Below are 348,590 nucleotides of genomic sequence, written 5' to 3' on the forward strand. Positions count from 1 at the left end.
CTTCGGCTTACGCCGAAGGGTGCTGCGCACCTGGCCCTACAGACGCCTACGCTCGGCCTCCTGACGTCGCAAAGTTAGCGGCGGCGCCGCCACTGGCGTTATCTTCGAAAGGCAGACCGCGAGATCCGCAACAACACAAAACGATAGGTAAAGGAAAAAGCGAGAGCGCAGCGATTCGCCCGCCGTTGCCCTGGCTTTTGATCTTGCTTTTGATCTTGCTCTTGCTTTTGATCTACCCGCGACCTCAGGAGGCCGAGTGGAGGTGGCTGGAGGGCCAGGTGCGCAGCACCCTCCGGCGTAGCCGGAGGCGCGAGATGTAGACTTGCGCAGCAAGTCGTAGGCCGCGCGGGCCCGCAAGCCGCCGGAGCGAGGGGACCCCGAAGCGCAGCGTAGGGGCCGTATGGGGGAGCAAGCGGTTTTGTGCAACTTTTTCCAAGAAAAAAGTTGCCCACCGTAAAGGCGGAAGGGGCCAGTAGCGCCGCTACACAAAATGGATCTTCCCCCAGTCTCAATGCCAAACCAGCCAGCCCCCCCGGCCAATCCGGGAACAACCAAATCAAGCTCCCGCCTCAATAAAGTCGGCGTCAACTCTGCCGATACAAAGCCAGCCACACTTCATCTACAAGGGTCACTTCATGCCTCTGCGTCAACTCTCCATCCAGTGGAAGATCACGCTGCTCGCCGGCCTCTGCCTGGCCGGTATCGTCAGTCTGCTCGTCGGCCTTTCGCTTTACCGCATGGATCACAGCTCCGAGCTGGTCAAGGCAAGCAGCTCGCAGATGCTCGCCGAAGCGGCCCAGGCACGGATCGAATCGCAAGGCGAAGTGCAGGCTTTGAACATCCGTCGGCAATTCATGGATGCCTATCAATATGGCGCCGGTTTTGCCCGGCAGGTGCTATTCCTGCGCGAACAGGCGGAAAAGCGCTTCATCGATGCCTTCGACCTGCGCGAGGACATGACCCGCCAGGTCCACGCCGCCCTCCAGGCCAACCCCGAACTGCTCGGCCTGTCGTTGGTGTTCGAGCGCAACGCCCTGGACAACAAGGACAGCCTGTTCGTCAACCAGGAGGCTCTGGGCAGCAACGAGACCGGCCGTTTCGCCCTGTACTGGTCGCAGCCGCAGGCCGGTAAACTGACCTCGATGGCCCTGCCTGAACATGACATGGCCAATACCGAAGTCGGCGCAGCGGGCCAGCCGGCCAATGCCTGGTGGACCTGCCCACGGGAAACCGCCAAAGTCTGCCTGATCGAACCTTACTTCTATGACATCGAAGGCCAGCGTGTGCTGATGACCAGCATCGCCTTCCCGCTGCAGGTCGACGGCAAGGTCATCGCCACCCTGTCGGTGGATATCAACCTCAATAGCCTGCAGGCAGTGAGCCAGGAGGCCAGCCGCAGCCTTTACCAAGGCCGCACCACTGTCGGCATTCTCAGCCCGGCAGGCCTGCTCGCCGGCTACAGCGCCGATGCGAGCAAGCTGGCCCAGCGATTCGACCAGGTCGACCCACGCCAGGGCGCCGAGCTGATCGGCAAGCTGGCCAATGGAAAAATGACCATTGCCCATGACCAGCAACGCCTCAAGGTGCTGGCTGCTTTCGCGCCGATTCCCGGCAGCCGCCCGTGGGGCGTCATTCTGGATGTGCCGGAAGAGGCCCTGACCGGGCCTGCCGATAGCCTCAAGCGAGAACTCGATGGACTCAACACCCGCGGCACACTGCTGGAACTGTGCCTGGGCCTGGCCGCAGCGGTGGCCGGACTGCTGCTGATCTGGCTGATGGCCCGCAGTGTGACACGACCGATCCTCGGCGTGGCTGCCATGCTCGAAGACATCGCCAGTGGCGAAGGCGACCTCACCCGCCGCCTCCATTACAACAAGCAGGACGAACTGGGCAAGCTGGCCAGTTGGTTCAACCGCTTCCTCGACAAGCTGCAACCGATCATCGCCGAGGTCAAGCGCTCGGTGCAGGATGCCCGGGGCACCGCCGACCGCTCCTCGGCCATCGCCACCGAGACCAGTGCAGGCATGGAGCAGCAGTATCGCCAGGTCGATCAGGTGGCCACCGCGTCCAATGAAATGAGCGCCACTGCGCAAGATGTCGCCCGCAGCGCAGCGCAAGCCGCACAGGCGGCCCGTGACGCTGACCAGGCAACCCGTGAGGGCCTGGCGGTAATCGAGCACACCACTCGCAGTATCGACACCCTGGCCGCCGAGATGGCCAATGCCATGACCGAGGTCGAGGGTTTGGCGCAGAACAGCGAGCGCATCGGCTCGGTGCTCGAGGTAATCCGCTCGATCGCCGAGCAGACCAACCTGCTAGCCCTCAACGCGGCCATCGAGGCTGCCCGGGCCGGGGAAGCCGGGCGCGGCTTCGCCGTGGTGGCCGACGAAGTCCGTAACCTCGCACGTCGTACCCAGGAGTCGGTGGAAGAAACCCGCCAAGTCATCGAAACCCTGCAAAACGGTACCCGTGAGGTGGTCGGGGCGATGGACAACAGTCATCGTCAGGCCCAGGGCGGTGTCGAACAGGTTTGCCAGGCAGTGACTGCGCTCGAACGTATCGGCCAGGCAGTGACGGTGATCACCGACATGAACCTGCAGATCGCCTCGGCCGCCGAGGAGCAGAGCGCGGTGGCCGAGGAAATCAACAGCAACGTCGCGACCATCCGCGATGTCACCGAGTCGCTGTCGGGGCAGGCGAATGAATCGGCCCGCGTCAGCCAGTCGTTGAACAGCCTGGCCAATCAGCAGCAAGCGCTGATGGACCAGTTCCGCGTCTGACCGCGTCGGCGGGGCCTGAACGGCCCCGCACGCCTCGTCGTCTACACTTGGCGAACCGCAAGTATCTGCCATCGACGAGGGCTCATGAACAGAATGTCCACCCTAGTGGCTGGTTTGCTGCTGGCCATCGGCCTGGCCAGCAGCGAATCCGCCGCCTCGAAAGACCAACGCGCCCCCATTCACTTCGGCGCCATCACTTGGGAAAGTGGCGCCTTCACCACCGAAGTCCTGCGCCTGATCGCCGAGCACGGTTACGGCTACCCGACCGACACCCTGCCCGGCAGCACCGTGAGCATGGAAGTCGCCCTGGCCCGCAACGACCTGCAGGTCATCGCCGAGGAATGGGCCGGACGCAGCCCTGCCTGGATCAAGGCCGAAAAGGAGGGAGAGGTGTTCGCCTTGGGCGACACGGTGAAGAACGCCGAGGAAGGTTGGTGGGTACCCGCCTATGTGATCAAAGGAGACCCCAAGCGTGACCTTGCGCCCCTGGCGCCAGACCTGCGCAGCGTCTATGACCTCAAGCGCTATCCCCAAGTGTTCCGCGATCCTGAGAGCCCCGACAAAGGCCGTTTTCTCAACAGCCCCAGCGGCTGGACCTCGGAAACGGTGAATAGCCAGAAACTGAAGGCCTACGGTCTCGATGACCTGTACAGCAATTTCCGCACCGGCTCCGGTGCTGCGCTGGATGCCGAGATCGCTTCGGCCATCCGCCGCGGCCAACCGGTACTGTTCTATTACTGGAGCCCCGCGCCTCTGATCGGCCGCTACGACCTGGTGCGCCTGACAGAACCTGCCTATGACGCCGACGCCTGGTCTACGCTGATGGATCCGCGCAACCCCAAACCGCGCGGTAGCCAATCCTTGCCGGCGAAGCTGTCGATTGGCGTGTCGAAGGCGTTTCGCGATGACTACCCCGATCTGGTCGCAGTCTTCGAGAAGGTCGACCTGCCCATCGACCGCCTGAACAAAGCCCTGGCACAGATGAGCGAAACCCGCCAGCCCCCCCGAGAAGCCGCGATCGAGTTCCTGCGTGCCAACCCGGACGTCTGGAAACCGTGGCTACCGGCCGAGCGTGCGGCCAAAGTCGAGGCTGGGTTGTAAGAGGCCATTGCCCCCTCAGGCCAGTTCGATTCCGTTTGGCTAGACTGTGAGTCAGCCCACAGTTCGAGTATTCGTCCATGCGCCCGACGGGAATGCTGATCGGTTTGACCGCAGCCTTGCTGGCTGCCTCTTTGTCCGCTGCAGAGGCAAACAAAGCGGCCGTCGCCGAAGACAAGGCCCAGGCGCTCGAAGAAAAGGTGGTGGAGGATGCCTCGCCCCCCAGATCGGACGAAAAGCTCACCTCGGGCGAAGTACGCGCGGTGGACCCGGCCGGGCAATCGCCGATGGATGATAGTATCACCTGCCTGGCCCGCACCCTCTATTGGGAAGCCAAGGGCGCCGACGACAAGGACATGCGTGGCGTCGCCAGCGTAGTGCTCAATCGCCTGGGTCATGAAGGCTTTCCCGACACCATCTGCGGCGTGGTCAAACAGGGCGTCGAACATCGCGCTTGCCAGTTTTCCTGGTGGTGCGACGGACGCCCCGACCAGGTCGAAGAGCCGCAGCGCTATGACATCGCCAAGGAGATCGCACGCAAGGCGCTCAACCAACAGCTCCAGGACTCCACCGGTGGCGCGCTGTACTTCCACGACCGCCAGGTCCACCCGGACTGGGCCAAGGTCTATCGCAAGACAGCCGAGACCCGCCACTTCATCTTCTACAAACCCAACCAGGCCCTGGCCCGCTGAACCCAGGCGCAAGGAACGGCCAGCGCCCGCTACGGTCGATGGTTGAAGGCAACACGCCAGATGGCAACAAGAACGATTCATGCTTGATCGCACTTTTCCCTACCAGGGAGGTCTATCCATGCTTTTGCCGCCAACACCCTTTGCCGGCTTTTTTTCGCTTTGCACATGACCGGGGCCAAAAGCGCCAGGCTTGTGTAGGATGAGCAGCGCAAACCACGACGCTGCCAGTCATAGGGAGATCCACATGCGCGTCCTGTCATCCGTTGCTGCCTTGTCGGCAGGGCTGGTCATCTCGACCTCGGCCCTGGCCGTAACCGGCGAAGAGGCGCAACTGATCGATTCGATCAACGTCTACCGCAGCCAGGCCCAACCCTGCGGCGACGGCGCGTCGCTGGAACTGCCCCCGCTCAACAGCGACACGCGGCTGGCCCTGTCGCCGGAAGGCACCCGCGACCTGCAGCAGGCCATGACCCGAGCGGCCTATCCGATGGTCAATGTCCAGGCGATCAGCCTGTCGGGTCCCCGCGACGCACGGGCGGCCATGCATGCCATCGAAGAAAGCTTCTGCCAAGTCGTCCTGGACCCGCAATTCGTCGACATCGGCGTCAGCCAGGAAGGTCGCGACTGGCGTATCGTGCTGGCCCGCCCTTTGCTCAGCGGACGCCTGGGAGACTGGCAGGCCGAAGGACAGAAACTGTTGCAAGAGGTCAACGCCGCACGCAAGGCTCCCCGCCAGTGCGGTGGGCAGCCGTTCGCTGCGGCACCAGCCCTCAGTTGGAACACCACGCTGGCCGGTGTCGCAGCCAGCCATACCCGAGCCATGGCCAACCAGAATTTCTTCGACCATATCGACCGCGACAATCGCACCCCGGGGGATCGTGCCGAGCTGGCAGGCTACCTGTACCAGCAGATCGGCGAGAACATCGCCGCGGGACGCGACAGCGCGCGCAAGGTCGTCGATGGCTGGCTGGCCAGCCCGGGCCACTGCGCCACGCTCATGAACCCGGACTTCCGAGAAATGGGTGCCGCCTACGCAACCGACCCCAAGAGCGACGCAGGCATCTATTGGACGGGTCTGTTCGGAACCCCGCAATGATCACCCCGGGCCGACGCCCGGCCGCACTGGCCGCTACATGACTGCACAAGGCTGACCCGCATGGCGCTCGACACCTGGTTCATCTACTTGCTTGCCAGCATTGGCTTGTCTCTCACTCCAGGCCCCAACAGCTTGCTCGCCTTGACCCACGGCGCCATCTACGGCGACCGACGCACGCTGTTCACCATCGCCGGTGGCGTCATTGGCTTCAGTGCGCTGATCGCCCTGGCGATGTTCGGCCTGACCGCCTTGCTGCAAACCAGTGCCTCGCTGCTGACCGTCCTGAAATGGGTGGGCGGGGCCTACCTGGTGTGGCTTGGCATTCAGCTGTGGCGCAGCCCTGCGCTGCATCTGCAAAGCACCGCGCAGACGCCGAGGTTGAGCAACGCCGGTTTACTGCGCCATGGCTTGCTGTCAGCCATGGCCAACCCCAAGGTGCTGCTGTTCTATGGCGCCTTCCTACCGCAATTCATCGATCCGCAGCGTGACCTGCTGCTGCAGTTCGTGGTGATGGCTGCGACCCTTGCAGGGGTGGAGTGTGTGGTCGAGTATCTGTTGGCGCGCATGGCGTTTCGCATCCGCCCCTGGCTGGCCCGGGGCGGAAAGCGCTTCAACCGCTGCTGCGGCAGCTTGTTCGCACTCATCGGCGTGGCGTTGCCACTGGGACGCTGAGCCTGTCAGACGCATCGGCCAAACACCAGGAAGACCAGCAATGCCAGGGCTGGCAAGCCGGCGCCGGTTCCTCGCCACGGTCGGCGACACTGGCATCGGCCGCCTCCAGCGCTTCGAAGATCTCCCGCGCCCGGGTGTAGTAGCGCAGCCCCGCCTCGGTCAGGCTGACCTGGCGTGTGGAGCGGTTGAACAAGGTGGTACCCAGCTCCGCTTCCAAGGCATCGACCAGGCACGTCACCGAGGAGGTCGCCACGGCCATTTTGCGCGCGGCGGCGGAAAACCCCTGAGTTTCGACGGTGGCCATGAACATCTTCATCGCCAAGAATTGTCCATAAGTGTCTCGGCATCCAAATCAGAGAACGGTCCTACAAACAGCGTGGACGGTCAAGAAGCGCGACATTGAGGCAATACGTCCATAGTGGAGTACCACCTCTACCGCGAGTTTCCCCATGACACCTACCAAACTGCCGATGCCCCTACCCACTCCAACCGTCTGGCTGGCCGTGTCCTACCGCGGCGACGCGCCCGCCCCTTCCGCCTGACCCCAAAACCCACCGACCTTCCTTTCAATGCCTGCCTGGCCTACCAGGCAGTGGTAGTGCGCTCGTGCGCCTGAAATCTGGACATCCGCTATGCACCTCACGATCCCCGACCGCCGTCTTCGTCATGTCTTCACCGCCTCCGCGCTCGGCCTGGGCTCCACCTCGACATGGGCCGACAGCCTCTTCGAGCCACCCACTACGCTCGAAGTGGCGGCCACCGAAATCATTGCACCGGCACCCGGGCTACGTACCGAATTCTCGGCTTCGCACAAGCTTCCCGCCCCGTTGTTCGACACCCCGCAGACCATCACCGTGGTACCCGCGCCACTGATCGCCAACCAGCAGGCACTGGGCTTACGCCAGGTGCTGAGCAATGTCTCGGGCATCACGTTCAATGCCGGCGAAGGTGGCGGCGGCTCCGGTGACAGTATCAGCATCCGCGGCTTCTCGGCCGACAGCAATCTGTTGCTCGACGGCTTGCGCGATACTGCCCAGACCACCCGATCGGATACCTTCAACACCGAGCAGGTCGAAGTCATCAAGGGGCCCAACTCGGTGTTCGCCGGGGCCGGTACCACCGGCGGCAGCATCAATGTCATCAGCAAGGAGCCCGCACAGCGCGCGTTCACCCAGCTGAGCACAGGATTGGGTAGCGACCACTACCAGCGCCTGACCCTGGACACCAACCAGCCGTTGCAGAACATCGGCGACAACAGCGCTGTTCGCTTGAACCTGATGCAGCACAAGAACCAGGTGCCTGGCCGGGACAGCATCAGACGCGAGCGCTGGGGCGTGGCCCCCAGTCTGAGCCTGGGCCTGAATGAAAGTACCCGGCTAACACTCAGCGCATCCCATCAGGTCGACGACAACCTCCCCGATTACGGCGTGCCAGCGCTCGATGGCCGGCGCCTGACAGGTGTTGAGCGCGACGCGTATTTCGGCTTGCAAGGTCTGGACAAGGAAGAGGTCGAGCACAGCCTCTTCACCCTCAAGCTGGAGCACGATTTCAATGATGAAGTACGCCTGCTGCACATGAATCGTTATAGCCGCCTCGAGCGCGATACCGTGGTCTCCGCCGCCCAGGTCGAAACCCGTGGGCTGCCCGCTGGGCGCTATCGCCCGGCGGGGCCACAGGGTTACGGCCGCGACGCCACCACCGAACTGTGGATGAACCAGAGCAGCCTGATCGGCAACGCCCGCTGGCTGAACATGACCCACGACTGGGTCGCGGGGGTGGAGCTGTCCCGCGAAACACTGGATCTCGAAACCTACAACCATGGCCTTGATAAAACGAGCTACCCCGCCAACGGCTATGCCCTCGGCAACCCACCGGGCCACTGGTCCGGCCACCTCGCTCGGACGACCACGCGCTACAACGAAAACACCCTGGACGCCTATGCGTTATATGTGTTCGACACCATTGCCCTGGACGAGCGCTGGGACCTGCACCTGGGCCTGCGCCAGGACCACCTCGTCGGCAAGACCGCTGCCTATTCCCCGGCACATGCCCGCACCTCGGCATTCAAAACCAGCGATAGCGTGCTCAGCAGCCGCGCCGGGCTGATCTACAAGCCCAACGAGATCGGCCGCATCTACGTCTCCTGGGGCAACTCCTTCGACCCGACCGTGGAAAGCCTCACAGGCAACGGACGAGGCCTGGATGGCGACACCCAAGTGCTCTCACCCGAGCGCTCCCAAGCCTGGGAGCTTGGTAGCAAGTGGGCGTTGCTGGAGCACGCGCTGGAGCTCGATGCCGCGTTATTCCACATCGTCAAGCACAACGCCCGCGAAACACTGTCAGATGGCTCGACACAACTTTCTGGCAAGCAGCGGGTGCAAGGCTTGGAGGTGGGTCTGACCGGTCGCCTGAGCCCGCAGTGGAATGTGTTCGCCAATTTCACCTTCCTCGACAGTCAGGTCCTCGCAGCCGCTCCGGGCAATGCCAGCTCGGCGCGAAAAGGACAAGCGCTGGCCAACACGCCACCGCGCTCGCTGAACCTGTGGACCACCTATGAACTGAACGACGCCTGGACGCTGGGCTACGGCGCCCACCATGTCAGCCGGCGCAATGTCACCTCCAGTACCAACGCCAAGCTCGACGCCTTCTGGCTGCACAACGCGATGCTGAACTATCGGGTCGAGGAACGATTCGACATCCAGTTGAACGTCAACAACCTTTTCAACAAGACCTATGTCGAGCGGGTCCGCCAACGCAGCGGCTCTACAGCACGCTCCTCGGCCATCGAGTACGGGGATGCCCGCGCAGCCGTCGTAACCGCCAGCTATCACTTCTGAACGATCCGGGCCTGCCTTCGCATGGCAGGCCCGGCGTTGGATGAATGCGTGAAGATCAAGTCATTTCGATTTGTGCCGTTTCAGCGTCCTACGTGCATTTTTCGCCGCTTGTTCTAGAATTTTCAGCACATTGACGCAAGTTCACGCCTGCGACAATCAGCCCCACAAGACAATGTACTAACTTGTTAATTAGCTTGCTAAGGGCTTAAACTGCGCCGATTCCACCTGCTGAGATCTCTGGCATGAACGAAACACCGCGCGCCTCTGGCGCCTCCACTTTCATCCTGGCCGGCCTGGGCGTGATCATCGCCCTGCTTGGCCTCCTTCTCGCGGCTGGCGGCATCAAGCTCGCTGGCCTCGGCGGCTCCTGGTACTTCTTGATCGGCGGACTGGTCATGGCCGTTGCCGGGGTCCTGATCGCCCGACGCAAGCCTGCCGGAGCCTGGCTGTACGCCGCGTTCCTGCTGGGCACGGCGATCTGGGCGGTGATCGACGCCGGCCTGGTATTCTGGCCGCTGTTCTCTCGCCTGTTCATGTTCGCCGCGATCGGCATGGTCGTGGCGTTGGTCTACCCCATGCTGGCCCGTGCCAGCGGTGCTAGCGCCGGGCGTGGCGCCTATGGTCTGGCCGGCGTGTTGGCCGTGGTGCTGGCGATCGCCGTCGGCAACATGTTCGTCGCGCACCCAAGCGTTGCACCTAACGGCAAAGGCCCGGGCATCACCCCGGTCGAAGCTGGCAAGGAGCAGAAGGACTGGGCCCACTACGGCAACACCGAAGGTGGCAGCCGCTTCGCCGCGCTGGACCAGATCAACCGCGACAACGTCGACAAGCTCAAGGTGGCCTGGACCTACCACACCGGTGACGTCGCCATCAGCGACGGCAACGGTGCCGAAGACCAGTTGACCCCGCTGCAGGTCGGCGACAAGGTGTTCATCTGCACTCCGCACAACAACCTCATCGCACTCGACGCCGACACTGGCAAAGAGCTGTGGAAAAATGAGATCAACGCCCAGTCCAAGGTCTGGCAACGCTGCCGCGGCATGGCCTACTTCGACGCCACCGCCGCGATCGCTCAGCCGACCCAGCCGAACAGCTCGCCGATCACCAGCGTCAGCGTCCCGGCCGGTGCCAACTGCCAGCGTCGCCTGCTGACCAACACCATCGACGGTCGCCTGATCGCCGTGGATGCGGACAGCGGTGAGTTCTGCCAGGGCTTCGGCAACAACGGCCAGGTCGACCTGAAGGCGGGCCTGGGTGACGTACCGGACTCTTACTACCAACTGTCCTCCGCGCCACTCATGGCCGGCACTACGGTAGTGGTCGGCGGTCGTGTTGCCGACAACGTCCAGACCGACATGCCAGGCGGCGTGATCCGCGGCTTCGACGTGATCACCGGGGCCATGAAGTGGGCCTTCGACCCAGGCAATCCAGAAGACCGCAAGGCGCCCGCGGACGGTAGCACCTACGTGCGCAGCACGCCGAACAGCTGGGCACCGATGTCCTACGACCCAGACATGAATACCGTCTTCCTGCCGATGGGCTCCTCGTCCACCGACATCTACGGTGTCGAACGTAGCAAGCTCGACCACACCTACGGTGCGTCGGTACTGGCGCTGGACGCCACCACCGGCAACCAGAAGTGGGTGTTCCAGACCGTGCACAACGACCTCTGGGACTTCGACCTGCCAATGCAGCCGAGCTTGATCGACTTCACCAAGGATGACGGTAAAACCGTCCCTGCAGTAGTGATCGGCACCAAGGCCGGGCAGATCTACGTGCTCGACCGGGCCACCGGCAAGCCGCTGACCCAGGTGGACGAAGTACCGGTCAAGCCGAGCAACATTCCTAACGAGCCCTACTCCCCGACCCAACCGAAATCGGTGGGCATGCCGCAAATCGGCGCGCAGACCCTGACCGAGTCGGACATGTGGGGCGCTACCCCATACGACCAACTGCTGTGCCGCATCGACTTCAAGAAGATGCGCTACGACGGCCTGTACACTGCACCGGGCACCGACTTGTCGCTGAGCTTCCCAGGCTCGCTGGGCGGCATGAACTGGGGCAGCATCTCAACCGATCCGGTGCATGGTTTCATCTTCGTCAATGACATGCGCCTGGGCCTGTGGATCCAGATGATTCCGTCGCAGAACCAGGGCAAAACCTCTTCCGGCGGTGAAGCGCTGAACACCGGCATGGGTGCCGTGCCGCTCAAGGGTACCCCTTATGCGGTGAACAAGAACCGCTTCCTGTCGGTCGCAGGCATCCCTTGCCAGGCACCGCCTTTCGGCACCCTGAGCGCGATCGACATGAAGACCCGTCAGGTGGCCTGGCAGGTTCCGGTCGGTACGGTCGAGGACACCGGCCCCCTGGGTATCCGCATGCACCTGCCCATCAAGATCGGCTTGCCAACGCTGGGCGGTACCCTGTCCACCCAAGGCGGCCTGGTGTTCATCGCCGGCACCCAGGACTTCTACCTGCGCGCCTACGACAGCAGCAACGGTAACGAAATCTGGAAGGCCCGCCTGCCGGTCGGTAGCCAAGGTGGCCCGATGACCTACGTCTCGCCCAAGACCGGCAAGCAATACGTGGTGGTCACCGCCGGTGGTGCTCGCCAGTCGACCGATCGTGGCGACTACGTGATCTCTTACGCACTGCCATAACACTTCGTCGCAACCTTCACGGCGTTCGTCGCCACGGCAAACCCGCTCTACAGGTCACAGTGATCCCTGTAGAGCGGGTTTCTCGTGACGATGAACCGCCGCGAGCGGGCCCTGAGAAACACTACGAGACACAGCAATGCCATCCGCTATTCGCATCACTCCTACCCTGTTGCTGGCCCTGGCCAGCACTTCTGCCCTGGCCGAGGGCGACCTGCTCTCGCGCAGTACGATGACCGGCGACTGGGGCGGCCTGCGCCACCAGCTCGAAGATGAAGGCATCAAGTTCACCGGCGACTACAGCGGTGAAACCGCCTATAACGCCCACGGCGGTCTGCATCGCTCGGCGCGCTATTCGCAGAACGTCAAGCTGGGCGTACAGTTCGACCTGTCGAAACTGTATGGTCTGGAAAACGGCGGCAAGGCCCAGCTGACCATCAACGACCGGCGCGGCAACAGCGCCTCCGAAGACCTGGTCGGCAACCGCCTGCCGATTCAGGAGAACTTCGGCGGCCTGTACACGCGCCTGACCGAACTGAGCTACGAGCGCACCCTGTTCACCCCGGCACTCAACGTCAAGCTTGGCTACATGGCCATGGGCAACGACGTCGGCGGGCTGGACAGCGGCATCCTGTGCAACTTCATGAACGCCGGTTTCTGTGGACACCCGCTGAACATGTCCGGTGGCAGCGGCTGGGCAAACTACCCCAACGCCCATCTGGGCGTGCGGGTGAAATACGATCTGTCACCCGCGTGGCAACTTCGCGTGGCGGCGTTCAACGTCGACCCTGAAAGCAATGGTAACTCCAGCCGTGCCTGGCACCTGGGTCCCAAGCACACCACCGGTACCGTGGTGCCCGTGGAGCTGGTGTACAAGCTGCAGGGCGAGCTGCCGGGTGAGTACAAGCTGGGCTATTACTACGACAGCTCAGACGTCAAGCGCATCGGCAGCGACAAGGAAGTGTCCGGACGTGGCGGCCACTACCTGTTGATCGATCAGGCCGTGTGGAACGATGAAAACTCTGCAGGCCGCAGTCTGCATGCCTTCGGTCAATATTCGGCATCGAGCAAGGCGGCTTCGCCGTTCACCAAGTGGTATGGCGCCGGCGTCGTGCTGTACAAGCCGTTCGCAGGTCGTCCGCGCGATACCGTGGCCCTGGGCTATGGCCGTGCGGTGCCCAATCCACGCAGCCGCGACGTGCTCGAGGACGCCGCTCTCAACGCCGGCGAGCAGTTCCCCAACATCGACAATGCCGAACGGTTGATCGAACTGAGCTATGGCTATCAAGCCACCCCGTGGCTGAACCTGCGCCCTGATGTGCAATACATCATCGAGCCGGGCGCCTTCTCGGGCAAAGACATCGACAATGCCCTGGTGTTTGGCCTGCAAGTCAAGGCCACCTTCTGATCCCCCCGCAGCCGAGCCGGTCCGATGGACCAGGCTCGGCGCTTTGAGCGCGGCCTCTGGCAGGGCGCAGTTGGGTTCGCTACATTTGCAGCTGTGACTTGTGCGCCACAACAAGGAAAACAGATGCGCCACGAATTCAGCGAAGTCCTCAACGACCTGGTGGATTATTTCCTGCTCGGCGACATCCAGGTGCTCGAACGCTTCAAGCTCGATCATCACCTGCCCGACGACCTGGCCACTGAATTCACCCGCACCGACAGCGGTGACCGAGCCGTGCGGGAAGGCGTGGTGGTACCACTGGCCGGGGTCGACAACCTGCCCTACCACATCCTCTTCACCCTCGACGGGCACAAGCCTGCGCTGCGGGAACCGGGCAGCCGTTTGAAGCACCACCGCACCGGCTACATCCTGCGCGTCGAACACCGTGCCGTGATGCTCTATACCTGGCGCATCCTGCAGCACTTCACCAACAAGACGCTGGGCGACCTGTTGGCCCGCTACCAGGTGCCGGGGCGGCCGATCATCGAGATCGACAACGGTTGGTACGATGTCGAAGTGCTCGCGGGGGCCGTGGTGCGCGATGGGTTGTACGAGCCGGCGTTCGAGTTCGTGCTGAACAGGCGCACGCATCAGGGCGAGGCAGCCGTGGACACCAGCTATCTGTTCAATTTGCGCGGCTATTTCGATTGAGCCTGCAGACCGGCGCCGAGCAACGACGCCGGTACGCAGCATGACGACTTCACGCGTGATGGATATCCCGGTCCTTGGTTTCCGGCAGGAAGAAAATCCCCAGTACCGCTGTCATCACTGCAATCACGATCGGATACCACAATCCGTAGTAGATATCCCCCGTGGCGGCCACCATGGCGAACGCCACCGTCGGCAAGAACCCGCCGAACCAGCCGTTGCCGATGTGATACGGCAAGGACATGGAGGTGTAGCGAATGCGCGCTGGGAACAGCTCCACCAGCCAGGCGGCGATCGGTCCGTAGACCATGGTGACGTAGATCACCAGCACGGTCAGCAGCAACAACACCATCGGGTAATGGATCTTCGCCGGATCGGCCTTCTCGGGGTAACCGGCTTCCTTCAGCGCCCCGCCGAGGGTGGCGGTGAACGCATCGTTCTGCACCTTGAAGTCGGCGGCTGCCAGCGCGCTGCCATCGAAGCTCGGCAACACACGCTCACCAATGCGGATCTGGGTCAGGCTACCTGGCTCGGCTGCCTCGTTGGTGTAGGGAATGGCGCGCTTGGCCAGCAGGCTCTTGGCGATGTCGCACGAACTGGTGAATTTGGCCTTACCCACCGGGTCGAACTGGAACGCGCACTGGTCAGGATCGGCCACCACCACCACGGGGTTCTGCTCCTGAGCCACGAACACGTCGGGGTTACCGTACTCGGTCAACGCCTTGAAGATCGGGAAGTAGGTGAGCGCAGCGATGATGCAACCGGCCATGATGATCTTCTTGCGCCCGATTCGGTCGGACAGGCTACCGAAGAAGATGAAGAACGGCGTGCCGATCAGCAACGACCCGGCGATCAGAAGGTTGGCCGTCTGTGGATCGATCTTGAGCATCTGCAACAGGAAGAACAGCGCGTAGAACTGCCCCGTGTACCACACCACAGCCTGGCCGGCGGTGCCGCCCAGCAGCGACATGATGACCACCTTGAGGTTGTCCCAGCGAGCGAAGGACTCGGTCAGCGGCGCCTTGGACGCCTTGCCCTCGGCCTTCATTTTCATGAACACCGGCGACTCGTTGAGCTGCATGCGGATGTATACCGAGACCGCCAGCAACAGGATCGACAGCAGGAACGGGATGCGCCAGCCCCAGGCTTCGAAGGCCTCGGTACCCAGTGCCGTGCGGCAGGCGAGGATCACCAGCAAGGACAGGAACAGGCCCAAGGTCGCGGTGGTCTGAATCCAGGCGGTGAAGAAGCCCCGCCGCCCCTTGGGCGCGTGTTCCGCCACGTAGGTCGCAGCGCCGCCGTATTCACCGCCCAACGCCAGGCCTTGCAGCAGACGCAAGGTGATGAGTATCACCGGCGCGGCCACGCCGATGACCGCGTAGCTGGGCAGCAAGCCCACCACTGCCGTGGACAGGCCCATGATGACGATGGTGATGAGAAAGGTGTACTTGCGCCCGATCATGTCGCCGAGCCGGCCGAACACGATGGCCCCGAACGGTCGGACGGCGAAGCCTGCGGCAAAGGCCAGCAAGGCGAAGATGAACGAGGTGGTTTCGTTGACGCCGGCGAAGAAATGCTTGGCGATGATCGCCGCCAGCGAGCCGTAGAGGTAGAAGTCGTACCACTCGAATACCGTGCCCAGGGACGACGCGAAGATGACCTTGCGCTCCTCCTTGGTGATACCGCGTTGGGGCGCGCTACTGCCCGTGGATGCGCTGTCGAGAACCGCCATGGGTTGCCTCCGTCTTGTCATTGTCGCAGGCCGGAGCACCTCACACCCATTTCACCTTCGTACCCAGGCCTCAGGGCTTGCAGCGGATCACCAGGCACAAGATGCCGGGCCTCGGATCACAGCAAGGTATCTGAAGCATAATCGGCTTTGCCGAGATATCCACTGGCCAAAACCCATGGCCTTGATCGCGATGACGCAAAACGAAAAAGCCCAGGCCCTCCCCGCACGGAAAGACCCGGGCCAAACCTTCACGATCCGCTTCGATCAGTTACCCTGCAAGGCCCGTGGCCGGTGACTGCGGGCTTCGGCTTCGGGAGCGTTGGCCGCCTGCAGGTGGAAGTCGAACGCCAGTTCGGCGAAGCGGTCACCTTGCACGCCACGGTCGCGCGCCGCCGCGGCGTCCTCGACGAAGCGCAGGTCGCCGATCAGCCCGTCGCGGGTCGCATAGGCGAAATCGTCCCACAGGTACTGATCACCGGCGAAGTTGATCTGCGTGGTCAGGTGGCGATGCCCCGGTGCGGAAATGAAGAAGTGCACGTGCGCCGGACGCTGGCCGTGACGGCCGAGCAAATCCAGGCATTCCTGGGTCGGACCTTGGGGATCGCAGCCATAGCCTGACGGCACGATCGAGCGGGCGCGGTAGCGGCCCTCGGCATCGGTGACGATGCGCCGGCGCAGGTTGTATTCGGACTGAGTCGAATCGAAGTAGGAATAGGTACCCTGGGTGTTGGCATGCCACAGATCGACGGTGGCTCCGGCCAGCGGCTTGCCTTCGGCGTCGAACACCTGGCCCTGGAGGAACATCACCACACCTGGATCGGTCCCGTCGTCCATGCGCGCCTCGCCCTCGGACAGCGGCGCGCCAGCGACGTACAACGGGCCTTCGATGGTACGTGGAGTGCCACCGGTGAGACCGGCTTCGGCATCCTTGGCGTCCTGCAGCAGGTCGAGGAAGTGCTCGATGCCCAGACCTGCGGCCAGCAGGCCGGCTTCATTACGCCCACCGAGGCGGTTGAGATAGTCGACGGCGTGCCAGAACTCGTCCTCGCTGATCTCCAGGTCTTCGATCATGCGCGCGGTGTCCTGCAGCAGGCGCAGGATGATCTGCTTGACGCGGGGATTACCCTCGGCATGGCCTAGGCCTGCCACTTCTTCGAAGAAGGACTTGATGTCGGCAGTATGGGAAATTTTCACGGTCATGGTGTTTACCTCGAATTGTTCTTGTCAGGTAGTCGCTGGGTCAGGTCGGATCAGCGGTCGTCGGCGTGGATCGACGACGGGTGGCGACACAGGCCATCCACCTCGATGTCCATGTAGGGGAACAGCGGCAGTTGCATCAACGTGTCGTGCAATGCTTCGACGCTTGGCACATCGAACACGCTGTAGTTGGCATAGTGGCCGGCGATGCGCCACAGGTGGCGCCAGGTGCCCTCGCGTTGCAGGCGCTGGGCCAGTTCCTTCTCGTCGGCCTTCAGTCGTGCAGCCTTGGCCGGGTCCATGTCGACGGGCAGTTTCACGGTCATCTTCACGTGGAACAGCATGTAGTTCTCTCCTGTCTTGCGATATGTCTGGAGGCTTACGCGGCCCGATCCCGAAGGGATCGGCGTATGACCTCAAACCGTGGTTTCAGCGGCGGGCAAAGCGCGCCAGGCGTTGCTCATCGAGCGTCAGACCAAGCCCCGGCGTACGCGGCACATGCAGTTGGAAATCGCGGTACTGCGGCGGCTCGTTGACGATTTCCTCGGTCAGCAGCAGTGGCCCGAACAACTCGGTGCCCCAGGTCAACTGGCGCAGGGTGAGGAAGGCATGTGCCGAAGCCAGGGTTCCGATCGAACCTTCCAGCATGGTCCCGCCGTACAGCGCGATACCGGCCGCCTCGGCGATCTGCGCGGTACGCAGCACGGCGCGTGGGCCGCCGTTCTTGGCGATCTTCAAGGCGAAAATGCTCGCCGCACCGTCGGCGGCGAGGCTGAAGGCGTCCTCGACGCTTTCGATCGACTCGTCAGCCATGATCGGCGCCGGGCTGCGCTGGTTCAGGCGCACCTGGCCACCGCGGTTGATGCGCGAGATCGGTTGCTCGATCAGGTCGATGCCGTTGTCGCCCAGTACCTGGCAGGCATGGATTGCCTGGGACTCGTCCCAGTACTGATTGACGTCGACGCGGACACTGGCACGCTCGCCCAGTTCACGCTTGATCGTTACCACGTGCTTGAGGTCCTGCTCGAGCGGGTTGGCGCCGATCTTGAGTTTGAACAGACGATGGCGGCGCACCTCCAGCATGTGTTCGGCCTCGGCGATGTCGCGGGCGGTATCGCCACTGGCCAGGGTCCAGGCCACCTCCAGGCTGTCACGCACCCGTCCACCGAGCAGTTCGCTGACCGGTAGACCAAGGCGCTTGCCCTGGGCATCGAGCAAGGCACTCTCGAGGCCGGATTTGGCGAAGGTGTTGCCTTTGGCCAGCTTGTCCAGCTTGAGCATGGCCGCATTGATATTGTCCGCCGGCAGGCCGATCAGCGCCGGTGCCAGGTGTGCATCGATGTTCGCCTTGATGCCCTCGGGGCTTTCGTAGCCATAGGCCAGGCCGCCGATGGTAGTGGCCTCGCCGATACCTTCGACACCGTCGCTGCAGCGCAGGCGCAAGACCACCAGGGTCTGCTGCTGCATGGTGTGCATGGCCAGCTTGTGCGGGCGGATGGTAGGCAAGTCGACGATGATCGCATCGATGCGCTCGATCAGGGCATGAGTCATGGTTCACAGGTTCCGGCTAGTCGGCGCGCACACTGCGCGGCCGCCACATTTACTTGATGATTCAAGCATTGCGCGAGACCCTGCCCATCGTCCAATATCAAATGAATCTCCCACGATACCCTGGAGGTCTGATGGAGCTGCGCCACCTTCGCTACTTCAAGGTCCTGGCCGAAACGCTGAACTTCACCCGCGCCGCCGAATTGCTGCACATCGCCCAACCTCCGCTCAGCCGGCAGATCAGCCAGCTCGAAGATCAATTGGGGACCTTGCTGGTGGTGCGTGAGCGACCGTTACGCTTGACCGAGGCCGGGCGCTACTTCTACGAGCAGACCTGCACGCTGTTGCAGCAATTGCAGACCGTGGGCGACAACACCCGGCGCATCGGCCAGGGCCAGCGTCAGTGGCTGGGCATCGGTTTTGCCCCCTCGACTCTGTACACGGTGCTGCCCGAATTGATCCGCGAGCTGCGCAAGGATGCCGAACTGGAACTCGGGCTAAACGAAATGACCACTGTGCAACAGGTCGAGGCGTTGAAGAACGGGCGCATCGACATCGGCTTCGGCCGCATCCGTATCGACGACCCGGCTATCACCCAGCAGGTGCTGCGCGAGGACCCGCTGGTAGCGGTACTGCCCAAGGGCCATGCCCTGGCAGGCACAGCGCTGACCTTGGAACAACTGGCGCGGGAACCGTTCATCCTCTACCCGGCCAACCCTCGGCCAAGTTATGCCGACCACGTGATGGCGCTGTTCGCCCACCACGGCCTGAGCGTCAAGGTCAGCCAATGGGCCAATGAACTGCAAACCGCCATCGGCCTGGTTGCCGTGGGCCTTGGCGTGACCCTGGTGCCGGAGTCGGTACAGCAACAGCATCGCCCGGATATCGCCTACGCAAGCCTGCTCGACAGCAGTGCGGTCAGCCCGATCATTCTCAGTCGTCGCAAGGGCGACAGCAGCGCAATGGTCCAGCGTTGCCTGTCCTTGCTTGGCCAACGCTGAGTCCGGCCAGAGGGTAGCGTCGGCTTCAGTCGCGCTCGAAAAAACTGCGCCCCTGCTCCTTGAGCAATGTCACCAGCGCCGCCGCCGCTGGCGGCAGGTAACCTTCGCTGCGAACCGACACCGCCACGGTCCGGCGCATGGTGGTCGCCTCCAAGGGCACTTCCCGCAGCCAGGACTGGCCGATGCCATACGCCAAGGTTTCCCGCGCGGCGAAGCTTAGCAGCTGGGTGCGCGCAATCAGGCGTGGCAACAATGACAGGGCGTTGGTTTCGATCTGCACCTGGGGCGCCGGCAGACGATTGGCAAGAAACACGTTGTCGATCCAGCGCCTGGCCATCACCGTCGGACCACCGAGCACCCAGCGGTACTGGCACAGATCCTCCAGGACGACAGGTCCGGCGAACACCGGATGATCGACACTGGCCACCACAATGGCTTCGTCCTCGAGGATGGCGTGGGTGGTGAACTGCGGATCGTCGGCGATCTGCGGCGAGATGATCACATCCAGGCGCCCTGCTCGCAGCGACGCCTTGAGCACGTCATCCTGGGCAATCGACAGTTTGAGCGTGACGTCCGGCGCCCGCTCCAGCAGCGCGGCGGTCAGGTGAGGCAACAGGTGATCGGACATGCTCGCCGCACAGCCCAGGCGAATGTTGCCCACCAGCCCGTTGGCGAAGTCACGCACCTCCCGCTCGGTTTCGGCGATGTTCAGCTGCAGTTGCTTGCCTCGGGTCAGCAGCAACTGGCCCACCTCGGTCAGCTTGATGCGCCGGCCATCGCGTTGGAACAGCCGCGTGCCCAGCGATTCTTCGAGGCGCTGGATGCTCTTGCTCAATGCCGGTTGGCTGCGATTGAGGCGTTCGGCAGCACGCCCGAGATGGCCGAGCTCGGCGATGGTTTCGAAATAGGTCAGGTCACGCAGGTCCATGATTCATGAATGTCAGTTATAGGTTCATCAAAAGTAGAAAATAGACTTGATCGGTTGCGCCGTCGATAATTTTCCGCGCTGGCGCTGTCAGCCTGCGTTATCGCTGTGCAAGGAGTATCGACATTGCAGATCGCCCCATCCGGCTCATCCATGAAGCTCTTCCAATGGCCCGCTCTATTGCTCTGCGCGGCAGCTGTCGGGCAACTGTTGCATCACCTGACCGTACCGGCGGGGTTGTTCCTCGGCCCCATGTTGGTGGCCATCCTGTTCGGCGTATCGGGTGCAAGACTGAGCCTGAATCGACAGGTATTTCGCTTCGGCCAAGGTTGCGTCGGTCTGCTGGTCGCCCATTCGGTGACCTGGGCGGTGCTGGTGTCTGTGGCGCAATCATGGCCATTGATGTTGCTCGCGACGCTGATCACCGTCGTGCTCAGCGCCTTGGTCGGCCTGGGCACCGTGCGCTTGGGCGGCATCCCCGGTAGCACCGCAGCTTGGGGCACGGCGCCGGGAGCGGCGTCGGCGATGGTGTCGATGGCTGAGGAAAACGGCGCCGATGCCCGTGTGGTGGCGACCATGCAGTATGTGCGGGTGGTGTGCGTGGTGATGATCGGTTCACTGGTCAGTCATCTGTTGGGGGCCACCCCCGGGAGTGGCGCGGTCGCCAATGCTCCGGCGCTGAACGAAGGCCCGCACCTCATCAATATCCTGGCAAGCGTGGCAGTGGTGCTGCTGGGTCTGGTCGTAGGCAATCGCATGCCTGCCGGTGCATTGCTCGCCCCGCTGCTGATCGGGGGAGCATTGCAACTGAGCGGAGCGCTCACCATATCCCTCCCGGAGCCGTTGCTGGCCTTCGCCTACGGCGCTATCGGTTGCTACATCGGCCTGCGTTTCGATCGCCCGACCGTGCGCTACGTGTGGAAACGCCTGCCTACCATGGTCGCCGGTGCAGTGGCGCTGATCCTGCTGTGCGCAGCGTGCGCCTGGGGACTGGCCATGGCCATGGGTACGGACTTCCTGTCCATGTACCTGGCGACCAGCCCAGGCGGCTTGGATGCGATGGCGATCATCGCGGTGGAAACCCATGCCGATGTCGGCCTGGTATTGGCGATGCAGACATTGCGGCTGTTCGGCGTCATCCTCACCGGAGCCTATTGCGCCCGGCAGATCATTCGCTGGACCCAGTCCGTCGAGGGGACACGACAGATGTGAAAATTTCGTTAGCGATTGATACTAATTCGCAATCGCAGATGCTACCATCTGCACCTGCAAATGGATCTCATCGCCAGGGTGGCGCTCAACTCTTCACAGGTGCCACCGATGGTTTTCCCTTTCCCGTTCCGCCCCACCCTGCTCGCTGCGTGCTGTTCGGTCTCGTTCCTGGCCCAGGCCGCCGACCCGGTCATCGAACTGGGGGCGACCGATATTTCCGCCAGCGTCGAGAAGGTCAACTCCAATACGTTGCCAGCGGCCTATAGCGGTGGCCAGGTCGCCCGCGGTGGGCAGATGGGCGTGTTGGGCAACCAGGACATGATGGACGCGCCGTTCACCATGACCAGCTACACCTCCAAGCTGATCGAAGACCAGCAGGCCGAAGACGTCGGCGACGTGCTGCTCAATGACCCCTCGGTGCGCCAGTCGTTCGGCTTCGGCAATCAGTCCCAGGTCTTCGTGATCCGTGGCCTGCCGTTGACCGGTGACGACATCTCCTACAACGGCCTGTATGGCGTACTGCCGAGACAGATCCTGTCCACCGATGCCATCGAGCGCGTCGAAGTGTTCAAGGGCCCGAGTGCCTTCATCAACGGCGCATCGCCCACCGGCAGTGGCCTGGGTGGCGGGGTCAACCTGGTGGCTAAGCGCGCCGGCGATACCCCGACCCGCCGCTACACCCAGGACATCACCAGCGATGGCCGCATCGGCGAGCATCTGGACCTGGGTCAGCGTTTTGGCGAGGACAACCGCTGGGGTGCGCGGGTCAATCTCAGCCAACGCGAAGGCGACACCGCCGTCGACGACCAGAGCCAGCGCACCAAGCTGTTCGTCGCCGGTCTGGATTACCGCGGCGACGACTTCCGCCTCTCCACCGATTTCGGCTACCAGAAGCAGCGCCTCAACCACCTGCGCAACAGCGTGCAACTGGGCTCCGCGACGAGCATTCCTACCGCTCCCGACGCCAAGCACAACTACGGGCAAAGCTGGACCTACACCGAGACCGAAGACACCTTCGGTATGCTCCGTGGCGACTGGGACCTGAACGACAGCTGGACCGCCTACCTTGCCGGTGGCGCCAAGCACACCCGAGAGACGGGCGTGTATGGCACCCCTAAGCTGGTCGGCAACGACGGCACGGCGACCATCGGCGGCTCGCAGATACCGCACAACGAGGACAATGTCAGCTTCGCAGCCGGCCTAAATGGCCGCCTGCAGACCGGCCCGTTGAGCCACCAGATCGCGATCGGTGCGACGACCATCTGGACCCAGCAGGAAAACGCCTATGTGTTCTACCGCTCCACGGCGGGCAATACCGACATCTACCACGGAAGCAAACTGCCCAAGCCCACCGATGTATCCCTGTCCGGAGGTGACCTCGGCGACCCAGGCGTAACCGGCAAAACACGCAACCGTGGCCTGGCCCTCTCTGACACCGTTGGCCTGTTCGATGACCGGCTGCTGCTGACCTACGGCATCCGTCGCCAGCAGTTGCGTGTGGAAAGCTACAGCTACGACGGTACCAGTTTCGACGACTCCGACGGCAGCCGTACCGCACTGTACGACAAGAGCATCACCACCCCGGTCTACGGCATCGTCTACAAGCCGACCGAATCGGTGTCGCTGTACGCCAACCGCATCGAAGGCCTGGCCAAGGGCTCGACCGCCTCCGGCAGCGGTATCACCAACGCCGGCCAGGCCTTCCCGCCAGGACGCACCAAGCAGCTCGAAGCGGGCATCAAGCTGGATCTGCAGACCTTCGGTGCCAACCTGGGCGTGTTCCGCATCGAAAAGCCGACCGATGGCTATGTCGAGGACAGTGTCTTCGTACACGACGGCGAACAGGTCAACAAAGGTATAGAACTCAGCGTATTCGGCGAGCCGATCCATGGCCTGCGGTTGATGGCCGGCGGCACGCGCATGACCTCGGAGTTGAAGAACACCCAGGGTGGCGCCAACGATGGCAATCATGCCATCGGCGTGCCGACCTTCCAGCTCAACGCCAGCGTCGACTGGGACATCCCAGGCATCGAAGGGGCCGCGCTCAACGCGCGCATGCTGCGTACCGGTGGCCAGTTCGCCGACCAAGCCAACAATCTCGAGCTACCGGCCTGGAACCGCTTCGATGCCGGTGCGCGCTACACCTTCAAAGGCTGGGACAAGGACATCACGGTGCGCATGAACGTGGAGAACCTGACCAACAAGAACTACTGGGCCTCCGCCAACGGCGGCTACCTGACCCAAGGCGAGCCGCGCCTGGTGAAGTTCTCCGGCACCATCGACTTCTGAGGGCCCTAGGCCCGAGATTAGCGCTCAGCCACGCAGCGCCGCCTCTATCCGGGCCAGGGGTCGGCGATGGCGGCCAGAAGCACCCACGGGGTGATCTGCCACGATATACCCTGATGCCAGTCAATTAAGCCAATTGGGGCTGCTTTGCAGCCCTTCGCGGGTAAACCCGCACGCGGACTGCGCCGCCTTGATTCGAGCGTAAAACCTGTAGGAGCGGGTTTACCCGCGAAGGGCCGCAACGCGGCCCCAATAGATGAGCATGAGACCTTAACTGACTGGCATTACGATATGCCCCTTTTTTTTAGTTCCGATCCAAAGCAGTGAACCAGCCCGCAAAAAAACGGTCTTTGCCTGACGGTCAACTCACCGACCGGTTCGTTGGCCCAATCACCGGGCCTGTTTTTGTCCTGCTGCAGCGAAGACCCCACATGCCTGATTCCCGTCCCGCTTCCTCCGCCCTGCCCGTGCTGCGTGGCAGCCTTCTCGCCGCCTTGGTAGCCCTGGCTATCCCGGCGCATGCCGAAGAGCCGGCCAGCGACGCGCGCTGGGTCAGCGACAGCTTGAGCACCTATGTGCGCAGCGGTCCCACCGATGGTCATCGCATCGTCGGTACGCTCAAATCCGGACAGAAGCTCACCCTGCTCGGCAGCCAGGGCAACTACAGCCAGGTGCGAGGGCAAAATGGCGACGTGGTCTGGATCCTCACCAGCGACCTGCAGTCGGTGCCCGGACAGGGCGAACGCCTGCCCCAGCTCGACGCACAGGTCGCCGAGTTGTCCGCACAGCTCAAGACCATCGATGACAGCTGGAAGAACCGCGTACAGGGCATGCAGGAAACCCTCGACTCGCGCAAGAAGCTGATCGACGAACTGGAAGCGCGCAACCAGGCGCTCGGCGAGCAGCTCGACCAGAGCCAATCGAGCCTGCGAGACACCCAGGCACGACTGGGCGACGAAAACAAGCAGGTGATGATGCGCTACATGGTCTACGGCGGCAGCATCGCCGGGGCCGGCCTGCTGGCGGGGCTGATCTTGCCGGCGCTGACCCGTGGCCGCAAGAAGAACGACCGCTGGTTCTGAGGCCTGCTCGGCAAAAACGGTTAAACTGGGCAGCGCGCGCCAAGGCGCGCCTGTTCACCCCGAGCCGGAGCCTTTCTACCGATGTTTATCCTGAGCCGCCTCGACAGCGTGCCGCCCGAATCCTTCCAGAACCAGATCCGCGAGCTGGTCATCCATCACGTCAGCACCTTGAGCAGCGTCGCCATCAGCCCGGACAACGCCCTCTACCCGCTGTACCAGTACGGCGTCGGCATGGAGGTGCATCAGTACCTGCAAGCCATGGACGGCACCCGTGGGCTCAAGGTCGAGCTGACCCTGGCACTGGACGCAGAAGCACCCGAGCAGATGCTCGGATTCGCCCTGACTCTGCCGGCCCAGGACGATCCGCAGGCCTGCGCCCTGGCGTTTCTGGTGGTGTCGCCCGCGCATCGCCGTCAGGGCATCGCCCGCGCGCTGCTCGAAGACCTGCAAGCGCGCTACGCCTGTGTGGAACTCGACTCGCTGCCAGCCCAGGTCGCCTGGTTCGAGGCGCTGGGCATGCAAGTGGTGGCTGCCAATGGGCCGCAGGTGTTGATGAGCAGCACCGGCCAGGCCAGCGGTGCACTGATTGGCCGCCTGGATATCGCCCCGATCTACCAAAGCGCCGAGGTGATGCAGATTCACACTTACCTGCTCAACCAACAGGGCGAGGATGCGATGCTCGAGGCCGAGCAGCAACGCGACGAACACCTCGACGCCCTGACCGAGCAGGCACAGGCCTGCGAGGGCGTGCGCAAACGTCTGCACTGAGCTGACCGACAACGCTGAACAAGGAGGTTGCATGCATAAGCTGGGCATTCTCGGGGTTGGCGAGTTGACCGAGAAAGTGGTGCATGGCCTGCGCCGTGCCGGCTTCGCCGAGGCCATCTTGCTGTCACCGCGTAACGCCGCACGTGCCGCGGCCCTGGCAGCCGAGCACAGCTGCCAGGTGCTGGCGAGCAATCAGGCGGTGGTGGACGAGGCCGACTGGGTGATTGTCGGTGTACGCCCCGACGCCCTCTCGCAACTGGCCAGCGAAGTCAGCCTGCGCCCGGGGCAGCGGCTGGTGTCGCTGATCGCGGGTATCGATCTGGCGCACCTTGCGGCCGCTTTCCCAGGCGCTCATTGCCTGCGCGGCATGCTGTCATACAGTGCGCAGTACAACGCGTCGACGGTGGTTGTCTGCCCAGCGGATCCCCAGACGGAGCAGTGTCTGAGTTTGCTGGGCGAGCTGGTGGTACTGGCGGATGAGCCCGCGTTCGAGCTGGCCACCGTGGCGGCCTGCATGAATGGCTGGTTCTACTTCTTGCTGGACGATCTGCAGCAGTGGCTGAGCGACAAGGGCCTGCCCCCTGAACAGGCGCGTGCGCTAGTGCTGGGCAACATGCAGGACTGCATCACCGCTGGAAAACGGCAGCCGGAGCAAAGCCTCAAGGCACTCGGTGAAGCGATCGCCACGCCGGGTACGTTCACTGCGGATGGCTTGGCGGTGCTGAGGCAACAGCCGGGAAGCGCGAGCTGGGGGGCGGCATGCGAGGTGGTGCTGGATGGATTGTCGTCACGCTCATGGCGGTAATGGAACGGCGTGGCACAACGTAAGCGAACCTGGGCACAAAGCACTGATCGCAATACCGGTAACACAGAAGGGCAACTAGTCGCTCAGGCAGGCAATTGGGACCAGGGTGAACGGGTTGAGAAGGACGAAACTGACCCGCAGCTCTGGTTAGAGCTGCGGGTCAGCTTAAATGGATGGGCGCTATGTTGGTTGCTGTTCAACAACCATAATTTGGCTTTCATCACATACGCGATGAGCCAATCTAAGCATCACCGGCGATCCGATATATCGTTAAACGCACAAAACAAACTTGAGGTACGTCAAGCCCTCCATTTCTTTCCATAGCGTTGTTCCTCTCTTCTGGAAGGGTGGGCACTAAGGATCGTCTGACCTTTCATCTGGATGGCGACTTCTCTCCGCGTGCCATTGAATTCCGTTTCGTATACCAAGCGTAGCTTCTGCCCGGCATTATTACCGATGTATTCACCAGACACCCGCGCAGTCATTACTAACGGTAATATCTGGTCTTCCTTAATCCCGACAAATTCAAAGTCTGGCTTGTGTTCTTTGATAATATGAATGTACCCTTCGCCGCGATTTTTGGCGAAATGGTGTCCCTCCGTGAGAATGATCAGCTCGCCAATTCCGTCGTTGTTTTCCGTCTGGCCGAGAGCCTTGATTGTGGAGCCAGTAGGTAGGTCGTCTCTACGTCGGCGTCGCAGTTTTCTGTAAGTCTCTGAACCGGGCAGCCCCCATGTTCCGTTCAATGCAACGCCCTCGGCATGGAGCCTAGCTTCACGCTCATCGATTGTTTCAGGCTGACGCTGGTTCGCCCTGGGTTGCCCGGGCAACTTGGGTTTTGTGTTTTGTTTCTTCTTTCTCTGCCCGCGGTTTTTCTTTGAAGTGTTTGGTTTCTCACTTGTGTTAGTTAGTTGTTCCGTAGGATCTGAACTGGAAGGACCAGGCTGCGGCGATTCGTTGTCTTCGGGTTCAGTGGACGCCGCAGGTGATGGACTTCGCTCTGGTGCAGGAGACGCCGGAGGAGATGGGCTTGGGGATGAGTCCGAACTGCTACTTGCCGATGCGTTCTGTTCCCCAAGTCCCATGAAACCTTTGACCGCGTTGACAGCCCCTTTAGCCGCGTTGAAAAGCGAAAGCATCAAGCCGTCATTGTCCACCAGTGCCATGGGATTGTTAGCCACCATCGCATACAGGTTCAGCCCATCCACCGTCCCCGCCGGATCCGCGCTCAGCCAGCGACCGACCCAGGGCTGATAGTAACGGAACCCGTAATAGTAGAGCCCAGTGGCATCGCGTTCCTTGCCGCTGTAGCGCACGGTCTTGTAGCGCCCTTGCGCCTCGCTACGGGCAGCCCAGGCTGCGGTGCCGCCAAACGGGTAATAGACCTCCTGGCTGATGACCGCCCCGTCCCCATCAACTTCCAGGCTGGCACTGCCCAGATGGTCGGCATAGGCATAGCGCAGTTGATCGTTGTCGATATCGTCTGGCTTGCCGCTGATCCAGCGCAGCGCACGGACCTTGGCCGCATCGCCGGCGACGACCGACGCCACCTGCAAATCCTCGCTGAGCCTGTCGTCGTTCGAGGTGCGGCGCAGCTCCAATCCGGGCAGGTAGAGCACCCGTTGGCGTTGCGTCGTCCCTGCATGCAATTGCGAGCTGACCTTGAGGATGCGTTGATTGCCGATATCGTAGCGGTAGCTTTCCTGATCGCTCACACCCCCTTCGCGGATGACAGATGCGACACTGTGCAGCTCCCCACGCAGCGTCCAGGCCAACTGTTGCCCCGGCGCCAGCACTTTCTGCAGCCCGCCTGGCGTGAACAACCGATCGACCTGGCCCGGGTCTTCGGTCAAGGCGTTGGTCACCCCTCGGTTGCTGCGGTCGCTGATGGTAATGTCGAGGGTGTAGTTGTTGCCACTGGCCGGGGCACTGTGGCGAATGCGCATGAGGTTGCCGGCGCTGTCGTAGTCATAGGTGCGTGTGTACTGGGTGAACGTCGCGTTATCGAGCGCCTGGCGCTCTGGCAACTGGCGGCCTTGCCGAGCGGCGTTGGCCATCTCTCGTCCGGTCGCGCTGGCCAATTGGTAGAGGCTGTCGTAGCTGTAGGTGCATTCAGGTTCTATCTTCTGATTGCGCCAGAAGCGAATATCCTCGGCATCGTCGCGCACCTTGAGCACATTGCCGACCGCATCGTAGGTGTAATGCAGATCCTGCAGCACCTTCGCGCCCAATGCATGCCCTTGCGGGCGCTCGGTGCGGATCCCGGCAAGACGTTGGGTGCATGGCTCGTAGCGGTAACGGGTGATCAGCCCGTTACCATGCTCTTCATGCAGTTTCTGGCCCGCTGCCGAGTAACTCATGGCCTTGAGAATGACCTGCCGACGGCTGCCCTGGAGCGTCAACCAGGTGCCCTTGAGCAGCCCGGCCACATCGTAGGCTTGCTCCTGAACGTTGCCCGCGGCATCGGTGCTGGTCAGCACCGCCCCCGTGGCATCGGCAGAGGCGCTAGTGCACGCCGCTTGGTCGGGTGGCTGCAACGCGGCCATCCAGTGCTCGACATCGCTGCCCTGCCAGTCGGCAGTCACCAGCGGGTCGTCGGCGTCGGCGAGCAGACGGCGAGTAACCCGCTGGGGTACGCCCGTGAGGGTGATGGCGTGAGTCTGCGTCAAGCCCGCGGTGTCAAAATGCAGGCTGACTTGACCGGCCAGGTTGACGGCCTGTTCCGCTGCGCTGTTGCCGGCATAGACGATGCGCTCGATGCGGCACGCAGGCTGGCCTGCGACCTGCTCGCTGATGCCCAGTGGACGCCCGAGCCGAGTAGCGGTCTCGTAATGCCAGGTGCGGGTCACTGCCTGGCTGCGGTCTTCCTGGCCCAGCTCGTCTTCCGCTACCTGGGTAACGGCCAACCTGGGCCGGCCTGCGGCATCGACCAGTTGCACGGTCACACCGGTATCGACGCTGCGGGTGCGCAGTGGCTGGCCGCCGATGTCGTAGAGCCAGGTGAAGTTGTTCAGACTCGCAGCGTGCAGCCGCGGGTCACAGCTTTGTACCTTGAATCCTCGCGCGTCATAACGATGCCGAGTGATTCGGGTGTCGGTCTGTTGCAGCCTGGCCGGGTGGCGATGGTAGCTGATTTCCCGTACGACCAGTCCGCGATTGTCCCGCACCGTCACGGTCGGGGTGTTGCGATGTACCGCCTTGTGGGTGATGACAGGCATCGATGTACTCCTTTTGCCTGGGCAATTCATTGAACCGTGTCGTTTTCATCTTCCGAAACGGTGAACCAGGGATAGAACTGCGTACGCCGTTCCTTGCCCGCCGCGGTCACCACGCGTATTACCCGCCCCAGGGCGTCGTATAGGTGGGTATCGGCGTACAGACCTTCGCGGGCGGTGTCGTCGCGCACCAGGCGCCAGTCGTTGAGGTAATACGGCAACCAGGTGCGCACCGGTTGACCCTTGTTGTCGTACTCGGTCTTGTCGCTCACTGCCCAGCGCACGGGTGCGTGGGCGAAGACGGCCTTGCCTTGGGCGTCGGTCTGCAACCGGCCCTCGGAAGTCCGCACCAGAGCCTCGCCCGGTGCGCTCAGCACCGCGCTCTGCAACGCACGCCCTGCCCCATCGCCATGGCTGATGCTCAGGCGCACCTGCTGCTGCGGATCGCCGTCGTAACGGTCGGTCTGCAAGGTAATGACATGGGGCGGTTGACGTTCCTCTGCCAGGTTCGGTGCCGGTAAGCCGTGGCGTTGCAGATGACGACGCAAGGCGAGCTCGCCCATGCGGGTCGGCAGGACCCGGCCATCGCGGTCACGGGCCCACGGCATCCAGCTGTCGGTGACCTGCCGGTGCGCAGTAGCCACCGGAACGTCGCCACCGCGCAGGGCCAGCATGGCCTCCACGGTTTGCGGCAGGCTGAACGACTGGCTGCCATAGCCGGTGGCGACACCGTTCTCGCTACCATGCATGCGAGACTCCACCACCCGGCCAAGCGCATCGAGGCCCACCTGTTGCACGTTCGAATTGGCATCGGTGATCGAGACCGGGGTCATGAAACGCCAGTCATAGCGCACCGCGCTCTGCAGGCCAGCCGCATCGGTGATCCGGGTTATCGCCACTGCATGGGGGCTCCATTCGACCTGACCTTGCCCCATCATTTCGCTCTCACGGGTGCCGGAAAACCGATAGAACATCTCCGGACCGTAGTAACGAGCTAAGTCATGGCGACCGACATGGAGCCGAGCGCCATCCTCCGGCAAGGTCACCGGGTGGTAGCCACACGCTTCCAACCAATCCCCCACCCCCTGACTCGGCAGGTTGTCCCGAAGCACATCCAACGCCGCCTCGTCGAGCAAGGCGGTCTCGGTAAAGGCCACCAGAGCCTGACGCACCGGAAGGTCACATAGCGCACCCTGGGCGTCGCACCAGCGGGTGCGGCTGTAGCCTGTCAGGGTCGCTTGACCCAGGCTCGCCAACGGCCCTTCCGCGGCCAGCAGGCCTTCGACATCGAAGCCGCCCTGGGCGATCGCCGTGGCGGGCAATGCCAGTACATCGGTGCGAACGGTTTCGGCGAGGCCGGAGACATGGCAGTGACCCTCCTCGAGGTTGTGCACCTTGGTCCGCGACAGGGTCAGCCACAGCTTGTCTTGCTGCGGATCACGGCTCGCTGCTTCCAGCCCCTCTGGCAGGTCGTCGGGGTAAATCGATCCGCCTCGCTGGGACTGGCGCGGATAGCAGAGATCGGCGCTTTGTAGAACGTAGCCTTGGCTGTCCTGGGCCAGTATCACGCGCTGGGTGACGACCGGGTCCTGAGCGATGCGTTCGGTGGCGAACGTCAGGGTTTCCACTTCCGTGACCAGCGCCGCAGGCCGGTCAGGGTGAGCGGTCGGATGCACCCGTATCTGCCAGCGACGGCGTTCGATGGCATAGGGTATCGATGCCCGCTCGCTGCCATCGAGTCCATAGGTTTCGCTGCGCAGCGACCTGCCCCGCAGGGCACGCAGCAACCAACGACGCGCGGCCCCCTCCGGCTCGAACGGCACCTCCCGCCCACCTTGCAGCTGGGTGAAGCGTAGCGCTCGGAAGGCAAACGCAGACTCGACGCTGTCAGGGTTGGAAAATGCCCCTGGAGTATCGGTGTCATGCGCGTCGCTGCCACTGAGGAACCAGTGGTGCACCTGGGCCGGTGGTGAGCGTTCCGCGGCGTTGCCTTGGGCATTTTCCAGGGTGTCGGTCTGGATCAAGCGGGTAAACCCCCGAAATTCGCGCTCCTGACAGTCCCACACCCCGCCCTGGTAGCGCATGCCGGTGACGGTGCGCAAACCGCTGATTTCGTCGAGTGTGGTCACCTGGCACAACGTATGGACCGGGAACGGCAGGTGGCACACCGCCGGGCGGCCCTGGCCTTGCAGCTCGGCTTTTTCATCGAGCCAAGCTTGCGCGGAACTGCGGTAGTCGAACAGCACACGACTGCCGCTGTTGTCACAGACCTCGGCCAACAACCAAGGCCGTCGACCATTGAAGCGATAAGCCCAGGTGCGGGGTTGCACGTGCGTCTGGGTCAGCACCAGTTCGACACTGCCCTGCCCGCGCAGATCGGCCAACTGCAGCTTGCAGGTGTCATCCAGCACCACGCCATCGGGCGCCATCACGCACGGCCCTTCGACGAAGCGGTTACCTGACTGGTTGACGAACACCCGCACCCGGTCGGATTGCACATACAGGATATCCACCGTGCCGCTGCCGTCCGTATCGCCCAGCAGTACCCGACTCGCGGCGAAGCCCTCGATGGCGAAACCCGGCATCTCGACCGGTTCGGCAAAGCTGCCATGCCCTTTGGCAGGCCAGTAGCGCACTCCCCGTTCGGTGATCTCGAGCATCTGCTGCAAGCCACTGCCTGTCAGGTCGGCAAAGGCCACCATGCGGTCCTCGCCACCGACGATGGGCAACGCGCTGCCGTGGTTGACCTCTTGCGCGGCCCTCCAACCTGCTCCGCGTTGCTTGGCATACAGACGCACACTGCGCGGGCCGACCATGACCAGATCCTGGCAACCATCGCCCGAGAGGTCGACCAACTGCGCGGCGCCATGGGCCAATTCGCCCGGCATCGCGTCCATGCTGATGAAATGGTTCCACTGACCGTCGGGAGCCAGTGTGAAACTGCCGCGCATGCTTGGCAGATTGACCAACCACTGGGGCCGGCCACTGCTATCCAGATCGACCAACTGACCACTGCCGAGCTGCGCGCTAGGCGCCTGCGGGAGCATCTGCGGTCGATCCCAGGTCACCGCATCGATGACGTCATGCTGGCTACGCTGCGGCGCCCGGTACCACCACGCGTTGTTATCCAGGTACAGCAGTCCAGGTACCCCTTCGCCGTAGAGGTCGGCCAACTGCCAGCGCGGCGCATGGAACCCGTCGAGCTCGGGCAAGGCCTCCCATTGCGAGACGTCGCGCCCAGGCCGGGTCAGCTCGAACTCGATCGGGGGCAACAGCAGCGGCTCACCATCGACCTCATAAGCGACTTGCTGCGCCGATAGCAGCAGCGAGGTCACGCCACTTTGCTCGTAGCTCAGGTGCAAACGTGACACCAGTTGCGCGGTGGTGTCCGTCTGCCCTGCCATCATACCCGTGCGGTGCCACAGCAAAACATCGTGGCAGAGCCGACGCACACGCTGATCGAAGCCCCAGCGCCAATGCGAGAAACAGTCCTCTCGCATGGGCCACGGCGCTGTCGCCTGAAACGGCGGGCGTGTCTGCACATCGGTGCCACGCTCGCCATAGTCGAACAGCATCAGGGTCATGAAATCCTGGGCGCGGAAGGCACCTTGTGGAATCAGCAGCCAGTCACAGGGCGTCGCATTCATGGCATGGACAGCGCTCAGGTAGCAGCCGGTGGCCTGACCGTGAGCGGACAGCTCGGCTGGCTCGCAATTGGCGTCGTCCTCCTTGCGGTACTCGTACACCACGTGCTCGCCAGTCGCGCTGACAGTCTCTTCGGCGTACCAACAGGCCACATGCGCCGGCGCTTGCGGATCGGCCAGACGGGCCGTGGGCGACCAGCCGAACAGGGTGATGCTGCCGTCGGCGTGATACTGCAACCAGAACCCGGGCGAATCGGTCTGCGTCGTGGCACACCAGTGCTCCAGACGCTCGTCCCGGCCACCGCTGCGGCGCACCCAAGGGGTGACCCGGTGCTCGGCCGGGACGGTCGAGAATGGCAGGTTGGCCTTTATGCGAGGGCCACTGGCGTCGGGCAGGATCTCCTCACCATCGGCGCCCAGCAGACGGTCGCTTTGGTTGTACCGAGGTGCGCCGAGGCGGGTCATGCGGCTGATGCTGGCGGGATTGCATTGCCAGCCAGCACCGAATGCACCATTACCACCTTCGGAGCTATAGGCAAGTGTCAGCGAGGGGGACAAAGTGCGCCCTGCCGGCAATGGCAAAGGCAGCGTCCAGCCTGCAGCGCCGTCGGCGCCACCGATGGACAGCATTCCGCTGTCCGGCGCTACCGTCCCGCCGCCCTTGGGCAACGAAGGCGGGGAGAACAAGCGGTCACGGCTGCCACCGGCCGCGGTGTCAGTTGTATGGGTCATTATCTTGCTCCTTGCAGCCATCCCGCCGCAGCGGGACAGCCAGCATAGAAAGGGATTAGCGGGAGGGCGCGGACGCCCTCCCAGGCCTCAGCGAACGGTGAACTGCACGTCCAGAATGATGTTGCTCAGGCTCTCCAGCAGGGCCTTCTGGTCCTGGTTGGCGCTTCGGAAGTGCAGTGTCAGCGTGGTCTCGTCAACATCGGTCGGCGCCGGAATGCGCAACCCTTCGAACGGCAACAGCTGGATTCCCTGGCGCATGAACGGATAGCCATTGAGCTCGGTGAACATCCCGGTGTCCTTGACGGCATGGGAAATGGCGCTCTGGTCGCACCCGACCGGCAAGCCCCTGGCGGAGGTCGTGAGCCGCGCATGCACATTCTGGTACGGCCCCATCAACCCAGGCAGGGTGACAGCGATGCTGCGAACGCGCCGCGACGTGGATTGCTCGAAGCCGGCCGCAAGGTTGAGCGATTTGAGGCCAAACTGGATCGACAATGTGCCTTCACCACTCATGGACAGTTCGCACAGTGGCAGGCCGGTATCGACAGCCACGGTTTTCCCGGTAATGAGCGCCTGGACCGCCTCACCCAGGGTGACGTCCTGTGTACCCACCTTGAGATTGCCGTGCATCACCTTGGCCAACGAAACGGTGCGCGTGACCTCCAGCTCACGCATTTGCCACTGGGTCCAGGCGTGGTCCATCTGCCCCAAAGCCAGCATCAGACCCTCGCCACACAGCAGGCCGGCCCACGCTCCATTCCAGGTGCCGGTGCGCAGATAGGTGGTGGTGTCGCCCATTTCCCATTGCAGCGCGCTCTGCGCCATGAGGCAGCGAGTCACCGCAAGGTCGTAGTAGGTGTAGAAAATGCTCGCAAGGCGGGCGCGCAGCCAGCTGTACATCGCCTTGCCGGTGAACTTGCCATGGTGCAGGGCCAGTTGTGCCTCGGCATGGGCAGACTGCGTACGCTGATGCGCAAGCTGCATTTGCGCGGAAGTTTCACGCACGTCCAAGGCTTCGAGCTGCGCCTGGATCATCGCCATGTCTTTTTCCGCCATCTTGCACTGATGATTCCAATCGACGCGTCGGCGGCGATAGGATTCTTCCTGGCTGATCCGCGAAGCCGCTAAAGTTTGTATCTGGGCCAGGACGTTAGCGGTCTTGGCTGCCGCTTTCACTGGCGATTCAGGCTTACCGCCACCGTTGGCAAGACCAAAAATGGTCGGCATCAGGCTCGCTATGGCAGCGGAGGCCTCGAGCAAGTTGGCTCCAGACGATATGACGCCGGCGTTCATCTGCAATTCCAGTGCGTGCATTTCCCGGCTGCTGATGTTTGCTTCGTACAATCCGTGATAGTGGTCGCGCCGCAGCGTGGCAGATTCCAGCGACTTCTCCAGGGTCACGCGTTCGGCAGCGAGCTCGTTGAGCCTCTGCTCGAACAGCGCCACGTTGCTCTGCGCCAATTCCGCACCCTGGGTGGTCAGCAAGCTGGCCAACGCCTCAGCGTCCTGACGCTCGAGAATGCCCTGCATGGTGCTGCCGAACTGGATCAGTTGGCTGACCATGGTGCGAGCACCGTCGAGCAGGTGGGTGAAACGCAGTGCCGGTACGCCGTTGATCTCAGGCAGCGCACCCTCGCCTCCTGCCTGGGCAGCGACTGCCGCGGCCAGCAACGCTTTGGGATCGCCACGCTCGGCATACAAGGGCAGGTTCAAAGGCTGGCCATCCAGGCTCAGGTTGTTGCGCAGGTTATAAAGCCGCAGGCGCAGGGTTTCCCAATAGCCCAGCATCACCCGGTTGGCTTCTGGCAGGAAATCCACCTGCGCAGGCGCCTTGTTGGCGGCGCTCTGCACGCCACGCGTCAGGCACTCCAACTGGTCGAGCCGTCGGTTGCATGCTTCGGACGAGGCCAGTTGCCCCAGCAGTGGCTCTTTCCAACCGGTTGCCGGCGGAGTCCAGGGCGCGTCCCCCAACAGCTCCAGGGCGCGCTGATACCACATCTTGGCCTGCGCCAGGCTATCTCGTTCCAGTTTGCGATAAGCGGCATCGCCACGACCGATGTTGATATCCAACAGCCGCATGAATGCATTGAGCTTGTAGTGCATGGGGTCGTTCTGGGCCACGGCATCCGGGTCCAGCGAACGCAGCGGCTCATCGTTCCACGAACTGTCCTCTTCCAGGGGGCGTACGTTCCACAAGCGCGAAGCGTGCCCAGCCCCATCGCCATACCCCAAAGGGTTGAAGATATAACGGAGCCATTGTTCAGCGTGGTCGTAGCGCTCTTCCTGGAGGAACCGCTGCATCACCATCATCGGTGCGTAGTAGAACAGCTCCCAGAAATACAGCGCGTTCGCGCCGGTGAAGTCCATCGGCACCGCCGCCTCGCGTGGCATGACCTCCACGGCTTTGACATTGTTCGGGCTCAGCTTCTTGCTGTTTGGCAGGGCTATGGCGGAACTCTGCAGCACTTTCAGATCGGCGCTGTCGATGATGATCGAGTCCTTTTCAGCGTTATGCTTATACTTTTGATAGCGAATTTGCAGATAGTAGCGCTTGGTTTTCTCAAACGTTGCACCGGAAGCGAACGTCACATCCACCACCGTCTCCGCGTCGTCACTGAGCGCCCCTTTCCACAGCACTGTATGCTGGGTCTTGGAGTGAGCCAGTACGATCTCGACACTGCGATGCGTGCCGTGGGAATTCTGGATGTATGTCGGCAGCGTTAGCCGGGCTGTCACACCGATGCCCGGCTCAGGCAGATTCTGGGTGGTGTAGCTAAGGATCTGGTCCAGTCCGGAAACCGCTCGTTCGGTCAACTGACGAGCAAACAGCGTGTTCAACCGAGTGACCCAACCCCTGCGTTCTAGATACTGGGCGCCATACGCTGTGGCGCCGATGACAGCGGTGCGCAGATTATCCGGAGCCTTGTTAACATGAATCAAGTAGTCGCGATAATTACCGGTGCCAAATTGAAACCGGACTTTATGCGCGGCTCCGTCCGTATCTTTCCAATCCGCCATACTCCCGATGGGCGCGCGGATATTGAAGTGAATCGAGTAGCTACTCTCGAAAGGGTCGTAGTTTCGCGTCGCTTTACTGGTATAGAAGTGACTGCGGTCAGCGCTGTAGACGGTGCACGACACCTCCGAAGCCGGAACTATCCCCATCCTCCTTACATAAGAACTCGGCTGTAGTTTCCTGACGGAGCTGGGCACAGCGTTCAGCAACTGGAGCAGGCTATATGTTTTATTGACAACCGAAAACCTTCCTTGGAAATCAACGCTCGCAGACGCTAAACTATGAGACATGTTCACCTGAAACTTCATGCAGCGATAATGACCGGTATCATCAAGGACATCCTCGATGTCAGCGCTTTTTTTATGATGATGATCCCTGACGCTCGTTACGAAGTCAGAGCCGAACACCGCCTCTCGGAAATGCCACGCTTTCACGCAGAAGTACACAAACCGCGTGTTGCCTTCTGAGCGCGAGATGGCAGCACCATGTGGGCTATCGACCAGCATCTCGCACATCGAGTTATCGTTGGCCAATTCCGGATAACGCGTCACCAAAGCCGTTGCCCATTTGTTGGGAACACGGGGCCGTTGAGCATCAACGTCCAATGTGCAACCGAAGGTCAGTTCATAATTCTGGCAATGATCATCCAAGTGGATCTGTGGCTGCTGAGACAGCCTGGTGGAGAATACCGAGAAACCTGTGGGTGGAACCGACCCCGCCGCCGGCAACATACCCGGCTGGATTACCGGATCGCTGCCTTCGTCATAGATCGCGCACATGCCGATATGGCTCTGGGTGTCCAGCCATTTTCTGACCCGGGTGACCACAGGTAAAATTTTTATCGGCTTCGACTTTAGATCGTCATGGATTTCAAGACCCGGCAGCTCGACGTTAGCCGGTTGCGGCTCACCTTTACGGCTGTAGAGCGCCATCGTCAGGCAGTTACGTCCAGGCCTGGCGCAAAGCAGCAATCCAAGGTCTTGCTTTTCAATGGCTCCATGGATGTCGATAGGGTAATCTTGCGGGGTGCTCCAGTTGCCATCGTAGCGCCGCCACGACAATTTGAAAGACCAACGCGATACGGTGGTTGTCGGGACACCCTTATCATTACGGCTAATGACCTGGCTCTCGCATTCCACCCAGCCCAGATACAAGCGCTCGCGGAACACCACCGGCCGAATGAGACCTCCCACCACCTGGGGTGTGAGTTCGATCTTGGTCCAACTGCTCCATGCATTGGCCGGTAGCACGCCGTCCACGCTTCGCTTGCTTTCGTCGAGCGTGCGCCACCAATACTCACCCACTGTGCCGCGACCGCGTCCAACGAAATAGGATCGGCCACTATTCTCCTCACGACTGTCGTGATACCCACTGACGGTTTCAAGGTCCGCTACCTGCTCGAAGGCGCTGAGATAGCCTTGGAAGGCATCGCCAACCGTGTCGTGGTTGATTTGTGCTTGCCCCAGGGCCTGCAGCATGTCGTCCATGGCCTGGGTCTGGCCGAACCGCACGATGGGGTCGATGTAGTTCTCCGGGTAGTACATCAGCAGCTGCCCGGCAGACCAGGTGGCGTAGCGGGCATTCCATCGGGTCCAGTCACGGAAGAATTCGCGGCCCACGACCTCGCTGACCAATGCCGACTTGTCCTCCGGCTGGGTCAGACAGCGGTTAATGAACGCCTGCACCGCCGTCGTCGCCTCGGCTATACGCGAAGTGATGACCTGAGGCCCATTAGCGGTATCGAGCAGCAGGTACTGATCGAGCCGGTCACGGGTCACCCTTTGTCGAGCCGCGACGAATCCACTCAGCGCATGGCTCATGGGGGCGAGCACTTCGGATTGGACCTGCGCCATTCGCGAGGTGTTCAGGCCAGCCACGAAGGCGTTGGCAATGTTGGCCCACAACGCCCAGCTCTCGTCGCTGCTTGCCGGTGCGGCAAAATCCAGCTTGAGCAAGTCGCCTAGCGCGGCAGGCATTACATCGAGCGCACTGGCCAGCCCAGTCCACTGACGCAAGGCATCGATCTCGCTCCAGTGGGACAGCTTCTTTGGATCCTTCACTTGGTTGCGCTGGTGCGCGTGTTCCGCTGCCTGAGCGAGCGCTACCGGCGCCATGCCTGTGGCCTTGGCCAGACTCTCCAGGGTTACATCGCCCTCCTCGCTCAGTGCGGCGAGCAATCCGCCACCAGCACCGTCCGGATCGGGCAGATGTTTCAACCAGTCACTGAAGTCGGCCAAGGCCATGATCGTATGCAGCGACAGATCCAGCACGGTGGCGCGCGGGTCTTCGCCCTGGGTGGCCCCTAGAAGTCGCCAAGGCCGCTGCACCAGCATGTCCAGAGCGTCGGCGCCCAGGTCGCAGGCATGCACTATCAGCGCCCTTTGTGCCAGGCCGTAGGTGAAGGCAGTCACACCCGCAAGACCCACCGAAGCATCGTTTTCACGCAAGGTGGTACAGGCGCTCAACAGCGTGAGGCCACCCGGTTTACCTTGGTCGGCCCAGTGCAACAATGCCTGCGCTGCCGTCTCTGCGCCAAGATTGAACGTGGAGGCGATCACCGGCGTAAGTGCACGCGTGTACGCTTCGAGCTGGGTATCGGAGGGCGCATCAGGCAGTTGGACGCGATCGAGCGCAGCCTTCATGTCGCGCTGCAGGTTGAGGATTTGCGCACTGGCGGCGATGTCGGTTACCGGTCGTGTCATCAGGTGCAGGTCATGTACCGTCCAGTTGCGCTTGGCCAACCACTTCACGGTTGCCGAAAGCCTCTGGAACAATTGCAGCCAGCAATCCGCCGACTCCAGGAAAAGCTCTTTCGGCAAACCGAGCAGGGTCAGCAGTTGGCGCAATTCGGCAGGCCGCAGGCCGTGGAGACGTGCCCACAGGCTCAGGGTATAAAGCCTGGAAACCTGGGTTCTTATCCTTCGGACCGTGACTTTTTCCCCCTCGGCGGCAGCCAGACACAAGCCGAGCTCGTACAACCCCTCCTCATCGACCTGACAAGCTCGACGCAAAGTGGCCAGCACGCTGCCATTCTCCTCAGTGGCAAATTCAGGGTTCAGATACACCAGCGTTTCGTCGAACAGGAAGCTTTCAGGCACCAACGGTGGATTGTTGAAAAGTCGATCGAATTGGCTGATCTCGCCCTCGCGGGCCGTCGTCGATATGTCTCCACGCGCCAGCAGCAGTGCGTCTTCATAAGAGATACCGTATTCACGTACCGATTGGGCCGACTGGAACAGGACCGCCAGCGTATTTTGGGTAATTTGCTTGGGATCGACACTGTCTATGATGTCTTCGAGCACACGCCGGGGAAGCTGAGTGGCCTTGTGGAGGCTAATAAGTTTATGCAACCTGAGCAGATACAGGGCTGGGCTCAGGCGTTCAAGATGGAAGCGGTGCCTGTAAGTAAACCAGCCTGACGCACCACGCCGGGTTTCAACGATGAAAGGTTCAGTCAGGCGATCGTACGCATAGTTAAAAGTACTCCTGTATTCCTTACCCTTGATTAACGCTTCTTCGCCATTCTCCCTCGTTGAAAACTCTGCCCGACTGGCTTTATCACCATTGAACTCACTAATCCGAAACCAGTGAGAACCGCCAGACACTTCTTTGAATTTGACAGCAACTTCCCAACCATCATCACCCGTCGGATAAATCCGCAAATATTCAAAGTGTCCTTGATCTTTAACTGCCTCGACAGTCAGCTTAAACATATCGCCGCCAATCCGTGCGGTCAATGTATTGCCCACATATTCCGAGTAGTCCAGCGACCCCATGAAGTCCTGCAACTCGGCATCCGACAACCCCGACCAGACGCGAAGCTGGTACGGATCCATCATCGTCGCGGGGCTCGTCCCGGGAAAGTACTCGGCATATTTCTCTTCGGCGTTGTTCTCGTCGATGGGGTCGATGAGAAACCGGTGCAACGCGGGCGGAATATCGTAGTGGATGCTCGCCAGGGAGGCCTTGGGAATTTGCTGCATGACCAGAGGTGCTTCCCTCAGATGTTGCAGATCAGGGCTCTTGTGAGTCAACACCGCGCGCAGCCTGCCGTAATGGTGATGATAGGGCAGGCAACGGCTACCCAAGTCTTCGGCAAGTCCGCGTAGCACAGCATTTTCATTGCCATCTTCGACAAGACTTATGGCCTTTTCCAACAAGATGTCGTTGGACAGGCTAAGCGCGCTCACCGGCGTGTCCAGGTTGGTCTGGCTGAGCACTAGCGTCTTCAGGTCCGGGCGGCGCGTATCTATGTGCCAAGCGCTCTCCTTGGGATAAAGGGACTGCGCATGGTGATACAACTGCACCAGATAGGCGGCAGGCGAGAATTTCGAAGCGACATCGCTCGGGCTGGCATAGCGGATCGCGCGGTTACCGAATAGATCCAGGTAATTGGAAGTGTGAGGATCGGGGGTCTGCTGAATCACTGTAGGCAACAGTGGCGAAGCATGGGTCAGCACTTTCTTTTCCATGATCAACGCATTGTCACGGGCATCGCTCGCGTCGGCGTGTAGCACCTCGACTTGAACATCATCGATAGGCGCATCCGCTTCCAAAGCGGACTGAAGTTCGGCAGTCGACAGTTCCGCCATCGCGGCCAATGATTCGAATCCCGCTTTTTTTACTTTAGAGATATTTTCTTGGGAGTAGGTATCGGACATAGTCTTCTTTTCTCGGTAAGTTATCGACAGCGATATTCAGCGTGAAGCACCGAACACCCGAACAAATACTACCGATGCAAGTTTTCAGTCGAACCTGGCATATCTACCAGATAGGAAAAGATACCCCCAGAAACAATCCGTAAGTTTATTTACCGCAAAGTCCGCACTTTTGCCGCGGCGCAACGCCATCCGTGGGCCGGAAGGGAGGTCAGCCGGGAATGGCGCAGGGAACTCCGCAACGATTCCAGCTCTCTCATGTAATGAGCGGTAACCAATCTGGCCTCACATTCCTGGAGAATCCAACATGCGCCACCTATTGCTCGCCCCCGCACTGCTGCTCCTGCTTTCGGCCGGTGCCGCACTGGCCCGCGTCGATGCAGGCGATGTCGCCACTTCGGCCGGTGTTTCGGCTTCGCTGTATTCGACCTTCAAGGACGACAAGCGCATCATCCCCGCCCGTGACGAACTGTCGGCTTTCGTCGCCAGCGGTGGGGCGATTCGTGGCGCGTATGTCGAATCCGCACTGGAACAAGTGCGCAAGGACAACCCAGGCCTGCAGGCCAGTGACGAAGAACTGGCCCAAGCGATACTTTCGCAGGACGAGCCAGTAGCGGGCCGTTAAGGGTATTGTCGCTGTTCTTTTGCGCTAACGAGGTCGAGCGCCGCTGAAGCGGCGCTCGACTGCGTGGCCTGGAGCCTCCAAGCGAACCAGCACAAGGACTCAAATCCTTTTCGGACTTTTCCTTCAGGTTTTTCGGACGCGACGTACTTGTCGCCCATCGTTGCAAAAAACATCATCGCCTCTGGATGACGCGAGGCCGCAGGGATACAGCGGCCCGGCGCCAGCTCGCAATCCAGAGGAGGCCCGCATGCACCCCCACAACCGCTCGATAGCCGAATTGCGCAGCAATCTACGCGAATTGCTTGCACACGACGTCAGCAATCCCGATGAAGACCCTCACTGGTCAGGCGTGATGTTCTTTTGCGTCACCGACGAACGTACCCGCCAACTGATCGAGCGCATCGAGTTACTGGCCAGTGAAGTATTCTTCGATGCTTGCGGCCGCGCCATCCCCCAACGCTTGCGCAGCATTGCAGTCGACGGCGTGCTGATAAAGGAAAAGCGCAAGGTGGCCGATGACCAGACAGTGATCCGCATCACCCTGGCCGATCAAGGCTACATCACCGTCAGCACCACACGCTTCTGAATACAGCCTTGGCCTGCGAGGCAATGTTCAGCGCCCGAGCAACCGCGCCCGATAACTACCAGGGCTGTGCCCGGTCCACTTCTTGAACGCCCGGTGAAATGCGCTGGGTTCCTGAAAACCGGTCTGCTCAGCGATCTCGGCAATACTCAACACACCCTCACGCAAGTGCTCGAAGGCCATCGCGCGGCGTACTTCGTCCTTGATCTGCTGGTACGAGCGCCCCTCTCGCTCCAGCTGACGGCGGAAAGTGCTGGCACTGAGGCCCTGTTGCTCGGCCAGGGTGGCCAGCGTTGGCCATTGGCCGTAGCGCCGTGCACGTAAGTGGCGATATACCTCGGCGACCCGGTCGTTCTGGTTGCGAAAGCGGATCACCAGGCCTTGGGGCGCTGTGCGCAGAAAGCTCTTCAGGCCCGCCAGGTCCTGCACCACCGGCAGTCTCAGGTAATCGCTGCTGAACTCGACCTCGGTGCGTCCGCTGCCCAGACGCAGGTCCGGCCCCCACAACAGCAAGTCGTCCTCCTGGGCCGGGCGCGCCAAGGCGAACTCGGTGCGATCGATGGCGATGCGTCGACCGGCCAGCCAACAGAGCAGACTGACGACCAACGCTAAATAAGTTTCCTCCGCGTACACCCGGGTCAAAGGGTCGGAGATGTGCGACTGCACACTGATCACCACACGCCCGCCACGCACCGTCACGCCCGCCTCAAAGTCACGCAGGAACAGCGCGAAGGAACCGATGCACTGGCGCACGGCCTTTTCCAGGTTCGGCTCGAGGATCAGACCACGACAGATCAGAGCGAAGCTGCCCAGTGGCATGCCGTGGCTGTCGAGATTGAAGAATTCATCGTCGAGCAAATGGATCATGTCCAGCCACAACCGGGCGAATGCCTGGGCCGGCACCCGGGCCAGGGGGTCGGCCATGACGTTCGGGTCGATACCGACCGCGCGCAGACGCGCATCGCGAACTTCAGGACGGTCGCGCAGCGCGTGGAACATGGCATTGAGGAAGTACACGGCGACCGAATCGCTTTCGCGCATGACAGGCTTCGCTGTTGGGATCGAGTGGTAAAAAGTGCCACGGTGGCTGAGCAGTTACGACATAGGCGCCAACTTGGGCTTTGCCTAGACTCAGACCACACTTCGGGACATCCGCCATTCTCGCAGAGCCTGGGTCGGTCCCGCCACGCCTTCGCATTCGGAGCTCCTATGAACAACTCGGAAATCTACGTCGTCAGTGCCGTGCGCACTGCCATTGGCAGCTTTGGCGGCGCACTCAAGGACCTGCCTCTGGCGGATCTGGCCACCCTCGCGGCCCGTGCCGCCATCGAGCGCTCCGGCGTGGAAGCCGCGCAAGTCGGCCATGTGGTAATGGGCAACGTGATGCCGACCGAACCCCGCGATGCCTACCTGAGCCGGGTGGCAGCCATGAACGCCGGCATCCCGAAAGAAACCCCCGCATTCAATGTCAATCGCCTGTGCGGTTCGGGCCTGCAATCGATCGTCTCGGCAGCGCAGTGCCTGCTGCTGGGCGATGCCGAAGTGGCGCTGGCCCTCGGTGCCGAATCCATGAGCCGCGGTCCGTACCTGCTGCCCCAGGCACGTTGGGGTGCACGCATGGGCGACCTCAAGGGTATCGACTACACCGTCGGCATCCTGCAGGACCCCTTCGAGCATTTCCATATGGGGATCACCGCGGAAAACGTCGCGGCCAAGCATGGCATCACTCGCCAGATGCAGGACGAACTGGCGCTCACCAGCCAGCGCCGCGCCGCCCAGGCCATCGCCGAAGGACGCTTCGCCAGCCAGATCGTGCCGATCGAACTGAAAAACCGTAAGGGGACCATTGAGTTCAGCGTCGACGAGCATGTCCGTGGCGATGTCACCGCCGAGCAACTGGCCGGCATGAAGAGCGTGTTCAAGCAAGACGGCACCGTGACCGCCGGCAATGCCAGCGGCATCAACGATGGCGCCGCCGGTCTGACGCTGGCCAGCGCTGAGGCGGTACGCCGCCTCGGCCTCAAGCCACTGGCCCGCCTGGTGGCCTACGCCCATGCTGGCGTCGAGCCGGAACTGATGGGCCTGGGGCCGATTCCGGCGACCCGTGCCGTGCTGAAAAAGGCCGGTCTCAGTGTAGCCGACCTGGATGTCATCGAGTCCAACGAAGCCTTCGCCGCCCAGGCCTGTGCCGTGGCTCGCGAGCTGGATTTCAATCCGGAGAAGGTCAATCCGAACGGCTCTGGCATCTCCCTCGGCCACCCGGTCGGCGCCTCCGGCACGATCATCGCCACCAAGGCCATCCACGAACTGCAGCGTATCCAGGGCCGCTACGCCCTGGCCACCATGTGCATCGGCGGCGGCCAGGGCATCGCCGTGGTCTTCGAGCGCGTTTGAGAGAGACGACGACATGAGCATTGAACAGATCGCAGTGATTGGCGCAGGCACCATGGGCAACGGCATTGCTCAGGTGTGTGCGGTGGCGGGCTATCAGGTACTGCTGGTGGACGTGTCCGACGCAGCGCTGGAACGTGGCGTCGCCACCTTGAGCAAGAACCTCGAGCGTCAGGTCAACAAGGGCACGCTGGGTGCCGATCTCGCCGAGGTGGCCAAGACCCGTATCCGCACCAGCACCGACTATTCCCAGCTGGCCGGTGCGCAGCTGGTGATCGAGGCAGCGACGGAAAACCTGCAGCTCAAGCAGCGAATCCTGGCGCAGGTGGCGGCCAACGTCGAGGCCACGTGCCTGATCGCCACCAACACGTCCTCGCTATCGGTGACCCAGCTGGCGGCGAGCATCGAGCACCCCGAACGCTTCATCGGTGTGCACTTCTTCAATCCGGTGCCGATGATGGCGCTGGTCGAGATCATCCGCGGCCTGCAGACCAGCGACCAGACTTACGCCCAGGCCTTGCTGGTGACCGAGAAGCTCGGCAAGTCTCCGATCACTGCGGGCAACCGCCCTGGCTTCGTGGTCAACCGCATCCTGGTGCCGATGATCAACGAAGCGATCTTCGTGCGCCAGGAAGGCCTGGCCAGCGCCGAAGACATCGACACCGGCATGCGCCTGGGCTGCAACCAGCCGATCGGCCCGCTGGCCCTGGCCGACCTGATCGGCCTGGATACCTTGCTGGCAATCATGGAGGCCTTCCATGAGGGCTACAACGACAGCAAGTACCGTCCTGCGCCGCTGCTCAAGGAAATGGTCGCGGCCGGCTGGCTCGGCCGCAAGAGCGGCCGCGGTTTCTTCACCTACTGAGGTCAGAGCGCCATGCCCGCCGCCAATACCGCTCCGCGCTGTGCCAACTTCGAAGAGCGACGCGACCGGGCCCTGGCGCTGTTCGCCGAGAAGGGTTTCGGCCAGGTCAGCATGCGCGAACTGGCAGCGCATGTCGGCTTGACGGCCGGGTCGCTCTACCACCATTTTCCGAGCAAGCAGGAGCTATTGTTCGACCTGATCGAGGAGCTCTACGAAGAGCTCCAGGCCAGCCTGGAGCTTGGGCGCAGGGCCATGGCGCGCGGAGGTTCGGCGTTGTCATGCCTGATTGCCGCGCACTGGCAACTGCATGCCGAGCGGCCGCTGCAATTTCGCCTGGCCGAGCGCGACTTCTGCTGCTTGAGTCAGGCGCAGCAAGCGTGCCTGACGCTGCAGCGCAAGCACTACGAAGCTGGATTGCTATGTCTGCTGGCGCCACGGGCGACGCTGGACGCAGCGGCGCTGGAGACTACCGCGCAAGTACTGGCGACATTGTTGAACCAATTGCCAGGGATGTTGCACGCCTTGCCGCAAAAGCAGGCGCTGGACTTGATGGAGAGCCTGCTGACGGTGAGCATCGAGCGCACCCTGCCGAGCCGTGCCGGTCAGACTCAGCGCAGCAACGCCTGAATCTGCTCGTGCAAGGTATCGAGATCGAACGGCTTGGCCAGGATCGGCGCCTTGCGGGTGATCGGGCTGCCGGACTCGAGCACTTCCGCCGGATAGCCGCTGATGAAAATGACCTTGAGGTCCGGGCGCAGCTTTACCGCAGGCTCAGCGATCTCAACGCCCGAAATGCCCCCCGGAAGTCGAAAGTCCGTGACCATCAGGTCCAGGTGAGGTTTGCTTGCCAGGATCGCAAACGCCTGTTCGCCGTCCTCGGCCACCAACACGTGGTAGCCCACCCCTGCCAGGTAGTCCCGCAGGATCATGCGAATGGCCGGTTCGTCCTCGACAACCAACACTACATCTTGTGCATCTTCACTCATGATAACGCCTTGAAAAACTCGAAGTTGGCCATCTGACCCCAGGTTCAGGCAGAGGTTGCCCGCGCCTGGGCGTTTTGTTCGGTGCTGTTCGCCAACGGCAACTGAATGCTGAACGTGGCGCCCTCGCCTTCGGTACTGTCGACCTGAATGCACCCGCCATGGGCGTGGACGATCTGTTCGGAGATGTACAGTCCAAGACCCAGACCGCCACTGGCCTGATGAGCCGCGACCCGCTCGAACTGCTGGAAGATCCGTTGCTGGTTGGCCGCACTGACGCCGATGCCTTGGTCCTGCACCTGCACCCAAGCCATGGCGTCGCGCTCGAACACCCGAACCTGGATCGGCTTGCGCTCACCATAGCGCAAGGCATTGGACAGCAGATTGGCCAGCACCTGCTCGATACGGAACTCGTCCCACTCCCCCACCACCGGTTCACAGGACTGCAATTCTATCTGGGTTTCCAACGCCGCGGCCTGGGCCGAGAAGCTCTCCACCAGGCCACGCGCCAGTTGGCTCAGGTCGAAAGCCTTGGGCCGCAATGACAATTTGCCGGTGCGGATCCTCGAGACATCGAGCATGTCCTCGATCAGCCGGATCAGGCTGTTGATCTGGCGCTCGTCCCGTTCGACCATGGCCTGCAGCTTGTCTTGACTGAAAGCGTCGATGTTGCCGCGCGCCAGGTGCATCTTGCGTAACTGGGTTTCCAGAATCAGTCCATTCAATGGCGTGCGCACTTCGTGGGAGACGATCGACATGAAATCGTCGCGCATGCGCACCGCGTGCTCCAATTCGCCACGCGCCACCTGCAACTGGGCAAGCAGCTGTTCCTGCTCCTGGCGGCTCTGCTCCAACGCCTGCAACTGGCGATCCAGGGCTTTGCGTTGGCGATAGAGTTCGACGAACACGGTGACCTTGCTCTTGACCGCCAAGGTCTCCAGCGGCTTGTGCAGGAAGTCCACCGCGCCGCTTTCGTAGCCCTTGAAGGCGTAATTCATTTCACGCCCGGCGGCGGTGACGAAGACGATGGGAATGTGCCGGGTCTTTTCCGTACCGCGCATCAGCTCGGCCAGCTCGAAGCCGTTCATGCCTGGCATCTGCACATCGAGAATAGCCAGGGCGAACTCGTGCTCGAGTAGCAGCGACAGGGCCTGCTCAGCCGACTGTGCCTGGTGCACCTCGCGGTCCTCGCCGTGGATCAGGGCGGCGAGAGCCAGCAGGTTTTCCGGCAGATCGTCGACGATCAGCAGTTTGGCGAGGATGGTGCTTGGCATGCGCTGGGTTCCAAGGTCGAGAGCAAACGCTCGATACCACTCAGGGTCAGGATCAGGTCCGGCTGGTGCAGGGCCAGTGCGGCCTCCGGCATCAGCGAGACCTGTGCGTCGTCGGGGTCCTGGACCACTGTCCGGCCCCCTTGGCTGTGGATGTAGGCAAGGCCTTCGGCGCCGTCCTCGTTGGCACCGGTAAGCAATACGCCGAGCAGGTCGCTGCCATAGGCGTCGGCCGCCGAGGTGAAGAGAAAGTCGATGGCCGGTCGGGAGAAATGCACAGGGTCCTCCTGGCTTAACGAGAAGGTCAGGTCGTGCTCCACCGAGACGTGATAACCGGGGCCTGCCACATAGATCAGGCCGGGCTCGATCGGCTCCTTGTCGCGCGCCTCGCGCACCGGCCGGCGCAGGCGTCGTTGCAGCACCTCGGCAAGCTGGCTATGGCGGTCACCCGGCAGGTGCAGCACGCACAGCACCGGCGGGGCGAAGCCCATCGGCAACCCGCCAAGTACCTTGAACAGCGCTGCGACGCCGCCCGCCGAGGCACCGATGACCACCGCTCGTACAGTGTTCATGATTTGCGGAAGATCCGTTCGGGTTTGACCCAAGGCTCGAAGCGGTCATGGTAGGACGAGAAGTCCACCGATTCCTTACTGCCCAGGACAAGAAAGCCGCGGTGGCACAACGATTCGTGGAACAGGCCCAAGGCGCGGTCCTGCAGTGCCTTGTTGAAGTAAATAAGCACGTTGCGACAGGACACCAGCTGAGTTTCCGAGAACACACTGTCGGTGGCCAGGCTGTGATCGGCGAAGGTCACGTTGTCACGCAGGCTGCTGTCCATGATGGCGCTACCATAGGCGGCGGTGTAGTACTCGGCGAAATCGCGCCGGCCGCCAGCCAGGCGATAGTTCTCGGCATACTGCTGCATGTTTTGCATCGAGTAGATGCCCTGCTTGGCCTTTTCCAGCGAGCTTGGGTTGATGTCGGTGGCGTAGAGGATGGTGCGCTCGAGCAGACCCTCTTCGCGCAGCAGAATCGCCATCGAATAGACCTCCTCCCCCGTGCTGCAGCCGGCGATCCACACCTTGATCGATGGCCAGGTGCGCAGCAGCGGCACCACCTCGTTGCGCAGCGCCAGGAAGTGGCTGGGGTCACGGAACATCTCGCTGACCGGGATCGTCAGGTACTGCAACAATTGCATGAACATACTCGGATCGTGCAGCACCCGCTCCTGCAGCGCCGATACCGTGCGGCAGTCGAACTGACGCAAGGCATGGGCGATCCGGCGCTTGATCGAAGCGCCGGAATAATTGCGAAAGTCGTAGCTGTACTTGAGGTATATGGCCTCGATCAGCAAGCGAATCTCGATATCGGTGTTGCGTTCGCTAGTCAAATTCGCTCCAGTTGCGGAAGCCATACGCGGATCAACGAGAACAGGCGGTCCAGGTCGATCGGCTTGGCCAGGTAATCATTGGCACCGGCTTGCAGGCAACGATGCTGGTCGTCTTTCATCGCCTTGGCGGTCACGGCGATGATCGGCAGCTTGCGCCAGCGCGGCTGCTGACGGATCAAGCGGGTAGCCTCGAAGCCGTCCATCTCCGGCATCATCACGTCCATCAGCACCAGGTCGATGTCCTCGTGCTGCTCGAGACGCTCGATCGCCTCGCGGCCATTACGACCGATCTCGACGATCGCTCCTTTGTGCTCCAAGGCGCTGGTGAGGGCGAAAATGTTGCGCACGTCATCGTCGACCAGCAAGATGCGCCGCCCCTCGAACACCTTGTCGCGGCTGCGTGCAGTCTTGAGCATGCGCTGGCGTTCATGGGACAGCTGCGATTCGACTTTGTGCAGGAACAACGTTACCTCATCGAGCAGACGTTCCGGCGAGCGTGCGCCCTTGATGATGATCGAGCGCGAATACTTGAGCAGGTCGGCTTCTTCCTCCCGGGTGAGATTGCGTCCGGTGTACACGATCACCGGCGGGAAGGCGCGGATATCTTCGGCGGTCATGCGCTTGAGCAACTCGTTGCCCAGCATGTCGGGCAACTTGAGGTCGATGATCATGCAGTCGTAGATGTTCTCGCGCAACAGCGCCAACGCATCCTGCGCCATCGCCACCGCAGTGATCTCGATGTCGTCGTCGCCGATCAGGCGGGCGATGCTCTCGCGCTGCAGGTCGTCGTCTTCCACCAGCAGGATATGCTTGAGCTTCTGGGTCAGCTTGGCCTCCAGGCGCGCGAACACTTCCTTGAGCTCCTCGCGGCTGGTGGGTTTCACCGCGTAGCCGACAGCCCCCATGTGCATGGCCGCCTCGACCCGATCTTCCACGGAGATGATATGCACCGGGATGTGTCGGGTGCCGGCGAGCTCCTTGAGGCGCTGCAGCACGGTAAGGCCGGAATGATCAGGCAGGCGCATGTCGAGCAGGATCGCATCAGGGACGAACTGCGCGGCAAGTTCGAAACCTTCATCGGCGCCCTGGGCCACCAGGCAGCTGTAGCCTAGCTCGTGTGCCAGATCGTAGAGGATGCGGGCGAAGTTCGGTTCATCTTCGATCACCAGGATACAGCGATTGGCGAACGGCGCCCGCTCGCGGTCATCGGCGAACGGCGGAGCCAGGCGCATCGGCACCGCCGGTGCGGCTTGAGGAGGCGGAGGAAGGCTGTCGACGGCCGGACGCAGGCTGAGCGCTTCGACCTCCTCGTCCTGGACCTCATAGCGCTCGGGCACCACCAGGCTGAACACGCTGCCTTGGCCCAGAGCACTCTGCACACTGATCTGGCCACCCAGCAAATGGGCGAGATCGCGGGAAATCGACAGGCCCAGGCCCGTGCCGCCATAACGGCGGTTGCTGGTGCCATCGACCTGGTGGAAGGCACCGAAGATGGCCTGTTGCTGGTCGGGAGCGATGCCGATGCCGCTGTCGCGCACGGCGAACACGATACCGTTGGCAGGCTCATGGCTGATGCTCAGGCTAACCTGCCCGCGCTCGGTGAACTTGATGGCATTGGACAGCAGGTTCTTGAGAATCTGCTCCAGGCGCTGGCGATCGGTGAACAAAGTGGCCGGCACCTGGCGATCGACCGTGACCTCGAACGCCAGCCCCTTGTGCTCGGCCAACGGCAGGAACATGCCCCGCAGCCCTTCCACCAGACGCTCGAGCTGAGTGGTCTCGGGGCGCATCTCGAGCTTGCCGGCCTCGACCTTGGCGATGTCGAGGATATCGTTGATCAGGTTGAGCAGGTCATTACCGGCCGAGTAGATGGATTCGGCGAACTTGACCTGTTCGGCGCTGAGGTTGCCCTCGCCGTTCTCGGCCAACAACTTGGCCAGGATCAACGAGCTGTTGAGCGGCGTACGCAGCTCATGGGACATGTTGGCAAGGAACTCCGACTTGTACTTGCTCGAACGCTGCAGTTCGTCGGCGCGAGCCTGCAGTTCCTGCTGGGCCTGGCTCAACTCGCCATTCTTGCGGTCGAGTGCCTCGGTACGCTCGGCCAGTTGCTCGTTGGTCTGCTCCAGCTCCGCCTGCTGAGTCTCCAGATGGGCTTGGGACTCCTTGAGCACACGGGACTGCTCTTCGAGCTCCTCGTTGGCGGTCTTGAGCTCTTCCTGCTGAACCTGCAGTTCTTCGTTGAGCTGCTGGGTTTCGGCCAGCACTTCCTGCAGCCGCTGGCGATAACGGGCGCTCTCGATGGAGGTACCGAGGTTGTCGGCGACGTGCTCGAGCAACTCGCCGTCGCGAGCCTGCAACGGGCGCAGGAAGCCCAGTTCGAGCACGCCATTGACCTGGCCATCGTGGGCCGCCGGTGCCACCAGGGCGCTGCGCGGCAAGCCACTGCCAAGGCCGGAGCTCAGCGGATAGAAATCGTCGGGGACACCGTCAAGTTCGATCAGCCTGCCTTGGCGTACCGATTGGGCAAGCAAACCTTCATGCTCACCCAGTACCTGCTCACGCGCCTGTTCCTGGGCATCCAGACCATAACTGGCGACGCGTCGCAGACAACCATGCTCATCACGCACGTAGAAAGCCCCGACCACGCTGCCCAGGTAGCCGGCAAAGAAGCGCAGGATGTTGTCGCCGAGCATCGGCAGGGTCAACTGTCCCAGAACCTGCTCAGCCAGTTGGGTCTGGCCGTTACGCAGCCAGGCTTGGTGCTCCAGGCCCGCCGCCGAACGTTGCTGGGCCTGCAGGTTTTCCACATAGCTGGTCGACAGCGCCAGCAGATCGCGCCGACCGAGGTAAGCCAACAGCACCGAAAGACCGACGATCAGCAGGACGAAGGCGGAGATGACGAACGTGGTCACGGCGCTGACTTTTTCGTTGCGAGCCATGCGCAGTTGCTGTTCGGTGGCGACGAAGTTTTCGAACTCGCTCCGGATCTGGTCGGTGATGCGCTTCCCGCGTCCATTGGTAAGGGCCGTCTGGTAATCGCCTTGGGCACGACGCGACGCAATCATTTCAGCGCCGAAATCATTCCAGGCTTGCTGCAGACCAATCAGCCGGTCGATACGGTCGACCTGCTGGGGGTTGTCCTCGACCAGGCCGCGCAGGCTGCGCAAGCTGCTGGAGATGCGTGGCTTGGCGACCTCGTAGGGGTCGAGAAAGCGCTCGTCACCGGTGATCAGGAAGCCGCGCATGCCGGTTTCCATGTCGATCGACAGTTTCAGCGTTTCATTGGCGTTGCCGATCACCCGGTCGGTATGCTCGACCCACTGCATGGCCGACAGCAGGTAGTAGATGACCGCGACGAACGCCACGGCTCCCAGCAAGCCCACCCCCAGGGGCAGACCTATATTGCGGCTCAACAGCTTGCGGAAGCTTTGTTGGTCCATCGTGGCTGCTTGAATCATGTAGTAACGCCCGAGCGAAAGAATTCCATTGATCGATATGGCCAGAAGTGCCTGTTGTGATGCCAGTTGCCCTCACCGGCATTAGGCGAGTCTAACCAGCTTTGCCACATTCGGCAGGGCATTTAGCCAGTATTTGAATCGCCCATGTCGCAATCGTTCCATCGACTTGCATCGGTCTGTATCCTTTACGGAACTTCTGGTGCTTCCCGACGCACAGAACAAAGACATTCATCATCTGTACAGGATCAAACCATGCACCTTCTGGTTGTCGAGGACGACGGTATCGTACGCATGCTCATGGTCGAAGTGCTCACCGAGCTCGGATACCTCGTCATCGAGGCGGAGACTGCTTCTGCCGCTTTGAAAGTCCTGGAAAACCCCGACCAGCAACTGGCACTGCTGATGACCGATGTCGGTCTGCCAGACATGCGTGGCGAGGAACTCGCAACCACGGCCCGCAAACTGCGCCCTCAGTTGCCGGTGCTGTTTGCCAGCGGCTACGCGGAAAACGTCAACGTGCCCCAGGGCATGCACTTGATCGGCAAACCGTTCAGCATTGATCAACTGCGAGACAAGGTATCGGCGATCATCGGCCAGCCCTGAGCCGGTCGCCCCTCACAGTTGACGGCGTAGCAGATAAGTATCCATGATCCACCCCTTGCGTAGACGTTCGCGTTCACGCACTTCAAGTATCTGAGCCTTCACTGCCAGCAACGGCCCGGCTATCAGCACTTCGTCCTCGGTACCCAGGTAAGCCCCCCAATAGATCATCAGCTGCGGATCGTCCAGCGCGGCCCAGGCGCACTGCCCATCGAGCATCACCACCGCATTGTCGATCGCCCCCAGCTCGGCGAGCCGCCGCCCCGGCAACAGGGTCAGCGGCTCGCCGATGCGGTTGAGCGGAATCTGGTGCCGGGCAGCCAGCGCCTGGACACTGCTGATTCCGGGTATGACTTCCACACGCAGACTGATCCCACGCTCGCGCACCAGGTCGAGTATGCGCAAGGTGCTGTCGTACAACCCCGGCTCGCCCCACAGCAGAAAGGCGCCGATGTCCCCCGGCGTGAGCTCATCGAGAAACAGCCGAGCGTACAATGCCGCACGTCGATGGTGCCACTGCCGCACCGCCGCCACGTAATCGACGCGCCCAACCTCACGGGTAGGGTCGGCCAGATGAACCAGGCGGTAGCCGCCTTCGGGACGATAGCGCGCGAGAATCTGGGTGCGCAGCGTTGAAAGCGCAGCCTTGCCTTCGCCCTTGTCGAGGACGAAAAACACCGTGGCACGCCGCATCGCATCCACCGCTTCGAACGTCACCTGACGCGGATCGCCAGGGCCGATGCCAATCAGCAACAGATCTTTCATGTCAAGAATTCGCCCTGCTACGCCTTGCGGCCATTGTCCGCTGCGGGCATCGAATTGGCAAAGTGCCTCAGAACAGCGAGACGTTGTAGCTGACGATGACCCGGGTTTCATCCATGTCGCGCGCCCACTGCTCATAGTTGCTGCGGTAGGTCGAATTACGCAGACGCACGCTGACATTCTTGAACGTGCCACTTTGCACCTGGTACCTGAGCTCGGTATCGCGCTCCCACTCCTTCCCTTGCTCGACGCTGCCCGGCACCTTGATATGGTCTCCGTTGATGTAGCGCGTGAAGAACGTCAGGCCGGGTACGCCGAGCGCCTTGAAATCGTAGTCGTAGCGCAATTGCCAGGATCGCTCCTGAGCCGCGGCGAAGTCGTTGACCTGGGCGTAGTTGACCAGATACGGGTTGCTCCCATCGAGATAGGGCATGGCGCTCTGGCCGTACATGCGCTGCCAGCCGGCACTGAGCTTGTGACCGCCCAGGCCGTAGGCAAGCATGCCGCTGAAGGCGCGGTGCTCGATCTGGCCGGCGCGGGCGTTGCCGATATCATCGCTCTTGATCAGGCGCAGGTCGGCCGAGAGCTGGCCAACAGCCAGCGGTTGCGCGGCAACCAGGCCGAGAAAGTGCTGACGATAGATATCTTCGAGCCTGGCGACCTGGTACTGGGCGCTGATCCGGTCATTGAAGCGGTAGTCGATTCCGGCAAGATCGAAGTGATCCGCCTCGATTGCGCAGGCGTAGCGTTTGTTCTTGCAGTGCACGCGGATGTCCTGGCGGTCAGTGGAGTCGCGCGCGGTGTAGGCGTTCAGCCGGGCCAGGGTGAACCTCAGGTCGTGCACCTGCTCGGAGGTCAGCCAGGCGCCATGGAACAACGTCGGCAGCAAACGTCCGTCGTTGTATTTCAACAGTGCCACGTCCGGCATCATCGAGCCGACCTTCAGTACAGTGTCGGAGACCTTGAGCTTGGCCGCCAGCCCCAACTTCGCATAGCGGTCGGCCGAGCCACGCGGATCGTGCCCTGACGACGGCAGCAAGCCGCTGTTACTGTCACCCGGGCTGGAGTCGAGCTTGAAACCGATCATACCCAGCGCGTCCACGCCAAATCGAACGGGGCCGTCGGTATAACCGGACTGTACGTTGAGAATGAAACCCTGCGCGGCCTCTTCGCGCTTGGATGCCCCTTGACCGGAACTGCTATGACCATCGCGAAAGTCACGATTGAAATAAATCGTGCGCGCTTCGAGCTTGGCGCTGCTGTCTTCAATAAAACCGCCGGCCTGGGCCTGGGCGCCAGTACACAACAGCAACACGCCTGCAACACGGCGGCCAGGAACGAGCAAAAACGGGGCAAACATGCGAGGAACATCCAGATCAAAGTACAGAAAACACCAGGCTGGCGAGCGACCGTGGCGTCGAAACGAGAATGGCGAACATTCTCGCCGGGCATCTGAAATTTTCTCGCGATGGCTCTATCTCAGACCATTGGACATTGGTATAGCGAAGCCGCCCGGTGTCTTTGAACACCTTGAGCCCAGCGTACAGAAAACTTGGAAAGTTCCAGATAGCATTATAAAAAGTTGCGGTTTACCCTCTGTAACTCAACGTCTACACTCATTCTTAGCGAACAGCCTTACCCACCTGCGTGGCCAGCGGTTAGTCTCTTCAATGTTCGTCACGCCATGCCACCGACGAAAGACAGGAGTGATTACAGTGTCCAGACTTGCAGAGTTTCGTGCTGCCGAAAAAGCGCTCCAGGAACAGATGGCGCAACTGGAGGCGCTAAAAAAGGATGCCGGCCTCAAACGCGAAATCGAATTCGAGCAGAAACTAGTCGGCCTGATGAAAAGCTATGACAAGAGCCTGCGCGATATAGTCGCCATTCTCGACCCCAAGGCGGGCTCCAAAGTATCTGCGGCACCGGCCAAGCAACAACGACGCCCACGGGTGGTGAAGGTGTATGAAAACCCTCACACCGGCGAGTTGATCGAGACCAAAGGCGGCAATCACCGTGGCCTCAAGGCCTGGAAGGAACAGTACGGGGCCAGTACGGTGGAAAGTTGGGTACGCTGATGAAACGTCAACGCGTGCTTCACACTTTTTTCACAACGAACTGGGCAGTATCGAGACAGCTAAAGGACTAGCGACCCCATCACGCGCCCGCACATGCGGGCCTCTATTCCAGCGCCCTGCCCCGTGCAGGGCGCTTTCATTTGCGCAATCGGTTCACTGCCGTATCATGGTCGGCCTGTCTGTTTTGCCAGGGCCCGGTACCCTGGCCCCCGTTGATGGAGCCCCCAATGAGCCTGCACGATCTGCAATCCCTGCCTGGCGTCACTGCGCAACCGGATACCGCCACCGCGCAATTCGTCTTCAACCACACCATGTTGCGAGTCAAGGACATCGAGAAATCGCTGGACTTCTACACCCGCGTGCTCGGCTTTCGCGTGGTGGACAAACGTGACTTCCCGGAAGCGGCGTTCAGCCTTTATTTCCTTGCCCTGGTCGACCCGGGACAGATTCCGGCCGACGATGCCGAACGTCATCAGTGGATGAAGTCGATCCCCGGCGTGCTGGAGTTGACCCACAACCACGGCACCGAGAACGACGCCGATTTCGCCTATCACGATGGCAACACCGACCCGCGCGGCTTCGGACACATCTGCATCTCGGTACCAGACGTGCGAGCTGCCTGTGCACGCTTCGAAACCCTGGGTGTGCCATTCCAGAAACGCCTGCAAGACGGGCGCATGAACCACCTGGCCTTCATCAAGGACCCGGACGGCTACTGGGTCGAAGTGATCCAGCCTGGCGAACTCAAAGGCTGACCGCAAGTCGTTCGCATTCGTCGGACCGGGAACTCCTGGCCTCTCGCTGTGGTATATGGAAGTAACGGCTTCCAAACCACAGCGAGGTAAGGACGATGCAATCTCTTCACTGTGAATACCGCGACCACACCATCACCGCCAGCGTGATGCCTCATCCCGACTCTCCCCTGCCCTATGCCGCAGGCTGCCTGATCACCGATCCTGACAGGCATACCAGCCGGCGCATCTCGATGCCGATGAAGTTCTTCTCCGACCTGGAAAACGCCCAGCATGTGTCTCTGGCCTACGGGCGGGCACTGGTCGATGAGCGACTGGACGGCGGTCACAAAGCCTTCTGACCCAGCGATCGCGACCTTGGGCGCCGGAAGGTGCTCAAGGTCGCGCCAGAAATCTAGCTTGCCCGCGCATAGGCGACGGCAGCAGCCACCTGCGCTCGCGTCGGTCGAACGCCGGTGTACAGCACGAACTGCTCCAACGCCTGCAAGGCAATGACGTCCAAGCCGGTAATCACCGGCTTACCTTGAGCTTCGGCACGCTGAATCAGCGGTGTGCGCGCCGGCATGGCTACCACGTCGAATACCCGCTCGGCGGCGTCAATGGCGGTTTGGGGAAATGCCAGCTGGTCGGCTTCGGGCCCCCCAGCCATGCCGATCGGCGTGACATTGACCAGCATCGGCGGGCACAGATCGCCGAGTTCGGCGACCCAGCGATATCCGCACATGTCCGCCAGCTGGCGCCCAGCCTGCTCGTTGCGTGCAACGATCACCCCCTCGCCGAAGCCCGCATCGCGGAACGCGCTGGCCACGGCCTTGGCCATGCCACCGCTGCCACGCAGGGCAAACGCGGTACTGGGGTCTATCTGGTGTTGTTCGAGCAATTGGCGCACTGCCAGGTAGTCGGTGTTGTAGGCCTTCAACCAGCCATCGCAGTTGACCAAGGTGTTGACCGAGTCGATGGCCGCCGCCGACGGATCGATCTCGTCCACCAGCGCCATGCAGGCTTCCTTGTAGGGCATCGAAACCCCACACCCACGAATACCCAAGGCCCGGATACCGGCTACTGCCCCAGGCAGGTCCTGGGTGGTCATGGCCTTGTAGTAATAGTCCAGGCCCAACTGCTGATAGAGATGATTGTGAAAGCGCACGCCAAATGTGCCGGGGCGTCCCGCCAGGGAAATGCACAGCACGGTATCTCTGCTTGGGATCGTCGCCATGACCTGCTCCTCTCTCGCGACTGAAACGTTTTTGCAGCGTAACAGAGGTCGCCGTCGGTCGTCCCTTACACAACCTTTACGCTTCCCCTGTGCTCCATTGACAGTCCACGCAGTCATAGTAATAGAGCCCCAGGTACGGGGGTCTTTGCGAGGATTTTCCATGAACCGTCTCATTCCCGGAATCGCCCTGCTGGTCGGCGCCCTGGCCATCAGCGGGCAAGCGTCTGCCCATGGCGGCGGCGGTGGCTGGCATGGCGCCGGGCCGGTACTCGGTGCGGCGGTGGTAGGCGCAGTGGTGGGTGCGGCAGTCTATGGAGGCCGAGACCGTACTGTCTACGTCCAGCCGCAGCCGGTCTACTACCCACCGGCACCTGTCTACGTGCAGGCGCCACCGCCGCCGGTGTACTACCAGCCCGTCTATGCACCGCCGCCACCGCCCGCGTATCGCTACTACGGTCCGCCACCGGTGTACTATGGCCCACCACGTTGGTGAGCCGCTGCACAGGCCAACAGAGCCCGCCCTCCGGCGGGCTCTGCTTTAATACTCGCCCGACGAGCGGCGCCCGCAAAACCGTTCCAGCATGAAGGTTTTTTCATAAGGCGGACGGCGCACAACGAGCAATCGACAGCGCTTGAGCCATACTCCAGAGATGATTTTTGCGTTTTTGCGAGTTTCTGAAAGTGGAGAAAGCCCGTGTTTACGGGCTCTTCATCCCTCCTCGCCACTCTGCTTTCCCCTCAAAAACGCATTCATTGGTACAAAAATTGGTACGAGATTTCGACCATCTCAGCCAGTGTTTCCTAGGCGACTCATGGACCGTTTCTACCCTCCCCGGCGTCCCGCCGATCACGATCCGTTCTGGACCGTTCACTTACCACTCATCTGATCTTTCGGGCCGAGCAACCCAGGCCCCATATCAAACTCATGCTCGAGCAGTGCCCACAGCCGAGCCGACTCGACGAACTCCAGCATGTCGGAAAGCCCGCCCGCGTCCACATCCTCCCGGCGCCGGGCGGCAAATGCCATTTCGCAAAGCACCATCGCCCGCCCATCCGGATCGGTGACAAGGGCGCTCTGGTCGTTAAGCTCGGCAACCCAGGCCTGCGGCAGAGAGCTACCCATCATCGCGACCTGCACCACCACGACTGCGCATACAGCACGCCGTCGATCTCTTCCACGCCGGTAAGGCTCAGCCCGACCTGGGCCATGGTCGTGACCCTAGCGTCGTGCAGGCGCGGGATCAGGTCAGGCCCTGGCGTCGGGTTGAACACCCAGGCCTGCGTCGAGATACGGCCCAGTGGCCGGCTTTGGTGCTCACCCATGTGCAGGTCAGCCTCAAGGGGCTGTATCTTGCGCAACTGTTCTGGAGGGATTGCCACGCCATTCGCGCGGCGCCGGACAAGGTAGACGTACATGGCTGCACCAACACTGTATATAGATACAGTATCGTAGCCAGGATATTGAGCCTTCGGCAACAGCCGGCCAGCGGGTCCTCAGTGGGGCTTGTCGCCATCCTTGCCGAATGCGCGCATCTGGTACTCGGTGACGGCCTGGAATTGCGCTTCCGCAATCAGCCTCAAGCGCTCTACCTCAGCGTCCGAGGCTCCGTTGTCCTTCGCTTCGTGATACTTACGCATCGCCTCGACCGCCTGGGCGTAGACCAGGTGATCGGGCAGTAGCACCTCATGAGGATTACTCACATTGCCTCCTGGCTTAGTGAATCGAATCGGGAAGGTATCCTGTTTCCAGCAACTGGAAATCCACTACCGCTTGATAAAGCGAGTCTGCCAGCAGCTTCAGGCGCGCCACCTCATCCTGCGGGGCGCCACTATCTTCGGCGTCTCGGTACGCCCGTATTGCCTCAAGGGCTTCTCGCAGCATCGGTTCGCCAGCTTTCGCCATGCCTTCAATTGTCCGCTTCACGATCTGCTCCGATTACTGAGTCAGAGCATTATAGGCCGCTTCGCTGACACTCCCCTGGGACCGACTAAACGGCAGTCACGCAGCCGAAACGCTCATCGGCAAGAAGCGTTGGCGGCAACCAGTTCGCGCTCGTAGCCGATCCTCTGGCGGCGCTCAGCCAACAGCGCTCTCACCTTAACCTCCAGGCTATCAGTCTTGCGCAGGCCGGCAGCTGCCCAAGGCGGCACCGTCACCTCCGGCGCGCGACACGGCACCTCGACTGGTACCTCGACGCGAACATATTGCCGCTCTGACGCAGGTTGCCCTGCGCAGCCAGACACAAGCACGCCGACGATCGCCACCTGTAGCACCCGCAGCCTCATAGCCCCAGCTCCTTGTCGATGATCGAGGTGGCAGCCGTGCACTGGTCACCACCGGTGCGCTCCTGCTGCAGGCGATTCGCGGCGGCGTAGTCTGCCTGGGCCTGCTCCCCAGCTTCTTTCACAGCTACCTCGGCCCTGGCCTGTCGCTCGTTCGCGGCCAGGGTCAGATCGCCCAGGGCTTTGCCTTGCTCCGTGGCCAGGCCGGTGAGGTTGTCGCGGGCCGCCTTGCAGGTGGTCGCCTCGTCCTGTGCGGCATCAAGCTGGGGGCGGAAATGGTTGATGGTGGCCCAGGAGCCAACCACCATGCCCAGCAGGATCAGCAGACCGGCCCCGGCAGTACGCGCCAGCCAGACATTCATGCCAGCGCCCTCCGCACACCCTCGTCGATGATCGCCGCCGGGTACGGGTTGCCACCGTTCTCGTGAATGATGATGCTCACCACCATCCCGCGCAGCGTGGCCGGGTCCTTGATGTTGATCGGGTCAGTAGTGCCCACCCCGATCCGCTTGGCCACGGCCGAGGCATAGGCCTGGGTGTCGTTCTCGTTGCTCGGCGCCCAGCGGTTGATGGTTTCGAGCACGGTGTCGATGCCCTTCCCGCCCACGCCGGGCATGCCGTCCTTGCCCCGGTAGTTGATCAGCAGCTTGCCCAGGGCGCGGATGCCGTTCTCGGGCGTGTCGAAGATGGCGAAGCGCGGCTTGGCCACGCCGACTTCCAGGCCGAGCTGGCCCTGCCAGGCGTTGCGCGGGTTGAAGTCGATGTTGCCGGGGTTGTTTGAACGCACCCCGCGAGGAAGTTGAGCAGTCATGCTGCCACCTCCGAAAGGCAAGCCCAGCGGGTGCCATTTTTTATTCGGCTGACTTGCGATGGGGAGATGCCGTATTTCGCACACATTCTGCGACCGGCACCACGACCCTCACGCAATACGGTCTCTCGGATATCTGCTGCCTGATCAGTGGTCAGGACGGCCGTCACGCATTTTTCCCCGTCCTGCATCGTGCCGTGGGTGCGCATGTCCATCTGATTGCTTTGATGGCTATCCCAGCGAAGATTGCCTACAGCGTTGTTCGACGGGTTGCCGTCGTTGTGGCATACATCCGTCTGCCCCGCCTCGGGATTGGGTAGGTAGGCCAGGGCCACCAAGCGGTGAGCCATTCGCCGGCAGGGCTTGCCGGTGCCGTCCGCACGCAAGATGTACGCAACGTACCCTCTCTTGGTTATCGTCCCCTGCAGCACAACGCATTTGCTACCTCTTCGGCTTCGTACATGGCCTTCCGGGGATACGTCGTAATCACGGAAACCGTCTATGACAGCCCATGTGGCATGGCTCATTGGTTTTCTCCAGGCAAAAAAATACCGCCAGGCGGCGGTCGTGATTGGATGCGGCGTGGGTCAGGCCGGCGGCGCGGGCCAACTGATAGTGGCCGGGTAGCCTTCCTGATCAGGCAGGCGGTTCAGCGCGACCCGGTATTTCTTCCAGAGGGTGAGCAGCGCCTTTTCCTCGTCAGTGGCGTCGTCAACATCGACGGCGTCCTGCAGCGGCGTGATGGCGGTGTCGGCTACCTGGCGGAGACGGGCTGTTTCAGCCTGAACCCGTACCAGCAATTGCTCGGCAGCCTGGGCGATCTTCATTTCAGCGGTAACCATTTGCGACCAATCGATATTGCTCATTCCTCCGGCTCCTGGGAAATTGGCAGCTCATCAACCGGCTCCGCCGGCATTTCATAAGCTGGGAGGGGGATCAATCCATCCTGCATTACTGTGATGGGTTGCGGAAAGCGGGTTTCTTCCGGCGCATTGGCCCCATGTGGCAGAACCAAAGTGAGGACCACCTTGCCGTTCACGCGCTCAACTGGCCCGGCAAACCACTGAGATACGATGGCTTCTCGCGGTAGGGTCGCCCCTTCGAGTAAAGGTCTAAAATCGAAGGTTTCACCATTGAGCATCAGGGTTTCATCCTCGCAAGCCACGCGAAGCTCTTCGTCCATGCGGACGGGAGATAGGTTTATCAGCATGACAATTCCTTAATACCAACGACCGATCGCTATGCAATCAACAAGACCTGTTGATGCATCTGCGGCAACAAATTGTCCAATTGACAGAACAGCGCATGTCGCAGTGTTCACACTTCTAGAATACGCACCCACCATAGTGATTTGCCTCTGAGTAGGGAGAGTGCTTGAGACTAGGTTAACGCTCACTACTGGCACCGTAGCGAATCCAACAGGGAAGGCCCAAGAACTGTTTAAGTTAGATGTGTTTACGAAGTTCAGTGACCTCCCAGCCGATTGGCAAATCATTGTGCCGTCAGCGAACTTTATGTATTCCCCGTTCGCGTTACTGCCGCGCTCAATGACAGCTCCCGTAGCAACCCCTCCGGACTGCGAAACAGTGCCGAGAATATCGTATTGGCTCAGGCATCTCTGCCACTCAAGCCAGGTTCCCTGATAAAGGCTACGAATGCAGATCCGTCCACGGTTTGCAGCGTTGCTGCCGTAAGGAATAGCTATCTGGGTTAGGTTGCTGGAATAGACGACGGTGAAAACGTAGTAATAGGCCGCGCCTCCCAACGCACCTGGCGAATTAGGGTTGTTTTGCTGATAGAGCTTTGGCTGCCAACCTGGGGTGATCAAGGTGTTGAAATCAGTAGTCGTATCGCCACCGCTAGCGGTAGGCAGGGTGAGGCCAAGCGCTGCCACAGCCCCGGCAGCTGTTTTGCTACCGGTTCCGCCCTGGGCAATGCTGAGAGCGGTGGTCATTCCCGAAAGCGAGGTAATGTCACTGTTCGCGCCGCGCGTGGCCGCCGAAATGTTCTGCAGCAGCGATGCAACAGTGGTGGCGCCGCCGAACAGTGAGAGCGTGGCGCCGAACTGATCCACCAACTGCCGCAGGCGATCGGCGGACTCCTTGACGTAGCCTTGCATGGGCGCCAGGCCATAGGCCCCGCCGCTTACCGTTGCGCCTTGATAGGCCGGCAGGATGCTCAGCACCGTGGCGCTCGCAATGTTGGTCACCTCGTACCAGCGGCCATCGGGGCCTTGAAACGCATCGCCCACCCGGGCGTTGAGCGCGAAGGCGGTGCCGGTACCGGTCACCGTCGTTTGGCCAGCCGTGATCGCCACGGTGCCTGTTCTGTACCAGGGCATAGATTTTCCTTGATTTAGATGGGACGCATCGGGCGCGCAGCTAGCAGAGTCATTCAGCCGCTCTTAACGGCATCGGCGTCTTGCAGGATCGCCCGGACGGCGCCGGGCCGAATTGCCTAACTTGGCCATCCCGCTGGCTAAAGGTTGCTGACGTTGAGGAGCGTGTAGCTGTAGGCGTCTTGATAGCGAGGCAGGGCCGCGCCAGCAGTGGTGCGTACGTTCTGCACGATAAACGGTCTGGCCTGGAATCCGGTTGTCGTGCTGGTAATCAGCATGAGCGTGCTCTCGGCCCAGCCGGGAATACTCGGATCAGTGCCCGGCGAATCGCCGTAGAAATAGACCTCGTAATTGAAGAGGGACTGAATGACCGCCGGACTGCCGCTGGCTGACGAATAGTCAAAACCGGCAGAGCCTCCGATCTGCATCCTTCCGGAGACATTCCCGATCACGTTCATGTACTTGAACGCCGAGGAGAACGCCAGCGCGCCGGTTTCCGTGTAGACCTCCAGACCTGCGCCAGCAATGGATGAGGTAGGCGGCACATCGAACACCCAGTACTCCAAGGCGGCCGTTCGTGAGTTACCTTGGAACAGGACCGTGTACGAAGTTCCGGACCTCGTCACGCTGTGAATCCCTACCATCCCAGAGGTGGACCTGAAGGCGATCACTGGATAGGTCCTTCCGGTGATCGTCACGCTTCCCTGCCCCCCCAAGCCGCCAGCGGCTGAGGTCACCAATGTTCCTTTGGTGTAGAACGAGTAGTTCCGATACTTCGAATCGATTTGCAGTATGTTGCTGTTGTTGAAGACTTGAAGGCCTGCCTCTGCCATCTAATACACCCCATACACCAGCTGCACGTCGCTCCCCGCCGTCCAAGAGAACACATTCCCCGAGAACGACCCGACGGGCGAGTTCTGGAAGTTGGCCATCGTTGTCGCGAAGTAGAAAGGTGTCCCGGAGCTGAGGCCGGTATGGGTTACCGATCCCGCCGAGGTGCCCGTCTGTACGCTCCCAAGTATCCTCGGCAACCTGGTCGTTACATCGAGCACCAGGTTGCCGCTGGCATCCCAGACCTGAAGTCCTTGCGGCATATCAACTCCATATACCCAGCCGAACGCGCATGCGAGTGCTGTCGTAGACCGTCACTGTCTGGTGTGTCATGTTCATCCGGCCCACGCCCGACTGAACGCCGTTGATTTCAAACTCGTTCGTCACAAAGTTGATGCGAATCCCTTGCGAGCCCGCGACATAGTTCGAACTCTTCAACTCGCCAGTGATGATCAAGTTGATGATGTCGGCCTGGTTGATGATCGCGCTGTTCATGAACACCTGGCCGTTCTGGATAGCGAAGACCGACTTCGGCGCCCCGCCGGGCTGGTGCATGACCGCAAATAGGTTGGCCAGGAATACCACCATTGACTGCATGCCGTCCGGGGTATTCTCGACCCCGATACCCATGCCAGCGCCGTAGTAAACCCCGTTGACGTCGACTCCCACCTTGATGTTCCGGGTGGCCGATACATCACCGTTCAGATCGACCAAAGCCTCAGACGTGTCCTGCACCAGGGCCTCGGTGCTACCAACCCTACTGCTGAGCTGCGATATCTTGGTGGCGTTCGCGGTTTCGTTGGTGGTTACCACTCGATCGAGATCGGTGATGCTCGTCTCGTTCCCTGCCACCCTTGCGTCAAGAGTGGTCACCCGCTCGGCCATGGCCATGTTGTCGGATGCCTGTACCTTCTGCGCAGTAGCGATCGCCGCGGTGCTATCCCAGCCTTTCAAAGCATCGGCCAGTTCGCCCTCACTGTCGTCATCCCGGTACGCCGCGCGCAGAGCCTCGAAGGCCGTGACCTGAGCTGTCACCTTCCCGTCGAGATCCGTGATGCCTGCCGTATTGGTGGCCACCTGTTGCGCGAGGCCGTTGGCCGTGGTCAAGGACTGGCCCACGTCCACCCAGTAGGTGGCATTCGGCGGAGCACTGGCACCGGTCGGGTCCGCTGGCACATCTTGCTTGGCCTGGTAGATGCGGCCATCTACGACAACCATCTGGCCCTGTTCGTACGGATCTTCCTTGATGTAGCCCTTTAGCCCGTCCAGGGCGTCGATCTGCTCCTGAAGGCCCGGAATCTTCTCGATCTCACTGAGCAAGGTCTCGCCAAGGTGGGTCTCGGTGATCTTGCCGGTGATGTAGTCGAGGATTTCGTTGGCGTCTGCGCTGGACTGGCCGTAGATCCAGTCCGACCATGGACCGATGTTGCCGGACCGGTCGACCAAACGACCGCGAAAGTACCGCACCACTGCCGCAGCCATACCGCTGTGTAGGTAGGTTGCCGTAGGGTATGAAAACTGCGCCAGAGCAATGGGGTTCTGCCCGGTTGGCTCGGAAGCCACCTGGAACTCGGTATAGGCGGTGTCTTCTGCCCCTTGAGGAAATCCCCAATTGAGCCGGATACCGAATATCTCCGAGGTAGTACTTAGGTACGCCAGGGCTGGCGGCTCACCGGTCTTCCCATACAGTTGGGTCGGCTCCGAGTACGCCCAAAGCGAGCTGCTATCTGCTACCCCTACCGCAGAGACACGAGCGGTGTACACCCCCGTGTAGATCCCCTTCACCTCAATTGCAGCGGTGTAAACGACGCCTGCATAGACCCAGTCACCTGAGTCGCGTTTCCACCAGACGTTATAGCGCTGAGCGCCGCGCGGGGCATCCCAGGTAATCCGCATAGTGGCGACGTTAAGCCCTTGGCTAACCGTGTCGAAGGTGCTCAGTTCGACATTTGTCGGCGGAGCCTGAATGGCCCCAGGCAGTACGCTGGTTGGTGGAGTGACGATCTGTGCACCGTTGTCGATCGCCGCGAACTTGCTCGAATTGTGCTGTACCGCGACGACGTCGTACTGAAGCTTGTCGTCCCCAAAGTTCTCTGTCACGGAGAGGATGCGGTACGTCTCGGCGACCAACTGCGAGGTCTCTAATGTATAGATCGATTCCTTCACTGGAACCGCCGTGAAGGCCTGGGTCACTGTTACGACGCGGCCCGCAATCGAGCGGATGACACGGGTCTCAGCAACACCCTTTGGCAGGATAACTACCAGTGTGTCGCCGGCAGCACCTTCAACATCGTTATCCATAGTGATGGTGGTAGCGGTCGCCGCTTTCACCCGACCACTGAGCGGCGCGCCGGCGAAGTTCTCATCCGCCACTCGAATAATGTCGCCAGGCCTGCAAATCGTCCCGTCCAGTCCAACGCTGAAGCTGATGGTTCCGGTTTCCAGCCGGTTGGTGAGCAGAATGTACTTGCCGGCCCGCTGCGCCTGGCCCTGAGACACGCACCCGAATGCGGTCACCTCGGTCTCGCGAACGCCATAGCGCACCAGAGCCGTTCGATCCTGCACGTACTCGACGCGCTGGTTGCCGAAGTTCTCCCGGTCAGTCCAGGCCACTTTGGCGACGCTGAAGCGGGTAGAGCCACTGGAGCCTGCCCTACTGAACTTGCCGTCGATGACGTTGGCATTGGTGTAGGTGTAGACCGGGTCGGTCGGCATGTCCGCCGAGCATGCGACCTCGTTCGCAGCGTAGTAGCTCATGCCGCGGAACACGCTGGCCAGGTCCTGCAGCACGGTCAGCGCTTCGGCGCGGGACTGCAGGTAGACGTTGCAGGTGAAGCGTGGCTCTTGTCCGCCCTTCCCGTCCGATACGAACGCATCACAGTACTGGGCGATCTGGTACAAGCCCCACTTGTCGACTTGGCTCTGATCGATGAAGCGGCCCAGGCCGTATCGATCATTCAGGACAATGTCGCGCCAGATCCATGGCGGGCAGTCGGTCCATGCGGGCTTGAACGTGCCGTCCCAAGTGCCGGTATAAGTCCGGGTTCCCGGGTCGTAGTTGGTCGGGACCTGAACAATGCGGCCGCGGATCCTGTAGGCCCGCTCCGGCACCGATGAGAACTGGCTGGCGTCGATCTTCAGCCCGCACAGCGCGGTGTATGGATACTGCAGCTTGGCGTCGATGATCTCCGTATAGGTGCCCACCGACGTCTGCGCCTGGATGTTGGAGGTTTCGGAATCCGGAGTGGTGCGGCGTACCCGAATTCGCCAGCCTGTCTCTGCCGCCGGCAGGTCTACGCGGATCGAGCGTTGGTAACCGGTGGTGGTCTTGCCGTCGAAGGCGCCTTTGTTCACCACCACATAGTCGCTGTCATCGGTGGACAGGTCGATCTCGTAATTGACCCTATACCCTACACGGTCTCCGTCGCTTTCAGTCTTGACCAGAGCCCCGACGGCCAATTGAATCCGGACAGCCGAAAGCTCGAGGTTGCTGAAGGACTGCACCCATGCCTGATCAAACTTAAGCTCAACCCCCACACTGGTCTGCGACTCAACGGCTGGGAAGCCTGGGATATGATCCTGATCATGCTCCCCGGTGCGCTGCTCCCAGGTGACCCCGGTGAAGTTCAGGCTACCGTCGCTATTAGCCAGAGGAGTTCTGTCGAGATAAATGGACTGAGCGCCATTCACCAGCCCAACAATAGGACCTTCACTCAGTCCGTCGAGAATGTTGGCGTAACTGGTGTTGATCAGGCTGTCTGGACTTTCGACAGGCGTGTGCGGCTTGGACCCGCCTTTGGAGCCCAAGATAGAAAGGTCAGTCATGGGGGCCTCTATTGCTGGTCTTCAGCGCGGATGCCAAGTGATAGCTGGGCGGAACCCGAGGTCATCTCTCCGTAGCAGAGAGGGACCGGATTGCCCTGGGTGATGGTGTTTTTGATGCCGGAGAAGTTGTAGCTGGGACGGTTGTCGGCTGATTCGCTGCTGTCGATTTGGGCTTGCGTGCCTGTGATCATCTGGGCGATCCCACCGATAGCCAGGGACAGGCCGACCATGGCTGTAGCACCTGCAAGTCCGCCCGCAGTGAACGCGCCGCCCCATGCCGATGCAGACGCCAAGCCAGCCACGCCGCCAGTCGCAATGGTCGCCGCAGCGATGAGAGCGATACCCAGAACGATCTGCAGCCCACCACCACTCTTGCTGCCTTGGACGATGGGCGCGATCCTGATGTCTGCCGCGCCCGGAGGGTCGGCGAGTTCGTCCCTGCTGATGTTCCGCTTGCCGTAGAACACGGCGAAAGCCAGACCTTTATCCTTGGAAGACGCAAGGTACTCATTGAAGCCTGGAAACAGCACGCCTAAAGCCCTGATGGCTTCGGCTGAAGAGTGCACGGCCAGGCGGTGGACCCGACCAAAGAGACGACCAAGCTCGCCATACATGCGGATGGTGCGGATGCGCTCAGCCATAGGGAGAATCCTTGTGTCGCATGAAGAACCGGGCCGACTCCTGCCAGAACCCACCAAACACATCGCGCTTGGAGTCGCGACCGTAGAGGTGGTGCAGGATCCCGCCGGGCACGGGGTAATGTTCGGGTTCGGTTTTCAGGATCCCATCGGCCAGGTACACGCCTGCGTGGTTGGCCTTTTGGGCGCGAACCTGCATGACGATGAGGTCGCCCTGGCGCAAATCAGCCGGATCAACCGGATAGAAGCCCGCGCCCTCGAAGTTTTCGGCATACAGGTCCTGCCCCTTGTCCCACCAGCCGTCCTCACGCTCGAAGTCAGGCAGCGTGATACCCAGCTCTCGTTGGTAGTAGTCGCGGACCAGGGTGTAGCAGTCCAAAACGCCGTGGTGAAACGGCCTGCCCACTAGTGGCGCCTGGTAGCCGGTGGGCTCGTGCACCAGGTGCGAAACCGGTAGCCCTTCACGAACCTCGATGATCACCCAGGGCAGCGCGGTGGCCTCCATGGAAGTGCGGTCCGCGGCACTCAGCCTGGCCGACTGGCCGGGGTGGCTGTGCACGACCGCAGCGACCACGCCAAGGTCCTCAGCCTCTGCCCAATCCTCCGCGGAGATTCGAAAGTCAGCCTTCGGATCTGCCGCAGCGTTGGCGCACGGCCAATACGACGACTTCCGGCCGACCCTCAGGATCAAGCCGCAGCATTCCTCTGGAGCTTTCTCGCGGGAGTGCTGGTACATGGCGTCGATGACAGCCTGGGAGAGCTTCATGGGAGACCTCAGTTGCCTGCGGAGGGGAAGCTGCCGTATCGCAGCGGGTTGTTCGCGCCGAAGCGCAGCTTGCAGCCGGTGAGCGTGCCAGAGCACATGTCTTGCTCGGGATCATCGGTTGGCACGTCTTTGTCTGTGGCGTAGTTCGAACCGGTGTAGCCACAGTACACGCCACGGTACCCGCCAATGGTCAGCCACTGGCAGCAGTTGGCCACGATCTGCCGGCCGGGCAGCTTGCGGTCAGAGGCGATCAAGGGGGACTTGAGTACGAAGACCATCAGCTCACTGTCGCCCGACTGCTTCTGGTCGATCGTGTAGATGTCGTCGGCAAAGTGCTCATCTGGATCAGCCTCTGGGTTGCCGCCGGGAAAATTCGCAGCGTCAAGGAAGCGCCCCATGGTGCGATGCCTGACGATCTTCGCGTCCACCAAGTCGTCGTAGATCCGGCAGAGCGCCGTCAGGAGCCCGGAGACGTTGCCGACCGAGAGGGTCGGGCTGTTCTGCTGCCCCTCGCCGGTCATCCCCATGCCCTCGATCTTGATGGGCCAGGGCGTGTACTCCATGCCTTGCCAGTAGATCGGGCCGACCTGCGTGTAGCCGTGGAAGTAGTAGATATCGCCACCCAGGTTCGTCAGGTCCATCTCGTACAGCTCGACATACTGCCCGGGCGTGAGCTTCTGGATGTCCTCGTAAATGCTCTCGGCCATCAGGTCACCTGGTGGGTCTGTTGGAAGGTTGCGGTAAGCGACCACATATCACCGCCCTGATCGGTCGGCTGGTAGGTGTTGCAGAGGAAATAGAGGTCGCCGTCGAATGGCGTCTTCCAGATGAAGGGCTTGTAGCCCTTCTGGGCGCGAAGGAAATTCAGGATCGCAGCGATCTTGGCTTTCCTCCCCGTGAACGTGAGATCCCAGGACTGGGTCTCGTTGTTGATGCCGTCGCCGGCGGTCTGCGTGTAGCCGTTGCCGAATTTCGCGGACCGCACGGCGTTCTGGAAAGTGCCAGGGGCCGAACGATTCGGCCTCCAGGTGAATCGTTCGGCCATCTAGCCCTCCTATTTTCAACGCATCGGACGGTTGATCGCGGTCCAGATCATGCCGCCGCGCTTCAGCTGCTTTGCGATCTCCTGCTGCGCGCCATCCTTGGCCGCCTTGGCATAGGCCTGGGCAACTGCGCTCATATCACCGGACCCGCCGCCAGTCTGCCCGCCTCCGCCATCCACAGAGATCTCCTGCTGAACTACCACGGAGTTTGAGCCGCCAGCTGCAGATATCTGACTGGGGATCGGTCTCGCCGTCACTGATCCGACCAGGCCGCCGTCGGCGTAACCTCTGGTGTTGAGAGAGTCGAGGAACTCAAGCATCCCTGGCTGCTGGACGACCTCTTTGCGCATCACGAACTCGTCGCGGTGCACGATGCCGGCTGGCTCGTACTTGCCGCCAGGGCCGGTGTAGCCGCCATCGGAGAACGTCGGTGTGTAACTCATCCCGGCAGAAGCACTACCCAGCCCGAAGTCGAACCCGCCGCCAGCCGTACCGGAAGACGCCGCCGAGCCAACACCAGCACCGATAAAACCTGTAGCAACCGTGCCGAAAATGCTGGAGAACACGCTCGACGCCGCAGCCTGGAGCGCCATCTTGGCCAGCATCTTGCCGAAGCTGACTGCAACGTCGCCGAAGGTCTCGTCTGCGCCAAATGCCCACTCCACTGCAGCATCGGTGAGCCCGTCGTACAGGGAGGTGAACGCGGTCTGCATCTGGCCGGCGACGTTCATGGCTTGCTCTTGGTAGTTCGCCCAGGCAGCCCTCGCGCCGATAGACCAATCAGCCTGCGCGGTGTCGAGGTCGCCGTAGTACTTCTCCTGCATGGCCAGGCGCTTGTTGAGAGAGTCCTGCAAGGCCGCGTTTTCACGCTGGTACAGACTTTCGCTGATCCGCCCCTCGTTGCGCTGCTGCTGCAGGTTGTCCATCTGCTGCTGATATCGCTGCTCAATGCTGAAGCGCTCCTGCATGCGCTGGCGAGCGACATCCCCAAGCCCCATTCCGGCAAGGTTGTTGCTCAGACCCACCGAATCACGCTGTAGCTGGCTGTTCAGGTTGGTCTCGAAGGCCGCAAGCTTCTGCGCCTCTTCGGTAGCTACCTTGCGCAGCTGCATTTCGCGCTCAAGCGCGGCGTTGCGCTTCAGTTGAGCGGTGATCAACTCCTGATTGGCCAGCAGCGACTTTTGGTCGGCGGTCAAGGTCTTCTTGTCCTTGATGTCGGCCAGCTGCTGCTCCCACTTGACCAGGGCTTGGCCAGCCTCGCCGAGTTTCTGCACCTCGCCGCGCTGGGCACCGATGAGGGTATTCTGTTGCTGGAGCACCGAGTATTGCTGGCGAGCCTGATCGAGAGCCTTGGTGCCGGCGTCCTCCCGGTAAGCAGGAGTCTTTTTGGTCGCAGGGTCTTTGTACTGCTCTTCAATATCAGCGCGAATCCTCGCTACCGCTTTTGGATCAAGCCTCGAATCGTTGGGGTCCGTTTTTCTTATTTTTTCAAGAGCACGCTCATAGCGCTGCAAGGCGTCTGCCCGTTTTTCAGCATTTGTCCAGGCAGACTTTTCAAGTGCGTCAACCTCGTGCATTGCCGCCACAGAGTCGCGCTGCCGCTTACGGTAGTTTTCCTGAGCCTGGTCGATGGACTGTTGCGTCCGAAGCTGGTCTTGAAGGGCGTTGACGCGGCTCTGTGCTATTTCGCGCTCATCCTGATTTCGCTTGCTGCTCGCAGCGATCGGGTTCTGCATTCGCTTGTCAATTTCGGCGAGCTCTCGCTGGGCGTCCGAAAGCTGGCCTGCGATGCCTTGCGATCGACCAAATTCCGCGACAGCATCGCCCGCGTTTTTGGTCATGCTCCATACGCCACGCCAGGCGCGCTCGATGTATCCGAGATTCTCAGTAATCTCTTTCGAACGGGTGCTGATCGTGTCCGCATATGTATCGGTCAGAAGCTTTGTGGCACCGACAGTGTCACCCTGCTCCTTCAAGGCGACGATCTGCGAATAAGTAGCTGCGGTCAAAAAATTATATTGCTCATTGAGCTTGCGAGCGGCCTCGACAGGGTCTTTGCCGATTTCCACAAACTCGGCCACCGTCTCTTCAACCGCTCTTCCGGTTGCGTTTTTCATTTCAAGCGCAGCCGTTGCAACAGTGGCCAAGCTATCGCCGGCGATCTTCCCGCTGCCTGCTAGCTGAGCCAACACCTCTGCTGCTGCGCCAGTGGTGCCAACCGTAACACTTATTTGCTTTGACAGATCCGCAAGGGCGCCAACGTTGGTGCCAGCAGCATTACCCGTGAGGACGAGGGATTTTCGGAATTCATCCGCCTCCTGACTGCCCTTGTAGTAGCCAACACCAAGCGCCGCCACTGCCGCAGCAGCCAGCGTAAACGGGTTAATCAGTCCAGCGACATAGCCGCCCAGGGCCCGCGTCGCCGGCCCAATTCCGCCAAACATGTCCTTGAGCTGCCCGCCCTGCTGCAGCAGAACGGTGAACGGGTTCATCCCACCCTGCAGGGATACCACGATGTCCGTGAACTGTGCGGGGACGCCACGCAGCGCGGCTGTATAGGCCTTCGTTGAAAGGCCCGCAGCTTGTGCCTGGCGCGAATATGCGTCCAGCGCCTGCTCCGCCTCTTTCCCACTCGCGGCAAGGCTCTTGATCGACACGCCAGACGCCTTTGCCTGGGTGCTGACGCCAGCGGTAGATTTCTCGGCCCGATCCCCAGCCTGAGCCAGCTTGTCGAGGTCTTGGGCAGCTGTAGCGGCCTCCCCTGACTCAACCTTGATACCAAGGACGGCAATATCACCCTGACTCATGGTTTCTCCGGGCATAAAAAAGCCCGCTCATGGCGGGCTTGGTTTGAATCAGGCTCTCATTGGATTCCGCAGTTTATGCGGTCCACCGAGGTTTCATTTTCCCCTTCCAGGGCTACAACATTGGAGCCGTCCGGCATCCATGTAACCGTGTATCGTTTGAAGCCGATGTATCCACCGAACGCATTCTTGCCATTTACCTCACCGCAAACCCACCCGCCTTTTACGCTCCGCTCATTGCGGAACTGAGCCGACCCTGGATCATTCAGCTTTTCTGCAACCGCCTCACGCGCACGGTCAATATCGCTCTTCCCGCAGCCTGCCAGGACCAGCCCTGCCAGCGCCACCAATGCCAAACGCTTCATGCGCGCCCTCCTTGTTGATGGGCAGAATCTACCACGGCTTGGCGCTGTCCAGGCATCCAGCTTGGATGGAAAGCCAGTACCAGCCCGCCATGTCGGCGTAGTAGCGTTGTGCCTCCAACAAACCGCCCCGGTCCGTTTCCGGAAAGCCCATGGACTGGGGCATTGCGACCTAGGAGGTCAAATGCAAACTGTAGATCAGCGCCTTCAAGCGCTAGAGCAGGCAGCGAACAGCGTCCCATTCGCCGTGCTAAATGCCCTGTTGGCAGTTGTTACCGCGCTCAACAAGCAGAACTCCATAGATAAGGCGGCGCTTAAGCACGAACTTGAGGAACTGAAGTCGATTACGATCGAGAACGGGAACTCTGCCGCTTACAAAGACATCATTTCCCTGGTTCAATCGCGGATTTCGTAACTGCTTTGTCGGCGTCTACATCGGTAGGCGTCCCCAGGCCGAGGCCCGCAGCTGCTTTTTGCCCATTGCTCAGTACGACGACTATCAGTTTCATGCCAATCTCCTGCGGCCTCGCCGCCTCAATTTTTCGCTACCCAGCCGCCTCAGCCATCACAGCCAAAGCTTCATCCTCCATGACGCGAAGATCGGGAAAGATATCGGTGAGCTCGCTTCGCCTGATGCCGATCATGCTGGCTGTCTCGCGGATGGCTGTGTAATCAAGCCCTGTTGCCCCGCCCGGCCCCATTCGCCACTGCGTGCCCATCGCTTCGAATAGCCGAAATGCGGGCCAGGCGTCAGGCCATATACCCACTTCTGCCTCGCCGATGTCTTCCATCGTGAGTCCGACGGCAGCGAGTTGCTCGGCGGACGGACCCTTTTCGTAGCAGGCCCGCGCCGCCGCTTTCAGTTTCCCAAGCGCGCAGGCTTGTATGCTTCTTGGTATGCGTCCAATACCGCCTGAGGGGCGCCGACGCAGCTGGTCACCAGGTCAAGGATGGCGTCGTCAGTGAAGTCTTCGTCGAACCCCCAGCCAGTGGTGACAGCTTTGATCTGCTCGGCCTGGAGTTTCAGCTGGTCGGCGGTGAATTGCTCGAGGCTTACATTTTCGTCCCTGGCCTTCTCGGAGTTGGCCTCTGCGGCCTTGTTCCAGCCATCGTAAAGCTTGGCCAGAGCGGTGCGATCCATATAGCGGAAGGTGAACTGCACTGGCACAGCCACGCCACCCACGCGCGGAATCTTCACCTCAGCGGTGAACGTCGGGTTCTGCGCAATCTTGATCTTTGCCATGTGGACTCCTTAAGCCGCTTTCAGGTAGCGCAGAGGGCGGCCAGACAGGCCAACAGAGATGGTGCGGGTCATGAGATTGTTCCGCTCCATGGTCGGGGTGGTGGTGATGCTGACGTAGCCCGGATAGAGGATCTGGTCACCGTTGCGCAGCTTCAGGCGAACTACGGTCAGCTCCTTGGACTCGTCGAAACCCTCGACGGCACCGACGTAGGCTGCGGTGGGCTGGTCCTCGACCACGATGGCCAGGCTAATCGGGTTGCGGTTGGTCGGCATCTGGCGATCGTCGTCGTCCTCCAGGTAGCCCACGGTCAGGAACTGTTGCTCGCCGCCGGACGGGGTGAAGCCAGTTACCTTGGAGATCTGCACCCAGTCGGTGACCGGGATTACAGAACCCAGGCCGGCGCCAGGGGTAAAGATGTCGGTATCGGCGGTGCTTATGCTGCCCAGGCCGAAGCTGTCGGTCAGCGGATTCACGACCCGCGCAGCTCGGTCGGTGAGCTTGGCCCAACCGGAATCGATCAGAACCACGTCGTCCTCAGTCAGGGCGTGGCCTTCTGCACTGAGCACGGGCGGCGCCGCGTTGGTGATTGCGGTGAAGGGGACAGCGGCCCCCAGGGTCGCGGCGATCTCAACGATAGCGCCGTTCGGCAGCGGGAAGCGTGCGGCCATGGTGTTTTCCTCTTGGGTAGAAACGAAAAGCCCGCACGCGGCGGGTTTAGGTGGTGTTCTGATCAGCGGCGATGCAGAAGGCCGCCCGGCTTGAGTTCTTGGCGGATGACCTGACGCGCGATCTCGGAAGGATCGGCCACTTTCGTATTCCATTCACTCAGGGCGCTCGCCAGATCGCTCTGCGAGATCTGACTACTCAGCAGATCCAGGATCTCGGAGGCATCCATACCTACTCCGACCCCCGCGGCGACGTATTGGCCTGACTCGTTCAACGACATCTTGACCTTGAAACGATCGGCATCGACCGCGCAGCTTGGTATAAGCGCTTCATTGATGTAGGTGACGCCATCCACAACGATGAACGGCTCTGCCAAGTCCTGCCTGGTCAGGCAAAGCGCCGCCAGCTGCTCATCCGAAGGTGTTTCAACTGAGGCCTCAAGATTGCCAATACGGACTGGCCCGTGCGGCCCGCCGTTGATCTCGAACCAGCCTTTTTCCATCCTCCAGCCGGATACCCCCGGCACGTAGTCGGCGCTCTGCATCGATATTTCCTTCAGGTAGTTGGTTGGTCCGCGACTCCGCGGTAACTGATGCTGACCGGGACCGTGTAGGTCGTCGGCTCGGTGATGGTTGGACCTTGCTCGACCGGCTGGATGACTAAGCCCTCGAATCCGCTGCGGCTAAGTTCAGAGTCGACCGGGAACAGGTCAGAAAGCGCGGCGACCAGCCCTTCTGCCGTGCCCAGTGGCTGGCCAGCCGGGCAAACAATGCTGACCTGGTAAATCCCGCTGTATTCGTATGCCTCCCCTCCCAGGTAGCGGCAGATGGTGCTGGCTGGCAGCTGAAAGGCTCGGAGGTACGTTTCGTCAGGACCGGGCGCGAACTGTTGTTCGAAGTTCGCCACCCGTATCGGGCGCGCCGAGGCCCAGGACGTCAGCTTGATTTCGATGGCCTGTCGTGCTCGTGCGTGGCTCATGCTCGGTGGATCCTGATGGCTTCTTCGACGATGCGCTGGAAGTCGGCGACGGTGACTCGCACCATGCCGCCAGGCGCCTGTGAGCTGTGTCCGTACTCCAGAGGGATGGCATACGGCAGGTTGTTGACGATATGGGCGACCTCTCCGGCGGTTAGATCGCCGGCGGCGAGGAGGAGCCTGTCCAGTGTCTCGCCAGCCCCCTCAATTTCAGCTATTTCGCCTAAAGCAGGGGCTCCCGTGCTGAACTGCCAGTTACTGCGGAACCGACCAGTATCAACCGGGGACATGGTTACAAGCCTTTGCCCCACTAGAAAAACGACCTCGCGGAAGGTGAGATCCATCGCCTCCTTGGCTGCCTCTGCGAACTGCTGCAACTGGGCAGAGAAGCTTCCATTAAGCCCGCCATAGCGTTCTTTCATGTTCTGGCCGCGTGGCATGGTCACTTCCTCAGTTGGATGGTCCAGGTGGCCCTGGCCGCGTCCTGACAAACGTTCACCACGCGATAGCCGTTGATGAGGTCTCCGATAGCGGGGGCGGCAGGCGTGTCGGTCACAACTCCCGCCTCCTTCATGAACAGTTCGTTTTGCAGGGCCTTTAGCCTCACATCGGACGCCCAGATGCGCGTACCGTCGATCTCTCGATCCTTGTACTGGCCGAAGACGCCGCGACCGGCGTAGTAGAGCGTTGTCGCGGGTGTAATGCCGCCCTTCTCAGGGTCGTAGGTGCCAGGCACAGAACGGCTGCCATTTACCGCCGCCACCGCGTCGGCCAGGTCCGTATTGAACGCCTGGGCCAGGTCGGCCTGCAGCTCATCGCGAAGTCCCATATCAGCCCCTCACGATCTTGGTCTGGCCGCTGCTGTTCAGGTGATGCGCCAGCAGCGCCAGGGCGAACGACTCGCCTGCGCTGATGGTACGGGACGATTCGGCGTAGGTCTTGCTGCTGGACACCCCGTCAGCATCCACCGACTTGCTGAGAACGCCGGTTTCTTTGCTGCCGTAGATGTTGCCCGCCGCGGCCTCTCGGGCGATCTCGGCGCCGGCCTGAATCACGTCATCCGGTACAGGATCGAACTCAGGTAGGCCGAGATTGGTGAGCCAGGTATTGGCCATCAGCACCGCCCGGGCCTTCTGGTCGTCGGGCGCCCAGGTAGGCCCAAGCAGGTTGTCTACCTGCTCGACGGTGATGTAGGTCGTCATTACGCGGCCTCATCCAGCAGTTTCTGCAGGTCTTCCAGGCTGACGGCGGCAGCAAAGTCGACGCCTTTCTCGGTCAGCTTGGCCTTCAAGTCGTCAGCCTTGACGGCATCGTCGAGCAGCTTCTGCAGTTCTGGCTTGGTAGCCTTCTCGCCGTAGGCGATGCCCTTGGCATCCAGGGCCGAACGGATCTCGTCCACCTTCAGCGGGCCGCCGGCCTTGGACTTCTCCTCCTTCGCTGGCTCAGGATGCTCGTAGCCATCGGGCGCGAAACGGGCATCGATGATCTTGTACCCCTTCTGCCGCAGCTCGGCTTTACGCTCAGGGCTGACCGGGTGCTTCTCGTAAATCACTTTCTCGCTCATGGCGATCTCCTGGGGAATGCGCCCCGGAGGGCGCGGTACCGGTTACTTGGTGGCGTCGCCGATGGTCAGCACGCCGGCCGAGGCCTTGATGCTGTTCGCCACCAGGTCCCAGTTGGTGCCGGTGGACAGCTCGGCGTTGGTCGGCGATTTGCCGCCGTTGGCGGTGTCCCAGGTGTAGCCCTTGAGGCCCAGGCCGAAGGTGTAGTCGGCCTGCATGGTGGTCTCGATACGCTCCTTGCCGTTGGAGGTCTCGATGTTGGTGATCAGGTCGGAGCCATCCATCACCACTGCGGCGCCGTCGGCCAGGCTGAGCACCTTCTGCTTGTTCGGGGTGCCGGCCTCGTAAAGCGCAGGGGCGTCGGTGATGATCACGGCCTTGCCGAGGATGTCGACCACCTGCACGCCGGAGAACTGGAACAGGCGCTCGGCGTTGGCGAGGTTCTGGCCGACCAGCTTGTGGTACATGGCACCGGTCATGACCTGGGCCACCAGGCGCTGGGAAGCGTCACCGAACAGCGCGTGGGCGTTGTTGATCGCGACGTAAGTCACGCCAGCAGTAGCCGAAACGTCGTTGGTGGCGCTCGGCTGGTTGCCGATGGCTCCGGCCAGGGCCGAGATGGCGGTGTTCAGCTGGTCCGCCATGATGGCTTCGGAAAGGTTGCGGCTGATCACTTCCAGCGCTTCTTCCGGATTCTTCTGGATCCAGGAGAGCTGGGAAGGCTCCCACAGGATCGGGCCGAAGCCGCCGGCGATCTTCACCGAGTCGTACTGCTTCTGGGCCAGCGGGGTGGACGCCTGGGCGCCGTTGGCGGCGTAGCGGTCGACGCGACGCTGGGCGCCGTGCAGACCTGCCCAGAACGATTCCTGCAGGAAGTCGCCGTCGATGCCCTGGGTAGTCAGGCGGATGGCGCCGGCCGAGGATGCGTTGAACTTCTCGACATCCTGAGCCAGGGTCTCGATGGTGGTGCGCTTGAGGTATTCGTTGAATACCTTCATGTTCGAAAGGGCCATTGGGCCTCCTTATTCGCTTGCGGTCAGGCCCTTGATGGCTTCCAGGCGTTCAGCCTTGGTGCCACCGAAGTTGCCCTTCGTGGTTTTGTGCTGGCCACCGCCGTTCGGCGCGCCGCCGCCATTGGCGCCGGAGCTCTTCAGGATGTGGTCGCGATGGGGGTACTGCGAGACGAGGGTTTCGAGCGCTTCGTTGAAGTCGGCCAGCTCACCCGGGCGAGCGCGGCTGAAGATCTTCTGGCCCTGGGCGTCGTACGCGACGACCTTGCCTTCCTTGATCTTGAAGTTGCTGCCGAAAGCGGCTTGGACCATGTCAGCAGGAACAGCCATCTTCTCGGCGATGAACTGGGAGCGCGCGAAGCTGCCGCCGATCTTCTCGGCATACAGCTGCTGCTCGAAGGTCTGCGCCTTGCCGTTGGCTTCATCCAGCTGGGTTTGGAAGGCCTTGCTGATTTCGCCCTTCACCTTCTCGATCTCGCCGGCATCCACCAGCTTCTTGGCATCGAGGTTGGCGACGATCTCCAGGGCTTTCTTGGCGGCCGCAGCATCTTCGATGCCTTCGAACGCCTTCGCAGTTTTCTCGAAGCTGTCCGCGCGCTCACGGTGCGACTTCGCCTCGGCATTCAGCCGGGTGATGGTGTTGCGAGTACCGACCGCATCGAAGGCGACGTCCTTGCCGTCGTCATCCGTGTAGACGGGCTTGCCATCTTCGATCACTGCGTACTGCTTGCCATCCACTTCAACGGTTTTGAGTTTCATCTCGTCTCTCTGGGCCATCCGGCCTGTTGGTGAGCCATCCGGCCCCAGGTCGCCCCGTCCATCCGAACCGCAGGCATAAAAAAGCCCCGCACTGGGCGAGGCTTTGTAATTGCGCGCCACGAAATGGCGCTTTGGTGCTTTGTGGCGCGGCGCTACAACAGTCGCTCCAACAGCTCATCGAGCGTCAGGAACTTGCCCTTGTCGTTGTAGAAGTCCTGGAGCTTCAGCTTGTTCTGGCGCAGCAGCTTCCCCCGCTCCGGGCCGAGAATTTCGTCCTGGCGGGCGGCAGGCTGGCGTGCTAGCCATTGCGCGTACGTGGTCTGCTGCGGCACCTGCCCGTCCATGCTTGCCCGGGTCGCCGCGTCGCTGATCCCCAGCGACAGAGCGCTCTTGAGGATCGGCAGCTTGGTCGAGCGGCAGCAGAAGTGGATACGGCCAGGGCCGGCGAGCCACGGCACCTTGTGCCCGATGGGTCGGTACGTGCCAAGCGTGTACGGCAGGCGGTCACGGATTCGGCAGGTCGTCGATGTCCGGTTATCCAGCGTGCTCAGCCATTCAACGTGGCTGATGATGTCGCTGTTGGCCTCGAATGCTTTGTCACTGGCCGTCTCAGCCGTGCTGGATACAGCAGACCGGACAACCGCTTCCACCTCCCGGCGAGGCCTCTGCAGGATGCCGTCAGCGTACTTCTCCGCCTTGGTACCCATGATCTGCCGGACGATTTCCGGTGTCGTGCGGCCTTCAAGCACGCCAGAGCGCACGGCATCGCGGATGGACGCAGCGCGGTTAGCCTCGATGCCCGCCATCCACTCGCTGAGCAGCCGCCCCTGGAATGGCCTTGCCAGCGCAATGGCGCGCACCTGGCTAAACTGTGCCACGGCAACCGGGAATCGCGCCTGTACAAGCTCAGGAACAGCCGCTGTAAGCGCGCCAGCCTGGAACGCGATCTCGTAGCTTGCTACGCCGTCGATGACGCCTGTGATCGCCTGCTGCAAGCTAAAGAACGTCGATTGATTGATCCGCAGCACGGGCGCCAGGGCAGCATCGATCGCCGCAACCGACGCGCCGGCATCCAGGCTGTCGATGGCAGCAATGAGCGCTGCCCTCAGCTCAGAGTCTGAACTGTTCAGAATCCTGATGATTGCCACGACCTGGCTGTTGCTCAGCCTGGACAGGTCAACCTCATGGCCGATCAGATCGTCCAGTAGCCTCTCGTTGGCCGTCTTCATTACAGCGTACCGAGGGCCGGGCCCTGGGCCTCAATCTTCGCCAGTTCCTCTTCCCAGTCGTATTCATCGCTGATGACGCCTCGGCGCTGCATCTCGGTGAACAGCGTCTCCTTGCTGATCATCCCGGCATTGGCCATGGAGACCAGGGTCGGCAGCGACACCTCTGGTATGTAATCGACATCGAAGTTGCCGCGCATCTCGACGGTGCCGCCATCGCCCAGACCGCGATAATCGGCCATGAACTGGAGCAGCTGGGCCAGGCAGTCTGCGAAGTGGTGCGCCATGCGCGCGAGCGGGGACAACTCCTGCGCCGCCTCCTCCTCCGCCTGGGTGGCGGTCTTGGTGGCCGTCTTGTCCGGCGTCAGCAGCTTGGCCCCGGCCATGCGCATCTCGTTGATCAGATCCTGCAGCGCAGAGCGGCCCGACTCAACGGCCTGGCCGGTGTGCTCGACGTACTTGAGGTCACCGTCCTTGGGCAGGTCGGTTAGCTGGCCGGTGCCAACCTTGAACTCTGGCGGGATCACCTTGCCCTGGTTGTCGTACTGGGTCTGGATGCCGATGCGTACCAGGATCGGCACGCGGATAACGTGGAGGATGTTGTCCTGGTCGCTCTGGCTCTGCCAGTGCTTCACGTTCAGGTGTGCAAGCTCAATCAGTGGCGGCTTTGCCGTCATGAAGCCGGTCCGGCCCGTGTAGAAAGTGACCCATGGAATCGCGGTCAGGCTATTGGTGCCTTCCTCGTGCAGCTCCCAGGTACCGCCGGCTGCGGCCTGCTTGCCCCGCACGGCCTTGGCCGACCTGCGATAGGTTCGCCAGGCGCCCGGCTCCAGCACGCGAATCTGCTCGACGCACTTGGCGCCGAACTCGCCATCTTCCTCCTCGACCACCTCGATGTAGCGGACCATGGTCAGCACGCCGCCCTTGGAGCGCCAGCCCAGCACCTGCTCAGGCCTCACCATCACCACATAGGGTCGAACACCGGCGGCCTGCTCGTCGGCCTGGGTTTTCAGCTCTCCCGCTGGTGGGTGATCGACGAAGGCATGGCACAGGCCATGGCTCAGCCCCTCGGTGAAGAACCCGACCGCCCAGGAGTTAAGGTCATTGCCGGCGTGGTCGATATCCTTGGTCATCTCGACAATGGCCTCGGGCACATCGTCGCCCACCTGCAGCGGCTCGGCGAACACTCGGGAGGTCATGTTGCCCACGGTCTCGGAGTACGCCGGGAGCAGCGTCGAGAGTCGCAGGCGCTCTTTGTAGGCCTCGTCGTCTTCGGCTGGATACTGCGGCAACAGGGTCTTGCCCGCCGCGCGCATTGCCATTGTCCCGCCCATGAGCGGCGAGATCACGGCCCAGTAGGCGCGCATCGCGTCGACAGCGGGCAGCGTGATGCTCGGGTTATCGCTCATGGTCACATTCTCAGGGATTGGGTCGTGAAGACCGGTCGTTCAATTGGGTAGTCGTGGTGGATGAAGTAGCCACCCGCGTCGTTCGCGTGGTCCACGCCGGACTTCTTGTCGGGCTCGCCGTTGGCCGCCCATACCTGCTGCTCCAGGCCATCTGCATAGGTGGGGCAGCGCAGCGGGTTGATCAGGTAACGCCGCTCGCCATTCGCGTTGCAGAACATCGCGTTCATGGCGTTGATGCGGTCCTTTACCGGCGGGTTGGCGTCGGGAGCGATGACGCTGAACCCAGCCTGGCGCAGAATGGCGATGTCCGTCTCACTGGCGTTCACCGACTTGCGCGACCCTCCCGAGGCGTCGGGATAGATCCTGATCTCGCAGGTCTTCTCGTAGTCCCTGCCGTTGTGCCGCCAGTAGCGCTCCTTGATGCGCCGGATCATGTCCGGGGTATCGAAGCCATCGATCAGCTCATCTACCGCCCTGGGCTTTCCGTCAGGCCGTTTGACATGGACTATCGCCGCCATCTTACCGACGTTGAAGTCCATGCCGATGAACAGGGGCTCTCCAGGCTCTACGGTGTCGAAGCAGGAGTTCAGCTTCCGGTCGTACGCGTGGTAGATCGACCCGGAGTTCAGGTTGACGAACTGGCCGTTTAGGTAGGCCAGGATCAGCTGGGCCGGGTACGACTCCATCAGCGACGGGATGTAGTCGGGCGGCAGGTTCAGCTCGTTGTCGAACGTGCTGGCTTGCACCAGGCCGTACATGCCCTGAAGCGCTGGCTTCTCACGCAGCTGCTTCACGAACTGCTGGTAGACGAACTTGAATCCCTCTGGGGTCGTCGTCACATCAACGCCGTTCTTCAGCCCGGGCACGTTGTACCGCATCCGAGCAATGATCTTGCGCCAGGCGTGCTCGGCCTTCAGCGCGGGCAGAACATCGAGCTCGTCGACCAGGGCGTGCCCGATCTTGAAGCCAACGATGGTCTGCGGCTTCTCCATTGAGCGGCAGATGGTCGTGCTGCGGTACTGGCCGCCGCTGTAGAACTCGACCTCCTTGTCACTCTCCTTCGTCTTGACCTTCAGGCCCCAGTCGAAGGCGACTTCCTCGATGGTCGGGAAGAAGATGTCGCGAATCTGCGGATAGGTCGGGGCGAAGTAGCCGGAGTCGATCCGAGGCCACTCCCAGACGTGCTTGCACAGCGCCGCGCAGCCTACCCAGGTCTTGCCCGAGCCGAACCCGGCAACGAAGCCGCGGAACTTGTTCTCCATCCGGAGGAAGCTCGCCTGGGGCACGTTAAGTGACGGCATCAGGCTTCCTCGCATCCACCACATCAACCTGCACCCGGGTGGGCGGCACGTTGTCGTGGGGATTCTCGTTCTTGGTCTGGCGGTTCACGTAGACATCGCCGACCTCCTTTGCCGCTTGCTCCAGAATCTGGAGGGCAAGGCCATAGTTCCGCATGCCTTCGACCTTCTCGACCATCCTGCCCAGCGCCCGGAGGCGATAGGCGCGGTTGGCGATCGGGATCTCAGCCGTCTCTTCACGGAATCGCGCGCGTGTGTCTTCGAACAGTGTCACCCACCGCTTGGCCAGATCCTTCCCAGAGCGCTTTGTGGGGTCATGCGATTCGCACTGCTGGCGACTCACCTCTATGCCGAATTCTTCTCGGACAGAGGCTGCAACCTGCGCTGGGGTATCGAAACAGGCCAAGGCCTGAACGATGAAGGCCTTCACCTCGGTGTTCAGGGCTGCCATAGGCTCAAATCCGTCTTAGGTCTGTCAGGGGTCAGGCAGACTTGAGCAGACAGGTTCCGCAGGCCCTCGAAATGTTGATCTTGGCCACCTCAGGCGGCCGGCTTGCAGCGTCGATCAGCTGCTGTACGTCTTCGCTGGCACCGTAGCGCTTGACCACGCCGACGAACTCTTCGACGTCATGTCCGCGCAGGTAGAGCTTGGGCAGCCCATCCTGGGTGAACTTGGGTGCGCCGCAGTCATCGGTCGCCTGGGCGATGTGGTACAGCTCATGCTCGACCAGGGCGCAGAACTCAGCGTCGGAGCACTGGGCGCAGTAGTCGGCAGCCAGAGTGATGAGGTAGGTCGGCTCCTCACCGAACCACTGCCGCATCTGCTGCTCTTGCCGGGCCTTCTGCCATCCGCCGGCGCGGAACATCAGCTGCTCGGCCTGGCCAAGGACGACCCGCCCCTGCTTGGCGAACCCGCTGGACGCCCACAGCACGCCGATGCTGGCATCAATCAGGTGGGCGTGCTCCGGATTATGGATGCTGCCGGTGTCGGCAAGAATCTCGGCCTTAAGCCAATCCCATATTTCAGGGGCAGGAGCCAAGCGGATACCGAAGTCGGATAGCTCGGACAGTTCAAGCAGTGACGATGGAGGATACGGCCTATCCATAGGTCACCTTGTGTTTGAAATTATGTTGCGGTGCCGGGACGGCAGGAGTCTATTCAGTGCAGGAGGGAGTACCAGCCGAAAGGCGATTGGCTCAACGCAAGCTATGCATGGTGATTGCTCCATCTGGCTGCCATGCGGCATTCCATTTCAAGCGCTCGCACGAGAGGCCGACCCGATTAGCTCTTATCATCATGCACAGTGACCCTCACTCCAGTAGCAACGATCTCGTACTCCGTTTCGGAGATCTTGTTCACGGCACCACCCATTTGCACTTCGAAATGCTTCAAGCCTTCATGTCGAACCATGCCGCTCGAAGAGCGCTCGACCGTCTCGTCTTGGTAGATGTAGATGACGTACTCGACATTATCCGTGCCAAGCCCAACTATTCTTCCAACATATTTATCTGCCATGTCCGGACTCCTTGCGTGAAGCATCAAGGTAGCCGGTGCCAACAGATCAATCCACTGCATTGAAGCGTTAATCATGAATATGATGCTGGTCTGAGCGTGAGCACGCTCATGCAGCATTGGGCGACCCGATCCGGTAGGCTCGTTCCATCGCCTCCCAGTCGGGTTGCTTCGTTGTCATAGGATACCTACTTCAACCAGCCGGTCGCCTCTACACCACAGCCGCGGCAGTGGACCGCGCCGCTGGCTTGGCCTGGCTTGCGCATGATGAAGAATGTTTCGCTACCGCAGTTGCAGTGGAATGCCTCGTCACCTGGCCGCGGACCAAATGGATACTTGAAGGCGCCGCGATGGGTACCGCACTCCGGACACTCCATCTGCGTGATACCTACCGGTGCAGCCGCTACCCATTCATGCTGACAGTTCGCGCAGATGCACTCGCCGGAGGCGTGCGGCTCCTCTCGCTCCCGCCGTTTCAGCTCAACCACGTTCATTTGGCCACCATCTTGTGTGATTCAGCGTGGGCGTGGCCGTGCAACAGGCCGACCAGCAGTCCCTGCGGCAGCCCGGCATCCTTGGCTGCATCAATGGCTTTCACCAGAGCGGCATCGAACTCTGCCACCGCATGGACGATATCCGTGCTTACCGGAAGCTCATGGCGAATTCGGGTGACGTTGCTCATGGCTACTCCCGCGCCACGAAACAGCGCATCTCTATTTTGTGGCGCGGATCAATCAGCCTTGCGGGCCGGCAGCTTGAAGTCAGTGACGCGGTCGGCAATGTTGCGTACCTTCTCCACCCCCAAGAAGCCGACCCATCCACCTACAAACGTGGACATGCTCTGCGGCAGACCGAAGAACTCCAGGCCGCTGATGATCGTCAGGGTCAGGCCGCCGCATATTGCACCCTCGACCAACATCTGGCGACGGGTGCCACCTCCGTAGGTGATTCGCAGTACAGCCATGGCGCAGGAAAGGCCTGCCGCGTACAGGAGGGGCGAATGCTGGCTCAACCACGCAAGAGCAATCGCCCAGGTGTCTGGTTTGTCTGGCATGTTGGACATACTCGATATCCCCTGAGGGGCGGCAAGAAGAAAGGCCCGTTGAGGCCCTATTCAGGGACCGGGCAAACGTGCGGAGCAGCACATAACGACAAACCCCGGAAGTTCCGAGGCGCAGAATGGTAAGCGTACATCCGTTGATCTGATGGGAAGACAGTTCACCTGAACAAAAAACCGCCCGAAGGCGGCTAGCTAATGACTTATTAGCGCTTTCCCAAATTTGTTGGGCGCTTCAATCAGCTCAAATGTTCTACTTCACGACTTTCTCGGATCATTTTTTACATCTTTCTCAGCAACCTTGTCGTGCCGACTATAGAGCTCTGCCTTTGAAGCCCGCTCGGTGTTGGCAGCCTTACTTCCCTCCGCCCTTGGGCCTTGGGGAGATGTATTTGCGTCAGAACTTTTTTCACCCTGGCGCGATGTTTTATCCGTCATATAAACCTCTGATGAGCCCAGTTAACCGAGCTCAATTAAATGAATTACTCAGCGAGTGATCCATTATGTGTACGCATCTGCCTCCGGTCATTCTCCGGACCTTTATCAAGGCCTGGCTCGTCATCATCTGGGGTGTATCCCAGTGGATCATCAGCCTCGAGGAGCGTATGTGGCGAAAGAGCCGTACGTGGTGGGGCGCGTTTACCAACGGCGCCCAGGATAAGTCCAACCAGTATTCTGACTACTGAACTTCTCCATATTTGAAGCTTTTTGATGCTCAGGGGACTCAGGTTCTTGTTCAGGTGTAGCGTCGGGATCGATATAATCGTCCCTATCCTCTGGGCTAGATTTGTCCAACACCTCGAGCTTTTCTGTACCTGATTCAACTTCCGATTCAAGCCCTGGAGATCCATCTGGTCTGGCAATGTCACTAGACATAAGTACCTCTCATTAACTCAGAAAATCTGAGCTAAGGTGAGTATGCGCCCTAAAGTGGCTATAGGGTGAAATATCAGACCACCGGGAAAACAAAAAAGACCGAGGCAATGATGGGGCCTTTTTAAGCCCTCTTCAAGAAACAAAAAGCCCGCACTTGGCGGGCAAGGGAGCTACGCAGAAATAGTTAAATCTGGTGGCTGTAGAACAGCGAGAACGACTCGATGCCGTCGTTCGGCTGCTTGATGCCTGCGTTGGAGTAATGGACCGCTCGAATACCCACCTTCTGGGTCTCGCCAATCTTGAGGCCAGCGCCGATGCGATCCTCGAAGTTGAAGGCGGAGCCGAAGTCCTGGTCACCCGCGGAGGTGCCGGAAAACACCGCAACGCCAATACCCGCCTCAACAAATGGCTTCACATTGCCGCTACCGAACTCATAGACGAACACAGGAGCGAATGAGAGCGAGTGAGCGCCGCCGGAAGCATCTCCGGCCTCCCAATAGGTATACCCAGCATCCCAGTAACCGGTTAGACGGCCCGCGCTGGACTCAAACCAGCTTCTGTCCCAGTTAAAGCCAACGCCTACGCGCGCTGTAATGCCACCTTGACTTGTCGCACCCAGCGCCCCGGAAAGCTCAGCTGCTCCGGCGGACGCAGCGACAAGGGACAGCGCTGCAGCAGCTAGAACGGTTTTCATAATCACGGTCTTCCATGTTTGTTTAGTTAGCAACCTATCAGAATCATAGTGCTATCAAAACGTTCCGTGTTACAAAAAAAAATCTCTATCCGACCTCGCTCGGGGGCTTGTGGCAGGACTCTTGAGGCCCTCTTCGGGCAATAAAAACCCGGCTTTTGGGGCCGGGTTCAGGACGTTTTCGCCATAGGCGAAATTATGACGATGGCGAAATAGTGCCAAATCACTCCTCAAACTGTCAAGCGGCTATTTCCTGCGCCTCGTCATTGCGTTCACGGAGCCTTTCCACCACCCGGGCAACAGGCTTGAGTGCCTGCTTGTCGAGCTTGTCGACCTGGGCGCAGAGCGCATCCCATACCTCTTGCCAGTCCCTGGCCCAGTTCTGAGGATTCATCTTCTCGCCAGTGCGATCCTCGACGAACATGCATACCGCCCCCGGCCCCATCGCCTCGCCGTCGTGCACGAGGATCTTGTGCGATTGGAGCGCTGCCATTGCCATCCAGTAGGCTCGCTGTTTCTTGCGGTCTGTGAGCGCTTCCAGACCGCTCCCGAGCCATACCAGGCCATGGGCAATACTGAGGTCGTTTCCGCTGGCCACGGGCGAGTACAGGAAGTGCCCGAGGTGACGCAGCGACTTTGGCAGGGAGTCGATCGCCTGAAGCACCAGGCCGGCGGTCAGCATGTGAGCGCAGCGGTCGTTTGTGAGGCGGCGCCCCGGGCGAGTCTCCTGCACCCCTTCCTTCCGAACCTCATACACCTTGCACACCTCCTGGCCGTCGTGGTTTTCCAGCATGACCATGATCTTCACATCGCCGGAACCACCCTTCTTGCCCAAGGCTGCCTGCTCCGCGGCTACGGCCAGGGCGGATGCGCGGTTCTCGTGCAGTGCGTCGTGCCAAACTTGGCGGGCGCTGATTACTTTCATGGTCGTTCCCCCTGGATGCGATTGTTCTTCTTCAGCAAAAATTCTTCGTAGCAGCGCTTACGGCGGACCGCGCCGGCCCAGGACATCGCCCCGCCCGACACAACGATCAGCGCCGCCAAAATCAGAAATGCCCATGCTGGTGTCATGCTGCTTGCTCCTGTGCTTGGATACGGACGCGCACGGCGCCGCCCTTGATCGTTTCCTTGCTCACCCTGATCTGGGTGGCGAAAACGTTGTCGTCGATGCCCAGGGCATCTGCCAGGCCGTCACGGCCCGCCTTGAACATCGCCAGCAGGTTGTCGTCGTCGCGCCGGCGGCGATCGGGCGGCACGAACTCGAGCATGAGCAGCGCGTCACCTTCCGGCGCTTTGATACCGGCCTGCTTCGCCAGCAGGTGGCAGGCTGCCCGGTAGGACTTGGCCGCCTTGCTCTTCCTGGTCCAGTGCACTCGGGCGTTCGGGCTGCATGCGGCCGGCGGCCACGGCAGTGTCAGGTCCGTCATGCAGCCCCCTTGATGGTCAGAATGCCGGCCCGGATCAGGGCCTCATGAGTCTCAGCGATTGCCCGGGGCATGTCGGACCAGTCCACTTCGCCCTTCCCCCGACCATCGAGCACGTCGTGACAGGCGCTGCAGGCGTATACCGCCACGGTGTCGAAGCCCTTCATGCCCATGCCCTTTTGCCCGCAAGGCAGGTGGGCCAGCACGGTGGTCTCCGGGTTGAAGTTGCAGATGCCAGGAATACGGACGGTGCAGTCCTGGCCGCGGGCGCTCTCGCGCACCTTCTTGGATACGACGCGCATCAGTACCGCCCTCCCCACCGATCAGGTTCAGTCCATCGCACTCCATGCTCGGCCCCGAAGGCGTGCATCACTTCGAACAGGTCGCTGAACCACTTCTGCGACTGCTTGCGGGTCGAGACGCCCAGGACGACGAAGCCACCGTCTATGCCCGGTACCGCGTCCTGCTTCTGCACCGCGGCGCTGAAAATGTGCTTCCAGTCTTCGTCGGTGAGCTTGCGGCCGTACCACTCCACCTGCTGGGAGACGTCGCGGAGCATTGCCCACATCTTCCGGTTGCAGACGTCCGGGCGTTTCTCATCCTTGATGACCACCACCTTAGGCTTGGTCAGGTCGATGGCGTGCAGGGCACCGTACAGGCGGTTGAGGTCTTGGCTGCTGCGGATGGCGAACTCGGTCATGGCCGCACCCCCGTCTTCTTGCTCACCTTCCCTTCGGCTTCCAGCTGACGCATGGTCTTGCGCAGCGTGTTCAGGTCGTAGGCGCGCATCATGGCCTTGATCCACTTTTTCACGATCGTGACGCAGGCGTAGGACAGGGCGAAGAGCACCAGGGCGACGAAGGCAGTTCCGGCGCACGCCATGACCGCATAGCCCAGCCACATGGCAAGATCATTCATGGCGCCACCTTCAGGCCCTGAGCCTCAATCGCTTCCTTGGCCTCAACTCTGCGGCACAGGCCGAATATCTCGTCTGCATCCTCAACGTCGCTCATGCTCGGGACGAATTCATGATGGCGGTGCGAGTCATACGCGCCCTCGAAGCCAACTACCTTCGGCAGCTCCACCACCACGGCCTCTCGGGAGGCCTGCCAGGCCTGCCACATCCCCTCCACCACCCGATTTCCGTACTTATGGCCATCCCAGCTTGAAAGGGTCTTGTCTTCAGGGTCGCGCGCATCTTCCTGCAGGTGCCAGTTGTACCGCTGGCGGGCCCAGGTCTCGAACTGCTCGCGCATCTTGTTGGTGTCCATCAGTGCTTCTCCTGCGCGTGCCACTTGGCCTTGTACTCAGCGATAAAGTCGGCGGGGAACTGCGAGCGCCAGCCACATGAGCACTTGAACTGCTCACCGTCCCAGCTGGTACGCGGCATGCTGCAGGTCGACCCTTTTTCCATGGCTCCTCCGCAGTAGGGGGCATAACCGGGCTGCTTCATCAGATTTTCTCGAACAGTGCTCACACTCCCTCCCCGGCCGGCTGCCCGGCGCGCTTGATGTTCAACTTGGCCAGCAGGTGTGCACGGCACGCGGCAGCGCCGGTTGGAAGCTGCTGGATTTCCAGCAGGCGGACCTGCTTCTGGGCGGCGTACTCGTCGGCCAGTTCGACCAGGCTCTTCTGGCTGTCGTGGCCGATGCCGGTGGCGATGTCGCCCAGTGGCTCGCCGGCGACCAGCATACGGATCGTGATGTCGTAGGCCCGGGCGAATACCTTCTCGGCACGCTCCACCTCCATCGATCCCAGGTTCTGCGCCTCGCACTGCAGGGCTGCGTGGCGCACCGCTGCGTGCGACCAGGCGCGGGAACCGGCACGGCTGGGGTGGAAGTTCTCCAGCGCCTCTGCCAGGGCCCGCGCAAGCGGCGGAATGCCCATCTCCTCCGGGGTTGGCTGGCACAGCTTGATGAACTTTCCGCTGCTCGGGGCGAAGTCGGTACCCAGCACCCGGCACTTCTGGATGCCGAAGCGGATCTGCTCGAGCGTGTTGATGCCCGCGGCGACGAAGGATTTGATCCAGCTGCGCTTGGCAGCCTTCAGGGCTTCGTCATCCGGCCATGCCTGCTTCCACGCCGGGAAGATGGCCTGCAGCTCCTTGAACAGGGCGTTGACCACTTCGGTGGTGCCAGGGTCCAGCTGCTTCGCCGGTGTCTGCGCCTCGGCTGGCAGGTTGCGGGCCGTGGCCATGATCTGCGTCACGCTGCGCAGTTTCGGTTGTGCGGTCATAAGCCCCCCAGGTCATCAGCCCAGCTGGTGTCGTTGAAGTCGGGACCGCTGCGGCGCTGGCCCTGCTGCGCACCCGGCAGCACCTTTTCAGGGAACAGGCCGGTCCAGCCGTTGCTGATCGACTGGTTGATCACAGCGTCGGGCGCGTGGTGCTTGGCCAGCTGGGCGGCCTGGCGCTCGCAGGAGGTCTTGGTCAGTCGCTTGCCGATCTCCTTGCGGTGCTGGCACCAGTCGGCCCAGATCTGGTCGCTGACGTTGGCCGGCTTGGCAGTCATCGGGTCAAACTTCGGAGCCTTCTTTGGAGTCGCAGGAGCGTCAGCGACTGCCCCCTTCGGTTCTTTGATGGTTCCTTGATGGTTTATTGATGGATTGGGTGCAGCTCCTGCACCCCGTTCTGTCGTGGTTTGCACCCCGTTCTGTCGTGAGCTGCACCCCGTTGTGTCGTCATTTGCACCCCGTTCCGAACCGGGTGCAGCTGTTGCACCCCGTTCAATGCACAGGTCATAGACGGTTGGGCGGCGGTCGTGACGGTCGATGTAGGCGCCAGCAATTGCCTGATTCCCAAGGCGAATCACACCGATCTCCAGTAGGTGGTCGAGCTTGTACTTCACCGTGCGGATGGACAAACCAGTGTCATCGCTTATGCTTGCGGAGGACGGAAAAGCCCCTCGGCCGTTCTTGTCGGCATAGTTGGCCAGGACCAGCAACACGTAACGCGCAGTAGCGTCTACGATGTCGCGCTGCTCCAGGGCCCAGGACATGGATTGAACGCTCACTGGGCACGCTCCAAGGGGGCAGCATCCCGCTGTTGGCAGACAAGCATGAGCGCCGCATTCCGCTCCTCGCGTGCAGCGTTCCCACGCCGACGCATGCCCACGACGTGCCGGTAAGCCCGGAATTTCAGGCCGGAACCTGATGGCATGTCGCTCGCAGCCTCTTGCAGATCGCAGCAAACATCGCCGTAGCAGAAGGCGCCCCACTCACTCTCCCGGAAATCGGTCGAGTTGAGATCGTTGACGTAGAAATCACGCGCTGCTTCGCAGTGGCCGCAGGTCTTGTAGGTGGACACGTCGCCCTCCCATAGCCCCGAGACGTATTCGTAGCGCTCGCCTGGCTCGATGTGGCCATGGCATTCGGTGCAGCTGTGACGCTTGCGCGCGACACGGTGCGTTTCGGTGTGAAATGCCGGATTCATGCTGCACCCCGCACAGCCTTGTCGTGGGTGTGCAGGCCGTCCCAGTTCTTCTTCATGGGCAGCTCGCCGGCCAGGTAGAGCTCGTACAGGCGCACGGCGCCCTTGCGCAGGAGGATCGGCGTGTAGCTGATGAACGCCTCTTTCCCGTGCGGGGTTATCTCCTGCTGGTGCTCGGTCATGTACTTGTCGCGGGCATAGGCGGCCACGCGGTAGCGGGTACCGGACTTGCTCTCGTTGTAGAGCCAGTTGCGGCGCTCAAGGAAGTGGCCGACCTGCATCACGTTGACCCCATTGAGGCCCTTGCAGAACTGGACGTGGCTCATGCCTTCCTTGAACAGGTTCTCGAGGTGGTCGATTTTCTTGGCCTGGGCCTCGACCTGGACGGTGAGCAGGACGCGGGCTTTCTCCGACTCCAGGGCCATCTGGAGGATTTCCAGCTTGCTGAGGTCGGCGGGCTGGGCCGGGGCGGTGTATCCGCCGGTTCTGCGGATGTTGGGCAGAACCTCGCTCACCACCCATTCTTCGAAGCGTTCGGCCTGGGGCAGCTTGGAGCGCATCACCAGACGGTAAACGTCACGCTCGGGGATGATGTTTGCCGATGGGCCAAGGGTGAACGAATCGTTCACCCCCACCGGGCGCGGGCTTTTGCAGTGGTCGCGCACTGCTTTCTGTGGGTTGGAGTAGCCGAGGCCTTCAGCTACATCACGAGCAGAGAACCAAGGCTCACCATCAACGAGCACGACACGAACGTCGAACCCCTCGAAATTGAACAGGTTTACTGTGCGCGCCACGAAATCGTGGTTCGCATTTTGTGGCGCGAGGGCCACGGTATTGCTTTGGATGGTCTGGTGCATATATGATGACCTCACACAAGCGTTACGAAAGCAGTACAAGAAACCGGGCGGCCACCCGGTTTTTTTGCGCCTGCGTTTTCAGGTGTCACTTTTGAGGCCCTCTTTCGGGACCAATTGGACTACCTGTGCTTTGGGCCTTCCGAGACGAGCCGGTCCGCCCATGGCCAAGAACTCGATCGCTACAGCCTCGAGCGCCTGGTCAATGCTTAAGCCCTTCTTCAGGGCAAAAGCACTAATCCTTCTCTTCGCACCATCACTCAGGTGCTCGTAGTCGATTTCAGCCACGTGACCTCCATAGGGCCTCTAGGCCGCGCTAGACTGCTTGTCGTCCTTGCTCAAGGCCTCAATCGCACCGTTCTCTACCGCCCACTCGATCATCAGGTACAGGTAGGTGGCGTGCTGCTCTTCGGCGCGCTCTGCTGCCCTGGCAAGGATGCGGTCAAGGGTCTTGTTGAAACGGACCTTCCGAGGCGTATCACGCTTGTGGGATTGGTCGGCGTACATGCGGGCACTGCTCCTTGCAGGTTGGTTGGGGGTTATGCGGCTGAAAGCGCGTGGCTCTGATTGCTGTCGATCTGATTCCACGGGAACGAAGGACACAGGTCGGCACGACTCACAGCGCCATTCGTAAGCGCTTCAATCTGTAATGCGCGCTTGGCTGGGACCGTGCGCTCTCCTGAACACCATTGGTTGACGGTCGGCGCCGCCACATTCAGCCGGCGCGCCAATTCCGCCTGGCTGCCCAGCACGCGGGATGCTTCTTTGGCTGCTTCTGCTGATTTCATGAGCTCTCTCCTGGAGATTTATCGGTGAATATAAGGCATTACCTTATTGCTTACAAGCCATTGCCTAATCACCGCCGTGATAGGCCTAATTAGGCAATGCTTACCGGACCAGAACTAGGCGCAGCCATTGAAGCCGCGCGGATCGCCAAGGGCGTATCGAAAAAGAAAATCGCAGACGACTTCCAGGTGAAGCCTCCGTCGGTACAGGGCTGGGTGAAAAACGGCCGGATCGACAAATCCAAGCTGATGGATGTGATTGCCTACTTCGCTGATGTGGTTGGCCCCGAGCACTGGGGGCTCCGTCCTGGCTTTTCTTATGAGAGCCTTCCGGACGTCATGCCAGAACCCGTCGAGGATTCGGAGCCAACCTCAGCTGCGGACATGGTTCGCAACATGCTGGCCAAGCAAGGAAAGAACCTCTCTGACGCAGCTCGCGCTCAGTTGATGGCAGCCGCCGAAGCGTCCGATGAGGGGAATGTGATTACCGTCGATTTCTCCCGACCAGGTCTAGTCGGTGATGAAGTTCGGATTGCCCACTACGACGTGCGTGGCGCCATGGGCGGCGGCCAGACCCCGCATGACTACCCGGAGATGTTGAAGGACATTCGCGTCAGTCCAAGCCATCTCCGTGAGCTGGGCGTTGAATTTGAAGAGCATTTCCACCTGAAAGTGGTCACGGGCTGGGGCCAGTCAATGGAGCCCACCATCAAGCACCGTGACCCGCTGATCGTGAACATCAACATCCGCGAGTTCGTGGGCGACGGAATCTATCTGTTCTTCTGGGATGACCACCTCTACATCAAGCGCCTGCAAGTGGCTGATGAGGACCATTTCGAGATGATCTCGGATAACACAAGACACAAGGATCGGCTGATCCGACGGGACATGACCTACATCCAGGCCCGGGTGCTGCTGGTGTGGAATGCTCACCTCGTATAACTAACTAATCCAACCATATAAAATTAAAAATACCAACACTGCACAGGGAAGTTACCATGTTTCAAAGCGAAATTAGAGAAAGCGAAATCGCAGAGCTTTTAGAAAAAGTTCAAAAAAGAAACTATCACAAGTACCTCTACAAAATAATTGTTGAAAAAGCAAGAGGCTATGAAAACACTGTACTCACTTTCGACTTCCCAGTTACAGCACTGATCGGTCCGAATGGCGGCGGAAAGAGCACTCTACTCGGTGCCGCTGCACTTGCTTACAAGAACATCAAGCCATCACTTTTCTTTTCCAAAAGCGGCCGATTTGATGAAAGCATGCAAAACTGGAAATTTGAGTATGAGGTTATAGATCGTGATGAAAAGCAACAGGATTCCGTAAAGCGGACTGCAACATTCACTAACTTGCGCTGGAGTCGAGAGGCCTTGAACAGGGCAACTAGAGTCTTCGGCGTTTCGAGAACAGTTCCTGCAACGGAGAGACCTGACCTCGCTCGCTGCATGTCCCGGAAATTCGATGTACAGCCGTCTGCCATCACCAGCATCCCCCAGTCAGCTGCCGCTGCTGTGGCAACGATACTGGACAAAGATGTGAGCGAATTCAACTTCCTAAAGGTTGACGCCAAGGGTAAGGTCACATTGCTTGCTGGGCAAACACCGAGTGGGGATAAGTATTCCGAGTTTCATTTCGGCGCAGGAGAATCCAGTATTATTCGGATGGTCGTTGCTCTCGAAACCATGGCAGAGCAATCCTTGGTCCTGATCGAAGAAATCGAAAATGGCTTGCACCCTTTGGCGACAATCCGACTAGTAGAATATCTGATTGACCTTGCGAAGCGTCGAAAAATTCAAGTCATTTTCACAAGTCATTCAAATGATGCACTGCGACCGCTTCCAGATAAAGCTATTTGGGCCGCCATTCGTGGGAAAGTTTATCAAGGCAAACTTGATATCGCCTCTCTTCGCGCCATAAGTGGCGTTGTGGATTCCCGTCTAGCAATCTTCTGCGAAGACCGCTTTGCAAAGCTATGGATCGAAGAGATTCTTCGAAACGTAGACGGCATCGCCTTGGATGCGATTGGAATTCATCCCATGGAGGGAGATGGGACTGCGCAAAGGGTTCACCTAGACCACATCATAAACCCGGCAACACAGCAGAAATCCATATGCATCGTCGATGGAGACTCAAAATATAAAGAAGATTATCAGAAGCTGATTTTTAAGCTTCCAGGTGATTCCCCTGAGCGCCATATTTTCAACAGGGTACTGGGGCGAATTGAAGAGTTCTCGGGTGAGCTTGCAGTAGCGTTGCTGAAACCATACGAGAAATCTGGATTAGTAGAAGAAGTTACTCGCAGTGTCGCAAACACTAACCGAGACAAGCACACTATTTACTCGCAAATCGGAAAGCGGCTCGGCCTTATCCCTGAGAACCGCGTTAAAGAAGCTTTCATCAGTATCTGGGCGCGGGCTTATCCCGAAGAGCTTCAAGCTTTGGTAGATGGGTTTAGCAGCTTACTCCCTCTGGAGAGCAATGAGGTTACGCTAGGCACCGCAAGTGCCTAATTGACTGCTGAATGCCTGCGAGCCCCCCCTACTGCTCGCAGGCATTTGGGCCGCGCTCAACTTCAGTTCGCCCTACCTTTCGCCCATCAGAACGGCGCCTCCTCCTCCAGCTTCTCCTCCTCCCAATCCTTCTCCACGATCAGATCGTCACGTTCGTCGACGCTCTGCGGCTCCCAGCGAATTGTCACACTCTCGTCGTCGTTGAACGTCAGGTCCAGCTCTGGCGTTTCGGCCAACAGGCCCATCACCTCCTCCCACTCCATGTCTCCATCCGTGTCCAGACGATGGATCGTCACCCATCGCTGAGCCTGGGCGATCGGGTGATTGATCATCGACGAGACTCTCAGGCCCAGGCGTTCCAGGCCGGTCATCTCTTGGCGCGCTTGCGGGGTCGACTTCTTATGCTTGGCCATACCTTCCTCCGTTAACTGTACATCCATCCAGTATTAGGCAGAGCTTACCCGAGCCATCGAACGATGCAAGCCCGGATAGCGGATTAGGCACATATGAAAAAGTTAGGCATTACCTATTTACAAGAATTAGGCATTGGCTTATCGTTGAATCCATCGAGGCGCTACACAGCCCCTCGGGAGGCCCTCAAGGCTCACCGCTCTTTAACAACCAAGACCGCCGAGCCTGCAGGCATAGCAGGCCACCATCCCCGCAGGGCTCTGGTGCGATCAGGTGTGCCGCAATAGAGCGGCATCCAAGCGGCGCGCATGCCTCGACAGATGCAGGAAGCGCGATACCGGGTGAGCGACCGGGGCCTGAGAGAGAACAGAACGATTTACTGATGCCGGTTCACTGAGCCGGCATTGGAAATCAACTGGAGAAAGCGCATGAAAATCGTAGATGCCGTAACCAGCGTTGAGCTGAGTTGGTACAACCGCCGCTGGAACATGAGGCTTCGCGGCGACCAGAAGGTCCGCGACGAGATTCAGGACGGCCTGGTCTATGACCGCTTCGGATCGCTGTACCTGGCCCAGAGCGAAGGACTTGTCGATTACTGCTCTGCTGGCAGCGGCGGTGCTTGCGGCGGCAAGTTCAAGATGCGCGACGGCAGCATCGAGGAAGTAACCGGCGCCTGGAGCAGCAATCCAGGCCACGTGCTCAAGGCCTCTGGCATTGACACAGTTTCGACCAGCTTCAACGGCTTGGTCATCTCAATATCGCTTGAGGCACTTCGCGAGCTTGCCCACCGCTTCAACTTCGTGATCGACGAGACCACCGATGCCTATCGGTACAACATCTCGCCGGTTCCGCAGGCGGAGAAGATCACGCTGGAACGGCGTTACTTCAACTGAGCAGACGGTTCCCCGGTGCGCCTCAAGCGGTGCGCATCAGGGGGAATCCACTGGAGGAACACAGCATGAACCGCAATCAATTCCGAAAAGCTCGCGTCGCCGTGAAGTCCGACCGCATCAACAACACCTGCAACTGTCTCGTCCCCGGTTACGAGAAGGCGCTGATTCTTGAGCTTATGCACCGCGACCGCGCTGCCTGATTTCACTGGCTGGCCTTGGCGACAGGGCCAGACGGGAAATCAACATGTGAAAAGGAAACCTGATCCCAAAGCCCCATGATCACAAAGGCAAACACGGCGATGCCAACACAAGATACCCAGTTCCTTTCAGTTGTTTCTCTGCGCCAGTTCCCCTTCGGCATTCGGCCGAATGTGGCTAGTTTCACGACTGGCCAGCCCAACCAATAGAAAATGAACCAAAAGACGACCTCCAAGAACAGGTTCCACAACGCCCTTCCCAAGAAAGCGAGAACCTCAGTCATACCAGTATCCTCAATGTGACTCGCTTGGACAGTGTAGGTGGTGGATCAGCCTGCAAGTTGAGCCAACACCGCCGAACGCCATTCCCCATCAATCGGAGGAAAACAGTTCACAGTGTGCTCTGCAGTGTTGATGAATGCGGAGGCTAATGCGCTGAAGAGCCGATAGATACTGATGCCACGGCCTGATGCCCTGCTTCCGGTCGCAGGGTAGATCGGAGTGTGAACTGAATCCTGCCGCCAAGCAGCACAGCTTCTATCCAGCGAGATCGGGAGGAACGAACACCGGTCGATGCAGAGATTGGCTCCTGCCAGTTCACACCCCGATACACCCCGCCCCCTTCCCTTCAAATTCGACCGCATCGGCAGGCGCCAGGCCACCTTTCACGGTGGGTTTGGTCACCTTCGCCTGGCGCCTGGCCAATGCGGTTGTCGAGGATCGCCAAAATGCACAATTGCACCGATACCCAAGCCGTGTGCCGGGGCTGCGGCCTCAAGTTGCGCGGCTCGCCTTCTTGGAAAGGCGGCATGGCCTATCACCCTGAGCCGCGCGGCGAGGTTCACCGCTGCCATTACGGCGGCTGGGTCTGCTCGCGGCGCTGTGACATCAAGGCCTGCGTCGAGCTGGAAGGAACCATGCCCGGATGTGGCGGGGTAAACAGCTTCGAGCGACTCTCCCCCTATGCCAAAGAGAGCATCAATCGCCATTGGCCGGAGGCTGCATGAGTGGCTGGCAGCCGATTGCATCGGCGCCGCGCGACGGCACTGAGGTGCTGCTTGCATCCATTGGCCAGACATTCGACGGCGTGCCGATCCCGGATCGAGTAACGCTGGGGCATTACACCGTAGGCGACGAGCTCCTGAAGCACGTAGGCGACTGCGGCGGTGTTTGCCGCTGCCCTGAATACGAAGACATCGAACCCTTCTGGATGTCGTGGGATGGCGGATTCACCGATGAAAACCCGCCTACCCACTGGATGCCACTTCCAGCACCACCCACCGAGTAACCCACCACCTGGAGGCGATCATGGCTCACGAGCATGAGCTTTACGCAGACAGCGCACAGGGCCGCGAGCTTGATCGCCGAATCTCCGGTGATCACGACGTCCACTGGGCCGCAGACATAACCCCCGAGCAGGCGGCTGCGAACAACCAAGCCTGGCTTGCGATCATCCGCCAGCAAGAAGAACACCGAAAAGCTACCAGCCGCCGGGTGATTGCCGCGGCACTCGACAAGATGGAAGCCATGTGCGGCTCAGGCGCCGCTCGGAGGACAGCATGAACAGGAGCACCCGCCAGGCGGTGATCGATATCATCGACTCTCGCTTTACGGCCATCTGCGAGAACTTCAGCGACACGCTTCGAGGCGAGCTGGTCATGGCCATTGACCTGGCCGGCCTCACTGGCGCCATTGGTCTTGTCGAGCAGCGCACCTATACAGAGCGCCTGAATCGCATTATTGCCCGCGACCACGAACAGTGGATGGAGATGCACGGGAGGGTGGCATGAGCACAGCACCTGTGAAGTCCTTGATCGACGAGCAACTGGAGCAGATCGAGCGCACGTTTGCGGTGATCAGCTTCGGCATCCCGTTCAACGAGGCTGTCGGCCTGCCACGGGAAACGCCAGTGGCCAGCCTAAAGCGCAGTCTTGCCGTAACTATGAAGGGCCGGCGCATCGCCGTCCGCGTGCGGCCATGACCAGCTACCAGCGAGCCCGACGCTTCGCCATGTGGCGCGGCAGATTCATCACCCTATTCCTCTGCACTGCGTGGGTGCTCGCCAGCGCTTACGCAGGCTGCATCACTTCCTGAGGCGCCCATGAACACAACGCCCCGCCTGGCCGCCCAGCTCGACTGGATGACGGTCGGATCGTTCTCGCCTGAGCGGTACCAGGGCGAAGAGCGCAAAGAGTATGAAGACGAGGCCGCTCGCATTGAGCGGCAGTGGGACAACCAACCGAACTGAGGTGCCGCATGGCAACCGTAACCCTGATCCTCGGCAAGTCCGGGGCTGGCAAGAGCGCTTCGTTGCGCAACTTCAAGCCTGATGACGTGGCCCTGGTCCAGGTCATCAAGAAGCCGCTTCCCTTCCCTGGTTCAAAAGCCTGGAAGTCGTACGTGACCGATAACTGGGTCAAGGTGATCGGCGCCTGCCGTCAGACCAGGCGCAAGGTGATCGTGATCGACGACTTCCAGTACATCCTGGCCAACGAGTTCATGCGCCGGAGCGAGGAGAAAGGGTTCGACAAGTTCACCGAGATCGGCCGGCACACCTGGAACATTTTCGAAGCACTGCTCAGCCTGCCCGACGATGTTCGCGTGTACATCCTCAGCCACACCGAGGAGACGGACGCTGGCCAGATCAAGATGAAGACCATCGGCAAGATGCTGGACGAGAAGATCACGCTGGAGGGCATGGTCACCATCGTCCTTCGCGCAGTGGTCAGTGACGGCCAGCATCTGTTCAGTACTCGCAACAACGGTTCTGACACTACCAAGGCCCCAATGGGCATGTTCAACGAAGCGATGATCGACAACGACCTTGCCCTGGTCGATGCCGCGATCTGCGAGTACTACGACCTCACCAATACCAACCAGGCCGCATAGGAGCCTTCTGAATGTTCAATCTGGACGCAAACGCCGCGCGCTCCGCGGACAACAAGTCAGCCTTCATCGACGAGGCGGGCAAGTTTATTGGCGAGTTCCTGCGAGCCGAATACATGGAGAAACAGGACACAGGCTCTACCGGTATCGGCTTCACCTTCAAGAGCCGCGACGGGGCCGAAGCCACCTTCTACCTCAACCTGACATACCAGCACGGCACCAGGAATGAGGGCGGCTACGCCATGATGAACGCCATCATGGCCTGCCTGCAGTTGCGCACCGTCGGCGCACCACAGCAAACCCAGTTCGAGAAGTGGAACAGCGACACCAGGCAGCGTGAGCAGGTAACCGCCCCTGGCTTCCCCGAGCTCCTTAAGAAGCCAATCGGCCTGCTCATCCAGATGGAGATCGAGAAGAGCAGCCAGACCGGTATGCCGCGACCGATCATTTACGCGCCATTCAGCGCCGAATCGGAAAAGACGGCATCCGAGATCCTCGACCCGCGTTGCACTACCCCAGCGAAGCTGGAAAAGATGGTCCAGCAGTTGATGAAGAAGCCAGTGCATGACCGTCGACCGAAGTCAGCCCAGGTATCCAGCGGATACGCCCAGCAAGACAACTACGACTACGGCGCACCGCCTGACTTCTCAGACGAAATCCCGTTCTGATTGCTCATGAGCAGCAGTCCATCCCGCTGCTGCCACCCCTTCCTCTTCCGCGATGGACCTCATATGACCGCCTACATTTTCGACTCTGAAACCACCGGCCTGAACAACCCCGAGTTAGTTGAGGCCGCCTGGCTGCAGCTCGGTGCCGGCCTGGCCGTAACCGGCGAGTTCTTGCAGCGCTACAAGCCATCCAAGCCCATCGAACTTGGCGCCCTGGCAACCAGCCACATCCTGGACGAAGAGCTGGTCGACTGCCCGCCGCATGATTCCTTCAAGCTGCCAGAAGACGCCACCTACCTGATCGGTCACAACGTCGATTACGACTGGGGGGTGATCGGCAAGCCGGATATCAAGCGCATCTGCACCAAGGCCCTGAGCTCGATGCTTTGGCCGGACGCTGACTCGCACACCCAGTCGGCGATGATCTATCTCCACTACCGGTCGGAAGCCCCCGAGCTGCTGAGAAACGCCCACGCCGCGCTTGATGATGTGAAGAACTGCCGTCGCCTCCTGGCCGCCATATTCAGCACCCTGAAGGCGCAGCTGGGGCGACCGGTGGCCAGCTGGGAAGAGCTCTGGGAAATCTCCGAAGACGCTCGCATCCCGGAGATCATCCGATTCGGCAAGCATGCCGGCTCGAAGATCGAAGACATCCCGCGCGACTACAAGCGCTGGCTGCTTGGCCAGGCCGACATCGATCCATACCTGCGGAAAGCTCTGGAAAAATAAGCCATGCCACTTGCAGCCATCCTCGACATGCTCCAGCGCCGAAAGGAACTGGAGCGTCATCTGCAGCTGCTGTTCAACCGCAGCTGCCAGTGGGGCCGCGCCGAACGGGTGCGCGGCGCCGCAACCATCGAGAACCTGACCCAGCAGCTGTTCGAACTCACCGAGCAGATCGACGCGGCGCGGGCGGCATGAGGCGGATCAACACCCTAGTCCGCCAGCGCCGACGGCAAGACCAGTTCCACCTACCGCCAAGCGGTCTCACGGAGCACAGACATGCAGAAAGCACCTTCTGGAGTGGTAGCCCTGCCGGCCTGGCTGAATCGGCCAGTCAAGAAGCTGTACAACACTCGCAGCGGCGGCAAGTACCGGCCTGATGATGTGGCGCTGGCCTTTGCGCTGAGCCTCCGCATGCACGACAGCGCCGATCACCTGCGCAGGCTGGCTCGCCGTCTGGTCGACAAGGTCTGCCTCGAGCACCAACCAAACATGAAGCGCCTGGCCCGCGAGCCGGACGACGCCAAGGTGTTCGACGCTGCGCTCAAGATCATCAATCGGGTGTGCGACCTGCTCGATATCGGGCCGGGAACTACCTTTGTGCGCAATGGGGGCGATGATGGCTCTGACGCAGCAGCAGCGTGACGAGAAGCGCAGGGCCAAGGCATCCAAACACGGTGAAGAAGACCTGCGCCTGAAAGCGCGCGCCGGCACCCGCCAGGCACTGGCCGAGATCATGCAATGGGCCGAAGTAGAGGAAAACGGCGAGGCCATGACCCTGCTGATTCACCGCATCCATGAATTAGGGCCTGAAGCGGCCCGCCACTTCCTCAGCGCGCCGCGCCACGAAATAGTCGTGTCGGATTTTGTGGCGCGACGACTCGATCAATTCAGGATCAGCCGCCAGATGCGCGAGCCGCTTCTGAGGGCTGGCGACGATCCAGACGACAGCGGGATCTACGTGATCGAGTACACGCAGAGAATGTAAAAGTCGATCATCTAGAGGAGCTCTCAAAGCTCCCTGGCAGGATAATCGACCATCCCCTGCGTTTCTTTTTGGGCTTACCTTTCTTTGACCCAAGTGCTTTGCGAAGCGCTGCTGTAGCTGCCTCATCTGCCGTTAGCTCAATGCCATCTTCTTCGGCAACGTGCTTCGCCAGGTCAATTCCGGAAATGAATTTACGAGTTCGTTTATCGAAAGCCATCTCGGCGCCCTCGGCTCGGCCCCATGCCGGTCACCCGTAATACCCCATCCCAAACCAAATTGCCACCATGCCGCATCCGGCCCTCGGAGGCATGGAGCTGCCCACACATTTCAGGAGAGCGCAATGAGCAAAGCCCTGAAGCTGGTTTATGGTGTCGGAGCAAACGACGCCGACTATCAGGTCTGCCTTACCGAAACGGTTAACGGACGCCGCAGATCCGTATGGACCTGCCCGTTCTACAAAGCATGGACCGGAATGCTAGAGCGTTGCTACAGCGAGAAGTTTCAGCTCAGGAACCCAACCTATCAAGACTGCTCGGCATCCAGCGATTGGCTCGCCTTCTCGTCATTCAGGGCTTGGATGTCCAGGCAAGATCATGAAGGCAAGCACTTGGACAAAGATCTGCTTGTGCCAGGCAACAAGGTCTATTCACCGGATACTTGCGCATTTATCCCGCCGGACCTGAACAGATTCATGGTCGATAGCCAGGCGATACGTGGTGACCTGCCAATCGGTGTTTCCTGGCACAAGGCGCGGCAAAGGTTCGTGGCTCAGTGCAGAAACCCTTTCACCGGTCGCCACGAGTTTCTCGGCTATCACACCAGCGCCTCCGAAGCTCACCAAGCGTGGCGAGAGCACAAGCACCGGATTGCAATCGCCTACGCCGAGACACAGTCGGACCCTCGTATCGCCGCAGCATTGCGTACTCGGTACGCCGCCTGATTCTCCCGCGCTGCCCGCCAGCGCCTTCCCCTATTCAACGATAACGCCTCCCCGGCGAAGGTTACGCTGCTCCCAGTACAGCTATCGATTTCTGCGCGCATCCTGGGGATAGGCTTTTTTCGCGATCACGACCGTGAAGCTGCCTGTGAAGCTGTGACGAAGCTCTCGAGGCATAAGGTAGGAAAAGGATACGAGCCAAGAGCCATCGCCAAGCTGCAGGGTCTCGGTTCTGTATTTATCAACTTGATACTCATCAATGCCCACGACTGCAGCGACTTCTTGATTGGTCGGCTCGGTACTCACGGGATCTTTTCTCTGGAACCCCGGCTTGGGGTGAGCAGCATCAATACGCGCATTAATGGCAAATAGCCACAACATTCTACTCCGCCGCCCCGGCGAGGGCGGCGCCTGCAATGGAGATTGCCAATGAACCCCTACCAGATCACTGGGCCGGCGCAGATCGGCGTCAGTGGTGGCCGCACCAGCGGGCACATGCTCTGGAAAATCCTTGAGGCCCACGGCGGTAAGCTCCCGGCAGATGTGCACGCCTTCTTCCAGAACACCGGCAAGGAGCGCGAGGAAACACTGGTGTTCATCGACGCCATGGCCAAGCACTGGGGCGTCAACATCGTCTGGATGGAATGGTGCCGGGTGTACGGCCAGCCGGACGACGCGCCCTGGTACAAAATCGTCGACTTCGAGACGGCCAGCCGCAACGGCGAGCCGTTCACGATGATGCTGGAGTACTACGAGGCCTACCGGAAAGCAGAAAAGAACCTGCCGGCCGTGCTGCCGAATTTCAGCAACAACATGTGCACCGCTTACCTGAAGGTGAAGATTGGCGAGAAGCACATGCGCGCCCTGGGCTACGACGAGTGGGACTGCGTCGTCGGCATCCGCTACGACGAGCCCCGCCGCTACAGCCGAATGATGACCGCCAACGAGCGCGGCAATGCCCGATGGGACAGCGTCTGCCCTTCCTATGTCGCCGGCGTCATCAAGGAGGACGTGGCTGCCTTCTGGGCCGAACAACCTTTCGATCTGGGCATGGATTCGGACTACGGCAATTGCGACCTTTGCTGGAAGAAGAATGAGGCCAAGCTGATCAGGACCATCCAGGAAGATCCGTCGCGGGTGATCTGGTGGTCTGGAACCGAGGAGCGGTTCGGCCAGGTGTTCCGGCAGGACCGACCCAATTACCGGTCTCTGGCCTGGTCAGCAGACCAGCGAGCCAGGCAGACGGATTTCGATTTCGACTACCTGGCCGAAGACATTGACTGCTTCTGCGGGGACTAGCCTTTCAGGCTGCTGATGCGTTCGCAGATAGCGTCGTAAGCCTCATAGAAATAGTACTTGGGCAGAAACTCTGTCTCCCGAAAATCCGCAACTCTACGCTCTCGATCAGGCTTGAAGGTTGCGAGAAAGGGATCGTTTTGAGCGATTACGATTTCTGGTTGGTCGTAGTCGTCGAACTGGCTTCCAGTGATGTCTATGATCGTTCCGTTCAAGTCGAGCCATACGTGCGAACCAAGCTCGCCCTTTCTCCCGCCATTTCGCCCGTGAACCCTCAGCGCGCCAGGATAACCTTGTTCAGATAGGTACGCGGCCAACATCAACGATGAATCATCGCATGAGGCGTGCGGGAAATTCTTGGAAATGCTGACTCCGAACCAGTGACCCTCTTCGACCAGTTGTTTCAACGCCGACCGAAACTCAGCAACTACAACGCCCAATTCTCGCTGACTCACAACCACCTCCATTCGATATGCGGCGAACTATAACCGCGAGGTATCCCCATGCCCACAGAAAACCGATCCAGCAACACAGAGATGGTCAGCTTGTCGCGTGACTTGATAGACCTCACCCTGGCGCACCTGCCGAACGACAGCGCTGCCAAGTGGGAAATTCACGAAGTGCTTGCACGGCCAGCTCCGCAGCCCCACCCCGAGCCAATAGCCTGGATGGTTGGTACTGCCATCTGGTGGACCAAAGAAGAGGCAGAGCGGGATGCGGCAGAGGTTGGCCAGCCGGTAATTGGCCTGGGACCGATGATCGATGCAGCCGAAGTTGAACGGCTTAGGGCGGAGAACGAGCAACTGCGCGAGGTCATCAAGCATTCTGACTCGAACATCCAACGGCAGAGCCTGCGGATTTCGAATCAGCGCGCCCAGTTGGCCGAGCGGGATGCGCTGCTGCGTGAAAAGTCTGGCGACCTTATCCGCATGGCTGCGCACCTCATCAGCGCGCCGCTATTCGCCCTGCAAGACCTGCAGGACGAAGACAAGAAAATGACCCGGGCCCGAGTGGACATGGCTGTCGACACCGCAGACACCAGGCTGAAGGATGCAGCCTACGAACTCCGCCGAATCGCTGACGCCCTATCCGCCAGTGCAGAGCCGAGCGCGCCGACTTGGACGTGCCAGCCCTGCAAGATTGAACAACCGACTGATCGACCCTGTGATCTTTGCGACGGCAAAACCGAGCTGAAGGTTCTTCAACCCTGACAGGAGTACATCCGTACTCTCCCCGCAGCGCTAGGGCTGCTACCGAGAAATGGCGAGAAGCTCTGCAACGGGAGCACCGTTAGCTACGACGCTGTGGGCTCTATCGATCCCCCAAGCCAACGCAGTACTCATCGACTCACCTGGACGGGAGTCGTAAGCATCCTCGAGCTTTGCCCGACCCGAAGGTGCGTACACACCGATGAACAATTGCGTAGAGCCAGTGCGCGAAAGCCTGACTTGTACGTCGATTGCGGTTCCATCGCTGCAGATCTCCTCATGACTTCGGCTGTGAAGCGCCGTGTCCGCCCACATCCAATATTTGCTGCCTCTAGTTCTCATCTTCTTATCCTTCTCTGTTCTCTCTAGTAACTCACACAAACCTTTTGCGCACATGACCACTGGGCAGTTGGCCTCAACCGTTTGGCTATCGGAGTGTGCGCATTTCCCTCTATTCATTCCCGCGATAGGTGTTCAGCCGAAAACGGCATATCTCAGCCGCGGGTGAGGTGCGCTAGGCTTGGTATGGCGGATAAGAAATCATGGGAGGAACGATGAGCACCGATATATCGATGGTCACTCTGCCGCTTGAACTGGTTGAGCTGATTCTCTCTGAGCTGCCCAAGGGCAGCGCAGCAGCGGATCGCATACGCGATCATTTGAACGGGATGGCCGAGGAATCTAAATCTGAACCGGTGGCCTTCCTGGCGCACCGGCTGACGGGGAATCAAGCTGGGAAGAGGTTCGTTACCCAGCCTGATTCGCGATACAACCCAGCCCTGTACAGAGGGCCTTACCCGGTCTTTGAACGGCCCGACTGAACCGCCGCCATGCGCCCGCCATCTTCGGCGACCCGGCGTGCGCGCCCCACTCCCCAGGCCAATGCCCTGGTCATCGATTCGCCTGGCCGGGAGTCGAAAGCTTCCTCGAAGATCGCAGCGCCAGCCGCAGCATAGACGCCGATGAACATCTGCGTGTTGCCCGTGCGAGACAGCCGCACCTGCACGTCGATAAACGTGCCGTCCTCAAGAGTTTCGTCATGCTCTCGGTGATGAAGTGTGGGGTCCGCCCACTGCCAATACACATCTCCGCGAACTCGCATGCCGCCTCCGAGGACTGATGTCTTTTTGTTTAGGGCCAAAGACCACCATAGCGAAGCGGTACCAGTGCACAACCGGTAAAGGCCGAACTGCGAGCACAATCGGACCGCCGGGCAAATAACCTCTACACATTCAATATTTTGTACAACTCACTGCCGCGATATGGCGGCCAAGGAACTGCCGTGGGCAAAACAATAATCTTGACCGGTCGCGCCATCGTGAATTTCAAAAGGGTCATGTACGACGTGCCCGAGCACGAAGTTCAAGAGCTGCTCGAAAGCAATGACCTCCGTGAATCGCAGATTGATGACGACGATCTCCGCGACATCGAATCCATCCACGACGACGTCGCCATTGAGGTGCAGCCATGATCGCCCTCGCCTACATGGCCTACCTGATCTACAGGGGGCCGCGATGAGAGAAGTCAGCCTATACCGCGGCGAGTGCCTGGAGGTGATGAAGTCGATCCCTGATGCCAGCGTCGACCTGGTGCTGGCTGACCTGCCCTACGGCACTACGCAATGCGCCTGGGATGTGGTGATCCCCTTCGCTCCCCTCTGGGAGCAGTACTTGAGAATCGCCAAGCCCGAAGCGGCAATCGTCCTCTGCGCGGCCCAGCCGTTCAGTTCTCTGGTGGTCGCCAGCAACCCGCGGGACTACCGCTACGAGTGGATCTGGGAGAAAGGCAACGCCACCGGCTTCTTAAACGCCAAGAAGCAGCCACTGCGTGCGCATGAAAGCGCCCAGGTCTTCTACCGGCGCCAGCCGGTATACAACCCCCAGATGACCACCGGGCACGAGCGGCGCACGGCAAAGCGGAAGACGGTCAACTCGGAGTGCTATGGCAAGGCTCTATCGCTCACCGAGTACGACTCCACGGACCGATACCCGCGCTCGGTGCAGTTCTTCTCGAGCGACAAGCAGACGGCCAACTTTCACCCGACCCAAAAGCCGGTCAGCTGGATGAGGTTCTTGATCGCCACCTACACCAATCCCGACCAGGTGGTGCTCGACAACACCATGGGCAGCGGTACGACCGGTGTTGCCTGCATCCAGTTGGGCCGACGTTTCATCGGCATCGAGCAGGACGAAGCGCACTTCGGTACCGCGCAGCAGCGCATTTCTCAGGCCATCACCATTCGCGACACCCCAGCAGCGCAGATCGAACTGTTCGAAGCGCGAGCCTAACCCCTCCCCCTACTACTCAAGCCCGCCGACATGCGCGGGCGAGGAGCAACCATGTCTGATTTTCAGACCATGACCGAACCCGTGGCCAGGAAGCGCCACGCCTGCTGCGAATGCCGTGGGCATATCGAGCCTGGGCAGCGATACCAACTGGTGGCTGGCTGCTGGGAAGGTTCGATGGAGAGTTTCAAAACCTGCTTACCCTGCGTTCAAGCCCGTGACTGGGCAACTGCCCAGCCTGAATGGGTGGGTGACGGGGAGCACCTCTACTACTTCGGCATGCTGGAAGAGGACTTGGCAAACCTGGCTCCGGAGGTTGCGCCCGGCGACGGCCGACGCTTCAGAGCCTATCGCCTACAAGTTCAAATCTGCCGCCGCCGTGACGCTGCGCATTCACGGAAAGCAGCCTGACCACCAACCTGCCGCCACCGGCGGCGTGGAGACAACCCATGAAAGACGAAGAACAGGCGCCTATTCCCTGGGTGCAAGACAAGGTGCCCGAGGATCGGATGGCTGAGCTGATCGGCACCACCAAGCGCGCACTGGAAGGAAAGCGAAGCCGTGGCGTGATCCCCGAGGGGGTCTGGAAGAAAATCGACGGCAGGATCTTTTACAGCATCAGGAGATACGAAGCGTGGCTGGAAGGAAGCTGGGGCTACCCACTGGAGTCGAGTTCATCGGCAAATCAATCCGCATCCGTTTTACTGTCAACGGTGAGCGTCGATCCGAAACACTCGCGCATCCCCAGACCGCCAAGGGGATCAAAGCGGCAGCCGATCTACGCGCTCAGGTAGTCAGCCTGGCCAAGCACGGCGTACTGGATGAGCAACGGTACGCCGAGCTTTTCCCAGGCTCGGGCTACATCACCAGGACCAACGAACTGCTGTTCGGCGAATACGCGCAAAGCTGGCTGGATAGCCTGGAAGTGGTGAATGACACGCGGGTAAATTACAAGGGGTTGTTGAATAACTACTGGATGCCCAACCTGGCGGTACGCCCCATCAAGGGCATATCAACCATGGACTTGAGGAAGGTGGTCACGGCGACCGAGTGGAAGAGCTCTACCGTAAAGCGCGCAGCAATTGCCATTGCGAAGCGGCTTTTCAAGCAGGCTGTGTTTGATGGGGTAGTCGATAAAAACCCGGCGGATCCTATCAAGTTGCCCCAGAAGAGCAGGAAGCAGGTAGACCCGTTCACTGTGGAAGAGGCGGATTCGATCATCGAGTGGCTGTATGCCAACCTGACCAGGTGTCACCAGGTCTATGCAGCCTTCTACGAGTTCGCCTTCTACACCGGCATGCGCACCGGAGAAATCATGGCGCTGCGCTGGGACGAGATCGACTCGGAGAAGAAGACGGCGCACATCTGCCGGATCGTGGTTGAAAAACAGGTCATCGAGCGCACGAAGACCAAGTACACCCGCACCGTAATGCTAAACAGCCGGGCGTTGGGCGCCCTGGAAAGAGCGAAGGAGATCGCGCATTACCGGTCTCGGCAGAAGCGGCGGGTATCCACCACCTCGCCTTACATTTTCCAGCCATCCGGCGCCTCTCCGCACATGACCGTGCCAGAAACCCCGGCGAACCACTTCGGGCATGCGGTCAAGGCGTTGGCTGTAAGACACCGGCCCCAGTACAACTGCCGACACACTTATGCCACGATGTGCCTCATGTCAGGGATGAATCCTGCCTTCATCGCAGGGCAGCTTGGGCACTCAGTGCAAGTGCTCCTTTCCACCTATGCAAAGTGGCTTACTTCGGCCAACGATTGGTCCGAATTGGCGAAGCTGGAGCAGCAGCTAATTGGTACAGAATTGGTACAGGATTAAATATCCTTCACCTTGCGCCCTTTAGTCATAAGGCATTCGACAGAGGTTGAGCCATACTCCAGAATGCACGGGTTTCGAGGGGGAAAACCCTTGCACAGCCAACGACATACCAACTTTTAGTGAGCCTCAACGTGAAAACATCCCTGTCCATCCTCAGCCTGCTGCTGTTGCTCACAGGTACTGCGACCCTACCGTCGACCGCTGCTGCACAACCCCCATCCCAGGTGAAAAATGACCCGTCCAAGTTGCACCTGGCCTCCGGCAGCGCCCTGCTGATCGACCTGAACACCAACCAGGAACTGTATTCGAGCCACGCCGACCGCGTGGTACCCATCGCCTCGGTCACCAAGTTGATGACGGCGATGGTGGTGCTGGACGCCAAGCAGCCCATGGACGAAATGCTCACCATGACCATCGCCGGCAACCCCGAGATGAAGGGGGTGTATTCGCGGGTGCGGCTGGGCAGCCAGCTCGATCGCCACGAGACCTTGCTGATCACCCTGATGTCGTCGGAGAACCGCGCCGCCAACACACTGGCCAACCACTACCCCGGCGGTTACCCGGCTTTCATCAAGGCCATGAACGCCAAAGCCCGCGCCTTGGGCATGAGCCACACGCGCTATGTCGAACCGACCGGCCTGTCGACGCAGAACGTTTCCACCGCCCGCGACCTTGCCAAGCTGCTGCTGGCCTCGCGCAAGTATCCGATGCTGAGCACCTTGTCCACCACCCGGGAAAAGACCGTGGCATTCCGCAAGCCCAACTACACCTTGGGTTTTCGTAACACCGACCACCTGGTCAACAAGAGCAACTGGGACATCAAGTTGACCAAGACCGGCTTCACCAACGAAGCCGGCCACTGCCTGGTGCTACTGACCAGGATGGACAACCGCCCGGTGGCCATGGTGATCCTCGACGCCTACGGCAAGTACACTCACTTCGCCGACGCCAGCCGCATGCGCCAGTGGCTGGAAACCGGCTCGGCCAAGCCGGCCCCGGCCGTGGCGATGCAATACAAATCGGACCGCCAGAACAAGGCCCGCCTGGCTTCGGAGTAAGCGCACCGCTCCCCGACGACCTGGGGGCCTGGCACGGCCCTCAGGCCTGGGTACTGACGATGCTACCGGTGGCGCTGCCGCCTTCGGCGGTCAGCAATTCCAGCAACTGCGCCGTCGCGGCCTGGATCTGACCGCTGAGGGTGGCGATGCTGGCCTGCTTGGCACTCACTGCCGCCGCTTTTGCCGACTCGTCCATGTGTTTGGCTTGCAACGCAGCCAATTCCTTCTGCTGCTCGGCCAGCTGTTTCTGCAACTCCTTGATCATTTCCTTCAGCTCGTTGATGGCCGAGGAGGCGCTGCTGTCGCTGCTGCTGGCACCACTGCCCGCCGCGCCGCCCGCCCCTTGCGCCTGACTGGCCGCCTGGCTGCCGGAGGTGCCAGCCTGAACAGAGCCCGCGCTGTCTTCGGTGCCCTCACTGGCCGCCACATCGGTGCTGGTGACCTGTGCCTGGCTGGCTGCCGTGCTGATCGTGACCGAACTGATTCCTACCATTTTGATTCCTGCCTGAAACGCGTCCATGGTGGTTCTTGAGCTGTCCTGCTTATCGGCCACGCGACGCAACTCTTTAGCCTCGGCCGCGACCTCGCTGCAACACCCCCCGGTAAATTCCCCACTACCTGGCTCGTTTGAACAAATGTACTTGCGCAGGAGCCGGCGCCTCCCCGGCGGGCGTCCACATTCGACTTTTATGGAATCGCAGCCATGAGCCAGTCTTCAAACCCGGAAACAATCAAAGACCTGATCGGCGTGGGCTTCGGCCCTTCCAACCTGGCGCTGGCCATCGCCCTGGAAGAGCTTGCCCAGAGCCAGGGTCATGCCCTCGACGCCCTGTTCATCGACAAGCAGAAGGATTACCGCTGGCACGGCGAGACCCTGGCCACCCAGAGCGAGCTTCAGATCTCCTTCCTCAAGGACCTGGTTTCGTTGCGCAACCCCACCAGCCCTTACAGCTTCGTCAACTACCTGCATCAGAAGCAACGCCTGGCCGACTTCATCAACCTGGGCACCTTCTATCCGTGCCGCCTCGAGTACAACGACTACCTGCGCTGGGCCGCCGAACACTTCGCGACCCAGGCGGTTTACGGTGAGGAAGTGTTGCGCATCGAGCCGGAGCTCCAGGGCGGACGGGTCGAGCACCTGCGCCTGGTATCGCGTGACCAGCAGGGACGTGAATACAGTCGACGCACCCGCTCGGTGGTGGTAGGCAGCGGTGGCACGCCAAAGATTCCCGAGAAATTCGGGGCATTCAAGGACGATCCCCGGGTATTCCACCACTCCCAGTACCTCAGCAGCCTCAGCAAACTGCCCTGCACCGAGGGCAAACCCATGCGTATCGCAGTCATCGGCTCCGGCCAGAGCGCGGCCGAAGCGTTCATCGACTTGAACGACAGCTACCCTTCGGTAAAGGTCGACATGGTGCTACGCGGCTCGGCCCTGAAACCGGCTGACGACAGCCCGTTCGTCAATGAGATCTTCTCGCCCGACTACACCGACCTGGTCTACAACGAACCGGCCGACCAGCGCAGCAAGCTGCTCGGCGAGTACCACAACACCAACTATTCGGTGGTCGATCTCGACCTGATCGAGCGCATCTACGGCATCCTCTACCGCCAGAAGGTCGCCCACCAGTTCCGCCACAATGTGCTGTGCCGCCGCCAGGTCGAAGCGGTGGTCGCAACCCGCGATGGCATCGAACTGACCTTGCGCGACCTGGCCACCGGCCAACAGCAGACCCACCGCTACGATGCCGTCATCCTCGCTACCGGCTACGAGCGTCGCTCGCACCGGGACCTGCTGGCACCCCTGGCCGGCTACCTCGAGGACTTCAGCGTCGATCGCAACTATCGGGTGTTGGCCAGCGAAGACCTGCACGCCTCGGTGTACCTGCAAGGCTTCTGTGAGAGCAGTCATGGCCTGAGCGATACCCTGCTGTCGGTGCTGCCATCGCGCGCTGCGGAAATCAGCCAAGCGCTATACCACGACCTTGCCCGCCACCATGGCCGCAGCCAACCGACGGTCGCTCTGACCAGCGCCTGATCGCCCTCCGCCTCTTCCAAGCCGGCAGGGCGTCTGGTGCGCGCCCTGTCGGCTTGCGCCTTGCGAGACGATACCGACTATCGGGCCGGCGGATTGTCAGGGTCAATCGTGTTCGTCGGTTCCTGCCTCTAGCGCTCCATGCACCGCTGATAGCGCTCATCCACCCGTCTGGCGAACCACGCCGTGGTCAGCTTGCGGGTGATCTTCGGGCTCTGCAGCTCGATTCCGGGCAATACCGCCCTAGGCAATGGCTTGCCGGCGCGCCCCTCAGCCAGGGCGAAGACGCCGCTGTACAGCTTGCTGTCTTCGAAGCCCAGGCTGTCACCTTGTTCGAGCTGAGCACGAATCTGAGGATTGCGCAGACCCAACTTGGCCCCCAAGGTACGGGCTGCCCGCTCGGTGTTACCCGGCAGGATCGCCCCCGGTGCTATCAGGTCGCCGTCCAGCGCCAGATCGGCACCGCTGACCTTGGCCAAGGCCGCTTGAAATGCGGCATTGCGGCTGGCGTACCAACCGGCGTTGAAGTCGGCGAAGCGATAGAGCTGGCGATCGTAGTTCGCCGGATAGCCCAGTAAATGCGCGATACCGAAGTACATGCCGCCGCGCCGAGTGAACACTTCCTGGCGCAGGGTGCCGTTGTAGGTGTACGGATAGTCCTGCGCATGTTTCTCGGCGAAGTCGATGCTCACCTGCATCGGCCCACCGGTATGCACCGGATTGAGGCCGCCGAGCAGGGTCTTGCCCAAGGGTAACTGGGCGATGAATTCATCGTACAGGGCACTGAGCTGCTTCTCGCTGCGCACGGCCAACAAGCGCTGCTGATAGCTCTGGCCGTTGCTCGAGGAGGTGTTCAACGCACCATCGACCAGCATGCGCGGAATATGCAAGCGTGCGGCACGCCGATCGATTTCATCCCGGGCAATGCGACCCAGGTTCGGGACCTGAGGGTCGGCGCTGAAGGTCGACTCCTGCTCCGTGACCGCCAACACCGCGCACAGGTTGCTCTTGCTCGGCGCGATGCGCTGGGCGCTGAACGCGACCTGGATATCCCTGGCCCAACCTGCCCGGTCCTTGGCCTGGGCCGGCAACAGGCGCATCAGCTGGGCACGCACCTTGGTCGGATCGGCCTCGGGCTCTGCCGCCTGACGCCCGGCACAACCTTGCAACAGCGCCAGGCCAGCCAGGCCGAACGCCAACAGCCGGCCGTTCAGGGCTGCTCACCGGCGAGATAGGTCTTGAGCCCCTTGGGGTGCCCGGACATCACGATCGGCAGCTTCAGCTCGCTACAGGCAGACAACAGCCAACGCGCGCAGGCACGGGTACCGGCTGGGTCACTCATGGCGCCGATGAGTTTCTCCTGAATGTCGACGGCCAACAGCGTAGCCTTGTGTGGATCGATCAGCATTGCCTGCCCCTTGCCTGGGAAAAGGCATAGCGTCCCCCACGCAGGCAGTGACGTCAATCAGGCACTCCGGCGCAGGGGCTTCAGGACATCGGTCAGCGTGGCGAGCACGCGGTCTTCGTGTTCGTGGATGAAAAAGTGCCCGCCGGGAAACCACTGCAGCGAGAATTCACCCGCAGTTTCCTCGCCCCAAGCCAGCAACTGCGCTTCGCTGGCCTGGTCCGCCGCGCCACCAAGCACGTGCAGCGGGCAGCCCAGGGGGGAGCGCTGCCGGTAGCTGTAACGGCCACAGAGGAGGAAGTCGGCACGCAAGACGGGCAGCGTCAGCGCCATCAGCTCGGCATTGGCCAGTACGGCTTCCGGCGTGCCGTTGAGCTCACGCAGTTCATCGATCAACTGCTCGTCGGACTTCGCCTCACACCAGTTCCGACCCGCATAGTCCTCCCGCCGAGTCGGCGCTGCCGTCCCGCAGGCAAACAGCGCTCGCGGAGCCAGGCAACCCAGTGCCTGCAGCTCGTGGGCCAGCTCGAAGGCCAGCAACGCGCCCAGGCTATGGCCTAGCAAGGCGTAGGGCGTGCTGGCGGCCAGGCGCTGCTCGCCCGCCAGCTGCCGGGCCAGCGCCTGCATGTCGGTGTGCAGTGGCTCGCCCATGCGTACGCCACGCCCCGGCAGTTCCACCGGATGCACATGCAACCAGGCCGGAAGCTTGCGGCGCCAGCGGCTGTAGACCATGGCGCTGGCGCCGGAATAGGGCAGGCACAACAGGTTCAGCGTGTTCACTGGGCTGCGGCTTCGGCTATTGTCTGCTGCCTGGTCGGTACCACCTGTCATGGCCTGTCTTTCTCCTGGTCTGAACGTCTCTGGCCCCACTTGGCGCAGGGCCCCAAATAGACGTAGCCGGCTTCAGGAAAATTAGGCCGATGCCTTCAGCATTCAGGCATCGCGCAGCAGGTCATGGGCGTCGAGCAGGCGATAGGCGACTTGTGGATTGCGCTCCAGCCCACGACGGATGGCCGCCGGGATCGATTGCCGGGTCTTGCGACACAAACCTGGCAGGGCTTCGAGCTCGATGACGATGCCACGCATGGTGCGCACCTCGTTGAAACCGGGCGAGATATGCACACGGATGCCGAGGTTCTCGAACATTCGCACCTGCAGGCGCTGCAAGTCTTCCAGGTCCTTGAGGTTCTCCAGGCGCTCGAGCAGGCGCTTTTCTTCCTGACGGGTCAGCAGGAGGATGCGCTGGGCCGAGGACGGCTGTTCGGCCAGATTTTCCCGACCGCAATCGCACGCCCCCGGCGGGCAGGGCTGGCGCCATGGAAGTGGTGTATTCATTGGCCAAGCATAGCCTGTAGCGGCCAGGGCTCGGCAAGTCGCAAGCGACAACCACCACGAAAGCAGCGCCCTGCTCTTCCACCAATATTCCTACCAGGATAAAAAATTTCACAAAACTCTGGACCATTCACCCCGAGATCGCCTATAAATCGCTCAAGAGAAATTAATATTCCTATAAAGAAACATCGTTCGCCGCCCGCGACATCTTTTGCCCTTGTGCCGACCTGCCCCACTTCACCACGAGGCCCCGACATGCATCCCGCTCCCGACCACTTCATCCTGCGCGTCAGTTGCCCGGCTGTGTCCGGCATCGTCGCTGCAGTGACCACCTACCTGGCCGAGCAAGGTTGCTACATCAGCGAAATGGCGCAGTTCGACGACGAGGACAATGGCCGCTTCTTCATGCGCGCCGTGTTCCGCTACAACACCGGCTGCACGGGCGACACCCCGCAACTGCAAGCCGGTTTCGCCGACGTCGCCCAGCGCTTCGACATGGATTGGAGCCTGCACAGCAGTGCCCGCCCCATGCGCGTACTGCTGATGGTCAGCAAGTTCGACCACTGCCTGTCCGACCTGCTCTACCGCCACGCCAAAGGCGAGCTGGACATGCAGATCACCGCCGTGGTGTCCAACCACCTCGACCTGCGACCGATGGCGGAGCGCCAGGGCATTCGCTTCGTCTACCTGCCAGTGACCAAGGAGACCAAGGCCGAACAGGAAGCGGCGCTGATGCGCATCGTCGAGGAGACCGCTACCGAGCTGGTGGTGCTGGCGCGCTACATGCAGATCCTCTCCGACGACCTGTGCCGGCAGTTGTCGGGCCGGGCGATCAACATCCACCACTCGTTCCTGCCGGGCTTCAAGGGTGCCAAGCCCTACCATCAGGCCTACCAGCGTGGGGTGAAGCTGATCGGTGCCACTGCGCACTATGTCACCAGCGATCTCGACGAAGGCCCGATCATCGAGCAGGAAGTGCAACGCGTGGACCATGCCTACGCTCCAGACGATCTGGTGGCGATCGGCCGCGACACCGAAACCATCGCCCTGTCCCGCGCCGTGAAATACCACCTCGAGCATCGGGTATTCCTCAACCACGACCGCACGGTGATCTTCAAATGAGCGCCTCCCCCAACATCAAGCTGATCGATGGCAAGGCCACCGCGACACGGGTGCTGGCCGAGGTTCGCGAACAGGTCCAGGCCCTGCGCCAGCGTGATGTGCAGCCGGGCCTGGCGGTTGTCCTGGTGGGCATGGACGCGGCCAGTCAGGTCTATGTACGTAATAAAGTGCTGCGCGCCGAAGAGGTTGGCATTCGCTCACTGCAACATCGCTTGCCGGGCGACACCACCCAGGCAGAGCTGCTGACCCTCATCGACCGGCTCAACCGCGATCCGGCCGTCAACGGCATCCTCGTGCAACTGCCGCTGCCGGCACACATCGACGAGCACCGTGTTCTCCAGGCAATAGACCCGCTCAAGGACGTGGACGGCTTCCACAGCGAGAACGTCGGCGGCCTCGCCCAAGGCCGCGATGTACTCACTCCCTGTACGCCCAGTGGCTGCATGCGCCTGCTGCGCGAAGCCTGTGGCGAACTGCGCGGCAAGCATGCCGTGGTGGTGGGCCGTTCGAACATCGTCGGCAAACCCATGGCCGCGCTGCTGCTGCAAGCGGACTGCACGGTGACCGTGGTGCACTCACGCAGTCGCGACCTGGCGGCCCTGTGCCGTCAGGCGGACATCCTGGTGGCCGCGGTCGGCAAACCTCACCTGATCGGTGCCGACTGGCTCAAGCCCGGGGCGGTGGTGATCGACGTCGGTATCAACCGTATCGCTGAAGGCGGCCACAGCCGCCTGGTCGGCGACGTCGATTTCACGGCCGCCCTGCCTCAGGTCGCGGCCATCACCCCCGTGCCCGGAGGCGTGGGGCCGATGACCATCGCTTATCTGATGAAGAACACCTTGATCGCCCTCGACCTGCAGCAACAGGCCACCCGCCAGGAGCGCACCCCATGCCTTTCGCCCTGCTGAAATACGGCCTGAGCGCCGACTACCCGGTGGAGGTCGACCTGCCGCCACCGAGCGAACTCAAGCCACGCTATGACGTGGTGATCATCGGCGGTGGCGGCCATGGCCTGGCCACGGCCTACTACCTGGCCAAGTACCACGGCGTGAGCAACATCGCCGTGCTGGAAAAATCCTACCTGGGCGGCGGTAACACCGCACGCAACACGGCGGTGATCCGCTCCAACTACCTCACCAGCGAGGGTGTGCGTTTCTATGCCGAATCGGTGCGGATGTTCCAGAACCTGTCCAACGAATTCGACTTCAACATCATGTATTCAGAGCGCGGCCAACTGACACTGGCGCACACCGATGCCACCGTGCGCGCCTTCCGCCAGCGCGCCGAGGTGAACAAGCACTTTGGCGGACGCACCGAGATGATCGATCGCCAGCAGATCCGCGAACTGGTACCCAGCCTGAACCTGGACCCCGGCCACCTGCCGGTGTTGGCCGGGCTCTGGCACATCGACGGCGCCACCGCCCGCCACGACGCCGTCGCCTGGGGTTACGCCAAGCAGGCAGCCAAGCGCGGCGTGGAAGTCCATCAACTCACCGAAGTGCAGGACCTGGTCATACGCCGAGGCCGTATCGAAGCGGTCAAGACCAACCGTGGCACCGTGCAATGCGGCTGCGTGGTGCAGGCAGTGGCCGGCGCCAGTTCACTGTTGATGGCCAAGGCCGGCATCCGCGCGCCGATCCACACCTACCCCCTGCAGGCGATGGTCACCCAGCCATTCAAGCCGTTTCTCGATCCATTGGTCAGTTCCTCGGCGCTGCACTGCTATGTGCAGCAGACCAGCCGCGGCGAGATCGTCTTCGGTGGCGGTTCCGACCCCTACCCGCTGTACAACACCCGCTCGACCCTGGACCTCAAGGAAAGTCTGTTGGCCCACGCCATCGAAATGTTCCCGTTCATGGCCAACGCCAAGCTGATGCGCCAGTGGGCAGGCATTACCGACATGACCCCGGACTACAGCCCGATCATGGGCCTGTCCCCGGTGGACAATTACTACCTCGACGCCGGCTGGGGCACCTGGGGCTTCAAGGCCACGCCCATCTGCGGCAAGACCATGGCCGAACTGGTGGCCAGCGGCGGCAAGGTGCCGGACATGATCGCGCCCTTTGCCCTGGAGCGCTTCAGCCGCTTCCAGCAAGTCAACGAAATGGGCGCCACCGCGGCCAGCCACTAGAGGACTGCACGATGAAGATCCTGACCTGCCCCTTGAACGGCCCGCGCAACATCAGCGAGTTCACCTATGGCGGCGAGCTCAAGCGCATGCCCGACCCAGCCACCTGCAGCGATGCCGAGTGGGCCGATTATGTGTTCAACAGCGAAAACCTGGCCGGCACCGTCATCGAGTGGTGGCTGCACAACGCCTCCAGCTACTGGTTTCTGGCCGAGCGCCACACCGTTAGCGACCAGGTGCTGCGAACCTTCGACCCCAAGGAAATGTTCGACCAGCGCGTCGACTTCGCCCCTGCCGTCACACCGGAGATCGCTGGATGAACCACATTAACCGCCTTCCCGCGCCCATGGGCCTGCTGATCGACCGCCAGCGGCCCTTGCAGTTTTCCTTCGACGGCCAGCCTTGCCAGGGCTTCGTCGGCGACAGCATCGCCAGCGCCCTGCTCGGCAATGGCCGCTGGCTGCTGTCTCGCTCGTTCAAATACCATCGTCCGCGCGGCCCGTTGAGCATGGCCGGGCAAGACGCCAACACCCTGGTGCAATTGCCCGACGAAGCCAACGTGCTGGCCGACATGCAGGCCGCCGATGATGGACTTGTGGTCGAGGGACAAAACTTCAACGGCAGCCTCCAGCACGACCGCGATGCGTACCTGGGCAAGTTCTCACGCTTCATGCCGGTTGGCTTCTATTACCGCGCCTTCTACAAGCCCAAGGGCATGTGGAAGATCTGGGAGCCGCTGATACGCAAGAAAGCCGGTCTTGGCGTGCTGGACCTCGGCTTCCGGCCGCAGTACTACGACAAGGCCTATCTGTTCGTGGATGTGGCGGTGATCGGTGCGGGCCCGGCTGGCCTGCGCGCTGCGCTGGATGCGGCCAAAGCGGGGGCCAAGGTGCTGCTGATCGAACAGCAGCCGGTACTCGGCGGCTCGCTCACCTACGCTCGCTTCGACATCGCCGGCACCCGCGCCGGACAGTTGCGCGAGCGACTGCTGGCAGAGGTCGAGGACCACCCGAATATCCAGGTCTTGCTGGAAGCCACCTGCAATGGATGGTTCACCGACAACTACCTGCCAGTGATCCAACACCAACGCATGTACAAGGTACGCGCCACACGCTGCGTAGTAGCTTCTGGCTCGTTCGACCAGCCGGTGGTGTTCCGCAACAACGACCTGCCTGGGGTAATGCTGATCAGCGCCGCCCAACGTTTGATGAAGCTGTACGCGGTCAAACCGGGCCAGCGTGCGGTGGTCCTCACGGGTCACGATGATGGCTACCTGGCCGCCCTCGACCTGCAGGAGCAGGGCGTGGCGGTCGCCGCCCTGGTGGACATGCGCGCCGCCCCCGCAGACAGCGCACTGACCAGCGAGCTCAAGCGCCGCGGCATACCTGTGCACCTGGGCAGCACGGTGTACGAAGCCCTGCCTGAAGCCGGCACGGGCCATGTCACCGGCGTCGACCTCCGCACTATCACTGGCCAAGGCAAGGTTGCCGAACACGGCCTGCGCTTGGCGTGTGACCTGTTATGCATGTCGGCTGGCTACATGCCGGTGTACCAGCTGCCATGCCAGGCCGGCGGCAAGCTCGCCTATGACGTCAACCGCGACGAATTCACTCTCGCCGGTCTGCCCGCCGGGCTGGATATCGCAGGCTCCGTGAACGGCCACCACCAGCTCGACAACGTCCTCGCCGATGCCGCCCGCGGGGCAGCGCAAGCAGTGACCGCCCTGGGCCTGCAAGCCGCCGAAGTGCCGGCGCTTGGCGCACAAGCCAGAGTCAACTTCCCCTGGCCGATCTTTCCTCACCCCAAGGGCAAGGACTTCGTCGACTTCGACGAGGACTTGCAGGTTCGCGATATCGTCAATGCCACCCGCAGTGGCTACCGCGACGTGCAACTGGTCAAGCGCTTCTCCACGGTCGGCATGGGTCCGTCCCAGGGGCGCCACTCAGCCCTGCCGACCGCGCGACTGGTGGCCCAGGCTACCGGCCGCAGCATCGGCGAAACCGGCGTGACCACGGCCCGCCCGCCATTCCAGGCGGAAAAGCTCGCGCATGTCGCCGGACGGGCCTTCGACCCGTACCGGCAGACGCCGATGCACCAGCGCCATGTGCAGGCCGGGGCGAAGATGATGCCCGCCGGTAGCTGGCAGCGCCCGGCCTACTATGGCGCTGCCGACGAACGCGAGCGCTGCATGCAGGAAGAGGCCCGCCATGTGCGGGAAAAAGTCGGCCTGATCGATGTGTCCACCCTGGGTGGCCTTGACGTACGTGGCCCCGATGCCGCCGAGCTGCTCGAGCGCCTGTACACCTTCGGCTTCGCCAAACTGGCTATCGGTCGCACCCGTTACGCGCTGATGACCAACGAGCACGGGGTGGTGATCGACGACGGCGTCTGCGCACGCCTGGCGGAGCAGCACTTCTACGTCACCGCCACTACAAGTGGCGTCGATCGTCTCTACCAGCAGATGCTCAAGTGGAATGCCCAGTGGCGCCTGGACGTCGACATCACCAACGTCACCGCCGCCCTGGCTGCCGTTAACCTCGCCGGACCGTTGTCGCGGCGCGTGTTGGCCAAGGTGTGCGAAGACGTCGACCTGTCAGCCGAAGCCTTCCCCTACCTGGGCGTGCGCCTGGGCACTGTGGCAGGTATTACGGCGCGGATCCTGCGGGTTGGCTTCGTCGGTGAACTGGGCTATGAGGTGCACGTGCCGGCACGCCATGCCGAGCGCCTGTGGGATGCGCTGATGCAAGCGGGCGCCGAGCTGGGCATCCGCCCGTTCGGGGTCGAGACCCAACGCCTGCTGCGCCTGGAAAAGGGCCACGTGATCATCGGCCAGGACACCGACGGCATGACCCACCCGGCGGAAATCGACATGCAGTGGGCCATCGGTCGCAAGAAGCCGTTCTTCGTCGGCAAGCGCTCCATCGAGATCCTCGAAGCGCAACCCCTCAAGCGCAAGCTGGTCGGCTTCACCTTGCCCAAAGGCAGCGCGCAGCCCCTGGAAGGCCATCTGGTCCTGGACGGTGCGGATATCTCCGGCAACGTCACCTCCTGCGAATACTCGCAGACCCTGGGGCAGATCATCGGTCTGGCCTATGCCGGCGCCCACCAGGCGACCCCCGGCATGCACATCCCGATCCGCGTGGAAGGCGGCGCGATGGTCAGCGCCAAAGTGGTGCAACTGCCGTTCTTCGACCCCGACAACTCACGCCAGGAGCGCATAGCATGAACCGCCTGAAAGCCGAGGCCTTACCCACCCGCAGCCCGTGTACAGAGCGGCTGCAGAGCTGCGCGCTGAGCGACCTGAGCGAGCTGGCGCGGGTCGGTTTTCGCGGAGGCGACAGTGCCGCCTACCTGCAACAGCGGGGTTACCGCCTGCCTGCGCAGCCGAACCAGGCCTTGCGCCAGGACGACGGTGCCTGGGTGGCGCGCCTGTCAGCCAACGAGTACCTGCTGCTCGGCAGTCTGGCCGACCTGGGCGCAGCGATAGCCGCCGAGGAGGCGCAGTGGGTGCAGGATGCCTCGCGCAACTACCTGCTGCCACGTCAGGACAGCCATGCCTGGCTGCAGTTGTCCGGGCAGCAGTGCAGTGCGGTGATGGCCAAGTTATGCGGTGTCGACCTCCGCGCTCAAGCCTTCCCTGTGGGGGCCGTGGCGCAGACGTCGGCGGCGCGGATCAACGTGATCGTGGTGAATGTCGGGAGCGAGGCGTGGCCTGCGTTGTACCTGCTGTTCGACCGCGCTTCGCTGGCGTACTTCCGTGATGCGATGCTCGATGCGATGGAGGAGTTCGAGGGGGGATGGGTGGGGGTCGATGAATTGACCTGTTGATCTGTACTGGCCTCTTCGCGGCGGTTCGGCGCCCCGACAAGCCCGCGAAGAGACCCTAGATCACATCATCAAAGTTGGGCCAAGCGCTCACGCAAGAATTCGACGAACCCCTGCACCGGCCGCGCCACCTGCCGATGCTGCGGATAAACCGCCGACAACTGCAGCGCCGCGGGAGCCCACTCCGCCAGCACCGGGACCAGCCGCCCCTCCGCCAACGCCTTGCCGACGATGAATGTCGGCAGGTAGGTCACCCCCATCCCGGCAACCGCCGCGTCCCGTAGCATCTCGCCGTTGTTCGCGCGCATGCGCCCGGTGACCTGAATCGACTGAACCTTGCCACCCTGCCTGAACTGCCACTGCACCTGCCGTGAATGCCCATAAGGCAGGCAATCGTGCTCGGTCAGCTGCTCGGGGCAGCTCGGCACACCCCGCGCTTCGAGATACCCAGGGCTTGCGCAATACACCCGCTCGACATTGGCGATGCGCCGGGCGATCAGGCTGGAGTCCTCCAGCGCGCCAATACGCAGCGCCAGGTCATAGCCCTCGCCGATCAGGTCCACGGCACGATCGCTGAGGTCCACCTCCACATCCACCTGCGGGTGCAGCCGCAGGAACTCGGTCAGCAGGCAGCTCAGGTGCGCCATGGCGAACGACAGCGGCGCGCTCAGCCGCAGGGTGCCACGCAAAGCCTGGGTCTGGCCGCTGATATCGTGCTCGACCTGTTGCACCTCACCCAGAAGACGCAACGCCGACTGGTAATAGTGCTGGCCCAGCGGCGTGGCATCCAGACGCCGGGTGGAGCGGTTGAGCAGACGCACGCCAAGGCGCTCCTCGAGTTGCATCAGGCGCCGGCTGACGGATTGCTTGGACATGCCGAGGCGGTCGGCGGCAGAAGTGAAGCTGCCGGCTTCCATGACCTGGGCGAAAATGCGCATGTCTTCGTAGGGGTTCATTGTCTCGCTCACAGTGACAGTTAAACGCTTTATAACGGCTTTTTCCCGTCAATGCATCTCCCTAATCTACGCACAGGTCGCAGCGATGGCCCCAAGGCCAGGCAAGACGCCCACTCCACCACTTGCATAGAAAAGGATTCGCTCATGAACACTGTCCACAAAGCCCTCACCGCCAGCGTGCTCGCACTGTCCATCTCCAACGCCTTCGCCGCTGGCAGCCCTGGCGTCGAGCAGCACACCCAGGCCTTCCTCGAAGCTCTGGAACAAGGCGGCGGCAAGCCACTCGAACAACTCAGCGCGAAAGACGCTCGCGCCGTGCTGACCGGTGCCCAGGCCTCGGTGAAGGTCGACCTGTCCGGCATCGAGGTGAAGGAACGCGTCATCCAGGTCAAGGGCGAGTCGATCAAGCTGCAAGTGGTACGCCCGGCCAAGGTCAAAGGCGATCTGCCGGTGTTCATGTTCTTCCACGGCGGCGGCTGGGTACTGGGCGACTTCCCGACCCACCAACGACTGATTCGCGACCTTGTGGTCGGTTCCGGCGCAGCGGCGGTCTATGTGGACTACACGCCTTCGCCCGAAGCGCACTACCCCACCGCCATCAACCAGGCTTACGCCGCCACCCAGTGGGTTGCCGAGCACGGCAAGGAGATCGGCGTGGACGGCAAGCGCCTGGCCGTGGCGGGTAACAGCGTCGGTGGCAACATGGCGGCAGTGGTCGCACTCAAGGCCAAAGAGGCCGGCACTCCTGCTCTGCGCTTCCAACTGCTGCTGTGGCCGGTGACCGATGCCAGCTTCGAGACGGCCTCCTACAAGCAATTTGCCGAAGGTCATTTCCTGACGACCGGGATGATGAAGTGGTTCTGGGACAACTACACCACCGATGCCAAGGCCCGGGCACAGATCTACGCCTCGCCGCTGCGGGCGAGCAGCGAACAGCTCAAGGGCCTGCCGCCGGCGCTGGTGCAAACGGCCGAGTTCGATGTGCTGCGCGATGAGGGCGAGGCCTATGCACGCAAGCTCGATGCAGCCGGTGTAACGGTGACCTCGGTGCGTTACAACGGGATGATTCACGACTATGGCTTGCTCAACCCGTTGAGCCAGGTGCCGGCGGTGAAGGCGGCGATGCGTCAGGCGGCTGCCGAATTGAAAGTGCACTTGCAATAACCCTCAATCATCCAATGGCAGGGCCGAACGGCCCTGCCCGCATCGGAGATCGCTCATGCTCACCGTCCGTAACGCACAAGACCGTGGCCTGGCCTTCCATGGCTGGCTCAAGTCTTTCCACACATTCTCCTTCGGTCATTACCGCAACCCAGAGGAGCAAGGCTTCTCCGACCTGCTGGTGATCAATGACGATCGCGTCATCGCCGGCAAGGGCTTTGGCGAACACCCGCACCGGGATATGGAGATCTTCTCCTATGTCCTTGAAGGTGCACTGGAGCACAAGGACACATTGGGCACTGGTTCGGTGATCCGCCCCGGCGATGTGCAGTTGATGAGCGCAGGCCATGGCGTGGCGCACAGCGAGTTCAACCACAGCCAGACGCAGCCGGTGCACTTCCTGCAAATCTGGATCGTGCCCAACGTCAGTGGTGCAACACCGCGCTACCAGCAACAGCACTTCAGTGCCGCCGACAAACGCGGAAAGTTGCGCCTGATCATTTCGCCGGACGGCGCCGAAGGTTCCTTGCAGGTGCGGCAGAACGCCCGGGTGTATGCCGGATTGTTCGATGGCCCCGAACAGGCCAGGCTGCACTTGCCGAAAAATCGCCATGCCTATGTGCACGTGGCTCGGGGCAGCATCGATGTGAATGGCCACCGACTGAACGAAGGTGATGGCGTCCGCATCCGACAAGAGCAGGTGCTGGAACTCACCGCTGGCGTGGACGCCGAGGTACTGGTCTTCGACCTGCGGCCCCACGAGCTGCCAGGGATGCCCTGATCTGCAAGTCTGGCAGCAACTGCGGTATCGCCGGCTGACCGACGATACCGCAGTCAACCACACCTCAGGGCTTGCAGCCCTCGACGATGATCACCTCCGCCTTCGCCACGCCCTGGCGATGGCTGCACGCCTCCTGATACAAGGCTGAGTGGTAGCACGCCACGGCCTGATCATACGAATCGAATTCGATCACCACACTACGCTGCGGCGTTGGCCGCCCTTCCATCGCTTCGCTACGCCCCCCCCGCGCCAGAAAACGACCGCCGAAAGCCTGGAACGCCGCGGGCGCTCGCTGGGTGTATTGCAGGTACTGTTCGGTGTCGGTCACGTCGACATGGGCGATCCAATAGGCTTTCATCGGCTGGTCTCCTTGGTTTCTGATATTTGTGTATGATGGTATACCATAAAAATCACACCACCACAGTGAGCGTGCAGCATGGCATTCAACAGTATCGAAGAACTTCTCGAGGACTACCGGCAAGGCAAGATGGTGCTGCTGGTGGACGACGAGGATCGGGAAAACGAAGGCGACCTGTTGATCGCCGCCGAGCGCTGCGACGCCCAGGCTATCAATTTCATGGCCCGACAGGCACGCGGGTTGATCTGTCTGACGTTGACCGACGACCACTGCCAGCGGCTAGGCCTGGAACAGATGGTTCCGGCCAACGGCAGCGTGTTCAGCACCGCCTTCACCGTGTCGATCGAAGCTGCCAGCGGCGTCACCACCGGTATCTCCGCCGCTGACCGGGCCCGAACCGTGGCCGCCGCCATGGCACCCAATGCCCGCCCTGAAGACTTGGTCCAGCCTGGGCACATCTTCCCTCTGCGCGCCCGCGAAGGCGGGGTACTGACCCGCGCGGGGCATACCGAGGCGGGTTGCGACCTGGCGCGCCTGGCGGGCTTCAGCCCAGCCTCGGTGATCGTCGAAGTGCTCAACGATGACGGCACCATGGCCCGTCGCCCGGACCTGGAAGTCTTCGCCGCCGAGCACGGCATCAAGATCGGCACCATTGCCGACCTGATCCATTACCGCCTGAGCACCGAGCAGACCATCAAGCGCATCGGCGAGCGCGAACTGCCGACCGTCCACGGCACTTTCCGCCTGGTCACCTACGAAGACCACATCGAAGGCGGGGTGCACATGGCCATGGTGATGGGCGATATCCGCCGCGAGCAGCCGACCCTGGTGCGGGTGCATGTGATCGACCCGCTGCGCGACCTGGTCGGTGCCGAGTACGCCGGCCCGGCCAACTGGACCTTGTGGGCGGCCTTGCAGAAGGTGGCTGAGGAAGGCGCAGGCGTGGTGGTGATCCTGGCCAATCACGAGTCGTCCCAGGCCCTGCTGGAACGGGTACCGCAGTTGACCCAGCCAGTACGTCCCTACCAGCGTGGGCAATCGAAGGTGTATTCGGAGGTCGGTACTGGGGCGCAGATTCTCCAGGACTTGGGCGTGGGCAAGCTGCGCCACCTCGGCCCGCCGCTGAAATACGCAGGCCTGGCGGGGTATGAACTGGAGGTGGTGCAGAGCATTCCGTTCGAGCCACAAGCTTCAAGCTGAAAGCCTCAAGAGGAAAGCGGACCTGCATAAACACGCGATCCGCTTTGCTTGCAGCTTGAGACTTGTAGCTTGCGCTTAGGTCGGAGTGATGGCCGGTAGCCTCATCCCTCTTGCGAAAAGTTTGGAATACCATAATATGATATCCCGTAGACCTTAAAACTGCAGGCCGGCACCTACAATCACAAACGGCCGAGAACACTTTGTAAAAGCTGCTCCCCGAACACAGTTGGCGGGCGCAAGATGAATAGCCCCGCCTCGAATAACAAAAGTAACGAGGGCGTAACCATGCTGTTGAGCAAACGTGTAACCGCAGTGCTGTCCGCCAGCCTGCTGACCCTGGCTTGTCAGGCCACCCAGGCCGCCGACAGCCTCAACTTCGTCAGCTGGGGCGGTACCACCCAGGACGCCCAGAAAGAAGCTTGGGCCGCTCCCTTCACCCAATCGACCAACATCAAGGTCGTCCAGGATGGTCCGACCGACTATGGCAAGCTCAAGGCCATGGTCGAAAGCGGCAATGTCCAGTGGGACGTGGTCGATGTCGAGGCCGATTTCGCCCTGCGCGCCGCCAGCGAAGGCCTGCTCGAACCCCTGGACTTCAACACCATCCAACGCGACAAGATCGACCCGCGCTTCGTCTCCGACCATGGCGTCGGTTCGTTCTTCTTCTCCTTCGTGCTCGGCTACAACGAAGGCAAGCTCGGTGCCAACAAGCCCGTCGACTGGACCGCGCTGTTCGATACCAAGACCTATCCCGGCAAACGCGCCCTGTACAAATGGCCCAGCCCCGGCGTGCTGGAACTGGCCCTGCTGGCCGATGGCGTAGCGCCCGACAAGCTGTACCCGCTCGACCTGGACCGCGCCTTCAAGAAGCTCGACACCATCAAGCAGGACATCGTCTGGTGGGGCGGCGGTGCCCAGTCCCAGCAACTGCTGGCCTCCGGTGAAGCCTCGCTCGGTCAGTTCTGGAACGGTCGGGTCTATGCGCTGCAAAAAGATGGTGCACCGGTGGGCGTGAGCTGGAAGCAGAACCTGGTCATGGCCGATTTCCTGGTCATCCCCAAAGGTGCCAAGAACAAGGACGCGGCCATGAAGTTCCTGGCCACCGCCAGCGGTGCCGAGGGCCAGGCCGAGTTCGCCAATCTGACCGCCTATGCCCCGGTCAACGTCGACAGCGTGGCCAAGCTGGACAAAGACCTGGCACCGAATCTGCCTACCGCCTACGCCCAAGACCAGGTAACGCTGGACTTCGCCTACTGGGCCAAGAACGGTCAGGCCATCGCCGCACGCTGGAATGAGTGGTTGGTCAAATGAAAGTCGCCGTCAACGCCCTGCACAACGCCCAAGGTGCCCCCACGGGCACCGGCGCCCCTGGGGAGGCTGCGCGCCGCCCCGGCCTGGGCCAGCGCTGGAAAGGCAGCCGCAACCTGCTTCCAGCCTTGCTGTTCCTCGGGCTGTTCTTCTTCGCCCCGTTGATCGGTCTGCTGCTGCGCGGGGTCCTGGAGCCAGTCCCAGGTCTGGGTAACTACGAACAGTTGTTCGCCAACTCTGCCTATGCACGCGTGCTGTTCAACACCTTCTCGGTGGCTGGCCTGGTCACCCTGATCAGTGTGCTGTTGGGCTTTCCGCTGGCCTGGGCGATCACCCTGGTGCCCAAGGGCTGGGGCCGCTGGTTGCTGAACATCGTGCTGCTGTCGATGTGGACCAGCTTGCTGGCTCGCACCTACTCGTGGCTGGTGTTGCTGCAAGGCTCGGGGGTGATCAACAAGGCGTTGATGGCGTTGGGCATCATCGATACCCCACTGGAGCTGGTGCACAACCTGACTGGCGTGGTGATCGGCATGAGCTACATCATGATCCCGTTCATCGTCCTGCCGCTGCAGGCGACCATGCACGCCATCGACCCGATGGTGCTGCAGGCGGGCTCGATCTGTGGCGCCAGCCCCTGGACCAACTTCTGGAAGGTGTTCCTGCCACTGTGCCGCTCGGGGCTGTTCTCCGGCGCACTGATGGTGTTCGTCATGTCGCTGGGTTACTACGTCACCCCCGCCCTGCTCGGAGGGGCACAGAACATGATGCTGCCGGAATTCATCATCCAACAGGTGCAGTCGTTCCTCAATTGGGGCCTGGCCAGCGCCGCCGCCGCACTGCTGGTGCTGATCACCCTGGTGCTCTTCTACCTGTACCTGAAGCTGCAGCCGGAATCCCCGGTCGGCAACGCGAGGTAAACCGCCATGCTCCTGTCCCCCAATGCCATGGGCCGCCCGTTACGCACGGGCCTGTATCTGACCACTGGCGTCATCGCGGCCTTCCTGCTGCTGCCGGTGGTGTTCATCATCCTGTTGTCGTTCGGCTCCTCCCAATGGTTGGTGTTCCCACCACCGGGCTGGACCCTGAAGTGGTACGGCCAGTTCTTCTCCAACCCCGAGTGGATGGAGGCGGCCCTGGCCAGCCTCAAGGTCGCCGTGCTGACCACCATCGCCGCGGTGCTGCTGGGCCTGCCCACCGCCTTCGCCTTGGTGCGTGGTCGTTTCCCTGGCCGCGAGCTGCTCTATGGGCTGTTCACCATGCCGATGATCGTGCCGCTGGTGATCATCGCCGTAGCGGTCTACGCATTGTTTCTCAAGCTGGGCTACACCGGCACGCTGTTCGCATTCGTGGTCAGCCATGTCATCGTCGCCCTGCCCTTCACCATCATTTCGATCATCAACTCGCTGAAGCTGTTCGACCAGTCGATCGAGGATGCCGCGGTCATCTGCGGAGCCTCGCGCCTGCAGGCGATCCGCAAGGTGACCTTCCCGGCGATTCGTCCAGGGATGATCGCCGGCGGCCTGTTCGCTTTCCTCGTCTCCTGGGACGAAGTGGTGCTCAGCGTGATGATGGCCAGCCCCGACCTGCAGACCCTGCCGGTCAAGATGTGGACCACTTTGCGCCAGGACCTCAGCCCGGTGATCGCCGTCGCCTCGACGCTGCTGATCGGCCTGTCGCTGCTGGTCATGTTCATTGCCGCCGCACTGCGCCGGCGCACCGAAGTCAACGCCTGAGTGCCCGGAGACAACAACAATGAGTGCCGTGATCAAAGACAACGCCCGCGACAAGACCCTGGTCAGCCTGCGTGGCCTGAACAAGCACTACGGCGATTTCACCGCCGTGGACAACCTCGACCTGGACATCCAGGATGGCGAATTCCTCACCTTCCTCGGTTCCAGCGGCTCGGGCAAGTCCACCACCCTGTCGATGCTCGCCGGTTTCGAGACGCCCAGCAGCGGCGAGATCCTGGTCGAAGGCCGCTCGTTGGTGCAGGTGCCGCCGCACAAGCGTGATATCGGCATGGTATTCCAGCGTTACTCGCTGTTCCCGCACCTTACGGTGCGCGACAACATCGCCTTCCCCCTGGCCATCCGCAAGCTCGGCGCCGCCGAGACCAACAAGCGTGTCGATGCCATGCTCAAGTTGGTGCAACTGGAGAAGTTCGCTCACCGCAAGCCGTCGCAGATGTCCGGCGGTCAGCAACAGCGCGTGGCAATCGCCAGGGCCTTGGTGTACGAGCCACGCATCCTGCTGATGGACGAACCGCTCGGCGCGCTGGACAAGAAGCTGCGCGAAGACCTGCAGGACGAACTGCGCCAACTGCACCGCCGCCTGGGCATCACCATCGTCTACGTGACCCACGACCAGGAAGAAGCGATGCGCCTGTCCCAACGCATCGCCATCTTCAGTCATGGCAAGATCGTCGGCCTGGGCAGTGGCTACGACCTCTACCAAAATCCACCGAACGCTTTCGTCGCTTCGTTCCTGGGTAACTCGAATTTCCTGCGGATCAAGGCCAACAGCCACGGTGCCGGCAGCTTCGAGGGGCAGCCAGTGGCCATCCGCCTGACCCCAGGCCTCGCTGCCGAACAGCAGGCGCTGATCATGGTTCGGCCGGAGAAAGCCCTGGCCCTGACCGCTGAGCAGGCTGCGCGCGAGCCTCTGCCTGCGGGCTGGAACGAAGTCAGTGCCAAGGTCGCAGAAGTGCTGTTCCTCGGGGAGAGCCAGACCTGTCATGTGGTGACCGCCGGAGGCACCGAACTGACGGTCAAGGCGCTGTCCGCGGCCGGTATGTCGATGCAGCCGGGGGACAATGTGAAAGTCCGCTGGGCGGTGGCCGATGCCTGTATCTATACCGAATGGGCGGAGAGTGACCTGAGCAAATCGGCGGGCGCACATTGAGCCGGGGCCATAGCGTCGCGGCTTGACCTCAGCGTTAGCTGTCACATTTCGGTCACGCCACCGTCGTAGTCTGCCGGGCAACCCTCTGTCACAAGGTTGCCCGGCATGCCTCGCGCGCTTTTCCTGTTGATTGCCTTGTTACCCGGTCTGACACTGGCCGGCCCCGCGCAACTGCGCGTACAAGGTTCCAATACCATCGGCGCCGCCCTCCTCCCGGCCTTGGCCACAGGCCTGTTACAGGCCCAACACGCCCGCGCCATCGAGCGACAACCTGGGGCGCAAGCCAATGAAACCCTGGTCACCGCGCAAGATGCCAAGGGCGACCCACTTCGTATCGATATCGCCGCCCATGGTTCGAGCACCGGGTTTACCGCGCTCGGTCGCGGCGACGCCGACCTGGCCGCTGCTTCGCGCGCCATCAGCGACACCGAGCTTCGCCAACTGCGCGCACTGGGCGATCTGCGCGCGGCCAGCTCCGAGCAGGTCATCGGCCTCGACGGGGTAGCGGTCATCGTCCACCCGGACAATCCACTCCCGCAACTGACCACCGCACAAGTGGCACGGATCTTCGCTGGGCAGATCGACCGCTGGGAGCAACTGGGGGTGTCCAGTGGGCCCATTCACCTGTATGCCCGCGACGACCGCTCAGGCACCTTCGAGACTTTCCGGGCCCTGGTACTGGAGCCCCGCCAAGCCGAACTGGCCGCCCAGGCACAGCGCTTCGAGTCCAGCGACGAACTGGCGACGCGGGTCGCCGGCGACCGCCAGGCTATCGGCTTCACCAGCCTGGCCTCGGTGCACGGCGCCAAGGTGCTCGCGGTCGCCGAGGGCGATGCCCCGGCCATGCTTCCTGACCGCAGCCTGATCGCCAGCGAGGATTACCCGTTGTCACGGCGGCTGTACTTCTACCTGCCCGCCAATGCCAAGCCGCTGGCAAAGGCCTTGGTGGAGTTCGCCCAGAGCCCGGCCGGCCAGGCGATCGTCGCCGAGCAAGGCTTCGTCTCGCAGCAGATAAAGGCGCAAGCAGTACCGGCACAGGCCGACATGCCGCCGCGCTATCGCAGCCTGGCCCAGCAAGCGCAACGGCTGAGCGTCAACTTCCGCTTCCAGGAAGGCAGCGCCAGCCTCGACAACAAGGCCCTGCGCGACGTGCAGCGAGTGGTCGAGTACCTGCGCCACAACGACAAGCTGCAGAGCAAAGCCGTATTGGTCGGCTTTGGCGATCCCAAGGAAACGCCGGGCCGTGCGGCGCTGCTGTCACGCCTGCGCGCCCTTGCGGTGCGCCGCGAGCTCGCCCGTGATGGCGTCGAAGTGCTGGAGGTGGCAGGCATGGGAGATGAATTACCGGTGGCCGGCAACGACTTGGAGCGAGGCCGCCTGCGCAATCGCCGGGTGGAGGTGTGGGTGTACTGAAGCAAAAACTTGTAACACCCCAACATTCGGCGTCACCGGCAAAAGGGTCTAGGCTCAGAGTCATGTGATACCGGGCCCCTCTGACGGCTGCCAAGCCGTGATGTCGGATCACTGTTGCCATGCAACGTCGATCATTCAGGAGGGGCTCATGATGGCTCTGCAGACATTCCTCACCACGCCATTTCTCGGTACCAGCACCTGGCTTTGGCTGGTCTTCATGGCCGTCGTCATCGGCCTGCTGGTGCTCGATCTCGGCGTGCTCCATCGCCAGGACCGCGAAATCGAAATGCGCGAAAGCCTGTTGCTCTACACCGGCTACTTCAGCGTCGGCGTGCTGTTCGGGGCATGGGTCTGGTACCAGTTAGGGGCGCAGTCGGCCTTGGAGTTCTACACGGGCTTTCTGGTGGAGCAGTCTCTGTCGATGGACAACGTGTTCGTCATGGCGATGATCTTCGGCTACTTCTCCATACCCCGCCGCTACCAGCATAGAGTGCTGTTCTGGGGCATTCTCGGCGTCGTGCTGCTGCGTGCGATCATGATCGGCGTGGGTGCGGCGTTGGTGCAGCATTTTGCCTGGGTGCTGTATATCTTCGGCGCTTTCCTGCTGTTCACCGGGATCAAGATGGCCTTCACCCACGAGGACAGCCGACCGGACCTGGCCAACAACCCGGTGATCCGCTTCGTCCGTCGGCACATGCGTGTCACCGACCAGATTCACGGTTCGCATTTCTTCGTGCGCCTCACCCCACCCGGTCACAGCAAGGCGTTGCGCCATGCAACGCCGCTGTTCCTGGCATTGGTGCTGATCGAGCTGGCCGACCTGGTATTCGCCGTCGACAGCGTACCTGCGATCTTCGCCATCACCCAGGACCCGTTCATCGTCTACACCTCGAACATCTTCGCCATCCTTGGCCTGCGCTCGTTGTACTTCGCCCTCTCGGCATTGATGCACCGGTTCGTGTACCTCAAGTACGCGCTGGCGATGGTGTTGATCTTCATCGGATGCAAAATCTTCTACCACGGCATGGTCGGCAAGGTGCCGGCGCTGCTGTCGCTCGGGGTGACGTTCGGCTTGCTCCTCGGTGGGGTGGTGGTGTCGTTGATCAAGACGCGGGGCGAAAAAGCAGCTGCAACGAAGGTCACGGGCGAACCGTGAACAGTTACGGCAAATCACATCCCAAGGTCATGGATGCGATCATCGCCGGGCGCGGTACTGCTACGAAAGACGCAGTACCAGCGCCAACGTAGCGCCTGAGGCAAATCAAACAGGGCAGTCATTGGAGACCTAGATCTTTACTTGAACTTGAAGAGGGCCCATACCGCCACCATCAAGAAGAATCCGGACACGCTTAGCCAAGCCGAGACGATCAACCTACGCTTGACCTGACGCGGAAAAGCGCCCCCATGCCGCTGCCCGGGCACCTGTGCCGAACGTGATGATGGGCAGTGCCGACACGGGTGTTTGACGCCAGGACGAAATGAGCAAGCTGATGAGCGTGCTAGCCACAAGGCAGCCCAGGATTTGGTGGTGGACCTGAAAACACAATGACTCCGCCGCGACCTCTTCGCCGACCCGAAGAGGTCGAGACGGCTTTGGCTTACCTACCGCTATGCAACATCTCCGCCGGCACATACTTGCCGATCTCATACTTGCCAATCGCCGCCCGGTGCACTTCATCGGGCCCATCGGCCAAACGCAGGGTACGCTGCATCGCGTACATGTAGGCCAGCGGGAAATCCCCACTGACCCCTGCCCCGCCATGCAACTGGATCGCCCGATCGATCACCTTCAATGCCACGTTCGGCGCCACCACCTTGATCTGAGCGATTTCACTGCGTGCCACCTTGTTGCCAACGGTGTCCATCATGTACGCGGCCTTGAGGGTCAACAGCCGGGCCATGTCGATCTCCATGCGCGAGTCAGCGATTTTGTCGACGTTACCGCCGAGCCGCGCCAATGGGCGGCCGAAGGCGGTGCGTGCGACGGCGCGCTTGCACATCAGCTCCAGCGCACGTTCGGCCATGCCGATCGAACGCATGCAATGGTGGATGCGCCCAGGCCCGAGGCGCCCCTGGGCGATCTCGAAGCCACGGCCTTCACCGAGAATCACGTTTTCGTAAGGCACACGCACGTTCTCGAACAGCACTTCGGCATGCCCATGGGGCGCGTCGTCGTAGCCGAAGACCGGCAGTGGCCGAACGATTTTCACCCCCGGTGCGTCGGTCGGCACCAGTACCATCGAGTGCTGTTGATGGCGTGGCGCCTGGGGATCGGACAGGCCCATGAAGATCATGATCTTGCAGCGCGGGTCGCACGCCCCGGACGTCCACCACTTGCGGCCGTTGATGACCCATTCGTCACCGTCACGGATCGCGGTAGCAGCCATGTTGGTGGCATCCGAGGAGGCAACCTCCGGCTCGGTCATGGCGAACGCCGATCGGATCTCGCCGCGCAACAACGGCTCCAGCCACTGGCGCTTTTGCGCTTCGCTGCCATAACGCACCAACACCTCCATGTTGCCGGTGTCCGGCGCCGAACAGTTGAACGGTTCCGGCCCGAGCAATGAACGTCCCATGATCTCGGCCAACGGCGCATATTCCAGGTTGCTCAGCCCGGCACCATACTCCGAGTCGGGCAGGAACAGGTTCCACAGGCCCTCGGCCTGCGCCTTGGCCTTGAGCGTCTCCATGATCGCGGTGGGTTGCCAGCGGTCACCCTCGGCAACCTGACGTTCGAACACCGGCTCGGCGGGGTAGACATGGGTATCCATGAACGCACTGACGCGTTCGCGCAGAGCCTGGACCTTGGGCGAATAGGCGAAATCCATCGGGGCTACCTTCACGATTCGAAAACTTGGGCTGAGCCTAGAACAGCCGGACGTCATCCACCTAGTCTATTTTCTGCGTGTATTAACATTCATAACCGATATATGATCGACCGATAACACCAATAAGAGTCACGCCCATGAACCTCAGCAAGGTCGATCTGAACCTGTTCATCGTCTTCGATGCGATCTACACCGAAGCCAACCTGACCCGCGCCGGGCAGATCGTCGGCATCACCCAACCGGCAGTTTCCAACGCGCTGTCACGGCTACGGGATACCTTCAATGACCCGCTGTTCGTGCGCACGGCACAAGGTATGGTGCCCACCCCCATGGCGCAGAACATCATCGGCCCGGTACGCAACGCCCTGGCACTGTTGCGCACATCGGTCCAGGAAAGCCGCATCTTCAACCCACAGCAGGCCAACAAGACCTTCCGCATCAGCATGACCGACCTCACCGAGGCTGTGGTGCTGCCGCCACTGTTCCAGCGCCTGCGTCGCCTGGCGCCCACGGTGATGATCGAGAGCTTCCTCTGCAAGCGCCGTGAGACCACCAAGGAACTCGCTGCCGGGCGCCTGGATTTCGCCGTCGATGCGCCGCTCAACACCGACCCCCAGGTCCGCCACGTCAAGCTGATGCAAGACCGCTACGTCTGCGCATTGCGCCAGGGCCATCCGCTGGCCGACTCGCGGCTGACCCTGGAGCATTATCTGGGCATGACTCATATCCACATCTCCAGCCGCCGCAATGGCCTGGGGTATGTCGACCTGGCGCTCGGCAAGATGGGCGTGCAACGCAAGATCGCGCTGCGCTCGCAGCATTATCTGATGGCCTCCCAGGTGCTGCAGCAGACCGATATGGTGATGACCGTGCCGGAGCGTTTCGCCCGCCGCCACCAGTTGCGCTACCAGCCACTGCCCGTGGACGTCGCCCCTTTGGAAACTCACCTCTACTGGCACGAGAGCACCGACCAGGATCCGGCCAACCGCTGGATGCGAGAACAGATCATCGAACTGTGCGAACGGGTGGTGATGGAGGAAGAGCAGAAAAGCTCACAACCGGCGTGATCGTACCCCGACTGGCGGAGGGGGTAGAACAATGTTCTCCATATGATGATTGCAGGAGAATATTTTTATCACCACGGGCGACGCAGTGGTTCTAAAGAGCGAAAAGCTTCTTCGCAGCATCTTTACCCTAAGAGGTGAAGATCGCCGATTCCATGGCGACACTGCACGGAACCGCCTTATGCCAAGCGCCCCGCTCTATTTCGATTACGCCGCCACCACCCCGGTCGACGACCGGGTCATCGAGACCATGCTGGCCTGCCTCGGACGCCACGCGCACTTCGGCAACCCCGCATCCAGTGGGCACGCCCACGGCCAAGCTGCACGCGATAGAGTGGAGCAGGCCCGACGCCAGGTCGCCGAGCGGGTAGGCGCCGATCCGCAGGCCTTGATCTGGACCTCCGGCGCCACCGAATCGAACAACCTCGCACTCAAGGGCATTGCCCAGGGCCTGGATACACCCGGGCACCTGATCACCAGCCAGCTGGAACACAAGGCGGTGCTCGATACCGTCGCCGAGCTGGAACGCCAGGGCTGGACGGTGACTCGCCTGGCGCCCGACGCCAATGGTCTGATCCAACCGGACAGGGTTGACGCGGCATTGCGCGCCGATACCCGCTTGGTGTCGTTGATGGCCGTCAACAACGAACTGGGCACTGTCACCGATTTCGCCGCCATCGGCGAGCGGGTGCGCGCCCATGGCGCGCTGTTCCACGTCGATGCCGCCCAGGCCGTCGGTAAAGTGCCGATCGACCTCAACGCCACGGCCGTGGATCTGATGTCGTTCTCGGCGCACAAGGTCTATGGCCCCAAAGGCATCGGTGCCCTCTACGTCGGCCCGCGGGCACGGGCGCTGATGCGCGCGCAGATCCATGGCGGCGGCCACGAACAGGGCCTGCGCTCCGGCACCTTGGCTACCCACCAGATCGTCGGGATGGGCAGCGCCTTCGCCATCGCCGGCCAACCGGGTGACAACGATTACCAGCGCACCGAGCGGCTCGCCCGTAGGCTGCGCGAGGGGCTGCTGGGCCTGCCAGGGATAACGCTGAATGGCTGCCCGACGCAACGCATTCCGCACACCTTGAACCTGTGCATCGAAGCCCAGGGTTTCAACGGTGCAGCGCTTGCAGGCGAGTTGGCCCTGTCGACCACCTCGGCCTGCAACTCCGCGAGCAACGCGCCATCCCACGTGCTGTTGGCGCTGGGCCTGGATGAAGCGCGGGCGCGCCGCAGCGTGCGGGTCAGCATTGGGCGCTTCACCACCGAGAGCGAAATCGATCAGGCGATCGAGACGTTCCGCCGTGCGCTGACTATGGCCTCGACCGCCCTCTGGTAGAACGGCGTTTACAGGAAGGTGAACACCGTCGAAGCCGGCAGGCGCGACTTGCTCAGCTCGGCGTTGAAGTCCGACTCGCTGCGATAACCCAGGCTCAGCAGCACGACGCTGGTATAGCCCTGCTCGCGCAGGCCCAGCTCGGCATCGAGAGCCTTGCTGTCGAAGCCTTCGATCGGCGTGGCGTCCAGGCCGTGGGCGGCAGCGCCCAGCAGTGCTGTGCCCAGGGCCAGGTAGGTCTGCTTCTCCATCCAGTGCTGCAGATCCTTGAGGTCGAAGCGATGCAGGTCGACATAGCCGCGGCGGGTCTGGTCCTGGCCGGCACGAGCCTGATCATTGCGGAAACGGCCGTCGTGCTGCTCCTGATCGAGGACTGCCGCCAGGTGCGCTTCGGTCATGTCGGTGCGGGTGCAGAAGGCGATGACATGGGATGCATCGAGGATTTTCGGCGTGTTGTAGGCGAAGCCTCCTTCCGTGGCCTTGGCCAGGCGCGCCTTGCCTTCGGCAGTGTCAGCGACCACGAAGTGCCAGGGCTGGGAGTTGACCGAGGACGGGCTGTGACGCAGTTGCTCGAGCAGGGCATCGATAGTGGCCTGAGGAATCTTGCGGGTGGCATCGTAGGCCTTGGTCGTGTAGCGGCGCTTGGCCAGGGAGACGGTATCCATGCTGCAACTCCAATAAGCGAGACGGGGAAGTGCCGCACATCTTATCTTTCCTCCAGGAAATAAAAACCTGCAGAATGCAGCAACACTTTCACCGATGGAGTGAAAATGCTTCGACTGGATGACCTGGAGCTGTTCGTGCGCAGCAGTGCATTGGGCAGCTTCACCGCCGCCGCCCATGAGGCCGATCTGCTACCCGGACAGGTCGCTGCCGCGATCAAGCGCCTGGAACGCGAACTCGACGTGCGCCTGTTCGCCCGCACCACGCGAAGCCTACGACTGACCGCCGAAGGCGAGCTGTACTTGCCAACCGCCTTGAACGTGCTGGACAGCCTGCGCCAGGGTCGCGACAACCTGCACGGCGCGCAGAGCGGCCTGCGCGGTGTGCTGCAGGTGTCGGCGCCGTCGGATCTGGGCCGCAATATCCTGCTGCCCTGGCTCAACGATTTTCGCCGCGACCATCCCGAACTGAGCCTGCGCCTGTTTCTGTCCGATCAGATCGCCGACCTGTTTCGCGATCCGGTCGACGTCGCCATCCGCTATGGCATCAATCAGGAAGCCAACTATATCGCCCTGCCCCTGGCGCCCTGGAACCGCCGTGTGCTGGTGGCGTCACCCAGCTACTTGGCCAGGCATGGTCGACCACAAACCATCGATGACCTGCAGCAGCATGCCTGCCTGCTTTATCTGCAGTTGGGGCGCATCTACGACAACTGGCGCCTGGGCAATCGTATGGTCCAGGTCAGCGGGCCACTGTTCAGCGACGATGCCGACGTGGTCCGCCGCTGGGCCCTTCTCGGTGAAGGTATTGCCTATAAGTCTTGGCTGGATGTCAGCGCCAACGTGACGGCAGGAGAGCTGGAGGTATTGTTGCCGGAGCTCCCGGGCGAACTCACGCCAGTGTCCCTGGCCTGCCCGCACCGCAAGCAATTGTCACCTGCCGTGTCGCGTCTGCATCTGTGGCTGCGTGAACGGTTCGCGGCACTGCAACCTGCACAATTCTTCTAAACCGGAGTCGGGCTTGTGCGTTAAGGTGAACGACCCTTTCCCAACAGCAGCCCGCGGCCATGAGCGACTGGATCGACCTCAAGCAGGATGCCGACACCGGCATCGAGTCGGTGCGTGCGCATTTCGTCGGTCACGCCTACGATCCGCATTGGCACGACAGCTTCCTGGTCGGTGTCACCGAACAGGGCGTGCAACAATTCAACTGCCGTCGGGTGCGTCACAACAGCACTCCGGGCCAAGTGTTCCTGCTCGAGCCCGGCGATATCCACGACGGCCATGCCCCCACCGCTGACGGGTTCACCTACTCCACCCTGTACCTGCAGCCGACTTGGCTCGAAACCGAGCTGCGCTCAGTGTTCGAACAGGCGCCAAGCAACAACCTGCCCAGCTTCGCCGACACCTTGTGCCAGGATGCGCAACTGGCCACTGCCACCGCGCTGGCTTTTCGCGCCATGCATGACCAGGAACTGCGCATCGTGCGGCAAAGCGCAATGGACCAATTGCTCGTTTGCCTGACGCGTCATCTGCATTGGCGCAAACGTCTTGACCCCGACCCACGCCTGCCCCTGACCGCCCAACGTGCACGTGACTACCTGCACGCCAACCTCGAGCGCGACATCAGCCTGGAAGAGGTCGCCCTGGCCTGCGGGGTCGACCGTTTTCGCCTTAGCCGCGCGTTCAAGGTCGCCTTCGGCCTGGCTCCGCATGCCTACCTGATCCAACTGCGCCTGGCGCGGGCCCGGCGCCTGCTGGCCCAGGGTCAGACGCCCACCGAGGTCGCCGCAGCCCTCGGCTTCGCCGATCAGAGCCATCTGGGGCGTTGGTTCCGCCGAGCCTATCGCCTGACGCCGGCGGATTACCGCAGGCGTTGCTCAAACCTTCCAGACTAGCGACCGACCAGCGGCGAACATGGTGCTTCGATCCATCGGAGACGTTCGTCATGTCGCACGCGTTGTTGCCCTTCATCGTTTTTGCCCTCGTTGCCAGCATCAGCCCGGGGCCTACCAATCTGCTGATCCTTGCCCATGGCGCCAGGCAAGGCCTGCGAGCGAGCGTAGCACCGATACTGGCCGCCTGTGGCGCCGCGGCGGCAATCGTGCTGGCTGTCGGACTGGGGCTTGGTGAGTTACTGGTGCGTCATCCACTGGTGCAGCAGGCAATGAGCTGGGCGGGAGTGCTGTGGTTGAGCTGGCTGGCCGTGGGCATGCTGCGCAGCGCCGGCGAGCCGCTCGATCAGGCGGGCTCGAGTCATTTCGGGGTGGTCGGCGCGGCATCGCTGCAACTGGTCAATCCCAAAGTCTGGCTCATGGCTGTGGCCGTGATAGGCGTTTTCGCTGCACCCTCGCTGCCGGTGTGGCAATTGGCCTTGGTGTTCCTGCTGGTTGCCCTGCCGTGCATGGCGCTTTGGGCGGCGCTGGGTGTCGGCAGCGCCCGCTGGCTGCAGACGCCAGGGCGCTTGTTGTGGTTCAACCGCGCCCTGGCAGGACTGTTGCTGATATCGGCATGGGCCGCCGTGCTGGGCTGAATCAGGACGCCAGCGTCTCACTGAAACGGCGGCTGCTGGCCACCGCGATGGCCAGCCCGATCAGTGCGACCACGCCTCCCACCACGCCGATGGAGGCAACGCCCAGTTGACTGCTGACGACACTGCCCAGCAGCGCACCGCCGCCGATCCCGATGTTGTAGATGCCCGAGAACAACGCCATGGCCACATCGGTCGCGTCGGAGGCCAGCTTGAGGGTCCTGGACTGCAACGACAGGCTGAAACTGAGGATCGCCACGCCCCAGAACACGCTCAAACCAGCGAGAACGTAGAAGTTGCCTGATAGCGGCAGCAGCAACAGCAGGCAGGCCGCCAACAGGCCGATCGAGCCGATTAAGAAGCCCTGGGGAAAGCGGTCGCTGTAACGACTGAACAGCACCGAGCCAAACACCCCGGCGCCACCGAACAGCAACAGCAGCAACGTGGTGCGCTCGCCGCCGATCTGCGCCACGTGCAGGGCAAACGGCTCGATGTAGCTGTAGGCGGTGAACTGCGCAGTGATGACCAGGGTCACCAGCAGGTAGGTGATCACCAGGGCTCGACGCTTGAACAGGATCGGCAGGCTGCGCAACGAACCGGAGTTCTGGCTGGGCAACAGCGGCAGCGACTTCATCAGGCAAAGCATGGTGCCCAGCGCTACACCGGCAATGCTCAGGAAGGTCACCCGCCAGCCCAGTGCCTCGCCCACCACCCGTCCCAAGGGAATCCCCAGCACCATCGCCAGCGTGGTACCGGTGGCCAGCAGCCCGAGTGCCTTGGCCTGCTGTCCAGGCGGTGCCACGCGCACCGCCAGCGAAGCGGTGATCGACCAGAACACTGCGTGGGACAAGGCGATGCCGATGCGGCTGACCAGCAACATGGCGAAGCTCTGCGACAACCACGACAGCAGATGGCTGACAACGAACACCAGGAAAACCAGCAACAGCAGGCGGCGGCGCTCGATGTTGCGGGTCAGCAGCATCATCGGCAGGGAGGCCAGCGCCACGACCCAGGCATAGATGGTCAGCATCAGGCCGACCTGGGCGGTGCCCATGTCGAAGCTGCGGCCGATGTCGCTGAGCAATGCCACCGGCACGAACTCGGTGGTGTTGAAGATGAACGCGGCCAGGGCCAGCGCGATCACGCTCAGCCAGCTGCCGCTGCCCACGGTGGGGGGCATGTCGAGGGGGGTGGGTCCATTCATGGAGAAGACTCGCTGTAACGCGGACAGGACGATAGAAGACACGACCCACGCCGAAGTTCGACGGGGTTGGCGCATGATGGGTTATTGGAGGAATGCCCGGCATGGTACGCGCCACAGCCAGGTGCCACAACCGTTGCGGCCGTTGGCGAGTGAGTTTTTTCCAGAGCAGCCGTGTTGCCCAGAGGAGCACGCTGCCAGGCGCAGGCGGCGCTTCGGTGAAGCCGCTCCTGCAGGGCCCTCGCTGAACCAGCGAGGGCCCAGGGAGTCAGCCTTTGAGCGTGGCCATGTCGATCACGAAGCGATACTTCACGTCACCGGCGATCATGCGCTCGTACGCCTGGTTGATGTTGCGGATATCCAGCATCTCGATATCGCAACGGATGTCATGTTCGGCGCAGAAGTCCAGCACTTCCTGGGTCTCGGCGATACCGCCGATCAACGAACCGGCCAGTACCCGCCGCTTGAGTACCAGGTTCGCCGCATGCACAGCCGGGTCGATCGGCTCGATCAGTCCGACGAGGATATGCACGCCATCGAACTTGAGGGTTTCCAGGTAAGGATTCAGGTCGTGCTGCACCGGGATGGTGTCGAGCAGGAAGTCGAAACGGCCTGCGGCAGCCTGCATCTGCTCGGCGTCGGTAGACACGATCACGTGATCCGCACCCTGGCGGCGGGCCTCTTCGGCCTTGGCCTGGGAGCGGGTGAACAGCGTCACCTCGGCGCCCAGTGCCTTGGCCAGCTTGATACCCATATGGCCCAATCCACCCATGCCGAGGATGCCGACCTTGTGGCCGGGGCCCACACCGTGGTGCTTGAGCGGTGAGTAGGTGGTGATGCCGGCGCAGAGGATCGGCGCGGCGCTGGGCAAGTCCATGCCGGCAGGAATGCGCACCACGAAATGTTCGTTGACCACGATACTGCTGGAGTAGCCGCCCATGGTGTTGCTGCCGTCGACCCGGTCGGGGGTGGCGTAGGTCATGGTCGGGCCTTCCAGGCAGTACTGCTCGAGGTCCTTGGCGCAGGCTTCGCAGTGGCGGCACGAGTCGACCATGCAGCCAACCCCGACCAGGTCCCCGACCTTATGTGCCGACACCTTGTCGCCCACCGCGGTCACTCGCCCGATGATTTCGTGACCCGGCATCAGCGGGTACACGGCAATGCCCCACTCGTTGCGCGCCTGATGGATGTCGGAGTGGCACACCCCGCAATACAGGATATCGATGGCGACATCGTCCGCACGCGGGCTACGGCGCTCGAAGGACATCGGCGCCAATGGGCTGGTGGGGGTTTGGGCAGCGTAACCGATAGCGGTGTACATACAGGACCTCATGGAGTGAAACGATTCAGTGGCGCTCATTATCCGCACCGTCCCCACCCACGCCCACGACTGATCCTCCGGCATGCATGCCGAATTCTCCGAAGTTAACCTTCTGCCTCTGGCGCCTTGCCGCCAATCTGCGATCATTTCAGTGTCTGATTCTCTGCCCGGGCTTACCATGCAATTGACTCGTCATGTCGACGCCAACGCTTCGCTCTGTACGCTGATCCGCAACCTCGTCACGCGGCCAGGCTTCGTTCCTACTCCTCTACCCCAGGTTCAGGTGTTGAGTTGGGACCATTATGTGGCCAGTAGCCCGCAAATCTACGAACCGAGCCTGATGATCCTGGCCCAGGGCAGCAAACTCGCTCGCCTGGGGCCGCGGACCCTGGAATACGGCGCGGGACATTACCTGGTACAGGCGCTGTCGGTACCGTTCATGTGCGAAACCTTCGCCACGGCCGAAGCTCCATTGCTCGGCGTGGCCGTCGATATCGACCGCACCGTGCTCAGCGAGCTGGTGCAAAGCATGGACCTGCCCCCTGATCCGGCGGTCCAGGCGCAAACCCCGCAATCGATGACTTCGGCAGCGCTGGACGCGCCGATGCGCGCCAGCGTCGAACGCCTGCTGCAGTGTCTGCAAGACCCGCTGGACGCTCGGGTGCTCGGCCCTGCGCGGGTCCGCGAGGTGTTGTATACCGCACTGCGCGGGCCCCAGGCCGGTGTGCTGCGGGCGCTGGTCGAACAACAGGGACACTTCGCCCGCATCGCCGCCGCCCTCGCCCACCTGCGCGAGCACTACGCCGCACCGCTGAGCGTCGAAGACCTGGCAGCACGCGCCAACATGAGCGTCTCGACCTTCCATGAGCACTTCAAGCGTTGCACCGACATGGCCCCCATGCAGTACCTCAAGCGCCTGCGCCTGCTCAAGGCGCAACAGATGCTGATCGGCGAAGGCCTGGGCGTAGCGCAGGCGGCCCATCGGGTGGGCTACCAGAGCACGTCGCAGTTCAGCCGCGAATACAAGCGCCAATTCGCCCGCAGTCCTGGAGAGGAACTGCCCTACCAGAGCCTGCCGGTTTGATGGTTCAGGTCAACGGCCACTCTGCCAAGGGCCAATAGCGTCCCTTGCGCGACTCGTAGAGGGTGAAATGCCGGGCGGCCATGAAAAACGCTGGGGCCACCGATGCTTCAGGGGGCTGGCCACGGAAGTCCCGCGAAAGGGTCAGGTGCGGCCGGTAGTCGCGCGCCGGCTGGGCGATGCCCAACGGCAACAGCGCCTGCTCGAGGGCGTAGACCAGCTGGCGCAGGGCGGGCGGCGTGGTCTGCGGCTCGAGCACCAGCACTCCAGGGCGGGGCCAGACGTTCAGACGGTCGAGCGACAGACGCAGCGGAGCGTCGGGCAGTACCAGCTTGTCGACCGCGGCCTGAATGGCCGGCATTTGAACGGCATCCACATCGCCCAGGAACAGCAAAGTCAGGTGGAAGTTGTCTTTGGGCACCGGCTTGCCACTGCGCAAGCCCAGCGCGCTTCGCCATTGGCCAATGGCACCGCGCTGGGCTTCGGCTACCGGCAGGGCGAAAAACAATCGTTTGAAGGGGCTGCCGGTGGGGCGTAGGTCTTCGGCCATATCGGCTCCTTGCAGGTGAATCGTTTGCGTAGACAAGGGAACGTTACACCTAAGTCGACCCACGTAGGGCCAACATTCAGTACAAACCCGTCCCGTGATTGTTTATGCTGGCGGGCTCAAGCCATGTCACATGGCCATTTTTCGACAAGTAAACGTCCATGAAAATTGCACTCGTACTTCTTTTCGTCGCTTCGATCGCCTATGTACACCTGCGCGGTCGAGTGCGTCACAAGCTGACGCGCCAGCTGGGTGACCACTCCAGTTTCCTTGCGCCGATCAACAGCTTCCTCTATCTGTTCTCCCGGCATCCGGCCAAGCCGTACCTGCCGGTCGAGGCGTTCCCCGAACTGCAGCCGCTCAAGGACCACTGGCAGGAAATCCGCGAAGAAGCGCAGCAATTGCTGCACGTGGGTGAGATCAAGAAGTCCGCCAACTATGACGACGTCGGCTTCAACTCGTTCTTCAAGACTGGCTGGAAGCGCTTCTACCTGAAGTGGTATGGCGAGAGCCACCCTTCGGCGATGAACCTGTGCCCACGCACCACCGAGCTGCTGCAAGGTATCGGTACGGTCAAGGCAGCGATGTTCGCCACCTTGCCGCCGGGTGCCAAGCTGGTTCGCCATCGCGACCCCTACGCCGGTTCCTATCGCTATCACCTGGGCCTGGATACGCCCAACGACGACGGCTGCTACATCGATGTGGACGGCGAGAAATATTCCTGGCGTGACGGTGAAGCGGTGATCTTCGACGAGACCTACATCCATTACGCCGCCAACACCACCGAACACAACCGCATCATCCTGTTCTGCGACATCGAGCGCCCGCTCAAGTACCGCTGGGCCACTGCTTTCAACCGCTGGTTCAGCCGTAACGTGATGTCCGCAGCAGCCGCACCCAACGATGCCAGCGACAAGACCGGCGGCATCAACCGTCTGTTCACCCGCATCTACAAGATCCGTGAGCGCGGCAAGGCCCTGAAAAAGCGCAACCGCACCCGCTATTACCTGGAAAAGTGGGCCGTCGTCGCTGCCCTGGTCCTGATCTTCATCTACATCTGATACCCACCCGGGCGGCTCCGCCGCCCACCATCGTCTAGCCTGAAAGCTCACCCTCCCCAACCGCACAAGGTGAAGACGATGAGCATGATGGACTGGGACGCCTACCGTAAGCAGTTGATGGCCGGCATCGGCGATCTCAAGCAGTTGTCCCCCGACACCGTCGCTGGCTACATGACCGCCAGCGGCGCCGGCGCCAAGACCAACCATCTGGACGCCAAGACCCGCGAACTGATCTCCCTGGCCGTCGCGGTGACCACGCGCTGCGATGGCTGCATCGCGGTGCACTCGCAACAGGCGGTCAAGCACGGCGCCACTCGCGAAGAAATCGCCGAAGCCCTCGGCGTGGCCGTGGCGATGAACGCTGGTGCCGCGCTGGTGTACTCGGCGCGCGCAATGGATGCAGTGGGCAAGGCCGACGGCTGAGCCGGATTAGCGTCGCCACCCTTGCGTGGCGGCGCCTGCCGACCCAGACTTGGCGCCCCAGCCATTGCAGGTAATGCCATGACCCTTCTACGCCCCATGACCCCAGACGACTTCGAACGATTCTGGCCAACCTTCCAGGCCGTGATCCAGGCCTGCGAAACCTATGCCCTTGCTCCTGACATGAGCTTCGAACAGGGTCGCCGGCACTGGCTGGAACTGCCCCTGCACAGCTGGGTGGCCGAACAGGACGGCGAATTGCTCGGCGCCTATTACCTCAAGGCCAATGCCGCTGGCCCCGGCAGCCATGTCGGCAACTGCGGCTATGTGGTCTGCGAAGCTGCCCGTGGGCGTGGGGTGGCACGATTGATGTGCGAACACTCGCAGAAACAGGCGCGCCAGGAGGGCTTTCTGGCCTTGCAGTTCAACTCGGTGGTGGCCAGCAACGAAGTGGCCGTGGCGCTCTGGCAGAAGCTAGGCTTCGAGACCGTCGGCCGCTTGCCCAAGGCGTTTCGTCATGCCCGCCTGGGGCTGGTGGATTGCCTGGTGATGTACAAGTGGCTGGCAGACGAGCCGGTGGTGGAAAAGCCGCCGTTGCTGATCGGGCGCAAGAACATCGAGGCCCGGGTGTCGCGCCGGCGCGGACGCTAACCGCGCCAAGACCCTTGAACCCATCCCACTGAAACCGCAGAACCTGATGATTTGGCTGACATTTCCCAGAGGTCGCCGGGGAGGAAATGGAGCTACCACAGCTCACTTTATTGTTATAAGATAACGTTTCACTTGATATTCATTCCTGACTGCGACCTCACCCATGACAAGCGCCTCAGCCACGCCCACCCTGCTCACCCAGCGCCTGCAGAGCATCGATGCCCTGCGCGGTCTGGTCATCCTGTTCATGCTGCTGGACCACGTCCGCGAAACCTTCTTTCTGCATCGCCAGGTCAGCGATCCAATGACCATCGACGCCACCGAGCCTTCGTTGTTCTTCAGCCGAACCCTGGCGCACCTGTGCGCCCCAGTGTTCGTCCTGCTCACCGGGCTGTCGGCCTGGCTGTACGGCGAGAAGCATCAGGGCCGTAGCGATGTGTCGGCCTTTCTGTTCAAGCGCGGACTGTTCCTGGTGGTACTGGAGTTCACCCTGGTCAACTTCGCCTGGACCTTCCAGTTCCCCCCCAGCGTCATCTACTTGCAGGTGATCTGGGCCATCGGCATCAGCATGATCGCCCTGTCGCTGCTGGTATGGCTGCCGCGCCCCGCGCTGCTTGCTATCGGCGTCCTGATCGTGGCTGGGCACAACCTGCTCGATGGTCTGCACTTCGGCGCGGAGTCCGCGCTGCACGTACCCTGGGCGATCCTGCATGACCGTGGCTGGCTGGAAGTCTCCGAGGCGATGCGCCTGCGCACGTCCTACCCCGTGCTGCCCTGGATCGGCGTGATCGCCCTGGGCTATGGTCTGGGGCCCTGGTTCGCCCGTGGCAGCGCGGCCGACCGACGCCAGCAGCGGCTGCTGGTGGTCGGCCTGGTCGCCCTGGCCGGCTTCGTTCTGCTGCGCTTGCTCAACGGGTACGGTGAGGCGCCCTGGAGTGTCTACCCCGACTTCACCCACACCGCGATGAGCTTCTTCAACATCACCAAATACCCACCGTCCCTGTTGTTCCTCACCCTGACCCTCGGCTGTGGGCTGTTGCTGCTGCGCGCCTTCGAACGTGCAGGCGCGGTGCGCTGGATCGGTATGCTGGCGGTATTCGGCGCAGCCCCGATGTTCTTCTACTTGTTGCACCTGTACGTACTCAAGTTGCTGTACGTGACCTGCGTGGCGCTGTTCGGGCTGAACCACGGCGACTACTTCGGGTTCGATGGCATCGCCTCGGTGTGGCTGATGGCGTTGCTGTTAACAGCGGTGCTGTACCTGCCGGTACGCAGCTTCGCTCGCCTCAAGGCACGCCGACGCGACATCCGCTGGCTCAAGTACTTCTGAAATGCGTTTCACCGAGCGGCCGGATGGTCTACCATGCGGCCCGCCGGTTTCCACCACGGAATTAATAGGGAATCCCCGACTCGCCCAGGCGAGTCAAACGGAACTGCCCCCGCAACTGTAGGTGCCGAGCCCGCTCCATCGATGCCACTGGATCTCCGATCCGGGAAGGCTGGAGCCGGGCGATGACGCACCAGTCAGGAGACCTGCCGGCCTACATTCACCAACCGGCGGGGTGTCCGGGATTGGCCATCTGTACCGGTGCCGTTCGCCTTTGCGCGCGCGCTGGCGATGCCTGTCCGTGGGTTCCTCCGTGAACTGTCCGATAGGAGATCGACCAGCATGCTGCCACGTTTCGCCACTTTGCTTGCCGGACTGAGTCTGACCGGTATGGCCCAGGCGGCCGCCACCCACTACCCGCTGAGCGTGCCCAACTGCACCACCACGCAGACCTTCACCCAAGCCCCCGAGCGCGTGGTCACCATCGGCCAGGCCGGCACCGAAATGCTGTATGCGCTAGGCCTTGGCGAGAAGCTGGTCGGTACCTCTTTGTGGTTCAACAACGTGCTGCCGGAGTACAAGGCACTCAACGACAAGGTCGAGCGCCTGGCCGACAACGACCCGAGCTTCGAAGCCGTGGTCGGCAAGCGCCCGCAGTTGGTGGCGGTACAGTTCGAATGGATGGTCGGCGCCCAAGGCGTGGTCGCCACCCGTGAGCAATTCGACGAACTGCACATCCCCACCTACCTGCTGCCTTCGGACTGCGAAGGCAAGGACAACCTGGTCGGTGCCGACGGCACTCGCTTGCAGGCATTCCAGGTCGACAGCATCTACAAGAGCATCAGTCAGTTGGCCGAGATCTTCGATGTGCAAGCGCGGGGCGAGGCGCTCAACGCTGATCTGCAACAGCGCCTGGCCAGCGCCCGCCAGCAATTGGCCGGCAAGGACCTGAGCGATACCTCGGCGCTGTTCTGGTTCTCCAGCGCCGACCTCGACATCGACCCCTACGTGGCCGGACGCCAGGGCGTGGCCGACTTCATGCTGCGTACCCTGGGCGTGCGCAACGTGGTCGAGTCGACCGAGGAATGGCCGAGCGTGGGCTGGGAAACCCTGGCCAAGGCCAATCCCACCTGGCTGATCATCGCGCGCATGGACCGCCGTCGCTTCCCCGCCGACGACTACCAAAAGAAGCTCGAATTCCTCCGCAGCGACCCGGTCACCCGCAACATGGACGCGGTGAAGAACGACCGCATCATCATCCTCGACGCTGACGCCATGCAGGCAGGCATTCGCCTGTTCCGTGGCCTGCAAACACTCGCGGCAGCGTTCGCCAGCGGTAAAGCGACACCGTGATGAGCCGTTCGTTGACCGCCCTCTTCCTGGCCCTGCTGGCGCTGCTCGCCGCCCTGCTGGTGGGCACCGCCATCGGCGAGAGCAATCTGGCCCCGGAGGTGGTTTACCGGGTGCTGGCCAACCATCTGTGGCAGGCCGGCTACCCGGTCGACCCCATCGATGCCGGCATCGTCTGGAACTACCGCCTCACCCGCACGCTGGTCGCGGCCGCTTGCGGCGCCGGCCTGGCCACCTGCGGCGTGATCCTCCAGGCATTGCTGCGCAACCCGCTGGCGGAGCCTTACCTGCTGGGTCTGTCGGCAGGCGCCTCGACCGGTGCGGTGTTGGTGGGCCTGCTGGGTTGGGGCAGCATTGCCCTGAGCTTGTCCGGTGGAGCCTTCATCGGCGCGCTGGCAGCGTTCATTCTGGTGTTGGTACTGGCCCGCGCGGCCGGCCCAAGCAGCAACAACGCCCAGGTGATACTCGCCGGCATTGCCGGGTCGCAATTGTTCAACGCCCTGACCGCCTTCCTGATCACCAAGTCGGCGACGGCCGAGCAAGCGCGGGGCATCCTGTTCTGGCTGCTGGGCAACCTCAGTGGCGTGCGCTGGCCTTCGGTATGGCTGGCCCTGCCGGTGGCGCTAGGCGGCCTGATGGTGTGCCTGTGGCACCGCCGCGCCCTGGATGCCTTCACCTTCGGGACGGACTCCGCCGCCTCGCTGGGCATTCCCGTACGCCGTACACAATTGCTGCTGATCAGTTGCGCGGCGCTGGTCACCGCAGTGATGGTCTCGATCGTCGGCGCCATCGGTTTCGTCGGACTGGTCATCCCGCATGCCTTGCGTCTTTTGCTCGGTCCCGGCCACAGTCGCCTGCTGCCGGCCAGCGCGTTGGGCGGTGCGCTGTTCCTGATCGCCGCCGACGTACTGTCACGCACGTTGATTGCCGGCCAGGTGATCCCCGTCGGCGTGGTCACCGCGTTGATCGGCGCGCCGGTGTTCGCACTGATCCTGGTCAGCCGACGGAGGCAGCCATGACCCTTATGCCCATCCCAGACATCGCCCCTCTCGGCTGTGCCAGGCTCGGCCTTGAGTTGAGTGGTCGAGCGGTGCTGTGCGACATCGATCTCGAGGTGATCCCCGGTGAAACGCTGGGTATCGTCGGCCCCAATGGCTCAGGCAAATCCTCGCTACTCAAACTTCTGGCTGGTCTGCGCGCCCCCACCAGCGGCGGCGTAACGCTGCTCGGCGAGCCACTGGCCGGCATGCCTCGGCGGCGTATCGCCCAGGCCCTGGCACTGGTCGAGCAACAAGCGGACACCCTCGATGCCATCAGCGTCTACGACGCCGTCGCCCTTGGCCGCACGCCCTGGCTGTCGGCGCTGGCACCGTTCTCCCAGGAGGACCACGCCATCGTCGAACAGGCGCTGCTCGATGCCGATGCCCTGCATCTGCGGGCCAGGATCTGGAGCTCGTTGTCCGGCGGCGAGCGCCAGCGGGTGCATATCGCCCGCGCCCTGGCCCAGCGCCCACGGGTGCTGTTGCTCGACGAGCCGACCAATCACCTGGACATCCAGCACCAACTCGGCCTGCTGCGCCAGGTACAAGCACTCCCGGTGACCACGCTGGTCGCGCTGCACGACCTCAACCAGGCCCTGACCTGCGACCGCCTCGCAGTGCTGGACCAGGGCCGCCTGGTGTCCCTTGGCAAGCCGTCGGACGTGCTCACCCCCACGCGTCTGCTGAGCACCTTCGGCGTTCACGCGCATTACCTCACCGACCCTTTTGATGGCGCGCGCATCTTGCGTTTCCGCGCCCCTTGAGACAGGAAGCAGTCACCATGTCACGTCCCGTCGCCCTGCTGCTCGCTAGCGCCCTGTTCGCCCCTGCCACGTTGGCCCAGGTGCATGAAGTGAAGATGCTCAATCGCACAGACGCTGGCGCCATGGTGTACGAACCGGATCACCTGCATATCGCTCCAGGTGACACCGTGCGTTTTCTACCGACCATGAGCGGGCACAATGCCGCGAGCCTGCCAGGGCTCCTGCCGGAGGGCGCCGAGGCGTTCAAGAGCAAGCTCAATCAGCCCTTCGAGCACACTTTCACGGTGCCTGGGCTTTACGGCATCCAATGCATCCCGCACTTGGCCATGGGCATGGTGATGCTCATCCAGGTCGGCGACACCGCCGCAGCCGAGCTGCCTGCCAGCCTGCCTGAGCGCGCCAAGGTTCGCCTGACCACTCAGCTGCGCCACCTGGAGGCCGGTCAATGAGCCGCTGGTTGCTGGCACTGCCATTGCTGGGTAGCGTACCCCTGGCTCTGGCCGATTCGGCGCAAAGCCAGAGCCGGGGCTTGATCGAGGACAGCACCTGGAGCCTGCTCAACCGCAGCGTGTTCGACCAGCGCGACTACAAGCATGGCGCGCGCAACAGCGGAGCCCGCAATGCCTACAAGCCCCGAGACCAACGCAACGGTCTGGCCGAGGAATGGGCCTACGGCCTGATGGGCACATTCAACTCTGGATTTACCCAGGGGCTGATCGGATTGGGTGTCGATGCCCATGCTTATCTGGGCGTGCAACTCGACAGCGGCGGCGGTCGCGCCGGCAAGGCGCGGCTACTTGGGCTGGACAACGACGGTCACCCGAAAAATGAATACAGCCGGGCTGGCGCAGCGCTCAAGCTACGCATGTCCAATACCGTACTGTCGTACGGCGAACAGCGCGTGAAGACGCCGGTCTTCAGCTCTTCCGACAGCCGCCTGCTGCCGGAAACAGCGACCGGTTTTTTCCTCACCAGCACGGAAATCGACACACTCAAGCTGGTTGCCGGTCATTTCAACGAAAGTACCGACCGCAATGCTTCCAGCCACGACCAGGGCTTCGTGGTCAACTACTCGGATGGACGCCAAGGCAACAGCTTCGACCTTGCCGGGATGGTCTGGAACCCTGCCGCCGAATTCAGTGCCAGCCTGTACACCTCACGCTATGAGGACAACTGGAACCAGCACTACCTGGGCAGCACCCTGAGCCATGCGTTCGACGACCGTCGCAGCCTGAGTCTGGACCTGAATCTGTACCGCACCCTCGACACCGGCAAAGCCTATTCCGGGCAGATCGACAACACCACCTGGAGCCTGGTCTCGCGCTATGCCCAGGGCCCGCAGACGTTCAGCCTTGGCTGGCAACAAGTCGACGGCAATACACCGTTCGACTATGTCACCAGGGGAGCGATTTTTCTTGGAAACGCGGTGCAGATGTCCGACTTCAACGCACCCAACGAAAGGTCCTGGCAGGCGCGCTACGACCTCGACATGGGCGCTTTCGGCGTGCCCGGGTTGAATCTCTCGGCGCTGTACGTACGCGGTTTCGACATCGACGGCACCCACGTGGATCCTAACGGTGGCTATGCGTATCTGGGCTACGGCAAGGGTGGCAAGCATTGGGAACGTGACCTCGAAGCGCGCTATGTGGTGCAGAGCGGCAAGGCCAAAGGAACGACCGTTTCCCTGCGGCATAACCTGCACCGCGGCAACACCGCCCAGGCGGAACTCGACGGCAACCAGATTCGCCTGGCAGTGGAATGGCCGATTTCGGGCGGACTCTGAGGGCTTGCTCAGCAAGCGCAAGGGCGTTGGCTCATTCGCGGCACGGCCCGCAGCGTCACTGCTCGCCCACGCCCCAGGCACTTCTCTCGAACGGATTCATCGTGGCCACCACCTCGTCGAATACCTTGCGCAGTTCCGCACTGAAACGACCTTGCAGGTGGTAAAAGGTCAGCAAGAAGCGCTTGACCACCTGGGGCCACGCGCCATCCTTGTGCGCCGTGATGATGACCGCCTTGGCATCTTGCCCATGGGGCGTGGGCCGCACTTGCTCCAGTCGACGTTCGAAGTCGGCATAGGTCCAATCATCGTGGCGATCCTCGAACTCGTCCAACAATTTGAGCTTGTACAGGGCAATGTGCGCCATCGGCAGAACTCCTCTCACAGTTGGTTTACTCGGACGGTAAGCCAAGCGAGGCGCGAGCGAAATGAACGGGGTGATTACCGGGAATAGGGTTTGTCGGAATCTTCCGAAATACAGACCCTTTCCATGTGCGTGGTCTGCCAGACTGGATCCGCTTCCACATCGACGATGGTGAAGCCCTGCCCCTGCCAGAAGCCGATCGCCCCTGGCAGAAAGGGATGCGTATGCAGGTACAGACACTCGACGCCGGCGGCGACGGCGTGGCTGGTCAACGCCTTGACCAGCGCGCCGGCCAGGCCATGGCGCCGATACCCTGGCAGCACGAACAGGCGTACCACCTCGACCACGCGCTGGCCGCAGTAATCCAGCTGGGCGAAGCGATGGTCGTACGGCAGATAACCGATGGCCGCGATCAGGCGGCCCTGATCGCGCGCCACGAGAAAATGGCCGTTGCCGTCCAGATAGGTCTCGGCGAACTGCGCCAGGTCCTTGGGCAACGGACTGGTGGCGAGCAGAGGAAACAGCGTGCGGCGCGCCGTGTCGACGAAGGCGACGATTTCGGCGATGGCATCGCGGGTAGGCTCTTGAATGATCCAGTCAGGCATGGCGGCGCCAACACAGTGAAGTCGGCCACGTTCTACCCCAGGCAACGCGTCACTGCAAATCGGTATAATCGCACCATTCACTCCCCGCCCAGGCCATCCCATGCCCCGCTTGCCGAAGTCGCTGCTGCCGCTGCTGTTCCTTACCGCCCTCGCCGCCTGCGATCAGAAACCCACACGCGAGGCACAGATCCTGGACAAGCTGCCGTTGCAGGATGCTTACGAGCACAACATCGGGCGCATGGCCGCCCTGCTCACCCGCACCCACCCAGGCCTCGACCAGGCGCAGATCGAGGCCGTGCTGCGCAAGCACCTCACCGTCGAGGACCAGCGTCAGGACCTTTATAAGCTATACAGCGAGAAGAACTTCAGCGACGCCGAATTCGCCACCATCGTCGAAGCCACCCAGGACCCCGCCAAGGCCCAGGCCCTGGAGAACACCGAGCAAGGCAAGCGCCTGAGCGAAAAGTTGACCACGCTGATGCGCCAAACGGCCAGCGACCCCGGCGTGCAGGCAGTGGCCGAGCAACGCATGAAGCAGGTCGAGGACGAACTGGCGGCGCTGGAGAAGGCTGGCTCCTGAGCCCTCCCAAGCGTTAACGCCGGCGAGCGGGAAGGATCGTTCAGCGAGCGCCGGGGTCCATTGAACAGCCCCTTTAACCGGAGATCGCCTATGCCCCGCCTGGGCTTCGCCTGCCAGTATCGCCATCCCCATCGCAGCGAATCGCTCAAAGCGCTGGAGGCGATCGAGCGCGCCTTCAATCCGCGTACCACGACCCTGCGCTGGCTGTCCGCGGCCACTCCAGAGGCGGCGCGGGCGAAACTGCTGGAGTTGGTGCAGCACAATTTCGACGCCCAATTGCGCCTGCTGGCCTACGTCACCGAGTTGCCGCCAACCCTGCGCATGTTGCGCCTGAGCAGCGACCTGTTGCCGCTCTACAGCCATCCGAGCATTGCCCCGATCTACCGGGAGAGCGACTTCCAGACCCTGATGAGCGAACGCTTCGCCACCATCGGCGCAGTCGCCCGTGAAGCCGACATTCGCCTGTCGTTCCACCCTGGCCAATATTGCGTGCTGGGCTCGGATCGCCCCGACGTGGTGGAGAACAGCCTGGCCGAGTTCGAGTACCACGCCGACATGATCCGCATGATGGGCTACGGCGTGCGTTTCCAGGACTTCAAGTGCAACATCCACATCGCCGGACGCCTCGGCGCGGCAGGCATGCGCGCGGTCTGGCCACGTCTGTCGACAGTGGCACGCAATGTGATCACCCTGGAAAACGACGAGAAGACCTACGGCGTCGACGATTGCCTGTCGCTGGCCGACCTCGCACCGGTGGTGCTGGATATTCACCATTGCTGGATCCACGAAGACGACTACATCGACCCACAGGATCAACGCATCGCGCGCATCATCGACAGCTGGCGCGGCGTACGGCCGGTGATGCATTACTCGCAGCCGCCTGAGTCGCTGCAGGCGCTGGGATTCGACGCCGAGCGCAAACTGACCATCCCAGCCCTGCTGGAGCGGGTCAACAAGCGCGACCTGTACGTCCACAGCGCGCAGATGTGGAATCACTGGACCAACCGCTACGCCCTGCAATTCCTCGATCGCTTCGACATCATGTTCGAGGCCAAGGACAAGAACCTGGCCACCCTGGCGTTCTATCAGCAGTACCTGGCCGACTGACCACGACGCCCATTCGTCGCGGACATCGCACCGCCGCCGCTTGCCCTCGGCCGAACGATGGTAATCACCCAAAAAGGAGATTCACCATGAAGCCGATGACACCTCACGCGCTGTTACTGGCCCTGTGCCTGGGCATCAGCGCGCCAATCGCCCTGGCGGCGACCGATATGACCGACCACGGCAACGGCAGCCATGGCATGGGCACCGGGACTTCGCAGAGCGGCAAGGGCGGCGCGAGCGGCTCGGGAACCCCTGCCGATGCAACCGGCAGTGGTAATGGAACCGGCGGCAACGGCACCGACAATACCGGAGGCGACGGCACCACCAATGACTCGGAGACTGGGAACGGCAATATGGGCCCGGGCGGTGTAGGCAGTGGTGACAGCAATGGGACCGGGACAGGCAGCGGGACCGGCAGCGGAGCCGGTGCCGCGGGCGGCGCCGGGGGAAGTTAAGACCCAGCCCTGCGCAAATCGAACGTCGGGAGCGCTCGATTTGCGCGGGACCTTGTATGCCCAGTGCACTCTGCAAAACCATACGCGCCTATCCGACTGTCGCAGCAGATCACCCAACATTCCTCCTCACACATAGTTCGATAATCGCCCACTTTCCCAAAACCTCCGTTTTCGCTCAATTGACGAAACTAACCAGGTAGTACAAATATAAGAACAACCAACAACAACAAAGGCGATGTCTGCCATGAAGCCCATTATCCTCATCCTCAACGGCCCTAATCTCAACATGCTGGGCACCCGCGAACCCAGCCAATACGGCTATGAAACCCTCGCCGACCTGGGACGCAAGTGCGCCGAAAGCGCGGAGATCCATGGCCTGGACATCGAGTTCCGGCAGACCAACCACGAAGGCGAACTCATCGACTGGATCCATGCCGCACGCGGTCGCTGCGCCGGCATCCTCATCAATCCCGGCGCGTGGACCCACACCTCGGTGGCGGTACGCGACGCGTTGGTCGCCAGCGAGGTGCCCGTGATCGAAGTGCACCTGTCGAATGTGCACAAGCGCGAGCCGTTCCGCCATGTCTCGTTCGTTTCCAGCATCGCCGTGGGGGTCATCTGCGGCCTCGGCAGTCAGGGTTACTGCATGGCCCTGAGCTACTTCGGCGAGCGGCTCAAGGAGCAGGCCGCATGAACCAACCTGCCATTCTCGCCGGCCTGATCGGCCGCGGCATCCAGCTTTCGCGTACGCCTGCGCTGCACGAGCATGAGGGTGATGCACAAGCCCTTCGTTACCTCTACCGGCTGATCGATGCCGACCAACTGGGGTTGGACGACAGCGCCCTGCCCGGCCTGCTCGATGCCGCACAGCGAACCGGCTTCACCGGGCTCAACGTCACCTACCCGTTCAAGCAGGCGATTCTGCCGCTGCTCGATGACCTTTCGGATGAAGCTCGCGGCATCGGCGCGGTGAACACCGTGGTGTTCCAGGAGGGTAAACGAATCGGCCACAACACCGACTGCCTGGGCTTCGCCGAGGGCCTGCGCCGGGGTCTGCCGGACGTGGCACGGCATCAGGTGGTACAGATGGGTGCCGGCGGCGCCGGCGCGGCGGTGGCGCATGCCCTGCTCAGTGAAGGTGTCGCACGGCTGGTGCTGTTCGAAGTCGATGTACCACGGGCACAGGCATTGGTCGATAACCTCAATGCCCATTTTGGAGCGGGACGCGCTATGCTCGGCAGCGACTTGGCAAGCGCCCTGGCCGACGCCGACGGTCTGGTCAATACCACTCCGGTGGGCATGGCCAAGCTGCCAGGCACACCCCTGCCGGTCGAACTGCTGCATGCCAGCCTGTGGGTCGCCGAGATCATCTACTTCCCGCTCGAAACCGAACTGCTACGGGCAGCACGACGCCTGGGCTGTCGAACCCTCGACGGTGGCAGCATGGCGGTGTTCCAGGCGGTAAAGGCCTTCGAACTGTTCAGCGGCCGCCCTGCGGATGCGCAACGCATGCAGGCGCATTTCGCCAGCCTCGGCTGAATCGACGGCTCGCCAAGCAGCGGGGCATGCCGGATCATCAGCCTTGCTCATCGAGCAAGGCCTTGATGACCTTCTCCTGCCCGCTGTAATCACCCTCACCGAAGTGCACGTGACGCACCTGCCCCTGCCGATCGACGAAGTAGTGGGCCGGCCAGAACTGATTGCCCCAGGCGTTCCAGACCTGATGATCGTTGTCCACCGCCACCGGATAACCGATACCAAGGCTCGCCACCTTGCGTTTGAGGGTATCGACGTCATGCTCGTAGTCGTACTCCGGCGTATGCACGCCCACCACCACCAAGCCCTGGTCGGCATAGCGCCGCGCCCAGTCATTGACATGGGGCAGGCTGCGCTGACAGTTGATGCAGTCCCAGGTCCAGAAGTCCACCAGCACTACCTTGCCCTTGAGCTGCGCGACATCCAACGGCGGCGAATTGAGCCAAGTGCTGGCCCCGGACAGCGACGGCATGGCGCCGTAGCTGTCACGAGCCATCAGGTGGCTGGTCAGACCCAGCCCCAGCCCCAATACCGCGAGGGCCACGCCACCGACCGTGAGTAACCGCCGCCGCTCAGTTCTCATGGCATCCCCCGGTGGCGTAGGTACGGTACTCGATACTCTGGGCATGGCCCTTGGAGTCGAGGTAGTCCATACGCGTGTTCACCAACCCGCAGGCATTGCTCTGCTGGTCCTGAACTGAAAGTACCTTCTGCACATCCAGCTTGTCGCCGTAGCGGTATTGCATCACACCGCCTTCCGGCGAAGAGGCGCTGGCGGCCTGTGCGGTCACGGCAGCGAAACTCAGCATGGCCAGCAGGCTGGCGCTGGCAAGGGTCTTGACGTTCATGGCATCTCTCCTGTGCAACGTTTGGATGTGGGGAGGTTCACTCCCCGGTCGAGAGCCATTTGACGCCTGGCAAGTATCGCGTATGTGTCGCGCAGCGCTGTGATGTGCTTGCTCCTGTATCTGTACGCCAGGCAGATACACTGCAATACAAAGCCAGGCAGGCACGCCTACGAACGCTCGGTACACTGCGCCCTATCCACCCATACAGGAAGGCAACGAATGGAGCACGTCGATCACATCCTGATCGTCGACGACGATCGCGAAATCCGCGAGCTGGTCGGCAACTACCTGAAGAAGAACGGCCTGCGCACGAGTATCGTCGCCGACGGGCGACAGATGCGCGGGTTCCTCGAAGCCAACAGCGTCGATCTGATCGTCCTCGACATCATGATGCCGGGCGACGACGGCCTGCTCCTGTGTCGTGAGCTGCGTGCTGGCAAGCACCGCAACACACCCGTGCTGATGCTCACCGCGCGCAACGACGAAACCGACCGCATCATCGGCCTGGAAATGGGCGCCGACGACTACCTGACCAAGCCTTTCTCCGCCCGCGAACTGCTGGCCCGCATCAATGCCGTGCTGCGGCGCACCCGCATGTTGCCACCCAACCTGACCATCAGCGAAAGCAGCCGCCTGCTGGGCTTCGGCCAATGGCGGCTGGATACCACTGCGCGTCACCTGCTCGACAGCGAAGGCACCCTGGTGGCGCTCAGCGGCGCCGAGTACCGCTTGCTGCGGGTATTCCTCGATCACCCCCAGCGAGTACTCAGCCGCGAGCAACTGCTCAACCTGACCCAGGGCCGCGAGGCGGACATCTTCGACCGCTCCATCGACCTGCTGGTCAGCCGCTTGCGCCAGCGCCTGGGAGATGACGCCCGCGAACCTGCCTGCATCAAGACTGTGCGCAGCGAGGGCTACGTGTTCTCGCTCCCGGTGCAATTGCTCGAGTCGCCCTCATGAAGTGGCCGTCTACCCTGGCTTCGCGCCTGGCCCTGATCTTCTTCACCGGGCTGGTGCTCGCCTATGGGTTGTCCTTCAGCCTGCAAGCCTACGAGCGCTATGTCAGCAGCCGTTCGATGATGCTCAACAACCTGGAGCAGGATGTGGCGACCTCGGTGGCGATCCTCGACCGCTTGCCAGCCGCCGAACGTGCGGCCTGGTTGCCGCGCCTGGAGCGGCGTAGCTATCGCTACCGGCTGGACGAAGGACTGTCAGGCGATGCGATGTCCAGCGAAACGCCTCCCATGGCCGCCGCCTCGATCGTCAAGGCGATCGGCAAGGACTACCGCCTGACGGTCGAGGAGATCCCTGGCCCCAACACACATTTCCAGGTCCACATGCACCTGGCCGACGGCGCTCCTCTGACCATCGACGTGACCCCCATGGGAGTACCGACAGCGCGCTGGCTGCCATTGGTGCTGTTGATTCAGCTCATGGTCCTGTTGCTGTGCACCTGGCTTGCGGTGCGTCTGGCCATACGTCCACTGACGCGCCTGTCACAGGCCGTCGACGATCTCGACCCAGACAAGCCCGGCGTGCAACTGGATGAAAGCGGGCCCCGCGAGGTGCGCTACGCGGCGGTCGCGTTCAACGCCTTGCAGGCGCGCATCGCAGCCTACCTCAAAGAACGCATGCAGTTGCTGGCGGCGATCTCCCATGACCTGCAGACCCCGATCACACGCATGAAACTGCGCGTCGAGGTCATGGACGATGGTCCGGACAAGGACAAACTGTGCAACGACCTGGATGCCATGGAACACCTGGTGCGTGAAGGCGTGGCCTATGCCCGGAGCATGGACATCAACACCGAGGCGCCCTGCCGCATCAACCTCGATGCGTTCCTCGACAGCCTGGTGTTCGACTACCAGGACAGTGGCGCCCAGGTCGAGCGTCTTGGCAGCAGCACCAGCTCGCTCGAAACCCGCCCGCACGCTCTGCGCCGGGTCCTGGTGAACCTGTTGGACAACGCCCTGAAGTTCGCCGGCGCCGCGCAGCTGGAGGTGGCAAATGAACGAGGCCGCACGGTGATCCGCATTCTCGACCAAGGGCCAGGCATTCCCGACGTCGAACTGGCGGACGTGATCAAGCCGTTCTACCGAGTGGAAAGTTCACGCAACCGCAGTACCGGTGGCACCGGCCTGGGCCTGGCCATCGCTCAGCAGTTGACCCAGGCGCTAGGCGGCCACCTGACCCTGAGCAATCGCGCCACAGGCGGGTTGTGCGCACAGATCGAACTGCCCTGACCACACCTGCAGCGCCGCCAAGCGATGCTGCACGTGGCATGCGCTGGAGAGTTGCGGAGTCGCTCACGGCCCAAACTCGATCGAGTTGTTCTCAGCGACGGATCAGTCTTCGAGCGGCTTGGGCGGCGCTGCCGGTTTAGCAGGTTTGCCTGGCTTGCTTTCCTTGGCCTTGGGCTCGGGCGTCGCCGCCGACACAGGCTCGGCCGCCGTCACCGCCTTTTCGCTGGCAGGCAGCTCGTCCACCGCCTTGAAGATCACCTGTGGGTCGATCTTCTCGCCGCTGTCGTCATCCTTGAGCACGTGCCGCTCGCCATCCTTGCCCACGAGAATGACCTTGGTGCCCTTGCTGGCACCGAGCTTGAGCTCGCGGATCAAGGCCATGGTGGTCTGCTGTTCGAGGTTCTTGTCCTCACGCTTGCCAACCATTTTCGCCACGCTGAACAACACCAGATCGCGCTCTTTGAAACCGGCCTGGACGGTCGGGTCCTTCAGTGCCTCTTCCAGTCCACGCAGGGTAGGGTCGGCAGTACTGGGGGCGATCACCACCAAGGGCCTGGACCTGCCCTGCTCCTTGGCCAGCGGTGCATCACTGTCGGCAGCGAACAACGGCCCCGCGACGGCGAACAAAGTAGCAAGGGTCAGTGACCGAACGAGCATGCGCATCTCCTTATTGTTCAATGAAACCTAAGACTGCGGATCAGGGAGAAAGATCCGGGCTGCGAGCCTAATGCACCCGAGCGTTTCGCGCTCGGGGCAACAGTAACATACCGTTTCCTGGCATTTCCGGATTCGGCCTACAGCACTTAGGGAATGGCCCTACCGCCTGCCTTGAGCATAGCCGATGCACAGATGATGGCGTCGGGCCGCCCTGATCACGACGTCGAAGGTCCAGGCAAATCGCCGATGACTTGCCGGGTCAGACGCAGCATCAACGCCCGTCGCGCCACATCACGCTCAGTGCCAACCCGGTTCATTTCGCTCAGGTAGTCGCCCTCCGGCATGGTAGGCGCGGCCGTCATCAACGCGTCGACCCGTGCATGGAACGCGGCGTCCACCGATTCGAACCGATCGCCGTTGGCCCGTACCAGGTACTCCTGCCAGAAGTCCCGGTCGACCAGCGCCTGACTCAGACGCTCTGGGGTTTCCAAGACCAGTACCTCGTCGCGGGCATGATCGATGTGCTCCTGGTCCAGACCCGCGACTTCGGCGAACAACATGTCGGTAGGCTGTGCCGGCAGATCCAACACTTCCCGCAACCCCACACGGTAAGCGAGCACCACTTCGATCTGGTCCGGATCGGCGCCACCTGCGCGGCGCGCCTCATAGTCACGCTGGGCGATGCGGTCGACCTCATCGAGGCGCCACAGCTGCCTCCCCAGGCGTAGCAGCGCCGCTTCCTCGCCATCTCCACCGACCGCGGTACGCGCCTGCCAGACCAGCATGCGCAGCTCCAGGCCACTGAACGCCAGGGCCGCACTGTCCTGGCAGGTGACCGGCAAACTGGCCTGGGCAAACAGTTCCAAGCGCAGCGACTCGTGCTCGCACATCGTCCTGAGCATGGCGAACACGCGCCCTGCCAGCACCACCGGCCGTTGTTGGAAATCGGCGGTCTGCAACAATCGAGTCAACGCGCGGAAGAAGTCCTGGCTACCATCGTAAACCTCCAACTCGTCCCACATGGATGAATACAGCGTCCGCTGAAGCGTGTCGGCTGCGTCCAGCCAATGCTGCCGGGCACTGCTCTGGTCGATGTTCTCGGCCTGGATATCTGCCGACCAGCCGTGGTACTGCATGAACACGCTCAAGCGCTGTTGGTCGGACTCGGACAACAGGTTCCCGTCCAGCCGGATACTGGCACTGACCCAGGCCGGCGCCAGGAAGAACCGTTGCGGCAAGCGGCGGATCCGGTTGTCCCGCAGGTCGGCAACGGTGAGGTCCAGACGCGTCAGCAACCCCATGGGCAGCTCTTCGATGCCGGTTGCGCGCAAGTGCAGGCGACGCAGGCGCGGCATGCCACTGACCGAGAACGCTTGCCCCAAGGGATTGTGCGACAGGTTGATGTATTCCAGCTGATGCAGGCGCGCGAGCATCCTGCTCTGCAAGGTGTCCATCACGATCTGGTTGTCGAACAGGTCCAGTTCGCGAAGCGCGGGCAGGCGCGTCAAACCGGAAGGAATTCGCGTCAAGCCGTTGCTGGCCAACTCCAGCGTACGCACAGCGGGAAACGCCCGGAGGAAACCGGCAGGCACATCGCTGATACCGATCGACATCAACGAAAGCTCGCGCACATGGCTAAAGTTGATCTGGTCCGGCAGGTCAGGCAGACCGTTCAGTTCCAGGTGGCGGATGGTCAGGCGATAGGCGTCTGGCAAATCGACATTGGCCCTGATGGCGCGACGCTGCCAGCACGCCCGCAGACCTGCCGCGAGTTCGCGCCGGTCCGCCCGTTGCCGGCGATTGCTGGCCAAGCGACTCCAAGCCTGCAAGTAGCCATCGAGCGCCTCCAGTTCAGCGCCGAGGCGAGCGAGCTCCGTCTCGACGTTACGCCCAGCCTGGCTTACCCGGGCCAGCCAGTTCTCGACCTGATGATCATCGAACGTCGGATACAGGGCACGAACCAGCGCATACAATGCACGCGGTCGGTCGCGCAAGCCGCCCCGACCGCTCAGGGGATAGCCCAAGCGCCCGTCCGCCAAACGCTGCGGGGCGTTGAACCATGAGTCCGTACGCCCACTCTCGAACAAGCTGGCCAAGCGAGCTCGGCGTTGCCCGGCCATCCCGCCCAGCAGCGCGCGCAGGCTGGCCGCCGCGGGGTGGGCCAAACCGATGGACTGGCGCTGGTGATGATCGAAGGCAGTCACCAGTACTTCGAACAATTCGCCGGGCCCTGCCACCACACGCTGCTGCTCCATGAGCAGGAAAGCGCCGTTGTTGTGCACCAGTTCGAGCACGCGCTGCGCATCCGGGCTACCGACGCTCAGCAACAGCGGCCCCTGCCGCGACGCCTCCATCAGCCGCCAGCGTATGCTGACGGGGGCACCCGGCAAGTCTTCGAGCAGGCTCAGGGTGATCCGCGCCAGGTCCGCATTTTGCGGGGCGTCCAGGTACAACCCTTCCAACCCCCGGATCAGGCGTATCCCGCGCACGCTCTCACGTGAAGCCTGCGCCAACCGTAACGGTACACGTCCCTGCTCGACGACAGCCTGTCGCTCGCCCGGCGTGGCCGCTTGCAGCAATGCCCTGGCAGCGCGCGCATGCAGGCTCGGGAACATGCGACGCAAGGTCGCCACCGAGGCTTCATCGTCTTGCTGCTGGGCAACATAGAGCGCCTGAAACAAGGCCTCACGACGCAGCTCGGCCAGTTCGGCCAGTGCCTGGTCACTGCGCAGCACGCCATCGCTCATGGCCAACAACTGCTGCATGGCCTGGCGATCGGTGCTCACCCCGCCGTGGTGCAGGGCCTCGATCAATTGGCCGATCCGCTTGTCGATGAGGAACCGGCTGACGCTGTCGAGCAGCTCGGCAGTCGGCGCTTCCCCGTGGACATGCAAGGCACGCAATCGATCGGCATCGAGATCGTGAATGAACAGCAGCAGGTCGACCTGTCGATCGTCCACCTCGGCAAATGCGCCGCCCAGGCGGCGAAACATTCGGGGAACCTGCTCCCAATCGCCCGGGTGATCGGACCACAACCGCCAGGCACCCGCGCGATTGTGGCAAAGGCCAGGAGCGTGCCCTGCCTGGGCACGCAGTTGCCATTGATCATCGACGGCACGTTGCTCGACGGCATAGTGATGCCCGTCCATCTCGACCCATGCCTGGTCTCCCGCCCGGTACACACCGGCCTCGTCACGGATGGCTTCGGTCGGGGGTGCCGCAACGCGAAACGGGCTCAGGTCGGGCTGCCATAACTTGCGCACGCCATCGTCGAGTTGCGTCGGCACCATGCTGTCTACCCAACTCGATCGCAACCAGGCTGCCCGGGCCACGCCGACCGCCGCACCGGTGGCTGCCACGGTGGCGACATCGATGGCCACATTCACCAAGTGTTCGAGGGCCTCTGCGCCATACCCATCGTGCCAAGCCTGGATGCCTTGGAACACTTCATCGAGCAACTGCCACGCGGTGTATGCCAGTAGCGCCAATCCCACACCAGGGATGAAGAAGCCGGCCAGGTTGATCAGCGCCCAGCCTTCGGCCAGCAGGCGCTGGTCATGGGCGTGCTGCACGGCCCTGTCCAGTTGGGCGACCGGCACGGCAATCATTGCCGCGTCGTCTTCGATCTGCCGGATGCGCGCCGTGCCCAGGGTATCGAACCAAGGCGTCGGGCACTCGCGTAGTCGCTCCTGCAGGTTGATGTTGGCCAAGTCCGTGACGCCGTCATAACCTTCGACCACGGCAGTGAAAAAGGCCTGACTGCTACGTCGCCGCACGAACCGTGCGAAAAACCGCTGGTACTCGGCGGTGCGCAGACGCTTGCCCAGGGCGTTGGCGAAATGGCGCAGGTCCGGGTAGGCACGCCAGGGCGCTTGCGGGTCACCAGGAATGTGCACCAGCACCCGGTGCGAGGCGCTATGCAGGGGGCTGTAAGTCTCATCCCGAGCATCGAGTACGAGAATCTGTTCGAGATGACAGCCAAGCAGGTCGAGCTGCTTGACCTCGACCCGGTGACCGTGCAGCTTCAGCGAGGTATGCAGCCCGCACAGGGCAACCAGCAGTGCATGTTCATCAGCATCGACCTCGCCCTTGATCAGCGCCACATGGGCATCCGCCAGCATGGCGTAGCGATGGCCGCGGGCGAACAGCGAGGACACCGTCGGCTCAGCCCCAGACTCGTCGCCATCGGCGTGACCGGTGGCTCGCAGCACCGAGGCCAGATGCTTCTGGTATGCGCCGCCGAGGTCCAGCTTGCGGCACACGGCGGCGAACTGAGTCGCGCTGGGCAACGCCCTGGCGGCAGGCTGATCGGATTCGCCCTGCTCGTCGCTGGACGGCTTCGGGGCGACCAGTCGGTTGCCGACCAACTGGCCGTTGGCCTGGCCCTCGGCCTCGGTGAAGTTGCGCAGCGCCGCCTCCAGCAGCGGCACCTCGGTATAGACCGGCACGGTGACCGGGTAGCCGATCGGTTGCGATGTCACCACCGGCTCCCGATGGCCCCAGCGCAGACGCAGCGTGGTGACATCGTGGCCACTGCCGAATGCCTGGTCCATGGCCAATTGCAGCCGTGGCCGAGCGAAGTCGGCGATATCCGTCACTCTGCCCAGCACGCCCCTGACGCGCTCATTGAAATACAAGCTCAGGCTCATCGCCTCGCCCAGCGCACGTAGGTGCTGCACGCTGGCCGTGCGCAGCCAGTCAGGTAGCCGCTGGGCGATCAGCCAATCCTGGTAGGCCTCATGGTAGGTGGGTGGGTTGGAAGGGGTGTACTGCTGACCGTCGCTGCTCATCCTGGGGTTCCCTGCAAGAAAAGCGCAGGCTAGACGGGCGACACGAAGGCCGGTGACAGAGTGATACCACCTGTTTCAGAACAACGCCAGTTGCTGGTCGATCAAGGCCGCGAAACTGTCGCCGATCATCGGCAGAATGGCATCGGCCACCGGTTGCAACTGGCGACTGAGGTAGTGTTGATAGTCGATGGGCGAGCGGTGGTTCTCCAGCGGTTCAGGCCCGGACACGGTGATCACGTAGCTGATCCAACCGCCATTCTGGTACTGCCGGGGCCGCCCCAGCTGCTGGTTGTAGTCATCGGCCAGACGCGCCGCACGCACATGCGGTGGCACGTTGCGCTGGTAGTCGGCCAGGGGCCGGCGCAAGCGCTTGCGGTAGACCAACAGCTCATCCTGTTCACCGGCCAGAGTGCTACGGACGTATTCGCGCAGGTATTCCCGGTACGGCTGACCACGGAAGATCCGTCCGTAAAGCGCTTGCTGGAACTGTCGCGCCAGCGGCGACCAGTCGGTACGCACCGACTCGAGTCCTTTGAATACCATGTCGTCGCTGCCGTCGGCGCGCTGTACCAGCCCGGCATAACGCTTTTTGCTGCCCTCGTCGGTGCCGCGGATGGTCGGCATCAGAAACCTTCGATAGTGGGTTTCGTACTGTAGCTCCAAGGCACTGGCCAGGCCCATCTCCTGCGCCAGATGCTCGCGCCACCACTGGTTGATCTCGGCTACCAACTGCCGACCGATGCTGGCGGCGCCCTCCTCGTCATGGGCCTGTTTCAACCAGACGAAGGTGGAGTCGGTGTCGCCGTAGATCACATCGAACCCGCGCGCCTCGACCAGCGCACGGGTCTGGCGCATGATCTGGTGGCCGCGCATGGTGATCGACGAAGCCAGGCGCGGGTCGAAGAAGCGACAACCACTGGAGCCGAGCACGCCGTAGAAAGCGTTCATGATGATCTTCAGCGCTTGCGACAATGGCGCGTTGCCGGCGCGCTTGGCCGCTTCGCGCCCCTGCCATACGTCCTCGACGATAGCCGGCAGGCAATGCTGACTGCGCGAGAAACGCCCCCCGCGAAAACCCTCCACCGAGTGATCGTCGTCCGGTTGACGCAGGCCCTCGATCAGGCCTACCGGGTCGATCAGGAAGGTGCGGATGATCGAGGGATACAGGCTCTTGTAGTCGAGCACCAGAACCGAGTCGTACAGCCCTGGCCGCGAGTCCATGACGAAGCCGCCGGGGCTGGCCTCCTCTGGCCGGCTGCCAAGATTGGGGGCGACGAAACCCAGACGGTGCATGTGCGGGATGTACAGATGGCAGAACGCGGCGACCGATCCACCGCTGCGGTCTGCCGCCAGGCCAGTGACCGAAGCCCTTTCGAGCAGGAACTCGAGCAGACGAGTATGGGCGAAGATCCGCGTGACCAGTTCGCAGTCCTTGAGGTTGTAGCGGGCCAGGGCCGGCTTGTCCTCAGCGAACATGCGATTGATCTCGTCCATGCGCTGGTAAGGCGTATCGATGGCCTTGCCCTCGCCCAGCAACGTCTGCGCGACATTTTCCAGGCTGAACGAAGGGAAACTCCAGGTCGCCGAGCGCAGTGCCTCGATGCCATCGATGAGCAGGCGTCCGGGGGCATCGGCGAAGACGTGACCACGACTGGCGTGGCTGCGCAGGGTCATTGGAGCGCCCTTGCGTCCCAGTGCCAACGGTATGTCCAACTGACGGGCGTGCTCGTGGAGAATGCGCAGATCGAACTGGATCAGGTTCCAGCCGATGATCGCATCCGGGTCGTGGCGGGCCATCCATCGGTTCAGGCATTCGAGCAATGCGGCGCGGTCGGCACAGTAGTGCAGGTCGAAGTCCAGCTCGGTGGCCATGCCCTCGTCTGCCCCGAGCATGTACACCTGGCGTTGGCCGTAGCCCTCCAGGGCGATGCTGTAGAGCTCGCCGCGCTCGCTGGTCTCGATGTCCAACGAGACCAGCCGCAACGGCGGTCGATAGCCTGGCGAAGGCTTGAGCTGAGCGTCGCACAGCACGCCCTCGCCGTCTTCCCGCCCGGTGAAACGCACCGGGGCAGTGATGAAGCGCTCCATCAAATAGCGCTCCGGTGGGCGGATATCGGCTTCGAACACCTCGATGCCAGCGCTGCGCAAGCGCTGCTCCAGCTGCAGCAACTGGCGGTGCTGGCGGCAATACAGGCCCAGTACCGGACGCTGGTCGAAATCGCGCAGCTGCAACGGCTTGAGCGCTACGCCGGGCTCATCGTTCAACACCGCCCGAGCATGTGCGGCCTGGGCCTGCGGCAGGAAGGCCACCGACTCCTGGGGAGCCAGGCGCAGCAAACGCGGGCCCTGGTCGGTGGCGAGCCAGAATTCCACACAGGTACCCTGGGGCGTATCGTGCCAATGCCGGGTCAGGACGAAGCCCTGCTGCAACTCCACTGCGGTATTCCTCGAAACGCCCTGGGGCAAAAGCTGGATTCTACCTCAGCCGGGCAGTGCCGGTTCAGCTGCGCGAGCGGCACCAGGCAACGGCCCTACCCTGGTCTCAGTCGTACAGGTAGTGGATGTCCTTGTGCGCCAACGGCGGCACCTGGCTGAGCAGATACTCACGCAGCTTGAGCATCTGTCGCGCTTTGGGGCTGGACTTGAGCCAGGCCATGTAATAGCCGTCGCCCGTTGCAACCGCATGCTTGAACGGCGTGGCCAGGCGGCCGGCCGCCAGGTCGGCACTGACCAGCGTCAGGTCGACCACCGAGATGCCCAGGCCCTGCTGCGCCGCGGAAATGCCTTGGTCGAGGGTGTCGAACACCTGCCCCTTGTCGATGCTGATGTCCAATGCATCCATACGCGCCAGCCAGCGCCGCCAATCACGCCTGTCCGGCGAGGGGTGAAGGAATTCGCATTGGCGCAGGTCGGCCAGCTCCGGCTGGGCCTGGGTCATGTAGTCGGGTTGGCAGACCGGGATCAGCCACTCGTCGAACAGCTTGAAGCTCTCGACGTCGGCGGCAAACCGCCCATTGCCCAGCAAGATCGCACAGTCGTACGGTTCGGAGTAGAAGTCCACCGTGTCGATATCCATCCACACGCTGGACAACTGCACACTGCAGTTGTCGTCGATCCTCTTGAAACCGTCCAGCGCCCGTAGCAACCAGCGCACGGTCAAGGTCGAGGGCGCTTTCAGGCGCAGTCCGTAGCGGTCCTGGCGCAGCAGTGCGCAGGCATTCTCGATGATCTTGAAGCCGACCTTGAGCTCCTGGGCCAGCAGTCGCCCGTGCTCGGTCAGCCGCAGCTTGGGGCCACGACGCTCGAACAGGTCGCAACCGAACATCGATTCGAGGGTCTTGATGTGGTGACTGACGGCGCCCTGGGTCAGGGCCAGTTCTTCAGCCGCGCGCGTGAACGAACCGTAGCGCGAGGCCACCTCGAAGGCCCGAAGGGCATGCAAAGCCTGAATCCGTTCCGACATGAAGCCCTCGCAGCATGAGTAAGACTAATAGTAGGTCATAGTTCCACGCGTTTTACAAGCTGACAAGCGTTCCAGAAAATGCAGGTAAAAAACCAAGATAATTAACCATCTTGCCTGCATATGACTGGATCACCCACTTAACAAAACGCCTGGGGAAATCATGTTTACGGGTTATGGAAATTGCTATCGCCTGGACGCGCTAGAGCTCAACTCTGAACATGTCCGGCACTGCCAACACTGGACCTACCAGACCATACAACATTTTCGCGGGGTGCTTGCCAATCCCGACTTTCCGTGCCTTTTCGGGCGCAAGGCCGTGGCTGGAGAAAGCTGCCATATTCTTTTCGCCCGCGCCGAGCATCTGGCCGACGATATCGCCCGCGGCCTGTCCGACTACGTCGCTACCATCAAGCCGATCCCGCTCAAGCAGCGCATCGGCAGCCCGCTGGTGGTGTTTCTGGAAACCCCTGGCGACAGCACCTTGGCACAGCAGCAGGCACTGGCCTGGAAGGTCCTGGAGGGCGTGCACGCGCGCGACCCGCAGCCCTGGCCACAAGCCATGCCCACCGACCCACAAGACAGCGACTGGTCGTTCTGCTATGCCGGGATGCCGCTGTTCATCAACATGAACTTTCCAGGCCACCAGCAGATGAAAAGCCGCAACCTGGGGCCGCACATCACCTTCGTCATCAACCCACGCGAAAACTTCGACGAAGTCGCCAATGCCGCGACCGAGAGCGGCAGGCGTATCCGTGCGCGGATCCGCGACCGGGTCCGCCACTATAACGACGGCGTGGTGCCCGACACCCTGGGCGCCTTCGGCGACCGGGACAACTACGAGTGGAAGCAGTACCAGCTGCAGGAACAGGGTTCGCTCAACCCTTCGCGCTGCCCCTTCCACGCCCATGCGACAACCGATACCGTGATCGAGAACTGACCGTGAATACCGCACTGACCGCTACCTACGCCCTGACCGTCCTGCTGCTGATCGCCACGCCCGGCCCGGTCGTGGCACTGATCGTCAACACGGCCGCCGCCTCTGGCTCGCGCAAGGCCATTTTCACCGCCGTCGGCACCAATTGGGCCTCCCTGGTGCTGATCGGCGCCGCAGCCTGGATCATCATGACCAGCGCCGCCATCGACAGGACCTGGCTCAGCGGCATGAGCCTGCTGGGCTGCCTGTTCATCGGCTACATCGCCATCGGCACCCTGAAAGACGCACTTCAGGCACCGTCCCCCGAAGCGTCGGGCGAGGTCGCCCGCGCGGTGCGCGGCGGCGGCTTGTGGCAAGGCTTCATGGTGGGCATCTCCAACCCCAAGGACATCATTTTCTTCATCGCCTTCTTCCCGCAGTTCATCCAGATCACCGAGTCGTTCGGCAAGAGCATGGTGGTCCTATCGCTGCTGTGGGTCGCCATCGACTTTGCAGTGCTCAGTCTCTACATCTTCGCCATCGGCAAGATCGCCTCGCAGCGCAGCAGCCGTCTCATCTCGCTGGCCTCGGGGGTCGCGCTGTTGCTGATCGCCGCAGGCGGGCTGGCCTACAACATCAAGGAGTTGGCGGGCTGACGGTCTTGCGCCGACACCACGCCCGCCATCACGGAGTCTCATGCGACCGACCGACACCACCCGCTCGTTACCGGAGAACCCGTCGCCTCTGCAACAGGATTACCAGCATTTTCTGTTGCTCGGTCGACGCCGGCTCCCCCATACCTTGCATATGCACGAAAGCGGATACCGCTCCGGCACCATCAACACCGACGCCCTCGGCCTGCGCTACAGCCACTGCGCGGGCAAGCGCTTCTCCGCCGCCGAACGGGGTGGCGCGCCGCGGGTCAACTTGCTGGTCGGTGGCTCTACGGCCTTGGGCATCGGTGCCAGCGGCGACGAGCACACGGTAGCCTCGCACCTGTCGATGCTGACCGGCGAGGTGTGGCTGAGCCTGGCCGGCTGCGGGCTCAACGCGAGCCAGGAACTGCTGCTGTTCCTCAGTCACCAGCATCGCTTCGGCAAGGTCGGCCACGTGGTCGTGCTCAGCGGCCTGAACAGCCTCGCCCACGAGGCCTTGGGCGAAGTGCTGGGAGCTGCCAACCAACCGCTGCAGGCGGCGGCCTATCAGGACTTTCTCAACAGCTTCAATGAAGGCGTCACAGGCACCGACGGGCAACCACGCAAACCGCTCTGGCGCCGCTTGCTGCAGACCCTGGCACCGCGTCCAGCACCCACCGCGGTACCGTGGTCGCTGTCAGCGCCGAGCAAGCGCCTGAATCGCGCCGCCGACAGTATCGGCCGCACGCTCCTGCAATGGGACCGATTGCTGGCAGGTAGCCACACCAGCCTGACCTTCATCCTGCAACCGTTGCTACCCTGGTGCCGCGATACGCTGCCTGCCGGCGAACAGGCGGCCCTCGAGGCGCTGGAGCGAGAGCCGGCCAATTTCGACCGGCTGCTCGACGGCGTCTTCGACAGCCACTTGCATACCGCCTTCTTCCGCCGCATCAAGCAGCAGGCCGACCCTGTGCCGTGCTACGACATGAACAGCATGCTCAGCAGCTCTCCGGTCTTCGGTGCCGATTTGTTCGTCGACCGCCTGCATTTGAACGATTTGGGCAACAATGCGCTGGCCAAGGTGATCACCGCCAAACTCGGTCTGGCCCAGGAAAAGCACGCCCAGCGCAAGGTGACGCCGATCAAGCTCGTCTGACAATGTCGCATAAGCCTTTCAGCGCACCCCCGCCCATGGCTAGAATACGCCGTCGTCTTGTTTCGCCTGAGGCCAACGGGTATCTGCATGAACATCGAAGTCGTCCATCCGCAGCTGACTGCCTGCCTCGCCCCTGGGCTGAACGAGGTCTGCCTGTGAGCCGCGTCCACCTGATGGGCTCGTTGCTCCTGGCCCTGGCTCCTTGCAGCGCCAGCGCGCTGGAAGTGCATATCGACCCCCATGCCGACCTGCTGTACCGCCAGGCCCTGCCGTTGCTCGAGCAGGCCGATGCCCAGGACGACACACCGAGCACTCTGCGTACCGCTATTGGCACCGACCCCGAACTCACCCGCCAGGGCCAGGCCATGGCGCGTACCCTGCCCACCGCGGTGGCGCTGCTGAAGAAATCCGTGGCACTGGGCCACCCGGTAGCGCAGTATCGTCTGGCGTTGTACTACATGACCTACCTGCCGGCCGCCCAGATCCCCGATGCCGCCTGCCCGCTGCTGGAGTCGAGCCTCAAGCAAGGCTTCGCGCCGCCGGCTACGGCGATCGCCACCTGGTGCCCCCCCTACAATGCCAGCCCGGCTTACCGCAGCGACCTCGAAGCAATCCCCAGCATGGCGACCCTGTATGCGCCTTATTATCCGCAACCCGCCGCACGCCTGGCCTGCAGCCGCAGCCAACCGCAAGGGCTGGAGATGCAATGGGGGCGCCAGCGCGATTACCAGGCCGAGGTCTACCGCCTGCTCGGCGACCTCGACCCGTCGCAGCGCCAGGCCCTGCTGCAGAAAGCCGTGGACATCAACGGCTGCGCCGCCGCCCAGCAACGGCTGACCAGCCATCGCTGAGCCTGCCTGGGCGCTGATGCGCTGAGCAAGATCGTTCAAGCCACCCGATGGCCGCTCTGGCATGCTGGCAGTCCGACCCATCCATGCTTTGACCTCGCCACCATGTCCAGCCCATCGTCCATTGCTCGTCACGCCTTCTTGCGGGGTGCCATTGCCATCTTGCCACTCTCGCTCGCCGTTGCGCCCTGGGGCCTTCTGGCAGGCTCCATGGCGATCGAGGCCAACCTCAGCGCCTGGGAAGGCCAAGGGCTCTCGGCCATCGTCTTCGCCGGGGCGGCGCAACTGGTGGCCATCGGCATGCTCAAGGGCGGCGCCAACCTGGTATCGATCCTGCTGACGACCCTGCTGCTGACGTCCCAGCACCTGCTCTATGGCCTGTCCATGCGCCCTCTGCTGTCCAGCCAACCCCTGCGCTGGCGGTTGGGATTGGGTTTCTTGTTGACCGATGAGTTCTTCGCCCTGACCAGTCAGCACGATCAGCAGCAATTCAATCGCTGGTACGCGCTCGGTGTTGGCTTGACCTTCTACGTCGCCTGGAACCTGTTCACCTTCGCCGGCATCATGCTCGGCAAAGCCATTCCACACTTGGACCAACTGGGGTTGGATTTTTCCATCGTCGCCACCTTCGTAGCGCTGATCGCGCCGCTAGTGCGTAACCTGGCCACCTTGGTGTGCGTGGCCGTGTCGTTGTTCTGCTCGGTGCTGTTCAGTCACTGGCACTGGGACACCGCCCTGGTCAGCGCCGGCTTGCTGGGCATGGCCGCGGGCTTCGTCTGTCAGAAATTCTCGGGGGCCCGCCAATGACCTGGTTGCTGATCTTCACCATGGGCGCGGTGGTGTTCCTCAACCGCTATGCCTTCCTGGAGCCGCGCCTGCCACTGCGCCTGAGCTCCAATGCACGACAGTTCCTGGGTTTTGCCGTGCCCGGTATGCTCACCGCCATTTGTGGCCCGATCATCTTCCTGCCCGACCATCAGCTGAATCTGAGTCCGCTCAACCCCTATCTGCTGGGGGCGGTCGCCGCCGTGGTGCTGGTGCTGTTGACCCGCCGCGTGTTGCTGAGCATGCTGGTGAGCATGTTGATTTTCTTCCTGCTGCGTAGCTGGCTGACATGACCCGCCCCCTGCGCGAACAAACCCACCTCTGGCAGGCGCCCGCCCTCGGCGATGTCGAGATGCTGCATGCCCGCTATTACCAGCAACGCTTCGCCCCCCATGTGCACGAAGGCTATGTGTTCACCGTGATCGAGTCCGGCGCCCAACGCTTCTGGCACCGCGGCAGCGAGCACCTGGCGCCGCAAGGCAGCATGGTGCTGATCAATCCCGATGAGCTACACACCGGGGCCACGGCCGACGAAGCCGGCTGGCGCTACCGTGGCTTCTATCCCGAGCAGGCCAGGGTCAGCGGGGTGCTGGATGAGCTGGAGCTGGGTCGTCGTGACATACCCCACTTCAAGGCCAGCGTGATCCACGATCCGGCCTTGGCCGGCGCCTTCAGCCATTTGCACAGGTTGTCGGAATCTGCAGCCAGCGCTCTGGAACAACAGACCGCGTGGCGCCACGCAGTGCTGGCGCTGGTCCAGCGCCATGGGCACTGCGCCGAGCCGGCCGCGGCGGGCAACGAACCCTTGGCCGTGGCCCGCGCCCGCGAATTGCTGGAAAGCCGCCTTGCCGACCCACCTTCGCTGGAGGCGCTGGCAGCAGCGGTCAACCTGTCCCCCTTCCACTTTGCCCGGGTGTTTCGCCAGGCCACTGGCTTGCCGCCCCATGCCTGGTTGAAGCAGCGGCGCCTGGCGCGGGCGAGGGAGTTCCTGCGCAGTGGCCTGGCTGCCAGCGATGTTGCCTTCACCCTGGGTTTCGCCGACCAGAGCCACCTGAACCGCCAGTTCAAGCAGGCCTTCGGAGTCACCCCAGGGGCTTACCGAAACGCCTGTCTGCAGGGCTAGGCCAAGCGACGGTATGCCGCAGGCGTAGCCACACAGCACTGCTACACTGAGATGGCTGAACGGAGGTTCCTGCCATGTCCGAACGAGAAATCACCACCCTCCTGACGCTGATGACCCAGCGCCAGGCCTGCCTGAGCAGTGCCTGCAAGGAGATCGCCGACTGGATCGACCGGCAGGGCGACGTGCCTGCGGCCGGTAAGATCCGTGCCAGCCTCAAGGCTATCGAGGCCGACGAAGCCCAGGTCCGCAGGACGCTGACGTCGCTGAACCTGGATCGGCCGCTGCCGCGCTTTCGCAGCTGAGCCGTGAAACGAACGGGGCCGCATTGCGCGGCCCCTCGTGCATCAGTGGTTCATGTGCATGTGGTCGTGACCACCGCCGGCTTCGGCGTTGAGCGGGCGCACCTCGGCTTGCACGTCCAGGGTTTGCTTGCTCCCCTCGGCATCCTCGATGGTCAGGGTCAGCGGCACCTTGTCGCCTTCCTTGACCTGCTGGTTCAGGCCCATGAGCATCACATGCAGACCGCTGGGGTCGAAGTTCACCGCTTTGCCAGCGGGCAACTCGACCGCTTTGACCTCACGCATGCCCATGACGTCGCCGTTCATGGTCATCTCGTGCACCTGCACGGTCTTGGCAACCGGTGAGGCGACGCTCACCAGCTTGCTGTCGCTGCTGGCGGTGAGGGTCATGAACGCACCGGTGGAAGGCTGATGCGGCACAGTGGCACGCACCCAGGCTTCGCTCACGGTGGTCTGGGCCAAGGCTGGCAAAGCCATGCCCAGCAAGGCAATGGCGGCCAGGCCGCGTTTGATCGGTTGCAGTGAAACAGCCATTAGCAAATCTCCATCAGGGTGACCAGGTCTTCGGCGCATTCCTTGGCGTTCAGGGAATGACCCAGGCTCAGGCGCAGCGTGCCACGGGTGTCGTAGACGTAGCTGGTGGAAGAGTGAGAGATGGTGTAGGTGTCGCCGGCCGGGACCTTTTCGTAGAACACCTTGAATTCCTTGGCCACCTCGGCGATTTCCTCCGGGGTGCCGGTCAGGGCGGTGAACGACGGGTCGAAGGCCTTGAGGTAAGCGTCGAGCACTTCAGGGGTGTCGCGCTCCGGATCCAGGGTGATGAACACCACCTGGAACAGCTCGCGGTCTCGCCCCCTGAGCAGATTCTTGATTTGCACCGCACGCGCCAAGGTGGTCGGGCAGACCGCCGGGCACTGGGTGAAACCGAAGAAGATCATCGGCATGGAGCCGTAGAAACTCGACAGGGTACGCTCGTTGCCCTGGGTATCCTTGAGGCGGAACTTGCGCCCGAGGATTTCGTTGCTCATGTTCTTGCCGTACTTGAACTCGAGCCCACGCGCCGGACTGCAGCCCGCCAACAAGCCAAGTCCGAGAACGCCCATCCCGGCCACAACGGCGCGCCGGGTCAACAGATCATTCATGGAACCATCCTTTACAGGGAAGGTGCCGACCCTCGGGACGGGTCGGCCGAAAAACCGGGGCATTCTGGCATGACACCCCCAGGGCAGCTACCCAACCTTGGGGCGGATGGCCTGCAGCCCTTTGTTTACGGGCTGCGGCCTGTTGTCGCAGGGCTTGAATCCGTAACACTTTGTTGCTAGAGCGAAGAGAATCAGCGCCGCTTCCAGCCATCGAATGCAACGCTTCGCCTGATCAGTAGTAAGCGTTCTCTTTCTGCGAGTGGTCGGTCACGTCACGCACACCCTTGAGTTCGGGAATACGCTCGAGCAGGGTGCGCTCGATGCCGTCCTTGAGGGTCACATCGGCCTGGCCACAACCCTGGCAACCACCGCCGAACTGCAGCACGGCAATGCCGTCGTCGACCACATCGACCAGGCTCACCTGGCCGCCGTGGCTGGCCAGCCCCGGATTGATCTCGGTCTGCAGGTAGTAGTTGATGCGCTCGTTGATCGGGCTGTCCTCGTTGACCATCGGCACCTTGGCATTGGGCGCCTTGATGGTCAGCTGGCCGCCCATGCGATCGGTGGCGTAGTCGACCAGGGCATCCTCGAGAAACGGCTCGCTGACGGCGTCGATGTAGGCGGTGAAGCTTTTCAGGCCCACGGCGATGTCGTCGGGCTTTTCTTCACCCGGTTTGCAGTAGGCGATGCAGGTTTCGGCGTACTGAGTACCCGGCTGGGTGATGAAGACACGGATGCCGATGCCAGGCGTGTTCTGCTTGGAGAGCAGATCGGCCAGGTAGTCATGGGCGGCGTCGGTAATGGTTATAGCGCTCATGTAGGTTCCTCACAGACTTGCGGCAAGTGTACGCCAACCCGGCCCTCGAACAAAGTCCTAGTATTTGACTCGGGAAAGCGCATAACCCGTCTCGGTCTCCCTCGGCTGCGCCAGCCATGCCTGCATCCGGTGGTACAAGCCACGTTCGAGCCATTGGTAACTGAACCAGGACATTAGTCCAATGGACGGCACGCACAAGGCGAAGGTCAGGTACGGATTCAGGCCCAGGCGCTGGCTGGCGAACCAGCCGGCATACAGCACCAGCACGTGGATCAGGTACACCGAATACGAACAATCGCCTAGTGTCTTGAGCAGCCGATTGCCACGCAACCAGGGTTCCAGCGACACGAACGCCAGGACGATCAAGGCACTGGGTATACCCCAATGCAGCAGGCGCTGCGAGGCATCCAGGTGATAGATGGCAAAGCCTGCGGCCAGCAGCACCATCAGGGGCAGGACCCGCCCTTCACGCACCAGGCCACGCCGGTACAACACGCCCAGGCCGATGCCGAGCAGGAATTCGTAGATGATGCCGTTGTGGTAGAAGCGGCTCAGCACGCCCATGCGTCCGAGCACTTCGCTGGTCACCAGCAACGCCACGGTGACCAGCAACAGCTGATGGCGGCGGCGAACGAGCAATGCCAGGCCGAACAACAGATAGAAGAACATTTCGAAATTCAGCGTCCAGCCGACATTGAGGGTGGGATACAACCCATAGCCGCCGGGGTTTTCCGCCGGAATGAACAACAGCGACAGCAGCAGGTGCTGGCCGTCGTACACCTGATGCGGCATCCAACGGCTGAACGCCAGAATCAGTGCCGCCATGATCAGGGTATAGAACCAGTACGCGGGGACGATCCGCAGGGCGCGATTGAGCAGGAACTGGCGTGGCTCGATGACCTTGTCTCGCGTCGAGAGGTAGATCACCAGGCCACTGATGACGAAGAAGATATCGACGCCCACCGCGCCTCGATCACTGAACAGTTGGCCAATGGGGCCGGTGGCATGGAAGTCGAAGAAGATCTGCATGAAGTGGTGACAGACCACCACCCAGGCGGCGAACGCCCGCAGCGCTTGGAGCGAATACAGCATGGAATACCCTGCGATTGCCGGTGCATTGAGGCCCCAGGGCGATATCGCCGCCCTGGGACCACCTACCGTTTCCGACCGCAGTGCTGGTGGAAAGATCAGCCGAAACGATCAGAGGTTTTCGTAGCGGTTCATGTCCAGTACACCAGCTTCTACCGGTTGGGTCTCCTTGATGTAGGTGTTCAGGTCGTGGAAGTAGTGCCAGAACTGCGGATGGCTGCGGCGGATCCCCCAGCGCATGACGATGCGCTCGAAGCGCTCGGCATCGTCGCCGGCGTACTCCAGGTCCTCGACGAACTCCGGCACATCGGCGGTGGGCACATTGAAGATGAAGTTCGGATAGCTGGTGAGCACGCCTGGGTACAAGGTCAGGGTATCGAGCCCTGGCTGGTAACGACGTGCTTCACCCAGAAGGAAAGCCACGTTGCTATGGGCGCGGTTGCGCAGCAGGCTGTAGATCTGGCGCTCGCCACCCTGCCCTTCGATACGCAACAAGGTCGCCTCGGGCAACTGGTCGATCACCTTCAGCCCAGCCGCCGGACGCGACACCAGACGACTCAACGACTGTTCGGCATCGCGGAACTCCTCGCTTACTTCCGGCCGCGAGCAGTAGGCGCCCGTGCAGCGATTGATCGGGTCAGGTGAGGCGTTGATGCTCTTGGTCCGTTGCAGCAGTTTCAGACCGAAATCGCGCTTGGGGTCGTGCTTGTCCAGTTTCAGGCCGCTTGGCGTGTCGTCGTCGATGTCCTCGTAGTCGAGCCACATCTTCACCTTGCCACCGTTCTGGTACCAGTCGCTGAGGATCGCTCCGCGCTTGTCCGCCGGCATCAGGCGCAGGAAGTTGATCTCGGCGCCGTTGCGGATCAGGTCGAAGTACAGGCGCGTCTGCAACTGGTGCGAAACGTTGCCAAACACGTCGAAGTTGACCGCCAATTGATAGTAGGTGCGCTCGAGCAGCGGGTAATCGAACAGCCACATGGTTAACGGCACATCGCCAATCAGCCCCTTGCTTACCGTGGCGCTGTCGAAGTGGCGGAAGATGGTCAGCAGCGCGTTGTCGTTGCCGGCCCAAAGTGTCGACCAGGTCGGCACTGGCATCTCGGCATAGGCCGCACGACGCAGTTTTTCATACTCATTGCGCTTGTCGCGGTAGGCATGCCACAGGGTCAGCACACTGCCGACATCGTCGATCTGGCCGGGCATGGCCAGCAACGGCGTGGCCTCGCCCCGGTACTTGGCATCGGTGACGTAGCGGTCGAAGGCAGGTTCCTGGAACAGCGCCCAGAAGTTGTCGCGGATCACGTCGGTGGCGATCTGCCCACGGCACACCGGGCCGCGGATGAACGTGCGCACGAAGTACTCGGCGTTATCCAGCATGAACTGGTAGCGCGCCACTGCCGGAATCGCCTCGAACGTCTCGAACGGATTGGCCCGGTGCCGCGGCCCATAGCCTGGTAGCGATGTGGCGTGCCAGTCGCCGGCGTAGAACAGTTGCTTGACCCGCTTGAGCTTCTGCGGCCCCATCGGATAGGTGATGTGAGTCTTGTGTACGATGACCCCCTGCACCGGAATCAGACGGTAATAGAAGTCGGTGCCAGGCGGATCGTTGGGCCGACGCGTGGCGATGATGTCGACCGGCTTGCCGCTCGGCGTGCGCGACCGTACCCACTGGAAGAAGTGGCCCTGTTCGCCGCCGACGAAATAGATGTGCGCCAGGAACAGGTGTTCGTACAGCCAGCGCCCCACCAGTGCTTCGGTCGAGCCCGGGCGGTTGAGCAGCTCCTCCCACTCGCCGATCTGCCTTGCCTCTGCCGCGCTCGGCTGGATCGGCTGGTATTCGACCGGCGCGCCTGCCGCCAGCCAGCGTTGCATGGTCTGGTATTGCTTGTCGGTGAGGCCTGTGACCGCCAGCGGCATGCCTTCTTTGGGGTGCGCGCCAGCGTAGGCGTCGAACTCCTGGGGCATGGGGCACATGTTGTTGCGTTCCAGGCCCAGGACGATGTCGTCGGGCAGCTTGGCATTGGGGGTGATCGGTGCCTTGTGCCCCAGTTCGAGCATGCGCGCCATCAACGCCGCCTGGCTGCCCTGGTTGTCGAGCACCGAATAGAAGCCCTTGGCCCGCCATTGCTCTTCGGTCTGGGCGTCGTAGAACAGGCGCGTGGTGGGCACCGCCTTGCTCCGCTCGCCCTGATAGACCGGGACCTTGCTGGCGCCGCGCACCGCCCCTTCGGGGCTCTCCAGCTTGAGCTGGCAGGCAGCGTCATTGCAGGCATGGCAGGCGACGCATTTCTCGGTGAAGATCGGTTGGATGTCGCGGGTATAGGAAATTGCCGGGCTCGACTGGGGGGATTGCGCGCCAGCCATGCCGCTCATGAGCAGCGCGCATGCGCCTGCCCAGGCAAGAAAACAACGATGCAACATGTGCCGAAAGTCCTGGTTCTTGAATGCCATCACGGTGTGCCTGGTCGTCCCTGAGTGCGTGTTTGCCAACATGAGCATAATTCATGGAAAAGGCCGACGCGCCTAAAAACCGCGCAGCTTTGTTATGATTCCGCACCTTCTGATATTTGCCCGACCAGGTAGTTCTTATGTCCGACCGCAGCGCTCGTCTCCAAGCACTCCAGAACGCACTCAAGGAGCGCATCCTGATCCTCGACGGCGGCATGGGTACTATGATCCAAAGCTACCGGCTCGAGGAACACGACTATCGTGGCACGCGCTTCGCCGATTGGCCAAGCGATGTAAAGGGCAACAACGATCTGTTGCTGCTGAGCCGCCCCGATGTCATCGCGGCCATCGAAAAGGCCTACCTGGATGCTGGCGCAGACATCCTCGAAACCAACACCTTCAACGCCACGCAGATTTCCCAGGCCGACTACGGCATGGAATCGCTGGTCTATGAGCTCAACGTCGAGGGTGCCCGCATCGCCCGCCAGGTCGCCGATGCCAAGACCTTGGAAACCCCCGACAAGCCGCGCTTCGTCGCTGGCGTGCTCGGCCCGACCAGCCGCACCTGCTCGATTTCCCCAGACGTCAACGACCCCGGCTACCGCAACGTCACCTTCGACGAACTGGTGGAAAACTACATCGAGGCCACCCGCGGCCTGATCGAAGGCGGCGCCGACCTGCTGCTGATCGAAACCATCTTCGATACCCTCAACGCCAAGGCAGCGATCTTCGCCGTGCAACAGGTGTTCGAGGACGATGGCATCGAACTGCCGATCATGATTTCCGGCACCATTACCGATGCCTCCGGCCGCACCCTGTCGGGCCAGACCACCGAAGCGTTCTGGAACTCGGTGCGCCACGCCAAGCCGATTTCCGTCGGCCTGAACTGCGCCCTGGGCGCCAAGGACCTGCGCCCCTACCTGGAAGAACTGTCGACCAAGGCCGATACCCACGTCTCGGCCCACCCCAATGCCGGCCTGCCCAACGCTTTCGGTGAGTACGACGAAACCCCGGCGGAAATGGCCGCAGTGGTCGAAGAATTCGCTGCCAGCGGCTTCCTCAACATCATCGGTGGCTGCTGCGGCACCACCCCAGGCCACATCCAGGCCATCGCCGAAGCGGTGGCCAAATACAAGCCACGGGAAATCCCGGAAATCCCCAAGGCCTGCCGTCTGTCTGGCCTGGAGCCATTCACCATCGATCGCCAGTCGTTGTTCGTCAACGTCGGCGAGCGCACCAACATCACCGGCTCGGCCAAGTTCGCCAGGCTGATCCGCGAAGAGAACTACACCGAGGCTCTGGAAGTCGCCCTGCAGCAGGTCGAGGCCGGTGCCCAGGTGATCGACATCAACATGGACGAAGGGATGCTCGATTCCCAGGCCGCCATGGTCCGCTTCCTCAACCTGATCGCCGGTGAACCGGATATCTCCCGCGTGCCGATCATGATCGACTCGTCCAAGTGGGAAGTGATCGAAGCAGGCCTCAAGTGCATCCAGGGCAAGGGCATCGTCAACTCGATCTCCATGAAGGAAGGCGTCGAGCAGTTCAAGCACCACGCCCGCTTGTGCAAACGCTACGGCGCCGCCGTGGTGGTGATGGCCTTCGACGAAGTCGGCCAGGCCGACACCGCCGCACGCAAACAGGAAATCTGTCAGCGCAGCTATGACATCCTGGTCAACGAAGTCGGTTTCCCACCGGAAGACATCATCTTCGACCCGAATATTTTCGCGGTCGCTACCGGCATCGAAGAGCACAACAACTACGCCGTCGATTTCATCGAGGCCTGCGCCTACATCCGTGACCACCTGCCCTACGCCCTGAGCTCGGGCGGGGTGTCCAACGTGTCGTTCTCGTTCCGGGGCAACAATCCGGTACGCGAAGCGATCCACTCGGTGTTCCTCTACCACGCCATCCAGAACGGCCTGACCATGGGTATCGTCAACGCCGGCCAGCTGGAGATCTACGACGAGATCCCGGCCGCCCTGCGCGAGAAGGTCGAGGACGTGGTGCTCAACCGCACCCCGCACGGCACCGACGCCCTGCTGGCGATTGCCGATGACTACAAGGGCGGCGGCGCGGCCAAGGAAGTGGAAAACGAAGAGTGGCGTTCGCTGCCGGTGGAAAAGCGCCTGGAGCACGCACTGGTCAAGGGCATCACCGCGTTCATCGTCGAGGATACCGAAGCGTGTCGCCAACAGTGCGCCCGCCCGATCGAGGTGATCGAAGGGCCGCTGATGAGCGGCATGAACGTGGTGGGTGACTTGTTCGGCGCCGGCAAGATGTTCCTGCCCCAGGTGGTCAAATCCGCTCGGGTGATGAAACAGGCCGTGGCTCACCTGATCCCCTTCATCGAAGCCGAGAAAGGCGACAAACCCGAGGCCAAGGGCAAGATCCTCATGGCCACGGTCAAGGGCGACGTGCATGACATCGGCAAGAACATCGTCGGTGTGGTGCTCGGTTGCAACGGCTATGACATCGTCGATCTCGGCGTGATGGTGCCGGCGGAGAAGATCCTGCAAACCGCCCGCGACGAGAAATGCGACATCATCGGCCTGTCCGGCCTGATCACGCCGTCGCTCGACGAAATGGTCCATGTCGCCCGTGAAATGCAGCGCCAGGGCTTCAACCTGCCGCTGATGATCGGCGGCGCCACCACCTCCAAGGCCCACACGGCGGTGAAGATCGAGCCCAAGTACAGCAACGACGCGGTGGTCTACGTCACCGACGCCTCGCGTGCGGTGGGCGTCGCTACCCAGTTGCTGTCCAAGGAACTCAAGCCTGGCTTCGTCGAGAAGACCCGCCAGGAGTACGTCGAAGTCCGCGACCGCACCGCCAACCGCAGCGCCCGTACCGAGCGCCTGAGTTACGCGCAGGCGGTAGCGGCCAAACCCAAGTACGACTGGGCAGGCTACCAGCCTGCAGTGCCCTCCTTCACCGGCGTCAAGGTGCTGGAAGACATCGACCTGCGGACCCTGGCCGAATACATCGACTGGACGCCGTTCTTCATTTCCTGGGACCTGGCCGGCAAGTTCCCTCGCATCCTCACCGACGAAGTGGTCGGCGAAGCGGCCACCGCCTTATACAAGGACGCCCGCGAGATGCTCGACAAGTTGATCGACGAGAAGCTGATCAGCGCCCGCGCAGTGTTCGGCTTCTGGCCGGCCAACCAGGTCGCCGATGACGATATCGAGGTGTATGGCGAAGACGGCCAACCGCTGGCGACCTTGCACCACCTGCGCCAGCAGACCATCAAGCCCGACGGCAAGCCGAACCTGTCGCTGGCCGACTTCGTGGCGCCAAAGGAAAGCGGCGTGACCGACTACGTGGGTGGTTTCATCACCACCGCCGGCATCGGCGCCGAGGAAGTGGCCAAGGCTTACCAGGACAAGGGCGACGACTACAGCTCGATCATGGTCAAGGCCCTGGCCGACCGCCTGGCCGAGGCCTGCGCCGAATGGCTGCACGAGCAGGTACGTAAAGAGCACTGGGGCTATGCCCGCGACGAACAGCTCGACAACGAGGCGCTGATCAAGGAGCAGTACAGCGGCATCCGTCCGGCGCCAGGCTACCCGGCCTGCCCTGACCATACCGAAAAAGAGACCCTGTTCCGCCTGCTCGATGGCAGCGCCATCGGCGAAACCGGGCCAAGCGGCGTGTTCCTCACCGAGCACTTCGCGATGTTCCCGGCGGCGGCGATCAGTGGCTGGTACTTCGCCCACCCGCAGGCGCAGTACTTCGCCGTGGGCAAGGTCGACAAGGACCAGATCGAGCGCTACAGCGCACGCAAGGGCCAGGAAGTCACCGTGAGCGAGCGCTGGTTGGCGCCGAACCTCGGTTACGAGAGCTGACAGCGCTTCGCCGACAAGCCGGCTCCCACGGGTTTTTCACCGCCCTGTTGGAGCCGGCCTGGCGGCGATTGGGCCTACACTGTCCTTGATCGCCTCTGATTACCTCGGGAGCCACCATGGACGATTCCAGCCAAGACAAGCCGCCAACCTTCTGGCAAATGCTGCACAGCATTCTCGCCGCCGCCTTCGGCGTACAGAGCGGCAAGAATCGCGCGCGCGATTTCACCCATGGCAAGGCGAGCCACTTCATCGTGCTCGGCACCCTGTTCACCCTGGTGTTCATCCTGGTGCTGATCGGGTTGGTGCAACTGGCCGTGCACCTGACCGCTCGCTGAACAGCGGCGGCACAGGCACGTCACGGTGGCAGGATAAGGCTACTGATGGCTGACCCAGTAAACGGCAGTGACCACCACCAGTACGATCAGGCACAGGATCGCCCAGGCGTCGACGCTGCTGTCAGCTTTGCGGACCTTGGTTGAGTTGCCCATTGCATTGCCTCTTGTAGTGTTATGGGGAATGCACTTCACACCCCAGTAAAGACGAGCAATGCCCTTCCCTCAAGCAGGGTCTTTGAGCGCCGACGAACGCTACAAATGGCAGTCAATCTCACTTAGTTCGTTTGGTTCTTTTCATATGCAAAAACATCACTTTAGCGCATAAACGCAACCTGCTATCGTTCCCCGGCTCCGAACCGGAGTGCGCGGCCGTGCGCGCGAATAGCTGCATGCAGCCTGAGACAGGACTTTTATGTACGTATACGACGAGTACGATCAGCGGATCATCGAGGACCGCGTCAAGCAGTTCCGTGATCAGACCCGCCGCTACCTGGCCGGTGAGCTGAGCGAAGAAGAATTCCGCCCTCTGCGCCTGCAGAACGGCCTCTATATCCAACGTTTCGCCCCGATGCTGCGCGTCGCCGTGCCCTATGGCCAGCTGAACGCACGCCAGGTACGCACCCTGGCCAAGATCGCCCGCGATTACGACAAGGGCTACGCCCATATCTCCACCCGCCAGAACGTGCAGTTCAACTGGCCGGCCCTGGAAGATATCCCGGACATTCTCGCCGAACTGGCCACCGTGCAGATGCACGCGATCCAGACCAGCGGCAACTGCCTGCGCAACACCACCACCGACCAGTTCGCCGGGGTTGCTGCAGACGAGATCATCGACCCACGCCCGTGGTGCGAGATCGTCCGCCAGTGGACCACCTTCCACCCGGAATTCGCCTACCTGCCACGCAAGTTCAAGATTGCGATCAACGGCTCGAAGGAAGACCGCGCTGCCATCGAAGTGCACGACATCGGCCTGGAGCCGGTGCGCAACGCTGCCGGTGAGTTGGGCTTCCGCGTGCTGGTCGGCGGTGGCCTGGGCCGTACCCCGGTGGTCGGCTCGTTCATCAACGAATTCCTGCCCTGGCAGGACCTGATCAGCTACCTCGACGCCATCCTGCGCGTGTACAACCGTTACGGCCGCCGTGACAACAAGTACAAAGCGCGGATCAAGATTCTGGTCAAGGCGCTCACCCCTGAAGTGTTCGCCGAAAAGGTCGAGGCCGAAATGGTCCACCTGCGTGGCGGCAACACCACGCTGACCGAACAGGAAGTGCAGCGCGTCTCGCGTCACTTCGTCGATCCCGACTACCTGGCACTGGACAACGTCGACTACGCCGCCCAGGACGCCGAGAACCCAGGTTTCGCCCGCTGGCGCTCGCGCAACACCCGCGCCCACAAGCGCCCAGGCTATGTGGCCGTGACCTTGTCGCTCAAGCCCACCGGCGTAGCCCCGGGCGACCTGACCGACAAGCAGCTCGACGCCGTGGCTGACCTTGCCGAGCGCTACAGCTTCGGCTTCCTGCGGACCTCCCACGAGCAGAACATCATTCTCGCCGACGTCGAGCAGCGCCAGTTGCACGCGCTCTGGCTGGAACTGCGCGAAAGCGGTTTCGCCACGCCGAACATCGGCCTGTTGACCGACATCATCTGCTGCCCAGGTGGCGACTACTGCTCGCTGGCCAACGCCAAGTCGATCCCGATCGCCGAGTCCATCCAGCGCCGTTTCGACGATCTGGACTACCTCTTCGACATCGGCGAGATCGACCTGAACATCTCCGGCTGCATGAACGCCTGCGGTCACCACCACGTCGGCCACATCGGCATCCTCGGGGTGGACAAGAAGGGCGAGGAGTTCTACCAGGTCTCCCTGGGTGGCAACGCCGCGCGCGACGCGAGTCTGGGCAAGATTCTCGGCCCATCGTTCGCACAGGAGCAAATGGCCGACGTGATCGAGAAGCTGATCAACGTGTACGTCGAACAGCGTACCGAGGAAGAGCGCTTCATCGACACCTACCAGCGTATCGGCATCGACCCCTTCAAGGAGCGCGTCTATGCAGCGAATCATTAAGAACAATCAGATCGTCGACGAAACCTGGCACCTGCTGCCCAAGGAAACCTCGTTCGACGAGCTGACCAACTGCGACGACTACATCGTTCCGCTGCAGATGTGGCGCGACCATGCCCACGTACTCAAGGCCCGCGATGGCGGCCTGGGCATCTGGCTGGACAGCGACGAGCAAGCCGAGGAAATCGGGGACGACGTCGAGCACTTCCAGGTCATCGCGCTGAACTTCCCAGCCTTCACCGACGGACGCAACTATTCCAATGCGCGCCTGCTGCGTGATCGCTACAAGTTCAAGGGCGAGCTGCGCGCCATCGGTGACGTATTGCGCGATCAGCTGTTCTACCTGGCCCGTTGCGGTTTCGATGCCTTCGCCATCCGAGCCGACAAGGATCCGGAAGACGCCCTGCAAGGTCTGAAGGACTTCTCGGTGACTTACCAGGCCGCCGCCGACGAACCGCTGCCGCTGTTCCGCCGCCGCTGATCGTCGCTGCTTGACCAACGGCCCGCCCTTCGGCGGGCCGTTGCGTTTCCAGGACCTGCCCCGCCCAACTCTTGCCGCCAGGTCAAATGACCTTCGCACTCCCCCGCCTTAATCAATCCCGTTGAAACCTGCACACTGCTGCTCACTCGAACACTTACCGGCCTGGAGCGACTAGGCTCTACCGGTTCCTTCATCATTCAGCAGGAGCAGCCCAATGAGCATTCCTTCCTTCGGTCTGGGTACCTTCCGCCTTTCCGGCCAGGCCGTCATCGATTCGGTCAAGACCGCCCTGGAGCTGGGCTACCGGACCATCGACACCGCGCAGATCTACAAGAACGAAGCCGACGTTGGCCAGGCCATCGCCGAAAGCGGCGTACCGCGCAACGAGCTGTTCATCACCACCAAGATCTGGGTCAATAACTACGCCAAGGACAAACTCGTTCCGAGTCTGCGCGAGAGCCTGAGCAAACTGCGTACCGACTACGTCGACCTGTTGCTGATTCACTGGCCGGCACCAGGCAGTGGCGTTGAACTGGGCGAATACATGGCAGCGCTGGCCGAGGCCAAGCAGCAAGGCCTGACCCGGCAGATCGGCGTGTCCAACTTCAATATCGAGCTGACTCGCCAGGCCATCGAGGTCGTCGGCGAGGGCGAGATCGCCACCAACCAGATCGAACTCAGCCCCTACCTGCAGAACACCAAGCTGGCGCAGTTCCTTCAGACCCAAGGCATTACCGTCACCTCGTACATGACCCTGGCTTATGGCAAGGTACTCAAGGATCCGGTGCTGACCGCGATCGCCGCCAAGCACAACGCCACCGTCGCCCAGGTGGCCCTGGCCTGGGCCATGCAATTGGGTTACGCGGTCATCCCTTCGTCGACCAAGCGTGAGAACCTGGCCAGCAACCTGCTCGCCCGCGACCTGCACCTGGACGCAGACGACATGGCGCGGATCGCTACACTCGAACGCAACGGTCGCGAAGTCAGCCCCGACAACCTTGCCCCCCAGTGGGACTGAGGGACTGGAACCGCAGCCCGACATAGATCAGGTTTTCAAGGAGGAAGGATGCCGATGCGGCGGCTGATGGTTTCGCTGGTAGTGCTGGTGCTGGCCCTGATGCTGATTGTCCTGTTCGGTTTTCGCATCACCGCGATCGCCGACTTTCGCCTGGAGCCCTGGCACACCTATGTCCCCGAAGAGCTCGACGCCGATACCATCGACCGCAGCGACTGGGCAGGCTATGTCAATGCCGAGGCCAAGCTGTTCGCGGCACTGCAGCAGGAGATGCGCGAACAGCTGGCCACCGAGCGCTCTTCGGCCTATAACCGTTTCGATGCCAGCAGTCGGGTGTACCCGGGCAACCTGACCCGCGACTGGAACCGCTCCTACATCGCCGAGCCGTCCCAGTCGCCCAAGGGCGCCGTGGTACTGCTGCACGGTCTGACCGACTCACCCTACAGCCTGCGTCACCTGGCCAGCCACTTCCAGGCCAAAGGGTATGTGGTCGTGGCCATCCGCCTGCCAGGCCATGGCAGCGTACCCGCCGGCCTCAGCGCTGCCCACTGGGAAGACTGGATGGCCGCCACCCGCCTGGCTGTGCGCGAAGCCACCCGCCGCGCTCCCGGCCAACCCTTGTATCTGGTTGGCTTTTCCAACGGCGGCGCCCTGGCGGTGAAGTATGCCCTGGATGCACTGGCCCGCCCGGAGCTGAGCAGGCCGGACCATCTGATCCTCCTCTCGCCGATGATCGGTGTCAGCCGTTTTGCCCGCTTCGCCGGCATCGCCGGCCTGCCCGCGCTGTTCCCGGCGTTCGCCAAGGCAGCCTGGTTGAGCGTGCTGCCCGAATTCAATCCGTTCAAGTACAACTCGTTCCCGGTCAACGCTGCCCGCCAGTCCTACGAACTGACCGAAGCGCTGCGCCAGCAGTTGCTGGACGCCGGCAAAAACCCGCAACGCCTGCAGGCGCTGGCGCCGATCGTCACCTACCAGTCACTGGTCGATGGCACGGTGAGCACAGCCGCGATCCAGACCGAGCTCTACGACCGGCTGCCAGCCAACGGCAGCGAACTGGTGATCTTCGACACCAACACGTCGCTCGGCATCGATGACATGCTGCGTCCAGCCGTTGCGGCCCTGCGTGAACAGCTGTTCGCTGCGCCCGCCCGCCGCTACGCGCGGACCTTGGTCGGCGCTCGCGGTCAGGGCGATGCCCGAATGCGCTCGCTGCGTTACGCCGCCGGCAGCACCGCAGCCACGGAGCAGATGCTCGCTGCCAGCTACCCCAACGGACTGTTCTCACTATCGCATGTCGCGTTGCCCTTTCCCCTCGATGATGCCCTCTATGGCCAACAGCCCAGCCAGGTGGAAAATTACGGCGTCCACTTGGGTACCTTGAGCATGCGCGGCGAACGCGGAGCCTTGATCCTCGACGCCGGCAACTTTTCGCGGGCAACTTCCAACCCATTTTTCCAGCTCATGCTGGATAACCTCGACCGCACTGCCCAACTGCGTTGAGCGCGGGTTATTTCGCCTGATGCAATTATGATGTTCAGTGGACGGATATTCTCCCTGCCCCGTGGGCGTACTACGCTTGAAATCCGCCCCTACCGCACGAGGAGACCGCAATGTCCCGCCCACCGCTGCCGCCCTTCACCCACCAAAGCGCCATCGAGAAAGTCCGTCTCGCCGAAGATGGCTGGAACAGCCGCGACCCGGCCAAGGTCGCGCTTGCTTATACCGTCGACACCGTTTGGCGCAATCGCGTGGAGTTTCCCCGTGGTCGGGACCAGGTACAGGACTTCCTGACCCGCAAATGGAACCACGAACTGGAATACCGGCTGATCAAAGAGCTATGGGCCTTCACCGGCAACCGCATCGCGGTGCGCTACGCCTACGAGTACCACGACGACAGCGGCCAATGGTTCCGCGCCTATGGCAACGAGAACTGGGAATTCGCCGAGGACGGCCTGATGCAGCATCGCCACTCGAGCATCAACGAGCACCCCATCCTCGAGAGCGAGCGCAAGTTCCACTGGCCGCTCGGTCGTCGCCCGGACGACCATCCGGGGCTCAGCGATCTGGGGTTATGATCGCTGGATGATGTCCGATTCGCGCTAGTGGGTGCCTGTTCGGCGTGAGACAGGCAAACCGTCCAGTGGCTACCCTGCCTGGGCAATGCCTTGTTCCCACCCGAAAGAAGACACTACCCATGACGACGCCTTCCGCCACTCTGGCCGCAGCGACGGCGCACGACGACCAGCCCCAGGGCTTCGTGGTGCGCATCGTCGGCGCCGCCGCCTTCGCCCACCTGCTCAACGACCTCATCCAGGCCGTGCTGCCATCGATCTATCCCATGCTCAAGAGCGACTTCGCACTGAGCTTCGCGCAGATCGGCTGGATCGCCCTGGTCTACCAGGTGACCGCCTCGTTGCTGCAGCCCTGGGTGGGCATGTACACCGATAAACGTCCTCTTCCGTTCCTGTTGCCGTCCGGCATGCTGATAACCCTGGTCGGCATCGCCCTGCTGGCCTTCGCCGGCAGCTATGGAATGCTCCTGCTGGCTGCCGCGGTGGTCGGGGTCGGCTCGGCGACCTTCCACCCAGAAGCATCGCGGGTAGCGCGTATGGCTTCGGGCGGGCGCTTCGGCACTGCCCAGTCGACGTTCCAGGTAGGTGGCAATACCGGCTCGGCCATCGGCCCGTTGCTGACCGCCGCCATCGTCATCCCCCATGGTCAGCCGGCCATCGCCTGGTTCATGTTGGCGGCGGGGCTCGCGGTATACGTGCTGCTGCGGGTCACCGGCTGGACCGTGCGCCACGGCCAGACCCAGCTCAAGAGCCTGGCCGGCCATCAGGCCCCGGGCCTGAGCAAAGGCGCGGTGTGGCGCGCTGTCGGCGTCATTGCCCTGCTGATGTTTGCCAAGTTCGTGTACATCGCTTCGTTCACCAACTACTTCACTTTCTACCTGATCGAACGCTTCGGCTTGAGCGTGCAGCAGAGCCAGCTCTACCTGTTCGTATTCCTCGCCGCCGTGGCCCTGGGGACCTTCGCCGGCGGTCCGGTGGGCGACCGCATCGGCCGCAAGGCGGTGATCTGGGTGTCGTTCCTCGGCGTGGCGCCGTTCGCCCTGGCCTTGCCGTACGCCAACCTGGCGTGGACGGCGGTGCTGGCGGTAGCCATCGGCCTGGTGATGTCCTCGGCCTTCGCCGCGCTGGTGGTCTATGCCCAGGAGGCCGTGCCGGGCCGGGTGGGGATGGTCTCCGGAGTGATGTTCGGGCTGATGTTCGGCATCAGCGGCATTGGCGCCGCCGGGCTGGGCGAGCTGGCCGACCGGCACGGGATCGTCTGGGTATATCAGGTGATTTCGTACCTGCCGCTGCTGGGGCTGGCCACGGCGTTGCTGCCGATGACCCGCTCCAAGGCACACCCGAGCCGCTGCTGCTAACATGGCCGCGCAGTATCCGGGGGCGCGTGAGGGCAACATGGTCAGATCTCAACAGGACTTACTCGCAGAAGTAGACGCGTCCCCCTGGGAGGTGGGTAGCCGGGCGACCGACTACCCATCGAGCTGGTACATCGCCCCCCATGCACATGCCAAGCACCAGTTGATCTATGCCATCAACGGCCTGATGATCGTCGAGTCGGCCTGCGAACGCTGGACCGTGCCGCCGAGTCGCGGGATCTGGATGCCCTGCGGCCAGGTGCACGCCATCCGCTGCGTAGGCGATGTGAAGATGCGTAGCGTGTTCGTCCGTCCTGATGCCGCCAGCGATCTGCCGCTGCAGAGCAAGGCCATTGGCATTTCACCCTTGCTCAGCGAGTTGATCAAGGCTTCGGTGACCCTGACCACACCGTTCACTGCCGATTCGCGCGCGGGCAGGATCATGCGCTTGATCCTCGACGAGATCTGCGTGTTGCCGACCTTGCCGCTGAAGCTGCTGCAACCCGCCGACAAGCGCCTGCGGGTGATCTGCGCGACCTTGCAGTCCTCGCCTGACGATGGCTCTACCTTGGCCGACTGGGGTGAGCGCCTGGGCGTGGACGAGAAAACCATCCAACGCTTGTTCCGCAAGGAAACCGGCATGACCTTCGGCCAGTGGCGCCAGCAGGCACGCCTGATGCTGGCATTGGAACGCATCGCCCTGGGCGAGCGCATCATCGATGTGGCCGGCTCACTCGGCTATGACAGCCCGAGTGCATTCGCCAGCATGTTCAAACGCCAGTTCGGCATCACCCCCAGCCAATTCTTCAAGTGAGCCCGGTTCGCCTCACGACGCCCCGTGCGCCTGGCGCGCGGTCACCGGCAGCTACGCTCAGACACTGCGCGTCACGCCCCCATCGACCTTGATGTTCTGCCCGGTGATGTAAGCAGCCCCCTCGCTGGCGAGAAACGCAATGGTCGCTGCGATCTCCTCGCTGGTGCCGTAGCGCTTGAGCGGCACGCTGTCGCGGCGCTGCTCGGTTGCCGGCAGGCTGTCGATCCAACCTGGCAACACGTTGTTGATGCGCACGTTGTCGGCGGCATAGGTGTCGGCGAAGATCTTGGTGAACGAGGCCAGGCCGGCACGGAACACCGCGGAGGTGGGGAACAGCTCGGTAGGCTCGAAGGTCCAGGCCGAGGAAATGTTGATGATCACCCCGCCCTTCTGCCGCTGCATGATCGGCGTCACCAGGCGGGTCGGCCGAATCACGTTGAGCAGGTAGGTGTCCATGCCCTTGTGCCAGTCCTCGTCGCTGATTTCCAGGATCGGCGCACGCGGGCCGTGGCCTGCGCTGTTGACCAACACATCGACGCGCCCCCATGTGGCGACCACGGTGTCGACCAGACGACGCAGATCATCGAGCGACTGATTGCTGCCGGTGAAGCCGATCCCGCCCAATTCCTCCGCCAGTGCCTCGCCCTTGCCAGACGAAGACAGGATGGCGACCTTGTAACCATCGGTCGCCAGTCGTCGCGCTGCCGCCGCTCCCATGCCACTGCCGCCTGCGGTGATGATCGCCACTTTTTCCACTGCCATGATACCTCCACACACTCGTTCAGGATTTGCCTTACCTTAGCGTGCTTTCGGGCGAGCAGAGAGACACCCAAGCTTGCCTGAGCCAGTAGATTAACTATCGTCTGCCTGTTGTCTGAGCCAGTCCCTCACGATCTCCAGCATCGGTGCTTGCCTGGCTTTTCGCGGCCACACCAGATAGAACGCCTTGTCACGCTGCAGTACCTGGCCAAATACCTGCTGCAGACGGCCGGCGGCGATGTCGCTGGCAACGAAGGCCTGATCGGCCAGGGCGATCCCCTGACCATTGATAGCTGCCTCGATGGCCAGGGAGGTCTGGTTGAAGCGCATGTGCCTGGCCGAGATCGGTTCATGCTGGGCGAACAACGCCGCAGTGAATTCGGGCCAATCGTCATGGGCATCGTGCAGCATTACATAGCCTTGCAGTGACTCGGCGCTGGTCGGCGGACCGTGCTGGGCGAACAATGCCGGGCTGGCCACTGCGACGATTCGTTGTGCCATCAGCCGTTCGCAGTCCAGGCCCGGACCGAAGGGCGGTTGGCCGTAGCGCACGGCGATATCCACTGCATCGGTATGGAAATGCGACAGGCGATCGGTGGCCAGCACCCTCAGGTCGATACCAGGATGGCATTCGGCAAAGGCGCCGAGCCGAGGGATAAGCCATTTCGATGCGAAGGTGGGCGTCACGCTGACCGTCAGGTGCGCCGGCTCCGGTCGCAACAGACGCGTCGCCTCGTCGATCATCGCCAAGGCGGTGCGGATGCTGCCGCTGTATGCCCTGCCCGCGTCGGTCAGGGCCAACCCGCGCGCCCGGCGTTCGAACAGGGGCAGCCCCAGGCTTGCCTCCAGCCCGCGGATTTGCTGGGCGACGGCAGCCTGGGTGACACCTAGCTCCTCGGCCGCCAGGCGGAAGTTGAGGTGGCGAGCCACCACTTCGAAAACCCGCAGCGCATTGAGCGAGGGGAGCGTGGCAAAACCTTCTGGCATGGCAAGGGTACGCGATCGGATAAGGGAGTTCGGCCGAGGCTAGCCGCTGGCGCCGGGAAAGGGAACCCGGCGCTGTCCAGAACAAGGCCCCGCTCACAGCCCTTTGCTGAGCCAGCGTACCTTCGAAAAACGCACCTCACACCTACTCCTCGAGGACAAAACACGCAGCCCCCGGACATAACGCGCAGTCATCGTCGCCCTGCGACGCCTTGTAACATTCAGTTTCATGTAACTCGCGGACAGTAGCTCGCTCAATCCAACCACAATGAGACCTGTCCCGTGCTGCAACGTGTGCTCTGCTCCCTGTCCTTGCTCACCCTCGCCATTGCCAACGCCAACGCCACCGACGCGCTCGACACTCCGCGCCTGGCTGGCATGGACAACTTCCGCGATATCGCCGGCACCACCGAGGCCTACACCACCCGCCATGACGGCGTGATGCGCGCAGGGGTCTTCTACCGCTCCAACGCCTTGACGCCGACCGCCTCGGACCTGGCCGTGCTCAACGGCCTGGATATCAGCGATGTCTACGACCTGCGTACCGCCAGCGAAATCGCCAGCACACCGGACACCCTGCCCGAAGGTGCCAGCTACACCAACATCGATATCCTCGGCACCACCACCTCAGGTGCCAATCTCACCAACATTTCATTGACCACCGCTGCCGAAGCGCGGGCGATGATGGAGGATGCCAATCGCAGCTTCGTCAGCGATGCGAACGTGCGCAGCCAGTTCACCACACTGTTCAACGACCTGGCCGCCGCCGACGGCGCAGCCCTGTTCCACTGCACCGCAGGCAAGGACCGCACCGGCTGGACCGCCGCGGTACTGCTGAGCATCGCCGGCGTCGACGATGCGACGATCATGGAGAACTACCTGGCGACCAACGACTACACCTCAGCCCGGGTGGCCGCCACTCTCGCCGCCATGCCGGCGAGCATGGCAGAGGTCTACGCACCGCTGCTGGGCGTCGAGGCCAGTTACCTGCAGGCCGGCCTGGACGAGGTCACAGCCGAATACGGCAGCATGGACAACTACCTCAAGCAGGGCCTGGGGCTGACCCAGGAAACCCTCTACGTGCTGCGCGGCAAGATGGTGCGCTACGCCATGCTGCCGGGCCAGACGGGTCTGCAGGGCAACGCCGCCGCCGGTGCACGGCTGCTCAACCAGTTGCAGGACAGCTCGCTGTCGGGCGCCTACACCGCCTACAACTACTACCTGCAATCGGCGATCGATGCCGGCACCCTGGGTGGGGTCGAATCACGGGTCGGCGGCCAGGTGCATGCCGATGCCGCCAGCTACCTGCTGCGCCAGGACGCGATGATCGACCGCGCCGCCGCGCCCTTCACCAGTGGTGTCGACCTCAAGGCCGGTCAATCACGCCTGTGGAGCACGGCCCTGGCCAGTTACCTGGGCACCGACGGCTCGGTACAGGCCCAGAGCAGCAACGAGCACAGCCAGGGCCTGATGGTGGGCCTCACCCAGCGCTTCAACGAACAGCTCAGCGGCTACGCAGGCTTCGGCTACAGCCGTGGCAACGTTGGCGGTGCTGGCGGCGAAGTCGACACCGACCTGACCTTCCTCAGCCTGGGCGCACGCTTCGCCCCCAGTAGCCTGGACCGGGGCGTGTTCGTCGAAGCCAAGGCCAGCGGCGGCTGGCTCGACTACAGCAGCAAGCGCGACATCGGCAGCGGGCTGGGCACGGCCAAGGGCGACACTCACGGCAACCTGGTCGGCGGCAGCCTGGCCCTAGGCTATCGCCTGCCCACCGATGACGTGATATTGGAACCGACCTTGGGCATCCGCATCAGCCATGTCGACCTGTCAGACTTCGATGAGAAAGGCAGCGAGTTGGCCTTGCAGGTCGACGACCTGAACGCCACCCGCCGCGCCGCGCTGGCCAACCTCAAGGTCTCGTTCGCTCCCTACCCGCTGGGGGCCTGGCAGCTCGTCCCAGGCATCGAAGTCGGCTATGAACGGGTTCTCGGTAATCGCCAGATCGACAGCGAAGCTCAGCTGTTGGGCCTGGATATCGAGCAGCGCGCCGCATTCGACGACCGCGACCAGTTCAGCGGCGGGGTCAACCTGATGGCCAGCCTCGGCGCCCTGAGCATCGCTGCCGAGGTCGCGGCCCTCGGCAGCAGCGACAGCCACGGCGTGAGCGGCAGCCTCAAGGCCAGCTACGCGTTCTGATGCCGTTGCTCGGGGTGGCCTGGCTCAGGCCACCCCGCCGCACATCCGCCGGGCTGAGGCCATAGGCTTGCTGGAAATACTGGGCGAATCGCCCGGCGTTGCTGAACCCCAAGCCCAGGGCGACCTGCGCCACCGTGCCGCTGTCGTCGCGACGCAACAGCTCATGCGCCCGTTCCAGGCGCACCTGGCGCTGGTAGGCGACGATCGACATGCCGGTGAAACGCTTGAAGCCATCCTGCAGGGCACGCAGGCTGACATTGGCCAGGCTCGCCAATTCGCTACCGCTGACCTGGCTGGCGGGATGCTCGCGAAGGTACGCTGCGGCCAACTTGACGTGACGCGGAGCGATCGAGGGCTGTGTGCTGCCCAGGGCTTCGCTGTGATTGTGCGGCCAGTTCTCCAACAGCGCATCCACCAACATCTCCTGGAGCCTGGCGGGCAGCAGCAGGCCGGAATTGAGCAAGGTATCGAACTCGCTGCCGGTGGCCAGTTCCAACAGTGCCCGAATGCCCTGGAAGGCGGACGCCTTGAGGTCGACCACGGGGGCGAACCGAATTGGCTTGACCAGCGCTCGCCCCAACAGTGCCGTCAGACGCTCGACGAACACGCCCCGTCGAATCGACATGCCGCACTGGGCATGGCCATCGGCAATGTGCACCGAGCGAATATCCAGTTTGTCGAGCGCAAGGCCAACCTGATTGCCGCCCACTGCCTCGCCACGATGGTCGAACACGATACGCCCGGCGGTGGGCAGCACGAAGGTGATCTCGTCCTGGGGCGTGGGCAAGGCGATGGTGAAGTCACCCCGGTAGTGCATGCGTCGCACGCTCATCCCCGCGAAACGACCATAGACGCCGCCGATGGAAATGCCCTCGCCCAGCGGCGGTATGTCGGCATACAGGTTGCCGAACAGCTGCGTGAACAACGCGCCGAAATCATCGCTGCGCATGTCGTTGGAGCGGAGAATTATCTGCTTGCGGTTCGTACCGGTATGCACGGCATCGGTCCTTGTGCCAGGAGTGGGGACCGGCACGCTAGCACCCCGTCATGACAGACAAGTGACTAGGGGCACTAACCGTCTCGTTGGACACGGCTGTGCATGGCCTGGCGCAGTGCTTCGCGCATGTCCAGACGAGCGGACTGACCGAACGCTGGCATGGCGCTGCGCTGCAGCAGCGTCTTGATCTGGGTCGGATGCAGATCAGGGTTGACCGCCAGCATGGCGGCCACCACCGCAGTCACCAGCGCCGCCGCATAGGAGGTGCCACAGCCGCTGCCCCGGCCAAGCTGCGGCGCGGTGGTGACCGGTGGCCGTGGGCAGGCGGCAGCGGTGATGTCGATGCGTGGACCGACATTGGATTTTCCCCGAGGCATCACGAAACGCGCATCATCAACGGCCACATCACGGCCGCTGCGTTGATGCGCGCCGACCACCAGCAGCTGCGGGTAACGCAACGCCGAGGGCAGGTGATCCTCGGTGGTCGTGGCACTGTTGCCGGCAGAATTGACCACCAGCACATCCGCATGGTCACGTTCGAGCCAGGCGAAAAAACGCCGCAGTAGCTGTGCATAGCCCGTGAACGCCAGCTCAGAACGGACATTGGCCGTTACCGGCTCGCCATCGCGGTCGCGCTTGCCCAGACGATGCACGCCCCAGCTCCAGTTGAGCACCCGCGCATGATCCTGGACCAGGTTGACCGAAGCCGCCACGCGTCCCAGCACCCCGTTCTCGCTGCCCCTGTCGACGATGACCCGAAAGCCCTCCCCCAGCGCGCCGATGCGACTGAGCAAGCCCCGGTTGCCTCCCGGCATGATGCGAGCGGCGAGCACGCCGGTGACGATCGAACCATGGGCGTTCGCTGCCGTGCTATGACGCGCATTCAGGCATACGCCGGCATGCCCGCTGGGCGTCGCCAGTTCGGCGAAATCCGGCGAATCGAAGTTCACGCCTTTTTCGATCACGCCAACTGTCACGTGGTGTGATGCACTGACCTCCCGTGCATGACGCCGGTACAGCGCCACCGCTGGCTCGAAGCGATTGGCCACCCAGCCCTCGCGGTCGGGCGCGGGCACGGGTCGGTCTGGCCTCGGCCCGCCGTCGAGGTTGTCGTCCTCCACCAACACCGCCGCCACCGCAGGGTCACGGCCAAGCGCGCGTACCTGCGCGTCACGTTCGAGCAGCGTGGTGCTCGGCAAGCGCACCTGGTAGATATTGAGCGGGGCGATGGCTCCCACGATCTCCAGGCCATGGACCTGGGCGATTCGCCGTGCTTCGGTCAGGCCATCGACATCCTCGCGCAGCAGCAGCCCGACCAGATCAAGCACGGTCACCAGGCGGTCGGCGATCAGCACCTGATGCTCGCGGCGGGCCGCCTGCACATGGCTCTGACCCATACTGAGCCAGGTTGGATTACTCTCCCGCGGCTCATCGCGCAACCACAAAGGGCCACTGGCGAGCTGGCGTCTCGGTAGCTCGAAGCGAAGTGTCTGCCCTTCACGCGAAACCTTGGCAGCCGGCACCGGCGTGCCATCGAGCAGCACCTCCGGCATCGCCTCGCCCATCCCTGCGACCTGTACGCACCACACTCTGGGTGGCCCCGGCGCCCAAGGGCCGCAGGGCGACAATCGCTCGATGTGGAGTGCCGGCGCGGCATCGACAGCATTGCTCATGACGAGAACCATCCCTGCCAGCAGTTGCAGTGTTTCCTTGTGCATAGCCTTCCCATCCCTCTGGCTGACCGATACCGTAAGGCCCGCTGGCTGAGGTGCCTACTGGCAAAAATGACAGGTCGAGGGTGCACTGCGAGGGAGGTGCAGACATGAAAATGCCGCTCGAAAGCGGCATTTTCATGACGGCGGTGAGGTCAGTCAGCGAGCTTGTACGCGATCACGTAGTCACCCTGCTTGGTCCCCAGCGAGCCATGACCACCGGCCATGACCAGCACGTACTGCTTGCCGTCCTTGCCCTGGTAGGTCATTGGCGTGGTCTGCGCGCCGGCCGGCAGGCGGCCTTCCCACAGGACCTTGCCATCGCGCACGTCATAGGCGCGCAGATACTGGTCCAGGGTGCCCGACAGGAACGCCAGGCCGCTGGCGGTCATGAAGCTGCCGCCCAGGCTCGGTACGCCCATCGGCAGGGCCAGCGGCAGCGGCGAGTTATCGCGCACGGTGCCGTTCTTGTGCTGCCAGATGACTTTGTGGGTGGTCAGATCGACCGCCGCCACATAACCCCATGCCGGCGCCTGGCAAGGCAGGCCGATCGGCGACAGGAACGGCGACATGATCACGCCGTAAGGCGCGCCCTTGTTAGGCTGCACGCCTTCGGTCTCGGACTTGCGAGCCGGACCGCCGGCAACGTCCTCGCTCGGTACCAATTGCGATACGAAAGCCATGTAGTCCGGGTTGGCGAACAATACCTGGCGCACCGGATCGACCGAGATACCGCCCCAGTCGAACACGCCGAAGTTGCCTGGGAACACCAGCGAACCCTGCAGCGAAGGCGGCGTGAACATGCCCTCGTAGCGCAGCGACTTGAACTGGATGCGGCAGAGCATCTGGTCGAACGGGCTCACCCCCCACATATCGCTTTCTTTGAGCGTGGTCGGCGAGAAGTTCAGGTCAGAGAAGGCCTGGGTCGGTGAAGTATGGTCGCCCTCCACGGCGCCCTGAGGCACCGGACGTTCCTCGATCGGCACGATGGCTTCGCCGGTGCGGCGGTCCAGCACATAGATGCTGCCCTGCTTGGTCGAAGCCAGCAACGCAGGCTTGATGCCGTCTGCGGTCTTCAGGTCCATCAGCGTCGGCTGACCGCCGACGTCCATGTCCCACAGGTCGTGGTGAGTGAACTGGTGGGTCCAGCGCACCTTGCCGGTAGCCAGGTCAAGCGCAGTCACGCCGGCGCTGTACTTTTCCGATTCGGGGGTACGGTTGCCGCCCCACTGGTCAGGCATCTGGTTGCCCATGGGCAGATAGACCATGCCCAGTTGCTCGTCGACCGAGGCCACCGACCACATGTTCGGCGAGTTGCGGGTGTAGAACTCATCGGCAGCGATCGGCTCGGTGGCATCCGGCTTGCCCGGATCCCAATTCCACACCAGGTGACCATCGTGCACGTCATAGGCACGCACCACGCCCGACGGCTCGTCGGTAGAGACGTTGTCGGTGACGTGACCACCGATGATGACCAGGTCCTTGGTCACGGCAGGTGGCGAGGTGGAATAGTAACCACCGGCGGCGAAGGTGCCGATATTGGTGGTGAGGTCGATCTGGCCCTTGTTGCCGAAGCCTTCGCAGACCTTGCCGGTGTCGGCGTTGAGCGCGATCAGGCGGGTGTCGGCGGTCGGCAGGAACAACCGGCGCGGGCAGGCGTTGGCGTCAGCGGCAGTGCTCGGGCTCTGCTCGGCAGAGGTCTCGGCATAAGCGGCCTGGTCGTGATAAGCGACGCCGCGGCAGGTCATGTGCGCCCAACCCTTGAAGTTGTCGGCGTTCTGCGTCGACAGTTTCGGGTCAAAGCGCCAGATCTCCTTGCCAGTGTCCGGGTCCAGGGCAATCACCTGGCTGTGCGGCGTGCACACGTACAGCATGCCGTTGACCTTCAACGGAGTGTTCTCCGCTGTGGTCTCGCCGGGATCGTTCTCGGTCGGGATATCGCCAGTGCGGAAAGTCCAGGCCGGTACCAGCTTGTGCACGTTTTCCGGGGTGATTTCCTTGAGCGGCGAGTACTTGTCGCCGAACGGGGTGCGCCCGTAGTGCTGCCAGTCACCATCGGGCTGGGCCGGGGCATTGCTGGTCACATCGGTGCTGGTGCGCTCCAATGTACCGTTGATCTCGCGGTGCTCGACGAACTGGCTGGCCAGTGCGGCAAGGCCCGCCACTACGACAGCGACGCCCAACGCGCCGGTGCCCTTGCCTGCCGCTTCACTGTTTTGCAGCGGGCGACGGAACCAGGGCAGCAGCATCACGATGCCGAGCACGAACCACAATGCCAGACGCGGCACCAGACGCCACCAGTCCAGGCCGACTTCGACCAGCGACCAGACCGTGCTGGCGAACAGTACCAAGGCGTACAGCCACAGTGCGGCAGGCTTGCCGAGCAGCAGCAGGATACCGGTCAGGGCGATGCCCACGCCGGCGATGAGGTAATACAGCGAGCCGCCGACGGTCGCAAGCTTGATACCGCCCGCCACCAGGGCCAGGCCCATGAGTAGCAGGACGACACCGAGCAAGCTCGGTAGCAGTCGGCTACGGTTCGAAGCACCCTGAGTGCTCATAGAAAAAACTCCATTTAGAGTGGATCAAAAAATCCGGACCAGGCCGGCGTGCATCACGTCAGAACGACGCTTGGATCTTCAGGCCACCGACCCAGGCATCGTCCACTTGGGTCACGCCACCGGGGTGACGGATGTACTGGACGTTCGGTCGAACGGTCAGCCACTGGGTGACATGAACCCCGTAGTTCAGCTCGGCGTTGTACTCCGTGTCCTGTACCGGCATGTAGGACGGGTCGTCATAATCGTAGACGCCATTGAACAGATTCGAAGCTTTGGCATTCTTGCGATAGGAAGGGTTCACATGGATGAGCGACACGGCGAAGCCGATATCGTCCAGTGGCCGTGCGTCGAGCAGACCTTTGTAGACAGCACCCGCCGAAACGTAGTGATCGACCAGGTTGGTCTTCTTGTCGTGCACGGTGGCCATGGTGAACAGGCTCAGACCGCGCGAAGTATCGGCACCGACCTGAGTCACCTGCTGCTTCACACCGAACCAGAAACCATGCTTGCTCGAAGCGCTGCGGTAGTCGTTGCCGCTGATGGCCGCGGGCTGACCGTTGCTGTCCTTGAGCACGTCCTTGGCATCGGCGGTGCTGTAGTAGTAACCGGCGCGGTACTCACCGGGCAGGCCATTGACATGCGGCTGCCAGACCAGCTCGACCGGCAATACCGCACCCTCGGTGCCACTGCCGCTGAGCTTGAAGCCATTGCCCGATTCGGTATTGGACGGGTTCTGTTCGTAGGCGCCGATCTGCGCATAAAGCTCAGGGGTGAGCGCATATTTGACCCGCGCCGCCCACTGGCTGACCGGCCAGTTGTACCAGATTCCCCCCCAGTTACCGACCTGCGAGCCACAGAACGCCAGGTTCTGGAAATCGCAGTCGTAGGTGTTGAAATCTTCGCCTTCGCCGAACCGGCCGACCTTGATGTCCAGGCGCTGGTCGAGGAATTTCTGCTGGTAGAACATCTGGGTCAGGCGCCAATGGGAGCCGCGCCCCCATACTTCCTGGGACGAGCTCAAGGTGCCGACCCGAGGGTCACCCACGCGGTCGTTGGAGATGTTGTCGCCGTTGCGGTCGGTGACCGTCAGCTGGAAGGCAGCATCGTGCCAGCCCAGCAACTTCTGCAGATCGAACTTGGCGCCGAAGGCGAATTGATCGCTGTAGCGGGTGGCACGGCTATTGTCGTAGCCGCCGCCGAGATTGGCGCCGACTTCACCCACGTAGCTGGCATTGAATTCGACGCCACGCTGCGCGAGGTCGTCGCGGGTGCCGCCCCAGTTGCCGAACATATAAGGCGATTGACTATCGAAGGCGTCCATTGCCGAGGCTGGGCTGACCACTGCCAAGCCGCTGAGCAGCGCGAAGGTGAACGTGCAGGCCTGCAAGCCGGATGGGCCGAGGTAGCGCTGTCTTGAGTCTTGCATGCAAATATTAACGCTCGTTTTCTATAGGGATATGGGTAAGGGAGGGAAATCTGCTATTAGGATGAACAGCAGATGTTACTAAGTATTTCTAGCTCATTCGCAAGTGTAATACATTGTCCAATGCAATTTCTTGAGGACTGTGCACGGAATTATTGTGAATTTCGCACGACCGGGAGAATGGCACCGAGGCCCATGAGCATCGACACGATGGCGTTTTACGCTGGTATCTGCGCCAACCAGTAGTCCACGTCGACCTCGTCGATCTGCTCGGGCCGCAGGAATCGCTCGCCATACTGGCGGTACACACCGCTGCTGAGGAACAACCGCAGTAACTGACCGTCGATGTGGTTGTCACGGGCCATGGACACCAGGATCTTCACCGACTCGGACAATGTCTTCGGCGGCTTGTAGGGCCGATCAGCAGCGGTGAGTGCTTCGAAGATGTCGGCGATGGCCATGACCCGCTCGGGAATGCTCAGCGCCTCCCGCCCCAGCCGCCTTGGGTAGCCGGTGCCGTCCATTTTCTCATGGTGATGGCCGGCGATCGCCGGCACTCGTTTGAGCTGGCGAGGGAACGGCAGCGCTTCGAGCATGATGATGGTCTGCACGATGTGTTCGTTGATCTTGAACCGCTCTTCTTCGGTCAGCGTGCCCCGGCGAATCGACAGGTTGTGCAGCTCGCCATAGTTGCTGGCATCGGCAGGCAGGCGCATGTCGAAGCCCCAGAGGTTACGCGGATCGTACTTGTCTACCGCCGGCTTGCGTTCACCCCATGGCACACGATGCTCGGGGCGGTCGGCCAGCAGCGTCTCGTCGGCTGGCAAGGGCGTGGCCGGCACGCCAGCGAAACGCTCCTGTTCATCACGGGAAAGACCGAGGCGGTTATCGAAGTGCCGCTGCCAGCGACGCTGGCCGATACGCTGCAAGCGCCCGATGTCGCCTTCCTGCATGAACTCGCCGCCGATGTTGGCCTTGGCAACGAAGGCGAACTCCTCCTGCAGTTCGGCCTGGGTGAGCTGCAGCGCCCGCTGCAGCGCCTGGCGATCCGCGCCGCTGGCCAGACCTTGCCAATAGGCAAGCTCGGCATCACGCCAGAGCACCTCGAAACGCGTGCGCACTTCATGGATGCGGTTGTACAGGGTTTCCAGCTTGGTGGCTTTGTCGACCACGTACTCGGGGCTGGTGACCTTGCCGCAATCGTGTAGCCAGGCGGCCACGCGAAACTCGTAGCGCTCCTCTTCGTTCATGGTGAAATCGGCGTACGGACCACTGTCGGCACTTATCGCCCGGTCGAGCAGCATCTGCGCCAATTGCGGCACCCGCTCGCAGTGGCCACCGGTATAGGGGCTCTTGGCATCGATGGCATCTGCCAGCAGCTTGATCATGGCATCGAGCAAGCGTTGCTGAGCCTCGACCAACTGGCGGGTCTCGATGGCAACGGCCGCCGCGCCGGACAACTCGTGAACGAAGCGTCGGAACGGCTCGGTGACCTCTTCGTTGGCGGTCGTCTGTTCCAGTTGCAGCACGAGGACACCCAGCAGCACCTGATCGCGGTCGTTGAGCGAGACCGCCAGGCCTGAGCCGGACAATTGCAGAGCCTGTGTGACGGCAGCGGCGAGACCTTCGGGGTGCCCGGTATCCACGACGAGTTCGTCAGGGTAGCCTTCCACGCCGCAGGCGGCGGCCAGGCGTAGCCGAGCATCGTCGACATCGAACAGGTACACCGCCCCGGCCTTGACCCCGGCCGCCTGCACCAGATGCGTGAGGACGCCATCGAGCATCCGCTCCAACTGACTCTCACGGCTGAGCGTGAGGGTGATCTGCTGCATGCTGCGTATCGTCCCCGACATCCGGCTGAGCACCTGACTCAACTCGCGCACCTCGGTCACCCGCGAAGCGACACCCACTTCACGGCTGAAATCGTACCCTGCAAGGCCCCGCACCTGGTTTGCCAACGTACGCAGCGGCAAGCCGATGCGCTTGCCGAGCAATCCGCCGAGCACCAGCAGCACGGCCATCAGCACCGCGGTCCACAGCAACTGCTCGAACAGTACCTTGCGCGCCCCTGCCAACAATTCTCGAGCCGGCACGGCAAGCAAGACTTCCAGGTTGTGCCCGGCCAGGCTCATCAACGGCACCCGCATGCCGTACCAGAGCACGCCCTCCACCTCATACAACTGCGGCTGTCCGCTTTCGGGCATCTGCTCCCGGATGTGCGCAAGACTCGCAATCCCCAGCTCGCCGATGCTCGACAGACGCACGGCCTCGCCTTCGCGGACGATCATCCGCTCGAGATCCGGATAGGCCACCACCTGACCGCGCTCATCGAGCACGACGATCTCGGTCCCCGCCGTCATGCGCAAGTCACGGCTCTCAAGGGCCAAATCGTTGACCGAGACATCCATGCCGATCACCGAGCGTCCATCGACGCTGCGCTGCGCCAGGGTCAGGCCGACTTCGCGGGTGGTGTAGAACACGTAAGGACGGGTCAACACGGTGCTGGAACGATTGGAGGCCGAGACGAACCAAGGCCGTGGCCGCGGATCGTAGTGGTAATCCGGCTTGGCCTGGACTTGCAACAAATTCACGTCCTGATCGTAGAAACGCCACTCCCCTTGCAACTCGCCGTTCGTGCCTCGGCTGATGCTTTGCACCAGGTACACGCTGCCCACCGGTGCCGCGAAGCGCTGCAGCAGTTGGGGGTCGCGCAGGCGGCGAACAAGAAAGAACTCGCCGTTGGTGAAGCCGACATAGGTGGAGCTGACCATCTTGTTCACCTGAAGGCTCTCGACCAACTGCGGCAAACGCGCCAGGCGCTGCTCCAGATCGCCAGGAGTCGGCGTGAAGGCCAGCATGCGCAAGCTGCTCTGCGCAGGCTCGATCAACCGACGGGCGCGCTCGTCGATGGTCTTGGCGACCTGATGGGCCGCATCCCCGGCAGCTGCCACCAGCGCCTGGCGCATGCCCTGGTAGCCCTGCCAGGCAAGGCCGGCGCCGAGCAACAGAATGCCGAGCATGATCGCCAGCGCAACGACAAGTTGCAGAGATACCCCTCGCCCAGGGTGGTTCATGGCTGTCGGCTCCGCTCCGCGAATGCACAATAGTGGCACAGCGCCCCCGCTGCGCCCCTACACGGTAGCGCAGGGATCAGATTCGTGCGCGCAAGTCGCGCACGGCCATGAACAAATCTTCATGTTCCCGCTGAGCCCCAGCCAGCGGGTGATCGCGCCATCCGCAGCCGGCGTCGGCCGATGACCTGCCTTGAGGGTGGCGAGCGGCTTGCGTAGCATCGCCGGCCCTGGGCCGCTGCGCGGTCCGATCGCTGGGCAACGCCCGTGCCCAACCGATAATCACCGAGTTCCCATGCCGCAACCCATTCCTCTGAAGGACCACGAAAAAGAGAAGCACCTGGTCAACCGCCGGCTGCTGGCCTGCTGCGCCCTGGTTTTCAGCCTGATCGCGGTGCTGATAGGCCGCCTTTACGTGCTGCAGGTGGTGCAGCACGATCAGCAGAGTGCGGTATCGGAAAACAATCGCGTGCACGTGCTACCCATCGCCCCCGAGCGCGGTCTGATCTACGACCGCAACGGCGTGGTGCTGGCCGACAACAAACCCAGTTTCGACCTGACCATGACCCGCGAGCGCGCCGGCAACTCGGCCCAGGTCCTCGATACCTTGGTCGAGGTTCTGGGCCTGGGCGAGGACGAGCGCAAGCAATTCGACAAGGACCTTCGCCGTGGCCGTAAGCCCTTCGAGCCGGTGACCCTGATGGTCGGCCTGAGCGAAGAACAGATCGCCCTGGTGGCGGTGAACCAATTCCGCTTGCCGGGCCTGGACGTGGAGCCGCAATTCATTCGCGAATATCCGCTGGCCGAGCATTTCGCCCACTCGGTCGGTTATGTCGGGCGCATCAACGAAAAGGAAGCGCAAACCCTCGACAGCACCGAGTACCGCGGCACCCAGTCCATCGGCAAGACCGGCATCGAGCGCTTCTACGAAAGCCAGTTGCACGGCCACGTCGGTTACGAAGAGGTCGAGACCAACGCTCAGGGACGGGTGATGCGTGTGCTCAACCATCAGGATCCGATACCCGGCAAGGACATCGTGCTGAGCCTGGACGCCCACTTGCAGGTGGCCGCCGAGAAGGCCCTGGGCGATCGCCGTGGCGCGGTGGTGGTGTTGGACCCGGCCAATGGCGACGTGCTGGCGATGGTCAGCAATCCCAGCTTCGACCCCAACCTGTTCGTCAAGGGCATCAGCTTCAAGCAGTACGCCGCCCTGCGCGACTCGATCGACCGACCGCTGTTCAACCGCGTGCTGCGCGGGCTCTATGCGCCAGGCTCGACCGTGAAGCCGGAGGTGGCCATCGCCGGCCTCGACAGCGGAGTGATCACGCCAGGCAGCCGGGTATTCGACCCGGGTTACTACGAACTGCCCAACTACGATCACAAGTACCGCAACTGGAACCGCAGCGGCGATGGTTGGGTGGACATGTACACCGCCATCATGCGCTCCAACGACACCTACTTCTACGACCTCGCGCACAAGCTGGGCATCGAGCGCCTGCACGACTACCTGTCCGAGTTCGGCCTCGGCCAGAGAATCTCGGTGGACATGTTCGAGGAAGCATCCGGGTTGATGCCATCGGCCGAGTGGAAACGAGCCACCCGCCGCCAGGCCTGGTACCCAGGCGAGACCCTGATCCTCGGCATCGGTCAGGGCTACATGCAGGTCACGCCGTTGCAACTGGCCCAGGCCACCAGCCTGCTGGCGAGCAAGGGGGTGTGGCACCGACCGCATCTGGCGATGACCGTCGGTGGCCAGGCAGTGACCGATCCCCATCCGATGCCGGACATCGTGCTGCATGACAAGCACGCCTGGGACGAGGTCAACGAAGGCATGCAGATGGTCATGCACGCGCCTCGCGGCATCGCCCGCGCCGCCGCTGCCGGGGCCCAGTATCGGATTGCCGGCAAGAGTGGTACGGCGCAGGTGGTGGCGATCAAGCAGGGTGAACGCTACGACCGCAACAAGACCCGCGAACGGCACCGCGACAATGCCTTGTTCGTCGGTTTCGCCCCCGCCGATCACCCCAGCGTGGTGGTGGCGGTGATGATCGAGAATGGCGAAGCCGGTGGCCGGGTAGCCGGGCCGGTGGTGCGCGAAGTGATGGATGCCTACCTGCTCGATGAACAGGGCCACCTGAAGCCCGAATATGCCGGGGTAGCAGCGGCCAGGCCGGGACCACACTCGTAAGCGTGATCGCCGGGGCGCTGCTTGACCACGACGCCGGTACGGCCCGCTCAGCCCTTCAAGAGGCGGTGCGTGGCATCAGATCGTAGGGGTGTTTCCAACCTGGAACGGCCTGGATACGCTGTTTCCAGGCTTCGATATGGGTGAACTCAGCCAAGGCGATGCCCGTGTCTTCCGGCATGAACACATAGCCCGCCAGCGACAGGTCGGCGATGGTCAGGCGGTCGCCGACCATGAACGGTCGGGTCGCCAGGTGCGCATCGACGATACGGTAGGCCGCCGTGGCGCGCTCACGCAGAAATCCTGTGACTTCGGTTTCCCCGGTTTTCTTCAGGCACAGCAGGAACCGCAGCGCCGCGTAGTAGCTGGTGAACTTGTGGTTGTCGAACAGCATCCAGCGCCAGATCTCGCGCTTCTCCTCGGCGTCGCGCGGTCCGAACTGGCCGGTGCGCTCGGCCAGGTATTCGAGGATCAGCGCCGACTGGGTGAGGGTCTGCCCGGCATGCTCCAGCACCGGGACTTCGCCCTGCTCGTTGACCTGCTCACGCCAGTTCGGGTCTCGGGTCTGGCCATGGAAGAAGTCGACGAACACCGCCTGCCAAGGCTGGCCAGTGAGTTCGAGCATGAGGGCGACCTTGTAGGCGTTACCGGATTCAGCGAAGCAATGCAGCGTGTATTCGGACATGGGGACCCTCAGTTTCCATTGAATGATCGTGGTGGGTGGGACGCATCCCGCTCCCAATCGCCGGCGAACCGGCGATTGAGCAGAGCATGTCCGACACGCTGCGGTCAATGGCTCAAGCGTGTACCCAGCGTCGATGCAGCCCGCGCGCCAGGGCATCGAGCATGAAACCCAGCACGCCGATCAGCAGCACCATGGCCATCAGCTCCGAATAGGCCAGGCGGTCACGGGTATCGAGGATGAAGTAACCGAGCCCTGCGCTGACGCCGAGCATTTCGCACGGCACCAGCACGATCCACAGGATACCGATGGCCAGGCGCACGCCCGTCAGCACATGGCCGATGACCCCGGGAACGATCACCTTGCACAGGGTTTCCCAACGCGTGGCGCTGAGGCTACGGCTTAGTTGCAGCCAACGCGGATCGAGCTGACGCACGCCCGCGGCGGTGTTGAGGAGAATCGGCCACAGCGCGGCGAAGGCCAGCAGGAAGTAGATCGGCTGGTCGCCCACCCCCATCAGCATCACCACCACCGGCATCCATGACAGCGGCGAGATCATCCGCAGAAACTGGAACGCTGGTGTCGTCGCCGCCTCCAGGTGCCGGTAGCTGCCCACCAGCAAGCCCAACGGCACCCCGATCAACAGCGCCAGCAGCAGGCCGATCAGGATGCGCTTGAGGCTCACCCAGATATGCCCGTAGACCTCCCCCTGCCCCAGCAACTCCACCAGGCTGGCCAAAGTCGCCTGGGGCGCGAAGCGTGCCGAGAGGCCATCGGCTTCACCGAACATATGCACCCCGGCCCACCACAACAGCAGCAACCCCAGCAGGCCGGCCAGACCCAGGCCGGCATGTAAGACATGCTTGCGCATCAGACCGCGAACTCCTCGCTGCGCTCGAAATTGTCAGCGATGCCGAACACCGACGGGCCGCCGACGGAGGCGATGGCATTGCGCACGAAGCGGTCGTCGACCAGGTCGCGGGCCGTGAGCGCAGGATCGAGGTCGGCCAGAAATGCCTTGTCTCCCTCGATCAAGGTGTTCTTTAGGCGCTTGACCAGCTCCTCGGTGTAGCTGGGGAACGGATACGGCTGGAAGTCGATGCGCTTCTCGTCCCACTGCTGATGCTGGATGGCCCCGCTGGCGATGTAGCTGGCACGGTCTTCGGCGGCTGGCGCCAGGACCTTGGTCAGCACGCCAGGCTCATGGGGGGTGTACCTGTTGGGGCCGGCCTTGGACAGCAATGCGGCGGCCTCGGCGCGGTGGTCCCGGGTCCACTGCTGGGCCTTGACGATGGCGTTGACCACCTTCTGCGACCACTCCGGGCGGTTGTTCAGGTCGTGCTCGTGCATGAACACCACGCAGCAGGCATGGTTGCGCCAGACGTCGCCGGTAAAGCGCTGCACGCGGCCGACCTTGAGGTTCTCAGCCAAGGCGTTGAACGGTTCGGCGACGATGTAGCCGGCGATGCGCTTGCTGGCCAGGGCCGGTGGCATGTCCGACGGAGGCAACACCAAGAGGTTGACCTCGTTGGCCGCCAATTGCGCGTTGGCCGGTCTGGACACCGGAGTCAGGCCATTGTCGTTGAGCATCTGCTGCAGCACCACGTTGTGGATCGAATACCAGAACGGGATGGCCACGGTCTTGCCACCCAACTGCTTGAGTTCATGGATGTCCGGCGCCACGGTCAGGCCCGAGCCACCGACGTGGTTCCAGGCCACCACCTTGGCCGGCACCTTGCTGCCGTAGCGGGCCCAGACGGTCATCGGCGACAGCAGATGGATCACGTTGACCTGGCCGGAGATGAACGCTTCGATCACCTGTGCCCAACTGCGCAGCAATACCGGGCGCTCGGCCTTGATGCCTTCGGCTTCGAACAGGCCATTGTTGTGCGCCACCAGCAAGGGCGTGGCGTCGGTGATCGGCAGATAGCCGATGCGCACCGGCGCATCCGGCTCGGCGGCGGCGCGCGCCTGTAAGCTCGAGAGCAATGGCAAGGCACCGGCGGCGGTAAGCATGGCGCTGAGTTTGAGGAAGTCGCGGCGCGAAGAAGTGGAACAGCAGTCATCCATGCACATGCACAGGCTCCAAAGGCAACGGGGAAGGTGAAGGGTCGGCTGTGCGGCTTGCCCGCCGCAACGTCTTGAGGATGTCGATACGCAAAGCGCCCAGTTCTTCGACTCGCTGCGCGCGGGGTTGAGGCAGGTCTATCGACCACTGGCCCAGCACATGCGCCGGCTGGTTGCCCAGCAGCAGGACGCGGTCGGACAGCAGCAGCGCCTCGTCGATGTCATGGGTGATCAGTACCGCCGCCGTGTTGTGGGTCGCGATCAACTGCAGCAACAATTGCTGCATGTCAGCACGGGTGACCTCGTCCAGCGCACCGAACGGTTCGTCGAGCAGCAACACTTCCGGTTGCCGTGCCAGGCAACGGGCCAGCGCGGTGCGCTGGGCCATGCCGCCGGACAACTGCGCCGGGTACTGGGTGCGCGCATGAGCCAGGCCCACCGCCTCGATCGCGTGGTCGATGCGGGCACGTCGCTCGGCGGCAGCAAGCTTGGGCTGACGGGCGAAGTCGAGGCCAAAGGCGACGTTCTTTTCCAGGCTCAGCCAGGGCAACAGGCTAGGGTCCTGAAAGGCGACCGCCAGGCGCGGATGCGGCCCCTGCAACGGCTCGCCGTGCAGGGTCACGCGGCCATCACGCGGAGGTTGCAGGCCGGCCAGCACGCGCAGCAGGCTGGACTTGCCGACGCCACTGGGGCCGAGGATGGTGACCACCTCGCCCGCCACCAGTTGCAGGTCGAATCGTGCCAGCACCTGCTGCCAGCCCCCCTCGCGGGGGTAGCCCAGGCTGATGCCACTGGCTTCTAGCAACGGCTTGCTCATGCAACGACCGCCTGGCGTTGCAGCTCGGCGCGCAGCTGTACCAAACTCGGGGTGACGATCGGCACGAAGGCCGACTCGCGCCAACGGCGGGCGAAGCCTTCGCCGAACTGGTTGAGATAGGCCTTGCCACCGCTGGCCTGCAGTTCCAGTTGCACGGCGTCTGCGGCGCTCTCGGCAAGGGTGATGCGCAGCTTGAACAGTGCCGCCGGCTGGGACTGGAAGCGGCCGTCGCGCAGGCCCTGCTTGAGCTCGCGGACGGTGTTTTCGAGGCGCTCCTGCAGCACCTGACCGGCCTCTTGGAGAAATGAAACCCGGCCATTGAGATGTTGGCGCACCTCTTCCAGTGCACGCCTGGCCAAACCGATGGCCATACCGCACTGCAGGGCCAGGAATGCCGGGCGTACCTTGGGCAGGAACTCACGGGCGTTCTCGTGCAGCAGCCAGTCACGGGCCAATTCCACCTGGTGGAAAGCCAATGCGGCTGTGTTGCTCGATTGCAGGCCCATCAGTTGCAGGTCATCGGAGCGCTCCAGCCCGCGGGCATCGGACGGCACGGCTAACACGAAGGGCGCGCCACCGTCATCATCCTCGATGGCCGCAGCCACCACGAATCCGCTCTTGCGCAGGTTGGTCACCCAGTGCAGCCGCCCATCCAGGGCCCAGCCCTCGGCCAGAGGCCTGCCGCGCACCTGCAACGCTTCGATGCCGGACAGGAACTTCATGGCATTGGACAAGCCGGTGGCGCCGGCCAGTTCACCCGTCAGCAAGGACGGCAACAGACGCTCACGCAGGCCCTGGTTGGGGCTTTGCAGGAGGTACTCGATGAAAGCCCGCTGGCCCCAGCAGACGAATGCCGCGGCCATCGAACGGCTGGCGATAGCGGCGATGGCCTCGACCGCGTCGCTCGTTTCGCCGCCACTGCCGCCCAAGGCCGGATCGACGCCCATACGCAGCAATTGCGATTCGGCGATCTGCGCCAGAACCAGGTGCGGATCGCACTGGCCCTGGTCGATTGCCTCGGCATTGGCATCCAGCCATTGTCGAAATGCACAATCAAGCATGTCCCTACTCCTTTGAAAACGCCGGTTTGGCCTGCACCTGGGCCGTTTATGCTTCAGGCTGCCAGCGGTACTTGCTCAGCTCGTCGTTGAGCGGCGTCTGGGCGAACACATTAGCAAAGTTGCACAGGGTTGCGAGGCTGACACCGAGAATCACTTCCAGCGCGTTGCCCTCGGTGAAACCGGCATCACGGAACGCCTGGTAGGTAGCATCGCTGACATTGCCACGGGTGGCGATGACTTCGCGGGCGAACTCGGCCAGGGTCTCGTAGCGGGCATCCGGCAGTTCGCCGCGGGCACGCAGGGCGTCGACCACTGCTTGCGGCAGCTTGGCCTTGTTCAAGGCCACGGCGGTGTGCCCAGCCACGCAGAAGTCGCAACCGTGGTTGGTGGCGGCGATCAGTTGCACCACTTCGCGCTCGGCCAGGGTCAGCTCGGACTTGCCGTTGAGCGCCGAGACGGTCACGTAGGTTTCCAGGGCCGCCGGGGCATTGGCCAGTACGCCGAGCAGATTGGGGATGAAGCCGGAATTCTTCTGCGCGTTCTCGAGAAACGGACGCGCTGCTTCCGGGGCGCTCTGCAGGGTGTGTAGAGTAATGCGCGAGGACATGGAGTGGTCTCCTTGGTTTGTGTGCATACAGTCTGTTGGTTATAAGAATTACCCTCCATATTCATCAGTCGCCTTTCCTTGCTCCTGAGTCTTTGCATTAGATGATTTCGTCCAGCCACCTCGTCGATTGGTTATTAGAAGGCCTCGAGCTCGACGCCAGCCTGTTTCATGTCGGCCGCTACTGCGGCGGTTGGCATGCCAGCACCCAGGGCATGGGCCGGGCGAGCTTTCACCTGGTGGTGCAAGGGCATTGCTGGCTGCATCTGGACGACCAGGCCGAACCCGTGCGCCTGGAAGCCGGAGATGCGGTGTTCCTGCTGCGCGACCTGGGCTATCGGTTGTCGAGCGATGAAGACCCGGTCGCCGCTTGCGCCCAACCGCGCCAGGTGATGCAAGCGCTTGAGCCGACCGCAAGCGACGGCGTGGGCCTGGTGTGTGGGTTTTTCCACTTTCGTCCGGGATTATCGACACTGATCGTCGAAGGGCTGGCGGACTCGATCCTGCTGCGTGCCAACGAGCCGGAGGGACATGCAGCGCGGTCTCTGTTCGGGCTGATCCTGGAAGAATGCCAGCGCGCCCCAGCGCCCTCGCAAACGCTGCTCGAGCGGCTGACGCACCTGCTGTTTCTGTATGCGCTACGCCAGCAGGTCGATGCTGGGCAATCCCTTGGTGGCCTGGTCGCCCTCGCGCGCCAGCCGGCGTTCGCCGGTTTGCTGGAGCAGTTGATCGAGCAGCCCGGACAGGCCTGGACCTTGGAAAGCATGGCGGCCTGTACCGGGCTGTCGCGCTCGGCATTCTTCAAGCGCTTCAATGAACTGGCCGGTCAGTCGCCAGGACAGGTGCTGCTGGCGCTGCGCATGCGCCAGGCAGCTCAATTGCTGCGGGCGGGCAATACCGTGGAGCAGGTCGGCGCGCAGGTGGGGTATCAGTCGGTGGCGGCGTTCACCCGGGCGTTTGCCAAGGCCATGGGAGTGCAGCCGGGGGCGTATCGGCGTCAGCACGAAGGGCGGGACTGAGCGCTCATTCACACCTGCTTGAGCGGAATCTCCGCGCCACTTTTGTCTTCGCGCCGCGCCCCAAACATCACCGTATGGGCGGCGCACGTTCCCTAGGTCGCCCATCCAACGGTCATTGCGCGATAAGTCTGTCTAGACATGTCATTACTGGCCGCGACTGATATCAATATGTCATCATTCAAGAAAAATCATGAAGGTGAGGCACCCCTGAATCCGCAGCGCATCGAGAGCCTGGCTTCACTCCGGTGAAACCGGCGACCCGTCCATGCTCTTGGCGCCTGCATGTCACTGCCAAGGAGCATTCGATGCAATTAAGGAATATGACGATCGGCGCACGTGCAGCCAGCGTGTTTATCTTGCTGGGCCTATTGGTGCTGGTCATGGGACTGACCGCACTCCATGAAACCAACGAGATGGACCAGGCCACCGACGAAATCCGCGTCACCTGGATGCCCGCCGTCGTGGCGCTGGGCGAGATCAGTAGCAATCTCGGGCGGGCCCGCGCCATCACCCTGCGCGCAGCATTGGATAAAGACAGTCGCGAACGCACGCGCAACCTGGAGATGCTCAAGGGCATCAACCTGCAACTGGCGGCCAGCCTCGAGGACTACGACCGCACCATCATCGCGGACGACGACCGGGCACTGTTCAACACCTTCTCCGCCGCCCACCTACGCTATTTCGAACTGCAGACACAGGTGCTGGATCACATCGCCGGCAACCGCATTTCCGAAGCCGAGCAACTGATCAGCGGCCCACTCAGCCAGTCCGCCGACAACATGACCAAAGCCCTCAGCGCGTTGATCGACTACAACACCAAAGGAGCAGAGAGCGCCTCCCAGCGCAGCAGCGATGTCGCCGATCAGGCATTCAACGTAATCATTGGCGCCCTGCTGGTCATCGTCCTCGCTCTGGTCGCCATTGCCACCCTGCTGACCCGCAGCATCGTCATGCCACTGGCCGATGCCGTAGCCGTGGCCGAACGCGTCGCCACCGGCGACCTTACCGAGCAGATCCAAGTCAAAGGTCGTGACGAGCCGGCCCTGCTGTTGATGGCCCTGGCGCGCATGCAGACGAACCTGCGCGAAACCATTCGCACGATCGCCGCTTCCTCCAATCAGCTCGCCTCGGCCTCCGAAGAACTGCATACGGTCACCGAGGACACCAGCCGCGGCCTGCACCAGCAGAGCGCGGAGATCGACCAGGCGGCCACCGCGGTCAACCAGATGACGGCTGCAGTGGAGGAAGTGGCGAACAACGCGGTAAGCACCGCCGATGCTTCCCAAGGAGCTGACCACAGCACTCGCGACGGTCGCGATCAGGTCAACCAGGCGCTGGCCTCGATCCAGCAGTTGGTCGAAGACGTGACCGGCACCTCCGCCGAGATCGAGCAACTGGCCAGCAGCGCCAACGAGATCAGTCAGGTACTGGATGTCATCGGCTCCATCGCCGGGCAGACCAACCTGCTGGCACTCAATGCTGCCATCGAAGCGGCCCGTGCCGGTGAGGCCGGCCGAGGCTTCGCGGTGGTCGCCGATGAGGTCCGGGCCCTCGCCCACCGCACCCAGCAATCGACGGCAGAGATCGAGCAGATGATCGCGAGCATTCAGAACGGAACCGAACGAGCGGTGACAGCGATGCACAGCAGCCAAGGCCGTGCGAGCGGCACGTTGGAGATAGCCCAGGGTGCCGGCCAGGCACTGGAAGTGATTGCCGAAGCGATCGCCTCGATCAACCAGCGCAACCTGGTGATCGCCAGTGCTTCGGAGGAGCAGGCGCAGGTGGCGCGGGAAGTGGACCGCAACCTGGTGAACATCCGCGACCTGGCGATGCAGACCTCGGCGGGCGCCAATCAGACCAGTGCGGCGGCGCAGGACCTGTCGCGCCTGGCGGTGGATCTGAACGGCATGGTGGCGCAGTTCAAGGTCTGACCGGATAAGAGCTGGGGCCGCTTTGCGGCCCCACTACAGCCACACCGATCAATCAGTCGGCAACCCCAACGACCCGCCCCGCCTTCTCCGCCGCCTTGCCCCGCGTTGCCAGGCAGTAATACAGCGGCACCGTCACGATCAAACCGAACAGCCACGACAAGTCGGCCCCTTCGACGATATTCGAGTACGGCCCCACATACAGCGATGTATTGGCGAACGGCAACTGCACCAGGATGCCGCAGGCGTAGGCAATGATCGCGTGGTGGTTGAAGCGCCCATAGATGCCACCATCGGCACGGAAGATCGAGGCGATGTCGTACTGGCCTTTCTTGATCAGGTAGAAGTCGATCAGGTTGATCGAAGCCCACGGCACCAGCACCAGCAGCAGTGCGAGGATCAAGCCGATGAACTGGCCGATGAAGTCCGCCGAAGCGTTCAGCGCCACCAGACCGCAACCCAGCAGGATGATCGAAGCGAGGATCACCCGCACCTTGATGCTCGGCGTCCACTGCGCCACGAAAGTCTGAATGGCGGTGACGATCGACAGCACCGCGCCGTACAGGTTAAGCGCGTTGTGGCTGATGATGTTGAGCAGGAACAGCACCATCAAAATTGGGCCGAGCCAGCCGGTGGCCTGTTTCACCGCGTCCATCGCGTCGGTGCCTTGCGGCACGCACAGTACGGCCACCGCGCCGAAACTGAAGCACAGGATGGTGCCCAGGGTAGCGCCGAAATAGGTGGCCCAGAACGGCTTGGCAATACCTACTTCACGCGGCAGGTAGCGCGAATAGTCAGAGGTGTACGGCGAGAAGCTGATCTGCCAGATGGTGCCCAGCGAAACGGTGGCGATGAAGCCGGACAGATTGAAGGCGCCTCGGCTGAAGAAGTCGGCCGGCAGTTCCTGCACGAACATCATGATGAAGCCGGCCAGCAATGCCGAACCCATGACCCAGGTACCGATACGGTTGAGGATATGGATGAAACGGTAGCCGATCACGCCAATGGCCGTGGCACTCAGGGCGCCGATGACGATGGCGCCGGGCATCGGCACACTCGGGGCGATGCCGTGGATGGTCTTGCCCGCCAGGACGATGTTGGAAATGAAGAAGCCGACGTAGATCAGCGCGGTGAAGAACACGATGAGCAAGGCGCCATAGCGACCGAATTGGCCTCGGCTCTGCACCATCTGCGGGATGCCCAACTGAGGTCCCTGGGCGGAGGCCAGGGCAATCACCACCCCCCCGATCAGATGACCCAGCACGATAGCGATCAGCCCCCACAGCAGGTTCAGGTGGAACACCTGGACCACCATGGCGCCGGTGACGATAGGCAGTGGCGCGATGTTGGTGCTGAACCAGAGAGTGAACAGGTCACGCGCCTTCCCATGGCGCTCGGCAGGTGGAACGTAATCGACCGTGTGATTCTCGACAAACTGGTGTTGCGACGACGGTTGGGACATGGTTTTCAGCTCGAAAGGTCGTTTTTATCTTTGTAAGGAAACCGCATCTAGGCGGCCTCTCAGCTGCGGACCATATTATGGTATTCCAAACTTTTGACAACACTGATCCGTAGGAAAAAACGTCCACTGATCTGTTTGCGCAAGCCTTGCGGCAAACCGCCTGACAGCTCAAGCCCTTGATATACGTGGCCTTGAGCCGTTCATCGTGGAAATCGCGCAGTGAAAATTCTGCTTGCAAAATAGGTATTACGGTATACCATCAGACACATCAACGATAAAAACCGCGGACCACCGCAGCCTTTTCGAGGTACACGAGATGATCGACGCAACCGTCTACAAGAACGTCCTGGGTTCCTTCCCCTCCGGCGTTACCGTCATCACCACCCTGGACGACGACGGCTCGGTCGTCGGCCTGACTGCCAGCGCTTTTTCCTCCCTGTCGATGGATCCGCCGCTGGTACTGTTCTGCCCCAACTACACCTCCGACTCCTACCCTGTGCTGATCAAGCAGAAGCGCTTCGCCATTCATCTGCTTTCAGGTGAACAGCAAGCCGAAGCCTATGCATTCGCGAAAAAAGGCAAGGACAAGGCCGCTGGCATCGAGTGGTCCCTGAGCGAGCTGGGTAACCCCATCCTGACCGGCGCCACCGCCATCATCGAATGCGAATTGTGGCGTGAATACGAAGGTGGCGACCACGCCATCATGGTCGGCAAGGTGCACAACCTGATCGTCCCTGAAGAAGCCCCACGGCCGATGGTCTACTGCCGCGGCAAGATGGCCAGCCTGCCGGCCTTTGCCTGAGGCCTGCCGATTCGAGATCACCGGGCGCCTACCCTGCCAGGCGCCAGACATTTTCAAGCGTTGAGGAATGCCCCATGAAATTTTCGTTGTTCGTGCACATGGAACGTTGGGATGAACAGGTCAGCCACCGCCAGCTGTTCGAAGACCTCACCGAGCTGACCCTGATGGCCGAGAACGGCGGTTTCAGCACCGTGTGGATCGGCGAACACCACGCCATGGAGTACACCATCTCGCCAAGCCCCATGCCGCTGCTGGCGTACCTTGCCGCACGTACCGAGAAAATCCGTCTGGGTGCCGGCACCATCATCGCGCCGTTCTGGAACCCACTGCGCGTCGCCGGCGAATGCGCCCTGCTCGATGTGATCAGCAAAGGTCGTATGGAAGTGGGCCTGGCCCGTGGTGCCTATCAGTTCGAGTTCGACCGCATGGCTGGCGGCATGCCGGCCACCGACGGTGGCAAGGCCCTGCGCGAAATGGTCCCGGTGGTGCGCAAACTGTGGGAAGGCGACTATGCCCACGATGGCGAAGTCTACAAGTTCCCCACCTCCACCAGCGTGCCGAAGCCGTTCAACGCCACTCCTCCGATGTGGATCGCCGCCCGTGACCCGGACTCGCACAACTTCGCCGTGGCCAACGGCTGCAACGTCATGGTCACCCCGCTGATGAAGGGTGACGAGGAAGTGCTGGACCTGAAGAACAAGTTCCAGGCCGCCCTGGATAACAACCCGGGCGTGCCACGCCCGCAACTGATGGTGCTGCGCCACACCCACGTGCACAGCCCGTCCGAGCCCGACGGCTGGAAAATCGGCGCCCAGGCCATTTCGCGCTTCTACCGCACCTTCGATGCCTGGTTCGGCAACAAGACCACTCCGATCAATGGCTTCCTCGAGCCGAGCCCGGAGTCCAAGTTCGCCGAAGTGCCGGCGTTCCAGCTGGAAAACATTCGCAAGAACACCATGATCGGTACGCCCGAAGAAATCATCGCGCGTATCAAGTACTACCAGGAACTGGGCGTCGACGAGTTCAGCTTCTGGTGCGACAACAGCCTGCCCCACGCCGAGAAGAAGAAATCGCTCGAGCTGTTCATCAAGGAAGTGGTGCCGGCGTTCGCCTGAATTCCCATTGCCTGAATCATTGCGGGACGCGCCCGCTCACGTGGGCCCCGGTGGCCCGTGCGAGCGGGCTTTTTTATGGGGTGTCTGTGCCGGCCTCTTCGCGGGTAAACCCGCGAAGAGGCCGGCACAGACACCCCATAAATCAAGGCATCAGCCCACCTTTCGTCCCTTCGCAAGAGATTTTTCAAGCGCCCTCTTGCACAACAAATATTATGGTATACCATCAGACAACAAGAGCTGATAACCCTCACCAGGAGCCACCCATGAGTTTCGAAATCCGCAAGATCGTCACCTACTCCGAAGAGACCCGCATCGAAGGCGGCAAGGCCACCGACAAGCCGGTGACCATGGTCGGCCTGGCCGTCGTGATCAAGAACCCATGGGCCGGTCGCGGTTTCGTTGAAGATCTGAAGCCGGAAATCCGTGCCAACTGCTCGGAGCTGGGCGCCCTGATGGTCGAGCGCCTGACGGCCGCCATCGGCGGTGCCGACAAGATCGAAGCCTATGGCAAGGCTGCCGTAGTCGGCGCCGACGGTGAGATCGAACACGCCTCGGCGGTGATCCACACCCTGCGTTTCGGCAACCACTACCGCGAAGCCGTGCAAGCCAAGAGCTACCTGAGCTTCACCAACAAGCGCGGTGGCCCAGGCACCTCGATCCAGATCCCGATGATGCAGAAGGACGACGAAGGCCTGCGTTCGCACTACATCACCCTCGAAATGCAGATCGAAGACGCCCCACGCGCCGACGAAATCGTCGTGGTCCTGGGCGCCTCCGATGGCGGCCGTCTGCACCCACGCATCGGCAACCGCTACATCGACCTGGAAGAACTGGCTGCCGAAAAAGCCAACGCTCAATAACAACAACCAGACGGGCCGGGGCGTGCGTGCAAGCGCCACGCCCGACCTTCAAGGAGCGCCCTCCATGATTCAGCCTGTCGCTGAACGTACACCGGCCGGGACCAGTTACCTGGACCAAGGCCAGGGCCAACCCGTGGTACTGATCCACGGCGTCGGCCTGAACAAGGAAATGTGGGGCGGGCAGTTCGTCGGCCTGACCAACGACTACCGCGTCATCGCCTACGACATGCTCGGCCATGGCCAGAGTGCATTGCCTGCCGCCGACATCGGCCTGGACGGCTACGCAGCACAGCTCGCCGAGCTGCTGGACCATCTGCAGATTTCCCAGGCGACCGTGATCGGTTTCTCCATGGGCGGCCTGGTTGCCCGTGCCTTTGCCCTGCACTACCCGCAGCGTCTGGCTGCGCTGGTGGTGCTCAACAGTGTGTTCAACCGCACCCCCGAGCAGAGCGCCGGCGTCATCGCCCGCGCCGCCCAGGCGGCTGAACTGGGCCCCGACGCCAACGTCGACGCCGCGCTGGACCGCTGGTTCAGCCGTGAGTACAAGGCGGCAAACCCAGCGCAGGTCGCAGCGATTCGCCAGGTACTGGCGAACAACGACCCGCAGGGCTATCACACCACCTATTCGCTGTTCGCCACCCAGGACATGTACCGTGCAGGCGACCTGGCGAGCATCCAGGTGCCGACCCTGATCGCCACAGGCGAACTGGACGCCGGCTCCACCCCGGCCATGGCCCGGCAGCTGGCCGCCAGCATCCCTGGTGCCAAAAGCGTGGTGCTGGCCGAACAACGGCATATGATGCCGGTGGAAGCACCCCGTGAAGTCAACAAGATGCTGCTGGACTTCCTCAAGGAAGCCCGCACCCTTACCGAATCCGCCAAGGGGATTGTTGCATGACCCTCGTTCGTTTCCAGATGTGCATCGACGGCCAATGGCTCGATGCCCAGAGCGGCAAGACCTTCGACAGCCTCAACCCGGCCACTGCCCAAGCCTGGGCGCAGTTGCCCGACGCCGACGAAGCCGATGTCGAGCTGGCGGTGCAGGCCGCCCAACGCGCCTTCGACAGTAAAGCGTGGCGCGGCATCACCGCCACGGCCCGCGGCAAACTGCTGCGACGTCTGGGTGACCTGATCGCCGAGAACAAGGAGCACCTGGCCCAGCTGGAAAGCCGTGACAACGGTAAGCTGATCCGCGAAACCCGCGGCCAGGTCGGCTACCTGCCGGAGTTCTTCCACTACACCGCAGGCCTTGCCGACAAGCTCGAAGGCGGCACCCTGCCGCTGGATAAACCTGACCTGTTCGCCTACACCGTGCACGAACCGATCGGCGTGGTCGCCGGCATCATCCCGTGGAACAGTCCGCTGTACCTGACCGCGATCAAACTTGCTCCAGCCCTGGCCGCTGGCAACACCATCGTCCTCAAGCCTTCCGAGCATGCCTCGGCGACCATCCTCGAGCTTGCCCGCCTGGCGCTCGAAGCCGGCTTCCCGGCGGGTGTGGTGAACGTCGTCACCGGTTACGGCCCGAGCACCGGCGCTGCCCTGACCCGCCACCCGCTGGTGCGCAAGATCGCCTTCACCGGCGGTGCCGCCACCGCCCGCCACGTCGTGCGCAGCAGTGCCGAGAACTTCGCCAAGCTGTCGCTGGAACTGGGCGGCAAGTCGCCGAACATCATCTTCGCCGACGCCGACCTGGACAGCGCCATCAACGGCGCCGTGGCCGGCATCTATGCTGCCTCCGGGCAGAGCTGCGTGGCCGGCTCTCGTCTGCTGGTACAAGACGAGATTTTCGACGAATTCGTCGAGCGCCTGATCGCCCGCGCCAAACGCATCCGCATCGGCAACCCCCAGGACGACGCCAGCGAGATGGGGCCGATGGCCACCGCACAGCAATTGGCCGTGGTCGAAGGCCTGGTAGACGCGGCCAAGGCCGAGGGCGCCAAGCTGCACATGGGCGGCAAGCGTGCCGAGGTCGAGGGTGAAGGCTGGTTCTACGAGCCGACCCTGTTCGAATGCGACAGCAACTCGATGACCATCATGCAGGAAGAAGTGTTCGGCCCGGTCGCCGCGGTGATCCGCTTCAAGACCGAGGAAGAAGCCCTGGCCATCGCCAACGATTCGCAGTTCGGCCTGGCCGCCGGCATCTGGACCCGCGACTTGGGCCGCGCCCATCGCCTGGCTCGTGATGTGCGTTCGGGGATCATCTGGGTCAACACCTACCGCGCCGTCTCGGCCATGGCGCCGATCGGTGGCTTCAAGAACAGCGGCTACGGCCGTGAGAGCGGCATCGATTCGGTGCTCGCCTATACCGAGCTGAAGACCGTGTGGATCAACCTGTCCACCGCGCCCATGCCCGACCCATTCGTGATGCGCTGAAGAGGGAGCACGAACATGATCGAACCCGGCATCTACAAAGACGTGATGGGCTCATTCCCGTCCGGCGTCACGGTGGTCACCACTCTGGACGCCGATGGCGGCATCGTCGGCATCACCGCCAGTGCGTTCAGCGCGCTGTCGATCGACCCGGCGCTGGTGTTGTTCTGCCCCAACTACGCCTCCGACACCTACCCGATCCTGCGTGACAGCAAGCAGTTCGCGATCCACCTGCTGTCCGCCGACCAGACCGCCGAGGCCTATGCCTTTGCCGGCAAGGGCAAGGACAAGGCCAAAGGTATCGACTGGCACCTGAGCGAGTTGGGCAACCCGTTGCTGCCCAAAGCGACGGCGATCATCGAGTGCGAACTGTGGCGCGAGTACGATGGCGGCGACCATGCGATCATCGTCGGCGCGGTGAGGAACCTGGTGCTGCCGACCGAGCCGGTGACGCCGATGGTCTACCACAAGGGCAAGCTGGGGGCGCTGCCGCCGCTTGGTTGATAGTCATGTGAGTCGGTGTTGGTTGCTTCGCGGGCAAGCCCGCTCCCACAGGAATGTCACTGGTGTGCAATCCTGTGCACTCCTTGTAGGAGCGGGCTTGCCCGCGAAGCATCCACCACCGATTTCCCTGTTTTATTCCGGAGTACTACGCATGAGCAATGAGAAGTACGAAAAAGGCCTGCAAATCCGCACCCAGGTGCTGGGCGAAGACTACGTCAACCGCTCGATACAGAACGCCGACGAATTCACCAAGCCCCTGCAGGAACTGGTCACCGAGTACTGCTGGGGCCATGTCTGGGGGAGAGACGGCTTGTCGCTCAAAGAGCGCAGCATGATAAACTTGGCAATGATTTCCGCGCTCAACCGGCCCCACGAGCTCAAGTTGCACATTCGCGGCGCCTTGCGTAATGGACTGAGCCGTGAACAAATTCGCGAGATCCTGCTCCAAGTCGGCATCTATTGCGGCGTACCCGCGGCGGTGGACAGTTTCCGCCTGGCCCGCGAAGCGTTCGCCGAAGCCGATGCGGAGTCACCCCGTTAACAACGGGCTGTTCGAACCACTGCAAGGAATGCCTCGGTTCGGGGCACTCCGCGATGTTGGCGCAACAGCCTCATAAAGAGCGCACCTGATGAAACGCCAGCCCCTCGACGACAGCTTCAAGGTCAACCGTAACCCCGTAACACTGCGCGAAATCGTGCTCGACAAGCTGCGTAGCGCAATCATGAACTTCCACCTGCTCCCGGGCGATCGCCTGGTCGAGCGCGACCTCTGCGACCGCCTGGGCGTCAGCCGCACCTCGGTACGCGAGGCGTTGCGCCATCTGGAGTCCGAAGGCCTGGTAGAGTTCGCCGATGCCAAGGGCCCACGCGTGGCCATCATCACCTTGGAAGATGCCCGCGATATCTACGAGTTGCGCTGCGTACTCGAAGGCCTGATCGTCCAGCTGTTCACCCTCAATGCCAAGGCCAAGGACATCCGTGCCCTGGAGCGTGCCCTGGAGGTCAACCGCGAGGCCCTCGAGGAAGGCGAACTGCAGCAGGTACTGGACTCGGTGCAAGGCTTCTACGACGTCCTCCTCGAAGGCTCCGGCAACCAGGTCGCCGCCCAGCAGTTGCGCCAACTGCAGGCACGCATCAGTTATCTGCGCGCCACCTCGGTCTCGCAGGAGAACCGTCGCGGTGCCAGCAACCGTGAAATGGAAAAGATGGTCGAGGCAATCAAGAGTGGCGACCCGCTGGTCGCACACCAGGCCTCGGTCGATCACGTCCGCGCCGCTGCCAAGGTGGCCCTGGATTACCTGCGCCAGAAGCAGGACGACAACGTCAAGGTGCGCGACATGGTCGAGCCCCTGGCGCTGAAGGATCCACGTATTTAAGCAACGCATAGGCCGCTGAACATGCCCAACGCCCCGCGCTACTGCCCACACTGCACCACGGAACTGGCTAGGGGCGTTCCCACAGGCGACACCCACGAACGCCTGCACTGCAACGCCTGCGGCTACATTCATTACCTCAATCCGAAAATCATCGCCGGCTGCATCATCGAACGCGATGGCAAGTACCTGCTGTGCCAGCGCGCGATCCCCCCACGTCCGGGCACCTGGACGTTGCCGGCCGGGTTCATGGAGGCCGGGGAAACCACCGAGCAGGCGGCACTGCGCGAGGTCTGGGAAGAAAGCGGCGTGCGCGCCGACATCGTCTCACCCTACTCGATCTTCAGCGTGCCGAAGATCAGCGAGGTGTACATCATCTTCCGCGCCATCGCTACCGAGGAAACGGGGCAGTTCGGGCCGGAGACGCTGGCCTACAAGTTCTTCGAACCCGACGAGATCCCGTGGGAAGAAATCTACTACCCGGCCATCCGGCAGATCCTCGAGCGCTACATCCTCGAGCGCCAAGCCGGGGTATATGGCATCTACATGGGCAATGATGACACCGGCAAGGTGCATTTCATCCGTTGAGCAGTAGCTGCCGACAGTGCATTCTGGTGACCTCTGCAAACGGCACTGGAAAAGCACATGGCTAGATGGCTGGACGGCGGCGGCGAGATGGCCGATCGGATTCGTGACCACGACTGGGCCGCCACCCCTCTCGGCCCGCTCGAACAGTGGCCCGATGTGCTCAAGACCACCGTGGCCCTGTGTCTAGGCTCGCATTTTCCCCAGGCGGTGATGTGGGGGCCTGAGCTGCTGACGCTGCACAATGACGCGTTCACACCTATCCTGGGGAAAAAACCCTTGGCGTTGGGCCGACCGTTCAGCGAAATCTGGCAGGAGGCATGGAGCGAGATCGGCGGCATTGCCGACCGCGCCCTGGGCGGCGAGGCCGTGTTCATCCAGGACTTTCCACTGACCATCGACCGTAACGGCGGCCCCGAACTCGCCTATTTCACCTTCTGCTACAGCCCGATCCGCGACCAGGACGGCAACGTGCTGGGCATGATCGACACCGTGACCGAGACCACCGCCAGTGTGCTCGCCAATCAGCGCTTGAGCTTTCTCGACAACCTCGGCCGCGCCGTGGCCAACGCCATCGATCCCGATCAGATCATGGCCATCACCACGCGTCTACTCGGCGAGCATCTGCATCTGTCCGGCTGCGCCTACTGCATGATGGAACCGAACGGGGACACGCTTACCGTTCGCGGCGACTGGGTCGCCCCAGGCTCGCCGCGCCTGGTGGGCCAGCACCGCCTGGCCGACTTCGGCGAACTGGCGCTAGAGCGCTTGAAAGCCGGCCTGCCGCTGGTCATCAAAGACAGCTTTCACGAGATCGGGGCCAGCGAAGCCGCGAACTTCCGGGCACTGGGCATCAACGCGAGCATCTGCGTTCCCCTCATCAAGGGCGGGAACCTGATTGCGCTGATGTCCATTCACGACAAGCGCCCGAGAAACTGGAGCGCTTACGAGCAATCCTTGATCGCCCAGGTAACCGAGCGTTGTTGGGCCCACATCCAGAGGGTCCAGGCCGATGCCGAACTGCGTGACGCCATGGCGGCACTGGCGGCACTGAACACGACATTGGAACAACGCGTCGAAGAACGCACCGCCCAGTTGCTGCACACCGAGGCGGTACTGCACCAGACCCAGAAGCTCGAGGCCATCGGCCAGTTGACCGGCGGCGTCGCCCACGACTTCAATAACCTGCTGACCATCATCCGCTCCTCGATGCACTACCTGCAGCGCCCCACCCTCGAAGAGAGTCAGCGCCAGCGCTACCTCAAGACCGTGTCCGACACGGTGGACCGGGGCGCCAAGCTGACCGGCCAACTGCTCGCCTTCGCCCGCCGCCAGGCGTTGACCCCCGAGGTATTCGAAGCCGGGGCGCAATTGCAGGTCATCGCCGAGATGCTCGACAGCACCACCGGCGCCCGTGTCCACGTCGATCTCACCCGCCCTGATACGCCGTGCTACATCCACGCCGACCTCGGCCAGCTGGAAACAGCCATCATCAACCTGATGCTCAACGGCCGCGACGCCATGGATGGACAAGGTACCCTGCATTTGCGGCTGCAGGCCGGCCAGCGCCTGCCCAGCCTGCGCGGTCAGCCGGGGCAGGACGGCCCGTTCGTGGCCATCTCGGTGCGCGACAGCGGAATGGGTATTGGCAGCGACTTGCTCGAGCGCATCTTCGATCCATTCTTCACCACCAAGGCACCCGGCCAAGGCACCGGCCTCGGCCTGTCCCAGGTGTTCGGCTTCGCCAAGCAATCCGGTGGCGACGTGCAGGTGGTGAGCACGCCAGGCGAAGGCACCGAGTTCACCCTTTACCTGCCTCAGGTGGCAGCGCCACAGGCGCCACAGACCATGGCGGTCGAGTGCGACCCGCCATCCCAGCCACTGCTGACGAACAGGCACATTCTGGTGGTGGAGGATAACCGCGAAGTCGGCAGCTTCATCACCCAGATCCTCAATGACCAGGGCTACCGGGTCCGCTGGGCGGGTTCGGGTGAAGAGGCGCTACTGCTGCTCGCCGATGACGAAGGTCGGTTCGATGCGGTGTTTTCCGACGTGCTGATGCCTGGCATGGGCGGCCTGGCGCTGGCCAGGATACTGCGTGAGCATCAACCGACGCTGCCGGTGATCCTCACCTCAGGCTACAGTGATGCCATTGCCGAGGGCGCCCATCAAGGCTTCCCGTTTCTGGCCAAGCCGTATTCGGTCGACCAGGTGTGCCAGGTACTGGCTGAGGTCTTGGGCTAGCGTCTGCCGGCCAGCAGGTTCGCCAGGCTGTGCGCCAACTCGTCGCCGCGAAACGGCTTGCGCAGCACCTCGAAACCCTTCAGTTCGCGCGGGGTGAGGTTGGCATAGCCGGTGATGATCAGCACCGGCAGCTCGGGTTGACGTTCACGCAGGCGCTGGGCAAAACGGACTCCAGTCATGTCGGCCATGATGTGGTCAGTCACCAGCACGTCGGCCTGCACCCCCTGCTCCACCAACTGCAACGCCGCGCCCGCACTGGACGCCTCGACTACCTCATAACCCAGGTCGGCCAGCTGCAATGCCGTGGCCTTGCGCACGATGGTCTCGTCATCGACCAACAGCACCCGGCTTGCGCGTGCAGCCCGCGGCAATTCGACCGGAGCCTGGCCAAGATTGGCCGCAGCAACATCACTGAGCGGCAGCCACAACGTCGCCTCGGTGCCCAGGCCTTTCTGTGAGCGAATCTCGAAGCCGCCACCGGACTGGGCGGCCAGGCCCTGGATCATGGGCAGCCCCAGTCCGGTCCCCTTTCCCACACCTTTGGTCGAATAGAACGGTTCGATACAGCGGCGCAATTGTTCCTCATCCATGCCACACCCAGTGTCGCTGACCTGCAACCAGACCAGCGTAGGTGCCGACAGCCCTGGTGGAAGGGTGGGTCCGCCAGGGCTGCTGGCAAGGCCGGCAGTGATACGCAGCGCACCGCCGTTGGCCATGGCATCGCGGGCATTGACCACCAGGTTGAGCAAGGCCAGCTCCAATTGATAGGGGTCGACGACCACCGCTGGCAGATCGGCGGCGATCTGCTCCTGCACGGCAATGGTCGGCCCGAGCGAACGCGCGATCAGTTCGCGCATGTCCTGGACCAGCGTTGCCAACGAGACGGCCTGGGGCTTGAGGGTCTGTCGCCGGGCGAAGCTGAGCAGCCGACCGACCAAGTTACGCGCCCGTTCGGCCGCTTGCAGGCCGCCATCGATCAGACGCGTGGCGCGCTCACTGTCCGGGTGCCGACGCATCAACTCGAACGAGGCGATGATCGGTGTGAGCATGTTGTTGAGGTCGTGGGCGATGCCGCCGGTGAGCTGACCGATCATTTCCAGCTTGTGCGCCTCGTGCAGTTGGCGCATCGCCGTCTCGCGCTCGGCCAGGGCCGCTACCACACGCTGCTCCAGGTTTTCGTTGAGCAAGTGCAGGGCTCGTTCGGCCCGAGCATGGGTAATGGCCGTCCAGGCCTGCTTGGCGGCCTCCTCGAGCAATTGGCATTCGTCTTCATGACACGGGTGCGGCGAACGGAAATGTACCCCCAACAAGGCTTCCAGGCGCCCGGCGCGCAGCACCGGCACATGCAGGCAGGCGCTTACACCGGTCCGTTGCGCCACCGAACTGTCGAACGCTTGCTGTACCACCTGGCCGGCGAGCAGGCGCTCACGCAACGTGGTGCCAACATCATGGTAGCGATGCTGGCCGATCAGCGAGGGTACACCGTCGGCCCACTCCCGGGTGACCTTGAAGTTGACGTTGTCGCCGAGGTCTTCGCCGAAGCACACCTGTGCCGCGCCTAGTTGTTCGGCCAGGCGTTGCACCGCGTAGGACTCGATCCGTTCGGCTTCACCCAGGCAGGGCAGCGTCCGGCCCATCTCCAGCAAGAACGTCTGACGCTGCTGGAATTGCACGCGTTCGGTGGTATCGGTCACCAGGCACAGTACACCACCGACCGAACCATCGGCCTCGCGCACAGCGGAGTAGGACACATCGAAATATACCGTCTCGCCCTGCCCGCGACGATCGATGTAGAAAGGGCGATCCTTGGCAGAATAGGTCTGCCCGGTCTCTCGAACACCGCGCAGCAGTGGCTCCAAGTCATCCCACAGCTCACTCCAGTGCTCCTGCGCCGGGCGACCCAGGGCATGGGGGTGCTTGATGCCGATGGTGGGTGCATAGGCTTCGTTGTACAGCGCTACGTAAGCGCTGCCCCAGAACAGCACGAACTGCGCCTGGGACGGCAGTAGCGTGGCCAGTACCGCCTGCAGGTGCGGTGACCAACCAGCAGGCGACCCCAGGGGCGAATCGCTCCAGTCTTTCGCACGCAGCAGATCGCCGATCGCCCCTCCATTGGCCAGGAAGCTCGGTAGGGGGTCAGCGCGGTCGGTCTTGGGTTGTTCCTGCAATACCATTTCAAGGGCGTCCCGAGCACATTGCCATCCATCTGAGAATAGGAGTTGGGTTGTAAACAAATCGTTCAACCCAGGGGATCAATGCGTATGACGGGTGACGTAATGCACCGCCCCATGGTGAGGCGCAACGCACCGGACCGGGGCGCTGTGTCCTTCGATTTTGCGCTGCAAACCCCGAAATTCGGCCCTTCTAGCCGCTTGGTACCGTCCTTGCTAGGAGCAGCCCTTCAACCTGATGTCGGCCTTAGGTTTTTTAAGGTTTATAGGCACAAATTTACTAATTTCCCGTTATCCCCCCGGCCCGCATCATCGCTCCAACAAGAACGCGTCGCCCATCGCCGGCACGCCCCCGGGCAGCATGCGCTGCCCTACCTTGCCTTGGAGTCAGTCATGACCAGTGCAGCCAATACGGCACCCCTCATCGAAAAACACACGATCGGCTACGTGCCGCCGCAAGACCGCCATGGAAAGGTAAGGGACCTGTTCACATTATGGTTCGGCGGCAACATCGCGCCGTTGCCCATCGTCACCGGTGCGCTCGGCGTACAGTTGTTTCACCTGAACCTGATATGGGGCGTGGTCGCCATCCTGGTCGGCCATCTGCTCGGCGGCGTGCTCATGGCGCTGCACTCGGCCCAGGGACCGCAGATGGGCATCCCACAGATGATCCAGAGTCGCGCCCAGTTCGGCTCGCTAGGCGCCCTGCTGGTGGTGGTGATCGCCGGGGTGATGTACATCGGCTTCTTCGCCTCCAACATCGTGCTGGCCGGTAAGTCGCTGCACGGCGTGGTCGAGGCCGTGCCGGTACCGGTGGGCATCGTCGTCGGCGCCCTCGGTTCGGGGATCATCGGCATCATCGGCTACCGCTTCATTCACGTGCTCAACCGTATTGGCACCTGGGTGCTCGGCATCGGCATCGTGATCGGCTTCGGCTACATCTTCAGCCATGTACAGAGCGACGACTTCCTGACCCGTGGCGGCTTCAACCTGGCCGGCTGGCTGGCCACCGTGTCGCTGGCGGCGCTGTGGCAGATCGCCTTTGCCCCCTATGTTTCGGACTATTCGCGCTACCTGCCGGCCGACGTCAAGGTCAGCTCGACCTTCTGGACCACCTACCTGGGTTCGGCACTGGGTTCGAGCCTGTCGTTCATCTTCGGCGCCGTGGCGGTGCTGGCGATCCCGGCCGGCATGGACACCATGGACGCGGTCAAGCTCGCCACCGGCACGCTCGGCCCCATCATGCTGGTACTGTTCCTGCTCAGCGTGATCAGCCACAACGCCCTCAACCTGTACGGTGCGGTGCTGTCGATCATCACCCTGGTGCAGACCTTCGCCTACCGCTGGATCCCTACCGCCAAGAGCCGAGCGGTGCTGTCGCTGATCGTGCTGGCGGCCTGCTGCGTGGTAGCGGTGTTCGCCTCGGCGGACTTCATCGGCCACTTCGTCGACATGGTACTGGTGCTGTTGGTGGTGCTGGTGCCATGGACCGCGATCAACCTGATCGACTTCTATGTGATCCACAAGGGCGATTACGACATCCAGTCGATCTTCAAGGTCGATGGCGGGATCTATGGGCGCTACAACCCGCAGGCACTGATCGCCTATGCCGTGGGCATCGTGGTGCAGATTCCGTTCATGAACACGCCGCTGTACGTCGGGCCGATTTCCGAGCACATCAATGGCGCCGACCTGTCGTGGCTGGTGGGGCTGGCGATCACTTCGCCGCTGTACTGGTGGCTGGCTTCGCGTGACAGTGCTTACCGTCGTCGGCAGGTGAGTGCCAAGTTGGCCATGGGGCATTGATTCAACCTGTATCGACCCTTTCGCGGCGGTTCGGCGCGAAAGGGCCGGTACAGGCAACCCATCAGAGGTTGTACGCCCGCTCGTTGTGCTCCGCCAGGTCCAACCCCTGTTCTTCTTCCTCTTTGCTGGCCCGCAAGCCAATCACCCACTTCAAGGTACCGAGGATCGCCAGGCTGACCACGAAGCAATACACGAAGGTGAACGAAACCCCCTGCAACTGCACCAGCAACTGAGCCACCGGCGACACGCCTTCAACATATCCCCCCAACGCCGGCGCAGCGAACACCCCGGTCAGCAGCGCACCGACGATGCCCCCTATCCCATGCAGTCCGAACACATCGAGGCTGTCGTCATACCCCAGCGCCTGCTTCAGCCGGGTCACGGCAAGGAAGCAGATCGCCCCGGTCAGCAAGCCGATCACCAGCGCGCCCAGCGGCCCGACGAAGGCACACGCCGGGGTGATCCCGACCAGCCCGGCCAAAGCGCCGGACGCCGCGCCCAACGCCGTAGGCCGGCCATGCAAGAACTTTTCGCTGAGCAACCAACCGACGATCCCGGCACAGGCCGCCACCATGGTCGCCAGCATCACCACCCCTGCCCCTTGGTTGGCAGCCAGACCAGAGCCGACATTGAAGCCGAACCAGCCGACCCAGAGCATGCCCGCACCGACCAGGGTGAAGCCCAGGTTATGCGGCGGCATCGCCACCTGCGGATAGCCCTTGCGCTTGCCCAGCACCAATGCCGCGGCCAAGGCGGCGACGCCTGAGTTGATGTGCACCGCGGTCCCCCCGGCGAAGTCGAGCACGCCCCAGTTGACCATCAATGCCCCCGGCCCGCCCCAGACCATGTGCGCAACCGGCGCATAGACCAGGATGAACCAAGCCACCATGAACGACAGCGAGGCGCTGAACTTCATACGTTCGGCAAAGCCACCGGCGATCAGCGCCGGGGTGATGATGGCGAAGGTCAGCTGGAACACCGCAAACACCCCTTCGGGGATGGTACCGATCAGGCTGTCATGGCCGACATCGAGCATCAACGCCTTATCCAGGCCGCCGACGAAACTGTTCCAGGTCACCTGACCTTCGACCATGCCCGTGGTATCGACCACCAGGCTGTAGCCGAACAACACCCAGAGAATGCCGATCACCCCGGCCACGGCGAACAGTTGAGTGAATACCGAGAGAAAGTTCTTCACCCGCACCATGCCGCCATAGAACAGTGCAAGGCCAGGGATGCACATCATCAGCACGAACATCGCCGCGCAGATCATCCAGGCGGTGTCGCCAGTGTCCAGGCCGGGCTCGGCGGCATGGGCCTGAGAGGCCAAGATCAACAACATTACAGCGAGGGTGAGGTGCTTCATGGAGTCACTCCTGTGTAAACGCTGGGATGCCCAATGGCGAAAGGGCCGCAAAGCGGCCCCGGTGGTCAGATCAATACAGGGCCTGGCCCGGCACCCAGGCGGTGCCGGCCAGCGGTACCCGCGCCATGGCGGCGGCTTCCACGGTCAGTGCCACCAGGTCCTCAGGATCGAGGTTGTGCAGGTGCGACTTGCCGCAGGCGCGGGCCATGGTCTGCGCCTCCAACACCAGCACCCGCAGGTAGTTGGCCAGGCGCCGGCCGGCCTCTTCCGGGTTCAGGCGCTTAGCCAGCTCCGGGTCCTGGGTGGTGATGCCGGCCGGGTCACGGCCGATCTGCCAATCGTCATAGAAACCGGCAGCCGAGCCGATCTTCTTCAGCTCGCTGTCCAGCCGCGGATGGTTATCGCCCAGGGCAATCAACGCCGCGGTGCCGATGGCCACGGCATCGGCGCCCAGGGCCATGGCCTTGGCCACGTCGGCGCCGTTGCGAATGCCACCGGAGACGATCAACTGCACCTTGCGGTGCATGCCCATCTCCTGCAACGCCTGCACCGCCTGTGGAATGGCCGGCAGAATCGGGATACCCACGTGCTCGATGAAGACTTCCTGAGTCGCTGCGGTACCGCCCTGCATGCCATCAAGCACGATAACGTCGGCACCGGCCTTGACCGCCAGCTTGATGTCGTAATACGGGCGGCTGGCACCGATCTTCACGTAGATGGGTTTCTCCCAATCGGTGATTTCACGCAGCTCGGCAATCTTGATCGCCAGGTCGTCGGGGCCGGTCCAGTCCGGGTGGCGGCAGGCGCTGCGCTGGTCGACGCCGATCGGCAAGGTGCGCATGCCAGCCACCCGCTCGGTCACTTTCATGCCCAGCAACATGCCGCCACCGCCAGGCTTGGCGCCCTGGCCCAGGACAATTTCGATGGCATCGGCCTTGCGCAGGTCGTCGGGGTTCATGCCGTAGCGCGACGGCAGGTACTGATACACCAGGTGCTGGGACTGGCCCCGCTCCTCCGGGGTCATGCCGCCGTCGCCGGTGGTGGTACTGGTACCAGCGATGGTGGCACCGCGACCCAGGGCTTCCTTGGCATTGGCCGACAGCGCGCCGAAGCTCATGCCGGCGATGGTCACCGGGATCTTCAGGTGGATCGGCTTCTTGGCGAAGCGAGTGCCCAGCACCACGTCAGTGCCGCACTTTTCGCGGTAGCCTTCCAATGGATAGCGCGACACGCTGGCGCCGAGCAGCAGCAGGTCGTCGAAGTGCGGCACACGGCGCTTGGTGCCGCCGCCACGGATGTCATAAATGCCGGTCTCGGCGGCGCGTTGGATTTCCTGGATGGTCAGGCGATCGAAGGTGGCCGACTCACGCAGTACCGGGGGGAATTGCTCGCTCATGGAAATGCTCCTGGATCAGTACGCGCTGGCGTTATCGACTTTGAAGTTGTACAGCTGCCGGGCCGAACCGTAGCGTTTGAAATCCGCCGCCTGGTGCGCCAGGCCTGCTTCGTCGAGCAGGGCCTGGAGCTCCTGGATATGCTCGGCGCGCATTTCTTTCTCGATGCAGTCCGAGCCCAGCGACTTGACCGAGCCCTTGACGTAGATACGCACCTCGTACAGCGAATCGCCCAAGGCGTCGCCAGCATCGCCGCACACCACCAGGCGCCCGGCCTGGCCCATGAAGCAGCTCATGTGGCCGATGCTGCCGCCGACCACGATGTCCACGCCCTTCATGGAAATGCCGCAACGTGCGCCAGCATCGCCCTCGATCACCAGCAGTCCGCCATGGGCGGTGGCACCGGCGGCCTGGGAGGCACTGCCCTTGACCCGCACCGAGCCGGACATCATGTTCTCGGCCACACCCACGCCGACGTTGCCGTGCACGGTGATGTCGGCCTGCTGGTTCATGCCGGCGCAGTAGTAGCCGGCGTGGCCGTCGATAGCCACGGTCAACGCCTGATTGATACCCACGGCTAGGTTGTGCTTGCCGTCCGGGTGGCTGACGTGCCATTCGCGGCCCTGTACTTCGCCGTGCAGGGCCTGGTTGAGTTCGCGCACCGAAGCGCTGGAAAGATCGATCGTGTTCATGCGTGTCTCCGCGACTTCAATGGGGGTCAGGCGCTCTCGCGCTCCCAGACGTACAGGGTGGCCGGCGCCGGCTCCCAGACCTTGGCCTGGTCGATGCCAGGCAGAGTGGCCAGGGCCTGGTACTCCGAGGCCATGGCCACGTAGTCGTCGGTCTCGGCCAGCACCGCCGGCTTGCAGGCGATCGGATCGCGGATCACGGCGAAGCCGTTGCGCGTGCCGATGGCGAAGGTGAAGAAGCCGTCCAGGTCCTCCAACGCGCCGTCCAGGGCCTGGGCCAGGGTGTCGCCTTGCTGCAGGCGCCAGGTGAGATAGCCGGCAGCCACCTCGGTGTCATTGTCGGTTTCGAAATGAATGCCTTCGCGCTTGAGTTCCTGGCGCAGGCGGAAGTGGTTGGACAGCGAGCCGTTGTGCACCAGGCACAGGTCGGCGCCGGTTGAGAATGGGTGGCTGCCTTCCATGGTCACGGCGCTTTCGGTGGCCATGCGGGTATGGCCGATGATGTGGCTGCCTTTCATGCCGGCCAGGCCGAAGCGGCTGGAGATCTGCGCCGGCAAGCCCATGCCCTTGAGAATCTCGATGCTCTGCCCGGCGCTCATGATGCGCACCTCCGGGGCCAGTTCGGCGAGCGCTTCACGGGCCGCCGCCTCGCTGGTGTGCAGCTTGAGCACAGCGGCACTGGCGTTCTGAAACCAATCCAGCGAGCAACCCAGGCGTCCTTCCAGCTGCCCCATCAGCGCGGCCCAGGGGTAGTCGGTGTCACTGGCCTGGAGGGTCAGCTTGACCCACCCGTCGGCCACCTCATCGCCATAGATGGCGAACCCGGCGCTGTCTGGGCCACGGTCGGTCATGGCCTCGAGCATGGGTTCGAAGAGCTTGCCGAGCTGGGCTTCCAGCGCCGGCTTCTTCAGGTACAGACCAACGATTCCACACATAAAGGGCCTCTCTACGTTCGGCAGCTAGCGGTAAGCGGTAAGCTGCAAGTTGTCCGTGTTGAACGGGGGATGGTGTCCGCCGCGCACTGCCTTTCTCTCGCAGCTTGCGGCTTGAAGCTTGAAGCTCAGAAAAACTCGGTGTAGCGCTGGATTTCCCAGTCGGAGACGTGTCGGCAATATTCCACCCACTCCATGCGCTTGAGCTTGATGAACTCATCGACGATCTCGGCGCCGAGCACCTCGCGGAACAGCGGGTCGGCGTCCAGAGCATCGGCGGCTTCCTTGAGCGACTGCGGCAGGGTCTGGATGCCGCGGGCGGCGATCTCTTCCAGGCTCAGGTTGTAGAGGTTCTCGTTGCACATCTGCCCGGGGTCGAGTTCACGGTCGATGCCGTCGAGGCCGGCGGCGATGATCGCGGCGGTTACCAGATAGGGGTTGCAGCCGGCGTCCGGCAGGCGGAACTCCAGGCGGCCATAGGGAATGCGTACCATCGCCGAGCGATTGTTGGCACCGTAGGCAACGAAGGCCGGGGCCCAGGTGGCGCCGGACAGCGAGCGCCCCACCACCAGGCGCTTGTACGAGTTGACCGTGGGCGCGGCGAATGCACACAGCGCCGGGCCATGGGCCAACAGCCCGGCGGCGAAGTGATAGGCCAGTTTGGACAAGCCCATGCCGCTGCTGTCGGACGGATCGTGGAACAGGTTCTTGTTGCTGCTGCTGGCCAGCGACAGGTGGAAGTGCATGCCGTTGCCGGCGCGCTTGGGATCGGGTTTGGGCATGAACGAGCAGATCATCCCCAGGTCGTTGGCGATCTCGCCGGCGGCCATGCGGAAAAAGGTGAAGCGGTCGGCCGACTCCATGGCATCGCTGTAGGTGTAGTTGATCTCGAACTGGCCGTTGGCGTCCTCATGATCGATCTGGTAGATGTCGAAGCCTACCGGTTGCAGGGCCTCGGTCAGCCGCTCGAGGAACAGCCGCGAGCGCGACAGGCCTTTGTAGTCGTAGCACGGCTTGTCGAGGTTGTCGGAGGCGTCCACCAGTTGCAGCTTGCCGTCGTCGTCACGGCGAAACAGGCTGAACTCCGGCTCAAGGCCCGTGTTCAGGGTCCAGCCCTTGTCGGCCAGGCGTTGCACCTGTTGCTGCAGGACATAGCGGCTGTCATACGGCCAGGGCTGGCCATTGACGTGACCGATGCACACCACCCGGCCATAGCCCGGTTGCCAGGGTACGGGAATCAGTGTGGACAGATCGCCTCGGGCCATGAAGTCCGGGCCATGGGGTTCCATGCCCATGCCGCAGATGGCGAATCCGGCAAAGCCCGCGCCCTCCTCGGCGACCATCTTCAGGCCCGAGACCGGCACCGACTTGGTTTTCGCCGAGCCATGGATATCGACGAACTGAGCCAACACGTACTTGATGCCGTGTTGGTCGAGGGTGCGCTGGGTTTCTGCTGGCAACATGGGTTGATCACTCCTGGTGAGGGCCATTAATTCCGCATGAGAAACTAACTTTCCTATTAGGAATGCAATCGGCTTGCCAGTTTTGTATTGCCACGAAAAGGCGGGCGCGCTCCCAGCAGTATTTAGCTCGATAATGTGGGAAACTTGTTTTCACCAGAGGAAAACGGCGGCCAGCGAAGCCGTCGAGCGCACTTTCCCAGTGCGAAATCTTTATTCTTGAACTGAAACCGTGCAGGACTTTCGATGTCGACCGAAACCGAACCGCGTCTTCGCCTGGAGCAATACCTTGGCTTGCAGATCAAGCGCCAGCGTCAGGCCCAGTCACTCAAGCTCGCCGACGTGGCGCGTATCGCGGGCATCAGCCAGGGCATGTTGAGCAAGATCGAGAACGCCCAGGTCTCCACCAGCCTCGACACCCTCAGCCGCCTGTGCGACGTGCTGGGCATGCCGATGGCCAAGCTGTTCAGTCAGTACGACCAGCCCGATGGCAACGCGCTGCTGGTAAAGGCAGGCGAAGGGCTGGAGGTGGTGCGGCGCGGTACCGAAAAAGGCCATACCTACCATTTGCTCAATCACGCCAGAGGCCCGAAGAAGAACTTCGAGGCCTACATGGTGAGCATGGACGATGCCAGCGAGGAGTTTCCGACCTTCGCCCACCCCGGCACCGAGTTTCTCCATCTGTTGGAAGGCGAACTGGTCTACCGCCATGGCAACCAGCTCTACCACCTGCATGCCGGCGACAGCCTGACCTTCGACGGCGAGACCCCGCACGGCCCCGAGCAGCTGGTGCAGGTACCGATTCGTCTGCTCTCGATCATGAATTACGGCGACGAGTAGCTGGGCGCTGGGGTAGGCCCCTCCCCCCCTTCGGGCAGCAGACTGCGGTCGAACATGAATGGCCGCTCCCCTTGTGGGGTGTATTGATATAACTGTTGCGGTCGCCCCAGCCGCGGCTGGTTCTTCTCCCCAGTATCCCTGACCCACCCCAGCTCGCGCAGACGCTCCAGGCGCTTGCGCAGCGACGTGTTGTTCACCGCCTGCCCGAGACACGCCTGCACCGCCCCCAAGGCATCGAGCACCGTGAACCGCTCTGCCAGCAGGTAAAGCGACACACTGCTGTAAACCGTCTTGGCGGCCAGCCGCTCACGGGCTCGCTCCACCAGCAGGTTATGGTCGAACGGCAACAGGACCTTGCGTGCCAGGACACTGTCCAAGTCGACAAATGCCAGCGAGTCGCCCTCGACCTGTTGCTGCGGATCGAGCAGGGCCAGGTAACAAGTACTCATTGACCATCCGCGCGGATCGCGAAACGCATTGCCTTCGGTGCACACCTGTTCCAGGTAACGCGGCAGCACCTGGGCTTTCTCACGCAAGGCCCGGTCGGCGGCTGCTTCCAGGCTGTTGTCGCGGGTACGGCCATTGACGATCACCCCCGGCAGGGCCCACTGCCCGGCATGGGGTTCACGCTCGCGACGGTGCAACAACACTTGCAGATGCTGGGCATCGGGGGCCAGGCGCAGGGCGACGATATCGACACTGGCCAGGACTTCTACTGTACTCACCAGGGAGCCTCCTCGTTGACCGCGCAATATTCCACCAGGGCATCTAAATAAGGCAAGCCCGCTCTGTGATGGTATTCAAGCTTGACATACTTATTACACCAGGTGGATTATATACCCATTCCAGCGAGGAGAACCGCCATGAAGATCGCCAGCTTCGATGTCGATGCGCAGAACGGCTTCACCGCCAACGCCCCCCAGGAGCTGCCGGTGCCGGAAGGCCACGAGATCGTCCCGGACCTCAACGCCATGGCCCAACGCGCCGATCTGCGTCTGGGCAGCAAGGACGCCCACCCTGCCAACGCCGCCTGGGTGGTCGCCGAACCCGGCCAGATGCTTCAGCCACTGACGTTGGCTAACGCCGATCTGACCTGGGTCAGCCACTGTGTGCCCGGCACCCCGGGTTTCGAACTGCTGCCCGGCTTGCCTGCGCCCATCGACTACGACTACTTCGTCTGGAAAGGCGTCGAGCCCGACCTGCACCCCTATGGCGCCTGCTACCACGACCTGGCCGAGCGTCGCTCCACCGGGGTCATCGAGTACCTCACGGTGCATCAGGTCGGCGCGGTGATCGTCGGCGGACTGGCCCTGGACTACTGCGTCAAGACCACAGCCCAGCAATTGCGCCGCGCCGGCTTCCAGGTGCTGTTGTACCTGCCGGCCTGCCGCGCCCTGACCCAGGAAGGCGCCATCGGCGCCTGCGGCGCGCTGGCGGCGGAAGGCGTCATCCTCTGCGGCGACGAGGCCGCGCTCGACTACCAGCTGTCTCTGATCAAGGAAGACCGCCCATGAGCGAAAGCGTATTCGGTCCACGGATCATCCAGAACCTGCTGGACACCGATTTCTACAAGATCACCATGATGCAGGCCGTGCTGCACAACTACCCCAACGCCGAAGTCGAGTGGGAGTTCCGCTGCCGCAACAGTGAAGACCTCGCGCCCTACCTAGCCGAAATCCGCTATCAGGTCGAGCAACTGGCCGACGTCAGCCTGACCCACGACCAGTTGGCCTACCTGGAGAAGATTCCCTTCATCAAGCCTGACTTCATCCGTTTCCTCAGCTTGTTCCGCTTCAACCTGCGCTATGTGCAGATAGGCCTGGACGACAGCGGGCAACTGGCGATCCGCGTGCGTGGGCCGTGGCTGCACGTGATCCTCTATGAAATCCCACTGCTGGCGATCATCAGCGAAGTCCGCAACCGCTACCGCTATCGCGACGTGGTGATCGAGCAGGTCGGCGAGCGCTTGTACCAGAAGCTCGACTGGTTGCAGTCCGAAGCCAGCGCCGAGGAACTGGCTGGCTTCCAGCTGGCCGACTTCGGTACCCGCCGGCGCTTTTCATACCGGGTCCAGGAAGAAGTCGTGCACATCCTCAAGCGCGACTTCCCCGGTCGTTTCGTCGGCACCAGCAACGTGCACCTGGCCCGCGAATTCGAACTGCGGCCGATTGGTACCATGGCCCACGAATGGTTCATGGCCCACCAACAGCTCGGCCCCCGTCTGGTCGACAGCCAGGCCGCCGCGCTGGAGTGCTGGGTGCGAGAGTACCGCGGGCAACTGGGTATCGCCCTGACCGACTGCATCACCATGGATGCCTTCATGGGCGATTTCGACCTGTACTTCGCCAAGCTGTTCGATGGCTTGCGCCACGACTCCGGCGACCCGTTGGCCTGGGCGGAAAAAGCCATTGCCCACTACGAGCGGCTGGGCGTCGACCCGAAGGGCAAGACGCTGATCTTCTCCGACGGCCTGGACTTCGCCAAGGCCCTCGAGCTGTACCGGGCCTTGCACGAGCGGATCAACGTGAGCTTTGGCATCGGCACCCGGTTGACCTGCGATATTCCGGGCGTGGAGCCGATGAACATCGTGATCAAGATGACTGCGTGCAACGGTGCGCCAGTGGCGAAGATTTCCGACAGTCCGGGCAAGACGCAGTGTCGGGACGAGAACTTCGTGGCCTATCTGAAGCACGTGTTTCGGGTGGGGTAACCCCACCCTTCGCTTGCCGCCGCCCGGACAGCGCCTCAGGCCCGGCTGTTCGCACAATCCGGTGCTTGCCCCGGCTCGCCGCCCTGCTCATCGTGTAGCGAGATGCGTGAGGTCTCCGGCAACGCCAACCCTCCAGCCAATGCCAGCAAGGCGATCAGGACCAGGTAGAACGCCGGCGCCAGGCTGCTGCCAGTGACCGAAATCAGCCAGGTCGCGACCAAGGGTGCGGTACCGCCGAACAAGGTGTAGGCCACGTTGTAGGTGATAGCCGATGCGGTATAGCGAGCACGGGTGGGGAACACCTCCGAAAGCAGCGCGGCCGTGACCACGCCCGAGAACACCGCCGCCACTGCCAACAGGATGACACCCAGCACGGCTGCGTACAGGTCGCCGGAACTGGCCAGCCAGTAGGCAGGAAACACCGACACGATGGCCCACAGGCAGGTGAAGCCGATGGTCCTGCGCCGCCCGAAGCGGTCGGCGAAGGCACCAGCGACGGGACAGGCGCCGGCCGAGAACAGCAAGGCGATGGTCGAGACCATCAATGCTTGCGCCCGGGTCAGGTGACCGACCACCTGCAGGTAGGTAGCGAAGTAGGTGGTGAACATGTAGAACGACAAGGCGGTGAGTGAAATGAACGCGCCCAGGCGAAGAATCGTGCCGCTGTGGTGCTTGAAGGTTTCCTTGAGAGGCGAATGGGTGTGATCGTCCTCTGCAGCCATGGCCTGTTTGAAGGTCGGCGTTTCCTCCATTTTCCAGCGCAGGATCAGGCCGACCACCCCGAGCGGCGCGGCGACCAGGAACGGTACCCGCCAGCCCCAGGTGCTCATGGCTTCCGGCGACAGGCTGGCATCGAGCAGGTAGGCGATGACTGCCGCAGATGCGAACGCAGAGAATGTCGACACCGGAATGAAACTGCCATACCAGGCACGTTTGTGCCGAGGAGCGTGCTCCATCAGGTAGGCACAAGCCCCTGCGTACTCGCCGCCGGCGGAGAAGCCCTGAATACAGCGCGTGATAGTCAGCAGAATCGGGGCCAGCAGGCCGATGCTCTGGTAGGTCGGCAACAGCCCGATGACCGTGGTCGCCCCGGCCATCATGAGCACGGTCATCGACAGTACCCGCTTACGCCCCAGGCGATCGCCGAGGGAGCCGAACACCACGCCTCCCAAAGGGCGGAAGGCGAAGGCTACGGCGAACACGGCGAAGGTCTGCAACAGGGCCGCATTGGGGTCGTCGCTGGCGAAGAACTGTTTGGCGATCACCGTTGCCAGAAAGCCATAGACGGCAAAGTCGAACCACTCCACGAAGTTGCCTACGGCAGCTGCCGTGGTGACTTTGCGAAGCATGGAGGGGGACACGGGCGCGCTATTACTCATGCGGTTGCTCTCCTGGTTTTTTTTGGTCGCACACAGGTGCTTTTAGGATGGGCAGCAATGGAATGGATCGGCCACAGACACGATACCGTGGTCTTCGGCCACGTTGATCGCTGGGAGGTTGCGCACAATGTTCTGGTTGGAGTTCGAGGGTTGGACGTTCATCGCTGCCACAGCAGCGGACCTTGGAAACAGCGACCGGGTTGTCGCCAATTCGAGGCTGATGTCATCATAGGGCTGCCTAGCCGGGAGGGTCCAGGCATCACGATCACCTAGGTGATCGCATGGGGAAAGGGAAGCGACTCGGGCTCTGGACAGCCGCTTACAAGGGGATCGAGGCGTGAGCAGTGACGACAACAGGCCAGATGCCCTGCGGATTCTTCACCATCTACCGGTGGCCGTAATCGTTGCAGAGAATCGTCGAATCACCCACTGTAACGACCGGGCACTGGCGATGTTTCGTGCCACCCCCGAACGCATCATCGGCGCCTCCTTCGCTGTGCTTTATCCTGAGCAGAAAGACTTCCTGAGTGCCGCCGAGCACTTTGCCCCGATGTTGTCCCGGCACGAACCGTTCAATGACAACCGCATCATGAGGCGCCTGGACGGCTCGCACTTCTGGGTGACGGTGAGGGGCTATGGGTTCAATGAAGCGAAGCCGTATCAGCATGCGGCCTGGGTCTTCACCGACCCGGAGCAGGAACAACACCCGCCCCACGGCAACGTCACCCTGACGCCCCGCGAGCGCGAAGTCGCAGCGCTGCTCGTCGATGGCCAGACCAGCAAGGAAGCGGCCAAGACACTGGGTATCAGCCCGCGGACCGTGGATATCCATCGGTGCAGTTTGTTGAAGAAGTATGCGGTCAACAATACGGCAGACCTGATTGCGAGGTTGGTGGATTGAGCGTGCGCTTGAGGGTTGTGGTGCCGCAGACATCCAGCGCCACCGCCCCCCCCTAGCACCCCCTACCCCAAGCACATCTCCAAAAACCGCGCAGCCGCCCGCGAAGGCGTGGCAGCATGGGGCATCAGAATGGAAAAACGCCGGACCAACGACTGTGGCCCAATCCGCACCCGATGCAGCGCAGCATCTTCGTGGCGGATCGACATGGCCGAGACGAAGCCGATCCCCATACCCGCCCGCACGGCTTCCTTGACTCCCTCCACCCCAGCGATCTCCAGGCCCACGCGCATCGCCACGCCTTCACGGGCAAACGCCCGCTCGACCAGCTGGCGTACGCCCGACCCACTTTCACGCAGCACCAAGGGATAGCTTGCCAGCACGGTCAGTTCCTGGCGGTCCTGCCCGGCCAAAGGGTGATGGCTGGGCACGATGGCAACGATCTCGTCTTCGCGCCACGGCGTGACCTCGGTACCCAAGGGCAGGGATTGCCCAGGCGGACCTTCGATCAGGGCGATGTCCACGCTGTCCAGGGCGGCGACGATCTCGGCGCTGTTGCCGTTGCTGGTGGTCACCGCCACATCCGGGTAACGCGCCTGGAAGTCGGCGAGCAGGTACGGCAGCAGGTAGCTGGCCGGCGTGGTGCTGGCGCCGATGCGCAAGGTGCCGCGCTCCAGGCCGCGCATCGCCTCACGCAGGGCCTGGGCCTGGCGGAAGGTGTCGCGCAGGCGTTCGGCATGGGCCAGCAGTTGCTCGCCCGCAGGGGTCAGCCGCACGCCGCGGCCGGCGCGCTGATAGAGCGGCTCGCCGAAGGCGTCCTGTAGCAGCTTGAGCTGGCCCGATACCGCTGGCTGTGACAGGTGCAGGGCAAGCGCCGCATGGCTGATGTTGCCGTACTCGGCAACGGTGGCGAAGGTTATCAGTTGTTCTGGGGTCATATCATCAAAATATCAGCTAACCGGATATTTCGCATCGCAAATAACGATTTTTTATAAGCTTATAACCAGATTAACGTAGTCCTTGTCGAAACCACATTGCGCAGGACTCACCATGGCCACGCACTCCTCCCACTTCTCGTTTGCGCCCACCCAAGCCACCCGTGGGCGGCTCAACGGCATCCTCTTCATCGCCCTGTTCGCCTTGGCGGTAACCCAACTGGCCGCACTGCCGGCAGTGGCCAGCCTCGGCATCAGCCCGCTGATCGTCGGCATCGTCGCCGGCGCTCTGTATGGCAACGGCCTGCGCGACGGTGTGCCGCCCAGTTGGGTCAGCGGCATCGATTTCTCCGCACGTAAATTGCTGCGCATCGCCGTGGCCCTGTTCGGCTTGCGGGTCAGCCTGCAGGAAATCGTCGAGGTCGGTTGGTCTGGGCTGACGGTGGCCGTGCTGGTGGTGAGCAGTACCTTGTTGATCGGGGTCTGGTGCGGTACCCGCCTGCTCAAGCTCGACCGCGACACTGCCCTGCTGACCGCTGCCGGTAGCGCGATCTGTGGCGCGGCAGCGGTACTCGCCTTCGAGTCGGCGCTACGCAGCGCACCGCACAAGAGCGCCATGGCAGTGGGCAGCGTGGTGCTGTTCGGCACCGCGTCGATGTTGCTCTACCCGCTGGCGCTCAACCTTGGCTGGCTGCCGCTGGACACCCTCGGCACCGGGCTGTTTTTCGGCGGCACCTTGCACGAAGTGGCCCAGGTGGTGGGCGCGGCGAGCAATGTCAGCCCTGAGGTCACGCACATTGCCACTATCGTCAAGATGACCCGGGTGATGCTGCTGGTACCGGTACTGCTGCTGGTCGGGCTGTGGATCAACCGCTCGCCTCGACCTGGCCAGGGCGCGGACGCTGGGCGTATTGCCGTGCCATGGTTCGCATTCGGATTTCTCGCCCTGGTACTGGTCAATTCGCTGCAGGTGCTGCCGAGTAGCGTGACCCAGGCGGTCAACCAGTTCGATACCTTTGCCCTGACCATGGCCATGACCGCACTGGGCATGGAGACCCGCTTCAGTCAAGTACGCCAGGCCGGACCGAGGGCGCTGGTAGCCGGGGCGATACTCAACCTGTGGCTGGTTGGTGGCGGGTTGGCCATTACTCTGGGGGTACAGCGGTTGTTGGGTTGATTCTGGTAGATCGGCGTCGTTCTTTTCGCGGGTAAACCCGCTCCTACAGGTACTCCGTCGCTTCCGCAAACGGTGGCGTATCTGTAGGCGCGGGTTCACCCGCGAAGCAGGCGACACGGTATAAAGTTTTTCCGGTATGGTGTTGTCAAAGAAGGATGTTTTACCTGCACAGGAAAGACTTAGATGCCTCAACGCAATGTCATCAATGCATCCGTCAGCCCCAAAGGCAGCCTGGAAACGCTGTCGCAACGTGAAGTTCAGCAACTGAGCGAAGTCGGTACCGGTAGCCTTTATACCTTGTTCCGCCAGTGCGCCCTGGCCATTCTCAACACCGGCGCCCATGTCGATAATGCCAAGACCATCCTCGAAGCCTACAAGGACTTCGAAGTGCGTATCCATCAACAAGACCGCGGCGTACGCCTGGAACTGCTCAATGCCCCCGCCGACGCCTTCGTCGACGGCGAGATGATCGCCAGCACCCGCGAGATGCTGTTCAGCGCCCTGCGCGACATCGTCTACACCGAAAGCGAATTGGCCAGTCAACGCATCGACCTGGAGAGCTCCCAGGGCATCACCGACTACGTCTTCCACCTGCTGCGCAACGCCCGCACCCTGCGCCCAGGCGTGGAACCGAAAATGGTCGTGTGCTGGGGCGGGCATTCGATCAGTTCAGAGGAGTACCAGTACACCAAGAAGGTCGGCCACGAACTGGGCCTGCGCAAGCTGGACGTCTGCACCGGTTGCGGCCCTGGCGTGATGAAAGGCCCGATGAAGGGCGCGACCATCGCCCACGCCAAGCAACGGATGCATGGCAGCCGCTACCTGGGCCTGACCGAACCGGGCATCATCGCTGCCGAAGCGCCCAACCCGATCGTCAACGAACTGGTGATCCTGCCCGACATCGAGAAACGCCTCGAAGCCTTCGTGCGCGTGGGCCACGGCATCATCATCTTCCCCGGTGGTGCCGGCACTGCCGAGGAATTTCTCTACCTGCTCGGCATCCTCATGCATCCGGACAACCAGGATCTGCCCTTCCCGGTCATTCTTACCGGCCCGCGCAGCGCCGAGCCGTTCCTGCAGCAACTGCATGAGTTCGTCGGTGCCACCCTGGGCGATGCCGCGCAGCGCCATTACCAGATCATCATCGACGACCCGGCCGAGGTGGCTCGCCAGATGGTCGAAGGGCTCAAGGCGGTGAAACAGTTCCGCCGCGAACGCAACGATGCCTTCCACTTCAACTGGCTGCTGCGAATCGAAGAGGGTTTCCAGCATCCTTTCGACCCCACCCATGCCAACATGGCCAGCTTGGCCCTACACCGTGAACAGCCGCCACACGAGCTGGCAGCCAACCTGCGCCGGGCGTTTTCCGGGGTGGTCGCGGGCAACGTCAAGGACAAGGGCATCCGCCTGATCGAAGAGCACGGACCGTACCAGATTCGCGGTGACAGCGCAGTGCTGGAACCCCTAGGGCGGCTGCTGCAAGCGTTCGTCGACCAGCACCGGATGAAGCTGCCAGGTGGCACGGCCTACGTGCCGTGCTACCAGGTCGTGACCTGAGGCGCTAGCGGACCGCGCTGGCGACGGTGCGGTCACTCAGGCGAATGCTGTTTCGCCCTCCCCGCTTGGATTGGTACAGCGCCACATCACCCTGTTCGATCAACGCTGCCAGGCTCGGCGGCGGCTGGTCGAACAGGCTTGCGCCGATGCTCAGGGTCACCGCTTCGGGGGTCGGCACGCTCTGCTCGGCCGCGCGTTGGAACTCCTCGCGCAAGCGGCTGCCAAGGTCCACTACCCGTTCGCTGGAGGCATCGCTCAAAAGGATGACGAACTCGTCTCCTCCCAGCCGCGCCGCCAACGAACGCTCCGGCAGTACACCCCGGATCATCTCGCTCAAGGCCACCAACAGCCGGTCACCCGCTGCATGCCCGTGCAGGTCGTTGACCAGCTTGAAATTGTCGATATCGATCAGCAGCAAGGCGCCAGGACGGGCCGCCGTGACTTCCTTGAAAAAATGCCCAGCGCGCACCTCCAGTGCCCGACGGTTGTACAGGGCCGTCAGCGGGTCACGCGCCGCCAGACGAGCGATGCGTTCTTCGCGGCGGTAGCGCACGGTACCGGTCATCGACAACGCGATGAGCATGATCGCCATCGCCCCCTCGACCAGGGATATCTGGATGATCAGTCCACCGAAGGTAGCCAGATCGATCCAGGTGCCCGGGGTTACCGCGACGATGGCCTTGAGCACGTAGAACACGCCGTGCAGCAGCAACACGTAGCGCAACTGCACGGCCCCAACGCTCAGCGACTTGCCGTGCGGGCGCAGCAGGTAGCTGCCCTTCAGGGTGAGCAGCGCCACCAGTAGCGAGTTGACCATGAGCATGATCTTCGACCACTGCGGCCCGACCGGCAGCAGCAGTAAGGCGAACCACACCAGCAGGATCGACAGCCAGGCCCGCGACAGGCGCGTCTGGGTGAAGCGCACCACGCCGATCAGAAAGAATGCATGGGCCACGACCAACAAGCCATTGGCGAACCAGATACCGATCAACAACAAGCCGATACCGCGCAACAGCGCAAGGGTACTGCCCACGGTAATGGTGGCGAAGCCGGCGCTCCAGAACAGCAAGGAAGGTTCACGCACGCTGCGCCATTCGATCGCCAGGTACAGGGCAGCAGCTGCTGCCAGGGCGATGGTGATGGTCAGCATCGTGATGGGGTCAAGCGCCATAGAAAGAGTGGCCTGTCTGGGTAAACGGAAAAGGCCTGATTGTATGCGTTTAGCATGACTTTTCGCAGCGCCGCGCAGCGGTTTGCCCAGGCAATGATATTCCCCAGTCATCAACCGTTGCTGCCCCAGCCTTCCCTAGGGCCAGACGCCTGAACTTTGAACCCTGGAGCGGAGTTACAACACCCGTTTGATCAACGGCTCCAACCTACTGTAGCGCAGGCGCCGGAGGAACTTGCGTACCTCCTTGGGATGCTCGGTCTTTTCGCCCAGTTCGGCCAGCGACTGGATCCGCGGCGCGTGCCGACGAATGCCCTGCAGCTCCGTTTCCCGGGGGATCAGCCACTGCCCGGCAGGGTCGTCGATGAGCAAACCGTTCTCCAGGTCCAGGTTGAAACCACGGGGGTTGAGGTTATTACCGGTCAGTACGCTGTAGCGCTGGTCGACCCACACCCCTTTGGCATGGAAGGTGTGCCCGGGATCGTTCCAGATCCTCACCTGCAACTGCCCCCGGGCAATGGCCGCCGCGCGGCGCCGGGCAAAGGCACGCAGTGTATCCTCGTACAGGTATGGCAATGCCCCGCTGGCGCTGAACGGCTCGCCAGGGGCGATGTAGAAGTCGTTGGCGGTGCGGTGGCCGACGATCAATTCCACCTGCACACCGCGATCCAGGGCCTGGTCGATCTCGCGCATCACCACCCGTGGCGGGTTGAAGTACGGCGTGCTGATCACGATCTGCTGGCGCGCCACCGCGAGCAACGCGCAGAGCGTGCGGTTGAGCGGGTTGCCACGGCCTACGCCGAGTAACGGAATGACCCGCAGAGCATCGCCTGTGGCAGGGTCGGGCACGCTGTACACCATGCGCCGCAGGCGTGCACGCAGCCGGCGGATGTCCCCCTTCAGCTGTCGCGAAGCCGGTGGCGCAGGCAAGTCCAGGCGTGGTGTGGCAGTAGAGTGCAGCAGGCGCTGCACCAGGTCGACCATGGAGTCGGCCAAGGCCTGCGACTGGAACAGGTGGTAGCGATCCAGTCGATAGCGATCGAAGCGATGCAGGTAGACGTTGTTGAGACTGGCCCCGGTGTAAAGCACGCCATCGTCGATGATGCTGCCCTTGAGGTGCAACACGCCGAACAGCTCGCGGGTCTGCACCGGCACCCCGTGGATCACCACGTCCAGTCCACGCAATTGGCGCTGGGCCTGGTACCAGGCCGCATTGCCTGGCTGCCGGCCGGCGCCGAGCAAGCCGCGACGGGCACGGAACCAGTCGACCACGACCACCACCTGCAGCTCCGGGCGCGCAGCCTTGGCCTGGTACAAGGCATCGAGCACCTCCTGGCCGGCCTCGTCCTCTTGCAGGTACAACGCGACGATGACGATGCGCCGAGTCGCCGAACGGATGCGTTCGAGCAGACAGGCCCGATAGGCTGCCGCATCGGGCAACACCTGAATCGCATCGGGGGTGATGGGAAAACCGGGTAACGCCGCCAACATCGATTCAGGATTCAACTACGTTCACCTTCAGTTTGCATTCAGGTCCATTCCTGGCCGCTGTGCCGGGGTGTAAGATCTGCCCGACAAGGACGGCCCACGACAAAAAGAAACAGGCGAGGATTGTTTTCCCACTGCCCTGACCACCCAGGCCCAGCTTGTACAGGAAGATCGCGATGGCCCACCCCGCTTGCGCAACGATAGCTCCCGCTGCACCGCAGACCTTCGGTTTTCTGATCTTGCCCAATTTCACCACCATCGGCCTGGCGTCGGCGGTGGAGACCCTGCGCATGGCCAACCTGGCAGCCCGTCACACCTTGTACCGTACCGTACTGATTGCCGCCAGTCCGGAACCGGTCATCGCCAGTAACGGCATGCGCGTCCTGCCTGACTACAGTATTGCAGACGCCCCGCCCCTGGATGCCCTGTTCGTGGTCGGGGCCAACCCGATCGACCGTAGCCGCAGCAACCGTCCGCTGCTCGACTGGCTGCGCCAACTCGCTCGCCGGGGCCTTCCGCTGGGCGGAATCTGCACGGGCAGCTACCTGCTGGCCAGAGCCGACCTGCTCAAAGGCTATCGCTGCACGATCCACTGGGAAGACATCCACGTCCTGCAGGAGCATTTCCCCGGCATCGTCATTTCCAACCAATTGTTCGAACTCGATCGCGACCGTTTCACCTGCTCCGGTGGCGTGGCAGCGATGGACATGATGCTGCAATTGGTGGCGCGCCAGGCCGGCGGCCAGGACGTGGCGGCCAAGGCCGCCGAGCTGCTGCTGTGTGACCGGGTGCGTGGCGAGCGCGAACGCCAGCGGGTGCCACTGCGGACCCTGCTCGGCAGCGCCCAGCCGAAGTTGAGCCAGGTCGTGGCGATCATGGAGGCCAACCTGGAGGAGCCGTTGGGCCTGGACGAGCTGGCCAGCCTGAACGATGTGACGGTTCGTCAGTTGGAGCGCTTGTTCCACAAGCACCTGCAGCGTACGCCAAGCCAGTATTACCTGGAGCTACGCCTGTCGCGGGCACGGGAACTGCTGTTGCGCAGCGATGTGCAGGTGCGGGAGGTGGCGCTGGCCTGCGGGTTCAGCTCACCCGCGCACTTCTCCAAGAGCTACAGTCGCTTCTTCGGCCTGTCGCCGCTGGGCGAGCGGCGCCAGGCTTCGTTGCACTGAGCGGCATCCAGGCCCTTGCCGGACTAGTCCTTCAGGTCGGCATGGGCGGTTTCGCGGCACATCAACATGGCCAGCAATGCCACCAGCGCCGCGGCCAACAGGTACCCCGCTGGGGCCAGTTTGTTGCCAGTGACCTGGATCAACCAGGTCGCGATGAACGGCGCGGTGCCACCGAACAACGCGTTGGCCAGGTTGAAGCTCAAGGCGAAGCCACTGAAGCGCACAGCGGTCGGGAACAGCTCCGCCAACAGACACGGCAAGGTGCCGTCGTTCATCGCCAGCATTGCGCCAAAGAAGATCTGGATCGCCAGGATCACCAGCAACGGCTGGCCATCGAGCAGCTTGAACAGTGGCACGGTCAAGCCCAGGAACAGTAGCGAAGCCACCACCAGCATGGTCTTGCGCCCGAACCGATCGGACAGGCGCCCCATCAGGAAAATAAGGCCGATGTAGGTCGCCAGCGACACGGTCGAAGCGATGAACGAGTCGCGCTCGCTCATGCCCATCTCGGTGGACAGGTAGGTCGGCATGTAGCTGAGCAACAGGTAGAACGCCACGGCATTGAGGCAGGTGACGCCCAGACCGATCGCCAGGCTGCGCCGATGCCGGCTCAGCAACTCGCGGATCGGCGCCGGCGTCATGCCGGCCTTGCGTTCCAGACGCTGTTCCATTTCGAGAAACTTCGGCGTGTCCTGCAAGCTCATGCGAATGTAACGCCCCACCAGACCGAACGGTGCAGCCAACAGGAATGGCAGGCGCCAGCCCCAACTGTGCAGAGCCTCGCTGCTCAGCACTTCATGCAGCACCGCGACGAATGCCGCGCCGAACAGCAAGCCTGCCGCAGTGCTCGCCGGTACGATGCTGGTATACAGCCCTCGCCGACCCGCTGGCGCGTACTCGGCAAGGAATGCCGCAGCCCCGGCGTACTCGCCTGAAGCAGAGAACCCCTGTACCAACCGGATCAACAAGAGCAGGCAAGGCGCCCACAGGCCGATTTGCGCGTAGCCCGGCAGCAAGCCGATGCAGAACGTAGAAATCGACATGATCAGTATCGACCAGGACAAGGCGTTGCGTCGCCCGTGGCGGTCGCCGAAGTGGCCCCAGACCACACCGCCCAGGGGACGGACGAGAAATGACAGGGCGAACACCGCAAAAGTTGCCAACAGCCCCGTGGTCTTGTCGGCTTGGCGAAAGAATGTTGCCGCGATGATGGTGGCCAGATAACCGTATGCGGCGTAATCGAACCACTCGACGAAATTGCCCATGAAGCTTGCGCGGGCGGCCTTGCGCAAGGCCTGGCGTTCGGCGCTGGGAGCCGCGCCGTCGAGGGTGGGAGCGTTCAGGGTGGTGCTGGTCATGACGGATACCCTCTGGTTGTTCTAATTGGAGGCAGGGTCTGAAGGTCATACGGCGGGTTTCTTGTTGTATGTGCCGGCCGCTGTAGAGGCAACGGCCGGCGCTGGGCATCACTTGCGGATGATGTTGTGCTCCGGCCCGTAGGGGAAATGGGTGATGTTTTCGGCACCGGTCTCGTTGACGATCAGGATATCGTGCTCGCGATAGCCGCCCGCACCTGGCCGCCCTTCGGGCAGCATGATCATGGGCTCGATGGACACCACCATGCCCGGCTCCAGCACTGTGTCGATGTCTTCGCGCAGTTCCAGCCCTGCCTCACGACCGTAATAGTGGCTGAGCGTGCCGAACGAATGGCCGTAACCGAAGGTGCGGTACTGCAACAGGTCGTGCCGCAGGAAGATTTCGTTGAGCTCACGGGCGATGTCGCAGCAGCGCATGCCCGGGCGCACCAACTTGAGCCCTGCTTCATGCACCTCGACGTTGGCCTGCCACAGGCGCAGATGGTCGTCCGGGCAGTGGTCGAGGAACAACGTGCGCTCCAGCGCGGTGTAGTAACCGGCGATCATCGGGAAGCAATTGAGGCTGAGGATGTCGCCCTTGTTGACCTTACGACTGGTCACCGGGTTGTGCGCGCCGTCGGTGTTGAGCCCGGACTGGAACCAGGTCCAGGTATCCATCAGTTCGCCGTCTGGGAAACTGCGGGCGATTTCGCGGACCATCGCCTGGGTGGCGTGCAGCGCCACCTCGTACTCCGGCACCTGCTCACCCAGCGCCTCGACCACTGCTGCACCACCGATATCGGCAACCCGGGCGCCGTGGCGGATCAATGCCTGCTCCTCGGCCGACTTGATCATGCGCATACGCATGCACGGTGCACCGATGTCGAGCAACTCGGCCTTCGGATAGCAGGCTGCGAGCTTGGCGTGATTCTGCAGGTTGAGGTGGTCGTATTCGACGCCGATACGCGAAGCCAGCGGCAGAGCCTGCTGGATGGCGACGAAGTAGTTGTCGCGCTGCCAGTCGGTGTAAACGATGTTGTCGGTCCCCATCGTGCGCCGCCAGGGCTGACCGCCGTCGATGTTGGCGCTGATCGAGACCACCTTGTCCTGCGTCACCACCAGGGCATAGGGGCGGCCGAACGAGCAATAGAGGAAGTCGCTGTAGTAGTTGACATTATGGTACGAGGTGAAGATCGCCGCCTCGATGTCCTGTTCGGCCATATAGGCCCGCAGGCGGGCGTGGCGGGCGGCGTACTCCTGCGCGGAGAAGGTCGGTTGGACCTTGGCGCCATTACGGATTTTCAGAGTCTGGGGCATTTGCATGGTCGGTGTTCCTTGTCGTTGTGAGCACGCTGTTCAGGCCGGCCGCCTGAGATGCATTGCAACAGAACCGACAGGGACGCTTTTGTATCTATCCGACCCGAAATTGGCGCAATGGCCTGCGCCCATGAACGAGCAAACCCGCCGCCCCAGGGACGACGCCGAACATGGCGTCGCTCCTGAAGCGGCGGGTCAGCCCTGCCACCGGTGCCGCTACTTCAAGTCAAAACGATCGAGCTCCATGACTTTCACCCAAGCCGCGACGAAGTCCTTGACGAACTTGTCGCCGCTGTCGGAGCTGCCATACACCTCGCTCAGGGCACGCAACTGGGCATGGGAGCCGAACACCAGGTCGACGCGACTGCCGGTCCACTTCACCTGGCCGGACTTGCGATCACGGCCCTCGAAGCTGTCGTTGTCCGCCGAGGTCGGCTTCCATTCCACGCCCATGTCCAGCAAGTTGCGGAAGAAGTCGTTGGTCAGCACGCCTGGCCGATCAGTGAACACCCCCTCCTTGCTGCCGCCATGGTTGGCGCCCAACACCCGCAGACCTCCGATCAGCACGGTCAGCTCAGGCGCGGTCAAGGTCAGCAACTGCGCCTTGTCCAGCAGCAGCTTTTCGGCCTTGACGCTGTACTTGCTCTTGCTGAAGTTGCGGAAGCCGTCGGCCAGCGGTTCGAGCACGGCGAACGACTCGACATCGGTCTGCTCCTGGGAGGCGTCGGTGCGCCCCGGACGGAACGGCACCTTGATGTCGTGGCCGGCGTCCTTGGCGGCTTTTTCCACGGCGGCGCTGCCCGCCAGCACGATCAGATCGGCGAGCGAAATCTGCTGGCCGCCGGCCTGGAACTCATTGCGCACGTTCTCCAGGGTGGCGAGCACCTTGTCCAGCTGTTGCGGCTGGTTGGCAGCCCAGGATTTCTGCGGCTCCAGTCGGATCCGCCCGCCGTTGGCACCGCCGCGCTTGTCGGATCCACGGAAGGTCGAAGCCGCTCCCCAGGCGGTACTGACCAGTTCGGCAACGCTCAGCCCCGAGGCCAGCACCTTGGCCTTGAGTGCGGCAATGTCCTGCTCGCTGACCAATGGGTGGTCGACCTTGGGCAGGGGGTCCTGCCAGAGCAGCTCTTCCTGCGGGTTCTCCGGCCCCAGGTAGCGGGCCAGCGGGCCCATGTCGCGGTGGATCAGCTTGTACCAAGCGCGGGCGAAGGCATCCGCCAACTGGTCGGGGTTGTCCTTGAAGCGCCGGGCGATGGGCTCGTAGATCGGGTCGAAACGCAATGCCAGGTCGGAGGTCAGCATCGATGGCGCATGACGCTTGGTCGGATCATGGGCATCGGGCACGGTACCGGCGCCCTTGCCTTCCTTGGGTCGCCACTGGTTGGCACCCGCCGGACTCTTGGTCAGTTCCCATTCGAAGTTGAACAGGTTGTTCAGGTACTCGTTGCTCCAGCGTGTCGGGGTGGAGGTCCAGGTCACCTCCAGACCACTGGTGATGGTGTCCCCGCCCTTTCCTGTGCCGAATTTGTTGGCCCAGCCCAGGCCTTGCTGCTCGAGGCCAGCAGCTTCCGGCTCAGGGCCGACGTTGTCGGCAGGTCCGGCGCCGTGGGTCTTGCCGAAGGCATGGCCACCGGCAATCAGAGCGACGGTTTCTTCATCGTTCATCGCCATGCGCCCAAAGGTTTCGCGGATATCCTTGCCCGATGCCACCGGGTCGGGATGGCCTTCAGGCCCTTCTGGGTTGACGTAGATCAGGCCCATCTGCACCGCGGCCAAGGGGTTTTCCAGGTTGCGCTCGCCGGCCAGGGTGCGGCTCTGTTCCTCGCCATGCTTCTGCGGCTCGGCGACCAGGTCGCCTTGCCCGGGTGCCTGAGCCTTGCCATAGCGCGTATCGCCACCCAGCCAGACCTTTTCCGAGCCCCAGTACACGTCTTCGTCCGGCTCCCAGACATCGGCGCGCCCGCCGGAGAAGCCGAAGGTCTTGAAGCCCATGGATTCCAGGGCGACGTTACCGGTGAGCACGATTAGATCGGCCCAGGAGATCTTGTTGCCGTATTTCTGCTTGATCGGCCACAACAGACGCCGGGCCTTGTCCAGGCTGACGTTGTCCGGCCAGCTATTGAGGGGGGCGAAACGCTGTTGGCCAGAGCCCGCACCGCCGCGCCCATCGCCGATACGGTAGGTGCCGGCGCTGTGCCAGGCCATGCGAATGAACAGCGGACCGTAGTGGCCGAAGTCGGCCGGCCACCAGTCCTGGGAATCGGTCATCAGAGCGTTCAGGTCTTTTTTGAGGGCCTGGAAGTCGAGGCTTTTGAATGCCTTGGCGTAGTCGAAATCCGGATCCATCGGATCGGACTTGGCAGAGTGTTGGTGGAGAATCCTCAGGTTGAGCTGGTCAGGCCACCAGTCACGGTTGGTGGTGCCGCCACCTGCGGTTTGATGGAACGGGCATTTCGATTCGTTCGACATCTGCTATTACCTTTTGGTCGGTTATCCAGATTTCCGGTCTATGCCAGGTGTTCTTTCAGCCGAGCGCTTGGGGGCTCGAGCTGCCCCTCGTCAGGACAGGTCGGTCACGGGCTTGCGAGGCTGCCATGGCGGCGTGGCACGGTCTTGCACCCAGGTGCTGACACACCGCCCGAACGCGGTTTTCGCGAAGCCAGGGAAAAGACTAGCCGAGCTTGGGCAGAGAGCTAATAGAGTGGGTATTGAGGGGCGATAGTCTGGGTCTTTCGTCCGCCCCTGCAGCGGCCAGCGGCCTTGACCATGCGCGGCACTACTTGCGCCGCTGCATCCAGGCCGCACCCAGACCGCTCAGGCAGATGATCGAGATACCCAGCAAGCTGGCATCATCGGGCATCTGCCCGTAGATCAGCAGACCCAGCAGGCCAGCGAAGACGATCTGGCAGTAGCTGAACGGTGCCAGCAGCGCCGGTGCGGCATGCCGGAAGGCCTGGGTCAGCAACAGATGCGCGCTCATGCCGAAGCCGCCCAACGCCAGCATCAACAACGCGTGGTCCCAGCGCGGCCATTCCCAGAAGAACGGCACCAGCAAGCTCATCACCAGGGTATTGCACAGGCCTGCATAGAAGTTGCTGGTGGTCGGACTGTCGTGGGCGGCCACCAGCCGGGTCAGCAGCTGATAGAAACAAAAGCCCATGGCCGAGCCGAACGGATAGAGGATGGCCGGGGTGAACATGGCGCCGCCGGGGTGCACCACCACCAGGACACCGATAAAGCCCAGGACCACCGCCACCCATTGCCCCGCCGTGACCCGCTCGCGCAGCAGCGGTGCCGAGAGCGCGGTGACCAGCACCGGAGCGAGAAAGTTGACCGACGTGGCCTCCGCCAACGGCAGGTACTGCAGACCCGAGGTGAACAGCAGGCTGGTGCTGAGCAGGCACAGCGCACGCAGTGTCTGCAGCACCGGGCGGCGGGTGCGCAGTACATTGAGCCCGGCCTTGGGCAGGAAGATGCCGGCCATCAGCAAGGTATGCACCACATAGCGCGCCCACACCACCAACACCACCGGATACACGCCGCCAAGGAATTTCGACAGAGCGTCATGGCTGGCGAAGAGAAATGTGGCGACCACCACCAGGGCGATGCCACGCAGGGGTTGGTTGACTCCGGACAGCGGTGTGCTGGAACTCATGGCGTTCTCGACTGCGGCGCGGCAGGGTGCCGGGCCTTGGGAAAGCCGCGCAGGTGTGACCTGGCGGATACAACAGCTCGAATTCTAGAAGAGATACGACAACTTAAGGAAGTTCCTTGAGAGGTTGCATCAAGCATCGGCGCTTTGTGTTCGCTGATCGACCACTTTTCGGCCAGCGCGCATGGTTCCTCCTGCGTCGAGCGGGCAACATCGACGGCAGACCTACTCGAGACAAGGAGTTTTCATGCATAGGCTCACCACCCGCAACGGCCTCGACCTGCCTGCCATCGGCATGGGCACCTGGCCGATGACCGGCGCACAGTGCACCCAGGCCGTCCGCCAGGCCCTGGAACTGGGCTATCGGCACATCGACACCGCCACCGCCTACGGCAACGAGGACGCCGTCGGCCAGGCCCTGCGCGAAAGTGACGTGCCCCGTGAACAGGTGCACTTGACCACCAAAGTCTGGTGGGACCAACTGGAGCCCAAGGCGATGCGCCAGTCGCTCGAAGACAGCCTGCGCAAGCTGGGCACCGAATATGTCGAACTGTTCCACATTCACTGGCCCGGCAAGGACATGGACCTGGCGCGCAGCATCGACACCCTGGTGGCCCTGCGCGATGAAGGCAAGGTGCGGCATATCGGTGTGGCCAACTTCCCGCTCGGCTTGCTGCGTCGCGTGGTCGAGGTGTTGGGTGCGCCGTTGTCGGCGATCCAGGTCGAGTATCACGTACTGCTCGAGCAACAGCCCCTGCTCGACTATGCCCGTCGCCACGACCTGCTGCTGACAGCCTATACCCCACTGGCCCGCGGCCTGGCCGCCGAGCAACCGGCGATTCAGGCCATCGCCCGCAAACATGGCGTGCTACCCAGCCAGGTGGCGCTCGGCTGGCTGGTTGGGCAAGACGGCGTGGCGGCGATTCCCAAAGCCAGCAGCCGCGAGAACCAGCTGGCCAACCTGGCGGCGCTGCAACTGCGCCTGGACGATGATGACCGCGCGCTGATCGCCGGCCTGCCCAAGGACCGGCGGGTGGTCAGCCCGGAATTCGCCCCGGACTGGAACGCCTGACCCCCGCCGTGGCCGGCCTCAGCCGGCCACCGCCTGCACCTGCGTCAGACGCTCGCTGGCCGGCGCAGGCCGGCCATACAGGTAGCCCTGGAAGTGCGAGCAACCCTCCGCCGCCAGCCGCCGCATCTGCTCGGGCGACTCCACCCCCTCGGCGGTGGTCTTGATCATCAGGCTGTTGGACAGCTCGGTGATCGCGCGGATGATCGACATCGCCTCGCGACTTTCGCACATGTCGTGGACGAACGACTTGTCGATCTTGATCCGGTCGAACGGGAACGAGCGCAGGTAACCCAGCGACGAATATCCGGTGCCGAAGTCGTCCAGCGAGATGGACACACCCAGGTCCTTCAAGGCCCGGAGGATGCGCACGTTCTCATCACTGTTGCCCAGCAGCACCGATTCGGTGATCTCCAACTCCAGCCGATGGGGAGCCAAGCCAGAATCGGCCAGGGCCAAGGCCACCGAGTGGGCCAGATTGGCGTTCTTGAACTGCACCGGCGACAGATTGACCGACACGGTCTGCTCGGTGCCCCAACTGGCAGCTTCCTGGCAGGCGAGGTTAAGGGCACGGGCGCCGAGCTCGTGGATCAGGCCGGTTTCCTCGGCGATCGGGATGAAGTCCATCGGCATGACCATGCCCCGGGTCGGGTGCTCCCAGCGCAACAGCGCTTCGTAGCCCGTGACGCTACGGGTCTGCTGATCGACCACCGGCTGATAATGCAGATGCAGTTGCCCCAGGTGCAGGGCGGTACGCAGATCGGTCTCGACCAGGCGACGCTGACGGGCGGCCACATCCAACTCGACGTGGAAGCATTCGTAGCGATTGCGGCCATTGCGCTTGGCTTCGTACAAGGCCATGTCGGCATAGCCCAGCAGTTGCTCGGCCTGGTCGTTGTCGTCTGGAGCGATGGCCACGCCGATGCTCACGCCCACCGAAAACTGGTGACCCTCGATCTGGAACGGCGGGCAGATGGCATCGATCAGGCGCTGCGCGGTGTTGCAGGCCGCCTCCCGGTTGTCCAGGCGGGTCAACACCACGGCGAACTCATCACCGCCCAGGCGCGCCAGGGTGTCGTGCTCGCGCAGCTCTCGGCGCAGACGCTTGCCCAGGGCGCGCAGCAGCTTGTCGCCGAAAGCATGGCCAAGCGAGTCGTTGATGTTCTTGAAATTATCCAGGTCCAGGCACAGCGCGGCGGTCAGCTTGCCACCCTCTTCGCCACGCACCAGCGCCTGCTTCAGCCGCTCATTGAACAAGGTGCGGTTGGGCAACCCGGTGAGGGCATCGTGGTGGGCCATATGATGGATCTGCGCATGGGCGGCCAACTGCTCTGTGGCGTCTTCGGCCACGAACAGCACATAGTCGGCCTGGCCTTCGCGGTTCTGGCTGAGCAGCGCACGGCTGCGCAGCGTCCGCGGCCCACAAGCGGTGTCGACTCGGGTTTCGGCGACATAGCCCTTGGCACTGCGGGCGCCGCGGGCGAATTGCTGCTCCAGGTATTCGGCCACGGCCGGCGACAGGCACTCGGAGGGCAGGCGACCGATCATCGGCATGCCCCGCCCGCCGAACAGGTCCTCTGCCTGTTGATTGGCCAGCAGGATTCGCTGGCTGGCCAAGTCCTGGACGATGACGCTGGCCGGAATGTTGGTAATCACTGAATCGAGAAACTGCGAGACCGTGGCCATCTCCTGGCTGTACTGCTCGGCCAAGTCCTTCGCCTGGAGCAGTTCCTGTTCCTGGCGACGGCGTTCGGATATATCCCGAGTGACCTTGGCGAATCCCAGCAACTGACCCTGGTCATCGCGCAAGGCATCGATGATGACGTGGGCATGAAACGTGGTGCCATCCTTGCGCACGCGCAGCCCCTTCTCTTCGAAGCGCCCCGTGGACCGCGCCCGTTCGAGGTTCTGTGCGGGCAAGCCGGCTGCACGCTCGGCGTCGCTATAGAACAACGAATAATGCTGGCCGACGACTTCTTCGGCCAGGTAACCCTTGGCACGTTGGGCCCCTGGGTTCCAATTGGCGACGATTCCCTCCGGGGTGAGCATGTAGATGGCATAGTCCACTACGCTCTGGATCAACAGCCGGTACATGATGTCGGGGCTTGCGACTAGCGACATTGGATTTCCCTGAATCTGCGGCATGCTCGAATAGGCCCCCCCGATTTGGAGCGGGCGAGCCTGATGAATGAGTAGTGGCATTATGCCGCGCAGGGTTATTTTTTGTGAAGTGGGTCACAAAGTTTTGCAGGGATGGCGCATGGGTGGGGGTGCGCTCACCCCCGGGCCCGATCATTTTTCCTGCAGGACCGCCCGCCCTTTGACTGCTCGTGGCCCGCGCCAGGCCCAGAAAAGCAACCCGGGCAGAGGGGCATACACCACGAACACTATCCACAGCATCTTCCGCTCCGCACGGCGATCGCTGCCGATGATGTGCCAGATAGCCCAGATTTCCAGCATGATCACCACAGCGGCGACGAGAATCCAGAGGGTTCCGACTTCCATACGTTCTCTCCCATTGGCATGTACTGTTTTGGTTTGCAGAATGCGTCAAGGGTTCATTCGGATTGTCTTTCCCCGTGCCACCCGCCACACTCTGCCGGCGAGCCAGGAAGCGGAGTCCAGAGTGCCAACACCACGTCAATTCAGCAAGAAGACCAGTACCAGCAACATGCTGCGGCTCAAGACCGGCGCCAGCAGCGAGGCGGCGCCCTACCGCGTCGGTTTCGTGCTGCTCGAACACTTCTCCATGGCCAGCTTCACCGTTGCCATGGACGTGCTGGTCACCGCTAATCTGCTGCGCTCCGACAGCTTCCGCTTCACGCCGATGTCACTGGACGGCGACCGCGTGCTGAGCGACCTGGGCCTGGAGCTGGTCGCCACTGAACTGGCCCACCAGACCGTGGGTGAGCTGGACCTGCTGATCATCTGCGGTGGGCTGCGTACCGCGCTCAAGTACCCCATGCTCGACCGCCTGCTCGATGACTGCGCCGCCCATGGCATGGCGCTGGGCGGGCTATGGAACGGCGCCTGGTTCCTTGGCCGTGCCGGAGTGCTCGATGACTACGGTTGCAGCATCCACCCGGAGCAGCGCGCCAGTCTTTCCGAGCGTAGTCCGCAAACGCGCATCACGCCAGCCAGCTTCACCCTCGACCGCGACCGGCTCACCGCCGCCAGCCCTAACGGCGCCATGGAGCTGATGCTGGGCCTGGCGCGCCGTCTGTATGGTGATGGCCTGGCCGAAGGCGTGGAGGAAATCCTCTCGTTCTCCGGCGCCCGCTACCGCCAAGTCGGCTCGGGTGCGAAGAAATCGATGAGCCTGCACCTGCGCACCATCGTCGAACTGATGGAGAACAACCTGGAAGAAACCCTCAGCCTCGACCAGCTGGCGGCCTACAGCGGTCGCTCGCGACGGCAGATCGACCGGTTGTTCCAAGCGCAGCTGGGCACCTCGCCGCGGCGCTATTACATGGAGCTGCGCATCACCAAGAGCCGGCGCCTGCTGCAATATTCCGATCTGTCGGTAATGGAAGTGGCAGTGGCCTGCGGCTTCGTTTCGGTGTCGCACTTCAGCAAGTGCTACGCAGCCTACTTCGGCTACCCGCCGTCGCGGGAGCAACGGCTGGGCGAATGAACCTGGCTCAGGCGTGGATATAGCGCATCACCGCCTCGCAGATCATGTCCTTGTGGCGCTGCTTGACCTTTTCGTCGGAAAGCTCGATCTGGAAGATCTCGCTGAAGGTATGGCGGTTGGATACGCGGTAGAAACAGAACGAGCTCATCAGCATGTGCAGGTCGATGACCTCGATACCGGGACGGAACACCCCCTCCTGCTCGCCACGGCGCAACGTACGGGCCAACGCTTCGAGCACCAGGCTGCTCATCTCGCGGATCACCGGCGACTGCTTGACGTATTCGCCATAGTGGATGTTCTCGGTACAGACGATGCGCACGAAATCGACGTTGCGGTCGTGGTGATCGAAGGTGAACTCGACCAGACGGCGAATCGCCTGCTCGGCCGGCAGCGACTCGAGGTCGAGGCTGTGCTCGGTCTTGCGAATGTCACCGTAGAGCTTGACCAGGCACTCGACGTACAGCTGCTCCTTGCTGCCGAAGTAGTAGTAGATCATGCGCTTGGAGGTGGCGGTGCGCTCGGCGATGGCGTCCACCCGCGCGCCGGCCAGGCCCTGCTGGACGAACTCGTTGATGGCGGCCTGAAGGATGTCCTCACGGGTTTTCTCGGGGTTGTTCTTGCGCGACTTGCGCCCCCCTCCGGTCTCAGACTGGCCGAGGCTGACTAGCGAATCACTCATACCCACTCACAGGCTATTTATTGGAATAAGTGGGGGATTATCCGTGAGCCGGACGGGTGTGGGAAGCGCGCTGTTGGTCGGAGGGTGAGATGGAGGGTTGCCTATTCCGGCCTCTTCGCGGGTTTACCCACGAAGAGGCCGGAGCGGAAAGAATCACAGCACCGGCTTGCGCGGCGCCCCGCTGCGGCGCTTGGCCATGGCCGCCAGGCGCACCGCCACGTTGGCCGCGCCATAGCCGGCATAGCCACCCTTGCGCTGGATGATCTCGAAGAAGAAGCGCTCCTCGAACGGCTCGGTATAGACGTGGAACAGCTCGCCACCCTGGGCGTCACGGTCGTACAGCACGTTGTAGTACGCCAGCTCGCTGAGAAACTCGTCGTCGAAGTCGAAGCGCGCGGCGAGGTCATCATAATAGTTCAGCGGAATCTCCAGCAGCGGCACGCCGGCCTCCTTGGCTCGCGCCACCTCTTGGAAGATGTCCTGGCAATCGAAGGCGATGTGATGCACGCCCGATCCCCGGTAGCTGGACAGCGCATGGGCAATGGCGGTGTTGCGGTTTTCCGAGATATTCAGCGGCAAGCGCAGGCTGCCACACTGGCTGCGCAAGGCGCGACTCTTGACCAGGCCATAAGGGTCAGGCAGCACCACCTCGTCATCGGCAGCGAAGTCGAAGAGGCTCTTGTAGAACAACACCCAGCTGTCGAGCGACTCGGCCGGCAATGCCAGGGCCATGTGGTCGATGCGCCGTAGGCCACCGTTGGCCTGGGCTTGGGTGTCGAGGCGGAAGTCGGTGTCGTACAGGCTCGGGCCATCGCCCTGTCCCACCAGATAGATCAGGCTGCCATCCGGCGCCCGTACCGCGGGCACTTCGCGCTCGTTGGGGCCGACCAGACCACGGAACGGCTGGCCACGGAAGTCGGTGGCGCGCTGCAGCGCTGCGTGCTCGTCACGCACCCGCAAGGCCGTGGCACACAGCGACGGACCGTGGGCTTCGAAGAAGTTGTGGCCAAATGAATACGGCTCGGCATTGAGCACGATGTTGATGTCGTTCTGGCGCAGCAGGCGCACCGCCTTGCTGCGGTGCTGGCCAGCCTCGGCAAAGCCCAGACGCTTGAGCCAACCGCCCAGGCGCGCCCCCACCGCTTCGTCGACAGCGAATTCGAGAAACTCCACGCCGTCGTAGGCGCTGGCTGCCGGCGGGCTGAACAACACACCGGGCTCCACGGCAATGCCCTGCTGCTGCAGGCGCAAACCGGTCTGTTCTTCGAGGTACAGCAGCGAGCGCAGACCGTCGGCGGCGTTCTGCCGAGTCGGTGCGGCGCGGAAGCCGTCGTTGAAGATCTCCAGCGACAGCGGGCCACGGTAGCCGGTGGCCAGGATCGGTGCCAGGAAGCCCGCCAGGTCCATCTCGCCTTGTCCGGGGAAGCAACGGAAGTGCCGGCTCCACTCCAGCACATCCATGGCCAGGATGGGTGCGTCGGCCATCTGCACGAAGAAGATCTTGTCACCGGGGATGTCGCGGATGGCAGCGGGATCGCCCTTGAGTGACAGGGTATGGAAGCTGTCGAGGATCACCCCCAGGGCCGGATGATCAGCCTGGCGCACCAAGTCCCAGACTTGCTGGTAGGTGTTGACGTGTCGGCCCCATGCCAAGGCCTCGTAGCCGATACGCATGCCGCGGCGGCCGGCGTGCTCGGCCAGCAGGCGCAGGTCGTCCACCAGCACGCGCTCGTCACTGATGGCATCGGCCTGAACGTTGCTGCAAACCAGCACCAGGTCGGTGCCCAGCTCCTGCATCAGGTCGAACTTACGCTCGGCGCGGTCGAGGTTCTTCTGCAGGCGGTCGCGGCGGCAACCTTCGAAGTCGCGAAACGGCTGGAACAAGGTGATCGCCAGCCCCAGGTCGGCGCACATCTGGCGCACCTCGCGCGGGCTGCCCGCATAGTAGAGCAGGTCGTTCTCGAAAATTTCCACACCGTCGAAACCGGCGGCGGCGATGGCTTCGAGCTTTTCTGGCAGTGTGCCGCTCAACGACACGGTGGCAATCGAACGCTGCATGGTGGAGTTCCTTGTTATGGGTGGGACGACGGTAGCGGAACGGGCAAATCGCCAGGTAACCGATTCTGGCACCTTCGATTATTCGCAGGTAAAGTCTGGCCTTCAATCAGTTTGTACGGAACAGTTAGTTTTGTGTTCGATTATCGCACAGAACCCCTTTTAGCGAATTGCCTCGCCGCCAAGCGTGGGCAACCATGAGTCCCAGATGTGACCAACCCGACCGGCCTCCTGCCCCACCGGTCGCTCGGCGGAAGTTGCTTCGACAAACCCAGAAACGAACATAATAAGTACAAGAACAATGGAGACAACGATGGCTCACTCCAGCTCTCAAGCCAAGAAAGCGACCGCCAGCGGTTGGATCGGCTCGGCACTCGAGTACTATGACTTTTTCATCTATGCCCAAGCTGCAGCGCTGATTTTCCCGCAGATCTTCTTCCCAAATACTGACCCCAAGATGGCCATCATTGCCTCGCTGGCGACTTACGGCGTGGGCTACCTGGCGCGTCCGGTCGGCGCGTTCGTGCTGGGCCACTGGGGTGATACCCGCGGACGCAAGAACGTACTGCTGCTCTGCATGTTCCTCATGGGTCTGTCGACCATGGCCGTCGGCCTGCTGCCGACCTACCACGACATCGGCCTGCTGGCGCCGGCCCTGCTGGTGGTGTTGCGCCTGATTCAAGGCTTTGCGGTGGCTGGCGAGATCTCCGGCGCCAGCTCGATGATCATGGAACACGCACCGTTCGGCCGGCGCGGCTACTACGCCAGCTTCACCCTGCAAGGTGTGCAGGCTGGCCAGGTACTGGCAGCGGCGGTGTTCCTGCCACTGGCCTACTTCATGCCCAGCGAAGCCTTCAACGAATGGGGCTGGCGCATTCCGTTCCTGATGAGTGCCCTGGTACTGATCGCGGGCTTCATCATCCGCAAGGAAGTCCACGAGACCCCGGCCTTCGTCAATGAAGAGAAGCAGGCCAAGGTGGCTAAATCGCCGGTCAGCGAGGCCTTCCGCCACAGCTGGAAGCACATGGTGCTGGTGATGTTCATGGCCCTGATGAATGTGATCCCGGTGGTTGCGACCATCTTCGGCGCGGCCTATGCGGTACAACCGGCCTACGGCATCGGCTTCGACAAGAGCGTGTATCTGTGGATTCCGGTGGTCGGCAATATCGTCGCGGTACTGGTGATTCCGTTCGTGGGTAACCTGTCCGACAAGATCGGCCGACGCCCGACCATGATCGCCGGCTGCATCGGCTCGGGGCTGCTGGCGTTCCTCTACCTGTATGCCATCAGCATCCAGAACGTGCCGTTGGCCTTCGTTGCCTCGATCGTCATGTGGGGCATGGTGTACCAAGGCTACAACGCGGTGTTCCCAAGCTTCTACCCGGAGCTGTTCCACACCCGCTACCGCGTCTCGGCCATGGCCATCGCACAGAACGTCGGCACCATGCTCACCGCGATGCTGCCCGCACTGTTCGCCATGGTCGCGCCGCCAGGCTCGGACAACATCCCGCTGGTGGTCGGTAGCCTGGCGTTCTTCATCACCTGCGTCTGCGCCCTGGCGGCATACATTGCCCCGGAAACCCACCGCCTGGCGATGGAAGATCTGGGTAACCCGCAGGCCAAGCCAATGGAAAAACAGGCCTACGAGGCGAGCCGCAAAGACAGCTTTCAGGCCGTGAGCCACTGACAGCTACGGCAAGCCGGCTCCTCCAGGCACCGCACTGCCTCGGTAGGAGCCGGTGAGCCGGCGATGGGCTGCACAGCAGCCCTTGACGCCCTCACCCCCTGACCACGTCCTGCAAGTTCTGCCACAGCCGCTGCACATCCCCGCGCTCGGTCGGCAGCGCGCCTACCGAAACCCGCACCATCCAGCGCCCATTCAAGGTCGCCGGCGTCACGTACGCCGCTCCCGATGCATTGAGTCGCTGAGCCCAGGCCTGGGTATGCGCATCCAACGCCTCCCCTTCCATCCCTTCCGGTCGATGTTGGATGCACAAGGTCTGCAACTGCACAGGGGCCAGCAGTCGCCACTGTTCGGCCGCCTCGACCTGTTCGGCCAACCAACGGGCATTGTCCAGGTCGCGACGCAAGCGTTGCTGCAACGCTTCGACCCCTTCACTGCGCAGCATGAACCACAGTTTCAGGGCACGGAAACGACGTCCCAGCGGAATCCCCCAATCTCGCAGGTTCTTCACCTCCCCATCGACCGCCGACTGCAGGTAGCTCGGGTTGGTGCTCATCACCCGAATCAGGTGCTGCGGATCGCGCACATAGTAGATCGAACAATCGAAGGCGACGCCCAGCCACTTGTGCGCGTTGACCACGACCGAATCGGCCAGCTCGATGCCATCCCACATCCAGCGGCATTCCGGGAGGATCATCGCCGAACCGGCCATGGCCGAGTCGACGTGCAGCCACAGGTCGTGGGCCTGGGTCAATTCGCCGATGGCCCGCAAGGGGTCGAGCGCCGTGGTGGCGGTGGTACCCGTGGTGGCCACCACCGCACAGGGATGGTTACCGGCGGCCAGGTCCTGTTCGATGGCCGCGCGCAGGGCCTGCGGGTCCATGGCGAAGGCATCGTCGGTGGCGATCAGGCGGATGTTGTCGCGGCCGAAACCGGCCAGCAACGCCGCCTTGTCCACCGAGCTGTGGGCGTGGGCACTGACATAGACGACCAATGGCCTGGTCTCGGCCTGCAGACCGCCGCGTACCAGGGCGTAGTCGGTGGCGCGTTCGCGGGCGCTGATCAGAGCCACCAGGGTGCTGGTCGAGGCAGTGTCCTGAATCACCCCACTCCACTGCGCCGACAGGCCGAGCAATTGGCGCAGCCAGTCGAGGGTGGTTTCCTCCAGCTCGCTCAGCGCCGGGCTCGACTGCCATGACAGGCCGAGCACGCCCAAGCCGGTGCTGAGGAAGTCGCCCAATACCGAGGACAAGGTGCCGTTCGAGGGGAAATAGCCATAGAAGTCGGGGTGCTGCCAGTGCGACAAGCCAGGCATGAGCAGTTTGTCGACGTCGCTGAGGATCGCCTCGAATGCCTCGCCTCGCTGGGGGGCCTGGCTTGGCAAGGCCTGTTTGAGGTAGCCCGGCTCGACCTGGGCCATGACCGGGCGTTCGGCGATGTTCTGCCGATAGTCGGCGATCAGGTCGATCAGTTGGTGGCCATATTGGCGGAATTGTTCTGGGGTCACGTGGAGGGCTCCTGTGGGTGATCCGGTGTCCATACCGGCCCCTTCGCGGGCAAGCCCGCTCCCACAGGTACAGCGCAGCCCTTGAGGACTGTGACTTACCGGTGGGAGCGGGCTTGCCCGCCAAGGGGCCGGCTCAGACAACACAAGCCCCCAGTCTAGGCGCTAGAACACAGCCCAAGAACCCCGCTTCACGCATACCTGCTATGGCGAACCCGGCTCCCCGCCCTGCACCCCGAACTGCGACTGACGCCACAAGTCGAAGACCCGATTACGCAACCAGCGGTGCTCGGCCGAAGCCTGCAAGCGCTGGTGCCAGACCACCCAATAGCGCTGGGTGTGCTCGATGAACCCAAGCGGTCGCCATGCCAGGCGGTGCAGTCGGCACAACTGGCGGGCGATGTGCTCGGGAACAGTCGCCAGAGCCTGGCCGTTGCCGATCACCTGCACGGTGGCGGAAAAGAACGGCACCTCCAGACTCACCCGCCGTTGCAGCCCCTGGGCGCGTAGATGCCGATCGATGAAGCTGTCCTTGTCACCACCGCCGGAAATTCGCACATGCTTATAGCCCAGGTAATCGTCCTGGGTCAGCGCCCGTACGGCGGACAACGGATGATCGTCACGCATCAGGCACACCGCCCGATCCTCGCCCAGCAGGCGCCCATGAAGGTTGGGCGGCGATTCGTCGAACAAGGTGGTCGCCAGGTCGATTTCGCCGCTGGCGAGCAAACCGTACTGACCGGCCTGCCAGATCCGGTAGTCGATGGCCACGCCAGGCGCCTCACGCTCCAGCGCCGCCACCAGCAACGGCAGCATATGCTCGGCGACATAGTCGGAAGCAGCCAGGCAAAAGCGCCGTTCGCAACGGGCCGGGTCGAAAGTTGCCGGCTGGCGCAGGGCCTGGAGTTCGTCCAGCACCTGACGCAAAGGCTCGACCAGGCTTTCGGCATGTTCGCTGAGCACGTAGCCACGACCCTGACGCACCAACAGCGGGTCATCGAACGCTTCACGCAGATGCGCCAGTTGGCGGCTCAGGGCCGACTGACTGACACCCAGCCGCTCGGCGGCGTGACTGAGGTTCTTCAGGTGCAGCAGTTGGTCGAGGGTGCGCAGGTGGGCGATGCTGAGGGAGGCGAAGGTGGGGTTCATGCAGGTTCCCCTCGGCAGGGCAGACAGGCCCCATCGGCAGCGATGGGACCTTCAGAACAACCTGACCTTCAGGCAGTCAGGCCGACGTACACGTTCTGCACATCGTCGTTCTCGTCAATCGCTTCGAGGAAGGCTTCGACTTCTGCCAGTGCCTCGGCGCTCAGGCTGGCCGCGCTCACCGGATTCTTCGGGGTGTAGCCGATCTTCGCCGAGGTCACGGTGAAGCCGTGCTCCGGCAGGGCTTTCTGCACGGCGTCGAGGTCGGTGGTGTCGGTGATGAACAGGGTCGACCCCTCTTCTTCGCCCGGCTCGAAATCCTGGGCGCCCGCTTCGATGGCGGCCATTTCCGGATCGGCATCACCTTCGGCGGTGGCTTCGATCAGGCCGACATGGTTGAAGTCCCAGGCGACCGAACCGCTGGCGCCGAGCTGGCCCTTGCGAAACAGCACACGGATCTGCGCCACGGTGCGGTTGACGTTGTCGGTCAGGCACTCGACGATCAGCGGCACCTGGTGCGGGGCGAAACCTTCGTAGCTGACCGCCGAGTACTGCACGGCATCGCCATCCAGGCCGGCACCCTTGCGGATCGCCCGCTCCAGGGTCTCGCGGGTCATCGAGGCTTTCTTGGCCTGCTCCACCGCCAGGCGCAGGCGCGGGTTCATGTCAGGATCGGCACCGGATTTGGCGGCGATCTGAATTTCCTTGGCCAGCTTGCCCATGATCTTGCCTTTGGCGTTGGCTGCGGCTTCTTTATGCTTGGCTTTCCACTGTGCGCCCATGTCGACTCTCTTTGTTTCGGCGGCCGGTTCAGGAAGCGACCGGCCATAAAAAGTGGGAGCAGTTTATACGACCTCAGCCATGGATCGACAAGAAATCTTGCGGCTCGCTTACGCCTTGTCGGCTTTGCCCGCCGCCGCGGCAAAGCGCGCCAGGCGCACATCCAGGCGCCTTGGCCGCTGGCCGTGATCCTCGGCACGTTCCTTGCGCCGAATGGCGTTACGTACCAGCAACGAGCCCAGGTAGCGGATCGGTTCGGGCGGGAACAACCCCAGCGGCCCATTGACCAGCGGCGAGCGGGTCCAGGGGTTGTCTTGCCCCAGGGCCAGCGAGGCAAGGATCTGCCCGCCCATGTGGCATGGCCCGACGCCGCTGCCGGAGTATCCGAAGCCATAGAACACGTTGCCCTGCCCATCCAACCGGCCGAAGAACGGCAGGCCGGTCACCGAGCGGTCTGACGGCCCGTTCCAGCTCGCTGCCAGCGGCACCTCGGCCAAGGCCGGGAAGAACCCGCCCAGGCTCTGGCGCAGCAAGGGGCGATACGGTGACGGCTGGTCGAACACTGGCAGCATGCGGCCACCGAAGGCAAAGGTGTTGCCCCCTTTGCCGAGCATCAGCCGGCCATCGGAGGTGTTGTGGTAGTAGTGCACGAAGATCCGCGAGTCGAGCACGCTGATCCCGGTGTTCAGCCCTATCTCCTGCAGCAGCTCGGAACACGGCTCGGTAATCACCATGTCACTGGAGACGATCGCCACGCTGCGCTGGAACTGCGGGAACGCCCGCGCCATCCAGGCGTTGAGAACCAGTACCACGCGGTCGGCACGAATGCTACCGTGCAGCGTGCGCACCGTAGCCGGCGCCCCATGCTCGAGGGCGGTCATGGCTGTGCCCTCATGGATGCGTACGCCCCGCTCAAGTGCCACCCGGCGCAGGCCACGCACCAACCGCCCTGGTTGTACGGTGGCAGCCGCCGGCGAGAACCAGCCTTCCAGGTGCCGGGCCGAACCTGCCAGGCGCTGTACCTGCTGCAACGGCAGGCGCTCGAACGAATTGATGCCGCGTTGCTGCAAGGCGGCGATTACGGCATCGGTGCTGCCCACTTGAGCCTGATTGGTCGCGGTGTACAGGGTGCCGTCCAAGCGATAGTCGCAGTCGATGCCATTGGCCGCGCAGAACGCACCGATGGCATGGATGCTGAGCTCGGACTCGCGCACCAGGCGCACGGCCTCCTCCACCCCGAACAACCTCTCCAGCGTGAAGTACTTGGCCGACCACGACAAGGCGCAACCACCGTTGCGACCGCTCGCGCCAGCGCCACAGATGTCGGCCTCGATCAGCAGTACATCGAGCGACGGCTGCGCCTCCTTGAGCTGCAAGGCCGTCCAAAGGCCTGTGTAGCCACCGCCGACGATGCACACGTCGCAGCGTGCGTCGCCGTGCAGTGGCGGGCAGGCCGGCTGCTGTTCCGAATCCAGTGCCTGTTGCAGCCAGAAGGGTCTCATCGCTTCACGTTCCTCTAAGTGCGCAATGGCTTGATCGCCATCGCGGTATTGGGTGCCACGTCATCGGCCTGGGCCTCCCTCGCCGGGCGGCTGTTCCAGTGCGGCAACAGCACCAGCGCCGAGAACAGCGCACAGCCGGCAAACACGATGAACACCGTGACGCCATCGAAGTATCCCGGCAGCAGGCCGCCAAGCACCGCGCCCACCGAGCCGCAGCCATTGACGAAGCCCGCAGCAGTGGCGCCGGCCTTGGCCGTACCGAAGTCAATGGCGGCGGCGCCGCTGATCATCGAGTCCGGGCCGTACAAGGTCAGGCCCATGAAGAACAGCAAGCCCACCACCAGCAGCACGCTGCCGGTGTGCATGGCAGCCATGAATGCCGCCAGGGTCAGGGTCAGCAGCACCAGACTGATCACGCAGGCAGGCATGCGCCTGGCGCCAAACAGCTTGTCCGACGCCAGGCCGATGAGGATCGGCCCGAGCAGCCCGGCCAATTCGAAGGCCGTGGGAATGATGGCCGCGCCGACCTTGCCCACCGACGGCATCTGCTCGAAGACGATCACCGGTCCCCACAGCAGAATCGCGTAGCGCGCGGGCTTGAGCAGGAAATACGCAAGGCCCAGGGTCAGTACCGTACGGTTGCGCAGGATTTCGCGCAGCGGCGCCCACACGCTGCACAGGTTGCCGCCTGGGGCCATGCTCTGGGGCTCGGGTTCCACCGCCGGCAGGCCGACGTCCTCTGGCTTGTTACGCTGCAGGAAGAAGAACAACACGGCCACTGCGGCCACCACCACAGCGCTGGAAAAGAACGCCGCATGCCAGGTTCCGATCAGGGTGTAGGCCCACCAACCAGCGAAGGGCGAGGCCACCAGGCCGCCGAAGGCATAGCACGAGCTCCATAGCCCGAGTACACGCCCACGTTGGATGGCCGGGAAGAAACTGCCGATGTTCTTGCACAACCCCGCCCAGCCGGTGGATTGCGCCAGCCCCTGCACCAGCATGCAGGTAGCGAAGATCGGGAAAGTGGCGTAACTGCCCATCACCACAGCCGCCGCGCTGGAGATCAGCAGGCCGCCGAGCACCACCACGCGCGGACCGAAACGGTCGGCGAGCATGCCCCAGGTGAACTGGCCCACGGCATAGGCGGCCAGGTAGATGGCGTCGAGGTTGGCCATGGCGGCCTTGTCGAGCATGAATGTCGGGTCTTCGCCGATGCCCAGCTTGGCCACCGAGAAGGCCTTGCGAGTGAAGTAGAAGGCGGCGTAGGCCAACCAGGTGATTGCGAAAATCTGCACGCGCCAACGTTTGATCGTGGCTAGGGATTGGTTCATGTGGATCTGACCTCTTGCTCGAGTGTGCCGGCAGAATGTGAAGAAACGCCTGTTTTCTTGTTGTGTTGCGCACTGCATGACGAAGGCTCGTCACTGGTCAGATGGCGCAGGGATCCGCGCCATGGCCCAGCGACCGCGGATCACGATCACGCTGGGTTGAACGGTATGGAAACAGCTGGTGACTGATAAATAAAATCGATTTATCGTATTTCACACATAAGCTCAGCTTGTTATTGGAGGCGGCATGTCGGTATCCCACGCGCAACTCAAGGCGTTCCATGCGGTGGCCACCCACGGCAGCTTCACCCGCGCCGCGCAAAAGCTGTTCCTGACCCAACCGGCGGTGTCCGATCAGGTGCGCAAGCTCGAAGAGCGCTTCGGTGTGTTGCTGTTTCATCGCAACAAGCGTTCGGTGCACCTGACTGACCTTGGCGAACGCCTGCTAGGCATCAGCCAGCGTCTGTTCGCCTGCGAGGCCGAGGCCCACGAACTGCTCCAGGACTCCCGCGCCCTGCACACCGGCAGCCTGGTGCTGGCAGTGGATGCGCCGGTACACGTGCTGCCGCAGATCGCCCGTTTCTGCCAGCGCTACCCGGGCATACAGGTCAAGGTCGAGACCGGCAACACCGACGAATCCCTGGCCCGGCTGTTCAGCTACCAGGCCGACCTGGCGCTGCTCGGCCGTGACGTCGATGACGAGCGCTTGCACTGTGTACCGCTGCGGCGTGACCCGATGGTGGCGTTCGTGGCGCACCAACATCCATGGGCCAGCCGGGGCTCGATCAGCCTGGCTGACCTGGACGACATGCCGCTGGTGTTGCGTGAGCCTGGGTCGGTGACCCGGCAGACCCTGGAAGAGGAAATGCAGCGTGCAGGACTACGCATTCGCCCGGCGATCCAGGTGGAAGGCCGCGAGGCCGCGCGCGAAGCGGTGGTGGTGGGGATTGGCGTGGGGGTGGTGTCGGCAGCCGAGTTCGGCGCCGATGCGCGGGTGTGTGCGCTGCCGATCGTCGATTGCCAACGGCATTTGACCGAGACGCTGGTGTGCCTGAGCGAGCAGCGTACGCGGCGGGTGGTGGCGACCTTTCTGCAGGTAGTGCAGGAAGGGCTCTAGCGGCTTCAGCGGCCTCTTCGCGGGCAAGCCCGCTCCCACAAGTCAGGCGGGGTCCCTGTGGGAGCGGGCTTGCCCGCGAAAGGGCCGATAAAGCCGACACAACCAATCGGGCAGCACCGCCCCCCTCTGGCGCCCCCTAGCGAGTGGCCACCAGGAACAGCCGGGGAAACGGCAACAGCACCTTGCCATCGCTGGCAACCGGATAGGCCTGGCGCATGGCCTCCAGGTAGCGCGCCAGGAATTCGGCCTGCTCCTGTTCATCGAGCTTGGCCAGATAAGGCCGCAGCGCGGAACCCTTGAACCATTCCACCACCGCCTCTGCGCCACCGGCCAAAGGGTGGTGATACGTGGTGCGCCACACATCCACCCGGGCACTCAACGGACTGAGCAGGTTGTAGTAGAAGGCCGCGTCATGCCGCGGCGGCAACGCGAAATCGGCAAAGCGCTCTGCCCAGGGCCCCTGGCTGGCGATGTCGCGCAGTTGCCGGTGAGCAGGCTCTTCGAGGTTGTCGGGCGTCTGCACCGCCAGGCTGCCTCCCTCGCTCAACTGGCGCACCAGATGCGGGTACAGCGTCGCGTGCCCTGGCACCCACTGCAGCGAAGCATTGGCCAGGATCAGATCCTGTGGCTCGGGCGCCGACCAGGTGGCGATGTCGGCGATGTCGCAGCGCACCCGCGGAATATGCAGGCGCTTGCGCTCGCGGGCCTTGTCGATCATGTCTTTGTCGTTGTCCAGGGCCGTCACCTGGGCATCCGGGCAGCGCTGCAGCAGGACTTCGGTGGAATTGCCCGGGCCGCAGCCCAGGTCGGTGGCATGGCGCACCGGGCGTGGCGGCACGGCGGCCAGCAAGTCGCGCACGGCGCGGGTACGTTCGTCTTCGAAGAGGGAATACTGGGTGGCGGACCAGGCCATGGTCGACTCCTTGTGACGGGCTGTGGGTTGAGCATAAGCCATGTGAAGGTCAAACACCGAGACGGAACCCACCGACTATGCTGCAAGTCTGTCCCTGTATGCGCATGCCCATGAAGACCTTTCTCGCCGCCGCCATCCTGGCTCTGATCGCCGCCGCCGCCCTGCTCGGCTCGCCCTGGATGAACCAGCGCTTTCACATGCCCGCCGAGAAATCCCAGGCCCAACAACGCGAAACGGCCGGGTCCCACAGGGAGCCGGCCGCTTCCAACAACGACTAGTGCTTAGTGCTGCTTGCCCGTGCGGATTTGATGCACCACGCCCATCGCCACCACGATGGCCGCGGCGATACCGGTGGAGATCACCAGGATCTGATAGTCAGGCATGAAAGCCATGGTCACCAGGGCAGCCACGATGAACGCGATCACCAGGTAGGTCAGCCACGGGAACAGCCACATTTTCAGGCGAACTTCCTTGCCCTCGGCGATCAACTTGCGGCGCATGCGCAATTGCGAGAAGGCGATCACCAGGTACACCAGCAGTGCGATCATGCCGGTGGTGTTCATCAGGGTTTCCAGTACGTCTTTCGGACGCAGGGTCTCGCTGAAGTTGATCAGTGCGCAAACCACCGCCACCGCGCAGGAGCCGATGATCGCGAACACCGGGACACCGGTACCGGCGCGGGTGATCTTGAAGAACGACGGCGCATCGCCACGCTGGGCCAGGGAGAACAACATGCGCGATGCGGTGTAGTGGCCCGAGATCAGGCAGCTGCTCACCGAGGTCAGCACCACGAAGTTCATCAACAGCTCGGCGTGAGGCACGCCCAGCAGTTCCAGGGTACGGCGGTAGGCACCATAGCCGGAGACGCCCAGGTGCGGATCGTTCCACGGTACCAGGCAGACGATCAGGAAGATCGAGCCGACGTAGAACAGGCACACACGCCATACCACCGAGTTAGTGGCCTTGACGATCTGAGCAGCCGGGTCCTTGGCTTCGGAAGCGGCGATGGTGACGATTTCAGCGCCGAGGAAGGCGAACATCACCCCGAGCAACGCTCCGATCACGGTGGTGATGCCATTGGGCATGAAGCCTTCAGCGGTCAGGTGCGTCATGCCACGTACTTCACCGAACTGCCAGATGTTCATCACCGCAGCGGTACACACCACCAGGAAGCAGACAATCGCCACCACCTTGATCAGCGCGAACCAGAACTCGAACTCGCCGTAGTGCTTGACGTTGAAGAAGTTGACGGTGATCAGCACCAGGGTCGTGGCCAGCACGAACACGTTGACGCTCACATCGGGGAAGAAACCATGCAGGATCTTGCCCGCCACATAGGCTTCCCAGGCCATCAGGATGACCCAGTACCACCAGTACAGCCAACCGATGGTGAAACCGGCCCAGCGGCCGATGGCGCGATCCGCGTAGGTGGAGAACGAGCCGGTGTCGGGCGAGGAGGTCGCCATTTCACCGAGCATGCGCATGATCAGGACCACCAGGATGCCGCCTGCCAGATAGGCCAGGACCGCGGCCGGGCCGGCGCTGTGGATGACGCTGCCGGAACCGACGAACAAGGCGCCGCCGATGACCCCGGCGATCGACATCATCGTCAGGTGGCGCGACTTGAGCGAGGCACTGAGCTTGCTCTCGTGCTCGCCTTTCGCGGTGGTGGTTGTGGATGTTGCGTCCATCAGTTGTGTACCCCGTGCTTCTTTTTATCCAAGGAAAACCGTGAAACCCCGATGGCAATCGGTCTCACCTCTACATCAGTGCTATTGCGGGCAGGATGGTGTGAGCGAACACACGCAGGCCATCCATGGCGGCCTGCTGACGCGCCCTGGGTTGCCCCCAAGGCGAACTGAAATGCTTTATGTGGCGATATCTGACACCTAATGTAAAAATGTCGGGCACAGAGAGCCATGCACAGCGGCATGAAATCCGCACTGCACTGTACAGGCCGCCCATGCAATACACCTGCTACACCGTGCCGGCGCTTGGCGTCGTGCACCCCCTGAAGGCACCCGAATGTTCGAACTACATCCAGACTCATCCACGCCGCTGGTCAACCAGATCATCGACGGGCTGCGCGAGCTGATCGACAACCAGACACTCAAGCCCGGCGCCAAGGTCCCCTCGATCCGCGCCTTTGCCGCGACCTACTCGGTCAGCACCTTCACCGTGGTCGAGGCATATGACCGCCTGGTGGCACAAGGGCTGCTGGTCAGCCGGGGAAATGCTGGGTTCTTCGTCAATCGTGCAGCGAACGAGCTACTGGACAGCCAGACCAACGACATCGACGCCAGCCGCCCGACGTTCAATTCAGAGTGGTACCTGCAGCAGATCTTCGAAATCCGCCAATTACCCTTCAAGCCCGGCTGCGGCTGGCTGCCGAACGACTGGATGTACGAGGACGGACTGCGCCGCGGCCTGCGTCAGGTGGCCGGCAGCCCGCTGGAGTTGTCCGGCTATGGCGACCCCATGGGCCTGCATGAATTGCGCGCATTGACCGCGCAGAACCTGCAGCAAGAACTGTCGATCGTCGCCAACCCGTCGCAACTGATGCTCACCCACGGCGCCAGCCAGGCTCTGGACCTCGCGGCCCGGACCCTGGTGCGTCCAGGCGACGTGGTACTGGTCGACGATCCGGGCTACCCCAACCTGATGAGCATCCTGCGCACCCAAGGGGCGACTTTGGTAGGGGTACCGCGCACACCTGCTGGTTACGACCTCGATCAGCTCGAGCGCTTGCTGGCCCACCACCAGCCCACCGCGTTCTTCACCCAGCCGCACCTGCACAGCCCGACCTGCTCGCGCACGCCGCTGGCGCAGTTGCATCGCTTGCTGCAACTGGCCCACCGGCACGGCTTCCGTCTGGTGGAGAACAACCTGTACGCCGACATGATGGCCGAGCCGCAGCCGTGCCTGGCCAGCCTCGACCACCTGCAGCAAGTGGTGTACGTCGGCAGCTATTCCAAGAGCATCTCGCCGAATGTGCGGGTCGGTTACCTGCTGGCAAACCCCGAATTGATGCAGAAGCTGTTGCACCTGAAGATGCGTTCAGGCCTGACCACTTCGCAGGTGATGGAGCGCGTGGTGTATGCCGCGGTGATCGATGGCCGCTGGCGCAAGCACCTCAAGCGCCTGCGTCAGCGGCTGGCCGAAGCACACCAGGAAGTCGGCCGACACTTGCATCGTCTGGGCTTCGAGCTGTTCATCGAGTCCGATGAAGGCATGTACATCTGGACCCGTCACCCGGCGATCCCAGACAGCGCAGCGCTGCTCGACGACGCCCTGGAAAAAGGCATCATGCTCGGCCCCGGGCAGTTGTTCATGGTCGATGCCCAGGCCACCGGGTGGATGCGCTTCAATGTGGCGTTCAGTACCGACCCTGCGATGTGGGAGTTGCTCGAGCGGGTGTTCGTCAAACATGTGCGCAAAGCCCAGTCATGAACCCCTGACAGGCCTGTATCAGGCCGAGCCTTCAGTGCGTGCCTGCACCGCCGACTGTTGGCGTTGTCCCAGCAGTGCACGTGCCGCCAGCGCGGCCACCACCAAACCTGGCGACGCCGCCAGCAGCAGTCCACCCACGCCCGCCCCTGCCGCCAGGATCTGCCCTGCTGCCAACGGCCCGGCCATCGACCCCAACCGCCCCACCGCCACCGAAGCGCCGACCCCGGTGGCGCGTACCTGGGTCGGGTACAAGGTCGGTGCCAACGCATACAGCACCAATTGCCCGCCAATGGCGCAGTAACCGGCGGTGAAGCCGGCCAGCAACATCAGGCCGAAACTGCTCGACAGGCCCAACCCTGCCAACGCGGCCAACATCCCGGCATAAGCGATGAACACCGCACGGGCGGCATGGCCGCGGTCCATCATGCGCCCGGTCAGGAACGAGCCCGCTGCGCCCCCAAGGTTGAACAGGATCTGCACCGCCCCCGCCTGGGGCCGGCTGAAGCCTTGGCCGATCAGCAGCGATGGCAGCCAGTTGAGCAGCATGTACAACACCGTCAGGGTGAAGAAGCACGCCACCCACAGCAGCAGCGTACGGCTCACCTGACCCGGCCCGAACAGCTGATTGAGCAAACCATCGTCCCCGACCTTCGCCGCGCCCTGGGCACGGAATGCCTGAGACTCCTTCAGCCACAGCATCAGCACGAAAGCGATGGCGATCGGCGCGATGCCGCCGACATAGAACACCGTGCGCCAGCCCTCGCCTACCCCAGCCATGCCGATCACCGAGGCCAGCGCACCGCCCAGTGGCACGCCACAGTAGGTCAGACTCACCGCCGTGCTGCGCAGCCGCTCAGGTGCCGCCTCGCTGGCAAGAGCGATCAGGATCGGCAGTGCAGCGCCCAACCCCAGCCCGGTCATCAGCCGCGCCACCAACAGCGAAGAATAGCTTTCGGCATGGGCGGTCCCCAGCGAGAAGCCACCGAACAACAGCACCGCCACGATCAGGATCGACTTGCGGCCCAGCCGGTCAGCCAACCAGCCGCCGATGAACGCACCGGGCAACAACCCCAGCAAACCGGCACTGAAGACCCAGCCGAGCATGGCCGAGGTCAGGGCGAATTCCTTGGCCATGTGCGGAGCGGCAATGCCGGTGGCCTGAAGGTCCAGCCCTTCGAGCAGGGCCACGAGAAAGCACAACCCGATGGTGAGAACGGCCTTGCTTGATGACGCAGTTGAATGACCCATGTGTGTACCCTTTTGTTGTTATCGCTTGGGTGATCAGAGGCGGAAGGTGGCTCGCAGCGAAACGATCGAGGAGTCGCCACCCCCGGCGTCCTTGATGGCGGCGCCGACGTCGTAGTACTTGAGGTCCAGATCCAGGGTCAGGTTGGGCGTCGCCAACCAGCGGGTATTGGCCCGGTAGATCGTGCCCACATGACGGCCGGTGCCGCGGGTATTGGCCAGCAGGCTCATGCCGGGCATGTACACGCCGTCCTCCTCGCGCTGCTTCCAGACCTTGAACACGCCGGGTTCGAAACGCAGCTTGCGCCATGGCGAAAACGCGAAGGTCGGGCCGACCACGATGATGTTGCTCAAGGTGGTCAGGCTGGCTTCGCCATAGACGCCGTTGCGCGGGAACAGTGGGTCGAAGGTACTGACCTTGCCATCACCCAGGTCGCCGTCGCCACTGGCGGCATCGATACGCATACCCAGACGTGGTTGCCAGGGGTGGGCGAAGGTGTAGCCGGTGTCGCTGGACACCGCCCAGGCACGGATCGAGGCGTTACCGAGGTGTCCGGTCTGTCCGGCCAGGTTCCAGCTCCAGTCCAGCGCCTGATGGCGGCCAAACAGACGGGTACCGTAGGTGTAGCGCTGCTCGTCGCCGGATTCGCCATCCAGGCTGCGATCGTCGGTCTCCAGGCCGAAGGCGAACAGATCCACGTTCCAGGCCGTCGTCAGCGGCAAGGTGCCGTAGAGGCCATAGAACTTGACCTTGTTGTTGCTGCCGTCGTCCCAACTGTCTTCGCCCGTCTTGAGCGGCCGCACAGCGAAGGCATCGAGCTTGCGCCCGTCCTTGAGGTTGAGACTGGCGCGCAAGCCATCGAAGTTCAGGCGAATGTTGGGGGAGTCGCGGTAGGTGACGAACACCTGGTCACCATAGGCCATCTCCTGGCGCCCTATGCGCGTGGTGTAGCGACCACCGGAGAAGTCGTAATTGAGGTCGACGAACGCCTGGCGTATTTCATTGCGTCCTTCGTCATTGGGCGAGTACAGGTCCTTGCCGAAGGCACGGGTATTCTCGACCTGGACGAAGGTGCGCACAGCGTCATCGAACAAATGCAGGTCGGCATGGGCTTGCAGCCGCTGCAACAGGTAGGAGTCGTCCTTCAGCCCACGCAGGCCGAAGAACGGCTTGCCAAGGGAGTCGGCCCGGTAGCGGGCCTCGGCACCGAGTTGCAGCCAGGCTGACTCGGATAAGCGATGGTAGCGCAGGCCATCGAAGGCGTCGGTGGCCTTCGCAGGATCGTCGAGGAAACGATAGTCCTCGATCCACCGAGGGGCGCCGGGCCGACCTGGTCGGCTCTCCTCGAGCGGACTGGCCGCCTGCACGGATTGGCAGAGAGAAAGCAGTACGAGGGGCACCCACGCCCCGTTCAACGGCCTGGTCATCAGAATTTCCCTTACTTGTTCTTATAGTTGTGGTGACGAACTGGATAACTCTGTTAACGATTATTTTTGTTAACTATGCTGCCGTCAATAGAACAGAGCGCAACGACAAGGGTCGGAAGCCATCAAGCGTTCGCTGATCGCACACTTCTTCCTCGGCAGGCTGCATGACCCGCCGAAGCCTCGCTAATATTCTCCTGACGCGACGTCTAGCTCGCGGTCGCGCAAACTCCATCAATCATTACAACAACAAGAGCACCACAATGAATTGCCTCCGCCCACTCGCCGCCTTCGGTATGCTCATGCTTGGCGCCAGCCAGGCCATGGCTGCACCAACCGTTAAACAACCAAACATTTTGCTGGTCGTGGCCGACGACCTCGGCTTCTCCGACCTGTCGGCCCTGGGTAGCGAAATCCAGACGCCGAACCTGGACAAACTGCTGGCCGACGGCCGGCTGATGCTCGACTTCCATGCCTCGCCCAGCTGCTCGCCAACCCGGGCGATGCTGATGTCGGGCAACGACCCGCACCTGGCCGGGTTGGGCATGATGTCCGAAGCACGTAAGCGCCTTCCCGCCGGCACCGAAGTCCGCGCGGGTTACGAAGGCGTGCTCGGCGCCAACGTCGCTACCCTGGCCGAGTTGCTGCAAGACGCCGGCTACCGCACCTACATCGCTGGCAAATGGCACCTGGGCATGCAGCCGGCGCAACAGCCACAGAACCGTGGTTTCGACCAGGCCTATGTGCTGCTCGAAGGCGGCGCCGCGCACTTCAAGCAGGCCAACATGGACCTGCAGTCGAACTACAGCGCGACCTTCCGCCACAATGGCGAGCCGATCGAACTGCCTGACGATTTCTATTCCACCACCTGGTTCACCGACCGCCTGATCGACTCGATCGACCAAGGCAAGGCCAGCAACAAGCCGTTCTTCGCCTTCGCCGCGTATACCGCACCGCACTGGCCATTGCAGGCACCGGACCAGTACCTGGCGCAGTACCGCGGGCGCTACGACCAAGGCTACGAGGTCATCGCTCACCAGCGCCTGGAGCGTCAACGCAAGGCCGGCCTGGTACCGGCTGACTTCCCGATGCAGGCGCAACTCGAAGACGTGCCGAGCTGGGCGTCGTTGAGCGAGGCGCAAAAGCGCCAGTCGGCGCGCACCATGGAGGTCTATGCGGCCATGGTCACTGCGCTGGATGCCGAGGTCGGGCGCCTGGTGGAGCACCTGCGCAAGACCGGCGAACTGGACAACACCCTGATTCTGTTCATGTCCGACAACGGCCCGGAGAATGCCACCCGCGTCGACCCCAACTGGATCAAGGCGAACTTCGACAACCGCCTGGACAACTATGGCCGGCGCGATTCGTTCCTGATGATCGGTTCGGCCTGGGCCCAGGTCAGCGCCCTGCCCAGCCGTCGCTACAAGATGACCACCTACCAGGGCGGCATCCGTGTCCCGGCCTTCGTCTACTACCCGGCCACCATCAAGGCTGGCCGCAGTGAAGAGCTGGCCAGTGTCCGCGACATCATGCCGACGCTGTTGCAACTGGCCGGTGCGCCGATGCCCGGTATCAAATACCGCGACCGCGATATCGTGCCGCCACAAGGCACCTCTGCGCTGAATTACCTGCAAGGCAAGGACAGCCGGATTCACGCCGGTGACGAAGCCCTGGGCTGGGAAATCAACGGTAGCGCCTCGCTGCGCAAGGGCCCGATGAAGCTGCTGTGGGACGCCACCGACGGCAAGCCGAGCTGGCACCTGTACGACCTGCGCAAAGACCCCGGCGAGCACCATGACATCGCCACCAAGCATCCTGAGCAGGTGGCGCAGATGCTGCGCGACTGGAAGGCCTATGCTCAACGCAGCAACATCGCGATCGACGCCGATGGCCGTCCGGCCAGCCCGGCCCTGACCAAACCAGTCTTGGCCAAGCAGCAATGATCGCCCGAGTAGCCGGCTGCGCAGCACTCGCCGCCGGCCTACTCGCCGCTGCCTACGCCGCGTGGCCACGAACCCCGGCGCCGGCGCTGCTGTGCGCCAGCTACGACGGCCTGCCAGCACAGCGCCAAGGGCCCTGGCGCGATGGCATGGTGCGCCTGCCCGGCGGCGAGTTCAGCTTTGGTTCGAGCCGATTCTATGACGAGGAAGGCCCACCCCACCCTGCCAAGGTCTCGGCGTTCTGGATCGACGTGCATCCAGTCACCAATGCCCAGTTCGCGCGTTTCGTGAAGGCCACCGGCTACCTCACCCATGCCGAGCGCGGCATCAGCGTCGAGGACGATCCCTCGCTGCCCGATGCTCTGCGCGTGCCAGGGGCGATGGTATTTCAGCAAGGGCCTCAAGTAATCGCCCCCGGCTGGCAGTTCGTGCCCGGCGCCAACTGGCGACACCCGCAAGGGCCCGATAGCAGCCTGGACGGGCTGGACAACCATCCGGTGGTGCAGATCGCCCTGGAAGATGCCCAGGCCTACGCCCGCTGGGCCGGTCGCGAGCTGCCCAGCGAGGCGCAGCTGGAGTACGCCATGCGGGGTGGCCTGAGCGATGCAGACTTCAGCTGGGGCACCACCGAGTTTCCCAAGGGCAAGCCCATGGCCAATACCTGGCAGGGTCAGTTCCCCTACCACAACGCAGCGGTCGATGGCTTTACCGGCACCTCGCCGGTGGGCTGTTTCCCGGCCAACGGCTTCGGTCTGTTCGATGCCGGCGGAAACGTCTGGGAGCTGACCCGCAGCGGCTACCGACCCGGCCACGATGCCGTGCGCGATGCCGCGCTCGACCCGCCGGGCCCGGCCTTGGCGGAAAGCTTCGACCCCGCCGAGCCCGGTGTGCCGGTGGCGGTGATCAAGGGCGGATCGCACCTGTGTTCGGCGGACCGTTGCATGCGCTACCGGCCCTCGGCGCGTCAGCCGCAGCCGGTGTTCATGGCAACGTCACATGTGGGCTTCAGGACGATTCGGCAATGAAGGCCAACGGTGCAGCGGCGGCATCGATGGCCGCCACCTGCCGATCGATGTCGGGCAACAGATAGCTGAAGAAGAACTCGACGCTTTCCTGCTTCTCCCGGCGTTGCGCTGTCGCCACCGGCAACGCCTGGATGCAGCGTGCGGTACGGGCCCAGGCGAACGCCTGCAAGACACTGGCACACAATTGCAGAAAGTCGCCTGCGGCGCGGTACGGGTATTCGGCGTCGTCCGCCGCGATCAGCAGGACCTTGGCCAGCACCGCATCCAGCGTGTCGCAGACCCTGCCCAGCGCCATGGCGGCCCTGCCATCCGATGCACCGGCCTCCTCACGCAGCTCACCCAGCAGCAAGGCGAAGCCCTCCCCGCCATCGCCCAGCACCTTGCGCAACAACAGATCGTTGGCCTGTATCTCGTTGGTGCCCTCGTAGATCATGGCGATGCGGCTGTCGCGCAGGGTCTGCTCGATGGCGTACTCCTGTGTGTAGCCGTAGCCACCGAACACCTGCAGTGCCTGACTGGCAAGGCGGAATCCGCGCTCGGTGAAATCCGCCTTGAAGATCGGCGTCAACAGCGCTGCCAGCGTTGCCGCCTTGGCGCGCTGGGCGGGGTCGCCAGCGCCCGCGGCAAGGTCCAGCCAGTGCGCCGCCCAATAGCCCAGCGCCCGCATGCCCTCGGTGCGCACCCGCAACTCCAGCAGGGACCGGCGCATCGCCGGATGCAGGTGGATCGGGTCGGCTCCCAGGGCGACCTCGGTGCGCCCCGGCGCCTTCATCTGGCGCCGCTCCAGGGCATAGTCGCGGGCCTGTTGCCAGGCTGCCTCGGCGTGTCCCAGCCCTTGCAGGCCGACATGCAACCGGGCCGAATTCATCATCACGAACATCGCCGCCAGGCCGCCGTGGGCCTGCCCGACCAGCCAGCCTTGGGCAGCTTCGAAGCGCAGCGCACACGTGGCGCTGGCGCGAATGCCCAACTTGTGTTCCAGACCATCGCAGTGCACGGCATTGCGCTGACCGTTCGACAGCCATTTCGGCACCAGCAGCAGCGACAGTCCACGGCTCCCGGGCGGCGCGTCCGGCAGCCGAGCCAGCACCAAATGGACGATGTCGCCGCTCAGGTCGTGCTCGCCGCCGGAGATGAACAACTTGTTGCCGGTGACCGCATGGCTGCCGTCGCCCAAAGGCTCGGCACGGCTGCGCAACAGGCTGAGGTCACTCCCGGCCTGAGGCTCGGTCAGGCACATGGTCGGCAGGATTTCGCCACTGACGATCCCCGGCAGGTAGCGCGCCTGCAGCTCGGCGCTGGCGTGGGCTTTCAGACACAGGTAGGCGCCATGGGCAATGCCGGTGTACATGGCCCAACCGTGGTTGCTGGCAAAGAGCATCTCCTGCACTGCCGCATCCAGCACCAGGGGCAAACCCTGGCCACCGAGTGCGGGGTCGCACGCCAACCCAGGCCAACCGCCTTCGACATAGGCGCGGTAGGCGGCAGGAAAACCGTCCGGCGTGCGCACGTCGCGACCTTCGAGTCGACAGCCCTGGCGATCGCCCGGCGCATTCAGCGGCGCCAGCACCTGTTCGCTGAATCGAGCCGCCTCTTCCAGCACCTGCACGGCCAAGTCGAGGTCAAGATCGCTATGAAGTGAGAGTTGCGGCCAGGCCTGGTCTACCTGCAGCCAGTGTTGCAACACGAATTGCATGTCGCGCAAGGGAGCCTTCCAGGCCATGGGACACCTCGGAATCAAGCAACGAAATGGGGGTTCTCGATCAGCAGCGCCATGCCCTGGCCGCCGCCGATGCAGGCCGCCGCGATGCCATAGCGCAGGTTGTCGTGGCGCAATTGCCGGGCCAGGGTGTGCACCAGGCGCAGGCCGGTGGCGGCCAGGGGATGACCGAGGGCGATGGAACCGCCGTGGACGTTCAGTTTCGCCACATCCAGCTGCAGTGCCTGGGCTACCGCCAGCACCTGCGCCGCTTGCGCCTCGTTGATTTCGAAGCGGTCGATCTGCTCCAGGCGCAGGCCGCTGCGTTCGAGCAGCAGGTCGATGGCCGGCGCCGGCCCGATGCCCATGGTCCTGGGTGGTACACCGACAGCCGTGGCCATCAGCAAGCGTGCCAGCGGCGCTTGGCGGCAGTCGGAGTAACGCGTGACCAACGCCGCGGCCGCACCATCGACCACTGCGCAACTGTTGCCGGCGGTTTGTACACCATCGCCGTGCACAGGACGCAGCCTAGCGAGCGCCTCAGGATCGGTCGGCCGTGGGTGGCTGTCGCGGCTGACTTCGAGCACGCCACGCGGCAAAGCGATGCCACGCGGAAGGCAGTCCTGTGCCTCGAAGGTCTGCGCGGTGACCGGGACGATCTCGTCATCGAACCAACCGTGGGCCTGGGCCTGTATGGCGCGCTGGTGGCTGCGCAGCGCCCAGGCATCCACCGCCTCACGGTCCAGGCCAAAATCGCGGGCCAACTGCTCGGCAGTGCCGATCATGTCCACTCCGGCAGCGGGATCGTACAGCGCCTCCCAGAGAAAGTCCTTGAAACCGACCGGGGCCCCCAAGCGAAAGCCGCCACGATGTTCATAGGCGGCGATCGGGTTACGCGACATCGACTCGGCGCCCACGCACAGCACTTGTTGCACGCCGCTGCGCAGTTGCTCGCCAGCCTGGCGCAGCAACTCCAGACCGGTGCCGCAGATGCGCTGCACTGCCAGCGCCGGTACCGCCTGCGGCACGCCACAGTACAGGCCGATATGGCGCGGCAGCATATAGGCATCGAAGCTGGCCTGGGCCATGCTGCCGGCGATCACGCTGTCCACCGTCTGTGGCGCGATAGCGGCGCGTGTTAGCAGCGCACGCCCGGCATGGATGCCCAGATCGATCGGCGACACCCCGGCCAATGCGCCGCCCAGGTCGACCCAGGGCGTGCGCACCATCTCGACGATGGCCGCGTCCTCGAAGGAGGTGCACAGCCCGGGGCGACTCATCGCGCCACCTGGGCGTGCAGCGCGCTGGGGTCTTCGCCACGGTACAGCGCCTCGACCCGCGCAGCCCGTCGTTGCAGCACTGCGCGTTGGTTGATCGAACCCTTGTCGGTGATTTCACCGGCATCGATCGACGGCGGCTCTTCCAGCAGCGCCAGCCATTCGATGCGACTGGCGTTGCCCTGGGCATCGGCATTCAGACGCTGCAGCCAGCCGGCGAACCAAGCCCGTACAGCATCGCTGGCCAGCACCTCGGCGTCGCTGGCATGAGCCGCCAACCCGGCCAGTTGCCGGCACTCAGGAAGGCGCGGGAATACCAGCAGCCCCAGGCATTCGCGGTCCGGCGCGGTGACTACCACGTCTTGCACGTAGGGCGAGCCTTCCAGCACCGCACGATTACGCAGCGGGCCGACGCTGACGAACACCCCGGACGACAGTTTGAAGTCCTCGGCGATACGACCGTCGAACATCAAGCCGTGGTCGGGGCGCTCGGCATCGGCCAGCTTCAGCGCATCGCCGGAGCAGTAGAAGCCCTCCTCGTCGAAGGCTTCGGCAGTCTGCTGCCGCGAGCGCCAGTAGCCCGGCATGATGTGCGGGCCACGGAAACGCGCCTCCAACTTGCCGTCCTTCGGCACCAGCTTCACTTCGCAGCCCGGTGCCGGCAGGCCGACGTACCCGGCCAACGACAGCGGGCCGGTGGTGAAGGTGCACGACGGCGAGGCTTCGGTCATGCCCAGGCCAGCCATCATGCGGATGCGCTCGCCGCAATGCTGCTCGGCGATACGGTCGAGGCGATCCCAGATGCTTTGCGAAAGGCCCGCGGCGGCGAAGAAGAACAGCTTCATCCGGGCGAAGAAAACCTCACGCAGCTCGGCGTCCTGCTCCAGCGCCTTGACCAGTTCTTCCCAACCCTTGGGCACGGTGAGATAGGCAGTGGGGGAAATCTCGCGCAGGTTGCGCAAAGTCTCGGCGAAGCCTTGGGGCGTGGGTTTGCCGCCGTCGAGGTAGAAGCTGCCGCCGTTGTACAGCACGATGCCGATGTTGTGGCTGCCGCCGAAGGTGTGGTTCCACGGCAGCCAGTCCACCAGCACCGGTGGCTCCTCAGCGAAGACCGGGAAAGTCTGCAGCAACATCTGCTGATTGGCGCAGAGCATGCGCTGGGTGGTGATCACCGCTTTGGGCAGCTTGGTCGAGCCCGAGGTGAAGAGAAACTTGGCGATGGTATCCGGCCCGGTGGCGGCGAATGCCGCATCGGCGCCAGCCAGGTCGGTCGGCTGCAGCAGGCTGTCGAAGCGCAGGTGACGTCGGCCGACAACCTGGCCATGTACGCTGATCACAGGCACCGAGTCGTCGAGCACTGCATCGAAAGCACGCTGGAAAGGCTGACTGTCGGTGGCGAATACCAGGCCTGGGGTGAGCACCTCGCAGACATGGCGCAGTTTGGCGAAGTCCTGGGACAGCAGCGCGTAGGCCGGGGACACCGGGCAGTAGGGAATGCCGGCATACATGGCGCCGAGGGCGATCTGCAGGTGCTCGATGTCGTTGCCGGAAAACAGTGCCAGCGGCCGCTCGGCGCTGAGATCAAAGCCCAGCAGGTTGGCGGCGATGGTGCGCACATCGGCAAGCATTTGGGCATAGCTGATAGAACGCCAGGCACCGTCCGCCTGGCGGGCGGCGATGAACGTCGTGTCGGGGCGCTCGGCAGCCCAGTGCAGCAGACGGTCGAGCAGGCGCGCCGGCAGCGGCGCCAGGGGCTCGATGGGTTGCATGCGCAGCACGCCATCGATGTGGCTGATCTGCACCTGGGGATGCCCGATGGCCACCTGGCGGTAGCGCGGACATTGGCCAGGGTCGATCGACCGTGAGCGGGCTTCGGTATTCACGCAGGTTGCTCCTTGTTCTTGTTGTACATCCTGCCGCCGCCCGACCCTGCGGGCGGCGGTCTTGTCGCGCATTGCTCAAGCGTACGAGCGCTAGATGGGATAGTGCCGCGACCCGTGTTGCAGCGTCACCCAGCGCAGCTGGGTGAACTGGTCGATGGCGGTGCGGCTGCCGAAGCTGCCATAGCCGCTGGACTTGACCCCACCGAACGGCATCTGCGCTTCATCGTGCACGGTTGGGCCGTTGATGTGGCAGATGCCCGACTCCACCCGTTGCGCCAATGCCAGCGCACGGCTGGTGTCACGGCTGAAGATCGCCGATGACAGGCCGAACTCCGAGTCATTGGCCAGTGCCAACAGCGCCTCATCCCCTTCGCCGCGCAGCACCACCGCCACCGGCCCGAAGGACTCCTCGCGGTACAGGCGCATGCTCGCATCGACGTTGTCGAGCAAGGTCGGTTGCAGGATGCTGCCGTCCAGCTCGCCACCGCACACCAGGCGCGCGCCCTTGGCCACGGCGTCGTCGATCAACGCCTTGATGCGCTCACCGGCCGCCGCGCTGACCAGTGACCCGAGCACCGAGGTGCTGGCCAGCGGGTCGCCGGCACGCAGCCCGGCGACCTTCACTGCCAACTTGTCGACGAAGGCGTCGGCGATACGGCTGTCCACCACCAGGCGCTCGGTGGACATGCAGATCTGGCCCTGGTTGAAATAGGCCCCGAAGGCCGCGGCCTCGACCGTGGCATCCAGGTCGGCATCATCGAGCACCAGCAGCGGCGCCTTGCCGCCCAACTCGAGCAAGGCCGGCTTGAGGTGGCGGGCAGCCAGCTCGCCGACGATGCGCCCGACCTGCGTGGAGCCGGTGAAGTTGACGCGGCGTACCGCAGGGTTGGCGATCAAGCGTTCGACGATGGCCGGCGCATCCTCCGGCGCATTGCTGATCACGTTAACCACGCCATCGCCCAGGCCGGCATCGTGCAGCACCTGGCCGATCAAGCGATGCACCGCCGGGCTCAGTTCCGAGGCCTTGAGCACCACGGTGTTGCCGCACGCCAGCGGCATGGCGATGGCACGGGTGGCGAGAATCACCGGGGCGTTCCACGGCGCAATGCCCAGCACTACACCACAGGGAGCGCGCAGGGCCATGGCGAAACTACCGGGCACATCCGATGGAATCACTTCGCCGGTGATCTGGGTGGTCATGGCTGCCGCTTCGCGCAGCATGTTGGCCGCCAGCTTGACGTTGAAGCCATACCAGTTGGCCATGGCGCCAGTTTCGCCAGCCGCGTCGATGAACTCGCCGGCTCGGGCCTGCAGCAGTTCGGCACCTGCGAGCAGGCGGCTGCGCCGTTCACCGGGCGCCAGCGCAGCCCAGGCCGGGAACGCCGCTTGCGCTGCGGCCACCGCCGCATCGGCATCTGCCAGGGTGGCGGCGGCGACCTGCGAGACCACCTCGCCGGTCACCGGATTGCGGCGTTCGAAGGTTCGTCCGTCGCTGGCGGGGCGCGACTGCCCGCCAATCAGCAAAGGCACCTGCAACATGCTCATTCCTCTTGTTGTCGTTATAGAGAAATACCCACGGACGCTGGCCGATGACGCCAGCGTCCGCCTTCGGACTCAGCGCTTGTAGGCTTGCAGACCGGGCTTGATGCTCTTGTCGTCGAGGAACTGCTTCATGCCCTGCTCGCGGCCGCCAGTGGTGTCGAGCAGACGTGACTGGTCGAGCTTGGCGTACAGGTAGTCTTCGTTCTGCTCCCAGGTCAGCTCGCGGCAACGTTTGAAGCCGTTTTTCGCAGCACGCAGTACCACCGGGTTCTTTTCCAGCAGGTTGAGCGCCAGCTCGCGGGTGGTTTCACGCAGTTCGGCCAGTGGCACGCTGTCGTTCACCAGGCCCATCTCGGCGGCCTTGCGGCCATCGAAGGTCTTGCCGGTCATGATGTAGTAAAGCGATTGGCGGTGGCCAACGGTATCGGCCATGGCCTTGCTGACCAGGTTGCCCGGCGGGATGCCCCAGTTGATTTCCGACAAGCCGAAGGTCGCCTCGTTGGCGCAGATGGCCAGGTCACACGCCACCAGCGGGCTGAAGCCACCGCCGAAGCACCAGCCGTTGACCATGGCGATGGTCGGCTTGGCATACATGCGCAGCAGCTTCCATTGCCATTGCGAGGCTTCGCGACGGATTTTCTCCTGAAGGATCTCCGGGCCGGCGTCCACTTCGCGGAAGTACTCCTTGAGGTCCATGCCCGCCGTCCAGGACTCGCCGGCGCCGGTCAAGACCAACACGCCAGCGTCGGCATCCTGCTCCAGGGTTTCCAGCACGTCGACCATTTCCCGGTTCAGGGTAGGGCTCATGGCGTTGCGCTTTTCCGGACGGTTGAGGGTGACCCAGGCGATGCCCGACTCCAGCTCGACGGTGACGGTGGTCCAGCGGCCTTCGTATTTGCTCATGGTTCTGCACTCTTGTTGTTCGCGGTGATGGCCTCAAGCTAATGGAGCTTAATAGTTATGTCAATTAACTATTATGGAAATTATCTTTTCCGATTGACGGGTTCAGAGGCTTTTTTGCCTGATGTCCTCTAGCCGGATCGCACGCCGGCAGGCAAACTGGGTAACTTTCTTATCCATGACCGAGGAGCCCGTACGCGATGGCAAGGTCTGCCCGTTCTACCGATAGCGCTTCGATGCCCGTGCCGGCGGGAGAAAGCGTGCTCGAAGACTTGATCGGCTATGCGCTGCGCCGCGCTCAATTGAAGCTGTTCCAGAACTTCATCGCCCGGCTCTCGGCCTATGACCTACGCCCGGCGCAGTTCTCCGCCTTGGCGATCATCGACCAACACCCAGGGCTGATGCAGGCGGACCTGGCGCGGGCGCTGGCGATCGAGCCGCCGCAGGTCGTGCCGATGCTGAACAAGCTGGAGGAACGCGCGCTGGCGGTACGCGTGCGATGCAAACCGGACAAGCGCTCCTACGGGATATTCCTGAGCAAAGCGGGGGAAGCGTTGCTGAAGGAGTTGAAGCAAATTGCCAGCGACAGCGATCGCGAATCGACCTCGGCACTGGATGACGAGGAACGTGGGCAGCTATTGCGGTTGCTGACCAAGATTTACCAAGAACCACAGGGCTAATGCCCGATCGCCGGTCTGCTATGATCGCGCTTCACTCATAGGGAATCGTCGGTGAAGTCCGTGTTCATGTTCATCCTGGCGCTGCTGCCGCTGCCCCTCCTGTTCTGGGCCATGCGCTACTATCGGATGCGTTGGCGGGCGGGCATGGAGGCGCGTTTCGCCAAGGCCTTGGAAGGCCTGCAGATCGGTAGCCATGAATTGCTGGTCGACAAAGTCACCGTGCCAAGCACCGATATCACCGCCGAGGTCTACCGGATTCTGCGCGATGAGCGCGGTCGCTATTTTCTGTACATGCGCACGGGCGACTCGATTGAAATACTCAAGCCGTTGACCGAGGAGCGCGCGCTGCAAGCCGTGAAACTCAACGCTTGATCGCAAAGGTGCGAGGTGTGGCATGGGCGTGATACCCAACCTGGAAGGCCAGGCCAATGCCCTGATCTGCGGCGCCAGCCGTGGCATCGGGCTGGCGCTGTGCGCCGAACTGCTGGCCAGGGAGGATGTCAGCCAGGTCTGGGCGGTGGCACGCAACGCCCAGCGCTGCGATGCCCTCACCGCCCTGGCCCGCACGCATGCCGGGCGCCTGACGCTGCTCGACTGTGACGCCCGTGACGAAACGGCCCTGGCAAACCTGGCAGCGGAACTGGGCAGGACCTGCCGGCATCTGCACCTGGTCATCAGCACCCTGGGCATACTCCATCAGGAAGGCGCCAAACCGGAAAAGTCCCTGCTGCAGCTGGACCTGGCCAGCCTGCAGGCCAGTTTCACGACCAACGCCCACGCCCCCATCCTGCTGCTCAAGCACCTGCTGCCCCTGCTGCGCAAGGCGCCCAGCACCTTCGCCGCACTCTCGGCCAGGGTCGGTTCGATCAGCGACAACCGGCTAGGCGGCTGGTACAGCTACCGGGCCAGCAAGGCAGCGCTGAACCAGTTGCTGCACACCGCAAGTATCGAGCTGAAACGCCTGAACCCGGCGTCCACGATACTGGCACTTCACCCAGGGACCACCGACACAGAGCTGTCCCGACCCTTCCTGGGCAATGTGCCTGAAGGCAAGCTGTTCGAACCGGCGTTCGCGGCGCAGTGCATCCTCGACTTGGTGGCACGGCACGGGCCGGCGGACAGCGGCGGATTCTGGGGATGGGATGGTCGACCGATCGATTGGTGACCACAGCAATTTCGGAAAAGCCTGATGGCCGAGCGGTAGCGAGGCGCGCCCGGTTCGGCCACAATCGCTCGCTTCACTCGGCGCCGGAATGCCCTCCCATGCTCACCACACTCGCCATCGGCAACTACCGCTCGATCAACCATCTGGTGCTGCCGCTGGGCCAGCTCAACCTGGTGACTGGCGCCAACGGCAGCGGCAAGTCCAACTTGTACAAGGCCTTGCGTCTACTCGCCGAAACCGCCCAAGGCGGCGTGGTCGAAGCGCTGGCCCGTGAAGGTGGACTGGATTCGACCTGGTGGGCCGGACCGCAGGCGAGTCCGCGCATGCACCGCGGCGACGTCCCCATCCAGGGCCAGCAGGCCAGCGAGGCCAGGCGCCTGCGCTTGGGCTTCGCCACCGAAGATTTCGGCTTCGCCATCTCCCTCGGCCTGCCGATTCCCCTGCCCTACCCCAGTGCCTTCATGCTCGACCCCGAGATCAAGCGTGAAGCTATCTGGGGCGCTGGGGCCTACCGCCCCTCATCTTTGCTGGTGGAGCGCAAGGGGGCGGTGGTGCGCGCCAGGGACCATGAGGGCTGGACGCTACTCAACCAACACGCCGATAGCGGCGAAAGCTTCTTCAATATCGTCGGACGCCCGCGCCAGGCGCCGGAGATCGGTGAACTGCGGGCATTCATCAACAGCTGGCGCTTCTACGATCATTTTCGCATCGACCGCGAGGCGCCCTGCCGCCAGCCGCAACTGGGAACCCGCTCCCCGGTGTTGCACCACGATGGGCGAAACCTCGCGTCGGCGTTGCAGACCATCATCGAGATCGGCGACGTCGAAGACCTCAACGAGGCCCTGGAAGACGCTTTTCCCGGCAGCCGCCTGGAAATCGATGCGCCGCCTGGCGGCTTGTTCAGTGTGCGCCTTCACCAGCACGGGCTGTTACGACCACTGGCCGGCGCCGAACTGTCGGACGGCACTCTGCGCTATCTGCTGTTGATGGCCGCCCTGCTGACACCGCGACCGCCGTCGCTGATGGTGCTCAACGAACCGGAAACCAGCTTGCATGCCGACCTGCTCCCGGCGCTGGCCCGCTTGATCATTCGCGCCTCGCAGCGCAGTCAGGTCTGGGTGGTATCGCACAGTCGGCACTTGATCGAGGCACTTTCGGCTTGCGCCGACTGCAATGTGCTGGAGCTTCAAAAGCATCAGGGGCAAACCCAGCTGCGCGGTGTCGGCTTGCTGGACGAACCCCTGTGGCGCTGGCCGGACTGAGCGCGGCATCGGTCTACGGGTTCTGATCCCGCGGTGGCGAAACGGCCGATCAGTGACCAGGCTTGCTTGGCGACAAGTGTCATCTAAAGTTTTCCTTCACAGCACCGGCGTGTGCTTCACATTCAACTTGCCGACATGTCGTGAAAAGAGAATTGCCCACACCTGCCTCCGGAATTCAGCGGGGCTACCCTCCTGCTACTGTGTAAAAACACTACTGGCAGTTGCCCTAACCGGTACAGCGCTTCGCTCAAAAGAAGCCTGGTCGTACTCTTTGCATTGCCCGGCGGTGGCGCCACCTGGCGCGTCTGAGATGTCAGGCAATGGCGACCGATCATCGTGAGGAAGGAGAAGCTGCATGAACACCCGGACATTGGCCGCATCGCTGTGCCTTGCAACGCTCATGCTGCAAGGTTGCGCCAGCAAATACGTGGAGTCCGACCAGTACTCGGGCTTTCTCAAGGACTACAGCCTGCTCAAGGAAGACCAGTCGCCTTCGGGGGCTCCGGTGATGCGCTGGATCAAACCGGGCATCGATGCCAAGCGCTACACCAGTGTCTATATCGAACCCAGCCAGCTCTACCCCAAGCCGCAGCCGACCGAGAAAGTGCCACAAGCGACCTTGCAAGGCATTACCCAGTACTACGACCAGACCCTGAAGAATCACTTCTCCCAAGTACTGCCACTGGCCAGCAGCCCAGGCCCACGCGTGCTGGTGGTACGCCCGGCGATTACCGCTGTGAGCGCCGAGACCAAGGGCCTGCGCCCGTATGAGGTGATCCCGATCGCGCTGATCGCCGCGGGTATCAGCACAGCGACAGGCATCCGCGACCAGGACACCAGCATCGCCACCGAGGCGGCGTTCCTCGACGGCGACAACAACCAAGTGGTGGCCGAAGTGGTTCGCAAAGGTGCGGGCGCGGACCTGGAAAATTCGTCCCAGACGATGCAGGCGAAAGATGCCAAGGCGGTACTCGATGGCTGGGCCAAGGACATGGTCAGCTCCTTCCAGGCCTTGAGAAAATAGGCGACCCCACTCAGTGCGGGTGACCGGCGCGGAGTGAGCCGGCACACCCGCACCTATCGAGGCGCGATTCCATGGACAGCATTCGCGGCAATACTGTGCTGCAATTTGGCCAAGCACCGATCGAGCCCAACACTCGCAACGCTCAGTTCCGTCGATCGTTCGACCTGAACCTGTTCGGCAACCCTGCCGCGCCATTGCCTACCCTCAACCCAGCGCGGTTGTTCGAGTACGGCGTGCTCCCCCTGAGCCTGCCGCGATTTGGCCTGCAACAGGCGCTGCGCCCAGACTCGACCCTGGTGGGCCCGCTGCGCCATCTGGCCAACTCCGCCCCCACCGTGGGCCGGGCGTTGATCGCGGTGATTCGCTACATGCACCATCACTCCCCAACGTTCTTGTTCCGTCTGGAGCAACGCGCCGACTATGCCACCCTGTATTTCGATCAGCGTCAGTCCACCGCCCAATCGACGCCGCACTTGCTCGAGATGGCGGTACACGGCGCGCAGCTGCTGATCGGCGAGCTACGCGGCACCCCCCTGTTTCCCCGCGCTGTCAGTCTGCGTCACGCGCCGTTGGGCAATGACTCGGGCTATGCCCGGTACTTCGGCTGCCCGGTGCTGTTCGACCAGCCGCACGACGGCCTGGTAATGCCTGTCGATGTGCTCCAGGAAGCCTGCGTGCAGCAGGACCGCGACCTGCATGCCATCGTTCGCCAGTTCCTGGACAACCGGCTCATCCCCAGCGGTAATCTGCTGGCGGCGGTCGAAGCCAGAATCCAGATGCTGCTGCCCACCCAGCGCTGCACCCTGGAGCAGGTGGCCCTGGCCTTGCAGATGAACCCGCGTACCCTGCAACGGCGCCTGGCCGGCGAGGGCATCGAATTCGAGGTGCACCTGGACGCCATTCGTCGCCATCAGGCACAGCGAATGCTGCGTGAGACCACGCTGAGTGTGGGGCAGATCGCCAACGAGCTGGGCTATCGCCGTACCACTTCATTCTGCCGCGCGCATCTGCGCTGGTTCGCCATGACGCCGCTGGAACATCGGCGCCAATTCGGTGCTCCTGGCATCGCGCTGCGGTAACCCGCGCTCAGCACGCCTCGCCGCCGTCTCCGGGCGGGCGCGCCGGTGCGGCGAACCAGCGCTCGCGGGGCACCCATTTTTCCTGGGGCGGGTCGGCCAGATAGTGCGGCGACATGATCTGCACGCCGTATTCGTTGAAGACATCCTGGATATTGGCGTGCAACAGGCTCAGCAACTCCGCCCGTGGCCGTGGTTCGCTGGGCACCGCCTGGGCCACCAGACGGTACTCGGGGTAGAAGTCCGACAGTCCGGTCTGGAACACCTGCGGACTCGGGTTGGCAAGAATGCCCTCGGTACGCTGCGCCGCCTCCACCAGCATCGCTTCGACCTGACGCCAAGGTGTGTCATAGCCGATGGTGACCACCGTGTCGACGATGTAGCCCCGGCCTTGCACCGCACGCGAGTAGTTGCGGGTGACCGAGCCGGTGATCATCGAGTTGGGCAAGGTCAGCACCTCGCCAAGGCCGGTGCGAATGGTGGTGTTGAACATGCCGACCTCGGTCACCGTGCCTTCGTTGTCGCCCACCCGCACGTATTCGCCGGCCTTGAGCGTGCGCGAATAGGTCAGGATGAGTCCCGCCGCGGCCTGCCCGACCACGCTGGAAGCGCCCAGCGAGATCATCAGGCCGAGCAGCACCGACAGCCCTTTGAAGGCATCGGTGCCGGAGCCTGGCAGGTAGGGGTATGCCATGACCAGAGCGAACAGCCATATCCCCAGCGAAGTCAATCGGGTGGTGGGCTGCAAAGTTTCTTCGGTCAGCCACTTCAGCGTTCCGGGGCGGGCCAGGCGTTCGAGCAGACGCTTGCTGAAGGCGCTGATGCCGCGGGCGATGAAGAAGATCATCACGGCCACGACGATACCCGGAACGGCCTGCAAGATGCCGTCGAGCAGGTAGCGCAGCAGATCGAGCAGATACAGGTTGAGGCTTTCGCCCCATGGCCGGGTATAGGGGAACTGTGACAGCACGAAGCTCAGCCACTGGTAGCTGAGCAGTGCCACGATCACCCAGTACGTCAAGCGCAGCAGACGGTCGATGAGGAAGTACACGTACTGCATGTCGAATAGGGGCAACTGGCCGACTTTGATCTGCCGGGCGCGCTCCCGCATCAGCAGCGGCAGGCGTCCGCGCAGCTTGCGCCGGCCCAGGTTGGCACCTTTGATCATGACCACGAACAGCAGCGTTGCGAGGGCGGAATAGCCCAGCGCCTTGAGCAGGAAACGCACGCTGCGCGCCTCGCCGGTTTCATCGACCACCTGACGCAGATTGGCCGCGGCCAGCTCGGCCGCCTCGCGGGTGTCACCGCCCTGCACACCCAGATCCTGGGGCGCGACGATGAACGCGCGTCGTCCGCCGAGCAAGACCAGGTGGCTGTTGAGAATGCGGTCGACCCGCACCGGCAGCTCGTCGGTCCCACGCAGGGTTTCCTCGATCACTGCCGTGGCGCGCTGCGCGCGGGCAGTGGGGGTCTCGCCGAGCAGCGTGGCGTGGAAGGTGAAAATGGTCCGGTTGGCGATACGCAGCTCCGCCGGCTCGCCCGGCACGCCCTCGGTGGCGCTACCCACCACCTCCTTGCCCTGCCCCACCAGCGGCAGCAAGGCACATAGCACCAGCAGCACAGTCAACAGGCGGTTCATCGCAGGCTCCCAGGCCGACAGTCTTTAGTGATAGCACAGACTTCACTGGCCGGCGCCGAGCCCCAGGAACCAGCGATAGTAGGGGTTGTCTCCGTCGCTGCGGGCCAACGCCGAAGCCTCTCTGGCCCAGGCCTGGCGGTTGCCGTTGTAGGCATGCAGGCTGAGGCTGTAGAACGCTGCCAGACTGCGCCACTGGTCATTCACCGCACTGGCGAAGCCCGCATCGGCGCCTTGCAGCGGCGGGGCCTTGCGCAGGGCCAGCAAGGCAGGCAGTACCCGGGTGATCTCCCGTGGGCGCACCCAGGGCGCGTACTCGATGCGCGGCTGATCGTCGGTCACCGGCAAGGCGTCGGCGGCATAACGCTCAAGCCCGGAGCGGTCGGTGATCCAGGTCGCCAGCAACGCCTGGGGCGAAGCGATGCCGACCTCGGCCAGCGCTTCGGCCACTGGGCCATGCGCCAGGCGCTGGCGGATCCGCGCCACATCCAGCGGCATCGGCTGCAACGAGCCGATCAGCAGCATCTCGTGAAACTCCGTGGTCCACAGCGTGGCGTGGGGAAACACATCGATGAAGCTGCGTACCAGCGAACGGCTTTCTTCGTCGTTCTGGGTCGGTAGCGGCAGCCACTGCGCCACCAGGCCCGCCGGTTGCAAACGGGCAGCGGCCAGTTGGTAGAAGTCGCGTGAATAGAGGTTGACCACGCCGGCGGCAGAAGGCGGTGGCGGCTCCAGGGTGATCAGGTCGTAGCGTTGCTCGCTGCGCAGCAATTCCCGGCGCCCATCGCGCAGCCGAATGTCCAGTCGCGGGTCGTCAACGGCTGCATAGTTGCCTATGAAGTGCGGAGCGGCCGCCAGCACGTCGGCCAGCAGCTCGGCCACCACCGGACGCTCCAGGCCGGGATAACGCAGCATGGCCCCAGCGGTGATGCCGGTACCAAAGCCGATCACCAATGCCGAGCGCGGTTCGCCGCTGTGGATCAGCAGCGGCAGCAAAGCCTGCAGGCGCATGTAGCGCAATGACGGCATGGCATCGCCGGTGTTGGACACCCCCTGGATGTACAAACGGCTGAAGGTCCGCCCTTCTCGTCCCTGGGTCACCACCGCCACGGTGCCGCCCTTGCCTTCGTGGTAATAGGCGAGCTGCCCATTGCGCGCTCCAGGCAGCAGTTCGGCCAGGCGCTGCGGCGGGGTCACCAGCGCCAGCAGCAGCGTCGCCAGTGCCACCGCTGCCACGCCAAGCGTAGCCGGGCGGCGCACCCCTTGACCCCGCCAGACCGCCACCAGTCCCACGCCGGCAGCCAGCCCAGCAAGTATCGCCAAGGCACGTACCAGGCCAACCTGCGGCACCAGGACGAAGCCTGTGAGCAGCACGCCGGCGATACCTCCGAGCGTATTGAGCGCTACCACCGTGCCCACGTCCCGGCCCACATGGTCGCTGTCCACCACCAGACGCAGGGCCAGCGGAAACGCGGCGCCAAGCAATGTGGTGGGCACGAAGACCATGCACAGGGCCGCGACCGCGAAACGCGCGGACATCCCCGCCAGTGCGCTGCCGGTCACCTGCACGACCAGCAACTCGGCCTGGGTCTGAGCCAGCACCAGCCAGCGCCCCAGCCCCGCCAGCTGTAATAGCGCGAGCAGCCCGGCAACGGCAATCAACAGGCCGAACAGCCCCCAGGGATCGCGAATGCGCTCAGCGCGCCGGGCATACAGCCAACTGCCGGCGAGCAGCCCGCTGAGGTAGGTGGCCAGCACCACGGCGAAGGCGAAGGCACGGGTGCTCATGAACGGCACGATGGACTGGCTCCACACCACCTCGTAACCCAACGCCACACCCCCGGCCAGGCAGTACAGGCCAACAGCCAGACGTGCCTGGGCCGAACGCGGGGCGGGCACTGGTCGGGCAGGCGCCGGCAAGGTCGTGTCGCGACCGCGGAGCAGCCAGGCGCCGAGGGCCGCCAGCAGGTTCAGGCTGGCGGCGACGCAGGCGCTGCCGGTGACGCCCAGGCGTGGTAACAATACGAAGGCCGCCAGCAGGGTACCGGCGATGGCCCCGGCGGTGTTGGCCGCGTACAAGCGCCCTCCTGCCTCCGCCAACTGCCCGCTGACGGGGGCCTGCGCTCGCACCAGCACCGGCAGCGTGCCGCCCATGAGAAATGCCGGCAGGCCCACCAACGCGAACGGCAACGCCCAGGCCAGCAAGCCTACACTGGCCTCCAGGCGAGCGAACGGCCCGGCGGCGTGGGCCAGACTCAGGGTGGCGCCCAGTCCGAGGAGCGCGACGGCCAGTTCCAGCGACACATACAAGCGCAGTGGGCGGCTCAGGCGGTCGGCCCAGCGGCCGAGCCACAGGCCGCCGAAGGCCAGCCCGGCGAAGAAGGCGCTGATGCCGGTGGCCACGGCGTGCACTTCCACGCCCACCACCAACGACAGCTGTTTGATCCATAGCACCTGGTAGACCAGCCCGGCGGTCCCCGAGAGAAACAGTAGCGAGGCTGGCAAGGCCAGCAGCAAACGGGACTGCATGTGGCGCTCACGGGTGACGGCAGAGGATGCTGCGGGTGATGCCATGGGGAGCGCCTTATCCGGTACAGGTGAAAAACAGGAGCGGGTCTGCCCGCTCCTGTCGTCATGGCACTACGGTAGACCTCACTGCTTGTTCATCTTCGCCTCGATCTTCTTGTCCACGTCAGCACGGATCTGGTCGATGCTGAAGCTGGCCGGGCGTTGGCTCGGCGGGTAGTCGACGAAGGTCTGCAGGAAAGCAGCTGCTTTGCGGACACCATTGAAAATCAGGAAATCATTCTTGGTGAGCCAATCATAGTACTGGTCCGACACGACGTCGGCGCGTTCGTATGGGTCCATGCGCAGGTTGAACAGCTTGGGCACCCGCAAGCAGGTGAATGGCTCACTCCAGACCTTCAATCCGCCTGGGGCACGTTGCTCACAGAACACCAGCTTCCAGTCGTCATAGCGCATGCCGACCAGGTCACCGTCATCGCTGAAATAATAGAACTCTTTACGCGCGCTCTTATCGGTCTTGCCGGTCAACATGTCCAGCTGATTGTATCCATCGAGATGAACTTTGAAGTTCTTGCCCCCCAGATCAGCCCCCTTCAACAGGCGCTCCTTGATGTCTGTATCGCCCACCGCGGCGAGCAGCGTCGGGAACCAGTCGAGGCCAGAAATCATCTGCGTATTGATCGTGTCGGCCTTGATCTTGCCAGGCCAGCGGATGATTGCAGGTACGCGGAAGGCACCTTCCCAGTTCGAGTTCTTCTCATTACGGAACGGCGTGGTCGCCGCGTCCGGCCAGGACCATTGATTAGGCCCATTGTCGGTCGTGTAGACGACGATGGTGTTGTCGGTGACCTTGAGGTCATCCAATGTCTTCAGCAGCTTGCCTACATCACCATCGTGCTCGAGCATACCGTCAGCGTACTCGTTCCCAACCATACCGCTCTGGCCTTGCATGGACTCGCGCACATGGGTGAAGGCATGCATGCGCGTGGTGTTCATCCACACGAAGAACGGTTTGTCGGCCTTGACCTGCTTGTCTATGAAGTTGATCGCCGCCTGGGTGGTTTCGTCGTCGATGGTTTCCATGCGCTTCTTGGTCAGTGCACCGGTATCCTCGATCTTGCCGTCGGCGCTGGACTTGATAACACCGCGTGGCGATGCAGCCTTGACGAATTCCTGGTCATCCTTGGGCCAGAACGGACGCTCCGGCTCCTCTTCGGCATTGAGGTGATACAGGTTGCCGAAGAACTCATCGAAACCATGATTGGTCGGCAGGTACTCGTCGCGGTCGCCCAGGTGGTTCTTGCCGAACTGGCCGGTGGCATAGCCCTGTGCCTTGAGGGCCTGGGCGATGGTGACGTCGCGTGCCTGAAGGCCCACCGGCACACCGGGCATACCGACCTTGGACAACCCGGTGCGCAGCGCCGACTGGCCGGTGATGAAGGTGGACCGCCCCGCCGTGCAGCTGTTTTCGGCGTAATAGTCGGTGAACATCATGCCTTCCTTGGCGATGCGGTCGATGTTCGGCGTCTGGTAGCCGACCACGCCCTTGCCGTAGGCGCTGATGTTGGTCTGACCGATGTCGTCACCGAAGATGACCAGAATGTTCGGCTTGTCCGCCGCACTGGCCATTCCCATCGCCAACGTTGCCGAGGCTGCAAGGGCAGCCGCCGACAACCACGTTCTGCTGGACTTCATAGCTACGCTCTCCGTTTCACGTCACTGCTGTCGTCCACGACTGCTGGCACGGAATCTACCGTGCGCCTGCGGCTGGTTTTTGAATCACTGCGGTGTTTCAAAGGGGTACACCCGGCGCCATTCGTTGGCCATGTCGACCACGGTCCAACCCTTGATCCGGGCCTGGACAAGCGCCTTGTCGAGCCGGCCCACCGAGCTGTTGCGGTCATAAGCCCACTCGCGCTGGGCGTCGGTGTGGTGTACCAGTCCGGCAAAGCGTTTGCCTTTGCCGGCCGTGGTCCACTGCAGCATCTGCAGGTCGCCGTCAGAGTTACCAAAGGCCAGCACGGGCCGACGGCCGATGATCGAATCGATGCTGACCGGTTTGCCTGGGCCATCGTCGTTGTGCACGAGCTCGGGCAGGCGCTGGATGCTCAATGTGCCTTGCTTGTCCTGGAACGCTGCATTCAGGGTGGTGCCGATCACCTGTTCCGGGGGGATGCCATACACCTCTTCGGCAAAGGCACGCATGAATGCGACCTCCCCGCCAGAGACAATGTAGGTCTTGAAGCCGTTGTTACGCAGGTACGCCAGCAACTCCAACATCGGCTGAAAGACCATTTCGGTGTACGGCTTGCCGGTGCGCGGGTGACGGGCGCTGGCCAGCCAGCTGCGGCTGCGGGCAATGAAGTCTTCGCTGCTCATGCCCGCGTGGGTGGCCACCACGATTTTCATCATGCCGTCCATGCCTTGGGCAGCCAGCGCCTGGTGATCGTTCTCCAGCACCGCCTTGAACGGTTGCTGCTCACGCCACTGCGGATGTTGCGGGGCCAGGCGCTTGATTTCGTCCATGGCGAACAGCACTTCGAAATACATCGGCTGCTCGCTCCACAGCGTGCCGTCGTTGTCAAACACCGCGATGCGCTCGGCTGGGGCGATGTAATCGGTGCCTCCCTCTTGAGTTATGGCGCTGACGAATGCCTCGATGGCCTGGCGCGACTGGCCCTCCCGCCAGGACGCCATGGGCTCGGTCGCCAGTGCCTGCAACGCCGGAACAATCAGTAGCACACACAGCAATGTGCGCGCGACAGCCGTGCCAACCGGGGTATGGCGCATGGTCAACCATCCTTGCTGAAGTTGCCGGCCTGACCGTGTTCGGTCAGGGATTCAGTTGCTTGAGTGCGTGCTTGCCCTGTGACTTGGGTGGCTGCGCCTCGACTCGCTGTCGCAGGTTTTGCAATGCCTGCCAGCGGGCATCGGCAGGGGGCCGCTGGGCGGGTCCTGCGGCATAAAAACCCTGGAAGAAGGCTAGCAAAGCTCCCTCACTCTGCCTGTCGCCGAGATGTTCACTTGACGACAGCGTGCGCTGCCCGGTGGCTCTCCGCAGCCACCGGTACATGGCGTCCAGCCGCGCCGGCTCGCGGGCACACTGCTGCCGGGCCTGGCGCCAGGCGTAACCGGGTGATTCCAGCCAGGCCCGGTGGTGGCGTGCCTGCCAGCGCCGCAGCCACTGCCAGCCGGCCAGCCCCCAGGAGAGTGCGGCCCAGGCCAGCCCCGCCAGCAGCAACACCAGCAATGCCAGCAGCACGCCATGGCTGGCGATGCTGACCTGTGCGCCCTGGCCCAGCGCGCGCAAGTCTTCGCGCAGGGAGAACGGCTCCTGGTAGCTGCCCTCGCCTGCTTCTAGGTCCACGGCGGGCACCGAGGCCGTGCGCGCCTGGCCAGTGGTGGCGTCCCACCACCGCACGTCGATGGCTGGCAGCTGGTAGCGGCCTGCTTCACCCACCACATACGTGACGCTGTCCTCGCGCTGGCCGCCCAGTGTGCCTCCGCGCCCGTCACTCAACGGTGTCACGCTGGGCGTCTGCACGTAGCGCTTTAGCCCCTTGACCTGGGCAAGGGTCGGAGGCGGAATGAGCATTGCCTGGCCACCCCGAGCGATGATGTACACCTTGCGGGTAAGGCTGTCGCCTGCGCGCAAAGGCGTGTGCGAACGCTCCACGGTCTGGCTGACCTCCACCGCCTGCGCGACCAGCCGTTGCTCGCCGCCGTTGCCAGCGCCGCCCCTCACCGTGAACGACAAGGGCGGGCTTCGTACCGTCTGCGCTCCCGTGCCCTGGCCCGGGTGCACACGGAACGTCAGCGTCGGGATACTGAACGGCTGGGCCACCGTTGGGGTGATCTGGTAGCTGTAGCGCAGGCCAAAGAAGGTTTTGCCATCGATCTGCTGGTTCAGGTGCCGAGCCTCGCCACCGGGCGGGCCGACCACAGCACCGGGCAACTGCAGCACCGGCAACTCGGGCGGTGCGGTGAACCAAGTGTCGACCAACAGGTCCACCTCCAGGTTGACCGTGCCCCCCACCATGATCGCGCTGTCCGGCACGAGGCGCGCCTGCACCCGCACTTCGGGTTCGGCAGCCCCGGCCAACCCGGCCAGGCAGGCGAGCAACAGCACGGCAAGGCGTGTCATGGCGCCTCCGGGGCGGCCGTTTGCCGTGCGGACTGCTGAATCGAGAACTTGCGCTTGAGAAACTGCGCTGGCGACGTGGTCAGGTTGTTCAACCACACTTGGTCGGACGCCGCCTGTGGCGTCTTCTGCTGCTGTTGCTGTCCGCCCACGGTCGGTGTCTGGTCTTCGACCACCTTGTCGGCTTTCTCGTCGGGCGTGCCGGCTTTTTGCTGATCCTCGTAATCCTTTTGCAACGCTTGCGCCAACGCCAGGTTGGCCTTGGCTTCAGCAAAGTCCGGCTGCAGGCGCAACGCCTGCTGGTAGGCCGCTATGGCCGGGTCGAACTTGAACAGCCGCACGTAGCTATTGCCTTGGTAGAACCAGGCAGGTGCCGTGTCCAGCTTGCCCAGAATGGCCAGCGCTGCCTGGAAATCCGCGGCCTGGTAGGCAGCGACGCCTTTCCAGTAAGGATCGTGAAAGTGCGCGGCGGCCTGTGGGTAGTGACCGTGCTCGAACGCCCAGCGCCCTTGCTGGTCAGCAGTGAAGAAGGCATCGAGCAGAATGCCGGCACGAGCAGGCTCAGCCCCGCTCCCCAGCAGCAACGCCAGCAGCAGGCCGGGTAACCAGTTCACCCGCCAGCCGCGACGCACGCTGAAGAGGCCGATCAGCAGCAGCGGCCAGCACAGCCAGTAGCCGGCATCCTTCCAGTGCACCTGCCCGCCATCGGCGCTGGCGGCCTTGAAGTGGCGCTGGGCGTGCAACTCGACCCAATCCAGGTCATCGTCGCCCAGTGTAAGGCTGCCCAAAGGTGCGCTGGCGGCCTTGGCCAAGCCCTTGAGGCCTTGCTCGTCGAAATCGCCCTGCACAGGCCGGCCTTCGGCGTCGAGCCGGGGCATGCCCTGGGCGGAGCGTAGCGGGCCGGTGGACTGGCTGCCGACCGCCAGCACCAGCACCTGCAGCGGCGTGCCGCCCAGGCGCTTATCGATGGCGTCGAACTGGCTGGGGTCGGCGCCGTCGGTCAGCAGTACCAAGGTGCCTGGGGTCTTTTCCGCATCCAGCAGTTTGAGCGCCTGATCGATTACGCCCAGTACATCCTTACCGGGCGTGCTCATCAGGTCAGTGCTCAATGCCTGGATGAAGGTGTCGAGCAGACCAGGGTCCTCCGTTGTCGGCAGCACCAGATGGGCACTGCCGGCGTAAGCGATCAGCCCAGTGCGCGCCCCGCCACGGCGCATCACCAAGTCGTGCAGGGTGTGGCGTGCGGCAGCCAGGCGGCTGGGCGGTACATCGTCGGCATCCATCGAAGGCGACAGGTCGAGCGCCAGAATCAGCGGCGCGCGGTCATCGAGAAAGTCCGGCGTGTCCTGCTGCCAGGTCGGCCCGGCGGCAGCCAGTGCCGCCAGCACCAGCATGGCTCCCAGCCCGTGCACCGGGCGCAGGCGACGTGGGTCCGCCGGGGTGATCATCAAGTGCTGCACCAGGTGCGGGGCGATGACGCCGTTCAATTGCCGCCGCAGGTCGTGGCGGCGCAGCCACAGTAACGGCAGCAGCACGCCGGGCAAGATCAGCAGCAGCCACCACGGGCGCAGGAAATGGAAAGCGGCCAGGTCGATGGTCATGCCTTTACCCCCGGGCGTCGTGCCCACGCCAGCGCCAACAGGTGGCTCGCCAGCAACGCAACAGCCGCCGCACCCAACGGCCACACGAACAGGTCGCGCTTGGGCTGATGGCTGTACGTCTGCACCTTGTGCGGCGTCAGCCGGTCAAGGGTGGCGTACACCTGTTGCAGCGCCTGGCGGTCGCCGGCACGGAAGAACTGGCCGCCTGTGGTGCGGGAGATGGCCTGCAAGGTGGCGAGGTCGACCTTGGCATCGCCGGTGCTCTGCGGGTCGCCGATACCGATGGTATGTACCACGACGCCGTTGGCCTGAGCCAAGTGGGCTGCATGTTCGGGGGTGATGGCGCTGCTGGTGTCGTTGCCGTCGGTCAGCAGGATCAGTACTTTTTCCTGCTCCTTGGTGTTTTCCAGAGCTTTGATGGTCAGGCCAATGGCATCGCCCAGCGCGGTGTTGGGTCCGGCCATGCCGATACCGACCTCATCGAGCAGCAGCAACAGGCTGGCATGATCGAGGGTCAGCGGCGCCTGGGGATATGCGCCGGTGCCGAACACGATCAAGCCGATGCGGTCGTCTTTGCGCCGGGCAATGAAGTCACGCACCACCGCCTTGACCACGCTCAGGCGGTCGGTCTTCTGGCCGTCTGCATTGCTGTAGTCAGTGGCCTCCATCGACTGGGAGATGTCGATGGCCAGCATCAGGTCGCGGATCGGTTGTACACGCTGGATGGGTTTTTCCACCAGCACCGGCCGGGCACAGGCGGCTACCAGCAAACACCACACCAGCACATTGAGCAGCAGTTGCGCACGCCCGCCACCCACGCTGGCCTGCCCCGGCTGCTTGCCGACGGCGCGGCTCATGGCCGCGAAAAACGGCACGCGCAAGGCGCTGCGGCCTTCCTGGTACGGGGCCAGTAACCGATAAGCCAGCCACGCCAGCGGCAGCAGCAGAAACGCCCAGGGGTAATCAAACTGCCACATGGTGCCCCTCGATCCAGCGGCGACTGGCACTGAACAGCGCGCTTGCCTGCTGCGCATCCAGTGCCCGCACGGCGGCATCGGGGGCATAGGCCAGCGTGTGCAGGGCATCGGCGAAGTTGGCCGGCAACGGCTGGGGGGCGCGCAGGTCAAGAAAGGCTTGCCAGGACGCACCGGACAGGCTGGCCGCCGTAGGCGCAGCCGGCATCGACAAGGCCACGCGCTTGAGCAGTTCGGGCAGCTCGCGCAGGGCAGCCAGGCGCTGTTCACCCTGGCTCGCGGCCAGCGCATCGAGCCGGGCCAGCGCCTCGCGCCGGTATTGGTCACGCCGCCACTGGCGCCAGCGCAACGCCGCCCACAGGCTGACCAGCGCTAGCAGCAAAATGGCGAGTGCCAACCAGGCCCAGGTCTGCGGCAGATAGCTGAACGGCGGCACTCCGGGAGTCAGTTCGCGAAGCTGGTCGATGGACGGCGCAGTGTTCATCGGGGCACCTGGGCCAGGCGACCCAGCTCACGACGCAACTGGTCAAGGCTGTCGTCGCCGGTGCTGATCAACATCAGCGGAACCTGGCTGCGGCGCAGCAGGTCGGCCACATCTTGCAAGCGCCCGGCCAGAAATTCGCCCAAGGGTTGGTTGATGCGCCGCTGGCCAACCTCCAGCTCCACCTGCACAGCGCCCTGGGTGACGTTCAGGCGGCCCTTGTCCGGCACCTGCAGGGCGATCGGGTCGAACACCTGAATCGCGATCACATCATTGTGCTGGCTCAGCTGGCGCAACAATGGCAAGGTCTCGGGCGTGATGCCGGCAAAATCGCTGATGATGCAGATCAGGTGGTCGTGGCCGGCACTGGCAGCGCAGCTGCGCAGCACCTTGTCCAGCTGGGCATCGTTCTCCTGATCGGCGGTATAGGCGGACAACCGGTGGTTGGCCTTGATCACGGCACTGCACAACGCCTCGACCCGCGCCCGGCTGCGCAGCGGTCGAACATACTGCACCTGCCGGCCGTCAAAGACCATGCCGCCCACGCGGTCACCGGCATGGAAGGCCATCCAGGCACAGATCGCCGCCAGCTGCGCGGCGCTGACCGATTTGAAGTAGCGCCGGGAGCCGAAGTACATGCTCATGCGCTGATCCACCAACACCAGGGTGGGCCGGTCGCGCTCCTCGGTGAAGGTGCGCACGAACGGTTTGCCATAGCGCAGTGATGCCCGCCAGTCGAGGTGGCGCAAGTCGTCGCCGGGCAGGTAATGGCGCAGCTCGTCAAAACTCAACCCACGCCCGCGCAGGCGCGAGGCGTGGTTGCCGGAGAGGATGCTCGACAGCGGCTGGCGGGCCACGAAGCTCAGGCCCCGAGCACGCGCCTCCAACGCCATGAGCTCGGCGAGCGAGGCATACACGAAGCCGTCTGCAACTACCTTGTTGGAATCCATAGGCATGTCCGTCAGGCGGGAATCGCCACCTTATCCAGCAACCGATCGATGACCTGGTCGGCACCCACTCCATCGGTGACCGCGTCGTAGGAAAGCTGCAAGCGGTGGCGCAGCACCGGATGCACCACCGCACGCACGTTGTCGGGCGACACGAAATCCTGGCCTTGCAGCCAGGCGTGGGCGCGCGACACCCGGTCAAGGCTGATGCCGCCACGCGGGCTGGCACCGATCCTGATCCAGCGCGCCAGGTCAGGGTCGTAGTCATCCGGGTGCCGCGTGGCGTTGACCAGGTCGATCAGGTAGCGGTCGATGGCCTCGGACACATGCACCTGCGCCACCTCGCGGCGGGCGTCGAAAATCACCTGCTGTGCCAGCCGCGCCGGTTTCGCGGCTGCCTCGTGGCTGGCCTGGTCCTCTTCCCGCACCAGACGCAACACCTGGGTTTCGTCCTCAGGGCGCGGGTAGTCGAGTTGCAGCTTCATCAAGAAGCGGTCCATCTGCGCTTCGGGCAGAGGGTAGGTGCCCTCTTGCTCGATCGGGTTCTGGGTAGCCAGCACCATGAACAGCCCGGGCATCGGGTAGCTTTGCCCGGCCACAGTGATCTGGCGCTCTTCCATGGCTTCGAGCAAGGCCGCCTGGACCTTGGCCGGAGCGCGGTTGATTTCGTCGGCGAGGATGACGTTGCCGAACAGCGGGCCGGGTTGAAAGCTGATTTTGTTGCCTTCAGCTGTCTGCTGCAGGATCTCGCCGCCGGTGATGTCCGAGGGCAGCAGGTCCGGCGTGAACTGGATGCGCCGCATCTGCGCCTCGAGGTGTGTGGCCAGGGCCTTGACCGTGCGGGTTTTGGCCAGTCCTGGCAGGCTTTCGAGCAGCACATGGCCGTTGGCGAGCAGGCCCAGCAGGACATGGCGAATGGTTTCGGCCTGGCCGAGAACTTTTTCGGCGACCGATGCTTCCAGGGCCTGGAGGTATTCGTGGGTATTCAAAGGCGCGATCCTTGGATGGGTTGGCGGTCTGGTAAATCCTAGTCGCGCACCGGGTGGGTGCAATGGCTGTCGTGAAGAGAGAATGGGAGGTTCGATGCTAAGATACGTCGCATCTGTGATATCGAGCGCCGCGCGCGGCGTTCGATATCACAGGTGACACACCCATAACGCTGGACACATTCAGCGGCCTTGCTTCCAATACGGCTCAATCGCCTGCAACCGCGGATCTTCCGGCGCCACTTCGCGCATCCGCTGGACATACGGAAACGCCTGCTCACGCTCGCCAGCTAGCGCATGCAGGTAGATCAGCGTGTACAGCAAATCCGCATTCTCCGGCGCTTGTTCCAATCCGCTGCGCAATGCCACCAACGCCTCATCGCGGCGGTTCATACGCGACAACAGCAACCCCTGGTTGTAACGGATGCGCGAATTGCCCGGCAGCGCCACGGCAGCCTTTTCCATCCAGCCGACGGCCTCATCCGGTTTGTTGCGCTCCACCAGCAACAGCGCCAGCATGTAGGCCAGGTTGCCGTGGTCGGCCTCGGGCATCTTCTCCAGTGCCACGCCATCACGCAGCAACTGCTCAGCTTTGTCCAGCCGCTGGGCGCTGCTTTCCAGGGTCACCAGGTTGACCCTGGCAGGGAGGAAATACGGGTCCATCTTCAGGGCCTGCCGGTACTCTTGCATGGCCTGCTCGTCGCGCCCCTGGCGCTGCAGCAGCACGGCCAGGTTGAGCCGCCCGCCGGGCAGGTCGGCGTTGCTGCGCAGGCGCTGCTCATACTCGGCAAGCAGTGGCGCGAACGTGGCTGGCAGTTGCTCCGCCGGCACATCGGCCAACGCCCGCACGGCTTCGTCACGCACCGCCCGGTCAGGGTCTTCAAGCAACGGCAGCAGTGGCTTCAGGCGCTGCTCGGCTGGCAGGCTGGTAAAACCGCCGACCGCATAGGCGCGCACCACGGCGTCCTTGTCCTGCAGGGCCCAGCGCAGGTTGCTGGAGGCAGCGGGGCCAATGTCGGCCAGCTGGTCGGCGGCGGTCGCGCGCACGATGGCCGGGTTGCTCTTGTCGGCCAACACGTACCCCAAGCGACTCAAGGCTGTGGACGGGTCCTGGCGCACCCCGTGGAAGGCCTGGCCATAGTGGACCGGGCGTTTGGGCGTACCGAACCAGCCCTCGATGGCAGTGGCGGCCCAGGCCGGCTTCTGATCCTGATGGCAGGTGGTGCAGGCGTCGGGGCCGGTATCAGCCAAGTCGGGGCGCGGAATGCGGATGCTGTGGTCGCGGCGGGGGTCTATCACCATGTAGTTCTTGGTCGGCATGTGGCAGTTCACGCACTGCGCACCGGACGAGCCGACCACGTGGTGATGATGTTCCGGGCTGTCGTAGTCCTTGGCTTGCAGGCCGGCGAAGCGAGCGGTATTGGGCTGGGTGTTATGGCATTGCGTGCACAGGCCGTTGCCTTCGATACGTACCTTGGTGGTGTGCGGGTTGTGGCAGTCGGTGCAGCCAACCCCGGCCGCGTACATCTTGCTTTGGCTGAACGAGCCGAATTCGTATACCTCGCCGTCGATCTGTCCGGCGTCATGATACAGGCCGGTACGCAGCGTGGCGGGCAAACTCTGGTCCAGTTGCGGGTGACCCGGCAGCTGGCCGGTGCCCAGCCCTTGGCGTCGGCTGTGGCAATAGGCGCACTGCTCGACCTGGCCCTTGCTGCCCAACGCTTTGAAGTCCACGGCCAAACCTTGCGCCGGCGAGGCGCCAGGGTGCTCCTTTGCCCAATCTACGTGGGCCTGGCCTGGCCCGTGGCAGCCTTGGCAACCGACATTCTGCTCCTGCCAGGTACTGGCGAAGCTGTCTTTTTTGTCGTCATAGTTCTTGGCCAGAGCGGTGGAATGGCAGTCCGCGCACATGCCGTTCCAGTTCTGGTAGCGGCCGGTCCAGTGCAGAGGGTCGTCAGGGGCGAAGCGTTGCCCCGGGTACAGCGAGAACCAGCGCTGCCCACCGTGTGCGGCCGGACGGCTGTCCCAGGCCAGGGTCAGGGCCTGCAGCCGCCCCCTCGACAACGCCACCAGATATTGCTGCAACGGTTCGAAGCCAAAGGTGTAGAGCACGCGAAAGTCGGCCGGCTTGCCATCTTCGCCCTCGATGTTGACGTAATAGCCGTCACCTTTGCGGAAAAAACGGGCTTTGACGCCGGCCTCGTCGAAGCGCGCATTGTCGAAATTGCCGAGCACGTTGGCTGCCGTGGGCTCGCGCAATGCCCAGGCATGGTCGGAATGCTCCCATTGGCTGGCCTGATCGGCATGACAACCCAGGCAACTTCCGACATCGGCATAACCCTCGCGCTCGCTGGCCTGGCGCGGCAATTGCCCCTCGGCAATCGCCAGCGCAGGGCTGCCCAGCAGCAAGCCCAAAAGGCAGGTGCGCAGCAGCGCCATGAACCACATCCTTGCAGGTACAACTTGCATTATCACGTCGCTCCAGCCTCAGCCCCCGATGCAGCGTAGTACACCCGACGCAGGCTGCGCGCAGTTGGGCAAAGCGCGAAATCCTTCCTACCATGAATGCGTTGCAACGTTTATGAAGCCTCTCAAAGGAATCGAGAATGCCCATGCCCGTTGTTGGACACCGTTGCCTGCCCCTGCTGCTGGCACTGGTCAGCCTGACTGCACAGGCCGCCGAACAGGACGCACCGCAACCGATCCGTGTGCTGCTTGCCGCCGAGCTGGAAACCACCCTGTCCAGCCAGATGAATGGCACGCTTAGGGAACTGAAGATCAACTTCGGCGAGCACGTAGCCAAAGGTGCCACGCTGGCGCGCTTCAACTGCAACGAGGCCCAGGCCCGCAACAAAGTGGCCGGGGCCGAACTGGCGATGGCGCGGCAGAACCTGCAGGCCAAGCAACAACTGCGCAAGCTGAACGCAGTAGGCGACATCGAAGTGGCCGCGGCCAATACCGAAGTGCAAAAGGCCGATGGCGCCCGCGCGATGGGCGAGGCACAGATGAGTTACTGCCAGGTGCTGGCGCCGTTTTCGGGGCATGTGGCCAAGGTGTACGTAAAGCCCTATCAAACGGTCAGCGCGGGCACCCCGCTGTTCGACCTGGTCAGCGATGGCGCGTTGAAAGTGCGCATGAACGTGCCGTCGAGCCAGTTGAAGAACCTCAGCCCCGGTCAGCCTCTGGAGGTGGATGTGCACGAAACCGGCAAGACCTACCCCGCCAAGATCAGCGTGATCAACGCCCGGGTGGATGCCGTGGCGCAGACCGTGGAGCTGGAGGCTCGCTTCGACCAGCGCCACCCTGAACTGATGGCAGGCATGAGCGGCACCGCACGGTTTGCGCCATGACCATGAACCCGCCGCTGCCGCACCCACAACTGTTGCTGCAACTGGACGCCCTGCGCGACAAGGCGATGGCTGCCGAAACGCTGAACGCCCTGGCATTCAGTATGGCCAACGACTTGTACCCGTTGTTGCCGTTTCACCAGGCGCTGGTGTTCAGGCAGGGCAAGGGCGGGTTCGAGCTGCTGTGCGTATCGGGGCTGGCGCGCCCTACTGAAGACTCGCCCTACCTGGTGTGGCTGAAACGGGCCAGCCGCTGGTTGGGCGAACAGGTAAAAACCGAGCAATCCGCCTGGCTCACCGCCGACAATACCGCCCCTCCTGACGACATCGCCGAAGGCTGGGCCGAATGGTGGCCGGCCGGCCTGTGGTGCATCCCGCTGCATGCGCCAACCGGCGAGCGGCTGGGCCTGCTGGTGATACTGCTGGAAGAACCGCCGCCCGCGATCCTGCCCAGGAACCTGGAAGGCCTGACCCGCACCTGGGCATATTGCTGGAACGCCCTCACCCGCCGCCAACGCCTTGGCAGCTGGCGCCCCAATCGCCGCCAGGTGCTGCTGGCCTTGCTCCTGCTCGGCGGCTTGCTGCTGGTGCCGGTGCGCCAGACCGCGCTGGCCCCGGCGCAGATCGTGTCGCGTCAAGCGCAAATCGTCACCTCTCCCATCGACGGCGTCATCGCCCAGGTGCTGGTGCGCCCCAATCAGCCGGTCGAAGCCGGTACCCCGCTCTTCACCCTGGATGAAACGACCCTGCGCAGTCGCGCCGACGTGCTGGACAAAGAGGTGGCCGTGGCCGATGCCGAACTGCTCGCCGCCAGCCAGCGCGCTTTCGACAACCCGCAAAGCAAGGGCGAGCTGACCTTGCTACACGGCCGCGTGCAGCAGCGCCGCGCCGAGCTGGCCGCCGTACAGGCGCAGCTCAAGCGCTCTCAGGTACTGGCGCCACGGGCCGGGGTGGCGGTATTCAGCGACCCCAACGACTGGCTGGGCAAACCGGTGTCCACCGGCGAGCGCATCATGCACGTGGCCGATCCGACGCAACCGGCCATGCAGATCCAGCTCGCCGTGGCCGATGCCATCGCCCTGGAGCCGGGTGCCGAGGTAACGCTGTTCCTAACCGCGTACCCGCTCAGCCCGCTCAAAGGCAAGATCCTCGAGACCAGCTACCAGGCCAAGCCCAGCGACAACGGGGTGGTGGCCTACCGCCTGCTGGCCAGCATTGATGAGCAGCCCGAACATGCTCGCCTGGGCCTGCACGGCACCGCCAAGTTGTACGGCGGCCGAGTAATGCTCGGTTATTACCTGCTGCGCCGGCCACTGGCCACCGTGCGTGCCTGGAGTGGCTGGTGATGCTGGACCCAGCCGACATGCCCCTGCCCCCCCTGCGCGAGGACCTGCGCCTGTGCGATGCCGCCGACAACCGCGACGGCGAACCGGGTTGGATGATCCACGACACCGTGGTCAACCGCTTCTACCGCATCGGCTGGCTGGAGTTCGAGTGCTTGTTGCGCTGGGGCCAGTCGCCCCGACAGATCAGTGAACAGGTGGCGCGCGACAGCGCCTTGAGACCGGACGTGGAACAAGTGCTGGAGCTGCGCTCCTTTCTCGAACACCACCACCTGCTGCGCGCCGGACCCGAACAACTGGGCAAGCTGCAGGCGCAGAGCGAGGCGCGCACCTGGTCGAGCTGGCGTTGGTGGTTGCACCATTACCTGTTCTTCCGCGTGCCACTGCTGCGCCCGCAAGTAGGCCTGCAACGCGTGACCGAGACGCTGGGCTGGCTGTTTCATCCGCTGACCGGTTGGCTGGTGATCGGCCTCAGCCTGCTGGGCGTCCTGCTGGTAATCCAGCAGTGGGACAGCTTTACCCATGCGGTGGTGGAGTCGTTCTCCACCGAAGGCCTGTTCAGCTTCGCCCTTGCTCTGATCACGGCCAAGACTTTGCACGAACTGGGCCATGCCCTGGTCGCCACGCGCCTGGGAATGCGGGTGGGGCACATGGGGGTGGCCTTTTTGGTGCTGTGGCCGATGCTGTACACCGACACCGGCGAAAGCTGGAAACTCAAGCATTCGCGCCAGCGCCTGGCTATCGCTTCAGCCGGCATCGCCACCGAGCTGGCACTGGCGGGCTTGGCGACCCTGGGCTGGGCGCTATGCGACGACGGCGCGCTACGCAATGCCCTGCTGTACCTGGCCACCACTAGCTGGGTGCTGTCGCTGGCGCTCAATGCCAGCCCGTTCATGCGCTTTGACGGCTATTTCATCCTCAGCGACCTGCTGGACTTCCCCAACCTGCACGAACGTGCCTCGGCGCTGGCCCGGGTAGCCCTGCGGCGCAATCTGCTAGGGCTGCACGAGCCATGGCCGGAGCCGTTCCCCAGCCATCAGCGGCGCTTGCTGGTGGCCTTTGCTTTCGCCACCTGGCTGTACCGCTTGGTACTGTTTCTGGGCATCGCGGTGGCGGTGTACCTGTTCTTCTTCAAGCTGTTGGGGATCGTACTGTTCATGGTCGAAATCGCCTGGTTCATCGCCCTGCCGGTCAAACGCGAACTGAGCCACTGGTGGCAACAGCGGGCGCGCATTCCGAGGCGGCGCACGCAGCTGTTCTACCTGTGCATGGGGCTGGTTGTGCTCACCCTGGCGATGCCATGGCACAGCCAGGTGGATGCTGTGGGCGTGGCCCGGGCCGAGCAACAGTTGCGGGTGTACACGCCCTACCCTGCGCGCTTGCAAAGCTTGCGAGAGCAGGGCCGGGTCAAGGCCGGCGAAGTACTGGCAACGCTGGACGAGCCGGATCTGGGCTTACGCCTGCGCAGCAGCGAGGCCACCGCCCGCAGCTACCAGGCACGGCTGTCGGGCCTGTTGGCCGACCCGGCCGGCCTGAGCGTGGACGCCGCCACCCAGCAACGCCTGAACGTGCAGAACGAAGAGGTCCGCTCGGCGCGGGTGGAAATCGCCCGCCTGAATTTGCAGGCGCCGTTTAGCGGCATCTGGCTGGACCGCGACCCCGACTGGCGCGCCGGGCAGTGGGTCAACCGCCAGGAGCCGCTGGGCATCCTCATCGACCCCAGCCGCTGGCAGGTTGATGCCTATGTGGCCCAGGACCAGGTGCACCACCTGGCCGTGGGCAACACCGTGCGCTTTTACCCCGATGGCCAACCCACCGCGCTGCCGGGCAAAGTGCTGGCCATTGGCAGTACCCGTGCCAATCAATTGGCCCACCGCATGCTCTCGTCGCACTTTGGCGGGCCGGTGCCGACCGGTAGCGAACCGCTGGTGCCGACCCATACGGTGTTTCAGGTGCTGATTGCGCTGGATGCGCCGCTGGGCAGCCTGCACGAGACGCGCGGCAGGCTGAAGATCGATGGGGAGCGGCGCAGCGTGCTGGGCGAGATGGGGCGGTGGTTGGCAGGGGTGGCGTTGCGCGAGAGCGGGTTTTGACAACCTGACACTATGCACCCAAAAGGCAATTCCGGACTACGCTTGCTCTACCCCCGGAAACTGGCGTTGAACCTCGAGCAGGTATGCATCATGGACATGAACAGCAGACCCGGCTTCGCCGCTGCATTGCGCCCACGGTCACAAACCCTGGCGCTTGAGCAACGCATCCTGTTCGACGGTGCCGCCGCCGCTGCCGTCGACCTGCAGCACAGCGACCCCAGCCACGCCGAGGCCAAGGATACGGCCCACCCCGCCGCGACCGCCAGCGAAGCACAAACCACCGCCACTCCTGCCGCCCAGCCGCGCAACCTGGTGGTGATCGACGCACGCGTGGAAAACCGCGATCAACTTGCCGCCAATCTGCCGGCGGGCACCACTGCGCTGGTGGTTGACGCCGGCCAGGACGCCATCGCCGCCATCAGCACGGCTCTGGCACAACTGGGCAAGGTCGACTCCATTCAGGTGTTCTCCCACGGTGCGTCCGGGCAGTTCACCCTGGGCAACCAGGTGTTTACCCAGCAAACCGTCGAGCAATTGGGCGACCGCCTGAGCAGTTGGCGCAGCGAACTCAACGCCGGTGCCGACATCCAGCTGTACGGCTGCGACGTGGGCGCCGGCAGCAGTGGCCAGGCCCTGGTCAACGAACTGGCACGCTGGACCGGCGCCGACATTGGCGCCTCCAGCAATGCCACCGGCAGCCAGCGGGCCGGCGGTGACTGGCAGCTGGAAGTCAGCAACGGCGACCTGGACAAGTCCATCGCCCTGGCCGCCTCGACCCTGGCCAGCTTCCAGGGCCTGCTGGCTGATGCCAGCCCGACCGCCAGCCTGGGCAGCGGCGGCGCCGAGGTGCAGTTGGGCGAGCAGTTCACCTTCACGGTCAGCTTCACCAACCCTTCCACCCAGGAAGGCTACGCGCCGTACATCGACCTGTTCATGCCCGCCACCGGGCGCGACGGCGACGATGGCGCCACGTTCATTTCCGCCACCTACCTGGGCCAGGCGGTGAACAGCTTCGTCATCACCTTTGACGCCAACGGCAACGCCACGCACCCCTTGGCCAAGGACGCCAGCGGCAATGCCCTGGTGATCAACGCCGCTAGTGTCGGCATGAAGCCAGGTGACCAGATGGTGGTGCTGCAACTGCCCTACGCCAGCGTCACCAGCGACCAGCCGAGTATCGACATCCAGATCACCGGCCTGCTCAGCAACCTGGCCGACACCACTTACTCCGACGGCGCGCCCAACCTCACCATCAACGCCCGCGCCGGCTTCGAATACGGCAACGATTCGCTGAACAACCCGGTGCAGGACCCGAGTCTGGTGGAAGCCTCGCTGCACAGTTTCATCGTCACCCCTACCCTTTTGAAGGTGACGCAAACGGTCAACATGCCCGAAGGCGAAACCGTGACCGGGCCCAACTACACCCGCACCCAGACCGTCACCGTCACCCCGGCCCCGGGGCAGACCCTGACCAACGTTACCGTGACCCAGACCGTGCCCGACCAGGTGCATGTCACTGCCATCACGCCGGGCGCGGGTGGCACTCTGACTTCCGTCACCCTGCAAGACGGCCGGGTGCTCACCAACCCCACCGCGATCGCCGCGGCGCTGGCCGATCCCAACGTGTTCGTCGAAAGCTACAACATCCACTACGACACCCTCAGTGCCGCCAGCGAAACCCAGGTGAGCTTCTACGTGCCGGAAATCGACGCCAACGGCAGCCCCGTGCTTGACCCGGCCAGCGGCAACCCGGTAACCATCAACTTCGGCACCGCCAGCGTGACCGGCGACTGGAACCCGCTCGACCCCCGCGACCGCCCCACCGACCCGGACGGCTACCCCTTCAGCGAAACCGGCAACGGCCAGGGCGTGACCTTCGTGGCCAAGTCCATCACCCTGCTCAAGGCAGTGGACCTGCAAAACGACGTTGGCACCCCCGGCCTGACCCCCGGCGATACCCTGCGCTACACCATGGACGTGGCCATTTCCGACTTTTTCGCCTTTGGCGAGAACATCCTCGAACAGGGCCAATTCACCGTCACCGACCTGCTCAGCGACGGCCAGACGTTCAGTGCGGGCACCCCTCCTACCCTGTTGCTGCAAGGCAATGGCACCACACTTAGCATCGCCCTGATCTATACCCAGAGCGTAAACGCCAACGGCAGCACCACGCTGGTGTTCGACATTGCCGAGTCCATCCGCCAGGCGGTGGCCGGCCCGGGCCTGGCCGCGCTGTTCGGCGACTTGTACGGCGACAGCAACCAGGATGGCGCCACGGGTCTGCGCATCGTCTACGACGCCACGGTCGACACCACCTACACCAGCGACCACCCACCCCACGACCAGCTCAACGAAGGCGACAGCGTCGGTAACAATGCCGTCGTGGCTGCCACCGTGCTGCGCGATGCACTAAACATCGGCGGCACCCAGACCGACGGTTCGAGCACCATCAGCACCATCCAGACGTCCAGTGTGGACATCGAGCTGACTCAGGTGAACAACGGCACTCCACCTGCCAACGGCGAGTTGCGCCCAGGCGACGTGGTGACTTTCACCATCACTTACGACCTGCTGGTGGCTGACTACGAAAACTTCAAGCTCACCGCCTACTTGCCTTTGCCTCTGCTCAATGCCACCGGCATCACCTGGACCATTGGTACCGGGATCGGCCAGTGGACGCTGGGTAGCGGCACCACCATCCTGGACATTCCCGAGAGCGTCACCACCGGCCCAGGCAACTCGATCGTGTTCGATTTCGGCAACTACGTATCCGGTGGCCTGAGCGGTGGCACGGTGCAGGTGCTGTTCACCATGGTGGTGGGCGACCAGCCATTTGCGGACCAGCGCGAGCTGGACGTGCTGGCGCAGTCGAGCCAGACCACCACCGTGGATAAAGACGTGCTGGTGTCCTCCGATGTGGCGGTGATCGAATCGGTCGCCGAACCGGTGCTGGACATCACGCATGGCGTGGTCAGCAGCAGCAATGGCACGGTCACCGGCACCACCGGTAGCTGGAACGCCCCCGGCACCAGCGGTGTGCCGTTCAGCGGCAGCGTCACCAGCCTGGCGGCGGTGGACGGCAACGTCAGCGGCATCGACGGCGCCGACACCCTGCGCCTGGCCACGGCCATAAAAAACACCGGCGGTGGGGGAGCGTATGACGTGAGCACCAGCGTCACATTGCCCGACGGCCTGGCTTTTGTCGGCGGCAGCCTCGGCGCGGCCAACCTGCAGATATTCCGCGGCGACGGCACGCAACTGGTGCTGGGCACCGACTATAGTGTCAGCGGCAACACCATCACTTTCCTCGACGCCAATGGCCAGGCCTCCCTGCTTGCCGGTAGGGCCGGCACGGCCAGCGACCTGTCCGGCGCCAACGTGGTGGTGATTACTTACGACGTCACGGTGAACGACGCGATCCTGGCCTCCAGCACACTGCAAAGCAGCGCGGCGCTGACCAACTATGCCAGCGTCAATGGCGGTCAGGACTTCACCCCTACCGACCTGGTAGAGATTGCCGACCAGCAAGTGGCGGCGCCGACCATCACCAAGACCTACCAGAACGGCAGCCTCAGCGACGACGACTCCAGCGCGGCGCACACCACTGGCAGCAACCTGGTGATCGGCGAGAGCATGACCTACGACATCGTCGTCAACCTGCCCGAGGGCTTTACCGGCAGCCTGCGCATCAACGACCTGATCCCGCCTGGCCTGCGTCTGGACCCTCGGTTCAACGGCAACCTGGGCTTCCAGATCATCACCACGGTGGCGGGCAGCGCCGCACTGGGCGCCGACTTCAACGGCACGCTGAACGTCAACCCGGTATCCCTGGACGGCAGCGACGGTGCCGACCTGACACTGGCGTTCAGCACGGCAGGCTCCACCGCCGACAACATCACCGGCAACAACAGCTTCGTCATACGCCTGGTGCTGGTGGCCAGCAACGTGCCCGGCAACCAGCAAGGCACCACCCTGAACAACGGCGCGCAACTGGTGCACAGCGACCCCGATGGCGATACGCCCAATGGCACCGCGCCAGTCGACCGCAGCGTGGCAAGCGCCCAGCAGCCCAGCGTGACCATTGTCGAGCCTACTCTCACGGTCACTCAACAGATCACCTCCGCGCCAGTGTTCGGCGGCTACGAAGACGGCGATGTGGTGGATTTCGAGATCGTCATCAGCAACACCTCCGGCGTCAATGCGTTCGACATCAGCCTGGTGGACGGGCTACCAACTGAACTCAGTGGCATCACCCTGACCGGTGTGACATACAGCGGGGGTGCCACCAACAACGCAGGCGCCGACTTCATCATCCAGAATGGCCAACTGATCAGCGTGAGCGGTGCGAACATCGACATCGCCAACGGCGGCAGCATCACCCTGCGCCTGACCGGCACCGTTAACGCGACCGCTGCTGGCCAGGCGGCCTTCCCTAACGCAGTGGATGTGCGCTGGAGCAGCCTGGACGGCGCCAACAACACGGTCGACACCGCCAATGGCGAGCGCAGCGGCGAAGACGGCGTGCTCAATGGCGGCACACTGAACGATTACCGCGTCGCTTCGCTGCTGGTATTCCCCGTCAGCAACGGCATCCGCATCAGCCGCGTAGGCGGCGTGGTCGACACGGCGCCGGCCACCAACAGCAGCGGCGCCACCGACACCAGTGGCGTCAGTGAAAACGTGGTGGTCGGCGAAATCGTCCGTTACCGCGTGGCGGTGCTGGTGCCCACCGGCGATAACCCCGACTACCAGATCCGCATCGAACTGGCCGCTGGCCTTGAGTTCATCCCGGCCAGTCTCAACGACATACTGCTCGCGTTCGTCTCCAACACCCCTGTCGGCCTTACCAGCGATGCCACCAACCTGATCAGCAGCGGCACGCTGAGCATGGCGGGCAACCAGCTGAGCGAGGTGACCCAAGGCATCCAGCCGGACCTGTCCGGCGTAGTGCCCACGGGGGTCTTCGATATCAACAACGGCCGCCTGGTGATCGTCACCAACACCGATGGCAGCCAGACAGTCACCTTTAGTCTGGGCAATCTGACCAATACCGAGATCAACGACCCCGACATCGAAGGTGTGGTGCTGGAATTCAACGTACGAGTTACCAACGTGGCCAGCAACCAGTCCGGCGCCAACCTTGCTGTGACCGCCCACGAGCACGTCGGCCTCAACGGCGGCGTGGACCGCGGCGTGAGCGACACGGTGTTCGAGCGCGTGGTCGAGCCCAGCTTCAGCAGCCTCGACAAGACCGTCATCGACGTAACCCCGGGCAGTGGCACCACCACCGCCACGGTATCGGTCAGTTTCACCCAGAACGGCGAAGTGCCCGCCTACAACACCCACCTGGCAGACCAGTTCCCCAACGGCAGCGACTACCAGGTGCAGAGCATCCTGCTCAACGGCGTGGCCATTGACCTGACCAACCCGCCAGCCGGTGTGACATTCAGCCAAGGTGCCGGCATCACCCTGGACTTCGAGCGCCTGGCGCCAAACGACAGCGTACAGGTGATCTACACGGTCGTCCTGCCCAACGTCACCATCGCCGACAACGCCGCCAGCGCTGCCGTGCTGACCTGGACCAGCCTGCCCACCGACTTCGAAACCAACGGTTGGGGCGGATCGTTCCCCGCCACCGCAGGGGGAGCCGATGGCGAACGCACCGGCCAGGACGGTGCCAGCGGGCTGAACAACTACATCCTCAGCGACGGCGCCGGCATGGGCGTGATCCAGGGCACCTTGTGGGACGATACCCGCAGCGCGACCGACAGCGTCACTCCCGATGGCACAGGGCTGAACGGCATTGCGGTGACCCTGACCTGGGCCGGTGACGACGGCGTGTTCGGCAACGCCGACGACCGCACATTCACCACCATCACGGCCAATGGTGGACTGTATCAATTCGCCCTGCTGCCCTCGGGGAGCTACCTGGTGGCAGTGGCACAGGACCATCAGGCCAGCGCCAACAACAATTACCGGGTGCGCATCGACACCGACACCGCTGCCGCCCTTGCCGGGCTGGGCAGCATCGAGCTCAACCTGGGTGAAGGAAGCACCGGTACCGCCGACGCCGGTTACGTGCACCTGAACGAAGCGCCGGTCAACACCGTCACCGACCAGCACGGGGCCGAGGACACCGTGCTGCACCTGACCGGGCTGGCCATCAGCGATGTCGATGTGAATGCTGGCAATGCTGACGGAGTGATGACCATCACCCTGAGCGTGCTGCACGGAGTGGTCTGGCAAAGCGCCACGACACCCGCCGCCAACGCCACCCCGCCGACAGGCTCGGGGCGCAGCCTGGTACTCAGCGGCACGCTGGCCGAACTGAACGCGGCCTTGGGGCAGCTGTATTACAAGGGTGATCAGGATTTCAACACCTTCCGCGAAGTGGAAACCCTGACCATGGTCACCAATGACCAGGGTAACTTCGGTGATCATCCCACCAACGGCGACGGCATCCCCGGGCAGAACCCGGCCGATGCGCTGGCCGACACCGACGTGCTCAACATCGTGCTCGATCCGGTAAACGATGCCCCCATCGCCCAGAACGACCAGTACATCGCCGTAGAAGCGGGAGGCCTGGGCAATGCCGACCCCGGCACCAACCCCACCGGCAACGTGCTGGACAACGACATCGATGTGGACATCCAGACCAACGACGATGTCCTCACCGTCACGCGGATCGCCAACATCAACGACCCGGGTGGCATCGCCGTGGGCGGTACTGTGGTCACCACGGTCCAAGGGCTCTACGGTACGCTGTTCATCACTGCCAGCGGCGGTTTCCAGTACATCGTCAACAATGACGACCCCGCCGTGCAGGCGCTGCGTACCTCGGGGGACTTTCTCAGTGAGGTCTTTGTCTACGACATCGTCGACAGCGGCGGCCTGGGCAGCCAGGCGCAACTGCTGATCAACATCCACGGGGCCAATGACACCCCTGTCGCCCAAGGCGATGCGGGCACCGCCATCGAGGCCGGCGGCACCAACAATGGCACCCCCGGGCAAGACGCCACCGGCAACGTGCTGGACAACGACACCGACGTGGACGCGGTGGCCCTGGGAGAAACCAAATCCGTTAACGCCGTGCGCTACGACGGCCCCGGTGGCGGCAGGGTCATCCCGGTCAGCAGTGGTTCGGTGACCAGCATACCGGCGGCGTTTGGAACACTCACTCTCAACGCCGACGGCAGCTACCGCTATGTCATCGACAACAGCAATGCCGCGGTCCAGGCCCTTTCCCCCGGCGACACGCTGGTGGAGCAGTTCACTTACCAGATGGTCGACGCCGGTGGCCTGAGTTCGGTGAGCGTACTGCTGATCACCATCCAGGGCGCCAACGACGCACCCGTGGCGATCGACGACCGAGGCACCGCCACGGCAGGCGCCAGCGATGGCAGCCCGGCCACGGTCGACGCCAACGGCAACGTGATCACCGGTGACAATGGCTTGGGCGCCGATACCGACGTCGATAACGGCGACCAGCCCACCGCCACCCAGCTGAAAGTGGACGGTGTTCGCAGCGGCCTGGAAAGCACAGGCGGCACACTCAGCCCTGTTGCTAGCGGTGCCCCGGCGTCGGTTACCGGTATCGTGGCGCGGCTGGCCGACAACAGCCTGATCAGCGGCAACTTCGGCCAACTGGTGCTCAACGAAGACGGCACTTACAGCTTCACCGTCAACAGCGCCGACCCGGCCATTCGAGCTCTGGTAGCCGGACAAAGCCTGGAGGTGATCTTCACCTACCAGATTCACGACAGCGGCGGGCTGACCGACCAGGCGCAACTGGTGATCAGCGTCACCGGCGTCAACGACCCGCCGGTGGTCAACCCGGTCACGGTAAATGCCGTCGAAGCCGGTGGCCTTAACAACGCGACCCCGGGCCTGGACCCCAACGGCAGCATCCGCAGCGCCTACAGCGACCCGGATGGCGACCCCCTGACCATCACTGGCGTGATCAACCCGAATGGCACCAGCGGCACGGTGGGCCAGAGCCTGGCCGGCAACTACGGCAGCCTGGTGCTCGATGCCCAGGGCAACTACCGCTACGTGGTGGACAACGCCAACCGCGCCGTGCAGGCCCTGCGCACCGATGCCGACCGGCTGACCGAGGTGTTCCGGTACAGCGTCAGCGACGGCAACGGCAAAACCGTCACTGCCACCTTCACCGTGGTCATCCACGGCCGCAACGACACCCCCATCGCCGCCAATGACAGCGCCATCGCCATCGAGGCCGGTGGCACCAACAACGGCACACCGGGCCAGGCCGGCAGCGGCAATGCCCTGACCAACGACCAGGACGTGGACGCCGGCGATAGCAAGGCCGTGGACGGCATCTACCTGGGCACCCTGGCGGCGGGCGGCGCCTTCGTGCAGGTGACCGCCGGCGCCACGACCATTACCGGCAACTACGGCACCCTGAGCATCGATGCCAACGGCAACTACGTGTACACCGTCAACGACAGCCTGGCCGCCGTACAGGCGCTCAAAGCTGGCGAAAGCCTGAGCGAAACCTTCAGCTACCGGATGCACGACACCGCAGGCGCTAGCTCGCAGGCGCAGATCAATATCACCATCGAAGGCCGCTACGATGCACCGGTGGCCCACGATGACATCGGTTACGCCGTGGCCACCGACGACGACGGCAATGGCGGGCGCAACCCCAGCGGCAATGTGCTGAACAACGACACCGACGTGGATGCCAACGACACCAAGACCGTCACCGCCGTGGGCGTGGGTGCCGAGAGCAGCAACCCGACACTGGACCCGCTCACCGGCACCGCCACGGTCACCTCCAACTACGGCACGCTGACCCTCAACGCCAACGGCACCTACCAGTTCGTGGTCAACTCCAACGACCCCGACATCATTGCCCTGGGGCCGCTGGGTTTCGTCATCCAGCGCTACACCTACCAGGTCACCGACGCCGGCGGCCTAAGCGACACCGCCACCCTGTACATCCTGATACGCGGCGAAAACCAACCGCCGGTAGCCGCCCCGGACCAGGGCCTGGCCATCGAGGCCGGTGGCATGGGCAACAACATCCCCGGCAGCAACCCGGCCGGCAACGTGATGGACAACGACAGCGACCCCGACAGCATCAACATCCTGGTGCCGGAAACCCTCGAAGTGCTGGCCTTCTGGAGCGGCGACGGCCCGCTGCCCAACAGCCCTACCCTGACCGGGCAAACCCTGCGCGGTCAGTATGGCGACCTGACGCTCAATTCCGACGGCACCTGGAGCTACACGCTGGACAACAGCCTGGCCGCGGTGCAGGCCTTGCGCGTCAGAGGCCAGGCCCTGACCGACAACTTCAGCTACCTGCTGACCGACCTGTGGGGTGGCACCGCCAACGGTGTGCTGACCATCACCATCGATGGGCGCAATGACTTTCCCGTGGCCAACGACGACACGGCAGAGGCGGTAGAGGCTGGCGGCGTCAACAATGGCACTGCGGGCGTGAACCCGCGCGGCAACGTGCTGGACAACGACACCGACGTGGACGGCGTGCAGTACGGCGAAAGCAAGACAGTGGTGCAGTACACCGGTGAAAACGGCCAGACCGCCAACGCCGGCCAAGTGCTGCAGGGCCTGTACGGCAAGCTGCTGATCAACGCCGATGGCAGCTACCAGTACGTGGTCGACAACAGCAACCCGACCGTGCAGGCCATGCGCACCGTCGGCGAAGCGCTGCGCGAGGTGTTCACTTACCGCGTGCGCGACACCTCCGGCGTGACCTCGGACGCACGCCTGACCGTGACCATCCAGGGCGCCAACGATAACCCCGTGGCTCGCGACGACAGCAGTTTCGCCAGCGACCAGGCGCCCGCCCCGCACACCAGCGGCAACGTGCTGCCCAACGACAGCGACGTGGACGGCGATGACAGCCTGACCGTGATCGGCATCCGTACCGGCCAGGAAGGCGCCAGCGGCACGGCGGGCGTGATCGGCCAGGCGATTGCCGGCCGCTATGGCACCCTGGTGCTCAATGCCGATGGCAGCTACACCTACACCATCGACCTGAGCAACCCCGAAGTGCTGGCCGCTGCCGGCCTGGGCCAGGTGCTGCAGGATTATTTCACCTACACCATCAGTGACCTGGCCGGGGCTACCGATGATGCGCAACTCACCATCACCCTGGACATCTCCAGCCCGTACATCCCACCAGGGCCGTACCTTGACCGCGACAGCCGCGGCGGTCAAAGCGGCCTGCCGCTGCCTGATGTGAGCCCGGTTATATACGTGGCGCCCGTCGTGGAGCGGGTCAATCAGGCCTTGACCCTATCTGCCTGGGATGCCGATGGCAGCAACGTGTACCTGTTTGCCACCCCGGAAATCGAGAGTGAATCGCTGGGTGCCGGGCTGGGCCAGATCAATGGCCAGTACGTGGCGCGGGCGGTGGCCAACAGCCGCCAGGCCAGCGCCGAGGACAAGAACTGGGTCGATGGCCGACAAGGGGTCACCCGCCTCACGGCCGATGGTTTGTTGCCAGACCCTTCCCTATGGGCACCGCTCCCCCGCGACATGGTGCCCGAACAACAGCGTGCACAGCCTGCCAATGGCTTCCGTGCGCAGTTGCGCGAAGCCGCCCATCGGCGCGGCAGTACTGCGCCCTGACGCCAATGCCTCATCACGGATTGAATAAGGACAGCGTATGCCGGTATCGACATTGAGAAGCCTGAGCACCGTCACCGCCCTTGGCCTGCTGCTCGGTGCATGCTCGGCCTTCGAACCCAAACCCTACACCGAAGACGAGATACGCCAGCGGGTGATCGAAGACCAGGCGCGCATGTACAAGGAGCAAGAACCGGTCAACGGGCCGATCACCTTTTACGAAGCCTCGGCACGGGCTCTGAAATACAACCTCGACTACCGCCTCAAGCTGCTGGAGAGCGCACTGGCCTCGGACCTGCGGGATGTATCCAGCCACGAGATGCTGCCGCGCCTGGTAGCCTCGGCAGGCTATGCCGGGCGCAACAACGACTCCGGCGGCACATCCATCGGCATCGAGGACCGCCAGGTCAGCTTGCGCCCGTCCACCTCCGAGGAACGCTACCGCACGCTGTACAGCCTGGGCTTGTCGTGGAGCCTGCTGGACTTTGGCGTGGCGTACTTTCGCACTCAGCAAAAGAACGACCAGATGCTGATGGCCGAAGAGCGCCGCGAAAAAGTGGCGCAGAACGTGCTGCAGGACGTGCGCAATGCCTATTGGCGCGCCCTGGGCGCCCAGCGCCTGCTGCCGGAAGTGGACGGTCTGCTGATGCGCACCCACCGCGCGCTGACCGCAGCCCGCGAGGCAGAAGGCCGAGGTCTGCTGCCGCGCCAAGAGATCCTGGCCTACCAGCGCGCCCTGCTCGACTCGGTGTACATGCTCACCGTGCGCCGTCAGGACCTGGAGTTCGCCCGCGCCGAACTGGCCGCACTGATGTCGCTGCCGCCGAACACCCGCATGGTCCTGGCCGACAGCAGCGAAAAGCCGCTCCCGCTGTTGAACGGCAACCTGGAAAAACTCGAGCGCCTTTCGCTGGAGCACCGCCCGGAAATCATGGAAGAGTGGTACCGCAAGCGGGTAAGCATGAACGACTTGAAGATCGCCAAGGCCCAGCTGTGGCCAAACGTGAGCTTCAACTACGGCTACGAGTACGACTCCAACAAGTACCTTTACAACAGCGACTGGAACCAGACCGGCATCAACGTTTCGCTGAACCTGCTGCGTCTGCTGCAGTACCCGGACATCAATCGGGCCGAAGAGAGCCAGGCCAAGACCGACGACATGCGCCGCACGGCGTTGTCGATGGCGATCCTGACCCAGGTGCGCGTGGGGCTGTTGCGTTACCAGCTGGCCCGTCAGGAAGTGGACTTTGCCGACGAAAGCCTGCGCGTGGACCAGAGCCTGCTCGATTACGCGCGCTCCTCACGCAGTGCGGCGCTGGGCAGCGAGCTGGAACTGATCCGCGCCGAGGGCCGCCTGCTGCTGTCGCGGTACCAGCGTGAAGCCGCGTACTCAGATGCCCAGGCAGCTTGGGGCCGTCTTTACAATTCAATAGGTTTTTCAGTAATGCCCAAGGAAATTGAGCGGCATGACATAAAAAGCCTGGCACGGGATATCAAACAGACCATGGAGCAGCAATCAGGCTCATATTTGGCTATCGAAAAGTAGCCAAATAGAATGCGACCGAGGTCAGAACAGATTGCCGACTCTATGAACAGTCCGCCAATAGTGATTCGGCTGCTTTCACCCCAGCGGACTTTAAATAGGGTCCGATAATTTCCAGCCTGTGCCCCTTAGGAACCTTCCCCAGATTTAGCAGGTTTCGGCGGCAGCGGTCCAAAGAACATGCTCTTCAGTCGGTCACGACCAATGACTCTTGCCAGTTCTGCGATGACGCAATACATGAAAATCAGGGTCATGAGTAGGATCTGTATGGCCCAAAAGCGTGGCCAGTTCATCGAGGACCACAGCAGGGCATTTGCATCGATGAAGCTAGGAGCTTCCTTCCAGAAGTCGTACAGCCGCTCCAGGTAATGCACCACAAGTGCGACTAAGGCATACATGAGGGACTTCCAGCTGACATTCCATAGCAGCGGTTTATCAGGGAAACGGTTGATAAATGGCAGCATGTCTGCAACCAGAACAGACTTTCCTAGAACCAGAGATGCAAACAATACCGATGCTGAAACGGGAAGGTCCACCCCTGACCCCTTGATCATGAGCGAGCGAATCAAGGCCACGATGTGCAGAATGATGAAGAAAAATAAGGTAGGGGGAAGCGCCTTCATAAATTCATGTTTGATCTTCAGCAGAAACGTATTCATGGTCGCTCCTTCAAGAAGTGAAACGCTTCATTAGGCTGCGGACAGAGTCAGTGGGTGAGACAGTAACCTCACTGCGACCAGGACCAGCCATTCACTTTCCGAGAAATTCTCGAAGTCTAGTCAAGAATCGAAGACTTGAAGCGGTTTGTACGAGGCTCCGCTTATGAAAGATTTCTTGCGAAAAAACGGTATCGGCGCCCCTCTAAGATAACGTCTTGCGGGAGCAATGGTGTCGTCTAAAGTACTGAGATCCGGTTACGGCTTCCGCTTCCATTCAAAACCTGAAAGTGTCGTGAAAAGAGAATCACCGACGCCCGACGGCGATCTTCAACCTGTCTACTCTGCTTCATACTGCGCATCAATGCCCGCTGGTAGTTGCCCTAAACGGTACAGCGCTTCAGTCACAAGGAGCGTCTGATGGAATCGCTGCACAGACGGCGCCGCTCGGCGGTCGTGTTGTTCTGCACTTCTTGCTTGTTCGGCAACGCTGCCTGGGCCGGTGGCATTCTGATCTATGAAGCCGGCCAGGAGGGCAACGGCCTGGCCAATGCCGGTTCCGCCGCCCTGGCCAACGATCCCAGCGTACTGATGACCAACCCCGCCGGCATCACCCAGCTCCAGGGTACGCAGATCAGTGCCAACGCCCAGGTCATCCTCGGCGACCTGGGTTTTTCCCGCGACAGCGGCAACCAGTTCGGCGGCAACGAAGGCGGCAATGCACTGCAATACCTGCCCGGTGCCAGCCTGTTCATCAGTCATCAGCTCGACGACCGTTCAGCCATCGGCTTTGGCATGTACGGCAACTTTGGCCTGGCCCTGGACTACGACGATGATTGGGCGGGCCGCTACTTCACCCAGGAAGCGGCAGTGATCGGCGTGTCGTTGCAACCCACATGGGCCTATGCATTCACCGATGACCTGTCGATCGGTGTCGGGCCACGCATCATGGTCGGTTACTACCGGACCGAAATGGCCATCAACAACAATCTGCTGGGGCTGGCCGACCGGCCGGACGGCCAGCTGGAGTACAAAGACACCGACGTTGGAGTGGGCGTCAACCTGGGGCTGCTGTACCAGGTCGATGCCCGCACCCGTGTAGGCCTGGCCTACACCAGCAAGGTCAAGCTGGAGTTCGAGGACAAACCCCACCTCAAGGACATCAACAACCCATTGCTCAACGTCGCCCTGCGCCGCCTCGACGTGGATTCGCTTGAGCTCGATCTCAATGTGCCACAGACCGTGACCTTCAGCGTCGCCCATGAACTGGACGACCAGTGGACCCTGCTCGGTAGCCTCAACTGGCAGGACTGGAGCGACTTCGGCGATGTCGGCGTGGAGGTCGACAGCAACGCGGGCGGCACCAGTCGCACCGTCGACCGCCGATACAAGGACACCTGGCACGCCTCGCTGGGCGCCCAGTACCAGGCCACGCCGAACTGGCGCTGGAGCATGGGGCTGGGCTACGACAGCTCGGCAGTGGACGATGACGACCGTACCGTCGATAACCCTATGGGCGAGACGTGGCGGCTGGCCGCCGGGGTCAATTATCAGGTCGACGACGGGCTAGACCTGCACCTGGCTTACACCCTGGTCTGGCTCGGCGACATGGACGTCGAGCAGACCAAGGCTCGCTCCGGCACGACACTGTCCGGCAGCTATGACAACAGCGCCCTGCACATCATCGGCGGTGGCGCCACCTGGCGCTTCTGAGATGTCAGGCAGTGGCGACCGATCATCGTGAGGAAGGAGAAGCTGCATGAACACCCGGACATTGGCCGCATCGCTGTGCCTTGCAACGCTCATGCTGCAAGGTTGCGCCAGCAAGTACGTGGAGTCCGACCAGTACTCGGGCTTTCTCAAGGACTACAGCGTGCTCAAGGAAGACAAGTCGCCTACGGGCGCACCGGTGATGCGCTGGATCAAGCCGGGTGTCGACGCCAAGCGCTATCGCAGCGTCTACATCGAGCCAAGCCAGCTCTACCCCAAGCCGCAACCTACCGAGAACGTACCGCAGTCGACCTTGCAGGGCATCACCCAGTATTACGACCAGACCCTGAAAAACCACTTCTCGCAAGTGCTGCCGCTGGCCACCAGCCCTGGCCCGAACGTGCTGGTGGTGCGCCCCGCCATCACCGCCGTCACGGCCAAGACCAAGAGCCTGCGTCCGTATGAAGTGATCCCGATTGCGCTGGTGGCGGCTGGCATCAGCACCGCCACCGGCATCCGCGATCAGGACACCAGCATCGCAACCGAAGCGGCATTCCTCGACGGTGACACCAATCAAGTGGTGGCCGAAGTGGTGCGCAAAGGTGCCGGTACCGAACTGGACAACATGTCGCAAAAGATGGAAGCCAAAGACGCAAAAGCCGTACTCGATGGCTGGGCCAAGGACATGGTCAGCTCCTTCCAGGCCTTGAGGAAGTAGGCCACTTCCCTTCAGCGTGAGTCGGATCTGCGCAGGAGTGCGCGGGTTCACCACTCTTTATCTGACGAGGCGCGATTCCATGGACAGCATTCGCGGCAGCGCTTTGGTGCAATTTGACCAGCTATTGGCGGAACACGGTGCAGCGCAGCGGGACTTCCTGGCCCCGCTGAACATTGACCTGGACGTGGTCGGCAACTACGGCAAGCGCTTGCCCTACTTGAGCCTGGTGCAACTATTCGAGGGCAGCGCGCACGCCCTGAGCCTGCCACGCTTCGGCCTGGAACTGGCATTGCGCCAGGGTTCGACCCTGGTCGGCCCATTACGCCACCTGGCCAACTCCGCCCCCACCGTGGGCCATGCCCTGGTTGCCGTAATCCGATATATGCGCCACTACAGCCCAGCTATCCACTTCCGCCTGGAACACCGCGCCGGGAAGGCCATGCTGTATTTCGACAATGGCCTGCCCGGGTCAGAACAGACCCCACAGATCATCGAGAAATCGGTGATGGGCGCACGGTTGCTGATCGGCGAACTACGCGGCACGCCGTTGCGCCCACGGAGCGTGACCTTTCGCCACGTCGCCCTAGGCGACGCTGTGGGCTACACGCGCTATTTCGACTGCCCGGTGCTGTTCAGCCAGGCCCACAACTGCCTGGTGGTGGACGCTGATGTATTGCAGGAAGCCTGCGTGCACTATGATGCCGACCTGCATGCAATTGTCCGCCACTTCCTGGAGAACGAGGCCAGCCCTTGCGACAGCCTGCAGGCTTCAGTTGAGCGTACTATCCAGATGCTACTGCCTGCCCAGCGTTGTACCCTGGAGCAGGTGGCGATGACTTTGAATATGAACACACGCACTCTGCAACGGCATCTGGCTAGCGACGGCATTGAATTCGAGGCTTATCTGGACAGCACCCGCCGCCACCAGGCACAGCAGATGCTGCGCAAGACCACCCTGACCGTGGGACAGATCGCCAATGAGCTAGGTTATCGCCGAACTACCTCATTCTGCCGGGCGCATTTGCGCTGGTTCGACATGACGCCGCTAGAGCATCGGCGTTTATATGGTGATCCGGTGATTTCTGCTTTTTGAATAGCCATTGGCTGGCCTCATCGGTGTGACAACCCAAACAAACGCTGGCATCGGCGTAGCCCTCGCGGACAACCGCCTGCGCAAGCTGAGCCTGTGCCGAGGCTACCGCGGCCCGGACTACTGCATTCAGTGCCGCGAACGCATATAGACCCAGAGCCCCATCGCGATCACGGCCAGTGCGATCAGCACGCCCTCGCGCCGCAGCAGGTGCCAGGGCAAGCGCCCGAGTCTGCCCTTGACCGCCCGTGCAACCCGGTCCCAGATCGCCAGCTTGCCGCCGCGCAGCACGGCATTGGTGAAATACAGGGTGCCCAGGAACACCAGCGCAGGGCCGCACCAGCGCAACCAGGTCACATTGCCGGCCCAGGCCAAGGCCAGCCCCGCTGGCACCAGGGCGGGCAATACATGGCGCAGCAGCAACAGTCCAGCGCCTTGCCGGTACAGGCGATGCGGCAACAGCCAGCGGCTCAGCGGCACATCGATCGACGCCATGGGCAATACCACCATCGACACCAGGCGGTAGAGCTTCATGCCCAGGAACAACACACCCGGCACGAACAGGGGGATGACCAGCATGGCGGCCAGGTCGCCCTTGGTTTTCGTGTAGGTGATCAGCGAAGGCAGGATCACCAGCGACAGAGCCAGCCAGAGGAACACGAACACGGGTCGATAGCTGACCGCCGGCAACCAGTCCCGCCAGTTGTCCAGCGGCGTCAATCCCAACCGCTCCGGCAGGTCGGGGTGCTGGTCCTCGATGGCGTGCGCGAACTGGGTGAAACGCTGCCAGTCGTGGCCACTGAAGCCGTCGGCCATGACCCGGCGCTTGCTGTCGCTCATTGGCGCGAGCAGCAAGGCGGCAGGTTGGCCGAGGACCTTGTCGTCGCGGTGCCTGGCCAGTTCGTTGCGCAGATTTTCTTCCATCGCGTGCAATTCGCAGCGGTGGATGAAGCGGTCCCAACGCCAGTAGTCGCACGGCAGGTTGCCCTGGGCTTCGTCCCAGCCCATCGCCTGGCAGACGCCCTCGAAGAATGCCGGCGACCAGGGCGCGTCGGACTCGAGCAAGGCCAGCACGCTCTGCTCGAACTGCTCGCGGCGCTCGAACGGCAGCAGCCAGTCGCTGGCCAACCACAGGCGCAGCGCATCCATGACCTGGCGCTCCTTGCCCTCGGCCAACCAGGTGTGCAGTTGCTCCAGGGACGGCTCCGGCGGGCATTCGGCAAGCGCCGGCTCGAGCAACTGTGCGGAAGTGCCAGGCTTGGCGAATGGCACGCTCGGTTCGCTGTCCGGCAGCGTCGCATCGGTGACTGGCGCGACGTGCTCGACTTGCTCACGCCAGCGCGCCTCTTCCAGCGAGGCCTCGTAGGCTTCACGCAGGCGTTGGAAGGCCTCCGGGTCTTCGTCCGGACGGTATTGCTTGAGCAGGCGCGCATAGGCGCGCTTGATGCTGCGTTGGTCGGCATCCGGGGTGAGTTCGAGCATTTGCCAATGGCTCATGACGGTTCAGACCTCGCCTTCGAACTGTGCCAGGCGCTCGTTGATGTCGCTGCGCGCCTTGCGAATCTGGTGTTCGTCCTGGGTGTCGAGCATCTGCTGGAAGTAACTGGCCAATGCACCGACATGCTCACGGCTCTCGCCAAGGCTTTCCTGGTACAAGCGGTCGAGCCGGGCCAGCAGCAAGGTATTGATCTGCTGGTCGCGGGGGTGCACTTTCAGCGCTTCGAGGGCGGCCAGGCGTTGGGCGATTTCTTCCGGCGGTAGCACGCCTGGGTTGTTCTCGATCACCAGGCGGCGGGTTTCGCCGTTGATCGGCAGGTGCACCTGGGCTTCGAGCAGGCCGTTGTTGTCGTAGGTGAAGCGCACGTCCAGCGAAACTTCGCCGGCCTTGAGCGGAGGCACCGGGATCTCCAGCTCACCGAGAAAGATGTTGTTGCTGACCATCCGGCTTTCGCCCTGGTAGATCTCCACTTTCACCAGCTTCTGGTTGTCGTGCAGGGTGGACACGATACGCGAACGGCTGACCGGTACTACGGAGTTGCGCTCGATGATCGGCAGGTAATGGCCGCTCTGGAAGCCGCTGCCCTGCTGCACCGCCGTCTCGATGCCGAGGGTGTACGGGCAGACATCGGTGAGCACCACTTCTTCGAGCGAGGCATGCCGGGCCTGCAGCGCTGCCTGGGCGGCGGCGCCCTGGGCGACCACCTGGTCCGGGTTGAGCTGCATCGAGGGGATACGCCCGAACAGCGAGGCGACCAGCTTACGCACCAGTGGCATGCGCGTGGTGCCGCCGACCAGGAGGATTTCATCCAGATCCGCGACTTTGATGCGAGCATCACGCATGGCCCGCTCGATCGGCGCGCGCAGACGCTCGAGCAGAGGCCGCACGATCTCCGCCAGCTCGCCCTGGGTCACCTCCACGGCCCACTCACGGGCCTGTTCGCGCAGGGTGAAGCGTTCGCTCGACGCCTGCCCCAGGGCGTGGCGCACCCGCTGGGCCTCGCGGCGCAGGCGCTGAGCGATGGCGGGCTGAGTCGTGTCGGGAAGGTCGGCGGCGCCGACCTTGGCGATGAAATGAGCGACGATAAGGTCATCGAAGTCCTCACCGCCGAGGAAGTTGTCGCCGGCACTGGCGCGGATTTCCATGACGCCGTCGAACAGTTCGAGGATGGAGACATCGAAGGTGCCCCCGCCCAGGTCGAACACCAGAAAGTTGGCTTCGCGACGCTGCTCGAGCCCATAGGCCAAGGCGGCGGCGGTGGGTTCGTTGACCAGTTTCTCCACCTTGAGCCCGGCCAGCTCGCCGGCGATGCGGGTGGCCTTGCGCTGAGCATCGCTGAAATAGGCCGGAACGCTGATCACCGCTTCGTGCACTGGCTGGCCGAGGGCACGTTCGGCATCGGCCTTGAGGCTGCGCAGCAGCATTGCCGAGAGTTCTTCGGCGCGGTAGGCACGGTTGCCGAGCTGGGTTTCCCGGGCGCTGCCCATGTAGCGTTTGAACAGCGAGGTGGTGAGGTGCGGATGGGTGTGCAGGCGTTCGCGGGCGATATCGCCGACGACCAATTGGCCCTGGTCATCCAGGCCTACGATGCTCGGTGTCAGGCGCTCGCCCAAGGCATTGGGGATTATTCGGGCACTGTCCCCTTCCCAGACGGCCACGAGGCTGTTGGTGGTGCCCAAGTCGATACCGATGATCACTATCACTCTTCCTTAAATGATGCGGCAAAGCAGTTGAACGCGGCGGATGGCTGACCTGCGCCTCAGCTGAACACCCACAGCACGCGGGTGGGCTTGTCGGTGAGATTGGCGTAGCGGAAACGCGCGTGGGGTTGCAGCTGGAAGCTGTCGCTGGCGTATAGCGTAACGGGCTCGCCATCATCGAGCCAGACCGTCAGTTCGCCTTCGAGCACGAAGCAGCCTTGTTCCGAGCTGTCGTCCAGGAATTCCTCGCCACTGCTGGCGCCGGGTTCGAGGTGGCTGTCGAGCATCGAGAAGGCGCCGGTGATGGTGGGCGACGCCAATACATCGGTGATGCCGCCGGCCAGGTGCAAGGTCCGGCGCTCGTGCGGCCGGGTGACCCAGTCGAGCTCGCGGGGCTTTTCGAGCTTGTAGAAATAGGACGTGGAGACACCGAGTGCTTCACTGATGGCCGTGAGGTCGGCTACGGTCGGGCGAGACACACCGCGTTCCACCTGGGACAAGAAGCCCACCGAGCGGCCGATGCGCTGGGCCAGTTCGCCCAGGGTGAAGCCTTTGAATTTGCGCAGGTCGCGAATCAATACGGCCAGGCCTTCGATCTCTTCGTGCACTTTCATAGTGAATCGTGACTGGGGATTTGGAGGTCTGGAAAGTACAGGATTCGTGGCATAAAGCAACAGGGGTCGGGGAATACGCGAGCGCTGCTGCGCCGCGCATCGCGGGCGAGTCGATGCCCTCAGGGCCGTGGCGAGTGGTAACGAGCGAGCAACGCCTTGACCTCAGCGCCGCCATCACTTTGGCCTGCCAATACGCGTCTTAACAGTGCAGCGATATCGGCCATGTCCCGGGGCTCCAGTCCCAACCGGGTCAACACCTGCGTCCCCAACCGCAACGCATGCTCCCCTGGCCGCGAAGGGTCAGCGCAGGTGCCGACGACGATACCGCTGCGCTCGAGCTGTTGCATCACGGCGCGAGGGTCAGCAGCATGGCCAAGCGCAATCAACAGCTGATGCGTAGCCTGCTGAGCGGTAGCGCCCACCATCACTGGCAAGCCTTGATCACGCAATGCCTCGGCCAACGCCACGGTGTTGCGGATGATACGCCGGGCATAGTCCACCCCGCCCAGCTTCACTTCGTCGAGCAACTGCAACAGGCATGGCAGGCGACCCGCGTCGTAATTGGCGAGAAAGGCACGGTCGAGCAATGACCTGAGCTTGGCCCCATGCTCAGGCTCACGCCCCAGGACCAAACCTTGCGGCAGTCCTGGCAACGTCTTGTAGGTCGACGTGGTGATGATGTCGACACCCGCCTCGAAGGGGTTGGGAAACACCTTGCCGGCGATCAACCCGGACACATGCGACGCATCGAAAATCGTCAACGCGCCCACGGCCTGGGCGGCTCGCACGACCTCGTCGATGTCATCCGGCGCCAGCAGAACACTGCGCCCCAGCATCACCAGCTTCGGCTGACGTTGCAGCACCAACGCTGCCGCACGCCGGCCATCGAGCTGACAGCCCTGGGTATCGAACGGCAGATCCTCGACGCGCAACCCCGCCAGCTCCGGCGTGCCGCCCCGGCGCTGGCTCAGATGCCCGCCGTGGGCTGCGGACGGCGCAAGCAGCAGATCGCCAGGCGCCGCGAAACTGTGAAACACCGCAAGGTTGGCCAATGTGCAACTGGGTAGCCGCACCTGCGCCCAAGCCGCGCCGAACACATCGCAGGCCAGGGCTTCGACCCGATGCTCGAGGCGAGAAACCAGAGCGGTATCGGGCTGTTCCTTGAAAAAGCTCGGTCCCATCGCCGGATAGGCACTCAACCCGGGCGCATAGGCCGCAATCACCTCGGCACTGGGCAAGTTGGCGCCGGCATACAGCACCAACCGCTCCTCGCTGAGTTGCCGGGTGCGCTCGCGCGCCGCGGCCATCAATGCTTCATCGTTCTGCGCCCTAGCCATGCATCCCCCATCTAGCGCGTGTGGGCCGCCTGCTCGGTGGCCATCAGCGACAGCACCGCATCGCGTTTCTCCAGCAGGTGGTGGCGCAGAATCGCGCCTAGACGCTTGCCGTCGCGGGCCTCCAAGGCCTCGATCATTTCTTCGTGATCGTGCACGGCGCGATCCCATTTGGGTGGCAGATGGTTGGAGCGGAACCGGAACGCCTGCAGCCGCGCGTTCAACTGCTGGTACTGCTGGCTGAGCAGGCGATTGCGCGCAGCGAGGTTGATGCGCTCATGAATGGCGTGGTTGAGCTTGTAGTAACCGGCCAAATCGTCCTGGTTGCGGCACACCACCATCGCATAGTGCATGGCCTTGATCTCGGCCAGCTCTTCATCGGTGATGCGCTCGCAGGCCAGCTCGCCGGAAAACGCCTCCAGGCCACTCATCAGCTCGAATGCCTCACGCATCTCGACCTCGGACAGACGCGCGACGCTGGCACCGCGATTCGGCTCGATGTCGATCAGGCGTTCGGCGGCCAGCACCTTGAGCGCTTCGCGCAGCGGCGTGCGGGAAATGCCCAAGTGTTCGCACAGCTCGCGTTCGTTGAGCTTCTGCCCAGGCTCCAGAACGCCTTCGGTGATGAACGTGCGCAGGTGCTCTACCACGGTGTCATGCAGCCGCTGACGCTCGACTTTCGGCAGCACGCGCTCCGCTGCTGGCGCCGCTAAAGAATCTGAATATTGCATACAAAATCCCCCATCAGACTCGGCAATCATAGTCCAAAGCCTTGCAATACGGCCATTGGCAGGCTGCAGAAATAGACATTTGACGGTCTCTGAGCCGCTGCTATTGTATATTGCATTCAAAATACAAAAACAAAATGGAGGTATCCATGCTCAAGCTCGACTTCCACCCTGCCGGTCGCCACTTCCTGCAGATACCCGGACCCAGCCCAGTGCCGGATCGCATTCTCCGGGCCATGAGCTACCCCACCATCGACCATCGCGGACCGGAGTTCGGCGAACTTGGGCTGAAGGTGCTCGACGGCATCAAGCAAATCTTCAAGACCGTGCACCCGGTGATCATCTACCCGGCATCAGGGACCGGCGCCTGGGAAGCAGCGTTGTGCAACACCCTCAGTGCCGGCGATGAAGTGCTGATGTTCGAAACCGGCCATTTCGCCACGCTGTGGCAGAAGATGGCGGTCAACCTGGGCCTCAAGCCGCAGTTCATCGGCAGGCCCGGGATCGAAGGATGGCGCGCAGGCGTCGACGCCGCGATGATCGAGGACTACCTGCGCGCCGACAGCGCCCGGCGCATCAAGGCGGTATGCGTGGTGCACAACGAAACCAGCACGGGGGTGACGTCGGATATCGCTGCCGTGCGCAAAGCCATCGATGCAGCCGGCCACCCTGCTCTGCTGCTGGTCGACACCATTTCCGGCCTGGCCTCGGCGGACTACCGCCATGACGAATGGGGCGTGGATGTCACGGTGTCCGGCTCGCAGAAGGGCCTGATGCTGCCGCCAGGCATCAGCTTCAATGCCCTGTCACCCAAGGCCATCGCCGCCAGCAAGCAAGCCAAGCTGCCGCGCAGCTTCTGGGGCTGGGATGAAATCATCGAGATGAACAAGACCGGTTACTGGCCCTATACCCCCAACACCAACCTGCTGTACGGCTTGGCCGAAGCCCTGGACATGATCCTCGGCGAAGGCCTGGACAACGTCTTCAGCCGCCACCAGCGTCTCGCCCAAGCCTGTCGCGCCGCCGTCAACGCCTGGGGGCTGGACATTCAGTGCGCCGACCCGCAGGTGTACAGCCCGGTGCTCACTGGCGTCATGACGCCGGAAGGGGTCGACGCCGACGCTGTGCGCAAGGTGATCTACGAGCGCTTCGACATGTCGCTGGGCACGGGCCTTGGCAAGATGAAAGGCCGGATGTTCCGCATCGGCCACCTCGGCGACTGTAACGACTTGACGCTGATGGCCACCCTAAGTGGCTGCGAAATGGGCCTGCAACTGGCAGGCGTGAAGCTGCAGGCCAGCGGTGTGCTGGCTGCGATGGACTACCTGGGAGGGCAATCGGTGCCATTACGGCGCCAATGACCGACACACCGCGGTGAAGCAGCACTGCGGCAACCGCCGCAGTGCCATGAACGACTGACTATCCCGAATCCTCGCGTTGTCGGCGAGCACAATAAGAAACTGGAGATAGAACATGAAGTCTTTACGTCTGCGCCCCACCACCGTGGTGCTGTGCATGCTCTGCGCCATGTACTTCATCACTTACCTGGACCGAGTCAACGTCAGTACTGCCGCCGTCGGCTTTGGCCCGGAGTTCGGCCTGAGCAAGACTGAAATCGGCATCGTCTTCTCTGCCTTCGCCTACCCCTACCTGGTCTTTCAAATCATCGGCGGCTGGGTCAGCGACCGTTTCGGCGCCAAGCGCACCCTGGTGTTTTGCGGCATCCTTTGGGCTGCGGCAACCGTCATGACCGGTCTTGCAGGCGGTTTCATTTCACTGATCATCGCCCGCATCCTGCTCGGACTCGGCGAGGGCGCGACTTTTCCGGCGGCCACCGCCGCCATGTCGCGCTGGGTGCCCAAGGAAAAGCGCGGCTTCGCCCAAGGCATCACCCACGCCTTCGCCCGCCTGGGCAATGCCCTGGCTCCTGCCGCGATGATCGCCATCATGGCCGCCTACGGCTGGCGCGAATCGTTCTATGTCTGCGCCGTGATCAGTTTCGTCTGGGTCGGCCTGTGGGCGCTGGTGTTCACCGACTCGCCGAAACGCCATCCGCGGATCTCGCAAGCGGAACTGGACGCACTGCCGGTGGCCAAGGCCAAGAACAAGAATCCCTTGCCCTGGGGCCGCCTGTTCAGACGCATGGCGCCGGTGACCATCGTGTATTTCTGCTATGGCTGGACACTCTGGCTGCTGCTGAGTTGGGTACCGATGTACTTCATGAACCTAGGCCTGGACCTCAAGGGCACGGCGATCTTTTCCTCGGCGGTGTTCTTTGGCGGGGTGGTCGGCGATACGCTGGGCGGTATCGTCAGCGACCGCATCTATGCCAAGACAGGCAACCTCAACAAAGCCCGCAGCCGGATGGTCGCCATCTGCCTGAGCCTGACCTTGCTGTCCCTGCTGCCGCTGATGTTCACCACCGACATGCACGTCTCCCTGGCCTGCCTGGCCATCGGCTTCTTCTTCTCGGAAATGACCATCGGCCCGATGTGGGCCATTCCCATGGACATCGCCCCCGACCATTCCGGCACGGCGAGCGGCATGATGAACACCGGCTCAGCCATGGCCGCGATCATCAGCCCGGTGGCGGCCGGCATGCTGATCGACACCTTCGACAATTGGCAACTGCCGTTCCTGGTGAGCATCATCCTGTTGGCGATCGGCGTCGTGCTGTCTTTCCGTATGAAGCCGCAGAACCGGTTCGAGTACGCGAAGCCGCCAGTGGTACCTGCCAGCGATGCACACCCCTCCCCGGCCATTGGCAAATAACGCACCGAGCCCGCGCGTCAGGCGCGGGCATCAGATAAAGGAGCGATACCTTGAATACAGCAGTCAATTCCACGCGCCTGGCGCAGTTGATCGTCGAGGCACAGCGCCAGGGCGTTGCCTTGGGAGAGCTCGACGAGGCGCTGCAGCCAAAGGATTTCAATGCGGCCTACCAGACTCAGCAAGCCATCTTCGAGCTGCGCGGCATCAAGCCAGGCGGCTGGAAGATCGGCTCGAAATCCCACACCGGGCCGATCCAGGGCTCGCCCTTGCCCGCTGAGTGCATCCACACCCAGGCCCGCACGTTCAATCGGGTCGACTACGCTCCCGCCGTGCTGGAGCTGGAAATCGCATTTCGTTTCAACCGCGACTTCGCGCCGCAAGACCAGGACTACAGCGACGAGCAGGTGCACGCAGGCATCGGCGAGATGGCCGCTGCCGTGGAAATCGTCGCGAGCCGTTTTGCCGCCTGGCCGAAGGTCGAGCCTCTGACCCAGTTGGCCGACCTGCTCAACCATGGCGCGCTGGTGGTCGGTGCTTTCGTGCCATACCGGGAGGACTTCCCCTTCGCCCAACCGTCGCTCGAGTTCCTGTTCAACGACCACAGCATCGTGCCGGGGACTGCCGCGAACCCAGCGGGCGATCCGCGACGGTTGCTGCCGTGGCTGGTCAATCACCACACGCGCCAGGGGCTCACCTTGGCAAAGGGCCTGGTGATCACCACCGGTTCATTCACCGGCATGTACGCTGCGCAGACTTCAGGCAAGGTGGTTGGCGTGATCGAGGGTTTGCCAGCGGTGAAGCTCGATATTCAATAAGCCACCCAGGCACCTGCTGAAATGGACCGGGGTACGGCGCCACACACCAGTCGTGTGGCGCCGTTTGCTATCAGGCGGGGACGTAGTCGCGGTATTTCGGCTCCCAGAACGTGGCCTCGATCGCCTCACGCAACGCCGCCTCATCCTGCTGCGGCGCTACGCCTTCGGCACATGCCTCCAGAGCCACGGCCAGGGCGATATCCTTGCTCACTCGCTGGACCTCGTTCATCGGCGGCAGCATCTCGCCAGCCTGCGCGCTGTCGGCCAGCGCCCTGGCCGAGGCCATCAGCATGCGCTCGGTGACCCGGCGCGCCTTGCTGGCGATCACCCCCAGGCCGACGCCAGGGAAGATATACGAGTTGTTGCACTGGGCGATGCGGAAGCTGCGCCCGTTCACTTCGACCGGCTGGAACGGGCTGCCGGTGGCCACCAGCGCCTGGCAGTCGGTCCAGCGCAGGATATCGGCCGGATGCGCCTCGATCTGCGAGGTCGGGTTCGACAGCGGCATGATGATCGGCCTGGAACAGCCTTGGTACAGCGTGGTGATGACTTCCTCGGTGAACAGCCCGGCCTTGCCCGACACACCGATCAACACCGTCGGCCTGGCATTGGCCACCACTTCCTGCAGGTTTGGCCAATCGCCCTGGTAGCGCCACTGGGCCAATGACGCAGTGGTGTGCGAGAGGCGTGTCTGGAAGTCGTACAGCCCCTGCTGGTGGTCGGTGAGCAGGCCTTTGCTGTTGAGCAGGAATACCTGGCTACGGGCCTGTGCGTCGCTCAGGCCTTCCTCCACCATGGCCTGGATGATCTGCTCGGCAATGCCGCAACCTGCAGAACCTGCACCGACGAAGGCAATGGTCTGCTTCGACAGCGGCTCGCCCTTGATCCTGCAGGCTGCCAGCAAGGTGCCGACGGTGACTGCGGCGGTTCCCTGGATGTCGTCGTTGAAGCAGCACACCTTGTCGCGATAGCGCGCCAACAGCGGCATGGCCGTGGTCAGGGCGAAGTCTTCGAACTGCAGCAGGGCATCGGGCCAGCGTTTCTGCACGGCATCGACGAAGGCCTGGAGAAACGCATCGTAGTCCGCGCCGCGAACCCGAGGTTGCTTGAGGCCGAAGTACTCCGGATCGTCGAGCAGTGTGCTGTTGCCAGTGCCGACGTCGAGCACCACCGGCAACGTGTAGGCCGGGCTGATGCCGCCGCAGGCGGTGTACAACGACAGCTTGCCGATCGGGATACCCATGCCGCCCACGCCCTGATCGCCGAGCCCGAGAATGCGCTCGCAGTCACTGACGACGATGACTTTGACCTTGTCCTTGGTGACGTTATTGAGGATCTCGTCGATGCGATCACGATCATCGTACGAGATGAACACACCGCGGTAGCTGCGGTAGATGCGGGAAAATTCCTGACAAGCCTTGCCGACGGTGGGGGTGTAGATGATCGGCAGCATCTCTTCGAGATGGGTTTCCACCAGCTTGTAGAACAGGGTTTCGTTACGATCCTGGACCGAGCGCAGGTACACGTGTTTTTCCAGGTTGCCTGGGGCTTCGCTGAATTGCCGGTAACACCTGGCCACCTGTTGCTCCAGCGTTTCGACGTGGGCCGGAAGCAGGCCGAGCAGGTGCAACTGCTCACGCTCAATGGCCGAGAAGGCAGTACCTTTGTTCAACAATGACGTTTCCAGCAGCGTGGGGCCGCGAAACTTGACGGGCAACGGACGACGTACTGACGGCATGGAAGTGGCCTCGTTTGCTTGTTGTATTTTGCATTCAATATACCAAGCAGGCGCGTGATTGCAATCAAGCGCCGGCAGGGTTCCAGTATCCCGCTGTGTTGTAGACCTCTTTAAGGTAGTCGACGAAAAACCGCACCTTGGCCGGCAGGTGACGCTGTTGCGGCCACACTGCCTGGATGTCGTAATCCGGCAACGCGAACTCGTCGAGGACCGTCACCAACGTTCCCTGGTCGAGCGCTGCCTGGATTTCCCAGGTCGAGCGCCAGCCGATGCCGACGCCTTGCTGCATCCATGAGGCGAGCAGTTCACCATCGTTGCAGGCCAGGTTGCCGCTGACCTTCATCGCCACTGGGCGGCCATCGCGCATGAAGGTCCAGCCACGTTGCTGGCCACCTTGCAGGGTGAAGGCCAGGCAGTTGTGCTCAGCCAGGTCTTCGAGGGTGCGCGGGCGACCGTGACGAGCGAAATATTCCGGGGTGCCGCACACCACGCGACGATTGGGGAACAACTTGACCGCCACGTAGTTGGGATCGCGGATCTCGCCGATGCGGATGCTCAAGTCATAGCCTTCGCTGACCAGGTCCACCACGCTGTCGGTGAGGTTGAAGGCCAGCTTCACATGGGGATAGCGCTGCTGGAACGCCAAGGCATGAGGCGCGACATGCATGCGCCCGAACGCCGCAGGTGCCGAGATCTGCAGGCTGCCTTTGACCAACGACGAGCTGCTGCAGATCGCCGCTTCCAGATCATCGAATTCGAGCAGCACCTGCCTGGCCCGCTCCAGCAGCTGTTCGCCCAGGGCGGTCAGTTTCAGGCCCCGGGTGGAGCGGTGCATGAGCTTCACGCCCAAACGTTTTTCCAGGCTGTCGAGGCGTCTGCCCATGACCACCGGCGTCACGCCTTCAACCAGCGCGGCAGCGGCGAAGCTGCCCTTCTGCGCCACCTGGACGAAGCTTTGCAACTCAACGTATCGCCCCATTCCATACCTCAAGTATCGACAGAATCTAATTTACTGGCCTTCAACAGGATCGCTCGCTACTCCATGCTGCCACTCAATAAGAAAAATATCGACTACATGACAGGAGATCACCATGGCAAAGATGAGAGCAATCGATGCAGCCGTTCTGGTCATGCGCCGTGAAGGCGTAGAGACTGCATTCGGCATTCCGGGGGCTGCCATCAACCCGCTGTACTCGGCCCTGAAGAAAGTCGGTGGCATCGATCACGTCCTCGC

General features: G+C 62.8%; 324 protein-coding genes, 4 pseudogenes and 1 riboswitch. Of the genes and pseudogenes, 156 read left to right on the forward strand and 172 right to left on the reverse strand.

Annotation, left to right across the window (positions count from 1 at the left end):
- Window positions 1–956 precede the first annotated feature (956 nt).
- The 6 genes and pseudogenes from E2H86_RS26760 to E2H86_RS08370 all read left to right on the forward strand — a co-directional run.
- A pseudogene (locus E2H86_RS26760) lies at window positions 957–1,922 on the forward strand (PDC sensor domain-containing protein); the annotation flags it as partial.
- Window positions 1,923–2,024: 102 nt separating this feature from the next.
- Window positions 2,025–2,780, forward strand: coding sequence for a methyl-accepting chemotaxis protein (locus E2H86_RS26765; RefSeq protein WP_439958281.1), 756 nt, complete (start codon window positions 2,025–2,027; stop codon window positions 2,778–2,780).
- A gap of 84 nt (window positions 2,781–2,864) precedes the next feature.
- On the forward strand, window positions 2,865–3,881 hold the full coding sequence (locus E2H86_RS08355) for an ABC transporter substrate-binding protein (protein WP_133326600.1): 1,017 nt from the start codon (window positions 2,865–2,867) through the stop codon (window positions 3,879–3,881).
- Between the two features lie 77 nt (window positions 3,882–3,958).
- On the forward strand, window positions 3,959–4,570 hold the full coding sequence (locus tag E2H86_RS08360; RefSeq protein ID WP_133326602.1) for a cell wall hydrolase: 612 nt from the start codon (window positions 3,959–3,961) through the stop codon (window positions 4,568–4,570).
- Window positions 4,571–4,814: 244 nt separating this feature from the next.
- Window positions 4,815–5,666: a CAP domain-containing protein gene (locus E2H86_RS08365; RefSeq protein WP_133326604.1), complete on the forward strand. Its 852-nt coding sequence runs from the start codon at window positions 4,815–4,817 to the stop codon at window positions 5,664–5,666.
- A 60-nt stretch (window positions 5,667–5,726) separates the two neighbouring features.
- Window positions 5,727–6,338 carry a LysE family translocator gene (locus E2H86_RS08370; protein WP_133326606.1) on the forward strand — a complete coding sequence of 204 codons (612 nt, stop codon included), beginning with the start codon at window positions 5,727–5,729 and terminating at the stop codon, window positions 6,336–6,338.
- A 64-nt stretch (window positions 6,339–6,402) separates the two neighbouring features.
- On the opposite strand, the pseudogene E2H86_RS08375 reads toward E2H86_RS08370, so the two are convergent.
- Window positions 6,403–6,654, reverse strand: a pseudogene (locus tag E2H86_RS08375) (LysR family transcriptional regulator); the annotation flags it as partial.
- Window positions 6,655–6,756: 102 nt separating this feature from the next.
- Between E2H86_RS08375 and E2H86_RS08380 the strand changes: the two are divergent.
- The 5 genes from E2H86_RS08380 to E2H86_RS08400 all read left to right on the forward strand — a co-directional run bounded on the left by E2H86_RS08380 (window position 6,757) and on the right by E2H86_RS08400 (window position 13,930).
- Complete coding sequence (locus E2H86_RS08380) at window positions 6,757–6,954, forward strand: hypothetical protein (protein ID WP_133326608.1); 198 nt, start codon at window positions 6,757–6,759, stop codon at window positions 6,952–6,954.
- Between the two features lie 16 nt (window positions 6,955–6,970).
- Window positions 6,971–9,175 (forward strand): TonB-dependent receptor, encoded by a 2,205-nt coding sequence (locus E2H86_RS08385; RefSeq protein WP_133326610.1) that lies wholly within the window; start codon window positions 6,971–6,973, stop codon window positions 9,173–9,175.
- Window positions 9,176–9,417: 242 nt separating this feature from the next.
- The gene (locus tag E2H86_RS08390) at window positions 9,418–11,835 is read left to right on the forward strand and encodes a glucose/quinate/shikimate family membrane-bound PQQ-dependent dehydrogenase (protein ID WP_133326612.1); all 2,418 of its coding nucleotides are present in this window, start codon (window positions 9,418–9,420) and stop codon (window positions 11,833–11,835) included.
- A gap of 136 nt (window positions 11,836–11,971) precedes the next feature.
- Entirely contained in the window at window positions 11,972–13,240 is a 1,269-nt protein-coding gene (locus tag E2H86_RS08395; RefSeq protein WP_133326614.1) for a carbohydrate porin, read from the forward strand.
- Window positions 13,241–13,363: 123 nt separating this feature from the next.
- Entirely contained in the window at window positions 13,364–13,930 is a 567-nt protein-coding gene (locus E2H86_RS08400; protein WP_133326616.1) for a hypothetical protein, read from the forward strand.
- 49 nt (window positions 13,931–13,979) lie between these two features.
- Here the strand turns inward: E2H86_RS08400 and E2H86_RS08405 are convergent, their stop codons facing one another.
- From E2H86_RS08405 to E2H86_RS08420, 4 genes are all read right to left on the reverse strand, one after another.
- Entirely contained in the window at window positions 13,980–15,659 is a 1,680-nt protein-coding gene (locus E2H86_RS08405; protein ID WP_133326618.1) for an MFS transporter, read from the reverse strand.
- A gap of 264 nt (window positions 15,660–15,923) precedes the next feature.
- A complete protein-coding gene (gene catA, locus E2H86_RS08410; protein WP_133326620.1) occupies window positions 15,924–16,859 on the reverse strand; it encodes a catechol 1,2-dioxygenase in 936 nt (311 codons plus the stop codon).
- A gap of 50 nt (window positions 16,860–16,909) precedes the next feature.
- The gene (gene catC / locus E2H86_RS08415) at window positions 16,910–17,200 is read right to left on the reverse strand and encodes a muconolactone Delta-isomerase (RefSeq protein ID WP_133326623.1); all 291 of its coding nucleotides are present in this window, start codon (window positions 17,198–17,200) and stop codon (window positions 16,910–16,912) included.
- A gap of 85 nt (window positions 17,201–17,285) precedes the next feature.
- Window positions 17,286–18,407 carry a muconate cycloisomerase family protein gene (locus E2H86_RS08420; RefSeq protein WP_133326625.1) on the reverse strand — a complete coding sequence of 374 codons (1,122 nt, stop codon included), beginning with the start codon at window positions 18,405–18,407 and terminating at the stop codon, window positions 17,286–17,288.
- Between the two features lie 131 nt (window positions 18,408–18,538).
- Between E2H86_RS08420 and E2H86_RS08425 the strand changes: the two genes are divergently transcribed.
- Window positions 18,539–19,405 (forward strand): LysR family transcriptional regulator, encoded by an 867-nt coding sequence (locus tag E2H86_RS08425; RefSeq protein WP_133326627.1) that lies wholly within the window; start codon window positions 18,539–18,541, stop codon window positions 19,403–19,405.
- Window positions 19,406–19,430: 25 nt separating this feature from the next.
- Here the strand turns inward: E2H86_RS08425 and E2H86_RS08430 are convergent, their stop codons facing one another.
- Window positions 19,431–20,333 (reverse strand): LysR family transcriptional regulator, encoded by a 903-nt coding sequence (locus E2H86_RS08430; RefSeq protein WP_133326629.1) that lies wholly within the window; start codon window positions 20,331–20,333, stop codon window positions 19,431–19,433.
- A gap of 150 nt (window positions 20,334–20,483) precedes the next feature.
- Here E2H86_RS08430 and E2H86_RS08435 point away from each other — a divergent pair, with 150 nt between their 5' ends.
- The 5 genes from E2H86_RS08435 to E2H86_RS08455 all read left to right on the forward strand — a co-directional run bounded on the left by E2H86_RS08435 (window position 20,484) and on the right by E2H86_RS08455 (window position 26,483).
- On the forward strand, window positions 20,484–21,542 hold the full coding sequence (locus E2H86_RS08435) for an AbrB family transcriptional regulator (protein WP_133326631.1): 1,059 nt from the start codon (window positions 20,484–20,486) through the stop codon (window positions 21,540–21,542).
- A 108-nt stretch (window positions 21,543–21,650) separates the two neighbouring features.
- Window positions 21,651–23,831, forward strand: coding sequence for a TonB-dependent receptor (locus tag E2H86_RS08440; RefSeq protein ID WP_133326633.1), 2,181 nt, complete (start codon window positions 21,651–21,653; stop codon window positions 23,829–23,831).
- 428 nt (window positions 23,832–24,259) lie between these two features.
- Window positions 24,260–24,910, forward strand: a complete 651-nt coding sequence (locus E2H86_RS08445) for a TIGR04211 family SH3 domain-containing protein (RefSeq protein WP_133326635.1) — start codon at window positions 24,260–24,262, stop codon at window positions 24,908–24,910.
- Window positions 24,911–24,991: 81 nt separating this feature from the next.
- Window positions 24,992–25,678: a GNAT family N-acetyltransferase gene (locus E2H86_RS08450; RefSeq protein ID WP_133326637.1), complete on the forward strand. Its 687-nt coding sequence runs from the start codon at window positions 24,992–24,994 to the stop codon at window positions 25,676–25,678.
- A gap of 31 nt (window positions 25,679–25,709) precedes the next feature.
- Complete coding sequence (locus E2H86_RS08455; RefSeq protein WP_133326639.1) at window positions 25,710–26,483, forward strand: NAD(P)-binding domain-containing protein; 774 nt, start codon at window positions 25,710–25,712, stop codon at window positions 26,481–26,483.
- A gap of 299 nt (window positions 26,484–26,782) precedes the next feature.
- On the opposite strand, the gene E2H86_RS08460 is transcribed toward E2H86_RS08455, so the two are convergent.
- The 3 genes from E2H86_RS08460 to E2H86_RS08470 all read right to left on the reverse strand — a co-directional run bounded on the left by E2H86_RS08460 (window position 26,783) and on the right by E2H86_RS08470 (window position 41,751).
- The gene (locus E2H86_RS08460; RefSeq protein ID WP_133326641.1) at window positions 26,783–29,701 is read right to left on the reverse strand and encodes an RHS repeat-associated core domain-containing protein; all 2,919 of its coding nucleotides are present in this window, start codon (window positions 29,699–29,701) and stop codon (window positions 26,783–26,785) included.
- Window positions 29,702–29,727: 26 nt separating this feature from the next.
- On the reverse strand, window positions 29,728–34,074 hold the full coding sequence (locus tag E2H86_RS08465; RefSeq protein WP_165976045.1) for a SpvB/TcaC N-terminal domain-containing protein: 4,347 nt from the start codon (window positions 34,072–34,074) through the stop codon (window positions 29,728–29,730).
- A gap of 87 nt (window positions 34,075–34,161) precedes the next feature.
- A complete protein-coding gene (locus tag E2H86_RS08470) occupies window positions 34,162–41,751 on the reverse strand; it encodes a neuraminidase-like domain-containing protein (RefSeq protein ID WP_133326646.1) in 7,590 nt (2,529 codons plus the stop codon).
- Window positions 41,752–42,055: 304 nt separating this feature from the next.
- Between E2H86_RS08470 and E2H86_RS08475 the strand changes: the two genes are divergently transcribed.
- Both E2H86_RS08475 and E2H86_RS08480 read left to right on the forward strand, forming a co-directional pair.
- Window positions 42,056–42,373 (forward strand): DUF2388 domain-containing protein, encoded by a 318-nt coding sequence (locus tag E2H86_RS08475; protein ID WP_133326648.1) that lies wholly within the window; start codon window positions 42,056–42,058, stop codon window positions 42,371–42,373.
- Window positions 42,374–42,620: 247 nt separating this feature from the next.
- Complete coding sequence (locus E2H86_RS08480; protein ID WP_133326650.1) at window positions 42,621–42,959, forward strand: hypothetical protein; 339 nt, start codon at window positions 42,621–42,623, stop codon at window positions 42,957–42,959.
- 27 nt (window positions 42,960–42,986) lie between these two features.
- Here E2H86_RS08480 and E2H86_RS08485 read toward each other — a convergent pair whose 3' ends face one another.
- Entirely contained in the window at window positions 42,987–43,997 is a 1,011-nt protein-coding gene (locus E2H86_RS08485; protein ID WP_133326652.1) for an AraC family transcriptional regulator, read from the reverse strand.
- Window positions 43,998–44,165: 168 nt separating this feature from the next.
- Here E2H86_RS08485 and E2H86_RS08490 point away from each other — a divergent pair, with 168 nt between their 5' ends.
- From E2H86_RS08490 to E2H86_RS08500, 3 genes are read left to right on the forward strand one after another with little or no spacing between them, the layout of a single operon-like run.
- Window positions 44,166–45,350 carry an acetyl-CoA C-acyltransferase family protein gene (locus E2H86_RS08490; RefSeq protein WP_133326654.1) on the forward strand — a complete coding sequence of 395 codons (1,185 nt, stop codon included), beginning with the start codon at window positions 44,166–44,168 and terminating at the stop codon, window positions 45,348–45,350.
- Window positions 45,351–45,363: 13 nt separating this feature from the next.
- A complete protein-coding gene (locus E2H86_RS08495; protein ID WP_133326656.1) occupies window positions 45,364–46,212 on the forward strand; it encodes a 3-hydroxybutyryl-CoA dehydrogenase in 849 nt (282 codons plus the stop codon).
- 12 nt (window positions 46,213–46,224) lie between these two features.
- Window positions 46,225–46,839: a TetR/AcrR family transcriptional regulator gene (locus E2H86_RS08500; protein WP_133326658.1), complete on the forward strand. Its 615-nt coding sequence runs from the start codon at window positions 46,225–46,227 to the stop codon at window positions 46,837–46,839.
- Here the strand turns inward: E2H86_RS08500 and E2H86_RS08505 are convergent.
- The 5 genes from E2H86_RS08505 to E2H86_RS08525 are packed head-to-tail and all read right to left on the reverse strand — an operon-like array spanning window position 46,821 to window position 53,317.
- On the reverse strand, window positions 46,821–47,198 hold the full coding sequence (locus tag E2H86_RS08505; RefSeq protein ID WP_133326660.1) for a response regulator: 378 nt from the start codon (window positions 47,196–47,198) through the stop codon (window positions 46,821–46,823). The two genes, E2H86_RS08500 and E2H86_RS08505, sit on opposite strands and share 19 nt — an antisense overlap.
- 44 nt (window positions 47,199–47,242) lie before the next feature.
- Window positions 47,243–48,469, reverse strand: coding sequence for a hybrid sensor histidine kinase/response regulator (locus E2H86_RS08510; RefSeq protein ID WP_133326662.1), 1,227 nt, complete (start codon window positions 48,467–48,469; stop codon window positions 47,243–47,245).
- Window positions 48,439–49,038, reverse strand: a complete 600-nt coding sequence (locus E2H86_RS08515) for a chemotaxis protein CheB (protein WP_133326664.1) — start codon at window positions 49,036–49,038, stop codon at window positions 48,439–48,441. Before E2H86_RS08515 ends, E2H86_RS08510 begins: the two co-directional genes overlap by 31 nt.
- Window positions 49,035–49,856 (reverse strand): CheR family methyltransferase, encoded by an 822-nt coding sequence (locus tag E2H86_RS08520; protein WP_133326666.1) that lies wholly within the window; start codon window positions 49,854–49,856, stop codon window positions 49,035–49,037. The genes E2H86_RS08515 and E2H86_RS08520 overlap by 4 nt, the downstream gene beginning before the upstream one ends.
- Window positions 49,853–53,317, reverse strand: a complete 3,465-nt coding sequence (locus E2H86_RS08525) for a response regulator (RefSeq protein WP_133326668.1) — start codon at window positions 53,315–53,317, stop codon at window positions 49,853–49,855. Before E2H86_RS08525 ends, E2H86_RS08520 begins: the two co-directional genes overlap by 4 nt.
- A 252-nt stretch (window positions 53,318–53,569) precedes the next feature.
- On the opposite strand from E2H86_RS08525, the gene E2H86_RS08530 reads away from it, so the two are divergent.
- Window positions 53,570–53,920 carry a response regulator gene (locus E2H86_RS08530; protein WP_133326670.1) on the forward strand — a complete coding sequence of 117 codons (351 nt, stop codon included), beginning with the start codon at window positions 53,570–53,572 and terminating at the stop codon, window positions 53,918–53,920.
- A 12-nt stretch (window positions 53,921–53,932) separates the two neighbouring features.
- Here E2H86_RS08530 and cobF read toward each other — a convergent pair whose 3' ends face one another.
- On the reverse strand, window positions 53,933–54,682 hold the full coding sequence (cobF, locus tag E2H86_RS08535) for a precorrin-6A synthase (deacetylating) (RefSeq protein ID WP_133326672.1): 750 nt from the start codon (window positions 54,680–54,682) through the stop codon (window positions 53,933–53,935).
- 67 nt (window positions 54,683–54,749) lie between these two features.
- Window positions 54,750–56,039 (reverse strand): OprD family porin, encoded by a 1,290-nt coding sequence (locus E2H86_RS08540; protein ID WP_133326674.1) that lies wholly within the window; start codon window positions 56,037–56,039, stop codon window positions 54,750–54,752.
- Window positions 56,040–56,394: 355 nt separating this feature from the next.
- On the opposite strand from E2H86_RS08540, the gene E2H86_RS08545 reads away from it, so the two are divergent.
- From E2H86_RS08545 to E2H86_RS08555, 3 genes are all read left to right on the forward strand, one after another.
- The gene (locus E2H86_RS08545) at window positions 56,395–56,754 is read left to right on the forward strand and encodes a histone-like nucleoid-structuring protein, MvaT/MvaU family (RefSeq protein ID WP_133326676.1); all 360 of its coding nucleotides are present in this window, start codon (window positions 56,395–56,397) and stop codon (window positions 56,752–56,754) included.
- 227 nt (window positions 56,755–56,981) lie between these two features.
- A complete protein-coding gene (gene gloA / locus E2H86_RS08550) occupies window positions 56,982–57,509 on the forward strand; it encodes a lactoylglutathione lyase (protein WP_133326678.1) in 528 nt (175 codons plus the stop codon).
- Between the two features lie 95 nt (window positions 57,510–57,604).
- Window positions 57,605–57,847: a hypothetical protein gene (locus tag E2H86_RS08555; protein ID WP_133326680.1), complete on the forward strand. Its 243-nt coding sequence runs from the start codon at window positions 57,605–57,607 to the stop codon at window positions 57,845–57,847.
- A 53-nt stretch (window positions 57,848–57,900) separates the two neighbouring features.
- On the opposite strand, the gene E2H86_RS08560 is transcribed toward E2H86_RS08555, so the two are convergent.
- Window positions 57,901–58,722, reverse strand: coding sequence for a shikimate 5-dehydrogenase (locus E2H86_RS08560; RefSeq protein ID WP_133326682.1), 822 nt, complete (start codon window positions 58,720–58,722; stop codon window positions 57,901–57,903).
- 160 nt (window positions 58,723–58,882) lie between these two features.
- Between E2H86_RS08560 and E2H86_RS08565 the strand changes: the two genes are divergently transcribed.
- Window positions 58,883–59,215 (forward strand): hypothetical protein, encoded by a 333-nt coding sequence (locus E2H86_RS08565; RefSeq protein ID WP_133326684.1) that lies wholly within the window; start codon window positions 58,883–58,885, stop codon window positions 59,213–59,215.
- 375 nt (window positions 59,216–59,590) lie between these two features.
- Here the strand turns inward: E2H86_RS08565 and E2H86_RS08570 are convergent, their stop codons facing one another.
- The 20 genes from E2H86_RS08570 to E2H86_RS26390 form a co-directional block, all read right to left on the reverse strand.
- Entirely contained in the window at window positions 59,591–59,845 is a 255-nt protein-coding gene (locus E2H86_RS08570; protein ID WP_133326686.1) for a hypothetical protein, read from the reverse strand.
- Window positions 59,845–60,138: a hypothetical protein gene (locus tag E2H86_RS08575; RefSeq protein WP_133326688.1), complete on the reverse strand. Its 294-nt coding sequence runs from the start codon at window positions 60,136–60,138 to the stop codon at window positions 59,845–59,847. The genes E2H86_RS08570 and E2H86_RS08575 overlap by 1 nt, the downstream gene beginning before the upstream one ends.
- Before the next feature lie 78 nt (window positions 60,139–60,216).
- On the reverse strand, window positions 60,217–60,423 hold the full coding sequence (locus tag E2H86_RS08580) for a hypothetical protein (RefSeq protein ID WP_133326690.1): 207 nt from the start codon (window positions 60,421–60,423) through the stop codon (window positions 60,217–60,219).
- 13 nt (window positions 60,424–60,436) lie between these two features.
- Window positions 60,437–60,646: a hypothetical protein gene (locus tag E2H86_RS08585; RefSeq protein ID WP_133326692.1), complete on the reverse strand. Its 210-nt coding sequence runs from the start codon at window positions 60,644–60,646 to the stop codon at window positions 60,437–60,439.
- Between the two features lie 92 nt (window positions 60,647–60,738).
- On the reverse strand, window positions 60,739–61,008 hold the full coding sequence (locus tag E2H86_RS08590; RefSeq protein WP_133326694.1) for a hypothetical protein: 270 nt from the start codon (window positions 61,006–61,008) through the stop codon (window positions 60,739–60,741).
- Entirely contained in the window at window positions 61,005–61,367 is a 363-nt protein-coding gene (locus tag E2H86_RS08595; protein WP_133326696.1) for a hypothetical protein, read from the reverse strand. Before E2H86_RS08595 ends, E2H86_RS08590 begins: the two co-directional genes overlap by 4 nt.
- Entirely contained in the window at window positions 61,364–61,816 is a 453-nt protein-coding gene (locus E2H86_RS08600; RefSeq protein ID WP_133326698.1) for a structural protein P5, read from the reverse strand. Before E2H86_RS08600 ends, E2H86_RS08595 begins: the two co-directional genes overlap by 4 nt.
- On the reverse strand, window positions 61,813–62,340 hold the full coding sequence (locus E2H86_RS08605) for an HNH endonuclease (RefSeq protein ID WP_133326700.1): 528 nt from the start codon (window positions 62,338–62,340) through the stop codon (window positions 61,813–61,815). Before E2H86_RS08605 ends, E2H86_RS08600 begins: the two co-directional genes overlap by 4 nt.
- Window positions 62,341–62,400: 60 nt before the next feature.
- Entirely contained in the window at window positions 62,401–62,679 is a 279-nt protein-coding gene (locus tag E2H86_RS08610) for a tail fiber assembly protein (protein ID WP_133326702.1), read from the reverse strand.
- Window positions 62,676–63,023: a hypothetical protein gene (locus E2H86_RS08615; RefSeq protein WP_133326704.1), complete on the reverse strand. Its 348-nt coding sequence runs from the start codon at window positions 63,021–63,023 to the stop codon at window positions 62,676–62,678. The genes E2H86_RS08610 and E2H86_RS08615 overlap by 4 nt, the downstream gene beginning before the upstream one ends.
- 9 nt (window positions 63,024–63,032) lie before the next feature.
- Window positions 63,033–64,154 carry a pyocin knob domain-containing protein gene (locus E2H86_RS08620; protein WP_133326706.1) on the reverse strand — a complete coding sequence of 374 codons (1,122 nt, stop codon included), beginning with the start codon at window positions 64,152–64,154 and terminating at the stop codon, window positions 63,033–63,035.
- Between the two features lie 137 nt (window positions 64,155–64,291).
- On the reverse strand, window positions 64,292–64,984 hold the full coding sequence (locus E2H86_RS08625) for a hypothetical protein (protein ID WP_133326708.1): 693 nt from the start codon (window positions 64,982–64,984) through the stop codon (window positions 64,292–64,294).
- A gap of 262 nt (window positions 64,985–65,246) precedes the next feature.
- The gene (locus E2H86_RS08630; protein ID WP_133326710.1) at window positions 65,247–68,807 is read right to left on the reverse strand and encodes a phage tail protein; all 3,561 of its coding nucleotides are present in this window, start codon (window positions 68,805–68,807) and stop codon (window positions 65,247–65,249) included.
- An 8-nt stretch (window positions 68,808–68,815) separates the two neighbouring features.
- The gene (locus tag E2H86_RS08635; protein ID WP_133326712.1) at window positions 68,816–69,448 is read right to left on the reverse strand and encodes a tail assembly protein; all 633 of its coding nucleotides are present in this window, start codon (window positions 69,446–69,448) and stop codon (window positions 68,816–68,818) included.
- Entirely contained in the window at window positions 69,441–70,211 is a 771-nt protein-coding gene (locus E2H86_RS08640) for a C40 family peptidase (RefSeq protein WP_133326714.1), read from the reverse strand. Before E2H86_RS08640 ends, E2H86_RS08635 begins: the two co-directional genes overlap by 8 nt.
- An 8-nt stretch (window positions 70,212–70,219) precedes the next feature.
- Entirely contained in the window at window positions 70,220–70,918 is a 699-nt protein-coding gene (locus E2H86_RS08645; RefSeq protein WP_133326716.1) for a phage minor tail protein L, read from the reverse strand.
- Complete coding sequence (locus E2H86_RS08650; RefSeq protein WP_133326718.1) at window positions 70,918–71,256, reverse strand: phage tail protein; 339 nt, start codon at window positions 71,254–71,256, stop codon at window positions 70,918–70,920. Before E2H86_RS08650 ends, E2H86_RS08645 begins: the two co-directional genes overlap by 1 nt.
- Window positions 71,257–71,271: 15 nt before the next feature.
- Window positions 71,272–74,061, reverse strand: coding sequence for a phage tail tape measure protein (locus tag E2H86_RS08655; protein ID WP_165976046.1), 2,790 nt, complete (start codon window positions 74,059–74,061; stop codon window positions 71,272–71,274).
- A 56-nt stretch (window positions 74,062–74,117) separates the two neighbouring features.
- A complete protein-coding gene (locus tag E2H86_RS08660; protein ID WP_133326722.1) occupies window positions 74,118–74,423 on the reverse strand; it encodes a hypothetical protein in 306 nt (101 codons plus the stop codon).
- Window positions 74,424–74,451: 28 nt separating this feature from the next.
- Window positions 74,452–74,586 carry a hypothetical protein gene (locus E2H86_RS26390; protein ID WP_306767643.1) on the reverse strand — a complete coding sequence of 45 codons (135 nt, stop codon included), beginning with the start codon at window positions 74,584–74,586 and terminating at the stop codon, window positions 74,452–74,454.
- A gap of 18 nt (window positions 74,587–74,604) precedes the next feature.
- Here E2H86_RS26390 and E2H86_RS08665 point away from each other — a divergent pair, with 18 nt between their 5' ends.
- Window positions 74,605–74,835: a hypothetical protein gene (locus tag E2H86_RS08665; protein WP_133326724.1), complete on the forward strand. Its 231-nt coding sequence runs from the start codon at window positions 74,605–74,607 to the stop codon at window positions 74,833–74,835.
- Window positions 74,836–74,965: 130 nt separating this feature from the next.
- On the opposite strand, the gene E2H86_RS08670 is transcribed toward E2H86_RS08665, so the two are convergent.
- The 37 genes and pseudogenes from E2H86_RS08670 to E2H86_RS08845 form a co-directional block, all read right to left on the reverse strand.
- Window positions 74,966–75,211, reverse strand: coding sequence for a DUF1799 domain-containing protein (locus E2H86_RS08670; RefSeq protein ID WP_133326726.1), 246 nt, complete (start codon window positions 75,209–75,211; stop codon window positions 74,966–74,968).
- 68 nt (window positions 75,212–75,279) lie between these two features.
- The gene (locus E2H86_RS08675) at window positions 75,280–75,663 is read right to left on the reverse strand and encodes a phage tail assembly chaperone (protein ID WP_133326728.1); all 384 of its coding nucleotides are present in this window, start codon (window positions 75,661–75,663) and stop codon (window positions 75,280–75,282) included.
- A 9-nt stretch (window positions 75,664–75,672) separates the two neighbouring features.
- A complete protein-coding gene (locus E2H86_RS08680) occupies window positions 75,673–76,332 on the reverse strand; it encodes a phage tail protein (protein ID WP_133326730.1) in 660 nt (219 codons plus the stop codon).
- 62 nt (window positions 76,333–76,394) lie between these two features.
- Window positions 76,395–76,874, reverse strand: a complete 480-nt coding sequence (locus E2H86_RS08685) for a hypothetical protein (RefSeq protein WP_133326732.1) — start codon at window positions 76,872–76,874, stop codon at window positions 76,395–76,397.
- Window positions 76,875–76,885: 11 nt separating this feature from the next.
- Window positions 76,886–77,308 carry a phage tail terminator-like protein gene (locus E2H86_RS08690; protein WP_133326734.1) on the reverse strand — a complete coding sequence of 141 codons (423 nt, stop codon included), beginning with the start codon at window positions 77,306–77,308 and terminating at the stop codon, window positions 76,886–76,888.
- Window positions 77,305–77,745, reverse strand: coding sequence for an HK97 gp10 family phage protein (locus E2H86_RS08695; protein ID WP_133326736.1), 441 nt, complete (start codon window positions 77,743–77,745; stop codon window positions 77,305–77,307). The genes E2H86_RS08690 and E2H86_RS08695 overlap by 4 nt, the downstream gene beginning before the upstream one ends.
- A 2-nt stretch (window positions 77,746–77,747) precedes the next feature.
- Entirely contained in the window at window positions 77,748–78,134 is a 387-nt protein-coding gene (locus E2H86_RS08700; protein WP_133326738.1) for a hypothetical protein, read from the reverse strand.
- 1 nt (window position 78,135) lies between these two features.
- On the reverse strand, window positions 78,136–78,507 hold the full coding sequence (locus E2H86_RS08705) for a hypothetical protein (protein ID WP_133326741.1): 372 nt from the start codon (window positions 78,505–78,507) through the stop codon (window positions 78,136–78,138).
- Entirely contained in the window at window positions 78,507–78,869 is a 363-nt protein-coding gene (locus E2H86_RS08710) for a hypothetical protein (protein WP_133326743.1), read from the reverse strand. Before E2H86_RS08710 ends, E2H86_RS08705 begins: the two co-directional genes overlap by 1 nt.
- A 42-nt stretch (window positions 78,870–78,911) precedes the next feature.
- Window positions 78,912–79,880, reverse strand: a complete 969-nt coding sequence (locus tag E2H86_RS08715) for a major capsid protein (RefSeq protein ID WP_027907120.1) — start codon at window positions 79,878–79,880, stop codon at window positions 78,912–78,914.
- 9 nt (window positions 79,881–79,889) lie between these two features.
- A complete protein-coding gene (locus E2H86_RS08720) occupies window positions 79,890–80,636 on the reverse strand; it encodes a DUF6651 domain-containing protein (protein WP_133326745.1) in 747 nt (248 codons plus the stop codon).
- A gap of 152 nt (window positions 80,637–80,788) precedes the next feature.
- Window positions 80,789–81,865 (reverse strand): hypothetical protein, encoded by a 1,077-nt coding sequence (locus E2H86_RS08725; protein WP_133326747.1) that lies wholly within the window; start codon window positions 81,863–81,865, stop codon window positions 80,789–80,791.
- Window positions 81,865–83,271: a DUF4055 domain-containing protein gene (locus tag E2H86_RS08730; protein ID WP_165976047.1), complete on the reverse strand. Its 1,407-nt coding sequence runs from the start codon at window positions 83,269–83,271 to the stop codon at window positions 81,865–81,867. Before E2H86_RS08730 ends, E2H86_RS08725 begins: the two co-directional genes overlap by 1 nt.
- A gap of 2 nt (window positions 83,272–83,273) precedes the next feature.
- Window positions 83,274–84,572, reverse strand: coding sequence for a terminase large subunit domain-containing protein (locus E2H86_RS08735; RefSeq protein WP_044047016.1), 1,299 nt, complete (start codon window positions 84,570–84,572; stop codon window positions 83,274–83,276).
- A complete protein-coding gene (locus E2H86_RS08740; protein ID WP_133326751.1) occupies window positions 84,559–85,020 on the reverse strand; it encodes a DUF2280 domain-containing protein in 462 nt (153 codons plus the stop codon). The genes E2H86_RS08735 and E2H86_RS08740 overlap by 14 nt, the downstream gene beginning before the upstream one ends.
- Window positions 85,021–85,051: 31 nt before the next feature.
- Window positions 85,052–85,675, reverse strand: coding sequence for a putative metallopeptidase (locus E2H86_RS08745; protein WP_133326753.1), 624 nt, complete (start codon window positions 85,673–85,675; stop codon window positions 85,052–85,054).
- Between the two features lie 176 nt (window positions 85,676–85,851).
- Window positions 85,852–86,085: a hypothetical protein gene (locus E2H86_RS08750; RefSeq protein WP_133326755.1), complete on the reverse strand. Its 234-nt coding sequence runs from the start codon at window positions 86,083–86,085 to the stop codon at window positions 85,852–85,854.
- Window positions 86,086–86,270: 185 nt separating this feature from the next.
- The gene (locus E2H86_RS08755) at window positions 86,271–86,576 is read right to left on the reverse strand and encodes a hypothetical protein (RefSeq protein WP_133326757.1); all 306 of its coding nucleotides are present in this window, start codon (window positions 86,574–86,576) and stop codon (window positions 86,271–86,273) included.
- A complete protein-coding gene (locus E2H86_RS08760) occupies window positions 86,573–86,764 on the reverse strand; it encodes a hypothetical protein (RefSeq protein WP_133326759.1) in 192 nt (63 codons plus the stop codon). The genes E2H86_RS08755 and E2H86_RS08760 overlap by 4 nt, the downstream gene beginning before the upstream one ends.
- A gap of 48 nt (window positions 86,765–86,812) precedes the next feature.
- The gene (locus E2H86_RS08765) at window positions 86,813–87,145 is read right to left on the reverse strand and encodes a phage holin, lambda family (RefSeq protein WP_054830717.1); all 333 of its coding nucleotides are present in this window, start codon (window positions 87,143–87,145) and stop codon (window positions 86,813–86,815) included.
- A gap of 1,054 nt (window positions 87,146–88,199) precedes the next feature.
- Window positions 88,200–88,709 carry an acyloxyacyl hydrolase gene (locus E2H86_RS08775; RefSeq protein WP_133326763.1) on the reverse strand — a complete coding sequence of 170 codons (510 nt, stop codon included), beginning with the start codon at window positions 88,707–88,709 and terminating at the stop codon, window positions 88,200–88,202.
- Between the two features lie 235 nt (window positions 88,710–88,944).
- On the reverse strand, window positions 88,945–89,631 hold the full coding sequence (locus E2H86_RS08780) for a hypothetical protein (RefSeq protein WP_133326765.1): 687 nt from the start codon (window positions 89,629–89,631) through the stop codon (window positions 88,945–88,947).
- Window positions 89,628–89,777 carry a hypothetical protein gene (locus E2H86_RS25935; RefSeq protein ID WP_165976048.1) on the reverse strand — a complete coding sequence of 50 codons (150 nt, stop codon included), beginning with the start codon at window positions 89,775–89,777 and terminating at the stop codon, window positions 89,628–89,630. Before E2H86_RS25935 ends, E2H86_RS08780 begins: the two co-directional genes overlap by 4 nt.
- Window positions 89,774–90,133, reverse strand: coding sequence for an endodeoxyribonuclease RusA (locus tag E2H86_RS08785; protein WP_133326767.1), 360 nt, complete (start codon window positions 90,131–90,133; stop codon window positions 89,774–89,776). Before E2H86_RS08785 ends, E2H86_RS25935 begins: the two co-directional genes overlap by 4 nt.
- Window positions 90,130–90,432 (reverse strand): nuclease domain-containing protein, encoded by a 303-nt coding sequence (locus E2H86_RS08790; RefSeq protein WP_061302584.1) that lies wholly within the window; start codon window positions 90,430–90,432, stop codon window positions 90,130–90,132. Before E2H86_RS08790 ends, E2H86_RS08785 begins: the two co-directional genes overlap by 4 nt.
- Complete coding sequence (locus E2H86_RS08795) at window positions 90,432–90,830, reverse strand: recombination protein NinB (RefSeq protein WP_016487776.1); 399 nt, start codon at window positions 90,828–90,830, stop codon at window positions 90,432–90,434. The genes E2H86_RS08790 and E2H86_RS08795 overlap by 1 nt, the downstream gene beginning before the upstream one ends.
- Window positions 90,827–91,048, reverse strand: coding sequence for a hypothetical protein (locus tag E2H86_RS08800; protein ID WP_133326770.1), 222 nt, complete (start codon window positions 91,046–91,048; stop codon window positions 90,827–90,829). The genes E2H86_RS08795 and E2H86_RS08800 overlap by 4 nt, the downstream gene beginning before the upstream one ends.
- Window positions 91,045–91,401 (reverse strand): hypothetical protein, encoded by a 357-nt coding sequence (locus E2H86_RS08805; protein ID WP_133326772.1) that lies wholly within the window; start codon window positions 91,399–91,401, stop codon window positions 91,045–91,047. The genes E2H86_RS08800 and E2H86_RS08805 overlap by 4 nt, the downstream gene beginning before the upstream one ends.
- Window positions 91,401–91,583, reverse strand: a complete 183-nt coding sequence (locus tag E2H86_RS08810; RefSeq protein WP_133326774.1) for a hypothetical protein — start codon at window positions 91,581–91,583, stop codon at window positions 91,401–91,403. Before E2H86_RS08810 ends, E2H86_RS08805 begins: the two co-directional genes overlap by 1 nt.
- A 20-nt stretch (window positions 91,584–91,603) precedes the next feature.
- Window positions 91,604–92,365: a replication protein P gene (locus tag E2H86_RS08815; RefSeq protein ID WP_133326776.1), complete on the reverse strand. Its 762-nt coding sequence runs from the start codon at window positions 92,363–92,365 to the stop codon at window positions 91,604–91,606.
- A complete protein-coding gene (locus E2H86_RS26190) occupies window positions 92,362–92,640 on the reverse strand; it encodes a hypothetical protein (RefSeq protein ID WP_243744039.1) in 279 nt (92 codons plus the stop codon). Before E2H86_RS26190 ends, E2H86_RS08815 begins: the two co-directional genes overlap by 4 nt.
- Before the next feature lie 372 nt (window positions 92,641–93,012).
- Window positions 93,013–93,126 (reverse strand): annotated as a pseudogene (locus E2H86_RS26195) (helix-turn-helix domain-containing protein); the annotation flags it as partial.
- Window positions 93,127–93,137: 11 nt separating this feature from the next.
- Window positions 93,138–93,560: a hypothetical protein gene (locus E2H86_RS08825; RefSeq protein ID WP_133326780.1), complete on the reverse strand. Its 423-nt coding sequence runs from the start codon at window positions 93,558–93,560 to the stop codon at window positions 93,138–93,140.
- Complete coding sequence (locus E2H86_RS08830) at window positions 93,557–94,414, reverse strand: BRO-N domain-containing protein (protein ID WP_133326782.1); 858 nt, start codon at window positions 94,412–94,414, stop codon at window positions 93,557–93,559. The genes E2H86_RS08825 and E2H86_RS08830 overlap by 4 nt, the downstream gene beginning before the upstream one ends.
- Window positions 94,415–94,492: 78 nt before the next feature.
- The gene (locus tag E2H86_RS08835) at window positions 94,493–94,699 is read right to left on the reverse strand and encodes a hypothetical protein (protein WP_103444648.1); all 207 of its coding nucleotides are present in this window, start codon (window positions 94,697–94,699) and stop codon (window positions 94,493–94,495) included.
- An 18-nt stretch (window positions 94,700–94,717) separates the two neighbouring features.
- Window positions 94,718–94,918, reverse strand: a complete 201-nt coding sequence (locus E2H86_RS08840; protein WP_103444649.1) for a hypothetical protein — start codon at window positions 94,916–94,918, stop codon at window positions 94,718–94,720.
- A 32-nt stretch (window positions 94,919–94,950) separates the two neighbouring features.
- On the reverse strand, window positions 94,951–95,199 hold the full coding sequence (locus E2H86_RS08845; protein WP_133326784.1) for a transcriptional regulator: 249 nt from the start codon (window positions 95,197–95,199) through the stop codon (window positions 94,951–94,953).
- A gap of 96 nt (window positions 95,200–95,295) precedes the next feature.
- Here E2H86_RS08845 and E2H86_RS08850 point away from each other — a divergent pair, with 96 nt between their 5' ends.
- Both E2H86_RS08850 and E2H86_RS08855 read left to right on the forward strand, forming a co-directional pair.
- Complete coding sequence (locus tag E2H86_RS08850) at window positions 95,296–96,138, forward strand: S24 family peptidase (RefSeq protein WP_133326786.1); 843 nt, start codon at window positions 95,296–95,298, stop codon at window positions 96,136–96,138.
- Window positions 96,139–96,194: 56 nt separating this feature from the next.
- Window positions 96,195–97,709 carry an ATP-dependent nuclease gene (locus E2H86_RS08855; RefSeq protein ID WP_133326788.1) on the forward strand — a complete coding sequence of 505 codons (1,515 nt, stop codon included), beginning with the start codon at window positions 96,195–96,197 and terminating at the stop codon, window positions 97,707–97,709.
- Between the two features lie 86 nt (window positions 97,710–97,795).
- Here the strand turns inward: E2H86_RS08855 and E2H86_RS08860 are convergent, their stop codons facing one another.
- Window positions 97,796–98,122, reverse strand: coding sequence for a DUF1654 domain-containing protein (locus E2H86_RS08860; RefSeq protein WP_133326790.1), 327 nt, complete (start codon window positions 98,120–98,122; stop codon window positions 97,796–97,798).
- 426 nt (window positions 98,123–98,548) lie between these two features.
- On the opposite strand from E2H86_RS08860, the gene E2H86_RS08865 reads away from it, so the two are divergent.
- Both E2H86_RS08865 and E2H86_RS26395 read left to right on the forward strand, forming a co-directional pair.
- On the forward strand, window positions 98,549–99,013 hold the full coding sequence (locus E2H86_RS08865; protein ID WP_133326792.1) for a hypothetical protein: 465 nt from the start codon (window positions 98,549–98,551) through the stop codon (window positions 99,011–99,013).
- A 65-nt stretch (window positions 99,014–99,078) separates the two neighbouring features.
- On the forward strand, window positions 99,079–99,213 hold the full coding sequence (locus E2H86_RS26395) for a hypothetical protein (protein ID WP_306767644.1): 135 nt from the start codon (window positions 99,079–99,081) through the stop codon (window positions 99,211–99,213).
- 2 nt (window positions 99,214–99,215) lie between these two features.
- Here E2H86_RS26395 and E2H86_RS08870 read toward each other — a convergent pair whose 3' ends face one another.
- On the reverse strand, window positions 99,216–99,494 hold the full coding sequence (locus E2H86_RS08870) for a hypothetical protein (RefSeq protein WP_133326794.1): 279 nt from the start codon (window positions 99,492–99,494) through the stop codon (window positions 99,216–99,218).
- A gap of 444 nt (window positions 99,495–99,938) precedes the next feature.
- Between E2H86_RS08870 and E2H86_RS08875 the strand changes: the two genes are divergently transcribed.
- From E2H86_RS08875 to E2H86_RS08930, 13 genes are all read left to right on the forward strand, one after another.
- Window positions 99,939–100,217, forward strand: a complete 279-nt coding sequence (locus E2H86_RS08875) for a hypothetical protein (RefSeq protein ID WP_133326796.1) — start codon at window positions 99,939–99,941, stop codon at window positions 100,215–100,217.
- The gene (locus E2H86_RS08880) at window positions 100,214–100,498 is read left to right on the forward strand and encodes a hypothetical protein (protein WP_133326798.1); all 285 of its coding nucleotides are present in this window, start codon (window positions 100,214–100,216) and stop codon (window positions 100,496–100,498) included. The genes E2H86_RS08875 and E2H86_RS08880 overlap by 4 nt, the downstream gene beginning before the upstream one ends.
- Before the next feature lie 20 nt (window positions 100,499–100,518).
- A complete protein-coding gene (locus tag E2H86_RS08885) occupies window positions 100,519–100,773 on the forward strand; it encodes a hypothetical protein (RefSeq protein WP_133326800.1) in 255 nt (84 codons plus the stop codon).
- Entirely contained in the window at window positions 100,770–101,000 is a 231-nt protein-coding gene (locus E2H86_RS08890) for a hypothetical protein (RefSeq protein ID WP_133326802.1), read from the forward strand. Before E2H86_RS08885 ends, E2H86_RS08890 begins: the two co-directional genes overlap by 4 nt.
- Window positions 100,997–101,191: a hypothetical protein gene (locus tag E2H86_RS08895; protein WP_133326804.1), complete on the forward strand. Its 195-nt coding sequence runs from the start codon at window positions 100,997–100,999 to the stop codon at window positions 101,189–101,191. Before E2H86_RS08890 ends, E2H86_RS08895 begins: the two co-directional genes overlap by 4 nt.
- 120 nt (window positions 101,192–101,311) lie before the next feature.
- Window positions 101,312–101,458 carry a hypothetical protein gene (locus E2H86_RS25940; protein WP_165976044.1) on the forward strand — a complete coding sequence of 49 codons (147 nt, stop codon included), beginning with the start codon at window positions 101,312–101,314 and terminating at the stop codon, window positions 101,456–101,458.
- A gap of 8 nt (window positions 101,459–101,466) precedes the next feature.
- Window positions 101,467–102,099: an AAA family ATPase gene (locus E2H86_RS08900; protein ID WP_133326806.1), complete on the forward strand. Its 633-nt coding sequence runs from the start codon at window positions 101,467–101,469 to the stop codon at window positions 102,097–102,099.
- A gap of 11 nt (window positions 102,100–102,110) precedes the next feature.
- Window positions 102,111–102,764 carry a hypothetical protein gene (locus E2H86_RS08905; protein ID WP_133326808.1) on the forward strand — a complete coding sequence of 218 codons (654 nt, stop codon included), beginning with the start codon at window positions 102,111–102,113 and terminating at the stop codon, window positions 102,762–102,764.
- Between the two features lie 63 nt (window positions 102,765–102,827).
- Window positions 102,828–103,493: a 3'-5' exonuclease gene (locus E2H86_RS08910; RefSeq protein WP_133326810.1), complete on the forward strand. Its 666-nt coding sequence runs from the start codon at window positions 102,828–102,830 to the stop codon at window positions 103,491–103,493.
- Window positions 103,494–103,496: 3 nt separating this feature from the next.
- The gene (locus E2H86_RS08915) at window positions 103,497–103,685 is read left to right on the forward strand and encodes a hypothetical protein (protein ID WP_133326812.1); all 189 of its coding nucleotides are present in this window, start codon (window positions 103,497–103,499) and stop codon (window positions 103,683–103,685) included.
- An 81-nt stretch (window positions 103,686–103,766) separates the two neighbouring features.
- Entirely contained in the window at window positions 103,767–104,132 is a 366-nt protein-coding gene (locus tag E2H86_RS08920; protein ID WP_133326814.1) for a DUF7740 domain-containing protein, read from the forward strand.
- Window positions 104,107–104,475: a hypothetical protein gene (locus E2H86_RS08925; protein WP_133326816.1), complete on the forward strand. Its 369-nt coding sequence runs from the start codon at window positions 104,107–104,109 to the stop codon at window positions 104,473–104,475. The genes E2H86_RS08920 and E2H86_RS08925 overlap by 26 nt, the downstream gene beginning before the upstream one ends.
- Before the next feature lie 340 nt (window positions 104,476–104,815).
- Entirely contained in the window at window positions 104,816–105,415 is a 600-nt protein-coding gene (locus tag E2H86_RS08930) for a hypothetical protein (RefSeq protein ID WP_133326818.1), read from the forward strand.
- 81 nt (window positions 105,416–105,496) lie between these two features.
- Here E2H86_RS08930 and E2H86_RS08935 read toward each other — a convergent pair whose 3' ends face one another.
- Window positions 105,497–105,793 carry a hypothetical protein gene (locus tag E2H86_RS08935; RefSeq protein ID WP_243744034.1) on the reverse strand — a complete coding sequence of 99 codons (297 nt, stop codon included), beginning with the start codon at window positions 105,791–105,793 and terminating at the stop codon, window positions 105,497–105,499.
- Between the two features lie 48 nt (window positions 105,794–105,841).
- Here E2H86_RS08935 and E2H86_RS08940 point away from each other — a divergent pair, with 48 nt between their 5' ends.
- Window positions 105,842–106,711 carry a hypothetical protein gene (locus tag E2H86_RS08940; RefSeq protein WP_207955616.1) on the forward strand — a complete coding sequence of 290 codons (870 nt, stop codon included), beginning with the start codon at window positions 105,842–105,844 and terminating at the stop codon, window positions 106,709–106,711.
- Here E2H86_RS08940 and E2H86_RS08945 read toward each other — a convergent pair.
- On the reverse strand, window positions 106,708–107,163 hold the full coding sequence (locus tag E2H86_RS08945; protein WP_133326822.1) for a hypothetical protein: 456 nt from the start codon (window positions 107,161–107,163) through the stop codon (window positions 106,708–106,710). The two genes, E2H86_RS08940 and E2H86_RS08945, sit on opposite strands and share 4 nt — an antisense overlap.
- Before the next feature lie 48 nt (window positions 107,164–107,211).
- On the opposite strand from E2H86_RS08945, the gene E2H86_RS08950 reads away from it, so the two are divergent.
- Window positions 107,212–107,919: a hypothetical protein gene (locus E2H86_RS08950; protein ID WP_133326824.1), complete on the forward strand. Its 708-nt coding sequence runs from the start codon at window positions 107,212–107,214 to the stop codon at window positions 107,917–107,919.
- Between the two features lie 39 nt (window positions 107,920–107,958).
- On the opposite strand, the gene E2H86_RS26200 is transcribed toward E2H86_RS08950, so the two are convergent.
- Window positions 107,959–108,258: a hypothetical protein gene (locus E2H86_RS26200; RefSeq protein WP_133326826.1), complete on the reverse strand. Its 300-nt coding sequence runs from the start codon at window positions 108,256–108,258 to the stop codon at window positions 107,959–107,961.
- A 212-nt stretch (window positions 108,259–108,470) separates the two neighbouring features.
- Between E2H86_RS26200 and E2H86_RS08960 the strand changes: the two genes are divergently transcribed.
- Complete coding sequence (locus E2H86_RS08960) at window positions 108,471–108,737, forward strand: hypothetical protein (RefSeq protein ID WP_133326828.1); 267 nt, start codon at window positions 108,471–108,473, stop codon at window positions 108,735–108,737.
- Here the strand turns inward: E2H86_RS08960 and E2H86_RS08965 are convergent.
- Entirely contained in the window at window positions 108,710–109,018 is a 309-nt protein-coding gene (locus tag E2H86_RS08965) for a hypothetical protein (protein WP_133326830.1), read from the reverse strand. The genes E2H86_RS08960 and E2H86_RS08965 overlap by 28 nt on opposite strands.
- A 180-nt stretch (window positions 109,019–109,198) precedes the next feature.
- Between E2H86_RS08965 and E2H86_RS25945 the strand changes: the two genes are divergently transcribed.
- The 5 genes from E2H86_RS25945 to pbpG all read left to right on the forward strand — a co-directional run bounded on the left by E2H86_RS25945 (window position 109,199) and on the right by pbpG (window position 113,087).
- A complete protein-coding gene (locus E2H86_RS25945; protein ID WP_165976049.1) occupies window positions 109,199–109,387 on the forward strand; it encodes a hypothetical protein in 189 nt (62 codons plus the stop codon).
- A gap of 43 nt (window positions 109,388–109,430) precedes the next feature.
- Window positions 109,431–110,204 (forward strand): DNA-methyltransferase, encoded by a 774-nt coding sequence (locus E2H86_RS08970; protein ID WP_133326832.1) that lies wholly within the window; start codon window positions 109,431–109,433, stop codon window positions 110,202–110,204.
- Between the two features lie 51 nt (window positions 110,205–110,255).
- Window positions 110,256–110,612, forward strand: coding sequence for a hypothetical protein (locus E2H86_RS08975; RefSeq protein ID WP_133326834.1), 357 nt, complete (start codon window positions 110,256–110,258; stop codon window positions 110,610–110,612).
- A 223-nt stretch (window positions 110,613–110,835) separates the two neighbouring features.
- The gene (locus tag E2H86_RS08980) at window positions 110,836–112,029 is read left to right on the forward strand and encodes a tyrosine-type recombinase/integrase (RefSeq protein ID WP_133326836.1); all 1,194 of its coding nucleotides are present in this window, start codon (window positions 110,836–110,838) and stop codon (window positions 112,027–112,029) included.
- A 131-nt stretch (window positions 112,030–112,160) separates the two neighbouring features.
- A complete protein-coding gene (gene pbpG, locus E2H86_RS08985; RefSeq protein ID WP_133326838.1) occupies window positions 112,161–113,087 on the forward strand; it encodes a D-alanyl-D-alanine endopeptidase in 927 nt (308 codons plus the stop codon).
- Window positions 113,088–113,127: 40 nt separating this feature from the next.
- Here pbpG and E2H86_RS08990 read toward each other — a convergent pair whose 3' ends face one another.
- A complete protein-coding gene (locus E2H86_RS08990; protein WP_133326840.1) occupies window positions 113,128–113,580 on the reverse strand; it encodes a hypothetical protein in 453 nt (150 codons plus the stop codon).
- Between the two features lie 210 nt (window positions 113,581–113,790).
- Here E2H86_RS08990 and E2H86_RS08995 point away from each other — a divergent pair, with 210 nt between their 5' ends.
- Window positions 113,791–115,125 (forward strand): lysine N(6)-hydroxylase/L-ornithine N(5)-oxygenase family protein, encoded by a 1,335-nt coding sequence (locus E2H86_RS08995; RefSeq protein ID WP_133326842.1) that lies wholly within the window; start codon window positions 113,791–113,793, stop codon window positions 115,123–115,125.
- 128 nt (window positions 115,126–115,253) lie between these two features.
- Here E2H86_RS08995 and E2H86_RS09000 read toward each other — a convergent pair whose 3' ends face one another.
- The 4 genes and pseudogenes from E2H86_RS09000 to E2H86_RS09015 all read right to left on the reverse strand — a co-directional run bounded on the left by E2H86_RS09000 (window position 115,254) and on the right by E2H86_RS09015 (window position 117,862).
- Window positions 115,254–116,336: a DUF1615 domain-containing protein gene (locus tag E2H86_RS09000; protein WP_409977296.1), complete on the reverse strand. Its 1,083-nt coding sequence runs from the start codon at window positions 116,334–116,336 to the stop codon at window positions 115,254–115,256.
- A gap of 11 nt (window positions 116,337–116,347) precedes the next feature.
- Window positions 116,348–116,530 (reverse strand): annotated as a pseudogene (locus tag E2H86_RS09005) (hydrolase); the annotation flags it as partial.
- Between the two features lie 57 nt (window positions 116,531–116,587).
- Complete coding sequence (locus E2H86_RS09010) at window positions 116,588–117,307, reverse strand: thioesterase II family protein (RefSeq protein ID WP_133327210.1); 720 nt, start codon at window positions 117,305–117,307, stop codon at window positions 116,588–116,590.
- A gap of 153 nt (window positions 117,308–117,460) precedes the next feature.
- The gene (locus E2H86_RS09015; RefSeq protein ID WP_133326844.1) at window positions 117,461–117,862 is read right to left on the reverse strand and encodes a hypothetical protein; all 402 of its coding nucleotides are present in this window, start codon (window positions 117,860–117,862) and stop codon (window positions 117,461–117,463) included.
- A 252-nt stretch (window positions 117,863–118,114) separates the two neighbouring features.
- Here E2H86_RS09015 and purU point away from each other — a divergent pair, with 252 nt between their 5' ends.
- The 6 genes from purU to E2H86_RS09045 are packed head-to-tail and all read left to right on the forward strand — an operon-like array spanning window position 118,115 to window position 124,937.
- The gene (gene purU / locus E2H86_RS09020; RefSeq protein WP_133326846.1) at window positions 118,115–118,981 is read left to right on the forward strand and encodes a formyltetrahydrofolate deformylase; all 867 of its coding nucleotides are present in this window, start codon (window positions 118,115–118,117) and stop codon (window positions 118,979–118,981) included.
- A complete protein-coding gene (gene folD / locus E2H86_RS09025) occupies window positions 118,978–119,889 on the forward strand; it encodes a bifunctional methylenetetrahydrofolate dehydrogenase/methenyltetrahydrofolate cyclohydrolase FolD (RefSeq protein WP_133326848.1) in 912 nt (303 codons plus the stop codon). Before purU ends, folD begins: the two co-directional genes overlap by 4 nt.
- Window positions 119,871–121,112, forward strand: coding sequence for an FAD-dependent oxidoreductase (locus E2H86_RS09030; RefSeq protein WP_133326850.1), 1,242 nt, complete (start codon window positions 119,871–119,873; stop codon window positions 121,110–121,112). Before folD ends, E2H86_RS09030 begins: the two co-directional genes overlap by 19 nt.
- A gap of 11 nt (window positions 121,113–121,123) precedes the next feature.
- Window positions 121,124–121,429: a sarcosine oxidase subunit delta gene (locus tag E2H86_RS09035; protein ID WP_133326852.1), complete on the forward strand. Its 306-nt coding sequence runs from the start codon at window positions 121,124–121,126 to the stop codon at window positions 121,427–121,429.
- Window positions 121,426–124,335 (forward strand): 2Fe-2S iron-sulfur cluster-binding protein, encoded by a 2,910-nt coding sequence (locus tag E2H86_RS09040; RefSeq protein ID WP_207955617.1) that lies wholly within the window; start codon window positions 121,426–121,428, stop codon window positions 124,333–124,335. Before E2H86_RS09035 ends, E2H86_RS09040 begins: the two co-directional genes overlap by 4 nt.
- Window positions 124,332–124,937, forward strand: a complete 606-nt coding sequence (locus E2H86_RS09045; RefSeq protein ID WP_133326854.1) for a sarcosine oxidase — start codon at window positions 124,332–124,334, stop codon at window positions 124,935–124,937. The genes E2H86_RS09040 and E2H86_RS09045 overlap by 4 nt, the downstream gene beginning before the upstream one ends.
- Before the next feature lie 68 nt (window positions 124,938–125,005).
- Here the strand turns inward: E2H86_RS09045 and E2H86_RS09050 are convergent, their stop codons facing one another.
- A complete protein-coding gene (locus tag E2H86_RS09050; RefSeq protein ID WP_133326856.1) occupies window positions 125,006–125,890 on the reverse strand; it encodes a LysR family transcriptional regulator in 885 nt (294 codons plus the stop codon).
- Between the two features lie 144 nt (window positions 125,891–126,034).
- Between E2H86_RS09050 and E2H86_RS09055 the strand changes: the two genes are divergently transcribed.
- Both E2H86_RS09055 and E2H86_RS09060 read left to right on the forward strand, forming a co-directional pair.
- On the forward strand, window positions 126,035–127,054 hold the full coding sequence (locus E2H86_RS09055; protein ID WP_133326858.1) for an alpha/beta hydrolase: 1,020 nt from the start codon (window positions 126,035–126,037) through the stop codon (window positions 127,052–127,054).
- Window positions 127,055–127,109: 55 nt separating this feature from the next.
- Window positions 127,110–127,832, forward strand: coding sequence for a pirin family protein (locus tag E2H86_RS09060; protein WP_133326860.1), 723 nt, complete (start codon window positions 127,110–127,112; stop codon window positions 127,830–127,832).
- A 64-nt stretch (window positions 127,833–127,896) separates the two neighbouring features.
- On the opposite strand, the gene E2H86_RS09065 is transcribed toward E2H86_RS09060, so the two are convergent.
- The gene (locus E2H86_RS09065) at window positions 127,897–128,190 is read right to left on the reverse strand and encodes a DUF1330 domain-containing protein (RefSeq protein WP_133326862.1); all 294 of its coding nucleotides are present in this window, start codon (window positions 128,188–128,190) and stop codon (window positions 127,897–127,899) included.
- Between the two features lie 78 nt (window positions 128,191–128,268).
- Between E2H86_RS09065 and ribBA the strand changes: the two genes are divergently transcribed.
- The 7 genes from ribBA to E2H86_RS09100 all read left to right on the forward strand — a co-directional run bounded on the left by ribBA (window position 128,269) and on the right by E2H86_RS09100 (window position 136,168).
- Entirely contained in the window at window positions 128,269–129,390 is a 1,122-nt protein-coding gene (gene ribBA / locus E2H86_RS09070) for a bifunctional 3,4-dihydroxy-2-butanone-4-phosphate synthase/GTP cyclohydrolase II (RefSeq protein ID WP_133326864.1), read from the forward strand.
- 285 nt (window positions 129,391–129,675) lie between these two features.
- Window positions 129,676–130,701: a polyamine ABC transporter substrate-binding protein gene (locus E2H86_RS09075; protein WP_133326866.1), complete on the forward strand. Its 1,026-nt coding sequence runs from the start codon at window positions 129,676–129,678 to the stop codon at window positions 130,699–130,701.
- Complete coding sequence (locus tag E2H86_RS09080; RefSeq protein ID WP_133326868.1) at window positions 130,698–131,615, forward strand: ABC transporter permease; 918 nt, start codon at window positions 130,698–130,700, stop codon at window positions 131,613–131,615. Before E2H86_RS09075 ends, E2H86_RS09080 begins: the two co-directional genes overlap by 4 nt.
- A 6-nt stretch (window positions 131,616–131,621) precedes the next feature.
- Window positions 131,622–132,431, forward strand: coding sequence for an ABC transporter permease (locus E2H86_RS09085; protein WP_133326870.1), 810 nt, complete (start codon window positions 131,622–131,624; stop codon window positions 132,429–132,431).
- A gap of 19 nt (window positions 132,432–132,450) precedes the next feature.
- Entirely contained in the window at window positions 132,451–133,599 is a 1,149-nt protein-coding gene (locus E2H86_RS09090) for an ABC transporter ATP-binding protein (protein WP_133326872.1), read from the forward strand.
- 105 nt (window positions 133,600–133,704) lie between these two features.
- Window positions 133,705–135,012: a substrate-binding domain-containing protein gene (locus E2H86_RS09095; RefSeq protein ID WP_133326874.1), complete on the forward strand. Its 1,308-nt coding sequence runs from the start codon at window positions 133,705–133,707 to the stop codon at window positions 135,010–135,012.
- A 148-nt stretch (window positions 135,013–135,160) separates the two neighbouring features.
- Window positions 135,161–136,168: a TerC family protein gene (locus E2H86_RS09100; RefSeq protein ID WP_133326876.1), complete on the forward strand. Its 1,008-nt coding sequence runs from the start codon at window positions 135,161–135,163 to the stop codon at window positions 136,166–136,168.
- Window positions 136,169–136,610: 442 nt separating this feature from the next.
- On the opposite strand, the gene E2H86_RS09105 is transcribed toward E2H86_RS09100, so the two are convergent.
- Window positions 136,611–137,840: an acyl-CoA dehydrogenase gene (locus E2H86_RS09105; RefSeq protein ID WP_133326879.1), complete on the reverse strand. Its 1,230-nt coding sequence runs from the start codon at window positions 137,838–137,840 to the stop codon at window positions 136,611–136,613.
- A 137-nt stretch (window positions 137,841–137,977) separates the two neighbouring features.
- On the opposite strand from E2H86_RS09105, the gene E2H86_RS09110 reads away from it, so the two are divergent.
- Window positions 137,978–138,907 (forward strand): LysR family transcriptional regulator, encoded by a 930-nt coding sequence (locus E2H86_RS09110; RefSeq protein WP_133326881.1) that lies wholly within the window; start codon window positions 137,978–137,980, stop codon window positions 138,905–138,907.
- 178 nt (window positions 138,908–139,085) lie between these two features.
- Window positions 139,086–140,240 (forward strand): cysteine desulfurase family protein, encoded by a 1,155-nt coding sequence (locus tag E2H86_RS09115; RefSeq protein ID WP_133326883.1) that lies wholly within the window; start codon window positions 139,086–139,088, stop codon window positions 140,238–140,240.
- An 8-nt stretch (window positions 140,241–140,248) separates the two neighbouring features.
- On the opposite strand, the gene nfsB is transcribed toward E2H86_RS09115, so the two are convergent.
- Complete coding sequence (gene nfsB / locus E2H86_RS09120; protein ID WP_133326885.1) at window positions 140,249–140,902, reverse strand: oxygen-insensitive NAD(P)H nitroreductase; 654 nt, start codon at window positions 140,900–140,902, stop codon at window positions 140,249–140,251.
- A gap of 105 nt (window positions 140,903–141,007) precedes the next feature.
- On the opposite strand from nfsB, the gene E2H86_RS09125 reads away from it, so the two are divergent.
- Genes E2H86_RS09125 through E2H86_RS09135 form a run of 3 tightly spaced genes read left to right on the forward strand, consistent with a single transcriptional unit; the run spans window position 141,008 to window position 143,432 of the window.
- The gene (locus tag E2H86_RS09125; protein ID WP_133326887.1) at window positions 141,008–141,907 is read left to right on the forward strand and encodes a LysR family transcriptional regulator; all 900 of its coding nucleotides are present in this window, start codon (window positions 141,008–141,010) and stop codon (window positions 141,905–141,907) included.
- A 59-nt stretch (window positions 141,908–141,966) separates the two neighbouring features.
- Window positions 141,967–142,797: an AraC family transcriptional regulator gene (locus E2H86_RS09130; protein ID WP_133326889.1), complete on the forward strand. Its 831-nt coding sequence runs from the start codon at window positions 141,967–141,969 to the stop codon at window positions 142,795–142,797.
- Window positions 142,798–142,847: 50 nt separating this feature from the next.
- Window positions 142,848–143,432 carry a LysE family translocator gene (locus tag E2H86_RS09135; protein ID WP_133326891.1) on the forward strand — a complete coding sequence of 195 codons (585 nt, stop codon included), beginning with the start codon at window positions 142,848–142,850 and terminating at the stop codon, window positions 143,430–143,432.
- A 1-nt stretch (window position 143,433) separates the two neighbouring features.
- On the opposite strand, the gene E2H86_RS09140 is transcribed toward E2H86_RS09135, so the two are convergent.
- Together E2H86_RS09140 and calA are read right to left on the reverse strand one after the other, a co-directional pair.
- Window positions 143,434–144,633 carry a sugar transporter gene (locus tag E2H86_RS09140; protein WP_133326893.1) on the reverse strand — a complete coding sequence of 400 codons (1,200 nt, stop codon included), beginning with the start codon at window positions 144,631–144,633 and terminating at the stop codon, window positions 143,434–143,436.
- 265 nt (window positions 144,634–144,898) lie between these two features.
- Entirely contained in the window at window positions 144,899–145,951 is a 1,053-nt protein-coding gene (gene calA, locus E2H86_RS09145; protein WP_133326895.1) for a vanillin reductase, read from the reverse strand.
- Window positions 145,952–146,129: 178 nt separating this feature from the next.
- Here calA and E2H86_RS09150 point away from each other — a divergent pair, with 178 nt between their 5' ends.
- Window positions 146,130–147,035 (forward strand): AraC family transcriptional regulator, encoded by a 906-nt coding sequence (locus E2H86_RS09150; RefSeq protein WP_133326897.1) that lies wholly within the window; start codon window positions 146,130–146,132, stop codon window positions 147,033–147,035.
- A gap of 4 nt (window positions 147,036–147,039) precedes the next feature.
- On the opposite strand, the gene thpR is transcribed toward E2H86_RS09150, so the two are convergent.
- Complete coding sequence (gene thpR, locus E2H86_RS09155; protein WP_133326899.1) at window positions 147,040–147,582, reverse strand: RNA 2',3'-cyclic phosphodiesterase; 543 nt, start codon at window positions 147,580–147,582, stop codon at window positions 147,040–147,042.
- Window positions 147,583–147,740: 158 nt separating this feature from the next.
- Between thpR and lpxO the strand changes: the two genes are divergently transcribed.
- The 9 genes from lpxO to E2H86_RS09200 all read left to right on the forward strand — a co-directional run bounded on the left by lpxO (window position 147,741) and on the right by E2H86_RS09200 (window position 155,975).
- A complete protein-coding gene (gene lpxO / locus E2H86_RS09160) occupies window positions 147,741–148,640 on the forward strand; it encodes a lipid A hydroxylase LpxO (RefSeq protein ID WP_133326901.1) in 900 nt (299 codons plus the stop codon).
- Between the two features lie 78 nt (window positions 148,641–148,718).
- Window positions 148,719–149,063: a carboxymuconolactone decarboxylase family protein gene (locus E2H86_RS09165; protein WP_133326903.1), complete on the forward strand. Its 345-nt coding sequence runs from the start codon at window positions 148,719–148,721 to the stop codon at window positions 149,061–149,063.
- Between the two features lie 78 nt (window positions 149,064–149,141).
- Window positions 149,142–149,711, forward strand: coding sequence for a GNAT family N-acetyltransferase (locus E2H86_RS09170; RefSeq protein WP_133326905.1), 570 nt, complete (start codon window positions 149,142–149,144; stop codon window positions 149,709–149,711).
- A 163-nt stretch (window positions 149,712–149,874) separates the two neighbouring features.
- Entirely contained in the window at window positions 149,875–151,041 is a 1,167-nt protein-coding gene (locus tag E2H86_RS09175) for a DUF1624 domain-containing protein (RefSeq protein WP_133326907.1), read from the forward strand.
- A gap of 27 nt (window positions 151,042–151,068) precedes the next feature.
- Window positions 151,069–151,266, forward strand: a riboswitch (cobalamin riboswitch).
- A gap of 114 nt (window positions 151,267–151,380) precedes the next feature.
- Window positions 151,381–152,391, forward strand: coding sequence for an ABC transporter substrate-binding protein (locus E2H86_RS09180; RefSeq protein ID WP_133326909.1), 1,011 nt, complete (start codon window positions 151,381–151,383; stop codon window positions 152,389–152,391).
- The gene (locus E2H86_RS09185) at window positions 152,391–153,407 is read left to right on the forward strand and encodes a FecCD family ABC transporter permease (protein WP_133326911.1); all 1,017 of its coding nucleotides are present in this window, start codon (window positions 152,391–152,393) and stop codon (window positions 153,405–153,407) included. Before E2H86_RS09180 ends, E2H86_RS09185 begins: the two co-directional genes overlap by 1 nt.
- Entirely contained in the window at window positions 153,404–154,192 is a 789-nt protein-coding gene (locus tag E2H86_RS09190; RefSeq protein ID WP_133326913.1) for an ABC transporter ATP-binding protein, read from the forward strand. Before E2H86_RS09185 ends, E2H86_RS09190 begins: the two co-directional genes overlap by 4 nt.
- 17 nt (window positions 154,193–154,209) lie before the next feature.
- Entirely contained in the window at window positions 154,210–154,641 is a 432-nt protein-coding gene (locus tag E2H86_RS09195) for a pseudoazurin (protein ID WP_133326915.1), read from the forward strand.
- The gene (locus E2H86_RS09200) at window positions 154,638–155,975 is read left to right on the forward strand and encodes an OprD family porin (RefSeq protein ID WP_133326917.1); all 1,338 of its coding nucleotides are present in this window, start codon (window positions 154,638–154,640) and stop codon (window positions 155,973–155,975) included. The genes E2H86_RS09195 and E2H86_RS09200 overlap by 4 nt, the downstream gene beginning before the upstream one ends.
- Window positions 155,976–156,030: 55 nt before the next feature.
- Here the strand turns inward: E2H86_RS09200 and E2H86_RS09205 are convergent, their stop codons facing one another.
- Both E2H86_RS09205 and E2H86_RS09210 read right to left on the reverse strand, forming a co-directional pair.
- Window positions 156,031–156,339, reverse strand: a complete 309-nt coding sequence (locus tag E2H86_RS09205; protein WP_133326919.1) for a hypothetical protein — start codon at window positions 156,337–156,339, stop codon at window positions 156,031–156,033.
- Window positions 156,340–156,413: 74 nt separating this feature from the next.
- Complete coding sequence (locus E2H86_RS09210; RefSeq protein ID WP_133326921.1) at window positions 156,414–156,941, reverse strand: GNAT family N-acetyltransferase; 528 nt, start codon at window positions 156,939–156,941, stop codon at window positions 156,414–156,416.
- A gap of 100 nt (window positions 156,942–157,041) precedes the next feature.
- On the opposite strand from E2H86_RS09210, the gene E2H86_RS09215 reads away from it, so the two are divergent.
- From E2H86_RS09215 to E2H86_RS09235, 5 genes are all read left to right on the forward strand, one after another.
- A complete protein-coding gene (locus E2H86_RS09215; protein ID WP_133326923.1) occupies window positions 157,042–157,521 on the forward strand; it encodes a hypothetical protein in 480 nt (159 codons plus the stop codon).
- Window positions 157,522–157,611: 90 nt separating this feature from the next.
- Window positions 157,612–158,628, forward strand: a complete 1,017-nt coding sequence (gene uvsE / locus E2H86_RS09220) for a UV DNA damage repair endonuclease UvsE (protein WP_133326925.1) — start codon at window positions 157,612–157,614, stop codon at window positions 158,626–158,628.
- A 95-nt stretch (window positions 158,629–158,723) separates the two neighbouring features.
- Complete coding sequence (locus E2H86_RS09225; RefSeq protein ID WP_243744035.1) at window positions 158,724–159,083, forward strand: hypothetical protein; 360 nt, start codon at window positions 158,724–158,726, stop codon at window positions 159,081–159,083.
- 244 nt (window positions 159,084–159,327) lie between these two features.
- Complete coding sequence (aroQ, locus tag E2H86_RS09230) at window positions 159,328–159,777, forward strand: type II 3-dehydroquinate dehydratase (RefSeq protein ID WP_133326927.1); 450 nt, start codon at window positions 159,328–159,330, stop codon at window positions 159,775–159,777.
- Complete coding sequence (locus E2H86_RS09235; protein WP_133326929.1) at window positions 159,774–160,622, forward strand: shikimate dehydrogenase; 849 nt, start codon at window positions 159,774–159,776, stop codon at window positions 160,620–160,622. The genes aroQ and E2H86_RS09235 overlap by 4 nt, the downstream gene beginning before the upstream one ends.
- 37 nt (window positions 160,623–160,659) lie before the next feature.
- Here E2H86_RS09235 and E2H86_RS09240 read toward each other — a convergent pair whose 3' ends face one another.
- Together E2H86_RS09240 and E2H86_RS09245 are read right to left on the reverse strand one after the other, a co-directional pair.
- Window positions 160,660–161,202: a thioredoxin family protein gene (locus E2H86_RS09240; RefSeq protein ID WP_133326931.1), complete on the reverse strand. Its 543-nt coding sequence runs from the start codon at window positions 161,200–161,202 to the stop codon at window positions 160,660–160,662.
- Window positions 161,192–161,467, reverse strand: coding sequence for a DUF2790 domain-containing protein (locus E2H86_RS09245; protein WP_133326933.1), 276 nt, complete (start codon window positions 161,465–161,467; stop codon window positions 161,192–161,194). Before E2H86_RS09245 ends, E2H86_RS09240 begins: the two co-directional genes overlap by 11 nt.
- A 219-nt stretch (window positions 161,468–161,686) precedes the next feature.
- Here E2H86_RS09245 and E2H86_RS09250 point away from each other — a divergent pair, with 219 nt between their 5' ends.
- The gene (locus E2H86_RS09250) at window positions 161,687–162,427 is read left to right on the forward strand and encodes a response regulator (protein ID WP_133326935.1); all 741 of its coding nucleotides are present in this window, start codon (window positions 161,687–161,689) and stop codon (window positions 162,425–162,427) included.
- Window positions 162,424–163,710 (forward strand): sensor histidine kinase, encoded by a 1,287-nt coding sequence (locus E2H86_RS09255; RefSeq protein ID WP_133326937.1) that lies wholly within the window; start codon window positions 162,424–162,426, stop codon window positions 163,708–163,710. Before E2H86_RS09250 ends, E2H86_RS09255 begins: the two co-directional genes overlap by 4 nt.
- Before the next feature lie 102 nt (window positions 163,711–163,812).
- On the opposite strand, the gene E2H86_RS09260 is transcribed toward E2H86_RS09255, so the two are convergent.
- The 4 genes from E2H86_RS09260 to E2H86_RS09275 all read right to left on the reverse strand — a co-directional run bounded on the left by E2H86_RS09260 (window position 163,813) and on the right by E2H86_RS09275 (window position 172,620).
- A complete protein-coding gene (locus tag E2H86_RS09260; RefSeq protein WP_133326939.1) occupies window positions 163,813–164,367 on the reverse strand; it encodes a DUF4174 domain-containing protein in 555 nt (184 codons plus the stop codon).
- A gap of 215 nt (window positions 164,368–164,582) precedes the next feature.
- A complete protein-coding gene (locus E2H86_RS09265; protein ID WP_133326941.1) occupies window positions 164,583–169,157 on the reverse strand; it encodes an NEL-type E3 ubiquitin ligase domain-containing protein in 4,575 nt (1,524 codons plus the stop codon).
- 75 nt (window positions 169,158–169,232) lie between these two features.
- On the reverse strand, window positions 169,233–171,593 hold the full coding sequence (locus tag E2H86_RS09270) for a DNA polymerase II (protein WP_133326943.1): 2,361 nt from the start codon (window positions 171,591–171,593) through the stop codon (window positions 169,233–169,235).
- A gap of 106 nt (window positions 171,594–171,699) precedes the next feature.
- Window positions 171,700–172,620: a LysR substrate-binding domain-containing protein gene (locus tag E2H86_RS09275; protein ID WP_133326945.1), complete on the reverse strand. Its 921-nt coding sequence runs from the start codon at window positions 172,618–172,620 to the stop codon at window positions 171,700–171,702.
- Between the two features lie 160 nt (window positions 172,621–172,780).
- Here E2H86_RS09275 and E2H86_RS09280 point away from each other — a divergent pair, with 160 nt between their 5' ends.
- The 8 genes from E2H86_RS09280 (at window position 172,781) to E2H86_RS09315 (ending at window position 178,422) form a co-directional block, all read left to right on the forward strand.
- A complete protein-coding gene (locus E2H86_RS09280; protein WP_133326947.1) occupies window positions 172,781–173,557 on the forward strand; it encodes a YqcI/YcgG family protein in 777 nt (258 codons plus the stop codon).
- A 2-nt stretch (window positions 173,558–173,559) separates the two neighbouring features.
- Complete coding sequence (locus E2H86_RS09285; RefSeq protein ID WP_133326949.1) at window positions 173,560–174,189, forward strand: LysE family translocator; 630 nt, start codon at window positions 173,560–173,562, stop codon at window positions 174,187–174,189.
- A gap of 40 nt (window positions 174,190–174,229) precedes the next feature.
- Entirely contained in the window at window positions 174,230–175,324 is a 1,095-nt protein-coding gene (locus E2H86_RS09290) for a hypothetical protein (RefSeq protein ID WP_133326951.1), read from the forward strand.
- Between the two features lie 173 nt (window positions 175,325–175,497).
- Complete coding sequence (locus E2H86_RS09295; protein WP_133327216.1) at window positions 175,498–176,175, forward strand: sel1 repeat family protein; 678 nt, start codon at window positions 175,498–175,500, stop codon at window positions 176,173–176,175.
- Window positions 176,176–176,277: 102 nt separating this feature from the next.
- The gene (locus tag E2H86_RS09300) at window positions 176,278–176,979 is read left to right on the forward strand and encodes an AzlC family ABC transporter permease (protein ID WP_133326953.1); all 702 of its coding nucleotides are present in this window, start codon (window positions 176,278–176,280) and stop codon (window positions 176,977–176,979) included.
- Window positions 176,976–177,290, forward strand: coding sequence for an AzlD domain-containing protein (locus E2H86_RS09305; RefSeq protein WP_133326955.1), 315 nt, complete (start codon window positions 176,976–176,978; stop codon window positions 177,288–177,290). The genes E2H86_RS09300 and E2H86_RS09305 overlap by 4 nt, the downstream gene beginning before the upstream one ends.
- Window positions 177,287–178,120, forward strand: a complete 834-nt coding sequence (locus E2H86_RS09310) for an AraC family transcriptional regulator (protein WP_133326957.1) — start codon at window positions 177,287–177,289, stop codon at window positions 178,118–178,120. The genes E2H86_RS09305 and E2H86_RS09310 overlap by 4 nt, the downstream gene beginning before the upstream one ends.
- Window positions 178,121–178,194: 74 nt before the next feature.
- Window positions 178,195–178,422, forward strand: coding sequence for a hypothetical protein (locus E2H86_RS09315; RefSeq protein WP_133326959.1), 228 nt, complete (start codon window positions 178,195–178,197; stop codon window positions 178,420–178,422).
- A 42-nt stretch (window positions 178,423–178,464) separates the two neighbouring features.
- On the opposite strand, the gene E2H86_RS09320 is transcribed toward E2H86_RS09315, so the two are convergent.
- The 5 genes from E2H86_RS09320 to E2H86_RS09340 form a co-directional block, all read right to left on the reverse strand.
- Window positions 178,465–178,953 (reverse strand): copper chaperone PCu(A)C, encoded by a 489-nt coding sequence (locus E2H86_RS09320; protein ID WP_133326961.1) that lies wholly within the window; start codon window positions 178,951–178,953, stop codon window positions 178,465–178,467.
- On the reverse strand, window positions 178,953–179,561 hold the full coding sequence (locus E2H86_RS09325) for an SCO family protein (RefSeq protein ID WP_133326963.1): 609 nt from the start codon (window positions 179,559–179,561) through the stop codon (window positions 178,953–178,955). The genes E2H86_RS09320 and E2H86_RS09325 overlap by 1 nt, the downstream gene beginning before the upstream one ends.
- Before the next feature lie 232 nt (window positions 179,562–179,793).
- Window positions 179,794–180,378 carry a Fe-S biogenesis protein NfuA gene (gene nfuA, locus E2H86_RS09330; protein WP_133326965.1) on the reverse strand — a complete coding sequence of 195 codons (585 nt, stop codon included), beginning with the start codon at window positions 180,376–180,378 and terminating at the stop codon, window positions 179,794–179,796.
- Between the two features lie 57 nt (window positions 180,379–180,435).
- Complete coding sequence (locus tag E2H86_RS09335; RefSeq protein WP_133326967.1) at window positions 180,436–181,470, reverse strand: acyltransferase family protein; 1,035 nt, start codon at window positions 181,468–181,470, stop codon at window positions 180,436–180,438.
- A gap of 108 nt (window positions 181,471–181,578) precedes the next feature.
- Window positions 181,579–183,918, reverse strand: a complete 2,340-nt coding sequence (locus E2H86_RS09340) for a fatty acid cis/trans isomerase (RefSeq protein WP_439958280.1) — start codon at window positions 183,916–183,918, stop codon at window positions 181,579–181,581.
- Window positions 183,919–184,055: 137 nt separating this feature from the next.
- Here E2H86_RS09340 and metH point away from each other — a divergent pair, with 137 nt between their 5' ends.
- From metH to E2H86_RS09385, 9 genes are all read left to right on the forward strand, one after another.
- Entirely contained in the window at window positions 184,056–187,763 is a 3,708-nt protein-coding gene (gene metH, locus E2H86_RS09345) for a methionine synthase (RefSeq protein WP_133326969.1), read from the forward strand.
- Window positions 187,764–187,879: 116 nt separating this feature from the next.
- On the forward strand, window positions 187,880–188,098 hold the full coding sequence (locus E2H86_RS09350; RefSeq protein WP_133326971.1) for a DUF2970 domain-containing protein: 219 nt from the start codon (window positions 187,880–187,882) through the stop codon (window positions 188,096–188,098).
- Between the two features lie 412 nt (window positions 188,099–188,510).
- Window positions 188,511–190,163 carry a nitrite/sulfite reductase gene (locus tag E2H86_RS09355; RefSeq protein ID WP_133326973.1) on the forward strand — a complete coding sequence of 551 codons (1,653 nt, stop codon included), beginning with the start codon at window positions 188,511–188,513 and terminating at the stop codon, window positions 190,161–190,163.
- Window positions 190,147–190,641: a DUF934 domain-containing protein gene (locus E2H86_RS09360; protein ID WP_133326975.1), complete on the forward strand. Its 495-nt coding sequence runs from the start codon at window positions 190,147–190,149 to the stop codon at window positions 190,639–190,641. Before E2H86_RS09355 ends, E2H86_RS09360 begins: the two co-directional genes overlap by 17 nt.
- 214 nt (window positions 190,642–190,855) lie before the next feature.
- Complete coding sequence (gene dkgB / locus E2H86_RS09365) at window positions 190,856–191,659, forward strand: 2,5-didehydrogluconate reductase DkgB (protein ID WP_133326977.1); 804 nt, start codon at window positions 190,856–190,858, stop codon at window positions 191,657–191,659.
- A 48-nt stretch (window positions 191,660–191,707) separates the two neighbouring features.
- A complete protein-coding gene (locus E2H86_RS09370; RefSeq protein ID WP_133326979.1) occupies window positions 191,708–193,156 on the forward strand; it encodes an alpha/beta hydrolase in 1,449 nt (482 codons plus the stop codon).
- 110 nt (window positions 193,157–193,266) lie between these two features.
- A complete protein-coding gene (locus E2H86_RS09375) occupies window positions 193,267–193,731 on the forward strand; it encodes a nuclear transport factor 2 family protein (protein WP_133326981.1) in 465 nt (154 codons plus the stop codon).
- Between the two features lie 119 nt (window positions 193,732–193,850).
- The gene (locus tag E2H86_RS09380) at window positions 193,851–195,086 is read left to right on the forward strand and encodes an MFS transporter (protein ID WP_133326983.1); all 1,236 of its coding nucleotides are present in this window, start codon (window positions 193,851–193,853) and stop codon (window positions 195,084–195,086) included.
- Window positions 195,087–195,123: 37 nt separating this feature from the next.
- Entirely contained in the window at window positions 195,124–195,897 is a 774-nt protein-coding gene (locus E2H86_RS09385; RefSeq protein ID WP_133326985.1) for an AraC family transcriptional regulator, read from the forward strand.
- 57 nt (window positions 195,898–195,954) lie between these two features.
- Here the strand turns inward: E2H86_RS09385 and E2H86_RS09390 are convergent, their stop codons facing one another.
- Both E2H86_RS09390 and gcvA read right to left on the reverse strand, forming a co-directional pair.
- Window positions 195,955–196,659 carry an SDR family oxidoreductase gene (locus E2H86_RS09390; RefSeq protein WP_133326987.1) on the reverse strand — a complete coding sequence of 235 codons (705 nt, stop codon included), beginning with the start codon at window positions 196,657–196,659 and terminating at the stop codon, window positions 195,955–195,957.
- Between the two features lie 90 nt (window positions 196,660–196,749).
- Window positions 196,750–197,643: a transcriptional regulator GcvA gene (gene gcvA, locus E2H86_RS09395; RefSeq protein WP_133326989.1), complete on the reverse strand. Its 894-nt coding sequence runs from the start codon at window positions 197,641–197,643 to the stop codon at window positions 196,750–196,752.
- A gap of 279 nt (window positions 197,644–197,922) precedes the next feature.
- On the opposite strand from gcvA, the gene E2H86_RS09400 reads away from it, so the two are divergent.
- Window positions 197,923–199,836 carry a tyrosine-protein phosphatase gene (locus E2H86_RS09400; protein WP_133326991.1) on the forward strand — a complete coding sequence of 638 codons (1,914 nt, stop codon included), beginning with the start codon at window positions 197,923–197,925 and terminating at the stop codon, window positions 199,834–199,836.
- Here the strand turns inward: E2H86_RS09400 and E2H86_RS09405 are convergent.
- The 5 genes from E2H86_RS09405 to E2H86_RS09425 all read right to left on the reverse strand — a co-directional run bounded on the left by E2H86_RS09405 (window position 199,814) and on the right by E2H86_RS09425 (window position 209,603).
- Window positions 199,814–200,833, reverse strand: a complete 1,020-nt coding sequence (locus E2H86_RS09405) for an AraC family transcriptional regulator (RefSeq protein ID WP_243744036.1) — start codon at window positions 200,831–200,833, stop codon at window positions 199,814–199,816. The two genes, E2H86_RS09400 and E2H86_RS09405, sit on opposite strands and share 23 nt — an antisense overlap.
- Before the next feature lie 74 nt (window positions 200,834–200,907).
- The gene (locus tag E2H86_RS09410; RefSeq protein WP_133326993.1) at window positions 200,908–202,551 is read right to left on the reverse strand and encodes a S8/S53 family peptidase; all 1,644 of its coding nucleotides are present in this window, start codon (window positions 202,549–202,551) and stop codon (window positions 200,908–200,910) included.
- A gap of 149 nt (window positions 202,552–202,700) precedes the next feature.
- A complete protein-coding gene (locus E2H86_RS09415) occupies window positions 202,701–205,106 on the reverse strand; it encodes a glucose/quinate/shikimate family membrane-bound PQQ-dependent dehydrogenase (protein WP_133326995.1) in 2,406 nt (801 codons plus the stop codon).
- 58 nt (window positions 205,107–205,164) lie between these two features.
- Window positions 205,165–206,532, reverse strand: a complete 1,368-nt coding sequence (locus E2H86_RS09420) for a carbohydrate porin (protein WP_133326997.1) — start codon at window positions 206,530–206,532, stop codon at window positions 205,165–205,167.
- A 215-nt stretch (window positions 206,533–206,747) separates the two neighbouring features.
- Window positions 206,748–209,603, reverse strand: coding sequence for an HD domain-containing phosphohydrolase (locus E2H86_RS09425; RefSeq protein ID WP_133326999.1), 2,856 nt, complete (start codon window positions 209,601–209,603; stop codon window positions 206,748–206,750).
- Window positions 209,604–209,895: 292 nt separating this feature from the next.
- Between E2H86_RS09425 and mrdA the strand changes: the two genes are divergently transcribed.
- A complete protein-coding gene (gene mrdA, locus E2H86_RS09430; protein WP_133327001.1) occupies window positions 209,896–211,788 on the forward strand; it encodes a penicillin-binding protein 2 in 1,893 nt (630 codons plus the stop codon).
- A 55-nt stretch (window positions 211,789–211,843) separates the two neighbouring features.
- Here the strand turns inward: mrdA and E2H86_RS09435 are convergent, their stop codons facing one another.
- From E2H86_RS09435 to E2H86_RS09460, 6 genes are all read right to left on the reverse strand, one after another.
- Entirely contained in the window at window positions 211,844–212,470 is a 627-nt protein-coding gene (locus E2H86_RS09435) for a glutathione S-transferase family protein (protein WP_133327003.1), read from the reverse strand.
- 112 nt (window positions 212,471–212,582) lie between these two features.
- Window positions 212,583–213,338, reverse strand: coding sequence for an ABC transporter permease (locus tag E2H86_RS09440; RefSeq protein WP_133327005.1), 756 nt, complete (start codon window positions 213,336–213,338; stop codon window positions 212,583–212,585).
- Complete coding sequence (locus E2H86_RS09445; RefSeq protein ID WP_133327007.1) at window positions 213,338–214,543, reverse strand: ABC transporter substrate-binding protein; 1,206 nt, start codon at window positions 214,541–214,543, stop codon at window positions 213,338–213,340. The genes E2H86_RS09440 and E2H86_RS09445 overlap by 1 nt, the downstream gene beginning before the upstream one ends.
- Entirely contained in the window at window positions 214,530–215,351 is an 822-nt protein-coding gene (locus tag E2H86_RS09450) for an ABC transporter ATP-binding protein (RefSeq protein ID WP_133327009.1), read from the reverse strand. Before E2H86_RS09450 ends, E2H86_RS09445 begins: the two co-directional genes overlap by 14 nt.
- A complete protein-coding gene (locus tag E2H86_RS09455; protein ID WP_133327011.1) occupies window positions 215,348–216,412 on the reverse strand; it encodes an acyl-CoA dehydrogenase family protein in 1,065 nt (354 codons plus the stop codon). The genes E2H86_RS09450 and E2H86_RS09455 overlap by 4 nt, the downstream gene beginning before the upstream one ends.
- Window positions 216,413–216,458: 46 nt before the next feature.
- Window positions 216,459–217,019: a carboxymuconolactone decarboxylase family protein gene (locus E2H86_RS09460; RefSeq protein WP_133327013.1), complete on the reverse strand. Its 561-nt coding sequence runs from the start codon at window positions 217,017–217,019 to the stop codon at window positions 216,459–216,461.
- 101 nt (window positions 217,020–217,120) lie between these two features.
- On the opposite strand from E2H86_RS09460, the gene E2H86_RS09465 reads away from it, so the two are divergent.
- Entirely contained in the window at window positions 217,121–218,035 is a 915-nt protein-coding gene (locus E2H86_RS09465) for an AraC family transcriptional regulator (RefSeq protein ID WP_133327015.1), read from the forward strand.
- Between the two features lie 305 nt (window positions 218,036–218,340).
- Window positions 218,341–219,966 (forward strand): methyl-accepting chemotaxis protein, encoded by a 1,626-nt coding sequence (locus tag E2H86_RS09470; protein ID WP_133327017.1) that lies wholly within the window; start codon window positions 218,341–218,343, stop codon window positions 219,964–219,966.
- Window positions 219,967–220,018: 52 nt separating this feature from the next.
- Here E2H86_RS09470 and E2H86_RS09475 read toward each other — a convergent pair whose 3' ends face one another.
- Window positions 220,019–221,425 (reverse strand): purine-cytosine permease family protein, encoded by a 1,407-nt coding sequence (locus E2H86_RS09475; protein ID WP_133327019.1) that lies wholly within the window; start codon window positions 221,423–221,425, stop codon window positions 220,019–220,021.
- Between the two features lie 316 nt (window positions 221,426–221,741).
- On the opposite strand from E2H86_RS09475, the gene E2H86_RS09480 reads away from it, so the two are divergent.
- From E2H86_RS09480 to E2H86_RS09530, 10 genes are all read left to right on the forward strand, one after another.
- Window positions 221,742–222,227 carry a flavin reductase family protein gene (locus tag E2H86_RS09480; protein ID WP_133327021.1) on the forward strand — a complete coding sequence of 162 codons (486 nt, stop codon included), beginning with the start codon at window positions 221,742–221,744 and terminating at the stop codon, window positions 222,225–222,227.
- Between the two features lie 74 nt (window positions 222,228–222,301).
- Window positions 222,302–223,342: an LLM class flavin-dependent oxidoreductase gene (locus E2H86_RS09485; RefSeq protein WP_133327023.1), complete on the forward strand. Its 1,041-nt coding sequence runs from the start codon at window positions 222,302–222,304 to the stop codon at window positions 223,340–223,342.
- Window positions 223,343–223,605: 263 nt separating this feature from the next.
- A complete protein-coding gene (locus E2H86_RS09490; protein WP_133327025.1) occupies window positions 223,606–224,202 on the forward strand; it encodes an amino acid synthesis family protein in 597 nt (198 codons plus the stop codon).
- A 64-nt stretch (window positions 224,203–224,266) separates the two neighbouring features.
- Window positions 224,267–225,100: an alpha/beta fold hydrolase gene (locus E2H86_RS09495; RefSeq protein ID WP_133327027.1), complete on the forward strand. Its 834-nt coding sequence runs from the start codon at window positions 224,267–224,269 to the stop codon at window positions 225,098–225,100.
- A complete protein-coding gene (locus E2H86_RS09500) occupies window positions 225,097–226,578 on the forward strand; it encodes an aldehyde dehydrogenase (RefSeq protein ID WP_133327029.1) in 1,482 nt (493 codons plus the stop codon). Before E2H86_RS09495 ends, E2H86_RS09500 begins: the two co-directional genes overlap by 4 nt.
- A 15-nt stretch (window positions 226,579–226,593) precedes the next feature.
- Window positions 226,594–227,079 (forward strand): flavin reductase family protein, encoded by a 486-nt coding sequence (locus E2H86_RS09505; protein ID WP_133327031.1) that lies wholly within the window; start codon window positions 226,594–226,596, stop codon window positions 227,077–227,079.
- 151 nt (window positions 227,080–227,230) lie between these two features.
- A complete protein-coding gene (locus E2H86_RS09515) occupies window positions 227,231–227,620 on the forward strand; it encodes a carboxymuconolactone decarboxylase family protein (protein WP_133327035.1) in 390 nt (129 codons plus the stop codon).
- An 88-nt stretch (window positions 227,621–227,708) separates the two neighbouring features.
- Window positions 227,709–228,455 carry a GntR family transcriptional regulator gene (locus E2H86_RS09520; RefSeq protein WP_133327037.1) on the forward strand — a complete coding sequence of 249 codons (747 nt, stop codon included), beginning with the start codon at window positions 227,709–227,711 and terminating at the stop codon, window positions 228,453–228,455.
- A gap of 21 nt (window positions 228,456–228,476) precedes the next feature.
- Window positions 228,477–229,040, forward strand: coding sequence for an NUDIX hydrolase (locus E2H86_RS09525; protein ID WP_133327039.1), 564 nt, complete (start codon window positions 228,477–228,479; stop codon window positions 229,038–229,040).
- Between the two features lie 57 nt (window positions 229,041–229,097).
- Entirely contained in the window at window positions 229,098–231,281 is a 2,184-nt protein-coding gene (locus E2H86_RS09530; protein WP_133327041.1) for a response regulator, read from the forward strand.
- On the opposite strand, the gene E2H86_RS09535 is transcribed toward E2H86_RS09530, so the two are convergent.
- Window positions 231,278–233,455, reverse strand: coding sequence for a response regulator (locus E2H86_RS09535; RefSeq protein WP_133327043.1), 2,178 nt, complete (start codon window positions 233,453–233,455; stop codon window positions 231,278–231,280). The genes E2H86_RS09530 and E2H86_RS09535 overlap by 4 nt on opposite strands.
- Window positions 233,456–233,845: 390 nt before the next feature.
- Here E2H86_RS09535 and E2H86_RS09540 point away from each other — a divergent pair, with 390 nt between their 5' ends.
- On the forward strand, window positions 233,846–235,258 hold the full coding sequence (locus tag E2H86_RS09540) for a purine-cytosine permease family protein (protein ID WP_133327045.1): 1,413 nt from the start codon (window positions 233,846–233,848) through the stop codon (window positions 235,256–235,258).
- 61 nt (window positions 235,259–235,319) lie between these two features.
- Here E2H86_RS09540 and E2H86_RS09545 read toward each other — a convergent pair whose 3' ends face one another.
- The 5 genes from E2H86_RS09545 to glnT all read right to left on the reverse strand — a co-directional run bounded on the left by E2H86_RS09545 (window position 235,320) and on the right by glnT (window position 241,102).
- Window positions 235,320–236,624 (reverse strand): ammonium transporter, encoded by a 1,305-nt coding sequence (locus E2H86_RS09545; RefSeq protein ID WP_133327047.1) that lies wholly within the window; start codon window positions 236,622–236,624, stop codon window positions 235,320–235,322.
- 70 nt (window positions 236,625–236,694) lie between these two features.
- A complete protein-coding gene (locus E2H86_RS09550) occupies window positions 236,695–238,020 on the reverse strand; it encodes an FMN-binding glutamate synthase family protein (RefSeq protein ID WP_133327049.1) in 1,326 nt (441 codons plus the stop codon).
- 15 nt (window positions 238,021–238,035) lie between these two features.
- Window positions 238,036–238,710 (reverse strand): protein glxC, encoded by a 675-nt coding sequence (locus tag E2H86_RS09555; protein ID WP_133327050.1) that lies wholly within the window; start codon window positions 238,708–238,710, stop codon window positions 238,036–238,038.
- A gap of 26 nt (window positions 238,711–238,736) precedes the next feature.
- Window positions 238,737–239,642 (reverse strand): class II glutamine amidotransferase, encoded by a 906-nt coding sequence (locus E2H86_RS09560; RefSeq protein WP_133327052.1) that lies wholly within the window; start codon window positions 239,640–239,642, stop codon window positions 238,737–238,739.
- Between the two features lie 125 nt (window positions 239,643–239,767).
- Window positions 239,768–241,102 carry a type III glutamate--ammonia ligase gene (glnT, locus tag E2H86_RS09565; protein WP_133327054.1) on the reverse strand — a complete coding sequence of 445 codons (1,335 nt, stop codon included), beginning with the start codon at window positions 241,100–241,102 and terminating at the stop codon, window positions 239,768–239,770.
- A gap of 243 nt (window positions 241,103–241,345) precedes the next feature.
- Here glnT and E2H86_RS09570 point away from each other — a divergent pair, with 243 nt between their 5' ends.
- Window positions 241,346–241,939, forward strand: coding sequence for a helix-turn-helix domain-containing protein (locus tag E2H86_RS09570; RefSeq protein WP_133327056.1), 594 nt, complete (start codon window positions 241,346–241,348; stop codon window positions 241,937–241,939).
- On the opposite strand, the gene E2H86_RS09575 is transcribed toward E2H86_RS09570, so the two are convergent.
- Complete coding sequence (locus E2H86_RS09575) at window positions 241,924–242,664, reverse strand: NrtR DNA-binding winged helix domain-containing protein (protein WP_133327058.1); 741 nt, start codon at window positions 242,662–242,664, stop codon at window positions 241,924–241,926. The genes E2H86_RS09570 and E2H86_RS09575 overlap by 16 nt on opposite strands.
- A 138-nt stretch (window positions 242,665–242,802) precedes the next feature.
- On the opposite strand from E2H86_RS09575, the gene E2H86_RS09580 reads away from it, so the two are divergent.
- Complete coding sequence (locus tag E2H86_RS09580; RefSeq protein ID WP_133327060.1) at window positions 242,803–243,453, forward strand: nicotinamidase; 651 nt, start codon at window positions 242,803–242,805, stop codon at window positions 243,451–243,453.
- A complete protein-coding gene (pncB, locus tag E2H86_RS09585) occupies window positions 243,450–244,649 on the forward strand; it encodes a nicotinate phosphoribosyltransferase (RefSeq protein WP_133327062.1) in 1,200 nt (399 codons plus the stop codon). The genes E2H86_RS09580 and pncB overlap by 4 nt, the downstream gene beginning before the upstream one ends.
- A 35-nt stretch (window positions 244,650–244,684) precedes the next feature.
- On the opposite strand, the gene E2H86_RS09590 is transcribed toward pncB, so the two are convergent.
- A complete protein-coding gene (locus E2H86_RS09590; RefSeq protein ID WP_133327064.1) occupies window positions 244,685–246,028 on the reverse strand; it encodes an MFS transporter in 1,344 nt (447 codons plus the stop codon).
- Window positions 246,029–246,365: 337 nt separating this feature from the next.
- Between E2H86_RS09590 and E2H86_RS09595 the strand changes: the two genes are divergently transcribed.
- A complete protein-coding gene (locus E2H86_RS09595; RefSeq protein ID WP_207955618.1) occupies window positions 246,366–246,929 on the forward strand; it encodes a LuxR C-terminal-related transcriptional regulator in 564 nt (187 codons plus the stop codon).
- A 62-nt stretch (window positions 246,930–246,991) separates the two neighbouring features.
- Here the strand turns inward: E2H86_RS09595 and E2H86_RS09600 are convergent, their stop codons facing one another.
- Window positions 246,992–247,864 carry a LysR substrate-binding domain-containing protein gene (locus E2H86_RS09600; protein WP_133327066.1) on the reverse strand — a complete coding sequence of 291 codons (873 nt, stop codon included), beginning with the start codon at window positions 247,862–247,864 and terminating at the stop codon, window positions 246,992–246,994.
- 112 nt (window positions 247,865–247,976) lie between these two features.
- Here E2H86_RS09600 and E2H86_RS09605 point away from each other — a divergent pair, with 112 nt between their 5' ends.
- Both E2H86_RS09605 and ppnN read left to right on the forward strand, forming a co-directional pair.
- Complete coding sequence (locus E2H86_RS09605) at window positions 247,977–249,038, forward strand: YeiH family protein (protein WP_133327068.1); 1,062 nt, start codon at window positions 247,977–247,979, stop codon at window positions 249,036–249,038.
- A 183-nt stretch (window positions 249,039–249,221) separates the two neighbouring features.
- Window positions 249,222–250,595: a nucleotide 5'-monophosphate nucleosidase PpnN gene (gene ppnN, locus E2H86_RS09610; RefSeq protein ID WP_133327070.1), complete on the forward strand. Its 1,374-nt coding sequence runs from the start codon at window positions 249,222–249,224 to the stop codon at window positions 250,593–250,595.
- A 4-nt stretch (window positions 250,596–250,599) separates the two neighbouring features.
- On the opposite strand, the gene E2H86_RS09615 is transcribed toward ppnN, so the two are convergent.
- On the reverse strand, window positions 250,600–251,766 hold the full coding sequence (locus E2H86_RS09615) for a GGDEF domain-containing protein (RefSeq protein WP_165976051.1): 1,167 nt from the start codon (window positions 251,764–251,766) through the stop codon (window positions 250,600–250,602).
- Window positions 251,767–251,940: 174 nt separating this feature from the next.
- The gene (gene pssA, locus E2H86_RS09620; RefSeq protein ID WP_165976052.1) at window positions 251,941–253,254 is read right to left on the reverse strand and encodes a CDP-diacylglycerol--serine O-phosphatidyltransferase; all 1,314 of its coding nucleotides are present in this window, start codon (window positions 253,252–253,254) and stop codon (window positions 251,941–251,943) included.
- A gap of 173 nt (window positions 253,255–253,427) precedes the next feature.
- On the opposite strand from pssA, the gene E2H86_RS09630 reads away from it, so the two are divergent.
- Window positions 253,428–254,420, forward strand: coding sequence for a GlxA family transcriptional regulator (locus E2H86_RS09630; RefSeq protein WP_133327076.1), 993 nt, complete (start codon window positions 253,428–253,430; stop codon window positions 254,418–254,420).
- A 23-nt stretch (window positions 254,421–254,443) separates the two neighbouring features.
- On the opposite strand, the gene E2H86_RS09635 is transcribed toward E2H86_RS09630, so the two are convergent.
- The 4 genes from E2H86_RS09635 to E2H86_RS09650 form a co-directional block, all read right to left on the reverse strand.
- Window positions 254,444–255,778: an MFS transporter gene (locus tag E2H86_RS09635; protein ID WP_133327078.1), complete on the reverse strand. Its 1,335-nt coding sequence runs from the start codon at window positions 255,776–255,778 to the stop codon at window positions 254,444–254,446.
- Between the two features lie 108 nt (window positions 255,779–255,886).
- The gene (locus E2H86_RS09640) at window positions 255,887–257,098 is read right to left on the reverse strand and encodes a M24 family metallopeptidase (RefSeq protein ID WP_133327080.1); all 1,212 of its coding nucleotides are present in this window, start codon (window positions 257,096–257,098) and stop codon (window positions 255,887–255,889) included.
- A 210-nt stretch (window positions 257,099–257,308) separates the two neighbouring features.
- Window positions 257,309–259,561: a catalase/peroxidase HPI gene (gene katG, locus E2H86_RS09645; RefSeq protein WP_133327082.1), complete on the reverse strand. Its 2,253-nt coding sequence runs from the start codon at window positions 259,559–259,561 to the stop codon at window positions 257,309–257,311.
- A 307-nt stretch (window positions 259,562–259,868) separates the two neighbouring features.
- A complete protein-coding gene (locus E2H86_RS09650) occupies window positions 259,869–260,747 on the reverse strand; it encodes a DMT family transporter (RefSeq protein ID WP_133327084.1) in 879 nt (292 codons plus the stop codon).
- Window positions 260,748–260,991: 244 nt separating this feature from the next.
- Between E2H86_RS09650 and E2H86_RS09655 the strand changes: the two genes are divergently transcribed.
- A complete protein-coding gene (locus E2H86_RS09655) occupies window positions 260,992–261,816 on the forward strand; it encodes an aldo/keto reductase (RefSeq protein WP_133327086.1) in 825 nt (274 codons plus the stop codon).
- A gap of 18 nt (window positions 261,817–261,834) precedes the next feature.
- Here the strand turns inward: E2H86_RS09655 and E2H86_RS09660 are convergent, their stop codons facing one another.
- Together E2H86_RS09660 and E2H86_RS09665 are read right to left on the reverse strand one after the other, a co-directional pair.
- Window positions 261,835–263,934 (reverse strand): putative bifunctional diguanylate cyclase/phosphodiesterase, encoded by a 2,100-nt coding sequence (locus tag E2H86_RS09660; RefSeq protein ID WP_133327088.1) that lies wholly within the window; start codon window positions 263,932–263,934, stop codon window positions 261,835–261,837.
- Window positions 263,935–264,105: 171 nt separating this feature from the next.
- The gene (locus E2H86_RS09665) at window positions 264,106–264,318 is read right to left on the reverse strand and encodes a PLD nuclease N-terminal domain-containing protein (protein ID WP_133327090.1); all 213 of its coding nucleotides are present in this window, start codon (window positions 264,316–264,318) and stop codon (window positions 264,106–264,108) included.
- 121 nt (window positions 264,319–264,439) lie between these two features.
- Between E2H86_RS09665 and E2H86_RS09670 the strand changes: the two genes are divergently transcribed.
- Window positions 264,440–265,447: a GlxA family transcriptional regulator gene (locus E2H86_RS09670; RefSeq protein WP_133327092.1), complete on the forward strand. Its 1,008-nt coding sequence runs from the start codon at window positions 264,440–264,442 to the stop codon at window positions 265,445–265,447.
- A 7-nt stretch (window positions 265,448–265,454) separates the two neighbouring features.
- Here the strand turns inward: E2H86_RS09670 and E2H86_RS09675 are convergent, their stop codons facing one another.
- Together E2H86_RS09675 and quiC are read right to left on the reverse strand one after the other, a co-directional pair.
- The gene (locus tag E2H86_RS09675) at window positions 265,455–266,126 is read right to left on the reverse strand and encodes a TetR/AcrR family transcriptional regulator (RefSeq protein WP_133327094.1); all 672 of its coding nucleotides are present in this window, start codon (window positions 266,124–266,126) and stop codon (window positions 265,455–265,457) included.
- Window positions 266,127–266,279: 153 nt separating this feature from the next.
- The gene (gene quiC / locus E2H86_RS09680) at window positions 266,280–268,184 is read right to left on the reverse strand and encodes a 3-dehydroshikimate dehydratase QuiC (protein ID WP_133327096.1); all 1,905 of its coding nucleotides are present in this window, start codon (window positions 268,182–268,184) and stop codon (window positions 266,280–266,282) included.
- Between the two features lie 310 nt (window positions 268,185–268,494).
- Between quiC and E2H86_RS09690 the strand changes: the two genes are divergently transcribed.
- Window positions 268,495–269,868 (forward strand): MFS transporter, encoded by a 1,374-nt coding sequence (locus tag E2H86_RS09690; protein WP_133327098.1) that lies wholly within the window; start codon window positions 268,495–268,497, stop codon window positions 269,866–269,868.
- A 91-nt stretch (window positions 269,869–269,959) separates the two neighbouring features.
- Here E2H86_RS09690 and E2H86_RS09695 read toward each other — a convergent pair whose 3' ends face one another.
- The 5 genes from E2H86_RS09695 to E2H86_RS09715 form a co-directional block, all read right to left on the reverse strand.
- Window positions 269,960–271,372, reverse strand: a complete 1,413-nt coding sequence (locus E2H86_RS09695) for a DOPA decarboxylase (protein WP_133327100.1) — start codon at window positions 271,370–271,372, stop codon at window positions 269,960–269,962.
- Window positions 271,373–271,573: 201 nt separating this feature from the next.
- On the reverse strand, window positions 271,574–272,518 hold the full coding sequence (locus E2H86_RS09700; RefSeq protein WP_133327102.1) for a LysR family transcriptional regulator: 945 nt from the start codon (window positions 272,516–272,518) through the stop codon (window positions 271,574–271,576).
- A 68-nt stretch (window positions 272,519–272,586) separates the two neighbouring features.
- Window positions 272,587–273,297, reverse strand: coding sequence for a YebC/PmpR family DNA-binding transcriptional regulator (locus tag E2H86_RS09705; protein ID WP_133327104.1), 711 nt, complete (start codon window positions 273,295–273,297; stop codon window positions 272,587–272,589).
- A gap of 108 nt (window positions 273,298–273,405) precedes the next feature.
- Window positions 273,406–274,797, reverse strand: a complete 1,392-nt coding sequence (locus E2H86_RS09710) for an FAD-dependent oxidoreductase (protein WP_133327106.1) — start codon at window positions 274,795–274,797, stop codon at window positions 273,406–273,408.
- Between the two features lie 14 nt (window positions 274,798–274,811).
- A complete protein-coding gene (locus E2H86_RS09715; protein ID WP_133327108.1) occupies window positions 274,812–276,128 on the reverse strand; it encodes an MFS transporter in 1,317 nt (438 codons plus the stop codon).
- A 244-nt stretch (window positions 276,129–276,372) separates the two neighbouring features.
- On the opposite strand from E2H86_RS09715, the gene E2H86_RS09720 reads away from it, so the two are divergent.
- Window positions 276,373–277,242, forward strand: a complete 870-nt coding sequence (locus E2H86_RS09720) for a LysR substrate-binding domain-containing protein (RefSeq protein WP_133327110.1) — start codon at window positions 276,373–276,375, stop codon at window positions 277,240–277,242.
- Window positions 277,243–277,378: 136 nt separating this feature from the next.
- Here the strand turns inward: E2H86_RS09720 and tam are convergent, their stop codons facing one another.
- Window positions 277,379–278,155, reverse strand: a complete 777-nt coding sequence (tam, locus tag E2H86_RS09725; RefSeq protein WP_133327112.1) for a trans-aconitate 2-methyltransferase — start codon at window positions 278,153–278,155, stop codon at window positions 277,379–277,381.
- A gap of 98 nt (window positions 278,156–278,253) precedes the next feature.
- On the opposite strand from tam, the gene E2H86_RS09730 reads away from it, so the two are divergent.
- Window positions 278,254–278,433: a hypothetical protein gene (locus E2H86_RS09730; RefSeq protein ID WP_133327114.1), complete on the forward strand. Its 180-nt coding sequence runs from the start codon at window positions 278,254–278,256 to the stop codon at window positions 278,431–278,433.
- A 3-nt stretch (window positions 278,434–278,436) separates the two neighbouring features.
- Here E2H86_RS09730 and E2H86_RS09735 read toward each other — a convergent pair whose 3' ends face one another.
- The gene (locus tag E2H86_RS09735; RefSeq protein ID WP_133327116.1) at window positions 278,437–279,846 is read right to left on the reverse strand and encodes an amino acid permease; all 1,410 of its coding nucleotides are present in this window, start codon (window positions 279,844–279,846) and stop codon (window positions 278,437–278,439) included.
- Between the two features lie 334 nt (window positions 279,847–280,180).
- On the opposite strand from E2H86_RS09735, the gene E2H86_RS09740 reads away from it, so the two are divergent.
- Window positions 280,181–281,605 carry an aminotransferase-like domain-containing protein gene (locus E2H86_RS09740; RefSeq protein WP_133327118.1) on the forward strand — a complete coding sequence of 475 codons (1,425 nt, stop codon included), beginning with the start codon at window positions 280,181–280,183 and terminating at the stop codon, window positions 281,603–281,605.
- Window positions 281,606–281,623: 18 nt separating this feature from the next.
- Here E2H86_RS09740 and mhpT read toward each other — a convergent pair whose 3' ends face one another.
- Window positions 281,624–282,853, reverse strand: a complete 1,230-nt coding sequence (gene mhpT / locus E2H86_RS09745) for a 3-(3-hydroxy-phenyl)propionate transporter MhpT (protein ID WP_133327120.1) — start codon at window positions 282,851–282,853, stop codon at window positions 281,624–281,626.
- A 33-nt stretch (window positions 282,854–282,886) separates the two neighbouring features.
- Window positions 282,887–284,278 (reverse strand): alginate export family protein, encoded by a 1,392-nt coding sequence (locus E2H86_RS09750; RefSeq protein WP_133327122.1) that lies wholly within the window; start codon window positions 284,276–284,278, stop codon window positions 282,887–282,889.
- A 260-nt stretch (window positions 284,279–284,538) separates the two neighbouring features.
- Here E2H86_RS09750 and E2H86_RS09755 point away from each other — a divergent pair, with 260 nt between their 5' ends.
- The gene (locus E2H86_RS09755) at window positions 284,539–286,218 is read left to right on the forward strand and encodes an arylsulfatase (RefSeq protein WP_133327124.1); all 1,680 of its coding nucleotides are present in this window, start codon (window positions 284,539–284,541) and stop codon (window positions 286,216–286,218) included.
- Complete coding sequence (locus tag E2H86_RS09760; protein WP_133327126.1) at window positions 286,215–287,240, forward strand: formylglycine-generating enzyme family protein; 1,026 nt, start codon at window positions 286,215–286,217, stop codon at window positions 287,238–287,240. Before E2H86_RS09755 ends, E2H86_RS09760 begins: the two co-directional genes overlap by 4 nt.
- Here the strand turns inward: E2H86_RS09760 and E2H86_RS09765 are convergent.
- The 5 genes from E2H86_RS09765 to E2H86_RS09785 all read right to left on the reverse strand — a co-directional run bounded on the left by E2H86_RS09765 (window position 287,221) and on the right by E2H86_RS09785 (window position 294,544).
- A complete protein-coding gene (locus E2H86_RS09765; RefSeq protein ID WP_133327128.1) occupies window positions 287,221–288,963 on the reverse strand; it encodes an acyl-CoA dehydrogenase family protein in 1,743 nt (580 codons plus the stop codon). The two genes, E2H86_RS09760 and E2H86_RS09765, sit on opposite strands and share 20 nt — an antisense overlap.
- Window positions 288,964–288,977: 14 nt before the next feature.
- Window positions 288,978–290,219 (reverse strand): thiolase family protein, encoded by a 1,242-nt coding sequence (locus tag E2H86_RS09770; RefSeq protein ID WP_133327130.1) that lies wholly within the window; start codon window positions 290,217–290,219, stop codon window positions 288,978–288,980.
- Window positions 290,216–292,099, reverse strand: a complete 1,884-nt coding sequence (locus tag E2H86_RS09775; RefSeq protein ID WP_133327132.1) for a feruloyl-CoA synthase — start codon at window positions 292,097–292,099, stop codon at window positions 290,216–290,218. Before E2H86_RS09775 ends, E2H86_RS09770 begins: the two co-directional genes overlap by 4 nt.
- A gap of 90 nt (window positions 292,100–292,189) precedes the next feature.
- Window positions 292,190–293,638 carry an aldehyde dehydrogenase gene (locus E2H86_RS09780; RefSeq protein ID WP_133327134.1) on the reverse strand — a complete coding sequence of 483 codons (1,449 nt, stop codon included), beginning with the start codon at window positions 293,636–293,638 and terminating at the stop codon, window positions 292,190–292,192.
- 75 nt (window positions 293,639–293,713) lie between these two features.
- Window positions 293,714–294,544 carry a p-hydroxycinnamoyl CoA hydratase/lyase gene (locus E2H86_RS09785; RefSeq protein WP_133327136.1) on the reverse strand — a complete coding sequence of 277 codons (831 nt, stop codon included), beginning with the start codon at window positions 294,542–294,544 and terminating at the stop codon, window positions 293,714–293,716.
- A 197-nt stretch (window positions 294,545–294,741) separates the two neighbouring features.
- Here E2H86_RS09785 and E2H86_RS09790 point away from each other — a divergent pair, with 197 nt between their 5' ends.
- The 6 genes from E2H86_RS09790 to E2H86_RS09815 all read left to right on the forward strand — a co-directional run bounded on the left by E2H86_RS09790 (window position 294,742) and on the right by E2H86_RS09815 (window position 299,751).
- On the forward strand, window positions 294,742–295,221 hold the full coding sequence (locus E2H86_RS09790; protein ID WP_133327138.1) for a MarR family winged helix-turn-helix transcriptional regulator: 480 nt from the start codon (window positions 294,742–294,744) through the stop codon (window positions 295,219–295,221).
- Between the two features lie 51 nt (window positions 295,222–295,272).
- Window positions 295,273–295,593: a hypothetical protein gene (locus E2H86_RS09795; protein WP_133327140.1), complete on the forward strand. Its 321-nt coding sequence runs from the start codon at window positions 295,273–295,275 to the stop codon at window positions 295,591–295,593.
- A 22-nt stretch (window positions 295,594–295,615) separates the two neighbouring features.
- The gene (locus E2H86_RS09800) at window positions 295,616–296,386 is read left to right on the forward strand and encodes an SDR family NAD(P)-dependent oxidoreductase (protein WP_133327142.1); all 771 of its coding nucleotides are present in this window, start codon (window positions 295,616–295,618) and stop codon (window positions 296,384–296,386) included.
- Window positions 296,387–296,484: 98 nt separating this feature from the next.
- Window positions 296,485–297,648, forward strand: a complete 1,164-nt coding sequence (locus E2H86_RS09805) for an AAA family ATPase (protein ID WP_133327144.1) — start codon at window positions 296,485–296,487, stop codon at window positions 297,646–297,648.
- Window positions 297,649–298,003: 355 nt separating this feature from the next.
- Window positions 298,004–298,672, forward strand: coding sequence for a DUF3313 domain-containing protein (locus E2H86_RS09810; protein ID WP_133327146.1), 669 nt, complete (start codon window positions 298,004–298,006; stop codon window positions 298,670–298,672).
- Window positions 298,673–298,743: 71 nt separating this feature from the next.
- On the forward strand, window positions 298,744–299,751 hold the full coding sequence (locus E2H86_RS09815) for an AraC family transcriptional regulator (protein WP_133327148.1): 1,008 nt from the start codon (window positions 298,744–298,746) through the stop codon (window positions 299,749–299,751).
- Between the two features lie 7 nt (window positions 299,752–299,758).
- On the opposite strand, the gene E2H86_RS09820 is transcribed toward E2H86_RS09815, so the two are convergent.
- The 11 genes from E2H86_RS09820 to E2H86_RS09870 form a co-directional block, all read right to left on the reverse strand.
- Entirely contained in the window at window positions 299,759–301,387 is a 1,629-nt protein-coding gene (locus tag E2H86_RS09820) for a mechanosensitive ion channel family protein (RefSeq protein WP_133327150.1), read from the reverse strand.
- Window positions 301,388–301,429: 42 nt separating this feature from the next.
- A complete protein-coding gene (locus E2H86_RS09825) occupies window positions 301,430–303,958 on the reverse strand; it encodes a fused MFS/spermidine synthase (protein ID WP_133327152.1) in 2,529 nt (842 codons plus the stop codon).
- 78 nt (window positions 303,959–304,036) lie between these two features.
- Window positions 304,037–305,605: an arylsulfatase gene (locus tag E2H86_RS09830; protein ID WP_133327154.1), complete on the reverse strand. Its 1,569-nt coding sequence runs from the start codon at window positions 305,603–305,605 to the stop codon at window positions 304,037–304,039.
- Window positions 305,606–305,689: 84 nt separating this feature from the next.
- Window positions 305,690–306,700, reverse strand: a complete 1,011-nt coding sequence (locus E2H86_RS09835) for an HAD family hydrolase (protein ID WP_133327156.1) — start codon at window positions 306,698–306,700, stop codon at window positions 305,690–305,692.
- Between the two features lie 43 nt (window positions 306,701–306,743).
- Window positions 306,744–308,054, reverse strand: a complete 1,311-nt coding sequence (locus E2H86_RS09840) for a BatD family protein (RefSeq protein ID WP_133327158.1) — start codon at window positions 308,052–308,054, stop codon at window positions 306,744–306,746.
- Window positions 308,051–309,652, reverse strand: a complete 1,602-nt coding sequence (locus E2H86_RS09845) for a VWA domain-containing protein (RefSeq protein WP_133327160.1) — start codon at window positions 309,650–309,652, stop codon at window positions 308,051–308,053. The genes E2H86_RS09840 and E2H86_RS09845 overlap by 4 nt, the downstream gene beginning before the upstream one ends.
- Window positions 309,649–310,629 carry a vWA domain-containing protein gene (locus E2H86_RS09850; RefSeq protein ID WP_133327161.1) on the reverse strand — a complete coding sequence of 327 codons (981 nt, stop codon included), beginning with the start codon at window positions 310,627–310,629 and terminating at the stop codon, window positions 309,649–309,651. The genes E2H86_RS09845 and E2H86_RS09850 overlap by 4 nt, the downstream gene beginning before the upstream one ends.
- Window positions 310,616–311,110 carry a DUF4381 domain-containing protein gene (locus tag E2H86_RS09855; RefSeq protein ID WP_133327163.1) on the reverse strand — a complete coding sequence of 165 codons (495 nt, stop codon included), beginning with the start codon at window positions 311,108–311,110 and terminating at the stop codon, window positions 310,616–310,618. Before E2H86_RS09855 ends, E2H86_RS09850 begins: the two co-directional genes overlap by 14 nt.
- Entirely contained in the window at window positions 311,107–312,057 is a 951-nt protein-coding gene (locus tag E2H86_RS09860) for a DUF58 domain-containing protein (RefSeq protein ID WP_133327165.1), read from the reverse strand. The genes E2H86_RS09855 and E2H86_RS09860 overlap by 4 nt, the downstream gene beginning before the upstream one ends.
- An 11-nt stretch (window positions 312,058–312,068) precedes the next feature.
- A complete protein-coding gene (locus tag E2H86_RS09865; RefSeq protein WP_133327167.1) occupies window positions 312,069–313,043 on the reverse strand; it encodes an AAA family ATPase in 975 nt (324 codons plus the stop codon).
- 180 nt (window positions 313,044–313,223) lie between these two features.
- Window positions 313,224–315,479, reverse strand: a complete 2,256-nt coding sequence (locus E2H86_RS09870; protein WP_133327169.1) for a tetratricopeptide repeat protein — start codon at window positions 315,477–315,479, stop codon at window positions 313,224–313,226.
- A 167-nt stretch (window positions 315,480–315,646) separates the two neighbouring features.
- Between E2H86_RS09870 and E2H86_RS09875 the strand changes: the two genes are divergently transcribed.
- The 5 genes from E2H86_RS09875 to E2H86_RS09895 all read left to right on the forward strand — a co-directional run bounded on the left by E2H86_RS09875 (window position 315,647) and on the right by E2H86_RS09895 (window position 331,986).
- A complete protein-coding gene (locus E2H86_RS09875; protein ID WP_133327171.1) occupies window positions 315,647–316,390 on the forward strand; it encodes an efflux RND transporter periplasmic adaptor subunit in 744 nt (247 codons plus the stop codon).
- Window positions 316,387–317,733 (forward strand): efflux RND transporter periplasmic adaptor subunit, encoded by a 1,347-nt coding sequence (locus E2H86_RS09880; RefSeq protein WP_207955620.1) that lies wholly within the window; start codon window positions 316,387–316,389, stop codon window positions 317,731–317,733. The genes E2H86_RS09875 and E2H86_RS09880 overlap by 4 nt, the downstream gene beginning before the upstream one ends.
- Complete coding sequence (locus E2H86_RS09885; protein ID WP_133327173.1) at window positions 317,733–319,823, forward strand: HlyD family efflux transporter periplasmic adaptor subunit; 2,091 nt, start codon at window positions 317,733–317,735, stop codon at window positions 319,821–319,823. The genes E2H86_RS09880 and E2H86_RS09885 overlap by 1 nt, the downstream gene beginning before the upstream one ends.
- 90 nt (window positions 319,824–319,913) lie before the next feature.
- Complete coding sequence (locus E2H86_RS09890) at window positions 319,914–330,443, forward strand: VCBS domain-containing protein (RefSeq protein ID WP_133327228.1); 10,530 nt, start codon at window positions 319,914–319,916, stop codon at window positions 330,441–330,443.
- Window positions 330,444–330,480: 37 nt separating this feature from the next.
- On the forward strand, window positions 330,481–331,986 hold the full coding sequence (locus E2H86_RS09895; RefSeq protein WP_133327175.1) for a TolC family protein: 1,506 nt from the start codon (window positions 330,481–330,483) through the stop codon (window positions 331,984–331,986).
- A 125-nt stretch (window positions 331,987–332,111) separates the two neighbouring features.
- On the opposite strand, the gene E2H86_RS09900 is transcribed toward E2H86_RS09895, so the two are convergent.
- The gene (locus E2H86_RS09900) at window positions 332,112–332,642 is read right to left on the reverse strand and encodes a hypothetical protein (RefSeq protein WP_133327177.1); all 531 of its coding nucleotides are present in this window, start codon (window positions 332,640–332,642) and stop codon (window positions 332,112–332,114) included.
- Window positions 332,643–333,059: 417 nt separating this feature from the next.
- On the opposite strand from E2H86_RS09900, the gene E2H86_RS09905 reads away from it, so the two are divergent.
- The 3 genes from E2H86_RS09905 (at window position 333,060) to E2H86_RS09915 (ending at window position 336,160) form a co-directional block, all read left to right on the forward strand.
- Window positions 333,060–334,352 (forward strand): OmpP1/FadL family transporter, encoded by a 1,293-nt coding sequence (locus E2H86_RS09905; RefSeq protein ID WP_133327179.1) that lies wholly within the window; start codon window positions 333,060–333,062, stop codon window positions 334,350–334,352.
- 46 nt (window positions 334,353–334,398) lie between these two features.
- A complete protein-coding gene (locus tag E2H86_RS09910) occupies window positions 334,399–335,067 on the forward strand; it encodes a DUF3313 domain-containing protein (protein ID WP_133327181.1) in 669 nt (222 codons plus the stop codon).
- Window positions 335,068–335,146: 79 nt separating this feature from the next.
- Window positions 335,147–336,160, forward strand: coding sequence for an AraC family transcriptional regulator (locus E2H86_RS09915; protein ID WP_133327183.1), 1,014 nt, complete (start codon window positions 335,147–335,149; stop codon window positions 336,158–336,160).
- Between the two features lie 126 nt (window positions 336,161–336,286).
- Here the strand turns inward: E2H86_RS09915 and E2H86_RS09920 are convergent, their stop codons facing one another.
- The 5 genes from E2H86_RS09920 to E2H86_RS09940 form a co-directional block, all read right to left on the reverse strand.
- Window positions 336,287–337,654 carry a J domain-containing protein gene (locus E2H86_RS09920; protein ID WP_133327185.1) on the reverse strand — a complete coding sequence of 456 codons (1,368 nt, stop codon included), beginning with the start codon at window positions 337,652–337,654 and terminating at the stop codon, window positions 336,287–336,289.
- Window positions 337,655–337,660: 6 nt separating this feature from the next.
- Window positions 337,661–339,352, reverse strand: a complete 1,692-nt coding sequence (locus E2H86_RS09925; protein ID WP_133327187.1) for a molecular chaperone HscC — start codon at window positions 339,350–339,352, stop codon at window positions 337,661–337,663.
- A gap of 62 nt (window positions 339,353–339,414) precedes the next feature.
- On the reverse strand, window positions 339,415–339,969 hold the full coding sequence (locus E2H86_RS09930; RefSeq protein ID WP_133327189.1) for a helix-turn-helix domain-containing protein: 555 nt from the start codon (window positions 339,967–339,969) through the stop codon (window positions 339,415–339,417).
- Window positions 339,970–340,088: 119 nt separating this feature from the next.
- Window positions 340,089–341,306, reverse strand: a complete 1,218-nt coding sequence (locus tag E2H86_RS09935; RefSeq protein ID WP_207955621.1) for a glycine hydroxymethyltransferase — start codon at window positions 341,304–341,306, stop codon at window positions 340,089–340,091.
- An 11-nt stretch (window positions 341,307–341,317) separates the two neighbouring features.
- Window positions 341,318–342,034 carry a GntR family transcriptional regulator gene (locus E2H86_RS09940; protein ID WP_133327192.1) on the reverse strand — a complete coding sequence of 239 codons (717 nt, stop codon included), beginning with the start codon at window positions 342,032–342,034 and terminating at the stop codon, window positions 341,318–341,320.
- 146 nt (window positions 342,035–342,180) lie between these two features.
- Here E2H86_RS09940 and E2H86_RS09945 point away from each other — a divergent pair, with 146 nt between their 5' ends.
- The 3 genes from E2H86_RS09945 to E2H86_RS09955 all read left to right on the forward strand — a co-directional run bounded on the left by E2H86_RS09945 (window position 342,181) and on the right by E2H86_RS09955 (window position 345,618).
- Complete coding sequence (locus tag E2H86_RS09945; protein ID WP_133327194.1) at window positions 342,181–343,392, forward strand: pyridoxal-phosphate-dependent aminotransferase family protein; 1,212 nt, start codon at window positions 342,181–342,183, stop codon at window positions 343,390–343,392.
- A 112-nt stretch (window positions 343,393–343,504) separates the two neighbouring features.
- Window positions 343,505–344,803: an MFS transporter gene (locus E2H86_RS09950; RefSeq protein WP_133327196.1), complete on the forward strand. Its 1,299-nt coding sequence runs from the start codon at window positions 343,505–343,507 to the stop codon at window positions 344,801–344,803.
- A gap of 50 nt (window positions 344,804–344,853) precedes the next feature.
- On the forward strand, window positions 344,854–345,618 hold the full coding sequence (locus tag E2H86_RS09955) for a 2-keto-4-pentenoate hydratase (protein WP_133327198.1): 765 nt from the start codon (window positions 344,854–344,856) through the stop codon (window positions 345,616–345,618).
- A 70-nt stretch (window positions 345,619–345,688) separates the two neighbouring features.
- Here the strand turns inward: E2H86_RS09955 and E2H86_RS09960 are convergent, their stop codons facing one another.
- Both E2H86_RS09960 and E2H86_RS09965 read right to left on the reverse strand, forming a co-directional pair.
- Window positions 345,689–347,356 (reverse strand): NAD-dependent malic enzyme, encoded by a 1,668-nt coding sequence (locus tag E2H86_RS09960; protein WP_133327200.1) that lies wholly within the window; start codon window positions 347,354–347,356, stop codon window positions 345,689–345,691.
- Between the two features lie 64 nt (window positions 347,357–347,420).
- Window positions 347,421–348,335 (reverse strand): LysR family transcriptional regulator, encoded by a 915-nt coding sequence (locus tag E2H86_RS09965; RefSeq protein ID WP_133327202.1) that lies wholly within the window; start codon window positions 348,333–348,335, stop codon window positions 347,421–347,423.
- A gap of 112 nt (window positions 348,336–348,447) precedes the next feature.
- Here E2H86_RS09965 and E2H86_RS09970 point away from each other — a divergent pair.
- A partial coding sequence (locus E2H86_RS09970) for a thiamine pyrophosphate-binding protein (protein ID WP_133327204.1) occupies window positions 348,448–348,590 on the forward strand: 143 nt, incomplete at its 3' end.

It is taken from the genome of Pseudomonas putida, from assembly GCF_004357765.1.
Classification (GTDB): Bacteria; Pseudomonadota; Gammaproteobacteria; order Pseudomonadales; family Pseudomonadaceae; genus Aquipseudomonas; species Aquipseudomonas putida_U.

What these genes read in the sequence shown, in the direction of transcription:
- E2H86_RS08620 (WP_133326706.1), bottom strand. Translation starts at nt 64,154, where the DNA reads ATGCCCTGGTACAGAACAGGCACCGTGGCGATCACGGCTGGCCAAACG.
- catA (WP_133326620.1), bottom strand. Translation starts at nt 16,859, where the DNA reads ATGACCGTGAAAATTTCCCATACTGCCGACATCAAGTCCTTCTTCGAA.
- E2H86_RS08925 (WP_133326816.1), top strand. Translation starts at nt 104,107, where the DNA reads ATGGCTCTGACGCAGCAGCAGCGTGACGAGAAGCGCAGGGCCAAGGCA.
- E2H86_RS08430 (WP_133326629.1), bottom strand. Translation starts at nt 20,333, where the DNA reads ATGGACCTGCGTGACCTGACCTATTTCGAAACCATCGCCGAGCTCGGC.
- E2H86_RS09445 (WP_133327007.1), bottom strand. Translation starts at nt 214,543, where the DNA reads ATGTGCATGGATGACTGCTGTTCCACTTCTTCGCGCCGCGACTTCCTC.
- E2H86_RS09240 (WP_133326931.1), bottom strand. Translation starts at nt 161,202, where the DNA reads ATGAGAACTGAGCGGCGGCGGTTACTCACGGTCGGTGGCGTGGCCCTC.
- E2H86_RS09700 (WP_133327102.1), bottom strand. Translation starts at nt 272,518, where the DNA reads ATGAACCCCACCTTCGCCTCCCTCAGCATCGCCCACCTGCGCACCCTC.
- E2H86_RS09065 (WP_133326862.1), bottom strand. Translation starts at nt 128,190, where the DNA reads ATGAAAGCCTATTGGATCGCCCATGTCGACGTGACCGACACCGAACAG.
- aroQ (WP_133326927.1), top strand. Translation starts at nt 159,328, where the DNA reads ATGAAGCCCATTATCCTCATCCTCAACGGCCCTAATCTCAACATGCTG.
- E2H86_RS08465 (WP_165976045.1), bottom strand. Translation starts at nt 34,074, where the DNA reads ATGACCCATACAACTGACACCGCGGCCGGTGGCAGCCGTGACCGCTTG.
- E2H86_RS09410 (WP_133326993.1), bottom strand. Translation starts at nt 202,551, where the DNA reads ATGCACAAGGAAACACTGCAACTGCTGGCAGGGATGGTTCTCGTCATG.
- E2H86_RS09930 (WP_133327189.1), bottom strand. Translation starts at nt 339,969, where the DNA reads ATGAAAGTGCACGAAGAGATCGAAGGCCTGGCCGTATTGATTCGCGAC.
- E2H86_RS08895 (WP_133326804.1), top strand. Translation starts at nt 100,997, where the DNA reads ATGAGCACAGCACCTGTGAAGTCCTTGATCGACGAGCAACTGGAGCAG.
- E2H86_RS08965 (WP_133326830.1), bottom strand. Translation starts at nt 109,018, where the DNA reads ATGCGAGTTCGCGGAGATGTGTATTGGCAGTGGGCGGACCCCACACTT.
- E2H86_RS08365 (WP_133326604.1), top strand. Translation starts at nt 4,815, where the DNA reads ATGCGCGTCCTGTCATCCGTTGCTGCCTTGTCGGCAGGGCTGGTCATC.
- E2H86_RS09505 (WP_133327031.1), top strand. Translation starts at nt 226,594, where the DNA reads ATGATCGAACCCGGCATCTACAAAGACGTGATGGGCTCATTCCCGTCC.
- E2H86_RS08405 (WP_133326618.1), bottom strand. Translation starts at nt 15,659, where the DNA reads ATGGCGGTTCTCGACAGCGCATCCACGGGCAGTAGCGCGCCCCAACGC.
- E2H86_RS08790 (WP_061302584.1), bottom strand. Translation starts at nt 90,432, where the DNA reads ATGCGCGTCGTATCCAAGAAGGTGCGCGAGAGCGCCCGCGGCCAGGAC.
- gloA (WP_133326678.1), top strand. Translation starts at nt 56,982, where the DNA reads ATGAGCCTGCACGATCTGCAATCCCTGCCTGGCGTCACTGCGCAACCG.
- E2H86_RS09765 (WP_133327128.1), bottom strand. Translation starts at nt 288,963, where the DNA reads ATGGCCTGGAAGGCTCCCTTGCGCGACATGCAATTCGTGTTGCAACAC.
- E2H86_RS08865 (WP_133326792.1), top strand. Translation starts at nt 98,549, where the DNA reads ATGAAAATCGTAGATGCCGTAACCAGCGTTGAGCTGAGTTGGTACAAC.
- E2H86_RS08875 (WP_133326796.1), top strand. Translation starts at nt 99,939, where the DNA reads ATGCACAATTGCACCGATACCCAAGCCGTGTGCCGGGGCTGCGGCCTC.
- E2H86_RS09820 (WP_133327150.1), bottom strand. Translation starts at nt 301,387, where the DNA reads ATGAACCGCCTGTTGACTGTGCTGCTGGTGCTATGTGCCTTGCTGCCG.
- E2H86_RS09720 (WP_133327110.1), top strand. Translation starts at nt 276,373, where the DNA reads ATGTCGGTATCCCACGCGCAACTCAAGGCGTTCCATGCGGTGGCCACC.
- E2H86_RS09465 (WP_133327015.1), top strand. Translation starts at nt 217,121, where the DNA reads ATGATTTCGTCCAGCCACCTCGTCGATTGGTTATTAGAAGGCCTCGAG.
- E2H86_RS09675 (WP_133327094.1), bottom strand. Translation starts at nt 266,126, where the DNA reads ATGAGTGATTCGCTAGTCAGCCTCGGCCAGTCTGAGACCGGAGGGGGG.
- E2H86_RS09805 (WP_133327144.1), top strand. Translation starts at nt 296,485, where the DNA reads ATGCTCACCACACTCGCCATCGGCAACTACCGCTCGATCAACCATCTG.
- E2H86_RS09290 (WP_133326951.1), top strand. Translation starts at nt 174,230, where the DNA reads ATGCGACCGACCGACACCACCCGCTCGTTACCGGAGAACCCGTCGCCT.
- E2H86_RS09110 (WP_133326881.1), top strand. Translation starts at nt 137,978, where the DNA reads ATGAACCTCAGCAAGGTCGATCTGAACCTGTTCATCGTCTTCGATGCG.
- E2H86_RS09740 (WP_133327118.1), top strand. Translation starts at nt 280,181, where the DNA reads ATGTTCGAACTACATCCAGACTCATCCACGCCGCTGGTCAACCAGATC.
- E2H86_RS09135 (WP_133326891.1), top strand. Translation starts at nt 142,848, where the DNA reads ATGTCGCACGCGTTGTTGCCCTTCATCGTTTTTGCCCTCGTTGCCAGC.
- E2H86_RS09480 (WP_133327021.1), top strand. Translation starts at nt 221,742, where the DNA reads ATGATCGACGCAACCGTCTACAAGAACGTCCTGGGTTCCTTCCCCTCC.
- E2H86_RS09825 (WP_133327152.1), bottom strand. Translation starts at nt 303,958, where the DNA reads ATGGCATCACCCGCAGCATCCTCTGCCGTCACCCGTGAGCGCCACATG.
- E2H86_RS08930 (WP_133326818.1), top strand. Translation starts at nt 104,816, where the DNA reads ATGAGCAAAGCCCTGAAGCTGGTTTATGGTGTCGGAGCAAACGACGCC.
- E2H86_RS09655 (WP_133327086.1), top strand. Translation starts at nt 260,992, where the DNA reads ATGCATAGGCTCACCACCCGCAACGGCCTCGACCTGCCTGCCATCGGC.
- E2H86_RS09910 (WP_133327181.1), top strand. Translation starts at nt 334,399, where the DNA reads ATGAACACCCGGACATTGGCCGCATCGCTGTGCCTTGCAACGCTCATG.
- E2H86_RS08700 (WP_133326738.1), bottom strand. Translation starts at nt 78,134, where the DNA reads ATGGGACTTCGCGATGAGCTGCAGGCCGACCTGGCCCAGGCGTTCAAT.
- E2H86_RS09375 (WP_133326981.1), top strand. Translation starts at nt 193,267, where the DNA reads ATGTCCCGCCCACCGCTGCCGCCCTTCACCCACCAAAGCGCCATCGAG.
- E2H86_RS08890 (WP_133326802.1), top strand. Translation starts at nt 100,770, where the DNA reads ATGAACAGGAGCACCCGCCAGGCGGTGATCGATATCATCGACTCTCGC.
- E2H86_RS09605 (WP_133327068.1), top strand. Translation starts at nt 247,977, where the DNA reads ATGGCCACGCACTCCTCCCACTTCTCGTTTGCGCCCACCCAAGCCACC.
- lpxO (WP_133326901.1), top strand. Translation starts at nt 147,741, where the DNA reads ATGAAAATTGCACTCGTACTTCTTTTCGTCGCTTCGATCGCCTATGTA.
- E2H86_RS09545 (WP_133327047.1), bottom strand. Translation starts at nt 236,624, where the DNA reads ATGAAGCACCTCACCCTCGCTGTAATGTTGTTGATCTTGGCCTCTCAG.
- E2H86_RS09415 (WP_133326995.1), bottom strand. Translation starts at nt 205,106, where the DNA reads ATGAGCACTCAGGGTGCTTCGAACCGTAGCCGACTGCTACCGAGCTTG.
- E2H86_RS09810 (WP_133327146.1), top strand. Translation starts at nt 298,004, where the DNA reads ATGAACACCCGGACATTGGCCGCATCGCTGTGCCTTGCAACGCTCATG.
- E2H86_RS08785 (WP_133326767.1), bottom strand. Translation starts at nt 90,133, where the DNA reads ATGACGGACCTGACACTGCCGTGGCCGCCGGCCGCATGCAGCCCGAAC.
- ribBA (WP_133326864.1), top strand. Translation starts at nt 128,269, where the DNA reads ATGGCATTCAACAGTATCGAAGAACTTCTCGAGGACTACCGGCAAGGC.
- E2H86_RS09790 (WP_133327138.1), top strand. Translation starts at nt 294,742, where the DNA reads ATGGCAAGGTCTGCCCGTTCTACCGATAGCGCTTCGATGCCCGTGCCG.
- E2H86_RS08990 (WP_133326840.1), bottom strand. Translation starts at nt 113,580, where the DNA reads ATGGTAGGAATCAGTTCGGTCACGATCAGCACGGCAGCCAGCCAGGCA.
- E2H86_RS08610 (WP_133326702.1), bottom strand. Translation starts at nt 62,679, where the DNA reads ATGAGCAATATCGATTGGTCGCAAATGGTTACCGCTGAAATGAAGATC.
- E2H86_RS08510 (WP_133326662.1), bottom strand. Translation starts at nt 48,469, where the DNA reads ATGCCAAGCACCATCCTCGCCAAACTGCTGATCGTCGACGATCTGCCG.
- mhpT (WP_133327120.1), bottom strand. Translation starts at nt 282,853, where the DNA reads ATGGGTCATTCAACTGCGTCATCAAGCAAGGCCGTTCTCACCATCGGG.
- E2H86_RS09200 (WP_133326917.1), top strand. Translation starts at nt 154,638, where the DNA reads ATGAGCCGCTGGTTGCTGGCACTGCCATTGCTGGGTAGCGTACCCCTG.
- E2H86_RS08575 (WP_133326688.1), bottom strand. Translation starts at nt 60,138, where the DNA reads ATGTACGTCTACCTTGTCCGGCGCCGCGCGAATGGCGTGGCAATCCCT.
- gcvA (WP_133326989.1), bottom strand. Translation starts at nt 197,643, where the DNA reads ATGCCAGAAGGTTTTGCCACGCTCCCCTCGCTCAATGCGCTGCGGGTT.
- E2H86_RS09950 (WP_133327196.1), top strand. Translation starts at nt 343,505, where the DNA reads ATGAAGTCTTTACGTCTGCGCCCCACCACCGTGGTGCTGTGCATGCTC.
- E2H86_RS09735 (WP_133327116.1), bottom strand. Translation starts at nt 279,846, where the DNA reads ATGGACGCAACATCCACAACCACCACCGCGAAAGGCGAGCACGAGAGC.
- E2H86_RS08650 (WP_133326718.1), bottom strand. Translation starts at nt 71,256, where the DNA reads ATGGCCGAACGATTCACCTGGAGGCCGAATCGTTCGGCCCCTGGCACT.
- E2H86_RS08870 (WP_133326794.1), bottom strand. Translation starts at nt 99,494, where the DNA reads ATGACTGAGGTTCTCGCTTTCTTGGGAAGGGCGTTGTGGAACCTGTTC.
- E2H86_RS09325 (WP_133326963.1), bottom strand. Translation starts at nt 179,561, where the DNA reads ATGAATGATCTGTTGACCCGGCGCGCCGTTGTGGCCGGGATGGGCGTT.
- E2H86_RS08830 (WP_133326782.1), bottom strand. Translation starts at nt 94,414, where the DNA reads ATGCACCAGACCATCCAAAGCAATACCGTGGCCCTCGCGCCACAAAAT.
- tam (WP_133327112.1), bottom strand. Translation starts at nt 278,155, where the DNA reads ATGGCCTGGTCCGCCACCCAGTATTCCCTCTTCGAAGACGAACGTACC.
- E2H86_RS08900 (WP_133326806.1), top strand. Translation starts at nt 101,467, where the DNA reads ATGGCAACCGTAACCCTGATCCTCGGCAAGTCCGGGGCTGGCAAGAGC.
- E2H86_RS09425 (WP_133326999.1), bottom strand. Translation starts at nt 209,603, where the DNA reads ATGAACCACCCTGGGCGAGGGGTATCTCTGCAACTTGTCGTTGCGCTG.
- glnT (WP_133327054.1), bottom strand. Translation starts at nt 241,102, where the DNA reads ATGTTGCCAGCAGAAACCCAGCGCACCCTCGACCAACACGGCATCAAG.
- E2H86_RS09170 (WP_133326905.1), top strand. Translation starts at nt 149,142, where the DNA reads ATGACCCTTCTACGCCCCATGACCCCAGACGACTTCGAACGATTCTGG.
- E2H86_RS09715 (WP_133327108.1), bottom strand. Translation starts at nt 276,128, where the DNA reads ATGAACCAATCCCTAGCCACGATCAAACGTTGGCGCGTGCAGATTTTC.
- E2H86_RS09150 (WP_133326897.1), top strand. Translation starts at nt 146,130, where the DNA reads ATGCAATTGACTCGTCATGTCGACGCCAACGCTTCGCTCTGTACGCTG.
- metH (WP_133326969.1), top strand. Translation starts at nt 184,056, where the DNA reads ATGTCCGACCGCAGCGCTCGTCTCCAAGCACTCCAGAACGCACTCAAG.
- E2H86_RS09195 (WP_133326915.1), top strand. Translation starts at nt 154,210, where the DNA reads ATGTCACGTCCCGTCGCCCTGCTGCTCGCTAGCGCCCTGTTCGCCCCT.
- E2H86_RS09310 (WP_133326957.1), top strand. Translation starts at nt 177,287, where the DNA reads ATGACCCGCCCCCTGCGCGAACAAACCCACCTCTGGCAGGCGCCCGCC.
- E2H86_RS08645 (WP_133326716.1), bottom strand. Translation starts at nt 70,918, where the DNA reads ATGGCCGAGAGCATTTACGAGGACATCCAGAAGCTCACGCCCGGGCAG.
- E2H86_RS09305 (WP_133326955.1), top strand. Translation starts at nt 176,976, where the DNA reads ATGACCTGGTTGCTGATCTTCACCATGGGCGCGGTGGTGTTCCTCAAC.
- E2H86_RS08825 (WP_133326780.1), bottom strand. Translation starts at nt 93,560, where the DNA reads ATGAATCCGGCATTTCACACCGAAACGCACCGTGTCGCGCGCAAGCGT.
- E2H86_RS08840 (WP_103444649.1), bottom strand. Translation starts at nt 94,918, where the DNA reads ATGTACGCCGACCAATCCCACAAGCGTGATACGCCTCGGAAGGTCCGT.
- E2H86_RS09165 (WP_133326903.1), top strand. Translation starts at nt 148,719, where the DNA reads ATGAGCATGATGGACTGGGACGCCTACCGTAAGCAGTTGATGGCCGGC.
- E2H86_RS08670 (WP_133326726.1), bottom strand. Translation starts at nt 75,211, where the DNA reads ATGGAAGACATCGGCGAGGCAGAAGTGGGTATATGGCCTGACGCCTGG.
- E2H86_RS08560 (WP_133326682.1), bottom strand. Translation starts at nt 58,722, where the DNA reads ATGGCGACGATCCCAAGCAGAGATACCGTGCTGTGCATTTCCCTGGCG.
- E2H86_RS09390 (WP_133326987.1), bottom strand. Translation starts at nt 196,659, where the DNA reads ATGGCAGTGGAAAAAGTGGCGATCATCACCGCAGGCGGCAGTGGCATG.
- E2H86_RS09690 (WP_133327098.1), top strand. Translation starts at nt 268,495, where the DNA reads ATGGCTCACTCCAGCTCTCAAGCCAAGAAAGCGACCGCCAGCGGTTGG.
- E2H86_RS09300 (WP_133326953.1), top strand. Translation starts at nt 176,278, where the DNA reads ATGTCCAGCCCATCGTCCATTGCTCGTCACGCCTTCTTGCGGGGTGCC.
- E2H86_RS09125 (WP_133326887.1), top strand. Translation starts at nt 141,008, where the DNA reads ATGCTTCGACTGGATGACCTGGAGCTGTTCGTGCGCAGCAGTGCATTG.
- E2H86_RS08800 (WP_133326770.1), bottom strand. Translation starts at nt 91,048, where the DNA reads ATGAATGATCTTGCCATGTGGCTGGGCTATGCGGTCATGGCGTGCGCC.
- E2H86_RS08815 (WP_133326776.1), bottom strand. Translation starts at nt 92,365, where the DNA reads ATGACCGCACAACCGAAACTGCGCAGCGTGACGCAGATCATGGCCACG.
- E2H86_RS09095 (WP_133326874.1), top strand. Translation starts at nt 133,705, where the DNA reads ATGCCTCGCGCGCTTTTCCTGTTGATTGCCTTGTTACCCGGTCTGACA.
- E2H86_RS09705 (WP_133327104.1), bottom strand. Translation starts at nt 273,297, where the DNA reads ATGGGCGCACAGTGGAAAGCCAAGCATAAAGAAGCCGCAGCCAACGCC.
- E2H86_RS08995 (WP_133326842.1), top strand. Translation starts at nt 113,791, where the DNA reads ATGAGCCAGTCTTCAAACCCGGAAACAATCAAAGACCTGATCGGCGTG.
- E2H86_RS09485 (WP_133327023.1), top strand. Translation starts at nt 222,302, where the DNA reads ATGAAATTTTCGTTGTTCGTGCACATGGAACGTTGGGATGAACAGGTC.
- E2H86_RS09615 (WP_165976051.1), bottom strand. Translation starts at nt 251,766, where the DNA reads ATGGCGCTTGACCCCATCACGATGCTGACCATCACCATCGCCCTGGCA.
- E2H86_RS09800 (WP_133327142.1), top strand. Translation starts at nt 295,616, where the DNA reads ATGGGCGTGATACCCAACCTGGAAGGCCAGGCCAATGCCCTGATCTGC.
- E2H86_RS09275 (WP_133326945.1), bottom strand. Translation starts at nt 172,620, where the DNA reads ATGTCGGAACGGATTCAGGCTTTGCATGCCCTTCGGGCCTTCGAGGTG.
- E2H86_RS09055 (WP_133326858.1), top strand. Translation starts at nt 126,035, where the DNA reads ATGAACACTGTCCACAAAGCCCTCACCGCCAGCGTGCTCGCACTGTCC.
- E2H86_RS09035 (WP_133326852.1), top strand. Translation starts at nt 121,124, where the DNA reads ATGAAGATCCTGACCTGCCCCTTGAACGGCCCGCGCAACATCAGCGAG.
- dkgB (WP_133326977.1), top strand. Translation starts at nt 190,856, where the DNA reads ATGAGCATTCCTTCCTTCGGTCTGGGTACCTTCCGCCTTTCCGGCCAG.
- E2H86_RS09890 (WP_133327228.1), top strand. Translation starts at nt 319,914, where the DNA reads ATGGACATGAACAGCAGACCCGGCTTCGCCGCTGCATTGCGCCCACGG.
- E2H86_RS09205 (WP_133326919.1), bottom strand. Translation starts at nt 156,339, where the DNA reads ATGGCGCACATTGCCCTGTACAAGCTCAAATTGTTGGACGAGTTCGAG.
- folD (WP_133326848.1), top strand. Translation starts at nt 118,978, where the DNA reads ATGAGCGCCTCCCCCAACATCAAGCTGATCGATGGCAAGGCCACCGCG.
- E2H86_RS09525 (WP_133327039.1), top strand. Translation starts at nt 228,477, where the DNA reads ATGCCCAACGCCCCGCGCTACTGCCCACACTGCACCACGGAACTGGCT.
- E2H86_RS09580 (WP_133327060.1), top strand. Translation starts at nt 242,803, where the DNA reads ATGAAGATCGCCAGCTTCGATGTCGATGCGCAGAACGGCTTCACCGCC.
- E2H86_RS08855 (WP_133326788.1), top strand. Translation starts at nt 96,195, where the DNA reads ATGTTTCAAAGCGAAATTAGAGAAAGCGAAATCGCAGAGCTTTTAGAA.
- E2H86_RS09835 (WP_133327156.1), bottom strand. Translation starts at nt 306,700, where the DNA reads ATGCGCCATACCCCGGTTGGCACGGCTGTCGCGCGCACATTGCTGTGT.
- E2H86_RS08920 (WP_133326814.1), top strand. Translation starts at nt 103,767, where the DNA reads ATGCAGAAAGCACCTTCTGGAGTGGTAGCCCTGCCGGCCTGGCTGAAT.
- E2H86_RS25940 (WP_165976044.1), top strand. Translation starts at nt 101,312, where the DNA reads ATGAACACAACGCCCCGCCTGGCCGCCCAGCTCGACTGGATGACGGTC.
- E2H86_RS08860 (WP_133326790.1), bottom strand. Translation starts at nt 98,122, where the DNA reads ATGGCCAAGCATAAGAAGTCGACCCCGCAAGCGCGCCAAGAGATGACC.
- E2H86_RS08795 (WP_016487776.1), bottom strand. Translation starts at nt 90,830, where the DNA reads ATGACCGAGTTCGCCATCCGCAGCAGCCAAGACCTCAACCGCCTGTAC.
- E2H86_RS09060 (WP_133326860.1), top strand. Translation starts at nt 127,110, where the DNA reads ATGCTCACCGTCCGTAACGCACAAGACCGTGGCCTGGCCTTCCATGGC.
- E2H86_RS09115 (WP_133326883.1), top strand. Translation starts at nt 139,086, where the DNA reads ATGCCAAGCGCCCCGCTCTATTTCGATTACGCCGCCACCACCCCGGTC.
- E2H86_RS09210 (WP_133326921.1), bottom strand. Translation starts at nt 156,941, where the DNA reads ATGCCTGACTGGATCATTCAAGAGCCTACCCGCGATGCCATCGCCGAA.
- E2H86_RS09085 (WP_133326870.1), top strand. Translation starts at nt 131,622, where the DNA reads ATGCTCCTGTCCCCCAATGCCATGGGCCGCCCGTTACGCACGGGCCTG.
- E2H86_RS08730 (WP_165976047.1), bottom strand. Translation starts at nt 83,271, where the DNA reads ATGAGCGATAACCCGAGCATCACGCTGCCCGCTGTCGACGCGATGCGC.
- E2H86_RS26395 (WP_306767644.1), top strand. Translation starts at nt 99,079, where the DNA reads ATGAACCGCAATCAATTCCGAAAAGCTCGCGTCGCCGTGAAGTCCGAC.
- E2H86_RS26190 (WP_243744039.1), bottom strand. Translation starts at nt 92,640, where the DNA reads ATGACTGCCAAGCCGGCCAACGTCAGCGACCAGATCTGGGCCGACTGG.
- E2H86_RS25935 (WP_165976048.1), bottom strand. Translation starts at nt 89,777, where the DNA reads ATGACACCAGCATGGGCATTTCTGATTTTGGCGGCGCTGATCGTTGTG.
- E2H86_RS08640 (WP_133326714.1), bottom strand. Translation starts at nt 70,211, where the DNA reads ATGAAGCTCTCCCAGGCTGTCATCGACGCCATGTACCAGCACTCCCGC.
- quiC (WP_133327096.1), bottom strand. Translation starts at nt 268,184, where the DNA reads ATGCAGCGTTCGATTGCCACCGTGTCGTTGAGCGGCACACTGCCAGAA.
- E2H86_RS08480 (WP_133326650.1), top strand. Translation starts at nt 42,621, where the DNA reads ATGCACCCCCACAACCGCTCGATAGCCGAATTGCGCAGCAATCTACGC.
- E2H86_RS08630 (WP_133326710.1), bottom strand. Translation starts at nt 68,807, where the DNA reads ATGACTGACCTTTCTATCTTGGGCTCCAAAGGCGGGTCCAAGCCGCAC.
- E2H86_RS09260 (WP_133326939.1), bottom strand. Translation starts at nt 164,367, where the DNA reads ATGCTCGTTCGGTCACTGACCCTTGCTACTTTGTTCGCCGTCGCGGGG.
- cobF (WP_133326672.1), bottom strand. Translation starts at nt 54,682, where the DNA reads ATGAAAGATCTGTTGCTGATTGGCATCGGCCCTGGCGATCCGCGTCAG.
- E2H86_RS09660 (WP_133327088.1), bottom strand. Translation starts at nt 263,934, where the DNA reads ATGTCGCTAGTCGCAAGCCCCGACATCATGTACCGGCTGTTGATCCAG.
- E2H86_RS08935 (WP_243744034.1), bottom strand. Translation starts at nt 105,793, where the DNA reads ATGTTGTGGCTATTTGCCATTAATGCGCGTATTGATGCTGCTCACCCC.
- E2H86_RS09380 (WP_133326983.1), top strand. Translation starts at nt 193,851, where the DNA reads ATGACGACGCCTTCCGCCACTCTGGCCGCAGCGACGGCGCACGACGAC.
- E2H86_RS09475 (WP_133327019.1), bottom strand. Translation starts at nt 221,425, where the DNA reads ATGTCCCAACCGTCGTCGCAACACCAGTTTGTCGAGAATCACACGGTC.
- E2H86_RS09460 (WP_133327013.1), bottom strand. Translation starts at nt 217,019, where the DNA reads ATGTCCTCGCGCATTACTCTACACACCCTGCAGAGCGCCCCGGAAGCA.
- E2H86_RS09895 (WP_133327175.1), top strand. Translation starts at nt 330,481, where the DNA reads ATGCCGGTATCGACATTGAGAAGCCTGAGCACCGTCACCGCCCTTGGC.
- E2H86_RS09880 (WP_207955620.1), top strand. Translation starts at nt 316,387, where the DNA reads ATGACCATGAACCCGCCGCTGCCGCACCCACAACTGTTGCTGCAACTG.
- E2H86_RS09730 (WP_133327114.1), top strand. Translation starts at nt 278,254, where the DNA reads ATGCGCATGCCCATGAAGACCTTTCTCGCCGCCGCCATCCTGGCTCTG.
- E2H86_RS09550 (WP_133327049.1), bottom strand. Translation starts at nt 238,020, where the DNA reads ATGAGCGAGCAATTCCCCCCGGTACTGCGTGAGTCGGCCACCTTCGAT.
- E2H86_RS09635 (WP_133327078.1), bottom strand. Translation starts at nt 255,778, where the DNA reads ATGACCAGCACCACCCTGAACGCTCCCACCCTCGACGGCGCGGCTCCC.
- E2H86_RS08735 (WP_044047016.1), bottom strand. Translation starts at nt 84,572, where the DNA reads ATGCCGTCACTTAACGTGCCCCAGGCGAGCTTCCTCCGGATGGAGAAC.
- E2H86_RS09355 (WP_133326973.1), top strand. Translation starts at nt 188,511, where the DNA reads ATGTACGTATACGACGAGTACGATCAGCGGATCATCGAGGACCGCGTC.
- E2H86_RS09915 (WP_133327183.1), top strand. Translation starts at nt 335,147, where the DNA reads ATGGACAGCATTCGCGGCAGCGCTTTGGTGCAATTTGACCAGCTATTG.
- E2H86_RS09935 (WP_207955621.1), bottom strand. Translation starts at nt 341,306, where the DNA reads ATGGCTAGGGCGCAGAACGATGAAGCATTGATGGCCGCGGCGCGCGAG.
- E2H86_RS09770 (WP_133327130.1), bottom strand. Translation starts at nt 290,219, where the DNA reads ATGAGTCGCCCCGGGCTGTGCACCTCCTTCGAGGACGCGGCCATCGTC.
- E2H86_RS09250 (WP_133326935.1), top strand. Translation starts at nt 161,687, where the DNA reads ATGGAGCACGTCGATCACATCCTGATCGTCGACGACGATCGCGAAATC.
- E2H86_RS09560 (WP_133327052.1), bottom strand. Translation starts at nt 239,642, where the DNA reads ATGTGTGGAATCGTTGGTCTGTACCTGAAGAAGCCGGCGCTGGAAGCC.
- E2H86_RS08940 (WP_207955616.1), top strand. Translation starts at nt 105,842, where the DNA reads ATGAACCCCTACCAGATCACTGGGCCGGCGCAGATCGGCGTCAGTGGT.
- E2H86_RS09785 (WP_133327136.1), bottom strand. Translation starts at nt 294,544, where the DNA reads ATGAGCAAATACGAAGGCCGCTGGACCACCGTCACCGTCGAGCTGGAG.
- E2H86_RS08515 (WP_133326664.1), bottom strand. Translation starts at nt 49,038, where the DNA reads ATGAACACTGTACGAGCGGTGGTCATCGGTGCCTCGGCGGGCGGCGTC.
- E2H86_RS08635 (WP_133326712.1), bottom strand. Translation starts at nt 69,448, where the DNA reads ATGGCTGAGCGCATCCGCACCATCCGCATGTATGGCGAGCTTGGTCGT.
- E2H86_RS09760 (WP_133327126.1), top strand. Translation starts at nt 286,215, where the DNA reads ATGATCGCCCGAGTAGCCGGCTGCGCAGCACTCGCCGCCGGCCTACTC.
- E2H86_RS08360 (WP_133326602.1), top strand. Translation starts at nt 3,959, where the DNA reads ATGCGCCCGACGGGAATGCTGATCGGTTTGACCGCAGCCTTGCTGGCT.
- E2H86_RS08780 (WP_133326765.1), bottom strand. Translation starts at nt 89,631, where the DNA reads ATGAAAGTAATCAGCGCCCGCCAAGTTTGGCACGACGCACTGCACGAG.
- E2H86_RS09090 (WP_133326872.1), top strand. Translation starts at nt 132,451, where the DNA reads ATGAGTGCCGTGATCAAAGACAACGCCCGCGACAAGACCCTGGTCAGC.
- E2H86_RS09075 (WP_133326866.1), top strand. Translation starts at nt 129,676, where the DNA reads ATGCTGTTGAGCAAACGTGTAACCGCAGTGCTGTCCGCCAGCCTGCTG.
- E2H86_RS26200 (WP_133326826.1), bottom strand. Translation starts at nt 108,258, where the DNA reads ATGAGAACTAGAGGCAGCAAATATTGGATGTGGGCGGACACGGCGCTT.
- pncB (WP_133327062.1), top strand. Translation starts at nt 243,450, where the DNA reads ATGAGCGAAAGCGTATTCGGTCCACGGATCATCCAGAACCTGCTGGAC.
- E2H86_RS09940 (WP_133327192.1), bottom strand. Translation starts at nt 342,034, where the DNA reads ATGCAATATTCAGATTCTTTAGCGGCGCCAGCAGCGGAGCGCGTGCTG.
- E2H86_RS08915 (WP_133326812.1), top strand. Translation starts at nt 103,497, where the DNA reads ATGCCACTTGCAGCCATCCTCGACATGCTCCAGCGCCGAAAGGAACTG.
- E2H86_RS09875 (WP_133327171.1), top strand. Translation starts at nt 315,647, where the DNA reads ATGCCCATGCCCGTTGTTGGACACCGTTGCCTGCCCCTGCTGCTGGCA.
- E2H86_RS08880 (WP_133326798.1), top strand. Translation starts at nt 100,214, where the DNA reads ATGAGTGGCTGGCAGCCGATTGCATCGGCGCCGCGCGACGGCACTGAG.
- E2H86_RS09265 (WP_133326941.1), bottom strand. Translation starts at nt 169,157, where the DNA reads ATGAGCAGCGACGGTCAGCAGTACACCCCTTCCAACCCACCCACCTAC.
- E2H86_RS09965 (WP_133327202.1), bottom strand. Translation starts at nt 348,335, where the DNA reads ATGGGGCGATACGTTGAGTTGCAAAGCTTCGTCCAGGTGGCGCAGAAG.
- E2H86_RS26390 (WP_306767643.1), bottom strand. Translation starts at nt 74,586, where the DNA reads ATGCCCCAGTCCATGGGCTTTCCGGAAACGGACCGGGGCGGTTTGTTG.
- E2H86_RS08370 (WP_133326606.1), top strand. Translation starts at nt 5,727, where the DNA reads ATGGCGCTCGACACCTGGTTCATCTACTTGCTTGCCAGCATTGGCTTG.
- E2H86_RS08850 (WP_133326786.1), top strand. Translation starts at nt 95,296, where the DNA reads ATGCTTACCGGACCAGAACTAGGCGCAGCCATTGAAGCCGCGCGGATC.
- E2H86_RS09335 (WP_133326967.1), bottom strand. Translation starts at nt 181,470, where the DNA reads ATGCTGTATTCGCTCCAAGCGCTGCGGGCGTTCGCCGCCTGGGTGGTG.
- E2H86_RS26765 (WP_439958281.1), top strand. Translation starts at nt 2,025, where the DNA reads ATGGAGCAGCAGTATCGCCAGGTCGATCAGGTGGCCACCGCGTCCAAT.
- E2H86_RS09905 (WP_133327179.1), top strand. Translation starts at nt 333,060, where the DNA reads ATGGAATCGCTGCACAGACGGCGCCGCTCGGCGGTCGTGTTGTTCTGC.
- E2H86_RS09435 (WP_133327003.1), bottom strand. Translation starts at nt 212,470, where the DNA reads ATGTCCGAATACACGCTGCATTGCTTCGCTGAATCCGGTAACGCCTAC.
- E2H86_RS09780 (WP_133327134.1), bottom strand. Translation starts at nt 293,638, where the DNA reads ATGTTGCAGGTGCCTTTGCTGATTGGCGGGCAGTCGCGCCCCGCCAGC.
- E2H86_RS09360 (WP_133326975.1), top strand. Translation starts at nt 190,147, where the DNA reads ATGCAGCGAATCATTAAGAACAATCAGATCGTCGACGAAACCTGGCAC.
- nfuA (WP_133326965.1), bottom strand. Translation starts at nt 180,378, where the DNA reads ATGAGCGCTATAACCATTACCGACGCCGCCCATGACTACCTGGCCGAT.
- E2H86_RS09040 (WP_207955617.1), top strand. Translation starts at nt 121,426, where the DNA reads ATGAACCACATTAACCGCCTTCCCGCGCCCATGGGCCTGCTGATCGAC.
- E2H86_RS08805 (WP_133326772.1), bottom strand. Translation starts at nt 91,401, where the DNA reads ATGGACACCAACAAGATGCGCGAGCAGTTCGAGACCTGGGCCCGCCAG.
- E2H86_RS09470 (WP_133327017.1), top strand. Translation starts at nt 218,341, where the DNA reads ATGCAATTAAGGAATATGACGATCGGCGCACGTGCAGCCAGCGTGTTT.
- E2H86_RS09630 (WP_133327076.1), top strand. Translation starts at nt 253,428, where the DNA reads ATGGCCCACCCCGCTTGCGCAACGATAGCTCCCGCTGCACCGCAGACC.
- E2H86_RS09350 (WP_133326971.1), top strand. Translation starts at nt 187,880, where the DNA reads ATGGACGATTCCAGCCAAGACAAGCCGCCAACCTTCTGGCAAATGCTG.
- E2H86_RS08625 (WP_133326708.1), bottom strand. Translation starts at nt 64,984, where the DNA reads ATGGCAGAGGCAGGCCTTCAAGTCTTCAACAACAGCAACATACTGCAA.
- E2H86_RS08685 (WP_133326732.1), bottom strand. Translation starts at nt 76,874, where the DNA reads ATGCAGAGCGCCGACTACGTGCCGGGGGTATCCGGCTGGAGGATGGAA.
- E2H86_RS08720 (WP_133326745.1), bottom strand. Translation starts at nt 80,636, where the DNA reads ATGAAACTCAAAACCGTTGAAGTGGATGGCAAGCAGTACGCAGTGATC.
- mrdA (WP_133327001.1), top strand. Translation starts at nt 209,896, where the DNA reads ATGCCGCAACCCATTCCTCTGAAGGACCACGAAAAAGAGAAGCACCTG.
- E2H86_RS09520 (WP_133327037.1), top strand. Translation starts at nt 227,709, where the DNA reads ATGAAACGCCAGCCCCTCGACGACAGCTTCAAGGTCAACCGTAACCCC.
- E2H86_RS09860 (WP_133327165.1), bottom strand. Translation starts at nt 312,057, where the DNA reads ATGGATTCCAACAAGGTAGTTGCAGACGGCTTCGTGTATGCCTCGCTC.
- E2H86_RS09945 (WP_133327194.1), top strand. Translation starts at nt 342,181, where the DNA reads ATGCTCAAGCTCGACTTCCACCCTGCCGGTCGCCACTTCCTGCAGATA.
- E2H86_RS08425 (WP_133326627.1), top strand. Translation starts at nt 18,539, where the DNA reads ATGGAGCTGCGCCACCTTCGCTACTTCAAGGTCCTGGCCGAAACGCTG.
- E2H86_RS08490 (WP_133326654.1), top strand. Translation starts at nt 44,166, where the DNA reads ATGAACAACTCGGAAATCTACGTCGTCAGTGCCGTGCGCACTGCCATT.
- E2H86_RS09750 (WP_133327122.1), bottom strand. Translation starts at nt 284,278, where the DNA reads ATGACCAGGCCGTTGAACGGGGCGTGGGTGCCCCTCGTACTGCTTTCT.
- E2H86_RS08500 (WP_133326658.1), top strand. Translation starts at nt 46,225, where the DNA reads ATGCCCGCCGCCAATACCGCTCCGCGCTGTGCCAACTTCGAAGAGCGA.
- E2H86_RS08615 (WP_133326704.1), bottom strand. Translation starts at nt 63,023, where the DNA reads ATGCTGATAAACCTATCTCCCGTCCGCATGGACGAAGAGCTTCGCGTG.
- E2H86_RS08775 (WP_133326763.1), bottom strand. Translation starts at nt 88,709, where the DNA reads ATGAAAACCGTTCTAGCTGCTGCAGCGCTGTCCCTTGTCGCTGCGTCC.
- E2H86_RS09080 (WP_133326868.1), top strand. Translation starts at nt 130,698, where the DNA reads ATGAAAGTCGCCGTCAACGCCCTGCACAACGCCCAAGGTGCCCCCACG.
- E2H86_RS08445 (WP_133326635.1), top strand. Translation starts at nt 24,260, where the DNA reads ATGCCTGATTCCCGTCCCGCTTCCTCCGCCCTGCCCGTGCTGCGTGGC.
- E2H86_RS09030 (WP_133326850.1), top strand. Translation starts at nt 119,871, where the DNA reads ATGCCTTTCGCCCTGCTGAAATACGGCCTGAGCGCCGACTACCCGGTG.
- E2H86_RS08530 (WP_133326670.1), top strand. Translation starts at nt 53,570, where the DNA reads ATGCACCTTCTGGTTGTCGAGGACGACGGTATCGTACGCATGCTCATG.
- E2H86_RS09215 (WP_133326923.1), top strand. Translation starts at nt 157,042, where the DNA reads ATGCCCCGCTTGCCGAAGTCGCTGCTGCCGCTGCTGTTCCTTACCGCC.
- E2H86_RS08395 (WP_133326614.1), top strand. Translation starts at nt 11,972, where the DNA reads ATGCCATCCGCTATTCGCATCACTCCTACCCTGTTGCTGGCCCTGGCC.
- E2H86_RS09515 (WP_133327035.1), top strand. Translation starts at nt 227,231, where the DNA reads ATGAGCAATGAGAAGTACGAAAAAGGCCTGCAAATCCGCACCCAGGTG.
- E2H86_RS08665 (WP_133326724.1), top strand. Translation starts at nt 74,605, where the DNA reads ATGCAAACTGTAGATCAGCGCCTTCAAGCGCTAGAGCAGGCAGCGAAC.
- E2H86_RS08440 (WP_133326633.1), top strand. Translation starts at nt 21,651, where the DNA reads ATGGTTTTCCCTTTCCCGTTCCGCCCCACCCTGCTCGCTGCGTGCTGT.
- E2H86_RS09830 (WP_133327154.1), bottom strand. Translation starts at nt 305,605, where the DNA reads ATGAAGTCCAGCAGAACGTGGTTGTCGGCGGCTGCCCTTGCAGCCTCG.
- E2H86_RS09455 (WP_133327011.1), bottom strand. Translation starts at nt 216,412, where the DNA reads ATGCTTGATTGTGCATTTCGACAATGGCTGGATGCCAATGCCGAGGCA.
- E2H86_RS09845 (WP_133327160.1), bottom strand. Translation starts at nt 309,652, where the DNA reads ATGACCATCGACCTGGCCGCTTTCCATTTCCTGCGCCCGTGGTGGCTG.
- E2H86_RS08725 (WP_133326747.1), bottom strand. Translation starts at nt 81,865, where the DNA reads ATGAAGACGGCCAACGAGAGGCTACTGGACGATCTGATCGGCCATGAG.
- E2H86_RS09530 (WP_133327041.1), top strand. Translation starts at nt 229,098, where the DNA reads ATGGCTAGATGGCTGGACGGCGGCGGCGAGATGGCCGATCGGATTCGT.
- E2H86_RS09495 (WP_133327027.1), top strand. Translation starts at nt 224,267, where the DNA reads ATGATTCAGCCTGTCGCTGAACGTACACCGGCCGGGACCAGTTACCTG.
- E2H86_RS08655 (WP_165976046.1), bottom strand. Translation starts at nt 74,061, where the DNA reads ATGAGTCAGGGTGATATTGCCGTCCTTGGTATCAAGGTTGAGTCAGGG.
- E2H86_RS08660 (WP_133326722.1), bottom strand. Translation starts at nt 74,423, where the DNA reads ATGAAGCGTTTGGCATTGGTGGCGCTGGCAGGGCTGGTCCTGGCAGGC.
- E2H86_RS09710 (WP_133327106.1), bottom strand. Translation starts at nt 274,797, where the DNA reads ATGAGACCCTTCTGGCTGCAACAGGCACTGGATTCGGAACAGCAGCCG.
- E2H86_RS08555 (WP_133326680.1), top strand. Translation starts at nt 57,605, where the DNA reads ATGCAATCTCTTCACTGTGAATACCGCGACCACACCATCACCGCCAGC.
- catC (WP_133326623.1), bottom strand. Translation starts at nt 17,200, where the DNA reads ATGCTGTTCCACGTGAAGATGACCGTGAAACTGCCCGTCGACATGGAC.
- E2H86_RS08970 (WP_133326832.1), top strand. Translation starts at nt 109,431, where the DNA reads ATGAGAGAAGTCAGCCTATACCGCGGCGAGTGCCTGGAGGTGATGAAG.
- E2H86_RS08435 (WP_133326631.1), top strand. Translation starts at nt 20,484, where the DNA reads ATGAAGCTCTTCCAATGGCCCGCTCTATTGCTCTGCGCGGCAGCTGTC.
- E2H86_RS08695 (WP_133326736.1), bottom strand. Translation starts at nt 77,745, where the DNA reads ATGCCACGCGGCCAGAACATGAAAGAACGCTATGGCGGGCTTAATGGA.
- E2H86_RS08525 (WP_133326668.1), bottom strand. Translation starts at nt 53,317, where the DNA reads ATGATTCAAGCAGCCACGATGGACCAACAAAGCTTCCGCAAGCTGTTG.
- E2H86_RS09665 (WP_133327090.1), bottom strand. Translation starts at nt 264,318, where the DNA reads ATGGAAGTCGGAACCCTCTGGATTCTCGTCGCCGCTGTGGTGATCATG.
- E2H86_RS09815 (WP_133327148.1), top strand. Translation starts at nt 298,744, where the DNA reads ATGGACAGCATTCGCGGCAATACTGTGCTGCAATTTGGCCAAGCACCG.
- E2H86_RS09900 (WP_133327177.1), bottom strand. Translation starts at nt 332,642, where the DNA reads ATGAATACGTTTCTGCTGAAGATCAAACATGAATTTATGAAGGCGCTT.
- E2H86_RS09540 (WP_133327045.1), top strand. Translation starts at nt 233,846, where the DNA reads ATGACCAGTGCAGCCAATACGGCACCCCTCATCGAAAAACACACGATC.
- E2H86_RS08565 (WP_133326684.1), top strand. Translation starts at nt 58,883, where the DNA reads ATGAACCGTCTCATTCCCGGAATCGCCCTGCTGGTCGGCGCCCTGGCC.
- E2H86_RS08765 (WP_054830717.1), bottom strand. Translation starts at nt 87,145, where the DNA reads ATGTCCAACATGCCAGACAAACCAGACACCTGGGCGATTGCTCTTGCG.
- E2H86_RS09340 (WP_439958280.1), bottom strand. Translation starts at nt 183,918, where the DNA reads ATGGCATTCAAGAACCAGGACTTTCGGCACATGTTGCATCGTTGTTTT.
- E2H86_RS09885 (WP_133327173.1), top strand. Translation starts at nt 317,733, where the DNA reads ATGCTGGACCCAGCCGACATGCCCCTGCCCCCCCTGCGCGAGGACCTG.
- E2H86_RS09370 (WP_133326979.1), top strand. Translation starts at nt 191,708, where the DNA reads ATGCCGATGCGGCGGCTGATGGTTTCGCTGGTAGTGCTGGTGCTGGCC.
- E2H86_RS09015 (WP_133326844.1), bottom strand. Translation starts at nt 117,862, where the DNA reads ATGAATACACCACTTCCATGGCGCCAGCCCTGCCCGCCGGGGGCGTGC.
- E2H86_RS08975 (WP_133326834.1), top strand. Translation starts at nt 110,256, where the DNA reads ATGTCTGATTTTCAGACCATGACCGAACCCGTGGCCAGGAAGCGCCAC.
- E2H86_RS09920 (WP_133327185.1), bottom strand. Translation starts at nt 337,654, where the DNA reads ATGAGCCATTGGCAAATGCTCGAACTCACCCCGGATGCCGACCAACGC.
- ppnN (WP_133327070.1), top strand. Translation starts at nt 249,222, where the DNA reads ATGCCTCAACGCAATGTCATCAATGCATCCGTCAGCCCCAAAGGCAGC.
- E2H86_RS09960 (WP_133327200.1), bottom strand. Translation starts at nt 347,356, where the DNA reads ATGCCGTCAGTACGTCGTCCGTTGCCCGTCAAGTTTCGCGGCCCCACG.
- E2H86_RS09235 (WP_133326929.1), top strand. Translation starts at nt 159,774, where the DNA reads ATGAACCAACCTGCCATTCTCGCCGGCCTGATCGGCCGCGGCATCCAG.
- E2H86_RS08595 (WP_133326696.1), bottom strand. Translation starts at nt 61,367, where the DNA reads ATGAATGTCTGGCTGGCGCGTACTGCCGGGGCCGGTCTGCTGATCCTG.
- E2H86_RS08745 (WP_133326753.1), bottom strand. Translation starts at nt 85,675, where the DNA reads ATGGATAGGCCGTATCCTCCATCGTCACTGCTTGAACTGTCCGAGCTA.
- E2H86_RS08885 (WP_133326800.1), top strand. Translation starts at nt 100,519, where the DNA reads ATGGCTCACGAGCATGAGCTTTACGCAGACAGCGCACAGGGCCGCGAG.
- E2H86_RS09450 (WP_133327009.1), bottom strand. Translation starts at nt 215,351, where the DNA reads ATGAGCAAGCCGTTGCTAGAAGCCAGTGGCATCAGCCTGGGCTACCCC.
- E2H86_RS08540 (WP_133326674.1), bottom strand. Translation starts at nt 56,039, where the DNA reads ATGTTTGCCCCGTTTTTGCTCGTTCCTGGCCGCCGTGTTGCAGGCGTG.
- E2H86_RS09190 (WP_133326913.1), top strand. Translation starts at nt 153,404, where the DNA reads ATGACCCTTATGCCCATCCCAGACATCGCCCCTCTCGGCTGTGCCAGG.
- E2H86_RS09500 (WP_133327029.1), top strand. Translation starts at nt 225,097, where the DNA reads ATGACCCTCGTTCGTTTCCAGATGTGCATCGACGGCCAATGGCTCGAT.
- katG (WP_133327082.1), bottom strand. Translation starts at nt 259,561, where the DNA reads ATGTCGAACGAATCGAAATGCCCGTTCCATCAAACCGCAGGTGGCGGC.
- E2H86_RS08470 (WP_133326646.1), bottom strand. Translation starts at nt 41,751, where the DNA reads ATGTCCGATACCTACTCCCAAGAAAATATCTCTAAAGTAAAAAAAGCG.
- E2H86_RS09440 (WP_133327005.1), bottom strand. Translation starts at nt 213,338, where the DNA reads ATGCGCAAGCATGTCTTACATGCCGGCCTGGGTCTGGCCGGCCTGCTG.
- E2H86_RS09420 (WP_133326997.1), bottom strand. Translation starts at nt 206,532, where the DNA reads ATGCAAGACTCAAGACAGCGCTACCTCGGCCCATCCGGCTTGCAGGCC.
- E2H86_RS09535 (WP_133327043.1), bottom strand. Translation starts at nt 233,455, where the DNA reads ATGGTATTGCAGGAACAACCCAAGACCGACCGCGCTGACCCCCTACCG.
- E2H86_RS08400 (WP_133326616.1), top strand. Translation starts at nt 13,364, where the DNA reads ATGCGCCACGAATTCAGCGAAGTCCTCAACGACCTGGTGGATTATTTC.
- E2H86_RS09640 (WP_133327080.1), bottom strand. Translation starts at nt 257,098, where the DNA reads ATGCAAATGCCCCAGACTCTGAAAATCCGTAATGGCGCCAAGGTCCAA.
- E2H86_RS09295 (WP_133327216.1), top strand. Translation starts at nt 175,498, where the DNA reads ATGGGCTCGTTGCTCCTGGCCCTGGCTCCTTGCAGCGCCAGCGCGCTG.
- E2H86_RS08570 (WP_133326686.1), bottom strand. Translation starts at nt 59,845, where the DNA reads ATGGGTAGCTCTCTGCCGCAGGCCTGGGTTGCCGAGCTTAACGACCAG.
- E2H86_RS08710 (WP_133326743.1), bottom strand. Translation starts at nt 78,869, where the DNA reads ATGAGCGAGAAAGTGATTTACGAGAAGCACCCGGTCAGCCCTGAGCGT.
- E2H86_RS09850 (WP_133327161.1), bottom strand. Translation starts at nt 310,629, where the DNA reads ATGTGGCAGTTTGATTACCCCTGGGCGTTTCTGCTGCTGCCGCTGGCG.
- E2H86_RS08495 (WP_133326656.1), top strand. Translation starts at nt 45,364, where the DNA reads ATGAGCATTGAACAGATCGCAGTGATTGGCGCAGGCACCATGGGCAAC.
- E2H86_RS08460 (WP_133326641.1), bottom strand. Translation starts at nt 29,701, where the DNA reads ATGCCTGTCATCACCCACAAGGCGGTACATCGCAACACCCCGACCGTG.
- E2H86_RS09315 (WP_133326959.1), top strand. Translation starts at nt 178,195, where the DNA reads ATGTCCGAACGAGAAATCACCACCCTCCTGACGCTGATGACCCAGCGC.
- E2H86_RS08810 (WP_133326774.1), bottom strand. Translation starts at nt 91,583, where the DNA reads ATGAAGCAGCCCGGTTATGCCCCCTACTGCGGAGGAGCCATGGAAAAA.
- E2H86_RS09180 (WP_133326909.1), top strand. Translation starts at nt 151,381, where the DNA reads ATGCTGCCACGTTTCGCCACTTTGCTTGCCGGACTGAGTCTGACCGGT.
- E2H86_RS08740 (WP_133326751.1), bottom strand. Translation starts at nt 85,020, where the DNA reads ATGGCAGCCCTGAACACCGAGGTGAAGGCCTTCATCGTTCAGGCCTTG.
- E2H86_RS08420 (WP_133326625.1), bottom strand. Translation starts at nt 18,407, where the DNA reads ATGACTCATGCCCTGATCGAGCGCATCGATGCGATCATCGTCGACTTG.
- E2H86_RS09855 (WP_133327163.1), bottom strand. Translation starts at nt 311,110, where the DNA reads ATGAACACTGCGCCGTCCATCGACCAGCTTCGCGAACTGACTCCCGGA.
- E2H86_RS09840 (WP_133327158.1), bottom strand. Translation starts at nt 308,054, where the DNA reads ATGACACGCCTTGCCGTGCTGTTGCTCGCCTGCCTGGCCGGGTTGGCC.
- E2H86_RS08485 (WP_133326652.1), bottom strand. Translation starts at nt 43,997, where the DNA reads ATGCGCGAAAGCGATTCGGTCGCCGTGTACTTCCTCAATGCCATGTTC.
- E2H86_RS09650 (WP_133327084.1), bottom strand. Translation starts at nt 260,747, where the DNA reads ATGAGTTCCAGCACACCGCTGTCCGGAGTCAACCAACCCCTGCGTGGC.
- calA (WP_133326895.1), bottom strand. Translation starts at nt 145,951, where the DNA reads ATGTACACCGCTATCGGTTACGCTGCCCAAACCCCCACCAGCCCATTG.
- uvsE (WP_133326925.1), top strand. Translation starts at nt 157,612, where the DNA reads ATGCCCCGCCTGGGCTTCGCCTGCCAGTATCGCCATCCCCATCGCAGC.
- E2H86_RS09050 (WP_133326856.1), bottom strand. Translation starts at nt 125,890, where the DNA reads ATGAACCCCTACGAAGACATGCGCATTTTCGCCCAGGTCATGGAAGCC.
- E2H86_RS08910 (WP_133326810.1), top strand. Translation starts at nt 102,828, where the DNA reads ATGACCGCCTACATTTTCGACTCTGAAACCACCGGCCTGAACAACCCC.
- E2H86_RS09600 (WP_133327066.1), bottom strand. Translation starts at nt 247,864, where the DNA reads ATGACCCCAGAACAACTGATAACCTTCGCCACCGTTGCCGAGTACGGC.
- E2H86_RS09045 (WP_133326854.1), top strand. Translation starts at nt 124,332, where the DNA reads ATGAACCGCCTGAAAGCCGAGGCCTTACCCACCCGCAGCCCGTGTACA.
- E2H86_RS08455 (WP_133326639.1), top strand. Translation starts at nt 25,710, where the DNA reads ATGCATAAGCTGGGCATTCTCGGGGTTGGCGAGTTGACCGAGAAAGTG.
- E2H86_RS08385 (WP_133326610.1), top strand. Translation starts at nt 6,971, where the DNA reads ATGCACCTCACGATCCCCGACCGCCGTCTTCGTCATGTCTTCACCGCC.
- E2H86_RS09280 (WP_133326947.1), top strand. Translation starts at nt 172,781, where the DNA reads ATGTTTACGGGTTATGGAAATTGCTATCGCCTGGACGCGCTAGAGCTC.
- E2H86_RS08390 (WP_133326612.1), top strand. Translation starts at nt 9,418, where the DNA reads ATGAACGAAACACCGCGCGCCTCTGGCGCCTCCACTTTCATCCTGGCC.
- E2H86_RS08450 (WP_133326637.1), top strand. Translation starts at nt 24,992, where the DNA reads ATGTTTATCCTGAGCCGCCTCGACAGCGTGCCGCCCGAATCCTTCCAG.
- E2H86_RS09140 (WP_133326893.1), bottom strand. Translation starts at nt 144,633, where the DNA reads ATGAATGGACCCACCCCCCTCGACATGCCCCCCACCGTGGGCAGCGGC.
- E2H86_RS08905 (WP_133326808.1), top strand. Translation starts at nt 102,111, where the DNA reads ATGTTCAATCTGGACGCAAACGCCGCGCGCTCCGCGGACAACAAGTCA.
- pssA (WP_165976052.1), bottom strand. Translation starts at nt 253,254, where the DNA reads ATGTTGGCGGCGTTACCCGGTTTTCCCATCACCCCCGATGCGATTCAG.
- E2H86_RS09130 (WP_133326889.1), top strand. Translation starts at nt 141,967, where the DNA reads ATGAGCGACTGGATCGACCTCAAGCAGGATGCCGACACCGGCATCGAG.
- E2H86_RS08355 (WP_133326600.1), top strand. Translation starts at nt 2,865, where the DNA reads ATGAACAGAATGTCCACCCTAGTGGCTGGTTTGCTGCTGGCCATCGGC.
- E2H86_RS09185 (WP_133326911.1), top strand. Translation starts at nt 152,391, where the DNA reads ATGAGCCGTTCGTTGACCGCCCTCTTCCTGGCCCTGCTGGCGCTGCTC.
- purU (WP_133326846.1), top strand. Translation starts at nt 118,115, where the DNA reads ATGCATCCCGCTCCCGACCACTTCATCCTGCGCGTCAGTTGCCCGGCT.
- E2H86_RS09175 (WP_133326907.1), top strand. Translation starts at nt 149,875, where the DNA reads ATGACAAGCGCCTCAGCCACGCCCACCCTGCTCACCCAGCGCCTGCAG.
- E2H86_RS09590 (WP_133327064.1), bottom strand. Translation starts at nt 246,028, where the DNA reads ATGAGTAATAGCGCGCCCGTGTCCCCCTCCATGCTTCGCAAAGTCACC.
- E2H86_RS08755 (WP_133326757.1), bottom strand. Translation starts at nt 86,576, where the DNA reads ATGAACGTGGTTGAGCTGAAACGGCGGGAGCGAGAGGAGCCGCACGCC.
- E2H86_RS09100 (WP_133326876.1), top strand. Translation starts at nt 135,161, where the DNA reads ATGATGGCTCTGCAGACATTCCTCACCACGCCATTTCTCGGTACCAGC.
- thpR (WP_133326899.1), bottom strand. Translation starts at nt 147,582, where the DNA reads ATGGCCGAAGACCTACGCCCCACCGGCAGCCCCTTCAAACGATTGTTT.
- E2H86_RS09385 (WP_133326985.1), top strand. Translation starts at nt 195,124, where the DNA reads ATGGTCAGATCTCAACAGGACTTACTCGCAGAAGTAGACGCGTCCCCC.
- E2H86_RS08760 (WP_133326759.1), bottom strand. Translation starts at nt 86,764, where the DNA reads ATGAGCAACGTCACCCGAATTCGCCATGAGCTTCCGGTAAGCACGGAT.
- E2H86_RS09490 (WP_133327025.1), top strand. Translation starts at nt 223,606, where the DNA reads ATGAGTTTCGAAATCCGCAAGATCGTCACCTACTCCGAAGAGACCCGC.
- E2H86_RS08475 (WP_133326648.1), top strand. Translation starts at nt 42,056, where the DNA reads ATGCGCCACCTATTGCTCGCCCCCGCACTGCTGCTCCTGCTTTCGGCC.
- E2H86_RS08505 (WP_133326660.1), bottom strand. Translation starts at nt 47,198, where the DNA reads ATGAGTGAAGATGCACAAGATGTAGTGTTGGTTGTCGAGGACGAACCG.
- E2H86_RS09255 (WP_133326937.1), top strand. Translation starts at nt 162,424, where the DNA reads ATGAAGTGGCCGTCTACCCTGGCTTCGCGCCTGGCCCTGATCTTCTTC.
- nfsB (WP_133326885.1), bottom strand. Translation starts at nt 140,902, where the DNA reads ATGGATACCGTCTCCCTGGCCAAGCGCCGCTACACGACCAAGGCCTAC.
- E2H86_RS08950 (WP_133326824.1), top strand. Translation starts at nt 107,212, where the DNA reads ATGCCCACAGAAAACCGATCCAGCAACACAGAGATGGTCAGCTTGTCG.
- E2H86_RS08680 (WP_133326730.1), bottom strand. Translation starts at nt 76,332, where the DNA reads ATGGCCGCACGCTTCCCGCTGCCGAACGGCGCTATCGTTGAGATCGCC.
- E2H86_RS09225 (WP_243744035.1), top strand. Translation starts at nt 158,724, where the DNA reads ATGACACCTCACGCGCTGTTACTGGCCCTGTGCCTGGGCATCAGCGCG.
- E2H86_RS08750 (WP_133326755.1), bottom strand. Translation starts at nt 86,085, where the DNA reads ATGGCAGATAAATATGTTGGAAGAATAGTTGGGCTTGGCACGGATAAT.
- E2H86_RS08845 (WP_133326784.1), bottom strand. Translation starts at nt 95,199, where the DNA reads ATGAAATCAGCAGAAGCAGCCAAAGAAGCATCCCGCGTGCTGGGCAGC.
- E2H86_RS08605 (WP_133326700.1), bottom strand. Translation starts at nt 62,340, where the DNA reads ATGAGCCATGCCACATGGGCTGTCATAGACGGTTTCCGTGATTACGAC.
- E2H86_RS08690 (WP_133326734.1), bottom strand. Translation starts at nt 77,308, where the DNA reads ATGAGCCACGCACGAGCACGACAGGCCATCGAAATCAAGCTGACGTCC.
- E2H86_RS08705 (WP_133326741.1), bottom strand. Translation starts at nt 78,507, where the DNA reads ATGACGACCTACATCACCGTCGAGCAGGTAGACAACCTGCTTGGGCCT.
- E2H86_RS09755 (WP_133327124.1), top strand. Translation starts at nt 284,539, where the DNA reads ATGAATTGCCTCCGCCCACTCGCCGCCTTCGGTATGCTCATGCTTGGC.
- E2H86_RS08600 (WP_133326698.1), bottom strand. Translation starts at nt 61,816, where the DNA reads ATGACTGCTCAACTTCCTCGCGGGGTGCGTTCAAACAACCCCGGCAAC.
- E2H86_RS08960 (WP_133326828.1), top strand. Translation starts at nt 108,471, where the DNA reads ATGAGCACCGATATATCGATGGTCACTCTGCCGCTTGAACTGGTTGAG.
- E2H86_RS08590 (WP_133326694.1), bottom strand. Translation starts at nt 61,008, where the DNA reads ATGAGGCTGCGGGTGCTACAGGTGGCGATCGTCGGCGTGCTTGTGTCT.
- E2H86_RS09870 (WP_133327169.1), bottom strand. Translation starts at nt 315,479, where the DNA reads ATGGCGCTGCTGCGCACCTGCCTTTTGGGCTTGCTGCTGGGCAGCCCT.
- E2H86_RS09320 (WP_133326961.1), bottom strand. Translation starts at nt 178,953, where the DNA reads ATGGCTGTTTCACTGCAACCGATCAAACGCGGCCTGGCCGCCATTGCC.
- E2H86_RS09105 (WP_133326879.1), bottom strand. Translation starts at nt 137,840, where the DNA reads ATGGATTTCGCCTATTCGCCCAAGGTCCAGGCTCTGCGCGAACGCGTC.
- E2H86_RS09570 (WP_133327056.1), top strand. Translation starts at nt 241,346, where the DNA reads ATGTCGACCGAAACCGAACCGCGTCTTCGCCTGGAGCAATACCTTGGC.
- E2H86_RS08675 (WP_133326728.1), bottom strand. Translation starts at nt 75,663, where the DNA reads ATGGCAAAGATCAAGATTGCGCAGAACCCGACGTTCACCGCTGAGGTG.
- E2H86_RS09245 (WP_133326933.1), bottom strand. Translation starts at nt 161,467, where the DNA reads ATGAACGTCAAGACCCTTGCCAGCGCCAGCCTGCTGGCCATGCTGAGT.
- E2H86_RS09555 (WP_133327050.1), bottom strand. Translation starts at nt 238,710, where the DNA reads ATGAACACGATCGATCTTTCCAGCGCTTCGGTGCGCGAACTCAACCAG.
- E2H86_RS08715 (WP_027907120.1), bottom strand. Translation starts at nt 79,880, where the DNA reads ATGGCCCTTTCGAACATGAAGGTATTCAACGAATACCTCAAGCGCACC.